This window comes from Micromonospora chersina, assembly GCF_900091475.1.
GTDB classification, from domain to species: Bacteria; Actinomycetota; Actinomycetes; order Mycobacteriales; family Micromonosporaceae; genus Micromonospora; species Micromonospora chersina.
The window spans coordinates 6,085,219-6,541,598 of the sequence record NZ_FMIB01000002.1; the positions used below are offsets into that span (position 1 = coordinate 6,085,219).

Genomic DNA, 456,380 nt, shown 5'->3' on the forward strand with positions numbered 1-456,380 from the left:
AGTCGACGTCGGTGGCACGAAGGTGGCCGGCGGTGTCGTGGACGACACCGGCAAGGTTCTCGTGCAGGCCCGACGGGACACCCCCGCCGACGACGTGGCCAAGACCCGCGACGTCATCATCGAGCTGGTCACGGAGCTGGCCACCGGCCGCACCGTCGACGCGGTCGGGATCGGCGCGGCCGGCTGGATCGACGCCTCCCGCTCCACCGTGCTCTTCGCCCCGAACCTGGCCTGGCGGGACGAGCCGCTGCGCGAGTACGTCAGCAACGCCACCGGCCTGCCGGTGATCGTGGAGAACGACGGCAACGTCGCGGCCTGGGCGGAGTTCCGCTACGGCGCGGCCCGGGACGCCGACGACTCGATGGTGATGTTCACCATCGGCACCGGCGTGGGCGGCGGCATCGTGCTCGGCGGCGACCTGGTCCGCGGGGCCAACGGCATCGCGGCCGAGCTGGGCCACATGCTCACCGTGCCGGACGGCCACCAGTGCGGCTGCGGCCGGCTGGGCTGCATCGAGCAGTACGCCAGCGGCAGCGCCCTGGTCCGCTTCGCCCGCGCCGCCGCCCGCCAGGAGCCGCACCGGGCCACCGCCCTGCTGGAGCTTGCCGGCGGCGAGGCCGAGGGGATCAGCGGACCGATGGTGACCGCCGCCGCGAAGGGTGGCGACGCGGTCTCGACCGAGGCGTTCGCCCAGGTCGGCCGCTGGCTCGGCACCAGCCTCGCCGACATGGCGCAGATCCTCGACCCGCAGGTGCTGGTGGTCGGCGGTGGCGTGATCGACGCGGGCGACCTGCTGCTCGGCCCCACCCGCCGGTCGTTCACCGACGCCCTGGCCCAGCGCAGCCGCCTGCCCGTCGCCGAGGTACGCCCCGCCGAGCTGGGCAACACCGCCGGTGTCATCGGCGCCGCCGACCTGGCCCGGCGGATCTGACGTGCCGGCAGCAGGCGTGCCGCTGCGGGTGGTGTCCTACAACATCCACAGCCAGCGGGACGACACCGCGGCGCTGGCCGAGGTGGTCCGGGCCGCCGGGCCGGACGTGGTGATCGTCCAGGAGGGGCCGCGGCGGTTCCGGTGGCGGCAGAAGTGCGCCACGCTCGCCGACTCGTTCGGCCTGGTGGTGGCGGCCGGCGGCCTGCCCTCGTTGGGCAACCTGCTGCTGACCAGCCTCCGGGTCCGGGTGACGGCGACCCGCTGCCAGCGCTACCCGCTCACCCCCGGCCGGCACCTGCGCGGGGCCGCGTACGCCGAATGCCTGGTGGGTGGGACCCGGTTCCTGCTGGCCGGCTCCCACCTCTCCACCGACCCGGCGGAGCGGCCGGGGCAGGCGGCCGCGTTCAAGCGGGAGCTGGCCGCCGCGACGCTGCCGGTGGTCGCCGGCGCGGACCTCAACGAGGGGCCGGACGGGCCGGCGTGGCGGACGGTCGCCGAGGGCCTGACCGACGCGGCGGTCGCGATGGACCGGGCCGACCGGCACACCTACTCCTGCGCGAACCCGCGCCGGCGCATCGACGCCCTCTTCGTGGACCCGCGCGTCGAGGTCGTCGACTACGACGTGGTGGACACCCCGCGGACCCGGCAGGCCAGCGACCACTTCCCGGTCCTGGTCGACCTGCTGCTGCCCGCCGGCGACTGACCGTTCCCTCCCGTGCACCGTGCGCCGCCCGCGGGGGCCGCGCCGCACGCCGTGCGCCTCGGGGGACGTCGCGGACGCGGGCGGCACGGGCGTGACCGAGCGTGATCTCTCCACGCTCCGGCCCTCACCCCTCGACCGCCTTTGCTCTGCAGCCATATCCGCATCAGCTACCTTGCGTGACCGCCCCGCCGTGGCCGCGACCGGAGGGTGAGCGCAAGGGTCGCAGCTCAGCGGGGTGCTGCGCGGATGGCTGCAGAGCAAAGCGGCGCGACCGGTGGCGGAAGGGCCGGCGGCGGACGGCACGCTGCGTGATCGAAGGGTCGGTCACCCAGCGCCACGAAGGCCCGCCGCCACCACATCTCGCGGCTCGGGCGGCTGGACAACGGCGGGCATTGTCGGCAGGATTTCGCACCGACCCGGCACTCGTGCCGCACAAAAGGAGATTCCCGGTGTCCTCCTCCACCGACCTCGGCCGCCCCGACCCGGACCCGACGGTCGCCCCGACCCGGGACGGCCGCCCGGTCTCCGACCGCGGCGACACCGTCTGCGTCATCGGCGCCGGGGCCAGCGGCCTCACCGCCGTGAAGAACCTCCGCGAGGCCGGCTTCGGCGTCGACTGCTACGAGCGGGAGACCGGCGTCGGCGGCGCGTGGAACTGGCGGCACGACCGCAGTCCGGTGTACGCCAGCACGCACCTCATCTCGTCCCGGCCGTTCACCCAGTTCCCCGACTTCCCGATGCCGGACGACTGGCCGGACTACCCGCACCACTCCCAGCTGCTGTCCTACTTCGAGCGCTACGCCGACCACTTCGACCTGCGCCAGCACGTCTGGTTCGGCACCGAGGTGGTCCGGGTGGAGCCGGTCGAGGGGGACCGCTGGGACGTCACCACCCGCAGCACCGGCGGCTACGGCCCGGAGCGCACCTCCCGGTACGCGGCAGTGGTGCTGGCCAACGGCCACAACTGGTCGCCGAAGCTGCCCCGCTACGAGGGGCTGGAGCAGTTCCGCGGCGAGGTCATGCACGCCTCGTCCTACAAGGACCCGGCCCAGCTGCGCGGCAAGCGGGTGCTGGTGGTCGGCGCCGGCAACACCGGCTGCGACATCGCGGTCGAGGCGGCCCAGCAGGCGTCCCGCTGCTGGCACGCCACCCGCCGCGGCTACTGGTACGCCCCGAAGTATGTCTTCGGCCGCCCCGCCGACCAGGTCAACGACACCCTCCTCGCGCTGCGGGTGCCGCTGCGCGTGCGGCAGTGGCTCTACCACTGGACGCTGCGGCTGACCGTCGGCGACCTGACCCGGTTCGGCCTGCCCAAGCCCGACCACCGGGTCTACGAGACGCACCCGATCGCCAACAGCCAGCTCGTCTACTACGTCGGCCACGGAGAGATCACCCCGGTGCCGGACATCGCGCGGTTCAACGACCGCACCGTCGAGCTGACCGACGGCCGCGAGATCGACCCCGATCTGGTCGTCTTCGCCACCGGCTACCTGCCGCGCTTCGAGTTCCTCGAAGGCAAGGTGCTCGGCGACGCGGACGGCTCCGGCCGCCCCCGGCTCTGGCTCAACGCGTTCACCGCCGGCCACCCCACCCTGGCCGTGGTCGGCCTGGTGCAGCCGGACTCCGGCATCTTCCCCATCTCGCACTGGCAGAGCGTGCTCTTCGCCCGGCTGCTCACCCTGCGCACCACCCACCCGGACCGCGCCGCCGCGTTCGGCCGCCGGGTCGCCGCCGGCCTCGGCGAGCGGTACTCGGCGAAGGTCAAGGACAGCACCCGGCACTGGTTCGAGGTGGGGCACGCCGACTACCTGCGCGCGCTCCAGCGGGCGCTCCACGACCTGGAGGGCAAGTGACAAGCGAACGTGTCCGGGTGGTGCGGGGGTGGGAGTGGGCCCGTCCCGAGCGGCCGGCCCGCCGCGAGGTGCTCGCCGCGCTGCCCGAACTGGACCAGGCGAAGCCGCCACTGCTGTTCGTGCCCGGGTTCGGGCACGGGGCGTGGGCGTTCGCCGAGCACTGGCTGGGGCACGCCGCCGGCCGCGGCTTCCCGGCGTACGCGCTGAGCCTGCGCGGGCACGGCGACAGCGAGCCGGCGCCGGAGGCGACGCTGCGGTCGTACACCCATGACGTGGTCCAGGCGGCCGCGGGCCTGCCGCGGCAGGCGGTGCTCGTGGGGCACGGCGCCGGTGCCCGGGTGGTCGCGCACGCCCTGGCCCGCTACCCGGCCCGGGCGGCGGTGCTGGTGGCGCCGGTGCTCGGCGGCTGGGGCACCTTCGGCACGGCGCTGCGCCGCAACCCCACCGGCACGCTGCCCGCGGTGTTCGGCGCCGGCCTGCGCCTGAACCGCCGGCAGCTGTTCAGCCGGGAACTGCCCGACGCCGAGGCCCGGCGGTACGTCTCCCGGCTGGGCCGGGCCGGCAGGCGGGCGCAGTGGCAGCTGCTCACCGGGCGGCAGCCGGAGCCGGCGGTGGGCCGCCCGCCCGTGCTGGTGCTGGGCAGCCCCGACGACCGGGTGGTGCCGGCGGCGGCGCTGACCGGTGCGGCCCGCCGCTACGCCTCGGCCCCGCTGCTCTTCCCCGGCATGGGCCACGACCTGATGCTCGACGCCCGCTGGCGGGAGCCGATCGACGCGATCCTCGACTGGCTGGAGAAGGACCCGACCCCCGCCCTCGGCTGAGCGCCGGCGTCAGCCGCCCGTGGTGCGCCGGCCGGACCGGGACGTGGTCTCCTCCAGCGCGCTCAGGTAGGACCCCGCCCAGGCGTGGATGTCGTTGCGGCCCAGGTGCTCGCGCATCGCCCGCATCCGGGCCGCCACGTCCTCCGGCGCGGCCCGCAGCGCGGCCAGCAGCGCCGCCTTGAGCCCGTCGAGGTCGTGCGGGTTGACCAGGTACGCCTGGGCCAGCTCGGCGGCCGCCCCGGCGAACTCGCTGAGCAGCAGCGCGCCGGTGCCGTCGACCCGGGCGGCCACGTACTCCTTGGCCACCAGGTTCATCCCGTCCCGCAGCGGGGTCACCGCCATCACGTCGGCGACCCGGTAGAGGGCGACCAGCTCGGTGCGGTCGAAGGGCTGGCTGAGGTAGTGGATCGCCGGCTCGCCGACCCGGCCGAACTCGCCGTTGATCCGGCCGACCTGGTGCTCCACCCGGTCGCGGAGGATCTGGTACTGGGCCACCCGGTCCCGGCTGGGCACCACCACCTGGACCAGCACGGTGTCGTGGACCTTGACGTCCCCGCTGGCCAGCAGCTCGTGGTACGCCTTGAGCCGCTGCTCGATGCCCTTCGTGTAGTCCATCCGGTCGACGCTCAGGATGACGCGCTCCGGGTCGCCGAGGTCCTGCCGCAGCCGGCGGGCGCGGTCGGCGACGTCGGGCCGGGCGGCGAGCGCGGACATCTCGGCGGTGTCGATGGAGACCGGGAAGGCGCCGATCCGCACCACCCGGTCGCCGACGCCGATGCGCCGGTCGGTGGCCGGCAGGTCGAGGACCTTGGTCGCGAGCTGGGCGAAGTTGTGCGCGGCCTGGGCGCGCTGGAAGCCGATGAGGTCGGCGCCGAGCATCCCGCGCAGCAGCTCGGCCCGGCGGGGCAGCTGCATGAACAGCTCCGGCGGCGGGAACGGCACGTGCAGGAAGAAGCCGATCCGCAGGTCGGGCCGGAGGTCGCGGAGCAGGCCCGGCACGAGCTGGAGGTGGTAGTCCTGCACCCAGACCAGCCCGCCGGGCTCGGCCGCCTCGGCGGCGGCCTCGGCGAACCGCTGGTTGACCCGCTGGTAGGCCTCCCACCAGCGTCGGTGGTACTCGGGTTGCTCGACGGCGTCGTGGTAGAGCGGCCAGAGGGTGGCGTTGGCGAAGCCCTCGTAGTGGTCGCGGAAGTCCTCGCCGCTGAGCGGCACGGCGCGCATCCGGACCCCGTCCACGTCGGGCAGGTGCGGCGCCGGGCCGGTGCCGCCGGCCCAGCCCACCCAGGTCGCGGGGGTGTGCCGGAGCAGGGGGTGCAGGGCGCTCACCAGGCCGCCGGGGCTGCGGCGCCATTCGAAGGCGCCGTCCGGCGCCACACTGTCGTCGATGGGGAGGCGGTTGGCCACCACCACGAGGGGACTCTGTCGCATCTCGGGAATTCCGATCAGCAGAGGACCGACCACCGAGGAGGGGCCCAACCCGGACAGCCGGTGCGGGACGTGACGTACAGCGGTATTCCTACTGACAGTAAGTTACACCCCTGTTACACGACCGGCCCGGGGCGCGCGGTGTCCCGCCATCCGGGCACCCGGCGCGCGTCCCGCAGTCAGACCACCGCGCCGTCGTCCGGGTCGTGGTCGTCGGAGTCGCCGGGACGCAGCCGCCAGACCAGCATCACGAAGCCGGCCAGGATGCCGGTGAAGCCGAACAGGGTCACCACCGACGGGTCGACCGTCGACAGCAGGGTGGGGGAGAGGAAGAGCAGGAAGCCGAGCACGATGCAGAGCACGCCGACCACCGCGTACTTCGAGAAGCGCGGCAGCGGGGGCGGCGGTGGCGGGGTGTAGTGCTCCTCGTCCCCGTCGCCGGGCAGGTCGGCGCCGAACGTGTCCAGGCCGTCCAGGAGCGAGGGCTCGTCCTGCCGCCCCCGGCTCAGCGAGATGCCGGAGACGTCCGCGGCGTAGGGCAGCCGGCGCACGTCGGTGGCGGTCGGGCCGGCGGTCTCCTCGGCGCGGCCCGGAGCGCCGCCGCCCGGGGTGGCCGGGTCGACCGGGTCCACCGGGTCGTCGACGTCCTCGGCGGCCGGCCAGGGGTGGCTCCCGGCGCTCGGCGCGGTGTGGAAGCCGGCGACGATCTTCGCCCACTCGGCCTCGATGTCCGGCTCGTCGTCGCGGGCCGGCTCGCGGCCGCCCTCGTCGCTCAGCTGCGTGAGGTAGTCGCGGGCGGTCGTCAGGTGGGAGCGGTCGACGTAGAGCCGGTCGATCGGGCGGGACGGGACGGTGGTGGTGCGGGTCACCGGGTTGAGGTCGGCCGAGGGCTGGAGGTAGGCGGCGATGCCGCCGGCGGCGAGCACGTCGAGCAGGTGCTCCCCGACGCGCGGATCGACGTCGCCCGCGACCGCGTACTCGGCCGCGTCGAGCCCGTTGTCCCGCCGTCCCCGGCGGGGCCCGCCCCCTGACACCGGACACCCCCTTCGCCGCACCGTCGTGCCCTGAATCCTGACACGCCGGGACCCGGTTCCGGGAGTGCGTTGTGGCGTGCCGCTCCCTGTTCGTACGCTCTTCCCCGACAGTCCCGCTCGCCGACGGCGCCCCGGGCGCGGTCCCGGCGGCCCCCGCCGCACCCCGGCGACCGGCCCGTCACCGCTCCCGCCTGGAAGGACCCCGGTGCTGTACTGGCTGCTGAAGTACATCATCCTCGGCCCGCTGCTGAGGTTGATCTTCCGCCCGCAGGTCGAGGGGCTGGAGAACGTCCCGGAGTCCGGCCCGGTGATCCTGGCCAGCAACCACCTCTCCTTCTCGGACTCGATCTTCACCCCGTTGATCGTCAAGCGAAAAGTAACATTCATCGCCAAAGCCGAATATTTCACCGGTAAGGGTCTCAAGGGCTGGCTGACCAAGATGTTCTTCGTCGGCTCCGGCACCATCCCGGTCGACCGCTCCGGCGGCCGGGCCGCCCGCGCCGCGCTGGACACCCAGCTCAGGGTGCTGCGGTCCGGCGGCATCGCGGGCATCTACCCGGAGGGCACCCGGTCGCCCGACGGCCGGCTCTACCGGGGCAAGACCGGAGTGGCCCGGCTCGCCCTGGAGAGCGGCGCCCCGGTGGTGCCGATGGCCATGCTCAACTCCGACGCGATCCAGCCCACCGGGCAGATCGTCCCCAACCTCGGCCGGGTGCGGATCCGCTTCGGCGCCCCGCTCGACTTCTCCCGCTACGCCGGGATGTCCGGCGACCGGTTCGTCGAGCGCGCCGTCACCGACGAGATCATGTACGAGCTGATGGAACTGTCCGGCCGCGAGTACGTCGACATGTACGCGCAGAAGGCGAAGGCCCAGCCGCGGGAGCCCGTGCCCGCCTGACGTCAGCCGTCCCCGGCGATCCGGAGCAGGCCGGCGGCGGCGTGCCGCTCGGCGAAGGCGCGCACCTCGGCGAGCGTCTTCGCGGCGGCCACCGGATCCGCCTCGTTCAGCGGCCCCACCGCGAGGGCGGACGCGATGACGTGGTCGGTGACGTCGGTCATCTCGGCGTAGCTCGCCGCCGCCGCGGTGAACAGGTCGGCCGCCCGGCGGGCGTCGCCGTCCCGCCGGGCCAGCGCCGCGTCGGCGGACCGGCCGGCCGCCCGCGCCCAGCGCGTCGTCCGCGGCGCGCGGGCCAGCAGCTCGCGGACCAGGAGCGCCGCCTCGCCGCCGAGCACCCCCGCCACGTGCCCGACCGCCGGCACCCACTCCGCGAACGGGATCATCCGGGTGCGCCGCCAGTCGGCGTCGAGTTCGGCGAGCAGCGCCAGCGCCTCGTCCCGGCGGCCCTGCACGGCCCGGCACAACGCGGCGTGCGCCACGGTGGACCGCAGCACCCGGTGGAAGCCGCTGCGCCGGGCGGCGACCAGCGCCTGATCCACCAGGTCGGGGCCGTCCTCGTCCGTGTCGCCGTCGGGCGGCGCGTCGCCGAGCGCGCGGATCCAGCCGGACACCGCCACGATGTGCAGGTCCCACTCGTCGGTCGGGCGCCGGGTCGACCCCTCGGCCATCCGCAACGCGGCCGTCCAGTCCCCGCTGTAGTAGGACCGGCTCCACTGGTCGGCGAAGCTGACCGTCAGGCCGTGCTCGCCGCCCAGGTCCAGCGAGCGCTGCTCGTCGACCAGGCGGGCCGAACCGGTCAGGTCGCCCTCCTCCTGCAACGCCCAGGCCAGGTTGTGCACCGCGCGCCGGCGGCTGGTCAGCCGCTCCACCCGGCACTCCTCGGTCACCTCGGCCAGTTCGGCGTACGCCCCCTCGACGCCGGCCTGGTACCGCGCCACGGCCAACGTGATCCGCGCGTTCGCCCGCGCCTCCCGCAGCTCCAGCCGCTCGGCCAGTTCGGCGGCGGCCCGAGCGGCGGCGCAGGCCGGCTCGGCCTCCGCGTCGAGCATGTGCGTCCGCGCCAGCTCCAGCAGCGCGCCCACCTTGTCCTCGCTGTCCGGCAGCCCGGCGTGCAGCCGGATCGCCCGGTCCAGGCAGCGCAGCGTCTCCGACCGGTCGGCCCGGGCCCAGGCCGCCGTGGCCAGCAGCCGCCACGCCTTCGCCGCGCCCGGCAGGTCGCCCGCCCCCGCCAGCCGGTCGGCCAGCGAGGTGAGCGTCTCCGTGCCGCCGCCCACCAGGAACCCGTCGCGGTCCCGGTAGAAGGCCAGCTCCGCCTGGAACAGGTCCAGGGAGGGATCCGGTCCGCAGTCCACCGCCAGCGCGCGGCCGACAAGCGTGGCCGCGGTGTCCAGCGCGTGCAGCGCGTACGCCCGGCGGGCGGCCCGGTGCAACGCCGTCCGGGTCGCCCGGGCGTACGGGGACGGGTCGAGGCCGACCGTGCGGGCGATCTCGTGCGCCGCCCAGCGGTGGTTGGCCAGCACCTCGGCCAGGTCGTGCTGCCGGCCGTCGGCGAGCTGCTCCAGCCAGTCGGCGGTGCGCTGGTGCCGGGTGACCCGTTCCGCCCGGGGCAGCCGCTGGTAGCAGACGTCCCGGACCAGGATGTGCCGGAACCGGTACTCGGGCTGGCCCGGCATGGTCGAGGCGGGCAGCTCGTAGACGAGGTCGCGGCGCTGGAGGCGGTGCAGCGCCCGCTCCACCCACTCGGCCGGCCGGCCCAGGGCCAGGGCCACCGGCGCCGCCCAGAACTGCACGCCCACCACCGAGGCCGCCTGGAGCACCGCCCGGTCGGCCGGGTCGAGCAGGTCCAGCCGGTTGGCGATGACCGCCTGGACGGTACGCGGCATCCCCGTCCCACCGGCCGGGTCCAGTGGCGGGAGGGCCGTCCGCCGGTCGACGAGCCCGCCGTCGAGCAGCATCCGCGCGTACTCCTGGGCGTACAGCGGATTGCCGTCGGCGAACTCGATCAGCGGATCGCGGGCCTCCGCCGGAAGGGTGGTGTGGCCCAGCAGCAGCGAGTAGAGGGTGTCGATGTCACCGTCGTGCATGGGTGGCACCGAGATGGACATGGCTCCACTGATCGTGCCGGTCCACGCCGGGTGCCGCTCGCGCAGCTCGGGGCGGGCGGTCGCGATCACCAGCAGTGGCACGTTCCGGGCTGCCGCGCCGAGCTGCTCCACGAAGGACAGCATGGTCTCGTCCGCCCAGTGCATGTCCTCGAAGACGAGCACGGTGGGCCCGGTCGCGGCCAGCGTGAGCAGGAACCGCCGCCAGGCCGCCTCGGTCTCGGCGGAGGTGAGCCGCTCGCCGGGCACGCCGACCAGGGGACCCAGCGCCTCGGCCAGCCGCACCGCGTGCGGGTCGGCCAGCCGGCCCAGCCGGTCCCGCAGCCGTTCCCGCATGGCGGCCGGGTCGTCGGAGTCGGGCAGCCCGAGCCAGCTCCGGACGATGTCGGCCAGGGCGGCGTAGGTGACGTTCTCCCCGAACGGCGGGCAGTGGCCGATCAGCCAGGTCACCCGCGCGCCGGGCAGGTTCGCGGCGTGCCGCGCCAGCTCGCGTAGCAGCCGGCTCTTGCCCACCCCCGCCGGACCGAAGACGGTCAGCAGCTGCGAGGTGCGCTCGGTGACGGTGCGGTGCAGCGCGCTGACCAGCAGGCCCCGCTCGTGGTCCCGGTCGACCATCGGGGTCAGCTCGGCGGTGTGCCCGTCGCGGCGGGCGCGGGCGCGGACGGCCAGCCAGATCCGGCTCACCGCCGACCGCCCCCGCAGCGTGACGGGTGGCTGGTCGGCGTACTCCATCTCGTGCCGGGTGGCCGCCCAGGTGCTCTCGTCGACCACCACGCCGCCGGCGGGGGCGAGCCCCTGCAACCGGGACGCGGTGTTGACCACGTCGCCCGTGACGAACGCCTGGCCGCCGTCGCGGGCGGCGGCGAGGTCGACCAGGGCCTCACCGGTGGCGATCCCGACCCGGAAGCCGAGCGGCGGGTGCGGGCCGGCCGGCTGCCGGGCGAGGCTCCGTTGCAGCTCCAGCCCCGCCCGCACGCAGCGCAGCGCGTCGTTGTCCGTCGCCACGGGCGCCCCGAACAGCGCCATCACCGCGTCGCCGATGTACTTCTCCACCACGCCGCCGTACTGGTGCACCAGCCGGCGCACCGTGGCGAAGTAGGCCTGCTGCAGCCCGCGGGCCTGCTCCGGGTCGGCCCGTTCGGCGTACGTGGTGAAGTCGACGATGTCGATGAAGAGCACGCTGACCTGCCGGCGGTCCTCCTGCACCGCGACGGCGTGGTCGCGCAGCGGCTGCCCGCAGTTGGTGCAGAAGTTCGCCTCGGCGTTGTTGGCGTGACCGCAGCCCGGACAGGTCGCCGCGAGGGGCCGGCCGCATCCGCCGCAGAAGCGGTCGTCCGGGCCGGCGGTCCGGGAGCAGTGTCCACAGGTGAGGTCGATGTCGAACTCCGTACGCGTGAGATCCCCATCGTCCCGCGCGGCCGGGCAGTCGGGTACCCGACGGGTCGGCGGGACGTCAAGGCCGATCGGCCGGGTCTAGTCTTCCGTACCAGGAAGTCCCGTCGACAGGGAGAGTGCCGTGCACGTCCGACTGGCCGCCTCCTGGACCGATCCACGAGGGACGGTGTGGGCCTCGGGCGACACGGTCGACGTCGACGCCGTCACTCTCGCCGAACTGGAGGAAAAAGGCATGGTAGAGCAGCCCGTGGGCGCTGAGTCGACCAAGACCACGACGACCACCACGACCAAGGAGACCGACCCGCAGAAGATCGGTCCCGGCCCGAGCTCGCCGCCGGCCGACACCACCGAGAAGTGACCGGACGGTGGGGCCGGCGGTAGTCCCGCCGGCCCCATCGACCCTCCACCGTGCGGCTCAGGCGACCGCCGCGACGGCGGGCCGCCGCCGTGCGCCGGCGCCGAGGGCGCGGGAGAGCAGGGGTACGACCAGCGCCAGCGTGGCCAGGATGCCGACACCGGAGACGACCAGCAGCCAGCGAGGCCCGATCGCCCCGAGCAGCGAGGCCCCGGTGAGGTACGCGAGCACCTCGGCCGCGTACGGGAACATGTAGACCGTCCCGAAGACCACGCCCATCCGTTCGGCCGGCACGTTCTGCTGGATCAGCGTGTCCGCCGCCACGTGGTGCCAGCCGGCTCCCGCCCCGGCCAGGGCCTGCCCGAGCAGGGCGACCCCGATCGCCGGGCTCACGCCGGTGGCCAGCGTCCCCACGCCGAGTGCGAGCAGGGCCGAGTAGAGCACCAGGTCCATCCTGGTGCGCCGGCCGGTGCGGGTGAGCAGCGCCGGCCCGGCCACCATGCCGACGCCGTACGCGGTGACGAGCAGGCCGATCATCACCTCGGTGGCCGCGAGTTGGCTCCGGGCCAGGGGCACGACCGCGAGGTTGTCCAGGGCGGCGAACGTCACCAGCACCAGGAACCCGATCGAGATCGCGCGGACCACGCCGCTGCCGCGGACGACCCGCAGCCCGGCGCCGAGCACCTGGCGGAACGGCTCGGTCCCGGACGCCGCCGGCGCGGACAGCGTCCGCACGCCGCCGATCAGCAGCGCGGACAGGACGAAGGTGGCCGCGTCGACGAGCAGCGTCGCGGTCAACCCCGCCGTGGCCAGGAGCAGGCCGCCGACGGCCGGGCCGGCCGCGAAGCCGATGTTCATGCCGACCGCGAGTTGCGCGTTGGCGGCCGGCAGCCGGTCGGGCTCGACGAGCCGGGGCAGCAGGCTGCGACCGGCCGGGGTGAAGGCGGTGGCCGCCACGGTCGCCGCCGTGACGGCCGCGAGCAGCACCGGCAACGGCGGCATGACCAGCGCCACGGCCAGGTAGAGCAGCGCCTGGGCGACGTCGCAGCAGACGATCAGCCGGCGCTGGTCGAACCGGTCGGCGAGCGCGCCGAGCAGGGGCCCGACCAGTCGCGGCGCGGTGGTGGCCAGCAGCAGCAGGGCGACGGCCGTGCCCCCGTACGTGTCGTACGCCGCGATCAGCAGCGCGGTACGGGCGAGCTGGTCGCCGGCGTACGACACCAGGCGCGCCGACCAGTAACGACGAAAGGCGATATTGCCGCGGATCAGTGACATGCCCGTCAACTCCTCGCTCCGGCAGGTCTGTCCGGTGGGGCCCCGCGCGGGGGCGTGCCGGACCACGCTGGCAGTGAGCGTCGACGAAGGACAACGGCTCTTCGGGCAGTGATTAGTGTATATATGTCTATTTTGTGCCGATCGTCCCTCCCGTAGCGTCGGTGCCACGCCAGCAACCAGGTACGACACAACGGGAGGCACGAATGTCCACCTCGACCAACACCAACGCCACCGCCGACACGACGACCGGCTGGGCCGGGCCGGGCTACTGGGCGGGGCCGGGCTTCTGGGCCGGTCCCGGCTTCTCGGCGGACTCCGGGCGCGGGTGGGCCGGCCCGACCCGTCGCTGGGCCGGCCCCGGCTACTGGGCGGGCCCGACCCGCTGAACCGCGCATCACGGTCACGCCGGCTGCCGAGGCAGCCGGCGCAGCCGTGCGTGGGGACGCGGACGCCGCCGGTCGCGGACGTCCGCGCGGCCCGGCGGTCGGGTCGGGGTCAGCCGGTCAGCGGTCGTTCATGCCGGCGCGGCGGCGCAGCGCGGCCACGTCCGTGACCACGATCCGGCGCCCCTCCGTGCGCAGCCAGCCCCGGCTGGCGAAGGAGCCGATGGCCTGGTTGACGCTCTGCCGGGAGCCGCCGGCCATCTCGGCGAGCTGGCTCTGGTTGAGCTCGATGGTGATCATCGGCGCCTGGCTCTCGCCGGCCAGCCGGACCAGCGTCTTGGCCACCCGACCGGGCAGGTCGAGGAAGACGTGGTCGGCGTTCTGCTCGGTGAGCCGGCGGATCAGCTGGCCGAGGGAACGCATCACCGCGTCGAGGATGCGCGGGTTGGAGTGCACCAGCTCCATGAAGGCCGGCCGGGACAGCGCCAGCGCGGCGCAGTCCTCGATCGCCTCGGCCGACGCCGACCGGGTCGAGGCGTCCAGCAGGGAGACCTCGCCGAGCACGTCCGGCGGTCGGATGACCGACAGCACGGCCCGCTCGCCCGTGGGGGCCGTGCGGAACACCGCCACCGCGCCGCGGCGCAGCACGATCAGCGACTCGCCGGGGTCGTTCTCGACGAACAGCAACTGACCCTTGCGGTACGTGCGCGGCACGGCCGCGGCGATGACCCGCTGCCGCACCTCCGGCTCCAGCCCGGCGAACATCTCCACGCCCGTGAGCGCGTCACCCGGCTCCGGCAGGCGCATCTCCACGGCCCAACCCCTCCCCGGTCAAGGACCACAGCTCGCACACCGGGTGAACCTGTCAACCCCGGCACGAGGCATCTCAACCGGTTCGGCGTCCGGTAGCGGTACACATCAGATCATGACGGCCCGGTCGCGTGCTGTACACCCCTGGAGACACTTCCGTGACCGTCGCGAGCTGGGGCGGGCGGGCCGACGACCTCGGCGGACGCCCCGGCGACCGGTGGTCGGCGGCGGTGGGCGAGGATGGTGGGGATGGCCTACCGCTACTTCTACGACTGTGAGTTCATCGAGGACGGCCGGATCGTCGACCTGGTGTCGATCGGCGTCGTCGATGAGTACGGCCGCGAGTTCTACGCGGTCTCCACCGAGTTCGACGACTCCCGGGCCGTGCCCTGGGTGCGCCGCAACGTGCTGGACAAGCTCCCCTCGCCGGCCGACCGGGCCTGGCGCTCCCGCGAGCGGATCCGCGACGACCTCTACGAGTTCCTCATGGAGCCGGTCCGGGACCGGCCCGGCGAGCAGCTGGAGCTCTGGGCCTGGTACGCGGCGTACGACCACGTGGTGCTGGCCCAGCTCTGGGGGGCGATGCCGGCGCTGCCCCGGGAGATCCCGCGGTTCACCAAGGAACTGCGCCAGCTCTGGGACGACCGGGGCCGGCCGCGGCTGCCGGAGGCCGAGGCGGGCCGGCACGACGCGCTTGTCGACGCCCGGCACAACCTGGCCCGCTGGCGCGCCATGACCACCAGGTGAGCTGTCGGCAGGTTTGACCGGTTCTGTCCCGGGCACGGTTCGGTTCGGCATCGAGTCGATCCGAGGGAGGGCCGCATGGACAAGCAGCCGACCGACCCCGAGGATGGCCGTCGCCGGGTCACCGAGCTGATCCGGGACGCGCGCATCTGCCTGCTGACCACCACCGCCGTCGACGGGCGGCTGGTCAGCCGCCCGATGGGACTCCAGGAGGCGGACTTCGACGGCGACCTCTGGTTCTTCGCGTACGCGGACTCCGCGAAGGTCCGCCAGATCCGGGTGAACCCGCAGGTCAACGTCGGTTTCGCCGACCAGCGGCACCACGCCTGGGTGTCGGTGGCCGGCACCGCCGCCGAGGAGTGGGACCGGGCCCGGGCCGAGCGGCTCTGGCACCCGCTGCTGAAGACCTGGTTCCCGGACGGCCTGGACACCCCGGGCCTCACGCTGATCAAGGTGCACGCCGGCTCGGCCGAGTACTGGGACGCGCCGGGCAGCACGGTGGTCAACCTGCTCGGCTTCGCCCGGGCGGCGGTCACCGGGCAGCCGCCGAAGGCGGGGGAGAACCACGAGGTCAGCTACTGAGCGGTAGCCCGTCCGGGGCTCGGGACGGGCCGGGGCGCGGTGTCGGCGGGCCCGCACGCCGACTACAGTGCGCACTGACGGCCCGCCCCGGGCCGGCAACGGCGCCGATGGTCTGATCTGACACATATCCTGGGGCTTATCCGGGCTTCACCTGATGCTCCAGGAGGATGAGCAGATCATGCGTATCGGCGTGCTCACCGGCGGCGGCGACTGCCCTGGTCTCAACGCGGTGATTCGGGCGGTGGTCCGCAAGGGCGTCGCCACCTACGGTCACGAGTTCGTGGGCTTCCGGGACGGCTGGAAGGGCCCGCTGGAGGGCCTGTCCAAGCCGCTGGGCATCGCGGAGGTCCGCGGCATCCTGCCCCGTGGCGGCACCATCCTCGGCTCGTCCCGCACCAACCCGTTCAAGATCGACGGCGGCGTGGAGCGGATCAAGGACAACCTCGCCGCGCAGGGCGTGGACGCGCTGATCGCGATCGGCGGCGAGGACACCCTCGGCGTCGCGACCAAGCTGCACGAGCTGGGCGTCCACGTCATCGGCGTGCCGAAGACCATCGACAACGACCTCGGCGCCACCGACTACACCTTCGGCTTCGACACCGCCGTGAACATCGCCATGGAGGCGATCGACCGGCTGCACACCACCGCCGAGAGCCACCACCGCACCCTGGTCGTCGAGGTCATGGGCCGGCACGCCGGCTGGATCGCCCTGCACGCCGGCCTGGCCGGCGGCGCCAACGTGATCCTGCTGCCCGAGCGGCAGTTCGACGTCGAGCAGGTCGCCGGCTACGTCGAGAAGCGCTTCCAGCACCAGTACGCCCCGATCGTCGTGGTCGCCGAGGGCGCCCAGCCGCTCGACGGCCAGATGGTGCTGCACAACCAGGAGCTCGACGCCTTCGGCCACGTCCGCCTCGGCGGCATCGGGCAGTGGCTCGCCGAGCAGCTGGAGGCGAAGACCGGCAAGGAGGCCCGCACCGTGGTGCTCGGCCACATCCAGCGCGGCGGCACCCCCACCGCGTTCGACCGGGTGCTCGCCACCCGGCTCGGCCTGCACGCGATCGACGCGGCGAACGAGGGCGACTGGGGCAAGATGGTCGCCATGCAGAGCACGGACATCGTCCGGGTCCCCCTCGCCGAGGCCACCCGGGAGCTGAAGACCGTGCCGCTGGAGCGGTACGCCGAGGCCGAGGTCTTCTTCGGCAGCTGACCGACGGCGGGCGGCGCGGCGGGTCCCCGACGGGCCCGCCGCGCCGCACCTCCACGGAGAGGGGTACGGCTCATGGCACCCGAGGTGCACACGGTCGCGGTGATCGGCGCGGGCAAGATCGGCGAGCTCATGCTCTCCGGGCTGCTCCGCTCCGGCTGGCCGGTCGAGCGGCTGCTCGCCACCGCCCGGCGGCCCGCCCGCGCCGAGGAACTGACCGCCCGGTACGGCGTCCGGGTGGTGGACAACCTCACCGCGGTGGACGAGGCGGAGGTGCTCGCCGTCTCGGTGAAGCCGCAGGACGCGGCCGCGCTGCTGGACGAGATCGGCCCCAAGGTGCCCGCCGACAAGCTGGTCATCTCGCTCTGCGCCGGCCTGCCCACCGCCTTCTTCAACCGCCGGCTGCCCGAGGGCACCCCGGTGGTCCGGGTCATGACCAACACCCCGGCGCTTGTCGACGAGGCGATGAGCGCGATCTCGCCCGGCGCGCACGCCACCGGCGCGCACCTGGCCCTCGCGGAGGAGATGTTCAAGCCGCTCGGTGCCACCCTCCGCGTGCCCGAGTCCCAGCAGGACGCGGTGACCGCCCTCTCCGGCTCCGGCCCGGCCTACTTCTACCTGCTCGTCGAGGCCATGATCGACGCGGGCATCCTGCTCGGCCTGCCCCGCCAGGTGGCGCACGACCTGATCGTGCAGACCGCCATCGGCTCGGCCGTGATGCTGCGCGACTCCGGAGAGCACCCGGTCAAGCTCCGCGAGGCGGTCACCTCGCCGGCCGGCACCACCATCAACGCCATCCGTGAGCTGGAGAACCACGGCGTCCGCGCGGCCATGCTGGCGGCCCTCGAAGCGGCCCGCGACCGGGCCCGCGAACTGGCCGCCCAGGCCGACTGAGCCGCCGCACCCGGCTTGGCGCGGACGGTGCCCCATACTGGCGCGGTGTTCACTCTCGCCCAGGCGCGACACCTGGTGGCCACCCTGCGGCCGCGCGTCGAGGAGCTGATCCGGCTCCGTGCCGACCTCGCCGAACTCCGGATCGACCTGGCCGACCACGGGGTCAGCGCGCTCGGCGGGCTGGCCGAGGTGAAGGCGCTGGAAGCCCGGCTGCACGCCGTGGTGGAGGAGTTCCACCAGCACGGCATCCAGGTGAAGGGCATCGCCCCGGTGCTGCTCGACTTCCCCGGTGAGCGGGACGGCCGGGCCGTGCTCTGGTGCTGGCTGGAGGGCGACACCGACGTCCGCTGGTACCACCGGGTGGAGTGCGGCTTCGCGGGCCGCCGCCCGGTCTGAACCGCCGGAGCGCGGCCGCCGCCCGGTCTGAGCCCTCAGCCGAGGGTGGCCAGCGCGGCCGGCGACACGTTGCCGCCGCTGAGCACCAGGACGGTCCGCTCGCCGGGCGTCACCTCGACCAGCCCCGCCCGCAGCGCCGCCAGCGTGACCGCGGCGGCCGGCTCGACCAGCAGCTTCGTGGCCTCGACGAGGTCGGCCCAGGCGGGCAGGATGGCCGCCTCCGGCACCTCCACGACCGCGTCGACAAGCGCCCGGACGTGCGCCAGGGTGTGCCGCCCGGCGAACGGGGCGGCCAGGCCGTCGGCGACCGAGGCCGGGCGGGCCGGCAGGGTGTACGTGCCGGTCCGCAGCGCGTGCGACATGGCGTTGGCCCCGTCCGGCTCCACCCCGACGATCCGGGTCGTCGGTGAACCCGCCCGGACGGCAGCGGCGATCCCGCTGATCAGCCCGCCGCCGCCCACCGGCACGAGCACGAGGTCGGGGCGCGGGCCGTCCGCCAGGATCTCCCGCCCCACGGTGGCCTGACCGGCGATCACGTCCGGGTCGTCGAAGGGCGCGAGCAGGTGGAAGCCGCGCTCGGCAGCGACCGCCTCGGCGGTGGCCAGCAGGTCGTCGGTGAGCACCGCCTCGGCGCCGAGCCGGCGGACCATTGCCAGCTTGGCGGGCACCGCGTGCGGCGGCATGCAGACCACCGCGGGCAACCCGGCCGCGCGGGCGACGTGGGCCACCGCGATCGCGTGGTTGCCGGCGGAGAACGCCACCAGCCCCGCCGGCGTGCCGGCGCGCTCGGCGTGGGCGAGCAGCGCGTTCGTCGCGCCGCGGACCTTGAAGCTGGCGGTGTGCTGGAGGTTCTCGGCCTTCACGGCCAGCCGCAGGCCCAGTTCGGCGCCCAGGACCGGCGCGTCCAGCAGCGGCGTGCGGACCACCCGGCCGTCGAGCCGCCTCTCGGCCGCCGTGATGTCGTCACCGGTGATCAACCGCACCCGGCGAGCCTAAGCGATGTCTCGTAACGCGGCGACAGCCCAGTCCGGACCGTCGGAGATGCCCGACCGAGGGTGACGACCTCGTAACCGGTGACAGTCCGATTCCGACCGGATGATCATCGATGGCGTGGCCGGAGGGCGGACGGGAACGTCCGCCCTCCGGCGGCGGTCAGCTGTCGGCGTAGCGCCGGGCGGCGGCGAGGGCGGCCCGGAGCCGCTCCGCGTCGACCGGGACCGGACGGGTCCAGTCGCCGTCGGCGGCGTAGAGACCGGCGTACGCGGTGGTGTCCCGCTGGAACCGCCAGCCCTCGGCGAGCGGGCCGACGTCGACGGCCTCGTAGCCCAGCGAGTCGAGGAACGCGCTGACGGTGGCCTTGGCGGCCGGGTCGTCGCCGGCGATCGGCAGGGCGGTGCGGTCCTCCGCGCCGGACGGCCGGGCCAGGGCGCGCAGGTGCTCGAAGTAGATGTTGTTGAAGCCCTTGACCACCCGCGACCCCGGCAGGTGCCGCTGGAGCAGCTCGCTGGTGGTGGTCGACTCGTCGTCCAGCTCGGGGAAGCGCCCGTCCCGGTCCGGGTAGTAGTTGTTGGTGTCGATGACGACCTTGCCGGCGAGCGGTCCGGCCGGCACGTCGCGGTAGGCCCGCAGCGGGATGGTGACGACCACGAGGTCCCCGGCCGCCGCCGCCTCGGCCGGGGTGGCGGCCCGGGCCCGGGGGCCCAGCTCGTCCACCAGATCCTTGAGCGTCTCCGGTCCGCGCGAGTTGCTGAGTACCACGTCGTGACCGGCGGCCACCGCCAGCCGAGCCACCGTGCCCCCGATGTTGCCGCTGCCGATCAGTCCCACAGTTGTCATGTCCGGTGCCAACCCGGGGACCGCCGCCGGAATTCCCGACCAGGAAGCTAGGTTTTCGCGGCGAAGGAAACCTTCGATCCCGTGCGCCGCATCGACAATGGTTTGTATCCATAAGGTTCTATCGGCAACCCGCGCGAAATGTTGATCTTCCGTCGGTCTCCGATCTATTGATATCTATCTCTCACCACCACTTCCCACCCCCAGGAGTGCGACGTGCGGAGATCCCGTCTTGCCACCCTCGCCCTGACTCTGGCCGCCTCGCTCGGCGTCACGCTGACACTGGGCGCCGCCCCCGCCCAGGCGGCCGCGACCGACCGCTACGTCGCTCTCGGCGACTCGTACGCCTCCGGCGTCGGCGCCGACAGCTACACCTCCGAGAGCGGGTCCTGCCTGCGCAGCACCAACGCCTACCCGGCGCTCTACAACGCCAACATCAGGCCCGCCTCGTACCGCTCGGTCGCCTGCTCCGGCGCGACCACCACGGACGTCATCAACAACCAGCTCTCCGCGCTCTCCTCGACCACCACGCTGGTCAGCGTCACGATCGGCGGCAACGACGTCGGCTTCGCCAGCATCATGAGCACCTGCGTGCTCCAGGGCGAGACCCAGTGCGTGGCCGCCGTCCAGGCCGCCGAGGACAAGGCCCGCACCGAGCTGCCCGGCAAGCTGGCCAACGTCTACAACGGCATCAGGAGCCGGGCCCCCTCGGCCCGGGTCGTGGTGGTCGGCTACCCGGTCTTCTACCAGCTCGGCACCATCTGCGTCGGGCTCAGCGCCACCTCGCGAGCCAAGATCAACGAGGGGATCAACCTGGTCGACGACATCACCCGCACGGCCGCCACGTCGGCCGGCTTCACGTTCGCCGACGTCCGGTCCATCTTCGTCGGCCACCAGCTGTGCAGCTACGGCGAGAAGTGGCTGCACGCGTTGAACTACCTGAACCTCACCGTCTCGTACCACCCGACAGCCGCGGGGCAGTCCGGCGGCTACTACCCGGTCTTCCGCTCCGCCGCGGGCTGATCCGGCACGGTCACGTCCGGGGCGGGCCAGGGCCCGCCCCGGACACCCGTCGTTGTCGGACCCCGCGGCTAACCTGCGGTCCGGTCGACGATGGACCGGGGAGCGGAGGACCGATGGGGACCTGGGCGGCGGGGCCGTTCGACAACGACACGGCGGCGGACTGGTCCGGCGACCTCGACGACGCCGCGCCGGAGGAGCGCCCGGCCCTCGTGGAGCGGGCCCTGCGGACGGTCCTCGACGAGCCGGACCACCTCGACTCGGACCTGGGCGTCGAGGCGGTGGCCGCGGCCGCGGTGGTCGTGGCGCACCTGCCCGGCGCGTTCCCCGTCGACTCGCCCTATGCGCCGGACTTCCTGACCGCCGGCGCGCGGCTCGACCTGCCCGAGCGGCTGCGACCGCTGGCCGTGCGCGCGCTGGACCGGGTGGTCGCCGACGACTCCGAGCTGGCCGAGCTGTGGGCCGAGGCGGGGGAGCCGAACGAGTTCCTGGCCGAGGTGGCCCGGCTCCGGGCCGCCCTCACCGCGCCGGTCTGAGCACCGCGGCGGCCCTTGTCGCGCCGGTCTGAGCACCCCGGCGCCCTTGTCGCGCCGGCGTGAGCGCCCCGGTGGCCCTCAGGCCGGCAGCACCTTCTCGACGGCGGCGCGCAGCTCGGGGGAGTCCGGGGTCACCGTCGGGGCGAACCGGGCGGCCACCGTGCCGTCCGGCGCGACGAGGAACTTCTCGAAGTTCCACCGCACGTCGCCGGTGTGCCCCTCGGCGTCCGGAGTGGACACCAGCTCGGCGTAGAGCGGGTGCCGGTGCGGCCCGTTGACGTCGACCTTCTCGGTCAGCGGGAAGGTCACGCCGTAGTTGACCTGGCAGAAATCCTCGATCTCCGCGGCCGTGCCGGGTTCCTGGCCGGCGAACTGGTTGCACGGCACGCCCAGCACGGTGAGGCCACGGTCCGCGTACTCGTCGGCGAGGGCCTGGAGGCCGGCGTACTGCGGGGTGAGGCCGCACCGGGAGGCGACGTTGACCACCAGCAGGGCGCGGCCACGGTAGCGCCCGAGGTCGGCCGGGCCGCCGGCGAGGGCGTCGATCTGCACGTCGAAAACGGTCATGGGACGAGGCTACGGGGTTGCCCGTCCCGTCCGGCGGCGGACCCGACGAATCGATGCATCTACATCTTGACGAAGTGGTGACGCGTGAGTAGCGTCTCAGCATCCAATCTGGAAAGTTTCCTAACTGTTTGGGGAGACGCCGTATGAAGAGATCGCTCCGCCGGGCCCTCTGGGCCGGCGCCGTGGTCGCGCTCGCGGTCGCGGCGGTGCCGATGGCGACCGCCTCCGCCGCGGGCAGCGTCACCGCCACGTTCACGAAGGTGCAGGACTGGGGGACCGGTCACGAGGCGAAGGTGACCATCACCAACGGCACCAGCGCCAGCGTCGACACGTGGCGCATCGAGTTCGACCTGCCCTCGGGCACCACCATCAGCAGCTTCTGGGACGCCGACGTCACCAGCAGCGGAAACCACTACGTGGCGGTCAAGAAGAGCTGGGCCGGCCCGCTCGCCGCCGGCGCCAGCTTCAGCTGGGGCTACAACGGCACCGGGGCGTACAAGGCGCCGCTGAACTGCACGGTCAACGGCGCGTCCTGCTCCGGCGGCACCACCCCGACGACGGCCCCGCCGACCACTACCGCGCCGCCCACGACCGCCCCGCCCACCACCGCGCCGCCCACGACCACCCCGCCGCCGACGACGCCGCCGCCCACCACGACCCCGCCGAGCGGGGGCAAGAAGGTCGTCGGTTACTTCACCGAGTGGGGCGTCTACGGCCGCAACTACCACGTGAAGAACGTCCACACCAGCGGGTCGGCCGCCAAGCTCACCCACCTGCTGTACGCCTTCGGCAACACCACCGGCGGGCGGTGCAGCATCGGTGACAGCTACGCCGACTACGACAAGGCGTACACCGCGGCGGACAGCGTCGACGGCGTCGCCGACACGTGGGACCAGCCGCTGCGGGGGAACTTCAACCAGCTGCGCAAGCTGAAGAAGATGTACCCGAACCTGAAGGTGATCTGGTCCTTCGGTGGCTGGACCTGGTCGGCCGGCTTCACCCAGGCCGCGCAGAACCCGGCCGCGTTCGCCGACTCCTGCTACTCGCTGATCAAGGACCCGCGCTGGGCGGACGTCTTCGACGGCATCGACATCGACTGGGAGTACCCGAACGCCTGCGGCCTCCAGTGCGACACCAGCGGCCCGAACGCCTTCAAGAACGTGATCAGCGCGCTGCGGAGCAAGTTCGGCTCCAGCTTCCTGGTCACCGCGGCGATCACCGCGGACGGCAGCACCGGCGGCAAGATCGACGCGACCGACTACGCCGGCGCGGTGCCGAACCTCAACTGGCTGATGCCCATGACGTACGACTACTTCGGCGCCTGGGCGGCGCAGGGCCCGACCGCCCCGCACTCGCCGCTCACCTCGTACACCGGAATCCCGCAGCAGGGCTTCTGGTCCGACGCGGCGATCCAGAAGCTCAAGTCCAAGGGCGTCCCGTCCGACAAGCTCCTGCTCGGCATCGGCTTCTACGGGCGGGGCTGGACCGGGGTGACCCAGACGACGCCCGGCGGCACCGCCACCGGCCCCGCTCCGGGCACCTACGAGCAGGGCATCGAGGACTACAAGGTGCTCAAGAACACGTGCCCGGCCACCGGCACGATCGCCGGCACCGCCTACGCCAAGTGCGGCAGCAACTGGTGGAGCTACGACACCCCGGCGACCATCGGCGGCAAGATGACCTACGCGAAGAACCAGGGCCTCGGTGGCGCGTTCTTCTGGGAGCTCTCCGGTGACACCAGCAACGGTGAGCTGATCGGCGCCATCAAGGGCGGTCTCGGCTGAGCCGAGGGCCGACGCACCACCCACCCGGCGGGGAGGGGCCGCACCGGCCCCTCCCCGCACGGTGTCCGTTCCGGCACGGATTCCGACGCTCGTCGCGCGCCGTGCTGGCCGGCCGGGGCGGTCCGGGCGAGGATGGCGAGGTCGTCGAGGGCCGGTGGCAGCCGCCCACCGGCGGCCGGGGCCGGCATGGGACGGCGTCGATGTGACAGACTCGCCGCTCGGCATGTCCCGATGTCCGCGCCGATGGAAGGGGACCGATGGGCCTGAAGTACCCCCGGGCGGTGGCCGGCGCGGCCCTGCTCGCGTTCCTGCCGGTCACGCTGGCCGGTTGCGGCCTCGGCGGCGGGGACGACGCCCCCGGCGGCCCGGCGACCCAGTCGCAGCGGGCGCCGGCCGAGGAGGCGGCGGCCAAGAGCCGGGAGCGCGTCCAGGCGTACCTGGACGCCATGGCGGCCAAGGACGTCGACGCCGGGCGCAGCCAGCTCTGCGCGCCCATGCAGGCCGCCTTCGACGCCGCCGCGACCGGCCCCAACGGCGACTTCGCCGATCACTTCACGGTCCCGCAGGCCACCATCACCGACGTCCGGTCCGGCCCGCGGGGCGAAGAGGTGAGCACGTCGATCACCGTGGCCGTCGGGGCCCGCAAGGCCACCCGGTCGCTGCTGTTCACGGTCACCCGCACGGGCGCCGACTGGTGCATCGCCGGCGAGGCCCTGGGCGGCAACACCCCGGAGCCGGGGATCACGCCCTGACCCCGCACCCGCCCCGACCTGCGGCGGTTCCGGAGTGTGTCGGTGATCTCCCAACCACCGGAACCGTCCCCCTCGGCGGCGGGCCGCCCCGGCGGTCGCCGTACGCTTTCCCCCATGCGCCATGAGTGGCATCAGCTGAGTCACCCCGCGGTGGGCAGCCCGGGGCTCCAGACCAGTCGTCCGACCGTCGACTCCGCCGAGGACGCGGCCCTCGGCCTGGACCGCTGGCGGGAGCTCCCGCGCGCGCAGACCCCGCCCTGGCCGGACCTGGAGCAGGTCGCCGAGGTCTGCAAGGTCCTGGACACGGTGCCGTCCGTGGTCGCCCCCTACGAGGTCGACCAGCTCCGGCAGCGGCTGGCCCTGGTCTGCGAGGGGAAGGCGTTCCTGCTCCAGGGCGGCGACTGCGCGGAGACCTTCGCCGACAACACCGAGAGCCACCTGCTGGCCAACGCCCGCACCCTGCTCCAGATGGCGATCGTGCTCACGTACGGCGCGTCGCTGCCGGTGGTCAAGGTGGCCCGGGTCGCCGGCCAGTACACCAAGCCCCGGTCGCTGCCGACCGACGCGCGCGGCCTGCCGGCCTACCGCGGGGACATGATCAACTCGCTGGAGGCCACGCCGGAGGCGCGGGTCGCCGACCCGCAGCGCATGATCCGGGCGTACGCCAACTCGGCCGCCGCCATGAACATGCTCCGGGCGTACCTGGCCGGTGGGCTGGCCGACCTGCACGCGGTGCACGACTGGAACAAGGGCTTCGTCAAGCAGTCCCCGGCCGGCGAGCGCTACGAGGCCATCGCCCGGGAGATCGACCGGGCGCTGGCGTTCATCCGGGCCTGCGGGATGACCGACGACGAGGCGCTGCGCACTGTCACCCTCTACTGCTCCCACGAGGCGCTGGCGCTGGAGTACGACCGGGCGCTCACCCGGATCTCCGGCAGCCGCGCGTACGGCCTGTCCGGGCACTTCCTCTGGATCGGCGAGCGGACCCGGCAGCTCGACGGCGCGCACATCGACTTCATCTCCCGCATCGCCAACCCCATCGGGGTCAAGCTCGGCCCGACCACCACCCCGGACGAGGCCATCGAGCTCTGCGAGAAGCTCAACCCGGACAACATCCCCGGCCGGCTCACCCTGATCAGCCGGATGGGCAACCACCGGGTCCGGGACGCCCTGCCCCCGATCGTCGCCAAGGTCACCGCCGCCGGGGCCAAGGTCGTCTGGCAGTGCGACCCGATGCACGGCAACACCCACGAGTCCTCGAACGGCTACAAGACCCGGCACTTCGACCGGATCGTCGACGAGGTGCTCGGCTACTTCGAGGTGCACCGCGGCCTGGAGACCCACCCGGGCGGCCTGCACGTCGAGCTGACCGGCGAGGACGTCACCGAGTGCCTCGGCGGCGCCCAGGGCATCGAGGACCTCGACCTGCCCGACCGGTACGAAACCGCCTGCGACCCGCGACTGAACACCCAGCAGTCGCTGGAGCTGGCCTTCCTCGTTGCGGAGATGTTGCGTGGCTGACGCGCTGATCGACCTTCGTTCCGACACCGTGACCCGGCCCACGGCCGGGATGCGGGAGGCGATGGCCACCGCCGAGGTGGGCGACGACGTCTACGCCGAGGACCCGACGGTCACCGCGCTGGAGGCGGAGGTCGCCGCACTCTTCGGGCACGAGGCGGCGCTGTTCGCCCCGACCGGTTCGATGGCCAACCAGATCGCCCTCCAGCTCGTCGTCCCGCCCGGCGACGAACTGCTCTGCGACGCCGACGCGCACGTGGTCACGTACGAGATCGGCGCGGCCGCCGCGTACGGCGGGATCTCCTCGCGGACCTGGCCGGCGGTGGGTGCGGAGGTCGACCCCGAGGTGGTAGCCCGGATGGTCCGGCCGGACGGCTACTTCGCGGTGCCGACCCGGGCCATCGCGGTCGAGCAGACCCACAACCGGGGCGGCGGCGGGGTGATCCCGCTCGCCACCCTGCGCGAGCTGCGCCGGGTCGCCGACGAGCACCGGCTCGCCCTGCACTGCGACGGCGCCCGGATCTGGCACGCCCACGTCGCCGACGGGGTGCCGCTGGCCGAGTACGGGGCGCTGTTCGACACCCTCTCGGTCTGCCTCTCCAAGGGCCTCGGCGCCCCGGTCGGCTCGCTGGTGGTCGGCAGCGCCGAGAAGATCGCCCGCGCGCGGTTCGTCCGGAAGCGGATGGGCGGCGGCATGCGGCAGGTCGGCATCCTGGCCGCCGCCGGCCGGTACGCGCTGGCCCACCACGTCGAGCGGCTCGCCGAGGACCACGCCAAGGCCGCCCGGCTGGCCGAGGCGGTCGCGCCCTACGGGGTGCTCGCGACCGGGGTGCGGACCAACATCGTCCCGCTCGACCTGGCCAAGCACCCGCTCGACGCGCCCGCCCTGGCGGCCGCCGCCCGGGAGCGGGGCCTGCTGCTGTCGGTGCTCGGCCCGCGCACGGCCCGCCTGGTCACCCACATGGACGTGTCGAACGACCAGATCGACCGGGCCGCCGAAACCCTGACCACCCTCCTCCGCGCCTGACCCCGCCCGCACCGCCCCCTCGCCTCGTTGATCAAGAGGTTTGCGTCGCCCGCGACGCGGATTCCGACGCAAACCTCTTGATCAACGCCGCGGCGCAGTCCGCGCCGGGTTGAGGGCCTCAGGGGTGGAGGCGTTTGAGGGTGGCGATGTCGGCCGCGTGGCCTACGTGCTTCTCCGTCGGGGTCTCCACCAGGACGGGGACGCCGGCCGTGGCGGGGTGGCGCATCAGCTCGGCGAACGCGGGCTCGCCGATGCTGCCCTTGCCGATGCTCTCGTGCCGGTCCCGGGTGGAACCGCACAGGTCCTTCGAGTCGTTCGCGTGCACCAGCTTCAACCGGTCGGCGCCGACCGCGGCGACCAGCGCGTCCAGCGTGGCGGTCATGCCGCCCTCGGTGGCCAGGTCGTGCCCGGCCGCCCAGGCGTGGCACGTGTCGAAGCAGACGCCCATCATCGGGTGCCGGTCCACCGCGTCCAGGTAGGGGCCCAGGTGCTCGACCCGGGAGGCCAGCGACCGGCCACCCCCGGCGCTCGGCTCCACCAGCAGCATCGGCCCGCCGGTGGCCGCGGTCTCGTCGAGCAGCGGGAGCAGGGCCTCGCGGACCTGCCGCATGGCCGCCTCGGCGTGGCCCGCGTCGACGGCGCTGCCGGCGTGGAACACCACGGCCTCGGCGCCGATGGCCCGGCCCCGGCGCAGCGCGTGCGCCAGGGTCTCCGCCGACCGCTCGACGGTGGCCGGGGTGGGGGAGCCGAGGTTGACCAGCAGCGACGCGTGGATGAAGACCGGCAGGCCGCGCTCGCCGCAGCCGTCCCGGAACAGCACGTCCTGCTTCGGGTCGCCCGCCGGCAGCGCCCAGCCCCGCGAGTTGGAGACGTAGACCTGCACCGCCTCGGACTCGGCCGCGTCGACGTAGGGCAGCGCCGCCTTGGCCAGGCCGCCGGACGTGGGGGTGTGCGAGCCGACCCGCCGCCGCCCGCTCACAGGCAGGTCACCGTGACCGGGGTGCCCGGCGGCACCGGGGTGTTCTCGCCCGGGTTCTGGAAGCGGGCCACCCCGTTCGGGTTGAGCTGGATGGTGACCGGGAAGCCCTGGCTCTCCAGCACCTGCTTGGCCTGCTGGCACGGCATGTCGACGACGCGGGGGACGGGCACCTGGGCCGGGCCCTTGCTGACGTCGAGCTTGACCTGGGCGCCCTTCTCCACGCCGGTGCCGTCCGCCGGGCTCTGGCCGAGGATCTCGTCCCTCGGCTTGTCCGAGTCCTTGTACGTCTCCACAGGCGTCAACCCGAGCCGGCTGAGGATGCCGCGGGCGTCGGTGAGGCTCTTGCCCACCAGGTTCGGCACGCTCACCGGGGCGCGGCCCTTGCTGAGGACCACCGTCACCTTCGTGCCCGGTTTGACCACCGTGCCCACCTTCGGGTCGGTGGCCAGCACCACCCCGGCCGGCAGCGCGTCGTCGTAGCGGGAGCTGCCCTTGACCGGCGCCAGCTTGGCGTCGGCCAGCTCGGCCCGGGCCAGCTCGAAGTCCTTGCCCACCACGTCCGGCACCGGCAGCCGCTCGGGGCCCAGCGACAGGGTCAGCGTGATCGTGCCGCCCTTGACGATCCGGGTGGCGGAGACCGGATCCTGGCCCAGCACCGTGTCCTTGGGGATCTTCTCGTCGTGACGGGGCTCGGCGTAGCGCAGGACGAAGCCGCCCCGGGTGGCCTGCGCCTCCGCGTCGGCCTTGCTCAGGCTCACCAGCTGCGGGGCGACCGTGTAGCGGCCCACCCCGAACCACCAGCCGCCGACGGCGGCCACGAGGCCGAGCACCACGGCCGCCGCGGCGACCGCCAGCCGGCCGCGCGGCGAGCCCATGACCCGGGTGCGCAGCCCGGCGAGCCGGGCCCCTAGGCTCTCGTCCTCCACGGCGCGGCGGCGGTGCGGGCGCTGGCCGCCGCCCTCCGGCAGCCGGGCCCAGGCGGGGCGCTCGGCCGGGCGGACCGCGGCCACCACCATGGTGGGCTGCGCGATCACGGCCGTCTCGTCGCCCACCTGCCGCAGCACCGCGGTGTGCGAGTTGCTCAGCTCGTCCCGGGCGGCCTGCACCTCGGTCAGCAGCGCGCCGGCGTCGGCCGGGCGGGCGGCCGGGTCGCGCCGGGTGGCCCGGGCGACAAGCGCGTCGAGCACCGGGGGCAGCGCCGGCACCAGGGTCGACGGGGCCGGCACGTCGCGGTCGACGTGCTGCCAGGCGACCTCGACCGGGCGGTCGCCGTCGTAGGGCACCCGGCCGGTGAGCATCTCGAACAGCACGATGCCGGCGGAGTAGACGTCGGTGCGCGGGTCCGCGTGGCCCTGGGTGACCAGCTCGGGCGCCACGTACGCCACGGTGGCCATGAGCTGGTTGCCGTTCTCCTCCTCGGCGCTGGCCTCGACCGCGCGGGCCAGCCCGAAGTCGGCCACCTTGACCACGCTGTCCACCAGGCTCGTGGTGCCGCCGGTGGGCGCCTCGGCGACCAGCACGTTCTCCGGCTTGACGTCGCGGTGCACGAGCCCGGCCCGGTGCGCGGCGGCGATCGCGGCGAGCATCTGCTCGGCGATGGCCAGCGCCTCGTCCGGGCTGAGCCGGCGCCGCTCGGCGAGCACGTCGCGCAGGGTGCGGCCGCGCACGTACTCCATCACGAGGTAGGGGAGGCCGGCGTGGGTGCCCTGGTCGTAGACCGCCACCACGTTGGGGTGGGTGAGCCGGGCGATGGTCTTCGCCTCGTCGGTGAAGCGTGCGACGAAGCCGGCCATGCGGGCCCGGGCCTCGGGCGCCTGCGTCGGGTGAATGATCTTGACCGCCACGGTGCGCTCCAGGCGCTCGTCGGTGGCGGTGTACACGGTCGCCATGCCGCCACGGGCCACGCGACCGCGAATGCGGTAGCGCCCGTCGATCAGCGAGCCCAGCAACGTGTCGGCGACCTGTGTGTCCATCGGCAGGCAGTCTATGTGTCGGGAGGGTGAAGGTTGAACAGGATGCTACAGCCGGGGTACGACCGGGGTGGACCGGCGCACGCGCCGGGCGGGGTACGGGGTGCCGCCGACCGGTCCCGGCGGGCACGTGGCAGGGTGGTCGGGTGACCGATTCCGTACCCGCCCAGGCCGCCGCCACCGGCGCCGACCTGCCCGGACCGACCGACCCGGCCGGCTGGCTGACCCTGCCGGACGTGGCCGAGCGCCTCGACCTGTCGATCAGCAAGGTGCACCAGAAGATCCGCGACCGGGAACTGCTCGCGGTGCGCCGCGACGGCGTCCGCCGGATCCCGGCCGACCTGGTGGCCAACCAGACCGTGCTCAAGCACCTGCCCGGCGTGCTCAACCTGCTCGCCGACGCCGGGTACGACGACGAGGAGGCGCTGCGCTGGCTCTACGAGCCTGACCCGACCCTCCCGGGCACCACGCCGGCCGCCGCCCTGGCGAGCGACCAGGCCCGCGAGGTCAAGCGCCGCGCCCAGGCCCTCGGCTTCTGACGGCCTCCCGCACCCCCCGCGCCCCCCGGGCACCCCACCCCGTCGATCATGAGGTTGGCGGCAGCTCAGGAGATCGACTTCGCCGTCAACCTCATGATCGCCGGGGCGGGCCGGGGCGGGGCGGGGCGGGCCGGGGGCGGGCAGCGCGGGGGCGGGGCCTCAGTCGGTGCGGCGGGTGGCGGCGATGGCCAGGTCGACCAGGGACTGGCGGGCCTCCGTGTCCAGGTCGACAGTTGTGAGGGCGGCCAGGGCGCTCTCGGTGAGGGCGGTGATCCGGCGTTCGGTGCGGTCCAGGGCGCCGCTCGCCGTGATCAGCTCGCGGAGGCGGGCCACGCCGGCGGGGTCCAGGTCCGGGTCGCCGAGCCCGCCGAGCAGCAGCTCCCGGCCCGCGTCGTCGAGCGCCTCGAGGGCCGCCGCCACCAGGTACGTCCGCTTGCCCTCGCGCAGGTCGTCCCCGGCCGGCTTGCCGGTGCGCTCGGGGTCGCCGAACACCCCCAGCACGTCGTCGCGGAGCTGGAACGCCTCGCCCAACGGCAGCCCGTACGCCGAGTAGGCCGCGTGCACCTCGGCCGGCGCGTCGGCCAGCGCGGCGCCGAGCAGCAGCGGCCGCTCGACGGTGTACTTCGCCGACTTGTAGCGGGCCACCTTGCCGGCCCGCTCCAGCGAGGTGTCCCCGGTGGCCTGGGTCAGCACGTCCAGGTACTGCCCGACGGTCACCTCGGTGCGCATCTCGTCGAAGACCGGCCGGGCCCGTGCCACCGTCCGCGGGTCCAGGCCGGCGGAGTGCAGCACCTCGTCGGACCAGACCAGGCACAGGTCACCCAGCAGGATCGCCGCGGCGTCGCCGAACCCGTCCGGGTCGCCGCTCCAGCCGGCCGCGCGGTGCCGGGCGGCGAACCGCCGGTGCACCGCGGGCTCGCCCCGGCGGGTGTCCGAGCGGTCCATCAGGTCGTCGTGGATCAGGGCGCTGGCCTGCACGAACTCCAGCGCGGACAGGGCCGCCACCACCTGGTCGGAGTCGACACCGCCGGCACCCCGGTAGCCCCAGTAGCCGAAGGCCGGGCGCAGCCGCTTCCCGCCGCCCAGCACGAACGCCTCGATCGTCTCGGCGACGGGCGCCAGGCCGTCGTCGACGGCGGTCAGCCAGCCCCGCTGGCCGGCGAGGAACTCGGTGAGGGCCTTGTCGATCCGCTGGCGGAGGCCGGCGCGGTCGACGGGGGACACGGGAGCAGCGTGGGTCACGCCGACGACGCTAGCCGGTCGCCGCCGGCCGTGCCCGACCGCCGCTCCGGCGCGCCGCGCGCGGGATGGACCCCGGACCCCGCGCCCGCGCCGCCCCGGGCGTGCCCGGCGGACGCGGACGACCCGGCCCGCCCGGCCCGCCCGGCCCGCCCGGCCCGCCCGGCGCGCCTGGACTGCTCGGCGCGCCTGGGGCGCTCGGCGCGCCTGGGGCGCTCGGCGCGCCTGGGGCGCTCGGCCCATCCGGGGCGCTCGGTCCGCCTGGAGTGCTCGGTCCGCCTGGGGTGTCCGGCCCGCCCGGGGTGAGCCGGCGGCTGAGCGCGGCGGCCCCGGCGAGCAGGTCGCCCGGCACCCCGAGGACCACGGCCAGCCAGCCGGACCAGAAGTCGCCGGGGAGCCGGCGCTGCCGCTCCCACCGGGACACCTCGTGCCGGGTCAGGGTCGGCACGCCGGCCGCGGCGCACAACTCGGCGGCGACCCGCCGCTGGCTCCAGCCGCGGGCGGCCCGCAGCTCGACCAGGAGCGGCCCGAGCGGACGCGGCCCGGGACACCGCGGGTCGGGAGGCCGCCGGTCGGGAGGCCGCGCGTCGGGAAGGCGCCGGTCGCGAGGCCGCGGGTCGGGAGGGCGCCGGTCCGGAGGCGGCGCGTCGGGAAGGCGCCGGTCGCGAGGCCGCGGGTCGGGAGGGCGCCGGTCCGGAGGGCGCGGCCGGGGTGGCGGGGACGGGGTCATCGGTCCTCCGGAGGCGACGGCGCGGGCGGCGACGCGGACGCCCGGCGGTGCCGGACCGGCGCGCCGCCGATCGTGGCGACCCCCGCGCGGCCCCCCGGACCGGCCACCGGCCGGCCCACCGCGCTGCCACCGTTCTACCCCCGGGGTACGACGCTCCGCCGCGCTCGTGCTCGCGGGCTGGGAAGATCCTGGGTCGGGCCGGGCCCGCCGGTTACAGTCGGTCCGTGGCGCTCGGTCTTCCCTCGGTCCTCCCCAACCCTCAGCCGGCCATCGGCGAGCTGATCCGCGGCGGGCGGCCCACCTTCTCCTTCGAGTTCTTCCCGCCGAAGACGCCGCAGGGGGAGCGGCTGCTCTGGCAGGCCATCCGCGAGTTGGAGTCGCTGCGCCCCTCGTTCGTCTCGATCACCTACGGCGCGGGCGGCTCGACCCGGGACACCACGGTCGCGGTGACCGAGCGGATCGCCACCGAGACCACCCTGCTGCCGATGGCGCACCTCACCGCTGTCGATCACTCGGTCGCCGAGTTGCGGCACGTGATCGGCCGGCTCGCGTCGGTCGGGGTGCGCAACGTGCTGGCCGTGCGTGGCGACCCGCCGGGCAACCCGGGCGGCGAGTGGATCGAGCACCCGGAGGGCGTGCGGTACGCCGAGGAGCTGGTCCGGCTGGTCCGCGACTCCGGTGACTTCAGCGTGGGGGTGGCCGCCTTCCCGTACAAGCACCCGCGCTCGCCCGACGTGGCCAGCGACACCGCGCACTTCGTCCGCAAGTGCCGGGCCGGGGCCGAGTTCGCGATCACCCAGATGTTCTTCGACGCCGACGACTACCTGCGGCTGCGCGACCGGGTGGCGGCCGCCGGCTGCGACACCCCGATCCTGGCCGGGGTGATGCCGGTGACCCAGCTGGCCACCATCGAGCGGTCGGTGCAGCTCTCCGGGGCGCCGTTCCCGCCGGCCCTCGCCGAGCGGTTCGCACAGGTGGCCGACGACCCGGAGGCGGTCCGCCGCCTCGGCATCGAGCAGGCCGGCGAGATGTGCGCGAAGCTGCTGGACGAGGGCGTGCCGGGGATCCACTTCATCACCCTCAACCGGTCCACCGCCACCCGTGAGGTCTGGCAGCGGCTGCGGGCCGACGCGCGGGTGTGACGACCCGCCCCGCGACACCCGTGCCGGCCTTCTACGGTTGATCCCGTGGTGGGCACACAGCTGAACTGGGACCAGTACGCGACCGCGTGGGCGCGGCTGCACGGCGGCTTCGATCCCCGGGTGGCCGCGCCGGTGGTCCGCGCCTGGCTGCGCTTCGCCTACCACGTGGGCTACATCCTGGGCCGGCTGCGGATCGGCCCGACCCCGGTGACCGTGGTCGGCGTGCTGCTCTGCGTCTGCGTACCCCTGCTGGTGGGGCGGGCCGGCGACGGGCCGTTCCTGGGTGCCCTGTTCGTGCTGCTGGCGGCCGTGGCGGACAGCGTCGACGGCGCGGTGGCGGTGGCGACCAACCGCACCACCCGGCTGGGCTACGTCTACGACTCGGTGGCCGACCGGCTCGGCGAGGCCGCCTGGCTGACCGCGTTCTGGCTGCTCGGCGCGCCCGGTGCGCTGGTCGCCGCGGCCGGCGGCCTGTCCTGGCTGCACGAGTACGTGCGGGCCCGGGCGGTCTCCGCCGGGATGCGGGAGATCGGCGCGGTGACCGTGGGGGAGCGCCCCACGCGGGTCTGCGTGGCCCTGTTCGGGCTCGTGGTCGCCGGGCTCGCGGGGTTGCTCGACGCCGACCTGACCGCCGGCACCATCACGATGGCGACCACGGTCTGGGTGCTGCTCGCCGGTTTCGGTCTCGGCCAGTTGCTCTCCGCGGTCCGCCGCGCCCTCATCGACGCCGGCTGACCCCCGCCGGGCGACCTACCAGGCCGGGCCGATGGCGTCGGCGACGATCTCCGCCGACAGGGTGACCATGGGGAGGCCGCCGCCCGGGTGGCTGGAGCCGCCGACCAGCCAGAGCCCGGCGGCGGGCCCCCGGTTGGCCGGGCGGAGCAGCCCGCCCGCGGTGCCGTAGATCGCCCCGCCCGGCGCGCCGGTCGCCGCGTCCAGGTCGGCGGGGGTGCGGATCTCCCGGAACACCAGCCGGTCCCGCACGTCCACGCCCCGCTCGGCGAGCACGTCGAGGATCCGGTCGGCGTACGCCTCGGCCAGCCCCGGCCGCCGCCAGTCGACCGCGCCCGCGGCCGTGCCGTGCCGGGCCGCGTTGACCAGCACGAACCACGCCTCGTGCCCCTGCGGGCGGACCACCGGGTCGTCGGCCACCGTGACGAAGACGGTCGGGTCGTGCGCCGGCCGGGCCCGGACGCCCCGCCCCGGGTCGCCGAAGACCGCGTCGAACTCGGCGTCGTTGTCGCGCGGGAAGAAGACGGTGTGGTGGGCCAGCCCGGTGTCGCCGCGGACGCCCAGCAGCAGCACGAATCCGGCCAGGCTGCGGTCAGTGAGCGCCGCCAGACGGCGCGGGGTGGGCAGCAGGTCCCGGTAGACGGTCAGCGCGTCGACGTTGGCCACCACCACGTCGGCGGGGACGGGAGCGGACGACCCGGCGAGGCGTACCCCGTGCACCCGGCCGCCGGCCGCGTCGATGCGGGTGACCGTGGCGCCGGTCCGCACCACCACGCCGAGGTCCAGGCAGCGCGACAGCAGCGCGTCGGCCAGGGTGCCCAGCCCGCCGCGCAGGTACCAGCCGCCGTACGCCAGTTCCGCGTAGGGTACGGCGACCAGCGCGGCCGGCGCGCGGCGCGGGTCGGCGCCGGTGTAGGTGGCGTACCTGTCGAGCAGCATCCGCAGCCGCGGGTCGGACAGGTGCCGGCGGCCCAGCCCGCGCAGGCTGCGGCCGGGGCCGATGGCGGCGAGGTCGCCCAGCCGCCAGGCCAGCGCGGCCAGGTCGCGCGGGGAGTCGACGGTGCGGCGCAGCACGTCCCGGTGGGAGGCCGCCCACACCCGGCCGGCCCGCTGCCAGAGCCGCTGCCAGTCGGCGGCGGCCCGGTCGCCGAGCGCCGCGCCGATCCGGGCGGTGAACTCGGCCGGGTCCGCGCAGGAGTCCAGGGTGGGCCCGCCGTCGGGGAAGACGTGCCGGACGATCGGGTCCAGCGGCACGAGGTCCAGGTACTCGTCGAGCTTCGCGCCGGTCGCCTCGAACAGGTCGTGGAACACCTGCGGCAGGGTGACCAGGCTCGGCCCGGTGTCGAACAGCCACGACCCCTCGGGGGTGTCGTGCCGGTGCCGGCCGAGCTTCCCGCCGACGGTGTCGGCCCGTTCGAGGACGGTGACCTCGTGCCCGGTGACCGCCAGCCGCGCGGCGGTGGCCAGACCGCCCACGCCGGCGCCGATGACCACGATCCGCGCCATGCCGCCCCCTCCTAGCTGACCGGGCGACCCCGCCAGGTGAGCCGGCGTCGCTTCCGCAGATGGTACGACCGCAGGGTCAGCCAACCGAGGACCACGACCGACACGGGGTGTGCCAGCGCGTCGGGCCACGCCCGCCCGCCGGTGGCCCGGGCGCTGACCGCCCGCCCGGCGACGCCGAGCAGGTAGCCGGCCAGCGCGAGCCCGGCCGTGACCGGCGCGCCGGCCACCAGGGCACCGACCGCGACCAGCGGGGGAGCGGTGTAGAGCAGGAGCAGCAGGGCCACCACCACCGCGGCGGCCGCCGGGTGCCCGAACGAGGCCCAGAGCGACTTGCTGTAGCCGTCGCGCAGCTGCGGCCAGCTGTCGTACATCCGGCAGGTGGCCAGCCGCGCGCCGTCGGCGAGGGCGATCCGGCCGCCGGAGCGCTTCACCGCCCGGGCCAGTTCGATGTCCTCCAGGACCCGGTCGGCGACCGCCGCGTGCCCGCCGGCACGCAGGTAGCCGGCCCGGTCCACGACCAGGAACTGCCCGCCCGCCGCCGCGAGCGACGGCCGCGGCGAGCGTTCCATCGCGCGCAGCGGCAGGAAGGTCAGCCACAACCACTGCAGCAGCGGCTGCACGAGCCGGTCGGCCACCGTCCGCACCACGATCCGGGGGTACGGCGACAGCAGCGTCGCGCCCGCCGCGCGCAGTTCGGTGACCGCCGCCGCGACCGCGTACGGGGTGAGCACCACGTCGGCGTCGACGAAGGCCAGCACCGTCGGGGCCGGGTCGGTGCGGGTGGCGAGCTGCCAGCAGGCGTGCGGCTTGCCCAGCCAGCCGGGCGGCGGGGCGACCCCGGTGAGCACTGTGACCTTCGGGTCGGCGCCGGCCACCGCGCGGACCACCTCGGCGGTGCCGTCGGTCGAGCCGTCGTCGAGCACCACGATCCGCAGCTCCGGCACGCCGCGTTGGGCGAGCAGCGCCCGCAGGCACGGGGTGACCCGGTCGGCCTCGTCGCGCAGCGGCAGCAGCACGGCCACCGACTCGGTGACCTCGACCGGGCCGGCGCCGGGGCGGCGCAGCCAGGCGGTGGCGTTGACGAGCGTGTGGGCGGTGAGCGCGGCGACCGCCGCGACCAGGACGAGCGCGGGGATCATGCCGGCGCGTCGACGCGGGGCGTCGGTTGCGCCGCCCCGCGACCGGCCCCGTCCCGGCGGGCGCGCAGCAGCGTCACCGCCAGCGGCACGGCGGCCACCGCCATCCCGGCCGCGCCCCAGAGCGCCGAGGCGGGCAGCCGGAGGAAGACCGCGTGCGCCAGCACGCTGGAGGCGTACGTCCACAGGTAGAGCGCGAACATCGGGGCGTCCCGCCCGTCGGCGCGGTCGACGGCCGGCCCGGCGAGCGGGCGCAGAGCGGTCATCAGCAGCACCGCGAAGAGCAGCCAGCCCAGGTAGTTGCTGACCGGGATGCCGGGCAGGCCGGGCAGGGCCGGGGTGGCGTCCCGCCAGCGCCAGTAGCCCTCGGCCACCATCTGCGGGTCGAGGAAGAGGTCCCAGGCGGCCAGGCCGACCGCGGCCAGGGCGACCCGGCCCGGGCGGGAGCCGGTGAGCCGGACCGCGGTGAGCCAGGCCGGCCAGGCCATCCAGGTCCAGGCCAGCGGGATGATCAGCGGCACCCCGGCCAGCTTCGGGCCCAGCTCGCCCGAGTAGTCGTAGCTGCCGAACGGGAAGCCGGTGGCCACGCCGAGCGCCTCGATGGCGAAGCCGCCGCCGGTGGCCACGGCGACCAGGGCGAGCGCGGTGCGCGGCCCCCGGCTGAGCAGGGCGTGCCCCACGGAGAGCAGCCAGCCGAGCACGACGGTGGCCACGGTCAGCCCGGCCCGGGTCGCGCCGCCGGTGAGCGGGTAGCAGATCTGGGCCAGGACCAGGACGGCCAGCAGCGCCCAGGGCAGCCGGCCCACTGCGCCGTCCCGGTTCGCGACCGCGGGGCTCGACCCCGGCTCGCTCCTCGCGCTCACGGCGTTTCCGGCACCGGCGCGCCGCCGGGGCCGGGCGGGGGCAGCGGCAGGTCCCGGCCCAGCACGCCGAACGGCCGCTCGTCGCCGGGGAAGTGGAAGTGGCGCAGGATGTCGACGAAGCCGAACCGGCGGTAGAGCCGCCAGGCCCGGGACCGCTGCTCGTCGGCCTCCGGCGTGGAGAGCAGGGTGGTGCTGCCCTCGGCCATGGTGAGCAGGGCGCGCAGCTGGCCGGCGCCCAGGCCGTGGCCCTGCGCGGGCGGGCGGACGTGCAGCTCGACCACCTCGAAGCAGTGGGTCAGCCAGCGCCGCCGGGACTCGCCGTCGAGGGCCCGGTGCACCTGGTCGTGCCACCACTGGCCGGCGGCGCCGAGGTAGCCGTACCCGAAGCCGGCCAGGTGGCCCTCGGTGGTGAGGCTGGCGACGGCGCGGAAGCCGGGCCGGCGGACGTGGGTGGCGATGTAGCCGCGCCGGGCCTCCAGCAGGTCGGCGCGGTAGCCCATCGCCTCGCCGTAGACGGCCACCACGTCGTCCAGCCGCCGGACCAGATCGTCCGGCGTCCACCGCACCAACCTCATGCGTTCCCTCTCACCGTTTCCGGGTCGCCTGCGGGGGCGGCCCACCCCAGCACCGTGCGGTCGCCGACCACGTCGCCCACCGCGAACCGCGCGAACAGTTCCTCCGCGTACCAGCCCTCGGTGGGGGTACGCGTGATCGCGGCGCGGTGCTCCGGGTGACGGTACGCGAACGCGACCAGGTCCGCCGGGTCCCGCCACAGGCTCACCGTGCCCTGCCAGCCCAGCGGGGCCTCGCCGACGCCGAACCGGGCGAGCAGCCCGGGCGCGTCGCGCAGGGCGGCGGCGACCGGCGGGATCGCCCGCCAGAAGGTGACCGCCCGGCGGGCCCGCAGCCGGGCCCGGGTCAGCGCCAGCACCGGCCCGGTGACCCGCCCGCCGGACGGCTCGCCGAACGGGCGGCGGCCGGACCACTCGCCCCGGCTCGTCAGCGGGCGCAGCTCCACCCGGACGCCGGCCCGGGCCAGCCGGTCCCAGGAGCGGCCGACCGGGGAGGCGTCGAAGCCGGCCGCCGCGGCGGGGGAGTCCCACACCACGAGGGCGGCCCACCGGGTGAGGTCGGTGTCGCCGGGGCCGAAGCCGGTGCCGGTCCCGGTGCCGAGCAGCTTGGCGAACCGGACGCCGGGCATCCGGCGCAGCCGCGCCGGGTGGGTCGCCATCCGGGCCAGCGCCCGGGGGACGGCCGTGCGGGGGATCCGCCACACGTGCAGCGTGACGAGGTCGGGAGTCACGCCACCTCGGTCGGGGTGCCGGAGGTGAGCCGCAGCAGCTCCGCGTGCGTGGTGGGGAAGACCGCCTGGGGCACGCCGCCGGCCGCCCACACCTCGTCGTACGCCGCCAGCGCGGTGTCCACGAGGGTGCGCAGCGGCTGCGGGTGGCCGACCGGGGCGACTCCGCCGATGACCTGCCCGGTGTGCCGCTTCACGAAGTCCGGGGTGGCCCGGCGCAGGTGGGTGACGCCGAGGGACGCGGCCAGCCCGGCGGTGTCCACCCGGTGCGCGCCGGAGGTGAGCACCAGCAGCGGCGCGTCGTCGGCGTCGAAGACGAGCGAGTTGGCGATGGCGCCGACCTCGACGCCGAGCGCCTCGGCCGCCGCGGCGGCGGTGTGCACGGCCTCGGGCAGCAGGCGGACCTGGCTGGGGCCGCCGGAGGAGTCCCGCGCGCCCGCGTCGTCGAGCGCCCGCTGCACCGCCTGCACGTTCGGGTGTGGCTGCATGCCCCTCATTCTCCCCGGCCGTCCGGGCCGCGCTCGTGCACCCCGCTCGGGTGTCGGGGGCCGGCGGCGGCGCGGGTGGCGATGAACGCCTCGATACCGTCGAGGATCCGGGCCAGGCCGAAGTCGAGGGCCTGGTCGGGGATGTCCGGGTCGATGCCGCGCAGGGCGGCCTCCAGGGCCGGGAAGCGTTCCTCCCGGCCGCGGATCAGGGCGCCGAAGCCGGCCTCCCGGCTCCCGGCGGGCGCGTCGTCCGGCGCGGCGTGCTGGGCCAGGTTGCGGGCGTGCCCGACCAGGAGCACCGCGACGTCGAGCCGCTCGGCGCCGGTCAGCCCGGTGCCGGCGAGGGCGGCGACCACCTGTTCCACCCAGGCCAGCTCGTTCGGGCCGGGCAGCCGGGGGCCGACGGTGGCCGCCTGGGCCCACGGGTGCCGGCGGAACCTGTCGAACAGTTGTCGGGCCCAGTCGTCGAGCCGGCCGCGCCAGTCGGCGTCGGGCGGCGGCGCGGGCGGCTCGCCGACGGCCACCTCCAGCATGAGCGCCACCAGTTCGGCGCGGCCGGGCACGTAGCGGTAGAGCGCCATCTTGGTGACGTCCAGCGACTCGGCGACCCGCTGCATGGTCAGCCCGTCGAGCCCCTCGGCGTCGGCGATGGTGATGCCGGCCCGGGCGATCGCGGCGAGGGTGAGGGTGGGGCGCGGCCCGCGCCGGGGGCCGGTCGGGGCACCCCACAGCAGCTCGTACAGCCGGCGTTTGTCGACGCCACCGGTCTCCACTGTCACCTCTCTTGTTCTCGGGCCGAAACTGTGTCTACAGTACTCTGTATCCGAGGGACACAGTTTAGAACGGGGAAAGACATGCCCACTCCTCTTGGCGGCTTCCGCGTGCTCGTCTCCGGCGCCGGGGTGGCCGGCCCGGCGGTGGCCTGGTGGCTGGCCCGGCACGGCGCCGAGGTCACCGTCGTCGAGGCCGCGCCCGCGCTGCGGACCAGCGGCTTCGCGGTCGACTTCCGGGGCCCCACCCACCTCGGCGTGCTGGCCGCCATGGGCGTGCTCGACGAGTTGCGCGCGGTGCAGACCCACGCCGGCGCGATGAGCCGGGTGGACGAGCACGACCGGGAGGTCTTCCGGCTGCCGGCCGAGTTCGCCGGCGGCGAGCTGGAGGTCCGCCGCCGGGACCTGTCCCGGATCCTGTACGAGCACGGCGCCGACCGGGTCGGCTACCTGTTCGGCGACCGGATCACGGGGCTCACCGAGACCGCCGACGGGGTGCGGGTCGACCTCGCCCGGGGCGCGTCCCGCACCGTCGACCTCGTGGTCGGTGCGGACGGGCTGCACTCCGGGGTGCGCCGGCTGGCGTTCGGGCCGGAGTCGGCGTACGTCACCTACCTCGGCTACCACCTGGCCGGCTGGGACCTGCCCAACGACCTCGGGGCGGGGCCGGTCCCGCGGCAGTACAACGTGCCCGGCCGGATGGCCAGCGTGACCGCCGACCCGCGCGAGCCGGACCGGGCCACCGCCCTGGTGGTGTTCGCCTTGCCCCGGCAGGACCACGACCGGCTCGACCTCGACCGGCAGAAGGCGCTGGTCGCCGACGCCTTCGCCGGGCTGGGCTGGCACGTGCCCCGGCTGCTGGCCGCCCTGCGGGACGCGCCCGAGCTCTACTTCGACGCGATCGCCCGGGTCGGCGTGCCCCGCTGGCACGCCGGCCGGGCCGTGCTGCTCGGCGACGCGGCCTGGGGGGTGACCCTCGGCGGGATGGGGGTGGGCACCGGCCTGGTCGGGGCGTACGTGCTCGCCGGCGAGCTGGCCCTGGCCGGCGGCGACCACCGGGTGGCGCTGCCCGCGTACGAGCGGCGGATGCGGGCCTACGCCGGCCGCTGGCAGCGCGGCGCCAGCCCCGGCCGGTTCCTCGCCCCGGCCACCGGCTGGGGGCTGTGGCTGCGCGACCGGCTGCTGGCCGCCCGCCCGGTCCAGTCGCTGCTGGTGCGGAGCACCGGGTCGCTGGCCACCGAGGCCGACCTGCCCGACTACGCGGCGCGGGTCTGAGCCGCCGCCCGGGAGCCGGGCCAGTCCGGGGTGGCCCGGACCCGGCCGGCGGCGTCCACCAGCAGGGCCGCGTACCCGTCCAGGGTGGCCAGCCAGTCCAGCGCGTCCGCGCCGCGGGCGACGGCCGCGGTGGCGTACACGTCGGCCCAGAGCAGCTCGGGGCCGACCACGGTGACCGACCGGACGGCCTCGGCCGGCCGGCCGGCGCGCGGGTCGGTGATGTGCGCGCCGCGCCGCGCGGTGCCCGACGTGGCGACCGCGCCGTGCGCGCGGGTGACGACGTCGAGCAGCCGCTCGGGGTGGTCCGGGTCCTCGATCCCGACCCGCCAGGCCGGCCGGCCCGGCGCGGTGCGCAGCAGCACGTCCCCGCCGGCGTTGAGGCACAGGTCGTGGTCGGGCAGCGCCAACCGGCGCGCGGCCCGCTCCACCGCCCACCCCTTGACCAGGCCGGACGGGTCGAAGCCGGTGCCTCCCCCGGGCAGCGGCAGCCGCCGGGCGTCGAACCACCCGCCGGTGCGCATCCGGGCCGCCTCGCAGAGTTCGACCACCTCGCGCACCACGGGCTCCGCGGCGGCCGGGTCGGGCATCGCCCCGCCGAGCCGGCCCAGCACGCTGTCCGGCCGGTACGTGCTGAACGTCGCGTCCACCGTGCGCAGCTCGGCGAAGACCCGCTCCACCCGCTCGGCCACCGCGTCGGTGCGCACCTCGGGGCCGCGCAGGTGCACGCTGACCGGCAGCCCCATCACCTGGACCACCCAGGCGCGCCGGTCGGGTTCCCTGGTCAGGTTCATGGCGTCCTCACTTCAGGTGCGCCGCGTCGACAGCGGACTGGAGGGACTCGCGGTAGCCGTCGCTGGTCACGGTGGCCCCGGACACGGTGTCGATCCGCGCGCTCTGCGCCGCGAGGGCCTCCTGCCGCAGGATCGGCACCGCGTAGTCGTTGATCTCCTGGTCCCGGTGGTTGCCGTCGGGCACCTGCACCGCGGTGACGTCGGTGATCTTCCCGCCGGAGACGGTGATCCGCACCTGCACCGGCCCCCACCGGGTCTGTGCCACCGACCCGGTGGCCGTGCCGCTGCCGCCCGACGTACCGCCGCCGCTCGACGTGTCACCGCTTCCGCTCGACGTGTCGCCGCTGTCGTCGGTCGGCGAGCCCGACCCGTCCGCGCCGGTCCAGGAGCTGCCGCTGCCGGCCGGGCCGTCCGGGCCGGAGGCGATCGCGCTGGTCTCCCCGCCCGCGCCCATGGTGCTGGTCCGGTAGCTGAACAGCAGCACCAGCGCGGCCACCGTGGAGAGCAGCCAGATGGTGATCCGTCGCACGGATCCTCCCTTCGCGCCTGTCACCAGGCGAAGCGTTCGTGATGGGTGTGCGCCTCGGGGACCCCGGCCGCGCGGGTCGCGGCGCGCGCGGCGTCGACCCAGCCGTCGGGTCCGCAGAGGAAGACGTCGTGACCGGCGACGCCGGGGGAGAGCCGGCGCAGCGCCTCCGCGTCGGAGAGCCCCTCGGCGTAGGCCGGCAGCCAGGACGGGCGTGCCGCCCGGGGGCCGACCAGGTGGTGCACGACCACCCCGCGCTCGGCGGCGAGCCGGTCCAGCTCCGCCCGGAAGGCCAGGTCCTCGGGGGTACGCGCGCGGTGGAGCAGCACCGCCTGGCCGGGCGCGTACGGCAGCTCCCAGAGCAGGGCCAGCAGCGGGGTGATGCCGACACCGCAGGCCAGCATGGTGATCCCGCCGCCGCGCCAGCGCTCCCCGGTGAGCCGCCCGTACGGCCCCTCGACGAGCACCCGCGTGCCGGGGCGCAGGGCGGCCACCCGGGCGCTGCCGTCGCCCAGGTCCTTGACCGTGATCCGCATGAGGTCGCCGTTCGGCGGCGCGGACAGCGAGTACGGGTGGGCCCGGGACCAGCCGGGGCCGTCCAGGAACCGCCAGAGCAGGAACTGCCCGGCCCGGACGGGCAGCCGGTGCAGGTCGCGCCCGCGCAGCCAGACCGAGGTGACCCCGGGCGCCTCGGGGACCACGGCGGCCACCTCGATCCGGTGCCGCAGCGAGCGCCAGGCGGGCAGGCCCAGCCGCCAGACCAGCACGCTGGCCAGCGCCAGCAGGTAGAGGGTCCACCAGTAGGCGCGGGCGAGCGGCGAGGCGACGAAGTCGGCGCCGGTCCAGAGCTGGTGCGGCAGCGCCAGCGCGACGCCCAGGTACGCGTACAGGTGCAGCAGGTGCCAGGACTCGTAGCGCAGCCGGCGCCGGGCCGCGCGGACCGAGGTCACCACCACCAGCACGAGCAGGGCCAGCGCCGCGGTGGCCAGCAGCATCCCCGGGTACGTGACGACCAGGTCCCAGGTCTCCGCGAGCACCCCCCGGCGGGCGGTGCCGGCGTACCCGAGGACGGTCAGCAGCACGTGCGCCAGGAGCAGGTGGAACGAGGTGAAACCGGTGAGCCGGTGCCAGCGGGCGATCCGGTCCTGGCCGAAGCGCCGCTCGATCAGCGGTACCCGGGCCATGAGCACCACCTGCACCAGCATGAGGTCGGCGCTGACCAGGCCGGCGAGCCGGCCGAGCGAGGTGAGGCCGGTGGCCGCGCCGCCCGACAGCTCCTGCACGCCGCGGTCGGCGGTCCAGAGCGCGGTGACCACCAGCAGGCTGAGCACCGCGGCGGCGCCGGCCACGTCGGCCCACCAGGCCGGGGCGGCCGGCAGGGTCCGGCGCGGGGTCCGCCGGCCGGCGACGGTGGTGCTCACCGGGGGGTCTTCTCGGTACGGCTGACGTTCATGCCGTCAACCCTGCGGGCCGGAACTCGGCGGCTCCTTTGCCGATGCTGTGCGCGCCCTGGGAATCCACCGACCGGCGCATCGACGCGCCGGTGCGTCACACGTTGCATTTTCGTCGGAGGGGGGGTGTACTGTCAGAGCAGTTAGAACGAGTGTTCGATTCACTCGTACGCTCGTTCCAACGTCCGGGAGCGGTGTTTCGCGGCTCCGGCTCCCGGGAGGTGCGGTTCCGCGGACCGCACCGGGCTCCGGACAGTCGCGAGTCCGGACCCGTCAAGGCAGGATCGTCGCCCGCCGCCCACGACCCCCGGGCGGCGGGCGACGGACCCGCCGGTACGCCGGCCGGGTGTGGTGTGGGGAAGCGTCCACACCCGGCCGGCCCCCACCTGGTGCGTCTTCCTCCGCACCGCCCGTTCCGGGCGTCCCGGGCGACGGCTCCCCGTCGCGCGGCCGCCCCGCCCCGGCCCACGCGGAGGAGAGACCATGCCGACCAGTCCGGCCCAGGCGCCCACGGTGCCCGCGCACGTGCTGCCGCACCGCACCCCCGCCCAGCTGCTCGTGGTGGCCCGCCACGGGCTGGCCGAGGCAGCCCGGACCCGCCCCGACGGCCTCCGGTACGCCGCCGCCCACCTCGCCGCGCTGCGCGCCGCCGCCGCCCTGCTCGCCGCCCGCGCCCGCCCCGCGCCCACCCGGCGCAACCGGATCACCAGCGTGTGGGTGCTGCTCGCCGCCGTCGCCCCCGAGCTGGACGAGTGGGCGGCCTACTTCGCCACCGGCGCCGGCAAGCGGGCCGCCGCCGAGGCCGGCATCCCCCGGGTGGTCACCGCCCGGGAGGCCGACGACCTGCTCCGCGCCGCCGAGGAGTTCGTGACGGTGGTGGAGACCGCGCTCGGCCTGGCACACCAACCGGCGCTCGACGGGCTGCACCAGCCCACCCGGCTCGGCACGCCCGACGCCACGCCCCGACCCGGAGCGGCCGCCGCCTGAGCCGCGGCGCCCGGCCACCACCGGCGGGACCCCGGGTGGCCGGGCGCCGCACCCCGGCGACGGCGAGCACGCCGCCGCCGGACCGCTGAGCGCGTCCCGCACCGCACGATCCACAGCACCATCCACGGGCCGGCGCCCGTGGTGAACACACGACGGGGGGTTGGTCCGATGGCGGGCCGCATGGTGGTCGGTTCCGCCGCCCTGGCCGAGCTGGTACGCCCGGCGAGCGCGCCCGACCCGGCCGGCGGCCACCGGGTGCTCCCCGTCCGGCCCGAGCTGACCGGGCTGCTGCCCAACCGCGGCCTGCGGCGCGGCAGCACCATCGCGGTCGGTTCCGGCCAGCCCCGGCGCAGCGGCGCCACCTCCCTGATCCTCGCCCTGCTCGCCGAGGCGTCCCGGGCCGGCTCGTGGTGCGCCGTGGTGGGCGTACCCACCTTCGGGGCCGGCGCGGCGGCCGAGGCGGGCATCGCCCTGGACCGGCTCGCCCTCGTGCCGAACCCCGGGCCGGAGTGGCCCACCGTCGTCGCCGCGCTCATCGACGGGGTCGACGTGGTGGTCACCGCCGTGCCGACCACGGTCTCCGCCTCGGTCGCCACCCGGCTGGCCGCCCGGGCCCGGCAGCGCGGCAGCGTGCTCGTCCCGTACGGCCGGTGGGACGGCGCGGACGTGACGCTCCAGGTGGTCCGCGGGGTCTGGGAGGGGCTCGGGCCGGGCCGGGGCCGGCTGCGCCGCCGGGAGGTGACCGTCTCGGCCCGCGGCCGCGGCGCGGCCGCCCGCCCCAAGGAGATCAAGGTCTGGCTGCCCGGCGACGAGCTGACCCAGGTGATCCCCCGGTCGGCCGGGCTCGGCGCGGCCACCCGGCCCGCCGCCGTCCCCGGTGCCGGCCGGCTCCGCGTGGTGGCGCCGGCCGGCCCGTCCGCCTCCGCCGCCCGGTCCCGCCGGGGGCCGCTCACCGTGGTCGGGTCGGCATGAGCGGCGCTCCGGCGCGGACCCTGCTGCTCTGGTGCCCCGACTGGCCGGTCCTCGCCGCCGAGATCGTCGACGGGGTGCCGGCCACCGACCCGGTCGCGGTGCTGCACGCCAACCGGGTGGTCGCCTGCTCCGAGCGGGCCCGCGCCGAGGGCGTCCGCCGGGGGCTGCGCCGGCGGGAGGCGCAGGGGCGCTGCCCGCAGCTCACCGTCGTCGACCACGACCCCGCCCGGGACGCCCGGGCGTTCGAGCCGGTGGTGGCCGCCGTCGAGGAGGTGGTCGCCGGGGTCGAGGTGATCCGCCCCGGGGCCTGCGCGCTGGCCGCCCGGGGCCCCAGCCGCTACCTCGGCGGCGAGGAGGCGGCGGCCGAGCGGATCGTCGAGCACGTCGCACAGACCTGCGCGGTGGAGAGCCAGGTCGGCATCGCCGACGGGGTCTTCGCGGCCGGGCTGGCCGCCCGGGACGGGCGGATCGTGCCTCCCGGCGGAACCCCGGAGTTCCTGGCCGGCCTGCCCGTCGAGGCGCTCGGCCGGCCCACCCTGACCGACCTGCTGCGCCGGCTGGGCGTCCGCACCCTCGGCGACTTCGCCGCGCTGCCCGCCGGGGACGTGCTGGCCCGGTTCGGCTTCGACGGGGCGCTGGCCCACCGGCTCGCCGCCGGCCGGGACCACCGGCCGCTGGCGGTCCGGCAGCCGCCCGCCGACCTGACCGTCACGGCCGACCACGACGAGCCGATCGACCGGGTCGACGCCGCGGCGTTCGCCGCCCGCACACTGGCCGAGCAGTTGCACGAGCGGCTCGCCGCGCACGGGCTGGCCTGCACCCGGCTCGGCATCGAGGCGGTCACCGCGCACGGCCAGGAACTGCACCGGGTCTGGCGGCACGACGGGCTGCTCACCGCCGCGGCCATCGCCGACCGGGTCCGCTGGCAGCTCGACGGCTGGCTCTCCGGCAGCAACGGCCGGGGTGGCGCCCGCCCGGCCCGCCCCACCGCCGGGATCATCCGGCTGCGGCTGGTGCCGGACGGGGTGCTCGCCCAGGCCGGCCTGCAACCCGGCCTGTGGGGGGAGACCGGCGAGGAGCGGGAGCGGGCGCACCGCGCGTTGAGCCGGGTGCAGGGCATCCTCGGCCCCGAGGCGGTGGTCACCGCCGTGCTCGGCGGCGGGCGTTCCCCGGCCGACCAGGTGCGCCTGGTCCCGTGGGGCGACGAGCGCCTGCCCGCCCGCCCCGGCCCACCACCCCTGCCGCCCGCCGAGCCCTCGCCGCCCGCCGCCGCACCGGAACGGGCCGTGTCCATCCGTTCCCGGGCGGCGGCGCCGGTGCCGCCGTGGCCGGGGCGGATCCCGCCGCCCGCGCCGGCCGTGGTGCTGCCCACCCCGCTGCCGGCCGCCGTGCACGACGCCGCCGGCGAGCCCGTCGTCGTCAGCGCCCGGCTGGCGGTCAGCGCCGCGCCGGCCCGGCTCACCGTCGGCGCCGGCCGGCCCGCCGAGATCGCCGGGTGGGTCGGCCCGTGGCCGGTGGACGAGCGCTGGTGGGCGCCGGCCGAGGCCCGCCGCCGGGCCCGCTTCCAGGTGTGCCTGGCCGACGGGGCCGCCCTGCTGCTCGCCGTCGAGGGCGGCCAGTGGCTGGTGGAGGCGATCTATGACTGAGCGCCGCCGGGGAGACCGCCGGTGAGCTTCCACAACCCGAAGATGCCCTGGTCGGAGCTGGAGCAGGTGCTCTCCGGGCGGTCCGGGTCCGGCAAGGGGCGGCCCAAGGGCGAGCGGCACCTGCACGTGGTGGACCCGCTCGCGGTCGACGCCGACGGCGGCGACGCACCGGCGTGGAGCCGCAAACGCCAGCACTACCAGCCGCCGGAGCTGGACCGCCCGGACGGCACCGTGCCCTACGCGGAGCTGCACGCGCACTCCAACTTCAGCTTCCTCGACGGCGCCAGCCACCCCGAGGAGCTGGCCGAGGAGGCCGCCCGGCTGGGGCTCACCGCGCTCGCCGTCACCGACCACGACGGCTTCTACGGCGTGGTGCGCTTCGCCGAGGCGGCCCGCGCGCTGCACCTGCCGACGGTCTTCGGCGCGGAGCTCTCCCTCGGGCTGCCCGGCCCGCAGAACGGCGAGCCGGACCCGCACGGCGCGCACCTGCTGGTGCTGGCCCACGGCCACGAGGGGTACGCCCGGCTCGCCGCCACCATCGCCCGGGCCCAGCTGCGCGGCGGCGAGAAGGGCCGCCCGGTCTACGGCGAGCTGGAGGAGGTGGCCGCCGAGCTGCGCGACCACGTGCTGGTGCTCACCGGCTGCCGCAAGGGGCACGTGCCCGCCGCGCTGCTCACCGAGGGCGTCGACGCGGCGGCCCGGGAGCTGGACCGGCTCACCGCGCTCTTCGGCGCCGAGACGGTGGCGGTGGAGCTGACCGACCACGGCCACCCGCTCGACGCCGACCGCAACGACGCGCTGGCCGAGCTGGCCGCCGCGGCGGGGCTGCCCACGGTGGCCACCAACAACGTGCACTACGCCACCCCGGGCCGGCGCCGGCTGGCCACCACGGTGGCGGCGGTGCGGGCCCGGCGCAGCCTGGACGAGATCGACGGCTGGCTGCCCGCCGCCGCCACCGCCCACCTGCGCAGCGGCGCGGAGATGGCGGCGCGGTTCGCCGCGTACCCGGGTGCGGTGGCCCGGGCCGCCGAGTTCGGCGCGGAACTCGCCTTCGACCTGCAACTGGTGGCGCCGCAGCTGCCGGCGTACCCGGTGCCGCCGGGGCACACCGAGATGAGCTGGCTGCGCCACCTCACCATGGCCGGCGCCCGGGAGCGCTACGGCCCGCCCGAGGCGCACCCGGACGCGTACGCGCAGCTGGAGCACGAGCTGCGGATGATCGAGGACCTGGGCTTCCCCGGCTACTTCCTGGTGGTCTACGACATCGTCGCGTTCTGCCGCGAGCAGGACATCTACTGCCAGGGCCGGGGCTCGGCGGCCAACTCGGCGGTCTGCTACGCGCTGCGGATCACCAACGTGGACGCGGTGCGGCACCGGCTGCTCTTCGAGCGGTTCCTCGCGCCGGAGCGGGACGGCCCGCCCGACATCGACGTGGACATCGAGTCCGACCGCCGGGAGGAGGTGATCCAGCACGTCTACGCCCGGTACGGCCGGGAGCACACCGCCCAGGTCGCCAACGTCATCTCCTACCGGCCGCGGTCGGCGGTGCGGGACGTGGCCAAGGCGTTCGGCTTCTCGCCCGGGCAGCAGGACGCCTGGAGCAAGCAGATCGACCGCTGGGGCTCGGTCGCGGCGGTCGACGTCGAGGACATCCCCGAGCAGGTGGTGGCGTACGCCAACGAGCTCCAGACGTTCCCCCGGCACCTGGGCATCCACTCCGGCGGCATGGTGATCTGCGACCGGCCGGTGATCGAGGTCTGCCCGGTGGAGTGGGGCCGGATGCCCGGCCGCAGCGTGCTCCAGTGGGACAAGGACGACTGCGCCGCCGTCGGCCTGGTCAAGTTCGACCTGCTCGGCCTCGGCATGCTCTCCGCACTGCACTACGGCTACGACCTGATCGGGATGAGCCTGGACCTGGGCGACATGACCCTGGACGACCCCGAGGTCTACGACATGCTCTGCCGCGCCGACTCGGTCGGGGTGTTCCAGGTGGAGAGCCGCGCCCAGATGGCCACCCTGCCCCGGCTCAAGCCCCGCGAGTTCTACGACCTGGTGGTGGAAGTGGCGCTGATCCGTCCCGGCCCGATCCAGGGCGGCTCGGTGCACCCGTACATCCGGCGCAAGAACGGCCAGGAGCCGGTGACCTTCGCGCACCCGCTGATGCGCAACGCGCTGGAGAAGACCCTCGGCGTGCCGCTGTTCCAGGAGCAGCTCATGCAGCTCGCCATCGACCTGGCCGGCTTCGACGCGGCCGGGGCCGACCAGCTGCGCCGGGCCATGGGGGCGAAGCGCTCGGTGGAGCGGATGGCGCAGATCGCCGACCGGCTCTACGCCGGGATGGCCGAGCGGGGCATCAGCGGCGAGCTGGCCGACGACGTCTACCGCAAGCTGACCGCGTTCGCCAGCTACGGCTTCCCGGAGAGCCACGCCATGAGCTTCGCCTACCTCGTGTACGCGAGTTCCTGGCTGAAGCGCTACCACCCGGGCCCGTTCCTGGCCGCGCTGCTCAACGCCCAGCCGATGGGCTTCTACTCGCCGCAGACCCTTGTCGACGACGCCCGCCGGCACGGTGTCGAGGTCCGCCGGCCGGACATCAACGCCAGCGGCGCGAAGGCGGTGCTGGAGTCCACCCCGGAGACCCGGTGGGGGAGCCAGCCGGGCGAGCCGCCGCACGCCTGGGGGCTGGGCGGCCCGGCGGTCCGGCTGGGGCTGGGCAGCGTGCGTACCCTCGGCGACGACGTGGCCGAGCGGATCGAGGCGGAGCGGACGGCTCACGGGCCGTACCGGGACATGCCGGACCTGGCCCGCCGGGCCGGCCTGACGGCGGCGCACCTGGAGGCGCTGGCCACCGCCGACGCCTTCGCCTGTTTCGGGCTGACCCGGCGGCAGGCCCTCTGGGCCGCCGGCGCGGCGGCCCAGGACCGGCCGGGCCGGCTCCCCGGCACGGTGACCGGCACGACCCCGCCCACACTGCCCGGGATGGAGGCGGTGGACCGCCTGGTCGCCGACGTCTGGGCCACCGGGCTGTCCCCGGAGAGCCACCCGGCCCGGTTCATCCGGGACCGGCTGGACGCCCTGGGCGCGGTGCCGATCGCCCGGCTGGGCCGGGTGGAGCCCGGGCAGCGGATCCGGGTCGGCGGGATCGTCACCCACCGGCAGCGCCCGGCGACCGCCGGCGGGGTCACCTTCCTCAACCTGGAGGACGAGACCGGCATGCTGAATGTCACTTGCTCCCCGGGGCTCTGGCAGCGCTACCGTCGAGTCGCCCGCACCAGCGGCGCGCTGGTGGTGCGGGGCCGGTTGCAGCGGCACGAGGGCGTCACCAGCCTCACCGCGGACCGGCTGGACGCGATCGAGCCCCCCGTCACGCCGGCGTCCCGGGATTTCCGTTGAGATCAGTGATCCACATTACGGTTTCCCGGCCCCGGACGCGGGAGACTCCCGGCACGGATGGGCAGAGTGGCCCACCCGCGTAGTGGGGGATGAACCGATGACCTTTCACAGCACGTACCCCGGTGGCGTGGCGAACGCCCGACGGACCCGGCTGGGCGCCGGCTGGGCGCCCACCCACGAGGTGGAGCCCCGGGAATACCAGGTGACCGACGGGCCGGTGGCCAACGCCCAGCGGTCCCGCGCGGAGGAGGACCCCGCCGGCGGTGGCGAGTCCTGACCCCGGGCCCGGGGGTGACTAGGCTCGGCGGCGTGGAGCGCACCCGAACCCTGACCCCCCGCACCGCCGTGATCTGGGCGGTGCTCCGGGCCGAGCTGGACCGGCGGGCCGGCGAGCGGCTCACCGTGCTCGACGTCGGCGGCGGGACCGGCGGCTTCGCCGTCCCGCTCGCCGACGCCGGCCACCGGGTCACCGTGGTCGACGCCAGCCCCGACGCGCTCGCCGCGTTGACCCGCCGGGCCGCCGAGGCCGGGGTCGCCGAGCGGGTACGCGCCGTCCAGGGCGACGGCGACGCGCTCGCCGGGCTGGTCGAGCCGGCCACCGTCGACCTGGTGCTCTGCCACTCGGTGCTGGAGGTGGTGGACGATCCCGCCCCGGTGGTCGCCGCGCTGGCCGCCGCCCTGCGCCCCGGTGGCGCGGCGAGCGTGCTGGTCGCCGGCCGGGCCGCCGCCGTGCTGGCCCGGGCCATGAACGGCCACCTGGACGTGGCCGCCGCGCTCGCCGCCGACCCGGCCGGCGCCGCCGGCCCCCGGGACACCCTGCGCCGCCGCTACGACGCCGACGGCGCCACCGCCCTGCTCGCGGCCGCCGGGCTCACCGTCGAGGAGATCCACGGCGTACGCGTGCTCGCCGACCTGCTCCCGGCCGCCGTGGCGGACGGCCAGGCGGCCGCCCTGGTGGAGCTGGAACGGGCCCTCGCCGCCCGGCCGCCCTACCGCGACCTCGCCGCCCAGCTGCACCTGTTCGCCCGCCGCCCGGCATGACCGGCCCGGCGGTGGGTCCGCTCGACCGGGTCGCGCCCCGCTACGGCGGCGGCAGCCTGGCCGACGTGCTGCCCAGCGCGCTGGCGCTGCTCGGCGTGCCCGGCGCCGCCGACCTGCTCGGCCTGGCGCCCCGGCTGGCCGGGGTGCGGCGGGTCGCCGTGCTGCTGGTCGACGGGCTCGGCTGGTACCAGATCCCCACCGCCGCCCCGTACGCGCCGACCCTGGCCGGGCTGGCCGCCACGGTCGGCGTCCCGCTCACCTCGGGTTTCCCCTCCACCACCCCGACCAGCCTGGTCAGCCTCGGCACCGGAACCCCGTCCGGCCCGCACGGGGTGCTCGGTTTCACGGTCCGGGTGCCCGGCACCGATCGGGTGCTCAACCACGTCGACTGGGCCGGTGACCCGGAGCCGTCCGCGTGGCAGCCGGTCCCGACCTGGTACGAGCGCGCTCGCGCCGCCGGCGTGGCGGTCACCGTGGTCAGCCGCCCCGAGTTTGCCGGCAGCGGCCTCACCCTGGCCGCGAACCGGGGCGGCGACTACCGGGGCGCGGCCGGCGCCGACCCGCTCGCCGAGCGGATGCTCGCCGCCCTGGCGGCCGGTCCCGGGCCGACCCTGGTCTCCGGCTACCACCCCGACCTGGACCGGCACGGGCACCTCACCGGCGTCGACTCCGCGCCCTGGCGGCTGGCCGCCGCCGACGTGGACCGCCTGCTCGCCCGGCTGGTCGACGGGCTGCCGCCGGACGCCGCCCTGCTGGTCACCGCCGACCACGGGCAGCTCAACGTGCCCGACGGGCACCGGATCGACCTCGACACCGACCCCCGGCTGCGGGCCGGCGTCCGGGTGGTGGCCGGCGAGCCCCGGGTCCGCTACCTGCACGTCGAGCCGGGCGCCACCGCCGACGTGGTGGCCGCCTGGTCGGCGGTGCTGGACGGCGCCGCCCGGGTGCTGACCCGGGCGGAGGCGGTGGCCACCGGCTGGTTCGGGCCGGTGCCGGAGGCGCACCTGGGCCGGATCGGCGACGTGGTGGTGGTCTGCCGGGACACGTACGCCGTGGTCGCCACCCGCTCGGAGCCGCCGATGGCGTCGCGGCTGGTCGCGTACCACGGCGCGGACACCGCCGCCGAGATGACCATCCCGCTGCTGGTGGTCCGCGGCTGACCCGGCCGGCGCCGGTCTGTCGGACCGGGGGGCTAGCCTGCGGGGATGGGCCGCAGCCAGTCGTTGCCCCGGGGCGGTGATCCGCGCTTCGGGCCGGACGCCGACGACACCGGCTGCCCGATCCTGCACGTCGACATGGACGCCTTCTTCGCCTCGGTGGAGGTGCGCCGCCGCCCCGAGCTGCGCGGTCAGCCGGTCGTGGTGGGCGGGATCGGTCCGCGCGGGGTGGTCAGCTCGGCCAGCTACGAGGCTCGCCGCTACGGCGTCCGCAGCGCCATGCCCACGGCCCGGGCCCGGGCGCTCTGCCCGCACGCGGTCTACCTGCCACCGGACTTCACGCAATACTCGGCCGCCTCCCGGGCGGTGATGCGGATCTTCCGCGACGTCACCCCGCTGGTCGAGCCGCTCTCCCTGGACGAGGCGTTCCTCGACGTGGCCGGCGCCCGGCGGCTCTTCGGCACCCCCACCGAGATCGCCCGGCTGATCCGCCGCCGGGTCGCCGAGGAGCAGGAGCTGACCTGCTCGGTCGGGGTGGCGCCGAGCAAGTTCGTGGCCAAGCTCGGCTCCACCCGCGCCAAGCCTGACGGCCTGCTCGTGGTGCCCGCCGCCCGGGTGCTGGAGTTCCTGCACCCGCTGCCGGTGGCGGCCCTGTGGGGGGTGGGGGAGCGGTCCGCGGAGGCGCTGCAACGGCTCGGCCTGCGCACCGTGGGCGACCTGGCCGAGGCGCCGCCGGGGCTGCTCCGCCGGGCGGTGGGGGAGGCGTCCGCCGGCCACCTGCACGAGCTGGCCTGGGGGCGGGACCCGCGCCGGGTCTCCCCGGAGCACGTGGAGAAGTCGATCGGCGCGGAGGTCACCTTCGACACCGACGTCACCGACCCGGTGAAGATCCGCCGGGCGCTGCTCGCCCTCGCCGAGAAGGCCGGCGCCCGGCTGCGCGCGGCGGGTCAGGTGGGGCGGACCGTGTCGCTCAAGGTCCGGTTGGCCGACTTCCGCACGGTCAGCCGCTCCCGCACCCTCGGTGTGCCCACCGACACGGCGCGGGAGATGTTCGACACGGCATGGGCGCTCTGGACCGCCCTCGCCCCCGGCGAGCCGGTCCGTCTGGTCGGCGTCCGGATGGAGGGCCTCGCCGCGGCGGAGGAGACGCCGCAGCAGCTCACCCTGGGCGCGCCGGAGCGCGGCTGGCGGGAGGCGGAGGCGGCGGCCGACGCGGCGGCCGCCCGATTCGGGCGGTCCGTCATAGGTCCGGCCAGTCTTCTCGGCAGGCGCGACGTCCGGCGCGACGAAAAACCGACCCGGCCGTAGGTCGTCCCGCTTTCCGACGCGCGAGCCCCCTCGTAGACTTGCGGGTAAGCAGTCGGATGGCTGCCACGGTCTGTCGGCCCGACCGGGCCGACCAACGTGACCGGGGAGGAGTGCCGTGCCGCTCTCGGAGCACGAGCAGCGGCTGTTCGAGCAGATCGAGCGGTCGCTTGCCGAGGACCCCAAATTCGCCTCGGCCGTGCGCGCCAGCGACCCGCGTTTCCACGCGCGGCGTCGCGTGCTCGTCGCTGCCGGCGTGGTCATCGCTGGTCTGGCCCTGTTGATCTACGGTGCCGTGATCAAGACGCCCCCGCTGGCCGTGGCGGGCTTCGTCGTCATGCTGGCCTCGTTGGGCTACGCGGTGCAGTCGCACCGCCGATCCCAGTCGCCCGACCTGCACGTGGTCGGCGGCACGACGAGCCGTCGTCGTCCCCGTGGCCGCAGCGGCCGCCGGGGCTCCTTCCTCGACCGGATGGAGGACCGCTGGCGGCAGCGCCCGGAGGGCCACCGCTGAGCACCTCCCGCCGCTGACCGGCGGGACCAGCGCGACGACCGGTCGCCGACATGTCCGGCGACCGTGGCCGCTTCCGCGCGCCCTGACCCTCCCTGATCCTCGCGCCCACGTCGCGCCCGCGTGCCCACCCCGCGGCCCGCACGTCCCACCGCGGCGTCGATCAAGAAGTTTGCGTCGACGCGGGCTGGCTTTTTGACGCAAACCTCTTGATCAACCCACCTCTGGCGGTGGCGCCAGCGCCCGGCGCCGGGGACGGGACGGGGGTGGGGACCCGGTCCGGCCCGTCGGCGGGGGAGCGCCGGCGGGCGGAACCGGGTCAGCGGGCCGGGCGGCCCGCCAGGAGACGACGCGGGTTCCAGCGCAGCAGTCGCTGCCGCACCTGCCCGGTCGTGGTGACCAGTCGGGTCGAGCGGTCGGTCAGGGCGGTCCGCCAGCGGAGCAGCACCGACGGCGGCAACACGGCGGCCAGCAGCCGGGTACGCCGGTCCGCCCGGGCCGCGAGGGCGCCGCGCACCGACCGCAGGGCCGGGTACAGCTCCTCGCCGGTCAGCGGGTCGCGGGCGTAGCGGGCCCGCTCCTCCGCCCGGCCCAGCAGCCGGACCCCGGTGACCGCCCCGGCGTCCTCGACAAGCGCCTCCCGGGCCAGCCGCTCGGCGGTCGTGCGGGGTGTCTCCGTCCGGTCCACCCGGACGTGGAAGTCGACAAGCGTGTCGATCAGCTCGTCCCAGGCGGCGTGCGCGTCCGCGCGGGCCCGGTCGGCGTCCACGCCGACCACGATCTCGCGCGCCTCGCCCCGCTGCCCGGGCACGGCGGCCAGGGTGGTGGCCGTGGGCACGGTCGCCCGGGCTCGCCGGCGCCGGCGCAGCGCGGAGCGGCGCAGGGCCGGCACCGCGAGCAGCGCGAGCAGGACGACGGCACCGGCCACCCACCACGGCCACACCGGGTTCTGCCGGGTCGGGCCGTTGTCGCCGACGGCCAGGCCCTGGTCGGCGTCCTTGTCGAGGCGGTCCGGGTCCTCCGCGCTGGCCGAGGGGTCGGCCCCGCCAGGGGCGGTGGTGCTCCCGGGCAGGGGGGTGACCTCCTCGGGGGCGTCGGTGTCCGGGGCCCAGGCCGAGCGGACCGACCCCACGACGCTCGCCGCCGGGGTGGCGTCGAACGGCACCCAGCCGATCCCGCCGAAGTAGACCTCGGTCCAGGCGTGCAGGTTCCGGTTGGTCAGCACGTACGCGCCGCCGCCGGAGTTGCTGCCGTTGCTGAAGCCGAACGCCACCCGCGCGGGGATGCCGGCCGACCGGACCAGCCACGCCATCGCGGCGGCGTACTGCTGGCAGAAGCCCACCTTGGTGGCGAGGAAGTCGGTGATGTCGTCCCCGCTGGTGCCGCCCCGGGTGGACAGCGAGTACGTGAACCCGTTCTCCACCGAGAAGTAGTCGTAGATCGCCCGGACCTTGTCGTAGTCGTTCGTGCGGCCCTTGACCAGCTGTTCGACCAGCCGGGTGACGGCCCGGACGGACGGCGTGACGGTCTGCTGCCGCAGCACCGGGTCGTCGGCCGGCAGGGAGGGCGCCGCGCGCAGCGCCGCCGGGCTGAACGTCGAACGGACGTAGTCGAACGAGTAGCGCTTGCCCCGGGAGTTCTCCCGGTTGGAGAAGACGATCTGGAGGTTCGGGTCGTAGAGCCAGTTGCCGCCGACGTCCTCGGTCTTCACCGGCTCGGCGTAGACCGGCAGCAGCGGCATGTTGAGGTTCTTGCTCACCTCGACGCTGGCCCGGTAGCGCTGCTGCTCCACGCCCCGGCCGCCGCGCTCCGCCGGGTCGGGCAGGTTCCGGTTGGCCGGCCGCCCGGTGGGCACCCGCACCCGGAAGCCGTCCGGCCGCAGCTCGTCGGCGACCCCGAAGCGCAGATAGAACGGGGCCGGCTCGTTGGTGGTGACCTTGACCAGCTCGGTCACCTCGGTCTGGTTGAGCTGGCCGCTGAGCGCGGCGAACAGGTCGATCCGGCCGGGGCTGCCGCCCTGGCCCGGCCGCCCGTTGCCGGTGCCCGTGCCGTTGCCGACGGCGCTCATCAGCCCGCCGGTCATCCCGGGCACGACCAGGGGCAGGGCGACCGCGAGGGCCACACCGACCACGGCCAGCCGCCGGCCCGCCGCGGCGAGCGGCGACGCCTCCCAGACGTCGACGTCGCGCCCCTCGCCGGTGAACCGGCGGCCGAACCGGCGTACGCGGTCGACGTTGTCGGTGACCAGCAGCCACAGGTAGCCGCAGGCGCCCACCACGAACGGGGTGGCGGGGACGCTGTCCACGTAGACCGCCACCGGCACCGAGTAGATGGCCAGCATGGGCAGCCCGGCCAGCGCGGGCCGGCGCAGCCCGACGGTGAGCACGTCCACCACGATGGCCACCGCGCCGATGCCCAGCACGGCGAGGAAGAGCAGCGAGTCGACGTCGGGCACCTGCACGCCGTACGAGCGCATGTCGGGCAGCGAGGCGTTCAGCAGGTCGCCGAAGTGGGCGAAGGTGGCCGGGGTGGGCACGAACGCGAAGAACTCGGTGCCACCCGGGAAGACCCAGGTCAGGGCGAGCGTGAGACCGGCCAGCATGGCCAGCACCTGGCCCCACAGCGGCGCCCGGGCCAACCGGCTCAGCGCGGCCGCGCCGGCCACCACGGCCACCACGATGGCCGCCTGGACGAGCCAGGTCCAGCGCTCGAAGATCACCGACAGCGGTGCCGCCGCCAGCAGGGTCGCCGCCGCGGCGACGAAGCCGAGGTTGCGGTGCGCGGTCACGGGTCCACCCTTCCGGTCATCGCACGCCTCCGGCGACCGTCTCGGCCAGCGCCGCCCGCAGCGCGAACCCCTGCGAGCCGCGGGCCGCCTGCGGCCAGAGCACCGGCAGCCGGTTGCCGTGCTCGACACCGATCACCCGCCAGCCGCTCTGCAGCAGGGCGAGCGCGGCGGCGCCGTGCGCGTGCTCCGCCTCGGCCCGCGCCTTCGGCGGCAGGTTCAGCCAGGTGTTGCTGTCGAGCAGGAAGCCCACGCAGGTCGCGCCGCTGGTGCGCAGCCCGGCCAGCAGCTCCGCCTCGGCGGTGCTCAACGTGCCGAGCAGCGCGATGATCAGGCCGCCGTCGGCCCGCTGCCGGACCTGCTGCACCAGCGTTGTCAGCTCGCCGCGCTTGTCGAGGTGCACCTCGGCGAGGTGGTCGAGGAGCACGCCCTCGCCGCCGGCCTCGGTGGCGTCCACGTCCGCGCCGTTGCCGGTGACCAGGCGCAGCTTGTAGCCGGCCTGGCGCAGGTGCACGGCGACGCTGGCGGCGGTGGAGACGGCCCATTCGAAGCTCGCCGTGGGCCCCTCGCCCCGGTGCCCGGCGGCGCGGGTGTCCAGCACCACGGTGGCCCGGCTCTCCCAGGGCTGCTCCTCCCGGCGGACCATGAGCTCGCCGGTGCGGGCCGTCGACTTCCAGTGCACCCGGCGCAGGTCGTCGCCCATCCGGTACTCCCGGGTGGCGGCGTCGTCCTCGCCGTGCACCGCCACCGACCGGGCCCGGCTGTCGCCGCTGCCCGCGTACTCGCCGGGGAGGCGGACCGAGGGCAGTGGGGTGACCTGCGGGATCACCGTGAGGTGGTCGGTGCTGGGGAAGGCCCGGGTCAGCTCGCACAGCCCGAACGGGTCGGTCAGCCGGATCACCAGCGGGCCGACCTCGTAGCGGCCGCGCACGTCGGCGCGGACCGTGTACGCCACCGAGCTGGCCTGGTGGGCGCCGAGGCGCTCCAGCACCACCCGCGGCCGGCTGCCGAGCGCGTAGGGCAGCCGGTCCTCCAGCAGCAGCGTGCCGGTGGGCAGCCGGGACAGGTTCTGCAGCCGCAGCACCACCCGGGAACTCGCCCCGACCGGCACCCGGTGCGGCTCCAGCGACCGGTTGCAGGCGAGCTTGTAGCGGCTGCGCCCGACGTAGGCCGCCGCGAGCAGCGGCAGGATGGCGAGCAGGATGGCCACCCGGAGCAGGTCCTTCTCGCCCAGGATGGCGGCGGAGATCGCGGCGGCGACCGCGGCCGCCAGGAAGGAGCGGCCGCGGGTGGTCAGCCCTCGCAGCCCGTCGCGCACCTCACGGCCTCCGCGGCTCGTACGGCCCGCGACCGTTGCCCGTGCCGCCGGGCCGGGTGTCGTACGGGGAGCGCTTGCGGTCGTGCGGGAGCGGGAGGCGGTGCACCAGCTCGGCGACGATCGCGTCGGTGGTGCGCCGGGCCAGCTGCGCGTCGGCGGTCGGGATGATGCGGTGCGCCAGCACCGGCACCGCGAGGGCCTGGAGGTCGTCCGGGAGGACGTAGTCGCGGCCCTCCAGGGCGGCCACCGCGCGGGCGGTGCGCAGCAGCTGGAGGGTGGCCCGCGGGGACGCGCCGAGCCGCAGGTCGGGCGCCTCGCGGGTGGCGGTCACCAGGTCGATGGCGTACTGCTTGACGGCGTCGGCGACGTGCACCTGCCGGACGTGGCCGATCAGCCGGCGGACGGTGGCCGCGTCGGAGACCGGCCGCAGCTCGTGCAGCGGGTCGGTGGCGCCGTGGCCGTCCAGCATGGCCAGCTCGGCGTTCGGGTCCGGGTAGCCCATCGCGATCCGGGCGGTGAACCGGTCGCGCTGCGCCTCCGGCAGCGGGTAGGTCCCCTCCATCTCGATGGGGTTCTGCGTCGCGACCACCATGAACGGGGTCTGGAGCTGGTAGGTCACGCCGTCGACGGTGACCTGCCGTTCCTCCATGCACTCCAGCAGCGCCGACTGGGTCTTCGGCGAGGCCCGGTTGATCTCGTCGCCGACCACCAGGTTGGCGAAGACCGCGCCGGGGCGGAACTCGAAGTCGTGCGTCTCCTGGTTGTAGACGCTGACGCCGGTGACGTCGCTGGGCAGCAGGTCCGGGGTGAACTGGATCCGGCGCACGGAGCAGTCGATGGACCGCGCCATGGCCTTGGCCAGCTTGGTCTTGCCGACGCCGGGGACGTCCTCGATCAGCAGGTGGCCCTCGGCGAGCAGCACCGCGAGGGCGAGCCGGACGGTGGCCGTCTTGCCCTCGATGACCTGCTCGATGTTGGCCACGATGGCCTCACTGGCGGCGCGGAACTCGTCGTGCGGCAGCAGACCGCCCACCTCGTCCCAGGTCTGTTGTGTCACGGGCCTCCTCCTCGTCGCCGGACGGCAGCTCTGTATAGAGCACCTGGACCCGCCGTTGGGTTCGCGACGCCGAGCCTCGTCTGCCGCAAAAATCTCACTGGCCTCTCAGGCTAACCATGTTTCTCGTTGTCGCCGACCCCCGCAGGCGGTCGGCCGGTTACGCCCGGAATATTCGCCGGACCGGGGGACGCGTGACCGGCTCGCCGGCGGGTAGCCGGGTCCCGGTTCCTGTCGCGAGGGCGGCGGGGCGGGGAGGTGAGCGGGTGCGAGGGGATCGGGAGATCTACGGCGACACCGGTGACGGTGGGGTCCGGCTCGGCGCCGGCGCCGCCCGCTGGCACCTGTACGACGACCACGTACACCTCACGCCGCACCACACCGGCGGTCGGCTGGCGCGCTTCGACGCCGAGCTGCTGCCCTTCGTCGAGGACCTGGACGCCTGCGCCCTGGCCGTCATCGACATGCAGAACGACTTCTGCGCGCCGGGCGGCTGGACCGACCGGTCGGGGCTGGACCACACCGGCTGCCGGGCGGCCATTCCTGGTGCGGTCCGGGCGGTGGAGGCGGCCCGCCGGCACGGCATGCCGGTCATCTGGATCTACTGGCACAACCGGACCGACCTGCGCAACCTGGGCGCCCCGACGCTCTGGTCCTTCAAGCACCGGACGGACCAGGCCGGCATCGGCGAGGAACTGGACCGCGGCCGGGTGCTCATCGAGGGCTCCTGGGGCGCCGCGCTGGTGGACGAGCTGGCGGCGCTTGTCGGCCCGGACGACGTCCACGTCGAGAAGTTCCGGATGAACGGGTTCCACGGCACCCAGCTCGACCAGGTGCTGCGGACCCAGGGGCTGCGGACGCTCTTCCTGGCCGGGGTCAACGTCGACCAGTGCGTGAGCACCACCATGGAGGACGCCTACTTCCGGGACTACGCGGCGGTGCTGCTGACCGACGCCACGGCGACCTCCAGCCCGGACTACTGCAAGGAGGCGGTGATCTTCAACGCCAAGCAGTGCTGGGGGTTCGTCACCGACAGCGGGCGGTTCGCCCAGCCCGCGCCGTACCCGTCGAGGTGACCCGCCGGGCCGCGCCGTCCCACCTGCCGGGCAACGGGCGCGAGGCGTGACCGGCCGGCGGGGTACACTGCCGGTCATGGCCGGAGTCTTCCTGCTTCTTACCGAGCCGTGCTGATGCGCTGAGCGCGCGACAGCACGGCGGCCCCTCCTGCGCGAGGGGCTTTTTTGTGCCCGCAGCAGACCTCCCATATCCGACATGACCCGCGCCGAGGAGACGCCATGAGTGAGGCAGCCGCACCGGCGACCGACATCCCCCCGTTCCGGTACACCGCCGCCCTGGCCGAGGAGATCGAGCACCGCTGGCAGGACACCTGGGAGCGGGAGGGCACCTTCCACGCGCCGAACCCGGCCGGTCCGCTGGCCGACCCGGACCACCCGCGGGCGGGCGCCGAGAAGCTGTACGTGCTGGACATGTTCCCCTACCCGTCCGGCGCCGGCCTGCACGTCGGCCACCCGCTGGGCTACATCGGCACCGACTGCTACGCCCGCTACCAGCGGATGGCGGGGCGCAACGTGCTGCACGCGATGGGCTTCGACGCGTTCGGCCTGCCCGCCGAGCAGTACGCGGTGCAGACCGGCACCCACCCGCGGACCACCACCGAGGCCAACATCGAGCGGTACAAGGCGCAGCTGCGCCGGCTGGGGCTGGGCCACGACGAGCGGCGCTCGGTCGCCACCATCGAGACCGACTTCTACCGCTGGACCCAGTGGATCTTCCTGCAGATCTTCAACTCCTGGTACGACGCGGACGCGCGCAAGGCCCGTCCGGTCGCCGAGCTGATCGCCGAGTTCGAGGGGGGCACCCGCCCGACCCCGGACGGCCGGCCGTGGGCCGAGCTGACCGTGGGCGAGCGGCGGAGGATCGTCGACGACCACCGGCTGGCGTACGTGTCGGAGGCGCCGGTGAACTGGTGCCCGGGGCTGGGCACCGTGCTGGCCAACGAGGAGGTCACCGCCGACGGCCGCTCCGAGCGGGGCAACTTCCCGGTCTTCAAGCGGAACCTGAAGCAGTGGATGATGCGGATCACCGCGTACGGTGACCGGCTGCTGGAGGACCTGGACACGCTGGACTGGCCGGAGCCGATCAAGCTGCAGCAGCGCAACTGGATCGGCCGGTCGACCGGCGCGCACATCGAGTTCCCGACCGAGCGCGGCCCGGTCCGGGTGTTCACGACCCGGCCGGACACCGTCTTCGGCGCCACCTACATGGTGCTGGCGCCCGAGCACGAGCTGGTCGACGTGCTGGTGCCGGCCGCCTGGCCGGAGGGAACGAAGGACGCCTGGACCGGCGGGCACGCCAGCCCGCGGGCCGCCGTCGAGGCGTACCGGAAGGTCGCCGCGGCCAAGACGGACGTGGAGCGGCAGGCGGAGACCAAGGAGAAGACCGGCGTCTTCGTCGGCGCCTGGGCGACCAACCCGGTCACCGGCGGGCAGGTCCCGATCTTCATCGCCGACTACGTGCTGGCCGGCTACGGCACCGGCGCGATCATGGCGGTGCCCGCGCAGGACGAGCGGGACTGGGACTTCGCCGAGGTCTTCGACCTGCCGATCGTGCGCACCGTGCAGCCGGCGGAGGGCTTCGCGGGCAAGGCGTGGACCGGGGACGGCCCGGCCATCAACAGCGCGGCGCCCGAGCGCGGTCTGGACCTGAACGGCCTGGGGGTGGCCGACGCCAAGGCGCGGATCATCGAGTGGCTGGAGGCCAACGGGCACGGCGCCGGCGCGGTCACCTGGCGGCTGCGGGACTGGCTGTTCTCCCGCCAGCGCTACTGGGGCGAGCCCTTCCCGATCGTCTACGACGAGACCGGCGCGCCGATCGCGCTGCCCGAGTCGATGCTGCCGGTCGAGCTGCCCGAGGTCGAGGACTTCTCGCCGAAGACCTTCGACCCGGAGGACGCCGGCAGCAACCCGGAGACCCCGCTGTCCCGGCGGCGCGACTGGGTGGAGGTGGAGCTGGACCTGGGTGACGGGCCGAAGCGCTACACCCGGGAGACCAACGTGATGCCGCAGTGGGCCGGTTCCTGCTGGTACGAGCTGCGCTACCTGGACCCGACCGACTCGGCGCGTTTCGCCGAGCCGGAGAACGAGGCGTACTGGATGGGCCCGCGCGCGGCCGGCGACTGCGGGGGCACCGACCTGTACGTCGGCGGCGCCGAGCACGCCGTGCTGCACCTGCTGTACGCCCGCTTCTGGCACAAGGTGCTGTACGACCTGGGCCACGTCTCCTCGTTCGAGCCGTTCCGCCGGCTGTTCAACCAGGGCATGATCCAGGCGTACGCGTTCACCGACCCGCGTGGCGCCTACGTGCCCGCCGAGGAGGTCGTCGAGGTCGACGGCCGGTGGTTCCACGGCGACACCGAGGTCACGCGCGAGTACGGCAAGATGGGCAAGTCCCTGAAGAACGTCGTCACCCCGGACGACATGTGCGCGGCGTACGGCGCGGACACCTTCCGGGTCTACGAGATGTCGATGGGCCCGCTGGAGGTGTCCCGCCCGTGGGAGACCCGGGCGGTGGTCGGCTCGTACCGGTTCCTGCAGCGGGTCTGGCGGGCGGTCGTCGACGAGCAGACCGGCGCGCTGCGGGTCACCGACGCGCCGGCCGACGAGGCCACCCGGCGGCTGCTGCACAAGGTGATCGACGGGGTCCGCGCGGACATGGAGGGGATCCGGTTCAACACCGCGATCGCCAAGCTGATCGAGCTGACCAACGGCCTGACCCGGCTGGCGGAGACCCCGCGCGAGGTGGCCGAGCCGCTGGTGCTGATGGTGGCGCCGTTCGCCCCGCACATCGCCGAGGAGCTGTGGCGGCGGCTGGGCCACGACACCTCGCTGGCGTACGCGGACTTCCCGACCGCCGATCCGGCGCTGCTGGTCGCCGAGACGGTGACCTACCCGGTGCAGGTCAACGGCAAGGTCCGGGGCCGGGTCGAGGTGGCCGCCGACGCGTCCGAGGACGACGTCCGGTCGGCCGCGCTGGAGGCCGTCGCCGGCGCGCTGGCCGGCAAGGAGCCGCGCAAGGTCATCGTGGTGAAGGGCCGGATGGTCTCGGTCGTCGCCTGACCACGACCGCTCACTGAGGCGCGTCCCCGGCCCGGGGGCGCGCCTCAGCGGTCGTGCAGCGCCGCCTCGACCGTCGGGCGGTGCCGCAGCAGCCACCCGTGCCAGGCGCGTACCGCGTCGACGGCGCCCGCCGCGCGGAGCCGGCGCATGCCCGGCTCGTCCCGGTCGGCGCCGGCGTCGATGCCCCGCCAGGTGCCGTCGAGCTGGTCGAGCATGACGGCGACCAGCTCGCCCCGGGGCAGGGACACCCCGGAGCCGGCCGCCTCGTAGGCGTCGCAGAGCAGCCGGCAGCGCCGGGCCAGCTCGGCCGGGTCGGCGTCCCCGCCCAGCGCGGCCCAGTGCCAGCCCGCGAACGCCACGTCCTCGATCCGGCGGCCCGGCGCGGCCAGGTCCCAGTCCAGGAAGGCCACCGGGACCGGCCCGGCCGGCGAGTCCCGGTAGACCGTGTTCTTCGGCGACAGGTCCCGGTGGCAGACCGTCTCCGCGTCGCCGGCCAGGTCGGTGCCGGCGCAGGCGTCGTGCAGCGCCCGGATGAGGCCGGCCAGCCGGGTGAGCGCGGGGTCGGCGAAGAAGGCCCGATCCTCCCGGTCCCGCCAGGGCACCCGCCCGTCGACGTGGGTCAGCACCTGCCGGCCCCGTTCGTCGACGCCGAGGTAGCCGGGTGCCAGACCCGGCGCGGCGGCGGCCAGGTGTCGCAGCAGCGCCGCTCCGAACTCCGCGCGGGCCGGGGGAGTGCGGCGTACCGTGTCGCCGATCCGGACCACCTCGGTGACGAAGCCGCCGGGCAGCCGTTCCTCCGCGGCGGCCATCTCAGCTCGGGCCCAGCCGGCGCTGCCGCTCCGCGCGCCACCAGCGGTGGATGATGAGCACGCTGGCGATCAGGCCGAGGCTGGCCGGGGCGGCCGCGTACCAGTTGATCGAGCCGGGGGAGCTGACCGCCGCGCCGATGGCCGCGTAGCCGATCGCGGTGGGGGCGGAGGCGATCACGCTGCCGGCCAGGAACGGCAGCACGCGCGCCCCGGTGGTGCCGTAGCCGTAGCTGACCAGCCCGAACCCGGCGATCGGCAGCAGCCGGACGGTGATCACGCCGAGCACGCTCTGCCGGGCGAACCAGCCGTCCAGCCGGGCCAGCCGGCCGCGGACCCGCTCGGCGACGAACTGCCGGCCGAGCAGGCGCCCGACCGCGAAGCCGATGGCCGCCGCGAGCAGCGCCGCGCCGAGGGCGTACGCGGCCCCCTGCGCCGGGCCGAAGATCGCGCCGGCGGCCAGCGTGACGAAGGTGCGCGGCACCAGCGCCACGAGCAGCAGCGCGCCGCCCACCACGGCGACGGCCGGGGCGTACCCGCCGAGCGAGTGCGCCAGCCGGGGCAGGTCGCGCGGGTCCGGGTGGGGGACCAGCAGCAGCGTGACGCCGAACCCGGCGAGCAGCAGGAGCAGCAGCGCGAACCGGCGCGCCGACGGCTGCCGGAGCAACCGGGCGAACCGGCGGGATCCTCGCCGCCACGGTCGGGCGGCGCCGGTCATGCCCTCGCGGCGGCGGCCACGGCGGTGCGGCGCTCGGACCGGAGCCGGTCGGCCCAGGTGTCGTCGAGCGGGGGGAGCTGGTGGACGCCGGTCGCCCAGCGCAGCAGGAGGTCGGCCAGGGCGGGGTTGCGGGCCAGCGCCGGACCGTGCGAGTAGGTGCCGAGCAGCTTGCCCCGCCAGGCGCCCTCGGTGGTCCCGTCGTTGCCGACCCCGGTGGTCACCCGGGCCACCGGCGACACGCCGGGGCCGAGGTGGGTCCGCCCGCCGTGGTTCTCGAACCCGGTCAGGTACGGGATGCCCAGCCGCGGGTCGACCTCGCCGGCCAGCTCGCCGACCGCCCGGGTGGGACCCCGGTCGGAGGAGATGTCCAGCAGCTCCAGGCCGGTGCAGCGGGTGCCCTTGGCGAAGAAGGAGGTGCCGAGCAGCTGGTAGCCGGCGCAGACGCCGAACACCACCGAGCCCTGGGCCACGGCCCGGTGCAGGCCGCCGTCGGCGATCAGGCGCTGGGCGCCCAGCGCCTGCGGGCCGTCCTCGCCGCCGCCGATGAGGTAGATGTCGGCGGTGGCGGGCAGCCGCTGGTCGGAGCGGACCTCCAGCACCTCGACCGGCATGCCGCGCAGTTGGGCGCGGCGGGCCAGGATCAGCGCGTTGCCCCGGTCGCCGTAGGTGGACAGCAGGTCCGGGTAGATCCAGACGATGCGCAGGCTCTCAGTTGACACGGTCCAGCTCCGCTCGGATGTCCTGGAAGGCGGTGTAGTTGGCGATGACCTCCAGCCGGCCCGGCGGCACGGCCCGGACCGCGTCGTCGAAGCTCCGCACGTGCTGGAACGGCACGCCGTTGACGTCGAGCCGGACGGCGAGGTCGTACGCCCGGTCGCCGGTGATCAGCACCTGCCGCCCGCGCAGCGGGGAGAAGTCGACGTCGAAGAGCCAGGAGGTGTCCAGCCCGTCGGGGTCGCGCGCGTTGATGGAGAGCAGTGTGGGCGCGACGTCGGCCATGTCGAACGCCTCCAGCCAGCTCGCCGGGTTCTTGGCCAGCAGCAGCCGGATGTTGCGCCCGTCCCGGTCGACCTGCGCGTAGCGGCCGGCCACCGAGGTGACCGTGCCGAGCCGGGAGACGGCGTCCACGGGGCGTACCCCGAACTCGGCGGCGACGGCCAGGGCGGTGGCCGCGTTGCCGAGGTTGACCTTGCCGGGGAGCTGGAGCTGCACCTTGTGCCAGGCGCCGGTGGGGTCGAGCACGCCGTCGTCCTCGACCGTCCACTGCGGCTGGGGGCGGCGCAGCGGGCAGCCGGTGCACCACCACTGCTCGCCTGAGCGCTGGATGGTGGAGCCGCACTCGGGGCAGACCCAGGAGTCGTCGTGCCAGCGCTGGCCGGCGCTGAACCAGGTGACCTGCGGCGGGACGTGGCCGCGGGACGGGTCGGCGGGCGGGGTGGCGGCCCAGACCACCATGGGGTCGTCGGCGTTGGCGACCACCCGCAGGTCGGGGTGCCGGACCAGCGCGGCGCGCCAGAGCTGCGCCATCATGGCGACCTCCTTGGCCCGGTCGAGCTGGTCGCGGGAGAGGTTGAGCAGTGCCACCACGTGCGGCTCGGTGGCCTCCAGCACCTGGGCGAGGTAGTGCTCGTCCACCTCCAGCACCGCGTAGGGGGTGCTGCCGGCCTTGGCCAGCGCCGAGGTGTGCCCGGTGGGCATGTTGGCGCCGAAGGAGTTGGTGGCGACCCGGCCGAGCACCCCGACGGCGGCGGTGGTGAGCCGGGTGGTGGTGGTCTTGCCGTTGGTGCCGGACACCAGGGCGATGGCACGGCCGGCCGAGAGGTGCGCCAGCAGGTCCGGGTCGATCTTGAGGCCGATCCAGCCGCCGATCACCGAGCCGTCGCCACGGCCCGCGGCCCGCGACAGCGCCGCGGCGGTCCGCGACACGGAGCTGGCCACCTTTGCCCGCAGGGGCATCTTCGCGTCCGTCACCCGAGCGAGGTTACCGGACCACCGGGCCCACCAGATCGCCGCCGACGGCGATCCGTTCGGCCGGGGACTGCCGGCGGACGGTCAGCACGGGTTCGGCCGGACGGAGTCGATCTATGTCGGGAAGCGGACCGCCGGCGGGGCGCGCCGCACCCCTCCACTCCGCCCCACCCCCGTTGACGTGCTGTTTTGCGCGTGGAAACGCCACGCCGAGCGGGCGTTTCCGGTTGCAGGTGGAGGGAAGTGGAGTAGAGTGGGGCGCGATGGTGAGGCCGGGAGGGCCGCACCGGCCCGGGGGGTCAGCGGCGCCGCGAACGCCGCTCAGGGCGAGGGGGTTGGGCCGATGTTCCTCGGCACCCACACTCCGCGCCTGGACGACAAAGGCCGGTTGATCCTTCCGGCGAAGTTCCGGGACGAGCTGGCGGGGGGTGTCGTGATCACCAAAGGGCAGGAGCGCTGCCTCTACGTCTTCCCGATGCCCGAGTTCCAGCGGATCGCCGACCAGTTGCGCGCGCAGCCGATGACGAGCAAGGCGGCCCGGGCCTACAGCCGGGTCTTCTTCGCCAGCGCGCACGACGAGGTGCCGGACAAGCAAGGACGGGTCACCATCCCCGGGCACCTCCGGTCGTACGCCGCTCTCGACCGCGACCTGGTCGTGATCGGGGCGAGCACCCGGGTGGAGATCTGGGACAGGGCGGCCTGGGAGGCCTACCTCGCGGAGAGCGAAGACGACTTCGCCGACATCGAGGAGGGGGTGCTGCCCGGCGGTCTGTAGGGCGTGACGGCGCCCGACGTACTGCGAGATCTCCAGCCGCTTTCGAGTTCCTGGCACCCCTTCCCCGGTGCCAGGCGCACGATCCGATACGGAGGGCCGCGGCCTCCGGCGGGCGGGGAGCGGATGGGGATCTGGCGGTATGGCGAGGCGTCGTGGCGACGACGGACACAGGGACGGACACGGGTTTCAACAAGTGGGGGTCGAGATGGGGGAGCTACGCGGCACGCACGTGCCGGTGCTGCTCGAGCGGTGTCTCGAGTTGCTGGCCCCCGCACTGGGCCGGCCCGGCCGCACCGTCCACGTCGACGCCACGCTCGGCCTGGCCGGGCACGCCGAGGCGGTGCTCGAGGCGCACCCGGACACCGTGCTGATCGGCCTGGACCGGGACACCGAGGCCCTCGCCCACGCGCGGGTCCGGCTGGCCCGGTTCGCCGACCGGATCCACCTGGAGCACGCCGTCTACGACGAGTTGCCCGAGGTGCTCGACCGGCTCGGCTACCCGGCGATCGACGGGATCCTGTTCGACCTCGGCGTCTCGTCCCTGCAACTGGACGCGCCCGACCGCGGGTTCGCGTACGCGCAGGACGCGCCGCTGGACATGCGGATGGACCAGACCCGGGGGGTGACCGCCGAGGAGGTGGTCAACACCTACTCCCACCCGGACCTGGCCCGGGTGCTGCGGGTGTACGGCGAGGAGAAGTTCGCCGGGAAGATCGCCTCGGCGATCATCCGCGAGCGCGAGCGCGCGCCGATCACGTCGTCGGCGCGACTGGCCGAGCTGGTCCGGGAGAGCATTCCGGCACCAGCCCGACGAACCGGGGGACACCCGGCAAAGAGAACGTTTCAGGCTTTACGGATCGAGGTAAACAGGGAGCTGGCAGCGCTGGAGACGGCGCTGCCGGCCGCTCTGGACAAGCTCACCGTGGGCGGCCGCATGGTGGTCCTGTCCTACCACTCGCTGGAGGACCGGCTCACCAAGCAGGCGCTCGCCGACCGGGTCCGCAGCAAGGGCCCGGTCGACCTCCCGGTCGAACTGCCCGGGTCGGGTCCGACGTTCCGGCTGCTCAGCCGGGGCGCGGAGCTGCCCGGGGAGGCCGAGGTCGCCGCGAACCCGCGCGCCGCCTCGGTGCGGCTGCGGGCCGCGGAACGGCTCGACCCGGAGGCGGCCCGGCAGGGGCGTACCGACCGCGAACGGTACCGCCGCCGGGTGAAGGCGATGCACCAACCGGGGACGGGGTCACCGGGGTCCGGCAAGGACCCGCGGTCGGCGCCGGGGGACGGGAACGGGACGGACGAAGAGGGGGAGGGGACATGAACGTCAACCAGCGCGACGGCCGGGACACCGGCATCGGGCAGCGCGCACCGCGGTCGGGGGGCCGGACCGCGGCGCAGCGTGCCCCGCGCACCACGTCGACGGTGGCGGCCGACCGGCCCGACCGCCGGGGGGAGGCTCGCGCCCGGGGGGCGCGCGAGTTCCCCGTCCAGGGCAGCGCCGCTCTGCGGCCGGCCGAGCGCACGAAGGCCACCGGCGGGACCTCGCCGCGGCTGCGGGTCGCCCCGCCGCCGCCGGTCCGCGTGCCGCGGGCGCCGTTCGTCGGGCTCATCCTGGTGCTGGTGGTCGGCGGGGTGCTCGGCATCCTGGCGGTCAACACGAAGATCAACGAGAACGCGTTCAAGCTGGAGAAGCTCCAGCAGCAGCAGGCCAAGCTCGACGTGGACCAGCAGCAGCTGGAGAAGGAGATCGCCGACCAGAAGGCGCCGGGCAACCTGACCGCCAACGCCCGCAAGCTGGGCCTGGTCGACTCCGACGAGCTGGCCTACATCCGGCTTCCGGACGGGAAGGTGATCGGCGTCCCGCACCCCGTGGAGGGCGCGCCGGCGATCACCAGCCAGCAGGGCAACGGGGGCTGAGCAGTGCCGCCGAGATCGGAGGAACCGCGCCGGGACGCCACGGGCTCCCGGCGCGGCTCGTCGCGGGGCACCGAGCACCGGGAGCCGGGCGTCGGCGGGATCTCCGACGCCCGGGCGTACACGCCGCGGGGCCGGACCATCCGGGAGGGCGGCGGCGCGGCTCGGACGGGTGGCGGCGCCGAGCAGCGGCGTACCCCGCGCAGCAGCCGCTCCGGCGACCCGTTCCGCCCGGCCCTGCAGGTGCTCGACGGCGGCCGGACCGGGGCGACCCGCGCCGGCCGCCGGGAGACCGCCGCCGGCGGCCGGGCCGGCGTGGTGCGGACCGTGTCCGCCAAGCCGGTGCGCGAGCCGTTCGACGACGACGAGGAACCGGCGCCGCGACGCCGGCCCGGGCCGCGCCGCCCCGCACGGCAGGCCGCCGCCCGGAGGCCGGTCCGCAAGCCGCGCCGCCCGCCCAAGCTCGCCGACCCGCGCCGCCGGCTGCGCCTCGGCACGCTGCTCGTGCTGGCGCTCTTCACCACCATCGGCATCCGGCTGGTCTTCCTCCAGACCGTGAGCACCCCGGCGTACGCCGACGGCGGGCTCGCCAGCCGGCTCGCCGTGGTCGAGCTGCCCGCGCCACGCGGGGCGATCTACGACCGCACCGGCGCCCCGCTGGCGCACAGCGTCGAGGCGCGGTACGTCTTCGCCGACCCGACGCTGGTCAAGAACCCGACCGCCACCGCCAGGCTGCTCTCCCCGTTGCTGGGGATCCCGGTCTCCGAACTGGCCGACCGGATGAAGCCGCGCATCCTGCCCGGCACCACCACCCCGTCCCGCTTCGTCTACCTCGCCCGCGGGGTCGAGATCGCCAAGGCCAAGCAGATCATGGCCCTCGACCTGGCCGGCGTCGGCGTGCACCGGGACGAGAAGCGCGAGGTGCCCGGCGGCGACCTGGCCGCCAACCTCATCGGGTTCGTCAGCCAGGACATGAACGGCCTCGAGGGGCTGGAGGCGAAGTACGACGACATGCTGGAGGGCAAGGCCGGCCGGAAGCGGTACGAGGTGGGCCAGGGCGACCTGGCCGCGCCGATCCCCGGCGGCTACAGCCAGACCACCCCGGCCCAACCGGGCAGCTCCCTGGAGCTGACGATCGACCGCGACCTCCAGTTCAAGACGCAGCGGATCCTCTCCGACGGGATGGCCCGCACCCGGGGCAGCGTCGGCGCCGCGGTCGTCATCGAGGTCGGCACCGGTGACGTGCTGGCCCAGGCCAGCTTCCCCACCTACAACGCGGCCGACCCCACCAAGGTCAACTCCCCGGCCGACCGGGAGGACGCAGCCACCAGCTTCATCGTCGACCCGGGCTCGATCCACAAGGCGATCACCTACGGCGCCGCCCTCCAGGAGGGCGTGATCACGCCGGACACCGCCTTCCCGGTGGCCAACACCATCACCAAGGGCGACACCACCTTCCGGGACACCCACCCGGCCAACGGTCAGAAGATGAGCATCCCGGGGATGCTCGCCTTCTCGTCCAACGTCGGCACCATCGAGATCGCCGACAAGCTCGGCCCCGACCGGCTGATCGACTACCAGAAGCGGTTCGGGCTGGGCCAGCCCACCGGCGAGGGCATGCCGGGGGAGGCCGGGGGCCGGCTGCTCCCGGCCGACCAGTGGAGCGACTCGTCGTACGGGTCGGTGCCGATCGGGCACAGCGTGGACGCCACCCCGTTGCAGATGGCCGCCGCGTACGCCGCCATCGCCAACGACGGCAGATACGTCCAGCCGCACCTGATCAGGAACGTGATCGCGCCGGACGGGAAGAAGACGCCCGGGGCCGCCCCGGTCACCCGGTCGGTGCTCAGCCCGGCCAACGCGGCCGCGCTGCGCCGCATGCTGGAGGCGGTCACCACCGTCGACGGCCCGGACGGGCGGGCCACCGGCCTGGCCGCCGCGGTGCCCGGCTACCGGGTGGCCGGCAAGACCGGCACCGGCCTGCGCTACGACAACGGCAAGCTCCAGCCCGGGGAGGTCGGCTCGTTCATCGGGATGGCCCCGGCGGAGAAGCCGCGGTACGTCGTGGCGGTCTTCGTGTGGAGCCCCGGCGGCGAGGGCGGCGCGGTGGCCGCCCCGGCCTTCCGGGAGATCATGGGCTTCACCCTCCGGCACTACCGGGTGCCGCCCTCGGCGACCGACAAGTCCCCGAAGTTCGAGGTCTTTCCGCACTGAGCGGGCACGGCGGGACATCATCGGTGAGTGGCGACGAACCACCGGGGCGGCTGTGCGGTCGGAACCGGACGACCGGGTAGGGTCTGACGCCGTGCCCGGCAATCCACGTCCCGCCACCGTGAATCCCGTCCGGCTCGGCGACCTCGCCGCCCGGCTCGCCGTCGCGCCGCCGGAGGGCGCCGCCGAGGTGGCCGTCACCGGGGTGACCCACGCCAGCCAGGAGGTCCGCCCCGGCGACCTGTACGCCGCCCTGCCCGGTGCCCGCCGGCACGGCGCGGAGTTCGCCGCCGCGGCCGCCGGAGCGGGCGCCGTGGCCCTGCTGACCGACCCGGCCGGCGTCGCGCTGGCCGCCGACGCGGGCCTGCCCGTGCTGGTGGTCGACGACCCCCGGGCGGTGCTCGGCGAGGTCGCCGCCACGGTCTACGGCGACCCGACCGCCGGGCTGACCATGATCGGCGTGACCGGCACGGCCGGCAAGACGTCCACCAGCTACCTCATCGAGTCCGGGCTGCGCGCCGCCGGGCACACCACGGGCCTCATCGGCACGGTGGAGACCCGGCTCGGCGACCTCGTGATCGACAGCGTCCGGACCACCCCCGAGGCGACCGACCTGCACGCCATGCTGGCGGTGGCCCGTGAGCGCGGGGTCGACACCGTGGTCATGGAGGTGTCCAGCCACGCCCTGGCCATGGGCCGGGTCGGCGGGGTCCGGTTCGACGTCGGCGGCTACACCAACTTCGGCTCCGACCACCTGGACTTCCACGCGGACGAGGCGGACTACTTCGCCGCCAAGGCGAAGCTCTTCGACGGGCGCTGCCGGGTCGAGGTGCTCAACCACGACGACCCGGCGCTGCTGCCGCTGCGCAAGCCGGCGACCGTGACCTACTCGGCGGCCGGCGACCCGACCGCCACCTGGTGGGCCGACGGCGTCGGCGGCGAGGGCTACGCGCAGCGCTTCACCGTCCACGGCCCGGCCGGGGTGAGCCTGCCCACCGGGGTGGCCCTGCCCGGCCGGCACAACGTGGCCAACGCGCTGCTGGCCGTCGCCACCCTGGTGGCCGCCGGGGTCGACCCGGCCACCGCGGCCCGTGGGGTGGCCGCCTGCGGCGGGGTGCCCGGCCGGCTGGAACTGGTCAGCGGCGACGCCCCGGTGCGCGGGGTGGTCGACTACGCGCACAAGGCGAACGCCATCGAGGCGGTCCTCGTGGCGCTGCGGGACCTGACCGACGGCCGGCTCATCTGCGTGCTGGGCGCCGGTGGCGACCGGGACCGGGGCAAGCGGCCGGTGATGGGCGCCGCCGCCGCCCAGGGCGCCGACGTCGTGCTGGTGACCGACGACAACCCGCGCACCGAGGACCCGGCAGCGATCCGGGCCGAGGTGCTGGCCGGCGCGTACGCGGCGGGCGCCGGCGCGCGGATCATCGAGGCGCCCGGCCGGCGGGCCGCGATCGAGGAGGCGGTCCGGGTGGCCGAACCGGGGGACATCGTGGCGCTGCTGGGCAAGGGGCAGGAACGCGGCCAGGAGGTCAACGGCGAGGTGCTGCCGTTCGACGACCGGGTGGAGCTGGCGGAGGCGCTGCGCGCCCGCTTCGGCGACCTGGTGGGGCAGCGATGATCCCGCTGACCCTGGCCGAGGTGGCCGCCGCTGTCGACGGCCGGCTGGTCGCCGCCGACCCGGATGCCCGGGTGACCGGCTCGGTGGAGTTCGACTCCCGCAAGGTCACCCCCGGCGGCCTCTTCGTCGCCTTCCCCGGCGAGAAGGTGGACGGGCACGACTACGCGGCCGGCGCCGTCGATGCCGGCGCGGTGGCGGTGCTCGGCACCCGCGAGGTGCCCGGCGTGCCGATGGTGCTGGTCGGCGACGCGCTCGACGCGATGGGCCGGCTGGCCCGCGCCGTGGTCGACCGGCTGCCCGGGCTGACCGTGATCGGGCTGACCGGCTCCTCCGGCAAGACCACCACCAAGGACCTCATCGCCCAGCTCGCCGTCCGGCTCGGCCCGACCGTGGCGCCGCCCGGCTCGTTCAACAACGAGCTGGGGCACCCGTACACGGCGTTGCAGGCCGGCCCGGAGACCCGCTACCTCGTGATGGAGAAGGGCGCCCGCGGGGTGGGCCACATCCGCTACCTCTGCGACGTGGTGCCGCCGCGGATCTCCGTGGTGCTCAACGTCGGGGTGGCGCACCTCGGCGAGTTCGGCTCGGTGGAGACCATCGCGCTGGCCAAGGGCGAGCTGGTCGAGGCGCTGCCCGCCGACGGCCTGGCCGTGCTCAACGCCGACGACCCGCGGGTCGACGCCATGGCGTCGCGCACCGAGGCCCGGGTGGTCCGCTACGGCGAGTCCGAGCGCGCCGACGTGCGCGCGGTGGACGTGACGGTGGACGGGCGGGGCCGGCCGTCGTACACCCTCGTCACGCCGGAGGGCAGCGCGCCGGTGCGGCTCGGGCTGACCGGGCGGCACCAGGTGTCCAACTCGCTGGCCGCCGCGGCGGTCGCCCGGGAGCTGGGGCTGCCGTTGGCCGACCTGGCGGTCGCCCTGGGAGAGCTGGGCCTGGTCTCCACCCGCCGCATGGACGTGTTCGAACGCCCCGACGGGGTGACCGTGATCGACGACTCGTACAACGCCAATCCGGCCTCCACCGGCGTGGCGCTGCGGGCGCTGGCCAGCATGCGGGGGACGGGGCGTACCGTCGCGGTGCTCGGCTACATGGCCGAGTTGGGCGACTTCGAACGGGAGGGGCACCAGCAGGTCGGCCGGCTCGCGGCCGAACTGGGGATCGACCGGCTGCTCGTGGTGGGCGAGCCGGCGGCGCCGATCCACGAAGGCGCGACAGCGGTAGGCAACTGGGGAGGAGAGTCGGTGCTGCTCACCGATCAGGCGGCGGCCGTCGAGGTGCTGCGGAGCGAGCTACGTCCGGGAGACGTGGTGCTGGTGAAGGGCTCCCGGTACCGCACCTGGGAGGTGGCGGACGCGCTGCGCGCGGACGCCTCCGGGGAGGATTCGGCCGCATGAGGGCGGTGATCGTCGCCATCGGGGTCGCCTTCCTGGTCTCGCTCTTCTGCACCCCGATCGCGATCAAGGTGTTCACCCGGCTCAAGGCCGGCCAGCCGATCCGGGCCGAGGGCCCGGCCATGCACCAGGGCAAGAAGGGCACGCCGACGATGGGCGGCGTGGTCTTCATCCTGGCCACGGTGATCGCGTACGTCGCCGGCCACCTGGCCCTGACCACCCTGCCGGACGCGCAGATCGCCCAGGTCGAGCCGACCATCACGGCGCTGGTGCTGCTGGGGCTGATGGTGTTCTCCGGCGCGGTGGGCTTCATCGACGACTTCCTGAAGGTCCGCAAGCGGCACAGCGGCGGCCTGAACAAGCGCGGGAAGCTCGCGGGCCAGATCGTGGTCGGCGCGATCTTCGGGATCGTGGCGCTCTACTTCCCGAGCAGCATGACCGACGTGAGCGGCAACGCGACGAACACCGAGACCGTCGGCAGCACCATGCTGAGCTTCATCCGGGACATCCCGGCGCTGGAGATCGGCAAGGTCGGCGCGGTGATCGTCATCATCCTGGTGGTGATGGCGGCGACCAACGGGGTGAACCTCACCGACGGCCTGGACGGCCTGGCCACCGGCGCCTCGGTGATGGTGCTCGCCGCCTACGCGCTCATCGCGTTCTGGCAGTACCGGCACTGGTGCGCCGACCCGAACTACACCGAGGCGTACTGCTACTCGGTCCGGGACCCCCTGGAGATCGCGCTGATCGCCGGCGCGGCGGCCGGGGCCTGCGTCGGCTTCCTCTGGTGGAACACCTCGCCGGCCCGGATCTTCATGGGCGACACCGGCGCGCTGGGCCTGGGCGGCCTGATCGCCGGCATGGCGATGTCCACCCGGACCATCCTGCTGCTGCCGATCATCGGCGGCCTCTTCGTGATCATCACGATGTCCGTCGTGATCCAGATCATCTCGTTCCGGACCACCGGCAAGCGGGTGTTCCGGATGTCGCCGCTCCAGCACCACTTCGAGCTGGCCGGCTGGAGCGAGGTCAACATCGTGGTCCGGTTCTGGATCATCGCCGGCATCGGTGTGGCCATCGCGCTGGGCCTGTTCTACAGCGAGTTCCTCGCCGCGGTGAGCTGACCCCGCTGCCGCTGTGTCACGGCGGGACCCCCCGGTGTTACCAGGGGTCCCGCCGTTTCGCGTTCCGACACGCCGACCGGGCGGTTGCGCCACGGGCGGGCGGGTCGAGCCGCCATGATGGGCGGGTGGGGGAGGGAAGAGACACCGAGGGCACGACCGACACGCAGGCCAGACGTCCGCCCGCCGCGAGCCGCCCGGCCGACCCGCCGGGGCCGCTGCTCGGGCTGGACGCGGCCGGCGGGCTGGCCGCGCTGCGCGGCCTGCTGGCCCGGCCGCTGGCCTCCTACTACCTGCTGCTCTCCAGCGCCGGCCTGCTGCTGCTGATCGGCCTGACCATGGTCTTCTCGGCGACCAGCGTGAAGGACTACGCCGAGGAGGGGAACGCCACGGCGTCCCTGGCCAAGCAGACGATCTTCGCGGTGATCGGCGTCGTGGCGTTCTGGGCCTGCCAGCGCCTGCCCGCGAAGACGTTCCGGGCCGGCAGCCGTCCGGCGCTCGGCCTCGCGGTCGTGCTGCTGCTCCTGCTCAACCTGCTGGTCGCGCTGGAGGCACTGTTCCGGGTGAAGGCGATCGGCCCGCTCAGGGCCGAGCTGCTCTGGCTCTTCCTCGGCCCGATCTCGGTGCAGCCCGTCGAGGTGGCCAAGTTCGCGCTGGTGCTGTGGGGGGCGCACGTGCTCGCCCGCAAGGGCGCCGCGCTCGGCTGGTGGAAGGAGTTGGCCACCCCGCTGTTCCCGGTGGTCGGCCTGCTCTTCGTGCTAGTCGGCTACAACGACCTGGGCAGCATGCTCTGCCTGCTGGCTCTGGTGGTCGGCCTGCTCTGGGCGGCCGGGGTGCGGCTGCAGGTCTTCGCCGCGCTCACCGCCGTGGGGCTGCTCGGCGTGGGCCTGCTGGTCGCCGCGGCCTCCCTGGGCGCCGGCTCGGGAGAGCGGGGCGCCGACAACTACCGGCTCGGCCGGTTCAGCGCCTGGCTCCACCAGTCCGACCCGTCCGGCTGTGCCGAGACCGGCTGCTACCAGCTCGTGCAGGCCCGCAACGCGATCGAGCACGGCGGCTGGTTCGGCGTCGGGCTGGGCAAGGGCAGCGCCAAGTTCGGCTGGCTGCCCGAGGCGCACAACGACTTCATCTTCGCGGTGATCGCCGAGGAGCTGGGGGTGGTCGGCTGCACGGTGGTGCTCGTGCTCTTCGCGGTGCTGGCCTACACCGGGCTGCGGATCGCCCGCCGGGTGGAGGACCCGTTCCGCCGGCTCGCCGCCGCCGGGGTGACCGCCTGGCTGGTCGGCCAGGCCGTGATCAACGTCGGCGGGGTCACCGGGCTGCTGCCGCTGACCGGCGTACCCCTGCCGTTCATCTCCGACGGCGGCAGCGCCCTGGTGGTGACCCTGGCCGCGGTCGGGATGCTCGCCTCCTTCGCGCGCGCCGAGCCGGACGCGGCCCGAGCCCTGCATGCCCGTCCGCCGGCCCGGTGGGTCCGACTAGTGTGGGCCCCGTTGCCGCCGCTTCCCGGCCGGCGCCGCCGACCGGCGTCGCCACCGGCGGACCGAGGGTCCGTGCCCCGGTCCCGTTCGCGGCGGCAGGACGACCAGGCCGCGGCCCGCGGCGTCCGGTCCGACCGGGCGCGCGCCGGCACGGCGAGCGAGAGGAGACGCTGATGGGTCCGCTGCGTTCGGTGGTGCTCTGCGGGGGCGGTACGGGTGGGCACATCTACCCGCTGCTCGCCTTCGCCGACTGCCTGCGCCGACACGACCCGAGCGTCCGGATCACCTGCCTCGGCACACCCAAGGGGCTGGAGAACGAGCTGATCCCGCCGGCCGGCTACGACCTGCGCCAGATCCCGGCGTACCAGCTGCCCCGCTCGGTCAACATGAGCCTGGTCCGCACCCCGGACCGGATGTGGAAGGCGGCCCGCGCGGCCGGCAAGATCCTCGACGAGGTCCGGGCCGACGTCGTGATCGGCTTCGGCGGGTACGTCTCGGTCCCGGGCTACCTGGCCGCGTGGCGGCGGGAGCTGCCCATCGTCATCCACGAGGTGAACGTGCCGCCGGGCGTGGCCAACCGGCTCGGCATGAAGTTCACCAAGAACGTCGCGGTCGGCTTCCCGCACCAGCCGGCGCAGGCCGAGTCGCTGCGCGACGCCCGGGTGGTCGGCGTGCCGCTGCGCCGGGGCATCGCCGGGCTGGACCGGGCCGCCGTGCGCAACGCCGCGCGGGCCCACTTCGGACTCCGTCCCGACCTGCCGGTGCTGTTCGTGGCCGGCGGCTCGCAGGGCGCCCGCTCGATCAACCTGGCGGTCTCCGGGGCGGCCAAGGAACTGGCCCGCAACGGCGTGCAGGTGCTGCACGTGATCGGCGCCCGCAACGAGCCGGTGTCCGTCCCCACCGACCTGCCGGTGCCGTACGTGACAGTGCCCTACCTGTCCGAGATGGAGCTGGGCTACGCGGCCGCCGACCTGATGCTGGGCCGCGGCGGCGCGATGACCTGCGCCGAGGTGGCCGCCATCGGCCTGCCCACCGTCTACGTGCCCTACCCGCACAGCAATCAGGAGCAGAAGCGCAACGCGCTGCCCGTGGTGGAGGCCGGCGGCGGGCTGCTCGTCGACGACGCCGAGGTGACCCCGGCCTGGGTGGAGCGCACGGTGATCCCGCTGATCCGGGACCCGCAGCGGCTCGCCGCGATGGGCGCGGCCGCGGCCGCGTACGGCCGGCGCGACGGCGACGTCGCCCTGCTGAACTTCGTCTACGAGGCGGTGTCCCGCTGATGCGGGCCGCCGCGACCGGAAGGTACGTCGCATGAACACCGCGCAGTTCACCCCCGCCGGCACGATGACCGCGGAGGACCTGGGCCGGATCCATCTGATCGGGGTGGGCGGGGTCGGCATGAGCGGCCTGGCCCGGCTCTTCCTCACCCGGGGCCTGCCGGTCTCCGGCAGCGAGCTGCGGGAGTGGCCCTCGCTGGCCGGCCTGCGGGCGCTCGGCGGCACCATCCACATGAGCCACGAGGCGAGCAACCTCGACGGGGTGGACACGGTCGTCTACTCCTCCGCCATCCCGCAGGACCACCTGGAGATGGTCGAGGCGCGCCGGCGCGGCCTGCGGGTGCTGCACCGCTCCGAGGCCCTCGCCGCGGCGATGACCGGCCGCCGGACCGTGGCGGTCGCCGGCACCCACGGCAAGACCACCACCACGTCGATGGTCACCATGGTGCTCCAGCAGGCCGGCGCCGACCCGTCCTTCGTGATCGGCGGCGAGATCTCCGAGGTGGGCTCCGGGGCGCACCACGGCACCGGCGAGCACTTCGTGGTCGAGGCGGACGAGAGCGACCGCTCGTTCCTCATCTACCGCCCGTACGTGTCGATCATCACGAACATCGAGGCGGACCACCTCAACACGTACGGCGACCTGGCGAACCTGGAGGCGACCTTCGCCGAGTTCGCCCGGCTCACCGACCCCGAGGGCTTCATCATCACCTGCGCCGACGACCCGGGTGGCCGGCGGCTGGCCGAGACGCTGCGGGCCGAGGGGCGCCGGGTGTGGACGTACGGCGAGTCCGCCGACGCCGACCTGAAGCTCAGCGGGATGGCCTCCTCCGCGCAGGGGGTGCGCTACCTGGCCGAGATCGAGGGCCGGTCGCTGGGCGAGATCCGGCTCCCGGTGCCGGGCCGGCACATGGGGCTGAACAGCGCCTCCGCGGTGCTCGCCGCGTACCTGCTGGGGCTGCCCGTCGCGGCGGCGGAGGCCGCGCTCGGCGCGTTCCCCGGCGTGCGGCGGCGCTTCGAGCGCAAGGGCGTGGCGGACGGCGTGCTGGTCTACGACGAGTACGCCTACCACCCGACCTCGATGACGCTGGCCCTCCAGACGCTGCGCGAGGTGGCCGGCGAGGGCCGGCTCATCGTGGTCTTCCAGCCCTACCGCCTCTACCGCACCCGCGACCTCCAGGCGGAGATCGCCGCCGCGCTCGGCATCGCCGACGAGCTGGTGCTGCTGGAGGTCTTCGGCCCCGGCGAGCTGCGCCAGCCCGGCGAGGGCTCGGCCGCGCTGCTGTCGGTGGTGCCGCTGCCGGCGGACCGGAAGGTCTTCGTCGAGGCGTGGGACGACGTGCCGGCCGAGGTGGCCCGCCGGGCCCGCCCCGGCGACGTGGTGGTGACCATGGGCGCGCCGCCGATCTCGCTCATGGGCGACCAGCTGCTCGACGCCCTGCTGGCCCGGTCCGGCGACGCCGCGGCGATCGGCACCGGCGTCGACCCGGACGGCGCGGCGGCCACGGCCGGATGAGCCCCGGCCCGGCCCGCGGCCGCACCCCCGGCCAGGACGGCGGGGCCGGCCGGCGCAACCCGGCCCGGCGGTGGCAGCTGGTCCGGGCCGGCGCGGACGCCGTACCCCCGTCCACCCGGCGCTTCATGGCCCGGGCCCGGCAGCGGCGGATGCGCGCGGCCCTGCCCTGGGCGGTCACCGTCGCCGTGCTGGCCGTCGCCGGGCTGGTCGCCTGGACCGTGCTGGGCACCGGCCTGTTCGGCGTGCGGGAGGTGCGGGTGGTCGGCGCCGAGCTGGTCACCCCGGTCGAGGTACGCGACGCCGCGGCCGTGCCCGACGAGGCTCCACTGGCCCGGGTGGACCTGGCCGCGACCGCCCGCCGGGTCGGCCTGCTCGCTCCGGTGGAGCGGGCCACGGTGGAGCGGGACTGGCCGGGCGCCCTGGTGATCCGGGTGGTGGAGCGGACGCCGGTGGCCGCGGTGCCGCAGGGCGACCGGTGGGTGGTCGTCGACCGCGCGGGTGTGGTCTTCCGGAACCTCGACCAGGCCCCCGGCGGGCTGCCGGTCATCCAGGTCGGCAGGCCGGCCCCCGACGATCCGGGCACCCGCGCCGGGCTGGACGTGCTGGCCGCGCTCAGCCCGAAGCTGCGCGCCGAAATGGTCGCCGTGGACGTGGCCGGGCTGGCCCGGATCACCCTGCTGCTGCGCGGCGACCGGAAGGTGGTCTGGGGCGACGCGACCCGCAGCGCGGACAAGTCCACGGTGGCCACCGCCCTGCTCGGTCGGAAGGCCGACACGATCGACGTCAGCGCCCCGGACGTGGTCACCCTCCGGTGATCCGCCGGTCAACGGACGTGAGCCCGCCCGCTCCGCCCGCGACACGCCGGAAAGGTCCTTGGCTCAGCGCGCGGCGGCGCATACGTTGCCCCGAAGAGATCAGTGGTTGACATAGCTCTAAGCCTCTAGTAGAGGGTGAGGGTTTCAGCCGTCGGAATCGCTGGGAAATGCTCCGCCGCTGGTCTGGCCAAGCCGTGTGGGGTCGGCCCATGCCAATCTCGAAGGGAAAGGACCGGAGATGACACCTCCGCACAACTACCTGGCGGTCATCAAGGTCGTCGGCATCGGTGGCGGTGGCGTGAACGCCGTCAACCGGATGATCGAGGTTGGGCTCAAGGGCGTCGAGTTCATCGCGATCAACACCGATGCGCAGGCGCTGCTGATGAGCGACGCCGACGTCAAGCTCGATGTCGGCCGGGAGCTGACCCGCGGGCTGGGCGCCGGTGCCAATCCGGACGTCGGCAAGAACGCCGCCGAGGACCACCGGGACGAGATCGAGGAGGTGCTCAAGGGCGCCGACATGGTCTTCGTGACCTGTGGCGAGGGCGGCGGCACCGGCACCGGCGGCGCGCCGGTGGTGGCGAACATCGCCCGCAAGCTCGGCGCGCTCACCATCGGCGTGGTCACCCGGCCGTTCTCCTTCGAGGGCAAGCGCCGCCAGGTGCAGGCCGAGGCGGGCATCGAGGAGCTGCGCAACCAGTGCGACACGCTCATCGTGATCCCGAACGACCGGCTGCTCGCGCTCGGCGACCGGAACATCTCCATGATGGACGCCTTCCGCACCGCGGACCAGGTGCTCCTCTCCGGTGTCCAGGGCATCACCGACCTGATCACCACGCCGGGTCTGATCAACCTCGACTTCGCCGACGTGAAGAGCGTCATGAGCGGCGCCGGCAGCGCGCTCATGGGCATCGGCAGCGCCCGCGGCGAGAACCGCGCCGTCGAGGCGGCCGAGGCGGCCATCTCCAGCCCGCTGCTGGAGCAGAGCATGGACGGCGCGCGGGGCGTGCTGCTCTCCATCGCCGGCGGCTCCGACCTGGGCCTGTTCGAGATCAACGACGCCGCCCAGCTGGTCACCGACGCGGCCCACCCGGACGCCAACATCATCTTCGGCGCGGTCATCGACGACGCGCTCGGCGACGAGGTGCGGGTGACCGTGATCGCGGCGGGCTTCGACGGGGGCGCGCCGGCGTACAAGGCGGTCGAGCCGGCCCGCAAGACCAACCAGAACCCGCCGACCCAGGCGAACGCTCCGGTCAGCCCGCCGGCCACCATGCCGGCCCCGCAGCAGTCGCCGCGGCGGGTGCTCTTCGACGACGTCGACGTGCCGGACTTCCTCAAGAACGGGTCCTGAGCCGCGCCGATGACCGATTCACCCACCACGGTGCGACCCGACCGTCGCGCCGAGCTCGCGGCCGGCCTCGCCCGGGTCCGGGCCCGCATCGCCGACGCCTGCGCGGCGGCCGGCCGGGACCGGGGCGAGGTCACCCTGGTCGCGGTCACCAAGACGTACCCGGCCGCCGACGTCGTCGCGCTGGCCGGGCTCGGGGTGACCGACGTGGGCGAGAACCGCGACCAGGAGGCGGCCCCGAAGGCCGCCGAGGCGGCCGCCGCCGGCGCCACGCCGCGCTGGCACTTCATCGGCCAGCTGCAGCGCAACAAGGCCCGTTCGGTGGTCCGCTATGCCGACGTGGTCCAGTCGGTCGACAGCGTGCGGCTGGCCGCGGCCCTGGACGGCGCCGCGGCCGCCGCCCGGGACCGGCCGCTGGACGTGCTGGTGCAGGTGAGCGTCGACGGCGACCCGGCCCGGGGCGGTGCGCTGCCGGACGCGGCCGACCCGGACCGGGGGCTCGGCGCGGTGGCCGCGGCGGTGGCCGGCGCCGACGGGTTACGGCTCGCCGGCCTCATGGCGGTCGCCCCGCTGGGCTGGGAGCCGGACCGGGCGTTCGCCCGCCTGGCCGAGGTGGTGGCGCGATTCCGCGTCGACCATCCCGAGGCCACGGTGCTCTCGGCGGGTATGAGCGGCGATCTGGAAATCGCGATCGAATACGGCGCGACACATGTCCGCGTCGGCAGCGCGTTGCTCGGAATGCGCTCCACGCTGCGGTAGCCTGACCGCGAAAGAAGCAAATTACATCAGTGTTGTTCAGGAACGGCGTTCCCGTAGCCGGGGGCCGTGGCGAGCGGACCGCGAATCGCTCGCCGGGGGATTGCCGATCCGGTCCGGTGGGCATCGTTGTCCACTCGTGATCAAGCGACACGGCACGGGGGCGCGTGCCGCACGGCGGACGGAAGGGCGCGGGGATGGGTGCACTGCGCAAGGCGGGGGTCTGGCTCGGTCTCGTCGAGGAGGACGATGAGCGGGCGTACGAGGACGGTGGCTACGACAAGGGTGGCTACCGCGAGTCGCGCTACCGGTCGAGCCGCTACTCGGAGGAGTTCGCCGACGACGAGGACGACGAGTCCGAGGAGCCGCCGGCGACCCGTGGCCGGGTCGGCGACCGTGGCCGGCTGAGCGAGCGCGCGTCGAGCCGCGCCGTCGAGACCGACCGGGCCGAGGTGGAGCGGCCGGAGCGGACCGAGCGGTCCAGCGTCCGGTCGATCACCCGTTCCGGCGCGGGGGAGACCTCCGGCGCGCTGACGTACCACACCCGCGACAACCTCGCCCTGGCGCCGCAGGCCCAGCCGCGCGAGCGGGCCGTGGTGCCCGAGGACGAGCAGCGCTACCAGATCACCACCCTGCACCCGACCACCTACCGGGAGGCGCGCACCATCGGTGAGCACTTCCGCGACGGCGTACCGGTGATCATCAACCTCACCGAGATGGACGAGGCGGACGCCCGCCGGCTTGTCGACTTCGCCGCCGGACTCGCGTTCGGCCTGCGGGGTACGATCGAGCGCGTGACCAACCGGGTGTTCCTGCTCTCACCGGCCAACGTCCAGGTCACCGCGGAGGACAAGGCCAAGATCGCTGAGGGCGGCTTCTTCAGCCTGAGCTGACCCGCACGACCGAGGGACGTCGCCTGCCGTGTTGTCGATCCTGTTCCAGGTGCTCTATCTGCTCCTGTATTTCTTCCTGCTCATCCTGTTGGCCCGATTTGTCCTTGGCGCCGTTCTGGCCTATGGTCGCCGCTGGCAACCGGGCCGGGGCGCATCGGCGGGACTGGAAGTCGTGTGGAGCGTCACTGATCCGCCCCTGCGCGCGTTGAGGCGTGTGATCCCACCGCTGCGAATTGGTACCGTGAGCATCGACCTGGCCTCCCTTGTGCTCCTGGTTATCCTGTTCGTGCTGATGGAGTTCGTGTTAGGGCAACTGATCAGAGCTTTCGCCTGACCAGACTGCTTTCGCGGCCGCAACTGACCCGAGGAGTTTCGATGCCGCTGACCCCGGCTGACGTCCACAACGTCGCCTTCAAAAAGCCGCCGATCGGCAAGCGGGGGTATGACGAGGAGGAGGTCGACGCCTTCCTGGACGAGGTCGAGCGCGAGCTTGCCCGTCTGATCGAGGAGAACAACGAGCTGCGCGCCCAGGTGGAGCGCGGCGGTCGGGGCGGCGCTCCCTCCGGCCCCGGCGGCGACGCCCGGCTCGCCGCGGAGCTCAACGACGTCAAGGCCCAGCTCGACCGGGTGCAGCGCGACAAGGCGGCCGCCGAGCAGGCGGCCCGGGCGATGCAGGCCGAGCTGGAGCAGGTCCGCGCCCAGGGTGGCCCGGCGACCTCCGCCGCCGACGGCGAGCAGCAGGCGCTGCGGGTGCTCATGATGGCCCAGCGCACCGCCGACGACCACGTTTCCGACGCCCGCCGCGAGGCCGACCAGCTGCTCTCCGAGGCCCGTTCCAAGGCCGAGGAGGTCACCCGCGAGGCCCGCGCCAAGGCCGACGCCCTGGAGCGGGACGCCCGCCAGCGGCACCAGGAGGCCATGGGCGGCCTGGACGCCAAGCGCACCGCGCTGCAGAAGCACATCGAGGAGCTCAAGCAGTTCGAGCGCGAGTACCGCACCCGCCTCAAGGCGTACCTGGAGAGCCAGCTGCGTGACCTCGACGGTCGCGGCCAGGGCCTCGAGGCCGAGATGACCCGCTCCGAGGGCAACCGTGCCGCGGGCGGCAGCAACGGCCTCGCCGCCGCCGGCCTCGCCGGCTCCTACGGTGGCGGCCGCGCGGGCTCGCTCGAGTCCGGCCGCTGATCCCGCCGTCGGTGGCCGTCCCCGGGGCGGCCACCGACCGCGCAGAACCGACACGACGCGGCCGGGGGTGAGCCGTGATAGCCGCCAGCATCCTGCTCATCCTCGTCGCGGTCGTGCTCCTGGTGGCCGGGCTGGCCGGTGGGTCCAGCCCGCTGCTGATCACCTCTATCGCGGCCAGCCTGCTGGCCGCCGTCGCCCTCGTGGCGTTCGCCCGCCAGGCGGCCGCCGCCCGGGCCACGGCGGGCCGGGAGACCGGGCCGCGCCGCCGGACCGCGCCGACCGTCCCGTCCCCCGACGGGTCGGAAACCCCGGTCCCGCACGTTTCGTCGACGGTCGGCGCCGGTGGACCCGGGTGGCGGCAACCGCCCGAGCCACCGGCAGCCGACCCGTTCGACCCACCGGCAACCACGGTCGATCCGGCGACCGCCGGGTTCGACCCGCCGGCCGACCGACTCGATCCCTCGATCGACCCGCTCGCCCCGCCGGCCCGGCCATACTCGCCGGCTGAGCCCTACTCACCGGCCGAGCCCTATTCGCCCCCCGCGCCCCGCGGCCCGTCGGGCGCCGCGACGGCGTTCGACGCCCCGGCGCCCACCTCGCCGGCGCCGGACGGCCCGTTCGAGGGGGACCCGCCGGCCGAGTTCCTCTCCTCCGGGGAGGTCGCCCGGCTGGTCCGGCTCGACGGCGAGGTCCGCGTGGTCGACGGTCACCCCCGCTTCCACCTGCCCGGCTGTCCCCACCTGGTGGGCCGGGTCGACGAGCCGCTGCCGGTCGCCGAGGCGGTCGGGCTGGGCTTCACCCCGTGTGCCGGCTGCGCACCGGCCACCACCCTGCTCGCCGAGGCCCGGCCGCACTGATCATGGTGACCATGGACGACACGCTCACCGTCGCCGTACGGGTGAAGCCCGGCGCCTCCCGCGCCCGGGTCGGCGGCCGGTTCGACGGGCCGCACGGGCCGGCCCTGGTCATCGCCGTGAACGCGCCCGCGGTGGACGGCCGGGCCACCGAGGCGGCCCGCCGGGCCCTGGCCGACGCGCTCGGCGTCCGGCCGGCGGCGGTCTCCCTGCGGGCCGGCGCGGCGAGCCGGGACAAGCTCTTCCTGGTCGAGCACCCGGCACCGGGGCTGCCCGACGTGCTCCGGCGCCTGCGCGACGGATCGGCCGGGTGAGGACCCTCCGGACCGGCCCCGCATGACGCCGGGGCTCGACGTCGCGCTCCTGGTCGGTGCGGGCGTCCTGCTCGTCGCCGTGGGTGCGGTGCGCTTCTCCACCCGGCTCGGCGTGCCGAGTCTCCTGGTCTACCTGGCGCTCGGGGTGGCCATCGGCGAGGCCGGCCTGGGCATCCGCTTCGACGACGTCGAGCTGACCCGGGTGCTCGGCTTCTGCGCGCTCATCGTGATCATCGCGGAGGGCGGGCTGAGCGCCCGGTGGAGCACACTACGGCCGGTGCTCGGCCTGGCCGCCGCGCTCTCCACGGTCGGCGTGGCGGTCAGCATCCTGGTCGTCGGCGCGGTGGTGCACCTGCTGCTCGGCCTCGACTGGCGGCTGGCGTTGCTCTACGGCGCGGTGCTCTCGTCCACCGACGCGGCGGCCGTCTTCGCCACCCTGCGCCGGCTGCGCCTGCCGCCCCGCCTCGTGGCCACCCTGGAGGCCGAGTCCGGGATCAACGACGCCCCGGTGGTCATCCTGGTCCTGCTGCTGTCCCGGGCCGGGGTGGAGGCCGCCCAGCCGTGGTGGCAGGAGGTGCTCCTGGTCGGCTACGAGCTGGGCGCCGGCGCGGCGGTCGGCGTGGCCGCCGGGATCGCCGGCCGGTACGCGCTGCGCCGGGCCGCCCTGCCGTCCGCCGGCCTCTACCCGATCGCCGTGGTCGGCTTCACGGTGCTGGCGTACGCGGCCGGCTCGGTGCTGCACGCCTCGGGCTTCCTGGCGGTCTACGTGGCCGGCGTCCTGCTCGGCAACGCCCGGCTGCCGCACCGGCAGGCCATCCTGGGCTTCGCCGACGGGCTGGCCTGGCTGGCCCAGATCGGCCTGTTCGTGCTGCTCGGCCTGCTGGTCTCACCGGGCCGGCTGGCCGCCGCGGTGCTGCCGGCCGTGGTGACCGGGCTGGCCCTGCTGCTGCTCGCCCGGCCGCTGTCGGTGGCGGTCTCCGCGCTGCCGTTCCGGTTCCGGGTGCGCGAGCAGCTCTTCCTGTCCTGGGCCGGGCTGCGCGGGGCGGTGCCGATCGTGCTGGCCACCATCCCGCTCTCGCTGCGGGTGCCGGGCGCCGACCGGCTCTTCGACGCGGTCTTCGTGCTGGTGGTGATCTTCACGTTGCTCCAGGCCGGGACGCTCGCCCCGGCGGCCCGCCGGCTCGGGGTGACCGCGCCGGCCGAGGCGGCGGAGATCCTGCTGGAGACGGCGCCGTTGGAGCGGATGCGGGCCGATCTGCTCCAGTTGGAGGTGCCGCCGGGCTCCCGGCTGGGCGGGGTGCACGTGGACGAGCTGCGGCTGCCGGTGGGCGCCTCGGTGACCCTGGTGCTGCGCGACGGGGTGGGTTTCGTGCCCGGCCCGGACACCCGGCTGAAGATCGGGGACAGCCTGCTCATCGTGGCCACCGCGGAGGTGCGGGACGAGGCGGAGCGGCGGCTGCGGGCGGTGAGCCGGCGGGGTCGGCTGGCCCGGTGGTTTGGCGAGTACGGCGAGGACCGGACGGCCTGATCTGCTAGCGTTCCTTTTGCCCCAATTGGTGGCTGTTCGGGGCTGAATCGCGGTGCGACGGTGCGGCACGTTGTCGGACGCCTGTACGTTCCGTATTCTTGCCACCCTCCGGAGTGCGCGGCCCTGTCGCCGCGCGCCCGTTCTGTACAGGGGGGACGCCGACGCCGGCCGTCCCCGCCCAGGCACGCTGACCGCCGCGGCACGCGGCTGAGGGAGCTGACGATGGCGAAGCCAGCCGACACCAGGACCGCCGGCCGCAAGCCGGTGGCGAAGGCCACCCGCAGCGCCGCGGAGACCGAGAAGATCCGGGCCGCCCTGGCGGCACGGCGGGACGAGCTCAACGCCGAGTACGATCAGACGCTGAGCGAGATCACCGAGCTGCAGCGCGACCGGCTGACCGACTCGGCCGGGGACGACCAGGCCGACACGGGCACCAAGACGTTCGAGCGCGAGCAGGAGATCTCACTCGCCAACAGCATCAAGGAGCGGATCACGCAGGTCGAGCGCGCGCTGGAGCGGCTCGACGAGGGTGGCTACGGCTGGTGCGAGCGGTGCGGCAACCCGATCCCGGTGGAGCGGCTCGCCGCCTTCCCGTCGGCCACCCTCTGCGTGAGCTGCAAGCAGCTGGAGGAGCGGCGCTGACGTCCGTTCCCCGGCGGCCGTACGGCAGACGGTGACCGCCACCGTCGCGAGCGTCGATGGGGAGCAGATGACCGCAGCACCGCCCGCCGGGTCCGGCACGGCCGACCCGGACACCGGCACGCCCCGCCGCAAGGCGACCGGCCTGCTGCTCGGCGTGGCCCTGACCTCGCTCGTCGCCGACCTGGTCACCAAGCAGCTCGCGCTCTCGGAGCTGACCGGGCGGGGGCCGGTGTCGCTGCTCGGCGGCGCGGTCTACCTCAGCCTGACCCGCAACAGCGGCGCCGCGTGGAGCATCGGCTCCGACCACACCTGGGTCTTCCCGCTGATCACCATCGGCGTGGTCGCCTGGATCGCCTGGATGGCGCTGCGGCTGCGGTCGCTGCCCTGGGCCGTGTCGCTCGGGCTCGTCCTGGGCGGGGCGCTGGGCAACCTCACCGACCGGATCTTCCGGGCCCCCGGGCACTTCGTCGGCCACGTGGTCGACATGGTCAGCCTCTTCGACCCGTACGGGCAGGTCTGGCCGGTGTTCAACCTGGCCGACAGCTCGCTGGTCTGCGGCGTGCTGCTGGCGGTGTTCCTGGAGCTGACCGGCCGGCAGCGGGACGGCTCCCGGGCCACCGCCGAGCGGTCCGACGCCGAGACCCCCGCCGAGCAGCGGGAGCGCGCGTGACCTCCGCCTTCGCCGCCGGCGGCGACCACCGGTCCCTCCCCGTCCCGGACGGGCTCGACGGCATGCGCCTGGACCAGGCCGTCTCCCGGCTCTTCGGGCTGTCCCGCACGGCCGCGGCGGCGCTCGTCGACGCCGGGGACGCGCTCGTTGACGGCGCGGTCCGGCCCAACTCGCACAAGGTCAAGGCGGGCTCCTGGCTGGAGGTCACGCTGCCCGCGCCGGCCGCCCCGCCGACAGTGGTGCCGCAGGCCGTGCCCGGCCTCACCGTGGTCTACGCCGACGACGACATCGTGGTGGTGGACAAGCCGGTGGGGGTGGCCGCCCACCCCAGCCCCGGGTGGACCGGCCCGACGGTGATCGGCGGGCTGGCCGGGATCGGCCACCGGATCTCCACGAGCGGCGCCGCCGAGCGGCAGGGCGTGGTGCACCGGCTCGACGTGGGCACCACCGGCGTCATGGTGGTGGCCAAGAGCGAGCAGGCGTACACCGCGTTGAAGCGGGCGTTCAAGTACCGCGAGGTGGAGAAGCGCTACCACGCCGTGGTGCAGGGCCACCCGGACCCGCTGCGCGGCACCATCGACGCGCCGATCGACCGGCACCCGCACCACGACTACCGCTGGGCGGTGGTCTCCGGCGGCAAGCCGAGCATCACCCACTACGACACCCTCGAGGCGTTCCCCTCGGCCAGCCTGCTCGACGTGCGGCTGGAGACCGGGCGTACCCACCAGATCCGGGTGCACTTCTCCACGCTGCGGCATCCCTGCGTGGGCGACCTCACCTACGGCGCCGACCCGACCCTGTCCGCCCGGCTCGGCCTGAGCCGGCAGTGGCTGCACGCGCGCTCGCTGAGCTTCCTGCACCCGCGCACCGGCGACGAGGTCACGTTCGTCAGCGAGTACCCGGACGACCTGGCCCGGGCGCTGGAGATCCTCCGCGACTGACCTGCCGATGAGCACCGACACCGAGCCCCCGCGCCGGTCGCGCTCCGCCGCGCTCACCTGGCTCGCCCTGGCCTGCGCGCTCGTGGTGCTGGTGGTCGCCCTCGCGCAGCGGGGGGACCGGCCGGTGGGGGACCGCACGGTGGGCGAGGTGACCCGGGTCGGGGTGGCCGACGGCGACTCCGTCCCCGCGTATCTGGGCGCCGCCGCCGACGAACTGGTCCGGCTCGACGCCCCCGCGCCCGGCAGCTACGCCCTGGTGTCGTTCGCCGCGTACCTGACGCCGGCGCAGGTGGCGACCGCGCTGGGCGGCGCCCCGGTCTCGGCGGTGGTGGCCCGGGTGCCGGTGCCCGGGCGGCAGACCGAGATCGTCCGGATCGCCGCGTTGCGCCTGCCCGACGACGTGGTCGCCGGGATGGCCGAGGTGGCCGGGCGCAAGGACCGGGAGGCCGCCGACTACCGGGCGCGCGCCGCCGCCCCGGCGGCCACCGCCGATCCCGAGCTGCGTCGGGTGTACGACACCGGGGCCGCGGTGGCGGCGCGGGAGGCGGCCGGCTACCGGGCGGGCTGCGCGTGTGTCTACGCCGCGGTGGTCCGGGACGCCCCGGACGCCCTGCGGGCGCTGGCCGCCCGACCCGGCGTCCGCGCGGTCGACCCCGCCCCGGAGGTGACCCGGTTGGACCGGACGGTGTTCACCCCGCCGCTGCCGGAGCAGCGGGACGTGGTCCGGCCGCCGGCCGACACCGGGCTCACGCCGAGCGCCGGTATGGGCGATTCGTCGGAAGCCGCACCGACGGTGACCGGATCCTCACCGACCGCCGGCCGGCCCGCCGCCGGAGCGGGACCGCCCAATCCGGCTCCCACCTCCTGAGACGTGCTGGTGGACGGCGTCGGGCCCCGGCCGGCGGTGAGGAGGGCCACCGGGGGATGTGCGAACCGGGGTGTGGTCCGAATAGGGTTTCGTTCGTAGCCTGTCAGGCGGAGATCGATGGGCTGGGGGAGGGGCGAGGCCGTGGACGGCAGCGAGACCGGTTGGGGTCGGCAGGCTGAGCCGGCACCACGGTGGCGGGCGCTGCTCGACCGGGCCCGGCTCGCCGGTCGCGGCGGGGAGCACCACGACGTGGACCACCGCGCCGAGGAGGACCCGGCGCCGCCCCCGGAGACGCTGCCCCGGCGCGCGGCCGGCACCGGTTGGACCGGCCGGGCGCAGGCCGTCGCCCGCCCCGCCGACGGGTCGTTCGGCGCCGAACCGGCCTACCGGGTCGAGGCGACCTACCGGGTGGAGCCGGCCTACCGGGTCGACCCGCGCTACGGCGGCGAGCCGGCGTACCAGGCGGAGCCCGCCTACCGCGCCGAGCCGGAGCCGCGCGTCGAGCCGTCCTGGCGGGCCGAGCCGGTCCGCCCCCCGGAGCCGGCCTACCCCGAGCCCCCGCCGCGCGGTCGCGGCACCGCCTCGGTCGAGTCCCGGTACGCCCTGCTCGACGGCGGCTACCAGCCCGACCCGCCCCCGGCGGAGTCCCGCTACGCGCTGCTGGACCGGGGCCGCTACCGCCCGGAGGTCCACCCGGCCCCCGAGCCGGCCCGCATCGAGCCGCCCCGGATCGAGCCGGCGCGGGTGGAGTGGCGCGCCCCGGAGCCGGAGACCGAGCTGGAGCGCGCGGCCGGGGTGCTCCGCCGCGAGCTGGGCGGGCCCCGGGTGCTCGCCTTCGCCAACCCCAAGGGCGGCGTGCACAAGACCACCGCCACCGTGCTCGCCGCGGCCACCGTGGGCAGCGTCCGCGGGCGCGGGGTGCTCGCCTGGGACGACAACGAGCTGCGCGGCACCCTCGGCCTGCGCGCCGGCAGCGCCCGGCACGCCCGCACCATCCGGCACCTGATCCACGACCTCGCGCAGATCGAGATCCTGGAGGGCGCCACCCTCCTGGAGCACCTCGACGACTACCTCCGGCACGCCTCCGACGGCTCGTACGACGTGCTGGCCGGCGAGGAGAGCCCGCGCTTCGCCCAGCGCCTGGACCAGTTCACCGTCAAGCGGGTGCTGGAGCTGCTGCGCCGCACCCACGACGTGGTCTGCGTGGACACCGGCAACAACGTGGAGAGCCCCAACTGGCGCACCGTCATGCAGGCGGCCGACCAGCTCGTGGTGACCACCGTGCCCCGCGAGGACGCCGCGTTCAGCGCCGACTGGATGCTCGACCTGCTGCACGAGGAGGGCATGGGCGAGCTGGCCGACAACGCCGTCACCCTGATCTCCTGCCCCACCCCCGGCCGCACGCCGCTCCAGGACGACCTGGAGCGGCACTTCGCCACCCGCACCCGGGCGGTGGCCGTGGTGCCCTACGACCCGGCGCTGGAGACCGGCTCCTCGATCGAGTACCACCAGCTCCAGGCGGAGACCCGGCAGGGCTGGCTCAAGGCCGCCTCGGTGATGCTGGAACCGTTCGCCCGCTGACCGCCACCGCCGCCCCGCGCCGCCCCGCCGCCTGAGAGGATCACCGGGTGAGTCCGGACACCCCTGATCCCGAGCGGGTCGCCGACGGTCCCGGCGCCGCCGCCCGCCCGCCCGCCGGCGCGGGCGGCTTCCCGCGCCCCGAGCGGCCCACCGACTCCGCCCCGCCCGGGGGGTCACCGGGCCCGGGGGAGCGGCCCGGCCGCGTTCCGGACGACGGCGTGGCCGCCGACCGCTCCCCGGGCGCGGGCCAGGAACCGCCCGGCTGGCCCGGCGGCCTGCCGGTGCCCGCCGGCACCCCGGTGACCGCGCCCGGCGCGGACCCGCTCGCCGGCTGGCCCGGCGTGGTCGGGGAAGTGCCCGGCGTGCCGGCCGCCACCCGGCGGGCCGGTGGCCGGACCGCCACCGTCGCGGTCGGCGCGGCGCTGCTGCTGACCGTGCTCGGGGCGCCCCTGGGCCTGCTCTGGGCGCTGGTGGCCCCCGGCACGCCGGTGCGGATGACCGCCGAGGGTGCCGTCTACGCCACCCCGCAACCGGAGCAGCCGATCGCCGCGGACGGCTGGTTCAGCCTGCTCGCGTTCGGCTTCGGGGTGCTCGCCGCGATCACCCTCTGGGTGGTGCTGCGCCACCGGCGTGGTCCGGCCGGCCTGGTCGCCGGCGCGCTCGGCGGGCTCGGCGCGGCGGTCGTGGCCTGGCAGGTGGGCCGCCGGATCGGGCTCGGCACCTTCCACCGGCTGCTGGACACCGCGCCGCCCGGCACCGACTTCACCAAGCCCGCCGACCTGCGCGCCGGCGGGATCGACTGGTACGGGCCGCTGCCCGTCCCGCACGGCAACCTGCTGCTGGCGGCGTTCGGCGTGGCCGTGACGTACACCCTGCTGGCCGGCTGGTCGCGGTGGCCGTCGCTGCGGCCGGAGCCGCAGTGGGACGGCGGCTGGGCGCCCGGCGGGCCGGGGATCAGTTCGGAGCCGGGGGACCAGCCAGCTCGCTGAGCGGCACCGGGACCGCCCGCACCTCGCGCAGCAGGGTGGTCTCCCGGTGCAGCAGCCGCAGCTCGGCCCGGAGCCGGCCGGCGGTGTCGTCGATGGCGAGCAGCCGCTGCCGGTCGTCGACGGTCAGCGCCGCGGTGGCGGCGACCAGGTGCGACAGCACGGTCGGGTCCTCCGGCAGCTGCTCGGAGATCTCCTGCGGGTCCGGCCGGACCAGGTTCAGGTACTGCCGGAAGACCGAGATCACCCGGGCGGCCAGCAGGTCGGCCACCTCGTCGGCGCCGGCCGGCTCGGGCAGCCACTCCACCTCGGCGGTCAGGTACGGCGCGGCGGCGTCGTCGACCTCGGCGATGCGGAACCGCCGCCGCCCCACGGTGACGATGTCGAACCCGCCGTCGTCCAGCTCGGTGACCTGCCGCAGCTCGGCGGTGCAGCCCACCTCGTGCAGGGTGACCTCGCCGCCGGCGGGCCCGGAGCGGCCCGGTGGCCCGGCCGGCGCGACCTCCCAGCCGGCCCGGATGGCCACCACGCCGAACTCGCGCGGCGCGCCCTCGGGCAGCCCGACGAGGTGGCGCACCAGTGCCCGGTAGCGCTCCTCGAAGATGTGCAGCGGGAGGACCAGCCCCGGGAAGAGGACCGTCCCGAGCGGAAAAACCGGCAGCCGTGCGGTCACGTGATCGAGAGTATCCCGATCGCGCCGCGGCGGCGTGTCCCGGCTCACCGTCCCGGCGTACGGGCGGCTCCGGTCGGCGCGGGGGCGGGCAGCCTAGACTCGCAAGGGTGTTGAATCGGATCGACCTGCGCGGCGGCGCGCGCGACCCGCGCCGCCTGCTGCCCCGTGCCCAGCTCGACGTCTCCGTGGCCGTCGAGAGGATCCGCCCCCTCGTGGAGGCGGTCCGGGAGCATGGGTACCCGGCGATCCGGGAGGCGAGCGAACGGTTCGACGGGGTCTCGCCCGAGCGCCTGCGGGTGCCGGTCGAGGTGATCCGCGCCGCCGAGGACACCCTCGACCCGCAGGTCCGCGCCGCGCTGCTGGAGTCGATCACCCGGGCCCGCAAGGTCCACGGCGACCAGCGCCGCGTCGACCACACCACCCAGGTGGTGCCGGGCGGCACGGTGACCGAGCGCTGGGTGCCGGTCGACCGGGTGGGCCTCTACGTCCCCGGCGGGCTGGCCATGTACCCGTCGACAGTGGTGATGAACGTGGTCCCCGCCCAGGCGGCCGGGGTCCGCTCGCTGGTGGTGGTCAGCCCGCCGCAGAAGGACAACGGCGGCCTGCCCGACCAGCGGGTCCTCGCCGCCTGCGCGCTGCTCGGCGTCGACGAGGTCTACGCCGTCGGCGGCGCACAGGCCGTGGCCATGCTGGCGTACGGGGCGACCGTCGACCCCGAGGGCGCCGAGCGCTGCGAGCCCGTCGACATGATCACCGGCCCCGGCAACATCTGGGTGACCGCCGCGAAGCGGCTGCTGCGCGGCGTGGTCGGCATCGACGCCGAGGCCGGCCCCACCGAGATCGCCATCCTGGCCGACGACACCGCCGACCCGGCGCACGTCGCCGCCGACCTGATCAGCCAGGCCGAGCACGACCCCCTCGCGGCCAGCGTGCTGGTCACCCCGTCGGTGGCGCTCGCCGACGCGGTCGACGCCGAGTTGGCCCGGCAGGTGCCGGCGGCCAAGCACGCCGAGCGGATCGGCACCGCCCTGCGCGGCGAGCAGAGCGGCGTCGTCCTCGTCGACGACCTGGAGGCCGGGCTGCGGGTGGTCGACGCGTACGCGGCCGAGCACCTGGAGATCCAGACCGTCGACGCCCGCGAGTGGGCGCTGCGGGTGCGCAACGCGGGGGCGATCTTCGTGGGTGCCTGGTCGCCGGTGTCGCTCGGCGACTACTGCGCCGGCTCCAACCACGTGCTGCCCACCGGCGGCTGCGCCCGGCACTCCTCCGGCCTGTCGGTGCAGTCCTTCCTGCGCGGCGTCCACCTCGTGGAGTACACGCGGGACGCGCTGCGCGAGGTGGCCCCGCACGTGGTCACCCTGGCCGGCGTCGAGGACCTGCCGGCGCACGGCCAGGCGGTCAGCGTGCGGTTCCCGGGGGCGGCCTCGTGACCACCCTCGACGACCTGCCGATCCGCGACGACCTGCGGGGCCTGACGCCGTACGGGGCGCCGCAGCTCGACGTGCCGGTGCGGCTGAACACCAACGAGAACTCCTACCCGGTGCCCGAGCCGGTGGTGGAGGCGATCGGCAAGGCCCTCTCCGCCGAGCTGCGCGACCTCAACCGCTATCCCGACCGGGACGCCGTGGCGCTCCGCGCCGACCTGGCGGAGTACCTGGGCCACGGGCTCACCGTCGACCAGGTGTGGGCGGCCAACGGCTCCAACGAGATCCAGCAGCAGCTGCTCCAGGCGTTCGGCGGCCCCGGGCGCACCGCGCTGGGCTTCACCCCGGCGTACTCGATGCACCCGCTGCTGGCGCTGGGCACCGGCACCGGCTGGATCCCGGCCGCCCGCGACGCGGACTTCGGGCTGACCGCCGCCGACGCGGTCGCCCAGGTCCGGGCGCACCGGCCCGACGTGGTCTTCCTCTGCTCGCCCAACAACCCGACCGGCACGGCGCTCGACCCGGCCGTGGTGGCCGCCGTGCTGGCCGAGGCGCCCGGCATGGTGATCGTGGACGAGGCGTACGCCGAGTTCGCCCGGCCCGGCACGGTCAGCGCGCTGGCCGTGCTGCCCGGGCACCCCCGGCTGGTCGTCACCCGGACCATGAGCAAGGCGTTCGGCTTCGCCGGCGGCCGGCTCGGCTACCTGGCCGCCGACCCGGCCGTGGTGCGGGCGGTGCAGCTGGTCCGGCTGCCGTACCACCTCTCGGCGCTCACCCAGGCCGCCGCCCGCGCGGCGCTGGCCCACCGGGACGCCCTGCTCGGCACCGTCGCCGCGATCATGGAGCAGCGCGACCGGATCGTCGCCGAGCTGCGCGCCCGTGGGCACCGGGTGGCCGACAGCGACGCCAACTTCGTGCTCTTCGAGGTCGGCGGCGACCGACAACTCGGGCTCGGCGCGTCTGACGCCGCGCCCCGACCCGGAGCCGTCGACCAGGCCGCCGCGTGGCGCACCCTGCTCGACGCCGGCGTGCTGGTCCGCGACGTCGGCCTGCCCGGCTGGCTGCGGGTCACCGCCGGCACCCCCGCCGAGACCGACGCCTTTTTGTCTGCAATGGAGAAGTTGTCATGAGCCGGACCGCCCGGGTGGAGCGGATCACCAAGGAGACCAAGGTCCTCGTCGAGATCGACCTCGACGGCACCGGCAAGGCCGACATCGAGACCGGCGTGGGCTTCTACGACCACATGCTCAACCAGATCGCCCGGCACGGCGGCTTCGACCTGACCGTGCACACGGTCGGCGACCTGGAGATCGACGCCCACCACACCATGGAGGACACCGCGCTGGCCCTGGGCGCCGCGTTCGACCAGGCCCTGGGCGACAAGGCCGGCATCCGACGGTACGGCTCGGCCACCGTCCCCATGGACGAGGTGCTGGTCCGGGCCGCCGTCGACCTGTCCGGCCGGCCGTACGTGGTGCACGACGAGCCGGCGCTCGCGCCGTACATCGGGCCGGTCTACCCGACCAGCATGACCCGGCACATCTGGGAGTCGTTCGGCCAGGCCGCCCGGGTCACCCTGCACGTGGACGTGCTGCGGGCGGCCCGGCCGGGCGGCAACCCGGACGCCCACCACGTCGTCGAGGCCCAGTTCAAGGCGGTCTCCCGCGCGCTGCGCGAGGCCACGTCGATCGACCCGCGGGCGGCTGGCGTCATCCCCAGCACGAAGGGAGCCCTGTGATGGGGCGGGCGTTGCCGACGCTGCTGCTGATCCTGGCCGGGGTGCTGGTCGGCGGCACCTGGTCGCTCTACAAGCAGGGCGCCGCCCGCCCCGCCGTGGTGGTCACCGGGCTGCTGGCCGTGCTGGCCACCGCCGGTGGGCTGCTCTGGCTGCTGCCGGGGGAGGGATCGTGAGCAGGCGTGTCGTGGTGCTCGACTACGGCTCGGGCAACCTGCGGTCCGCCGAGCGCGCCCTGGAGCGGGCCGGCGCCGACGTCACCGTCACCGCCGACCTGACCGCCGCCGCCGAGGCCGAGGGCCTGGTGGTGCCGGGTGTCGGCGCGTTCGCGGCGTGCATGGCCGGCATCGAGGAGTTGGGCGCGGGGCCGGTCATCGCCGAGCGGGTGGCCGCCGGCCGCCCGGTGCTCGGCATCTGCGTGGGGATGCAGGTGCTCTTCGAGCACGGCGACGAGCACGGCGTGGTCACGAAGGGGCTCGGGCTGCTGCCCGGCGGGGTGACGAAGCTGCCCGCGCCGCGCCTGCCGCACATGGGCTGGAACACCGTGCAGGCACCCGCCGGCTCGGTGCTCTTCGCCGGCCTGCCGGCGGACGCCCGGTTCTACTTCGTCCACTCGTACGGGGTGACCGAACCCGCGGCGCTGGCCGCCGCCGGGGCCACCGTCACCACCGCCCACCACGGCACGGACTTCGTCGCCGGGGTCGAGCGCGGCGCACTGTCGGCGGCCCAGTTCCACCCCGAGAAGTCCGCCGACACCGGGGCGGCGCTGCTGCGCAACTGGCTGGGCACGCTTGAGTAAGGAGCGGGCCCGCCGCCGGGAGGCCCGCCAGGCCGAGCTGGAACGGGAACGCGCCGCGCGGGCCCGGCGGGTGGCGCGGCGGGAGCGGCGGCGCGTGGTCGCCCGCCGGTTCACGCCGAAGCTGCGGCGGGGCCGCACCGGCCGGCTGCGCCGGCACAGCCGCGGGGAGCGGGCGGCCATCGTGCTGCTCACCGGCGCTGCGGTGGCCGGTATCTGGAGTTTCGTCGACGACCTGGCGCTGCGGCTGGCGCTTGTCGTGTTGTTGCTGCTGGTCCTGCCCGCGGTCGTGGTGATCGCCCTGGACCGTCGTTCCTGATGCGAGGAGTAGAGCGTTGAGCCTCACCCTGTTGCCCGCCGTGGACGTCGCCGACGGGCAGGCCGTCCGGCTCGTCCAGGGCGCCGCCGGCAGCGAGACCGCGTACGGCGACCCGCTGGAGGCCGCCCTCGCCTGGCAGGCCGACGGCGCGGAGTGGATCCACCTGGTCGACCTGGACGCCGCCTTCGGCCGGGGCACCAACGCCCACCTGCTGGCCGAGGTGGTCCGGCAGCTCGACGTGAAGGTCGAGCTCTCCGGCGGCATCCGGGACGACGAGTCGTTGCAGGCCGCCCTGGGCACCGGTGCGGCCCGGGTGAACATCGGCACCGCCGCGCTGGAGGACCCGGAGTGGTGCGACCGGGTCTGCGGCGAGTACGGCGACCGGGTGGCCATCGGGCTGGACGTGCGCGGCCGTACCCTCTCCGCGCGCGGCTGGACCCGCGACGGCGGTGACCTCTACGAGGTGCTGGCCCGGCTGGACAAGGCCGGCGCCTCCCGCTACGTGGTCACCGACATCACCAAGGACGGCACGATGCGCGGGCCCAACCTGGACCTGCTGCGCGAGGTCTGCTCCCGCACCGACGCCCCGGTGATCGCCTCCGGGGGCGTGTCCACCCTGGACGACCTGCGCGCGCTGGCCACCCTGGAGCCGGTGGGTGTGGAGGGCGTGATCGCCGGCAAGGCGCTCTACGCGGGGGCGTTCACCGTGGCCGAGGCGCTCGCCACCCTGCGGGCCGGCGCGTGACGGCCGTCGCGGGCGACAGCGCCCCGTCCGCGCCCGACGTGCCGGCCGTCACCCGGCTCGGCTCGGGCGGCCCGTGGGAGGCGCTCTACGGCTACTGCCGGGTGGTCCGCGCCGGGCAACTGGCGATCACCGCCGGCTGCACGTCGACGGTGGACGGCAGGGTGGCCCACGTGGGCGACGCCGCGGCGCAGACCGCCCAGGCGATCCGGATCGGCCTGGACGCGCTCGCCGAGGTCGGCGCCGAGCCGGCCGACGTGGTGCGCACCCGGATGTACGTGACCGACCGGATGTACGCCGACGAGGTGGGCCGGGCCCACAACGCGGTGTTCGGCGCGGTCCGCCCGGTGGCCACCATGGTGGTGGTGGCCGGGCTGATCGACCCGGAGCACCTGGTCGAGGTCGAGCTGGAGGCCTGGCTCGGCGATCGCTGACGGCCGTCCCCGCGGTGTGGGGGCGGCCACTCCGCGGTCCATTAGGTTGTGCACAACTAAATTGGGGGCTACGTTTTCGGGGTGACCGATGATCTGGTGCTGCGCCGGCAGGTGTGCTTCGCCCTCTACGCGGCGTCGCGCGCCCTCACCGACGTCTACCGGCCCATCCTCGACGAGCACGGCCTGACCTATCCGCAGTACCTCGTGCTGCTGGTCCTCTGGGAGCGCGGCGACGACGCCCCCACGGTCTCCGAGCTCGGCGCGCGGCTCCGGCTCGACTCCGGCACCCTCTCGCCGCTGCTCAAGCGGCTGGAGGCGGCCGGCCTGGTGGTGCGTACCCGATCGGCGGCCGACGAGCGCCGCGTCGAGGTGGGCATCACCGCGGCGGGCCGGGCCCTGCGGGAGCGGATGGACGAGGTGCCGCGTCGGGTGGCCCGCGCCACCGGCCTCACCGAGGCCGAGCTGGTCGCCCTCCGCGACACCCTCACCCGGGTCACCGAGACGATCCACCGACAGAAGGAGCAGTGACCACCATGCAGGTGCTCTACACCGCGTCCGCGCAGGCCACCGGCGACGGCCGGGACGGCCACGTCCGCACCTCCGACGGCGGCCTCGACCTGGACCTGGCCGTCCCGAAGGAGATGGGCGGCGCCGGCGGCGCGACCAACCCGGAGCAGCTCTTCGCGGCCGGCTACGCCGCCTGCTTCCACTCCGCGCTGCGCCTGGTCGCCCGCAAGGCCCGGGCGGACGTCTCGAACTCGGTCGTCGAGGCCGAGGTGGGCATCGGCCCGAACGGCAGCGGCGGCTACGGCCTGGCCGTCACGCTGGTGGTCGACCTGCCCGCGGTCGAGCGGTCCGCCGCGCAGCAGCTCGTCGAGGCGGCCCACCAGGTCTGCCCGTACTCCAACGCGACCCGGGGCAACATCGAGGTCACCCTGACCGTCCGGGACGCCCGATGACGGCCAACCGGGAGATCCACCTGGCCTCCCGTCCGCAGGGCTGGCCCACCGCCGACAACTTCCGGCTGGTCGAGACCGAGGTGCCCACCCCGCGGCCCGGCCAGCTCGTGGTCCGCAACCGGTTCATGTCGGTGGACCCGTACATGCGGGGGCGGATGAACGACGTCAAGTCGTACGTGCCGCCGTTCGCGCTCGACGCCCCGCTCGACGGCGGCGCGGTCGGCGAGGTGGTGGCCAGCGAGGCCGAGGGCTTCGCGCCCGGCGACGTCGTGCTGCACGGCCTGGGCTGGCGGGAGTACGCGCTTGTCGACGCCAAGGGCGCCCGGAAGGTCGACCCCGACCTGGCCCCGGTCACCGCCTACCTGGGCGTGCTCGGCATGACCGGGCTGACCGCGTACGCCGGGCTGCTCGACGTGGCCGCCATGAAGCCGGGCGAGACGGTCTTCGTCTCCGGCGCGGCCGGCGCGGTCGGCAGCATGGTCGGGCAGATCGCCAAGCTGCGCGGCGCGGCCCGGGTGGTCGGCAGCGCCGGCTCGCCGGCCAAGGTCGAGCGGCTGCGGGCGCTCGGCTTCGACGCCGCGTTCGACTACCACGACGGCCCGGTCCGGGACCAGCTCCGGGCCGCCGCGCCGGACGGCGTCGACGTCTACTTCGACAACGTCGGCGGCGAGCACCTGGAGGCCGCCATCGGTGCCATGAACCTGCACGGCCGGGCCGCCATCTGCGGCATGATCGCGCAGTACAACGCCACCGAGCCGCCCGCCGCCCCGCGCAACCTGGCGCTGCTCATCGGCAAGCGGCTCACCCTGCGCGGCTTCCTGGTCGGCGACCACGGGCACCTGCGGGAGCAGTTCGTCCAGGAGATGGCCGGCTGGCTGCGGGACGGCCGGATCTCCTACGACGAGACGGTGGTCGACGGCATCGAGCGGGCCCCGGAGGCCTTCCTCGGCCTGCTGCGCGGCGAGAACCTGGGCAAGATGCTCGTCCGCCTGTGACGCGGCACTCGTTCACGGCGGTCGGCCCGGTCGGGCCGGCCGCCGTGCCGTGCCGGTTGGATAGGCTCACGGCATGACGGTGGCGGTACGGGTGATCCCGTGTCTGGACGTGGACGCCGGGCGGGTGGTCAAGGGGGTCAACTTCCTCGACCTGCGCGACGCCGGCGACCCGGTCGAGCTGGCGGCCGCGTACGACCGGGCCGGCGCCGACGAGCTGACCTTCCTCGACGTCACCGCCTCCAGCAGCGACCGCGGCACCATGCTCGACGTGGTGCGGCGCACCGCCGAGTCGGTGTTCATCCCGCTCACGGTCGGCGGCGGCGTCCGCCAGGTCGCCGACGTCGACACCCTGCTGCGCGCCGGCGCGGACAAGGTCGGGGTGAACACCGCGGCCATCGCCCGCCCGGAGCTGATCGCCGAGATCGCCGACCGGTTCGGCCGCCAGGTGCTGGTGCTCTCCCTCGACGTGCGCCGCGCGCCGGCCGGCGCCACGCCGAGCGGCTTCGAGGTGACCACCCACGGCGGGCGCCGGGGCACCGGCCTCGACGCGGTCGAGTGGGCGGCGCGCGGCGCCGAGCTGGGCGCGGGGGAGATCCTGCTCAACTCGATGGACGCCGACGGCACCAAGGCCGGCTTCGACCTGCCGCTCATCGAGGCCGTCCGCGCGGTCGTCGACGTGCCGGTGATCGCCAGCGGCGGGGCCGGCGAGGTCGCCCACTTCCCGCCGGCCATCGGCGCGGGCGCCGACGCGGTGCTCGCGGCGAGTGTCTTCCACTTCGGTGAGCTGACCGTCGGCGAGGTCAAGAACGCCCTGCGCGGCGCGGGCCACCCGGTCCGCTGACCCGCCCGCCGGGCCGGATCGGAGAAGGGTTCAGGGCCGGCCGGAGTGGCCCTCGGGGGAGCGGCGGGGCATCGGGATCGAGCGGACCACGTACTCCTGCACGGCGGCGGCGTGGTCGTCCTCGTCCAGCCGCCAGTCGGACTCGCCGGGCACGGGGCCGCGGCTCAGCACGCCCTGCACGGTGTCGACGGTGGTGCCCAGCCCGGCGCTGGGCCGGCTGCGCCAGAGCCGCTCGCCGTCCGGCGTCACCCGGAACCAGCCGTCGGTGACGCTGACCAGGCCCGCGTCGACGAGCCGCCGGACCGCGCCCTCCACCTCGTGCCGCTCGGGAATGGCCTGGTTGAGGTGGTCGGCTGTGGAGAGGACGTCGGCGAGGCGCACGCCCTCCGGGCGCCGGGTGTCGGCGGCCCGGCGGTGCCGACCGGCGCCGCTCGCGATGACAAGTGAGACGAAGATCCAGGCGTCGCTCCAACGCCAACCGTTCTCCCCCATGGACGAATGATGCCCGGCGACGGCGGCGGAGAAAACACCCGGTTTCGCGTCCGGACGTCGCCGCAGCTCAGCGACGTCCGGGGCGTCCCGTTCCGCTGCGGTGGGCGCGGCGGGGGTGACGCTGCGTGGTCGAAGGGCGGTTCAGGCCGCCTCGCCGGCCGTCCTCGGCGCGCCGGCGACCACCGGCTCGTCGGCCGGCCGGGCCGGCACCGCGAAGATCGGGATGAAGAACTGGGCGAGCGGCCCGATGGCCAGCGCGTACGCCACGGTGCCGAGGCCCACGGTGCCGCCGAGCAGCCAGCCCAGGCTCAGCACGGTCACCTCGATGACGGTCCGGACCAGCCGTACGGAGTACCGGGGCCGGCGGGCGGTGAAGCCGGTCATGAGGCCGTCGCGCGGGCCGGGGCCGAGCCCCGCGCCCAGGTAGAGGCCGGTGGCGGCGCCGTTGGCGACGATCCCGGCGACCAGCAGGGCGGCGCGGACCGGCAGTCCGTCGCCGGGCGGCAGCAGGGCCAGCGTGGCGTCGACGACCAGGCCGATCACCACGACGTTGCTGATGGTGCCGAGGCCGGGGCGCTGCCGCAGCGGGATCCAGAGCAGCAGCACGAGCGCGCCGACCGCGATGGTGACAGTGCCGAACGAGAGGTGGGTCTGCCGGGCGAGCCCCTGGTGGAACACGTCCCACGGGTCGAGCCCGAGGCCGGACCGGATCATCAGCGCCATGCTGATCCCGTAGAGGGCCAGCCCGGCGTAGAGCTGGACGAGCCGCCGGGTGGGCCGGTGCCGGAGATTGCCAATTGGTGCCATGCATGCCACCCTAGGGGCCAATCCTGCCCGCGACAGAGCCAATTCAGGAGGGGTGGCCATGACGAGCCAGGTACGTGGCGTCCAATTGGCTCGGCTCCTTGGGCAGTGGCATGCCCTCCCGGGCCGCCGGCGCAGCCCGGACTACGCCGCGCTCGCCGCCGCGGTCCGCGGGCTGCTCGCCGACGGCCGGCTCCCCCTCGGGGTACGCCTGCCGGCCGAGCGCGACCTGGCCGAGGCGCTGCGGATCAGCCGCACCACGGTCACCGCCGCCTACCGGGAGCTCCGGGAGACCGGCCACCTGGCCAGCCGGCGGGGCGCCGGGAGCTGGACCATGCTCCCCGGCACGCACCGGGTGGCCAGCACCGGCCTGTGGACCCCGCTCGACGACCGCGACATGATCGACCTGGGGGTGGCCGCGCTCTCCGCTCCGGCGCAGCTCGTGCCCGCCGCCCGGGCCGCCGCCGAGGACCTGCCCCGCTACCTCGGCGGTGCCGGCTACCACCCGACCGGCATCATCGAGCTGCGCGAGGCGGTGGCCCGCGCGTACACCGAGCGGGGGCTGCCGACCAGCCCGGAACAGATCATGGTCACCAGCGGCACCCAGCACGCGCTGGACCTGGTGCTGCGGCTGGCCCTGTCGCCGGGCGGCGGGGTGCTCGTGGAGTCACCGACCTACCCGAACGCCCTCGCCGCGCTGTCGGCCCGGCGGGCCCGGATCACCACCCACGGTCTCGCCGCCGACGGCGACGGCTGGGACGCCGACCTGCTGCTGGGCAGCATCCGGCAGACCCGGCCGAAGCTGGCGTACGTGATCCCCGAGTTCCACAACCCGACCGGCCACCTCATGGCGACCGACCTGCGCGAGCGGCTGGTCGGCGCGGCGCACGCCGCCGGCACCGACCTCGTGGTGGACGAGTCGTTCGTGGACCTGCCGCTGGACGGCACCCCGCTGCCGCCGCCGGTGGCCACCTTCGACAGGCACTCCCGGGTCATCAGCATCGGCGGGATGAGCAAGCCGTACTGGGGTGGCCTGCGGATCGGCTGGGTCCGGGCGTCCGCCCCGCAGGTGCAGCGGCTGGCCGCCGCCCGGGTCGGCGTGGACATGGCGAGCCCGGTGCTCGACCAGCTCGTCGCGGTGCACCTGCTGGCGCAGGGGCCCAGCATCGTGGCCGCCCGGCGGATCCAGCTCGCCGCCCAGCGGGACGCCCTCGTGAAGGCGATGGCCGACCGCCTGCCCGACTGGCGGGTCACCGTGCCGCGGGGCGGGGTGACGCTGTGGGTGGAGCTGGACGGCCCGATCTCCAGCGCGCTGGCGCGGGCCGCCGAGGAGGTCGGCGTACGCCTGGCGCCCGGACCGCGGTTCGGCCTGGACGGCACCCTGGAGCGGTTCCTCCGGCTGCCCTTCACGCTGCCCACCGCGGACCTGGAGGAGGCCGTCGGCCGGCTCGCCGCGGTCCGCTACGACCTGGACCGCACCGGCCGCCCGCAGTGGCGGGAGCCCTCCGTCATCGCCTGACCCGCGCCGGGCGGACCGGGGACACCGTCCCGGCCGCCCGGCTGCCAGACTGTCCGCCGTGACGGACGGAACGCGGCGCGGGCCACGGATGCGGGTGATGACCGAGGGCGCCTCGGTCACCCCGCTGGAACTCTTCTTCGACCTGGTCTTCGTCTACGCGCTCACCCAGGTGACCGCGCTCATGGCGGCCGACCTGACCTGGCCCGGCCTGGGTCGGGGCCTGCTGCTGCTGGCCCTGCTCTGGTGGTGCTGGTGCTGCTACGCCTGGCTGGGCAACACCGTCCGGGCCGACGAGGGCGTGGTCCGGGTGGTCCTCTTCGCGGTGATGGCCACCATGTTCGTGGTCGCCGCGACCATCCCCGAGGCCTTCGTCGACCTGCGCGGCGGGCTCTCCGGCCCGGTCGTCTTCGCCGCCTGCTACCTGGTCGTCCGGGTGCTGCACCTGACCCTCTACTGGTACGCCGCCCGCGGCGACGCCGGGCTGCGCCGGCAGCTAGTGCGGGCCGCCCTGCCGATGCTGGGCGGGGCGGTGCTGCTCTTCACCGCCGCGCTGCTGCCGCCGTACCTCACCGACGACCCGGCGCGGGTCGTCTGGCTGCGCACCCTGCTCTGGGTGTGCGCCCTCGCCGTCGACTACGGCGGCATCATGGCCATCGGCGCGGCGGGCTGGCAGATCTTCTCGGCCGCGCACTGGACGGAGCGGCACGGCCTCATCGTCATCGTGGCGCTGGGGGAGTCCCTCGTCGCCATCGGCGTCGGGATCACCGCGCTGCCGATCTCCTGGCCGATCATCGTGGCCTCGTTCCTCGGCGTCACCGTGGCGGCGGCGCTGTGGTGGGCGTACTTCGACGTGGTGTCCATCGCCGCCGAGCGGGTGCTGGCGCGGGCGCGGGGCGCCGAACGGGCCGCGCTGGGCCGGGACTCCTACACCTACCTGCACCTGCCGATGGTCGCCGGGATCATCCTGCTCGCCCTCGGCTTCAAGAAGGTCCTGGCGTACGTCGGGGACGGCACCCACCACCGGCTCACCGACCCGCTGCACGGGCTGGGCCTGCTCGCCCTCTACGGCGGCGTGATCCTCTACCTGCTCGGGCACGTGGGCTTCCGGCTGCGCAACATGCGCTCGGTCAACTGGCCGCGGGTCGCCACCACCGTGCTGCTGGTGCTGCTCCTGCCGGTCGCCGACCACCTGCCGGCGCTGGCCGCGCTGGGGCTGCTCGCCGTGGTCTGCGCCGGCATGGTGGTGGCCGAGGTGGTGCTCTTCGGCACGGCCCGCCGCGCCCTGCGCGACGAGTTCCTCACCGAGCACGGCGCCGGCGGCGCGCCCGGCCGGTAGGCCCGTTCCGGTACGGATCGTCCGATCGGCACCGTGCCGGCCGGTGATTGCGGAGACTGCCCGGGTGGGGAACGGCGGAGGCACCCGGTGGTCGCGGGTCGTGTTGCCCGGCGCGCCCGGCTCCCGGACCACCCGCCTGGAACTCTTCTACGACCTGGTCTTCGTCTTCGCGTTCATCAACGTCACCACCCTGACCGCCACGCTGCTCAGCCCGGTCAACCTCTACCGGTGCCTGCTCATGCTGGCGCTGCTCTGGTGGTCGTGGACCGGCTTCGCCCGGCTCGGCAACGCGGTCCGCGCCGACCAGGGTGTGCTACCGGTGGTCGGCGTCGTCACGGTGGCCGCCACCTTCCTGCTGGTGCTCAGCGTGCCGAGCGCGTTCGCCGACCAGCCCGGTGGGCTCAACGGCCCGCTGGTCTTCGCGGCCTGCTACTTCGTGATCCGGATGGCCCAGCTCGCGGTCTTCGCCTGGGTGGACCGGTCGGATCCGACCCGGCGCCACGGGCTGCTGCTGCGCGCCCTGCTGCCGAGCCTCGCCACCGTGCTGCTGGTGGTCGCCGGCATCGTGCCCCTGCGGTTCGCCGAACGGCCGTACGCCGTGGCGCTGCAACTGGCGCTGTGGACCGTGGCGCTGCTGGTCGAATACGTCGGCGGCACGACCCTGGCCCGGCGATGGTGGGTGGTGGTCTCCGCCGGCCACTGGGCGGAGCGGCACGCGCTCATGGTGCTGATCGCGCTCGGTGAGTCGATCATCGCGCTGGGGCTCGGCCCGAAGACCGGGCTGCCGCTCGTCGGCCCCGTTGCGGTGGCCGCGCTGCTCGGTGTGCTGGTCGTGGCGGTGCTCTGGTGGGCGTACTTCGACACCCTGGCGTACGCGCTGGAGCAGGCGCTGCACCACGCCCGCGACCCGGCCGCCCGGCTGCGGCTCTGCCGGGACGTCTACACGTTCCTGCACCTGCCGCTGATCGCCGGGACCATCCTCTTCGCCCTCGGCCTCAAGGACCTGCTGGCCGACGCGGCCAGCCCGGACACCCCCACGTGGGGGCCGCCGCTGGGCGGCTTCTGGGTGGGGATCATGTTCGGCGGTGTGGGCCTCTACCTGCTGAGCCTCGTGGCCTGCGCGCTGGTGGCGCTGCGGGAGGTGCACTGGCCACTGGTGATCACGGTCGTGGCGCTCGCCGTCGTCGCCCCCGTCGTCGCCCCGATCCCGGAACTGGCGTCGCTCATCGTGCTGGCGGTGCTCGTCACCGCCGGCGTGGCCGCGGAGACGTTCCAGGAGGACGGCCGGCGGCGCCGGATCCGGCGGCTCGCGCTGGAGGAGCAGCTCGCCGCGGAGGCGGACCAGAGCCGCTGGCGCCAGGAGCACCTCTGAGCGGGAGACGCGCCGGCGGCCGTGCCCCGGGACGGAGGGGCACGGCCGCCGGCCGGTGCGGGTTCGCTACAGCTCGGCGAGCGTGCCCGCGTACATCTTGTCGATCTCGTCGGCGAAGTTGGTCTCCACGCTCCGGCGCTTGATCTTCAGCGACGGGGTGACCTCGCCGTCCTCGATGGTGAGGTCCCGGGGGAGGATGGTCACCTTCTTGATCGTCTCCCAGCGGTTCAGCTTGCCGTTCAGCTCGGCCACGTAGCCCTCGACCATGGCCTGCGCCTCCGGCGAGGTGACGATCGCGGTGTAGTCGCGGCCCTCCAGCGGCGTGCCGGCGGCCCACGCCTTGATCGCGTCCGGGTCGAGCGTGACAAGCATGGTGCAGTAGTTGCGGGCCTGCCCGATCACCACCGCCTGCGAGGTGTACGGGCAGACGGCCTTGAACATGCCCTCGATGTGCGACGGCGCGATGTACTTGCCGCCGGAGGTCTTGACCAGGTCCTTCTTCCGGTCGGTGATGCGCAGGTAGCCGTCGTCGTCGAGGGTGCCGATGTCGCCGGTGCGGAAGAAGCCGTCCTCGGTGAACGCGGCGGCGGTCTCCTCCGGCAGGTTGTGGTAGCCGCGCATGACCGGCTTGCCCCGGACCAGGATCTCGCCGTCGGTGTCGATCCGGCACTCCAGGTCGCCCATGGCCCGGCCCACGCTGCCGATCTTCAGCCCTCCGGGCGGGTTCACGAACGCGCCCGCGCTGGTCTCGGTGAGCCCGTACCCCTCGGAGATGGGCAGGTTGGCCGCGGCGAAGAAGGTGCCGATCTCCTTGCTGAGCGGCGCCGCGCCGGAGACCAGCACCCGCATCCGGCCGCCGAGGCGGGCCTGGAGCTTGCTGAACACCAGCTTCTCGGCCACCGCGTACTTCAGCTTCAGGCCGGCCGGCACCGGCTTGCCGGCCTGCTCCAGCGCGACCTTCTCCTTGCCCACCGCGACGCCCCAGGCGAAGATCTTCGCCTTCGCGCCGCCGGCGCCCTGTGCCGTGGTGACCGCCTTGTTGTAGACCTTCTCGAAGACCCGGGGGGCGCCGCACATGAGCGTCGGCCGGACCACCCCGAGCAGGTCGACAAGCTTGTCCACCCGGCCGTCGACGTAGGTGGGCAGGCCGACGTGGGTGGCGCCGCAGAGCAGCGTCTTGCCGAACGAGTGGGACAGCGGCAGCCACAGGTACTGCAGGTCGTCCACGCGCAGCAGGCCCAGCTCGGCCTGGGCCACGCCCTCCCAGCACCAGCCGCCGTGCAGCAGCTCGACGCCCTTCGGTCGGCCGGTCGTGCCCGAGGTGTAGATCAGGGTGGCCAGGTGGTCGGGACCGATCCCGGCGACAAGCATGTCGATGAGGTCCGGCTCGTTCTCCAGGGCCCGGGCGCCCCGCTCCTCCAACTCGGCCAGGGTGAGCTGAGGGACGGTGGCGGCCGGGTCGGGCGCGCCGTCGAAGAGCACCACGTGGGTGAGCGCCGGCACGGCGCTGCCGGCGATCTTCGCGGCCTGGGCCGGGTTCTCGGCGAAGAGCACCTTCGACCCGGAGTCGGCGATGATGTAGGTCGCGTCCTCCGGCTCGGTGGTCGGGTAGACGGTGGTGGTGGCCCCGCCGGCACACATGATCCCGAAGTCGGCGAGCACCCATTCGAGGCGGGTGTTCGCCAGGATCGCCACCGGGTCCTCCAGGCCGACGCCGAGCCCGTGCAGGCCGGCGGCGATCGCCTTGGCGCGCTGCCCGACCTGCTCCCACGTCAGCCAGACCGGTCCCGAGTCGTCCGGGGCGGGATGGGCGAACGCGTGGCGGTCGGGGGAGTCCGCCACGCGCTTGAGGAACATGTCGGGTACGGAACGGTACGGTACATCGAGAGCCATCGCTGTAGCCGCCTTCAAGGGTGGAGGGACGTGACGGGGGTCACGCCATTCTGCGGTTACCGAAGAGTATTGCCTCGACCCGGGCAGCGGCTAGCCCTCCTGGCCTGCGACGACCGTGCCGTCCCGGGAGGTGGTACGCGCGGCTCAGGCGTACCGGGTGGCGGCGCGGGACCAGTCGTAGGTGGCCCGGATCCAGTTACGCCGGGTGGCGAGGAAGGCCCGCACCCCGTCGTCGCCCGTGGCGGCCAGCGCCGCGTCCCGCTCGGCGTACGCGGCAAGGCCCTCGTTGAACCGGGCGGCCGCCGCGCGCAGCGCCGCCTCCTCGCCCTGTCCCGTCTCGCCGGCGATAGTGGTGACCAGGTTGTGCGCGTCCGGGCCGGTCGCCCGCTCCTTGTCGTAGGAGAAGAGATCGTTGCACCAGCAGACCAGGTCGGTGGCGAGCGCGTCCAGGTCGGCCAGCGCCGGCTCCGCCCGTCGGCCGGGGTCGGACCGCTCCGGTTGCGCCAGGTCGGTCAGCGTGAAGCTGGGCCGGACACCCCCGGTGTGCCGGCGCATCTGCACGTACTCGGCCACCCCGGGCACCCGGCGGTGCTCGCGGTTGGCCGCCTCCCAGAGCAGCGCCAGCAGGTACTCCCGCAACTGGCTGACCAGGCTCAGCAGCAGGCCCGGCCGCTTCCGGTCGCGGACCCGCCGGCACAGGTCGTCCAGCGCCACGGCCAGCGGGCCGGCGTCGGCCGGGACCGGCGCGCCCGGGTCACCGTGCCGGTCGAGCACCTCCAGCAGGGCCGCCACGGTCGGGGCGAGCCGGGTCGGGCTGGTCCCCAGGCCATCCTCGTCGCAGGCGTCGTCCATCACGAACAGCCAGCTGATCAGGTCGGCGAGCAGCCGCAGGTCGTCGACCGCCGCGTCCGGGCAGGCCCGTCCCGCCAGTTCCACCGGGTGTGCGCCGCCCAGCCGGCGCAGCCCGTCGGGGGTGTCGATCAGGCCCAGGTCGCGAACCCACCCGGCGCTCTGTCCGGCGACCAGTTCGACGGCGGCGTGCCGGCGCGCCGGGAAGGGGGGTTCGTGCAGTGCCGAGAGCGCGAAGCCTCGCATCCGTCTCCCCTGTCCGCCGCCTCGGGGTGGGGCGGCGGGTCAGGAGCGTACGGCAGCGCGGATCGGCAGTCGTCGCTGGGCCGAAGCTGTTCCACCGGTATCCGTGACCAATTCGGCACACCGGGTCAGAAGCCGAGGCTGGCCGCCCGCAACCGCTCCGCCGGCTCGGCGGGGCCGTCCACCTGGACCCGGGCCACCCGCTGCCGACCGGAGATGAACAGCACCAGCTCGCCGGGGGCGCCCACCACGCGCAGCCGTTCGCCGCCGCGGCCGACGCCGCGCTCGCCGTAGCCGGGGGCCTGGATCAGCAGGTCGGCCGGGAAGCGCCGCAACGCCAGCCGGGCCAGCACGGCGGCCCGCTTCCAGAGCGCCGCCTGCTGCCGGGCCGGCAGGTCGCGGGGCAGCCAGCCCGGCTGGGCGCGGCGCACGTCCTCGTGGTGGATGAAGAACTCCAGGCCGTTGACGAGCTCGTCGGTGAGCGGGTTGCTCACCGGGCTCCACAGCGGCGGGCGGCGGACCCGGGCCACCAGGTCCGCGTACGGGCCGGCGGCCACCCGCCGGCGGACCGTCTCGCCGTGCTCGCGCAGCGGCGGCAGCAGGATGCCGCCGGCCGCGTCCGGCCGGCGCTCCCGCACCAGCAGGTGCGCCGCCAGGTCGCGTGTGGTCCACCCCTCGTTGACCGTCGGCGCGTCCGGTCCCAGCTCCAGCATCAGGTCGGCGAGCGCCTCGCGCTCCGCTCGGGCGTACCGCGGCATGGCCTGATCGTAGGCCCGGCGGGGCCGGCCGGCGCGCCCCGGCGCGGTCCGGGGCCGGCGTCCCACGCCGAGGGGTGGCCGTCGCGCGGGCGTCCGCCCTGGTGGGCGGGGCCCGGGGGAAGGAGTGACGGTGGACATATCGGGGCCGGGTCGGCGGAGCCGCTGTCGAGCGGTAAGGATGAGGAGGGAAAACTGCGGCTTACGGCGGGGGACAGCGTGGCGAGCGGGACAAGTCGGGACGTCGTCGGCAGAGGGCTACGGGTGCTCGGCCGGGCCATCCGGGAGCAGCCGCGCATCTTCGCGGTGGCGGTGACCGGCAGCGTGCTCTTCGGCCTCATGGTGATCGCCAGCGCGTACGTCGTCGGCGCGGTGGTCGGCAAGGTCGTGGTCCCGGCGGTCGCCCGCGGCTCGGTGACCGACGGCGCCCTGGCGCTCGCCGCCGCCGCCCTGTTCGGGATCAGCGTGCTGCGGGTGGTCGGCATCTTCGGCCGCCGGCTCGGCGCCGGCTACATGCAGTACCGGCTCCAGGCCACCTACCGCCGCCGGGTCACCCGCCGCTACCTCGACCTGCCGCTGGCCTGGCACCACCGCAACGCGACCGGCACGCTGCTCTCCAACGCCAACTCGGACGTCGAGGCCGCCTGGTACCCGATCGCGCCGCTGCCCTTCGCCGTCGGCACCCTGGTCATGCTGGTCGGCGCCGTGGTCTCGCTCTTCCTCACCGACTGGGCCCTCGCGCTCGTCGGCCTCGCCGTCTTCCCGGCGCTGTTCGCGCTCAACGTGGTCTACTCCCGCCGCATGGCGCCCCGCCAGGCCCGTGCCCAGCGGCTGCGCGCCGAGGTGAGCGGCATCGCCCACGAGAGCTTCGACGGCGCCCTGGTGGTCAAGACGATGGGCCGGGAGGCCCAGGAGACCGCCCGGTTCGCGGCCCGGGCCGGCGACCTGCGCGACGCGCTGATCTCCGTGGGCAAGCTCCGCGGCGTCTTCGACCCCATGCTGGAGACGCTGCCCAGCCTCGGCACGCTCGCCGTGCTGGTGGTCGGCGCGATCCGGCTCCGGCAGGGCGCCATCACCGTGACCGAGCTGGTCAGCGTGGCCTTCCTCTTCACCGTGCTGGCCTTCCCGGTGCGGGCCATCGGCTGGGTGCTGGCCGAGCTGCCGCGCAGCGTCGCCGGCTGGGACCGCGTCCGCCGGGTCCTCGACGCCACCGGCGAGATGCCGTACGGCGAGGTGGCGCTCGACCCGGCCACGCCGGCGCCGGCCACCCTCGCCTTCGACGACGTGCACTTCGGGTACGAGCCGGCCGAGGCGCACCTGCCCGGCGCCCAGGTGCTCGGCGAGGTCACCTTCACGGTGCCGGCCGGGAAGACCGTCGCCCTGGTCGGGCCGACCGGCGCCGGCAAGTCCACCATCGCCTCGCTGGCCGTGCGGCTGGTCGACCCGGACAGCGGCACGGTCACCCTGGACGGGGTCGACGTGCGGGAGCTGACCGCCGCCTCGCTGGCCTCGACCGTCGCGCTGGTCGCCCAGGTGCCGTTCGTCTTCGACGACACCGTGCGGGCCAACATCACCCTGGACCGCCCCGGCATCGGCGACGAGGAGGTCTGGGCCGCGCTGCGGCTGGCCGAGGCGGACGGCTTCGTGGCCGCGCTGCCCGAAGGGCTGGACACCATGGTCGGCGAGCGCGGCACCTCGCTCTCCGGCGGGCAGCGGCAGCGGCTCACCCTGGCCCGGGCGCTCGCCGGCCGGCCCCGGCTGCTGGTGCTCGACGACGCCACCAGCGCCGTCGACCCGCGGGTGGAGGCGGCCATCCTGGCCGGGCTGCGCGCGCCGACGGACGGCGGGGCGCCGGCCTCGATCCTGGTGGTCGCCTACCGGCGGGCCACCATCGCGCTCGCCGACGAGGTGATCTACGTCGAGCAGGGCCGGGTGGTGGCCCGCGGCACGCACACCGACCTGCTCGCGACCGTCCCCGGCTACGCCGACCTGGTCACCGCCTACGAGCAGGCGGAGCAGGAACGCGAGCAGACCCGCACGTACGACGAGGTCACCCCGCTGACCTCCGGCCTGGAAGTCGAGGTTGACCGTTGAGCGCGACTGTTGAGGCCGAGCGGCCGGCCGAGGCGACCGAGTCGACCTGGCGGACGCTGCGGCGCGGGCTGGCGCTCTCCCCGGAGCTGAAGACCGGGCTGGCCGGCACCCTGGCGCTGGCCCTGGTCTACATGGTCGGCCGGGTCGCCGTGCCGGTGGCCGTGCAGCGCGGCATCGACCACGGCATCGTCGGCGGGCTCGACCTGGACGTCGTCACGCTGACCGTGGTGGTCACCGCCGCCGTGCTGGTGGTCACCACCACCTGCGGCTACCTGATGATGCGCCGGCTGTTCACGGTCAGCGAGACCGCGCTGGCCGGGGTGCGCACCCGGGCGTTCCGGCACGTGCACGACCTGTCCATGCTGCACCAGCAGTCCGAGCGGCGCGGCTCCCTGGTCTCCCGGGTCACCAGCGACGTCGACCAGATCACCCAGTTCCTCCAGTGGGGCGGCGTGATCCTCATCGTCAACCTGGGCCAGCTCGTGGTGACCACGGCCGTGATGCTCGCGTACTCCTGGCAGTTGACCCTCGTGGTGCTCGCGGCGTTCGCGCCCGCGGTGCTCGTCATCCGGCTGCTCCAGCGCCGGCTGGCCGGTGCCTACGGGGTGGTCCGGCAGCGGACGGGCACGCTGCTCGGCACCATCGGCGAGAGCGTGGTGGGCGCCCCGGTGATCCGGGCGTACGGGATCGCCGGGCGCACCGCCCGGCGGCTGGACACGGCGATCGAGGGCCAGCGGCAGGCCCAGCAGAAGGCCATCCGGATCAGCATCCTGGGCAGCTCCGTCGGCGAGCTGGCGGCCGGCCTGGCCCTCGCGGGCGTGGTGGTGGTCGGTGTGAACCTCGGCGTCGACCGCACCCTGTCCATCGGGCAGCTCACCGCCTTCCTGTTCCTGGTGACGCTCTTCATCCAGCCGGTGCAGATCGCCACCGAGGTGCTCAACGAGGCGCAGAACGCGATCGCCGGCTGGCGCCGGGTGCTCGACGTGCTGGACGTCGCGCCCGACGTGGCCGATCCGGGGGAGCGGGGCCGGGAGCTGCCGTCCGGCCCGCTGGACATCCGCTTCGACGGGGTGACCTTCGCCTACCCGGGCGGGCCGCCGGTGCTGCACGACGTGACGCTGGAGATCCCGGCGAAGAGCCGGGTGGCCGTGGTCGGGGAGACCGGCAGCGGCAAGACCACCTTCGCCAAGCTGCTCACCCGGCTCATGGACCCGACCGAGGGCGCGGTGCTGCTCTCCGGGGTCTCGCTGCGCGAGGTGCGCTTCGAGTCGCTGCGCTCCCGGGTGGTGATGGTGCCGCAGGACGGCTTCCTCTTCGACGCCACGGTCGGGGAGAACGTCCGCTTCGCCCGCCCGGACCTGACCGACGCGCAGCTCACCGCCGCCTTCTCCGAGCTGGGGCTGGCCGACTGGCTGGACGGGCTGCCGGCCGGGCTGGACACCCCGGTGGGCGAGCGCGGCGAGGCGCTCAGCGTCGGCGAGCGGCAGCTCGTCGCGCTGGCCCGGGCGTACGTGGCCGATCCCGACCTGCTGGTGCTGGACGAGGCGACAAGCGCCGTCGACCCGGCCACCGAGGTACGCCTCCAGCGCACCCTGGACGCGGTCACCCGGGGCCGGACCACCCTGGCCATCGCCCACCGGCTCTCCACCGCGCAGTCCGCCGACGAGGTGATCGTGGTGGACCGGGGGCGGATCGTGCAGCGCGGCCCGCACGAGGAACTGCTGCGCGACCCGGAGTCGGTCTACGCGCTGCTCTTCGCCTCCTGGCTGGAGCAGACCCGCTAGCCCGGCGCCCGGCCGGCCCGGTCAGGCGCTGTCGAGCGGGCCGGTCAGGTAGCGCTGGACGGTGGGGCCGATCGTGGCGGCCAGCGTGTCCGGGGACGCGGAGGCGACCGGTTCGAGGCGGATCACGTACCGCATCATGGCCAGGCCGGCGATCTGGGTGGCCACCAGCGCGCCCCGCAGCGGCGTCTCGGCCGGGTCGAGGTCGAGCTGCTCGACGACCCGGCGCAGCACCTGCGTGACAAGGAACTCGCGCAGCAGGCGGGCGGTCCACTGGTTGCTCACCGCCGAGCGGAGCAGGGCCACCGCGGCGGTGCCGACCGGCGAGTCCCAGACCGCCAGGAAGGTGCGGACCAGCCGCTCGCCGACCTCGTCGCGGCCACCGGCCAGCACCCGGGGCACCAGCTCCGCCGGGTCGACGGGGATCGCCACGGTGGCCCGGAACAGCTCCTCCTTGGTGCCGAAGTAGTGGTGCACCAGCGCCGGGTCCACCCCCGCGGCGGTGGCGATCGCCCGGATCGAGGCGGCGTCGAAACCGCGGTCGGCGAACGCCGCCCGGGCCGCCGTGAGGATGGCCTCCCGGGTGTCCGGGTTGCCGGGCCGCCGGCCGGTGCGCCGCGCCATCACCCGCTGCGCCGCCGCAGCGTCGCGGCGGCCAGCACCAGCGCCGCCACCGCCGCCCCGGCGACGATCGCCACGTCCCGCCACATCGTCCCGGTCGGGTCGGCGTGCGCGCCGACCTCCTGGAGCGCCTCGACGGCGTACGACAGGGGCAGCACGTCGCTGATGGCCTGGAGCCAGCCGGCCATCTCGCCCCGCGGCACGAAGAGCCCGCAGAGCAGCAGCTGGGGGGCGACGACCACAGGCATGAACTGCACGGCCTGGAACTCGGTGCGGGCGAAGGCGCTGCAGAACAGCCCGAGCGCGACCGCGAGCACGGCGTTGACCGCCGCGATCATGATCACGAGCCCGATGCTGCCGGCGGTGGTCAGGTCGAACACCCAGTACGCCACTGCCGAGGCGACGGTGGCCTGGACCACGCCGGCCAGGCCGAACGCGATGCCGTACCCGAAGAGCAGGTCGAGCTTGGCCAGCGGTGTGGTGAGCAGCCGTTCCAGCGTGCCGGTGGTGCGCTCCCGCAGCATGGCGATGCTGGTGACCAGGAACATGATGATGAACGGGAAGAAGCCCAGCATGATGAGCGCCACCCGGTCGAAGACCGTGGGCTGGCCCGGCGGGGTGGGCTGGTCGACGTACATGAAGTAGACAAGCGTGAGCAGCACGGTGGGGACCACGACGAGCAGCGCCACGGTGCGCCTGTCGTGCCGGAGCTGGCGCAGGATCCGCCCCGTGGTGGCGGCGAGGATGTGCGGGTTCACGAGTCGGCCTCCTGCTCGCTCGCCTTGATCAACCGGAGGAACGCCTCTTCCAGGTCGTCGACGCCGGTGGCGCCGCGCACCGCGTCCGGGGTGTCGTCGGCGACCAGCCGGCCGTCCCGGATGAGCAGCAGGCGGTCGCACCGGCCCGCCTCGTCCATCACGTGGCTGGACACCAGCAGCGTGGTGCCGGCGGCCGCCATGGCGTGGAACCGGGCCCACAGGTCGGCCCGCAGCACCGGGTCCTGGCCGACGGTGGGCTCGTCGAGGATGACCAGCTCGGGGTCGCCGACCAGGGCGCAGGCCAGCGATGCCCGGCTGCGCTGGCCGCCGGAGAGGTTGCCGACCAGTTGGGTGGCCGCGCCGGCCAACCCGACGTCGGTGACCGTCTGGTCGGCGTGGGCGTGGTCCCGCCCGTGGAGGGCGGCGAAGTACCGGGCGTTCTCCCGGACGGTCAGGTCCGCGTAGACGCTGGGGGCCTGGGTCAGGTAGCCGACCCGGCGGCGCAGCTCCGCCGCCCCGGCGGGCCGGCCCAGCACGGTGACCGTGCCCGAGGCGACCGTCTGCACCCCGACGACGGCCCGCATCAGGGTCGTCTTGCCGCTGCCGCTCGGCCCGAGCAGCCCGGTGACCGTGCCGCGGGGCACCGTGCAGGAGATGCCCTGGAGCACCCGCCGCCGGCCCCGCTCGACCACCAGGTCACGGACCGACACCGCGTCGTCCATGCCCGCCTCCAAAAAACTCATCAACTGTTGAACTCAACGCTAGATGAGTTACCGGCCCGCGCGCAAGGTTGACTTCGAGTGCCCTCGAACTGGAAGCCTTGGAGGCGTGGACATCAGCACGCGGGAGATGAGCCTCACCGTCGGTGAGGCGGCGGAACGGGTCGGCCTCACCACCTACACACTTCGCTGGTACGAGCAGGAGGGGCTGGTGGCACCGGTCGGCCGGGACTCCGGCGGCCGGCGGCGCTACACCGAGTCCGACGTCAACTGGCTGTTCCTGCTCACCCGGCTGCGCCGCACCGGCATGCCGGTGCGGGACATGCGGCGCTACGCCGAACTGGCCCGGCAGGGGGACCGCACGCTCGGCGCCCGGCGGGCGCTGTTCGAGGCGCACCGGACCCGGGTGCTGGCCCGGATGGCCGAGTTGGAGGAGGACCTCAAGGTCCTCGACCACAAGATCGACGCGTACCGGCGGGCCGAGGAGGAACTGTCATGATCACGCGACGGGTGGGCGCGACCGGTCCGGAGGTCTCGGCGATCGGGCTCGGCTGCATGGGCATGAGCTTCGCCTACGGCGCCGCCGACGACGCCGAGTCGACCCGGACCCTGCACCGGGCCCTCGACCTCGGGGTCAACCATCTCGACACCGCCGACATGTACGGCTTCGGGGCGAACGAGCGGCTGCTCGGCCCGGTGGTCCGGCAGCGCCGGGACGAGGTCTTCCTGGCCACCAAGTTCGGCAACCGCACCAGCGGCGACACCTTCGGCGGCACCGGCAGCCCGGGTGCCTACGTGGACAGCAGCGCCGCCTGGGCCAGGCAGGCCTGCGACGCCTCGCTGCAGCGGCTCGGCATCGACACCATCGACCTGTACTACCTGCACCGGCGAGACCCGGGCACCCCCATCGAGGAGACCGTCGGCGCGCTGGCCGAGCTGGTCCAGGCCGGCAAGGTCCGGCTCATCGGCCTCTCCGAGGTCAGCCCGGCGACCCTGCGGGCGGCGCACGCGGTCCACCCGGTCTCGGCGGTCCAGATGGAGTACTCCCTGTTCACCCGGGACGTCGAGGACGAGATGCTGGCCACCTGCCGGGAGCTGGGGGTGTCCCTCGTGGCGTACTCGCCGGTCGGGCGCGGGCTGCTCACCGGGGCGATCACCAGCCGCGAGCAGCTCGCCGACGACGACTGGCGGCGGACCGTGCCGCGCTTCGCCGACGGCAACCTCGACGCCAACGTGCGGCTGGTCGAGGCGGTCCGCGAGGTGGCCGCCGAGATCGGCTGCACCCCGGCCCAGGCCGCGCTGGCCTGGCTGCTCGCCCAGGGCGAGGACATCCTGCCGATCCCCGGCACCCGGCGGGTCCGCTACCTGACCGAGAACGCGGCGGCGGCCGACCTGCGGCTGACCCCGGAACAGCAGGCCCGGCTCCGCGCCGCGGTGCCCGCCGGGTCCGTCGCCGGGGAAAGGTATACCGCGGCAGGAATGCGAACGGTCGGTCACTAGCCCCTCGCATCGGACACGGCGTCCGGCATCGGTCATTGCGCCGAAGATCGGGCGTCCGGCACCATGGCGCGGTGGGTCCCGCTTCGTTGTCCGAGACCGGCGGCTCCAGGTCGCAGCGCGGCGCCGGACGCGGCGAGCCGGAGTTGCCGGGATTCCTCGACGACTGGGCCGCCCGCCTCCGGCAGGCCGCCGACCGTCCCGTCGTGGGGATCATGCTGCGGGGCAGCCATGCCCGGCGGGCCGCCACCGAGCACAGCGACGTCGACGTGGACGTGCTGGTCGCCGACGACGAGCGACCCGCCGCCCCGGTTTCCGGTGCGGCGGGTCCGGCCCGCCCCGGCACCCCGTACGCGGCCCGCCGGGCGTACCTCGCCGAGTTCGACGGCCGGCTCGTGCACGTCTCCGTGGCCGCCCGCGACGTCCGCTCCTGGGTGCGCCGGCTCGGCCAGCCCGCCGACTGGGCGTTCGGGCTGCCGGTCACCGCGCCCGCCCGGCTGCTCTGGGCGGCGCCGGAGTGGCGGCGCCGCATCGACCTGCCGGTGCTCTGCCAGCCCGCCGACGAGCCCCGCCTCGAGGAGCTGATCGCCACCCTCGGCAAGGTGGCCGGCGCCCGCTGGGCCGGCGACCCGGTCGGGGTCCGGCTCGCCGCCGCCGACCTGGCCCGCCTCTGCCCGTCGGTGCTGCGGCTGGCCAACCCGTCCGTTCGGGTGGCGTCCCGCCGGGCCGCCCTGGCCGCCGCGCTGGACCTGCCGGTCGCCCCGCCCGGCTACCGCGACGACATGCTGCGCTGCCTCGGGCTGCGCCCCGGCGACACCGCCGAGGTCGGGGCCGCCGCCGGCCGGCTGGTGACCGGGATCGTCCCGCTCGTCCGCCCGTACGCCGGGGAGATCGCCGCGGTCGGCGGCGCCGACCTGGCCGAGGCCCTGGTGGACGGCCGGCTGGACCGCTACCTCGGCCAGCTGACCCGGGCCCTGGACCACCCCGCGCCCGCCTCCCGGGACACGTCGGCGGTGCCCGTGCCCCGTGCGGGAGAATGGTCAACCGTGCCCGCCTCTGACGCGCCGGTGACCGGCGCCCCCGCCAGCTCCGGCGGCGCCGCGGCCCCCGGCCCGGCCCGCCCCTCCCGGCTCGACCCGGCCATCGCGGCTCGGCTCCGCCGCACCCCCGACGGCCTGGTGGCCGCCGTGGTCCGCGCGCACGACTCCGGCGAGGTGCTCATGGTCGCCTGGATGGACGACGAGGCCCTGCACCGCACCCTGACCACCGGCCGGGCCACCTACTGGTCCCGCAGCCGCCAGGAGTACTGGGTCAAGGGCGCCACCTCCGGCCACCACCAGCACGTCCGCTCCGTCGCGCTGGACTGCGACGGCGACGCGCTGCTGGTCAGCGTCGACCAGGTCGGGGCCGCGTGCCACACCGGGCACCGCACCTGCTTCTTCACCGAACTGCCGGTCAGCTCCCCGGAGGCGACGTCATGACCGACGGCACGGTCAACCCGGACCAGGGCACCTTCGCCGACCTGGCGGCCCGCTGGCGGGTCGTGCCGGTGACCCGGCGGCTGCTCGCCGACGCGGAGACCCCGGTGGGCGTCTACCGCAAGCTCGCCGGTGGCCCCGGCACGTTCCTGCTGGAATCCGCCGAGCAGGGCGTCGGCTCGGCCGGGATGGCGTGGTCGCGCTACTCCTTCATCGGGGTGCGCAGCAGCGCCACGCTGACCGAGCGGGACGGCGCGGCGGTCTGGGCCGGCGAGCCGCCCGTCGGAGTGCCGACCGCCGGCGACCCGGTGACCGCGCTCCGGGAGACCGTCGCCGCGCTGGCCGGCCCGGCCTGGGACCCGGCCAGTGGCATGCCGCCGCTCACCGGGGGCATGGTCGGCTACCTCGGCTACGACCTGGTCCGCCGCTTCGAGCGGCTGCCCGAGCTGACCGAGGACGAGCTCGACGTGCCCGAGCTGGGCATGATGCTCGCCACCGACCTCGTGGTGCTCGACCACTACGACGGTTCGGCCATCCTGGTCGCCAACGCGGTGCTGCCCCCGCTCGACGCGCCCGACCGGGACGCCCTGGTGGCGGCCGCGTACCACCACGCGGTGGGCCGGCTGGACGCCATGACCACGGCGCTGTCCCGACCGATTCCGCCCATGATCTCGACGGTCGCCCGGCCCGGCGTGGGCGAGGTGCTCAGCCGGACGCCGGAGGGCGGCTACCCGAAGGCCGTGGAGGCGGCCAAGGAGGCCATCCGGGCCGGCGAGTGCTTCCAGATCGTGCTCAGCCAGCGCTTCGAGCGCCAGACGCACGCCGACCCGCTCGACGTCTACCGGGTGCTGCGCACCACCAACCCCAGCCCGTACATGTACCTGCTGCGCTTCGACGGCTTCGATATCGTCGGCTCGTCGCCGGAGGCGCACCTCAAGGTCAGCACCACGGCGGAGGGGCGGCGCCGCGCGCTGCTGCACCCGATCGCCGGCACCCGGCCGCGCGGCGGCTCCCCGGCGGCGGACGCCCGGCTCGCCGCCGAGCTGCTGGCCGACCCGAAGGAGCGCGCCGAGCACGTCATGCTCGTCGACCTGGGCCGCAACGACCTGGGGCGGGTCTGCCGGCCGGGCACGGTGGAGGTGCCGGAGTTCGCCACCATCGAGCGGTACAGCCACGTCATGCACATCGTCTCCACGGTCGTGGGCGAGCTGCGCGCGGACCGCACGGCCTTCGACGCGCTCGCCGCGACCTTCCCGGCCGGCACCCTCTCCGGCGCGCCGAAGGTGCGGGCCATGGAGATCATCGAGGAGCTGGAGCCGGTCCGGCGCGGCGTCTACGGCGGCACCGTCGGCTACTTCGGCTTCGGCGGCGACCTGGACATGGCGATCGCCATCCGCACCGCGTTGATCCGCGAGGGTCGCGCCTACGTGCAGGCCGGCGCCGGGGTGGTGGCCGATTCCGATCCCGCCGCCGAGGACCAGGAGACCCGGAACAAGGCCGCCGCGGTGCTCGCCGCGATCGCCGCCGCCGAGACGTTGCGGCCGGCGCGATGAGCGCGTCGACAGGCGCGCCCGCCGCCCGGGGCCGGCGCGAGCTGACGTACGCGGTGCTGCTCTGCCTGGCCGGCGCGGGCCTGGCGTTCTGGGCGGTGACCCGGACCTGGTCGGTCGAGCTGACCGCCCGCGGCTCGCTGCCGCCCACCCGGCACGCCCGCACCGGCACGGACCTGCTGCCCTGGGTGTCGGCGCTGGCCCTGGTCGGGCTGGCCGGCGGCGGCGCGGTGCTGGCCACCCGGGGGCGGGTACGCCGGCTGCTGGGCGGCCTGCTCGCCCTGCTCGGCCTGGGCGTGGCGGCCGGCGGCGGCTACGGCCTCACCGAGGCCGGGGTGGGCCGGCAGTGGCCGGCGCTGGTGCTGCTGGGTGGGCTGGTCCTGGCGGCCGGCGGGCTGTTCACCGCGCTGCGCGGGGGCGGCTGGCCGGCGATGGGCGCCCGCTACGAGCGGCGGCCGGCCGAGCCGGCCGGCGCGGACGGGCCGGCGGTCGAGCGCGGCACCCGGGACGCCTGGGAGGCGCTCGACCGGGGCGAGGACCCGACCGTGCGCTGATCGGCGGGTCAGCGCACCGCCTGGGCGTCGGGAGTTCCCGGGTCGCGGCGCTCCCGGGGTCAGCGCACCGGCTGGGCGTCTCGCGCGTCGCGGCGCTCCCGGACCGCGGCCCCGGCCGCGGCGCGGGCGGCGGCCAGCTCGGCCACCAGGCGGTCCAGTTCCCGGCGCTGCGCGGCCCGGGCCCGGTCGGCGCACACGGCCTCCCAGGCGTTGCCCCGGGCGGTGCGCGTCCGCCCGTCGCCGGCCATGGCTTCGAGGGTGTGCACGACGCCGACGGCGAGCGCCGCGACGTTCCGGGAGATGGTGGTGAATCCGAGGGTCTGGTTCGGACCGTTGGCGCTCATGGTCACCCCGCACGAGATCGTTGGCGACGGTCGGCAGCCGCCTCATCGAGTCTGCCCGAGGAGGATGCTGCCGGGCTCACGTTTCGCGTCCGTGAAACGCAGGTCAACTCTGCGGCAGCCGGTCCGACCTGGGCAGGGCCGTTCGTCCTTGAGCTTGCTCACAGCATCGACGGCTGTCGCTGACCTGCGGGAGACGGACCGCCATGGTGAGATGGGTCATGGGCGGCGGTCGATGTGGCGGCCGGGGGCGCGGGACGCGCCCGGGTGACGCCGGTCGATGGGCGCGGTGGCGCTGCGTGACACCGCGTTCACCGGAAGTCGGTCATCATGCCACAGCCCATTTCGTGAGGAGCGCCATACCCCCGGCACTTGTCGCCAGGTGGCGCCCCCTAGCATCGGCCCATGACACCCGGAGAGGGGAGTCCGTTGGTGACTGCTGAGCATGCGCACGCGGAGGGGGACGAGGCCGGATCGGCGGCGTCCGCAAGCGTGCTCGACGAGATCCTGGCCGGCGTGCGCGAGGACGTGGCCCGGCGACAGGAGCAGGTTCCGCTGGAGCGGATCCGCGAGCTGGCCGCCGCCGCGCCGCCGCCGCTGGACGCGTACGCGGCGCTGCGCCGGCCCGGCGTGGCCGTGATCGCCGAGGTGAAGCGCTCGTCGCCGTCCAAGGGGCGGCTGGCCGAGATCGCCGACCCCGCCGACCTGGCCAGCGACTACGCGGCCGGCGGCGCCCGGGCGATCAGCGTGCTCACCGAGGGCCGCTGGTTCGGCGGGTCGCTGGACGACCTGGCCGCGGTCCGCGCCGCGGTGAACGTGCCGGTGCTGCGCAAGGACTTCGTGGTCTCCAGCTACCAGGTGCACGAGGCCCGCGCGCACGGCGCCGACCTGGTGCTGCTGATCGTCGCCGCGCTGGAGCAGAACGTGCTCGTCGGGCTGCTGGAGCGGATCGAGTCGCTGGGCATGTGCGCCCTCGTCGAGGTGCACACCGAGGAGGAGGCCGACCGGGCCATGGAGGCCGGCGCGCAGGTGATCGGGGTCAACGCCCGTGACCTGCGTACCCTGGAGGTCGACCGCTCGGTGTTCGAGCGGATCGCGCCCGGCCTGCCCAGCAGCGTCGTCAAGATCGCCGAGTCCGGCGTGCGCGGCCCGCACGACCTGATCCGCTACGCCTCAGCCGGCGCCGACGCGGTCCTGGTCGGCGAGGGCCTGGTCACCCAGAAGAGCCCCCGCGAGGCGGTCGCCGAGCTGGTCAACGCCGGCAACCACCCGGCCACGCCCCGCCCGGTGCGCTGACCCGCGCCGGGTCCCCGAAACGCAGCGAGAGGACTCCCGCGATGAGCACTGACGCCGCGGCCCCGGCCGAACGGCTCCCCGACGCCGCCGGTCACTTCGGCCGGTTCGGCGGCCGGTTCGTCCCCGAGGCCCTCGTCGCCGCGCTCGACGAGCTGGACGCGGCGTACCGGAAGGCGATGACCGACGAGAGCTTCCTCGCCGAGTTCGACGCCCTGCTGCGCGACTACGCCGGCACCCCGTCGCTGCTCTACGAGGCCCGCCGGCTCTCCGCCGAGATCGGGGCCCGGGTCCTGCTGAAGCGGGAGGACCTCAACCACACCGGCGCGCACAAGGTGCGCAACGTGCTCGGCCAGGCGCTGCTCACGAAGCGGATGGGCAAGCAGCGGGTGATCGCGGAGACCGGCGCCGGCCAGCACGGCGTGGCCACCGCCACGGCCGCCGCCCTGTTCGACCTCGAGTGCGTGGTCTACATGGGTGAGGTGGACACCGAGCGGCAGGCGCTCAACGTGGCCCGGATGCGGATGCTCGGCGCCACGGTCGTTCCGGTCACCACCGGCTCGCGGACCCTCAAGGACGCGATGAACGAGGCGATGCGGGACTGGGTCGCCAACGTCGACACCACCCACTACCTGATCGGCACCGCCGCCGGCCCGCACCCGTTCCCCGAGATGGTCCGGGACTTCGTGCGCGGCATCGGCGTGGAGGCCCGCCAGCAGTGCCTCGACCTCACCGGCGCGCTGCCGGACGCCGTCGCGGCCTGCGTGGGCGGCGGCTCCAACGCGCTCGGCATCTTCCACGCCTTCGTGCCCGACACCGGCGTGCGGCTCTACGGCTTCGAGGCCGGCGGCGAGGGCGTGGCGACCGGCCGGCACGCGGCAAGCATCACCGGCGGCTCGGCGGGCGTCCTGCACGGCACCCGGACGTACGTGCTGCAGAACGAGGACGGCCAGACGATCGAGTCCCACTCGATCTCGGCCGGCCTGGACTACCCGGGCGTCGGGCCGGAGCACGCCTGGCTGCACGACAGCGGCCGGGCCACCTACCTGCCCGTCGACGACGACGAGGCGATGGCCGCCTTCGAGCTGCTCTGCCGCACCGAGGGCATCATCCCGGCGATCGAGAGCTCGCACGCGCTCGCCGGGGCCCGCCGGATCGCCCCGCAGCTCGCCGCCGAGCTGGGCCGGGAGCCGGTCATCGTGGTCAACCTCTCCGGCCGGGGCGACAAGGACGTGCACACCGCCGGTGCCTACTTCGGCATCCTCGACAAGGAGTGAGAGCGTGAGCCGGATCGGGGTCGCCTTCGACAAGGCCCGGGCCGACGGGCGGGCGGTGCTGGTGGGCTGCATGCCGGCCGGCTTCCCGACCGTCGAGGGCAGCATCGCCGCCATGACCGCCATGGTCGAGGCGGGTGTCGACGTCATCGAGGTGGAGATCCCCTACTCCGACCCGGTGATGGACGGGCCGGTCATCCAGAAGGCCAGCGACATCGCCCTGGCCGGCGGCGTACGCACCGCGGACACGCTGCGCGTCATCGAGGCGGTCGCCGCGACCGGCGCGCCGGTGGTCACCATGACCTACTGGAACCCGATCGAGCAGTACGGCGTCGACGCGTTCGCCCGCGACCTGGCCGCGGCCGGGGGCACCGGCCTGATCACGCCGGACCTCATCCCCGAGGAGGCCGGCGAGTGGCTGGCCGCGTCCGAGGCGCACGGCCTGGACCGGACGTTCCTGGTCTCCCCGTCCTCCACCGACGCCCGGCTGGCGATGACCGCCGGGCACTGCCGCGGCTTCGTCTACGCCACCGCCATCATGGGCGTCACCGGCGCCCGCTCGCAGACGTCCGAGGCCGCCCCGGTGCTGGTGTCCCGGCTGCGCGAGGTGACCGACCTGCCGGTCGGCGTCGGGCTGGGCGTGGGCACCGGCGCCCAGGCCGCCACGGTGGCCGGTTACGCCGATGCGGTGATCGTGGGCAGCGCGCTGGTCCGCTGCGTGCTCGACGCGCCCGACCAGGCCGCCGGCCTCGCCGCCCTGCGCACCCTCAGCGCCGAACTCGCCGAAGGCGTCCGCAACCCGGCCCGCTGACGGCGGCCCTCGTCGTCCGTGTCGTCAGGCCGACCGGGCTGAGCGCCTCGGCCCGCATGCCGACCACGATCCGCTCAGGGCCGACGGGCCCGTGTCACCGCAGGGTGCCCAGCCCGCCTCCGGCGCGCTGTCCGGGCGGGGCCGCCGCGCCGGCCGGCCCGTCGTCGCCGCCAGGCGTCGTCTCGCGCAGGACGCCGGAGCGGCCGGCGAGGGCGTCGGCGACGGCGGCGCGGGTGGTCGGGGTGAGCGCCTCGGGCAGCGTGCCCGGGGGGTGCCAGTCGAGCTGGCAGCCGCCCGCCGGGGCGCCGGCCGGCGCGTCGGCGGCCACCCGGGCCCGGAACACGTGCACCAGCACGTCCGGCAGGGCGCCGCAGCGGCCGGCCGGGGGCGGGGGAGCGGCCGGGTCGCCGAGCCGGTAGAGGCCGACCAGGTCGACGAGGTCCACCTCCCAGCCGGTCTCGGCGCGGATCTCCCGGCGCGCTGCGGCGGCCGGGCTCTCGTCGCGGCGCAGCCGCCCGCCGGGCAACGCCCAGCGCCGGCCGCCGCCGGACTGCCGGCAGAGCAGCACCCGGCCGGACCGGTCGGTGACGACCGCGGCGACCGCCCAGGTGAGCGCGCTCATGGACAAAGAGCCTACGACCGCGCAAACCAGAAGTCAGCCGACCCGCGAACCCGGCCGGACCGGGGTGCCGCGAGCACCGTCCGTCCCGGTACCGTGTGCACCCGTGACCCTCGCCCCGATGACCCCACTGGCGGCCCTGCCCAGCCCCAGCACCGCCGTCTGGCAGCTCGGACCGGTTCCGATCCGGGCGTACGCGCTCTGCATCATCGTCGGCATCGTGGTGGCCTGCGTGGTCACCGAGTACCGGCTGCGTCGCCGCGGCGTCGCTCCGGGCGCCGTGCTCGACATCGCCGTCTGGGCGGTGCCCGCGGGCATCATCGGCGCCCGGATCTACCACGTGATCACGTCGCCGGAGAAATACTTCGGCGCCGACGGCCAGCCGCTCAAGGCGTTCGCCATCTGGGAGGGCGGCCTCGGCATCTGGGGCGCGGTGGCCGGTGGCGCGGTCGGCGCCTGGTTCGCCGCCCGGCAGCTCGGCATCCCGTTCGCCGTGGTGGCCGACGCGCTGGCGCCGGGGCTGCCACTGGCCCAGGCGGTCGGCCGGTTCGGCAACTGGTTCAACAACGAGCTGTTCGGCGGGCGCACCAGCCTGCCCTGGGGTCTGCAGGTCCACGTCATGGACCCGGACAACCCGGGGCACGCGCTGCGCGACGACGCCGGCAAGCCCGTCCTCGAACCGGGGCTCTACCACCCGACGTTCCTCTACGAGGCGCTCTGGAACGTCGGCGTCGCCGCGTTGGTCCTGGTCCTCGACCGGAAGCTGCGGCTGGGCCGCGGGCGGGCCTTCGCGCTCTACGTCATGGGCTACACGGCGGGCCGGTTCTGGATCGAGCTTATGCGCACCGACGAGGCCAACCACATCCTCGGCGTGCGGCTCAACGTGTGGACCGCCGCGCTGGTCTTCCTCGGCGCGCTCGTCTACTTCCTGCGGGTGCGCGGGCCGCGCGAGTACCTGATCCCGGTGGGCGAGCCGGGCCCGCCGGTCCCGCCCGCCGGCGGCGACGTGTCGCAGGTCGACCTCTCCGCGCGGGAGGCCGGCGCGCGGCCGGTGGCGCCGGAGGGCTACCGGGTGGTGACCGAGGAGCAGTTCCGCGCGTACCGGGAGACCGGCGCGGTCCCCGCCGAGGAGCCGGCGGCGGCCGACGAGGCCGACCGGGACGAGGCTGACCGGGACGAGGCCGACCAGGCCGGGGCCGAGGAGGCCGCCGCCGGGGCGGACGCCGCGGAGCGCGAGCCGGCGGACGAGGCGCGACCCGACCCGGACCGGGCGGACGAGGACCGGGCCGGCGCCGGTGGCGCCCGCCCCGCCGACCGGGACAGCTGAGCGGGGGAGTCATGCGGAGCGCGGTGGTGGTCGGCGCCGGCCTCGGCGGGCTGGCGACGGCCGGCGCGCTGGCCCGGTCGGGCTGGCGGGTCACCCTCCTCGAACGGGCCGACCGGGTCCGTCCCGAGACGACCGCCGTGGTGCTCTGGCCCAACGGGGTACGCGCGCTGCGCGCCCTCGGCCTCGGCGCCGGGCTGGACGCGATCGCCACCCCGCTGCCCGACGGCGGTGTCCGCCGCCCCGACGGGCACTGGCTGGTGCAGCCCCGGCCCACCCCGGCGGAGCGGATGCCGGTGGTGGTGCACCGGGAGGACCTGCACGACGCGCTGATCGCCGGGCTCGGTGACCAGGTGGAGCTGCGCACCGGCGTCACCGTGCGGACCGTGCGGGCGGCGCCCGGCGAGCGTCCCGCGGTCGGCGACGGCCGGCACACCGTCGAGGCGGATCTGGTGGTCGCGGCCGACGGCACGGACAGCGAGATCCGCCGGCAGCTCGCCCCGGAGACCGCGGTGGTGAGCTCCGGCTGCGCCGCCTGGCGGGCCGTCATCCCCTGGTACCGGGCCCCGCAGCTCCCCGACGACCAGCCGGTGCACGGCGAGACGCTGGGCGCGGGCTACCGCTTCGTGGCCGCCTCGCTCGGCGACCGGGGCACGGCGGGCGCCTCCCGACGCGGCGGCATCTACTGGGTGGCCACCGCGGCCGGGGCGCCCCGGCCCGAGCCGCCGGAGACCCAGCTCGCCCTGCTCAAGCGCTGGTACGCGGGCTGGCCCGCGCCGATCGCCACGCTGCTCGACGCCACCGACCCGGCCGACGTGGTGCAGCAGGAGATCCGCGAGCTGCGCCCGCTGCCCCGGTCGTACGGCTTCCCGGCCGGTCCGGGCGGGGTGGTGCTGCTCGGCGACGCCGCGCACGCCATGCCGCCGCACCTCGGGCAGGGCGCCTGCCTCGCCTTCGAGGACGCGGCCACCCTGTCGGCGCTGCTGCGGGAGTCCCGCCTCCCCGACGCGGTGACCGCCTACGACCGGCTGCGGCGGCCGCGCGCGGCGACGATGGTGCGGCAGACCCGGCGGATGTCGGCAGTCCTCCAGACCCGGGGCCGGCTGGCGTTGCGCGCCCGCGACGCCGCCCTGGGCACGATCAGCCCGCGACTGCGCAACACGGCGGCGACCGCGGCCGCCGCCTGGCAACCGCCGGCCTGACCGGGCTTACCGGCCTGACCGCGCCCGCCGGCCCTGACCGCGCCCGCCGGCCCTGACCGCGCCCGCCGGCCGCGGCCTGTCGGGCGGGGCGAGCGAGGGTGTCAGCCGATCACGGCGGTGGGTTCGGCGATGCAGGCGGTCCCGACGCGGCGGAAGCCGACCCGCAGGTAGACGCGGGCGATCTCCTCGCTGCCGGCGGACAGGAAGATCAGGTCGGTGCCGGCGGCGCACAGCCGGTGGGCGAGGGTGGCGGTCACCGCCGCGCCGAGGCCGCGCCGGCGCGCGGCCGGCAGGGTGGCCACCCCGGCGATCTCCGCCACGTCGTCGACCCGCATGGCCATGCCGCTGGCCAGCGCCCCCTCGTCGGGGGTCTCGGCGAGCACCGAGATGCGCCGGCCGTCGGCGATGCGGACCGCCTCCTCGTCCAGCGCGGCCACGTCCAGCCGGGAGATCGCGGCGTCCCGCTCGGCCGGGCCGGCGTCGCCGCGTGCCGTGCCGCCGTGCGAGAAGCCGACCGCCGCGACGGCGCGGCGCAGCGCCACGTCGGCGGCGAAGCCGGGGTCGGCGGGGTCGAGGACCCGCACCGGTACGTCGCTGAGTGTCGCCGGGTCGGGCAGGCGCTCCGGCTCCAGCACCATGAGCGGCGCCTCCAGAACGCTCAGCCCGGCCGAGCGGGCCACCGCCAGCAGGTCGGGGGTGACCTCGTGCACCCACTCGAACGCCTCCGGCAGGCCCAGTTCCCGCTGCCGGGCCCGGACGGCTGTCACGTCGGCCAGCGAGGGCGCCTCGGTGGCGTCCAGCCGGGGGCGGGCGTAGAACGGCCACCCGGCACCGTCCCGGACGAACAGCACGAGGGAACCGTGTTCCTCCGCCCGGGCCCCGTCCCGGGGCACCGCGTCGTAGAAACGCTCCAACCGGTCGAGCGCGTCAGTGCGTACGACATCCACCGCGCGAGACTACACGTCCCAGATTCTGGAAGTGTGATCAATCTGAACTGGCCTTGCGCCGGAAGCCCTAACGTAGACTCAATAAAACCCCCGAGGGCCGACGTCGTCCCCACCATGTTCCAACCTGAGTGACGACAGGAGGCCCGGTGGCCTTTCCGTACCCTCACAGCCCCCAGCCGGCCCCGCGGACGGCGGGGCTCTACGACCCCGCGCACGAGCACGACGCCTGCGGTGTGGCCTTCGTGGCCGACCTGCACGGGCGCCGCTCCCACGAGGTCGTCGCGAACGGCCTCGGGGCGCTCTGCCGGCTGGACCACCGGGGCGCCCGGGGCGCGGAGCACAACACCGGTGACGGCGCGGGCATCATGATCCAGGTGCCGGACGCGTTCCTGCGTGCCGTCGTCGACTTCCCGCTGCCGCCCGTCGGCCAGTACGCCACCGGCCTGGTCTTCCTGCCCGACGACGACGCGGCCGAGGCGCGGGCCCGCCAGGTGGTGGAGAAGTACGCCCTGGTCGAGGGGGCCGACATCCTCGGCTGGCGTGAGGTACCCACCGACCCGTCCGGCCTCGGGGAGACCGCCCTCGCGGCGATGCCCCGGGTCCGGCAGCTCTTCCTGGCCGCGCACCGCCTCACCGGCGCGCCCGCCGGGCCGGCCGGCTCCCCGCTGACCGGGTTGGACCTGGACCGGGTGGCGTTCTGCCTGCGCAAGCAGGTCGAGCGGGAGACCGCCGAGCGGGGCGTGCCGGCCTACTTCCCGTCGCTGAGCGGCCGGACCATGGTCTGGAAGGGCATGCTCACCCCGGACCAGCTCCCGGCGTTCTACCCGGACCTGACCGACGAGCGGGTGGTCAGCGCCATCGCGCTGGTGCACTCGCGGTTCTCCACCAACACGTTCCCGTCCTGGCCGCTGGCCCACCCGTACCGGTTCATCGCGCACAACGGCGAGATCAACACGATCCGCGGCAACCGGAACTGGATGCAGGCGCGGGAGGCGCTGCTGCGCAGCCCGAACCTGCCCGGCAACATCCGGCGGGTCTTCCCGGTCTGCACCCCGGCCGCCTCCGACTCGGCCAACTTCGACGAGGTCCTCGAACTGCTGCACCTGGCCGGGCGGAGCCTGCCGCACGCGGTGCTCATGATGATCCCCGAGGCGTGGGAGAACGACCCGGAGATGCGCGCCGACAAGCGCGACTTCTACCGGTTCCACGCCAGCCTGATGGAGCCGTGGGACGGCCCCGCCTCGGTCGCCTTCACCGACGGCGAGATCGTCGGCGCCGTGTTGGACCGCAACGGGCTGCGCCCGGGTCGCTGGTGGCACACCGCCGACGGGCTGGTGGTGCTGGGCAGCGAGGCGGGCGTGCTCGACCTCGACCCGGCCACCGTGGTCGCCAAGGGCCGGCTCCAGCCCGGCCGGATGTTCCTGGTCGACACGGTCAACGGCCGGATCGTCTCCGACGACGAGATCAAGACCGAGCTGGCCGCCGCCCGCCCGTACGGGGAGTGGCTGCACGCCGGCCTCATCGAGCTGGACGAGCTGCCCCCGCGCGAGCACATCGTCTACACCCACGACTCGGTACGCCGCCGGCAGCAGACCTTCGGCTACACCGAGGAGGAGCTGAAGATCCTGCTCGCGCCGATGGCCCGGGGCGGCGCGGAGCCGATCGGCTCGATGGGCACGGACACCCCGATCGCCCCGCTGTCGACCCGGCCGCGGCTGCTCTACGACTACTTCCACCAGCTCTTCGCCCAGGTCACCAACCCGCCGCTGGACGCCATCCGCGAGGAGCTGGTGACCAGCCTGGCGTCCACCATCGGGCCGGAGGGCAACCTGCTCGACCCGGGCCCGGCGAGCTGCCGGCAGATCGTGCTGCCCTACCCGGTGATCGACAACGACGAGCTGGCCAAGATCCTCTCGATCGACGAGGACGGCGACCTGCCCGGCTTCAAGGCGGTCCGCGTCTCCGGGCTCTACCGGGTGCGGGACGGCGGCGCCGGCATCAAGGCCCGGCTCACCGAGATCTGCCGGCACGTCTCCGAGGCGATCGAGGACGGCGTCCGGATCCTGGTGCTCTCCGACCGGGACTCCAACGCCGACCTGGCCCCCATCCCGTCGCTGCTGCTCACCGCCGCCGTGCACCAGCACCTGGTGCGGGAGCAGACCCGCACGCAGGTGGCGCTCATCGTCGAGTCCGGCGACTGCCGCGAGGTGCACCACGCGGCCGTGCTGATCGGCTACGGCGCCGCGGCGGTCAACCCGTACCTGGCGTTCGAGTCGGTCGAGGACATGATCTCCACGGGCGCGCTGGTCGGCGTGGAGCCGGCCAAGGCGATCCGCAACTACGTCAAGGCGCTCGGCAAGGGCGTCCTGAAGATCATGTCGAAGATGGGCATCTCGACGGTCTCGTCGTACTGCGGCGCGCAGGTCTTCGAGGCGGTCGGCCTGGACACCCGGCTGGTCCAGCGCTACTTCCGGGGCACCCCGAGCACGATCAGCGGCATCGGGCTGGCCGAGATCCACGCCGAGGTGGCCGCCCGGCACGCCCTGGCCTGGCCGGCCCCGGGTGGGCGGGCCACCGACCGTCTGGAGGTCGGCGGCGAGTACCAGTGGCGCCGCGAGGGCGAGCTGCACCTGTTCAACCCGGAGACGGTCTTCCTGCTCCAGCACGCCACCCGCAGCCGCCAGTACGACGTCTTCCGGCAGTACACCGCCAAGGTCGACGAGTTGGCCGCGCGGGGCGGCTCGCTGCGCGGGCTGTTCAGCCTGCGTACCGGGGTGCGCCCGCCGGTGCCGCTGGACGAGGTGGAGCCGGCGACCGAGATCGTCAAGCGGTTCGCCACGGGCGCCATGTCGTACGGGTCGATCTCGGCGGAGGCGCACGAGACCCTGGCCATCGCGATGAACCGCCTCGGCGGCAAGTCGAACACCGGCGAGGGCGGCGAGGACGTCGACCGGCTGCACGACCCGCAGCGCCGGTCGGCGGTCAAGCAGATCGCCAGCGGCCGGTTCGGCGTGACGAGCGAATACCTGGTCAACGCCGACGACCTCCAGATCAAGATGGCCCAGGGCGCGAAGCCCGGCGAGGGCGGCCAGCTGCCCGGCAACAAGGTCTGGCCGTGGATCGCCCGGACCCGGCACGCCACCCCGGGCGTCGGCCTGATCTCCCCGCCGCCGCACCACGACATCTACTCGATCGAGGACCTGGCCCAGCTCGTCCACGACCTGAAGTGCGTCAACCCGGCCGCCCGGGTGCACGTCAAGCTGGTCAGCGAGGTCGGGGTGGGCACCGTGGCCGCGGGCGTGGCCAAGCTCAAGGCCGATGTCATCCTGATCTCCGGCCACGACGGCGGCACCGGCGCGTCCCCGCTCAACTCGCTCAAGCACGCCGGCACCCCCTGGGAGCTGGGCCTGGCCGAGGCGCAGCAGACGCTGCTGCTCAACAAGCTCCGCGACCGGGTCACCGTGCAGGTCGACGGCCAGCTCAAGACCGGCCGGGACGTGCTGGTCGCGGCGCTGCTCGGCGCCGAGGAGTTCGGCTTCGCCACCGCCCCGCTGATCGTCGAGGGCTGCGTGATGATGCGCGTCTGCCACCTGGACACCTGCCCGGTCGGCATCGCCACCCAGAACCCGGTGCTGCGCGAGCGCTTCACCGGCCGGCCCGAGTTCGTGGAGAACTTCTTCCTCTTCCTGGCCGAGGAGGTCCGCGGCTACCTGGCCGAGCTGGGCTTCCGCAGCATCGAGGAGGCGATCGGGCACACCGAGCTGCTCGACGTCACCCCCGCGATCGACCACTGGAAGGGCCACGGCCTCGACCTCAGCCGGGTGCTGGACCTGCCCGAGCTGCCCGAGGGCGCCGCCCGGCGCGGGATCCGGGCCCAGGACCACGGCCTGGAGCTGGCGCTGGACAACCAGCTCATCGCCCTGGCCGAGCCGGCGCTGCGTGACGGCACCCCGGTCCGGGTCGAGGTGGCCGTCCGCAACGAGCACCGCAGCGTGGGCGCGATGCTCGGCGGCGAGGTGACCCGCCGGTTCGGCGGCGCCGGACTCCCCGACGACACCGTCGAGTTCCTGCTGCGCGGCACCGCCGGCCAGTCGTTCGGCGCGTTCCTGCCGCGCGGGGTCACCCTGCGCCTGCACGGTGACGCCAACGACTACGTCGGCAAGGGCCTCTCCGGCGGGCGGCTGGTCGTCCGCCCGGACGCCGCCGCGCCGTTCGCCGGCGCCGACGCCGACCCGGGCCGGCGCGCCGAGGACCAGATCATCGCCGGCAACACGATCCTCTACGGCGCCACCGGCGGCGAGGTCTTCCTGCGCGGCCGGGTCGGGGAACGGTTCGCGGTGCGCAACTCCGGCGCGGTGGCCGTCGTCGAGGGCGTCGGCGACCACGGCTGCGAGTACATGACCGGCGGCACGGTGGTGGTGCTCGGGCCGACCGGGCGCAACTTCGCGGCCGGCATGTCCGGCGGCACGGCGTTCGTGCACCGGCTGGACCGGCGGCTCGTCAACGCCGAGCTGGTCGACCTGTCGCCGCTGCGCGAGGAGGAGCGGGAACGCCTGCACGAGCTGGTCCAGCGGCACTTCGCCGAGACCGACTCGGCGGTCGCCGAGGAGCTGCTCAAGCGCTGGCCGGAGGCGGTGGAGGAGTTCACCGCGGTGGTGCCCCGGGACTACCGCCGGGTGCTGGAGATCATGCGGGCCGCCGAAGCCGCCGGCCGTGACGTCGACGACGCGGTGATGAGCGCGCTTTCGCCCTCCACCGCGCCGGTGCCGCCCGCCCCCCGGGCGGTCGCCCAGGAGGTGGCTCGTGCCTGACCCGAACGGTTTCCTGCGCTACGACCGGCGGCTGCCCGCCCGCCGCCCGGTCCCGGTGCGGATCATGGACTGGCGGGAGGTCTACCCGCCGGCCGGCGAGGAGCTGATCCGCGAGCAGGCCACCCGCTGCATGGACTGCGGCATCCCGTTCTGCCACGACGGCTGCCCGCTCGGAAACCGCATCCCGGACTGGAACGACCTGGTCCGCACCGGCGGCTGGGACTCGGCGGTGGAGTCGCTGCACGCCACCAACAACTTCCCCGAGTTCACCGGCCGGCTCTGCCCGGCGCCCTGTGAGGCGGCCTGTGTGCTCGGGCTGGGCGGCCAGCAGCCGGTCACCATCAAGCAGGTCGAGGTGGAGATCGCCGACGCCGCGGTGGCCCGGGGTGGGCTCCGGCCGCAGCCCGTGCCGGCGCCGACCGGGAAGTCCGTCGCCGTGGTCGGCTCCGGCCCCGCCGGTCTCGCCGCCGCGCAGCAGCTCGCCCGGGCCGGCCACGCCGTCACGGTGTACGAGCGGGACGACGCGCTCGGCGGCCTGCTCCGCTACGGCATCCCCGACTTCAAGCTGGAGAAGCGGCACATCGACCGGCGGCTGGCGCAGCTCGCCGCCGAGGGGGTGCGCTTCCGCACGGGGGTGAACGTCGGCGTCGACGTCACCGCCGAGGAATTGCGCGCCGAGCACGACGCGGTGCTGCTCGCCTGCGGCGCGCTGCAGGGCCGGGACACCCCGGAGACGCCGGGGCGGGCGCTGCGCGGCGTACACCAGGCCATGGCGCACCTGGTGGCCGCGAACCGGGTGGTCGCCGCGGCGGGCGAGGGCAGGCCGGCCCTGGCCACGCTTCCCGACGGGACGCCGATCGACGCGGCCGGCAAGCACGTGGTGATCATCGGCGGTGGCGACACGGCCGCCGACTGCCTCGGTGTGGCCCACCGGCAGGGCGCGGCCGGCGTGCACCAGCTCGACCTCTACCCGGAGCCGCCGGCCGACCGGGACGCCGCCCGCGACCCGTGGCCCACCTGGCCGTGGGTGCTGCGCAGCTACCCGGCGCACGAGGAGGGCGGCGAGCGGGTCTTCGCCGTGGCGGTGCAGGAGTTCGTCGACGACGGCACCGGCCAGGTCCGGGCGGTCCGGATCGCCGAGGTGACCGTCGAGAAGGTGGACGGCCGCCGGATCGTCACCGCCCTGCCCGGCTCGGAGCGGGAGATCCCGGCCGACCTGGTGCTGCTCGCCATCGGCTTCGAGGGCACCGAGGACCAGCCGCTGCTGGCCCAGTTCGGGGTGGACCGCAACGGCCGGGGCGCGGTCGACGCCCGCCCCGACTGGCAGGCCGGCGCCGACGGCGTGTTCGTGGCCGGGGACATGCACCGGGGCGCCTCGCTCATCGTCTGGGCCATCGCGGAGGGCCGGGCCGCCGCCGCGGCCATCCACGCGTACCTGGGCGGCGTCGGGACGCTGCCCGCACCTGTCGACCCGGCCCGGCAGCCGCTCGCCGCCCGCTGACCCGCGCGCCACGACACCCCGGTCCCCGGCGGGCCGGGGTGTCGTGCCGTCCGGTTCGTGCCCGGCACGGCCCGGCCGTCCGACCGTGGCGGTGAACCCTCTCACCAACTGTCGTCGGGAGGTTTGACCGCCGCCAGACTTGTGCGCTGGCCGGACCCGCGGGGTCCGGCTTCGTCGTGTCACCGTCTGGACGGGGAAACGCTCATGGCCCTCGGCGCCACGTTCGCCGCGCTGCGCCACCGCAACTACCGCATCTGGGCCGCGGCCGGATTCGTGTCGGTCATCGGTACCTGGATGCAGGTCCTCGGCGTCAACTGGTTCGTGCTGGCCGAGACCGGATCGGCCACCTCGATGGGGTTCACCGTCCTGCTCCAGGCCCTGCCCACGCTGGTGCTCAGCGTCTGGGGTGGCGCGCTCGCCGACCGCGTGCCCGCCAAGCCGCTGCTGATCGGCGCCCAGGCCGCCCACGCGCTGCTCGCCGCCGGGCTGGCCGTGGTCGCCGTCACGGGCGCCGGCGGCCTCCCGGCCATCTACGCGATCTCGCTGGCCACCGGGGCCGTGTCGGCGATCGAGGGTCCGGTGATGGGCCGCTGGGCCTCCACGCTGGTCGACCGGGACAGCCTCGGCAACGCCCTCGCGCTCGGCTCGCTGACCAACTCCGCCGGGCGGATCCTCGGCATGAGCCTCGGCGCCGTCGTGGTCGCCGCCGTCGGTCCCGCGCTGCTCTTCGCCGCGAACGCCGCCAGCTTCGTCGCGGTCGTCGTGGCGCTGTTCGCCGTACGCGAGGGGGAGCGGCACGCCGGTGCGGCCGCGCCCGCCGAGGCGGCGCCGGCCGACGGCGGCATCCGGGCCGGTTTCCGCTACCTGCTGGGCCAGCCGGTGGTGCTGGTGGCCCTGGCGCTCTCCTTCGTGCTGGGCAGCCTGGGCCGCAACTACCAGGTGACCATGGCCGCGATGAGCGACGGGCCGCTGCACGGCGGCGCGTCCGGCTACGGCTTCCTCTCCACGGTCTTCGCCGTCGGCACGGTGCTCGGCGCCCTGTTCGCGGCCCGCCGCGCGGAGCTGAGCTACGCGGTGCTGGTCGGGGCCGGCCTGCTGGCCAGCGGACTGCAGATCGTCGCGGGGCTGGCCCCGGGCACGCTGAGCTTCGCCGCGGTGATCCTGCCGGTGGCGGCCGCGGCGGTGGTCATCGACACCACTGTCGGCGCCCGGGCCCAGCTCGACACCGACTACGCCATGCGCGGGCGGGTGCTGGCCGCCCTGGCGGTCACCGGCTCGGTATCGGCGGCCGTGGGCGCGCCGCTGCTCGGGTGGCTCGCCGAGCACGCCGGCCCCCGGCAGACCCTGGTGCTGGCCGGCACGGTCACCGCCGTCGCCACCGCGGCGGCCGGGGTGGCCCTGGACCGGCTGCGCGAGCGCAGGCTGGCGCACCGGCTCACCCGCGTCCTGGCGGTGCCTGCCGCGCGCCCGGTCCGCCGGGCCGCCGCGACCGCCGCCCGGGTCGTCCGCCCGGCCGGTGCGGGTCTGGTCGCCGCGACCGCCGTGGCGCTGCCCCGCCCGACGGTGTTGGCCGGCGCGTCACCGGTGGCGCTGCCGGGCGCGCGTCGCGGCGCCGGCCGGCTCCGGTCGGGCCGGGCCGCCCGCGCGGCCCAGGACTGCGCGGGCTGCGCGCCGCACCGGGGCCGTCGCCGCTCCCGGTGGACCGGGCTGCGGTCGCCGTTCGCGCACCGCGACGGCTGCCCCGCCGCCTGACCCTGCCGGCTGACCAGGCGGCGACCGGCCGGGTGAGCGAGGTCATGCCGCCGCCCGGCCGCGCGGGGCCCGCCGGCGCGAAGATCGTCACTACGCTGCGGGCATGGACGTCGAGGTACGCCTCCGGCGCATCCGCCGGTGGCTCTGGGTCGTGGTGGTGGGTCTGTTCCTCAGCGGGGTGACCGCGTTCCCGCTGGAGCCGGAGGTGCGCTGGCTGCTCCGGGCGCTCGATCCGTTCGCCGGGCAGTTCCCGGCGCTGGTGGCGTGGATCGAGCGCGTCCACACCGGACTGGTCGAGACCGGCGAGCGCTACCCGTTCATGCTCTACGGCACCGACTGGCTCGCCTTCGCGCACCTGGTGCTCGCGGTGGCGTTCTGGGGGCCGCTGCGCGACCCGGTGCGCAACGTCTGGGTGGTGCAGGTCGGCATGATCGCCTGCGCCGGGATCGTGCCGCTGGCGCTGATCTGCGGGCCGGTGCGGGACATCCCCTGGTTCTGGACGCTTGTCGACCTCTCCTTCGCGGTGGGCGCGTTCCCGCCGCTGTGGTTCGCGTACCGGCACATCCGGGCGATCGAGGCGACGGCCCCGGCACCGGCCACCCCGGTGGCGGCCTGACCGGCCGGGGCCCGCTCCCAGGGTGGTGGAGCGGGCCCCGGCCGGGGGCCGGTCAGCGGTCGAGCAGCTCGTGGGCCGCCCGGATCGCGGTCCACGACTTCGGCGGTGCCGGGGCCACCGCGACCCGTGCGGCGGCGGCCGGCTCCGGGCGCCCGGCGGTGAACAGCCAGGTGGTGAAGACCGCGTCGAGGTCCCGGCCGGAGATCCGCTCGGCGAGCGCCTGGAACTGGGCGATCGTGCCGTTGCCGTAGCGGTGCTCGGTGGTCCAGGCCGGCAGGATCCGGAAGAACGCCTCGTCGCCGACGGCCAGCCGGATCTGGTGCAGCGCCATGGCGCCCCGGTCGTAGACGGCGTCGGCGAAGACGTCGCCGGCGCCCGGGTCACCGGGGAGGACCTGCCAGAACTCCGAGTCGGCCGGGTAGGAGGCGTAGGTGAAGTCGAAGAGCTCCTGGGCGGTGCCCTCGCCCTGCTCCTCCGACCAGAGCCACTCGGCGTACGAGGCGAAGCCCTCGTTCAGCCAGATGTGGCGCCAGTCGGCCACCGAGACCGAGTCGCCGAACCACTGGTGGGCGTTCTCGTGCACCACCACGTACGTGTTGGAGCCGCGCCGCCAGAAGCCGGGGCCGTAGACCGGGCGGCCCTGCGTCTCCAGGGCGAAGCCGAACCCGTCGATCGGGCCGGCCACGCCGCCCTGCGCCTCGAACGGGTACGGCCCGAACACCCCGCTCTCCCAGTCGACGACCTCGGCGGTGCGCTCGATGCTGGCCCGGGCGGCCGGCGCGCGCTCGCCCAGCGTGGTGCTGTACGCGTTCACCACCGGCTGCCCGTTCGGCGCGGTGTCGGTGACGATGTCGTACTGCCCGATGGCCAGGAACGCCTGGTAGGTGGCGCCGGGCTTGACGCTGCGCCAGCTCCACCGGGTGCGGTTGCCGGCCTCGGGCAGCGGGGCGCGGGGCTGCACCCCGTTGCTGACCACCTCGACGCCGGTCGGCACCGAGACGGAGATGTCCCAGGTGGCCTTGTCGGTCGGGTGGTCGTTGCTGGGATACCACCACCAGGCCGACTCGGGCTCGTTGACGGCGAGCGCGCCGTCGGCGACGCGCGTCCAGCCCGTGTAGCCCTGGACCAGGGTCTCCGACGGGACGCCGGCGTACTTCACCACGACGGTGAGCTGCTGTCCCTTGAGGACCGGCCGGGGCGGGGTGACCACCAGCTCGTGCGCGCCCTCGCGGGCGAAGCCGGCCGACCAGCCGTTGACCCGGACCGACTCGACGTCGAGGGCGAAGTCGAGGTTGAACCGGGACAGGTCCTGGATGGCGGTGGCGAGGAGGGTGGTGGTGCCGCTGAGCCGGTCGGTGGCCGGCTCGTAGCGCAGCCGGATGTCGTAGTGGCCGACGTCGTAGCCGCCGTTGCCGTAGTCGGGGAAGTAGCTGTCGCCGAGCCCGGGGCTGCCCGGGGACGGGGTGGCCGCCGCGGGCTTCTTCGGCCGGCCCCAGCCCGGTAGGGCGGCCTGGCCGGGGGCGCCGGTCACGACGGTGCCGGCGGTGGTGACGGTCAGGGCGGCGATGGCCGCCGTGAGAGCGCGTCGCACGGGGTGGACTCCCTCCATCGGGGTGTACGCACCGCCAAACTAATCGACGTTTGTGAACGCGTCTGCCCCCGATGGCGAGCGAGCGCTATTCAATTTATGGCAATGTTTCGATAGGATTACCGACTAGTAACAAGCACCCACCCTCTGGCCACGCGCGCGGTCAACGGGCTCCACCACCCCTGTCCCGTGGAGGTCCTGTGATGTCCCGTCGCGTCCGCACCGCCCTGTCCGCGCTGCTCGCGGCCGTCCTCGGCGCCGTGCTCGCCCCCGGCGTCGCCAAGGCGGCAACCGTCAACTACGTCGCCCTCGGCGACTCCTACTCCTCCGGTGTCGGGGCCGGCCCGTACGACCTCTCCACCTGCCTGCGCAGCCAGAAGTCGGACGCCCCGCTCTGGGCCGCCGCGCACGCGGTCACCAGCTTCCGGTTCCCGGCCTGCGGCGGCGCGGTCACCGCCGACGTCATCAACAGCCAGGTGAACTCGCTGAGCACCGGCACCACACTGGTCACCGTCACCATCGGCGGCAATGACGCCGGCTTCGCGGACGTCATCACCAGTTGCCGGTTCGGCAGCACCTCGTCCTGCGAGAGCGCCGTCAACGACTCCCGGGCCTTCGCCACCAGCACCCTGCCCGGCCGGCTCGACAACACCTACGCCGCCATCCGGAACCGGGCGCCCAACGCCCGGCTGGTGGTGCTCGGCTACCCGCGGCTGTTCGAGACGAACTACTGCGGCCTGCTGGCCATGAGCACCTACAAGCGGACCATCCTCAACCAGGCCGCCGACCTGCTCGCCACGGTGATCGCCGACCGGGCCCGGGCGGCCGGGGCCACCTTCGTCGACGCCCGGCCGTACTTCGCCGGCCACGGCGTCTGCGCCGCCGACCCGTGGATCAACGACGTGAGCGGGCTCGTCGAGGCGTACCACCCGGACGCCGACGGCTACCGCTACGGCTACCTGGCCGCGCTGACGGCCGCCATCGGCTGACCCGACGCGACGGCGGCCGGCGGTCCGCGATGGACCGCCGGCCGCCTGCCGCCGCCGGTCAGCGCGCCGGCACCAGCTCGCCCGTCAGCTCCGGCTCGGTGCCGCGCACCGCCGGCCCGGTGTGCCGCCCCCGCGCCGCCCGCCGCCCGGAGGGCACCGCCAGGGCGGCCAGCGCGGCGGCCAGGGAGATGCCGGTGAGCAGCAGGAAGCCCATGGTGAACCCGGCCTCGCGGGGCAGCCCGCTCGCCTGCGGGTGCGCCGTGATCACGGTGCTGGCCACCGCGGCGCCGATCGCGCCGCCGATGGTGCGGATGTTGGCGTTCATGCCGGTCGCCACGCCGGTCTGCCCGGCCGGCACGTTGGCCACGATGAGGTTGGCCATCGAGGCGAAGGCCAGCCCGATGCCGAGCCCGACGAGGCCCCCGGCCACGCCGATCTCCCAGCGGGTGTCGTGCGCGACGGTCAGCATGGCGGCGGCGAGCACGTTGAACACGGCGCCCGTGGCCAGTTGCGCCTTGGCGCTGAATCGGGCCGCCAGCCGGCCGGCGACGAGACCGGCCACGAACATGCCGACCAGCATGGGCAGCATCAGCAGGCCGGCCTGGGTGATACTCGCGCCGAAGCCGTACCCGGCGCTGGTCGGGATCTGCACGAACTGCGGCAGGAAGGCGTAGACGGCGAACATCGAGGCGCCGTACAGCAGGGCGACCAGGTTCGTCGTCCAGACCGCGGGCAGGCGCATCATCCGCATGTCGATGAGCGGGTTCGCCGAGCGTGCCTCGGCCACCAGCCAGCCGGCCAGGAGCACGCCGGCGAGCACCAGCAGGCCGGTCACCCGGCCGGAGGTCCAGCCCCAGGCCGCGCCCTTGCTGACGGGCAGCAGCAGCGCCACGAGCCAGCCGGAGAGGAGCAGGGTGGCCGCCCAGTTGACGCGGCCGGGGGTACGCACCGGCGACTCCGGCACGAACCGGTGCGCCGCGAGCGCGGTGAGGCCGACGACGACCATCGGGATCCAGAACAGCCAGCGGTAGCCGAGGGTGGCGACGATGGGCCCGGCCAGCACGACGCCGAGGCCACCGCCGGCGGCGACGATCGCCGAGATGGCCGCGACGGCCGAACTGACCCGGGCCGCGGGGAACTCGTCGCGGATGATGCCGAACGAGAGCGGGAACACGGCGCCGCCGATGCCCTGGACGACCCGGGCGACGATGAGCATGCCGATGTTCGGGGCGACGGCCGCCAGCAGGCAACCCAGCGCGAGCGCGGCGAGGGAGACGACGAGCGTCCGCTCCTTGCCGACCATGTCGCCGATCCGGCCGAGGACCGGCGTGAAGATCGACGCGGACAGCAGGTACGCGGTCAGCACCCAGGTCACGGTGTTCTGCGAGGTGTGCAGGTCGTGCTGGATGGTGGGCAGCACCGGGGTGATCAGCGACTGGAGCATCGCGAAGAAGCCGGCGCCGGCCGCGAGGACGAGGAAGGTCAACCGGCGCGGGTCGCGCCGGACGGTGTCGATCACGGAAATGACTCCCGTTCGTGGGGCGAGGTGGTCCGGACGGGCCGCTCGCGCGGATCGGCGACGGTGGCGGCCCAGGGGGTGCTTCAGCGGTCTGCGGGCATGGTGGGACCTCCCGGGTCCGATGTCTGGTTCGCCGGTCGCGGTGGGTGGGATCGGCGGGGAAGGCCGGAGTAAGCTATCCGGAGGCAAGGCTCCGGTCAGTTCCGGAGGGGTGCCTCCACTAACGTAGCGGAGGGGTGCCTCCGCTTGCAAGGGGAGAGGGGTGACGCCCGTCATGGCCAGCGCCGACCAGCTGGGCGACGTCTTCGCCCGCCGCCCGAAGCGGGCCGACGCCCGGCGGAACTACGACGCGCTGATCGCCGCCGCCCAGGAGGTGTTCGGCGAGTCCGGCGCCGGGGCCTCCCTGGAGGAGATCGCCCGGCGGGCCGGGGTGGGCATCGGCACCCTCTACCGGAACTTCCCGAAGCGGGCCGACCTGTTCGAGGCGGTCTACGTCGAGGAGGTGCGGGCCCTCAGCGCGTCCGCCGCCGACCTGGCCGGCCTCCCGCCGTGGGACGCCCTGGTCGCCTGGCTGCACCGGTTCGTCGCCTACGTCGGCACCAAGCGGGCCCTCGCCGAGGAGCTGGTGCACGACTCCGAGGTGTTCCGCAGCTGCCGCACCGAGATCTACGCCGCCGGCGAGCCGCTGCTGCGCCGCGCCCAGGAGGCCGGGGTGGCCCGGCCGGACGCCACCTTCGGCGACGTGGTGCGGCTGGTCAGCGGGATCATGGCGTACCAGTTCTTCGAGCCGGGCCAGCGCGACCGGGTGCTGGGCATCGCCCTGGACGGCCTGCGCGTGCCCCGCTGACCGGGACGGTCCACGCGGGACTGTCGGGTTCCCCCGCGTTGCGCCGGGTGTCGACAATGGTGCGACACCCGCCGTGACCCGGAGGTGACGATGCGCGAACCGGCGACCCGGTCCCGGCCCGCACGGGAGAAGCTTCCGGCGGGCGGCCTCGAACTGCTCCACCTCCTGGCCCGGCTGCTCCGGCGACCCCGCCGCGGCGACCGGCGGCTGCCGCTGCTCTGGCTGGTCCCGCCGGCCGGCGACGGCGCGGCGGGCGCCCTGCTGCGCCGCTTCGTCGGCCAGGGCACCCGGCGCCGCGTCCCGCACGCCGTGCTGGACCTGACCGCCCGCCCGGCGGCCGGCGCCGCCCGCCCCGGGCCCGACGACGTCGCCGGGGTGCTGCGCGAGCTGCACCGGCAGCTCTCCGTGGAGGCGTTCGGGGCGGCCCGGCTGCGGTTCCGGCACTACCCGCTCGCCGACTGGCTGATGCACCAGAGCCTGGCCGTCGGCGTGGACGCCGCGGACAGCGGCCGGGCCGCGCTGGTCCGCCGGCTGCGCGACTGGCGGGGCCGGCGGGCCGGCGACGACCCCCAGGTGGGCGGCGGCTCCGCCCTGGGCACCGCGTTCCAGGTCCTGCTCTGGCTGCTGCGCCGCGCCGTGCCGAGCGTGGTCTTCCGGATCGCCGTCTCCGGCCGGGTGCCGGTGTTCGGGCGGCAGTACCGCTGGTTCATGCGCCAGCAGTACCTGGCGCCCCGGCAGTCGGTGACCTTCCTGGGCTTCGCCGAGCGGCTCACCGCCGGCTGGCGCGACGGCGAGCACCCGGCCCAGGTGGAGAAGCTGCTGCTGCACGCCTTCCTGGAGGACCTGCGGCAGGCGTACCGGCGGCGGTTCTGGCGGCCGGGGGACTGGCGGCGCACCGCGTACCCGGTGCTGCTGCTCGACGGGGTGGCCGGCGACAACGTCGGGCACACGGTGGTGCGGCTGCTCGACGAGGTGCGCAACGAGACCGGCCGCAACGACCCGCTGCTGGTGGTGGCGGTCGCCGCCGGCCCGCCGCCGGAGCCCGCCGCGGCCCGCCCGGTGGTGCAGGCCGAGGAGGCGTACGAGGAGTGGGCCGAGGCGCTGCCGGAGATCCGGCGGCTGCGCCGCCCGGGCGCCTGGCTCGTGGTGCTGCGGATCGACGGCGACGACCTCGGCGCCCCGGTGGGCGTCGCCCCGCCGGCGCTCGTCGCCCCCGACCCGCCCTGGTGGTCGCGGCGGTTCCTGCCGGCCGCCGTGGCCCTCGTGCTGCTGGCCGGGGTGGGCGTGTGGGCCACCGGCCGGTGGGCCCCGGACTGCCGCCCCTGGCCGACCGACCGGGTGACCGTGCGGCTGGTCGGCGGCGAGTGCGTCGGCTACAGCGACACCGCCGGCCAGGTCTTCAACAGCGAACCCGGCCAGGACCGGCTCCGCGCCGTGCAGCGGCGGATCTTCGCGCAGAACCGGGCCGCCGAGGAGGTGTGGTCGCGCAGCGACCACCGCCGGCCCTACCTGACCCTCGTCTACCTGGGCAGCCTCACCGGCAACCGGACCCGGGCGGACGAGGAGTCCTACGTCTCCGAGCGCGAGGAACTGGAGGGCATGGCGACCGCCCAGTACGCGCTGCTCAAGGAGTCGGCCGCGGCGGACGACGCGGCGCTGCTGCACATCGTGGTGGCCAACGCCGGCCGGCAGATGCGGCACGCCGGGGAGGCGGTCCGGCTCCTGGAGAAGCTGGCCCGCGACGACCCGACGGTGCTCGGCGTGGTCGGGCTCGTGGACAGCCGCACCAGCACCGCGTCGGCGCTGCGGGAACTCAACCGGGTCGGCCTGCCGGTGCTCGCGCCCACCCTGTCGGCCGACCGGATGGACGCCAACTCCAGCCTCTACCTGGCCATGTCGGCGCCCAACCGGGAGCAGGTGCGGATGGTCGAGGCGTACGCCCGGCAGGTGCTGCGGGTGGGCGAGGCGCACGTCTACTGGACCACCGGCGAGGGCAGTTCACTGGCCGAGGACCTCTACGTCGCCACCCTCGTCGACGGGCTGCGGGAGCGGTTCGGCAGCCGGCTCACCCGGCTCGACGAGTGGCGCAGCGGGCGGCGGATGACCCAGGAGTGCGGCTACCCGGGGATGCTCTTCTTCGCCGGGCGCTGGTCGGAGTTCGACGGGTTCCTGCGGGCGCTCAAGGAGTGCGGCGCCGACCCGCCCCGCCACCTGGTCGCCGACGACTCGGTGAACCGCTACATGGCCAATCCGGGGCTGCGGGCCAGCGCACCGGGCAACCTGCCGGTGACGTACGTGTCGAAGGCCGCCCTGGCCACCTGCGCCGCGCTGCGGGCCGCGCAGGCCCGGCGCGACGACGCCCGGGGCAGCTTCCTCACCTGGATCGGCGCGGACGACCTGCTCGACCCGCCGCGCTGCCGCGACGGGGCCGGCCCGCCGGTCGGCGAGCGGGTCAGCCTCGCCTACGACGCCTCGATGATGATGGTGCGCGCGCTGGAGAGCCTCGCGGCCCGGCTGCGGCACGCCGACACCGGCCGGCGCTGGGACCCGCGCGCGGTCAACCCGGTCGGGGTGCACGCCGAGGTGCTGCGGCAGAACGCCGCGGGCGGCTACCCGGGTGTCGGCGGCCTGGTCCGGTACGCCCCGGACTCCGGCGAGCCGGTCGCCAAGCGGCTGGCCCTGCTCACCGTGGCGCGGGTGCCCGACGTGGCCGCCCCGCCGGTCGAGGTGTTCGCCTGCGGGGTGGCCGACGGCGGCCCGGACCCGGGCTGCCGCCCCCGCTGACGGCGCGACGGCCGGCGGCCCCCGTGGAGCCGCCGGCCGTCACCGTCGGGGTCAGGACGCGTCGACGTCCGCGTTGCTCGGCCGGCCCCACGGGCCGGTGATCGCGAAGACGTAGCCCGGCGACTGGATGTTGGCGAACAGGATCTTCCCGTCCGCGCTGAACGTCGGGCCGGTGAACTCGCTGTCGTTGAGTTCGTTGCGGGCCAGCGGGTACGCCTTGCCCTGCTCGGTCACGCCGACCAGGTGCGACACGCCCTCGCCGTCCTCGGCCAGGATCACCCCGCCGTACGGGGAGACGGTGATGTTGTCGGGGCCGTCGTAGTTGCCGTTGTCCGCCTCCGGGTCGGTGTTCACGCCGAAGATGGTCTTCAGCGTCACCGTCTCGGTGCGCGGGTCGTAGAACCAGACCTGGCCGTCGTGCTCGTGGACGCTGCCGTCGTCGTGCCGGGCGTAGCTGGCCACGAAGTACGCGCCGCCGTCGGCCCACCAGGCGCCCTCCAGCTTGCGGCTGCGGGTCACCTCGGCGTCGGTGAACTGCTTGCGCACCGAGACCGTCTTCGCGTCGCGGTCGGGCACCTCCACCCACTCCACCTTGTAGCGGGTGCCCGGGGTGGTGGCCTCGGAGAGGTCGGCCACGTGCTGGCTGCCCCGGAAGCAGCTCATCGCCTGGAGGCTGCCGGCGGTGTCGCCGTCGGGCCGCTGGGCGAGCGCGCGCAGCGCGCCCTTGCCGGCCCGGAAGCCGGCCGGCGGGGTCCACCTGAAGTAGAGGCCGTTCGGGCCGCTCGCGTCCTCGGTCAGGTAGATGGCGTGGGTGTACGGGTCCACGGCCACCGCCTCGTGCGAGTAGCGGCCGAGGAACTTCAGCGCCACCGGGTTCTGGTTGGCGGCCCGGTCGTGCGGGTCCACCTCGAAGACGTACCCGTGGTCCTTCAGGTACTTCCCGCCGGCCTTCTGCTCGGTCTCCTCGCAGGTCAGCCAGGTGCCCCACGGGGTGATGCCGCCGGCGCAGTTGTTGTGCGTGCCGGCCACGCTCACGTACTCGCGCAGCCGCCGGCCCTGCCCGTCCACCTCGATGGTGGTGGTGCCGCCGCGGGCGCCCGGGTCGTAGGTCAGCCCGGCGAGCGGCGGCACCGGGAACGGCTCGCTGCCGCCGATCTCGTGGTTGTTCACCAGCACCGACCCGTTGGGGCCGAGGAAGCAGCCGGTGCCGTCCGCGTCGCTCGGGGTGGCCTGCCCGGACTCCAGCAGGGTCACTCCGGCCTGGGCGACGATGGTGTAGGAGAAGCCGGGCGGCAGGGCCAGCAGGCCGGCCGGGTCCGGGACGAGGTCGCCGTAGCCGACCGCCGGGCGGGTCGCGGCCCGGGCCGCCGCCGGGCCGGCGATGGCTTCCAGGTTGCCGGCCACCACGATGCCGAGGCCGGCGGCCGCGCCACCGTGCAGCACGGCCCGTCGGGAGATGGGGGAGGAGGTCACGTCGTCGCCTTCCTGTTCACAGCGTTGCTCAGGGCAGAGGCAAGTCGGGCCGGGGGAACGGCGTCCGGTGGGAACGGCCACCGCGGGATGAACAGTGGACCAACGTCGGGTGCGCGCCGCGTACTGTGCCGGGCCCGCGCGCGTCCGTTAGGGTTCCCCTCGATCGGTACGGCGGCGTCGGAGGGCGGACGGTGGGCAGGCTCGCGACGGCGTACCGGCAGGCGGTCGCCCTGCACCGGGAGGCCCTGCGCCGCTGGGAGGCCGCCCGGCGCGCGCTGGCCGCCGCCGGCCCGGCGCCCGTCGGCAGCCCCGAGCTGGTCGCGCGGCTGGCCCGGCTCGGCGACGAGCTGGCCGGCCCGGTGCCCGGCACCGCCCGCGCCGCCAGCCACCCCGTTCCGGTACGCGTCGGCGAGGCGACCACGGTGGACGGCGGCTTCCCGGTGCTGGTGCCGCTGGGCGCGGGCGCCCACCTCGCGGTCGACACCGACGCCCGGGACACCCGGGTCGGCGAGCTGCTGCGGGCGCTCGTGGTGCGGCTGTTGACCGCTGCGCCCGCCGGCACGGTCCGGGTGGCCGGCATCGACCCGGCCGCCTTCGGCGCCACCTTCCTGCCGCTGCGCCCGCTGCTCGACGCCGGCGTGCTGGCCCCGGCGGCCACCACTGTCGCGGAGACGGCCGCCCTGCTGGACGCGGCGGAACGGCACGCCCGCGACGCCCAGGGGGCCCCGCCCGAGGACCGGGAGCTGCTGCTGCTGGTCGCCGCGTCCGCCCCGCCGCCCCGGGAGCTGGCCCGGCTCGCCGCGCTCACCCACGCCGGGCCCGCCGCGGCGGTCTGCGTGCTGCTGGCCGGCCACCCGGCGACCGGTCCGGGCGAGGCCCCACCGCTGGGCGCCACCACCCAGCTCCGGCTCAACGAGCGGTACGCCCTGCTCGGCGACCCGCCCGGCCGGCCGTTCAGCGCCGACGGCAGCGGGCTGGCCGCTCCCGTGGTGCTCGACGGCGACCCGTCCCACGCCACAGTGTCCGCGCTGGCCGGGCAGCTCGCCCGGGCCACCCGGCGGGCCACCGCTGTCACCTTCGCCGACCTGCTGCCGGCCCGGCGATGGGCCGAGTCGTCCGGCGCCGGGCTGCGTACCGTGCTCGGCCGCGCCGTGCGGGGGGTCCGGCTCGGCGCCTCCGACGCGGCCGGCGGGGCCGCCGGCCGGGAACCGGTCACGGTGGCCTTCGACGACGCCACCCCGCACTGGCTGGTCGGCGGGCGCACCGGCGCCGGCAAGACCGTGTTCCTGCTCGACGTGCTCTACGGGCTTGCCGCCCGCTACTCGCCGACCGAACTCCAGCTCCTCCTGCTCGACTTCAAGGAGGGGGTCAGCTTCACCGAGTTCGTGCCCACCGAGCGCGACCCGTCCTGGCTGCCGCACGCCCGCGCCGTCGGCATCGAGTCCGACCGCGAGTACGGCGTGGCCGTGCTGCGCGAGCTGCGCGCCGAACTGGCCCGCCGCGCCGACCTGCTCAAACGGCACGGCGTCAGCAAGCTCGCCGACCTGCCGCCGAACGCCCGGCCGCCCCGGATCGTCACGGTGGTCGACGAGTTCCACGTCCTGTTCGCCGGCAACGACCCGCTCGCCCGGCAGGCCGTCGACCTCATCGAGGAACTGGCCCGCAAGGGCCGCTCGTACGGCCTGCACCTGGTGCTGGCCAGCCAGAGCACCACAGGCATCGAGGCCCTGTACGGCCGGGCCGAGGCGATCTTCGGCCAGTTCCCGCTCCGGGTCGCGCTGCCCGGCGGGGGCGGGGTGCTCGACCCGCTCAACGACGCCGCGAAGGCGCTGACCGTGGGCACGGCCGTGGTCAACACCGCCGGCGGCACGGCCGGCGCGGACACCGAGGTCCGCTTCCCCGACGCTCACGCCGCCGCGGCCGACCTCGCGGCCCTGCGCCACGAGCTGTTCGCCGCCCGCCCCGCCGGTGCCCGCCCACCCGCGGTCTTCCGGGGGTACGAGACCCCGCGGCTCACCGACGACCCCACCTGGGCCGGCCTGGCCCCGGGCGCCGAGCCGCCGCTCGCCCTCGTCGGCCGCACCGTCGACGTGGCCGGCAGCCCGGCCGGGTTCCGCCTCGACGACAGCCCGGGCCGGCACCTGGCGGTGGTCGGCACCGCCGCGAGCGGCGTGGACGTGCTCCGGTCGGCCGCCCTCAGCCTGGCCCGGCAGCACGCCCCCGGCACGGCCCGCTTCCTGTTCGTCCCCCTGGCGCCCGGGACCACGGAGACCGCCGACGACCTGGCCATGACCCTCGCGGCCGCCGGCCACCCGGTCCGCCGCCTCGACGCGGCGGCACTGCGCGCCCACCTCGCCGAGCTGGCCGACGTGTCCGCTCCGGCCCCCGCCCGCACCTACCTGGTGGTGTTCGGGATGGACGCCGCCGCCGGGGCGCTCGGCGCGAGCGACCCGGCGACGTTCCGCTCGGGGTACGACGACCTGCGGGCGGTGCTGCGCCACGGCCCCGCGCACGGGGTGCACCTGCTCGGCTGGTGGCGAGGGCTGCGCCGGCTCACCGAGGACGTCGGCGGCAGCCAGAACCGCGACGACGTGGCCTGCCTCGTGGCACTCAACGTGCCCGCCGCCGACCTCGGGCTGCACCTGGGCGTGCACGACCTCGCCTACACCCCGCGCGACGGGCGGGCCCTGCTTGTCGACAGGCACGAGCACCGCACCGCCCTGGTCGTGCCCTTCGTCGGCGACGGAGACGAGTCGTGAGCGGATTCGACGAGTACGCGGCCCTGCTCCGGGAGCTGTCCACCCGGCAGCGGGGCGGGGAGCGGGCGGTCGCCGCCGAGGCGGAACGCCGGCGTGCCCTCCAGTCCACCGTGGACCAGCTCGGCCGGCGGCTCGCCGCCCAGGGGCAGCGCCTCGACCAGCTCGGCCAGGCCATCGACCTGCCGATGCGGTCGGTCCCGGCCGAGGCCCCGAACGCGCCGGCAGTCCCGGTGGGCGCCACACCGGCGTCGAGCGCGCCCGTGCCGGGATCGACCGCGCCTGCCGGCGGGACGGGCGCGCCGGTGCCGGGCGGCGCGCAGGCGCCCGGAACCGGGGGCGGGGTGACCGGCGGCGCAGCCGCCGCGCCGGGGCGGCCGGGGGTCGGGGCGTATCCCGAGGGGACCGTGCCGGGGCCCCGGGTGGGTGACCCGGCGGCGGAGCTGGCCGCGGCCGGGCAGCTTGCCGACGAGGCCGACCGGCACGGGCAGCAGGCCGAGGCGCTGGCGCAGCGGCCGGTGCTGCTGCCCACCTGGTCGGCGCCGGCCCGGGCCGTCGCCGTCTACACCGCCTGCGCGCTGGTCGGCTCCCTGCTCATGCTGGTGGCGCTGATCGGCTCGCCGCTGCCGGCGACGGGGCTGGACCTGGTGGCCGCCGTCTCGTGCGCCGGCGTGCCGCTGCTGTCCTTCCTGGCCGGACATCTGGTGCTGGGCCGCTGGGGCCGCCCGGTGATCGGCGGTGAGACCCCGCCGGGGCGGTACGTGCCGCTCGGCTTCGTGATCTGCGCGCTGGTCGCGCCGTCGCTGTTCTGCGTCTACCTGGTGCTGTTCCGGCTGCTGAGCTGATCAGGGGGTGGCGCGGACGCTCGCGTGGCGGACCAGTTGGGCGAAGCGCACGTCCGGGCACGGGTAGTCCTCGCCGCAGCCGCAGAGCCAGCGGGTCACCTTCCGGGGCGGATGGGCGAAGAGGATGTCGTCGGCGTCGTCCAGATCCTGCCGGGACACGAAGCTCCTGCTCGCCCCGCCGGTGGGTGGAACGCCACGGGTGTCTCCCGGGCCGCGTGACACCCATGGTGTTCCACCGAGCGCCGGCGGATCTTCGGGCTTGTCCATGATGGTCTCCTTGCCGGTCGGGGAGGGGCCGGGCGTGATGGGTGACCGCCGGCGGGGCACGGGCACGCCCGGCCGTCCAGGGGACCGGCCGACCGGGCGCTCTGCGCGGTGGGAACGACCAACTCGGGTTTGCAGACCTGGGAGCCGGTCAAGGGGAGCCTATATAACAGGTTATGCATGCGCAAGCACCCTCCGCACATTGCTTGCTATACAAGGTGTGAGCGTGATCGAATGGCGGTGCAGACCTGGGAGACACCAATGCCCGCCAAAGCCAAGTGGGCGCAGATCGCCGACGGCATCCGCGCCCAGATCCGGTCCGGCGACCTCGCGCCGGGTGACAAGTTGCCGTCCACGTCGGAACTCTGCCGCCAGCACGGCGTCTCGGCCATCGTCGTGCGGCAGGCCATCAACGCACTCAAGATCGAGGGTCTGGTGGAGGGTGTGGGCGGCGTGGGCGTGTTCGTGGCGGAGCGGTGATGCCGACCGGTCGGGCCCGGCGACGTGGGGAGGGCGCGTGAGCGCGGCGGACATCATCGCGAGGCTGGCGGCGGCCGCCCAGAAGCTGGACGAGGCGAAGGCCAGGACGGCCGCCGCGGCCCAGGACGCCGCCGAGGCCCGGGCCCTGGTGGCCGGCGCGCTGGAGGGTGTGGCGGCCGGGCCGTTGCTCAACATGATCGACGCCTACCGGCAGGCGCTCAGCCAGGCGGCGCAGGGCGGCGAGCCGGCCCGCCAGCACGTCCAGGAGACCATCGCGAAGGTGCAGGCGCTGGGCAGCTGAGCCCGGCCCGCGGGGACAGCCGTCAGGGGTCGGTGAGGACGAGCCAGTCGTCGTCGCGCCGGCCGACGGTGACGTCCGGCGGCCAGACGTGCGTCACGGACGCCGACGCGCGGGCCTGGTCGACAAGCGGCCGGCGGGCCAGCGTCGCCCCCTCGAAGCTGGCCCGGCCGTGGAACACGGCCCGCCCGAAGTTGGCCGCCCCCTCGAAGCGGGCCCCCTCGAACCAGGCCTCGGCGCCGAACTCGGTCCAGCGGAACAGCGCCATGTCGGCGAACCGGGTCCGGCGGAAGCCCGCGTACCCCTCGAAGGTCGCGTGCTCCATGGACAGCCCACCCAGGAACACCGCCTCGCGGAAGGTGGCGCTGCCGGCGAACCGGGCCCGGTCGAAGCTGCTCGGCTGCCGCAGCGTGGCGCCGCGGAAGGAGACCTCCGCGAAGCTGGCCCCCCGGCAGGACAGCGCGCCGAGGTCGGCGCGGTCGAAGCTCACCCGGCCGGTGCAGCGGGCGTCGTCCAGCACGACCTCCGCGTCGCCGGTGAGGCCGTCGCACACCACGTCGGTGAACTCGGCGGCCAGCCGCAGCCGGCCGTGCGCGACCGCCCCGGCGAAGCTGGTGGTGCCCGTGCACACCGCGCCGCTGAGGTCCAGGTCCACGAGGGTGCAGCCGGCGGCGTCGAAGTCGTCCAGCCGGGCGCCGGTCAGGTCCAGCGCGATGCCGGGCCACCAGCCCTCCCGGTCCGCCTGGAGGTGCCGGGTGAGCATCCGCTGCGCGGTGCGGCGCACCTCGGTCTCGCGCGGGTCGTCGGGCGCGGGCATCCGGAGGTACGCGCAGAGCACCGCCACGATTGTCGGCCGCTGCTCGGGGTTGTCCTGGCCGAGCCGTTCCAGGGCGTGCAGGCCGCCGAGGCGTACCGCCGGGTTGTCGCTGCCGACCAGTTCGATGGCCCGGACGTACAGATCGGTGAGCCGGCGCTCCACGGCGTCGTGTTCGGCCGCCGCGGCCTGCCGCTCCTGGTGCCGCTGGCCGGCGTCGGCGACCGCCTCGGCGTGTCCCTGCACCCGGTCGCGGTGCGCCTGGTCGCGGGCCGCGACCGCCTCCTGGTGCCGCTGCCCCCGCTCGTTGATCCACTGTCGACGGGCGGCGAGGAGCAGCGCCAGGCCGCCGCCGGTGCCGGCGACCACGGTGAGGCCGGTGCGGATGGCGTCGACGCGCAGCGTGGCGCGGGTGTCGGGTTGGGCGGCGCGGTCGGCCTCACCGAGCAGCCAGCCCAGCACCAGCCAGCCGAGCAGGACGGCGACGAGCAGCCCGAGCAGCGCCAGCCACCAGGGCATCACCCGGAGCGGCTTTTCGGGCGGGGGCGGGGCGGACACGGCGCCCAGCATGCCATCCCGCGACCACCTGGACCGCTGTCCGATACGCCGATTTGTGCTCCCAGCGGCACAACCGGTTACCCGCGCGTAACTTTCCATTGACGTGTGTGAAATCGGACACGCATCATCGTTCCCACGATCGATCGGATCCCCCCACCCGTCCTCCCGGTTCGCCGGGGCCTCCCACCGGAGGTGCAGCCCATGCTGCTCCGAACGATCCTGGCCGCCACCGCCGCCGTCACCGCCCTGCTCGTCCCGGCCACCGCCGCCCACGCCGAGCCCACGTCCACCGCAGCCACCACCGTCGCCGCCGACAGCGTCACCACGGCCGAGGCCACCACGGCCGAAGCCGCCGCCGGCGCCAACCCGGTCATCGTGGTCGGCGGCCTGATCGGAATCAGCATCGCCTACGAGCCGATCGCCGCCCGGCTGCGCGCCGACGGCTACCGGGTCTCCATCTACCAGTTGCCGAACCTCGGCTTCGGCGACATCCGCGAGTCCGCCCGCGCCCTGTCGTCCTACGTGGACCAGGTCCGCGCCGCCACCGGGGCGGCCAAGGTGGACCTCGTCACGCACTCCGAGGGCGGCCTGGTCTCCCGCTGGTACGTGAAGTTCCTCGGCGGCGCCGACAAGGTCGACCGCTACGTGAGCCTGGGCAGCCCCCAGCAGGGCACCTACGTCGCCAACATCATCAACTTCCTGGGGCTGGGCAGCTGCGCGGGCATCGTGGCCTGCCAGCAGATGTCCGTCGGCTCTAGCCTCCTCACCGACCTCAACGCCGGCGACGACACCCCGGGCGCGGTCCGCTGGACCACCGTCCGCACCTGGCAGGACGAGCTGGTCCTGCCGGTGGACAACGCCGCCCTCGCCGACGGCGCCACCAACGTCCTGGTGCAGGCGTGGTGCCCGCTGCGGATCGTCGGCCACCTGGGCCTGGTCCTCGACGGGACGACCTACACGATCGTGCGGCAGGTGCTCGCCGGCGCCGCGATCCGGCCCAACTGCTTCGCCCTCTGAACCCGTGTCCGGGCTCGACGGTCGCGCGCGCGGCCGTCGAGCCCTTGCCCGTTACGGCGGCTCAGGCGGCCTTGGCGAGCGCCTCGAACTCGTCGTCGCTGAGCCGCACCTCGGCCGCGGCGACGTTCTCCTCCAGGTGCGCCACGGAGGACGTACCCGGAATGGGGAGCATGACCGGCGACCGGCGCAACAGCCAGGCGAGGGCGAGCTGCGCGGGCGTCGCGCCGTGCTCGGTGGAGATCGCGTCCAGCGGGCCGCCCGGCCGGGCCAGGTTGCCGGTGGCGATCGGGAACCAGGGGATGAACGCCAGGTCGTTGCGCTCGCAGTGGTCCAGCACGTCCTCGGCGCTGCGGTCGGCCAGGTTGTAGAGGTTCTGCACCGAGACGATCGGGGTGATCCGCCGGGCCGCCTCGATCTGCTCGACGGTCACCTCGGAGAGCCCGATGTGCCGCACCTTCCCCTCCTGCTTGAGCAGCGCCAGCTCGCCGAGCTGGTCCTCCAGCGGCACCTTCTCGTCGATGCGGTGCAGCTGGTAGAGCGGGATGCAGTCCAGGCCCAGGTGGCGCAGGCTCAGCTCGCACTGCTGGCGCAGGTACTCGGGGCGGCCCACCGGCCGCCAGTCGCCCGGGCCGGAGCGGGTCAGCCCGGCCTTGGTCGCGATGACCAGGTCGTCGGCGTACGGGTGCAGCGCCTCCTTGATCAGCAGCTCGCTGACGAACGGCCCGTACGAGTCGGCGGTGTCGATGAAGGTCACGCCCAGCTCGTACGCCCGGCGCAGCACCCGCACCGCCTCGGCCGGATCCTTCGGATCGCCCCACACCCCCGGGCCCGTGATCTGCATGGCCCCGTAGCCGAGCCGGTCGACCTGGAGGTCCCCGCCGATCCGGTAGGTGCCCGAGTCCTTCGCGGGCCGGGTGCTCGTCGTCATGGCGGTCCTCCTGTGCGTCGTCGTCGGCGGCGGTCACCGCCCGCGACCGGAACTCTTTCCCGGGAATCGCCGGAGCCAACGTCCCGGGTCGTGTGTTTCCGCCCGCGCCGGTTCCGCGGCGCCGGCCGTCCCACCGCGGGACGAACGGCCCGGCGGGTCGGCAACCCGCCCGGCCGGGCGGGCAGTTGCGGCGAGCGGCCCCGGCGGCCCGGACCGCCGTGCGACGCTGGGCGGGACGGTGGTCTGGAGGTGCGCATGGCCGCGACGCCACGGCTCGACTTCGCGCTCGACACGTACGAGTGCATCGTGCTCTACCCGGGACCGTCGGGCCGGGCGCTGCCGGAGGAGACCGTGCAGCGGCTCCAGGCCGAGCACATCCAGCACATGCAGGCGCTGCAACGGCGGGGCATCGTCCTGGTCGACGGCTCGGTGGACGGCCCGGCCCGCGAACCGGACCCGCCGATCGGGTTCGGGCTGGCCCGCACCGGCTCGGTCGACGACGTACGCAGCGTGATGGAGGCCGACCCGGCCGTGCAGGCCGGGCTCTACCGGGTCGAGGTGCTCACCTTCCTCTGCCCGGCCGGCTCCCTGGAGTTCCCCCTCGCCAAGGCGCAGAGCTGACCGTCGTCCGCGCGACCGCCTAGTCCACCCGCCCGGTACGCCGCGTGGGACGTTCCCCGACGTGCCGGCCACGCCGCCCGCGACCCGGTCCCGGCGCCCGACGCCGGCGCCCGGGTAACGCCGGTCGATCTCCGGGAGCGCTCCGCCGAGGGATGAACGCGAGCGGTACGATTTCCGCCGCGCGGTCGCCGATGCCCGCCACACACGACGTCCCCGGTGCGGTGTCACACCGCCCGCCGGCGCGGGTATCGCGCGTCGTTGGACAACTGTTCCGCAGTCCGAAAGGGGTCGGCCGGCAGGTCGACCCGGAGGAGAGACTAGCCTGATGGGCGTGACACGCCGCGCGAAGATCGTCTGCACTCTCGGCCCCGCCACCTCGTCCCCCGAGCGCATCCGGGGCCTCGTCGAGGCGGGCATGAACGTGGCGAGGCTCAACTTCAGCCACGGCAGTCACGAGGACCACGAAACGGTCTACCGGCTGGTCCGGGAGGCGGCCGACGCGGCCGGGCAGCCGGTCGCCGTGCTCGCCGACCTCCAGGGTCCCAAGATCCGCCTCGGTCGCTTCGCGGACGGCCCGCACGAGTGGCGCACCGGCGACTCGGTGGTCATCACCGGCGACGACATCGTCGGCACCAAGGAGCGGGTCTCCTGCACCTACCGCAAGCTGCCGCAGGAGGTGAAGCCGGGCGACCGGCTGCTGATCGACGACGGCCGGGTCGCGGTCGAGGTCAGCGACGTCACCGGCAACGACATCCGCGTCCTGGTCACCGAGGGCGGCCCGGTCTCCAACAACAAGGGCGTCTCGCTGCCGAACGTGGCGGTCAGCGTCCCGGCACTGTCGGACAAGGACGCCGAGGACCTGCGCTTCGCCCTCGGCCTGGGCGTCGACCTCATCGCGCTCTCGTTCGTCCGCTCGCCCGAGGACATCAAGCTCGTCCACTCGATCATGGCCGAGGAGGGCGTCGTCCGCCCGGTGCTGGCCAAGGTCGAGAAGCCCGAGGCGGTCGACCACCTCGAGGCGATCGTGCTGGCCTTCGACGGCGTCATGGTGGCCCGCGGCGACCTCGGCGTCGAACTGCCGCTGGACCAGGTGCCCCTGGTGCAGAAGCGCGCCGTGCAGCTCTGCCGGGAGAACGCCAAGCCGGTCATCGTGGCCACCCAGATGCTCGACTCCATGATCGAGAACTCGCGCCCCACCCGCGCCGAGGCCTCCGACGTGGCCAACGCGGTGCTCGACGGCGCGGACGCCGTGATGCTCTCCGGCGAGACCAGCGTCGGCAAGTACCCGGTGCTCACCGTCAGCACCATGGCGAAGATCATCACCACCACCGAGGCCGGCTCGATCGGCGTGCCGCGGCTCCAGCACGACCCGCGTACCCACGGTGGCGCGCTCACCGTGGCCGCCTCCTCGATCGCCCGGGCCATCGGCGCCAAGGCCATGGTCGCCTTCTCGCAGACCGGCGACACCGTCAAGCGGCTGGCCCGGCTGCACTGCGACCTGCCGCTGCTGGCCTTCACCCCGGTGCCCGAGGTGCGCAACCAGCTCGCCCTGTCCTGGGGCGTGGAGACCTTCCTCATGCCGTTCGTCGAGCACACCGACGACATGTTCCGCCAGGTCGACCAGGCGCTGCTCGGCCTCAACCGGGCCAACCCCGGCGACTACGTGGTGATCGTGGCGGGCAGCCCGCCCGGCACCCCCGGCTCCACCAACACCCTGCGCGTGCACCAGCTCGGCTCGCTGGTCGACGCCGCGTCCGCGCGGGCCCTGCAGTGACGGAGCGTCCGGCGGCGACCGGGCAGGCCGCGGTCGACCAGCTCCTGGAGGTGCTGGACCTCGACCACACCGGCGAGATGACCTTCCGCGGGATGAGCCCGCCGGTGGGCCCTCAGCGGGTGTACGGCGGCCAGGTCGCCGGCCAGGCCCTGGTCGCCGCCGGGCGCACCGTCGACCCGGAGCGCTTCGTGCACTCCCTGCACGGCTACTTCGTCCGCCCCGGCGACCCCGCCGAGCCCATCGAATACCAGGTGGAGAACGTCCGGGACGGCCGCTCGTTCTCGGTGCGCCGCTCCGTGGCGCTCCAGCACGACAAGCCGATCTTCTTCATGTCGGCCTCGTTCCAGCGGCAGGAGGAGGGGCTGGACCACCACGCCCCGGTCCCGCCCGACGTGCCCGCCCCGGACCAGGTCCCGACCATGACCGACCGGCTCTCCCGCTACCCGGAACGGCTCGGCATCTGGGGCCAGATCCCGCGTCCCATCGACGTCCGCTACGTCGGCGAGCCCGGCTGGGTACGCCCCGGCGACCGTCCCGCCGAACCGCACCAGCGGGTCTGGATGCGCCTCGACGGCAAGCTTCCCGACGATCCGCTGCTGCACGCCTGCGCCCTCACGTACGCCTCCGACCTGACCCTGCTCGACTCGGTGCTGTCGGTGCACGGCGAGGTGTGGGGGCCCGGGGGAGTGGTGGGCGCGAGCCTCGACCACGCGCTGTGGTTCCACAGGTCGTTCCGGGCGGACGAGTGGTTCCTCTACGACTGCTGGAGCCCCTCCGCGTCCGGCGCCCGTGGCCTGGCCACCGGCCGGATGTTCACCACCGACGGCCGGCACATCGCCAGCGCCGTGCAGGAGGGTCTGCTGCGCCGCGTCGGCGCGTGACCGGGCAACCGTGACCGTTCGGCCGAGGGTCGGGAGTCCGGGCGGCTGACCAGGCGACTAACCTTGCCGGCATGCGCCTCTCCGCCCGGGTCGACTACGCCCTCCGCGCGGCCGCCGAACTGGCCTCGGTCGCCGACGGCGCGACAGCCGGGCGGAGCCGGCCGGTGACCGCCGAGCAGATCGCCCGCGCCCAGGACATCCCCCCGAAGTTCCTGGAGAGCATCCTGCTCCAGCTGCGCCGGGGCGGCATCGTGCACGCCCAGCGCGGCCCCGAGGGCGGCTACTGGCTGGCCCGGCCCGCGTCGGAGATCTCCCTGGCCGAGGTGATCCGGGTGATCGACGGCCCCCTCGCCCACGTACGCGGCCAGCGTCCCGAGCAGCTCGGCTACCAGGGCGCCGCCCGCGCCCTCCAGGACGTGTGGATCGCGCTGCGCGCCAGTGAGCGGGAGATCCTCGAACTGGTCACCATCGCCGACGTGGCCGGCGGCAGCCTGCCCGGCCGGGTCAACGAGCTGGCCGCCGACCCCCGGGCCTGGAGCTGACGCTCCCCTCGGTGTCCCGGCGCCGCCGTCCCGCGCTCCCGCCGCGCCGTCCGGCGCGTCCCATCAACCGGATGGAGGACTTGACCTAGGGCGCCTCCGTGCCGCATTGTCGACCAAGTCGATAGGAGATGCCGAAAAGTCAGGGGGCGCTCGTGCGCAAGCTGCTGGTCCTCGCCCTCGTCGGGCTCGCCGCGCAACTGGTCGACGGCGCGCTCGGCATGGCGTACGGGCTTACCTCCTCGACCCTGCTGCTCTTCGCCGGGGTGGCGCCGGCCGCCGCGTCCGCCTCGGTGCACCTGGCCGAGATCGGCACCACCCTCGCCGCCGGCGTCTCGCACTGGCGGTTCGGCAACGTCGACTGGCGGGTGGTCGGCCGGATCGCGCTGCCCGGCGCGGTCGGCTCGTTCGCCGGCGCCACCTTCCTCAGCTCCATCTCCACCGAGTCCGCAGCCCCGTGGATGGCCGCCATCCTGTTCACCCTCGGTGCCTACCTGCTGGTCCGCTTCTCCCGGCCGCTGCGCGCCACCCGGGCCGCCGGCCGGCTGCGCAGCCGCTTCCTGGCCCCGCTCGGCCTGTTCGCCGGCTTCGTCGACGCCACCGGCGGGGGCGGCTGGGGCCCGGTCGCCACCCCGGCGCTGCTGGTCTCCGGCCGGATGGAGCCGCGCAAGGTCATCGGTTCGGTGGACACCTCCGAGTTCCTCGTGGCCGGCGCCGCCAGCATCGGCTTCCTGATCGGCCTCGGCTCCGAGGGCTTCCTGCTGCCCACCGTGGCCGCCCTGCTGATCGGCGGCCTGATCGCCGCGCCGATCGCCGCCTGGCTGGTCCGCATCGTCCCCGCCCAGCTGCTCGGCGCCGTCATCGGCGGCGTGATCGTGCTGACCAACACCCGCACCCTGCTGCGCGCCGGCGAGCTGGGCGGCCCGGTCCCGGCCCTGGTGTACTCGGTGCTCGGCGCCGGCTGGCTGGTCGCCCTGGTGCTGGCGGCGCGGGCGCTGCGCCGCACCCGCCGGGCCCGCGCCGTAGCCGAAGCCGCCCTCGCCACCCAGCCCACCACCCCAACCGCCGCTGGTGCCGCTGCTCCCGACCCGGCCACCGTCGCCGAGGTCGCCCCCACCCCGGAGCAGCCGCGCCGGCTCGCCGCCGCCGTCGAGGGCTGACGCCCCCGCCCGCCCCGCCCTCCACGGCCCGCGATCTTGCACTTCGTGCCCGCCTGTTGAGGCTTTCGCCGTTTTTGCCTGGGCAGCAACTGCAAGATCGCCGGGGGAGGGGTTGAGGTCATCAGGGGCGCCTCGGGTGGGGTGGTTGTGGGGCGGGAAAGCGTTGTCCTACGCTGACGGGGCGCGGAGCTAGTCACCGACGTCGATTTCGATACGTCGGCGCGGCGTACCCCTTTCCGCCGGCCCGGGCAGGCCGGCGCGGCCGTCGCGTGCCTGACCTCCGCGAAAGGCATCCTCGTGCACCCCTTCCTCCCGCGTCGCCGGACCGCGCTGCTCGCCACGGCCTCGGCGGCCACCCTCCTCGCCGGCGCGCTCACCACGGTGACCGCCGCAGCGGCGGCCACCGGCTGCCGCGTCGACTACCGGATCACCAACCAGTGGGGCGGCGGCTTCGGCGCCGACGTCACCGTCACGAACCTCGGCGACCCGGTGAACGGCTGGACGCTCACCTGGAGCTTCGCCGCCGGTCAGCAGGTCACCCAGTTCTGGAACGCCACGGTCAGCCAGTCCGGCGCCCAGGTCACCGCCCGGGACGCCGGTTACAACGCCGCCATCGGCACCGGCGGCACCGCCACCTTCGGCTTCAACGCCTCCTGGAACGACACCAGCAACCCGGCCCCGACCAGCTTCGCGCTCAACGGCGCCACCTGCACCGGCGCGACCACCCCCACCAGCGGGCCACCGCCCACCTCGGCGAGCCCGCGCCCGAGCCCGAGCCCGACGCCGACGACCACCACCCCGCCGGCCGGCGCGAAGCAGATGGAGAAGCTCGACCGGGGCCTCGTCAGCGTCCGCTCGGGCAGCGGGAACCTCGTGTCCTGGCGGCTGCTCGGCACCGAGACCTCCGGCGTGACGTTCAACCTCTACCGCGGCGGCACCCGGGTCAACGGCACCCCGATCACCGGCGCCACCAGTTGGCTCGACAGCGGGGCGGCCGCCGGGGCGGCGTACACGGTGCGGGCCGTGGTGAACGGCGCCGAGCAGGCGGCGTCCGCTCCGGCGCTGCAGTTCCCGAACGGCTACCTGGACGTGCCGATCCAGGCCCCGCCCGGCGGCACCACCCCGACCGGGGAGGCCTACACCTACTCCGCGAACGACGCCAGCGTCGGTGACCTCGACGGCGACGGCCGCTACGAGTTCGTGCTCAAGTGGGACCCGTCCAACAGCAAGGACAACTCCCAGTCCGGCTACACCGGCAACGTCTACCTCGACGCCTACACCCTCACGGGCGCCCGGCTGTGGCGCGTCGACCTGGGCCGCAACATCCGCTCCGGCGCCCACTACACCCAGTTCCAGGTGTACGACTACGACGGCGACGGCGACGCCGAGGTGGCCGCGAAGACCGCCGACGGCACCCGCTCCGGCACCGGCCAGGTGATCGGCTCGTCGTCGGCCGATCACCGCAACTCCAGCGGCTACGTGCTCGCCGGACCCGAGTACCTCACCATGTTCGACGGCCGCACCGGCGCCGCCCTGTCCACCGTCGACTACGACCCGCCGCGCGGCACCGTCTCCTCGTGGGGCGACTCCTACGGCAACCGCGTCGACCGGTTCCTCGCGGCCACCGCCTACCTCGACGGGCAGCGCCCCTCGCTGGTCATGGCCCGGGGCTACTACACCCGCGCGGTCATCGCCGCGTGGGACTTCCGCGACGGCACGCTGCGCAAGCGGTGGACCTTCGACTCGAACGCCAGCGGCAACGGCGCCGCCGCCGGCCAGGGCAACCACAACCTGTCGGTGGCCGACGTGGACGGCGACGGCCGCCAGGAGATCGTGTACGGCGCCGCCACCATCGACGACAACGGCCGGCTGCTCTGGTCCACCGGCACCGGCCACGGCGACGCGATGCACGTCGGCGACCTCGACCCGGGCCGCGCCGGCCTGGAGGTCTTCAAGGTCGACGAGGACGGCAGCAAGCCCAGTTCCTGGATGGCCGACGCGCGCACCGGCCAACTGCTGTGGCAGACCGCCCCGAACGGCGACAACGGCCGCGGCGTCTCCGACGACGTGTGGGCCGGCAGCCCCGGCGCCGAGTCCTGGTCCTCCGCCGTCGACGGCCTGCTCAACACCCGGGGCCAGAACGTCGGCCGCAAGCCCTCCTCGGCGAACTTCCTCGCCTGGTGGGACGGCGACCCGGTGCGCGAACTGCTCGACGGCACCCGGATCGACAAGTACGGCACCGGCGGCGACACCCGGCTGCTCACCGGCAGCGGCGTCGCGTCGAACAACGGCACCAAGTCCACCCCGGCGCTCTCCGGCGACATCCTCGGCGACTGGCGGGAGGAGGTGGTCTGGCGGACCGCCGACAGCACGGCGCTGCGCATCTACAGCACGCCCACCCCGACCGGCCTGCGCCTGCCGACCCTCATGCACGACCCGCAGTACCGGGTCGCCGTGGCCTGGCAGAACACCGCCTACAACCAGCCGCCGCACCCGGGCTTCCACCTGGGCGACGGCATGAGCACCCCGCCCGCGCCGAAGATCTACCTGCGCTGAGCGGTAAGGCACCGGGTCGCCGGCCGCGGAACCCGCTCCGCCGGCGACCCGGTGCACCACACCGCGGCAATCCCGACCCGTCCCGACCGGGAATGCCGTACCACCACCGGAACCAAAGTTAGGCCGTCCGCGCGACGGTGGGGTGACGTGGCTATGAAGAGCGTGTTTCAGCCCTTCCGGCGCAGGCCACCGGCCACCTTCTCGGCGATCAGCTCGAACGAGCGGACCCGGTCGGCCACGTCGTAGACCATCGTGGTCAGCATCAGCTCGTCGGCGCCGGTGCGCTCCAGCAGCGCGCCGAGCTGCCGGGCCACCGTCTCCGGCGAACCGGTCGCCTGGCCCTCCCGGCGCTGCGCCACGAACTCGCGCTCGAACTCCGAGTACGGGTAGGCCGCCGCCTCCTCCGGGCTGACCAGCGGCTCCGGCCGCCCCGACCGCAGCTTCAGCAAGGACAACCCGGCCGGACCGGCCAGCCACTCGGCCCGCTCGTCGGTCTCCGCGCACACCGCGTTGACCGCCACCATCGCGTACGGCTGCTCCAGCCACTGCGACGGCCGGAAGCTCTGCCGGTAGAGCTGGAGCGCCGGGATGGTGTTCTGCGCGCTGAAGTGGTGCGCGAACGAGAACGGCAGCCCGAGCAGCCCGGCCAGCTGGGCGCTGAACCCGCTCGACCCGAGCAGCCACACGGCCGGGGACTGCCCCCGACCCGGCGTGGCGGTGATCGGGCCCGGCTCCGCCCCGCTGAAATAGTTCATGAGGTCGGCCAGCTCGCGCGGGAAGTGCTCCGCCGACAGCCCCTCCATGGTCCGGCGCAGCGCCAGCGCGGTCACCTGGTCGGTGCCCGGCGCACGGCCGATGCCCAGGTCGATCCGGCCCGGGTGCAGCGCCTCCAGCGTGCCGAACTGCTCCGCCACCACCAGCGGGGCGTGGTTGGGCAGCATCACGCCACCGGAACCCAGCCGGATCGTCGAGGTGTGCGCCGCCAGGTGCGCCAGCAGCACCGCCGGCGCGGAACTGGCGATCGCCGGCATGTTGTGATGCTCGGCCACCCAGAACCGGCGGTAGCCCAGCTCCTCGGTGCGGCGGGCCAGCTCGGTCGTGTGCCGCAGCGCCTCGCCGGCGCTGCCGGTGGCGGCCACCGGAGCAAGATCAAGAACAGACAGGGGTACGTCGATCACGACAATGATCAACCCGCCGCGCGCCGGATTTGTTCCCCCGGGTGCGTCAGCCCATACCGCGCGCCTGCTCGAAGATCAGACTCGTCTGGGTGTGCTGCACCGCCGGATCCACCGCCAGATGGTCCAGCACGAAGTCCCGCAACGCGTCGCCCGACGCCGCCCGCACGTGCAGCACGTAGTCCTCCGCGCCCGCCACGTGGAACACCGACACCACCCCCGGCAGCCGCACCGACCGGGCCCGGAACGCGTCCACCGCCGCCCGCTCGTGCGCCGCCAGCCGCACCGACACCAGCGCCTGCAACGGCAGCCCCACGGCCGCCGGGTCCACCTCCGCGTGGAACCCCCGGATCGCCCCGCACTCGCGCAGGGCCCGGGTCCGCGTCAGGCACGTCGACGGCGCCACACCCACCCGCTCGGCGAGGGCGTTGTTCGGCAGCCGCCCGTCCGCCGCCAGCTCGGCCAGGATCGCGCGGTCGGTGTCGTCCAGCGCCGCGAACGGCCGTACATCATTCGGTGCGACAGGCATGCGACCATCCTTCCCCGAACTTCCCTCACCCGGAAGGGGTCGACGCAGAATCATCTTCGCTTCTCTTGCCCGACAGCACGCTCATGTTCGACGCTTCCGGCATGACCGCCGTGGACACCGCAGCCGTGCACGCCGGACGCGAGGACCTCGCGGCTCTCGGCGTCCACGTGCCGCCCATCGACTTCTCCACCACCAACCCGCTGCCCTCCGTGGCCGGCGGCGGTGACGACTACGAAACCCTCGCCACCGGGGGCACCCTCCCCGCCGGCGGCAGCGCCGTCTACCAGCGGCTCTGGAACCCGACAGTGGCCCGCTTCGAAACCGCCCTCGCCCACCTCGAAGGCACCGCCGAAGCCGTCGCCTTCGCCAGCGGCATGGCCGCCCTCACCGCCGCCCTGCTCGCCGCCACCCGCGACGGGAAGCGCCACATCGTCGCCGTCCGTCCCCTCTACGGCGGCACCGACCACGTGCTCGCCACCGGCCTGCTCGGCACCGAGGTCACCTGGGCCCGCCCCGACGAGGTCGCCGTCGCCGTGCGCCCCGACACCGCCCTCGTCGTCGTCGAGACCCCCGCCAACCCCACCCTCGACCTCGTCGACATCGCCGCCCTCGCCGCCGCCGCCGGCCACGCGCCGCTGCTCGTCGACAACACCGTCGCGACCCCCGTCCTCCAGCAGCCCGCCCGGCACGGCGCCGCCCTCGTGCTGCACAGCGCCACCAAGAGCATCGGCGGCCACGGCGACGTCCTCGCCGGTGTCGTCGCCTGCGCCCCCGACTGGGCCGCCCGCCTGCGCCAGGTCCGCGCCGTCACCGGCGCCGTCCTGCACCCGCTCGGCGCCTACCTCCTGCACCGCGGCCTGCAGACCCTGCCGCTGCGGGTCCGCGCCCAGCAGGCCGGCGCCGAGAAGATCGCCGCCTGGCTCTCCGACCACCCCGCCGTCGCCCGGGTCCACCACCCCAGCGTCGGTGACCCGGCCGGGCTCGTCGGCCGGCAGATGTCCGGCCCCGGCAGCCTGCTCGCCTTCGAGGTACGCGGCGGCGCCCCCGCCGCGGCCGCCGTCGCCGGCGCCTGCCGGCTCATCACCCACGCCGTGTCGCTCGGCGGCGTCGACACGCTGATCCAGCACCCGGCCTCGCTCACCCACCGGCCGGTCGAGGGCGACGCCAAGCCGGGCGGCGGGCTGCTGCGCCTGTCCGTCGGGCTGGAGGACCCGGAGGACCTGCGCGCCGACCTGGCGCAGGCGCTCGCGGTGCTCTGACGAAGGTCAGGTCTTCGGGCCGACGTGGCGGTCCAGCGCCGGCACGGCGCCCCGCCGCGCCACCGACAGCGAGTTGCGCCGGTTCATCCGCCAGGCGATGCCCAGCAGGTCCAGAGCCCACTGGCAGAGGCCCATGATGTCCGCCGACTCGTTGGTGAACATGTAGCGCGGGTAGACGTACTCCTTACCGCGCACCACGACCCGGTTGGCGAACCGGCAACCGTCGGAGTGGAACAGGCCGCGCAGGAAGTCGCCGGGGTGGGCCTCGACGATGGTCCGCTGCCAGTCGGCCAGGACGATCGGGCGCTCGTGCTTCTTGCCGGGCCCGTGCTGCGGAAACAGGCACGGCCAGTGCTTGCCGTAGCTCTGGACATTGACGCAGCCCTGTTGCGGGACGCGCTGCACCTTCTCCGCCAGCACCGCCCGCATCGCGTCGTCGCAGGCGCTGATCAGGCCCGGCCAGCTGTTACTGCAGGAGATCCGGAGCACCGGCACCCGCGCGGTGGCCACCAGATGCCCGTCGCCCAGGTAGAGGCCGAGCAGGTAGGCGTAGGCGGTGGGATCTGTCGGAACCCCGACATCCTCCCGGCAGCGGAAACATCGCAGCGCGGTGCCCTGAACGGCAGGCGTGGGGCGGTCCCGGCACCAGTGCCAGACGGTGCGGTAGTTGAGGCCGACACTGCGGGCCGCTTCGGCGACGGTGGCCCCGGACAGGAAGACCTGACGTGCTCGAGCGCGTATCTCGGGTGGATGCACGACGACATCTTCGAACGCCTGTATGACAATTTGCGTGCCCCCGGTGGGATTCGAACCCACACTTTATGCAGTTTGAGTGCATCGTCTCTGCCATTGGACTACAGGGGCATTGCGCAGTTCGGCGCTGCAAGGATACCCACTACGCTAAGGGCGGTGGCACCCGGCACGGCGGGTGCAGAGCTCAGACTGGTGGGAGTGGCTCGTGGCCGAGATGCAGACGGATGCCGAGCGCAAGCGCGTTCTGATCGCCGAGGACGAGGCGCTCATCCGGCTGGACCTGGCCGAGATGCTCGTGGAAGAGGGCTACGAGGTGGTCGGCGAGGCCGGTGACGGCGAGACCGCCGTCAAGCTCGCCGAGGAGCTGAAGCCGGACCTGGTCATCCTCGACATCAAGATGCCGATCATGGACGGGCTGGCCGCCGCCGAGCGGATCGCCGGCGCGCGGATCGCCCCGGTCATCATCCTGACCGCGTTCAGCCAGCGCGACCTGGTGGAGCGGGCCCGCGCGGCAGGCGCGATGGCCTACCTGGTCAAGCCGTTCCAGAAGAGCGACCTCGTGCCGGCCGTGGAGATCGCGCTGTCGCGCTACTCGGAGATCGCGGCGCTGGAGGCGGAGGTCGCGGGCCTCACCGACCGGCTGGAGATCCGCAAGACCGTCGAGCGGGCCAAGGGCGCGCTCATGACGACGTACGGGATGACCGAGCCGCAGGCGTTCAAGTGGATCCAGCGCACCGCCATGGACCACCGGATGACCATGAAGGAGGTCGCCGAGCGGATCCTCGCCGAGACCGCCGGCGGCGAGGTGGCACAGCCGGCCTCCTGATCCCCGTCCTGGGGACATCGAAAGGCGCGCGGCTCGCCGGGTTCCCGGTGTCGGGCCCGGTCGATACGATCGCCGCCATGCGGCGTCCGCTGGCGGTGCTCGGCCTGCTCGTGGTGCTGCTCGCTGCCTGCCGTTCGTCCGGCCGGGCCGGGCCCGCGCCCGCGCCCGAGCCGTTGCGGCCGGCCTGGCAGCCGGTCAGCCTGCCGATGCCACCCGGCCTGTCCGGCCGGTTGGCGCTGCGTGACGTGGCGTCCTGCGCCGGCCGCTGGTTCGTGGTGGGCGCGGTGGTGGACGCCGCGGGGGTGACGCACCCGGCGGCCTGGTCGAGCGCCGACGCGGCCACCTGGGTTCCGCTGCGGCCGGTGCCGCGCAGCCCGTACGGGGTGGAGAACGTGTTGACGGCGGCGGGCTGCCGGGACGGCCGGCTGGGCGCGGTGGGCGGCAAGAGCGGCGGGGTGCACGGCAATCCACGGATCAGCACCTGGCGGCAGGTGGCGGACGGTTCGCTGGTCGAGGTGCCGGCCGAGTTCGAGGTGTTCGGTGGCGCGGACGCGGTCAACGTGGGCCGGATCGCGGGCGGGCCGCGCGGCTGGCTGCTCTCGGGTAACCGGGCGACCGGCGCGGCGGCCTGGGTGTCCCCGGACGGGGCGGAGTTCCGCTTGGTGAGCGCGGTGCCGGGCCTGGCCGCGGACGCGACGGGCCGGCCCTGGGTGGCCGACGGCACGGCGACGGCGTCGGGGTGGCTCATGGTGGGCTCGGTGCTGGCGTCGGGGCGTACCGGATCTCGGGCCGTGGTGTGGACCTCGGCGGACGGGTCGGCCTGGCGGCGCGCGGTGCTGCCGGGTGGTGGCGCGGACGAGGACCTGCAGCGGGTGGTGCGGGCGGGGGACCGGGTGGTGGCGGTCGGCCGGCGCGGCGAGGGTCTGGGCGCCTGGCTGGGTGCGGGTGACGCGTGGCGGCCGGGTGGGGGCCTGGGCGGCGCGGGCACGGACCGGCCGGGCCGGGTGTGGGGGCTGGCGGCGCGCGGTGACGGCGTGTGGGCGGTGGTGGTCGGGTCGGCGGAGCGTGCGGGGTGGTTCTCGGCGGACGGTGTGCGGTGGTCGCCGGTGGCGTTGCCGGTGGCCGTGCCGGCGGGGAGTGACCGGACGGTGGCGGTGACCGCAGCGGGTGAGGAGGCGCTGCTGCTGGTGGACGACGACGCCGGGGCGCGGGTGTGGGCGGCGCGGGGGCCGTGGGGGCCCGCGTGAGCCTCCCACCAGCGTGTTTCCGGTCGGTGTCGGATGTCCGATTTTCTCGCCACGCGGGCCCGTGTGTTACAGCACTTCTGTGAATCCGGCCACTCAACGTAACGGTTAGGTCAACCCCGCTTCCCAGGTCTACCTTCGCAGGCCACTGGTGGGATAACGTCCCGGCCCAGACCGGGATCGCGGTCGGTCCGGCCTACCCCTGCAAGGTCCAATTCGCGGTGGGTGGTTTCCGGGCCATCGGACGGAGGAGGGTACGAGCCGTGAGGCAGAAGCTCGCACGGGTGCTGGGTGGCGTCGCCATCGGCGCGCTCGTTTTCAGTGGCGCGGCCTGCAAGGCTGACAGTGGTAGTGACGCGGGTGGCAGCAAGGCCGCCTGCGACCTGAAGATCGGCTTCTTCGGCCCGCTGACCGGTGACGCCGCCGGTCTCGGTATCCACATGCGCAACGGCACCAAGCTGGCCATCGACCAGTACAACAAGGACAACGCGGACTGCAAGGTCCAGCTCTCCGAGTACGACTCGCAGGGCGACCCGGCCAAGGCCCCGGCCCTGGCGCAGCAGGCGGTCGGCGACAGCAAGGTCGTCGGCATCATCGGCCCGGCGTTCTCCGGTGAGTCCGAGGTTGCGGACCCGATCTTCGACGAGGCCGGCCTGCCGATCATCACGCCGTCGGCGACCCGTCCGAGCCTGAGCACCAAGAACTGGAAGATCTTCCACCGGGGCGTCGGTAACGACACCTCGCAGGGCCCGGCCGCCGGCCGGTACATCAAGAACGTCCTGAAGGCCGAGAAGGTCTACGTGGTCGACGACCAGTCGGCGTACGGCCAGGGCCTGGTCGACGAGGTGAAGAAGGTTCTCGGCTCGGTCGCGGGCGAGGACAAGATCCAGGTCAAGCAGACCAACTTCTCCGCCGTGGTCACCAAGATCCAGAGCAGCGGTGCGAACGTCCTCTTCTTCGGTGGCTACTACACCGAGGCCGGCCTGCTGCTCAAGCAGCTCAAGGGCGCGGGCTGGAAGGGCACGATGGTCGCCGGTGACGGTGTCAACGACGCCAACTTCATCAAGGTCGCCGGCGAGCAGGTCGCCGAGGGCACGATCCTGACCTGCCCGTGCGCCCCGGCCACCGCGGCCAAGGGCTCCTTCGTGACCGACTACAAGGCGGCCTTCGACAACGCCGAGCCGGGCACCTACGCCGACGTGTCGTACGACATCACGAAGATCTTCCTCGAGGGCATCAAGAGCGGTAAGTCCTCCCGGGCCGACCTGCTCAGCTTCGTGAACTCCTACAACAAGGCCGGCGGCGCCACGGGCGTCACCTACAAGTTCGAGTCCAACGGCGAGCTTGACCCCGCTCAGGTGCTGGTCTGGGCGTTCAAGGTGAACGCGGGCAAGGTCGTCCCCGACATCGAGATCCCCAAGTCCTGACCGGTTCGTCCGGTCCCGGCACGGGACACCAGGCGTGCGGCCGGGAGATTTCCTCCCGGCCGCACCGCTTGGCCGCACAGTTGGAGCCCCCACTTGAACTTCGATGAGCTCTTCGGGAACTTCCCGGCGCTGACCATCACCGGCCTGGAGCAGGGCGCGATCTACGCGCTCATCGCTCTCGGCTACACCCTGGTGTACGGCGTTCTGCGCCTGATCAACTTTGCTCACTCCGAGGTCTTCATGGTCGGTACCTTCACCGCCCTGTGGACCTGGCAGGCCCTCGGCTACGACCAGAACTCGGCCGCCCCGGCCATCGGCCCGCTGATCCTGGCGATCGTCGCCGGTCTCGTGGTGGCCATGGCCGCCTCGGCGATCACCGCGGTCACTGTCGAACTGGTCGCCTACCGGCCGCTGCGCCGCCGCAACGCGCCGCCGCTGGCCTTCCTCATCACCGCGATCGGCGCCTCGTTCGTGCTCGCCGAGTCGTTCGGCATCAGCACCAGCCGGGCCCCGTTCGGCATGCCGGACCTGCTCCCGCAGAAGACGGTCTTCACCCTCTTCGGCGCCGCGGTGACAAACGTCCAGCTGCTCATCCTCGCGGTCACGCTGATCATGATGATCGCGCTGGACCAGTTCGTGAACCGCAGCCGCCTGGGCCGCGGCATCCGGGCCGTCGCCCAGGACGCGGACACCGCCGCGCTCATGGGCGTCAACAAGAACCGGGTCATCCTGCTGGTCTTCGTGCTCGGCGGCCTGATGGCCGGCGTGGGCGCCCTGCTGTGGGACATCCGGTTCGGCTACACCAAGTTCAACGTCGGCTTCCTGATCGGGCTCAAGGCGTTCTCGGCCGCGGTGCTCGGCGGCATCGGCAACCTGCGCGGCGCGCTGCTCGGCGGCCTGCTGCTCGGGGTGGTGGAGAACTACGCGGCCGGCCTGTTCGGCGGCGACTGGAAGGACTTCACCGGCTTCGTGCTGCTGATCGTGCTGCTGATGTTCCGCCCGACCGGTCTGCTCGGCGAATCTCTCGGGAGGGCGCGCGCATGACCGCCACCGTGGACAAGAAGCGGACCGCGGGCTTCAAGAGCCGCTGGGCGGCGATGCCCAAGCAGGTGCGCTGGGCGGCGATCGCCGCACTGGTCGTCCTGCTCTACATCCTGCCCAACAAGTGGTTCTACGAGTACCTCGGCTTCCCGATCGGCAGCGACTACTTCGCCTTCTACACCACCCGCTCGGACTTCGCGGGCGTGCTCTTCGACACCGCGGTGTTCGTGCTGCTGGCCGTCGGGCTCAACGTGGTGGTCGGCTTCGCCGGCCTGCTCGACCTGGGCTACTTCGGCTTCTACGCGCTCGGCGCGTACACGGTCGCGTTGCTCACGTCGCCGGAGAGCCGGTTCGGCACGAACTGGCCGTGGCTGGCGGCGGTGCCGCTGGCGGTGATGGTGGCGATGGTCTCCGGCGTGATCCTCGGTGGCCCGACGCTGCGCCTGCGCGGTGACTACCTGGCCATCGTGACCCTCGGCTTCGCCGAGATGATCCGGCTCTACGCCGCGCGCCAGGACGGTCTCCTCCAGGGCCAGCGGGGCATTCCGGCGATCCCGCACCCGCCGGGCACCGGCTCGGACGGCAAGCCGCTGTTCGGGGTGGTCGACGCCCGGCCGTACTACTGGCTGATGCTGACGCTGATCCTCATCGTGCTGCTGCTGATCCGGAACCTGGCCAACAGCCGGGTCGGCCGGGCCTGGGTGGCCATCCGCGAGGACGAGGACGCCGCCGAGATCATGGGCGTGCCGACGTTCAAGTACAAGCTGTGGGCGTTCGCCATCGGCGCCGCCGTGGCCGGCCTGACCGGCGCGGTCTTCGCCGGCAAGCAGACGTTCATCAACTCCGACCAGTTCGTGCTGGAGAGCTCCATCCTGGTGCTCGCCGCGGTGATCCTCGGCGGCGCCGGCAACATCAAGGGCGCCATCGTCGGCGGCGCGGTCACCTGGTACCTGCCGGAGTGGCTGCGCGGCGTCGGTGACCTCATCGGGGTGGAGTTCGACGCCGCCGAGTACCGGATCCTGGTCTTCGGCCTCGTGGTCATCGTCATGATGATCTTCCGGCCGCAGGGTCTGGTGCCCAACCGGCGGCGGGCGGCGGAGTTCGCCGACCGGCGCAAGGAAGCGGTTCCCCAGGAGACGGTGCCCAATGAGTGAGCCGCAGATGCACAGCGAGCGCGACCAGACCAGCGAGCGGGACATCGCCGACGACGGTCGCAGCACGGTCGGCACCCCGCCGGAGAAGGGCGCGGACACGCCGGTCGAGCCCACGCCGGGCGAGACCGCCGCGGCCGGGCGGGAGCCGCTGCTGGAGGTCGACCACGTCACCCTCCGCTTCGGCGGTGTGGTCGCTCTCGACGACGTCGCCTTCACCCTGTACAAGGGTGAGATCCTCGGCCTGATCGGCCCGAACGGCGCCGGCAAGACGACCTGCTTCAACGCGATGACCGGCGTCTACCGGCCCACCGAGGGCGAGATCCGGTTCGCCGGGCAGCGGATCAACGGCAAGCGCCGGAGCTGGATCACCAAGGCCGGCATCGCCCGGACGTTCCAGAACATCCGGCTCTTCCCGGAGATGACCGCGCTGGAGAACGTGATGGTGGGCGCCGACGCCCACCACAAGACCAGCGTGATCTCCGCGATGCTGCGGCTGCCGCGGCACTGGCGGGAGGAGCGGCAGGGCCGCGAGCGGGCGTACGAGCTGCTGCGGTTCGTCGGCATCGAGCGCCGCGCCGGGGACCTGGCCCGCAACCTCTCGTACGGCGAGCAGCGCCGGCTGGAGATCGCCCGGGCCCTGGCCACGGATCCGACCCTGCTCTGCCTGGACGAGCCGGCCGCCGGCTTCACCCCGGCGGAGAAGGAGGAACTGAACGGCCTGATCCGGAAGATCCGCGACAATGGCACGACGATCCTGTTGATCGAGCACGACATGCGACTCGTCATGGGCGTGACCGACCGCATCGTGGTGCTGGAGTTCGGCAAGAAGATCGCCGAGGGCCTGCCGGCCGAGGTCCGGGAGGACCCGAAGGTGATCGCCGCGTACCTGGGGGTGCCGACCGATGCTGCTTGAGATCAACGACCTGACCCTGCTGTACGGGCGGATCCAGGCGCTGCACGGGATCAGCCTGCGCGTCGACGAGGGTGAGGTGGTGGCCCTGATCGGCGCGAACGGCGCCGGCAAGACCACCACCATGCGGGCGATCTCCGGGCTGCGCCCGGTGGCCTCCGGCTCGATCGTCTTCGACGGGACCGACGTCACCCGGATGCGGGCCGACCTGCGGGTGGTCCGGGGCATCGGGCAGGCGCCCGAGGGCCGGGGCGTGTTCCCCGGGATGACCGTCGTCGAGAACCTGGAGATGGGCGCGTACACCCGCAAGGACCGGTCGGGCATCGCCGAGGACATGAAGATGGTCATGGACCTCTTCCCCCGGCTGCACGAGCGGCGCAAGCAGGCCGGTGGCACGCTCTCCGGTGGCGAGCAGCAGATGCTGGCGGTGGGCCGGGCCCTGATGGCCCGCCCGAAGCTGCTGCTGCTCGACGAGCCCTCGATGGGGCTCGCGCCGATGCTGATCCAGCAGATCTTCGAGATCATCACCCGGATCAACGAGCAGGGCACCACCATCCTGCTGGTGGAGCAGAACGCCCAGCAGGCGCTCTCCCGGGCCCACCGGGGCTACGTGCTGGAGACCGGCCGGATCGTCAAGGAGGGCACCGGCCGGGACCTGCTGCACGACCCGGCGGTCAAGGAGGCGTACCTCGGCGTCGCCTGAGTCGTACCCGCCGGCGGCCGGCCGTCCCCACCCGGGGCGGCCGGCCGCCGCTTTTCGCGGCGCCGCCGTCCGCCGGGATGTCGGGGCCACGGGCTAGAGTCGCTGCCGTGACAGCTACGACGCCGCGCCTGCTCCTCGTCGACGGACACTCCCTGGCATACCGGGCGTTCTTCGCCCTGCCGGTGGAGAACTTCTCCACCACCACGGGGCAGCCGACCAACGCCGTCTACGGCTTCACCTCGATGCTGATCAACGTGCTCCGCGACGAGCAGCCCAGCCACATCGTGGTCGCCTTCGACGTCTCCCGCCGCTCCTTCCGGACGGAGAAGTACGCGGAGTACAAGGCCGGCCGCAGCGAGACCCCGACCGACTTCAAGGGCCAGGTCAGCCTCGTCAAGGAGGTCCTCGCGGCGCTGCGCATCCCGGTCGTGGAGAAGGAGGGCTACGAGGCCGACGACGTCATCGCCACCCTCGCCTGCCAGGCCCGCGACCAGGGCATGGACGTGCTGATCACCACCGGCGACCGGGACGCGTTCCAGCTCGTCGGCGATCGGGTCACCGTGCTCTACCCGCGCAAGGGCGTCTCCGACCTGGCCCGGATGGACCCGGCCGCCGTCGAGGCGAAGTACGGCGTCGGCCCCGGCCGCTACCGCGACCTGGCCGCCCTGGTCGGCGAGACCAGCGACAACCTGCCCGGCGTCCCGGGTGTCGGCCCGAAGACCGCCGCCAAGTGGATCAACCTCTACGACGGGGTCGAGGGCGTGGTGGCCCGGGCCGACGAGATCAAGGGCAAGGCCGGCGACAGCCTGCGCGAGCGGCTCGCCGACGTGATCCGCAACTACGAGATCAACTGCCTGGTCACCGACCTGGAGCTGCCGGTGCGCCCGGAGGACGCCCGCTGGCAGGGCTGGGACCGGGAGGCCGTGCACCAGGTCTTCGACACCCTCCAGTTCCGCATCCTGCGCGACCGGCTCTACCAGTACCTGGAGGCCGTCGAGCCGGAGGCCGAGGCCGGCTTCGAGCTGGCCGGGCAGGTGCTCACCGAGCCGGGCGCGCTCGCCGGCTGGCTGGCCACGCACGCCCCGGCCGGCGCCCCGGTCGGCGTGGCGGTCAAGCTCGACACCGGCCCCAACCGGCGGCACACCGCCGCCGTGACGGGCATGGCGCTGGCCACCGCCGGCGGCGCGGCCGCCTGGTTCGACCCGGCCACGCTCGATCCCAGGGACGAGGGCGCCCTGGCCGGCTGGCTGGCCGACGAGGCCCGCCCCAAGGTGCTGCACGACAGCAAGCCGGCCGTGCTCGCGTTCGCCGCGCACGGCTGGGACCTCCAGGGCATCTCCCGTGACACCCAGATCGCCGCCTACCTGGCCCGCCCCGACCAGCGCTCCTACGACCTCACCGACCTCGCGCTGCGCTACCTGCACCGCGAGCTGCGGGTCGACGCGCCGGAGAGCGGCCAGCTCACCCTCGACGGGCTCGGCGACGACGGCGCGGCCGAGCAGAACCTCATGCTCCAGGCCCGGGCCACCCTCGACCTGGCCGACGCGATCGACGCCGAGCTGTCCCGCGACGGCGAGCAGTCCGCCCGGCTGATGGCCGGCGTCGAGCTGCCGCTCATGCGGGTGCTCGCCACCATGGAGCGCACGGGTATCGCCGCGGACACCCACTACCTGTCGGAGCTGGAGGCGCACTTCGCCGCCGAGGTGAAGGCCGCCGCCCAGGGCGCGTACGCGGCGGTCGGTCGGGAGTTCAACCTGGGCTCGCCCAAGCAGCTCCAGGAGATCCTCTTCGGTGAGCTGGGCCTGCCCAAGACCAAGAAGATCAAGACCGGCTACACCACCGACGCCGACGCCCTCCAGTGGCTCTACGCGCAGAACCCGCACCCGGTGCTGGAACACCTGCTGCGCCACCGCGACGTCGCCAAGCTCAAGATGACCGTCGACGGGCTGCTCAAGTCGGTCTCCGACGACGGCCGCATCCACACCACGTTCAACCAGACGGTGGCGGCCACCGGCCGGCTCTCCTCGACCGAGCCCAACCTCCAGAACATCCCGATCCGCACGGAGGAGGGGCGGCGGATCCGGCGGGCCTTCGTGGTCGGCGAGGGCTACGAGTGCCTGCTCACCGCCGACTACAGCCAGATCGAGATGCGGATCATGGCGCACCTGTCCTCCGACGACGCGCTGATCGAGGCGTTCAACTCGGGGCACGACTTCCACGCCGCCACCGCCTCCTCGGTCTTCACCGTCGAGGTCGACCAGGTCACCGCCGACCAGCGCCGCAAGATCAAGGCGATGAACTACGGCCTGGCCTACGGGCTCAGCGCGTTCGGCCTGTCCCAGCAGCTCGGGATCAGCGCCGAGGAGGCCCGCGGCCTCATGGAGAACTACTTCGCCGGGTTCGGCGGGGTGCGTGACTACCTCCAGGAGGTGGTGGCGCGGGCGCGGCAGGACGGTTACACCTCCACCATCCTGGGCCGCCGCCGCTACCTGCCCGACCTGGTCAGCGACAACCGGCAGCGCCGGGAGATGGCCGAGCGGATGGCCCTCAACGCCCCGATCCAGGGCTCCGCGGCCGACATCATCAAGGTCGCCATGCTGCACGTCGACAGCGCGCTGCGCGACGCCGGGCTGCGCTCCCGGATGCTCCTGCAGGTGCACGACGAGCTGGTCTTCGAGGTCGCCCCCGGTGAGCGGGAGGCCCTGGAGGCGCTGGTCCGCAAGGAGATGGGTGCGGCGTACCCGCTCTCCGTGCCGCTGGAGGTGTCCGTCGGCGAGGGCCGCGACTGGAACAGCGCCGACCACTGACCGACGCGCTCCGGGCGCTGCTGTTCGTCGTTCATGCCGTCGATCGTCCGACCCTGCCGTCAGCGGCAGGGTCAAGTGCCCGGGTCAGCGGCCCGGCCCGCGGCGTTCCTTGGGCGGGGCGCCGTGGCGCTGCAGGGCCTTCCGGGACGGCCCGCCGGGCGGCGGGAGCGGCGCCTTGACCGGGTCGTGGCCCCAGTTCATCAGCGAGTACCGCCAGCGGGTGCGGCGCACGTCGCCGCTGGGCCGCTGGGCCATGTGCCGCCGGACGTAGCCGACGACCTTGCGCATGTGCTTGTAGTCGGCGGCGGTGAGCTGGTCGCGCTTGCGGCGCAGCAGGTCGATGATCCGCCGGCCCGACTCGTGGCCCACCGACTCGCCGCCCCGGGTGCCCTTCCGCCAGCCGACGTGCTTGGACTCGTCGGTCTCCAGCCACTTCTGGAGCTCGCCCGGCTTCATGTTCACCGCGTCGGTGAACTCCCGGTACGTCTGCTGCGGGTCGTCACTTGGGCTCATGACGCAGCACCTCCGGTCGGTGGGCGACGTCCCGGCCCGAGTCGTCGTTGCGGATCCGGTACTGGGGCTCCTCCGGCGTGGCGTTCACGGCGTGCCCGCGGATGTGGGTCCGGTCGATCAGCTTCTCCTTGACCACGCCGTACGCCCGGCCGCTGTGGCTGGCCCAGGAGACGTGGTCGCCCTGCCGGAACTCCTCCTTCTCGGCCATGCGCGGCGGTTACCCGGGGCCGCCGGCCGGAAACGACTCCTCAGTCGGCGGCCGGCTTCTGGGCGACGAAGATGGCGGTGCCGGGGAAGAGCCGGCCGCGCAGCGGGCTCCACTGCCCCCAGATCCCCTCGTGTCCCGCCGGCCATTCCGGTTCCACGAGGTCGAGCAGGCGGAACCCTGCGCCCACGAGCTCGCGGATCCGGTCGCCGAGGGTGCGGTGCTGCTCGACGTACGTGGCCACCCCGTGCTCGTCCTGCTCGACGTAGGGGGAGCGGTCGAAGTACGAGTGCACGGCGGTGAGCCCGCCCTCGCCCGGGTCGTCCAGGAAGATCCAGCGCATCGGGTGGGTGACCGAGAAGACCCACCGGCCGCCGGGTCGCAGCACCCGGGCCACCTCCCGCATGGCCGCCGCCGAGTCGTCAACGAACGGGATCGCGCCGAACGCCGTGCAGACCGTGTCGAAGGCCGCGTCGGCGAACGGCAGGGCGAGGGCGTCGGCCTGCACGAGCGGCACGCGTACGCCGGTCCGGGCGGCGGCCTCGGCGGCGTGCCGCAACATGCCGGCGGAGAGGTCCAGGGCGACCGGCCGGGCGCCCTGCGCGGCGAGCCAGCGGGCGGCGGCGGCCGCGCCGCAGCCCAGTTCCAGGATTCGGCGGCCGGCCACCTCGCCGAGCAGCCGGGCGTCGGCCTCGCGCAGCCCCTCGGGGCACCAGACGAAGTCCACGTCGCCGAGGAAGGCGCCGTGCTCGGCCTGGTACGCGTCGGCGTCGGTGTCCCACCAGCCCCGGTTGGCCCGGCGGACCTCGGCCGCGCCCACCCGGCGCCGGGTCACCCTGTCGTCGTCCACCCGCCCACGCTAGGCCCCCGGGTGCCGCGCCCGGCGGCCGGGCGGCGGTGTGGCGGCTGGGGCAGGTGTGACGGACGAGACAGCGGTGGCACCTTACCGCGCGAAATCTCCGCTTTCGCAGCTGACGCGTCCGAGGAGACCCGGGAGGGCTTGCACGCTGTGGTAATGCAGCGGGTAGGCTAGACGATGCGCTCGCGGATCGTGTGCCTCGGCAGGGAGCAGGTGCGCGGTCACCGGAGCCACTAATGATCTTCTCATGGCGATCGTTCGGTGTGCCCGGCGACGGATCCGCTGGCGCGGACTGAGTCACCGCGACGCCCACGCCTGCTGTGACACCCATCCGACCGGAGCAACCGCCCACATGACGAGCAGCATCGAGGCCACCTCGAGCGCCAACAAGGTCACCGTCGACGACCTCGGCTCTGAGGAAGCTTTCCTCGCCGCGATCGACGAGACCATCAAGTACTTCAACGACGGCGACATTGTCGAAGGCACCGTCGTCAAGGTCGATCGGGACGAGGTCCTGCTCGACATCGGCTACAAGACCGAGGGCGTGATCCCCTCTCGGGAGCTGTCGATCAAGCACGACGTGGACCCGGCCGAGGTCGTTTCGGTCGGCGACCACATCGAGGCCCTTGTCCTCCAGAAGGAGGACAAGGAGGGTCGCCTGATCCTCTCCAAGAAGCGGGCGCAGTACGAGCGGGCCTGGGGCACGATCGAGAAGATCAAGGACGAGGACGGCGTCGTCCGCGGCTCGGTCATCGAGGTCGTCAAGGGTGGTCTCATCCTCGACATCGGGCTGCGCGGCTTCCTGCCCGCCTCGCTCGTCGAGATGCGGCGGGTCCGCGACCTGCAGCCGTACGTCGGTCGCGAGCTCGAGGCCAAGATCATCGAGCTGGACAAGAACCGCAACAACGTGGTGCTGTCCCGCCGGGCGTGGCTGGAGCAGACGCAGTCCGAGGTGCGCACCGAGTTCCTCAACAAGCTGCAGAAGGGCCAGGTCCGCAAGGGCGTCGTGTCCTCGATCGTCAACTTCGGCGCGTTCGTCGACCTGGGCGGCGTGGACGGCCTGGTGCACGTCTCCGAGCTCTCCTGGAAGCACATCGACCACCCGTCCGAGGTCGTCGAGGTGGGCCAGGAGGTCGAGGTCGAGGTCCTGGACGTCGACCTGGACCGCGAGCGGGTCTCGCTGTCGCTGAAGGCGACCCAGGAGGACCCGTGGCGGCAGTTCGCCCGCACCCACGCGATCCAGCAGATCGTTCCGGGTAAGGTCACCAAGCTCGTGCCGTTCGGCGCCTTCGTCCGGGTGGACGACGGCATCGAGGGCCTGGTCCACATCTCCGAGCTGGCCGAGCGCCACGTGGAGATCCCGGAGCAGGTCGTGCAGGTCGGCTCCGAGGTCATGGTCAAGGTCATCGACATCGACCTGGAGCGCCGCCGGATCTCGCTGTCGCTCAAGCAGGCCAACGAGGGCTTCGTCGAGGGCGAGGAGCACTTCGACCCGACCCTCTACGGCATGGCCGCGACCTACGACGAGCAGGGCAACTACATCTACCCGGAGGGCTTCGACCCGGAGACGGGCGAGTGGCTCGAGGGCTACGACAAGCAGCGCGAGACCTGGGAGCAGCAGTACGCCGAGGCGCGCCAGCGCTGGGAGGCCCACACCAAGCAGGTGCAGACCTCCCGGGCCGCCGACGCCGAGGCCGCTGCCAACCCGGCTCCGGCCGTCACCGGCACCACCACCTCGACCTCGGCCCCGAGCCGTCAGGCCGAGGAGCCGGCCGGCACGCTGGCCACCGACGAGGCGCTCGCCGCGCTGCGGGAGAAGCTCGCCGGCGGCAAGTGACCCGGTGACGAGTCCAGCTCGGCCCGGCCGACGCTGACGTAGTCGCTGAACGACGAGGGGCCCCGTCCCCGCGATCCGGTACCACCGGGTCGCCGGGGGCGGGGCCTTCGCCGTGCCCGGGGCAAGTTGGCACCGGAAACGGTGATCGGGTTGACTGTCCCGGTGCTGAAGGTGGGGTTGACCGGCGGGATCGGGTCGGGCAAGAGCGCGGTGTCCAGCCGGCTGGCGGCGCTCGGCGCGGTGATCGTCGACGCGGACCGGATCGCCCGCGAGGTGGTCGCACCGGGCAGCGAGGGCCTCGCCGAGATCGTCGCGGCCTTCTCCGACCGGGTCCTCGACGCCGACGGGGCACTGGACCGGGCCGCCCTGGGGGCCGTGGTCTTCGGTGACGAGGACGCCCGCCGCCGGCTGGAGGCGATCACCCACCCGCGGGTCCGCGCCCGCACCGCCGCGCTGGTGGCCGCGGCGCCCCCCGACGCCGTCGTGGTCAACGACGTGCCCCTGCTGGTCGAGGTGGGGCTCGCGCCCACGTACCACCTGGTGCTCGTGGTGCAGGCGGCGGTGACCACCCGGCTGGAGCGGCTGGCCCGCGACCGCGGCATGGACCGGGCGGAGGCCGAGCGGCGGATCGCCGCGCAGGCCGACGACGCCCGCCGGCAGGCGGCGGCCGACGTCCTGCTCGGCAACGACGGCACCCTCGCTGACCTGCACGCCGCCGTGGACGCCCTCTGGCACGAACGCCTGCGGCCCTACGAGCGCAACGTGCGCGAACGCCGCGCGGTCCGACCCGAGCAGGTGGTGCTCACCGAACCCGACCCGACCTGGCCCCAGCAGTACGCCCGGCTGGCCGCCCGGATCCGCCACGCGGCCGGCGCCGACCTGCGGGTCGACCACATCGGCTCCACGGCGGTGCCCGGGCTGGCCGCCAAGGACGTCATCGACATCCAGCTCACCGTGCCGTCCCTGGCCGACGCGGACGGGCCGCTCGCCGACCGGCTCGCCGAGGCGGGCTTCCCCCGGCTGCCCGGCGACTGGTGGGACAACCCCCGCCCGCCCGGCAGCCGGCACTGGGAGAAGCGGCTGCACGGCAGCGCCGACCCGGGCCGCCCCGTGCACCTGCACCTGCGGGTGGCCGACTCGCCCGGCTGGCGCGACGCCCTGCTGATGCGCGACCACCTGCGCGCCGACCCCGGGCAGCGGGCCGCGTACCTGCAACTGAAGCGGGAGCTGGCCGCCTCCGCGCCGGACAGCGCCACGTACGGCACGCTGAAGGACCCCTGGTTCGACGAGGAGCACCTGCGGGCCGAGGAGTGGGCCGCGCAGACCGGTTGGCGGCCCTGAGCCCGCTCAGCGGCGTTTCGCCGGCTTCCTGACGGGACGCTCGGCGCCGGGCAGCGCCGGCACCCGCCCGGGGGCGAGGTCCAACCGCACCCAGACGCCCCGCCCCGTCCGCAGCTCCAGCCGGCGCGGCAGCCCGCTCCGGTCGATCCACCAGCGCAGCCGGCCGCGTACCTCGATGACGTCCACGGCCCGGTCCGCCACCCGGTCGTCCCGGACCCGGACCGCCGCGGTCGCCGGCACGGCGCTGCCGGCGCCCCGCAGCGCCGCGTCGACCAGCCGCTCCACGTCGTCGCCCGGCGGCCGCCCGGCCGCCCGGACCAGGCCGTCCGGCGCCGGCAGCGGCGGGCCCGTCGCGCCGCCCGCCGGCACGACGAGCCGGGCCACGCTGCCCGGCCGCGCCCGCACCAACGTGCGCCGTCCGGGGTCGTCGGCCTCCACTACCGAGAGGTACGCGGCGGAGCCCGCCCAGCTCAGCCAACCGCTGCCGCGGAGGTCGGCGGACGGGGCGGTCACGGTCAGCGTGGCGCCGCCGGCCGCGCGCAACCGGTCGGGCAGCCGGGCCAACCGGTCGGCCTCGCCGTCGGAGAGCGCCCGGGGCAGCCCGGGACGCCCACCGAGCGCGTCCACCGGGCGCAGAGTGGGGCGGTCGCTACGGGCCAGCTCGACGGTGACCGGGGTCCCGTCCGGCAGCCAGCCGGCCAGCCGGTGCAGCCGGGCGTCCCGGTCGACCCAGAGCCGGGGCCTCCGGTCCGGTGCCGAACCGGCGCCCTGGAGCACGGGAAGAGGGGCCTGGAGGACGTCCACCGGGACGTCGTCGACGATCTCCCGGCGCAGCCAGCGCGCCTCGGGGCTGGGCGGGTCGATCCGGACCGTGCCGAGCCCGAGCAGCAGGTCCCGCACCGCGGGCAGGCCGCTCCCGGCCGGCGGCTCCCGCAGCCGCCACCGGTCGTCCGGCGGCACCAGCGGCGGCGGCGCCGGCGCCGGCGTCGCGGCGGGATCGGGCCGGACCAGCAGCGTCGACGCGGTGCCCTGCACCAGCCCCCGCTCGGCGCCCGCCCCGGGGCCGCCGACGTCCAGGTAGACCAGGGGCCGGGCCCAGTCGACCCAGCCGACCAGCTCGGTACGGCCACCGCCCGCACCCAGCGTGACCCGTACGCCGGCGCGGACGTCCCGGAGGTTGGTGACCCGCAGGGCGGCCAGCCGCTCGGCCTCGACAGCGGTGAGCGGACGGACCGTCCCGGCCGGGTCGGCCGGCTCGGGCGACCAGCTCAACAGGCCGGCGACCAGGGCCGCCGCCGAGGCCGTGGCGGCCGCCGCGAGCGCGACCAGGGCGGCGCGGCGGCGGGTCGGTCGCTCGGGCGGGTCGTCCGTCCCGTCCAACTGGGGGTCGGCGGGCGGCTCGACCGGGGCGACCGGGGGGCGTCGCCCGAGCGGCGGATCGGCGCGTGGGCGGCGGGCGGTGGCGCCCACGGGTCGGTTCGCGGTCGTGGCGGCGCGGTGGTGGCCGCGGCCCGGTTCGCGGGGGAGGGCCGTGGCGTCGGGGTCGGTGGCCGTGGGGATGTCGCTGGCGTGGACCGCTCCGCGCCGCCACTTCCGTGGTCTTGGCGGGTTGTCGTTCGCTCCGGGCGGCTGGTCCCCGGGGTTGTCGGGCTGCGCCGCGCTTGGGCGGTTGGGGGATGGGGCTGGTCTGCGGTGGCCGCTTGGCGACTCGGTGGCTGAGTGGTGTGGTCTCCCGCTGCGCTGCACTGTGTTCGCGGCCCGCTCGGGGGCGGCGGCGTCCGCGGGCGATGCGGGGCGGGGGGCCGTGGGGCTGTTCGAGTCGGCTGCCGTGGGCGCCTCGTCCGGGGTCCGGGCAGCGCCTCCCGCGCCGCCGCCAGGGCCGGGCCGGCCCGTACCGCGGTCCGGGTCGGGCTGGCCCGCGTGCGGGGCGGCGGGTGGGCGGGGGTCGGGCGGGGAGGGGCGGGCTTCGTCGGCGGGGAGCGGGCCGGTGTCGCGGGTGCGAGCGCGTCGCGGCCGGCGTCCGGGAGAGGTCTCCACGAGTGCACAACGCGGCTGCCGGGTTTCGGTGACGAGCAGGGGCGCTCGCGGCGGCCGGTCAGCGCCTCGAGCGCGACCACCTCGGGTGCGCACGCCGGTTTCTCGGGTGCTGCGACCCCCGGTGCCGGGGGCGGCCGGGCCCCGGAGGGGCGGCCACCTGCCCGGTCGGCCGCCGCGAGCGGCCTACGGTACGAGGGTAGTCCGGTGAGATGAGCCACACAATGGGAATATCGAAGCCGATCAGGGACGGTGCGTGCTCGGCCCGGAAGTGTCGGACCTCGGGCGTACCGTTGATGTCATGGCGCTCGACATTCCCCGGCTCGACGGCCGCTTCCAGGTCGTCAGCGAGTTCCAGCCGGCCGGCGACCAGCCGGCAGCCATCGACGAGCTTGAGCGTCGCGTGCGACATGGTGACCGTAACACGGTGCTGCTCGGCGCGACCGGCACCGGCAAGAGCGCCACCACGGCGTGGCTTGTCGAGCGGCTCCAGCGGCCGACCCTGGTGCTCGCGCCCAACAAGACCCTCGCCGCCCAGCTCGCCAAGGAGTTCAGCGAGCTGCTGCCGCACAACGCGGTCGAATACTTCGTCTCCTACTACGACTACTACCAGCCCGAGGCGTACATCCCGCAGACCGACACCTACATCGAGAAGGACTCCTCGATCAACGAGGAGGTCGAGCGGCTGCGGCACTCGGCGACCATGTCGCTGCTCACCCGGCGCGACGTGATCGTGGTGGCCACGGTGTCGGCGATCTACGGCCTGGGCACGCCGGAGGAATACCTCGACCGTGCTGTGCGGGTCAAGGTGGGGCAGGAGCTCGACCGCGACCAGTTGCTGCGCCGGCTGGTCGACATCCAGTACACGCGCAACGACATGGCCTTCCAGCGCGGCACCTTCCGGGTGCGCGGCGACACGCTGGAGATCATTCCGGCCTACGAGGAGCTGGCCGTCCGGATCGAGCTGTTCGGCGACGAGATCGAGAAGCTCTACTACCTCAACCCGCTCACCGGCGACGTGGTCCGCGAGGTCGACAGCCTGATGATCTTCCCGGCCACGCACTACGCGGCCGGGCCGGAGCGGATGGAGCGGGCGATCCGCGATATCGAGGCCGAGTTGGGCGAGCGGCTGGCCGAGCTGGAGCGGCAGGGCAAGCTGCTGGAGGCGCAGCGGCTGCGGATGCGCACCACCTACGACATCGAGATGATGCGCCAGGTCGGCTTCTGCTCCGGCATCGAGAACTACTCGATGCACATCGACGGGCGGCTGCCGGGCAGCCCGCCGCACTGCCTTCTCGACTACTTCCCCGACGACTTCCTGACGGTGGTCGACGAGTCGCACGTGACCATCCCGCAAATCGGCGGCATGTACGAGGGCGACGCCTCCCGCAAGCGGATGCTCATCGACCACGGCTTCCGGCTGCCCAGCGCGGCCGACAACCGGCCGTTGCGCTTCGACGAGTTCCTGGAGCGGGTCGGCCAGATGGTCTTCCTCTCCGCGACCCCCGGTCCGTGGGAGCTGGAGCAGGCCCAGGGCGAGTTCGTCGAGCAGGTGATCCGACCCACCGGCCTGATCGACCCCGAGGTCGTCGTGAAGCCCACGAAGGGGCAGATCGACGACCTCATGCACGAGATCAAGCTGCGCACCGAGCGGGACGAGCGGGTCCTGGTCACCACGCTGACCAAGAAGATGGCCGAGGACCTGTCCGACTACCTGCTGGAGAACGGCATCCGGGTCCGTTACCTGCACTCGGAGGTCGACACGCTGCGCCGGGTGGAGCTGCTGCGCGAGCTGCGCAAGGGCGACTACGACGTGCTGGTCGGCATCAACCTGCTCCGCGAGGGCCTCGACCTGCCCGAGGTCTCCCTGGTGGCGATCCTCGACGCCGACAAGGAGGGCTTCCTGCGCAGCGGCCGGTCGCTGATCCAGACCATCGGCCGCGCGGCCCGTAACGTCTCGGGCCAGGTCCACATGTACGCCGACAAGATCACCCCGTCGATGGCGGACGCGATCGACGAGACCAACCGGCGCCGGGCCAAGCAGATCGCGCACAACGAGGCCAACGGGATCAGCCCGGAGCCGCTGCGCAAGAAGATCCACGACATCCTGGACGACATCTACCGCGAGGCGGAGGACACCGAGAACAGCCGGGTCGGCGGAGCTGTCCGGCAGCTGTCCCGGGGCAAGGCGCCGGTCAAGGAGACCCGCAGCCGGGGCCGGGGCGGCGCGGCGACGCCGTCGCGGGAGGGGATGGCCCGGGCCGACCTGGCCAACCTCATCCAGGAGCTCAACGACCAGATGCTCGCCGCCGCGCGGGAGTTGCAGTTCGAGCTGGCCGCCCGGATCCGCGACGAGGTCGCCGACCTGAAGAAGGAACTCCGCGGGATGGACGCCGCCGGGGTGAAGTGACGCGCCGGGGTGGGGGAGGCCGCCGTGCTGACCGAGGCCGTGATCGGGCTCCCCGACCCCCGGCTGCGCCACTACGTCGACAGCTATCTCGGCTACCGGGAGCGGACGGCCGGCCCGGTGGTGCGCCGGGAGGCGGCCGGTGCCTTCGTGGTGCTGATCCTCGGCTGGGGCGCCCCGCTGGACGTGACCGATCCGCGTGCCGCCGACCGGGGCGCGCACGCGACGAACGCCTTCCTGGCCGGGCCGTTCGACGGCTGGTGCGCGACGCGCACCGCCGGCGAGGGCGCCGGTGTGCAGGTGCTGCTGACCGCCCCGGCCGCTCGCCGGCTGCTCGGGCTGCCGCTGGGTGAGCTCGCCAACCGGGCGGTCCCGGTCGACCGGCTCGCCGGCTGGTTGGCCCGGCTCCGCGACGAGCTTGCCGCTCTGCCCGACTGGGCGGGTCGGTTCGCCCGGCTCGACGCCGCCCTCGCGGCCCGGCTGGCGGTGACCGGGCCGGTCGATGCGCGCCTGCTGCGGGCCTGGCGGCTGCTCGACGGCAGCGGCGGCGGGCTGGGCGTCGCCGCGCTGGCCGAGGAGGTCGGCTGGAGCCGCCGCCACCTGGCGGTCCGGTTCCGGCGGGAGTTCGGCCTGCCCCCGAAGACCGTCGCCCGGCTGCTCCGCTTCCAGCGGGCGTACGCCATGGTGGGCCGCACGCTCGTCACCGCGCCGACCGGCGACACGCACCCGGCGGCCGGCACAGGCGGCGGACCGGCGGCGGCCGGTGACGCGCACCCGGCGGCCGGCCCGGGCGGCGGCGGACGGGCGGCGGCCGGCAACGGGCACCCGGCGGCCGGCGCAGACCCCGGATGGGCGGAGCTGGCGGCGCGGTGCGGCTACTACGACCAGTCGCACCTGATCCGGGAGTTCCGCGAGTTCGCCGGGTCGACCCCCACGACGCTGGCCCGGCCCGGGTCACATTCGTCCAATCCCGGCTGACCCGCCCACCGGCAGACTCGGACCCATGCGAAGCATCTACCCGGTCCTCCGGTACCCCGACCCCCGCGCCGCCGTCGACTTCCTCCGGTCCGCGTTCGGCCTCACCGTCCACGAGGTGCACGAGGGCCCTGACGGCTCGGTGCGGCACGCCCAACTGGGCTACGGCGACGACCTCGTCATGCTCGGCCCCGGGCCGGCCCCGGCGAGCCGGCCGGCCGACGACGACTACCGCGTCTACGTGGCCGTCGACGACGTCGACGCGCACCACGAGCGGGCCCGTGCGGCCGGCGCGGAGGTCGTCCGGCCGCCCTTCGACACCGACTACGGCTCCCGTGACTACGCCGCCCGCGATCTGGCCGGCCTCGTCTGGTCCTTCGGCACCTACCGTCCCTGACGCCCGACGATAGCTCTGCGCGAGCAAGGTATTGCCCTGCGTGATGGTCATGCGTACTCTCCCTCGGTGGGGAGGCGCGCATGCCGTTGTCAGCAAGTCCTGTCGTCCGGCGGGTGCGGCTCGGCGCGGAGCTGCGCCGGCTGCGCCGCCGGGAGTCGCTCACCCTGGAGCAGGTCTGCGGCCGGCTCGGCTGGGCGTCCACATCGAAGCTGTCCCGCATCGAGCTGGGGCAGAGCCGGCCCGACCTGGCCGACGTGCTCGACCTGCTCGACGTCTACGCGGTGCCGCCCCACCAGCGGGACGAGCTGATCGTCATCGCCCGCGACGCCGCCACCGGCCGCGGCTGGTCCAAGGCGCTGGGCGAGATGGGGGAGCGGCAGCGGGCGTACGCGGAACTGGAGGCGGGCGCGGTCCGCATCGTGGACTACCAGCCGGTGCTGGTGCCCGGGCTGCTCCAGATCCCCGAGTACGCCCGGTTGCGGGTGTCGGCCGGCGCGCTGCTCGCCGACGACGTGGACGTCGAGGCAGACGTCCGCGCCCGCGCGGTGCGCCAGGAGGTGCTGTGCCGGCCGGAGCCTCCGCACTACACCGCGCTGATCGACGAGCGTGCCTGCGACCCGGCCGGCCTGTCCGTCGAGGTCTGGCGGGACCAGCTCCGGCACCTGGTCGTCCTCGCCGAACGGCCGCACGTCACCATCCGGCTGCTGCCCGCGAACGCCTCCCCGTACGGCGACCTGCACCCGCTCGCGCCGTTCTCGTACTACGCGTATCCGGACCCGGACGACCCGCGCACCGTGCTGGTGGAGACGCTCACCACCGACCTGAGGCTGGTCGCCGAGGCGGACGTCGCCCGCTACGAGCAGGTGGTCGACTGGCTGCTGGCGGCGGCGCTGCCGGAGGAGGAGACGGTGGAGCTGCTCGGCCGGCGGCTCGGCCCCGCGCCGGTGCCCCGGCCCCGCGAGCCTGACTGAGCGGTCAGCCCGACCCGGCGAACGCGGCGTTCGGCGCGCGGCCACCGGGCCCGGCGCCCCCGATGTCCGTCGGGTTCCGGTGGCCGGCGCGTCGAGCGCAGGCTATGTCAGGGGTACGACAGCTCAGGCCGGCACGTCGACGAAGTGCTCGACCAGCGGCGGGCCGGCGAAGTGCGGCCCGATCAGCGCCCGCCACTGCCCGAAGCGCTCGCTCTGCCGGAAGTTGACGTCGTGCGCCTCGACGGAGTCCCACTCCACCAGCAGCACGAACCGGGACGGCGACTCGACGCCGCGGGTCATCCGCACCGAGCGGCAGCCCTCGGTGCCGGCGAGGATCGGGCGCGCCTTCGCGTAGGCGGCGGCGAAGTCGTCCTCGTGTCCGGGCGTCACGTCGATAAGCGCGACCTCAAGAACCATGCCGGAAGCCTCGCACGCCGGCCGCCGTCCGGTACGCCCCGGGGGCTGTTCTGCGCGCCACACCCGGCTCTAGGGTGGGCGCTCGGGAAACGGGGGAGGACACATGCTCGACTGGCTCACCGCCACGGCGTTCACGGTGCTGGGCGCCGGCACCACCTGGGCGGAGCTGCTCGGTTTCGCCACCGGTGTGGTCAACGTCTGGCTGGTGGCTCGGCAGCACATCGCCAACTGGCCGATCGGCATCGCCAACGTGCTGCTGCTGATGCTGCTGTTCTGGACCGCCGGCCTGTACGCCGACGCCGGCCTCCAGGTCGTCTACGTGCTCCTGGGGCTCTACGGCTGGTGGCACTGGCTGTTCGGCGGGGAGCGGCGCAGCCGGCTGACCGTGGCCCGGACCAGCCGGCGCGAGTGGTGGGCGCTCGGCGTGGCCGGGGTGGTGCTCACCGCCGGGCTCTGGGCGTTGCTGGACCGGGCCACCGATTCCACGGTGCCGCTGGCCGACGCGCTCACCACCGCGCTGTCGCTGCTCGCCACCTACGGCCAGACGCGCAAGCTGGTGGAGAGCTGGTGGCTGTGGATCGCCGCCGACCTCTTCTACATCCCGCTGTACGCGTACAAGGGACTCTGGCTGACCGGCGGCCTCTACCTCATCTTCCTGGCGCTCTGCGTGGTGGGGCTGCGGGAGTGGCGGGCGGACCTGCGCCGGCGCGCGGCGGCGACCCCGGTGCCGCCCGGCCCGGCCCCGGTCGCCGCGTGAGCGCGGGGAGCGAGCCGGGTCGGGAGTTCCGGCACGGCCTGGTGGTGGGCAAGTTCTACCCGCCGCACGCCGGGCACCACGCGCTGATCGGGGCGGCCGCCGCCCGTTGCGAGGCGGTCACCGTGGTGGTCGCCCCGTCCCGTCGGGAGTCGATCCCGCTGGACCTGCGGGTCGCCTGGCTGCGGGAGGCGCACGCCGCCACGCCGTGGGTGCGGTTCGTCGGCCGGTACGACGACCATCCGGTCGACTACGCCGACCCGGCGGTGTGGGACCTGCACTGCGCGGTGTTCGCCGACGCGTTGGGCGGGGAGCCGGTGGACGCGGTGTTCTCGTCCGAGGCGTACGGCGAGGAGTTGGCCCGTCGTTTCGGCGCATTCGCGGTCTGCGTGGACCTGGACCGGCGTGCCGTCCCGGTCTCCGGCACGGCCGTGCGCGCGGACCCGGCGGCGCACTGGCCTCGGCTGAGCCCGGCGGTGCGGGCCTGGCTGGTCCGTCGGGTCGTGGTGGTCGGTGCCGAGTCCACGGGCACCACGACGATGGCGGAGGCGCTCGCCGCCCACTACGGCACCGCCTGGGTCCCGGAGTACGGCCGCGAGCTGACCGAGCGCAAGCTCGCCGGGCTGCGGGGTGTCCGGCCGGACGCGACGGTCTTCGACGTCACCTGGGACCGGGACGACTTCCTCGAGGTGGTCCGCGAGCAGCAGGCCGCCGAGGACGCGGCGGCGCGGGTCAGCGGTCCTCTGCTGTTCTGCGACACGGACGCGCGGGCCACCGCCATCTGGGAGGAGCGCTACCTCGGGTCGTCGTCGGAGGCCGTCCGGTCGGCGGCGCGCCGGCCGGCGCTGTACCTGCTGACCGACCACGACGGGGTGCCGTTCGCCGACGACGGCCTGCGTGACGGCGAGCACCTGCGGGCCTGGATGACCGGCCGGTTCCGGTCGGAGCTGGCCGGCTGCGGGGTGCCGGTGGTCGAGCTGCGCGGGTCGCACGAGGAGCGGCTGGCGGTCGCCGTGGCCGCCTGCGACGCCCTGCTGGCGGCGGGCTGGTCGTTCGCCGAGCCGCTGGTCCCAGGAGCGAGCCGAAGCGCGACAGTCGGACACCTAGCCTCCTAGGATGCGCTACGCGACGAGACCCGTCGCACGTCGGAACGTGATGACCCTGGCAAACGGGGCCCCCGAAGATGCGCCGACCGGGCCTGATGGTGAACAATGGCGGCCGAGGAGGGGAGTATTCCCCCGTGACGGAGTCGTCAGCACGGAAGAGCGCCGGCCCCCCGGTCGCACGACCCGGCTCCGTCGGTCAGTGACCCGTTCCCGGGTCGGTGGCGGAAGAGACCTCCGACAGTCACCAGAGTCAGCGTCGACGCACCCCGGCACCTCACCCGGCGTACGGTGTGCCCGACGCTGTGTGTCTGCCGGAGGATGGATTTGAACGTGTCCGGAGTGGTGTGGGCGGGGACCCTGGTCGCGATGACCGCGGTCCTGTTGGTCGACCTGTTCATCATCGGTCGCCGCCCGCACGAGCCCAGCGTCCGCGAGTCGAGCCTGTGGGTCGGCTTCTACGTGGCACTTGCCCTGCTCTTCGGGGCGGGGCTGTGGCTCACCTCAGGCCCCAGCGTCGCGGGCCAGTTCTACACCGGGTGGCTCACCGAGTACAGCCTCTCGGTGGACAACCTCTTCGTCTTTGTGATCATCATGGCCCGCTTCGGGGTGCCCCGGCAGTACCAGCAGAAGGTGCTGCTCATCGGCATCCTGCTGGCGCTGGTCATGCGGGGCGGCTTCATCGCCGCCGGCGCCGCGCTGATCTCCCAGTTCTCCTGGGTGTTCTACATCTTCGGCGCGTTCCTGATCTACACGGCGGTCAACCTGGCCCGTCAGGGGGAGCCGGACGAGGACGAGTTCAGCGAGAACCTGCTGATCCGGTGGAGCCGCAAGGCGTTGCCGCTGTCCCGCACCTTCGACGGGGCGCGGATGACCACCCACGAGAACGGCCGGCGGTTGTTCACCCCGATGCTGATCGTGATGATCGCAATCGGCACCACCGACCTGATCTTCGCCCTCGACTCGATCCCGGCGATCTTCGGCATCACCCAGGAGCCGTACCTGGTCTTCACGGCGAACGTGTTCGCCCTGATGGGGCTGCGGCAGCTCTACTTCCTGCTGGGCGGCCTGCTGGACCGGCTGATCTACCTCAGCTACGGCCTGGCCGTGGTGCTCGGCTTCATCGGGGTCAAGCTGGTCCTGGAGGCCCTCGCCGACAACAACCTGCCGTTCATCAACGACGGCCAGCACGTGGCCTGGGCCCCGCACATCCCGATCTGGCTGTCGCTCACGGTGATCCTCGGCACCCTCGCCGCGGCCACCGCGGCCAGCCTGGTCAAGTCGTCCCGCGACCGGCGCCGCGAGCTGGCGGAGGCCCGCCGCTGACCGGACCCGTCGGAAAAGGGGCGCTCCCGCGGTCGGGAGCGCCCCTTCGGCGTACGGGGGTCAGATCCGGTGCGCGCCGACCAGGGTGTCCTCGCGCTCCGGGGGGAGCTGCTCCTCCACGACGCGGCGCTGCACGTAGCAGGCGTGCAGCATCCGCCGTGTCCCGCCGTGCGGCTCGGTGCTGACGATGCCGACGTGGTGGATCCGCCGGCCGGGCCGGGCGAAGAAGTAGAGGTCACCGGGGCGTTCCTGGTCGAGTGCCAGGGGGGTGGTGGCCTCGGCCTGGTCGTCGGCGTCCCGGGGCAGCGTGACGCCGTACCGGCGCCAGGCCAGGTGCACCAGGCCCGAGCAGTCGATGCCGTAGGTGGACAGCCCGCCCCAGACGTAGACGAGGTCGCGCAGCCGCTCGGCGACGGCCAGCACCTCCTTGGCCTCCGGCCGCTCGCCCGGCAGCGGGACCAGGTCGCCCTCGGGCGCCCAGAGCGGATCGGCCCGGCCGGGCACGAGGACCGGCCGCCAGCCGTCCACCGGTCGCCCGGCCGCGGCGAGGAGGGTGCCGAGGACCACGCCGGGCAGGGCCGGCGGGCCGTCGGGGGCGGCGTGCAGCGTGGTGTGGCCGGCGTCCACCACGAGCGGGGTGGCCGACGGGCCGGGCTCCGCCGGGGCGGTGAGCTGGGCGGTGGGCAGCCAGCCGGGATAGCCGCGCACGTCGAGCTTGGCCGCGGGCTGCGCCAGGGCGACCACGTGCGCCCAGCCGTCCGCGCGCAGCTCGGTGACCAGCACCCGCTCGCCGAGCAGCAGTTGGGTCAGGACGCAGTCGCCGACCTGCTGCTCGCGGTCCATGCCGGCGATCCAGGCGGCGGTGTCGGGCGTGTCGGACAGCGCGGGGCGGTCGACCGGACGGACCGCGTCGGGCGCGCTCCAGAGGGTCGCCACCGGGACCCGGACGACGGCCTCGCGGCCGGTTTGCAGCTCCACGTCCACCCCCACGTCGCGCCTCTTCGGGCGACCCTATGAAAAATTCCAACGGCACTCAACCGCGCGACTGAATCTTTACTTCACTCACGTTCGCGATGCCGAGCCCCGGAGCGTCCGGCAGCACGACTGTCGCGCCGTCGTACCGGATGCCCCCGGCGACCGGCGACCAGGCCAGCCACCAGGCGGCGTCGAGGTCCGACACGGCCGTGGTGCCGTAGGCGGCGACCAGGCTCGCGGCCGCGCCCAGGCCGACCTGGCTCTCCATCATCGAGCCGACGATGGTGCCCATGCCATGGGCGGCCGCCAGGTCGAGCAGCGACCGGGCGGTGTGCAGGCCGCCGCACTTGGCCAGCTTCACGTTCACCATGTCGGCCGCCCGACGGCGGATCACCTCGACCAGGTCGCGCAGGTCGAAGACCGACTCGTCGGCGAGGATCGGCAGCTCCACCCGGTCGCTGACCCAGGCCAGCCCGTCCAGGTCCCGGCGGTGCACCGGCTGCTCGACCAGCTCGACGTCGAGCCCGGCGTCCTCGATGCCGCGGATCACCCGCACCGCCTCGCGCGGCGTCCAGCCCTGGTTGGCGTCCAGCCGGATCCGCACGTCGGGCCCCACCGCGGCGCGGACCGCGCGGACCCGGTCCAGGTCCCCCCGCGCGTCGGTGCCGACCTTGAGCTTCAGCACGGTGAAGCCCTCGGCCCGGCGCCGGGTGGCCGCCGCCGCGAGGTCCACGGCATCGCCGGCGGCCAGGGTGACGTCCGTCGGGACGCGCAGCGTGGTGCCGCCGAGCAACCGCACCAGGGGTACGCCGAGCCGCCGCGCGGCCAGGTCGTGCAGGGCCACGTCGACGGCCGCCCGGGCCGACTCGTTGCCCACCACCGCGCGGCGCACCTCGGCGCAGCGGGCCTGGAGGTCGTCGGCGTCCCGCCCGGTCAGCAGCGGCCCGAGCAACTGCTGGACGCACGCCTCGGCGCCGGCGATCGACGCGCCCGTCACCTGCCAGACCTGCGGGGCCTCGCCGAAGCCCGACCGGCCGTCGGTGTCCACCACCTCCACGACCAGGGTGTCCACGGTGGTGGTGCGGCGCAGCGCGGTGACGAAGGGGGTGTGTAAGGGGGCCGAGAGCCGGTGGGTGCGTACCGCGGCGATCGTCATGTGGGGCACCCTATATGGAGCTGGCGGCGATCAGGGGAGGGCCGATGACCGGGCGGGACTGGGAGCTGGTGGGCGCGCCGAACGCCCGTGACCTGGGCGGGTTGCCCACCATCGACGGGCGGCGGGTACGCGCCGGCCGCCTCCTCCGCACCGCCGCGCTCGGGCGGCTCGCCGACGAGGACCTGCCGGTGCTGGGCAAGCTGGCCCCGGCCTGCGTGGTGGACCTGCGGCACGGCACCGAGCAGGCGGTGGCCCCGCCGGACCGCCTGGTCGGCGAGCCGCGGGTGGTGCACCTGCCGGTCTACGACGCGGCCCATCCGGTGTTCACCTACGTCTCGGCGGTGCTGCTCGGCCACGACCTGGACGCGTACGAGGAGTTGGCCCGGGAGGGCATGCCCGGGGCGATGGCGGCGATCTACCGCTGGTTCGTCACCGGCGAGTCGGCGCGGGAGGGGTTCGGGGCGGCGGTCCGCCTGGCCGCCGACGCGGCGAACCTGCCGCTGCTGTTCCACTGCTCGGCCGGCAAGGACCGCACCGGCTGGCTGTCGGTGGTGCTGCTCACCGCGCTCGGTGTGGAGGAGCCGGCGATCCGGGCCGACTACCTGCGGCACAACGAGCTGACCGAGAGCCTTCGCGAGGTGCTGCTGGCCGCCATGACCCGGCGCCGGCCGGACCTGGACCCGGCCGTGGCCCGGCCGCTGCTGGAGGTGCGGCCGGAGTACCTGGACGCCGCCTACGAGGAGGTGCGCCGGGTGCACGGCTCGTTCGACGCGTACCTGCGCGACGGCCTGGGGGTGACCGACGGGACCCTCGCGGCGTTGCGGGCGAACCTGCTGGAGTGAGCGGTCAGCCGGCCAGGTCGTGCCGGGCGGCCCACACCTGCGCGGAGATGTGCGCGATCAGGCGGCAGGCGTCGTCCTCGACCTCCTCGCCGCTCGGGCCGCCGTCGGCCAGGTCGGTGGTGGTGCAGACGACAATCGCGTACGGCGGCGCGTCGGTGGGGAAGACGACCCCGGCCCCGTGCCGGACGCCGCGTACCCAGCCGTTCTTGTGCGCGATCCGGGTGCCCTCGGGCAGCCCGGCGGCGAGGTCCTCGCGGTGCTCCTGGGCGAACAGCACGTCCAGCATGGCCGTGCAGCCGGCCGGCGAGGCGAGCGGGCCGGGCCGGGTCGCGCCGAGCGCCAGCCCGCCGAGCAGGGCGGCCAGGTCGGCGGCGGTGACCAGGTTGTCGATGCCGGCGTCCCGGGCCGCGAAGTCCTCGATGCCCCGGCCGGTCACGCTGTGCCGGGCGCCCGCGAGCGTCCAGGCCTCGGCCACGGCGGGCAGCCCGACCTGGCTGATGCAGATGTTGGTGGCCAGGTTGCTGGAGCGGACGATCATCCGTTCGGCGAGCCAGCGCAGTGGCGCCGTGCCGCCCACCCGCGCCCAGACCTCGTCGTCGTTGTCGTAGTGCTGGGCGTTGGCGAAGCGGGGCGCGCCGGGCAGGGCGGAGTCGAACGCGTTGCGCACCGGGACGGTGCCGTCCAGGTCGAGCCGGCCGGCCTCGGCGGCGCGGTGCAGCGCCACCAGCACCGCCATCTTCATGGTGCTGGCCGCGTAGTGGGTGGCGTCGGCCTCCCGGGTCCAGGTGGGCGGGGCGTCGAGCCGTCCCACGTACGCCGAGACGGTGCCGGGAACCTTGTCCAGGTGCGCGTCGAGATCCTCCCACGTCATGCCGGTGACCGTAGCGGATCTTCGCGGCGCGCGGGGCTGCGGTCCGGCCGGCGGCGGGTCTAGCGTGCGGGGATGACGACCGCCGCGTACGACGCCATCGCCGACTGGTACGACGAGTACGTCACGACCACGGCCACCGACTACAGCGAGCGGGTCCGGTCGGTGCTGGCCGAGCTGCTCGGCCCGGGTTCCGGGCGCTGCCTCGACCTGTGCTGCGGCACCGGGGCGCACGCCGCCGAGCTGCGCCGGCTGGGTTGGCGGCCGGTCGGGGTGGACCTGTCGGCGGGGCAGTTGCGCCATGCCGGGGCGCGGCTGCCTGTGGCGCGGGCCGACGCCACGGCGCTGCCGCTGCCGGCCGGCGCCGTCCCGGCCGTGGCCTGCGTACTGGCGCACACCGACATGCCGGACTACCCGGCGGCGATCGCCGAGGCGGCCCGGGTGCTGGCGCCGGGCGGGCGGCTGGTCCACGTCGGCGTGCACCCCTGCTTCGTCGGGGCGTTCGCCGACCGGTCCGAGCCGGGCCGGGCCGTGATCGACGGCGGGTACGCCGAGCGCGAGCGCAGCTTCCGGTCCTGGAACACCGTCGGCGTGCGGGCCCGGGTCGGCGCCTGGCACCTGCCGCTGGCCGACCTGCTCAACGCGGTCACCGCCGCCGGCCTGACGCTGACCGCCGTCCGCGAGTCCGGCTCCGGCCCGCTCCCCGACATCCTGGCCTTCCAGGCCACCAAACCCTGACCCGCCCGGCGGAAAATGACGGAGCCCGGTCCGCCGGGTGGGCGGGCCGGGCTCCGGGGCGGCTGAGAGGTCAGCCGGCGTGCTTGCGGCGGGCGGCCATCCGGCCGCGCTGGGTCTGGTCCAGCACCACCTTGCGGATCCGCACCGCGGCCGGGGTCACCTCGACGCACTCGTCCTCGCGGCAGAACTCGAGGGCCTGCTCCAGCGACAGCTTGCGCGGCGGGATCAGCTTCTCGGTCTCGTCCGCGGTCGACGACCGCATGTTGGTGAGCTTCTTCTCCTTGGTGATGTTGACGTCCATGTCGTCGGAGCGGGAGTTCTCGCCGACGATCATGCCCTCGTACACCTCGGTGCCCGGCTCGACGAAGAGCTGGCCGCGCTCCTGGAGGTTGGTCATGGCGAACGCGGTGACCGAGCCGGAGCGGTCGGCGACCAGCGAGCCGTTGTTGCGGGTGCGCAGCTCGCCGAACCACGGCTCGTAGGACTCGAAGACGTGGTGCAGGATGCCGGTGCCGCGGGTCTCGGTGAGGAACTCGGTGCGGAAGCCGATGAGGCCGCGCGCCGGGACCAGCCACTCCATCCGGATCCAGCCGGTGCCGTGGTTGACCAGCTGCTCCATCCGGCCCTTGCGGGTGGCGAGGAGCTGCGTGATCGCGCCCAGGTACTCCTCCGGGGCGTCGATGGTCAGCCGCTCGACCGGCTCGCAGGTCTTGCCGTCGATCTCCTTGGTGACCACCTGCGGCTTGCCGACGGTCAGCTCGTAGGACTCGCGGCGCATCTGCTCGACGAGGATCGCCAGGGCCAGCTCACCGCGGCCCTGCACCTCCCAGGCGTCCGGCCGCTCGGTGGGCAGCACCCGCAGCGAGACGTTGCCGATGAGCTCCTTGTCGAGCCGGTCCTTGACCATGCGGGCGGTGACCTTGGCGCCCTTGACCCGGCCGACCAGCGGCGAGGTGTTGGTGCCGATGGTCATCGAGATGGCCGGCTCGTCGACGGTGATGAGCGGCAGCGGCACCGGGTTCTCGGCGTCGGCGAGGGTCTCGCCGATCATGATCTCCGGGATGCCGGCCACGGCGATGATGTCGCCCGGGCCGGCGCTGTCCGCCGGCTTGCGCTCCAGGCCCTCGGTCATCAGCAGCTCGGAGATGCGGACCCGCTGGCTGCTGCCGTCGGTGCGGCACCAGGTGACCGTCTGGCCCTTGCTGATGGTGCCCTGGCGGACCCGGCACAGCGCGAGGCGGCCGAGGAACGGCGAGGCGTCGAGGTTGGTGACGTGCGCCTGGAGCGGCGCGTCCTCCTCGTACGCGGGAGCCGGGATGGTGTCCAGCAGGGTGCGGAACAGCGGCTCCAGGTTGTGGCTGTCGTCGGGGACCGAGCCGTCGGCCGGCTGGGTCAGCGAGGCGATGCCGTCGCGGGCGCAGGCGTAGACGATCGGGAAGTCGATCTGCTCCTCGTCGGCGTCCAGGTCGAGGAAGAGCTCGTAGGTGTCGTCCACGACCTCCTTGATCCGGGCGTCGGGGCGGTCCACCTTGTTGATCACCAGGATGATCGGCAGCCGGGCGCGCAGCGCCTTGCGGAGCACGAACCGGGTCTGCGGCAGCGGGCCCTCGCTGGCGTCGACAAGCAGCACCACACCGTCGACCATGGTGAGGCCGCGCTCGACCTCGCCGCCGAAGTCGGCGTGGCCCGGGGTGTCGATGATGTTGATCGTCACCGGCTCGGAGCCGTCCGCCGGCAGGTAGCGCACGCCGGTGTTCTTGGCGAGGATGGTGATGCCCTTTTCCCGCTCGAGGTCCATCGAGTCCATGACCCGCTCGGTGTCCTCACCACGGGCGCCGTAGGCGCCGGCCTGCCGCAACATGGCGTCGACCAGGGTCGTCTTGCCGTGGTCGACGTGGGCGATGATGGCGACGTTGCGGAGGTCGGTGCGTAGCTGCATACCCTCCATACTCCTGTCTGCGGTTGCCGGGGCACGCCTCGGGGGTCACCCCGAGATCGCCCGGATCTCTGCTTAAAGTGCTGTCCCGACCGATCCAGCGACTGGCATGCTGGCTCCCGTGCGGGGGACCGGATGCCTGACCTGCTGAACTGGCTGCAGGGGCTGCCGCCCCTGCTGATCTACCTGGTCGCCGCGACGATCGTCGCGGGCGAGACCGCGGTGATCTTCGGACTGCTGGTGCCGGGCGAGGCGACCCTGTTGCTGGTCGGCTTCTTAGCCTACGCGGGGACGCTGCGGATTATTCCGGCGCTGCTGGCCATGACGGCGGCCGCCGTGATCGGAGACACACTCGCCTACCGCGCCGGCCGGCGGTACGGGCCGAAACTGCGTGCCTCCGGCCTCGGTGCCCGGATCGGGCCGCACCGGTGGCGGCGCGCCGACTCGCTGCTCGACCGGCTCGGCGGCCGGGGCGTGCTGGCCGCCCGCTGGGTGGCCTTCGCCCGCACCCTGGCGCCCCGCCTGGCCGGGGCGGGCGGGCTGCCCTACCGGCGGTTCGCCCCGTGGAACGCGGCCGGGGTGGCGAGCTGGGTGGGTGCCTCGGTGCTGGCCGGCTACGCCGCAGGCGAGTCGTACGAGCGGGTGTCCCGGCTCCTGGGCCGGGCCACCGGCGCCGTGCTCGTGCTGCTGGTCTGCCTGGTCGGGGTGGTGCTGGCCGGCCGCTGGCTGGGCCGCAACCCCGACCCGGTGCGGGCGCTGGCCGCCCGGGCCGCCGCCCTGCCCCCGCTGCGCTGGCTGCGCGCCCGCTACGGGGTCCTGTTCTTCCTGGTCGCCATGCGGTTCGGGCCGGCCGGCACGCTGCTGATCAACCTCGCCGCCGGCCTGCTGCTGCTCTTCGCCGCCGGGCTGGCCGTCGCGGCGCTGCTGGAGGCGGTCGTCCGCCACAGCGGGCTCGGCGTGCTCGACGGGCTGGTCGCGGACTGGTTCGCCGCCCGGCGTACCCCCGGGGTGGTCGACCCGGCGCTGGCCGCGGTGTCGGTGCTGCGCGGCTGGGTGCTCATCGCCGCGGTGGCCCTGGTGGCGGCGGTGGTGGCCTGGCGGAACCGGCCCTGGCGGGCCGACCTGCTCAGCGTGCTCGGCACGGTGGGGGCGTTCGTGCCGCTCGTGGTGCTGGTGGCGGTCGCCGGCCTGACCGGGCCCGGCGGCCCGGACGGCGCCCCGGACCTGCTGCCCACCCAGAACGCCGTGGTCACGGCGAGCTTCGGCACCCTCGCGTGGCTGCTGTCGCGGGGCGCCCGGTGGCCGGTGGCGGTGGCGGTCTGGACGGGCGCGCTGGCCGGCGTGGTCACCGTCACCGGCGCGCGGCTCTACCTGGGCTGGAGCACCGCCAGCGGCACCGCCACGTCGGTGCTGCTCGGCGCGGCCTGGGTCACCGTGTTCGTGGTCGCCTGGGCCACCCGGGACCACGCGGTCGGCGGGGACGACCGGCCGGGCCCGGACGCACCGGCCACAGGGGACGGACCGCCACGGCCGCGGGCCTCACGGGCGGCTTCGCGGGTACCCCGCGGCCCCGTCGGTCCCTGCTAGGGTGCGGCGGACGGCCACGGGGGAGGTCAGATGCGTCGAGGAGTGGGCCGCTGGGCCACGGCGGCGGTCGCCGCGCTGCTGGCGGCGGGCGCGGTCACCGGGTGCGGCACCGAGGAGCCGACCCGCGAGGTGGCGGTGGAGGTGACCGGCGAGGTGCCCGTCGAGGCGCCCGCGGACGGCCCCGCCGACCAGCCCAGCGACGAGCCGCCGGCGGTCGCGGCCATGGGCGCCAAGCCCAGCGCCAAGCCCAGCCCGAGCGCGTCGCCGAAACCGAAGCCCAGGCCGACGCGCACCACCACGGCGCCGCTGGCCACGCCGAAGCCGCCCACCGAGACGCAGGTGCCGCCGCCCCCGCCGAAGCCCGCGGCGAGCGGCTGCCAGCCCAGCTACCGGGGCACCCAGGCGACCCGCAGCCAGGTGAAGTCGGCGCTGTCCGACGCCGCGGCGCGGACCTACTGGCCCACCTCCGCGCCCGACATCAGGATTCCGCTGACCCTCATGAAGGCGACCGCCTGGCAGGAGAGCGGCTGGCAGTCGAACATCGTGGCCTGCGACGGCGGCATCGGGCTCATGCAGGTCATGCCCGCCACCGCGGACTGGATGAACCAGCGGTTCGGCCAGTCGTACGACATCGACGACTACCAGGACAACGCCTACCTGGGCGGCACCTATCTGGCCTGGCTCACCAAGTACATCGGCGACATGTACTTCGAGTCCGACTACCGGCTGGACGCCGCGCTCTGCACCTCGGAGCTGAACTCCTGCCTGCTCAACGCCGTGATCGCGGCCTACAACTACGGGCACGGCGCGGTGGCGCGGGAGGGTGAGCCCCTCGCCATCCCGAACCCGCAGTACGTGCGCAACGTGCGGGCGCTCATGACCGAGTGCGTCTGCCTCAGCTACTGAGCCGACGAGTGCGGGGCCCCGGCGGACGACCGCCGGGGCCCCGCCCGTCTCAGTCCCGGGCGCCGGCCGGCGCGACCGGCGCCGGCGACGGCTCCGCCGGGGCGTCGGGTTCGCGGGCGATCCGCCCCGGCCACCAGAACCGGTCACCCAGCAGGAACGCCAGCGCCGGCACCAGCACCGTGCGGACCAGCAGCGTGTCCAGCAGGACGCCGACGCAGACGATGATCCCGATCTGGGTGAGGGTGATCAGCGGCAGCACGCCCAGCACGGCGAAGACGGCCGCGAGGAGCACGCCCGCGCTGGTGATGACCCCGCCGGTCACCCGCAGCGCGGACAGCATCCCGTCCCGGGTGCCGAGCCGGCGGGCGTCCTCCCGGGCCCGGGTGACCAGGAAGATGTTGTAGTCCACGCCGAGCGCCACCAGGAACACGAAGGCGAGCAGCAGCACCCCGCTGTCCAGCGCCGGGAAGTCCAGCACCCGGTCGAAGAGCAGCCAGGCCGCGCCGAGGCTGGCGAAGAACGAGGCGATGACCGTCAGCACCAGCAGCACCGGGGCCAGCAGGCCGCGCAGCAGCAGCACCAGCACCGCCCCGACCAGCAGCAGGATGATCGGCAGGATCAGCCGGAGGTCCTTCGTGTTCGCCCGGTCCGAGTCGTAGGTGGCGGCCACCGTGCCGCCCACCAGCGCGCCCTCCGGGGCGTCGGCGCCGGCGACCGCGGGCGGCGCGGAGTCCGGCACGGCGGCGACGGCGTCGCGCAGCGCCTCGACGGCGCGGTCGGACGCGGCGGTGCCCGGCTCGGCCGCCAGCACCACGTCGACCTGGGCGACCGGGTCGCCGGCGGCGCCGGGGCGGGCCGAGGCGACCCCGTCGACCGCGCCGGCGGCGGCCAGCACGGCCGGGGCGGCGCCCGGGTTCGTGAGCACGGCGACCGGTTGGGTGGTGCCGGCCGGGAAGGCCCGCGCGAGGGTCTCCGCGCCCGCCACCGCCTCCGGCTTCGCCCGGAACTGCTCGGTCTCCGACAGGCCGGTGCGGATGCCCAGGCCACCCAGGGCGAGCGCGGCGAGGAGCAGGGTGGCCAGGACGGCGACCGGCAGCGGCCGGCGTTCGACGGCGGCGCCGAGCCGGCCCCAGAGGCGACCCTCCCGTGCCGCGGCGCCGACCCGCGGCACGAACGGCCAGAACAGCCCCCGACCGAAGAGCACCAGGACGGCGGGGAGCACGAAGAGCGCGGACGCCATGGCGAGGACGACGCCGGTGGCGCAGGCCACCGCGAGCGCCCGGTTGGTCTCCTGCTCGGACAGCAGCAGGGTGAGCACGCCGAGCACCACGGTGCCGCCGCTGGCCAGGATGGGCTCGGCGGTCCGGCGCAGCGCGGCCCGCATGGCGGTGAACCGGTTCTCCTCGCGGCGCAGTTCCTCCCGGTAGCGGGCGATCAGCAGCAGCGCGTAGTCGGTCGCGGCGCCGAAGACCAGCACGCTGGCGATGCCGGTGACCTGGCCCTCCTGGAGGTGGATGCCGAGCGCGGGCACGATCGTGTCGACGGCGCGCAGGGTGAGCTGCTCGGTCGCGGCGACGACAAGGAGCGGCACGATCCACAGGAACGGGCTGCGGTAGGTGATGAGCAGCAGCAGCGCCACGACGCCCGCGGTGACCGCGAGCAGGGTGATGTCGGCGCCGTCGAAGACCTTGGTGAGGTCCGCGGTGAAGGCGGGCGCGCCGGTCACCTCGACGGTCAGCGCGTCGGGCAGGTCGGCCAGCGCCGCGCGGAGGCCGGCCACCTCGTCCACGACGGCCTCCTGGCCGCCGGCGGTGGACAGCGGCACGGCGACCAGCGCCACCGTGCCGTCGGGGGAGAACTGGGCCGGCGAGACCCGGCCGCCGGCGGCGAGCCGGCCCAGCGTGGCGGACACGCCGTCGAGGGCGGCCCGGTCGGGTTCGGCCAGCGGGGCCCGGTCGGCGCGGCTGACCACCACGACGGCCGGCTGCACATCGCTGCTGGGGAGCTGGTCCTGGAGGCGTTCGACCTGCGTCGACTGCCACTCGACGGACAGGCCGGTGGCGGAGACGGGAGCGGGATTGTCCGGGCGGGGTAGGCCGAAGACGACCGCGCCGACGACGAGTGCGGCGACCACGGTGAGCCAGGCGGCCAGCCGGCCCCGGGCGACGCGGGTGAACAGTGACATCGGGAAGCCTCGCGAAATCTGGTCGATGATGAGTCTCGCTGACCGAGTATCTTGATAAGCGAGATTATCGGCAGAGGCTCTATGCTGCAACCGGACGGTTCGGACAGGGGGTGGCGGCGAGACGTGGGAGCGCAGAGCATGTACCGGCGGCGGGACGACCGGCGTGGGCAGATGATCGCGGACATCACCAACGACCTGCGCCGCTACTCGACCGAGGCGCAGCACGTGGGGCACGCGTTCGCCGGCCTGCACGGGCTCAACGCCACCGACCTGCACGCGCTCATCGCCGTGATGGACGCCGAACTGGTCGGTGACCCGATCACCCCCGGGCGGCTGGGGGAGGTGCTCAACCTCTCCTCCGGCTCGGTGACCGCGCTCGTCGACCGCCTCGAACGGGGCGGGCACATCCGGCGCGACCGGGACACCGCCGACCGGCGCAAGGTGTTCCTGCACTACGCCGACCGGGGCGCCACCCTGGCCCGCGACTTCTTCGGCCCGCTGGGCCGGCGTACCGACGACGTGATGGGCCGGTTCAGCGACGACGAGCTGGCCGTCGTACACCGGTTCATGGCCGAGATGGTGGTGTCGATGCGCGAGCACCGCGACGCCGTGCGCGCGGCCCGGGGCGAGCCGCGGCGCGGCGCGGCGGAACGCGCCGCGGACTGAGCGTGCAGCGGCTGGTCACCCGGCTCGCCGCGGCGGCGCTGCGGCTGCCCGCCGCCCGCACAAGGCGGATCACGGTCACCCGGGACCTCCCGGTCCGGGTCCGCGACGGGGTGACCCTGCGCACCGACCACTACGCCCCGGACCTGCCCGGGGCGCCCTGCGTGCTGATCCGCACCCCGTACGGGCGGGGCGGTCCGGTCCGGCTGCTCGGCCGCCTCCTCGCCGAGCGCGGCTACCACGTCGTGATCCAGTCCTGCCGGGGCACGTACGGCTCCGGCGGCGCGTTCGCCCCGCTCGTGCACGAGCGCGACGACGGCCTGGACACCCTCGACTGGCTGCGCCGGCAGCCGTGGTGGACCGGCGCGTTCGGCATGTTCGGCGCCAGCTACCAGGGGTTCGTCCAGTGGGCGGTCGCCGCCGAGGCCGCCGACGAGCTACGGGCCATGGTCGCCGTGGTCACCGCCTCGGCCACCCGGGACTCGACGTACGCGGGGGAGTCGTTCGCCCTGGACACCGTGCTCACCTGGGCGGAGCTGCTCCAGGCGCAGACCGTGCCCTGGCTGGCCCGGCAGTGGGAGCTCAAGCGCGGGCAGCCGCGGCTCACCCGGGCGCTGGCCCACCTGCCGCTGGTCGAGGCGGACCGGGTCGCCACCGGGGTGACCGTGCCGTTCTTCCAGGAGTGGCTGCGCCACCACACCCCGGACGCCGACTACTGGCGGACGCGGATCTTCGGCGACCGGATCGCCGAGGTCCGCGCGCCGGTGGCGATGGTCAGCGGCTGGCAGGACATCTTCCTTCCCGCCCAGCTCGACGACTACGCCCGGCTCCGGGCGGCCGGCGCCCGACCCCGGCTGACCGTCGGTCCGTGGACCCACGGCAGCCCCGGGCTGCTCGTGGCGGCCCTGCGCGAGGGGCTCGACTGGCTCGACGCGCACCTGGCCGGGCCCCCGGGGCCGGGCCGCGCGCCGGTCCGGGTGCACGTCGGTGGCACCGGCGGCGGCTGGCGTGACCTGCCCGACTGGCCCCCGCCGGCCGAGCCGGTCCGCTGGCACCTGCACACCGGCCGGGCGCTCGCCCCCGCGCCGCCGGCCGACTCCGCGCCCGACCGTTTCCGCTACGACCCGGCCGACCCCACCCCGTCGCTAGGCGGCCCGCTGCTGGTCGCCCAGCGGGCCGGCGCCGTGGACAACCGGCCGGTGGAGGCGCGGCCGGACGTGCTCACGTACACCAGCGCGCCGCTGGCCGGGGCGGTCGAGGTGGTCGGCCCGGTGCGCGCGGAGATCCACGTCCGCAGCGAGCTGTCCTACCTGGACGTCTTCGTCCGGCTCTGCGACGTCGACAGGCGCGGGCGGTCCTGGAACGTCTGCGACGGCCTGGTGCGGGTCGCGCCCGGGCGCTTCCCGCGTGGTCCGTCCGGTGTGGTCCGGGTGCCGGTCACCCTCTGGCCGGCCGCGCACCGCTTCGCGCCCGGGCACCGGCTCCGCGTGCAGGTCTCCGGCGGCGCCCACCCCCGCTACGCCCGGAACCCGGGGACCGGGGAGCCGCTCGGCACCGCCGTCACTCTTCGTGCTGGATGGCGGGAGATCCTGCACGATCCCGAACATCCTTCGGCTCTGGTGCTCCCCGTCGTCCCGGTGCCGCCCACAGCCGCCCCATAGTTCCAGATAGTGCTCTGAGCTGGGCATTCACGTCACTGCGTGGATATCCTCGGGGCAAGTGCCCGGTGCCGTGCAGCTATCCGGCGGGGCGCGTCCCCGGATCAGGCGCCTTCACGCGTAGTGATTGTCGTGCCCCCGTCGGCCACCGATCGGGAGGGGAGATCCCATGACATCGGCTCCGGCGAACCTGTTGGCCGTCCGCGACCTGTTGCTCACCTACCTCAACGTCGACAAGAACACCGTACGGAGTCAGGACCTGGAGCCGGCCGAGGTCGGCATCGTGGGCGACCCCAACCACAAGGGTGGGTACCACTGCGGATCCGACCGGGTGGTGCCCAACGACTACTCGGTGGTGGAGTCCACCCGGGACTCCTCCGGGCTGACCCTCGACGCGTCCGCCCTGGACGTCGGGTTGTTCACGGTCGCCTCCGGCGGCTCGACGCACAACCTGTTCAGCTTCTCCGTCTGGTGCGTGGCGCAGTGCGTGGCCGGCGCGGCGGACACCCGGGACATCCGGGAGATCATCTACTCGCCGGACGGGAGCACCGTCCGCCGCTGGGACCGGCTGGGCAAGCGCACCACGGGCGACAGCAGTCACCTGTTCCACACCCACTTCAGCTTCTTCCGCGACTCGACCAAGGCGGGTCGGGACCAGACCCCGCTGTTCCGCCGCTACCTGATCGCCATCGGACTCCTGGAGGACGAGATGAGCACCGAAGCCGAGAACCAGATCGCCAACCTCTACTCCGGGTTCTTCTACGGAGGGTCGAGCATGGGCCGCACCGTCGACCCGGACGGCGCGGGTCCCCGGCCCGCCAGCAACAGCCTGGTAGCCAAGATCGACTACCTGATGCTGCGTATGGACGCGCTCGCCGCGCAGCTCACGGCCCTGTCGAACAAGGACTTCACGGACGAGCAGCAGATCGTCACCGGGGTGCTCGCCGGGCTGCCGCCGGAGAAGATCGCCGAGGCGATCCCGCCGCAGATCGCCCGGGACGTGGCCGACGAACTGTCCCGGCGGCTGACCGCCTGACCGGGCCCGGTCCCGCGGCGAGTGCCGCGCCGCGGCCCGGGCCCGAGACGGGGGAAAGTCAGCAACAGCTATTGCGCAACACCTCTTGCGAATGTCAGGCTCTCCCCATGGAGATGCCCACCGTCCGGCACGTCACCGACTCCCGCGTCCTGGCCGCGCTCGCCCACCCGCTGCGCCGCCGCCTCATGGACGTCCTCAAGGTGTACGGGCCGTGCCCCGTCGGCCTGCTCGCCGAGCGCACCGGCCAGGCCCCGGCCAACGTCAGCCACCACCTCAAGGTGCTGGCCGCCGCCGACCTCGTGCTAGAGGCGCCCGAACTGGCCCGGGACCGCCGCGAACGCTGGTGGCGACTGCGCGACCCGGCGGTGCGCTGGTCCCACACCGACTTCGACGCCGACCCCGCCGCCCGGGCGGTGGCCGACGCGGCCAGCTCGTTGAACCTGGACCGGCACGTCGCCCTGGTCCGCGCCTGGCACGCCGCGCCCGACGAGGACCACGCCGCCTGGGGCGACGGCCCGTTCAGCACCGACAAGTGGCTGCACCTGACCCCGGACGAACTGGCCCAGCTCAGCCGCGAGGTCACCGACCTCTTCGCCCGCTGGGCCGACCGTCCCGCCCCCGACGACGGACAGCGGCGCGAGCCGGTCTTCCTGTTCGCGCACGGCGTTCCGGGCCAGCCGTGAGCGCGAGGAGTGAGCCGGGTCTGCGAGCCCCGCAGTCGCGAACGGACGAAGGCGGAGTGAGCGCGAGGAGTGAGCCGGGTCTGCGAGCCCCGCAGTCGCGAACGGACGAGGGCGGAGTGAGCGCGAGGGGTGAGCCGGGTCTGCGAGCCCCGCAGTCGCGAACGAACCGTGGCACGGTGACCGCCCCGGTCGGCACCGCCGACCCGGCCACCACGTCCCGGCCAGCCGGCGGACTGCTCCGGCACCGCGACTTCCGGCTGCTCTGGGCCGGGCAGACGGTCAGCGCCGTCGGCAGCAACGTGACCGCCGTGGCGCTGCCGCTGGTCGCGGTGGCCGTGCTCGACGCGACCACGTTCCAGGTGGCGGTGCTCACCGCCGCGGCCTGGCTGCCCTGGCTGCTGGCCGGCCTGCCGGCCGGCGCCTGGGTCGACCGGGTCCGCCGTCGCCCCGTGATGATCGCCGCGGACCTGGTCTCGGCGGCGCTGTTCGCCACCGTCCCGGTGGCCGCCCTGCTCGACCTGCTCACGGTCGGTCAGCTCCTGGTCGTCGCCCTCGGCGCCGGCCTCGCCCGGGTGTTCTTCGAGACCGCCGACCAGGTCTACCTGCCCACCCTGCTGCGGCCCGAGCAGGTGCCGGAGGGCAACGCGAAGCTGCACGCCACGCAGACCGCCAGTTACCTCGTCGGGCCCGGCCTGGCCGGCCTGATCGCCCAGCTGGCCGGCGCGGTGACCGCGGTCCTGCTCGACGCGGTGAGCTTCCTGGTCTCCGCCGCGTGCCTGAGCCGCATCCGGGCCGTCGAGCCCCGGCCGGGCCGCCCCGCCGGGTCGCCCTCACTACGCCGGGAGGTCGCCGACGGGCTGCGCTTCGTGGTCCGGGACCCGTACCTGCGGGTGCTCACGGTCTTCGGCGCGGCCAGCAACATCGGGCTCACCGGCTACCAGGCGCTGCTGGTGGTCTTCCTCGTCCGCTCCGCCGGCCTGCCGGCCGGGCTGGTCGGGCTCCTCATCGGACTGGCCAGCGTGGGCGGGCTACTCGGCGCCGCCCTGGCCACCGGGCTCGCCCGTCGGCTCGGCACGGCCCGCGCCCTGCTCGTCGCGGGCGCGCTCGCCGGCCCGCCGGCGCTGCTCATCCCGCTTGCCGGCCCGGGTGGCCGGGTGGCCTGGCTCGTGCTCGGCGGCGCGCTGGTCAGCCTCGGCGTCGCGGTGGGCAACGTGGTGAAGGCCAGCTTCCGGCAGACGTACACGCCGCACCGGCTGCTCGGGCGGGTGACGGTGAGCATGCACCTGCTGAACTACGGCACCATCCCGCTCGCCGCCCTGCTGGCCGGGGCGCTGGGCGCCGCGTGGGGGCCGGCCGGGGCGATCCGGGCGATGACCGCCTGGCTCGCGCTGACCCCGCTCATCCTGCTGGCCGGGCCGCTGCGGCGGCGCCGGGACCTGCCGGCTGCCCCGGCGTGAGAATGCGCTGCGGCGGCGGTCGGACCACCGACCGCCGCCACCGGCACGAAGCTACATCGGACGGACGTTGTCCGCCTGCGGACCCTTCTGCCCCTGCGTCACCTCGAACTCGACCTTCTGGCCCTCGTTCAGCTCGCGGTAGCCGCTGGACTGGATGGCCGAGTAGTGGACGAACACGTCCGGACCTCCGCCGTCCTGCTCGATGAAGCCGAAGCCCTTTTCCGAGTTGAACCACTTGACCGTGCCGGTTGCCATGCGTCTCTCCCTGTTCAATGCGGGTGAGCACCGGTCGCGGCCGGTGATCGCCCATTACCTTCCCGACAGTAACCGCCCGAAGCGCGATCCGCTGGCGGAAGTGCCGGCGTGGCCCACGAATACGCCCTCAGCGCGAAAATCCCTCCGGCCCGGGGCGGCGGGGGGCATGCTTGCCCCGGTGAGGACACAGACGCCGCTGGCCGACCTGGAACGGGAGATCACGGCGCCCGGCGACGGCCTGGACCGGCTCCGGCTGGTCGACGCGCCGTTCGTGCCGGAAGTGCGCCTGCACCTCGCCGAGGACGCCATCCTCTGGTGGGCCCGGATGGAGGCGGCGGCCGGCCGGTCGCTGCCGCCGCCGTACTGGGCCTCCGTCTGGGCCGGTGGGCAGGCCCTCGCCCGGCACCTGCTCGACCACCCCGAACTGGCCGCCGGGCGGCGGGTGCTCGACCTGGCCGCCGGATCCGGGCTGGTCGCCATCGCCGCCGCGCTGGCCGGCGCCGACCGTGTCGTCGCCAACGACGTCGACCCCTGGGCCGTCGCGGCCGTGACGGTCAACGCCCGGGCCAACCGGGTGACCGTCGCCGCCACCGGGGACGACCTGCTGGACAGCACCGCCAGCGCCGATCTCGTGCTGGCCGGGGACGTCCTCTACGACGCCGGGCTGGCCGCGCGGGTGCTGCCCTACCTGCAACGGGCCGCCGACCGGGGCGCGCAGGTGCTGGTCGGCGACCCGGACCGGGGACACCTGCCGCCGGACCGGCTGGAGCTGGTGGCGGCGTACCCGGTCCCCGTCACGGAGCCCTCGGTCGACTCCCCGGTCCGCCGGGTCCAGGTCCTCCGCCCCCGCTGACCCCTCAGGGATCATCCGGAGCCGCACTAGGGGACCGGTGGGGGATCATGCCCGATGTGGTGGGTCGCCCCGGGGCCCTAGCGTACGGAGCATGACGGAACTGCTGGCCCAGGTCGGGGAGCTGCCCACCACCCTGCTGATGGGGATGCTGGGCATGGTCATGCTCGCCGACGCCGTACCCCTGCTCGGGGTGCTGGTGCCCGGCGACGCCGCGGTCCTCGCCGCCGTCGGCGCGGGCCGGCCCGCCACCGGCGTGGCGACCGTCGTGGCGGTGGTGGCCGGCTGCCTCGCCGGCTGGTCGCTGAGCTTCCTGGCCGGGCGGCGCTGGGGCGAGCGGCTGCGGCACAGCCGCCTGGGTGACTGGATCGGCGAGCCGCGCTGGGCCGCCGCCGAGGCGCTGCTGCGCCGCGGCGGCGGGCGGATGGTCCTGGTGGCGCCGTTCCTGCCGGTGTTCAACGCGCTGCTGCCGCTGGCCGCCGGCGGGCTGCGGATGTCCTACCGGCGTTTCGCGGCCTGCGCGACGCTCGGCGCGACCCTCTGGGCCGGCCTCTACGTGGCTCTCGGCATCACGGCGCGGGCGCTGACCGGGCTGCTGCCCGGCGCGCCGAACCCGACAGTGCTCACCATGGCGGTCGGCCTGCTGCTGGCCGGCCCGGTGCTGCTCGGCACCCGGCACCGGCTGCGGGCGGTGACCGGCGCGAACGCCGGCTGAGCGGGCCGGCCCGCCGCGGTCACCAGCCCCGGGCCCGCCACTGCGGCAGCGCGGGGCGTTCGGCGCCGAGCGTGCTGTCCTTGCCGTGGCCCGGGTAGAACCAGGTCTCGTCGGGCAACCGGTCGAAGAGCTTCCGCTCCACGTCGTCGATGAGCTGGCCGAACCGCTCCGGGTCCTTCTCCGTGTTGCCGACCCCGCCGGGGAAGAGCGAGTCCCCGGTGAACAGGTGCGGCACGCCGGACGGGTCGCGGTAGAGCAGCGCGATCGAACCGGGGGTGTGCCCCTTGAGGTGGATCACCTCCAGCGCGCAGTCGCCGACCGGCACGGTGTCGCCCTCGCGCAGCGGCTCGGCGTCGATGGGCAGCCCCTCGGCGTCGTCGGCGTGCACCAGCGGGCGGGCCCCGGTCTTGGCGACCACCTCCTCCAGGGCGACCCAGTGGTCCATGTGCCGGTGGGTCGTGACGACCGCGGCCAGCCCGCCGTCGCCGATGAGGTCGAGCAGGCGGGGCGCCTCGTTCGCCGCGTCGATCAGCACCTGCTCGCCGGTCTCCCGGCAGCGCAGGAGGTAGGCGTTGTTGTCCATGGGGCCCACCGACAGCTTGCTGATGGTGAGCCGGTCGAGCTCGCGCACGGCCGGCGCACCGCCGGGCGTGACGTCTCCGCTGTAGGTCATGACGGGGTTCAGATCCATTCCGGTGGAGTCGGCAGGGGACCGTCGGGAGTGACGGTGAGCACCTCGCCCGCGCTGCGGCCGGTCAGCCAGGCCGCGAGTTCCGGCGCGGGGCCGGTGACCGTGGGCGCCCCCTCGGGATCGCCCACGACGAGTTCGTGCCGGACGCCGTCGAAGCGCAGCACCATGGCCGGCGCCGTCGGCTTGCCGGCCAGGCCGGCCGCCACCTCGTGCAGCAGCCGCTGGGCGAACGCGTCCGGCCAGTCGGCCGGCCGGTAGCCGGCGCCCAGGTCGACGTGGTGCACCTCGACCTCGCGCAGCCGGCCCCAGACCAGCATCGCCGCAGGCCAGGGGCCGCGCCGGGTCTGCACTGTGGCGCCCCACGCCTCGACCGGCATCTCGGCGACGGCCGCGGTGAACCGCTGGGCGCTGCGGCGCAGGTCGTCCATGAGGTCCGCCGGCCCCCGGCCGGCCCCGGCCTCGATGTCGGCGGACCGGGCCTCGGGGCTGGCGTACATCGGGATGTCCTCGCCCGTGCGGGCGGAGGTGAGCAGGTTCACGAACGCGTCGGCGTTGCGGGCCAGGTGGGTCAGGACGTGGCCGCGGGTCCAGCCCGGCAGCAGGGACGGCGCGGCGACGTCGTGGTTGCCCAGGGCGGCCACGGTACGCAGCAGCCGGGCGGTCGCCTCGTCCAGCTCGCCGGTCAGCAGGAGGGGATCGCTCGTCACGCCTTGGACCCTAGCGGTACGCCGCCGCCGCGTCGCCGCGGAAATCGCTTTCGGCGCGTCGGCGCGACCCCTACCGTCTGGGCCGACGGCTTCACGTCACGGCGCGGCGTCAGACCCGCCGGGCCGACGCCGTCGCAGGACGCGGGCACCGGGAGTCGGAGCGGGGGTGGTGAGCATGCCGGTCGTTGCACGCGTGTTCCACCACGAACCCCCTCGACACCGATAGGGACACCATGACCATCGATCTGACCGCCCTCGGCTGGGACGCCGACCGGGCGGCGTACCTCAATCCACGCGCCGACCGCCGGCCGGGCCGGGTGGCCCGCGTCGACCGCGGCGTCTGCACCGTGCTCCGCCCGGAGGGGCCCGTCCGGGCCAGCCTGGGCGGCGGGTTGCTGGCCGCCGCGGCCCGCGACCTGACCGCGCTGCCCTGCGCCGGCGACTGGGTCCTGCTGGCCACCTGGCCGGACGGGCCGGTCACGGTGGAGACCGTGCTGCCCCGCCGCACCGCGCTCATCCGGCGCACCGCCGGCAAGGACGCCAGCGGCCAGGTGCTGGCCGCCAACCTCGACGCCGCCGCGGTGGTCGAGCCGGTGCACCCCGCGCCGGACGCCGCCCGCATCGAGCGGCTGCTCTCCCTGGCCCACGAGTCCGGCGCCGAGCCGCTCGTCGTGCTCACCAAGGCCGACCTGGCCCCTGACCCGGGGGCGGTGGCCCGGCAGCTCGCCGACCTGGCGCCCGGGGTGCCGGTGCTGCCGGTCAGCGCCGAACGCGGCGCCGGGCTGGAGCCGCTGCGCCGGTACGTCGCGCCGGGGCGCACCCTCGGCCTGCTCGGGCCCTCCGGCGCGGGCAAGTCGAGCCTGGTCAACGCCCTGGCCGGGGCCGACGTGATGCGCACCCAGGCGATCCGCCGGTCCGACGGCAAGGGCCGGCACACCACCACCTGGCGGGCGCTCGTGCCGATCCCCGGCGGGGGAGCGGTGCTGGACACCCCCGGCGTGCGGGCGGTCGGCCTGCTGGACGGAACGGCCGGCCTGGACCTGGCGTTCGCCGACATCGCCGAGCTGGCCGCCGGCTGCCGGTACGCCGACTGCTCCCACGAGGCCGAGCCGGCCTGCGCGGTGCGGGCGGCGCTGGACAGCGGCGAGCTGCCCGTCCGGCGCTGGGAGAACTGGCGTCGGCTCCAGCGCGAGGTGGCGTACGAGAGCCGGCGCCGGGAGGTCCGGCTGGCCGCCGAGCGCCGGGGCGGCTGGCGTGGCGGCCGGCGGCGGACCGGGCGTCCGGCGACCCCGCCCGCACCCGGGGCACTCTAGGGGTGTGCCGGGCGGTCATGCGGGCGGCGTGGCCTCCCGCCCGACCGTGCTGAGCTGGGGGAATGTCCGCGCGACGGAACTTGTCATACCTCGGGGCTAGAGTTGCCGAGGCGTCTTCCCTGCGCCTCGACAACCCTCGAAAACCGCCCGGACCCCGCGTCGGGCGGACAGATCCGCCTCACATTCTTCTTCCGGGAGCACACGCACCGTGGCCGACCGACTGATCATCCGTGGCGCGCGCGAGCACAACCTGCGTGACGTCAGTCTCGACCTGCCCCGGGACGCCCTGATCGTCTTCACCGGGCTCTCCGGTTCGGGCAAGTCGAGCCTGGCGTTCGACACCATCTTCGCCGAGGGCCAGCGCCGCTACGTCGAGTCGCTGTCGTCGTACGCCCGGCAGTTCCTCGGCCAGATGGACAAGCCCGATGTCGACTTCATCGAGGGCCTCAGCCCCGCGGTCTCCATCGACCAGAAGTCCACCTCGCGCAACCCGCGCTCCACCGTCGGCACGATCACCGAGGTCTACGACTACCTCCGCCTGCTCTTCGCCCGCATCGGCGAGCCGCACTGCCCGATCTGCGGCGAGCGGATCTCCAAGCAGAGCCCGCAGCAGATCGTCGACCGGGTCCTCGCGATGGCCGAGGGCACCCGGTTCATGGTGCTCGCCCCGGTGGTGCGCGGCCGCAAGGGCGAATACGTCGACCTCTTCGCCGAGCTCCAGGCCAAGGGCTACGCCCGGGCCCGGGTCGACGGCGTGGTGCACCCGCTGACCGAGCCGCCCAAGCTCAAGAAGCAGGAGAAGCACACCATCGAGGTGGTCATCGATCGGCTCAGCGTCAAGCCCAGCGCCAAGCAGCGGCTGACCGACTCGGTCGAGGCGGCGCTCGGTCTCTCCGGCGGCCTGGTGCTGCTCGACTTCGTCGACCTGGCCGAGGACGACCCCGCCCGGGAGCGGCGCTACTCCGAGCACCTGGCCTGCCCCAACGACCACCCCCTGGCCATCGAGGACCTGGAGCCCCGGGTCTTCTCCTTCAACGCGCCCTACGGCGCCTGCCCCGAGTGCACCGGCCTGGGCACCAAGAAGGAGGTCGACCCGGAGCTGGTCATCCCGGACCCGGAGCGCACCCTGCGCGAGGGCGCCATCCAGCCCTGGGCCACCGGGCACAACCTCGAATACTTCCTGCGCCTGCTGGAGGCGCTCGGCGAGGCCGAGCACTTCGACGTCGACACCCCGTGGCGGGCGCTGCCGTCCCGGGCGCAGAAGACGATCCTGCACGGCTCCGACGACCAGGTGCACGTCCGCTACCGCAACAAGTACGGTCGCGAGCGCTCCTACTACACCGGCTTCGAGGGCGTGGTGCAGTGGATCGAGCGCCGGCACTCCGACACCGAGTCGGAGTGGTCCCGGGACAAGTACGAGGGCTACATGCGGGACGTGCCCTGCGCGGCCTGCGGCGGCACCCGCCTGAAGCCCGAGGTGCTCGCGGTCACCCTGGCCGGCAAGAGCATCGCCGAGGTCTGCAACCTCTCCGTCGGCGAGGCCGCCGACCTGCTCGCCGGCATCGAGCTGACGGACCGGCAGAAGATGATCGCCGAGCGGGTCCTCAAGGAGATCAACGCCCGGCTGAAGTTCCTGCTCGACGTCGGGCTCGACTACCTCTCCCTGGACCGCCCGGCCGGCACCCTGTCCGGCGGCGAGGCGCAGCGCATCCGGCTCGCCACCCAGATCGGCTCCGGCCTGGTCGGCGTGCTCTACGTGCTGGACGAGCCCTCCATCGGCCTGCACCAGCGGGACAACCACCGGCTCATCGAGACCCTGCTGCGGCTGCGCGGGCTGGGCAACACCCTGATCGTGGTCGAGCACGACGAGGACACCATCCGCGTCGCCGACTGGATCGTCGACATCGGCCCGGGCGCCGGCGAGCACGGCGGCAAGATCGTGCACAGCGGGTCGGTGCCGGCCCTGCTGGAGAACCAGGAGTCGGTCACCGGGGCGTACCTGTCGGGGCGCAAGCAGATCCCGACGCCGGTCATGCGCCGGCCGCAGACCCCCGGCCGCGAGCTGGTGGTGCACGGGGCGCGTGAGCACAACCTGCGCAACCTCACCGTGGGCTTCCCGCTCGGCCAGCTCATCGCGGTCACCGGGGTCAGCGGTTCCGGCAAGTCGACGCTGGTCAACGACATCCTGCACGCCGTGCTGGCCAACCAGATCAACGGCGCCCGGCTGGTCCCCGGCCGGCACACCCGGGTCACCGGGCTGGAGCACGTCGACAAGGTCGTCGGCGTCGACCAGTCGCCCATCGGGCGGACCCCGCGCTCCAACCCGGCCACCTACACCGGGGTCTGGGACCACATCCGCAAGCTCTTCGCCGAGACCACCGAGGCCAAGGTCCGGGGGTACGGGCCGGGCCGGTTCTCGTTCAACGTCAAGGGCGGGCGCTGCGAGGCGTGCTCCGGCGACGGCACCATCAAGATCGAGATGAACTTCCTCCCGGACGTCTACGTCCCCTGCGAGGTCTGCAAGGGCGCCCGCTACAACCGGGAGACCCTGGAGGTGCACTACAAGGGCAGGACGGTCGCCGAGGTCCTGGACATGCCGATCGAGGAGGCGGCGGAGTTCTTCTCCGCCATCCCGGCCATCCACCGGCACCTCAAGACCCTCGTCGACGTCGGCCTCGGCTACGTGCGTCTCGGCCAGCCCGCGCCGACGCTGTCCGGCGGCGAGGCGCAGCGCGTCAAGCTCGCCTCCGAGTTGCAGAAGCGCTCCACCGGCCGCACGGTCTACGTGCTCGACGAGCCCACCACGGGCCTGCACTTCGAGGACATCCGCAAGCTGCTCATGGTGCTCGAGGGCCTGGTCGAGAAGGGCAACACGGTGATCACCATCGAGCACAACCTCGACGTGATCAAGTCCGCCGACTGGATCATCGACATGGGCCCCGAGGGTGGGCACCGGGGCGGCACCGTGCTCGCCACCGGCACGCCGGAGGAGGTCGCCGAGGTGCCGGAGAGCCACACCGGGCAGTTCCTGCGGCCGATCCTCAAGCTCGACGGCGCGGCGAAGGGCGCCAAGGCGGCCACCACCCGGGCGGCGAAGGCCAACGGCGGCGCGGTGAAGTCGCGTACCCGCAAGGTGCCGGCCGGGGCGCGCTGAGCGAGGCGTACGCCGGGCGGGCCGGGGCGACTCCGGCCCGCCCGTTGTCTGTCCAGATATCCGATTGGTGACGCGCCAGTATGAACCGTGCGGCACCCTGGTCCGTGTTTTGGAGAGTGGCCACGGATCATGACGGGGTGGCGACAGGCGAGAGGGAGGCCGGACATGAGTGATGATCAGGTGCTGACCGGGCCGGGCACGCAGACGCGCCGCGCCCTGCTCGCGGGCGCCGGCGCGGTCGGCGCGGCCGTGGTGCTGGCGGGCTGCGGCGGCGACGACGGATCCGGCTCCGGAGCCCCGGCGCCGACCAGCGGCGGCCCGGGCGCGACAGGCGCCGGCGACGCCGAGGGCGGCAACCGGGACAGCACCGGTCCGCTCGCCCGGACCACCGACATCCCGGTCGGCGGCGGGGCGGTCTTCGCCAGCAAGGGCGTCGTGATCACCCAGCCCGAGGCCGGCCAGTTCAAGGCCTTCGACCCGATCTGCACCCACCAGGGCTGCCCGGTGTCGAACGTCGACGGCGGCACCATCAACTGCACCTGCCACAACAGCCGGTTCTCGATCACCGACGGCTCCGTGAAGCAGGGCCCGGCCACCAAGCCGCTCGCGCCGAAGAACATCAAGGTCACCGGCGAGCAGATCGCCCTGGCCTGACCGTCCCCGGCGACTGTGTCCCCCGCCCCACCCCGGTGGCGGGGGACGCGCGGCGACGGCCGGGTGTCGGGGGTGCGGACTAGGCTTGGCGCGTGGCTGACCCCTCGACCTACCGCCCCGCACCTGGCACCATCCCGGAGTCGCCAGGGGTCTACCGCTTCCGCGACGGCACCGGCCGGGTGATCTACGTCGGCAAGGCGCGCAACCTGCGCAGCCGGCTCAACTCCTACTTCGCCGACCCGGTCAACCTGCACCAGCGCACCCGGCAGATGGTCTTCACCGCCGAGTCGGTGGACTGGATCACCGTCGCCACCGAGGTCGAGGCGCTCCAGCAGGAATACACCTGGATCAAGCAGTACGACCCCCGGTTCAACGTCCGCTACCGCGACGACAAGTCCTACCCCTACCTGGCGGTCACCCTCGACGAGGAATACCCGCGGCTGCAGGTGATGCGCGGCGCGAAGCGCAAGGGGGTGCGCTACTTCGGGCCGTACTCGCACGCCTGGGCCATCCGCGAGACGCTGGACCTGCTGCTCCGCGTCTTCCCGGCGCGGACCTGCTCCTCCGGGGTGTTCAAGCGGGCCGGCCAGGTCGGCCGGCCCTGCCTGCTCGGCTACATCGGCAAGTGCTCCGCGCCCTGCGTCGGCAGCGTCACCGCCGAGGGGCACCGGGAGATCGTCAACGGCTTCTGCGACTTCATGGCCGGCCGCACCGACACCATGGTCCGCCGGCTCGAGAAGGAGATGCTGGAGGCCAGCGAGCAGCTCGAGTTCGAGCGGGCCGCGCGGCTGCGCGACGACGTGGCGGCGCTGCGCCGGGCCATGGAGAAGCAGACAGTGGTGCTCGGCGACGGCACCGACGCCGACGTGGTGGCCTTCGCCGACGACCCCCTGGAGGCCGCGGTCCAGGTCTTCCACGTCCGCGACGGCCGGGTCCGCGGCCAGCGCGGCTGGGTGGTGGAGAAGACCGAGGAGCTGACCACCGGCGACCTGGTGCACCACTTCTGCACCCAGGTCTACGGCGGCGAGCAGGGCGAGGCCGACGTCCCCCGCGAGCTGCTCGTCCCCGAGTTGCCCGGCGACGTCGACGCGCTCGCCGACTGGCTCTCCGCCCGGCGGGGCAGCCGGGTGTCGCTGCGGGTGCCCCAGCGCGGCGACAAGCGGTCGCTGCTGGAGACCGTCGGGCGCAACGCCAAGGACGCCCTCGCCCGGCACAAGCTCAAGCGGGCCGGCGACCTCACCACCCGCAGCCAGGCCCTCGACGAGATCGCCGAGTCGCTCGGCATGCGCACCTCCCCGCTGCGCATCGAGTGTTTCGACGTCTCCCAGATCCAGGGCACCGACGTGGTGGCCAGCATGGTCGTCTTCGAGGACGGCGTGCCCCGCAAGAGCGAGTACCGGCGGTTCATCGTGCGCGGCGCCACCGACGATCTGTCCGCCATGTCGGAGGTGCTGCGCCGGCGCTTCGCCCGCTACCTCGACGCGCGCGCCGAGACCGGTGAGATCGGCGAGGAGACCGCCGGCGACCCGGACCGGCCCGGCATCGACCCGACCACCGGGCGGCCCCGGAAGTTCGCGTACCCGCCGCAGCTCGTCGTGGTCGACGGCGGCCCGCCGCAGGTGGCGGCCGCCGCGCAGGCCCTCGCCGAGCTGGGCATCGACGACGTGGCGCTCTGCGGGCTGGCCAAGCGGCTGGAGGAGGTCTGGCTGCCCGACGACGAGTTCCCGGTCATCCTCCCGCGCACCTCCGAGGCGCTCTACCTGCTCCAGCGGGTCCGCGACGAAGCCCACCGCTTCGCCATCACCTTCCACCGCCAGCGCCGCTCGAAGCGGATGACCGAGTCGGCGCTGGACAACATCCCGGGCCTCGGCGAGGTACGCCGCAAGGCGCTCCTGCGTCACTTCGGCTCGCTGAAGCGGCTGTCCGCGGCAACGGTGGAGGAGATCACGGAGGTGCCGGGGGTGGGCAAGCGGACGGCAGAGGCGATCCTGGCCGCCCTCGACGAAGGCGCCCAACCCACCCCGAGCGCCTGACCGTTGCCGCCGGGTCCCCTCCACCCTCCGGCCCCCGCCGTTGTTGATCAAGAAGTTTGCGTCAGATCCGGCCCCAGTGCGGACGCAAACTCCTTGATCAACGGGGCGGGGTAGGCGTCGGTCGGTGTGGTGGAGGTGTTCGGTGGCAAGGGCGGGCGAGGCCCCGCTCAATCCCGTCCTGCCTGTCTAGCAGGCGTGTCAACGGCTGCGTCGAGTGTCCGTTATGTCCATCCGACCAACCGTCGAACCACTCCCTGAGGGTCGTCGGCCCACGCTAATGTTGATCAAGAACTTTGCGTCGGGATTCGGCTCGATCGTGACCCAAACTTCTTGATCGACCGCAGCCGGCCGTCTGCGCGGTGCCGGCTCGCCTCCGGCGGCCGGCCGGTGGCTGTCGGCCTCGCCCGGTTCGCCCCTGCCCGCCCGCTCGACCCCCTTCGGATCTTGGACAGTTGTCGTTCGCTGCGAGCGGTAACTGCCCAAGATTCCCGCCATCAGGCTGCGTCGCCTGGGTGCCTGTTCCGTTTGCGGTGACAGGTTTCGCGGGTGGTGTCCGGTTCGGGTGGGTGGTTGGCGTCACCGCCACGGCGGAATCGTGGCGGGGGTGGGGTCGTTGTACATGGCAGACCGCGCAGGACCCCGCCCCGTGCGAGGCCGCCGGCCGGAATGACCCGGCCCCCGCCGGTCGTTACACCCCGAGCACCACCGCACGACGGTGCCGGGCTGGCCGTGGGAATGACCTGCCGGCCCCGGTCGTTACATCCCCCTGGACCGCCGCACCACCGGTCCGCACCGGGTTTGAGCCATCGGGAATTGCCTGCCGGCCCGGGTCGTTACATCCCCCTGGACCGTGCACCACCGGTCCGCCGTACCGGCCCGCCGCAGGGAATGACTCCGGGCCGCCGGTCGTTACATCCCCCGGGACATCGGATCAGGTGTGAGGGAATCACTTCCCCGCCGCCGATGGTTACACCCCCGGACCGCCCGAGCAGGTCACCCCTGTGATCGCCGGGCACCCCACAGACTTTCCCCCCGTTTCACAGCGGCACCGCATCCCCCCGTGCGTGCTGCTGAACCCCCGAACGGAAGGCGTTGATCTCATCATGCGCACCACCATGCTGCGGAACACCGTTCTGACCGCTGCCGGTATCGCCGCCACCGCCGGTGGGATCGCCGGCCCCGCGATCGCCGCGCACGCCGCCCCCGCCGACAACACCAAGGTCGTCGCTGACCGGAAGGGTCACGGCGAGCGGGAGCTGGACGTCCGCTACGAGGCCCAGCCCAACTTCTACTACTGCGGCCCGGCCGCCACGCGTAACGCCCTGTCCGTGCTGGGCAAGAACATCGACGTGGACGCCATGGCCAAGGAGATGGGCACCACCGAGAACGGCACCAACAGCATCAACGACATCACCCCCGTCCTGAACAAGGAGACCGGCAAGCACTACCGGTCGGTGGAGATCAAGGACGGCAAGGCCGACGACAAGCAGACCGACACCCTGCGCGCCGACATCGTGCGCACCGTCGACGACGGCCGGGCCGTGGTCGCCAACATCGCCGGCACCGCCACCGACACCGACGGCAACACCCACTCCTTCGAAGGCGGCCACTACATCAGCGTCGTCGGCTACCAGAACGACGGCCACACCGTGACCATCGCCGACAGCGCCAACCCGAACACCGCCTCCTACCGGATCAGCGTGGACAACCTCGCCGACTGGATCGCCACCCGCGGCTACAGCGCCTCCTGACCGGCCATCCGCTGACAGGAGCGAGCACGAAGGGCCGGCCCCCACAAGGGGCCGGCCCTTCGTCGTGTCTCAGGACCTTGCTCAGGACTCGGTGAGTACGGCGAGGATCCCCTCGCCGTACTTGGCCAGCTTGTTGTCGCCGACGCCGCTGATCCGGGACAGCTCGGCCAGCGAGGTCGGCGCCTCGGTGGCGATCTGGCGCAGGGTGGCGTCGTGGAAGACCACGTACGCCGGGACGCCCTGTTCCTTGGCGGTGGCCGCCCGCCAGGCGCGGAGCCGCTCGAACACGGGGACGGCGGCCGGGGCGAGGTCGGCCACCACCGTCGCCGCGCCGCGCGGCTTGGCGGACCGGCCGGACGCCTGCCGTTCGGGCTCCCGCCGCATGGTGACCGTGCGCCGGCGGCCCAGCACCTCGGCGCTCGCCTCGGTCAGGGCCAGAGTGCCGTAGTCGCCCTCGACGGCGAGCAGGCCCTCGGCGAGCAGTTGCCGCACCACGCCCCGCCACTCGGCCTCGCGCAGGTCGGTGCCGATGCCGAAGGTGCTCAGCGAGTCGTGGCCGTGCTGGTCGATCTTCTCGGTGTGCCTGCCGAGCAGGATGTCCACGCAGTGCCCGGCGCCGAACCGCTGGTTGCGTTCCCGGTCGAGCCGGTAGACGGTGGAGAGCAGCTTCTGCGCGGCGACCGTGCCGTCCCAGGACTCGGGTGGCTCCAGGCAGGTGTCGCAGTTTCCGCAGTTGGCGGTGCCCCCCTCGCCGAAGTAGTCGAGGAGTTGCGCGCGGCGGCAGCGGACCGTCTCGCAGAGCGCCAGCATGGCGTCGAGGTGGGTGGCCAGGTTGCGCCGGTGGGCCAGGTCGCCCTCCGACGTCTCGATCATCTTGCGCTGCTGCACGACGTCCTGGAGCCCGTACGCCAGCCAGGCCGTGGACGGCAGCCCGTCCCGCCCGGCGCGCCCGGTCTCCTGGTAGTAGCCCTCTACCGACTTGGGCAGGTCGAGGTGGGCGACGAAGCGTACGTCGGGCTTGTCGATGCCCATGCCGAAGGCGATGGTGGCGACCATGACGAGGCCGTCCTCGCGCAGGAAGCGCTGCTGGTTGGCCGCTCGGGTCGCCGCGTCGAGCCCGGCGTGGTAGGGCAGGGCCGGGATGCCGTTGGCGACCAGGAACTCGGCGGTCTTCTCCACCGAGGCGCGGGAGAGGCAGTAGACGATGCCGGCGTCGCCCGGGTGCTCGTCGCGCAGCAGGGCGAGTAGTTGCTTGCGGGGCTCCCGCTTGGGCACGATCCGGTACTGGATGTTGGGCCGGTCGAAGCTGGCCACGAAGTGCCGGGCGTCGGTGAGCTTGAGCCGGGTGGCGATCTCCGTGCGGGTGGCCGCGGTGGCGGTCGCGGTCAGCGCGATCCGCGGCACCCCGGGCCAGCGCTCGTGCAGCATCGACAGGTTGAGGTAGTCGGGGCGGAAGTCGTGCCCCCACTGCGAGACGCAGTGCGCCTCGTCGATCGCGAAGAGCGCGATCCGCCCGCGCTCCAGCAGGGCGACAGTGGAGCGGGTCGCCAGCCCTTCGGGGGCGAGGTAGAGCAGGTCCAGCTCGCCGGCGAGGAACGCCGCCTCGACCCGCCGCCGCTCGGTCAGGTCCTGCGTCGAGTTGAGGAACCCGGCCCGGACGCCGACCGCGGTGAGCGCGTCGACCTGGTCCTGCATGAGCGCGATCAGCGGCGAGACGACCACCGCCACGCCGTCGCGGACCAGCGCCGGGATCTGGTAGCAGAGCGACTTGCCGCCCCCGGTCGGCATGAGCACCAGCGCGTCGCCGCCGGCCACCACGTGCTCGACGACCTCGTGCTGGAAGCCGCGGAAGGCGTCGTAGCCGAACACCCGGCGGAGCACCCGCAGGGCGTCCTCGGTCCGCTCATCGGTGGGGGAGACCATCCGCGCAGTCTACGAGCGCCCGCCGACACCGCTCCGCCCCGAACGGGCGCGTGGCGGGAACCGCCCGGGCGACCGAACCTCCACAACCCGGCGACCGGACCTCGACAAAACGGACAAGCGCCTGTTCCGGTCGTCACCCCGTGGAATCCCGGGCGGGGTCGCAGCCGTTAGAGTCGCTGACTGACCATGCGCGGCCGACCGGCCGCGGCGCCACGGCTGGGGGTAGCGGGTGAGCGAGGCGCGGACGGCGGGAGACCTGGTGCCGACCAACGCGGAGACAGCTCTCGGGCGGCCGGCGCCGGCCGAGGCGGACACCACCCTCGTGGTGGTGACCGGCCTGTCCGGCGGTGGCCGCAGCACGGTGGCCCGGGCGCTGGAGAACGTCGGCTACTACGTGGTGGACAACCTGCCCCAGGCGCTCATGCTGGACATGGCCGAGCTGGCGTTCAAGGCCGGCGGCGCGGCCCGGCGTACGGCCATGGTGCTGGACGTCCGCTCGCGCGCCTTCTCCACCGACCTGGCCGGGGCGATCCGGGAGCTGCGCGAGCGCGGCTTCCAGCCCCGGGTGGTCTTCGTCGACGCCGACGACGAGGTGCTGATCCGCCGCTTCGAGAGCGTGCGCCGTTCGCACCCGTTGCAGGGCGACGGGCGGCTGGCCGACGGGATCGCCGTGGAGCGGGCCCTGTTGGAGGAGGCCCGCGACCAGGCCGACGTGATCATCGACACCAGCCACCTCAACGTGAACCAGCTCCGGCGCCGGGTCGAGGAGCTGTTCGGCGGGGAGGACTCCCGCCGGTTGCGGATCACCGTGCTCTCCTTCGGCTTCAAGTACGGCCTCCCGCCGGACGCCGACTTCGTGATGGACGCCCGGTTCCTGCCGAACCCGTACTGGGTGCCGGAGCTGCGCGAGCACACCGGGCGGGAGGAGGCGGTCAGCGCGTACGTGCTGGGCCAGGAGGGGGCGGACGCCTTCGTGGCCGGGTACGCGGACCTGGTCAACGCCACCACCGCCGGTTTCGAGCGGGAGGGCAAGCGCTACCTGACCGTGGCCGTCGGCTGCACCGGGGGCAAGCACCGGAGCGTGGCGATCGCCGAGGAACTGGCCGCCCGGCTGCGCCGCTCCGGCATCGCCGCCAACGCCCAGCACCGGGACCTGGGGCGGGAATGACCCCGACCAGGGTGGTCGCCTTCGGCGGCGGGCACGGGCTGTCGGCGTCGCTGCGCGCGCTGCGGCACTGCGTACCCGGACTGGACCTGGACATCACCGCGGTGGTCACCGTCGGCGACGACGGCGGCTCCAGCGGGCGGCTGCGCGCGGAGCGCGGCGGCCTGCCCCCGGGCGACCTGCGGCAGGCGCTCGTGGCCCTGGCCGGCGACCACCCGGCCACCCGGCGCAGCGCGGCGCTCTTCCAGCACCGCTTCGCGGCGGCCCGCGGAAGCGAGGGAGCGGCCGGCGGAGGCGGGGGAGCGGACGCCGGGGGAGCGGCCGACCCGCTCGCCGGCCACGCGGTCGGCAACCTGCTGCTGCACGGGCTGACCGAGCTGCTCGGCGACCCCGTGGTCGCGCTCGACCACGCCGGCGCGATGCTCGGCGCGGTCGGCCGGGTGCTGCCGATGTCCCGGCAGCCGGTGGGCATCGAGGCCCGGGTACGCGGCGCCGACCCGGACCGCCCCGACGAGGTCCGCACGGTGCGCGGCCAGCACCAGGTGGCGGTCACCTCCGGCACTGTCGAGTCGCTGCGGCTCACCCCGGCGGCGCCGGCCGCCTGCGCGGAGGCGGTGACCGCGGTGGGCGCGGCCGACTGGCTGATCTTCGGGCCGGGCAGCTGGTACACGAGCGTGCTGCCGCACCTTCTGGTGCCGGGCCTGGCCGACGCGATCGTCTCCAGCCCGGCGCGTCGGCTGGTGACCCTCAACCTCGTGGCGGAGAAGGAGACCCTCGGGCTCTCCCTGCCCGACCATCTGGACACCCTCCGGCGCTATCTGCCCGAGTTGAAGGTGGACATGGTGTTGGCCGACTCCAAGGCGGTGGGTGATCCCGTGGCGGTGGAACGTGCGGCAGAATCGCTGGGTGCCCGGCTGGTCCTCGCTCCCGTCGCCGTCACCGACGGCACGCCCCGTCATGATCCGGCCGCCCTGGGCGCCGCGCTGGTGCCTGTCCTGGGCGCCGATCGTTAGACACGTACGTAATCACCGGCGACACGCCGGAACCGGTCCGTGAGGGGGCGCGCAACATGGCGATGACGGCTGCGGTCAAGGACGAGCTGAGTCGGGTCGACGTGCCCAAGCCCTGCTGCCGGCGGGCGGAGATGGCCGCCCTGCTCCGGTTCGCGGGCGGCCTGCACATCGTGTCGGGTCGTGTCGTGGTCGAGGCGGAGCTGGACACCGGCGCGGTGGCCCGGCGGCTCCGCCGGGAGATCGCCGAGGTCTACGGCTACCCGAGCGAGATCCACGTGCTCGCCTCGGGCGGCCTGCGCAAGGGCAGCCACTTCATCGTGCGGGTGGTCAAGGACGGCGAGGCCCTCGCGCGGCAGACCGGCCTGCTCGACGTCCGGGGCCGTCCGGTGCGCGGCCTGCCGCCGCACGTGGTGGCCGCGAATGTCTGCTGCGCGGTCTCCGCCTGGCGGGGCGCGTTCATGGCGCACGGCTCGCTGACCGAGCCGGGCCGCTCCAGCGCCCTGGAGATCACCTGCCCGGGTCCGGAGTCCGCGCTGGCCCTTGTCGGCGCGGCGCGGCGGATCGGCATCACCGCCAAGAACCGCGAGGTGCGCGGGGTGGACCGGGTGGTGGTCAAGGACGGCGACGCGATCGCCGCGCTGCTCACCCGCATCGGCGCCCACTCCAGTGTGCTCGCCTGGGAGGAGCGGCGGGTGCGCCGCGAGGTGCGGGCCACCGCGAACCGACTGGCCAACTTCGACGACGCCAACCTGCGCCGCTCGGCCCGGGCCGCGGTGGCCGCCGCCGCCCGGGTCACCCGGGCGCTGGAGATCCTCGCCGAGGACGCCCCGAACCACCTGACCTCGGCGGGCCGGCTGCGGCTGGAGCACCGGCAGGCGTCGCTGGAGGAACTCGGCGCGCTGGCCGATCCGCCGCTGACCAAGGACGCCATCGCCGGCCGGATCCGCCGGCTGCTCGCGCTGGCCGACAAGCGGGCCCGCGACCTGGGCATCCCGGATACCGAAGCGGCCGTCACGCCCGACATGCTCGTGGTCTGATAGGACGGGTGAGGCGTCGAGCTGCGCGGGGGATCACCACCCGCCGCAGCGCGGCGGCGCGCGCTCGGATAAGGTCGCTGCGTACGGCAAGGGGGCCGGCAAGGCACCCCTAGCCGTGCTCACCGCCTCGGGCGGTCTGGTCTCCTGGGACCGCGGCGGGGTGGCCGAGATGAACCGTCAACGGCCGGCTCCACCGGTCGGCGAACAATCTCCGCCGGCCGGGTCTGACGCCGGCGGACCAGAACGCGAGGAGATGGGACCTGTGACCATCCGGGTTGGCATCAACGGCTTCGGCCGGATCGGCCGCAACTTCTTCCGGGCAGTGCTGGCGTCCGGCGCTGACATCGAGGTCGTGGCGGTCAACGACCTGACCGACAACGCGACGCTCGCCCACCTTGTCAAGTACGACAGCATCCTGGGCCGCCTGCCGCACGAGGTGAAGGCCAGCGCCGACGAGATCACCGTGGGTGGCAAGGCCATCAAGGTGTTCGAGGAGAAGGACCCCGGCAAGCTGCCGTGGGGCGAGGTCGGTGTCGACGTCGTCATCGAGTCCACCGGGTTCTTCACCGACGCCACCAAGGCGAAGGCACACATCGACGGCGGGGCCAAGAAGGTCATCATCTCCGCGCCGGCGAAGAACGAGGACGTCACCGTGGTCATGGGCGTCAACCAGGACCAGTACGACCCGGCCAAGCACAACATCATCTCGAACGCCTCCTGCACCACCAACTGCCTCGCCCCGATGGCCAAGGTCCTGCAGGACACGTTCGGCATCACCAAGGGTCTGATGACGACCATCCACGCGTACACGCAGGACCAGAACCTGCAGGACGCGCCGCACAAGGACCTGCGCCGGGCCCGGGCCGCCGCGCTCAACATCGTGCCGACCTCGACCGGCGCCGCGAAGGCGATCGGCCTGGTCCTGCCGGAGCTCAAGGGCAAGCTGGACGGCTACGCGCTGCGGGTGCCGATCCCGACCGGCTCGGCCACCGACCTGACCGTCGAGGTCGGCCGGGAGACCACCGTGGACGAGGTCAACGCCGCGCTGAAGGCCGCCGCGGACGGCCCGCTCAAGGGCATCCTGGTCTACAACGAGGACCCGATCGTGTCGGCGGACATCGTCACCGACCCGGCGTCCTGCATCTTCGACGCGCCGCTGACCAAGGTGATCGGCAACCAGGTCAAGGTCGTCGGCTGGTACGACAACGAGTGGGGCTACTCGAACCGCCTCGTCGACCTCGTCAAGCTGGTGGGTAGCTCGCTGTGAGCATCCGCAACCTCGACGACCTGCTCGCCGAGGGGGTGTCGGGTCGGCGCGTGCTGGTGCGCGCCGACCTGAACGTCCCGCTCGACAAGCAGACGGGCGAGATCACCGACGACGGCCGCATCCGGGCCGTGCTGCCGACCCTGAGCGCGCTGGTCCAGGCCGGCGCCAAGGTGGTCGTCTGCTCGCACCTGGGCCGCCCGAAGGGCGCGCCGGACCCGCAGTTCAGCCTCCGCCCGGTCGCCGGGCGGCTCGGTGAGCTGCTCGGCGCGCCGGTGCACTTCGCCGAGGACACCGTCGGCGAGTCGGCCCGGTCCACCGTGGAGGGCCTGGCCGACGGCCAGGTGGCCCTGCTGGAGAACCTGCGCTTCAACAAGGGTGAGACCAGCAAGGACGACGCCGAGCGGGGCGCCTTCGCCGACCAGCTCGCCGCGTTCGGCGACGCGTACGTCGACGACGCCTTCGGCGCCGTGCACCGCAAGCACGCCAGCGTCCACGACGTGCCGGCCCGGCTGCCGCACGTGGCCGGCCGTCTCGTGCTGCGCGAGGTGGAGGTGCTCGGCAAGCTGACCGGCGACCCGGAGCGGCCGTACGTGGTGGTGCTGGGCGGCTCCAAGGTCTCCGACAAGCTGGCCGTGATCGAGGCCCTGCTGCCGAAGGTCGACCGGCTGCTCATCGGCGGCGGCATGTGCTTCACCTTCCTCAAGGCCCAGGGCCACGAGGTGGGCACCTCGCTGCTGGAAGAGGACATGGTCGAGACCTGCCGCAACCTGCTGGAGCGCTCCGGCGGCAAGATCATGCTGCCGGTCGACGTGGTGGCCGCGGACGCCTTCGCGCCGGACGCCACCCACGACACCGTGCCCGCCGACGGCATCCCGAGCCACCGGCTCGGGCTGGACATCGGCCCGGAGACGGTGGCCGGCTTCGCCGCCGCGCTGTCGCAGGCGAAGACCATCTTCTGGAACGGCCCGATGGGCGTGTTCGAGATGGCCGCGTTCGCCAACGGCACCCGGGGCGTCGCCGAGGCGATCACCAAGGCCGACGCGTTCAGCGTCGTCGGTGGCGGTGACTCCGCCGCCGCGGTGCGGGCGCTCGGGCTGGACGAGTCGTCCTTCGGCCACATCTCCACGGGCGGCGGCGCCTCCCTGGAATACCTCGAGGGCAAGACCCTCCCCGGCATCGCGGCCCTGGAGAACTGAATGGCGAGCACCACCCGCCGGCCGCTGATGGCCGGCAACTGGAAGATGAACCTGAACCACCTCGAGGCGAACCTGCTGGTGCAGAAGCTGGCCGCGAGCCTCAACGAGAAGCAGCTCACCGAGGTCGAGACGGTGGTCCTGCCGCCCTTCACCGACCTGCGCACCGTGCAGACCGCGGTGGACGGGGACAAGCTGCTGATCGGCTACGGCGCGCAGGACCTGTCGCCGTACCAGTCGGGCGCGTACACCGGCGACATCGCCGGGCCGATGCTCGCCAAGCTGGGCTGCACCTACGTGGTGGTCGGCCACTCCGAGCGGCGGCAGTACCACCACGAGGACGACGCGCTGGTCAACGCCAAGGTGGCCGCCGCGCTGGCGAACGGGCTCACCCCGATCCTCTGCATCGGCGAGGGGCTGGAGATCCGTGAGCAGCTCCGGCACGTGCCGCACTGCTGCGACCAGCTCGACGGCGCGCTGAAGGGGCTCACCCCGGAGCAGGTCACCAAGGTCGTCGTGGCGTACGAGCCGGTCTGGGCGATCGGCACCGGCAAGACGGCGACCCCGGACGACGCCCAGGAGGTCTGCGGCGAGGTGCGCAAGCGCCTGGTGGAGACCTTCGGCCAGGACACCGCGGACCAGGTCCGGATCCTCTACGGCGGGTCGGTGAAGTCGTCGAACGTCGCCGCGATCATGGCCCAGCCGGACGTGGACGGGGCCCTGGTCGGCGGCGCCAGCCTGGACGCCGAGGAATTCGCGCAGATCTGCCGGTTCCCGGAGCACATCGCCCGCTGATCGCTCGCTATCCTTGACGCTGCCCGCCCACCGGTCGGTGCCGCCGTGCCCGACAGGAACCGGGCAGTGTTCGCAACGAGAGGACTGACCCCCGCCATGCCGATCTGGTTCGCCTACACGATGATCGTGTTGCTGGTCATCACGAGCATCCTGCTCACCCTGCTGATCCTCCTGCACCGCGGTAAGGGTGGCGGGTTGTCGAGCATGTTCGGCGGCGGCGTCAGCTCCAGCCTGGCCGGCTCGTCGGTGGCCGAGAAGAACCTCGACCGCTACACGGTTCTGGTCGGGATCGTCTGGTTCGCGTGCATCGTCGGGATCGGGCTGTGGCTCCGGCTCCAGCTCGGCAGCGGCGCCTGAGCGAGCGCTCCGAGTCGTACAATCTGCGCGCGGTCCGTCACGGACCGCGCGCAGTTTTGTTTCTCCGCGCGTCGCCCGCCGCCCCACCCCGCAAGCGGCGGTCCCCTCCGACGACAGGAGCGAGCAGCCGTGTCCAGTGGCAACGTCATCCGCGGCACCCGGATCGGGTCCGCCCCCGAGCGTTTCGACCAGCACGTCGAGCCGGCGCCCCGCAGGCCGGTCACCTACTGGTGCGTCAACGCCCACCGCGTCCAGTTCCTCATCGCCGCCGAGGCGGAGGCCCCGGAGACCTGGGACTGCCCGCGCTGCGGCGAGCCGGCCGGCCCCGACCCGGGCAACCCGCCCGGCCGGACCCGGGCCGAGCCCTACAAGACCCACCTGGCGTACGTGCAGGAGCGGCGCACCCCGGAGCAGGGCGAGGCGCTGCTCGCCGAGGCCCTGGAGACGCTGCGCCGGCGGCGCGGGCGGGCCTGAACCCAGTTAGGAAGGGCCCCCTGCTATACGCCAGGCGTTAAGAAGGGGCCCTTCCTTACTGTTCAGCGCAGGCTGCGCAGGCGGGGCGGCACGTCGGCCGCCGCCGCCCGGTCCAGCAGCCAGAGGGTACGGGACACCCCGCGCACCCCGGCCGCCGGCAGCTGCACCGGCCCGGCCCCGGCGAGGGCCATCCCCACCGCCCGGGCCTTGTCCGCCCCGGCGGCCACCAGCCAGACCTCCTCGGCCGTGTTGATCGCCGGCAGGGTCAGCGTGGTCCGCACGGGCGGCGGCTTGGGGCTGCCGCGTACGGCGCTGACCGGGCGGTTGTCGTGGTGCACCGGGTGCTCGGGGAAGACCGAGGCCACGTGCCCGTCCTCGCCCACACCGAGCATCAGCACGTCGAAGTGGGGGAGCGCGGCCGTGCCCGGCCGGGCGGCCCGGGCCAGCTCCTGCGCGTAGCCGGCGGCGGCCGCCTCCGGGTCGTTGCCGGCCGGCCCGTCGGAGGCCGGCATCGGGTGGATGCGGGCCGGGTCCAGCGGGACGGCGTCCAGCAGCGCCGCCCGGGCCTGGGTCTCGTTGCGCTCCGGGTCACCGGCCGGCAGGAACCGCTCGTCGCCCCACCAGACGTCGACGCGGGACCAGTCGACGGCGTCGCGGGCCGGCAGCTGGGTCACGGCCCGGTGGACCGCCGCGGCGATCCGCCCGCCGGTCAGCACCACCGACGCCTGGCCCCGCTCGGCCTGCGCGTCGAGCAGCTTCACCACCAGCCGGGCCGCCACCGCCTGCGCCAGCAGGTCGGGGTCGGCGTGTACGGCGACACTCGCCTCACTCATCCATCGCGCCTTCGTGTTCCGACCGCCCCACGGCGGTCACCTGTGCTGTCCGACCGCCGAGCGGTCCGTGCGCTCCGCTCACTCGTTGGCGGTCGCGCCGGCGTGCGCGGTGACCCCGGCCTCGGCCCGCTGGGCGGTCGCCGGATCCTTCCACACGTGCACCCGCTGGGCCGGTCGCTGGTCCAGCCCGGTCAGCCCGGCGGTCGCGCCGAGCGTCTCGGCGTACACCTGGTCGGCGTCGAGGCGGCGCAGCTCCTCGGCCAGCTCGTCGCCGAGCGGCCGGCGGACCAGCGGCAGCGTCCGGTCCTCCTGCCCGGTACGCCGGAAGATGGCCACGCTGTCGTCCCGGGTCAGCGTCAGCCGGTCGCCGTTGGCGCAGCGCAGCTGCACCTCGCGCATCCGGGGGAACTCGTCGGTGTGCTCCCAGACCGGGTCGATGCCGAGCCGGGCGGCCAGCCAGCCGCGCATGAGCGCCGCCGTCGGGTCGGTCCGCGGCGCCACCACTGTCGCCTCGGTGACCCGCGCCTGGGTGGTGTCGAACGCCCCGGCGACCAGGGTGCGCCACGGGGTGATGCGGGTCCAGGCCAGGTCGGTGTCGCCCGGCGCGTAGTCCGCGGCCCGCTGGAGCAGCGCGGCGATCGGGTCGGCGGCCTGCGCCGAGTCGGTGATCCGCCGGTCGGCCACCACGCCGAGGAAGTCGGTGGCGATCTCCTCCGGCGGCTCGCCGTGCCACCACGTCACCACCGGCACGTCCGGCACCAGCAGCGGCATGACCACCGACTCGGCGTGCAGCGCGAGCCGGCCGTACATGCGGGTCACCACGGCCTCGCACGGGCCGAGCCGGCCGCCGACCACGATCTCCGCGTCCAGCCGGTTGCGGTCCCGCTCGACGTCGGAGCGGACCACCACGAGCAGCCGGCACGGGTGGGCGGCGGCCGCGATGGTCGCCGCCGCCTCGGCCTCCCGGACCCGCTTCTCGTCGACCACGACGATCAGCGTGAGCGCCATGCCGCTGGCCACCCCGCCCGCGCTGCGCCGCTCGGCGGCCAGCGCCTTGACCACCTCGTTCCCGGTGGTGTCCCACAAGCCGATCAACGGAACCTCCTGGTTCGCTCGCAGTGCTCGCTCACGCTCTCCGCCAGGACCGGCCCTCGCGGGCCAGCATCTCGTCGGCGGCCCGGGGGCCCCACTCGCCGGCCCGGTACGGCTCCGGCTTGGTGCCCGCCCAGGCGTGCTCCAGCGGGTCGACCACCTGCCAGCTCTGCTCGACCTCGGCGGCGTCCGGGAACAGCGTCCGGTCGCCGATCAGCACGTCGAGCACCAGCCGCTCGTACGCCTCGGGGCTGGATTCGGTGAACGCCTCGCCGTACTGGAAGTCCATCGCGATGTCGCGGACCTCCATGGTGGTGCCGGGCACCTTGGAGCCGAACTTCAGCACCACGCCCTCGTCGGGCTGGACCCGGATGACGAGCTGGTTGGGGCCGAGCGACTCCATGTCGGCCGGGTTGAACGGCAGGTGCGGCGCCTTCTTGAACACGATGGCCACCTCGGTGACCCGCCGGGGCAGCCGCTTGCCGGCCCGGATGTAGAACGGCACCCCGGCCCAGCGCCGGTTCTGGATGCCGAGCTTCACCGCCACGTACGTCTCGGTGGTGGACTCCGCCGGGACGCCCTCCTCGTCGAGGTAGCCGACGGCGCGCTCGCCACCCACCCAGCCGGGCAGGTACTGGCCGCGGACGGTGTCCCGGGCGACGTCGTGCGGCACCGTGATGGCCTTGAGCACCTTGAGCTTCTCGGTCCGGATCTCGTCGGCGTCGAAGCTCGTCGGCTCTTCCATCGCCACCAGGGCGAGCAGCTGGAGCAGGTGGTTCTGGAGCACGTCCCGGGCGGTGCCGACCGAGTCGTAGAAGGCGGCCCGGCTGCCGATGCCGACGTCCTCGGCCATGGTGATCTGCACCGAGTCGACGTACTTGGAGTTCCACAGCGGCTCGAACAGGTTGTTGGCGAACCGCAGGGCCAGGATGTTCTGGACCGTCTCCTTGCCCAGGTAGTGGTCGATCCGGAACACGTCCTGCCGGGTGAAGACGTCGTCGACCAGGTCGTTGAGCGACTTCGCCGAGGGCAGGTCGTTGCCGAACGGCTTCTCCACCACGACCCGGCGCCAGCCGCCGGACTTGGCGTTGTCGGCCATGCCGGTGCGGGCGAGCTGCTTGAGCACCACGGGGAAGGCCGCCGGGGGGATGGAGAAGTAGAAGGCGGCGTTGCCCGGGATGCCGTGGGTGTCGCGCAGCTCGTCGAGGGTGGCGGCGAGGTGGTCGAAGGCGGCGTCGTCGTCGAACGAGCCGCCGACGAACTTGATGTTGCCGGCGAGCCGGGCCCAGACCTCCTCCCGCCACGGGGTGCGGGCGTGCTTCTTGGCCGCGTCGTGCGCCAGCCCCTCGAAGTCGCCGTCGCCCCAGTCCCGCCGGGCGAAGCCCAGGACCACGAAACCGGGCGGCAGGAGCCCCCGGTTCGCCAGGTCGTAGACCGCCGGCAGGAGCTTCTTGCGGGCCAGGTCGCCGGTCACCCCGAAGATCACCAGAGCGCACGGCTCCGGGATCCGTGGCAGCCGGCGGTCCTGAGGATCGCGCAGCGGGTTCATGCCGCCTCCTCGCTCCGCCGATGTCACGTCATTCATCGTCACGTCAGTGTCCGTCCGGCCGCATCCAGTAGCTGGGCGACGCCCGCCGCCCGCTCGGTCAGGTGCAGGCGCAGCACCGGCCGCCCGCGATCGGCGAGGGCCCGCCGGTCGCCGGCCGCCTGGGCCGCCTGAAGGTCTCCGAAGGTGTACGGGCGGCCGGGCACCGGCAGGTCGTCGGTGACCGCGCCGGTCACCTGGAGGTGGCTGCCGGCCCGCGGGCCGCCCTTGTGGTACTGCCCGGTCGAGTGCAGGTAGCGCGGCCCCCACCCGAAGGTGACCGGCCGGGGGGTCGCCCGCGCCAGCAGCGGGCGCAGCCCGGCCACCGCCGCGTCGGCCCACCGGTCGAGGTACGCGGACACCGCCAGGTAGCCGTCGTCGCCCAGCCCGTCGAGCAGCCAGCGCAACGCGCCGGCCAGGTCGGCCGGGGCCCCGGCAGGGGCGTACACCTCGACGGCGCCGTCGGTGGCCGAGGGCGACTCCGCCGGCGGGCCGGCGGCGAGCAGCCGGGCGGTGTGCTCCTTGCTCCCGGCGACGTCCGGCTGGTCGAACGGGTCGACGTCCAGCACCGCGGCGGCGACGGCGGTGGCGTACTCCCAGGTCAGGAACTGCGCGCCGAGCGGGCCGTTGACCGCCACGTCCGCGGGACCGGGCGCGACGCCCGGGCCGAGGGCGCCGCCGTAGCCCACGGTCAGCACGCCCGGGCCGGTGGCGCCGGGGGCGTCCGGGGACTCCACCACCACCGGCAGGATGCCCCGGCCGGCCTTGCCGGTGGACTCGGCGAGCAGTTGCTCGACCCAGTCACCCAGCCCGTCGAGCCCGGTGCCGTCGGACACCAGCGCAACGGTGGCCCGGCCGCTCGTGGCCGCCGCGCCGAGCGCCGCCCCGAGGGCCAGGCCCGGGTTGTCCCGGTCCCGGCCGAGCGCGCCGGCGAGGGCCTCGGCGTCGTCCAGCAGGTCGGCGACGGGCACGCCGGCCAGGGCCGCGGGGGTCAGCCCGAACGCGGTGAGCGCCGAGTAGCGGCCGCCCACCTCCGGGTCGGACTGGATCACCACCACGCCCATCTCGTCGGCGACCGACTCCAGCGGGGAGCCGGGGTCGGTGACCACGACGAAGTGCCGGGCGGCCTCCGCCTCGGTCAACCCGGCGTCCAGGAAGGCCTGGAGGTACGCCCGCCGGACGCTGTCGGTCTCCACCGTGCCGCCGGACTTGCTGGCGACCACCACCACTGTGCGCTCCAGGCGGTCGGCCAGGGCCGCGCGGACCTGGCCGGGGTCGGTGGTGTCGAGCACGGTCAGCGGCCGGCCGAGGGTGCGGGCCAGCACCTCCGGGGCGAGCGAGGAGCCGCCCATGCCGGCCAGCACCACGTGGTCCAGGTCGGCCAGCTCCTCGGTCAGCTCGGCGAGCTGGGGGAGCAGCTCGCGGCTGCGCGTGTGGGTGTCCAGCCAGCCCAGCCGGGTGCGCGCCGTCGCCTCGGCGTCCGGCCCCCACAGGGTCGGGTCCTTGGCGGCGAGCCGGGCGGGGAGGTCCGCGGCGACCAGCGCGGCCCGCACGGACGCGGGTGCGGACCCGTCGACCGCGTCGGCGCCGTGCACGGCCAGCCCGGCGGCGATGTCCGCCCGGCCGGCCAGCAGGTCGCTCACCTCACCACCCCGTCCTCGTGGCGTTCCCGGTTCCGGGACGCTCGGCGTGGCGCGTCCCGGGGCGTCGCCCCGGGACGCGCCCGGCGCCGTCCGTCACGCGTTGCCCCCGGCCTGTTCGGCGGCCTTGGCGTTGCCCTTGGCGGCCCGGTTGGGCTGCCCGGTGCCCTTGCCCGCCTCGGCGAGGGACTTCTTGACGCCGTCGAGCAGCTCCAGCCAGCTCGCCTCGAACTTTTCCACGCCCTCCCGCTCCAGGGTGGCGATCACGTCGGCCATGTCCACGCCGACCGCCTCCAGGTCGGTGAAGACCTTGCGGGCGGCGTCGTACGAGCCGGTGATGGTGTCCTTGCGGGTCTCACCGTGGTCGGCGTAGGCGTGGATGACCGGTTCCGGCATGGTGTTGACCGTGCCGGGCGCGATCAGCTCCTCGACGTAGATGACGTCCCGGTAGTCCGGGTTCTTGGTCGAGGTGGAGGCCCACAGCGGGCGCTGCGGGTGGGCGCCGGCGTCGGCCAGCTTCTTCCACCGGTCGGAGCCGAAGACCTCGCTGTAGCGCTCGTACGCCAGCTGGGCGTTGGCGACGGCCGCCTTGCCGCGCAGCGCCTTGGCCTCGTCGGAGCCGATCTTCTCCAGCCGCTTGTCCACCTCGGTGTCGACCCGGGAGACGAAGAACGAGGCGACCGAGCCGATCTTCGACAGGTCGTGCCCGTTCGCCTTCGCCTGCTCCAGACCGGCCAGGAACGCCTCCATGACCTGCGAGTACCGGTCCAGCCCGAAGATCAGCGTGACGTTCACGCTGATCCCCTCGGCCAGGGTCGCGGTGATCGCCGGCAGGCCCGCCTCGGTGGCCGGGATCTTGATGAAGAGGTTCGGCCGGTCGACCAGCCACCACAGCGCCTTGGCCTCGGCGACGGTCCGCTCGGACTCGTGGGCCAGCCGGGGGTCGACCTCGATCGACACCCGGCCGTCCACCCCGGCGCTCTTGTCGTACGACGGGCGCATCACGTCGCAGGCCCACCGCACGTCGTACGTGGTGAGCATGCGGACCGCCTCTTCGAACTCGACGCCGCGGGTCGCGAGGTCGCGAAGCTGCCAGTTGTACTCGTCGGCGTCGCTCAGCGCCTTCGCGAAGATCGTCGGGTTGGTGGTCACCCCGGCCACGTGCTGCTCGCGGCGGAGCTTGTCCAGCCCGCCGGAGCTGAGTCGTACCCGGGAAAGATCGTCGAGCCAGATCGCCACACCTGCGGCCTGGAGCTCGCTCAGCCTGTCCGTCATGCCGTCCACGCTCCCCTCAGTTGCCGGTCGTGAAACCGGTGATGTCGCCCACCCGGGTCAGCGCCGCGTGCGCGGCGGCCACGATCCGGTCGGGGGTGAACCCGAACTGCTCGAAGAGCACGGAGTGCGGCGCGCTCGCCCCGTAGTGCTCAAGGCTCACGCTCTCGCCGCTGTCGCCGACGATCGCCCGCCAGGACATGCCGATGCCCGCCTCCACGCTCACCCGTGCCTTTACCCCGCGCGGCAGGACCGACTCCCGGTACGCCTCGTCCTGCGCGAAGAACCATTCCTGGCAGGGCATGGAGACGACCCGGGTGGGGGTGCCGTCGGCCTCCAGCCGCTCCCGGGCGGTGAGGCAGAGCTGCACCTCGGAGCCGGTGCCCACGATGATCACCTGGGGCTTGCCGCCGGACGCCTCGGCCAGCACGTAGCCGCCCTTCGCGGTGCCCTCGGCGCCGGCCAGTTCGGTGCGGTCGAGGGTCGGCAGCGCCTGCCGGCTGAGCGCCAGCGCGGTGGGCCGGTCGGTGTGCTCCAGGGCCTGCCGCCAGGCCCAGGCGGTCTCGTTGGCGTCGGCCGGGCGGACCACGTCCAGGCCGGGGATGGCACGCAGCGCGGTCAGGTGCTCCACCGGCTGGTGGGTCGGGCCGTCCTCGCCGAGGCCGATCGAGTCGTGCGTCCAGACGTAGACCACCGGGAGCTTCATCAGCGCGGCGAGCCGCACCGAGGGGCGCATGTAGTCGCTGAACACCAGGAACGTGCCGCCGTACGGGCGGGTGCCGCCGTGCAGGGCGATGCCGTTGAGGATCGCGCCCATGGCGTGCTCGCGGATGCCGAAGTGCAGGGTGCGGCCGTACTCGTCGCCCGGGAAGTCCTTGGTGGCGTGCTCGGCCGGGACGAAGGACGGCTCGCCCTTCATGGTGGTGTTGTTGCTCTCCGCGAGGTCGGCGGAGCCGCCCCACAGCTCGGGCAGCACCGGGGCGAGGGCCTCCAGGACCTTGCCGGAGGCCGCCCGGGTGGCCACGCCCTTGGCGTCGGCCGGGAAGGTCGGCAGCGCGTCGGTCCAGCCCGTCGGCAGGGTGCGGGTGGACATCCGGTCCCACAGCGCCTTGCGCTCCGGGTTGGCCTGCGCCCAGGCGTCGAACGTGGTGGTCCACGCGGCCTGCGCCTCGGCGCCCCGGTCCATGACCTGGCGGGCGTGCTTGAGCACCTCGTCGTCGACCTCGAAGGTGCGCTCCGGGTCGAAGCCGAGGACCTGCTTGGTGGCCTTCACCTCGTCGGCGCCGAGCGCCGAGCCGTGGATCTTGCCGGTGTTCTGCTTGTTGGGGGCGGGCCAGCCGATGATGGTGCGCAGCGCGATGAAGGAGGGGCGGTCGGTCTCCGCCTTCGCGGCCAGCAGCGCCTCGTAGAGGGCTTCGACATCCTCGTGGTAGTCACCCTGGTCGGCGTCGCCGCGGCGCCAGTCGACCGTCTGGACGTGCCAGCCGTACGCCTCGTAGCGGGCGGCCACGTCCTCGCTCTTGGCGATCCGGGTGTCGTCCTCGATCGAGATCTCGTTGTCGTCGTAGATCAGGCAGAGGTTGCCGAGCTGCTGGTGGGCGGCGAGCGCGCTCGCCTCGTGGCTGATGCCCTCCTCGATGTCGCCGTCGGAGGCGATGCACCAGACGTCGTGGCGGAACGGGGAGTCGGCCCGGTCCGGCTCCGGGTCGAACAGGCCGCGCTCGCGGCGCGCCGCCATCGCCATGCCGACCGCGTTGCCGATGCCCTGGCCGAGCGGGCCCGTGGTGGTCTCCACGCCCGGGGTGTGGCCGTGCTCCGGGTGGCCCGGGGTGAGCGAGCCCCACTGGCGCAGCGCCTTGAGGTCGTCCAGGGCCAGCGGGTAGCCGGAGAGGAAGAGCTGGATGTAGAGGGTCAGGCTGGAGTGCCCGGCGGACAGCACGAACCGGTCCCGGCCGGGCCAGTTCGGGTCGGCCGGGTTGTGCCGCATGACCCGGTTGAAGAGCAGGTACGCCGCCGGGGCGAGGCTCATGGCCGTGCCCGGGTGGCCGTTGCCGGATTTCTCCACGGCGTCCATGGCCAGCACGCGGACCGTGTCGACGGCCCTGCGGTCGAGGTCGGACCAGTTGAGAGCGGGAAGCTCGGGTCGGTTGGCAGCCACGATGGTTGTGCTCCTCGGCAGATGGGCGGAACCCTCACTGATGACCCTATCGAGCGGCCCTAAACGTCCGCCCGGGGATCTCTGCATGCTCTTCTGTACGTGTCCGACCGGATCGGTCGTTCACCTCCGGATGTGACGGCCCGCACCGTTGCCGGGTCTCCGGGGCAGCCAAAACGACGACGCGTAGTGTGTGGGGCGGTGTGTGGACCCCGAGGGGTCCGGGCCGACCCCGACCTCCCCTGCCGAAGCCGGAAGGTGGCAATCCGTGAGCATGATCACCGAGCGCCCCGTCAGCGACTCTGCCGGGCAGCCGCCGGTGCGCACGGTGACGGAGGTGTCGGCGACCGCCCGGCGGGACGTGCGGGCCGTGGTGGCCGCGTACGTGGCGCTCACCAAGCCCCGGATCGTCGAACTGCTGCTGGTCACCACCGTGCCGGCCATGATGCTGGCCGACGGCGGCCTGCCGTCGCTCTGGCTGGTGGCCGTGGTGCTGGTCGGCGGCTCGCTCGCCGCGGGCGCGGCCAGCGTGCTCAACTGCTACATCGACCGGGACATCGACCAGTTGATGCGGCGCACCAAGCGCCGGCCGCTGCCGGCGCACACCGTCTCGCCGCGCAGCGCGCTGGTCTTCGGCCTGGTCCTCGCCGTGATCTCGGTGGCGCTGATGGCGGTGACCACCAACTGGCTGGCGGCCGGGCTGACCCTCGCGGCGATCGCCTACTACGACCTGGTCTACACGCTCTGGCTGAAGCGCACCACGGCCGCCAACACCTTCTGGGGCGGCGCCTGCGGGGCCGCGCCGGTGCTGATCGGCTGGGCGGCGGTCACGGGCTCCCTGGCCCCGGCCGCGTGGGGCCTGTTCGCGGTCGTCTTCTTCTGGCAGATGCCGCACTTCTACGCGCTGGCCATCAAGTACAAGGCCGACTACGCCCGGGCCGGCATCCCGATGCTGCCGGTGGTGGCCTCGGTCCGCCGGGTCAACGCGGAGATCATCCTCTTCTCCTGGCTGACCCTGCTCTCGTCGCTGGCCGTGTGGCCGCTCGGGATGAGCCCGATCTACGGCGTCACCGCGCTGGTGGTCGGCGGCATCTTCGTCGTCGAGGCGCACAAGCTCTGCCGGCGGGCGGCGCGGGGTGAGGCGGTCAAGCCGATGCGGCTGTTCCACTGGTCCACCACCTACCTCACGATCCTCTTCGCGGCCGTCGCCCTCGACGCCCTGCTCTAGTGCGTGACCGGCACTGACCGGAGTGGATGCTTTCCCGCCTGTCCGGGATTTCATCAGAATTTTTTTCGGCCTGAGTCGGACCGGCTCAACCCGGACAGATTGTGACGATCTCCCCTGCCCGTTTTGGCCAGGCATAGGCGACATGTCCGGGCGAATTACCTGTGGTCTTCCTTAAACCTGTAGGTAATTGGCATCACATTCAGTTCATCGTTCTCGCACATCCGGGTGGATGTCTGCTTAGGCTTCGCGTCATGGCAGATGGTTCCGATACGACGCTCACGGCTGACAAGACCTCCGAGCAGGCCCCCAACGGCCTGGTCGCGGGCATCAAGTCGTTCGCCGCCGGACACGGCGGGGCGAAGGCGGTCATCGAGTACGTCGGCAAGCGCGGTGCACGCATCGTCCTCGTGGGTTCCGACGGGGCGTGGGCCGACCAGTTCGCCGACGGCACCGACGTCGCGCGGCAGGCCTGCGCCACCGCGGGGGTCACCGTCGAGAACGCCTGGGAGCGTGAGCTGATGGACCAGATGCGTCCGAGCAACGACCTCTGGCGGTCGATGGCCCGGCGCACGATGGCCCGTTGACATAAATTGACCAACCACCACCAGTCGACCCGGGGGGAACCCCGGGTCGCTCTCGTCACCTGCACGGCCCTGCCCGACCTCGACCCGGACGACCGGCTCGCGCTCGCCCCGCTCGCCGCCCGCGGCATCGCCGCCGAGGCGGTGGTCTGGGACGACCCGGCCGTCGACTGGGCCGGCTACGACCTGGTCGTGCTCCGCTCGCCCTGGGACTACGCGTTGCGCCGCGACGAGTTCGTCGCCTGGGCGCGCACCGTGCCGACCCTGGTCAACCCGGCCGACGTGGTCGCCTGGAACACCGACAAGCGCTACCTGGCCGAGCTGTCCGCGGCCGGCGTGCCCACGGTGCCGACCACCTGGGTCGAGCCGGGCGCGGACTGGCGCCCGCCCGCCGAGACCGGCGAGTACGTGATCAAGCCGGCGGTCAGCGTCGGCAGCCTGGACACCGGCCGGTACGACCTGGCCGACCCGGAGCACCGGGAACTGGCCGCGGCGCACGTCCGGCGGCTCTCCGCCGCCGGCCGGATCACCATGGTGCAGCCGTACCTCCGCGCGGTGGACACCGACGGAGAGACCGCGCTGCTCTTCCTGGCCGGGCCCGACGGCCTGGCGTTCAGCCACGCGATCTGCAAGGGGCCGATGCTGACCGGCCCGGACCAGGGCGTGGCCGAGCTCTACCGGGAGGAGCGGATCGACGCCCGCGCGGCCACCCCGGAGCAGCTCGACACGGCGGAGAAGACCCTGGCGGTCGTGCCCGGCGGCACCGACCGGCTGCTCTACGCCCGGGTGGACCTCATCCCCGGCCCGGACGGCGCGCCCGTCCTGGTCGAGCTGGAGCTGACCGAGCCGAGCCTGTTCGTCGGGTACGCCGACGGCGCCCCGGACCGGCTCGCCGAGGCGGTCGCCACCCACCTGGCCCGGCGGTCCTGACCCGCGCTCCGGCCCGCGTCCGAGCGGGCCGGGGCCGGCGTCACTCCCCATCGTGGTGGTTGCGGTCCCAGCGGCCGCCGATCGGCGGGGTGTCCAGCCGGACGGCGGTCTCGTTCCCGGCGAAGTCGTTGTCCTCCACCCGGCACGAGACGCAACTGCCCGCGCCGGTCACCCAGAACCCGTAGGTCTGGGTGTGCTCGTCCCGGTGCCAGATCCGGTTTCCCCGGACCGTGGCCGAGTCGAACGGGGCGTTGACCGCGATCCCGGCGCGCTCCGGCGGCCCGGCCGGCAGCTCGTACGGGGTGCCGGGCGCCGGGGTGGCCTCGTTCCAGCCGGTGGCGCCGTCGGGCCGCACCTCGGCCAGCGACAGCTCGGTGCCGGTGTTGTCGGCCACCACCGCGGTGCGCGAGTCGACGTGCACGACCTTGCCCCGGTGCCCGCCGGGCGGCCAGTCCGCCGACCCGTCGGTGACCCGGCGCGGGGCGTACCGCACGGTCGCGCCGGAACCGCGGCATCCCGGGGCGGACCGTCGCCCGTTGTCCCGGATCCGGTTGCCGACCACGGCGGCGTCGACCATGGGGCGGTCGATCCGGATACCGTCCAGCGCGTTCTCCCAGATGTCGTTGCCCTCGATCACCACGTCCGCCGCCGGGCCCCGGTGCCCGTGGCCCAGGTCGTGCTCGTGGTAGCCGTAGCCGCCGTTGCGGCTGATCCGGTTGCCCCGGACCGCGTACGGGCCGGGGGTGTTGCCCATGCTGATCCCGTCGCCCACGTTCCGGTCGATCATGCAGTCGGTCAGCAGGCCGCCCCGCCCGGCGATCCCGGCCGTGCCGTTGGCCGAGACGTCGAAGCCCGCCTCCAGGTTGTTCGTGAGCGTGCAGGCCGAGACGATCAGCCCGTCGGCACCCCAGTCGGAGATCCCGAACCGGTTGGCCTGGCTGTGGCACCCGACGATGCGGAAGCCGCGCGGCGGCGGCCAGTAGTCCTTCTGCAGTTCCAGGAAGATCCCGTTGGTGCCGTTGCCCAGGGTGGTGCAGTTGGCGATGGTGAGCCGCTCCACGTCGCCCCAGCCACCGATGCCGACGCCGATGCCCGCGCCGCCCATCTGCTCGCCGTTGTCCAGCCGGCCGCAGCCCACCACGACCACCCCGTCGATCAGGCTGTCCTGGAGGAAGTCGCAGCCCAGACCTGTCGCCCCGGTGTGGTGGATGTAGAGGTTGCGGAAGACGCCACGCACCACGTACTGGAGGCCGAGGCCCTTGGCGAGGTAGTTGTAGCTGGCCATGCCGACGCCGGAACCGTCGATCTCGAAGTCGGCGAAGGTGCAGTCGGCGATGTGCCGGTCCCGGTCCGCGCCGTGCTGCACGGTGGTCCAGTACGCCAGCGGGACGGGGTCATCCCGGTTGCCCTCGTTGCTGAGCAGGAACCGGGTCGCCGCCGAGCCCGCACCGATCAGCGACACGCCGCTGCGCCAGACGGTGCCGGCGTCCCGGATCGAGTAGATGCCGGGCGGGCAGTAGATCACCCGGGCCCGGCCGTCGGCGTCGTACCCCTCGCCCAGGCGGTCCACCAGGGCCGCCAGCGCGGGCTGGTCGTTGGTGACGCCGTCGCCGGTGAGCCCGAACTCGTGGGCGTCGCACCACAGCGGCGCGCCGGCCACCGGCGTGAGCCGCTGCGGGACGGTGGTGGCCAGGCCCTTGCGCGACACCGGCGGCTCCCCTCGGGCGGACGGTCCGTGGCCCGGACCGCTTTCCCGCTGCCGGCGAGGGGTAACGCCGGGTGGTCCTCAGGCGGCCGCGGTGACCGGCTGGTCGGCCGGTCTGGTGGCGGTCGCCGGGGCCGGCGGGGCGGCCGGACGCCGCTCCCGGGTGGCCCAGAGCACGCCCAGGGTGGCCAGCAGCACCAGGCAGGAGCCGAGCATGTGCGCCGCGACCAGCACGGCGGGCAGGTGGGTGAAGTACTGCACGAAGCCGATCAGGCCCTGACCCAGTTCGACCGCGACCAGCACCCCGGCGGCCCGGGCGGCCCGGGCGGTGCCCACCGCGCGGAACGCGAACAGCAGCGCCACCGAGAGGCCGATGAGCAGGAACACGCCGTCGGCGTGCACCTGGGAGATCGCCTCCGGGTCCAGGCCGTTGCGCGCCGCGCCCTGGTCGCCCGCGTGCGGCCCGCTGCCGGTCACCCAGGTGCCGACCACCAGCACGGCCGCGCTGACCACGGTGGTGAGCAGAGCGAGGGTACGCAGCGGCGCCGGCACGGTCGGCTGGACCGGCCCGTCCGGCTCGGCGGTGCGCCGCCAGAGCGCGTACGCGGCGGCGATCACCCCCATCGAGGCGAGGAAGTGGAGCCCGACCACCCAGGGGTTGAGGTTGGTGAGCACCGTGATGCCGCCGATCACGGCCTGGGCGGGGATGCCGAACAGCACGCCGATCGCCAGGGGCAGGAGCCCGCGCGGGCGGGTCCGCTGCGCCAGCACGGCGAGCACCACGGCCAGTGCGATGATCCCCACCGCGAAGGTGAGCAGCCGGTTGCCGAACTCGATCGCCCCGTTGATGCCCATCTCCGGCGTGGCGATGTACGACTCGTCGGTGCACCGGGGCCAGGTCGGGCAGCCGAGCCCGGATCGGGTGAGCCGGACACCCCCGCCGGTGACCACGATCGCCACGTTCGCGATGATCGAGGTGTACGCGAGGCGACGCAGCAGCGTGGGGGAGACCGGGAACCGGACGGAAGCCTTCACGGAGCGAATCCTACGCACCGTAGTTGGTCCCGATCGGGTGACTCCGCGACACCGGTGGTCGGGATCACCGGACCCCGGGTTTGCGGGCCTCCGGCGAATTACGTAACGTTGGCGTTGTGAAAAACGCGGCGGCGCTCTCCGGGCACCAGCCGGCAGCCGTCCCGGCTGTCGGTGCTTCCGCGTCCACCGATCTCTCCACCCGCGACCGGGTCACCCAGCTGCTGCTGGAGCGGGGCGCGACCACCGCGGCCCAGCTCGGCTCGGCGCTCGGGCTCAGCCCGGCCGCGATCCGCCGGCACCTCGACGCGATGCTCGCCGACGGCGACGTGGAGGCCCGCGAGCAGGTCGTCCGGGGCAGCCGGGGCCGGGGCCGACCGGCCAAGGTCTTCCTGCTCACCGAGGCGGCCCGCGTCCGCTGCGGCACCCACCACTACGACAACATCGCCACGGCCGCCCTGCGCTGGATCGCCCGCACCGGCGGCTCGCGTGCCGTCGAGGCGTTCGCCGCGGAGCAGGTGACCGCGCTGGAGGAGCGCTGCCGCGCCGCCATGGAGGACGCCGGCACCGACCCGCTCGCCCGGGCGGAGGCGCTCGCCGGGGCGCTGACCGCCGAGGGCTACGCTGCCAACGCGTCCACGATCGCCTCCGGCGGCCAGCTGTGCCAGCACCACTGCCCGGTGGCGCACGTGGCCGCCGAGTTCCCCCAGCTGTGCGAGGCCGAGACCGCGGTGATCTCCCGTCTGGTCGGCACCCACGTGCAGCGCCTGGCCACCATCGCGCACGGCGACGGGGTGTGCACCACGCACATTCCCACCCAGCCGCGTGCCCAGTCCGGTAACACCGTCACCACTGTGAGGACAGATAGATGACCGAGCAGATCGTCCAGCCCCTGACCCAGGAGGAGCAGCTCGCCGCCCTCGGTCGCTACGAGTACGGCTGGGCCGACCCCGACGTCGCGGGGGCGTCCGCCCAGCGCGGCCTCAACGAGGCGGTGGTGCGGGACATCTCGGCCAAGAAGAACGAGCCGGCCTGGATGCTCGACCTGCGCCTGAAGGGCCTGCGGCTGTTCGACCGCAAGCCGATGCCGGCCTGGGGTGCGGACCTCACCGGGATCGACTTCGACAACATCAAGTACTTCGTGCGGTCCACCGAGAAGCAGGCCACCAGCTGGGAGGACCTGCCCGAGGACATCAAGAACACCTACGACCGGCTGGGCATCCCCGAGGCGGAGAAGCAGCGGCTGGTCGCCGGCGTCGCGGCGCAGTACGAGTCCGAGGTCGTGTACCACAAGATCCGTGAGGACCTCGAGGAGCAGGGTGTCATCTTCCTGGACACCGACACCGCGCTGCGCGAGCACGAGGACATCTTCAAGGAGTACTTCGGCACGGTGATCCCGGTCGGCGACAACAAGTTCGCCGCGCTGAACACCTCCGTCTGGTCCGGTGGCTCGTTCATCTACGTGCCGAAGGGCGTGCACGTGGAGATCCCGCTGCAGGCCTACTTCCGGATCAACACGGAGAACATGGGCCAGTTCGAGCGCACGCTGATCATCGTCGACGAGGGCGCGTACGTGCACTACGTCGAGGGCTGCACCGCGCCCCTCTACTCCTCGGACTCGTTGCACAGCGCGGTCGTGGAGATCATCGTCAAGAAGAACGCCCGGTGCCGCTACACGACCATCCAGAACTGGTCGAACAACGTGTACAACCTGGTGACCAAGCGCGCCGTCTGCCACGAGGGCGCGACCATGGAGTGGGTCGACGGCAACATCGGCTCCAAGGTGACCATGAAGTACCCGGCGGTCTACATGACCGGCGAGCACGCCAAGGGCGAGGTGCTCTCGGTGGCCATGGCCGGCGAGGGGCAGCACCAGGACGCGGGCGCCAAGATGGTGCACGCCGCGCCGCACACCTCCTCGACCATCGTGTCGAAGTCGATCGCCCGGGGCGGCGGCCGCACCTCCTACCGGGGCCTGGTGCAGGTGCTGGAGGGCTCGCACAGCAGCCGCAGCACGGTGAAGTGCGACGCGCTGCTCGTCGACACCATCTCCCGCTCCGACACCTACCCCTACGTCGACATCCGCGAGGACGACGTGTCGATGGGGCACGAGGCGACCGTCTCCAAGATCAGCGACGACCAGCTCTTCTACCTGATGAGCCGGGGCCTGAGCGAGGACGAGGCCATGGCGATGATCGTGCGCGGCTTCATCGAGCCCATCGCCAAGGAGCTCCCGATGGAGTACGCCCTGGAGCTCAACCGCCTGATCGAGCTCCAGATGGAGGGCGCGGTCGGCTGACGCCGACCGCCCCCCGGTCCACCTGACACCGTCGTCGCAGAACAGACCAAGGAAGAGATGACTACCCAGGCTTCCGCGCCGCCCGCGACCAAGTCGCAGGCGCTCCGCTCGTACGACGTCGCCGACTTCCCGGCCCTCACGGGCCTGGAGGAGGAGTGGCGCTTCACCCCGCTCAAGCGCCTCCGTGGCCTCGTGGGTGGGGCGCAGGCCGCCACCGGCACGGTCCGCCACGAGCACGGCGACCTGCCCGAGGGCGTCACCGTCGGCCGGATCGGCAGGGACGACCCGCGGGTGGGCAGCGTGCTCACCCCGTTCGACCGGGTCAGCGCGCTGGCGTACGGCGGGGTCGACGAGGCGCTGCTGGTGCAGGTCGCCCGGGACGCCGTGGTCGAGACCCCGGTGAGCCTGCGGGTGGTCGGTCAGGGCGCGGACGCGCTCGCCCTCGGCCACACCTTCGTCGAGGTGGGCCGGTTCGCCGAGGTGACCCTGGTCCTGGAGCACGTCGGGTCCGCCACGCTTGCCGACAACGTCGAGGTGGCGGTCGCCGACGGCGCGAAGCTGACCCTGGTCACCGTCGCCGACTGGGCCGACGACGCCGTGCAGGCGCAGCACCTCAAGGTGAAGCTGGGCCGCGACGCCAAGGTGGTGCACGTCCAGGTGAGCCTCGGCGGCGACCTGGTCCGGCAGTACACCTCCGTGGAGTACACCCAGCGGGGCGGCGAGGCCGAGCTGTACGGCGTCTACTTCGCCGACTCCGGCCAGCACCTGGAGCACCGCCAGCTGGTCGACCACACCGTGCCGGACTGCCGCAGCTACGTCGGCTACCGGGGCGCCCTCCAGGGCGACAGCGCGCACACCGTCTGGGTGGGTGACGTGCTGATCCGGGCCGAGGCGACCGGCACCGACACGTACGAGATCAACCGGAACCTGCTGCTCACCGACGGCGCCCGGGCGGACTCGGTGCCGAACCTGGAGATCGAGACCGGCGAGATCGCCGGCGCCGGGCACGCGAGCGCGACCGGCCGCTTCGACGACGAGCAGCTCTTCTACCTGATGGCCCGGGGCATCCCGGAGGGCGAGGCCCGCCGCCTGGTGGTCCGCGGCTTCTTCGCCGAGCTGATCAACAAGATCCCGGTCGAGGAGCTGCGCGAGCGGCTCGGCGACGCGATCGAGGCCCGCCTCACCAAGGCCGGCGCCTGATGATCAAGATCTGCTCCACCGAGGACGTGCCGAAGGGCACCGCGATCAGCGCCGACGTCGACGGCACGCAGATCGCCGTCGTGCACGGCGAGGACGACAACTTCTACGCCGTGTACGACGAGTGCTCGCACGCCGCGGTGGCCCTCTCCGAGGGCGAGGTCGACGGCTGCACGCTGGAATGCTGGCTGCACGGATCCCGTTTCGACCTACGGACCGGCGAGCCCACCGGGCTGCCCGCGACCGAACCCGTTCCCGTCTACCCCGTCGAAGTCCGCGACGGCGACATCTACGTCAGCCTGACGCCGAGCAATGGAGTGACCCGATAATGAGCACCCTGGAGATCCGCGACCTGAAGGTGTCGGTCAAGCTGCCCGAGGGTGAGCTCAAGCCGATCCTGGCCGGTGTCGACCTGACCGTGAAGTCGGGCGAGACCCACGCGATCATGGGCCCGAACGGCTCCGGCAAGTCGACCCTGGCGTACTCGATCGCCGGTCACCCCAAGTACGAGATCACCGGCGGCTCGGTGACCCTCGACGGCGAGGACGTGCTGGCCATGTCCGTCGACGAGCGGGCCCGCGCCGGCCTCTTCCTCGCCATGCAGTACCCGGTCGAGGTCCCCGGCGTCTCGGTGGCCAACTTCCTGCGCACCGCCAAGACCGCCATCGACGGCGAGGCGCCGAAGCTGCGCACCTGGGCCGGCGAGCTGCGCGGCGCCATGGAGAAGCTCCAGATGGACCCGGCGTTCGCCCAGCGCAACGTCAACGAGGGCTTCTCCGGCGGTGAGAAGAAGCGGCACGAGATCGTGCAGCTGGAGCTGCTCAAGCCGAAGATGGCCATCCTCGACGAGACCGACTCCGGCCTCGACGTGGACGCGCTGCGCGTGGTCAGCGAGGGCGTCAACCGGGTGCGCGGGACCGGCGACACCGGCCTGCTGCTGATCACCCACTACACGCGGATCCTGCGCTACATCAAGCCCGACTTCGTGCACGTCTTCGTGGCCGGCCGGATCGTCGAGCAGGGCGGCCCGGAGCTGGCCGACAAGCTCGAGGAAGAGGGCTACGAGCGGTACGTCGCCGGGGCCGGTTCGGCGCGGGCCTGAGCGGGCACCCGATGACCTCGATCGCGATCCCGTCGGGCATGCCGCAGTACGACGACGTGCCCCGCTTCGACGTGGCGCGGGTGCGTGCCGACTTCCCGATCCTGGACCGGGAGGTCAACGGGCACCCGCTGGTCTACCTCGACAGCGCCAACACCTCGCACAAGCCGCGGCAGGTGCTCGACGTGCTCGCCGAGCACTACGCGATGCACAACGCCAACGTGTCGCGCTCGGTGCACACGCTGGGCACCGAGGCGACCGAGGCGTACGAGGGGGCCCGGGCGAAGATCGCCGCCTTCATCAACGCGCCCAGCGCGGACGAGGTGGTGTTCACCAAGAACTCCACCGAGGCGATCAACCTGGTGGCGTACGCGTTCTCCAACGCCTCGCTGCGCCCGGACGCCGACCCGCGCTTCCGGATCGGGCCCGGTGACGAGATCGTCATCTCCGAGATGGAGCACCACTCGAACATCGTCCCGTGGCAGCTCCTCGCCGAGCGCACGGGCGCGACCCTGCGCTGGTTCCCGGTCACCGACCACGGCCGGCTCGACGAGTCCGGGCTGGACGACCTGGTCACCGAGCGGACGAAGATCGTCTCGCTGGTGCACATGTCCAACATCCTGGGCACCGTCAACGCCACCGCGCGGATCACCCAGCGGGTCCGCGAGGTGGGCGCCCTGCTGCTGCTCGACTGCTCGCAGTCGGTGCCGCACCTGCCCATGGACGTGGTCGACTACGACGCCGACTTCATCGTCTTCACCGGCCACAAGATGTGCGGCCCGACGGGCGTCGGCGTGCTCTGGGGCCGGGGCGAACTGCTCGCCGCGATGCCCCCGGTGCTCGGCGGCGGCTCGATGATCGAGACCGTGACGATGGCGCGCTCCACGTTCGCCGCGCCGCCGGCCCGGTTCGAGGCGGGCACCCCGCCGATCGCCGAGGCCGTGGCGCTCGGCGCGGCGGTCGACTACCTCACCGGGATCGGCATGCGGGCGATCCAGTGGCACGAGAAGGAGCTGACGGCGTACGCGCTGGACGCCCTCGCCACCGTGCCGGGCCTGCGGATCTTCGGCCCGAACGTGCCGGTCGGCCGGGGCGGCACCATCTCCTTCGCGCTCGGCGACGTGCACCCGCACGACGTCGGGCAGGTGCTCGACTCGCTCGGCGTGCAGGTCCGGGTGGGGCACCACTGCGCCAAGCCGGTGTGCACCCGGTTCGGCGTGCCGGCCATGACCCGGGCCTCGTTCTACCTGTACACCACGACCGAGGAGATCGACGCGTTGGTGGCCGGTCTCGAGCAGGTGCGGAAGGTGTTCGACTGATGCAGCTCGACCAGCTCTACCAGGAGATCATCCTGGACCACTACAAGCACCCGCACGGCCGTGGCCTGCGGGACGCGACGGACCCGGCCGCCCGGGTCGGCGAGGCGCACCACGTCAACCCGACCTGCGGCGACGAGATCACCGTGCGGGTGTCCACCGACGGCAAGGTGTTCACCGACATCTCGTACGACGGGATGGGCTGCTCGATCAGCCAGGCGTCGGCCAGCGTGCTGCACGAGCTGCTGCGCGGCCGGGCCGCCGACGACGCCGCCGTGGTGCACGAGGCGTTCGTCGAGTTGATGTCCGGGCGTGGCCAGGTCACGCCGGACGAGGACGTGCTCGGAGACGGGGTGGCGTTCGCGGGTGTCGCGCGCTACCCGGCCCGGGTGAAGTGCGCGCTGCTGTCGTGGATGGCGTTCAAGGACGCCGCGGCACGCGCCGGGGTGGGCGTGAGCCCGGAGGTGAAGGCATGAGCAGCGAAGAAACCGCCACCACGCCGGCGGCCGGCGGCAAGGCCGCGATCGGCGACATCGAGGAGGCGATGAAGGACGTCGTCGACCCCGAGCTGGGCATCAACGTGGTCGACCTCGGCCTCGTCTACGGCGTCCACGTCGACGAGCAGAACGTCGCCACCCTGGACATGACGCTGACCTCGGCGGCCTGCCCGCTCACCGACGTGATCGAGGACCAGGCCCGGCAGGCGCTGACCACCGGCCCGGGCGGCGGCCTGGTGAACGACATCCGGATCAACTGGGTCTGGCTGCCGCCGTGGGGCCCCGACAAGATCACCGACGAGGGCCGGGACCAGCTCCGCTCCCTCGGCTTCAACGTCTGACCGTTCCCCGGTCCGAGTCGAGCGCGACACCCTCTACGGGTGTCGCGCTCGACCCGTCTCTGGGGTGGGGACGTCCGGAAATCGGGTGGCGGGGTGGGGGAGGGGCGTGCAGGATGGGCGCGTGATCGAGGCGTACCCGAAGCAGGTTCCTGTCCGTGCGGCCACCGCCGCACGCCGACAGCGCACCCTGCCGCCGGCCGCCTCGACCCGCCGCCCACCGTCGTGACCGGGGCGTTCCTCGCCGGTCTCGTGGCCGGCTACGGCGTCGCCGTCCCGGTCGGCGCGATCGCGATTCTCATCCTCGGGCTCAGCGCCCGCACCGGTTTCCGGGTCGGCGCGGCCGCGGCGCTCGCGGTGGCCACCGCCGACGGGCTCTACGCGGCGGTCGCCGCGCTCGGCGGCGCCGGCCTGGCCGGGATCATCGCGCCGGTCGCCGGCCCGCTGCGGGTGGTGGCCGCCCTGGTCCTGCTGGGGCTCGCCGGTCACGGGCTGTGGCGGACGTGGTCCGCCCGGCGGACCCGCGAGGTCGCGGAGGCGCCGGTCGGGCGGGGGCTGAACACGCCCGGGCGGGCGTACGCGGCGCTGCTCGGCCTCACCCTGCTGAACCCGGCCACGGTGCTCTACTTCGCCGCGCTGGTGCTCGGCCGCCAGGACACCGCCGACCCGGACGGCGCGACAGCCGCGCTCTTCGTGGCCGGCGCGTTCCTGGCCTCGGCGAGCTGGCAACTGGTCGTCGCCGGTGGGGGCACCATGGTCGGCCGGGCCCTGGCCGGGCCGCGCGGCCGCCTGGTCACCGGCCTCGTCTCCAGCGCCCTGATCGCCGCCCTCGCCGTCGCCACCCTGCTGCCCGACTGAGCCACGGCGCCGCCGGCCACGCTGGGGTCCGCCGGAGCGCCGCCCGGCGACCCCGTCACGCCGGCCGTGTCGTACGGTCGGGCGGTGACCAGCCGACCCGCAGCCGGGGGCGGCCGGTGGGTCGAGGTCGACCCGGGCCGCGTCGCCCGCTGGGTCGAGGGCTTCGCCGACCGGCACGGCCCGCCCACCACGTCCGTGGAGGGGTACGGTCTGCTGCTCACCGCCCCGGACGGCGCCACCGCCCAGTTGCACACCCCGCCGGGGGCCCCGGCCACCGCCGACGTGCCCGGGTTCGTGGCCGCGGCCGGCGCGCCCCGCCGGCTGGGCCTGCTGCTGGCCCGCAAGGGCGCCGTGGCGGTCGGCGTCGCCGACGGCCCCGACCTGGTCGTCTCCAAGGTGGACACCCGGTACGTGCAGGGGCGCACCGCCGCCGGCGGCTGGTCGCAGCAGCGCTTCGCCCGGCGGCGGGACAACCAGGCGAAGGCGGCGCTGGGGGATGCGGCCGAACTGGCCGTACGCCTGCTGTTGCCGGAGGCGTCCACCCTGACGGCCCTGGTGTGCGGCGGGGACCGGAAGGCGGTGGACACGGTGCTGGCCGACCGCCGGCTGGCCCCGCTCGCCGCCGTGCGCGCGGAACGGCTGCTCGACGTGCCCGAGCCCCGGCACGCGGTGCTGGTCGGCGCGGTGGCCGCGGCCCGCGCGGTGTGGATCCTGGTCCGCGACCCCGAACCCGACGGCGCCCGCTGACCTCACCCCGGGTGTTCGGCGAGGCGACCAGCCTTGCCCCGGAGTCGTGCGCGGATCAGCTTCCCGCCGACGCCAGCCAGGCCGGGTCGATGCGATCCAGGAACTCGTCCTGATGGTCGGCAAGGCGGCCGGCGAGCGGCAGCGGGACGAAGCGGCAGGCGAAGCGCAGCCCGCCGTCCTCGCCGTCGCCTGCGACCCGGTGCGCCCAGTCGCCGGCCGTTCCGCCGGTCACCAGGAGCTGGACGTACGTGGTGCGCCGGGCCCGGCCAGTCACCGGATGCGGCCACTCGCTGACGCCCAGCTCGGCGACCGCCTCGACGCCGGTCAGCCCGGTCTCCTCGGCGACCTCGCGGACGGCCGCCCGGGCCGGGGTCTCGCCCGGTTCCATCCCGCCCGCCGGGACCTGGGTGCCCGCCTCGGGAAAGTCGACGTGGTCGAAGACGAGCAGCTCGGGGCCGTCCGGAGTGCGTCGGAGGACGTACGCGGCGACCCGGAGTCGGGGTGGGAGGGTCATCCGGACATCGTGCCCCGGCCGGGCCCGCCGGTGTCCCCGGACACGGCGGGACCCCGGCGCCGGGGTGGTCGCCGGGGTCCGCGGGTGCGGTCGGTCGGGCGTTACAGGGTGCCGCCGAAGGTGTCGCAGGCCTTCGGGTCGCCCGTGGAGAAGCCCTTCGTGAACCACTGCTTGCGCTGCTCGGAGGTGCCGTGGGTGAACTCGTCCGGGTTCACCGGCCGGCCGGAGCGCTGCTGGATCGCGTCGTCGCCGATCTTCTCGGCGGTGTCGATCGCCTGCTGGATGTCCTGGTCGGTGATGCTCTTGAAGATCTTCTGGCCCTGCTCGTCGGAGGTGCCGGTGGCGTTCTTCGCCCAGGCGCCCGCGTAGCAGTCGGCCTGGAGTTCCAGCTTCACCGAGAGCGCGTTGGCGTTCTGGGGGTCGCGCTGCTGCTGGCGGCGCATCTGCGCCTCGGTGCCGAGCAGGTCCTGCACGTGGTGCCCGTACTCGTGGGCCAGCACGTACGGCTGGGCGAACTCGCCCTCGGCGCCGAGCTGGTCGGCCAGCAGCCGGTAGAAGGTGAGGTCGATGTAGACCAGGTCGTCCGCGGGGCAGTAGAACGGGCCCACACCGGAGTCGGCGGCGCCGCAGCCGGTGCTGACGTTCTGGCTGAAGAACACGGTCTTCGACGGCTTGTACTGCTCGCCGAACACCTCCGGCATCGCGGTCCGCCAGTACGCCTGGATCGAGTTGACGTAGAGGGTGTTGCGGCAGTCGAGCTGCTTCAGCGCGTCCTCCGCCGAGCACTTCTGCTCCAGCGAGGTGTTGTCGCCCTGCTCGGAGCCGCCGCCGTTGGTGGCCGCGTTCAGCCCGAAGCCGCCGCCCACCAGGGCGACCAGTACGGCGATGATGAGACCCACGATCCCGCCCCGGCCGCCGCCGATCGGGATCGGTACGCCCATCCCGCCGCCTCCGCCGGACCCTCGCCGATCCTCCACCTGGCTGGTGTCGACCCGCGCGTTCTCGTTCAGCTCCATGTTGACCCCGATCACCGAATAATCCGTATGTGGTGGTTGCGGTACCGGACCGGGTCCGGACGAGGTTTCCGGTACCCGATGATCTTGCGCGGTAATCCGGCGGGGTGTGCGGGGGCCGCCCGGTACACTTGGCTCGTGCTGCGCTGCGAAGGCTGAACGGCCCCGCGCCGACGGGAAGTGATGACCCGCCGGCGCTTTCGCGTGCCCTGAGTCAGCCTTCGCCGAACCCCGAGAGCGAGTACCTCGAAATGATCACTGCCACCGGCCTGGAACTGCGCGCCGGTTCCCGGATCCTGCTGTCCGACACCACGCTGCGGGTGCAGCCGGGTGACCGGATCGGCCTGGTCGGCCGCAACGGCGCCGGCAAGACCACCACCCTCAAGGTGCTGGCGGGGGAGGGGCAGCCGTACGCCGGGCAGCTCGACCGGCGCAGCGCCATCGGCTACCTGCCGCAGGACCCGCGGACCGGCGACCTGGACGTCACCGGGCGGGACCGGGTGCTCTCCGCCCGCGGGCTGGACGTGCTCATGGCGCAGATGAAGGAGCTGGAGGCGAAGCTCGCCGAGGGCGCCGACGACGAGCGGCTGGTGCGCCGCTACGGCGCGCTGGAGGACCAGTTCGCCTCCCTGGGCGGCTACGCGGCCGAGGCCGAGGCGGCCCGGATCTGCGCCAACCTGGGCCTGCCCGACCGGGCCCTGGCGCAGACCATCGGCACCCTCTCCGGCGGCCAGCGCCGCCGCATCGAGCTGGCCCGGATCCTGTTCCGCGACGCCGGCGAGAACGGCGGCGGCATCCTGCTGCTCGACGAGCCGACCAACCACCTCGACGCCGACTCGATCACCTGGCTGCGCGGCTTCCTCGCCAACCACAAGGGCGGCCTGATCGTGATCTCCCACGACGGGTCCCTGCTGGAGGCGGTCGTCAACAAGGTCTGGTTCCTGGACGCCACCCGCTCCGTCGTCGACGTGTACAACCTGGGCTGGAAGGCGTACCTGGAGGCGCGGGAGACCGACGAGCGGCGCCGCCGCCGGGAGCGGGCCAACGCCGAGAAGAAGGCCGGCGCGCTCAAGGCCCAGGCGGACAAGATGCGGGCCAAGGCCACCAAGACCGTCGCCGCGCAGAACATGGCCCGCCGCGCCGAGAAGCTGCTGTCCGGCCTGGAGGACGTCCGGGTCGCCGACAAGGTGGCGAAGGTGCGCTTCCCCACCCCGGCGCCGTGCGGCAAGACGCCGCTCACCGCCTCCGGCCTGTCCAAGTCGTACGGGTCGCTGGAGATCTTCACCGACGTCGACGTGGCGGTGGACCGCGGCTCCCGGGTGGCCATCCTGGGCCTCAACGGCGCCGGCAAGACCACCCTGCTGCGGATGCTCGGCGGCCTGCTGGAGCCGGACACCGGCGAGGTGCGCCCCGGGCACGGCCTGCGGCTCGGCTACTACGCCCAGGAGCACGAGACGCTGGACGTGGAGCGGACCATCCTGGAGCACATGCGCAGCGCCGCGCCGGACCAGACCGACACCGACCTGCGCAAGATCCTCGGTGCGTTCCTCTTCTCCGGCGAGGACGTGGACAAGCCGGCGGGGGTGCTCTCCGGCGGCGAGAAGACCCGGCTGGCGCTGGCCACCCTGGTCTGCTCCGGCGCGAACGTGCTGCTGCTCGACGAGCCGACGAACAACCTCGACCCGGTCAGCCGCGAGCAGGTGCTCGACGCGATCGCCCGCTACCCGGGCGCCATCGTCCTGGTCACCCACGACCCGGGCGCCGTGCTGGCGCTGAAGCCCGACCGCGCCATCCTCCTGCCCGACGGCGACGAGGACGCCTGGTCCGACGACCTCCTGGAACTGGTCGAACTGGCCTGACCTCCGTCAGGGGAGCAGGCGGGGGAGGACGCCGGAGGTGGTCAGGATGATCGCGCCCAGGGCGATGAAGACGGTCGGCACCAGCCAGTGGCCGGCGCGGCCGACCAGGGCGACCACCCGGGGGTGGCCGCCCAGCGCGGCGGCGACCGCGCACCAGACGGCCACCAGGGCGGCGAAGACGAGCAGCCAGACCAGGCCGGCGGCCGGGTCGAGGGAGCGGAACACCGGCACGTAGACGGCGATGTTGTCGGCGCCGTTGGCCACCGTCACCCCGGCCACGCCGAGCAGGGTGCCGACCGCGGCCGGGGGCTCGTCGCCGTCGCCGTCGCGGGCCAGGAGGGCGCGGACGCCCAGCGCGATGGGCAGCAGCCCGAGCAGGCCGGTCCACGGGTCGGGCACCACGAGCAGCCCGGCGGCGACCACCACCGCGACGCCGACCAGCGCGCCGATTCCCGCGTACTGACCGGCGACGATCTGCCAGGGGCGGGGCCGGCCGGTGCCGCGGGCCGCCACGAAGAACACGGTGAGCACGACGATGTCGTCGATGTTGGTGGCGGCGAAGACCCCGGCGGCGGCGGCCGCCGTGGCGAGCAGGTCGATCACGCGACGCAGCGTACGGGTCGGCCGGCCGGGCCGCCCCTCATGATCCAGCCGGACGGCGCCGGCTGACCGGTCAGAAGGATCACTCTATCGGGAAGCTGACATTGCATAGCGTGTCGGTTGGCGAATAGTTGATATCTGGCGCATGATCGTTCGAGGCGGTCTAATAGGTGGGACCGTATCCGAACCGCACAGTCTGGGACGTGAGGAATCAGCATGGCAGCCACCGGCACAGCCACCAGCACTGAGAAGGGTCGCCGGATCGTCGGGGCCGAGCGCCAGACGCTCGCCAAGGACCTGGTAAAGCGGTACACCTCGGGTGAGAGCATCCGTGCGCTCGCGGCCTCGACCGGCCGTTCCTACGGGTTCATCCACCGGGTGCTCACCGAGTCCGGGGTGCAGCTGCGGCAGCGCGGCGGCGCCCGGCGCCGGAAGAAGGCGTGACCCGCCCCCCAGCGTCGTCCATCAGCGCCGTGCTCCGGGTGGTCCGGTGACCGCCGAGACGACCGGAGTGCGACTCGACTGCGACGGGCCGGTCGCGACGGTGACGTTGTGCCGGCCCGACGTGCTCAACGCCCAGACCCCGGCGATGTGGCGCGCGATGAGCGACTTCTCCCGGGATCTGCCCGGCGACGTCCGCGTCGTCGTGGTGCGCGGTGAGGGGCGGGCCTTCTCCGCCGGCCTCGACCTGTCGGTCGCCGGCTCGTCCGGCCCGGGCTCCTTCGCCGAGCTGTCCACCCTGCCCGAGCAGGAGTGCGCCGACCGGATCGCCGAATACCAGGGCGGCTTCACCTGGCTGCACCGGCCGGACGTGATCTCGATCGCCGCCGTGCAGGGTCACGCCATCGGCGCCGGCTTCCAACTCGCCCTCGCCTGCGACCTGCGGGTGCTCGCCGAGGACGCCAAGTTCTCCATGGCCGAGGTGACCCTCGGCCTGGTCCCCGACCTGGCCGGCACCAAGCGCCTCGCCGAACTGGTCGGCTACTCCCGGGCGCTGGAGATATGCGCCACCGGCCGGCGGATGGACGCCGCCGAGGCGGACCGGATCGGCCTGGCCACCCTGGTGGTGCCCGGCGCCGAGCTGGACGGCGCGGTGCGTGACCTGACCGCGGGCCTGCTCGCCAACAACCGGGACGCGATCGTGGAGATCAAGGCGCTCCTGGCCGGGGCCGGCGGGCGCACACACGCCGAGCAGCAGCGGGCCGAGCGGGAGGCGCAGACCCGGCGGATCCGCGACCTGGCCGGGCGGGGCGAATAGTAAGGACCGTTCGGGAAGATCCGGGTTACTCGCGAGGTTGTCGTAGTCGTCGGGAGAATTGACCCCGACGGTCCACGGCTGCCGACGACCCGGAGGTGACGAGTGTCCAACCCGATGGCCGGTGGCGGCATGGGCGGCTGGAGCATGCTCCGGTCGATGCGCAACCGCGACGAGATCTCCACCCACCAGCTCAAGCGCGGCACCGCCAAGCGGATCGTCGCGTTCGCCCAGCCCTACCGGCGGGACATCGTCGTCTTCCTGATCACCGTGGTGATCGCCGCGGTGATCGGGGTGGCCACCCCGCTGCTCGCCGGTGACGTGATCGACGCGATCGCCGGCGGCGGCCCCGACGCGGGCGCCACGGTGGTCCGGCTCGCCCTGATCATCGCCGCGCTGGCCGTGGCCGACGCGCTCTTCTCGCTGGCCCAGCGGTGGTATTCGGCCCGCATCGGCGAGGGCATCATCCTCGACCTGCGGACCCGGGTCTACGACCACGTCCAGCGGATGCCGCTGCAGTTCTTCACCCGGACCCAGACCGGCGCGCTGGTCAGCCGGCTCAACAACGACGTGCTGGGCGCCCAGCGGGCGTTCACCTCGACGCTGTCCGGGGTGGTCAGCAACGTCATCCAGCTCGTGCTCACCGCCGGGGCGATGCTCATCCTGTCCTGGCAGATCACCGTGCTGGCGCTGGTGCTGCTGCCCATCTTCATCATCCCGGCCCGCCGCGTCGGTCGGCGGCTGGCCGAGATCACCCGCGAGTCGTACAACCTCGACGCCAAGATGAACGCCACGATGACCGAGCGGTTCGGCGTCGCGGGCGCCCTGCTCGTCAAGCTCTTCGGCTCGCCCGAGGTGGAGGCGGCCCGGTTCGCCGGCCGGGCCGAGCGGGTCCGCGACATCGGCATCCAGTCCGCCATGTACTCGCGCACGTTCTTCGTGGCCATGCTGCTGGTCGCCTCCCTCGCCCAGGCGCTCACCTACGGGCTCGGCGGCTGGCTCGCCGTCACCGGCGCGGTGAGCGCCGGCACCGTGGTCAAGCTGGCGCTGCTGCTCACCCGCCTCTACGGCCCGCTCACCGCGCTGTCCAACGTCCGGGTCGACGTGATGAGCGCGCTGGTCTCCTTCGACCGGGTCTTCGAGGTGCTCGACCTGCGTCCGGGCATCGAGGAGAAGCCCGACGCCGTGCCGGTGCCCCGGGGCAACGGCCGGGTCGAGTTCCGCGACGTGCGGTTCCGCTACCCGAGCGCCGCCGAGGTCTCGCTGGCCTCCCTGGAGGAGGTCGCCGCCCTCGACCGCACGGTCAACGAGCCGGTGCTCAAGGGCGTCTCGTTCGCCGTCGAGCCGGGCCAGATGGTGGCCCTGGTGGGTCCCTCCGGCGCCGGCAAGTCGACGCTCTCCATGCTGATCTCCCGGATCTACGACGTGAGCGACGGCCAGGTGCTGGTCGGCGGCGTCGACGTCCGCGACGCCACGCTCGCCTCGCTGCGCGACGAGATCGGCGTGGTCACGCAGGACTCCCACCTGTTCCACGAGACCATCCGGGGAGAACCTCCGCTACGCCAAGCCGGACGCCACCGACGACGAGATCTGGGCCGCGCTGGCCGGCGCGCAGGTCGCCGACCTGGTCCGCGCCCTGCCCGACGGGCTGGACACCACGGTGGGCGAGCGCGGCTACCGCTTCTCCGGCGGCGAGAAGCAGCGCATCGCCATCGCCCGGCTGCTGCTCAAGGCGCCGTCGATCGTGATCCTCGACGAGGCCACGGCGCACCTCGACTCGGAGAGCGAGGCGGCGGTGCAGCGGGCGCTGTCGGTGGCGCTGACCGGGCGTACTGCGCTGGTGATCGCGCACCGGCTCTCCACGGTCCGCGACGCCGACCAGATCCTCGTCCTCGACGAGGGGCGGATCGTCGAGCGCGGCCGGCACGACGAGCTGGTCGCCGTGGGCGGCCTCTACGCCGAGCTCTACCGCACCCAGTTCGCGGTCACCGACTCGCCCGCCCCGTACGCGGACCAGGAGCAGCCGGAGCCGGTGGTCACCACGGTGCCGGTCGGCACCTACGTGGCCCAGGAGGCGCTGCCCCCGGCCGCCGCCAACTAGGGCGGACGTCAGGCGAGGACCGTCGCCGAGCGCCCGTCGTCGACCGTGTACGCGCCCGCGGCGATCGCGCCGAGGTTCGTGGGGCGGAGGGTCAGCGAGACGATGCCGCCGGGCAGCACACGCGAGTTCTCGTCGGCGCCGGCGAACGTCGCGGGCGTCGATCCGTCCGGGAACAGGCGCTTCCCCGTGCCGACGACGACCGGGAACTGGAGCAGCCGGTAGACGTCCACGAGTCCCGCCCGGTGCAGCGCCTGCACGAGCTTCCAGCTCCCGTGCACCTGGAGTTCCCGGCCGGGAAGCTCCTTGAGGCGGCGTACCTCCTCGGCCGGGTCACCGCGGAGGACTGTCGTCGGCTTCCAGTCGGCTTCCTCGTCGGTGAGCGTGGAGCTGACGACGTACTTCGGCAGCGTGTTGAGCCTGCCGGCGATCAGGTCGTCAGGCTCGGTGACCTTCGGCCAGTACCCGCCGAGCAGGCCGAAGCTGGTGCGGCCGAAGAGGAACGCGTCGGCCGCACGGAACCAGCCCTCGACCACCTCGTTGGTGTGCGGCGAGGCGTGCGGAACGAGCCACCCGCCGCGGTCGAAGCCGCCGGAGCGGTCTTCGTCGGGGGCTCCGGGTCCTTGCATGACGCCGTCGAGACTGACGAAGGTGTTGACGCTGAGCAGCACGGTTCTCCCCTGAACTCGGGTCGCGGAGCCGGCCGGGTTCGGCTGGCAGACGGACGCTAGCTGCCGGGCCCGGGGTGGGTCTTGTACAGGAACGACGTCGCGGCAAGGTGGCCCGCCCGCAGCTCACGTGCCGTGTGCCCGACGTAGCGGCGCAGCGCGTGCGCGAGATGGGCCTGGTCGAAGTACCCCAACGTCTCGACGGCCGCGCGCCAGTCGAGGCCGTCGCGCAGCATCGTCGCCGCGGCGTTCGCGCGGTCGATCTGCCGCACGGCGGTCTGCGACAGGCCGGTGACCGCTCGGTGGCGACGCTGCCGGGTTCGCTCGGTCGGGCCGGCCCCGGGACGCCCGGCCACCCGCTCCTCGTCCCCGAGACGCGACCGCACCAGCAGACCCGCGTGCTGCAGCCGCCGGACGAAGTGCTCGACGTTGTCGAACGTCGGCGCTTCCCAGTCCTCGCCGCCGATGACGATCCGGCCCGATTCGGTCACGGGGAACGGCACGTACCCGTCGACGATCGAGGCCGCGGGATGCGGCCGGAGAACCGCGCCGAATGCGAACCGGACCCCGAGGAACTCGGTGCCCGGCGGGACCGGTGCCGTGGTCGCCCTGGTCTCCGGCCCGCGCAGCCCGGCGAGCAGGCGACCCCGCGTCCGCGAGAGGATCAGATGCCAGCAGGTGCGCGCCGCGGACGTCATCGTCTCCTCCGCGTCGGAGCGGGTGCGCCACACGCGGTCGACGAGGCTCACGTCGATCTCGGTGTCGCGATGCTCGAAACGCAGGGCCATGACCTTCTCCGCCTCCAACCTGCCGAGGTTCCCTCCCGAGGCTAGCGAGGTCGATGACCAGGACCGAAACGTCCCGCACGCGCGAGGGCAGGACCAACCCCGCGGCCGGCTAACCGGCGACCGCGGCGCGCAGCTCGCCGAAGGCCGCGCCGAGCGTCTCCGGGGTGAAGTGGGCGTTCAGCCCGCTCGGGTTGGGCAGCACCCAGAGCCGGGCCGCCGCGAGCGGTTCCGGCTGCGGACCGAAGCCCGCCTTCGGCCGGGCGAACCCGATCCGGTACGCGGTCACCCCCACCACCGCCACCCAGCGCGGCCGGTAGCGCGCCACCTTGGCGGTCAGCTCCCGCGCGCCCTCGACCAGTTCCGCGGCGGTCAGCTCGTCGGCGCGGGCGCTGGCCCGGGCCACCATGTTGGTGATGCCCAGCCCGAGCCCGGGCAGCTCGTCCTGCTCGCTGGGGTGCAGCTGGCGCGGGGTGAAGCCGCCCCGGTGCAGCGCCGGCCAGAACCGGTTGCCGGGGCGGGCGAAGTGCCAGCCGGTGGCCGCCGACCACAGGCCCGGGTTGATCCCGACGAACAGCACGTCCAGCCCGGGGGCGATCACGTCCGGCAGCAGCTTGTCGGCCGCCGCGGCGAGCTGCTCCTTCGTCGGCCGGGGATACCGCCGCCCGGCCGCCGCGCCCGGCCCGGCCGCGCCGCGCCGCGTCGAATCCGGCCGAGCCGCCTCGGGCCGCGCGGCGGCCGGCCGAGCCGCCTCGGGTCGCGCGGCGGCCGGCCCAGCGGCCTCGGGCCGGGCGTCCCCGGGCCGGCGTCGTCCCGTCACCGGCTCGCCGTCACAGGCCGCGCAGCGCGCCGCCGTCGACCGGCACGGTGATCCCGGTGACGTAGCCGGCGGCGGGGGAGAGCAGGAAGGCGGCCACCCGGCCGAACTCGGCGGGGTCACCGATCCGGCCCAGCGGGATCGACGCCTCGGCCTCGGCCCGGGCCCGCTCCGGGTCGCCGGCCGCGGCCAGGAGCTCCCGGTTCCGGGCGGTCATGATCCGCCCGGGCAGGAGGCTGACCACCCGTACGCCGCGTGGGCCGTACTCGTCGGCCAGGTCCTTGGCCACGCCGGCCAGGCCGGGACGCAGGCCGTTGGAGATGCCGAGCCCGGGCAGGGGGCCGCGGACCGAGGTGGAGAGCACCAGCCCGATGGCGCCGCCGTCGGTGAGCGCGGCGGCCACCGTGCGCGCGGTGCGGACGCTGCCCAGGAAGACCGTCTCGAACGACTCCCGCCACTGCTCGTCGGTGATCTGGGCGGCGGTGCCCCGGGGCGGGCCGCCCACCGAGATCAGCGCCCCGTCGAGCCGGCCGAACCGCTCGCGCGCCGCCGCGACCAGGCGCTCCGGGGTGCCCGGGTCGGTGAGGTCGGCGGTCAGCCCGACCGCCCGCTCCGGCCCGCCGAGCGCCTCGACGGCGGCGGCCACCCGCTCGGGGGCGCGGGACGAGATCACCACCCGGGCGCCGTCGGCCACGAGCTGCTCGGCGGTGGCGAAGCCGAGGCCGTCCGAGGCGCCGGTCAGCACGTACACCCGGTCGGCGAGTCCCAGATCCATGAGGCCGATCCTGCCGTACCCCGGGTGGGCCTGCCACCGCTCTCAGCGCGGCGCGGGCCGGAGCAGGCGTACCCGGCCGGCGAGCTGGGCCGCGACGGCGCCGCCGGCCCGGGCGACGGCCGGCAGTCGGCGCGGGCGGGGGGCGGTGCGGCCGTCGTAGCGGCTCGCCGCCTCGCGGACGGCCAGCTCCTCCGCGCCCAGCGGTGGCAGCGTGCCCCGGTCGCGCAGCTCCCGGGCCAGGTCCCAACCGTCGCGCAGGGAGCCGTTGGTGGGCCGGCCGGCCGCCCAGCCGGCGAAGGTGGCCGCCCAGGCGTCGCCGAGGCCGGCGGCGAGCAGCGGCCAGTGCCGGGCCACGTCGCCGGCCCGCTTGCGCAGCAGCGCCCGCCGGGCCGCCTCGACCGGCGCGGGGGCGAACCCGCCCGGCAGCGGACCACCGGCCACCAGCGCCGCGACCAGTTCCGCCTGCCGCGCGGCCAGGTCGCCACCGGCCACCGGTCCGCCGGGCGCCCGGAGGCGGCTCCCGCCCGGCGCGGCCAGCTCCCCGCCGCTCACCGGGCCGCCGGGAGCGCCCGGCGGGGTCAGGTCCCCGCCGCTCACGTGACCACCGGGTACCCGGAGGCGGCGGCCAGGGCGTCCAGCTCGCCGCGCAGCTCGGCGGCGGGCGGGTAGTGGCCGTCGCGTTCCAGCAGCAGCGCCGGGGGCCGGCGGCGGCCGCACAGCTCGCCGACCAGGTCGAGCACCTCGGCGGGGACCGGATCGGTGTGCGTGTCGTGGTAGAAGCCGCAGTGCTCGGCGCCGCCGGCCACGTGCACGTAGGCGATCCGGTCCAGCGGCAGCCGGTCCAGCAGGGCGGCCGGGTCGCCGCCCCGGTTGCGGGCGTTGGCGTGCACGTTGGCGACGTCGAGCAGCAGCAGCGCCCCGGTGGCGTCGAGGATCTCGGTGAGGAAGTCGGCCTCGTCCAGCTCGTCGTCGGGCCAGTCGAAGAGGGCGGCGATCGGCTCCAGGGCCAGCGGCACCGGCAGCTCCGCCTGCGCCCGCCGGACGTTGGCCACCACGGCGGCCACGGCCTCGCGGCTGCGCGGCAGCGGCAGCAGGTGGCCGGCCTCCAGGCCGCCGGCCCGGACGAACGCGATGTGCTCGCTGACCAGCGGCGCGTCCAGCGCCGCGGCCACACCGGCCAGGTGCGCCACCCGGGCCGGTTCCACCGGTTCCGCGCCGCCGAGGGAGAGCTTCACGCCGTGGGGTACGACGGTGACGCCGCGCCCGCGCAGCTCGGCCAGGCCGTCGGGGAGCGGCCCGGCCGGGGCGACCGTCTCCGCGACCACCTCGACGAAGCGGAGCCCGGGCAGGGCGGCCACGAAGCCGGCGATCTCCGGCCGCCACCCGATGCCCACGCCGGACGGGCCGGCGGTCGTCATCCGCCGCACCCGCCGCCCCCGCAGCCGCCACCGCCACCGCAGGAGCTGCCCCCGCCGCAGGAGCTGCCGCCCCCGCAGGAGCTGCCGCCTCCGCCCGAGCTGCCCGAGCTGCCGCTCGCCCCCATGGCCTGGCGCTGGATCTCGGCCTGCTCGGCGAAGCCCGGGTCCATGCTCCACAGGGTGGCGGTGCCGAACAGCGCGACGCCCATGGCCGCGTCGGACGGGCCGTAGGTGGCGTACGCCGGTGCGGCGGAGGGGCGCAGCCAGGTGTGCTGGCGGCGCAGCTCGCGCAGCGCCTGGTTGGCCGCCCGGGTGCGCCACGGCACCCGGTTGAGCAGCAGGAACGCGATGAAGAGCGGCACCATGGTGAGCAGGAGCCAGCCGGCGGGCCGGCCGTTGGAGATGCCGACGAAGGCCCGGACGAAGCCGAGCGCCAGCAGTGCCCCGACCAGCAGCGATCCGCGGCGCAGCGACGCCCGCCGCTCCTTGTCCAGCGCCAGGCCCCGCCGCACCAGACCGTCGCGCAGCTCGTCGAGCGCGCGCCGGACCCACTCGTCCCGGCTCAGCTCCCGGGAGCGCAGGCCCCGGCTCGCCGCGTGGTGGATCGCCTGGTCCAGGGGGGTGACCCCGGCCGGCAGCGGGCCGCCGGTGGTGAGCCGCCGGTCGGGACGTACGCCGACCGCGCCGGCGCGGCGCAGCCCGCCGAGCGCGGTCCAGACGGCGAGCTGCTCGCCCCCGTTGAGGTACGCGGCCTGCTGCGGCCCGAGCGGCCCGGCGCTCTGCACGGGGGTGCCGGCCAGCGCCCGCCGGCGGTACACCAAGGCGCCGGCGACCAGTACGACGGCCGCCACGAGGTACCAGCGGAGGAAGACGGGGCCGGGGATGCCCCAGGTGTCGCCCGCGAGGACTGTCATGCTCTGCTCCTGTCGCGAGGGGGTCGCGGCTCATTGTGGAGCAGGTGCGCCAGCGCTGATCTTCCCGGCGGGTCGAGTTACCGGACCGAGACCCGGGCCGGTCAGTGCCGGCGAACGGCCTCCTCGACCAGGTCGAGCACCCGGCCCAGGTCACCGGCGGGACGGCCCATCGCCAGGTGCAGCACGAGCCCGTCGTACGCCAGCTCCAGGAACTGGGCGAGCACGTCGATCGGCACGTCGTCGCGGAGCACTCCGGCCTCCCGCTGGCGCAGCAGGCGTTCCCGGGTGGCCTCGGCGATCGCGGCCGAGCGTTCCGCCCAGCGCTTGGCGAACGCCGGGTCGGTGCGCAGCCGCCGGGAGACCTCGAGCTGGCTGCCGAGCCAGCCGGTGGTGTCCGGGGAGATGGCCCGGGCCAGCAGGTCCCGCATGACCTGGACCAGGCCGTTGCGGGCCACGGTCTCCACCATGACGGCGGCGTCGTCCTCGGCCACGGCGAGGAAGAGCGAGTCCTTGTCGCGGAAGTGGTGGAAGATCGCGCCCCGGGACAGCCCGGTGGCCTCCTCCAGCCGGCGGACGGTGGCACCCTCGTAGCCGTGCCGGGCGAAACACGCCCGTGCGGCGCCGAGGATCTCCTGTCGGCGCGCGTCGAGCTGGTCCTGGCTTACTCTGGGCACGTCACGATCGTTCCAGGTGGACCCGGCCGATGCAAACCGTACGTACGGCTTGAGATGCGGTTTCGCATGATCCGCCCAGTCCGGCCCGCCGGTTACCATCCTCCCGTGACCCAGGCCGTGCCCCTCCCCACCCGCCCGCTGACCGTGGCCACCGTGCAGGCCGAGCCCGTCCCCGGTGACGTCGCCGGCAACGCCGCCACCGCCGCCCGCCTCGTCGGCCGGGCCGCCGGCGCCCGGGTCGTGGTGCTGCCCGAGCTGTTCCTGCCCGCGTACCACCCGCCGGTCCTCGGCGCGGACCCGGCCGGCACCGACGTGGCCGCCGGCGCCGACGGCCGGGTCGACGACCCGCGGCTGGACCCGCTGCGCGCGGCCGCCCGCGACGGCGCGACGAGCGTGGTGATCGGCGCGGCCGTCCGCCACCCCGACCGCCGGCGCACCATCTCCTCGCTCGTGGTCGACCCGACCGGCGCGGTCACCGTCGGCTACGACAAGCAGCAGCTCTGGAGCGGCGAGCGCGAGTTGTTCGTCCCCGGCCGGCGGGGCGCCACCCTGCTGGTCGACGACTGGCGGTTCGGCCTCGGCATCTGCTACGACGGCTGCTTCCCGGAACACGGCCGGGCCGCCGCCGACGACGGCGCGCACGGCTACCTCTGCCCGAGCGGCTACCTGGCCGGCTCCGAGCACCGCCGCGACCTCTACTACGCGGCGCGCGCCCTGGACAACACCATGTACGTGGTCTTCGCCAACTCCGTCGACGGCGCCGACCCGTGGCGGTTCAACGGCGGGGCGGCGGTCTACGAGCCGGAGGGCCGGGCGCTGGTCCGGGGCGCGGACACCGGCGAGGACGTGCTGGTGGCGACCCTCGACCCGGCGGCCCTGGGCGCCACCCGGGCGGCGCACACCATGCTCACCGACCGCCTGCCCCACCAGGGGCCCGCCCGGGCGACGCTCGTCGGCTGAGGGCCCGGTGCATTGGGCCCTGTCGGTGGCGCACCCTGGTCCCGTAGGGTTCCCGAGTGCCGTTGCTCCTGCTCGATCTGGACAACACCCTGCTCGACCGAGAGGGGCCGTTCCGCGCCTGGGGTGAGCGGTTCCTGGACAGCATCGGCGCCCCGCCCACCGACATCGACTGGTTGCTCTCCGTCGACGCCGACGGCCTCACCGACAGGTGGGACGTCGCGGACGCCGTCCGGGACCGGTACGGGCTGCGCATCCCCTCCATCGACCTCGTCGAGGAGCTGCACGACGGCGTGGTGGCGTTCACCCGGCTGGACCCGCTGGTGGCCTGCGCACTGCGGATCGCGGACGACGCCGGCTGGGTGCCGGTGGTGGTCACCAACGGCACGTCCCGCCAGCAGGACGCCAAGATCCGCCAGACCGGGCTGGACCGGTACGTCGCGGACTGGGTGATCTCCGAGGAGGCGGGGGTCAGCAAGCCCAACCCGCGGATCTTCGCGCTGGCCGCCCAGCGGGCCCGGATGCCCCTGCGCGGCGCCTGGGTGATCGGCGACAGCCCGGAGGCGGACATCGGCGGGGCGACCGCCGTCGGGCTGCCCAGCGTCTGGCTGCACCGCGGCCGCCGCTGGTCGGACACGCGGTTCGCGCCCACCCGCACCGCGGACGGGCTGATCGCCGCGGTGGCCGCCGTCCTGGCGGGCTGAGCGGTAATTCGGTTGACCCGTCCGGGGCCGCCCGTGACCATGGTGCGGCGCGAGGGCGCAGCCGGGCGGGTCCCGGTCGAGGAGAGGAGGTCGGTCATGGCCGTCTTTGCAGGGTCGTACCACCTGCCTCCACCAGCCTCGATCGAAGGACCGATCCACCCGTGCGCGATCACGACTTCCCGGCGCCGCAGCGCCGTGGCCGCGGCAAGAGCCGCTTCGACGACGACGAACCCCACTTCCTGAAGCGGGGCCGGCCCACCGAGCCGGCTCTCGCCGACCCCGATGCCGAGCCGGACGGGGAGGACCACTGGTCCTCCTGGGACCAGGCCGTGCACGGGCCTGAACCCCACCCGGACTGGCTGGTCACCGAGCTGGCCGCGAAGGACACCGAGCTGGGTGTGCTGAAGACCGGCAAGGAGGCGGACGTCCACCTGGTCCGCCGGGCCGTGCCGGACACCGGCCGCGGCTGCCTGCTGGCCGCCAAGCGGTACCGGGATCCCCAGCACCGCCTCTTCCACCGCGACGCCGGCTACCTGGAGGGGCGCCGCGTGCGCCGGTCCCGGGAGATGCGGGCGATGACCGGCCGGACCTCGTTCGGCCGGCAGATGATCGCCGGGCAGTGGGCGGCGGCCGAGTTCGCCGCGCTCGCCCGGCTCTGGGAGATCGGGGCCGCCTCCGGGCGGATCGCCGTGCCCTACCCGGTGCAGCTGCTCGGCACCGAGTTGATGCTGGAGTTCGTGGGGGACGCCGAGGCGGGCGAGGCCGCGCCCCGGCTGGCCCAGCTCCGGCCCGAGGGCGCCGACCTGCGCGATCTCTGGGAACAGCTGGTCGACGCCCTGGTGGTGCTGGCCCGCGCCGGGTACGCCCACGGCGACCTGTCGCCGTACAACCTGCTGGTCCACGCCGGGCGGCTGGTCATGATCGACCTGCCGCAGGTGGTCGACGTGGTGGCCAACCCGCAGGGCGGCGAGTTCCTGGCCCGGGACGTCCGGGTGGTCGGCACCTGGTTCACCGCCCGCGGCCTGCCCGCCGCGGACACCGACCCGGAGGCGCTGACCGAGATGCTGCTGCGGGAGGCGGGCCTCCGCTGAGCGCGCCGCGTCCCGGGCGGGTGGCCACCCGCCCGGGACGCCGGCACGGCGGTGGACCGCCGGCCCCGGTCACTGGAGGTAGCGCTCGACCTCGGTCACCGGGCGCTGGCCCTGGGCGTCCGGGTCGCCGTGCGCCTGGCGGGCCGCCCGGCGTCGGCGGAGCAGGTCCCAGCACTGGTCGAGGGACTCCTCCAGGGCCCGTAGCCGCTCCTTGGCCTCGTCGTCGGTGCCGGCCTCGTGCTCCTGCGCGGCCGCGCGCAGCCGGTGCTCCTCGTCGACGAGTTCGGAGATCCGGCTCAGGATGGTCTTGTCGTCCATGACCCGAAGCTTGGCACAGCGGACGCCGTCGCGCCGTCGTTCCGCCCCGAGGCCGGGTGCGAGTCGGCGCGTGCCCGGGGCCGCGCCCTCCGGCGCCGCCCGGCCGGTCACCCGCCGGACCCTCGGGTCCGCTGTGGATCGAACCCGGCCGGCTCCGGACCGGTCGTCCATCCCCACAGGAGCGTCTCCGTCGGCGCTGTCGACCTCCTCCGGGCGAGGTGACCACCGGCCGCCGGTCGTCCACCCGGCGATACAATTCCGGAGCCGTGAGTCCGCCTCACGTGTCTGGAGGGTGAACGGCATGCTGCTGTCCTGTGTGTGGCGTCGGTCCGGTCGCCCGGCGACCCGGCGGGCGCTCGATGTCCGGGACGCGCGCCGCACCATGCCGTGCGCGCCGACGATCGGCTGCTGAGCGGTGCTGCCGGTCCAGTTCTTCGACACCCGGGTGCTGCCACCGGCGGACCGGTACGACCTGTGGCTGGAGATCGTCGCGAGTTCGGCGCCCGCGCTCATCTCCAGCCCGCACGTGGCCCGGTTCGACGCTCACGCGCGCTCGATCGAACTCGGCGGCCTTCGCGTCACCGACTTCACGTATCCCCCGCTGACCATGACGCGGACGCCCAAGCTCATCCGCCAGGTCGATCCGGAGATGTATCAGCTGGCGCTGACCCGCCTCGGCAACGGCACGGTGAGCCAGCAGCGCCAGGACGCGCTGGTACGCCCCAGCGAGTTCACCCTCCTGGACAATTCGCGCCCGTTCGTGGCCCGCCACGACGCCCCGCCCGGTGAGCTGCTCAACACCGTGACGGTGAACATCCCGCACGCGGCGCTGCCCGTGCCACCCGCCAAGGTGGCCGCCCTGCTGGGCACGAGCATGTGCGGCTCGACCGGGGTGGGCGGGCTCCTGGCGCCGTTCCTCCGTCGGATCGCCGCCCACCCGGAGCAGTTCACCGACGCCGACGCGAGCCAACTCGGCAGCATCACCGTCGACCTCGTGTCGGCGATGCTGCTGCAGCAGATCGGTGCGGAGAGTGCCCTGCCGCCCGAGACGCGGCACCATGCGCTCCGGCGCCGCGTCGACACGTACATCGCCGACAACCTGCACGATCCGGCACTCGGCCCGCGAAGTATCGCCGCCGCGCACCACATCTCGCTGCGTACCCTTCACCGCCTGTTCGCCGGCGAGGACGCGACAGTGGCGGAGCTGGTCCGGCGACGCCGGTTGGAGCGGTGCCGGGGCGACCTGGCCGACCCTCGGATGCGGGCCCGTCCGGTCCAGGCGATCGGGGCGCGGTGGGGATTCCCGGACAAGGCCCACTTCAGCCGGCTGTTCCGGGCGGCGTACGGCCTGTCGCCGCAGGCGTACCGCGAGCAGAACGGCGACCGACCGTCGCCCTGACCAACCGATCGGTCCGTCCCACCACAGAGGAGCGTGACCCCGGTGGGGTGACGAAGTCGATCTGGAGTTGCTTCTCAACACGTGGAATGATCACGCCGGCGACTGTTGCCGAGCCCTCTTGAGCGCTGCGGCGCGCAGTTCGGTGTGCACGACGATCGAGGAGGCGCTCATGGCCGAGGTGAGTCCCGGCCGGGCCCGGCAGGTGCCCCTTCGCCACGCGCTGCCGCGTCTGGCCCGTGACCCCCTGGGCGCTCTGGTGCACTACGCGAACGAGGGCGACGGCGAGATCGTGCAGCTGAACCTCGGCACGTTCCGGCCGTACCTGGTCACCCACCCGGAGCACCTGCAGCAGATCCTCCGCGACCGCGTCACCTACATCCGCGACGGCAACAGCATGCTCTGGCGGTCCGTGCGACGAGCGGTGGGCGACGCGATCCTCGTCACCGAGGGAGCGCAGTGGGAGTCCAGCCGCGACACCCTGCAGCCGCTGTTCACCGCCAAGCGTGCCGAGACGCTTGTCGACCGGATGGCGGTGGCGATCGCCGAGGCCGTGGACGCGCTCGACGCGCCGGCCCGGGCCGGGGAGGCCGTCGACGCGATGACGCTGATGTCGCAGATCGTGTGCCAGGCCACCACCCGGGTGCTCTTCGGCCGGAAGATTCCGCTCGCCGACGCGCTGCAGATCTACGCGCACCTGGGCACGATCACCCGGACGATGGTCCCGAGGCTGCTCGCCCCGGGCATGCCCTACTGGGTCCCGCTGCCGGGCGACCGCGCGTTCCGGGCCGCCGTGCAGGGCATCGGCGCGCTGGTCCTGCCGATCATCCGCAAGGAGCGCGCCAACCCGGGCGACGGTGACGACATCATCGCGACGCTGTGCCGCCCGAGGGCCGACGGGTCGCAGGCCAGCGAGGAGTCGGTCCGCAGCGACCTGGTCGCCATGTTCTCCACGGCCACCGAGACCACGATCGGCGTCCTGTCCTGGCTGTTCCCGGTCCTGGAGAAGCATCCCGACGTGGCCGAACGGCTCTACGCCGAGGTCGACGGGGTCGTCGGCGTACGCGGGACGGTGCAGCGCACGCACATCCCGCAGCTGCGCTACACCCGGATGGTCCTGGACGAGATGCTGCGGCTCTGGCCCGCCGGCTGGACCATCCCGCGCACCGCGGTGGGGGAGCAGGTGCTGGGCGGTGTCCGGATCGAGTCCGGGGCGACCATTCTGGTCAGTCCCTTCGCGACGCAGCGGATGGGGGCGTTCTGGGAGCGTCCCGAGGTCTTCGACCCGCAACGGTTCGCCCCGGACAAGCCGAAGCGCCAGTACCGCTACAGCTACTTCCCGTTCGGGGGTGGCCCGCACCAGTGCATCGGCCAATACCTGTTCCTGCTCGAAGCGCCCATCATCATGGCCACGTTGCTGAGCCGGTTCCGCTTCCGGCTGGGCCAGCCGGCCGACCTCACGCCACGGATCGGCGCGTCGCTGCGGCCCCGGTCGAGCACGCTCACGCTGCTGCGCCGCGACAGCGTCCCGGCCTCGTGACACCCACCTCCCACGTCCGGTTCGGCGCAGGTGACCAGCTCGCCGTCGTGGAGCAGGCACGGATCTGCGCGTTGGCCGTCGCCGTCGAACGCGACCTGCACACGGTGGTGGCCGACCACCGGGACCTGTTCGCCGGCCGGCCCTTCGACCCGGCGCTCGTCAGCGGCATCGCGATGTCCGTGGCCTTCACCGCGCCGGAATACACCGCCGAGCAGCTCCGCGTGACGGCTCGTACCGTGCTGTGGGTGTTCGCGGCCGACTGGCAGATCGACTATCTGGCCCGGACAGCGGACGACGTGCGGGAGGTGACCGCCGCGTGCCTGGCGGCCGCCGACGCCGGTCCGTCGTCCGCGCGGCATCCGCTGGCCCGACTGCTGGGCGGCATCCGTGACGAGCTGTCCGCCGCCCCGGCGTTCGCCGTCGTGGAACCGGTGTGGCGGGACGAGGTCGGGCGCATGTTCGCGGCGATGTCGCGGGAGTGGCGGTGGAAGACGACGCGCGGCACCGGGCCGACCGGCCCCACGCTCGACGACTACCTGGACATCGCCGACAACACGGCGGCCGTGCTGGTCAGCGTGACGCACTGGGCCGCCGTCGGCGACCAGGACTGCCTGGACCACCTCGACGCGCTGCGGGTCACCGCCCGTGCGACGCAACGGGCGATCCGGCTGATCAACGACCTGGCCACCTACCGGCGCGATCTCCAGTGGGGCGACCTGAACGCGCTGATGCTCGCTGGTGCCACCGATGTCACGGCCCGACTCACCAGGATCGTCGAGGAGAGCCGCGAGCTGCTGCGGCCCCTGGAGCGGTCCTGCCCCCGGCAGGCCGCGTTCCTGAGCCGCCAGATCGCGTTCACCAGCGGGTTCTACCGGGTGTCGGACTTCTGGGGCAGCCTGTGAGCAGCGAGTTGGCCGCTCTCGCCGACGCCGTCGACATCGACGCCGCGGCGCGCGACCTGATCAGCGGCCTGGGTGAGCGGCCGTGGGGTCAGGTCGGCCCCTCGGTGTACGAGACGGCGCGGCTCGTCTCGCTGGCTCCGTGGCTCGCGGGGCACGCCGAACGCGTCGCGTTCCTGCTGCGCAGCCAGCGTGCGGACGGCGGGTGGGGCCCGCCGGACGGCTACGCGCTGGTCCCCACCCTGAGCGCGACCGAGGCGCTGCTCGCCGTCGTCCGGGCGGGTGGCTCCGGGGCGGCACCGGCCGCGGCGGCCGCCGGCGGCCTCCGCGCGCTCACCGGCTGGCTGCCGGCGGCGGATCTGCTGGTGCCGGACACGCCGGGAGTGGACGTCATCGTGCCGTCGCTGGTCGGGGCGATCAACGACCACCTGGCGGACACGGACGCCACGGCAGCGCCCGCGCTCGCCTCCTGGCGGGGGGTACGGCTCGACCTGCCGGCGGGCCTGACCGACGAGCGTCTCGTGCGCGTACGGCACGCCCTGGCCGCCGGGCGGGAACTGCCGGCCAAGCTGCTGCACTTCCTCGAGGCGTTGGGCCCGGGCGCCCGCCGCGCGGCGGGCATCCGCCCGGTCCTCCCCGGCACGGTGGGCGCGTCACCCGCGGCGACGGTCGCCTGGCTCGGTGGTCCACCGGCGGCCGGCGACCCCGCTGGGGCCCACCTGGAGAACGTGGCGCGTGGCGGACCCGTGCCCTGCCCGCTTCCGATCACCGTCTTCGAGCAGGCGTGGGTGGTGAGCGAACTGACCCGCGCGGGCGTGCGGTTCGTGGCGCCGGCCGCGATCCTGGAGTCCCTGACCGCCGCGCTCGGCCCGGTCGGCACTCCCACCGGGCCCGGTCTTCCCGCCGACGCCGACACGACAGCGGTGGCCCTGTACGCGCTCGGGACGCTCGGCCGGCCGGCGGACCCGCGAGGGCTGTGGACGTACGAGACGGCCGACGGCTTCTGTACGTGGCCGGGGGAGGACGGCTTCTCGGTCACCACCAACGCGCACGTCCTGGACGCCTTCGGCCACCACGTGCGCAGCACCCGGGCCGCCCCGCGCTACGTGGCGACGGTGGAGCGGCTCACAGCCGTCCTGCGGGAGCACCAACAACCCGACGGGCAGTGGCGCGACCGGTGGCACGCCTCGCCGTACTACGCCACCGCGAGCTGCGTGCGGGCCCTGCAAGACCACGGTCGGGGGACGTCGGCGGCCGGGGCGGTGGCGAAGGCCGTCGACTGGGTCCTGGACACCCAGCGACCCGACGGATCGTGGGGACGGTGGGACGGCACCGTCGAGGAGACGGCGTACGCGCTGCACACCCTCCTGGCCGCGCACCCGGACCCGCGGATCGACGCGGCGGTCCGGCGCGGCCACGCGTACCTGCGGAGCGCGGTCGGTCGCCGCCCCGACCCGCCCCTCTGGTACGGCAAGGAGCTCTACCACCCGGCGGCGGTCGTCCGCGCCGCGGTGATCGCCGCGTTCCGTCTCGCGCGGCACCGGCAGGACCGGGCGACGGCGGAAGGTGGAGCGATCATGCCAATACCCCCGCAACGGGCCGGGAAGCCGTGATCAGGGCCGCTTGAGGGACGTCTCGGACGCTGCTAGCGTGCCCCGCAGTCGCGTGACCCACACCCGCCATACCCACCGACCACAATTCGCCCGCCGCGCAAGGCCGATGCCGCCACAGCTGACTGGGGACCGTGTAATGCGTTCTCGCACCAATGTGCGTACCAAGGTCGTCGCGATGCTGGCGTCGCTGACCGCCCTGTGGGCGTTCGCGGCGTGGGTGACCCTCCGCGACGGTCTGAACCTCCTGTGGGCCAACACGCTGAACAGCACGGTCTACGAGCCGAGCGCCCCGCTGCTGACGGCGCTGCAGCAGGAGCGCCGACTGACCCTGGCCTACCTGGGCGGGCCGGGGGACAGTGCCGAGGTACGGACGGCGCTCGACACGCAACGCCGGGAGACCGAGCAGCTCGCGGCGACGTTCAAGGAGTCCTCGCAGAGCTGGCAGGCCGGGTTCGCCGGCAGCGACAAGTTGAGCCAACGACTCGACACGACCTACGCCACGTTGGACGGTCTCCGCGCCACCCGGGAATCGGTGGACGCTCGTACGACCGACCGGACCAGCGCCGGGCGCGAGTTCGGCAACGCGATCGACGCCATCTTCGACATCTACGCCGCCACGGCGAGTCTCGACGACAAGGAACTCGCCGGCTACGCGGCGGCGCTCATCCAGCTCAACCGGATGTCCGAGCTGATCTCCCAGGAGGACGCCCTGATGAGCGGCGTCCTCGCCAGCGGTCGCATCACCGAAGCCGAGCGGGCGGAGTTCACACGGCTGGTCGGCGCCCAGCGGTTCGCCGGGACGGACGCCTCGGGAAAGCTGTCGTCCGACGACCGTGGCCGCTACGACCGGCTGCTCGCCGGCGACGCCTTCACCCGCCTCCGGGCCGTCGAGGACCAGGTGGTCGCCCGCGCCGACGGTTCCACAAGGGTTCCGGTGGCCGCGGGGCAGTGGCGCGGCGCGGTGGACGGCGCCCGGTCGGAACTGCGGGACGTGGTCGACGCCGGTGGCGACGGGATCGTCAGCGGTGCCACCAGGGTGGCCGTCCTGGTCATCATCCGGCTGCTCCTGGCGGCGGGCCTGGGCACCGTGGCGGTTGTCGCGTCGATCGTCCTGGCGGTCACCACCGCCCGCGCGTTGGTGCGTGAGCTGGAGCGGCTGCGGAAGGCGGCCCACGAGCTCGCCGACGAGCGACTGCCCGGCGTGGTGCGGCGTCTCGGCCGTGGCGAGACCGTCGACGTCGCGACCGAGGCGCCACCGCTGGCCTTCGGCAGCGACGAGATCGGACAGGTCGGTGACGCCTTCAACCGCGTCCAGGAGACCGCCATCCGCACTGCCGTCGAGCAGGCCGAGCTGCGGCGCAACGTCCGCGAGGTCTTCCTCAGCCTGGCCCGGCGCACCCAGGCGCTGGTGCACCGCCAGCTCACCCTGCTCGACGCCATGGAACGCCGGGAGCACGACGCCGAGGAGCTGGAGGACCTGTTCCGCGTCGACCACCTGGCCACCCGGATGCGGCGCAACGCGGAGAACCTGATCGTCCTGTCCGGCTCGACGCCGGGCCGGGCCTGGCGGCGCAACGTGCCGATGGTCGACGTGGTGCGCGGCGCGGTCGCGGAGGTCGAGGACTACACCCGGGTGACCGTGCGGCCGCTCGGCCCGGTCTCGCTGACCGGCCGGGCCGTCGGCGACGTCATCCACCTGCTGGCCGAGCTGATCGAGAACGGCCTCTCCTTCTCGCCGCCGCACACCACTGTCGAGGTCCGCGGCCAGATGGTGGCCAACGGCTTCGCCATCGAGATCGAGGACCGCGGTCTCGGCATGGGCGCCGAGGAGTTGGCCGCCGCGAACCGGCGCATCGTGGACCGGTCCGAGCTGAACCTGGCCAACGCCGCCCGGCTCGGCCTCTTCGTGGTCAGCCGGCTCACCGAGCGGCACGGCGTGAAGGTCCAGCTCAAGGAATCGGCGTACGGCGGGACGACGGCGGTGGTGCTGATCCCGCTGGAACTGGTCACCCAGGACGGGCCGGACCCGAGCACCTCCGGCGGCTTCCCGGTCGGCACCGGGCAGCCCGCCCCGGCCACGCCCGCCCCCTCCCCATCGGAGGGCGCGGCGGTCCAGCCCGCCGGTGACCGGTCGGCCGCCCCGGTGGCGCTGGCCGAAGGCACCGGCGCGGTGGAGGCCGTCGAGGACGGCGCGGACGAGCCCGCCCCGGCGCCGGAGGGCGAACCGGCCGAGCCCCGGCGCACCCCGTCGGGGCTGCCCGCGCGTACCCGGAAGAGGCAGCCGGCGCCGGGGGAGGCCGCCGTGGGGCTGACGGTCGACGCCGCGCCCGCCGACGCGCGGCCGGCCGACGACGCGGCGCCGGCGCGGACCGACGGCGGTCTGCCGGTCCGGGTCCGTCAGGCGAGCCTGGCACCGGAACTGCGGCACGACACGTCCACTCCGGACGACGACGGGGAGGACGACGCGGTGCGCCCGCCGGAGCAGGTGCGCCGCATGATGAGCTCCTACCAGAGCGGCACCCGACGCGGCCGGACCGACGCGGCCCGGCTGCTCGGCGGGGCGCACGAGGCCGGCACGCCGGACACCGGCGACGGTCAGGCGACCTAGGGACCGCCGATCCGCGGTCCCGGACGAGCACGGCACACCAGCCGGGGGAGAAGAGGACGACGAGTGGCGCAGAAGACGGCTTCGAGCGCGGACCTGACGTGGTTGCTGGACGACCTGGTCGGCCGGGTCAAGCAGGCGGAACACGCCGTGGCGCTCTCCACCGACGGACTGCTGATGGCCTCGTCGCGCGGGTTGAGCCGGGACGACGGCGAGCACCTGGCGGCGATGGCGGCGGGCATCCAGAGCCTGGCGCGGGGCGCCGGTAAGCGGTTCGGCGGTGGTCAGGTGCAGCAGACCATCATCGAGATGCAGTCGTCGTTCCTGTTCGTGACCGCGGCCGGCCGCAACGCCTGCCTGGCCGTGCTGGCGTCCGAGGACGCCGACGTCGGCCTGATCGCCTACGAGATGGCCATGCTGGTCACCCGGGTCGGCCGGTTCGTCGCCTCACCGACACGGGAACAGCCCCTCGGCGAGAATCCGGCGCGATGAGTGGCCCGGGGGAGTCCGCGGAGCACGAGTGGGTGGACGACCACGCCGGTCCGGTGGTGCGCCCCTACGCGGTGACCGGCGGCCGGGCCCGCCCGGTGACCGGCACGTTCGACCTGATCTCCCTGGTCACGGCGACCCGGGCCGAGGTGGGGTCGGAGTCCGGGCTCGGCCCGGAGCACGTGGCGATCGTCGGCCTCTGCCAGCGGATCCAGTCCGTGGCCGAGATCGCCGCCCATCTCGACCTGCCGGTGGGCACCGTACGGGTCCTCCTGGGTGACCTGGCGGCCCGCAGCCTGGTGCAGGTCCGTGAGCCGCGCGCTACCCCCGCCGGCCTTCCCGACGACAGTGTTTTCGAGGCGGTTATCAATGGACTACGGGCGCTCTGAGCGGCCGGCGGGAGCGGCGCCGCTGCCCACCGCGATCAAGATCCTGATCGCCGGCGGTTTCGGCGTCGGCAAGACCACCCTGGTCGGCGCGGTCAGCGAGACCAAACCGCTGCGGACGGAGGAGGTGCTGACCGAGACCGGGATCGGCATCGACGACCTGTCCGGGGTGGAGGAGAAGACGACCACCACCGTGGCCATGGACTTCGGCCGGATCACCCTCAGCGACGACCTCGTGCTCTACCTGTTCGGCACCCCCGGGCAGGACCGGTTCTGGTTCGTCTGGGACGAGTTGGCGCTGGGCGCGATCGGGGCGGTGGTGCTGGCCGACACGCGGCGGCTGGCCGACTGCTTCCCCTCGATCGACTACTTCGAGGGGCGGGGCACGCCCTTCGTGGTGGCGGTGAACTGCTTCGAGGGCGCCAAGCAGTACCGGCTGGACGAGGTGCAGGGAGCGCTCGACCTGGACCCGGAGGTGCCGGTGGTGCTCTGTGACGCGCGGAAGCGGGAGTCGGTCAAGGAAGTGCTGATCACGCTGCTGGAGTACGCCATGAAGCTGCGCGAGGAGCGCCGGCGCGCCGTCACCGACTGACGTCACAGGAGTGCGGCGGGAGCTGTCTGATTCGCTTGCGGATCGACAGCTCCCGCAGTCGTTCCGGGCGACTGCCCGACGCCTGACTGATGTCGATCACATCCTGAAGGAAGGCATGAACCCCTCCACTTTCAAGGTATACCGCAAGGGGGGTCTTGCGGCAAGACCCGGTTCGTGACGCAGAATCGCTGGCCGAGGCCAGTGCCCGCGCACATCGGGGGAGTCGCGACGTGCGACTTCAGATCGGATTTGATGAATTGAATTCTCAGACCACCAGCGCGTTCGACCTTCCCGACCACCTGTCCGCCAAGGCCGACCCGACCCTGATCGCCGGCGACGAGCAGCACTTCGCGGCCATCGCGGAAACCCTGGAGCAGTTGCGCGCCGACCTGTCCGACCGCCTCGACGCCGAGCGCCGGGCGCCGGGCGGCATCGGCCGCCGGGCGTCGGACCGGGACATGGAGATCCGCCGACTGACCGGTCGCCTGCGCGCCCTGCGCCGCTTCGGCGTGGACCTGTGCCTCGGGCGCATGGTCGGTGCCGACAACCCCGAGCCCGTGTACGTCGGCCGGCACGGCCTCACCGACAGCGAGGGTCGCCGGCTGCTGGTCGACTGGCGTTCCCCCGCGGCCGAGCCGTTCTTCGGCGCGACCCACGCCAATCCCATGGGTCTGGCCAGCCGACGCCGGTACCGCTGGACCCGCGGCCGCGTCATCGACTACTGGGACGAGGTGTTCACCCCGGACGGCCTGGAGGGGCACGCCGCGCTCGACGACCAGTCCGCCTTCATCGCCAGCCTGGGCGGCAGCCGGTCGCACCGGATGCGGGACGTGCTCGGCACCATCCAGGCCGACCAGGACGCCATCATCCGGGCCGGCTCCCGTGGCGCTCTCGTGGTCGACGGCGGCCCGGGCACCGGCAAGACCGTCGTCGCCCTGCACCGCACCGCGTACCTGCTCTACTCCGACCCGCGCCTCGGTCACCGCCAGGGCGGTGTGCTGTTCGTCGGCCCGCACCAGCCCTACCTGGCCTACGTCGCCGACGTCCTGCCCAGCCTCGGCGAGGAGGAGGTGCAGACCTGCACCCTGCGGGATCTCGTCCCCGAGGGCGCCGCGGCGGGCGTCGAGACGGACCCGGAGGTGGCGCGCCTGAAGTCGTCCGCGGACCTGGTGGGGGCCATCGAGGCGGCCGTCCGGTTCTACGAGGAGCCGCCGGCCGAGGGGATGACCGTCACGGCCGGCGACACCGACATCCGGCTGAGCGCCGACGACTGGGCCGAGGCGTTCGCGGCACCCGGACCCGGCACCCCGCACAACGAGGCGCGCGACGAGATCTGGGCGGAACTGGTCACGATCCTGCTGGAGCGGTACGACGGCGACGAGCCCGAGGACCTGGTCCGCCGGTCGCTGGAGCAGAACCGGGAACTGCGGACGACCCTGCACCGCGCCTGGCCGCTGCTCGAAGCGACCGACGTGGTCGCGGACCTGTGGTCGGTCCCCGCGTACCTGCGCCGGTGCGCTCCCTGGCTCGGCCCCGACGAGATCCGGACGCTCCAGCGCGACGACCCGCGGGCCTGGACCGTGGCCGACCTGCCGCTGCTGGACGCGGCACGGCAGCGGCTCGGCGACCCGGAGACGTCACGGCGCAACCGCCGGCACGACGCCATCGTCGCCGCCGAACGGGCGCGGATGGCCACGGTCGTCGACGACCTCATCGCGGCCGACGTCTACGACGACGGTGAGGGCCTGCTGACCATGCTGCGCCAGCAGGACCTGCGGGACGTCCTGGTCGACGAGGCCGCACTGCCCAGCGCCGACCCGGACCAGCTCGCGGGCCCGTTCGCGCACATCGTCGTGGACGAGGCCCAGGAACTGACCGACGCGGAGTGGCAGATGCTGCTGCTCCGCTGCCCGTCCCGGAGCTTCACCATCGTCGGTGACCGCGCCCAGGCCCGGCACGGCTTCACGGAGTCGTGGCGGGAACGGCTGGAGCGGATCGGGCTCGACCGGATCGACCTGGCCTCCCTGACCGTCAACTACCGGACGCCGAAGGAGGTCATGGCGGAAGCCGAGCCGGTCATCCGGGCCGTGCTCCCGGACGCCAACGTGCCGACGTCCATCCGCGGCGGCGGCGTCCCCGTCGTACACGGGTCGGCCTCCGAACTGGGTTCGATCCTCGACACCTGGCTCGCCGCGCACGCCGAGGGGACGGCCTGTGTCATCGGTGACAGCACGTTCCCGGCGACGTCCCGGGTCCGGTCGCTGACCCCGGAACTGGCCAAGGGTCTCGAATTCGACCTGGTCGTCCTCGTCGACCCGGAGGCGTTCGGCACCGGCATCGAGGGCGCGGTCGACCGCTACGTCGCCATGACCCGCGCGACCCGGCAGCTCGTCATCCTCACGAGCGCCTGACGGCGCGGCCGTCCGATCGGGAGAGACGCGGGGCCCCCGGGCATCCTGCCGGGGGCCTCCGGGATCTGGGTCAACCGCCCGCGCCGCCGACCGGCCCCGGCGGCGACCCCACACTGCCATGATGAGGCGATGTCCACGGAATCGCGGCACCTGAGCGTGCACATCGACCGGCCGGTCGCCGAGGTCTACGCATTCGTCTCCGACCCCCGCAACCTGCCCCGCTGGGCGCCCGGCCTCGGCAGCTCGGTGGTGCGCGAGGACGGCGAGTGGTTCGTCGAGACACCCGAGGGCCGGGCGCGCGTCACCTTCGCCCCGCGCAACGAGTACGGCGTGCTCGACCACGAGGTGGTGACGCCGTCCGGCCAGACGGTGTACGTGCCGCTGCGGGTCATCGCGGACGGCGACGGCTGCGAGGTGGTCTTCACGGTGCGCCGCGCGCCGGGGATGACCGACGCCGAGTTCGACCGGGACGCCGGGCTCGTGAGTGCGGACCTCGCCCTCCTCAGAAAGGTGCTGGAAACCTCGTCCACCTGAGGGGGCCGCTGGTCCGGACGCGCCAGCACCCGTCGTCAGGTGTCCCACACCGCCTCCGGCTCGGACCGGCCGTGCTCCGGATACGGGCGAGGCGTCCGGAGTTGGCGAAGCGCCAGAACGGCGACGACGATCGAGAGCACGTACAGCACGAACGGAAAGCCCACGAGGACCACCAGCGGCGGGTCCCAGGCCGACGTCTCCGCCTGCACCAGCAGCACGCCACAGGCGGCGGCGCTGACCGCGTTGACCGCGACGTAGAACCGAGCCAGCCCCCGCCCCAGCCGGTACGCCCAGCCGCGGTCGCGGCGGATCCCCACGCAGGCGACCCCCGTCGCGATGGCGCACAGGAACGACGCGACGATGTCGCCGTACCAGATCGGCGTGTCGACGTTGGCGTCGCTGATGAGCATGTGGGCGGGCCCGAGGAGCGGCGCGACGATCAACAGTGTGAGCAGCCACAGGCCGCCGCGAAGCAGCACCGATCCGATCAGACCGGTCAGCAACCAGGCGCCGGCCCACATGTTGTTGAACATGTTCAAATTGTGCCCCGCCCGGGGCCGGTTTGTCAGGCCCGAGCGCCCAGGATCGCGCCCGGATCTCGCCGGCTTCGCTTCCGCCGCCCGCCCTGCCCGAATGGCCCCAGAAGCGGGCTGTCCACACCGGAGACACGCCGAAGGCCCCCGGCGCGTCGCCGAGGGCCTTCAGGGGTACGGGTCAGCCGCGCTTGGCCATCCTCACGAAGCGCGTCCAAGCGGCCGGGTCGAAGGTGAGCACCGGGCCGGCCGGGTCCTTCGAGTCACGTACGGCGACGACGCCCGCGAGGTTGTCCGCGACCTCGACGCAGTTGCCGCCGTTGCCGCCGCTCCTGGTGCTCTTGCGCCACCGGGCGCCGATCAGGTCCATGCTGTAGCCGCTTCTTTCAGGAGGTCCAGGGACCGCCCGCGGGGAAGAGCCTCGCCCCGGATGCGTTCCCACCGGCGCTCCAGCGTAGCAATCTCCGAAGCCTGGTCGATGATCTGCGCTCGCGCCTGGCTGTCGACGTGTGCCACCCGGGAACCGTCTCGGAGTTCCGCGAGGGTGAAGGGCCCGTCCAGCCCGGGATACGTCGACGTGTCGCGCGGCACGACGTGGAACTGGACGCTGGGCAGGTCGGCGCAGGCCACCAGATGAGACAGTTGCGCGGCCATGAGCTGCCGATCGCCGGCGGCCGGACGGCGGAGGACCTGCTCGTCGACCACCGCGACGAACAGCGGCCCTCGCTCCCGGGTCAGGATCGCCTGCCGGTCCAGCCGCGCCCCGACCAGGTCGGCGACCTCGGCCGGCGTGAAGGGCTGGCCAATGAACGTGGCGCGGGCATACGCCTCGGTCTGGAGCAGCCCCGGCACCCACGCCAGTTCGAACGAGCGCAGCGCGACCGCCTCGCGTTCGATGTCGACCCACGGCCGGAACCACACGGGCTCGCGGCGCCTGACCACGTCCGGTCAGAGTGCGTCGACAGGCCGGCCGAGCATGTTTGCGACGGTGGCGCGGTGCCGGCTCTGCGGGATGTGCCCGGGGTTTGCCCACCGGGCGACGGTCTTCGGATGCACGCCGAGGTGACCCGCCAGGCTTTCGGCCGTGTGGCCCGCCTCGGCCAGCGCGGCAACGAAGGCATGGTTCATCCCTGTTCCTTTCAGGAACAAAACAACCGTCCGAAGGAGATTAGACAACGCTGTGTGATTGTCCGGCAACCCTCGGAAAGCTGCTGTGCAGGACGACGCCGAGGAGGGATGACGATGCCCGAGGAGAAGCCGAAGCCGGCAGCGGAGCCGAAGAAGGACCGGCCGCCGGCCCGCCCGGTCGTGCCGGGACCGATCGGGCCGCTCGTTCCTCCGTACCGTGGGCCCGGCCGGGTGACGAACGTCGTGCCCGCGACGCGCTGGCGAGCCCGGTGCGGCCCGCGCGTCGCGCACACCGCCCGGGGCCCGTCCTGGACGTGCGACGCCTGCGGTCGGGACTGGCCCTGCCCGGCGCTGCGCGCGACCCCGACGGACGCGGCCCGGCGCGCGACCCTGATCCCCGAGTACTCCCGGATCACCCGCCAGGCGATCCGCGACCTCCGCGGTCGGCCCGAGGGGCCGGACCCGGTGGCCATCGTGCGGCGCTTCCTCTGGTTCCTGCCGCTCACCGACGAGGAGGCCCGCGCGGTCGCCCTGAGGCTGCGGTAAACGCCGGAGGGCCCCTCCCGCGCTCGCGGTAAGGGGCCCTCCGTCGGGTACGACGTCAGCTGGCGATCATGCGACGCAGCACGTACTGCAGGATGCCGCCGTGCCGGTAGTAGTCCGCCTCACCGGGGGTGTCGATGCGGACCACGGCGTCGAACTCCACGCCGGTGTCGGTGGTGACCTTCACGGTGCGCGGGGTGTCGCCGTCGTTGAGCGCGGTGACGCCGCTGATCGAGAAGGTCTCCGTGCCGGTCAGGCCCAGCGACTCGGCGGTGGTGTCGACCGGGAACTGCAGCGGCAGGACGCCCATGCCGATGAGGTTCGAGCGGTGGATCCGCTCGTACGACTCGGCGATGACCGCCTTCACCCCGAGGAGCATGGTGCCCTTGGCCGCCCAGTCGCGGGACGAGCCGGAGCCGTACTCCTTGCCGGCCAGGATGACCAGCGGGACGCCCGCCTCCTGGTACGCCATCGAGGCGTCGTAGATCGAGGTCTGCTCGCCGGTCAGGTGGTTGACCGTGAAGCCGCCCTCGACACCCGGGACGAGCTGGTTGCGCAGCCGGATGTTGGCGAAGGTGCCCCGGATCATCACCTCGTGGTTGCCCCGGCGGGAGCCGTACGAGTTGAACTCGTGCCGCGCCACGCCGTGCTCGGCGAGGTACTTGCCGGCGGGGGAGTCCGCCTTGATCGAGCCGGCCGGGGAGATGTGGTCGGTGGTCACCGAGTCGCCCAGCTTGGCCAGCACCCGCGCGCCGGCGATGTCCTGCACCGGCTTCGGGTCGCGCTCCATGCCCTCGAAGTACGGGGGCTTGCGCACGTAGGTCGACTCGCCGGCCCAGGCGAAGGTGTCGCCGGTCGGGGTCGGCAGCGACTGCCAGCGCTCGTCACCGGCGAACACGTCCGCGTACGCGGAGCTGAAGCCCGTGGCGCCGATCGCGGAGGCGATGACGTCCTGGATCTCGGCGCTGTTCGGCCAGATCTCCCGAAGGAACACCGGGTTGCCCTCGGAGTCCTCGCCGATCGGCTCGTTGGCCAGGTCGATGTCCATGGTGCCGGCGAGCGCGTACGCGACCACCAGCGGCGGGGACGCCAGGTAGTTCATCTTGACGTCCGGGTTGATCCGGCCCTCGAAGTTGCGGTTGCCGGACAGCACCGAGACGACCGCCAGGTCGCCGTCGTTGACCGCGGCGGAGACCTCCTCCGGCAGCGGGCCGGAGTTGCCGATGCAGGTGGTGCAGCCGTAGCCGACCAGGTTGAAGCCGAGCTTCTCCAGGTAGGGCGTGAGGCCGGCGCGGTCGTAGTAGTCCATGACGACCTTGGAGCCCGGGGCCAGGGTGGTCTTCACCCACGGCTTGCGGGCGAGGCCCTTGTCCACGGCGTTCCGGGCCAGCAGCGCGGCACCGATCATGACCTGCGGGTTCGAGGTGTTGGTGCAGGAGGTGATCGCGGCGATCACCACGGCGCCGTGGTCCAGCTCGTACTCGACGCCGTCCGCGCCGGTGACCCGCACCGGGTTGCTGGCGCGCCCGCCGGCACCGACCGCGGCGGTCTCCAGGTCCCGCGGCGCGTCGGCCGGGTCGTTGACGCCGTTGGCGGGCGAGTCGCTGGCCGGGAAGGACTCGGCGCTGGCCTCGTCGGCCGGGCCGTCGGCGCCGAACGGCTTCTCCAGCTGCGGCACGCCGGGCTTGCGGCTGGTGTCGCCGCCGGTCTCGTCGGCGGCCACGTAGTCGGCGAGCGCCGAGCGGAACAGCGTCTTGGCGGAGCCCAGCGGCACCCGGTCCTGCGGGCGCTTCGGGCCGGCCAGCGACGGCTCGATGGTGCTGAGGTCCAGCTCCAGCCGCTCCGAGTACTCCGGCTCACGCTCCGGGTCGTGCCAGAGGCCCTGCTCCTTGGCGTACGCCTCGACAAGCGCGACCTGCTGCGGGTCGCGGCCGGTCAGCTCCAGGTAGCGGACGGTCTCGGCGTCGATCGGGAAGATCGCGACGGTGGAGCCGTACTCCGGGGACATGTTGCCGATGGTGGCCCGGTTGGCCAGCGGCACCGCGCTCACGCCCGGGCCGTAGAACTCGACGAACTTGCCGACCACGCCGTGCTTGCGCAGCATCTCGGTGATGGTGAGGACCAGGTCGGTGGCGGTGGTGCCGGCCGGCATCTCGCCGGAGAGCTTGAAGCCGACGACCCGTGGGATCAGCATGCTGACCGGCTGGCCGAGCATCGCGGCCTCGGCCTCGATGCCGCCGACGCCCCAGCCCAGCACGCCCAGGCCGTTGACCATGGTGGTGTGCGAGTCGGTGCCGACCACGGTGTCCGGGTACGCCTGGCCGTTGCGCTCCATGACCGTGCGGGCCAGGTACTCGATGTTGACCTGGTGCACGATGCCGGTGCCCGGCGGGACGACCTTGAACTCGTTGAACGCGGTCTGGCCCCAGCGCAGGAACTGGTAGCGCTCCTTGTTGCGCTCGTACTCCAGCTCGACGTTGCGCTCGAAGGCGTCCTCGCGGCCGAACAGGTCGGCGATGACCGAGTGGTCGATGACCAGCTCGGCCGGGGCGAGCGGGTTCACCTTGGTGGCGTCGCCGCCGAGGTCGCGGACGGCCTCGCGCATGGTGGCCAGGTCGACGACGCAGGGCACGCCGGTGAAGTCCTGCATCAGCACCCGGGCCGGGGTGAACTGGATCTCCACGCTCGGGTCGGCGGTGGGGTCCCACGCGCCGAGCTGCTGGATGTGGTCGGCGGTGATGTTCGCGCCGTCCTCGGTCCGCAGCAGGTTCTCCAGCAGGATCTTCAAGCTGTAGGGCAGCCGGTCGTGGCCCTCCACCTTGTCGATCCTGAAAATCTCGTAGCTCGCGTCTCCGACGCGTAGCTGGGTCTTCGCACCGAAGGTGTCGAGGCTCGCCACGTCGTACTCCTTCACACCAGCGACCTGAGTAGTCCTGAGCAGTTTGTCGCACCGGCCCGGGCGCCGCCGTGGTTAGGCAACACTTACCCGCGCCGTCTCAACAAAACCGTACGTCCGTCTTGCTATTCGCGCAACCTCGTGCCAGGGTTCGGGACGAGGAGGTGCCACCATGATCCATCACGTCCTGCTCGCCTGCCCGCGCGGCTCCGAGGAAACCTCCCGGGCGTTCTACGCCGGCCTGCTCGGCCTGGTCGAGAAGCCCAAACCGCCGGCCCTCGCCGCCCGCGGTGGTTGCTGGTTCAGCGGGTACGGCGCCGAACTGCACCTCGGCGTCGAGGACGACTTCCGCCCCGCCCGCAAGGCGCACCCCGCCCTGCTCCGCCCCGACCTGGACCGGCTCGCCGCCCGACTCGACGCCGCCGGGCACCCCGTGACCTGGGGCGACGACGAGATTCCCGGCATGCGCCGGTTCCACACGTACGACCCGCACGGCAACCGCCTGGAGTTCCTCGCCCCCGTGGACTGAGCCTGCGCGGGTAGGGTTCGGGGGTGGTCGACGTGCAGCACTGGCTCTCCGCGCTGCCCCCGGGCGTGCTCTACCTGATCGTCGCCGGGGTCATCGGCGTGGAGAGCATGGGCATCCCGCTCCCCGGCGAGATCGTGCTGGTCAGCTCCGCCCTGCTCGCCGCCACCGGGGTGGTCGAGCCCGAGTGGGTGGCCACCGCGGCCGCCGCCGGCGCGATCATCGGCGACTCCGTCGGCTACGCCGTCGGCCGGCGCGGCGGGCGGCCGCTGCTCCAACGGCTGGGCCGGCGCTTCCCCAAGCACCTCGGCCCGGCGCAACTCGCCCGCGCCGAACAGAGCTTCGCCCGGCACGGAGTCTGGGCGGTCTTCTTCGGGCGGTTCGTCGCCCTGCTCCGCATCCTCGCCGGCCCCCTCGCCGGGGCGCTGCACGTGCCGTACCGCCGGTTCCTGGTCGCCAACGCGGCCGGCGGCCTGGTCTGGGCCTTCGGCACCACCTACCTGCTCTTCTCCGTGGGCCGCGCGGCCGAGCACTGGCTCAAGGACATCTCCTGGGCCGGGCTGGCCCTCGCGGTCCTCGCCGGCCTGGCCAGCACCTGGTGGCTGCGCCGGCGCGCCCGGCACTTGGAGTCGGCCGACGTGGCCGACGAGGCCGCCGAGCGCGTGCCGGCCGGCGACCGCTAGACCGGGACGCCGAAAGGGCCCGACCCCCGTGGGGGTCGGGCCCTTTGGCGTGTTGCTCGGATCGTGTTGCTCGGATCGTCAGGAAGCGGAGTAGCCGCGGGTGGCGATCCAGTCGGCGAGGTTGTCCACGCTGATCCGGTAGGAGGCGGTGTTGGGGTTGGCGCTGTCGGCGATGGTCACGGTGTGGCCGTCGTTCTGGTAGCCGACGACGCTGATGTAGTGGCCGCCTTCGAAGGAGTGGGTGTTGCCGTCGGTGTCGGTGGCGGTGCCGGCGATGTTGGCGACCACGGCGCGGCCGTCGTCGACGGTGCGCACGATGTCGGCGCGCAGGGTGTCGGTCTGCTTGTCGTCGGCCTTGCCGTCGCGGATCTCCACCGACCGGTAGTGCTTGCCGGTCTCCTTGTTCAGCACGGGGGTGATGTCGTTGATGCTGTTGGTGCCGTTCTCGGTGGTGCCCATCTCCTTGGCCATGGCGTCCACGTCGATGTTCTTGCCCAGCACGGACAGGGCGTTACGCGTGGCGGCCGGACCGCAGTAGTAGAAGTTGGGCTGGGCCTCGTAGCGGACGTCCAGCTCCCGCTCGCCGTGACCCTTACGGTCAGCGACGACCTTGGTGTTGTCGGCGGGGGCGGCGTGCGCGGCGATCGCGGGGCCGGCGATCCCACCGGCGGTGGCGGCGATACCGGCAGCGGTCAGAACGGTGTTCCGCAGCATGGTGGTGCGCATGATGAGATCAACGCCTTCCGTTCGGGGGTTCAGCAGCACGCACGGGGGGATGCGGTGCCGCTGTGAAACGGGGGGAAAGTCTGTGGGGTGCCCGGCGATCACAGGGGTGACCTGCTCGGGCGGTCCGGGGGTGTAACCATCGGCGGCGGGGAAGTGATTCCCTCACACCTGATCCGATGTCCCGGGGGATGTAACGACCGGCGGCCCGGAGTCATTCCCTGCGGCGGGCCGGTACGGCGGACCGGTGGTGCACGGTCCAGGGATGTAACGACCGGGGCCGGCAGGTCATTCCCACGGCCAGCCCGGCACCGAGGTGCGGGTGGTGCGGTGGGTGTAACGACCGGTGGGGGCCGATCATTTCCGGCCGGCGGGCCTCGCACGGGGCGGGGTCCTGCGCGGTCTGCCATGTACAACGACCCCACCCCCGCCACGATTCCGCCGTGGCGGTGACGCCGACCACCCACCGGAACCGGACGTCGGGGGCGGGTCCGCCGCGGCGACCGGGGTTGACGTCGACCGCCCTGCAATGGCGCCGACCCCCTGCGGAACGGACATCGCGTCCGAATTTGTCACCGCAAACCGGACAGGCACCCCAGGCGACGCAGCCTGACGGCGTGAATCTTGGACAGTTACCGCTTACAGCGAACGGCAACTGTCCAAGATCCGCCCAGGCTGAGCGGGCGGGCAGCGGCGAACCGGGCAGGTCGACAGCCGCCAGGCACCGCCCGACCGGAATCGCCCGACCGGAACCGCCCGACCGTCACCGCCCCACACGCCACCGCCCGACACGCCACCGCCTTACAGCCACCGCCGGACAGCTGCCCCGCCCCCGCCCGCCACGCCCCCGCCCGACGTCACCGCCAGACACGCCGCCGCCGGACAGCCGCCCCCGCCACCGCCAGCCGCGTCGATCAAGAAGTTTGCGTCGCGCTCCAGCCGAATCCCGACGCAAACCTCTTGATCAACGCTAGTGGGGGGCGATCACACCGGCTTGGGACTCAACCGGCGTGGGTCGATCGAATCCGCCGAGCCTCGACTGAGGCGCCATGGGGATGGGCAACGGTCGCTCGGTTGGGCATAACGGGCATCTCGCCGAGGTGGAAACGCCGGCGCTCGGACGGGCGTGGTGGGTGGAACGTTATGGAGGTTTCCGGTGTGCGGAGACCTCCATGGCGTTCCACCCGTGGGTGGGGTGACCGGTCTCGTCGGGTTCCACAGTGGGGGTGCCACCATGTCGGGCATGGAGATCTGGCACAACCCGTCCTGCTCGAAGTGCGCCACGGCCCGGGCCTCCCTGGACGAGGCGCGGGTGCCCTACCGGCTGCGGGCGTACCTGGCGGAGCCGCCGAGCGCGGAGGAGTTGACCGAGGTGCTGCGCCGGCTGGACGCGCGGGCGTGGGACATCTGCCGCACCGGCGAGCCCGCCGCGACCGAGCTGGGCATGGCGGACTGGCCGCGCGACGACGCCACGGAGCCGCGCTGGGTCGCCGCGATGGTCGCGCACCCCGAGCTGATCCAGCGCCCCATCCTGCTGCTCGACGACGGCAGCGCGCTGGTCGGGCGTACCCCCGAGGCCCTGGACGAAGCGGTGCGCCGCACGGACCGGTAGGCCCTCGGTCGGCTCAGGAGGGCCGGTCGCCGGCCTTCGCGTGCCGCTCGCGCAACCGGTCCCGGATCTCCTCCGGGGTGTACGCCCGGCGCCGCCGTTCCGCCCGCGCCACGACCACGCCGGTCGCCGCCACGCCGGCGAGGCCGGCCAGGCCGAGCAGCTTCCACCACCGCATCCGTTGCCGCTTCGGCATAGGGTGATCCTCCATGAGCATCAGCCTGGACGAGGCGGTGGAGCTGACCCGCACCGGAGACCTGTGGGTGTTCCGTGGGCGCAGCGTGCCGGACCGCGCCATCCAGCTCACTACCAACAGCCCAGTCAACCACGTCGGCATGGCAGTGGTGCTCGACGACATGCCGCCGCTGATGTGGCACGCCGAGCTGGGCCGCTCGCTGCCGGACATGTGGACCGGCACCCACCAGCGCGGCGTGCAGTTGCACGACCTGCGGGACGCGGTCTGCGTCTGGGCCAACCGGTACGGCCAGCGGGCCTGGCTCCGCCAGCTCGAACCGCCGGCGGACACCGCGATGGAGGAGGCGGTGCTGCGGACCGTGGCGCGTCTCGACGGCACCCCGTTCCCGTCCACGGCGCAGCTCGCCTGGCGCTGGGCGCGCGGGCGCGTGCCGAACCTGCGCCGGGGCCGACCCTCCATCGCCGACGGTGGCGGTGTGCCGGTCCGGGACCGGGCGCTGGAGACCGCGTACTGCGCGGAGGTGGTGGCCGTGACCTACGAGGCCATGGGGTTGCTGCCCGCCGGCCGGCGGCCCAACTGGTACGACCCGGGCCGGTTCTGGAGCGGCGACGACCTCGACCTCACCGGCGGCGCCCAGCTCGGTGCGGAGATCGAGGTACGCATCCCGCCCCGCTGACCAGGTTTGCCGGAGCCGCCGTCCGGTAATGGAAAGCGGCGTGACGGCTTCCACGGACCTCGACACGCTCACCGACTTCTTCGACCGGTACGGCGTGGCGCTGACCACCGCCGACGTGCCCGCCATCGCCGGCTGCTACGCGCTGCCGGGGCTGGTGGTCGCCGACACGTACAGTTTCTCGTTCACCTCGCCGGCGGCCGTGGCGCTCAGCTTCGTCGGCGCGGCCCCCGACTACCAGGAGCGGGAGCTGGTCGCGGCCAACGCGCAGATCGAGGACGTGCAGGTGGTCTCCGCGCTGCTCACCGAGGTGGCGGTGCGCTGGGAGTTCCTGGACAGCCAGGGCCGGGCGGTGCCCGGCGAGCGTTACCGCTACCTGCTGCGGGCCACCGAGGACGGCCCGGCCATCTGCACCGTCATCCGCACCGCCTGACCGGCCCGGCTGCCGGCGGCTCAGCGGACCAGGGCCTGCCGTTCCCGCTGCCGGGGCAGCGCGTCGACCAGCGCCCCGGTCGCCACGTCGGCCACGAAGGCGTCGATGGTCTCCCGGGTGACGCCGGGCATGCAGATCAGGTGGCTGCGGCCGGCGCTGCTGGCCAGCACCCACTTCGCGGTCACGGCCGGGGACGGGGTGGGGAAGACCACGGTGAAGGCGTGCTCGTGCCGCCACGCCGGCCAGCCCACCTCGTTGAGCCGCTCCACCGCGTACGCGGCCAGCTCGCGGGCCCGCTCGGCGCGCTCCCGCAGGCCGTCGTGGCCGAGGCTGCGGATCGCGTACCAGAGCAGCAGCGCCGGGTGGCCGCTGCGGGAGCCGCTGATCGTGGTGTCCACCGTGCCGGTGTAGTTGGGGGACTGGGCGAGCTGCTGCTGGAGGGTGCGGCGGGTCAGCACCACCCCGCACGGCACCGGCGTGCCGAGGAACTTGTAGCCGGAGATGGAGATGCTGTCCACGGTGGCGTCGAGCCGTAGCGTGGTCCGCCCGTCGGCCAGCGCCAGCGGGACCCCGGCCAGAGCGCCGTCGACGTGCAGGTGGTGGCGGACCGGCGTGCGGGCGAGCAGGCGCCGGATCCGCGGCACGTCGTCGGCGGCCTCGGTCATCGTGGTGCCGCAGGTGGCCACCACGATGGCCGGCCGGTCCCGGTGCCGGTCGACCATCCGGGCCAGGTCGTCGTAGTCCATCTCGCCGCGCTCGTCGGTGCGGACCACCACCGAGTCCAGGCCGAGGATGTCGACGCACTTGGGCAGCGAGTAGTGGGCGTCGGCGGAGTGGTAGAGCAGCGCCCTGGGGAACCGGGCCCGGGCCAGGTAGAGCGCGTAGAGGTTGCCCTCGGTGCCGCCCGAGGTGAGGTAGCCCCAGCGGTCGTCGACAGGCGCCTGGAACAGGTCGGCGAACCAGTCCAGCACCTCCCGCTCGTAGCGCTTCGTGTGGTTGGCGCCGGCCGGATCGGTCCACGGGTCACCGATGTTGTTCAGCAACGAGCCGAACAACGGCGCCAGCGGGCTGTAGTCGATGTCGGTGGCGACGGGGAAACCCACGTGCGTCTCCCGGCCGGCCACCGCGGCCGAACGGACCGCCGCGAGTTCGGCGAGGAGTTCCTCGGGACGGGTGACGGAACCGTCACGGCCTGGGTCGGCTGACAACACGGCGCTCCCTCGTCGTCACGGTGCACAGCGCACAGAGTGGACCATGAGTCACGGAGAGCGGGCAAGCGTTACGAAATTGGCCACCAATTGTCCATAATCGACGTACTGATCGGGCGATATCCGCTGGTCATCCGGCCTGTGGCACCGCCGCCCGGCGACACCGACTGAGCGCGCAGTCAGCTTTGAGCACCCCAGAGAGTGCTCGCGGACAGTTGATAACGCGTGCACTCAGTGAAATCATCGGCCGGGCGAATTCCCGCTAGCCAGGAGCTGCCACGTGTCGCATGAACACCGGTCGCCGCTGCCGCGTCCGTCCTATGAGGACCCGCGCGACGGCGCCCCCGACCGGCCGGCGTACCCGCCGGCGCCGCCGGTCCGGCCGCCCGCCCGGTGGGGGAGCCACCGGCTCTCCGGTGGCGTGCCGGCCCCGGGCGGGCCCGGCCACGGCGTCCCGGCGAGCCCGGCCCCCGGCGCTCCCGCCGCACCGGCGCACGGCCACGGCGTCCCGGGCGGCGCCGGTGGCTTCGGTGCTCCGCCCGCTCCCGGCTACCCCGACCCGGTCGGCGGCGGGTTCGGCCCGACGCACGGCACCCCGGCGGCGCCCGGCGGCTTCGGTGCCGCGGCGGCACCTGGTGGCTTCGGTGCCGCGGCGGCACCGGGTGGCTTCGGCGCCCTGGCGGCACCGGGTGGCCCGGCGGCGCCCGCTGGTTTCGGCGGCCCGGCCTCCGCACCCCCGTTCGCCCCGCCGGAGCCCCCGGGCCCCGGCACCGCCTCCCGCTGGTCCGGGCTGGGCACCGCGACGCCGGGCTACGGGGCCCCTGCGGCGCCGGCCTACGAGGCACCCGCGACGCCGGGCTACGGGGCCCCTGCGGCGCCCGGCTACGGGGCCCCTGCGGCGCAGGGCTACGAGGCCCCCGCGGCGCCGGCCTACGGGGCCCCTCCGGCGCCGGGCTACGGCGCCCCCACCTCGGCACGCCCGGGAACGCCGGGCAGCTACGGCGCACCTGACACCCCCGGCTACGGCGCCCCGGACAGCCCCGGCTACGGCGTGTCGGGTACCCCCGGCTACGGCGCACGGGACACCCCCGGCTACGGCGCCGCCGGGCCGGCTCCGGCGAGCTGGTCGGGGGCCGACGCGTCCGAGGCGAGCGCCGACGGGTACTCGAACCAGGCCGTCTACCACCAGATCCGGCAGGCCGTGGTGCACCGGGTGCAGTACGCGAACGCGCTGCACGCCTCGCACTACTGGGACCTGCGCCGGACCAAGCCGGTCGGGCCGCACGCCCTGGTGTTCCTCTACGCCTGCCTGGACCCCCGGTTCGCCGACCCGCGCCGGCCCTACTACGAGATCAAGGCGGCCTCCCGCCTGTTCCGCGACGGCAGCGAGGTGCAGGACCTGCCGGCGCTGCTCGCCGAGCTGTGCGAGATCGCCGAGGGCTACCTGGCGGACGGCGGGATCTTCGACCCGGTGGCCCAGATGACCCAGGCCGGCGAGCCGATGCCGGCCGAAGCGCGCTACGTCGGGGTCTCCGTGTCGACCCTGCTCGGCACCGGCGACGAGACCGGCGACGCGCCGCCCGGCGCCGGCGGGATGGGCATCCCCGGTCGCAACCTGGTGGTCATGTCCGACGACAACCTGCTGGTGGTCGAGCGCCCGGCACGGGCGCACGAGCAGGTCGTGGTGCACTCCACCTGCCCGCACTACAGCGGCGGGGGCGTGGAGTACCGCAGCTGGCTCCCGCTCAGCCCGGAGCACCAGGTCCACCCGGCCTGGCGCTGGTTGCAGCACCTCAACCAGCTGGTGATGACCGGGCAGGAGCGCAAGGCCGCGATGGCGGGCACGGTCGCCGGCCGGCGCCGGCGCTGAACAGGCCGACGCCCGCCCCCGGCTGTTCGGGGGCGGGCGTCGCGGGTCCGGGCCGCCTACAGGGAGCGGCCGACCAGGTCCTGCTCGATGACCGCGAGCGGGCGCGGCTGGCCCTGCCCGACGTTCTCCAGCACCTCGGGGCGGGTGGCCCGGATGACCGCCGCCCAGACCAGCCCCACCGCCGCGGCGGCCGCCACCGCGCCGGGGACCAGCCACTTCGTGGTGGACTCCGGTGGCGCGCCGAGCACGGCGGAGAGGTTGACAAGCGTGGTGAGCAGGGCCGCGCCGACCAGCGCCGCACCGATGGCCGGCGCGACCGCGCGCTGCCACGTGCTCTCGTCGCCACCGCCGCCCCGGCGGAAGAAGGCGATCGCGGCGATCGAGGTGACCGCCATCATGAGCAGCACCGCGATGGCGGCGACGCCGGAGAGCCAGCTGAACATGATGGCGACCGGGTCGGCGCCGGTGAGCGCGAAGACCAGGATGACCGGCAGGGCGATCGCGGACTGGAGCACCGAGCCGGCCACGGGCGCGCCACCCCGGCCGACCCGCTCGAACACCGCCGGCAGCACCCGCTCCCGGCCGAGGCTGAAGGCGTACCGGGCGATCGAGTTGTGGAAGCTGATCATCGCGGCGAAGACGCTTGTCACCACCAGGATGGTGGCGACGCTGCCGAGCACGGGACTGGCGTTCGCCTCCAGGATCGAGAACGGCAGCCCGGCGTTCGGGTCGCGGGACCTGTCGACGACCTGGTCCGGGCCCACGGCCACGGCCATGGCCCAGGCGGCGAGCGCGTAGAGGACGCCCAGCAGGATCAGCGCGGAGTAGGCCGCCCGGGACACGGCCTGCGGCGACCGGGACTCCTCGGAGTAGACGGCGGCCGACTCGTAGCCCACGAACGAGGCCGCGCAGAAGGCGACCACGCCGCCGATGCCGGGGACCAGCAGGTTGCCGGGGTCCAGGGGCGCGAAGCTCACCGCACCGCCGGCCGGGTGGGTGAACGAGGTGAGCACGAAGAGCAGGATGACCGTGACCTCGACGGCCAGCACCGCGCCGAGCAGGCCGACGCTGATCCGCGCCTTCAGCACGCCGACCAGGGCGACCCCGGCCCAGGCGAGCAGCGCCCAGGCCCACCAGGCCCCGCCGAGGCTGCCGGCGACGACGGCGCCGAGCAGCCCGTACAGGCAGATCTGGATGGCGTTGTAGCCGAGCAGCACGACCGGCGCGGCCACCACGCCCCAGAACCGCCCGAAGCCGGCCGCCAGTGCCGCGTAGAAGACGCCGGCGCTGGAGACGTAGCGGGCCATGGCCAGGTAGCCGACGGAGAAGAAGAACAGGGCGGCGGCGATCACGAGGAAGCCGAGCGGGGTGCCGGTGACGCCGGTCGAGGCGTACGTGGCGACGATCGCGCCGGCGAGCACGGCCATCGGGGAGGAGGCGGTGGCGCTGAACACCAACAGGGCGCCGGTGCCGAGGGACTTGCGGATGAGCCCGGTTGGCGCGCTGGCAATCTGCATGGAGCTGCTCCGAGTGGGGGAGGGAGGGGTTGTCGGGGCGGGTATCCGTCGGGGCGGCTCTCCATGATGGACAGTGCGGGCGGATGTGCGCGTCCTTGCCCGGATCTGAGCCATTTAGGAGCTCCGATAGCTGAGCCCGGACAGCGTAGCCGACGACGCGGTGCGACGTGTCGGGTGCACGTCGTGTCCGTGGGTCGGCCGGCGGGGCCCGATCCGCCGCGCATGATCGTCCGTTCCGCGTGTCGCGGATGCCCGGACGGTCGGATCCGCCCCCGTGCGCTGCGGGACGCGACGCACCATGACTACGCTGGCGCGTCGGGTACCACGAGGGGGGCATGTGATGAGCGGCGAGCCAGCCGAGCCGGCCGAGGCGCCGGCGGCGCCTCGGGTGCTCGCATCGGTGCCGTGGATCGTGGTGCTGCTCGGCGTCGGCCTGATCGCCGGCCTGCTGGTGATCGCCCTGCTGTCCCTGCGCGGGGAAGAACGCCAGCCGGTGCCGGCGCCCGCCCCGCCGATGTACCTGCCGACCCTCGGCGTGGACGTCCCCACCACCGCGCCCCCGACGGGCGGCGCCACCGGCACGCCCACCGGGTCGGCGACACCGTCGCCCAGCGCGACCGCCTCGCCCTCGGCCGACGCGTCCCGGTCGGCGACGCCGAGGCCCAGCACCTCGACGCGGGCGGTCGCCCGGGGTGCGGTGACCGCGCGGTACGAGGCCACCGCGAGTGACCGCGACGGGTTCGAGGCCCGGCTGACCGTGGTCAACGGCTCGGGCGGCGGTCAGAGCTGGGAGGTGCACCTGCTCTTCACCGGCAACGTGAAGTCCATCGAGGCGTCGTCCACCTCCGGGGTGTCGGTCAGCACCCAGGGCAGCGGGGTGTTCGTGCTGCGCGGCACCGGGCCGCTGCCGGCCGGGCAGACGGCCACGGTGCGGATGCGGTTCGACCGCACGGGCGCCGGTGACGAGCCGGGCCAGTGCACTGTCAACGGCGCGGACTGTGTGATCGGCTGAGGCGGCAACCGGCCGCGGGTCCACCGAGCGGGCGACGCTCGCGATCGTTACCCTCGCCCGAAGGGGGGACCGACAGGGGAGGGGCATGTCCGGCACACGACGCGTACGCCCGTCACCCGGCGCCGCCATCGCCTCCTCGCCCTGGATCATCGTCTCCATCGGCGTGATCGTCATGGTGGTCCTGCTGGTCGTGGCGCTCGGTTCGGTGCGCGGGCGGCGGACGTTCGCCGAGGCCCCGCCGCCGGCCCCGACGATGTCGCTGCCCGAGTTGCCGGCCACCACCCCCGCCGCCTCCACCACCCCCGGCCAGGTCGCCCGGCCGCCCACGTCCGCCGCCGGGCCGGTGGTCCCCGGGCTCTCCCCCCGGTCGACCGTGCTGTCCGCCCGGCCCACGCCGAGCCCGTCGGCCGGCACCGGCACGGCCCGCCCCGGCGGCCCGCCCGCGCCCGCGCCGCCCGCCCCGCCGGTGACCGGCCGGTACGGGGTGGTGAGCAGCTTCGACGGCGGCTTCATAGGTGAGGTGCGGCTGGTCAACACCGCCGGCACGGCGCGCGGCTGGACGGTGCGGCTGACCTTCCCGCGCGGCCGTTTCGTGACCGCCTGGGTGAGCGGCGCCGAGCAGGGCAGCGGCGACTTCACCGACGGCGTCTTCACCTACCGCAGCGGAGTGGCCCTGGCGCCCGGGGCGTCGGTGGCGCTCCAGTTCCACTTCGAGCAGACGGGTACGACCCAGCCCACGAGCTGCGCGGTCGACGGCGCCGCCTGCTCCGGGCTCTGATCCCCGACCTCCCGGCGGCACCCTCGGTGACGGCACGCGCTGCCGTGTTTCGCAAGACGACTGCTTTGTTGCGACTTCGTTTGCAAGGTATTGCAGAATGTTTCGGCGGGAGCTAGCGTGCGGGCGAATCAGCGACCAGAGAAAGGCCGTCGATGAAACCCCCGCCGATATCCCGCAAGGCCCTGGCCGCCCTGGCCACCTCCCTCGTGCTCACCCTCGTCGGCGTGCCGGTGGCCCTCCACCAGGTGGGCGCCGACGGCAGCGACCGCCCCGCCACCCCCGACGTGCTGGCCGCCGCGGGCGCGCCGCAGTGGAGCCGGGAGCCGTCCGCCGAGACGCTGCTCAAGGCCGGCAGCAACAGCGCGAAGGCCGAGCAGTTCTACTTCGTCCTGCCGGACCGCTTCGCCAACGGCGACAAGCGCAACGACACCGGCGGGCTGGCCGGCGACCGGCTCAGCACCGGCCTCGACCCCGCGGACAAGGGCTTCTACCACGGCGGTGACCTCAAGGGGGTCATCGACAAGATGGACTACATCGAGGGCCTGGGCACCACGGCCATCTGGCTCGCCCCGATCTTCAAGAACCGGCCCGTGCAGGGCACCGGCGCGGACGTCTCCGCCGGCTACCACGGCTACTGGATCACCGACTTCACCCAGGTCGACCCGCACTTCGGCACCAACGCCGAGCTGAAGAAGCTGGTCGGCCTCGCACACCAGCGGGGCATCAAGGTTTACCTGGACATCATCGTCAACCACACCGCGGACGTCATCCGCTACGCCGAGGACAGGTACGGCTACGTCGACAAGAAGACGTCGCCGTACACCGACGCGCAGGGGCGGGCCTTCGAGGACCGCAACTACGCCGACGGCACCCGGGCGTTCCCCCAGGTGAACAAGGAGTCGTTCCCGTACACCCCGACCTTCGCCACCGCGGCCGACGCGAAGGTCAAGGTGCCCGCGTGGCTGAACGACCCGACCATGTACCACAACCGGGGCGACTCCACCTTCGCCGGTGAGAACAGCGAGTACGGCGACTTCTTCGGCCTCGACGACCTGTGGACCGAGCGTCCCGAGGTGGTCCGCGGCATGACCGACATCTACGCGCAGTGGATCGGCAAGGCCGGCGTCGACGGCTTCCGCCTCGACACGGTCAAGCACGCCAACCTGGACTTCTGGCCGCAGTTCACCCGCGGCATCGACGCCGCCGCGGCCAAGGCCGGCAAGCCGGACTTCTTCATGTTCGGCGAGGTCTACAGCGCCGACCAGGAGATCGAGTCGACCTACGTGCGGCAGGGCGGCCTGCCGGCCACCCTCGACTTCTCCTTCCAGGAGGCCGCGCGGAGCTACACCGCCGCCGACGGCTCGGCCAAGGCGCTCGCGGACCTGTACGCCAAGGACGACCTCTACGCCGCGCGGGACACCGACGCCAACCGGCTGACCACCTTCCTCGGCAACCACGACATGGGCCGGATCGGCTCCTTCATCGCGGCCGCCGGCGGGGACGACGCCAGCCAGCTCCGCCGCGACCAGCTCGCCCACCAGCTCATGTTCCTCACCCGTGGCCAGCCGGTCGTCTACTCCGGTGACGAGCAGGGTTTCACCGGGCCCGGCGGGGACAAGGACGCCCGGCAGGACATGTTCGCCAGCAGGACGGCGGACTACCTCGACGACGACCTCATCGGCACCACCCGCACCCACGCCAGCGACCAGTACGACACCACCCACCCGCTCTACCGGACCATCGCCGAGCTGGGCGAGCTGCGGCAGGCCCACCCCGCGCTGCGGGACGGCATCCAGGTCACCCGGTACGCGGCCGACGGTCCCGGGGTGTTCGCCTTCTCCCGCGTCCTGCCGAAGGACCGCACCGAGTACGTCGTCGCGGTGAACAACGCCGCGACCGCGCAGACTGTCACCGTGGACACGTGGTCGGCGGGCGCCACCTTCACCGGTGTGTACGGCGGCGCGGCCACCGCGAGCGCCGGCGCCGACGGCAAGCTGGGCGTGACCGTGCCGGCCATGTCGGCCGTCGTGCTCAAGGCCGACCAGGCGATCCCGCAGGCCGGCGCGGCACCGACGATCACTCTCACCGAGCCGGGCGACGCCCCGGTCGCCACCAAGGCCGCCGTCACCGCCCAGGTCACCGGCGACCCCCTCGCGACCGTCACCTTCGCCGCCCGGGTCCCCGGCGGCAAGTGGACGCTGCTGGGCAGCGCACACCGGGCGCCGTACACCGTCCACCACGACCTGACCGGCCTGGCCGGCGGGACGACTGTCGAGTACAAGGCGGTGGTCCGCGACGGCAAGGGCCGCGTGGCCGCCGCCCGCACCACAGGCGTGGTCGGCACCCCGGCGCAGAGCGCGTCGCGGGACTGGGCGGTCGTGCACTACCAGCGACCCGCCGGCGGGTACGACGACTGGGGCCTCTACACCTGGGGCGACATCGACCCGGCCTACCAGACGGAGTGGCCCAAGGGGCAGCCGTTCGCGGGTGAGGACTCCTACGGCCGGTTCGCCTGGGTCAAGCTGAAGCCGGGCGCCAAGTCGGTCGGGTTCCTCGTGGTCGACAAGGACGGGAACAAGGACGCCGCGAACGACCGCACCATCGATGTGACGCAGACCGGCGAGGTCTGGGTCAAGCAGGGCGACGGCACCCTCTACCCGACCCGGCAGGCCGCCACCGGCGAGCCCGACCCGCCGGTCGACCAGAGCACCGCGGTCATCCACTGGCGCAAGGCGGACGGGAACTACGACGGCTGGGGCCTGCACCTCTGGGACGGCGCCGCCAACCCGACCGACTGGGGCAACCCGCTGAAGCCGGAGAAGATCGACGCGTACGGCGCGGTGTTCCGGGTGCCCCTGGTCGCCGGCGCCACCGGGCTGAACTACATCGTGCACAAGGGCGACGAGAAGGACCAGCCCGACGACCAGCGGCTGGACTTCGCCACCGCCGGGCACGAGATCTGGCTGCTGGCCGGGGTCAAGGGCCGCCTGCTGCCGCCGACCTCGTCCGGCGTCGCGAAGGACCTCGACATCACCAAGCAGAACGCGCAGTGGATCGACCGGTCCACCGTGGCCTGGCAGACCGGGCCGACCGACGGCAAGAGGTACGCCCTCGTGGCCGCCCCCGCCGGCGGGATCGGCATCGCCGACGGAGAGCTGACCGGGACGTACACCACGCTCCCGCTGCGGGCGGGGCGCAACGGGCTGACCGAGGCCCAGCGCCAGGCGTACCCCCAGCTCTGGGCCTACCGGGCGTTCACGCTGGACCGCGCCGACCTGGCCAAGGTGCCCGCGGCGCTGCGCGGCCAGCTCGTGGTGACCGAGCGGGACGCCGAGGGCCACCTGCTCGGCGCCACCGGGGTGCAGATCCCCGGCGTCCTCGACGACGTCTACCGGGCCGCGACCGCGGCGAAGCTCGGCCCGACGTTCGCCGGCAAGGTGCCCACCCTGGCCGTCTGGGCGCCCACCGCCCGGAAGGTCTCGCTCCAGCTCTTCGACTCGCCGTCGGCCGAGCCGACGACCGTGTCGATGAGCCGCAACGACACCACCGGCGTCTGGTCGGTGCGCGGCACGAAGGGCTGGACCGGCAAGTACTACCGCTACCAGGTCGAGGCGTGGCAGCCGGCCGCGCAGAAGGTGGTCACCGCCGCGGTGACCGACCCGTACTCGCTGGCGCTCGCGCCGGACTCGACGCACAGCCAGATCGTCGACCTGGCCGACCCGGCGCTGGCCCCGGCCGGCTGGGCGAACCTGCGCAAGCCGAAGGCCGTGCCGTCGGCGAAGGCGCAGATCCAGGAGGTGTCGGTGCGCGACTTCTCCATCGCCGACACCACCGTGCCGGCCGACCGGCGGGGCACCTACCTCGCCTTCACCGACCCGAACACGGCCGGGATGACGCACCTGAAGGCGCTCGGCGACGCCGGGGTCAACTACCTGCACCTGCTGCCCGCGTTCGACTTCGCCACCATCCCCGAGAAGCGGGCCGACCAGGCGCAGCCGGCCTGCGACCTGGCCGCGCTGCCCCCGGACTCCGACGAGCAGCAGAAGTGCGTCGCCGCGGTGGCCGGCAAGGACGGCTACAACTGGGGGTACGACCCGCTGCACTACACGGTGCCGGAGGGCGGCTACGCCGTCGACCCGGCCGGGGCGAAGCGCACCACCGAGTTCCGGCAGATGGTCGCCGGGATCAACCAGGCCGGCCTGCGCGTGGTGATGGACGTCGTCTACAACCACACCTCAGCAGCCGGCACCGACCCGAAGTCGGTTCTCGACCAGGTGGTGCCCGGCTACTACCAGCGGCTGCTGCCCGACGGCACCGTGGCCAACTCGACCTGCTGCGCCAACACCGCCCCGGAGCACGCCATGATGGGCAAGCTCGTGGTGGACTCGCTGGTCACCTGGGCGAAGGCGTACAAGGTGGACGGGTTCCGCTTCGACCTCATGGGTCACCACCCGAAGGCGAACATCCTGGCCGTCCGCGCCGCGCTGGACGAGCTGACCGTGGCCCGCGACGGCGTGGACGGGAAGAAGATCCTGCTCTACGGCGAGGGCTGGAACTTCGGCGAGGTCGCCAACGACGCCCGGTTCGTGCAGGCCACCCAGGCCAACATGGCCGGCACCGGCATCGGCACCTTTAACGACCGGCTCCGCGACGCGGTCCGGGGTGGCGGGCCCTTCGACGGCAACCCGCGCATCCAGGGCTTCGCGTCGGGCCTCTACACCGACCCGAACGGCGACGACGTCAACGGCTCGGCCGCCGAGCAGAAGGCCCGGCTGCTGCACCAGCAGGACCTCATCAAGGTGGGGCTCACCGGCAACCTGCGCGGCTACCGGTTCACCGACTCGTCCGGCCGGCCGGTCACCGGCGCGCAGGTGGACTACAACGGCTCGCCGGCCGGCTACACCGCGGCGCCCGGCGAGGCGGTCACCTACGTGGACGCGCACGACAACGAGATCCTGTACGACGCGCTGGCGTACAAGCTGCCGCAGGGCACCTCGGCGCAGGACCGGGCGCGGATGCAGGTGCTCGCGCTCAGCACCGTGGTGATGGGGCAGGGGACCGGGTTCGTGACGGCCGGCTCGGAGCGCCTGCGCTCGAAGTCGCTGGACCGCAACTCGTTCAACTCCGGTGACTGGTTCAACCAGATCCGCTGGGACTGCGCCCAGGGCAACGGCTTCGGCGCCGGCCTCCCCCCGGAGCAGGACAACAAGGACAAGTGGCCGTACGCCAAGCCGCTGCTGGCCGACCCGAAGCTGGTGCCGGACTGCGCGGCGATCGACCTGGCCGACGCCCGGTACGCGGAGCTGCTCACCATCCGGCGCTCCTCGCCGGTCTTCGGGCTGACCACCGCCGACCAGGTGCAGAAGCGGGTTGCCTTCCCGCTCTCCGGCGACCGGGAAACCCCGGGCGTGATCACCATGACCCTGGACGCCCGCGGGCTCGACGGGAAGTGGAAGTCGGTGACCGTGGTCTTCAACGGCACCCCGGAGACCGCGAAGCAGACCGTCACCGGCCTGCGCGGGGCGAACGTGGCGCTGCACCCGGTGCTGCGGAACTCCGCCGACCCGGTGCTCCGGACGGCGTCCTTCGACCGGGCCGGCGGCACGTTCACCGTGCCGGCCCGCAGCGTGGCGGTCTTCGTCCAGAGCTGACACCGAACGCGGTCCGGCCCCCTGCCACGAAGTGGCAGGGGGCCGGACCCTTTGCGTCGAGCCGTACGTCGACCGTTGCTCAGTTGAAGCAGTCTTCGACGGTGTTGGCGCAGTTGGTGGGGTCGTTGTTGGTGATGGTGGACTTGTCGTCGAGCTTGACCTTGCCCTCGTTGTTGAGGACGCCGCCGGCGACGCGGTGGAGCTTGGCGGTGTCGGTGGCGGTGTTCTTGGTGACGTGGGTGTTGGTCAGGGTGACCTTGCCCTTGTTGTTGAAGATGCCGCCGCCGTTGAGGGCGGTGTTCTTCTTGATCTCGGTGTCGCGCAGGGTGAGGGTGGCGTTGTCGTCCTTGTCCCTGCCGTTGTGCTCGGTGAAGCCGTCCTCGACCTTGACGAGCCATTCGCCGTTGAAGATGCCGCCGCCGAAGCGGTTGGCGGTGTTCTCGACGATGGTGCTGTCGGAGATGGTGGCGCTGGCGTCTTCCTTGTCGTTGGGGTAGCCCCAGTGCTTGCCGCCGGTGTTGACGATGCCGCCGCCGTTGCCGTCGGCGTGGTTGCGGGCGACGAGGACGTGGTCGAGCTTCAGTTCGGTGTTCTCGGCGTAGATGCCGCCGCCGTTCTCGCAGGCGTTGTTGCCGGTGATGGCGGTGAAGGTGATGGTGACGAAGCCGCCGGAGCTGAACAGGCCGCCGCCGTTCTTGCCGGCGTTGTTGTCCGACAGGGTGCTGCGCACGCCGTCCTTGCCGTGGTCCGAGCCGGTGATCTCGACGGTGCCGGCTTCCTTGTCGTGCTTGTTCTTGTCGTAGTTGTTCTTGTCGTAGCTGTTCTGCTCGCTGTTCTGGCCGTACTCGTCGTGCTTGGTGTTGTCGCCGTTGCCGTTGGCGATGCCGCCGCCGTTGCCGCCGGCGGTGTTGTTGTCGACGTGGGAGTCCTTGACCTTGAGGACGCCGCGGTTGAAGATGCCGCCGCCGTCCTCGCGGGCGTGGTTGTCGGTGACCTTGCTGTCTTCGAGGTGGACGCGGCCGAAGTTGGCGATGGCGCCGCCGTTCTTCTCGGCGTTGTTGTCGGTCAGCTTCACCTTGAACAGGTTCGCGCTGCCGCCACGCTCGACCAGGATGGCGCCACCGTCGCCCTCGCCCTCCTTCTTGTCCTTGTCCTTGTCCTTGTCCCACGACCCCGGACCCTGCGGGCCCGAGTCCTGGCCGACCGGCGCGGCCTGCGCGACCGGCGCGGCCTGCACCGCCGGGGCGGCCTGGACCGCGGTGGCGGTCTGGGCACCCGCGCCGGCCGGCGCCGCCGGCGCGGTCTGGGCGGCGGGAGCGGCGCCCGGTGCGCCGTTGCTCGGGGCGCCGTTGCTCGGTGCGCCCATGACCGGGCCGCCACCGGGGCCCCCGGGGCCGCCAGGGCCGCCGGGTCCGCCGCCGCCGTACTTGAACTCGGTGGCGTTGCCGCCCTTGACGGTCAGGTCCTTCAGGGTCAGCTCACCGCCGTCGGCGACGCGGAAGATCCGGAACGTGTCCTCGGAGTCCCGCTTGATCGTCGAGCCGTTGCCCTTGATCGTGATGTCCTGCTTGATCTCCGGCAGGGCCGAACCGTGCTTGCGGTCCTTCACGTTCAGCTCGTACGTGCAGTTCTCGGCCAGCTTCAGCGTGCCGCCGTGATCCCGGTTCGCCAGATCGACCGCCTCGACCAGCTCCTCGTCGTCACACGGCACCTCCCGGACCGTCCCGTGATCGGCGCCGTTCGGGTCCCACTCACCCCGGTCCCGGCCCTCGTCACCCTTGTCCTTGCCCTTGTCCTTGCCGTCCCGGCCGTGCTCGTCGTCCCGAGCCTCCGAGCCCTCGGCGTCGTCACTGGTGAGCTGGGCGGTCGACCACTTCACGTCGGCGAGCCGGTGAGGGCCCGTGACCCCGGTGGTCGCGTAGGCCACGCCCGCGAGGCTGACCGCTCCCGTCAGGCCCACGACCCCGGTGGCGAGCCACAGCCGGCGACGCCGGAGGGGGGAAACCTTCTCACGGGAAGCGTCATCGTTATTGCGAAGGTAGTTGGACATCGGAGCTCTCTGCCCTCTCCTTGTACCCGACAAGGTCGCTTCGCCACAGCGAGGCGGCCTTCGCTACAAATCGGTTGTAGCTGCTGAAGACCAACGTATGAGAAGCTTCTTCACCTCGTGCCCATATACGAAAAAAACCCGCATAAGGGGTGGGCCAGTGCGGCGGGGCCCAGAGGGAACCGCAGGTGCGGGAGGGCGGGACCGCGACGAACCACCCCGGCGGGGGACGTGGGGGGCAGGGGAGCCCCTCCCCGCCGTGGCGCGACGGAAAGGGACTCCCCGGGTTATGTGGTGGTTCAGTTGAAGCAGTCTTCGACGGTGTTGGCGCAGTTGGTGGGGTCGTTGTTGGTGATGGTGGACTTGTCGTCGAGCTTGACCTTGCCCTCGTTGTCGAGGACGCCGCCGGCGACGCGGTGGAGCTTGGCGGTGTCGGTGGCGGTGTTCTTGGTGACGTGGGTGTTGGTCAGGGTGACCTTGCCCTTGTTGTTGAAGATGCCGCCGCCGTTGAGGGCGGTGTTCTTCTTGATCTCGGTGTCGCGCAGGGTGAGGGTGGCGTTGTCGTCCTTGTCCCTGCCGTTGTGCTCGGTGAAGCCGTCCTCGACCTTGACGAGCCATTCGCCGTTGAAGATGCCGCCGCCGAAGCGGTTGGCGGTGTTCTCGACGATGGTGCTGTCGGAGATGGTGGCGCTGGCGTCTTCCTTGTCGTTGGGGTAGCCCCAGTGCTTGCCGCCGGTGTTGACGATGCCGCCGCCGTTGCCGTCGGCGTGGTTGCGGGCGACGAGGACGTGGTCGAGCTTCAGTTCGGTGTTCTCGGCGTAGATGCCGCCGCCGTTCTCGCAGGCGTTGTTGCCGGTGATGGCGGTGAAGGTGATGGTGACGAAGCCGCCGGAGCTGAACAGGCCGCCGCCGTTCTTGCCGGCGTTGTTGTCCGACACGGTGCTGCGCACGCCGTCCTTGCCGTGGTCCGAGCCGACGATTTCGACGGTGCCCTCGTCGTCCTGCTTGTTCTTGTCGTAGGGGTTCTCGAGGGTCTTCGGGCCGTACGGGTCGTGCTTGGTCTTGTCGCCGTTGCCGTTGGCGATGCCACCGCCGTTGCCGCCGGCGGTGTTGTTGTCGACGTGGGAGTCCTTGACCTTGAGGACGCCGCGGTTGAAGATGCCGCCGCCGTCCTCGCGGGCGTGGTTGTCGGTGACCTTGCTGTCTTCGAGGTGGACGCGGCCGAAGTTGGCGATGGCGCCGCCGTTCTTCTCGGCGTTGTTGTCGGTCAGCTTCACCTTGAACAGGTTCGCGCTGCCGCCACGCTCGACCAGGATGGCGCCACCGTCGCCCTCGCCCTCCTTCTTGTCCCTGTCCTTGTCCTTGTCCCTGTCCCACGACCCCGGACCGGAGTCCTGCGCGACCAGCCCCGACGGGGCGGCCGTGGTGGTCGGCGAGCCCATGACCGGGCCGCCACCGGGGCCCCCGGGGCCGCCAGGGCCGCCGGGTCCGCCGCCGCCGTACTTGAACTCGGTGGCGTTGCCGCCCTTGACCGTGAGGTCCTTCAGGGTCAGCTCACCGCCGTCGGCGACGCGGAAGATCCGGAACGTGTCCTCGGAGTCCCGCTTGATCGTCGAGCCGTTGCCCTTGATCGTGATGTCCTGCTTGATCTCCGGCAGGGCCGAACCGTGCTTGCGGTCCTTCACGTTCAGCTCGTACGTGCAGTTCTCGGCCAGCTTCAGCGTGCCGCCGTGATCCCGGTTCGCCAGATCGACCGCCTCGACCAGCTCCTCGTCGTCACACGGCACCTCCCGGACCGTCCCGTGATCGGCGCCGTCCGGGTCCCACTCACCACGGTCCCGGCCCTCCTCACCCTTGTCCTTGTGCTCCTCGCCGGCCTTCTTGCCGGAGTCGCCGGCGTTCTGGGACGCCGCGTGGTTCTCCGCGACCCGCTGCGGTTCGCCGGACTTGTCGTCGCGAGCGGCGAGGCCACCGAGGGCCGCCAGGCCGACGACGCCGGTCAGCCCGGCCACGCCGGTGGCGACCCAGAGTGCCCGCCTCCTGCTCGTCGGCGGGGGCGTCGGCGCCCCGCCGTCGGAAGTCGTTACGTCGTTGGACATCAGAGCCTTCCGCCCTTTCGGTTCTTCCCAAAGGGGTCGCACCGGTCTCAGCCGCGCGACCAGCTACAAATCGGTTGCAGCCTCTGATCGCCACCGTATGAGAAGGATCCTCGCGACGCGGACGGATCCGAAGAAATCGCGCATTTGGCTCACACGTGGCCGGGCGGTGCAGCGGGGCGGAGCCACACCAGGGGCACCGTGAGCAGCGCAAACGACGACGGGCCCGGCGTCGGCGTCGTTACCGCGAGAAACCTCGCAGACGCCGACGGCGGGCCCGTCGGGGGTCGTGCCGGTCGGATCAGCCGGGCAGGCGGGGGCCGGCCTCGCGCTGCTCGGCCAGCCAGGTCTCCACCTCGTCCGAGCGGCGCGGCAGCCCGGCCGAGAGGTTCACCGAACCGTCGGCGGTGACCAGGATGTCGTCCTCGATCCGCACGCCGATGCCGCGCAGCTCCTCGGGGACCAGCTCGTCCTCCGGCTGGAAGTAGAGCCCCGGCTCGACGGTGAGCACGTAGCCCTCGCCGAGCGGCCCGTCCCGGTAGGTCTCCTTGCGGGCGTTGGCGCAGTCGTGCACGTCGATGCCGAGCATGTGGCTGGTGCCGTGCAGCGTCCAGCGCCGGTAGACCGTCGACGCCGGGTCCATGGCCTCGTCGACGCTCACCGGCAGCAGGCCCAGGTCCTTCAGCGCCTCGGCGAGCACCCGCATGGCGGTCAGGTGCACGTCGCGGAACGCCACGCCCGGCTTGATCACGTCGATGCCGGCCTGCTGGGCGGCGTAGACGGCGTCGTAGACCTGGCGCTGGAGCGGGGTGAACCGGCCGTCGACCGGGAGCACCCGGGTGACATCGGCCGTGTACAGGTTGCGGTTCTCCACGCCCATGTCCATGAGCAGCAGCTCGCCCGGGCGGGTGGCCCCGTGGTTGTGCACCCAGTGCAGGATCGTGGCGTGCTCGCCGGCGCCCACGATCGAGCCGTAGCCGACGTCGTTGCCGTCGTGCCGGGCGCGCAGCGCGAAGATCCCCTCCAGCAGCCGCTCGGAGACCGCCCGGTCGGCCGGGAGCGCCCGGGCCACGTCCTCGAAGCCGCGGACGGTGGCGTCGCACGCCTCCTGGAGCTGGGCGATCTCCCACTCGTCCTTGACCAGCTTCAGTTCCGAGATGGCGATGGCCAGCTCCCGGTCCCGGCCCGGCTGGCCCTCGTCCCGCGCACCGTCGTACGGCCGCACCGCGGCGTCCACCCGGGCGTCGAAACCGCGCAGCACCCGGGTGCGCCCCGGCGCCAGGTCGGCCAGCGCCGCGTCCAGTTCGGTCAGGTCGGCGGTGGGCAGGCCCAGCTCGGTCGACTTCTCCTTCAGCGTCGGCCGCCGGCCCACCCACAGCTCGCCGTGGCGGCTGCGGAAGAACTCGTCGGTCGCCCGGGACGAGCGGGGCCGCATGAACAGCGTGGCCTCGCCGCCCGGCCGGAGCACGAGCACGCTGTCCGGCTCCAGGTCGCCCGTCAGGTACGCGAAGTCGCTGCCCGGCCGGAACCGGTGGTCGGTGTCGTTGGCGCGGACCTTCTCGGTGCCGGTCGGGATGACAAGCGTCTCTCCCGGGAACGCCTCGGCCAGCGCGGCCCGCCGCTTGGCGTGGTTGGGCACCTCCGGTCGGGGACCGACCGGCAGCTCCGTGTCCCGCCAGCCCTGCCGCATGAAGGACAGGAACGCCTCCGGGAAGTCCGGGTCGTGTGATTCCGTGCCGTCCGCCGGCTTTCCCTGCTGCGTCCGCTCCTCGGCCATGTCCGCCTCCTTGCGCCTCGTCGCTGGTCCAGACGGTACCGCGCGCGCGGGAGCGGGGAGTGCCTGCGGTGCCGCGACGGTGGCTTCCGGCGCGTGGAAAGATGGCCCCCATGTGCGGACTCCTGGCCTTTTTCAGCGCGCGCGGTGACGCCGCCGCTCACCGCGACCACATCGCCGGAGCACTGGAGTGCCTGCACCACCGCGGCCCGGACGAGACCGGGGTCGAGGTGGTCGGCGACGCCTCCGGCCGGTACGCGGACGGAGTGTTCGCCCACAAGCGGCTGGCGATCATCGACGTGGCGCTCAGCCACGAGCCGCTGCCCTACGCGAACGGCCGCTACCTGCTCACCTTCAACGGCGAGATCTACAACTACATCGAGCTGCGGGACGAGCTGATCCGCGACTACGGCGCCCAGTTCGCCACCAACGGCGACGGCGAGGTGATCGTCGCCGGCTACCACTACTGGGGTGAGCAGGTGCTCACCAAGCTGCGCGGCATGTTCGCCTTCGTGATCTGGGACCGGCAGGAGCGGCGGGCCTTCGGCGCCCGGGACTACTTCGGCATCAAGCCGCTGCACTACCTGGAGACGCAGGACGGGCTCTACCTCGCCTCGGAGAAGAAGGCGCTGCTGCCCTTCGCGCACTCGGCGTACCAGGGCGACGCGGGCATCGACACCGCCAACCTGAGCCACTACCTGACCCTCCAGTACGTGCCGGAGCCGGGCACCCTGCACCGGGGGATCAGCCGGATCGGGTCGGGGGAGTACCTGACCTGGACGCCGGGCGGCCGGATCGAGGTGCGCCGCTGGTACCGGCCGGTGTTCCGCCCGGCCCCGGTCTCGGACGAGCAGAAGCTCTACCACGAGATCCGGGAGACGCTGCGGGAAAGCGTCCGGATGCACATGCGCTCGGACGTGCCGGTCGGCTCGTTCCTCTCCAGCGGCATCGACTCGACCGCGGTGGTGGCTCTGGCCCGGGAGTTCAACCCGAACATCCTGACCTTCACGGTCGGCTACGACGTGCCGGGCTACTCCGAGATCGACGTGGCCCAGGACTCGGCCCGCCACCTCGACGTGACCACCATCCCGACGAAGATCGGGCCGCAGGACATGATCGAGGCGCTGCCGAAGATCGTCTGGCACCTGGACGACCCGGTGGCCGACCCGGCGCTGGTGCCGCTCTACTTCGTGGCGAAGAAGGCCGCCGAGCACGTCACAGTGGTGCTCTCCGGCGAGGGCGCCGACGAGTTCTTCGGCGGCTACACGATCTACCGGGAGCCGCTGTCGCTCAACGCGGTCAACAGCCTGCCGGGCGGGGTGCAGAAGGGCCTGCGTGCGGTCTCCAAGGCCATCCCGCAGGGCGTCAAGGGCAAGAGCTTCCTGGAGCGGGGCACCACCCCGATCGAGGAGCGCTACTACGGCAACGCCCGGATGTTCACCGAGGAGGAGAAGCAGCACCTGCTGCGCCGCTACGACCCCTCGGTCCGCTACACCGATGTCACCGCGCCGATCTACGCCGAGGCCACCGAGCTGGACGACGTCACAAAGATGCAGTACGTCGACCTCTACACCTGGCTGCGCGGCGACATCCTGGTGAAGGCCGACCGGATCTCGATGGCGCACTCGCTGGAGGTCCGGGTGCCCTTCCTGGACCGCGAGGTGTTCAACGTGGCGGCCGGGATCCCGGTCGACCTGAAGCTGCCGCCCCGCTCCGAGGCCACCAAGTACGCCATGCGCCAGGCGCTGCAGGGCGTGGTGCCGCCGGCCATCGTCAACCGCAAGAAGCTGGGCTTCCCGACCCCGACCCGGGTCTGGCTGCGGGGCGAGATGTACGAGTGGGCCCGGCACGTGCTGGCCACCTCCGGCGCCGGCGACCTCATCGACCTGTCGTACGCCATGCGGCTGCTCGACGAGCACAAGCGGGAGGAGGCGGACCACTCCCGCAAGGTCTGGACCGTCCTGATCTTCTGCATCTGGCACGCCATCTTCGTGGCGAAGACCCTCGACCCGGGCATCCAGCGCAACCAGTCCGCCCTGCTCACCAAGCCGGTGGTCGGCAGCATGGTCCGCTGACACGGTCGTGATGAAGGGCCCCCGGGGTACGCCCGGGGGGCCCTTCTCAGTGCGATGTCACCGGCCGGTGCAGGTGACCGTGGGCAGGGTGTTGGTGCCGGAGAAGTTCGCCGTGAAGCCGAACGTGGTGGTGCCCTCCGGTGGCACGCTCCCGTTGTAGGGGGCGTTGGTGACCGTCACGGCCGCCCCGCTGGTGCTCACCGAGCCGTTCCAGAGCTGGGTGATGGTCTGGCCGCTGGGCCAGGTCCAGTTCGCCGTCCAGCCGCTGTAGGTGCGGCTGCTGTGGTTCATGATCATGACCTCGCCCTGGAAGCCGCCCTGCCAGGCGCTGACCACCTTGTACACCGCCATGCAGGCCCCGCCCGGCATGGTCGGGGTCGGCGTCGGGCTCGGCGAGGTCGGGGTGGGCGTCGGGCTGGTCGGGCCCGGCGTCGGCGTGGTGGGGTTCGGCGTCGGGGTGCCGCCGTTGCCGATCCCGGTCACCTCGCCGTTGCCGCCGTCGAAGGTCACGTCGGAGCAGCCGAAGAAGTTCTCCTGGCTGTCCGAGCGGACCCAGCGGGAGTAGATGATGTGCCGGCCGCTCTTGTTGGCCGGCAGGGTGCCGGTGAAGTAGTAGTGCCCGTCGTTCGTGCCGGGCGAGCCGATCGCCGGCGGGTTGGTCACCTGGAGGAACGGCTGCTCCTCCAGGTCGCTCCAGGCCAGCGGCCGGGTCGGGCTCCAGCTGTCCTTGGTCACGTAGAAGTAGAAGGTGCCCGGGTGGTGGGCCCAGTTGCTGTAGCGGAACTCCATCGACCGCCCGGCCGTCAGGTGGGTGACCGGCCAGTCGGTGCGGGCCAGGTCGTAGCCGCTGAAGTTCGTGTTGCCGCCGCTGCACAGCTTGCCGTCGGGGATGAACCCGACGGTCCGGCCGCCGGCGTCCGAGCGCAGCACGCTGAACCAGTTGTAGAGCGAGTTGGCCCCGCTCTGGGCGACCGCCACCGCGCAGGCGGGGTTGTTCGGCCGGATCTCCCCGGTCGCGGTGAGGCCGTCCTTCCAGCACAGGTAGGTCCGGGCGCCCGGCGTCATCGCCGCGCCGTGCGCGGCGGCCGGGTCGGGACCGGTGACCAGGGCGAACGCGCCCAGGGCCAGGGTGGCGGCCGCGGTGAGCAGCGCGGCCGTACGGGATCGGTGCACGGGATCTCCTGACTCGCGGGCGCGACCCGCACGGGCCGCCCCGCTGCGACGAGCGGATGCGACGATCGCGGTGCCACGCCCGGCGGCCGGAGTGCGGCCGGGGCCGTCGGGAGACGCGCACCGCCTGCGGTCCGTGCCACGGACCGGTGAGTGCCCTCGCGTCGGCTCGACCCGGCGGCCGGTGGCGCAGCAGCCCCCGCGCCCTCCCGGCACGCGCAATCCCATCACGTCCGGGCATCCCGCGCAATAGCCGCCCGTCGATGCGGGCGGTCTCGTCGCGCCGGGACCCGCCATGCGCCAGGATCAGGGGTACGACGGACGGAGGGAGCCAGGATGGGGTACGCGGTGGTGCTCGGCGAGGCGCTTGTCGACCTGCTCGACGCCGAGCACGACGGGGAACCCGTCTACCGGCAGGCGATCGGCGGCGGGCCGCTCAACGTGGCCGTGGCGGTGGCCCGGCTCGGCGGGGACGTCCAGTTCGTCGGGTCGCTCGGCGACGACGCACTCGCCGCGCGGATCCGCGCCTTCCTGGGCGCCGCCGGCGTGGGGCTGGCCGGGGCGGTCACTGTGCCGGCGCCGACCGCGCTGGCCGTGGCCACCTTCGCCGGCCCCGAACCGGACTTCCGCTTCTACGGCGAACCCCGCTCGTACGCCCTGCTCACCGCCGACGACCTCGACGTGGCAGTGGTCGAGGGCGCGCAGGTGCTCTACTGCGGCTCGATCGTGCTGCTCGACCCGCCGGTGCTGGCCGCCGCCCGCCGGGCCTGGTCGATCGCCGGGGCGCTGCGGGTGTTCGACCCCAACGTGCGGCCCAGCCTGCTCACCGGCCCCGGCGCGCTGGACGACCTGCGCGGGGTGGTCGCCGAGTTCGCCGCGAGCGCCCACCTGGTCAAGCTCAGCGCCGCCGACGCGCGCCTGCTCTACCCGCACGAGCCGGTCGAGGGCGTCGCCGCGTACCTGCGGGAACTGGGCGCGGCCACCGTGGTGGTCACCCTCGGCGCGGACGGCGCGCTGGTCGCCGCCGCCGACGACGTGGTACGCGTCCCCGCGCCGAAGGTCGACGCGGTGGACGCCACGGGCGCGGGCGACTCGGTGATGGGCGCCCTGATCGCCGACCTGCTGCACGCGGGCGAGCCGACGGATCCGACCGGCTGGCGGGACCGGGTCGCCTTCGCCCTGAGGGTGGCCGGCCTGGTCTGCGAGTCACCCGGCGGGGCCACCGCCATGCCCACCCGGGAGGCGGTGGCCGAGCGCTTCCGTGCCTGAAAGGAAGGGCCCCTTCTTAACGCATTCGGTAGAGGAGGGGACCCTTCCTGACGCCGGCGCCGGCACGTCGGCCGGCCGCGGCGCGGGTCAGCGCGGGCGGGCGAGGGTGAGCACGGCGGTGAGGGAGAGGGCGGCGGCGGCCGCCAGCACGACGGCCATCGGCACGGCGCTGCCCTCCCCGCCTAGGCCGACCAGTGGTGCGGCCAGCGCGCCGACCACCGACTGGACGCCGCCCATGAGCGCGGCGGCCGTGCCGGCGTGCCGGGCGTGCGCGTCCAGCGCCAGGGCCGTGCTGTTCGGCGTCACCATGCCGAGCGAGCCGACGAAGGCGAACAGCGTCACCGCCACCACGGCGAGGCTGCCGGCCAGCGCTCCGGTGAGCACACCGGCGGCGGCCACCACGGCCACCACGACGGCGGTGACGAGCAGCCGGCGCGGGCTGAACCGGTCGAGCAGGCGGGCGTTCGCCTGCCCGGTGGCCACCAGGGCGAGCGCGTTGAGCCCGAAGACCAGGCTGAACGCCGCCGCGGAGACGCCGAACACGTCCTGGAACACGAACGACGACCCGGAGATGTACGCGAACAGCCCGGCGAACGCGAAGCCCTGGGTCAGCGCGTACCCGAGGTAGACGCGGTCGGCGGCCAGCGACCGCATGGTCCGGGCGGTGGCGGCCAGGCCGCCGGTGCTGCGGCGCTCGGCCGGCAGCGTCTCCGGCAGGCGCCGGGCGACCGCGACGGACAGCAGCAGCCCGATGGCGGCCAGGGTGAGGAAGACCGCCCGCCAGTCCCCGAAGCGCAGCACCAGGCTGCCCACGCTCGGCGCGGCCACCGGCGCGACCCCGAAGACCAGGGTGAGGCGGGAGAAGTACTTCGCGGCCCCGCGGCCGGAGTAGAGGTCGCGGACCACGGCCCGGGCGACGACCACCCCCATGCCGCCGGCCAGGCCCTGGGCGAACCGCGCGGCGGCCAGCACCGGCGCGCTCGGCGCCGCCGCGCAGGCGAGCGCCAGGACGGCGTACGCCACGACGCCGATCAGCACCGGGCGGCGCCGCCCCCACCGGTCGCTGAGCGGGCCGGTGACGAACTGGCCGATGGCGAGGCCGATCAGGCAGGTGGTGAGGGAGAGCTGGATGCCGGCCTGGTCGGCGCCGAGGTCGCGGGTCATCGCGGGGAACGCCGGGAGGTACATGTCCAGCGAGAGCGGGCCGATCGCGGTGAGCGTGCCGAGCAGCACCAGCAGCGTCGCGCCACCCGCGGCGGCGGGCGGGTGGACGGTCGGACGCGCGGCGGTCCGCACGGTCTGGCTCACGAGGTTCCCCCTGGGATCGGTGATCGACGGGTAACCTTAGCTCTGTACCCAGAACTATTGCGATGTGAAGCAGGTGACTCCGTGCCGAGTGAGGATCCGATCGCGCGGTTCGGCGCCGTCGTGGGGGAGCTGCACCGGCTGGTGCGCCGCAAGGTCGTCGTCCGGGCCAACCGGGACTCGCTGCCCGAGGCGCAGGTGGAACTGCTGCACCTCGTCCGCGCCGAGCCCGGGATCAGCGGCAAGGAGGTCGCACGCCGGCTGGGCACGGCGCCGAACACGGTCAGCACCCTGGTCCGCGAGCTCACCGACGCCGGGCTGCTGGCGCGCGACCGCGACCCGGACGATCGCCGGGTGGCGCGGCTCACCCTCACCGAGGCCGCCCGGACCCGGATGGCCGACCACGCGGCCCACCGCAGTGCCCTGCTCACCGAGGCGCTGGCCACCCTCGACCCGCCGGCCCGCGACGCGATCCTCGCCGCCGCCCCGCACCTCGACGCCCTGCTCGACGCCCTGCGCGCCCGCCCCTGACCCCGCCGCGGTCAGGCGGCGCCGTCGAGTTCGGCGTAGCCGCGGCGGGCCGCGATGAGGCCCGGGCGGGCGCCGAACGGCGACTCGGCGGCCACCCGCTCGGGCGGCGCGCTGCCGGTGTGGCCCGCCCGGATGAGCCAGGCCTGCTGGGCGAGCTGGGCGTGCTGGGCCCGGACGAACTCCACGTCGACAGGCGCGCCGTGCCCCGGCACCACCACCGTGGCCGGCGTGGTCAGCCGCAGCAGCGCGGCCACCGCGTCCGGCCACTGCACCGGGTACGACTCCTCGAAGGCCGGCGGCCCGCTCTGCTCCACGAGGTCGCCGGCGACCAGCACGTCCGCGTCCGGCACGTGCACCACCAGGTCGGCGTCGGTGTGCCCGTGCCCGGGATGGTGCAGCACCACCCGCCGCCCGCCGATGTCCAGGACCGCCTCGCCCCGCACCGGGTGGGTCGGGGCCAGCAGCTCGGTCCGGGCCAGCTCGGCGGCCAGGTCCGGCTGCTCCGCGCGCATCTCCTCGGCCGCGGCCCGGCGCAGCTCGTCCGGGTGGTCTCGGAGCACCGCCGTGGCCTGGGCGTGCGCGTACACCGGTCGGGGCGGGTCGGCGGCCAGCGTGGCGTTGCCGAAGCAGTGGTCGAAGTGGTGGTGGGTGTTGACGATCGTCCACGGGTGCGGGGTGACCGCCCGGGCGGCCTCGGCCAGCTCCCGGGCCTGCCCGGCGGTGGAGAGGGTGTCCACCAGCAGCGCCTCACCGTCGCCCACCACCAGCGTCACGTTGACGTGCAGCAGCGGGTCGCGCAGCACGTGCACGCGATCGGCGACCTCGACGAACCGGGCGGTCATGACGCCCGCACGGCGCGCTCGACGAAGCGCTGCCGGTCGACAAGCGCCCGCTCGACCCGACCGGTGGCCACTACCTCGTTCCCGTCGGTCACGATCACCTCGAAGGTCAGCCGCCGGCCGTCGACCTTGACCAGCTCGGCCCGGGCCGCCACGGTCCGCCCGACCGGCGTCGCCGCGCGGTGCTCCAGCTCGACCCGGGTGCCGACGGTCGTCGACCCGGACGGCAGCCGGGTCGCGGTGGCCGCCACGGTCGCCGCCTCGGCCAGCGCGAGCACCCGGGGCGTGCCGAGCACGGGCACGTCGCCCGAGCCCACCGCCTGCGCGGTGTCCGTGTCGGTGACGGTCAGCTCGACCCGGGCGGTCAGGCCCGGGGCGAGGGGCGGCTCCGGCTGCTCCTGCATGGGCCGAGCCTAGTGCAGCCGTCCCGGGCCCGGGCGGCGTCCGCACCGCCACCCGGCCCTCCCCGGGCCCGGACCGGGGGCGACCTGCCCCGGCGGCGGCGGTCGGCGTCGGCGGCCCGGTCGCCCGCCGTTAACCTTGTCCGCGATGGCCGTGCTGACTGACCCCCCGCCCCCCGCCCCCGCCGGACCGACCGCGTCCCCCGACGGCGGGCGCCGTCGCGTGGTGGCGATGGCGATCTGGGGGATCGCCTTCGTGGCCGCCTGGCTGGCCATCGGCCTGCCGACCGACCCGGCGTACGCGTTCCTCTGGATCTGGGCGGGCACCGTCGCCTGGCACTCGTCCCGCCCGTGGCGCAGCCACCTGCGCTTCGCCCGGGACTGGATCCCGGTGGTGCTGCTGCTGGCCGCGTACAACCTGTCCCGGGGGTTCGCCGACAACGGCGCCACGCCGCACGCCATGGAGCTGATCGTCGCCGACCGGTTCCTGACCGGCTGGGCCACCGGCGGCGAGGTGCCCACGATCTGGCTCCAGGAGCACCTCTACCGGCCCGACCAGGTGCACTGGTGGGACGTGGCGGTCAGCTGGATCTACTTCTCGCACTTCGTGGCGACCCTCGCCGCCGCCGCGGTGCTCTGGCTGCGCGACCGCGCGCGCTGGGGCGCGTACATGCGGCGGTGGGGCTTCCTCTGCGCGGCCGGGCTGGCCACCTACTTCCTCTACCCGGCCGCCCCGCCGTGGTGGGCGGCCCAGAACGGGCTGCTCACCGACGTCGCGCGGATCTCCACCCGGGGGTGGAAGGAGATCGGCATGCACGGCGCGGGCAACCTGCTCAACGCCGGGCAGATCGCCTCCAACCCGGTCGCCGCCATGCCGTCGCTGCACACCGCGTTCGCCCTGTTCGTGGTCCTGTTCTTCCTGGGGGGCACCCGGAAGCGCTGGTGGCCGCTGCTGCTCGCGTACCCCCTCGCCATGACCTTCACGCTGATCTACAGCGGCGAGCACTACCTGATCGACGTGCTCGTCGGCTGGGCGTATGTCGGGCTGACCTTCCTGGTGGTGGGGCTGGCCGAGCGCTGGTGGGCGGCCCGCCGCGCCGCGCTCGCCCAGGCCGGGGAGACGCCCGCCGCCGAGCCGGTCCGGGCGGCCGATCCCGCGCCCGCCGGCCCGGCCACGCCGGCCGGCGACCCGGCCGCTCCCGCGCCCGCTGGTCCCCCGGCCGCTCCCGCCGCCGACCCGGCCACGGTGCCGGTCGAGCGCTGACCGTCCGGTCGCTCGGTCCGGTCGAGCGTCGACCCTCCGCTCGCCCGGCCCGGGTCAGCCCGGGCGGCGCCGGTCCGTCCGGCGGGCGGCGTGCGACCGCGCGGTCAGCTCCGCCGCCAGCTCCCACGCCTCGGCCAGGTCGCGGTCCGGCGCGGCCGCGCCCGACCCACCGGCGGTATCCGCGTGCACGGTGGCCAGCCGCAGCCGCCGCTGCGCCGGCCCCTGGGTCACCCGCACGCTCTGGATCCGGGCGTACGGCACCAGCGTCATCCGGCGGGTCAACAGCCCGGACCGGGTGATGAAGACCTGCTCGTCGAGGCCGGCGCCGACCCTCGCCCGGCTCAGCGGGCGCAGCCAGCGGGCCCGTCGCGGCGGCAGCGTGTCGGGCAGCGCCGCCAGTCGTACGCCGGGGAGCACCTCCGCGACGACCAGTTCGGCGGTGGGCGCGTCGCCGACCGGCAGCAGCCGGTCCGGGCGGTTCCGGTCGTCCGGCTCGGCGGCGGAGTAGCCGGCCACCTCCAGCCGCAGCCGCAGCCAGCCCTTCATCCGCCAGAGCAGCGGCCAGGTCACCCCGACGGTCTGCACCCGGTGCAGCGGCACGGTCTGCACCCGGGTCTCCAGCAGCCCGTTGCGCACCCGCAGCGCGTCGCCGTCCCGGTCCAGCCGGAAGCCCCAGTCGTCGAGCACCCGGCGGACCGGTTGCAGCACCACGCCGGCCATCGCGGTCAGCGTGCTGGCCACCGCGATGAACGACCAGGACCCCTCGGAGACGAACTGCGCCACCACGAACGCCAGGCCGAACGGGAGCAGGAACGCCTGCGGGGTGAGCAGCTGGCTGACCAGCAGGTCCTGGTTGCGTACGACGTGCAGCCGGCGCCCGGCCGGAGCCGGCGCGGGCGGTGCCCCGGCGGCGGGCGGGGCGGCCTCGGGTACGTGGCCGGTCACGGGGGCGCGGCCGGCCACGGCGAGCAGCCGCTGCCGCAGCGCGGTGGCCTCGGCCACGCTCAGGTACGCCAGCGGCGCCTCGGTCTTGCCCCCGCCGACCACCTCCAGCCGCAGCTCGGCCAGCCCGGTGAGCTGTGCGAGCAGCGGCCGGACCACCTCGACGGCCTGCAACCGCTCCAGCGGAATCGCCCGGGTACGCCGCCAGAGCAGCCCCTCGTGCACCCGCAGCTCGCGGCCCACCACGTGATAGCCGGTGTTCCACCAGCTCACCACCGAGAGGACGGTGGCGCCGAGGACGAACACCGCCACCAGCACGGCGAACCAGCCGAAGCCGACCCGGGACAGCGTCGACCAGGAGAGGCCGGCGATCACCACGACCAGGGACTTCGCGCCGTGCAGCGCCGGGCTCAGCGGGTGCAGCCGCTGCCGCGGCTCCTCCCCGGCCGGCCCGCCCGGCCCCGGCGGTCCCCACGGACCGGCTCCGGCCGGTGCGGGATGACCCGACCCGGACCAGGGCGGCACGGGGTGGCCGTAACCAGGCGGAGGCGCGGGTTGGCCGTACCCGGGAGGGGGCGTGGGGTGGCCGTACCCGGGCCAGGGCCCGCCGGGGGCGGCGTGGCCGGGCGGGTGGGCGTGGCCGGGCTGCGGTGGCCACGGGTGGCCGTTCCGTGCCGGCTCGGCGCCGGCGGGCGGCGGCCCGGCGGGCGGCGGCCCGGCGGGCGGCGGCCCGGCGGGCGGCGGTACGGCGGGCGGTGGTGGGGCGGGCGGCGGCGGGCCGGCGGGAGGGCCGTCGGTGGGTGGGTGCGGCGGCGGCGCGGCGGGCTCCGGCTCGGCCGGGCCGGAGCTCACAGGCCCTCCGCCCGGTCCTCGCCCAGCGCGGTGAGCCGGTCCCGCAGCCGGGACGCCTCGGCCGGCCGCAGGCCCGGCACCCGGGCGTCGCTGGCCGCCGCGGCGGTGTGCAGCTGCACGGTGGCCAGGTCGAAGGCGCGTTCCAGCGGCCCCGCGCTCACGTCGACGAACTGCATCCGGGAGTACGGCACGATGGACAGCCGCCGCACCAGCAGCCCGTGCCGGACCAGCAGGTCGTCCGGCCGCTCGGCGTAGCCCCAGGCGCGCACGGCGCGGACGATGGTGACCGCCCGCCAGGCGGCCAGCAGCAGCGCCACGCCCATCGCCGCGCCGAACAGCCAGTGCCCGGCGAGCGCCCAGGCCACGCCGAGCACCACCAGCGCCACGGCGAGCCCGATGCCGAGCCGGATCAGCTCCACCCAGATCAGGTCGCGGGAGATGGACTGCCACCGGACGGTGTCCGGCCAGGGCTCCAGGGGGCCGGTCGGGGCCGGCGGCCGGCCGGCGAGGTCGTCACCGTTCACCCGGGTGATCCGCTGCGCTCAATCACCCTTGGAGCGTAGGCGATCCGGGCACCGGTACGACCTCGCGCAGGAAGCCGCGCGCGTCGAGGAAGTCGCCCAGCGACCCGCGGTGCGTGGCGCAGGCCAGCCAGGTCTTGCGCCGCTCGGGCGGGTGCAGGCGGGGATTGTTCCAGCGCAGCTCCCAGATGGCGGGAGCGCGGCATCCCCGCGCCGAACAGATCAGCGGTTCGTCGGGGGGAGCGGGAGTGGTCACCGGGGCGAGTCTAGGGCCGCACGCCGGAAGCTTTAGCGCCGGGCGGCCACGGGGGGAGCCGCCCGGCGACGGGATGAATCGTACACGCGCCGGACCCCTGGTTGTCCACCCGTGTTCAGGGTTTTCCGGGCCGCGGGACGGCGCGGCGAAAATCGTCCCTCTCCCGCCCTCGGCTCACAGGGAGGCATGACAGTCTTGATACGCACCATCCCGCGACGACGACCAAGCTGTGGAGGACCGGTGGCCCAGCCGACCACGCCCGACGCCCCGACCCCGACCGAGGCCGTGCCGGACGCGCCGCCCCCGGCGACCACCACCCCGGCGCAGGACGCCACCCTGCTGGAGCGGGCGCTGTTCGAGATCAAGCGGGTGATCGTCGGCCAGGACCGGATGGTGGAGCGGATGTTCGTGGCCCTGCTCGCCCGGGGTCACTGCCTGCTGGAGGGGGTGCCCGGCGTCGCCAAGACGCTCGCCGTGGAGACCCTGGCCAAGGTGGTCGGCGGGTCGTTCGCCCGGGTCCAGTTCACCCCCGACCTGGTGCCGGCCGACATCATGGGCACGCGGATCTACCGGCAGTCCAGCGAGAAGTTCGACGTCGAGCTGGGCCCGGTCTTCGTCAACTTCCTGCTGGCCGACGAGATCAACCGGGCCCCGGCGAAGGTGCAGTCGGCGCTGCTGGAGGTGATGAGCGAGCGCCAGGTGTCCATCGGCGGCGAGACCCACCGGGTGCCCGATCCGTTCCTGGTGATGGCCACCCAGAACCCGATCGAGCAGGAGGGCGTCTACCCGCTGCCGGAGGCGCAGCGGGACCGGTTCCTCATGAAGATCGTGGTGGGCTACCCGACCGACGCCGAGGAGCGCGAGATCGTCTACCGGATGGGCGTCGCGCCGCCCGAGCCGGCCCGGGTCTTCGACACCCCGGACCTCATCGCGCTCCAGCACAAGGCCGACCAGGTCTTCGTGCACAACGCGCTCGTCGACTACGCGGTCCGGCTGGTCCTCGCCACCCGGGCCCCCGCCGAGCACGGCATGCCGGACGTCGCGCAGCTCATCCAGTACGGCGCGAGCCCGCGCGCCTCGCTCGGCCTGGTCCGGGCCAGCCGGGCGCTGGCCCTGCTGCGTGGCCGGGACTACGCCCTGCCGCAGGACGTGCAGGACATCGCCCCGGACATCCTGCGGCACCGGCTGGTGCTCAGCTACGACGCGCTCGCCGACGACGTGCCCGCCGACCACATCGTGCACCGGGTGATGTCGACGATCCCGCTGCCCGCGGTCGCGCCCCGGCAGCAGGCCACGCCGCCGCCACCGGCCGTCCCGCACAACGGCTGGCCCGGGCAGCGGCCGTGACCCCACCCACCCGACTGCCGGCCAGCGGCGACCGGTCCGGCGCCGTCCTCGCCCGGTTGCAGCTCATGGTCACCCGGAAGCTGGACGGGTTGCTCCAGGGCGACTACGCGGGGCTGCTGCCGGGCCCGGGCAGCGAGGCGGGGGAGTCCCGCGAGTACCGGCCCGGCGACGACGTGCGCCGCATGGACTGGCCGGTCACGGCCCGCACCACCATGCCGCACGTCCGGCGTACGGTGGCCGACCGGGAACTGGAGACGTGGCTGGCGGTCGACCTCTCGGCCAGCCTCGACTTCGGCACCGGGCGGTGGCTCAAGCGGGACGTGGTGGTCGCCGCCGCGGCCGCCCTGGCCCACCTGACCGTCCGGGGCGGCAACCGGATCGGCGCGGTGGTCGGCACGGGCGCGCCCGCGCCGGCCGGCCGGTGGCGGGGCGGCTCCCCGCCCGCCGGGCCGGGCTCGCTGCACCGGCTGCCCGCCCGGGCCGGGCGCAAGGAGGCGCAGGGGCTGCTGCGGGCCATCGCGGGCACCGAGGTCCGGCCCGGCCGCAGCGACCTGGGCGTCCTCGTCGACATGCTCAACCGCCCGCCGCGCCGGCGGGGCGTGGCGGTGGTGATCTCCGACTTCCTCGCGCCGCCCCAGCAGTGGGGCCGGCCGCTCCGTAAGCTGCGGGTCCGGCACGACGTGCTGGCCGTCGAGGTCGTCGACCCGCGCGAGCTGGAACTGCCCGACGTGGGGGTGCTGCCGGTGGTCGACCCGGAGACCGGCGAGCTGCACGAGGTGCAGACCGCCGACCCGGGCCTGCGCCGCCGGTACGCCGAGGCGGCGGCCGCCCAGCGCGCGGCGATCGCCGCCGAGCTGCGCACCGCCGGCGCGGCCCACCTGCGACTGCGTACCGACCGAGACTGGCTGCTGGACATGGTGCGTTTCGTGGCCGCGCAGCGGCACGCCCGCACCCGAGGGACGACCCGATGATCCGTTTTCTGCAACCGTGGTGGCTGCTGGCCGTGCTGCCGGTGCTCGCCCTGGCCGCCGCGTACGTCTGGCGGCAGCTGCACCGCCGGCAGTACGCCATGCGGTTCACCAACGTGGACCTGCTGCGCACCCTGGCGCCGAAGGGGCTGGGCTGGCGGCGGCACGCGGCGGCGACCGCCTTCCTGCTGTGCCTGCTGGTGCTCGCCACCGGGCTGGCCCGGCCGGCGATCGACACCAAGGAGCCCCTGGAACGGGCGACCGTGATGCTCGCCATCGACGTGTCGCTGTCCATGCAGGCCGACGACGTGGCGCCGAACCGGCTGGAGGCCGCGCAGGAGGCGGCCAAGCAGTTCGTCGGCGAGCTGCCGGAGAGCTACAACCTCGGGCTGGTCTCGTTCGCCAAGTCGGCGAACGTGCTGGTCCCGCCGACCAAGGACCGGGGCGCCGTGACCACCGCCATCGACGGCCTGGTGCTGGCCGAGGCGACCGCCACCGGCGAGGCGGTCTTCACCTGCCTGGAGGCGATCCGTTCGGTGCCGGCGGACGGCGCGGCCGGCATCCCGCCGGCCCGGATCGTGCTGCTCTCCGACGGCTACCGCACCTCGGGCCGGTCGGTGGAGGAGGCGGCCGCGGCGGCGCAGGCGGCCAACGTGCCGGTCTCCACCATCGCGTTCGGCACCGACTCGGGGCAGGTGGACATCGGCGGCCAGCTCCAGCGGGTGCCGGTGGACCGGATGGCGCTGTCGCAGCTCGCCGAGACCACGCAGGGCTACTTCTACGAGGCGGCCTCGGTCAGCGAGCTGAAGCAGGTCTACCAGGACATGGGCAGCTCGATCGGGTTCCGGACCGAGCCGCGGGAGATCACCCAGTGGTACGCGGGCATCGCGCTGCTCCTCGCGCTCTGCGCGGGGGCGCTGAGCCTGCTCTGGTCGTCCCGCCTGATCTGAGGCGGGACGACAGGGGACGGGCCGGCGGTGGTCAGTGACCGCCGCCGGCCAGCACGAAGAGGACGGCCACCCAGACGGCGGCGAGGGTGAAGCCCAGCGGGGCGACGTAACGGCTCATGGGACTGCTCCGTGGCGACGGACGGTCCGGGCGGGCGGACCGCGGGGGTGGATCAGGACGTGCGCACACGAAGTCGTGACCGGGGTGCTCGCCCGGGCCGCGCGCCAGGGTCGCCCCGGCGGAGGGCCGAGGAGATCGGGGCGGTGCGGAGGGCGGGGAGCGGGGTCAGCCGCGCCGGCTGAGTCGTGGCTCAGCGGGGCTGACGGTCGGCCCGGCCACGACTGGGAGGATCGCTATCTCGCACAGCGATCACCTCCTGCGGTCGGCGGGGCTCGACGGCGGGCGAATCGACTGCCCGCAAACGTCGATCATCGTACACCCGGCGCGCCGGCGGCACGCACTCGGCCGACCGGTCCACGCGCCCCGCCCGACCGGGTCGGCGGGGCTTCCGGCGGGCCGCCCGCGTTAGCGCTTACCTGCCGGTAACCCCTAGGCTCGCCACCGACTGGGAGATCAGCTGAGCAGAGGGGGAACCGTGGCCCGTACCGTGCTGGTGACCGGCGGAAACCGGGGAATCGGCCTGGCCATCGCGCAGGCCTTCGCCAAGCAGGGCGACCGGGTGGCGGTGACCCACCGCAGCGGCGAGGCCCCGGCGGGGCTGTTCGGCGTGAAGTGTGACGTGACCGACGCCGAGTCGGTGGACGCCGCGTTCGCCGCGATCGAGGCCGAGCTGGGCCCGGTCGAGGTGCTGGTCGCCAACGCCGGTATCACCGACGACACGCTGCTCCTGCGGATGTCCGAGGAGCAGTTCACCCGGGTGCTCGACACCAACCTGACCGGCGCGTTCCGGGTCGCCAAGCGGGCCTCGACGAAGATGCTCCGCGCGAAGTGGGGCCGCATGATCTTCATCTCCTCGGTGGTCGGCCTGGCCGGGGGCGCCGGACAGGTCAACTACGCGGCGAGCAAGGCCGGCCTGGTCGGCGTGGCCCGGTCGATCACCCGCGAGCTGGGCAGCCGCAACATCACCGCGAACGTGGTGGCGCCCGGCTTCATCGACACCGACATGACCGCCGTGCTGTCGGAGGAGCGCCGGGCGGAGATCCGCAAGTCGATCCCGGCCGGCCGGATGGCCAGCCCGGACGAGGTCGCCGCCGCGGTCACCTGGCTCGCCTCGGACGGGGCCGCGTACGTTTCCGGCGCCGTCATCCCGGTCGACGGCGGCCTGGGCATGGGTCACTGAGAAAGTACGGAGGAGATAGCACAATGTCCGGACTCCTGGCCGGTAAGCGGCTGCTGGTCACCGGCGTCATCACCGACGCCTCGATCGCCTTCTCGGTGGCGAAGCTCGCCCAGGAGAACGGCGCGCAGGTCGTGCTCACCGGCTACGGCCGGCTCTCCCTGGTCGAGCGGATCGCCAAGCGGCTGCCCGAGCCGGCGCCGGTGATCGAGCTGGACGTCACCAGCACCGAGCACCTCGCCGGCCTGGCCGACCGGGTGCGCGAGCACGTCGACGGCCTCGACGGCGTGGTGCACTCCATCGGCTTCGCCCCGCAGAGCTGCCTCGGCGGCGGCTTCCTCGACGCGCCCTGGGAGGACGTGGCGACCGCCCTCCAGGTCTCCACGTACTCCTACAAGTCCCTGGCCATGGCGGCGCTGCCGCTGATGTCGGCGGGCGGCGCCGTGGTGGGCCTCACCTTCGACGCCACCAAGGCGTGGCCGGTCTACGACTGGATGGGCGTGGCCAAGGCCGGGCTGGAGTCCGCCTCCCGCTACCTGGCCCTGCACCTGGGCAAGCAGGGCATCCGCAGCAACCTGGTCGCCGCCGGGCCGCTGCGCACCATCGCCGCCAAGTCCATCCCCGGCTTCGACCAGTTCGAGGACGCCTGGACCGAGCGCGCCCCGCTGGGCTGGAACCTCACCGACCAGGAGCCGGCCGCCCGGGCCTGCCTGGCGCTGCTCTCCGACTGGTTCCCGGCCACCACCGGCGAGATCGTCCACGTCGACGGCGGCTACCACGCGATCGGCGCCTGACACCGGGCGCGAAACCTGCTCGACCCGGGGTGGTCGCCGGACCGGCACGGCCGTCGGGGGAGAATGGAACCATGGCGTACGACGCGTTGGTGCTGGTCTCCTTCGGCGGCCCCGAGCGGCCCGAGGACGTGCTGCCCTTCCTGCAGAACGTGACCCGGGGGCGGGGCGTGCCGCCGGAGCGGCTCGCCGAGGTCGCCGAGCACTACCTGCACTTCGGCGGGGTGTCCCCGATCAACCAGCAGTGCCGTGACCTGCTCGCGGCGATCCGGGCGGACTTCGCCGCGCACGGCGTCGACCTGCCGGTCTACTGGGGCAACCGGAACTGGGACCCGATGCTCGCCGACACCGTGGCGCAGATGCGCGACGACGGCATCCAGCGCGCCCTCGCGTTCGTCACCAGCGCCTACGGCGGCTACTCGTCCTGCCGGCAGTACCAGGAGGACATCGCCTCGGCCCGGGCCGCCGTCGGCCCGGACGCCCCGCTGATCGAGAAACTGCGGCAGTTCTGGGACCATCCGGGCTTCGTCGAGCCGCACGCCGACGCGGTCCGGGCCGCGCTGGCGCAGCTCGACCCGGCCCGGCGGGACAGCACCCGGCTGGTGTTCACGGCGCACTCGGTGCCGGTGTCGGCGGCCGCCACCGCCGGCCCGCACGGCGGCCGCTACACCGCCCAGCTCGAGGAGGCCGCCCGGCTGGTGCACGCCGCCGCCGCGCCGGATCTGCCCTACGACCTGGTCTGGCAGAGCCGCTCCGGTCCGCCGCAGGTGCCGTGGCTGGAGCCGGACATCAACGACCACCTGGCCACGCTGGCCGGCCAGGGCGTGACCGGCGTGGTGGTCAGCCCGATCGGGTTCGTCTCCGACCACCTCGAGGTGGTCTGGGACCTGGACACCGAGGCCCTCGACACGGCCAAGCAACTGGGCCTGGACTTCGTCCGCGCCGGCACGCCCGGCACCGACCCCCGGTTCGTGGCGATGGTCCGCGAGCTGGTGCTGGAACGGCACGCTCCGGACGGCGAGCGATACTTCCGCCGCCTCGGCGAGCTGCCCACCTGGGACACCTGCCCGGCGCTGTGCTGCGTGCCCCCGGCCCGCCGGCCCTGAGCCGGACCACCTCCGACAAACCCGTGGGGACGACACATGCATGACCGCAAGCCGGTGCAGAGCTGGCTCACCGACATGGACGGCGTGCTGGTGCACGAGGGCCAGCCGGTGCCCGGCGCGCCCGAGTTCGTCAAGCGGCTGCGCGCCTCCGGCAAGCCGTTCCTGGTGCTCACCAACAACTCGATCTACACGCCGCGCGACCTCCAGGCCCGGCTGGCCCGGATGGGGCTGGACGTGCCGGAGGAGGCGATCTGGTCGTCGGCGCTGGCCACCGCCCAGTTCCTGGCCGACCAGCGGCCGGGCGGCACGGCGTACGTGATCGGCGAGGCCGGGCTCACCACGGCGCTGCACGCGGTGGGCTACGTGCTCAGCGACTTCGCCCCCGACTACGTGGTGCTGGGGGAGACCCGCACCTACAGCTTCGAGGCGATCACCAAGGCCATCCGGCTGATCAACGACGGGGCCCGCTTCATCTGCACCAACCCCGACGCGACCGGCCCGTCGGTCGAGGGCGCGCTGCCGGCCGCCGGCTCGGTGGCCGCGATGATCTCGAAGGCGACCGGGGTGGAGCCGTACTTCGTCGGCAAGCCGAACCCGATGATGATGCGGTCGGCGTTGAACACCATCGACGCGCACTCCGAGTCCACCGCGATGATCGGCGACCGGATGGACACCGACATCCTCTGCGGCCTGGAGGCGGGGCTGGAGACCATTCTGGTGCTCACCGGCATCAGCAGCCGAGCCGAGGCCGAGCGCTACCCCTACCGGCCGTCGCGGATCGTCGACTCGGTGGCCGACCTCATCGACGAGGTCTGAGCCCCCGGGCTCAGGGGCGCAGCGGGGCGTTGCAGGCGGCCACCAGGGCCTGCCGGCAGGCGGTGGTCAACGGCCGCAGCGCCGCGTCCCGCTGCTGCGCCTCGTAGGTGTTCACCGCCCCGCCCGGTGCGCTCTCTCCGGCGAGGGCGAGCACCCGGTCCAGCACGGCCGCGCGGGCGAACAGCCGGCGCGACCGCGGGTCGAAGCCGGGCGGCAGGTCGGTCCCGCCGTCCGGGCGGCGCAGCGCGGCGAGCGCGCCGGCCAGTTCGGGCCGCCACTGGGCCACGTCGAGCCGGGTCAGCGCGGCCGTCGTCTCGGCCAGCGCCGCGGCCAGTTCGGCCTCCGCCTCGGCGGCGCCGGGCGTGGTCAGGGACGCCTTCGGCGCGTCGGCCGGCAGCGCGTGCACCCGCCAGAGCACGGTCTCCCAGGTCATCCCCGAGCCCGAGGTGTGGGTGCGCACCTCCGGGACGAACCCGAGCCCGCTGGCCACCACGGCCTCCCCGGCCAGCAGCGCCGCACCGGCGAAGGCGCCGGGGCCGGGCAGCCCGCGCGGGTCGCCCGGGGCCGGCAGCACCAGCCGGATCTCGTCCGGGGAGAGCTTGGCCAGGCTGGGCAGCGCCTCCCGCAGGGACACGTCGGTCCAGGTGCCGGGGGCGTCGGCGACCAGGTGCTCCTCGTCGCCGGCGATCTCGTCGGCGACCTCGTCGAAGGGCACCAGGCCGGCGCGCCAGGCGCGAACCCAGGCGACGAACCGGCTCGACCGGCGCGGAGCCAGCGTGGCCGCGCCCGTTGCGGGGGAGGACATGCCGAAAGGGTACGTGCTCGCCGCCGTCGCTGTCTCGGCTGCCGCTCCGGCGGCGTGACCTGCCCCCAACTACCCCCTTCGCCCCTTTCTGTGTCACCGGTGGAACGCCTGGTCGGCGCGTCGCCGGGCGACACGCCGGGCCGGTGGCTAGCGTGATCGACATGGCGGGGCGATACGACGGCGACGTGCTGGCGGGTGACTGGCGGCGGCGGAAGGTGATCCCCGAGGTCGACGCCGAACCCGACCTGGTGGTCGAGGACGCCGACTCCGGGTTCTGCGGCGCGGTCGTCGGCTTCGAGTCCGGCGCCGTGGTGCTGGAGGACCGGCACGGCCGGCGGCGCAACTTCCCGCTGCTGCCCGCCGCGTTCCTCCTCGACGGCTCGCCGGTGACCCTGCGCCGCCCGGTCCGCGCCCCGGCGCCCGCCGCCCGCCGGCGCACCGCCTCCGGCTCGATCGCCGTCGACAACGTGCGGGCCCAGGTCGCCAAGGCCAGCCGGATCTGGGTCGAGGGCGTGCACGACGCGGCCCTGGTCGAGCGGATCTGGGGCGACGACCTGCGGATCGAGGGCGTGGTGGTGGAGCCGCTCGACGGCATCGACGCGCTCGCCGCCGAGGTACGCGCCTTCGCCCCGGGCCCCGGCCGCCGGCTCGGCGTGCTTGTCGACCACCTGGTGCCCGGCTCCAAGGAGAGCCGGATCGTCGCGCAGGTCACCTCGCCGCACGTGCTGATCACCGGGCACCCGTACGTCGACGTGTGGCAGGCCGTGAAGCCGCGGGCGCTGGGCATCCCGGCGTGGCCCGTGGTGCCGCCGGGACGACCCTGGAAGGAGGGGGTCTGCGCGGCCCTCGGGGTGGCGGAGCCGGCGGACATGTGGCGGCACATCCTGTCCCGGGTGGACAGCTTCGCGGACGTGGAGACGCCGTTGATCAACGCCGTGGAGCGGATGATCGACTTCGTGACGTCGCCCGAGTAGCCGTTGCCCCTCCGGTCAGGGTTCCTGGTCGGGGGTTCGCGTGAAGACGAAGGTGGCGATGTCGAGGGCCACCGCTCGCCCCGCCTCGTCGCGGATGACCGTGAGGAGTTCGCCGTCCTGGGAGCCGGAGCGGCCGCGCCAGCGGTCCGGGGCCTCCGGGGTGAAGCGGAGCAGCGGCCGACCGACCTGGCCGCCCACCAGGTCGCCGGCCGGGTCGACCCGGAACTCGTACTCGCCGCCCATCCACCACCAGCGGCCGGTCAGCTCGGCCAGGTCGGCGGGCGGCGCCTCGGCGGGGCGCCACGGGGCGGGCGCGGCCGGCTCGGCGTCCAGCACCAGGGTGAGGATGTCGCGGGCGAGGCCGACGACGTGGTGGCCGGCACGCAGGCCGTACGAGTTGGCGAAGTCGACCACCGCGGTGCGGGTGGGCCGGTGCACGGCCAGGCCGGCGACGTAGCCGGGCATCGAGCCGCCGTGGCCCACGTACACCCGCTCGCCGACCCGGTAGAGCTCCACGCCGAGGCCGTGCCCGCCCGTCCAGGCGTCCAGGTCGCTGATCACCACGGGCGCGCACATCTCGGTGAGCGTGGCCGGGGCGAGCAGGTCCGGGGCCGGGTCGGCCAGGAAGGCCGCCCAGCGGGCCAGGTCCTCGACGGTCGACCAGAGCTGCCCGGCCGGCGCCATCGCCCCGGTGTCGGTGCGCGGCTCCTCCCGCAGGGTGTCGTGCCAGGGGTGCACCACGTAGCCGGGGGCGTACGGCTCGGTCGGGTGGTAGGTGGTGCGGCGCATGCCGAGCGGTTCGAGGAGCCGCTCGCGGAGCAGGTCGGCCCAGGGCGTGCCGGTGATCCGCTCCAGCACCCCGCCGAGCAGCCCGTACGCCAGGTTCGAGTAGTGGTAGACGTGGTGCGGCGGGTGGGCGATCTTCGCGGGGGTGAGCCCGGCGAGCAGGGTCGCCAGGTCGGCGCCCGCGGACCGTTCCCACCACTGCCCGTCCGGCTCCCGTTGCAGGCCGCTGGCGTGCCCGAGGAGCTGGCGCAGGGTGAGCGCGCCGACCGGGGTGCCGGGCAGGTGCTTGTCCAGCGGGTCGTCGAGGGCCAGCCGGCCGGCGTCGCGCTGCTGCATGACCAGCACGGCCGTCATGGTCTTGCTGATCGAGCCGATGCGGTACTGGAGGTCCGCGTCGGGCCGGGGCTGCTCGCCGGCCAGGGCGACGTGCGCCAGGCCGCCGTCGCGGACCACCCCGAGGGCGAGCGAGGGGCCGCGCCCCTCCGCCTGGGCCCGGGCGACCAGCAGGTCGACCTGTCGGGCGGTCTCGGGCAACAGGGCCATGGCGTCCTCCTCGGCGGTCGTCGGCGCGCTGCCGAGCTTAGGTGATCATGCGGGTCCCTGTGGCGTGCGTCGGCGTGTCACGATCTAAGGGTGGACGCCGTGTTCTGGATCGTGCTGGGTGTGCTGCTGGCGGTCGCCGAGATCTTCACGACGACGCTCTTCCTGATCATGTTCGCCGCCGGGGCGTTCGCGGCCGCCGGCGCCGCCGCGCTGGGCGCGCCGGTCGCGCTCCAGGCACTGGTCTTCGCGGTGGTGTCCGCGCTGTCGGTGGCAGTGGTCCGGCCGGTGATCAAGCGGCACGCCATGCCGGCGCTGGAGAGCGGCGACCAGCCGTTCGGGGTCGAGGCGATCGAGGGGTCCAGCGCCATGGTGCTGGAGCCCGTCGACGCCGAGCGAGGCCTCGTCAAGATCGACGGTGAGCTGTGGACGGCCCGGTCGTACGACGCGACGCGCAGCTACGCGGTGGGCGAGCGGGTGCAGGTGATAAAGGTCCGGGGCGCGACCGCCCTGGTCTGGCAGGACGAGATTTCCACCCCGGGCGGGCTGCCCGAAGGGAAAAGGTGAAGAGATGGAGTTTGCAGCGATCCTGTTGATCGCCGTCGCCGTGATCGTCGTGGTGACGCTGGTGAAGGCGGTGCGGATCGTGCCGCAGCAGCGCCAGGACGTGGTGGAGCGGCTGGGCAAGTACAAGCGGACCCTGAACCCGGGGCTGAACCTGCTGGTGCCGTACATCGACGCGGTGCGCACCAAGGTCGACATGCGGGAGCAGGTGGTCAGCTTCCCGCCGCAGCCGGTGATCACCTCGGACAACCTCGTCGTCTCGATCGACACGGTGCTCTACTTCAAGGTCGTCGACTCGGTCCGCGCCACCTACGAGATCTCCAACTTCCTGCAGGCCATCGAGCAGCTCACCGTCACCACGCTGCGCAACGTGATCGGCTCGCTGGACCTGGAGCGGGCGCTCACCAGCCGCGAGGAGATCAACCGGCACCTCTCCGGGGTGCTGGACGAGACCACCGGCCGGTGGGGCATCAAGGTGACCCGGGTCGAGATCAAGGCGATCGAGCCGCCGCCGAGCATCCGCGACTCGATGGAGAAGCAGATGCGCGCCGAGCGGGACCGGCGGGCCGCCATCCTCAACGCCGAGGGCCACAAGCAGTCGCAGATCCTCACGGCCGAGGGCGAGAAGCAGGCCGCCGTGCTGCGCGCCGACGGTGACCGGCAGGCCCGGATCCTTCAGGCCGAGGGCCAGGCCAAGGCGATCCGCACCGTCTTCGACGCGATCCACCAGGCCAACCCGAGCCAGAAGGTGCTCGCCTACCAGTACCTGCAGGCCCTGCCGCAGATCGCCAACGGCACCGCCAACAAGGTCTGGATCGTCCCGACCGAGCTGACCAAGGCCCTGGAGGGCATGGGCGGCGCGCTCGGTGGCCTGGCCAACATGGTCGGCGACGTGCCGTCGCCGGAGGCCACCCAGAGCGCCGGCGAGGTCGAGCGGGAGGCCGCCGAGGCCGCGCAGGCCGCCGCCACCGCGGCCCAGGAGATCCACGACGAGGTACGCGTGGCTGAGGCGCAGGCCACCGGCGGCAACGCCCCGCAGGGGCTGCCGGCGCCCGAGCCGGTCTCCCCGCAGAGCCTGCTCAACGACCCGTCGGACCAGCGCGAACGGGGCTGACGGGCACGCCGCCGGCAAATCCGAGAATCACTCATACGGCGCCCCGGCGCCTGCCACGATCGGTCTGAGGACGGTGGTGAGCAGGACCGGGGCGCCGTCGCGCGTCCCGCACGCGGAGCGAGGTGACGCATGAAGGATCCGGCCAACCGGCTGTTCTCCAGGACCCCGGTCCCCGGCGCGCACGACCCGGCGGGGCCGCTCGGCACCCGGCGTACCGGGGGCGGGTTCGGGGTGCTGCCGTTCGTGTCCGAGCCCGGGCCGGCCGCCCCCGCCACCGACGCGAGCTGGGCCTGGTCGGTCCGCCGGTTCGCCCGGGCGGCCGTCTGGCTGCTGCCCGCGTACGCGGTCCTCTACGGCCTGGTGGCCATGGCCAGCGACGGCGGGGTGGGCAACGACCCCTACCCGGCCGACGGTCAGCCGGTCTACCTGATCGGCTGGGTGGCCGCGGTCTGGCTCGGGCTGCTCGCCCTGCTGGCGCTCACCGGCCTGCTCGCCGCCACCCGGTGCCGGCGGATCGCCCTCGTCGGCCTGCTGGCCAGCATCGGCGGGATGGTGCTCATGCTGCCGTTCGCGGGGCTGGAGGAGCAGGCGCCGGTCTTCGGCACCACGGCGCGCACCGTCGTCCTGGTCGGCGCCACCTTCTACAGCCTCGGGTGGTTCCTCACCGGCTGGTCGGTCGCCCGGTCCGGCATGTTCTCCTACGGGGACGGGATCATGCTGATGATCGCCGCCCCGCTGCTGGGCCTGGGCGGCGCGCTCATCGGCTCGCTCCAGACCTTCGGCGCGATCTTCGTGCTGATTTCCGGCATCGGCATCGGCTACCGCTCCGGGCGCCTCGTCCCCGCGGTGATCGCCCAGGACGCCCTGGCCGCGAGCATGACGGCCACCCCCGCCCCACCCACCACAGGCCCCCGCCCCACTGGCTGACCGGTTCCATCCGGTTCTGCCCCGCCAGAACTGAGAGGTTGCCGTGAGGTGACTGACAGTTGCCTGGCGGGGTGGTCGAATCGCGGTATTCGCGGTAATCCTGGAATCCATGCCGTCTCCCCGGTCGCCGCTGTCGCGGCTCCTCACCGTGCTGCTCGCCGGCGTCCTCGCCGGGCTCGTCCTCGCGGTCGCCGCGCTCCCCGGCGGCCTGCTCGGCGGGCTCGCCGCGAAGGCCAGCCTGGGCGCGTACGCGGAGCTGCCCGACGCGCTGCGCACCCCCGCGCAGCCGCAGCGCTCCTACCTCTACGCCAACGACGGCAAGACCCTCATCACCACGTTCTACGACGTCAACCGGTCCGACGTGCCGCTCGCCGAGATCGCCCCGGTGATGCGGCAGGCGATCATCGCCGCCGAGGACCGCCGCTTCTACTCGCACGGTGGCGCCGACCTGCGCGGCATCGCCCGCGCCCTGGTCGCCAACGTCAAGGGCGGCGGCACCGAGCAGGGCGGCTCGACGCTGACCATGCAGTACGTCCGCAACGTGCTCAAGACCGACCCCACCCGCACCGCCGAGGAGCGGCAGGCCGCCACCGAGCAGACCGTCGGGCGCAAGCTCCAGGAGATCCGGTACGCGAACGCGCTGGAGAAGACGCTCAGCAAGGACGAGATCCTCAACCGCTACCTCAACATCGCGTACTTCGGCTCCGGGGCGTACGGCGTCGCCGCGGCCAGCCAGCGCTACTTCGGCAAGGCCCCGGCTGACCTGACCCTGGGCGAGGCGGCGCTGCTCGCCGGCCTGGTCCAGTCGCCGGACGAGTACAGCCCGATCGACGGCGACAAGGACCAGGCGCTCGCCCGCCGGGGGTACGTGCTCGACTCGATGGCCGAGACCGGCGCGATCACCACGCAGCAGGCGGCCGCGGCCAAGGCGGAGCCGCTCACCCTGCACCCGACCGCCCAGCCCAACGGCTGCACCTCGGTCGCCCAGGGGCACGACGACTGGGGCTTCTTCTGCGACTACCTGCGCCAGTGGTGGCTCGCCCAGCCGGCCTTCGGCAACACGGTCAAGGAACGCGAGCAGGCGCTGCGGCGGGGCGGCTACAGCGTCGTCACCACGCTCGACCCGAAGATCCAGCAGACCGCCCAGAAGCAGGCCACAAGCGTCTACGGGTACGGCAACAAGCGCGCCCTGCCGATCGCCGCGGTCGAGCCCGGCACCGGCCGGGTGCTCGCCATGGCGGTCAACCGGCACTACAGCCTCGCCGACAACCCGGCCGGGCAGGCCAACCACCCGAACACCGTCAACCCGCTGATCTCCGGCGGCGCCAGCGTCGACGGCTACCAGGCCGGCTCGACGTTCAAGATGTTCACCATGCTCGCCGCGCTGGAGGCCGGCAAGACGCTGTCCACCGGCTTCGACGCACCGGCCAAGCTGCCCACCCGCTACGGCTCCGACGCCGAGGGCAACTGCGACGGCAAGTGGTGCCCCGCCAACGCCAACCCGGAGTGGATGGACGGCTACCGGATGATGTGGGACGGCTTCGGCCGCTCCGTGAACACCTACTTCGTCTGGCTGGCCGAGCAGGTCGGCGAGGACAAGGTGGTGGAGATGGCGCAGCGGCTCGGCATCACCTTCCGGGCCGACTCCGACGCCGCCTTCGCCAAGGACGACGCGGAGAACTGGGGCGCGTTCACCCTCGGCGTGGCCGCCACCACCCCGCTCGACCTGGCCAACGCGTACGCCACCGTGGCCGCCGAGGGGACGTACTGCACGCCGCTGCCGGTGGTCTCGGTGACCGCGGCCAACGGCGAGAAGGTCGACGTCGGCCAGCCCTCCTGCCGGAAGGTGCTGGACGCCGACGTGGCCCGCGCGGCCACCGACGCGGCCCGCTGCCCGGTCGGCCAGCAGTCGGCGTACGGGCAGTGCAACGGCGGCACGGCCACCTCGGTGAACCGGATCGTCGGCCGCCCGGTGGCCGGCAAGACCGGCAGCTCCGAGCAGAACGCCACCGAGACCTTCGTCGGGTTCACCCCGCAGGTGGCCGTGGCCGGCATCGCGGCCAACCCGGACGACTCGACCGACCTGGTCGGCTCGGCGGTGCAGGCCAAGGTGATCGACGCGGTCGCCCGGGTGATCAAAACGGCGGTGGACGGCAAGCCCGTGAAGGACTTCACCGCGCCGAGCCGCGAGCTGGCCGGCGACCCGCAGCGCCCCCAGCCCCGACCCACCCCGCAGCCCGAGGAGCGGCGCCAGCAGGAGCGCGACAACCTGCCCTCGGACCTGCTCCGCTGGCTCCAGGGCCGCGGCCGCGGCTGACCCACCCCTCAGCGGCCGACAAGCGGTGACACCGTGCGGTCCAGCGCCGCGGCCACCTCGTCGGGGTCGGCGTCGCCGTCGAGCACCACGAACGAGCCGAACTCGGGCAGCGCCCGGTAGGCGGCGTCCAGCGCGCGCAGGTGCGCCAACTCCTCGGTGTCGATGCCCCGCGCGGCGACCCGCCGCTGTGCGACCTCCGGCGAGGTGGCCAGGAAGCAGACCACCGCCGGGCGCGGGAAGATCGCGTACCCGGCCCGGACCGCCCGCCGGCCCCGGTCGCCGCGCGCGGCCATGATGACGTCCTGGCACCAGGTCCACCGGTCCAGCACCGCCGTGCGCCCGGTCAACCGCGCCACCAGCACGGCGCGGGCCATCGCCAGCGCACGGACCGTCGCCTCCAGCGCCGGATAGAGGGTACGGCCGAACAGCGCCGGCCCGTCCGCCCGGCCGAGCGCCCGGGCCAACCGGTTCCACAGCGGCCGCCCACCGGCGTTCTCGAAGTAGGTCGCCGGGATTCCCCGGGCCGTCAGCCGGCGGGCGAGGGCCCGGGCCTGCGTGCTCTTGCCGGAGCCGTCGACGCCGACCAGGGCGATCATCACGGAGCGTGCCACGGATCCGGACGCTAGCCGCCCCGGGCAAATCTCCCGAAGAAAATGTCACGCCGGCTGTCGGATCGGGTCGGCCGGCTCCGACCCACCGGTGAGCGCGCCCGCCGGGGGCGCCGCCGGAAGCGGAGGACATCATGCGCAAGCTCGTCTACTGGGTGCACCAGTCGGTCGACGGCTTCATCGAGGGGCCGAACGGGGAGTTCGACTGGGCGGCCATGGCGCCGGAGCTGTCCACGTACTCCTTCGAGCTGACCGACCGGGCCGACGCCTTCCTCTACGGCCGCAAGGTGTGGGGGATGATGTCCTGGTACTGGCCCCGCGCCGAGCAGATCTCCCCGGACCCGCACGACCTGCGGTTCGCGCCGATCTGGGCCCGCACCCCGAAGATCGTCATCTCCCGCACGCTGGAGAGCGCCGAGTACGGCGCCCGGGTGATCGGCCGCGACCTCGCCGCCGAGGTCGCGGAGCTGAAGGCGCAGCCGGGCAAGGACCTGCTGCTCACCGGCGGCTCCGGCGCCGCGGCGGCCCTCACCGAGCTGGGGCTGATCGACGAGTACCACGTGGCGGTGCACCCGATCGTGCTGGGCGGCGGCACCCCGGTCTTCCCCGGCAAGGACCGCCTCGACCTGCGGCTGACCGGGACCCGCGGCTTCGACGGCCGCTCGGTGCTGCTGCGCTACGAGCGGGCCTGACCGCCTCAGCGCCCGCGGCGGCGGGGACGGTACGTGGCGACGACCGACGGCAACCCGCGCCGGAGGATCTCGGTCCGGTCGCTGTCCCCGCGCAGCACCGCGGCGGCCGTCTTGCGGGCCTGCTCGGCGGTGAAGTGAGGCGGCAGCATCAGCTCCGCCGGGTCGACGACCGCGTTCACCACCACCGGCCGGTCGGCGCCGAGCGCCCGCTGCCACAGGTCGGGCACCTGGTCGGGGGAGTCGACGAGCACGCCGTCGAGCCCCAGCACCTCGGCCCACCTGTGGTACGCCACGTCCGGCAGGTCCTGGCTGGCCGGGAACATGGGCGTCCCCTCGCCGGAGCGCTGCTCCCAGCTCACGAAGGACAGGTCGCGGTTGTTGAGCACCAGCACCACGAACCGCGGGTCGGTCCACTCCCGCCAGTACTTCGCCACGGTGATCAGCTCGTTGACACCGTTCATCTGCATGGCGCCGTCGCCGATGAGCGCGACCAGCGGGCGGTCCGGGTGGGCGAACTTCGCGGCGATCGCGTACGGCATGGCCCCGCCCATGGAGAGCAGGGTGCCGGAGAGACTGGCCAGCATGCCGGGGCGGACCCGGACGTGGCGGGCGTACCAGGCGGTCGCGGTGCCGCAGTCCACGGCCAGCATCGCGTCGTCGGGCAGGGCGTCGTCGAGGGTCGCGAAGAGCAGCTGCGGGTTCACCGGGTCGGCCGGCTGCTCGGCCACGTCCCGCTGGGACTGCCGCCACTTGGCGGTGGCGTCGGCCAGGGTGGCCCGCCACGCGGTGGGCACCGGTCCGGTGCCCAACTCCCGCAGCAGCGCCCGCAGGGTCGGCGCGGCGTCGCCGGTCAGGTTCACCTCGGTCGGGTAGCGCAGCCCCATGCGGCTGCCGTCCAGGTCGATCTGCACGGCTCGGGCCCGCCCCTGCGGCGGGTAGAACTCCGAGTACGGCATGTTGCTGCCCACGATCAGCAGCCGGTCGCACTCCTGCATGAGCTGCCAGCTCGGGCGGCTGCCCAGCAGGCCGATGGCGCCGGTCACCCACGGCTGCCGGTGGTCGACGGCGGCGAAGCCGAGCAGGGCGGTGGCCACCCCGGCGCCGAGCCGGTCGGCGACCCGGCGGACCTCGTCCTCCGCGCCCAGGGCACCCTGGCCGACGAGCATGGCGACCTTCTCGCCGCCGCGCAGCACCTCGGCCGCCCGGCGTACCTCCTCCTCCGGTGGCACGGTCGGCATGCTGCTCGGCACCGCGCTGGTGTGGTAGTAGCCGTGGGCGTGCGGCGGCTCCGGCACCGCCGGCTCGTCCTGCACGTCGGAGGGGAGCACCAGGGCCGTGACCGTACGCCGGGCCAGCGCGGTCCGGCAGGCCCGGTCGACCAGGTGCCGCGCCTGGGACGGGTCGTCGAGCTGGGCGAGGAAGGCCGACGCCACGTCCTTGTACAGGGCGAGCAGGTCCACCTCCTGGTAGTAGCCACCGCCCTCGGCGGGCAGCGCGGTGTGCCCGAGCAGCGCCACCACCGGCTGGTGGTCGAGCTTCGCGTCGTAGAGGCCGTTGAGCACGTGGATCGCGCCGGGACCGCTTGTCACCAGCACGCAGCCCAGCGGACCACCGCCGTACTTGACGTGGGCGCTGGCCGCGAAGCCGGCCGTCTCCTCGTGCCGGACCTGGATGAACTGCGTCCGGTCGGCGGCCCGTTGCAGCGCGGAGGTCATCCCGTTGATGCCGTCGCCGGGATAGCCGTAGTAGCGGTGCACGCCCCACTCGGCCAGCCGGGACACGATGTAGTCGGCGACCGTGGCGTTCCGGGGCAGCCGGCCGTCGCCGCTGGGGTCCGCGCTCATCGTGGTGGTCCCTTCGTCGCTGTCCGCTTTCCCGGGCTCCCGTTCCCGTCCCCGGGCGGCGGAAACCCGGGCCGCGCCGGACCGGCCGGACCGACCAGGCAGAATCCGTCAGGTGCCCGTCCACGAGATCACCGACCCCGACGACGACCGGATCGCCGACTACCGCGCGCTGACCGACGTGGAGCTGCGGACCCGCTGGGAGCCCCCGCACGGGCTGTTCATCGCCGAGGGCGAGCTGGTGCTGCGGCGGGCGCTGCGGGCCGGCTACCCCGCCCGGTCGTACCTGGTCGACGCCAAGCGGGTGGACCAGCTCGCCGACCTCGACACCGGCGACACCCCGGTCTACGCGGCCACCCCCGACGTGCTCCAGCGGGCCACCGGCTTCCACGTGCACCGGGGCGTGCTCGCCTCGTTCCGCCGCAAGCCGCTGCCGTCCGCCGCCGAGGTGCTGGCCACCGCCCGGCGGGTGGTGATCCTGGAGGACGTCAACAACCACACCAACCTGGGCGCGATCTTCCGGGCCGTGGCGGCGCTCGGGGTGGACGCCGTGCTGCTCTCGCCGACCTGCGCCGACCCGCTCTACCGGCGCAGCGTCCGGGTCAGCATGGGCGAGGTGTTCGCCATCCCGTACGCGAAGCTGGAGCCCTGGCCCGACGCGCTCGGCCAGGTCCGGGCGGCGGGCTTCACGGTGCTGGCCATGACGCCCGCGCCGGACGCCGTGCCGATCCAGCGGCTGGACGCCGGGCAGCGCGCCCGCGCGGCCCTGCTCATGGGCGCCGAGGGCGCCGGCCTGACCCGGGCCGCCATGGACGCCAGCGACGTGCGGGTGGTGATCCCCATGCGGCGCGGGGTGGACTCGCTCAACGTGGCCGCCGCCACCGCAGTGGCGTGCTGGGAGCTGGGCCGCGACGACCCGCTGTGACGCCGGGGCGGCCCCTGCCGCCCCGGCGCCGCGCGGTCAGGCGAAGTACGTCGACCAGAGGTTGTGCGTCGGCCAGCTGCTCACCGCACGCGAGGCGGTCCAGAGCGCCGAGTCGATCGGGGCGTAGCTCAGCCCGGACTCGTCGTCGCGCTGGTTGAACACCGCCGCCCAGCTCATCCCCTGGTACGTCCGCACCAGGATGCTGTACGTCCCGGCGAAGCTGCCGGTGTGCCAGGTGTTGCGGCCGGTGCCGCCGGTGACCGGGCGGACCGCCCAGCCGAGGCCGTAGTACCAGCCGTCGGTGTTGACCCCGGTCGGGTTGGGCACCGCGAAGACGCGACCGGTCGAGGTGCTGTTCAGCACCGGGCTGCCGCTGTCGAAGGCGGTCGCCCAGCGGACCAGGTCCACTGCCGAGGCCAGCCAGCCGCCGTTGGCGTCGTGGATGCGCATGCTGAAGGTGCCGTACGGCGCGTCCACGATCGTGCCGGAGTCGTCCAGCACGGTGGGGCCGGTGTACTGCGACCGGTAGCCGACCTCGCCGGCGTGCCGGCTGACCGTCCACCCCAGCCCCATCCGGGTGATGCCGAGCGGGGCGAGCAGCTTCTGCTTCACGTACGTCTCGTAGGGCAGGCCGCTGACCTTCTCGACGATCCGGCCGGCGAGCAGGTAGCCGTAGTTGCTGTAGGAGACCGTCGAGCCGGGCTCGTGCATGAGCGGCTGGCCGGACATGAACCGGATGATGTCCGCGTGCGTCAGCTCCATCGGCACGCCGAGCGCGTTGGCGATGATCCGGTCCTTGAAGACCGGGTCGAACGCGGTGAGGTCCTTGTCCCAGCCGCCGGTGTGCTGGAGCAGCCGCCACAGCGTGACACTGGCGAGCCGGGGGTCGGCGGTCTGCCCGGCCGGCGGGGTCAGGTCGAGGAACTTGGTGATCGGGTCACCGAGGCTGAGCTTGCCGTCCTGGGCGAGCCGCACCACCGCCGCCGCGGTCAGCGACTTGGAGAGGCTGGCCACCCGGAACAGCGAGGTGGGCTTGATGAGCATCGGTGAGTTGTTGCCGTAGCCGCGGGCCAGGACGAGCCGGCCCTGGTAGGTCACCGCCAGCTGGCCGGCGTCGATGTTCCGGGCCTGCATGAAGCTCTTCATCGTGTCGTCGAACGCGCTGAGCGCGCTCACCGTGGTGCCGGTGCTCGTCCAGGTGTCCACGGCGGCCGCTGCCGGCGCCGTCACCGCGCCCGCGCCGAGCGCCCCCGCCCCCGCGGCGGTGACCAGCTTCGCGAACGCCCGTCGGCTGACCGTCGTCCCGTCCATGCCTCCCTTCCGATTGATCACGATCACCGGCACGCTACTGGAGGTGATCGAGGAGCGGGGGACCGCCCGGCGCGCTCGGAATCGGCGGTGACGCAGGGTAGCGTGTCGCCCGTGTTCCCTACCGTCCGTGAGGTGCTCGCCCTGGTGCCGGTGCGCCACGGCGCCCCGCGCCTGGTCGCGGGGGACGCGGGCCTGGACCGGCCGGTGCGCTGGGTACACGTGGCCGAGGTGCCCGACATCGCCACCCTGCTCGGCGGCGGCGAGCTGGTGCTCACCACCGGGATCGGGCTGCCCGCCGACGACGCCGGGCTGCGGGCGTTCATCGGCGACCTGGCCGACGTCGGGGTCTCCGGGCTCGTCGTGGAGCTGGGCCGCCGCTACGTCAGCGGGGTGCCCCGGGTCATGGCGGCCGCCGCCGAGCGCCGCGGGCTGCCCCTTGTCGAGCTGCGCCGGGCCACCCCGTTCGTGCGGATCACCGAGGCGGTGCACGCGCTGATCGTGGACGCCCAGCTCACCGAGCTGCGCGCCACCGAGGAGATCCACCAGCGGTTCACCGAACTCTCCGTGGAGGGAGCCGAGCCGGCCGAGGTGGTCCGCCAGGCCGCCGAGCTGGCCGGCTGCCCGGTGGTGCTGGAGAACCTGTCCCGGCAGGTGCTCGCGTACGACCCGGCGGGGGAGAGCGCCGAGCTGCTGCTGGACGGCTGGGAGCAGCACTCCCGGCGGATCCGGCCCGCCGGGCGCACCGCGTACGACCCGGACAGCGGGTGGCTGGTGACCACCGTGGGGGCCCGCGGCCAGGACTGGGGGCGGCTGCTGCTGCGCTGGCCGGCCGGCGGCGAGCTGACCACCGGCGGTCCCGACCGGACACCGGCCGCCCCGGAGGACCGGCCGGTGTCCGACGACCCGGCCCCGGCGATCACGATCGCCGCCGCCGACCCGTCCGACGGGTACGACGCCGGGGCGGCCGGCGCCGGCGCCCCGACCGACCCCGCGACCCCGCCCACCCGGCTGACCATCCTGATCGAGCGGGCCGCCTCCACCCTCGCCCTGGGCCGGCTCATCCGGCGCGACGCCGAGGGACTGGAACGGCAGATCCACCGGACCCTGCTCACCGCCCTCATCGACCACTCCCGCCCGGTGGACGAGGTGGCACTGCGCGCCAAGGCGCTCGGCGTCACCCTGGACCGCCGGCACCTGGTCGGCGTGGTGGTCCGGCACCGGGCCGACGACCCGGCCGAGGGCGGCGGGCCGGGCCCCGACGCCGGCCCCGAGGCCGGCCCGGCCCGGCTGCGCGACCTCGCCGAGGCGGTCGGCCAGGCGCTGCGGGAGGCGAAGCTGACCGCCCTGACCAGCGCCGTCGACGACCAGGCGGTGGGTGCGCTGCTCGCGCTGCCCGACCCGGCCGCCGAGGAGAAGGCGCTCGCCGCGTTCGCCGCCGCGCTGCGCCGGGTACGCCTCGACGCCGACCCGGCCCGCCCACCGGCGCCGCGCCCGGCCCGCCCCGTCGACCCGGCCGCCCGTACCGTGGCGGTCGGCGCGCTGCGGGCCGCGGATCCGGCGTCCCGCCCCCGCCCGGCCGGGCCGGCCGTGATCGTGGCGGCCGGTTCCGGGGTGGGCAGCCTGCGGGAGGCGCGCCGCTCACTCGTCGAGGCGCGGCAGGTCGCCGAGGCGGCCCGCCGGGACCGCCGGGACCTGCCGTACTTCCGGCTGCCGCACGTCGGGCTGGCGGGCCTGCTGCACCTGCTGCGGGACGAGCCGCGGTTGCAGACCTTCGTCGAGCGGGAGCTGGGCGGGCTGCTGGCGTACGACGCCCAGCATCCCCGGGAGCAGTTGCTCGGCACCCTCCGGGCGTACCTGGAACAGGGCCGGAACAAGTCCGCGGCGGCCGCCGCCGCCCACCTGTCGCGACCCGCCTTCTACGAACGCCTGGCGCGCATCGGCCGCATCCTCGACGTGGACCTCGACTCGGTCGAGCAGTGCCTGTCCCTCCACGTGGCCCTACTGGCCCTGGACGCCGTCCGCACCCCCTGACGCCCTTGCCCGCCCCCTTGAGGGTTGGTGGATCAGGTCAGGGCTGTCAGGGCCTTCGCGTACTGGGTGGGGACGTACGTCGGGCCGCCGGGGGTGAAGACGTCGGAGGTGGCGGCGGCCGACCAGGCCGTCGCCGGGACCGCTTCGACCAGGGCGCGGATCACCGGGGCGTCCCGCCACTGCTCCTGCTCGGCGAGCAGGCTCAGCGCGACCACCGACTCCTCCACCTCGCCGACGCACTCGAACGGCTTGTGGCCGTCCACCCCGAGCAGCTCCCGGTAGCCGGGGATCTGGGACTCGTCGGCCAGCAGGTCGCCGCCGAAGATCGCGGTGAGCCGCTCCCGGGGCATGAACGGGGCCATGGCCAGGAAGACGAACCGGCACTTCGGGCAGTCGCGGCACCAGCGCTCGCTCGCGTCGCGCAGCTTGAACGCGGCGTTGCAGCTGGTCACCACGGCGTCGTAGCGGTCGGTGTCGGCGAAGAGCCGGGCGATGTGCAGCTCGGACAGCGACCGCAGCAGCGAGAAGTACGGCTCGGTGAGGCCGGCGTGCTCGGCCAGTGCCGCCCGCAGCAGCCCCTCCGCCTCGACGCCCTTGGACCACTGGTGGTTGATCTCGTGGCCCTGCCAGACCAGGTTCGGGTCGGACGCCGAGCGCTCGTTGGACATCACCACCGGACCGAGCCCGTGCAGCACGGCCGTGGCGACCGCGATCAGCGAGTTGATCGCGGTGACCGGGATGTGCCCGTTCCGCGCGCCGGCCGCGTTGAGGTCGAACAGCACCGGGTCGATCCGCCGCCGGGCGGCGAGCGGCACCAGGTCGGACGCCTCGTTGACCGAGACGATGACGTGGTTCGGGTTGACCGAGAAGGGCACCGGGTCGAAGCCGGCCCGGCGCAGCGCCTCCAGCGTGACGATGGAGTCCTTGCCGCCGCCGACGGCCGACAGCGGGCGCCGGTCGGAGTTGTCCAGCGGCGCGGCCGGCTCCACCGAGCCGGCCGGCACCTCCGGGCGCAGCTCCAGCACGTGCGGCAACTGGTTGCGGTACGCGTACTCGGCGAGGCCCTTGGTGTAGACGGCGGTCACGAGGTCGGCGGCGGCGGCGCCCAGCGGCGCCGGCAGCACCAGCCGGGGCGGCGCGGCGGCCTTGTAGTAGCTGACCCCGGCGACCACGTGCAGCAGTTCGAGGACCCGCGCCAGGGTGGCCGCGGTGTCGTCGGACACCGGCTCCGCCGGCAGGGGAAGGGTGACCACCTCGGTGAACCGCTGCTCGCCGTCGGGGCCGGTCAGGGCGTAGTCGAACAACACCTCGCCGGTGGCGAAGTCGATCGAGTAGGACGGGAAGGTGAAGGCGTCCATCCGCCGCAGCTGCTCGTTGGGCACACGCCATACTAGGCCCTGGTTCGTCCGGCCGTGTCCGGCTGTGCCGGACCGCACCCGCCGACCCGCCGACCCGACCCCCGAGGAGAGCCCGTGCGCCTGTCTGATCTGCGCGGACGTCATGTCGCCGTCTGGGGCGCCGGCCGGGAGGGCCGGGCCGCGGTGACCGCGATCGCCGCGCACGGCCCGGCCGACCTGGTGGCCGTCGACGACAGCGCGAACTTCCTCACCCTGCCCTGGGAGGGCCCGCTCGCCGCGGCGGCGCCGCTGGTCACCGGGGAGGACGGCTTCGCCCGGCTGGCCGCCGCCGACGTGGTGGTCCGCTCGCCCGGGGTGCCGAACACCCACCCCTGGATGGTGGAGCTGCGCCGCCGGGCCGTCCCGGTCACCCAGGGCAGCGCGCTCTGGATGGCCGACCACGCGGACCGGACCGTCGGGGTGACCGGCAGCAAGGGCAAGAGCACCACCTCCAGCCTGATCAGCCACCTGCTCACCGCCATGGACCGGCCGAACGTCTTCGGCGGCAACATCGGGGTGCCGCTGCTCGACCTGCCCGAGGCGGAGCTGTACGTGCTGGAGCTGTCCAGCTACCAGTGCGCCGACCTGACCGACTCGCCGCGGGTGGCCGTGGTGACGGCGCTGTTTCCCGAGCACCTGGACGCGCACGGCGGCGAGCGGGAGTACTACCGGGACAAGCTCAACCTGCTAGCGCACGGTCCGCACACCGTGGTGGTCAACGGCGCCGACCCGCGGCTGGCGTTCGAACTGGGGGACCGGGCGGCGGTCCGGGCCGGGTCGACGGACACCACCCACGTGGCCACCGGCCCGGACGGCGCCCGCTGGTTCCACCTGCGGGACACGCCGCTGTTCCCGCGCGCCGTGCTGCCCCTGGTCGGGCGGCACAACGAGGGCAACCTCTGCGTCGCCCTCGCCGTGCTCGACGCGCTCGGCGTCGACGTGGTGGCGCGCAAGGACAGCCTCGCCATCGCGGTGGCCGGGTTCCAGGGCCTCGCCCACCGGCTCACCGAGATCGCCGACCCGTCCGGGCTCACCTTCGTCGATGACACGCTGGCCACCAGCCCGTACGCGGCCATGCACGCGATCGACGCGTACGAGGGGCGGCCGTTGACCGTGATCGTCGGCGGGACCGATCGGGGGCTGGACTACACCCCGCTCCGCGACCACCTGGCCGAGCGGGAGATCACCGTCATCGGCATCCCGGACAGCGGCCCCCGGATCGTGGAGGCCCTCGCCGGGCTGGCGGCGGTGCGCACCGAACTCGCCGAGGACCTGGTGGCCGCCGTGGGGCTGGCCCGCAAGCTCACCCCGGCCGGCGGCGTGGTGCTGCTCTCCCCGGCCGCGCCCAGCTACGGCCGGTTCCGCAACTTCGAGCACCGCTCCGAGGTCTTCGCGCAGGCGGTCGCCGACACCGCCCGCTGACTCAGCCCCGCTCGGCCGCGGCCGGGTCCGGCGTCTCGACGCCGGGCAGCGGCGCGGTGTCGGCGTCGTCCGCCGGCTCGCGGGGCGCCGGCGGTCCGGCAGCCTCGGTGGCCGGCCGGCGCCGCCGGTCCGGGGTCCAGGCGAAGGCGAGCGCGCCGCCGACCAGGGCCAGGAGCATCCCCACCAGGAAGCCGCCCAGGTTCGACGTCAGCCAGGAGACCAGCCCGAGCACCAGGGAGACCAGCGCGTAGAAGACCCGCTGCTGCGGCGTGGCGATCAGCAGCGCCCCGCAGATCACCAGGATGATCGGCACCAGGTAGGCGGCCAGCCCCTGCGGCCCGATGTGCAGCAGCACCCCGAGCGGGGCACGCAGGGTCACCAGCATCTCCGCGCCGCCGAGTGCCACCAGCACACCGGCGGTGAACGGGCGGCCCCGCCGCCACCGGCGCCAGCGCCCGCCGGACCGGCGGGCGGCCGGCGCCGCCTCGTGTTTCGGGGCGGTCATCTCAGCACCCGTCGGAGCTGAACGCCATGTGCAGGTTGGGCAGGGTGAAGACGGCGGCCGTCGTGGCGTAGTTGTTCTGCCGCAGGTTGGTGATGGTCACCGTGTCGGCCTGCTGGGCGAAGACGCCCGGGTTGCCGCGGACCCCGGGCACCTGGTCGACGGTGCTGGCGTCCTGACCGACGTTGATGTTCTTGAACGAGGCGTTGCCGGCGACCTCGTCGCCGTCGACGACCAGGGTCCGGGCGGTGACCGGCTTGCCCTCGCCGCCGGCGGTGATCCGCAGGTTGATCCCGCCCAGGCTGATGCTCTGGCACAGGTTCGTCAGTTCGGCCTTGTCGATCGCCGAGACGATCACCACGACCTGCCCGCCGGTGTCGCCCTGGTTGGGGCTGTCCGGAATCATCTGGTCGAGCGTGGCGAACTGCTCGAACCCGGTGCCGGTGAGCTTGTCGGCCGTGACGGTGAACGGCATGCCCGAGATGGCGAACTGGGCGCCGAGCACGCCCTGGGCGGTCAGCACCACCATGCCGGCCGCGCCGACCGCGACGGTGCCCAGCGTGACGGCGAACCGGCGCCAGCGCACGCCGCTGCGCGGCGGCTCGGGCTCGTGCGGTGCGATGTGCTCCGACATGGCGGCTCCTTTTCGAGATCAATTCATCGACGACGATGCGGAATGGATCTGAATTGGCTTCGCGAGATGTGCCGCGCCGTGGGCGCAGGCCGAAGTTACCGCTGGGTAAAGGTCGGGTCAACAGCGTGTAGCACCGAGTTCGGCGGCATCTGCCAAATGCGGCCAAAGTGAAAAACCGCTGCGGTTTTCGACCGCGCCGCAGTTCAGGTGTGGGTATTCGATGCGCAGGGCGCGGCCGTGCTGGGGCCGTCGTCGGGGCGTACCGGCCGGGTCGCCCGGGTGGCGCCGTCGGTGCCGAGGAACGGGGCCGTGGCCGCGTACGTGAGCACCGGCAGCAGCAGCGGCAGGTCCTCCGCCCGGCCCTGCGCGACCCGGCCGCGGATGGTCGCGTGGAGGCCGCCGACCACCGTGGACACCAGCGTCTCCCGGTCCACGCCGTCGGCGACCGGACCTGGGCCGGCGTCGGCGAAGAACCTGCGGAAGCTGCCCAGCAGCGCGTCCCGTTCCCGGCGCGCGTCCGGGCCGGCGGCGTCCACCTCGACCAGCGCCATCCGGGCGAACGCCGGCACGCTGGCGAGCACCTCCAGCAGGGTGCGCAGCGCGGCGCGGGCGGCGTCCGGCCAGGCCGGCCCCGCGTCCCGGTAGGCGCTCTCCATGAGCTGCGACACCACGGCGATGCCGTGCCGGTACGCGGCGAGGAACGCGTCCTCCTTGCCGGTGAAGAGGGCGTAGAAGGCCGGCCGGGTCACCCCGGCGGCGTGGCAGATGTCGCTGACGCGGGCGTTGTCGTAGCCCTTCGTGGCCACCTCCTGCACGAGGCCGTCGAAGAGGCGGTCGCGCTGCGTCGCCGCCACCACCTCTGCGGAGACCCGGCGCGGGCCGCGCTTGATGGCGCGGTCCGGGTCGCGGCCGGGGCGCGCGCCGGGCAGCGGGACCGGCGCCGGTTGCGGGCGGCGCGGTGTGGTCAACTTATCGACCTCCCTTGATGCATTGACTTTACGACCCTCCGGGGTTTACAACTGTCTGCACGCTGAGTTGGCGCACCGTCACCGTTGGTGATCTCCCCCGGATGGTCACCCCTGGCTCGTCGAAGGAGGGCTCGATGGCTGCCATTATCGCCGAGCACGAGTGCCCTCCCAAGGGCGGAAAGGCGCAGGTGACGCGGCTCCGCCGCAGTGCGCCACGCCGGCCCGCCCGCTGACGTCGCGGCAACTCCCGCCACCGCCCGGCCGGCCTCGTGTGGCCGCCCGGCGTCTCCACCGCGTCCGTCCATTTCGGACGGCCGCGGGTCACCGCCCGGCCGTCCCCGCCGGGCGGGGACCGCCTGTGCGGTCCCGTTCGTCCCCGTCCCACCACCGGAAGGAAGAACCATGCCCAGGTACGGACGAATCGGCGCGGGCCTCGCCGCGCTGGCGCTGCTGACCGGTCTCGGCGCCGCCCCCGCGGCCGCCGCCCCGTCGACCTCGCTCGCCTCCTCGGTGCTGACCTACGGCAGCGTCGGCGGTAGCGCCGTCACCGCCGGCGACGTCGTCAAGGCCAGCCTGGCCAGCGGCACCAGCGCCACCTTCTACTCGTCCACCACCGGCACCACCGGCGTGCGGTGCGCCGCGTCCACCTTCAGCGCCACGGTGCTGACCAACCCCGCCGCCCCCGGCACGGCCACCGAGAGCCTCACCGCGCAGAGCTTCACCAGCTGCACCAGCAACGTGTTCGGCACGACCGGCGTGCAGAGCGTCACGGTGAACAACCTGCCGTACGCCACCTCGGTGACCAGCGCCGGCGTGGTCACCATCTCCGGCTCGATCCAGAGCACGGTGGTGCTGAACACGCTGCTCGGCCCGACCACCTGTGTCTACCGGACGGCCAGCCTGACCGGCTCCGCCGTCAACAGCACCAACTCGATCACCTTCACCAACCAGGTCCTGACCAAGTCCTCCGGGCCCAGCACCTGCTTCACCACCGCGTACTTCTCCGCGCGGTACTCGCCGGTGCTGGACACCAGCAAGACCGGCAGCCCGGCGGTCTACGTCAACTGACCACCGTCCACGGGCCGGTGCGCGGCGGTTCGCCGTGCGCCGGCCCCGCCGTGCGCCGGTCAGCCGGCCGCCAGCAACCCGTGCAGCGCGCGCATCGAGCGGAGCGCGGAGCGGATCTCCTGGAGGTAGCGCCCCGCCGTGAGGGTGGGCTCCGGCACCCGGACCGGCGTGTCCAGCGCCGGGTCCACCCCGACCGTGTCGATCCCGCAGCCGAACGGCACGGCGAGCGTACGCAGCGCGTCGCAGTGCTGGAACGGCACGTAGATGGGGGCGGTCACCATGAGCACCGGATCCCCCTGGCGCAGCCGGACGTGCCCGGCCCAGAACCGCTGGGTGTCGGCCGTGTGCGCCCGGCGGAGGTCCGGCTCTCCGGACGGGGCGGCGAGCACCCGGACCGGAGGCAGCCCGGCGGGCCGGTAGGTGCGCGAGGACCAGGCCCGGTGCGGGTGGTCCGCGTCCTCGCCGATCTCCTCGCTCGGCGCGTCCACCCCGAACGCCACGCGCACCCCGGCGTCCAGGGCGTCCACCTCGGTGGCGCAGCCGTGCACCCCGAGGTCGGCGAGCATCCGCGACTCGACCGGGGAGAGGGCCCGGAAGCTGCCCAGCACCGCCACCTCGCCGTCGACGCCGGCGACCGTCCGGGCCAGGTGCGCGGCGTACGCGGTGCGCCGCAGGCAGGCGTGCGCCAGGCCGCCCAGGACCAGCAGGTGCGCGTAGCGGGGCAGGGTCGGCGGGACGGCCCGGACCAGGCCCAGCGCCGTCGCCGCGTCGAGCACCAGCCCGACCGTGGCCGGGTCGAACGCCGGCTCCCGGGCGTCGGGGCGTTCCCGCCCACCGCGGAAGTCCCAGTGCCGGGCGGAGAAGTCGTCCAGCCCGGCCAGCACCGCGCTCAGGTCGCCGGCCGGCCAGTCACCGCCGAAGTGCCCGACCAGGGTCCGCATGGGCGGCGAGTCCACCCAGGCCCGTACCCCCGCGGTCAGTTCCGCCCGGGTCGTCCCCGCCGCGCCGGCCGGCAGCGCCACCTCCGTCGTCCGCACCCGCCGGATGCTACCGGCGGTGGGCGGGCGCCGACCGACCGTTGTGGATCGTGGCTACCCTGGGCGCACGAGTGGTCGGGGGTGGCCGATGGCGGGTGAGGCGATGCGGCGACGCGCGCGGGGCCGGACCGGCTCGGCGGAGAACCTGGTGCGGCTTGTCGCCCACACCGACCCGGTGGCCCTGGTCGGCATCAGCCTCTCCATCCTGCTGTCCGTGACGCTCGACCTGACCAACGCGGCCACCGGGGTGGAGTCGCTGCTGGCCGGGCTGATGGGCGTCACCATCTCGCTGGTGCTCGACTCGCTGGCCCGGGCCGAGCGCCGGTTCCACCTGCGGACGCTGCTGGACGGGCCGCCCTGGCTGGTCCGCGCCACACCACAGGTCGCCGGCGCGCTGCGCGAGGCGGCCGAGCGGCACGCCGGCACCCGGGTCGCGGTCGAGGCGCAGCGCCGCTTCGAGGAGTTCCGCCGGCAGGCGGAGCAGCTCGCGGCGGGCCGGATCATCCGGCCCGGCGACGACGACGAGGACCTCGTCGGGGCCACCCGGGACTGCGCGCGGGAGATGGTCGGGCTGACAAACGTGATGCCCCGGGTCAGCGGCGAGCTGAGCTGGTGGCGCGGCGACGTCGGCCGGCGTTACTGGGAGGCCAACGTGGCCGCCCTGGCCCGGGGCGTACGCATCACCCGGGTCTTCGTCTACGCCACCCTCAGCCCCGAGCTGGCCGAGCTGGTGGAGGCGCAGCGGCGGGCCGGCGTGCGGGTGGGCCTCCTGCCGATCGGCGCGGTGAGCCCGCACCTGCACGTCAACCTGGCGGTCTGGGACGGGTCGAGCTGCTGGGAGGGAAGGATGACCGCCCACGGCGAGATCAGCGAGAACGAGTTCTCCGTCCACCCCGCCGACGTGGAGCGGCTGACCCGCGTCTTCCGGACCTGCGCCGACGCCGCCACCTTCGCGGGCTGACCGCCGTGACCTGGAGCGCCGTGCTGCTGGTGACTGCCGTGGTCTGGGCGGTCAGCGTGCTGCGGTCGGTCCGGCTGCGGGCGTTCGTCTACAGCCTGCCGCTGCCGATGACCCTCGCCCTGGTCACCACCGGCCACCCGGTGGCGGGGGCGCAACTGCTCGGCGTGGTCGGCCTGAACCTGTTCTTCCTCACGGTGGCGGTCACCCACCGCCGGCTGCGCTGGCCGATCCTCCTCGCCGACCTGGCCGGCGTCGCGGTCTACGTGGCGCTCAGCGCCGGGGCGCTCGCGGCGCCGGTGCCGTTCGAGGCGGCGCTGGCCGGCACCGCGGCGCTCTGGGCGCTGGCCATGGTGCTGCTGCGCCGCCGGTCCGCCGCCGCGCCGCCACCGCGGCCGGCGGACACCCGCCGGGACGGCCTGACCGCGCCGGTCAAGCTCGTGGTCATCTTCGCCGGCGCGTTGCTCACCGGGCTGCTCGGCGGGCTGCTGCGCGGCATGGTGGTCACCTTCCCGTACTCCGGGGTGCTGGTCGCCGTCGAGGCCCGCCACCAGCTTCCCGAGTTCAGCCGGCACTTCGCCCGCAACAGCCTGGCCCTGGTCGCCTTCCTCACCGGCCACCACTACCTCCAGGGCACCTCGCCGGCGTTGGCCCTGGCCGCCGGCTGGGCCGCCTTCGCGCTGGTCGCCGCCGCCCTGCACCTGCCCCGCAACGGCACGCTGCTGCGGATCGAGTGGCCGATGAGCCGTCTGGCCAGCGGAAGGGCGGGCGACAGCCGGATTTCGCTCCGGAAACCGCAACGAGATGGTTGACGTGGTGTCAGGCGGACGGGCCCGCTGCGCTACACAGTGACAGTTGTCCCTGCCTCCCCGTGGTGAGAGCGTGCGGGGGACCAACCGCCGCTGAAGGGTGCGCCGATGACCTCCGACGACCTGCTGGCCCGGCACCGGGCCGTGCTCCCGTCCTGGATGCCGCTCTACTACGCCGAACCGCTGGAGCTGGTCGCCGGCTCGGGCCGCCGGGTGACCGACGCGTCCGGACGCAGCTACCTGGACTTCTTCGGCGGCGTGCTGACCAACATGATCGGCTACGACATCCCGGAGATCCGCGAGGCGGTCGAACGGCAGCTGCGCACCGGCATCGTCCACAGCTCGACGCTCTACCTCATCCGGCAGCAGGTCGAGCTGGCCGAGAAGATCGCCCGGCTCTCCGGCATCCCGGACGCCCGGGTCTTCTTCACCAACTCCGGCACCGAGGCCAACGAGGCGGCCCTGCTCGTCGCCACCAACTACCGCCGCTCGCACCAGATCCTCGCGGTGCGCAACAGCTACCACGGCCGGTCGTACGCCGCCATGGGCGTCACGGGCAACCGGGGCTGGTCGGCCAGCGCGCTCAACCCGCTCCAGGTGGCCTGGCTGCACTCCGGCGAGCGGCTGCGCGGCCTGCTGGCCCGGCTCGACGAGGGCGACCGGATCGACGCCGCCGTGGAGGACCTGCGCGAGGTGCTCGCCACCCAGACCGCCGGCGACGTGGCCTGCCTGATCGCCGAGCCGATCCAGGGCGTCGGCGGCTTCGTGCACGCCCCGGACGGGCTCTTCGCCGCCTGGAAGAAGGTGCTCGACGAGCACGGCATCCTGCTCGTCTCCGACGAGGTGCAGACCGGCTGGGGCCGCACGGGTGAGCACTTCTGGGGCTACCAGGCGCACGGGATCACCCCGGACCTGCTCACCTTCGCCAAGGGCATCGGCAACGGCTTCGCCCTGGCCGGCGTGGTCGGCCGGGCCGACGTGCTGGAGTCGGTGCCGGCGATCAGCTTCTCCACCTTCGGCGGCAACCCGGTCTCCACGGCGGCCGGCAACGCGGTCCTCGACTACCTGCTCGACCACGACCTCCAGGCGAACGCGGCGCGGGTGGGCGCGATCCTCGGCGACGGCCTGCGGGCCGCCACCGCCGACCTCGACTGCGTCGCCGAGGTCCGCGGCAAGGGCCTGATGCTCGGCGTCGAGTTCGTCCGCCCGGGCACCACCGAACCGGACCCCTCGCTCACCACCCGGGTCTTCGAGGCGTGCCGGGAGGGCGGCCTGCTGGTCGGCAAGGGCGGCCTGCTCGGCAACGTGGTGCGGATGGGGCCGCCGCTGACCCTGACCGAGGACGAGGCCCGCGAGGGCCTGGCCATCCTGGTCGAGGCCATCCGCTCGTCGGTCGCCGCGGAGGTGGCGGCATGACCACGATCGGGCACTTCGTCGACGGGAAGCGGGTCAGCGGGGACTTCGAGCGGCGCGGGGACGTCTTCGACCCGGCCACCGGGCGGCGTACCGGGCAGGTGGCGCTGGCCTCCGCCGCCGACGTGGCGGGCGCCGTCGAGGCCGCCGAGCGGGCCGCCCGGTCCTGGCGGGACGCCTCGCTGGCCAAGCGGACGGCCGTCATGTTCGCCTTCCGCGAGCTGGTCAACGCCCGGCGCGACCGGCTCGCCGAGGTGATCACCGCCGAGCACGGCAAGGTGCTCGCGGACGCCGCCGGTGAGGTGCAGCGCGGCCTGGAGGTGATCGAGTACGCCTGCGGCATCCCCTCGGCGCTGCGCGGCGGCTTCAGCGAGAACGTCTCCACCGAGGTCGACTCGTACAGCCTGCGGCAGCCGCTGGGCGTGGTGGCGGTGATCTCCCCGTTCAACTTCCCGGTGATGGTGCCGCTCTGGTTCGTGCCGGTCGCGATCGCCTGCGGCAACGCCGTGGTGCTCAAGCCCAGCGAGAAGGACCCGAGCGCGGCGCTGCTGCTGGCCGAGTGGTTCACCGAGGCCGGGCTGCCGGACGGCGTGTTCAACGTGGTCAACGGCGACAAGGAGGCGGTCGACGCGCTGCTCGACCACCCGGGCGTCAAGGCGGTGTCGTTCGTCGGCTCCACCCCGGTGGCCCGGTACGTGCACCAGCGCGGCTCGCTGGCCGGCAAGCGCGTGCAGGCGCTGGGCGGGGCGAAGAACCACATGGTGGTGCTCCCCGACGCCGACCTGGACCTGGCGGCCGACGCGGCGGTCAACGCCGGCTTCGGCTCGGCGGGCGAGCGCTGCATGGCGATCTCCGCGCTGGTCGCGGTGGAGCCGGTCGCCGACGCCCTGGTCGCCCGGATCGCCGAGCGGATGGGCCGGCTGCGCACCGGGGACGGCCGGCGGGGCTGCGACATGGGCCCGCTGGTCACCGCCGCGCACGCCGAGCGGGTCCGCTCCTACGTGGAGTCCGGCATCGCGGCCGGCGCCGTGCCGGTGGTGGACGGGCGCGAGGTGACCCCGGACGGGGACGCCGACGGGTTCTGGCTCGGCCCGACGCTCTTCGACCACGTCACACCGGAGATGTCGATCTACACCGACGAGATCTTCGGCCCGGTGCTCGGCGTGGTCCGCGTCGGCTCGTACGACGAGGCGGTCGAGCTGGTCAACGCCAACCCGTACGGCAACGGCACGGCGATCTTCACCAACGACGGCGGGGCCGCCCGGCGCTACCAGCACGAGGTCGAGGTCGGCATGGTCGGCGTCAACGTGCCCATCCCGGTGCCGATGGCCTACTACTCGTTCGGCGGCTGGAAGGCGTCTCTCTTCGGCGACCTGCACGCGCACGGCGCCGACGGGGTCGCCTTCTTCACCCGGGGCAAGGTGGTCACCAGCCGCTGGCTCGACCCGCGCCACGGCGGGGTCAACCTCGGCTTCCCCACCCAGACCTGAGCAGCCGCAGCACCCCCGCCCCGGCCAGGTACGCCACCAGCGCCGGGGCGGGCAGCCCGAGCGGCTCGGGCGCGGCCTTGCGGGTGAGGCTGTTCAGCAGCAGCCCGGTGACGAGTCCGGCGTACCCGAGGACGGCCAGCGCGGTGCGCAGCCGGCGGGTGCCCTCGCGCGCCGGATGAGTGTCGGGCGGGCGGCGGGTGCGGGCCTCGATCGGGCCGAAGACGGCGACCAGCGCGGCCAGCACCACGGCGAGGGCGAGCAGCCAGGGGACCCGCCAGGCGTACCAGGCCGCCGTGCCGACCGGGGGAGTGGGCAGCACGCCGAGCGCGTCGAGCAGCCCGACCAGCAGCACCGCGGCGGTCAGGTGCCAGAGGAAGACGGTGAGCACCACGGCGTTCACCGCGATCACCGCCTGCCACGGGCGGGGGCGCCGCAGCCAGCGCTGCGCCGGCTCGCGCAGCAGCAGGATCAGGCCGAGCTGCGCGGTGGCCGCGGCGAGCAGCGCCAGGCTCGGCGGGGCCGCGTTGTCCAGCCGCTCGCCGGGCACGTTGAGCAGCACCACCGGGTAGGGCCCGACGACGGTGAGCAGCAGCAGCGCGGCCAGCCCGCCGCCGAGCAGGACCGCCCCGGCCCGGCGGGACAGCGGCAGCCGGCGCCGGCGCAGGCCTCGGGGCCCGGCGCCGCCCGGCCGGGCCGGCCGGCCCTCGGGCTGCCCGGTGCGGGCGTCGTACCAGGCGAAGCCGAGCTGGTGTACGGCCAGCCAGCCGAACAGGTAGTTGCCGCTCGCCAGCCCGGCCGGGCCGAGCAGCCGGCCCAGGTCACCGAGCGCGACCAGGGCGACCAGCACCACCGGCACGGCGAGCCCGAAGCGGCGGTGCAGCGCGTACATGGGTGGGGTCAGCGGCACCACCACGAGGTAGGCCACCAGGAACCAGAGCGGGATGGTGGCGAACCAGACCACCGTGCGGACCTGGGTGGCGTCGGCGCCGCGCAGCGTGGCCACCGCGGCGCCGACCGCCAGCACCACGAGCAGCGCGGTGGTGGGCCGGGCCAGCCGCGCGCTGCGGTCGACGAGCCAGCCCGTGGGGGTGCCGCCCCGGCCGCGGCGGGCGGCCAGCGAGGCGGCGTTGGCGTAGCCGCCGACCAGGAAGAACACCGGTATCACCTGGGCCACCCAGGTCAGCGGCCAGGCCCAGGGCAGGTCGCCGAGGGCCGAGTGGCCGGCGGGACGGCCGTTCCGGTCGTAGCCGATGACTGTCACGCCCCAGTGGCCGAGCACGACCATGGTGATGGCGAGGGCCCGGAGCAGGTCGACGTAGCGCTCCCGGGCGGCCGGCGTGCGCTCGGCGAGCTGCCGCAGGCGGCGCATGGGCTCAGGCTATGCCAGCCGGCGCCGGCCGGTACGGATAACGGTTCGGTCCTGAGGTCTTGTGGTCCGGAGCCCGCTGCCGTAGAAATTCTTCAGCAACATCAACTGAACTGAAGACAAGCGACAGATGGCACCCCCGAGCCTCGATGTGTACCCGGACCGAGGAGATGCGATGAACAGGCGTGAGATCCTCCGGCGGACCGCTGCCGCCGGTCTGCTGGCCACCCCCGCCGCCGGCCTGCTCGCCGGCTGCGCCACCTCCGGTGGTGACGACAAGGGCGACTCCGGCGCCTACAAGGGCACCAAGAGCGAGAAGAACCCGCTCGGTGTCAAGGAGGACGCCCCGCTCGAGGTGGTGATCTTCAACGGCGGCTTCGGCGAGGAGTACGCCAAGTCCCACGAGGCCATGTACAAGGAGCAGTACCCGAAGGCGAAGATCAACCACTCCGCCACCCAGGAGATCAGCAAGACCCTCCAGCCGCGCTTCGTCGACGGCACCCCGCCGGACGTGGTGAACAACTCCGGCGCCGGGCAGATCGACTTCAACGGCCTCGTCTCGCAGAACGCCCTTGCCGACCTCGGCGACCTGCTCGCCGCGCCCAGCCTCGACATCCCCGGCAAGACGGTCAAGGACACCCTGCTCCCCGGCGCCGTCGAGGTCGGCTCGTACGACGGCAAGTTCCTCGTGATGAACTACACCTACACGGTGTACGGCATCTGGCACTCCACCAAGCTCTTCGCCGACCGGGGCTGGCAGTACGCCAAGACCTGGGACGAGCACATCGCGCTCTGCAAGCAGATCAAGGCCGCCGGCATCGCCCCCTGGACGTACGCCGGCATCCACCCGCGCTACATGAGCTGGCCGCTGATCTCCACGGCGATCAAGCTGGGCGGCCCGTCGGTGGCGCTGGCCATCGACAACCTGGAGCCCAACGCCTGGAAGTCCGACGCCATGAAGGCCGCCGCGGACGCCTGGCACCAGATCGTCAAGGACAAGTACATCCTGGAGGGTTCGCCCGGCCTGGACCACAAGCAGTCGCAGACCGCCTGGTGCCAGGGCAAGGCCGCCTTCATCTCCTGCGGCTCCTGGCTGGAGAGTGAGCAGAAGGACGTCACCCCGGCCGGGTTCAACATGACCGTCCAGCCGACCCCGAGCCTGGGCAGCGGCGACAAGCTGCCGTTCGAGGCGGTCCGGGGCACCGCCGGCGAGCCGTTCATGGTCCCGGCCAAGGCCAAGAACGTGGCCGGCGGGCTGGAGTACTTCCGGACCATGCTCTCCAAGAAGGGCGCCCAGGACTTCACCAAGAAGGTCGCCAGCCTCACCGTGGTGGCCGGCGCCACCGAGGGCGTCGAGCTGCCGTTCGGGCTGAACACCGTGGTCAAGGCGCTGGAGGCGTCCGGATCCAACGGCTTCAACTGGGTCTACAACAACTACTACCGCAAGCTCGAGCGCAACCTTGTCGACGCCGCCTGCGGCGAGTTCTTCAGCGGCCGGATCGGGCCGGCCGAGTTCCTCGACCAGTGCCAGAAGGGCGCCGACTCGATCGCCCAGGACAGCTCGATCAAGAAGTACAAGCGCGCCGCGTGACGTGCCCCGGTGGGGGCGGGTCCGCCCGCCCCCACCGGTCGAACCAGGGAGGGGTCGCCAGGTGCGACATGGCAGATACCCGCTGATCGTCAGCTTCCTGCTGCCGCCGCTGGTGCTGTACGGCGTCTTCGTGCTCTCGCCGTACCTTCAGGCCTTTCAGATCTCGACCACCGACTGGCTGGGCTACTCCGCGCAGGCCGACCCGGTCGGCATGGCGAACTTCCGCACCCTGCTGCACGACGGCTACGTCTGGAACGCGCTGGAGAACAACGCGGTCCTGCTGCTCGTGGTGCCGGTGCTGACCATCGCGCTCGGCCTGTTCTTCGCCACCATGCTCACGATGGGCGGCCGCAAGGGCCGGGCCGGCGTGACCGGCGTCCGGGGCACGGCCGTCTACCGGCTGGTCTACTTCTTCCCGCAGGTGCTCTCGGTGGTGATCATCGCGCTGCTCTGGAAGGAGATCTACAACCCGCGAAGCGGCCTGCTCAACGGCGCGCTGCACGCGCTCGGCCTGCCCACCCCGGCCTGGCTCGGCGACCCCCGGTTCGCCTTCTGGTGCGTGCTGGCCGTGATGGTGTGGAGCAACGTCGGCTTCTACGTGGTGCTCTTCGGCGCGGCCATGCAGGCCATCCCGCGCGACATCTACGAGGCCGTGATGCTCGACGGGGCGTCCCGGGCCGTGATGCTGCGGAAGATCACCATCCCGCTGCTCTGGGACACCGTCCAGGTCGCCTGGATCTACCTGGCCATCGCCGCGCTGGACGGGTTCATCCTGGTCCAGCTCATGACCAACGGCGGCCCGAACTTCTCCACCGACGTGATCGGCAACCGGATGTACGACACCGCGTTCGGCAGCGAGACCAAGTTCGGTTACGCCTCGGCGATGGGCGTGGTGATGTTCTTCCTGACCCTCTCGGTGGCGGTGCTGGCGCTGCGGGCCGCCCGGCGCGATCGGATCGAGTACTCATGACCAGTGTGGACTCCGGCACCCGGCCGGCACCGGCGACCCCCGCCGAGCCGACGACCGACCGGCCGCCGCGCCGGGAACTGGGCGTGGCGAACGTCTTCTCGCACAGCTTCCTGCTGCTCTGGGCGGCCATGACCGTGCTGCCGCTGGCCTGGATGGTGCTCAGCTCGCTGAAGAGCAACGGCGAGATCCTCGCCGACCCGTGGGGGCTGCCCGAGGCGCTGCACCTGGACAACTGGGCGCGCGCCTGGACCAAGGCGCACATCGGGCGCTACTTCCTCAACAGCGCCGTCGTGGTGGCCGGCTCGCTGACCCTCACCATGCTCCTCGGCGCCGCCGCCGCGTACGTCTTCGCGCGCTACGACTTCCGTGGCCGGCAGGTCGTCTACTACCTGTTCGTCGGCGGGATGATGTTCCCGGTCTTCCTCGCCCTCGTGCCGCTGTTCTTCGTGGTCCGCAACGCCGGCCTCTTCGGCACCTGGACCGGCCTGATCCTGGTCTACACCGCCTACTCGCTGCCGTTCACGGTCTTCTTCCTGACCGCGTTCTTCCGCACCCTGCCGACCGCGATCGCCGAGGCGGCGCTCATCGACGGGTGCGGCCACTTCCGGCTCTTCTTCCGGGTGATGCTGCCGATGGCGCGTCCGGGACTGATCAGCGTCGGCATCTTCAACTTCCTCAGCCACTGGAACCAGTTCCTGCTGCCGCAGGTACTCATGCAGGGCGACGAGTCGAAGTGGATGCTCGCCCAGGGCCTCAACGCCCTGGCCGTCAACCAGGGCTACGCCGGCGACTACGCGCAGCTCTTCGCCGGCCTGACCATCGCGGTCCTGCCGGTGCTGGTCGTCTACGTGACCTTCCAGCGGCAGATCCAGGCGGGTCTCACCGCGGGGCAGCTCAAGTGAGGTGTCGGCTGCCGGTGAGGTGTTGGTTGCCACAGGCAACGGGGCAGCGGGACCGCTGAGGGCTCCCTTATCGTGGGCCGGCACCTTCACCGATCGACAGGAATCACATGTTCTTCCTCATCTACGACCTCCTGCTGCTGCTCGGCGGCATCGCCATGGTCGCCATCGGCATCGCCATCAAGGAGCAGGGCACCGGTGCCCGGATCCTCAACGTGGTCATCGGCCTGGCCTTCTTCGCCTACGGCTTCTACCTCATGTTCCTCTTCGAGGGCGGCTCGTACCGGATCTTCTTCTACGTCTTCGTCCTGCCGATCCTGCTGATCGTGCGCGCGGTGAAGGCCCGCAGGGAGGCCCGCGAGCAGGCGGCGGCGCACCAGTTCGCCGGCGCGCCCCAGCCCGGCCAGTACGCCCCGTCCGCGCCGGGCCAGGGTTGGCCGGCCCCGCAGGGCCAGCCCGCCCCCTACGGCCAGACCCCGCAGGCGCCCTACGGCCAGGCGCCGCAGGGCCAGTACGGCCAGGCCCCGCAGCAGCCCGGCCACCCGGCGCTGCAGCAGCCGTACGGCCAGCCGGCACCGCAGCCCCAGTACGGCCAGCCCGCCCAGCAGGGCCAGTACGGTCAGCCCCAGGGTCAGTACGGCCAGCCGCAGGGCTACCCGAACGCCTGAACCCGGCACCCGAAGCGGGCCGGTCGACACACTGTCGACCGGCCCGCTTCTGTCGTTCCACCCGGCGCCCCACCCTGCCGCGCAGCCTCGCCGCCCTGACCGTTTCTGATCACAGCCTCGCCGCCGTGCCGTGACCCCGTCCGCTGGTGTTGACCAAGAAGTTTGGGTCGGGATCGGGCGGAACGATGACGCAAACCTCTTGATCAACGCGGGTGGCGGCGGTCGGGGGTGGCCGGGGTGGTCGGGGGTGGCTTCCGCGTGGGCGGGGTCCGTCAGGTTGGCGGGACCAGCAGGGCGTGGAGGGCTGCCGGGTCGGCGACCTCGGGCAGGTCGCGGGCGGCGAGCCAGGCGGCCGCGGCGGCCCCGTCGCCGGCGCTGCGCAGCGGGGCGTCCGGCCAGCGGCGGGACAGTTCGGCGCGGACCGCGGCGGCGAGGGGGGTGTCCCCGGTGAGCAGGCCGCCGCCGAGCACCACCGGGTCGGTCGCGCCGGGCGGCCGGATCCGGGAGACGCTCTCGGCGAGCAGCGCGGCCGCCTCCGCGACCAGGGCCACGCCGGCCGGCTCGCCGTCGCGGGCCGCCGCCACCACGAGCGGCGCGAGCCGGGCCAGTTCCACCGGCGGTCGGCGGGTCACCGCCTGCACCACGGCCTCGGCGGTGGCGCGGGGGCGGGCGGCCACCTCGGTGGCGCCGGTGAGGTCGGTGAGCACCCGGCGGGCCAGGTCGCCGGGCGGGTCGGCCCGGTCCAGGTCGGTGAGCAGCCGGCGGACCGCCTCGCGGCCGAGCCAGAAACCGGAGCCCGCGTCGCCGAGCAGCCAGCCGTGCCCGTCGGCGGTGCGGTCGAGGCGCAGGTCGCGTACCTGGGCGGCGATCGCACCGGTGCCGGCGATGAGCACGGTGCCGTCCGGGGCGGACGTGCCCGAGGCGTAGGCGACCAGGGCGTCGCCGTGCACCGCGTACGGGCAGCGCAGGCCCGCGTCGGCCCACGCCTGGTCGAAGGCGGCCCGGCCCTGCGGGTCGGCGAGGAGCCGGCCGGCCCCGGCCAGCCCGATGACGCCGGCGCGGACCCGGGTGGGGTCGATGTCGGCGAGGGCGGCGCGCAGCGCGGCGAGGAGTTCGGCGGCGGCCCGCTCGGCGCCGTGGCTGGTCGGGTTGCCCCCGCCGGCACGGCCGGCGCCGAGGCGTGCCCCGTCGAGGCTGAGGGCGGCGGCGCGGGTGGACGTACCCCCGACGTCGAGGCCGACCACGACGGTGTCCGACATCCCTTCATGCTGGTCGGCCGCGTCTCCGGGCGCAAGATCCGGGCTGTGCGCCAGGTAACAGTTTGAAAACTTCGCCCACGGCCTTGACACGGAGGGGCCTTCAGTAAGAACTTTTACCACTAACAGTTAACACTCTTTTCCGAAAGGCGTCCCATGGTTGATCACGAGGTGGACACCCCCGCGGGGACCGCGGTGGTCGACGCCGACGCGGTCGACCGGCGGGGTGCGGTGGCCGTCTCCTCCGACGGGGTGCTGGCCAGGGTCCGGGCCGGGGCGGGGGAGCTGACGGGGGCGTTGCGCCGGGTCGCCGAGCACGTGCTCAGCGATCCGGAGGCGGCGGCCCGGGCCACAATCGTCGAGCTGGCCGAGCGTAGCGGCACCTCACCGGCGACCATCACCCGGTTCTGCCGGGCCATGGGCTTCGAGGGGTACGCCGACCTGCGGCTCGGCATCGCGGCGGAGACCGGCCGGGCGCGCTCGGCGGGCTGGACGGTCGACATCGGCCGGGAGATCCAGCCCAGCGACCCGCTGGCCCGGGTGCTCGACCAGATCATGGCCGCCGACACCCGGGCCATGCACGACACGGCCGCGCTGCTCGACCTCGGCGAGGTGGAGCGGGCCGCGGTGGCCATCGCCGGGGCGAGTCGGGTGAACATCTTCGGCGCCAGCGGCAGCGCCCTGGTCGGCGAGGAGATGCAGTTCAGCCTGCACCGCATCGGAGTGGCCGCCTGGGCCTGGAGCGACGTGCACGAGGGGCTGGCCAGCGCCGCGCTGCTCGGTGTCGGCGACGTCGCGCTCGGCATCTCGCACACCGGGCAGACCCGGGAGACCATCGAGATGCTGGCCGAGGCGGGCAGCCGGGGCGCCACCACTGTCGCGCTGACCGGGTTCCCCCGCTCGCCGCTGGCGGAGCTGGCCGACATCGTGCTGGTCACGGCCAGCCAGGCCACCACGTTCCGGCCCGACGCGCTCTCCGCGCGGCACCCCCAGCTCGTCGTGCTCGACCTGCTCTACATCGCGGTGGCGCAGCGCACCCACGACCGCGCCCACGCGGCCTTCCGGCGCACCGCCCAGGCCGTCGACGGGCACAAGGCCGAGAAGGGGGCCACCTCATGATCAGTGCCCAGCGGTACGCGGACGCCGTCCGCCCGGTGCTCGACCGCCTGGTCGACACCCAGGCCGAGGCCGTCGACCGGGCGGCCGACGTGATCGCCGGCGGGATGCGCGCCGGCGGCGTGCTCCAGGCGTTCGGCGCCGGCCACTCCGAGGCGTTCGCCGCCGAGCTGGTGGCCCGGGCCGGCGGCCTGGTCCCGACGAACCGACTCTCCCTGCACGACCTCGTGCTGCACGGCGACGCGCCCCGCGACGTGCTCGCCGACCCCAAGCTGGAACGCGACCCGGCCGTGGCGCACCAGCTCTACGCCCTGGCGGCGCCGCAGCCGGAGGACGTGTTCGTGGTCGCCTCACAGTCCGGCATCAACGGCTCGGTGGTCGAGCTGGCGACGCTGGTCCGGGAGCAGGGCCACCCCTTGATCGCGGTCACCTCGGTCGAGCACACCGCACGGGTCGCCCCGCGGCACCCGTCCGGCCACCGGCTCGCCGACCTCGCCGACGTCGTGCTGGACAACGGCGCGCCGTACGGCGACGCACTGCTGCCGCTCGAGGGCGGCGGCGCGGTCTGTGCGGTCTCGTCGGTCACGGCGGCGCTCCTGGCGCAGCTGCTGACCGCCGAGGTCGTACGACGGTTCCACCAGGCCGGGGAGGTACCCCCTATCTACCTCTCCGCCAACGTCCCCGGTGGGGACGAGCACAACCTCGCCCTCGAGTCGCGGTACGCCGGGCGCCTCCGGCGGACCGCCTGACCCGACCCACAAGGAGAGACAGAGATGTCGGTTACCCCCGAGAACCTCGGCGACCTCAGCCGCCGGACCCTGCTTCAGCGGGCCGCCGCGGCGGGCCTCCTCGCCGCCCCGGCGATGGGCCTGCTCAGCGCCTGCGCCGGCAGCGAGCCGGAGAAGTCCGACAACGGCGGCGGCGGGGCCAAGAGCAAGGACAACCCGTTCGGCGTGAAGGACGGCAGCGCCGTCAAGGTGGTCATCTTCAACGGCGGCCTGGGCGACCAGTGGGCCAAGGAAGACAAGGTCATCTTCAGCGCCAAGCACCCGAACGTCACGGTCAACATGTCGTCGACCCAGAAGATCAAGACCGAAGAGCAGCCGAAGATGGCGACGCAGCCGAGTGACCTGGTCATGAACTCGGGCGCCGACATGATGGACCGCAGCACGCTGATCAACGAGGGCGCCATCGAGCCGCTCGACGACCTGCTCACCGCGCCCGCGTGGGACAGCGAGGGCACCGTCGCCGACTCCCTGCTGCCGGGCACGGTCGGCGACGGCACCCAGAACGGCAAGTTCTACGTCGTGAACGTGGCGTACACGGTGTGGGGCAACTGGTACAACGCCGCGCTGTTCAAGAAGGAGGGTTGGCAGGCGCCGACCACCTGGGACGAGTTCTTCGCGCTGGCCCCGAAGATCAAGGCCAAGGGCATGGCGCCGTACGTGCACGACGCCGTGCACGGCTACTACCCGCGCTGGGCGCTCATGGCGAGCATCTGGAAGACCGCCGGCAAGCAGGTCGTCGTCGACATCGACAACCTGAAGGAGAACGCCTGGAAGGCCGACGGCGTGCTCAAGGCGCTGGAGCCGTGGGAGAAGCTGGTCAAGGACAAGCTGCTCCTCCCGGGCAAGCTCGACCACACCCAGTCGCAGCAGGCGTGGCTCGACGGCAAGGCGGCGTTCATCCAGGTCGGCACGTGGCTGAAGAACGAGATGTCGGCCACCATCCCGCCGGGCTTCGAGCTGACCCTGTCGGACTACTGGCACAACGCCGACGACAAGGCCCCGAAGGACGTGTTCGCCGCGTCCGGCGAGGGCTTCGTCGTGCCGAGCAAGGCCCCCAACAAGGAGGCCGCGAAGGAGTTCCTGCGGGCGATCCTGTCGAAGGCGGGTTCGGCCAAGTTCGCCGAGCTGACCAAGTCGCTGGCCTCCACCAAGGGCTCCGGCGACAACGTGCAGGACACCGCGCTCTCCAGCGCCAACGCCCTCATGAAGAACGGCGGCAGCGAGCTCATCTCCGTCAAGTTCCAGGACTTCTACGCCGACCTGGACAAGGAGAGCCAGAACCTCTCCGAGGAGCTGATGGCCGGCCGGCTCACCGCGCAGCAGTTCGTCGACAAGATGCAGGCGGCCGCCGACAAGGTCGCCAAGGACTCGTCGATCAAGAAGCAGACCCGCACCGCCTGATCCGACGGAGAGAGTGAGTCCAATGCGGCACGGAGTCGCGCGTTTCGTCACGGGCTTCCTGGCCCTGCCCGTCGCGCTGTACCTGTTCTACGTGGTGTGGCCGTTCGCGCAGGCGGCGGGATACTCGCTGACCGACTGGGGCGGGTACTCGGATTCCCAGCGTTTCGTCGGGCTGGACAACTACGTCCGGCTGCTCTCCGACGAGCTGATCCGGAAGGCGTTCTGGCACAACGTCTTCTTCCTGGTCACCGTGCCGCTGTTCACCATCGCGCTGGCCCTGTTCCTCGCGTTCCTGCTCAACGTGGGCGGACGCGAGGACAGGGCCGGCATCCGCGGGGTCTTCGGCTCCGCCCTCTACAAGGTCATCTTCTTCTTCCCGCAGGTGCTGTCGCTGGTGGTCATCGCCGTCATGTGGCAGCAGATCTACCGCACCGACAGCCAGGGCCTGATCAACGGCCTGCTCATCAAGATCGGGCTGGTCGACGCGGACAACCCGATCGCCTTCACCGCCGACCCGGAGCCGTTCCTCGGCATCCCCGCGGTGCTCTGGTGGCTGCTGCTCATCGCGATCTGGAGCGGCGCCGGCTTCTACATGGTCCTCTTCTCGGCGGCCATGCAGTCGATCCCGAAGGACATCTACGAGGCGGCGATCCTCGACGGGGCGGGCCGGTTCCACACGTTCTTCCGGGTCACCCTGCCGCTGCTCCGGGACACCATCTCGGTCGCGTGGGTCTACCTGGGCTTCATCGCCCTGGACATGTACGCCCTGGTCTTCGTCATGACGCCCAGCCAGGGCGGCCCGAACCACGCCAGCGAGATCTTCGCCTCGGTGATCCAGTTCAACGCGTTCCAGAAGGGCCAGTTCGGCTACGCCTGCGCGATCGCCGTGGCGCTGGCCATCTTCACCATCCTGCTGGCCGCCGTCCAGCTGAGGATCACCCGCCGTGACCGGATCGAGTTCTGAGGAGGCCTGGACGATGAGCACGGTGACCCACACCTCCGGCCAGAAGCGACCCGACGTGGCGCCCCCCGGCCGGCCGACCGGCCGGCGGGCGGAAGCCGCCGGCAGCGGCATCGGCGGCCGGATCTTCAACGGCTTCTCGCACCTGTTCCTCGTGGTCTGGGCGATCATGGTGATCTACCCGCTGCTCTGGGTGGTGATGTCCGCGCTCAAGACCGACTCGGAGGTCATCCGCGAGCCGCTGTCGCTGTTCCCCAAGTCGCTCCAGTGGGACAACTTCGCCCGGGCCTGGACGGCCGGGATCGACAGCTTCTTCCTGGACACGCTGATCGTGCTCGTCTTCAGCGTGACCCTGACCATGCTGCTGGGCTCGATGGCGGCGTACGCGCTGGCGCGCTACGAGTTCCGGGGCAACCGGCTGATCTACTGGATGTTCCTGTCCGGGCTGACCCTGCCGGTCTATCTCGCCGCGGTGCCGCTGTTCAAGGGCGTCTACAACATGAACGTCGTGTTCCCGCTGCTCGGCCCGAACAAGCACCTCACCCTGATCCTCGTCTACGTGGCGTGGTCGCTGTCGTTCACCGTCTTCTTCATGCACTCGTTCTTCCGGACGCTGCCGCACTCGATCGCCGAGGCGGCCATGGTCGACGGCGCCTCGCACACCCGGGCGTTCTTCAGCGTGATGCTGCCGATGGCCCGACCCGGCCTGATCAGCATCGGCATCTTCAACGTGCTCGGCCAGTGGAACCAGTGGTACCTGCCGACCCTGCTCATGCAGCCGGTCGCGGGTGAGCCGAAGAACCAGGTGATCGCCCAGGGCCTGATCGAGCTGTCGGTCAACCAGGGCTACAAGTCCGACTGGTCCGGTCTCTTCGCCGGGGTCACCATGGCGATGCTGCCGGTGCTGATCGTGTACGTCGTCTTCCAGCGCCAGGTGCAGTCCGGCCTCACGGCCGGCGTCGGCAAGTAACGCCCGCTACCCGCTGCCCGGTCCCTCCGGCATCTGTCGGAGGGGCCGGGCAGAATCGCGTCCGTGCTGGTGGCGGTGGAGTCCGACGAGCGGGGCGGGGGAGTGCTGCAACCCCTCGGCCCGGCCGGTCGCGCGGCCGGCCCGGCCGAGCCGGTGGCCGACCTGGCCGCCGCGGTGGCCGCCCGGGAGGCCGCCGACCGCCCTCGCTGGGTCTTCGCCGCCGGCGCCGCCCTCTACCCGGCGCTGCTGCGCGCCGGCGTCCGGCTCGACAGGTGCCACGACGTCGAGCTGACCGAGGCGCTGCTGCTCGGCCACGCCGGCCGCTGGGGCGAGCCGCGCTCGCTCGCCGCGGCCTGGGCCCGGCTCACCGGGGCGCCGGTCCCGCCGGACCCGGCGCCGCGCCCGCCCGAGCCGCCCGGTCATGGCCAGGACGCGCTCTTCGACGCGCCGTCCGGGCCGCCCGGTCCGGGCATCGCGGCGTTGACCCGGGTGTACGCGGACCAGCTCGCCCGGATCGCGCGGACGGAACACCCCGGCCGGTTCCGGCTGCTGGTGGCCGCCGAGTCGGCGGGCGCGCTGATCGCCGCCGAGATGGGCGCGGCCGGGCTGCCCTGGCGCGCCGACGTGCACGACGCCATCCTGGCCGACCTGCTCGGCGAGGCGTCCCCGGTCGGGGGACCGCCCCGCCGGCTGGCCGAGCTGGCGGCCCGGATCGCCGACGCGTTCGGCGTCCGCCAGCTGCACGCCGACTCCCCGGCCGAGCTGCTCAAGGCGTTCGCCCGCGCGGGCGTGGAGCTGCCGAACACCCGGGCCTGGGTGCTGCGCGGGGTGGAGCACCCGGCGGTGCCGCTGGTCCTGGAATACAAGGAGCTCTACCGGATCTGGACGGCGCACGGCTGGGCCTGGCGCGACGCCTGGGTCTCCGGCGGCCGCTTCCACCCGGAGTACGTGCCGGGCGGCGTGGTGTCCGGCCGGTGGGCCACCCGGGGCGGCGGGGCGTTGCAGATTCCGAAGGTGATCCGGCGGGCCGTGGTGGCCGACCCGGGCTGGACCTTCGTGGTGGCCGACGCGGGCCAGCTCGAACCACGGGTGCTCGCCGCGGTCTCCGGCGACGAGCGGCTGGCCGCCGCCGGTGGCGCCGGTGACCTCTACGCGGCGCTGGCCCGGGACGCCTTCGCCGGTGACCGGGCCCGGGCCAAGGTGGCCCTGCTCGGCGCCATGTACGGGCAGACCGGCGGCGCGGCGGTGCCCGCCCTGGCGGTGCTCAGGAAGAACTACCCGACCGCGTTCGGCCACGTCGAGGCGGCCGCCCGCACCGGCGAGGCGGGCGGGCTGGTGCGGTCGTGGCTGGGGCGTACCTGCCCGCCGGGGTCGGCCGGTTTCGGCGACGGCGACGAGGCGGTGGTGGACGCCGGGGCGGATCCGCAGAGCCCGCGCGCCCGGGCCGCCCGGTCCCGGGGGCGGTTCACCCGCAACTTCGTCATCCAGGCCACCGCCGCCGAGTGGGCCTCCACGCTGCTGGCCACGCTCCGCACCGAGCTGGCCGGCAGCGGGGCCGAGCTGGTCTTCTTCCAGCACGACGAGGTGATCGTGCACTGCCCGGCCGAGGCGGCCGGGTCGGTCGCCGCGGCGGTCACCGAGGCCGGGGCGCGGGCCACCCGGCTGCTGTTCGGCGAGACGCCGGTCCGCTTCCCGCTCGACCTGTCGGTGGTGGACTGCTACGCCGACGCGGCATAGCCACGCAATTTTCCGTTTTGCCCCGCTACCCGCCCCCCGGCGCGCTCGTTGGGCCCGGTGTGCGTACGACGGGACGGACCGGGCGCTGCTGCCTCCGGTCTGTCCCCCAGGTCGAGGGGGCACCGCTGAACCGGATCGCAGGAATGATCATCGCCGCTGGTGGGGGCCGCCGGATCGGTGGACCCGAGGCGCTGCTGCGCCAGGGCGAGAAGCCCCTGGTGAGCCAGATGATCGACACGATGACCGAGGCGGGCTGCGTGGAGGTCGTGGTCGTGCTGGGCGCGGCGGCGGAGCAGGTGCGGCAGACGACCGACCTGAGCGGGGCCACCGTGGTGGTCAACCGGGCCTGGGGGACCGGGGTCGGCTCCTCGATCCGGGCCGGGCTGGCCGCGCTGACCGACGAGACCATCGAGGCCGTGGTCGTGGTGCCGGTGGACATGCCCGGGCTCACCGCCGTGGCGGTCCGCCGGGTCGCCGCCCTGCCGTACCCCGACGTGCTGGTCTGCGCCACCTACGACGGGCTGCGCGGCTACCCGATGCTCTTCGGCCGCCGGCACTGGTCCGGCATCGCCACCCTGGCCAGCGCCGACGTCGGCGCCCGGCCCTACCTGCTGGCGCACAAGGACCAGATCGTCGACATCGCCTGCGACTCGGTTGCCGACGGCAGCCGGATCGACAGCCCGGAACTCATGGCCCTTTACGGCCTCAGCATCCCGGAGCAGCGCGTCGGCGTCTGAGGTGGACTGAGTACGCGTACGGATGCGGCGGGCCGGCGGCGCGGCGAGACTCGCAGCCATGCGCCGACCCGCCATCGCCCTGCTGTGCCTGGCCGCGCTCCTGAGCTGCGCCGCACCCGGCCAGGCGCCCACACCGGGCGACGGACCCGCGCCGAGCGACGGACCCCCTCGGAGCGACCCCACCGAGGGCGCCACCTGGGGCACCTACCAGGCCGACGTCACGGCGGTACGCCTCACCGACGACCCGCGCTCGCTGGTGCTGACCGTGGCGCTGCTCGCCGACGCCGAGGGGTGCTCCCGGAATCCGCGGATCACCTACTTCGTCGAGGAGAACAACCGCATCTTCGCCAACGTGGTGCAGGACTCGCGCCTGTCGGGGGTGGTGGGCGCCTGCCCGACCACCACACCGGGCGAGGTGCGGCTGACCGCGCCGGGGCCGATCGCCGGCCGCCTGGTCGTGCTCAACCAGGAGCCGTGGAAGCGCGACGGCGCGGAGTACCGCCGCTGCGATCCCACGTTCGGCTGTGACCCGATGCCCGCGGACCACTGCGACCCGGCCTGGATCAGCATCGCCGTGCGGGGCATGGACGTGTCCCGCCACTCCGTCGGCTCGCCGGAGGGCTGCGACGGCACCTGGCTGGTCATGACGGTGCCGTTCGACCCGGTGCCGTGCGGCGCCGAGCCGAGGCCGGGCTGCGAGTCGACGGTCACCGTACGCCGCTATTTCCTGCGCTGGGCCGGCGAGCGCGGCTGGGCCACGATCGCCGGTTCGACGGAGGCCGGCTGCGGACGGGTCCGCACCGTGGAGCCGGCGTTCCCGACGAAGCTGTGCGCCGACCTGCCCGAGCCGTGACCGCCGGCGACGCCGCTGACGGCCGCTGCTCCGCGGTGTCGTAGCCGGGTGCCAGGATGCGGCTATGGCGTATGACGAGGACCTCGCGGACCGGGTCCGGGAACTGGTCGGGCGCGAGACCGGGTTCGACGAGAAGCGCATGTTCGGCGGCCTGGCGATGATGGTGAGGGGCAACATGGCGGTGGTCGTCCGCGGCGCCGGCGGCCTCATGGTCCGGGTCGACCCGGCCGAGTCCGAGCGGCTGGAGGCGGAGCCCGGCGCCCAGGCGACGGTGATGCGGGGGCGCCCCATGCGGGGCTGGATCACTGTGGATCCCGCCGCCTGCGTGGACGATGCCGATCTGGCCCGGTGGGTCGACCGGGGCGTCGGCTACGCCGGGACCCTGCCGGCGAAGTAGGGCGGCGCCCGGGGCCTGCCCGGCGGATCCCCGCCGGACCGGCCCCGGTCCCGACGAGGGATCAGCGCTTGAGCGTGAAGGTGAAGTCGCCGGAGAGCCGGCCGGTCAGCCGGACCGCCGAAACGACCTTCCCCTCCGCGATCAGCCTCTCGACCTCCGCCCGCGAGAGCCCGCACCCTTCGGCGATCAGCCGCACCGGCCGGACGGGAATCCGCGCCGCGAAGCGGACCGCCACGTCGATCACCTCGGCGTCCGGAGGATCCCCTCCGCCGGTGTCGAGGCGCCACGCGTCGTCCCAGTCGAGGGCGATGCGATTACGGCGCTGCACGTCCGGATTCTGGAGCAGTTCGGCGGTCAGGTCCGGGTCGTTGTGATGCAGCCGGTTCAGCAGCTCGGGTCTGATGGCGCGGACGTTCGTCCGCTCCAGGAGCGTGAGCTTCGCCGTGTCCCCGCACCGGGTGCAGAGCACGAGGAGCCAGGCGTCGAGGAGCTTGTGGTTGGCGTTGACGCGGAATTTGCCGCTCGCCCGGAAGCGCTCGGACGCGCACACGTGGCAACGGCGGACGACGAGAGGCAGGCAGGTGGGTACGACCACCCAATTGATGAGCACAGAAATACACCGATTTCAGTGAGAAGTCCGCAGCAAGAGGAAGCGCGGCGCATCAGCGCGACGCGCGACGAATCAGCGCTCGGGAGGTCTCACAGGGTGTACAACGGCATGTCCTTCGCCTGGACGATCTGGCCCGGCAGCACGGTAACGGCGCACAACGACGCCGCTCCACCGGTTTTCCGCGGTCGGATTCACGGGCTCCGGGCGGAGTCTCGAACGGGCCCGATCCCTCGATCCGGCCCGCAACACGAGGTAGGCCGGTAAAGCGGAACGTCATGGCGGCCGATTCCCTGGACCGCGCGGGGGTCCGGCCGAGTGCGGCCGCGGCCGGTAGGCTGCGCGCGATGACCCGCCCTCCGCTCGACCTCGTCCCCGCCGGCGAGCCGGCAGACCCGTTGACCCACAACCCGCTCAACGGGGTGACCGGCGGCATCTGGCGGACCCGTCGGGACGGGCGGCCGGCGGTGCTCAAGCTGATCACGCCCCCCGGCGGCGACGGCGACGTCGGCCCGGCGCACTGGGCGGCGAGCGCCGAACCGGGACACTGGAACTACTGGCGGCGTGAGGTCGAGGCGTATCGCAGCGGGCTGGCGACCACCGCCTGGGCGAGCGCCGGCCAGGCCGGGCCGGCCGTGCTCGCGGTCCGGGACCGGCCGGACGGCACTGTGGCGCTGTGGTTGGCCGAGGCGGACGGGCGGCCGGGAACGGCCGGCACGGTGGGCGACTTCGGCGAGTTGGCCCGCCGGCTCGGTGCCGCGCACGCCGACTGGCTGGGCCGTACCGGCGAGTTGTCCCGCTACGACTGGTTGGCCCGGGACTGGCTGCGCGACTACACGCTGAGCCGGCCGGTGACCGAGCCGGTGGCCTGGGACCATCCCGTCGCCGTGGCGGCCTGGCCCGCACCCCTCCGGGCCGCGCTCCGCGGGCTCTGGGAGCGGCGGCGGGAACTGCTGGCGGCCACGGACCGGCTTCCGCGTACCCTCTGTCACCACGACGTCTGGCCGACGAACCTGGTGCTCAGCGACGGCGGTCCGGTCCTGCTGGACTGGTCCTTCGTCGGGCCGGGACCGATCGGTGAGGACGCCGCGAACCTCGTCCTGGACACCTTCTTCGACGGTCTGGTCGACGTGGCGCTCCTGCCCGAGGTCGCCGACGCGGTGCTCGCCGGCTACGTCGAGGGGCTGCGCGGCGTGGTCGATCCGGTGCTGGTGGCCCGTGCGGTCCGGCTCACCGGCGCGGCCAAGTACTTCTGGCTCGCGCCGGTGATGCTCAACCGGGCCGGCGGCGCCACCGGCCAGACCTACGACCGGCGCGACGAGGCGGCGATGTTCGCCGGTCGCCGGCCGGTGCTGGAGCTTCTCGCCCACTGGGCGGACGACTCGCTGCCCTGACCGTCAGGCGTCACAGCCACGTCGATACCCCGTCCGGCTCATGCCAGGTCGAACAGCGCGGCGGCCGCCTCCCAGCAGACCGCCCGCAGCCAGTCGTCGCCCAGGTCGAGCCGGGCCAGCCCGTCGAGCTGCTCGGCGTACGGGTAGGGGATGTTCGGGAAGTCGCTGCCGAGCAGCACCTTCCCGGCCAGCCCCAGCTCGCGCAGCCGGGGCAGCTCCGCCGCCGGGAACGGCACGAACCTGTCGAAGAACGAGGTGAACGCCATCGTCGTGTCCAGCCGCACGTGCCGGTACCGCTCGGCCAGGTCGAGGAAGGCCGCGTAGTCCGGGGCGCCCAGGTGCGCCACGACCGCGGTCAGCGCGGGGTGCCGGGCCAGCAGCGCGGCGAACGACGCCGGACCGGTGTGGGCGGTGCCGACCGGCGCGTGCCCGGCGTGCACCACGACCGGCACGCCGGCCTCGGCCAGCAGCCCCCACACGCCGTCCAGCGCCGGGTCGGTCGGCGCGAAGCCGCCCACCTGGACGTGCACCTTGAACACCCGGGCGCCGGCCGCGAGCGCGCCCGCCACGTAGCGGGCGGCCGCCGGCTCCGGGAAGAAGGTCGCCGAGGGCAGACAACCGGGGGTACGCGCCGCGAAGTCCAGCGTCCAGTCGTTCAGCGCCTCGGCCATGCCGGGCCGGTGCGGGTACGCCAGCGCGGTGAACATCCGCACGCCGAGCCGGCGCAGGTGCGCCACCCGCGCCTCGTCGTCCCACCGGTAGCGGATCGGCCACTCGGTGCCGACCAGCGGCCCGGCCGCGTCGAAGTACGCCCACACCTTGCGCAGCATCCGGGGCGGCAGGAAGTGGGTGTGCACGTCGGCGAGCCCGGGCAGCCCCAGCTCACGCCAGAACTCCGGTACCGCCGCGTCCTCGACCGGCGGCCCCGTGTGGTCCATTGGAAGTTGGGGTGGGCTCAAACTTCGATGTTGAACCGCTGGAGCACCGAGGGCGCGACGAGCCCCACCGCCGCGAGCACGGAGAGCACGGTCAGCGCCGCGCGCAGCACGATCGTCTCGGCCTTGCTCCCGGTGCGCAGCGCGATACCGTTGGGCAGCCCGACCATCGTCCACATCCGCCGCTTGATCGGGATGGGCCAGAGGATCGGCACCCCCGCCTTGGTGATCATGTCGCCGAGGATGTGCACGAAGCAGCCCACCCCGACCGCGGTGCCGATGAGCGGATAGCCGCGGTCACCGGGCAGGTTGGCGAAGGTGAACCAGGCCGCGGCCGCCGACAGCAGGGTGACGACCACCCAGCCGGCCCGCTCGGCCCACTCGTCGAAGAGCCCGCGCAGCGCCAGACCGATCATGAAGAAGAGGATGCTGACCACCGCCCACTTGCCGTACGCGGCGCAGAGCGCTGTGGTGCCCCAGCCGACGAGCAGGGTGAACGGGATGGTGTGGGTCAGCGTCCGGTGCCCGTTGTTGCGGCGCGGATCCCTGCTGAGCTTGGTCGCGTAGTAGACGCCCAGCGAGATCTTCTCCATCACCTCGGCGATGAAGAGGCTGAACACCCCGAAGGTCCGGGCCACGGTGGCGCCGCCCTGGTTGCGGGTCACCTTGCCGGAGAGGTCGAGGTCGGGGAAGAGCGCCCCGCCCGCGCAGACCGCGGTGCCGACCGCCAGCGCGAGTGGCGTCTGGTGGTAGTCGGCGAACTGGTCCAGCGCCCAGGAGCCGGTCAGCCACACCGCCGCGCCGGACAGCGCGTGGGACGGTCCCATCATCTCGGCTCGCCCTCCCCAGAAGTCTTGATCGACAAAAACTACGTCACTGTAGTTAGGCGTCGGGCCCCGGGGCATCACCCGGACGGTCCACTGGGGAGGGGTTGCCGGACCGGCCCGGCGGGCGCCGCCGAATCACCAGGAAGTATGTCGTCCCGGTCCGGCCGGGCCGGGGCAACTGTCGGGTACGGGACGCGGCGTGTCAGCCGGCCGCGCGGGTGGCGCGACCGGTCCGGAAGCTGTCCCGGATCAGCGCCAGCTGCCCTGCGCCGGCGGACCAGTCGGCGTCGGACGTGGTCCAGCCCAGCGTCCACCCGCCGGCGTCGCCGGGCAGCACCCGCAGCGCGTGCATCCGCTCCCCGTACGGGGCGGTCCAGCGGCACTCCCACTCCGCGCCGCCCCCGGCGGCGGCCAGCCGCACCCGCTCGTACCCGGGCAGCCGGCCGTCGGTGGTGAGGTCCTGCTCGGCCGCCCGGAGCTGGCCCACCGAGTCCCCGCCGCCCGGGTACGGCTCGACACCGAGGATCCGCCGGGTCGCCGGGTCCTGGAAGCACGTGGTGCTGCCGGACCTCAGCCGCAGCCAGCCGGCCGGCACCGCGACCCGGAAGCCGGCGGAGTCGGCGTACCAGAGCCAGCCCGCCGGGAGGGTCAGCGCCGCGTCGGTGGGCGGCGAGCCGCCCCGGACCGGCGTGCCCGTGGCGTCGGGCCGGACGCAGGGAAACGGGGGTGGCGGCACGCCGGGCGGCGGGCCACCGGGCGGGCCGGGGCGGCGCTCCCACGGCTCGTCCGGCGCGTCGGCGTGCGGGTCGCCGCCCGATCGCCCGTCGTGGTCGTCGGTGACCGCCAGCGCGGTGCCGACACCCGCCGCCACGGCGAGCACCGCGGCGGCCGCCGCGAGCCCCCAGCGGCGCGCCGCCGCCCGGCGCCGCCGGCTCGGGCCCCCGCCGCTGTCCCCGGTGGCGGGCGCGGCCGGCGCCGGTCCGTCCGCCGTGGCTGGTCCGTCCGCGCCGGCTGGTCCGTCCGCGCCGGCTGGTCCGTCCGCGCCGGCTGGTCCGTCCGCGCCGGCCGGCCCGGCGGCAAGGGGCTGCGCACCGGCGGCTTCCGGGCCGCCCTGCGGCTGGTCCGGGTGCTGCTGCCGGCCGGTCCACCCGGCGGCCAGGGCCGGCACGTCGGGGGCCGGCGAGATGGCGGCGGGGGACGGTCGGGCCGGCACGTCGACGGCGGGCGCGGTGGCGGCGGCCAGCAGCCGGGCCGCGTCGTCGTGGCCGAGCCGGTGCCGCGGGTCGCGGCGGAGCAGCCCCGCCAGCACCGGCGCCAGCGGGCCGGCGTGCGGCGCCGGGTCCGGCGGCTGGCTGGCCAGCGCGGTCAGCGTGGCCATGGCGGTGCTGCGGGCGTACGGGGACCGGCCCTCCACGGCCGCGTGCAGGGTGGCGCCCAGCGACCACAGGTCCGCCTCGACGCTGGACACCCCCTCGGCGGCCCGCTCCGGGGCCACGTACTGCGGGGAACCGAGGACCAGGCCGGGGCGGGTCATCATCCCGTCGCCGCCGTCGAAGACGGCCAGCCCGAAGTCGGTCAGCAGCGCCCGGCCGTCCCGGGCCAGCAGCACGTTGCCGGGCTTCACGTCGCGGTGCAGCACACCGGCGTCGTGCGCGGCGCGCAGCGCGGCCAGCACCGCCAGCCCGATCCCGGCGGCCCGGCGCGGGTCCACCGGCCCGTCCGTCTCGACGATCTCCTGGAGCGACCGGGACGGGACGTACTCCATGACCAGCCACGGGTCGCCGTCGACCCGCACCACGTCGTAGACCCGCACCACGTTCGGGTGGCTGAGCCGGGCGGCCGTCCGGGCCTCGCGGAGCGTGCGGCCGCGCAGCTCGTCGCGTTCGTGCGGGGCGAGCCAGGCCGGCGGCACCACCTGCTTCACCGCCACCTCGCGGTGCAGCATCTCGTCCCAGGCCCGCCAGACCCGGCCCATCCCGCCGCGTCCGACCAGGTCGAGCAGGCGGTACCGGCCGGCGATCACTACCTGCTGCACCGCACTCCTCACCGCTGGTGGAGGTCCACAATAGCCAACGGATCGGGCGAGACCTATCGCCCGTGCGGGCGGCGCGGGCTCAGCTCGCGGCCCCGGCCAGCAGGTTCCCGTCCGGGATGGTGATGGCGGAACGGTCACCGGCCAGCAGCGCCGTCGCCCGGCGGGCCTGGAACGCGCCGTGCTCGCGGCGGGCGGTGGCGTAGCTGCCGGCGGTCCGGGCGGCGATGGCGGACCAGGTGTAGCGCTCGGCGACCATGGTGCGCGCGCGGCGGGCCACCCGGCGGGCGAAGACCTCGTCGCCGAGCAGCCGGTCGACCGCGCCGGCCAGGGCGTCCGGGTCGCCGTGCGGGAAGGTCACCCCGGTCACCCCGGGCTCGACGATCTCGGCGAGGCCGCCGGTGTCCGCCACGGCGAGGGGCGCGCCGGCGGCGGCCGCCTCCAGGGCGATCATGCCGAACGGCTCGTAGAGGCTGGGGATCACAGTCGCGTCGGTGGCGGCCAGGACGGCCGGGAGCTGGGTGGCGTCCAGGAAACCGGCGAACCGTACGGTGTCGGCGAGGCGCAGCCGGCGCGCCTGGTCGACCAGTTCGTCGCGGTACGGGCCGTCGCCGGCGATCACCACCCGCAGGCCGGGGTGCCGGTCCCGCAGGTGCGGCACGGCGTGCACCAGGTGCTGCACGCCCTTCTCGTACACCAGCCGGCCCGCGTACCCGACCAGCGGCCCGTCCCCGGCGAACCGGGCCCGGGCGGCGGAGACCGCGCGGGGGCGGGCGTGCCAGGCCCGGTCGTCCACCCCGTTGGGCACCACGTCGATCCGCCCGGCCGGCACGTCGAACAGCCGCGCCACCTGGTCGCGCATGTAGCCGGAGCAGGCGATGACGCGGGCCGAGGCGTTGCTCAGCCAGTGCTCGACGCCGTGGATGGTGCGGTTCATCTCCGCCGGCAGCCAGCCCTGGTGCCGGCCGGCCTCGGTGGCGTGGATGGTGGTGACCAGGGGCAGGTCCAGGTGCTCGGCGAGGGTGACCGCGGTGTGCGCGACCAGCCAGTCGTGGGCGTGGATGACGTCGTACGCGCCGGACTCGGCGGCGCGCAGGGCGGTCCGGGTGAGGGTGTGGTTGAAGGCCATGGTCCAGGCCAGCAGCGAGTCGGTGGCGAGCGGGAACCGGACCGGGTCCTCGGCGGCCCGCAGGATCCGCACGCCGTCGGCGTACTCCTCCAGGGGCGCGCCCTCGGCGTGCCGGGTGACGACGGTGACCTCGTGGCCGGCGGCGGCCAGGGCGACGGAGAGCGCGTGCACGTGGCGGCCGAGGCCACCGACGAGCACGGGTGGGTACTCCCAGGAGAGGATCAGCACCCGCTGGTGCCGGGCGGGCTGGATGTCGATCACGTCGGCGTCAGCGGACATGCGGCCCCCTTTGAGTTGTGGTTCCCGCACCGCCCGACGGCACCCGCGGGGCGCGTCGTGTGGTCGCAGCCCATCCTGCCCAGCGGTCGATAACCAGCGGAGACGCGCCGGTTGCCGGTCTGTAACGCGTTACCGGACGCGCAGCAGTTCGGCCACCGACCACGCCTGGAACGGGCAGCCGGTGGCGGCGTGCGGGGCCAGGCCGTCGGCGGTCTCGCTCACCGAGCCGAGGCCGTACTCGGTCAGGTGCCCCTCCAGTCCCACCAGCAGGTCGTCGGTGGGCAGGCCGGCCCGGCGGTACGCGTCGACGAACGGCCCGACCAGCCAGGGCCAGACCGTGCCCTGGTGGTAGCCGGAGTCCCGCTCGGCCGGGCCACCCCGGTGCCGGCCCACGAAACCGGGGGAGTCGGGGGCGAGGCTGCGCGGCCCGAGCGGGGTGAACAGCGCCTCGGTGACCCGGCGCAGGGTGACCTCGTCCGGTTCGAGGGGCGCGTACGGCAGCGACCAGGCGAGCAGCTGGTTGGGGCGGAGCAGGTCGTCGTCGTGGTGCGGCGCCCCGCCGAGCGGGTACGCGGGCGCCGGCGCGTCCACCACGTCGTGCAGCCAGCCGGCCGGCGTGGGGAAGCGCTCCCGGAACGCGGCGACGGCCCGCGCGTGCCGGTCCCGCAGCTCGGTGGCGTCCCGGCCGGTCAGCTCGGTCAGCTCGGCGAGCCCGGCCAGCCCGTTGACCCAGAGCGCGTTGACCTCGACCGGCTTGCCGGTGCGCGGGGTGACCGGCACCCCGTAGACCCGGGCGTCCATCCAGGTGAGCGCGACGTCCGGCGGGCCGCCCTGGGTGAGCAGCCCGTCGGCCGGGTCGACCCGGATGCCGTAGCGGGTGCCCGCCACGTGCGCCGCCACCACGCCGTGCAGCGCCGGCAGCAGCTCCGCGCCGAGGTCGGTGTCCCCGGTGACGGCGACGTGCCGGCTCACCGCGTGCAGGAACCACAGCGTGGCGTCGACGGTGTTGTGCTCCACCCGCCCGGTGTCGGCGGTGTTGGCGAGCATCCCCTCGGACAGCGTGGCGGCGTACGCCCGCAGCAGGTCCCGTCCCTCCTCGCCCCGGTTGGTGCGGAGGAAGAGCCCCTCGTAGGAGGTCATGGTGTCCCGCGACCAGGCCCCGAACCAGGGGTAGCCGGCCACCACGTCGGGGCCGGTGGCGGTGCGCACCACGAACGCGTCGGCGGCCAGGGCGAGGGTCGCGTCGACGTCGTCGTCCGGCTTCGCCGCGGCCACCACCGCCCGGTGCCGCCGCCGGGCCGCCTCCACCAGCGCGGTCGCCGGCGGCGGCTCCTCGGCCAGGTCGTCGGCCCAGGCCAGCACGGACACCTCGGCGCCCGGCTCGTCGAGGGCGCCGGAGAACCGGCCCGCGTACCAGAGGTCCTCGTCGGGGTGCAGCCCGCGCGCCGCCTCCTCCCGGTGCCGCACCCCGAGCCACCACTGCCCCTCGGGGGTCCAGTCGGGCCCGGCCAGCCGGAACGCGCCGTCCACCACCGCGCCGCCGGCCACCTGCTCCAGCCGCGGGGCCGGGCCGTCCGCCCGCCGCTCGCCGTGCGCGTCCCGCCAGGTGCAGGCCGCGGCCAGGTCCAGCCGGACCGGGCCGCCGGAGATCAGCCGGTGCACCACCGCCACGCAGGACCGGCCGTACGCCATGGCGATCTCCCGCTCGATCACCACGTCGCCGATCCGCCAGCGCCAGCGGGGCACCCCCTCGGTGAGGTCGAAGCGCTCCAGCAGCTCGAAGCCGCGCGGGTCGACCACGCCGGAGGACCACTCGTGCGCGCCGAGCCGGGCCTGCCGCCCGGAGGGCAGGGTCACCGCCGGGTCGAGGCTGACCAGTCCCACCTTGCGGGCGGCGGGCGTCTCTCCGGCCACCACGAGCAGGCCGTGGTAGCGCCGGGTGCGCAGCCCGGCGACCGTGCCCATGGCGTAGCCGCCCCGCCCGTCGGTGACCAGCCACTCCCGGGTCGACGAGGCGGACAGCTCCCCGCAGACCTGCGGACCGAAGCGAATGTCGATCAACTTTCCTCCACCACCGGCGGGGTGTCACCCGCCACGACGACAATGGCCCCTGTGGAGAAGTACCCCGGGGGCGTCGAAGATGTGCAGGTGATCACTGACCGCCCGACCTCCGCGACCCCCGACCCCGAGCGGCACCGGCTCGCCCAGGCCGATGCCGGGGAGCAGGACTGGCGCGCATGGGGTCCCTATCTGTCCGAGCGGGCGTGGGGGACGGTACGGGAGGACTACAGCGAACACGGCACGGCCTGGGACTACTTCCCCCACGATCACGCGCGGTCCCGAGCCTACCGGTGGAACGAGGACGGCATGGCGGGCGTCTGTGACGACCGGCAGACGTTCTGCTTCGCCCTCGCCCTGTGGAACGGGCGGGACCCGATCCTCAAGGAGCGGATGTTCGGCCTCGGCGGCGACGGCGGCAACCACGGGGAGGACGTGAAGGACTACTGGTGGTACGAGGACTCCACGCCCACCCACTCGTGGATGCGCTGGCGCTACCACTACCCGCAGGCCGCCTTCCCGTACGACGAGCTGGTCGCGGTGAACGCGCTGCGCGGCCGGGACGACACGGAGTACGAGCTGGTCGACACGGGGATCTTCGACGACGACCGGTACTGGGCGGTGACCGTCGACTACGCCAAGGCGTCCCCGACCGACCTGTGCGTGCTGATCACCGTGGCCAACCGGGGCGACACCGACGAGACCCTGCACGTGCTGCCCACCCTCTGGTTCCGCAACACCTGGGCGTGGGGGCTGCCCGGCGGCGACCGGGTGCCCCGGCTCGTGGGCGACGGCGCCCGGCTGGTCGGTGAGCACCGGGTGCTCGGCCAGCTCCTGCTGGAGGGCGACGGCGCGCCCACGCCGCTGCTCTGCGACAACGACACCAACGCCGAGCGGCTGTGGGGGCTGCCGGGGCGGTCGCCGTACCCGAAGGACGGCATCAACGACCACGTGGTGGCCGGCGCCGACACCGTCAACCCGGACCGGGAGGGCACCAAGGGCGCGCTGCACTACGTGCTGGACGTGCCGGCCGGCGGGCAGCGGCAGATCCGGCTGCGGCTGACCCGCACCGCCCCGCCCCCGGCGAGCACCCCGCCACCCCCGGCCGACCTCGGCGACGGGTTCGACACGGTGCTCTGGGCCCGGCGCGCCGAGGCCAACCGCTTCTTCGACAGCGTCATCCCGGCCGCCGCCAGCGCCGACGAGGCGCTGGTGGCGCGGCAGGCCATCGCCGGGCTCATGTGGGGCAAGCAGTTCTACCACTTCGACATCAAGCGCTGGCTGGAGGGCGACCCGGGCTCCACGCCACCGCCGGCCGGCCGCCGGCACGGGCGCAACAGCGCCTGGTGGCACATGAACAGCTTCGACGTGATCTCCATGCCGGACCCCTGGGAATACCCCTGGTACGCCGCCTGGGACCTGGCCTTCCACTGCGTCACCATCGCCCGGGTCGACCCGGGCTTCGCCAAGGAGCAGCTGCTGCTCCTGCTCCGCGAGTGGTACCTGCACCCGAACGGGCAGATCCCGGCGTACGAGTGGGCGTTCGGCGACGTGAACCCGCCCGTGCACGCGTGGGCGGCGCTGAAGGTGTTCGAGATCGACGGCTCCCGGGACCACGAGTTCCTCGCCCGGGTGATGCACAAGCTGCTGCTCAACTTCACCTGGTGGGTCAACCGGAAGGACACCGGCGGCAACAACGTGTTCGAGGGCGGCTTCCTCGGGCTGGACAACGTCGGCCCGTTCGACCGGTCGGCCGCGCTGCCGGTGGCCGGGGTGCTGGAGCAGTCCGACGGCACCGGCTGGATGGCCATGTACGCGCTCAACCTGCTCGACATGGCCATCGTGCTGGCCGAGCACGACCGGGCGTACGTGGACACGGCGACGAAGTTCTTCGAGCACTTCGCGTACATCGCGGCGGCCGCGTACGACCAGGGGCTCTGGGATGACGAGGACGCGTTCTTCTACGACGTGCTCCGGCAGGCCGACGGCACGAAGGTGCCGCTGAAGGTCCGCTCGGTGGTCGGGCTGCTGCCGCTCGCGGCGGTCACCCGGCTCACCGCGCGGACCCTGCACCGGCTGCCCGAGCTGGGCGCCCGGCTGCGCTGGTTCCTCACCAACCGCCCCGAGTACGCCGAGGTCATCGGCGCCCGCCGGCTCGGCCCGGACGGCCGGCAGCAGCGGCTGCTCTCCATGGTCGGCCCCGACCAGGTGGTGCGCCTGCTCGCCCGGATGCTGGACACCGACGAGTTCCTCTCGGAATACGGGCTGCGCACGCTCTCCCGCGCCCACCTGGACAAGCCGTTCACGGTCACCCTCGGCGGCCAGGAGTTCGGCGTGGGCTACGAGCCGGCCGAGTCGACGAGCGGCCTGTTCGGCGGCAACTCCAACTGGCGCGGCCCGATCTGGATGCCGACGAACTTCCTGCTGATCAGCGCGCTGCGCGACTACGCCGCCTTCTTCGGCGACGACCTCCAGGTGGAGTATCCGACCCGGTCCGGGGTGAAGCGCACCCTCGACGAGATCGCCGACGACCTGTCGGCCCGGCTGATCTCGCTGTTCACCCGGGACGGCTGGGGCCGGCGGCCGATCTACGGCGCGGCCCAGCTCTTCCAGACCCACCCGGACTGGCGGGACCTGATCTGCTTCCCGGAGTACTTCCACGGCGACAACGGCGCCGGCCTCGGCGCCTGGCACCAGACCGGGTGGACCGCGCTGGTCGCCGACCTGATCCTCACCCTGCGCCGCTGACGGTGGGGCGCGGCGGAAGAATCCGCCGCGCCCCACACCTTCATGGCAGCGGGAGGAACGCCACCCGGGCGTGGTATTCGCCGGCCACCGTGACGGTGTCGCTGCCGACCCAGAGGCCCCGGTCGGTGGCGTACAGCTCGGCGGTGCCGACGCCCCGGTCCTTGGTCGGGTTCCAGGCCAGCGCCTTGCCCGTGGTCGGGTGGATGGCCCCGATCCCCGGCCGGGACACCGCGCCCGCGCCGGCCGAGTTCCGCCCGTACGGGTTGTCCAGCCAGCGCTGGTGGCCGCCGACGTACACCGCCGCTCCCGTGATCGCCACCGACAGCAGGGTGTCCCCACCGGTGTAGTTCACCCAGGTCGGCTGCTTGCCGCCGGCCTCCGCGCCGAACTCGAAGCGGGACGCCGCGTCGCAGAGCGTGCCGGGGAACGCGGCGCCGGTGGTGACGGCCACGAACCAGGTGCCGTCCGGGGAGATGTCCACCCCGCGCAGGTACGTGGGCATGGACGCGGCGCACTGCGGCTGGTAGCGGAGCGTCGACCAGCCGGACAGCGTGGCCCCGGTGTCGCTCAGGTTCGCCACCGCGAGCTGGTGGCGCGCCACGCCGGCGACCGAGCTGAAGTTGCCCACGAAGACCAGCCGCCGGCCGTCGGCCGAGACGTCCAGGGCCTCGATCTTGACCGGTGCGGTGGCGCCGGTCGTGGTCTTCCGCGGGCCCTCGATCCGCAGGTTCACCGAGGCGTCGGCGGCGCCCGTGGTGGCGTTCAGCGCGGCCAGGGCACGGCGGGTCACCCCGCCGACGGTCTGGAACGCCCCGCCGAGGATCAGCCGGTTGCCGACCAGCCGCATGTCGTTGACCTGGTTGTTGAGCGCGGCCGGGGCGAACCCGGCGACCCGGGCGCCGGTGGCCGCGTCGACCCGGGCCACCCGCGGGGCGGCCACGCCGTTGACGGTGGTGAACGCGCCGCCGATGTAGAGCGAGCGGCCGTCCGGCGCGGCGGCGAGCGCCTTGACCGTGCCGTTGACCACCGGCCGGAACGTGGTGTCGATCCGCCCGGTGGTGGCGTCGAGCGCCACCAGCCGCGGCATCGCGAGCTGGGCGGTCTGCCCGGCGTTGCGGACCGTGGTGAACGAGCCGGCCAGGTAGACCCGGTTGCCGATCTGGAGGATCCGGTACACGGTGCCGTCGAGCGCGTGCGGCGTCCAGTCCACCGGGTTGGTGCCCACCACCGTGGTGTGCGTGGCGTTGACCGCGAGGGCCGGCGAGGGGGCAAGCGCGCCGCCGGCGGCGGCGAGCGCGGCCACCACTGCGGTGGCCGCCCTCCGGCGACGCCGGCGCCGGGCCGGTGTCGCGCGTGGATGATCGCGTGAGGTCGTCATCGCCGAAGCATCCCGCCCCGACCCGGGTACGCGCAGTCGGGTTCCCGCCGCCGGTCACACGGCGTTCGGCCAGTCCGGACGGTCCGTCCGTCCGCCTCCGATGATCTTGTCGGCTGGTCCTGGCCGACCTGCCGGAAACCGGGCTGCCGGGAGCGGCCGCGGGCAGTACCGTGTCCCGGTCCGGCACACGGGAGGAGTACGCGATGCCACAGCGCCGGGAGGCCGCGGTGCTGGTCTTCGACGCCGACGACACGCTCTGGGAGAACAATGTCCTCTTCGAGCGGGTGATCGACGACTTCCTCACCTGGCTGGACCATCCGACGCTCGACCGGGTCGAGATCCGGGCGGTGCTCGACGACATCGAGCGGGCCAACGCGGTCGCGCACGGCTACGGCAGCAAGGTCTTCCTGCGCAGCCTGGGGGAGTGCCTGGAGAAGCTGCGGGCGCGCCCGGCCACCGACCGGGAGCGCGCCGAGATCGACGACCTGGCGGCGGCGCTTGTCGGCCACCAGGTCGAGCTGATGCCCGGCGTGGCGGAGACCCTTGACGACCTGGCCACCCGGCACGAGCTGCTGCTGCTCACCAAGGGGGAGCGCGAGGAGCAGCAGCGCAAGCTCGACGCCTGCGGGCTGCTGCACCACTTCCGCGCCGCGCACATCGTGCCGGAGAAGGACGCCGACACCTACCGTTGGCTGGCCCGCGAGCACGCCTTCGACCCGGCCACCGCCTGGATGGTCGGCAACTCCCCGCGCTCGGACATCCTGCCCGCCCGGGCCGCCGGCCTGAACGCGGTGTTCATCCCCAACGAGAACACCTGGGTGCTGGAGCACGACGAGCTGGACCCGTCCGACCCCGGGGTGATCCGGCTGGCCGCGTTCCCCGACCTGGTCCGGCACTTCTGATCCGGCCGGTAACGTCCGGGGCGTGCCGCTGACCTTCCCGTCGCACCTGGCGCCGGTGCTGCCGCTGAAGCTGTGGCGGCCGCACTGGTTCGACGGGGTGGCGCTGTCCACCGGCGCGGTCGCCCCGGACGTGGGCTACCTGTTCACCGGCACCGCGCTCGCCCCCGGGCTGCGGACGCACACCCTCGGCGGGCTGCTCTGGTGGTGCCTGCCGGTCGCCCTCGCGTACGCCTGGATCGTCCGCCGGGTGATCGCGGGGGTCGCCGTGCACCTGCCCGGCCAGCGGCTGTTCGGCTGGCCCGACCACGTCGCGCTGGCCGGCGTCCGGCATCCCTGGCAGGTCACCGTCTGCTCGGCGCTGATCGGCGCGTTCAGCCACGTCGCCTGGGACCGGGTCACCCACAGCGACCGGTGGCCGCGCCTGCTCGGCATCGCCGACTTCCACGCGCTGACCGGGTTGTACTGGTGGCAGCTGTCCGACGTGACGGGCACCCTGGGCGGCGGGTTGCTGGTCGCCGCCCTGGCGGTGCGCGCCGCACGCCGGCATGAGATCTTCGAGGGTGTCCCGCCGCCGGGGCCGCGGGCCCGTCCGGGCGTGTTCTGGGCAGTGGCCCTGGCGGTCACCGGGCTCGGGACGCTGCTGCTGCCGGGCCTGCCGGCGGCCACCGTCCCGGCGCCGGCCGGTGTGCGCCTGCTGCACCTCGCGGCGGCCGCGCTGATCGCCGGGGCGGCCGCGGCCGGAGCCCTGGCCGCGCCCCCGCCGGAGGCCCTGCGCAGTCATCGCCTCGAAGACAAACAGCGCCCGTCCGGCTGACCCTGTTACGCCGACATGCCGTATTTCAACGTTGGCATCAATCACATTCTCCCGGGCCCGTCGAACCTTGTCCGACCTGCGGGAACCTGCCTAACCTGAGCCCGCGCCCACGCCTCTTCGGGGTGAGACGGGGGCGCGCCGAAGTCCGGTAGTTGGGCACCGTGGAGCTGAGTGCAGGCGGGCCGGCTCGCCGTGTTGAGCCCGGCGTTGGCGGCGTGCCACGCCTGCCGCGCTCGCAACGGCGAATTACCGCTACCACACCGGACGGCTGGGGGTCAGGACCGGGGAGTTGCGGACCCGGTCCTGACCCGTCCGGCCACCTCCCGCCCGGCGTCCGCCCCGTGCGAGGATCCTCCGCGTGAAGCCGACGAAGGCCGCCCGGTTGACCTCCCTGCCAGCCGCCACGGCGCAGGTCCTCATCGTCACCGGCGAGGGTTGGCGCACCACCCACGCCACCCTGGAGACGTACGACCGCGCCGGCGACGACTGGCGAACGGCCCTGCCCCCGTTGCCGGCCCGGATCGGCGCCGACGGCTTCAGCGACCGGCACGTCGAGGGCGTGCCGACCACCCCGACCGGCGTCTACGCCATCGGCCCCACCGTTTACGGCATCGCTCCGAACCCGGGCGTCCGCCACCCGTACCACCGGGTGGCTGTCGACGACTGGTGGAACGCCGAGCCGGAGTCCCCGCACTACAACAGCTTCCAGCGCTCCGCCGAGCCGTTGGGCGGCCAGAGCGAGGCGCTGTGGCGGGAGGACCCGGCGTACACCCACTTCGCGGTGATCACCTACAACATGCCGCCGACCGTCCCGGCCCCGGTGCCGCACGCCGGCAGCGGCATCTTCCTGCACGAGTTCAGCCGTGCCGAGGGCAACCCCACGGCCGGCTGCGTGAGCCTGTCCCACGAGCACCTGGTCGGGGTGCTCACGTGGCTCGACCCGGAGGCGGCGCCGCACATCGTGCTCAGTCCCGCCGAACACCTCGACAACTACTGACCGCCCGCCCCCACGAGCCGCCAGGACCGCATTCCCATGGACACCGTGAGCACCGGCCAGCCGCCCGCCGAGAACGCCGCCAGCACCTGCTACCGGCACCCCAAGCGGGAGACGCTGCTGCGCTGCACCCGCTGCGACCGCCACATCTGCCCCGACTGCATGCGCGAGGCACCGGTCGGCCACCGTTGCCCGGAGTGCGTCCGGGCGGACAACCGGACCGTCCGGCAGGCCCGCACGGTCTTCGGCGGCCGGCTGGTGGCCCGGCCGCTGGTGACGTACGCGCTGGTCGCCCTCATCGTGCTGGCGTACCTGGTCGAACTGGTCCACCCGGCCGTCCTCGACCGGTTCGACAGCCTGGGCACCGGGCTGCTCGACGACGCCGGCCAGCGCTACGTCGACGACGGCGTCGCCCGACCCGGGTACGAGGCGATCGGGATCGCGCACGGCGAGTGGTACCGGCTCATCACGTCGTCGTTCCTGCACCTGCTGCCCACCCAGGGCGCCCTCGGCTTCCTGCACATCGCGTTCAACCTGTGGTGGCTGTGGGAACTCGGCCGGGTCATCGAGGAGCGGCTGGGGCACGTCCGGTACCTCGCCGTCTACCTGCTCTCCGCGCTGGGCGGCGGGGTCCTGGGCTTCCTGGTCTCGCCGCACGAGGCGGCGGTCGGCGCCTCCGGCGCGGTGTACGGCCTGGCCGGCTGCTACGTGGTGCTCACCCGGCGGCTGCACCACCACCCGATCGACCCGCAGCGGGTGCTCATCCCGTTCGTGATCTGGATGGTGCTCTCCGCCGGCTGGACGTCCTGGGAGGGTCACCTGGGTGGCCTGCTGGTCGGCGGGCTGGTCGGCCTGGGGTTCGCGTACGCCCCGGCCCGGCGGCGGACCGCAGCGCAGGTGTCGGTCACCGTGGCCGTCGCCGTGCTCCTCGTCGCGCTGGTCGCGGTGAAGGCGCTCGCCCTCGCCGGCTGACCCTCACGGGCGCCCGGGCAGGCCGGACGAACGGCCCTGGTGGACGGACGCGGCGGGGCGCGACACTGGGCCATGACACCTCAGCGCGTACCACTGCTCGCCAGCCTGGTCGTGCTGCTCGCGGCGGCCTGCACGACGGCGACCGACCACGACGGCGCGGCCCCGACGACCGCGACGGCGCCGACGCCCGGCGCCACCGCCGCGACCACCCCCGCCACCACCCCGGCCCGGCCCACCTCCGGCGCGCCCGTCGAGGGCTCCTGGCGGGCGACCTACGGCTGGGCGGTTCCCGCCGCGCCCGCCCGGGTGACCCACGAGGTGCGGGTGCCGGTCACCCCGCCGCCGGGGGAGCCGCTGCCGGTCCTGGTCGAGGTGCGCGTCGGCGACCACCCGGCCGAGGGGTTCAGCCGGATCACCTTCGCCTTCCGCGGCCCGACGCCCTCCTACCAGGTCGGCTACGTCCCGCAGGTGGTGACCGAGGGGCGCGGCGCGCCCGTCGAACTGCCCGGCACCGCCTACCTCTCGGTGCGGTTCGACCCGGCGCGGGCGCACGACGCGCGCGGCGCCGGCACGGCCGACGTGCCGCCGTCGCGGATCGGCTACCCGACGCTGCGCGGCTGGGCCGCGGCCGGCGACTTCGAGGGGTACCTCAGCTTCGGGCTGGGGCTGCAGTCGCCGGCCGGCGAGACGCTGCCGGTGCGGCTGGGCGAGTCCACCCGCCCCGACGGCACCCACGTCGTCGCGGTCGACGTGCGACGCGGCTGACCCGCCCGCGCGGACCGACCGCGCCGGCTCCCGTGGCCGGCGCGGTCGTGGTGCGCGTGCGTCAGCCGACCTCGCCGCGGACGATGGCCACCGCGACCCGGCAGAACTCGTCCATGTCCGGCTGGAAGCCGGCGGCGATGTCCGGGTGCAGCCCGGAGCGGGTCTCGTCGAGCAGCCGACGGCAGACCTCCTCGACCGGCTCACCCGCGTAGCTGGCGCGGACCCGGTCGGCGGCCGCCTGCAGGGCCGAGGTCAGCTGATCCTCCAGCGGGCCGCGCAGCTTCTCCTGCACGGGATCGAGCCCGCTCGGATCGAGCGTGACATGTGGCTCCGACATCGGCGCTCCCTTCGTCGGCGACCGCGGTACCCCACCGCCGTCGTCGGTCAAACCATCCTCGGTACGGCCGCCACCCGGACCTGGTACGAGAAGTCCTCGGCGGGCTCCTCGACGTAGGACAGCCGGCGGATCTGCCGGTCGTCGGACCAGAGGGCGACGTCGACCAGCACCCCGAGGTGGGCCAGGCCGATGTTCGCCACCCGCTTCTTGTCCTGGAGCACCGCGCAGACCCCGCCCACCAGCGTGCTGGCGTCGGAGGTGCGGTGCCCGGGCGGGCAGCGCAGGGTCACGTCCACCTCGATCGGACCGTCGAGCGGGGTCCACCCGGTGCGCTGGGCCGCCGTGCAGGCGGCCTGGAGCAGGGTGCGGACCCTCGTCGCCTGCCGGTGGCCCGCGGCGAAGATGGACAGGGCCTCGGTCTTGACCGGGGGCAGGCCGCTCACCTCGAACGTCAGGGCGAGAGCGCGGGTGTCCTGCACGACGGCACCTCCTTGTGGGAATCCTGCCCAACCGGTGGGACCGCAGAAGGAGGTTCGCGCGAGAACCAACCGATCGGACGGGCTGGGGGTCGGCCGGAGGCGTATCGACTTCGACGGCGACGCGCTGGCTGCGGAGCTACGGAAACGCTAGTCGACCGGGCGCAGGCTGGGTAGCCTCGCCGTTCACTGGGTGGGACGCGGCCGGAAGGCGCAGAACTCGTTGCCCTCCGGGTCGGCCAGCACCCACCACGACGTGGCCGGGGTGGGCTCGCGCAGCAGCGTGGCGCCGGCCCCGATCAGCGCGGTGACCTCCGTGCCGGTCAACTCGACGTCCCAGTGCACCCGGTTCTTCACCCGCTTGCGCTCCGGCACGGGATCGAAGACCCAGTGGTCCCAGGGGAAGCCCGCCGCACCGACCACCGAGGCGGCGCCCTCGGCGGCGGCCTCCACCCGGCCGCCGACCACCCCCGCCCACCAGGCGGCCTGGGCCTCCGGGTCGGCGCTGTCCACCACCAGCTCGAAGACGCCGGGCCGCCCGCCCCCGCGCGGCGGGAACGCGCAGAACTGGTTGCCCTCCGGGTCGGCCAGCACCCACCAGCTGATCTCCGCGTCGGGCTCGCGGACCAGGCGCGCGCCGGCGGCCAGCAGCGCGGCCGGTCCCGGATCGGCGAGCCGCAGGTCGAGGTGGACGCGGGTCTTCCCGGTCCGCGGCTCGGGCACCGTGTTGACCCAGATCGACTCGGCGCCGGAGGCGGCGGCGCGGGGGTCGATCCGGGCGTCGCCGTCGCCGGTGTCGACCAGGTTACCGTCGAGGATGCCGGCCCAGAAGCCGCCCAGCCGGTGGGCGTCGGCCGCGTCCATGCACAGGTCCTTGAAGCGCGCGATCATCCGGCCATCATGCCGCCGGGGTCGGACATCGCCCCGCTGCCGGGCGGCCGCGGCCCGGGGGAGTGATCCGGCCCACAGCGGCGGCGGTCGTATCCGTCCCGTCACGCTCAGGTTTCGCAGCGTCGCAGGCAGGGCACTGTCTGGCCCACGAAACGTCCCGGGACGCCAGGCCGACCGCCGGCGCTCCGACCGTCTCGCCGTGCGCCGGGGCACGGGTGACTCCCCGGTTCTTCGCCGAGGAAAGGGGGAGGGCGATGACGACGGACCCCGGCGCGGCCGCACGGCGGCGGCCGGCCCGGCGTGCGGCGGCGGCAGCCGCCGCACTCGCGTTGGTGGCCCCGCTGGCCGCCTGCGGATCGGGCGGTGAGGGCGGCCCGCCCACGATCAACCTGTACTACCCGCCCGAGCAGAACCTGCAGAAGGTCGTCGACGACTGCAACGCGCAGGCGCAGGGGCGGTACCGGATCGCCTACCGGGTGCTGCCGCGGCAGGCCGACGACCAGCGCGTGCAGATGGTGCGGCGGCTCGCGGCGCAGGACAGCGGGATGGACGTGCTGGGCCTCGACGTCACCTGGACCCAGGAGTTCGCCAGCGCCGACTGGATCCGGGAGTGGACCGGCCAGGACAAGGCCGAGGTGGAACAGGGCACGCTCGCCGGCCCGCTGGACACCGCCCGCTACGAGGACAAGCTCTACGCGGCGCCGAAGAACACCAACGTGCAGCTCCTCTGGTACCGCAGCGACCTGGTCCAGGAGCCGCCGAAGACCTGGGACGAGATGATCTCCGCCGCCCAGCAGCTCAAGCAGCAGGGCAAGCCGTACCAGGTGCTCACCATGGGCGCCCAGTACGAGGGCCTCGTCGTCCTCTACAACACCCTGGCCGAGAGCGCGGGCGGGAAGATCCTCAGCGACGACGGCAAGAAGGCGGTGATGGACGCGGGCACGGTGCGGGCCCTCGACCAGCTCAAGAAGTTCGCCACGTCGGGCGTGACGTCGCCGTCGTTCAGCAACGCCACCGAGGACCCGGTCCGGCTGGAGTTCCAGTCCGGCGGCGGCGCCTTCGAGGTCAACTGGCCCTTCGTCTACCCGGCGATGCAGGAGGCGGCCCCGGACCTGGCCAAGAAGGTCAAGTGGGCGCGGATGCCCGGCGTCGACGCGAACACCCCGAGCAAGGTCACCATCGGCGGGGTCAACATGGCGGTCAGCGCCTACTCGAAGCACCCGACGGAGTCCTTCGAGGCGGCGAAGTGCATCCGCAGCGCCGAGCACCAGAAGTTCTCCGCGGTCAACGACGGTGTGCCGCCCACCATCGAGTCGGTCTACGCCGACCCGGAGATGGACAAGGCGTACCCCATGAAGGAGACCATCCTGGAGGAGCTGAAGGAGCCGGCGGTCCGGCCGCTGACCCCGGCGTACCAGAGCATCTCCACGGTCATGTCGGCGATCCTGTCGCCGCCGTCGGCCATCCGGCCCGAGCAGACCGCCGACGAGCTGCGCGGCGCCATCGCCGACGCCCTGGAATCGAAGGGGGTCCTGCCGTGAGCGTGAACGCCACTCCCGCCGGCGCGGAGGTCGCCGCGGAGGCCGAGCGCCCCGCCGGCCGGCACGCCGCCGTGCCGACCCAGCGGGGCCGCCGCCGGCAGAAGCCGCCGCTGAGTGAGAACAAGCGCGCCGAGCGGCGCCTCGGCTGGCTGCTCTGCGCGCCCGCCGCGCTGGTCATGGTGCTGGTCACCGCGTACCCGATCCTCTACTCGGTCTGGCTCTCGCTCCAGCGCTTCGACCTGCGCTTCCCCGACCAGCGCGAGTTCATCGGGCTGGAGAACTACGCGACAGTGCTGACCAACCAGTTCTGGTGGACGGCGTTCGGGGTGACCGCGCTGATCACCGTGGTCACCGTCGCGGTCGAGCTGGTGCTCGGCATGGGCCTGGCGCTGATCATGCACCGGACGCTTGTCGGCCGGGGCATCGTCCGCACCGCGGCGCTCATCCCGTACGGCATCGTCACGGTGGTCGCCGCCTTCTCCTGGCGGTACGCCTGGACGCCCGGCACCGGGTACCTGGCCAACCTGTTCGACGGCAGCGCCCCGCTGACCGAGCGGGCCAGCTCGCTGGCGATCATCATGCTGGCCGAGATCTGGAAGACCACCCCGTTCATGGCGCTGCTGCTCATGGCCGGGCTGGCGCTGGTGCCGGAGGACCTGCTCAAGGCCGCCTCCACCGACGGCGCGACGGCCTGGCAGCGGTTCACCAAGGTGATGCTGCCGGTGATGAAGCCGGCCATCCTGGTCGCCCTGCTGTTCCGCACCCTGGACGCGTTCCGGGTGTTCGACAACATCTTCGTGCTCACCGCCGGCGGCAACGAGACCTCGTCGGTGTCGATGCTCGCCTACAACAACCTGATCCGGGGGTTGAACCTCGGCATCGGCTCCACGATGTCGGTGCTGATCTTCCTCACCGTGGCGATCATCGCGTTCGTGTTCGTGAAGCTGTTCGGCACCGCTGCTCCCGGCAGCGACGACGGGGAGAGGCGCTGACATGGCAGTCGAAACCACCACGCGGGCGAAGGTGCGCTGGGGCCTGCTGGACGTCATCGTCGTCGTCTTCGCGCTGGTCCCCGTGCTCTGGATCGCCTCGCTGTCGTTCAAGACACCGGCCACCCTCACCGACGGGAAGTTCTGGCCCCGGGAGTGGACGCTGGACAACTACCGGACGATCTTCGACACCGACCAGTTCGTCCGGGCCCTGGTCAACTCCATCGGCATCGCGCTGATCGCCACCCTCATCGCGGTGGTGCTGGGCGCCATGGCCGCGTACGCGATCTCCCGGCTGGACTTCCCCGGCAAGAAGCTGCTGGTCGGGGTGTCCCTGCTGATCGCCATGTTCCCGCAGGTGTCGCTGGTGTCGCCGCTGTTCGAGATCGAGCGGCAGCTCGGCCTCTTCGACACCTGGCCGGGGCTGATCCTGCCGTACATCACCTTCGCCCTGCCGCTGGCGATCTACACGCTCTCGGCGTTCTTCAAGCAGATCCCGTGGGACCTGGAGAAGGCGGCGAAGATGGACGGCGCCACCCAGGGCCAGGCGTTCCGGCGGGTGATCGCCCCGCTGGCCGCGCCGGGCCTGTTCACCACGGCCATCCTGGTCTTCATCTTCTGCTGGAACGACTTCCTCTTCGCCATCACGCTCACCTCGACCGAGCGGGCCCGTACGGTCCCGGTGGCGCTGTCGTTCTTCACCGGCGAGTCGCAGTTCGAGGACCCCACCGGGGCGATCTGCGCCGCCGCCGTGGTGATCACCATTCCGATCATCCTGTTCGTGCTCTTCTTCCAGCGCCGCATCGTCTCCGGCCTGACCTCCGGCGCAGTCAAGGGATAGGTGGTGTTGTCATGGCTGACATCGTGCTGGACAAGGTGAGCAAGCGGTTCCCGGACGGGACGACCGCGGTGCGGGACGTCGACCTGGAGATCGCCGACGGCGAGTTCGTCATCCTGGTCGGCCCCTCGGGGTGCGGGAAGTCCACCACGCTGAACATGATCGCCGGGCTGGAGGACATCAGCTCCGGGGAGCTGCGCATCGCGGGGGAGCGGGTCAACGACAAGGCGCCCCGGGACCGTGACATCGCCATGGTCTTCCAGTCCTACGCGCTCTACCCGAACATGACCGTGCGGGAGAACATGGCCTTCCCGCTGCGGCTGGCCAAGCTGGACAAGGAGACCATCCACCAGAAGGTGGAGGAGGCGGCGAAGGTCCTGGAGCTGACCCCGCTGCTGGACCGCAAGCCGGCCAACCTGTCCGGCGGGCAGCGGCAGCGGGTTGCCATGGGCCGGGCGATCGTCCGCCAGCCCAAGGCGTTCCTCATGGACGAGCCGCTGTCCAACCTCGACGCGAAGCTGCGGGTGCAGATGCGCACCGTGGTGTCCCGGCTCCAGAAGCAGCTCGGCACCACCACGGTCTACGTGACCCACGACCAGACCGAGGCCATGACCCTCGGCGACCGCGTGGTGATCATGCGGGGCGGCGCGGTGCAGCAGGTCGGTCCGCCGCAGGAGCTCTACGACCACCCGCGCAACCTCTTCGTCGCCGGTTTCATCGGCTCCCCGTCGATGAACTTCCTGCACGCCGCCGTCGAGGACGGTCACCTGCGTACGGCGCTGGGCGACGTGCCGATCGGGGACCGGGTACGCCGGCAGCTCGACGGCGCCGACGCCCCGCGCGAGCTGATCCTCGGCATCCGCCCCGAGCACTTCGAGGACGCCGCGCTCATCGACGACGAGACCCGCCGCCGGGGCCTGGAGTTCGACGCGCCGGTCGACATCGTCGAGTCGATGGGCTCGGACAAGTACGTCTACTTCACCGTCGAGGGGGAGCGGGCCAGCGCCGCCGAGCTGGAGGAACTGGCCGCCGACGCGGGCGCGGCCGACTTCACCGGGACCGGGTCGAGCCTGGTCACCCGGCTGTCGGCGGAGTCGCCGGTGCGTGAGGGCGGGTCGCGGCGGGTCTGGTTCAACCTGGAGAAGATCCACCTGTTCGACCCGTCCACCGGACGGAACCTCACCCTGCACGAGGGGCGGGCGTCCGGCGCGCTGGCCGACTGAACGGCACCCGGTCCGGGCCGGTGGGCCCAACCCACCGGCCCGGCCGCGGGTCACCAGGTCAGCCGCAGCGGCAGCCCGAGGAAACCGGCGTAGCCGGTCAGGGCCGACTCGACGCGGGCCCGCAGCGCCGCGTCGAACGGCGTCAACTGCCGCACGGTCACGGTGACCGCCCGCTTGCCCACGGTCCGCTTCCAGATGCCGACCGTGCGGCCGCCGCGCACCACCGTGGCCTGGAAGATCCCGTTGTTGCCCGGGACGACCGCGTTCGCGTGCGCCGGGTCGAGCATCAGCGTGCGGTCCTTGTAGCCCAGCAGGTACTCGTCGAAGCCCGGCAGGGTGTGCACGTCGTCGACGGGCGCCCGGGGCGCGTCGAGCAGGGCGGCGTCGACCACCGCCGGCACACCGTCCACCTCGACCGGGGCGAGCGCGTCGCCGGCCACCGCGATGCCCCGGGTGGCGTCGGTGACCGTGAGCCCGGTCCACCGGGCCAGATCGTGCCGGGTCACCGGGCCGTGGCCGCGGACGTAGCGGTGGGCCAGCACGCCCAGCGCCTCGTCGCGCTCGGGGCGGCGCGGGTCCGGCGCCCACTCGTCCAGCAGCGCGAAGGTCTGCTCGGTGCCGACGTGCGGGGCGATGCAGGTGACGCCGCGCTGGCTGGCGTACCAGAGCAGGTGGTAGCCGCGCTGGCCGCCGATGTCCAGGCCGGCGGCGCGCAGCGTGGCCAGGCACTCGGCCCGGGTGAGCCGGCCCCCGCCCGCGAGGGCCTCGCCCAGCACGTCGGCGGCGCGGTCCGCGTCGGCCTCGGTCAGGCCGAGCTGGGCCCGCCGGGTGGTCGCGCCGGCCAGCACCCGCACGCCGGTCACCGCCAGCATCCACCGCGCGTCCCGGGGCGGCACCAGGTGCACGGTGCCCCGCATCGGCCAGGTGCGCAGCGCCTCGCGCCGCTCCAGGGCCGCGCGCACGTCGTCCTGGGTGCGGCCGGGCAGGCGTACGCCGAGCGACCAGAGGCCGCTCGCCGCGTCCTGGGCCTGCATGGCCCCGAACCACTCGACCACCTCGGCGACGCTCTCCGGGCGCGCGGTCGGGTGCGGGCGCAGCAGCAGGCTGGTCATCCGCAGCGCCAGCGCCTCGGCGCCGGTGAGACGTACGGTCACGAGGCGGCCTGCTTCCTACTTGTCGCTCACAGTTGAGCGGTTCGGGTAGTTCGCTCTCCGCCCGGTGGTGGCTGGGCTGGAGTCCTGGACCGGCAGTCTGGTCCGGTGGCGATCGGTCCTGTCCTGCAGGATCTGCTTCACCTTGTGGTGTGGGGTGTGCAGGGCGATGTCGGGGTCGCCGGCTCGCTGCAGGATGTTGATCGCGGCGTTCACGTCGGCCTGCCACACCACCCCGCACGAGGTGCAGTGAAACCGGTCCCCGCCGCGGCGGCCGAACCGGCCGCAGCGATGACAGGCTTGTGAGGTGTAGGCGGCGTTGACGTGCACGAGCGCAGAACCTCTGCGCTCCGACACGTTCTTCAGAGCCTCGGCGGTGACTCCTTTGGTCCACGCTGCGAGACGCCGGTTGATGTTTTTAGGAAGCTGTTTGCGGCCGGTGAAGCGTTTGGTGAGGTCTTCGGCGATCACGGTGGCGGCCTTGTCCACTACCTCGTGCACCGCGGTGAAGATCTCCGTGCGCACCCGTGCCCGGTGCCGGGCCGCCTGCCGTTCCCGCTTCACGATGCCGAGGTTGTTGGCCTTGACCCGGTGCGCTTTCGCGTGGTCCCCACGCAGGGCGGCGGTGTTGGCGATTGAGCGGTGGTGGACCTCGACCCGGCCGCCGCGCAGGATCAGGCGCAGCGTCCCGGTCGGGGCGACCGTCGTGCTCAGTGGGATCCTGATCAGCTTGCGGGGCTCGAGACCGGGGATCGCCAGCCACAACCGTCCCCGGCCATCGACGGCGGTGTGGTATTTGTCGGCGCGCACGACGATCTGATCGTGCGTGCGGTTGAAGCCCCGCTTCCAGTGCTTGCGCATCTGCCGGGCGAGGAACGGGTCACTGGCCCAATCGTCAGCCTTCAACGCCGTGAACATCCGCTTACGCTCGGCCGGATCGTTGGTACGTCGGTTGATCGCCCGCCGGACGGCGACCTTGGCCGCCGCCAGGTTCGCGGCGATGTCGGCCATGGCGTCGCGGACGGTTTCCTTCCACGCATTCGCCAGCACGGCGAAGTGCACATGTGTGCCGTCGGCCAGCCACCGGTCCCGCACCCGCCGGTCTGTCAACCCAGATCCGACCCCGGCGACCGAGCCGTAGCGCTGCCACACCTCGCTGCGCACCCGACCCAACCGTCGGGCCTGCTCCGCCAGGGCAGCGTATTTGCCCGGATTCAGTCGGACCGAGTAGGCGATCCGGGTGACCTTCACCGGTCACCCTCCATGGTCAAGTCCGCCTCTTCAAGATAGGGGGGCTAGGAAGGGAAGTAGCCACTAGCATCTGCTCCCGTCGACGTGGACGGTCAGCATAGGTCGGCGGTGTGACGCTTTCGGCGGGACGGACGACCGGACGGGCGGGCCGTGGCCCACCCGCCCGGGATGTGTCGTCGCGTCAGCGGTTGCGGCGTGCCCGCTCCGGCACGTCGGCGTCCACCAGCTCCCGGCGGACCTGCGCGTTGACCGGCTGCTCCTCGACGATCTCGTCCTTGTTCAGCCGGACCCGCTCGACCGGGACCTGCTCCTTGGCGACCACCGGGCGCTCGGCGCGAAGCTCCATCTCGCGCTGCTCCTCGCCGATGCCGGCCCGGACGTTGGCCCGGTCGGCGTCGAGGATCGGCTCGTGGACCACTGTCACCTCGTCGTGCTCGACCGGCACGGAGGTCTGGACGTTCTCCGTGACCACGCGCTTGCTCAGCCGCGCGGCGCCGGCCGGCTCGCTCTCGGTGCCGACCCGCAGCCGTTCCTCCGAGCGGACCATCTCCGGCCCGCCCGCCTGCTGCTTCTGCTTCGGCGGCGGCCCGGCCTGCTCCCCGATCTGGTAGTGCCGGTAGAGCTGGGCGAGCTGCTCGGTGCTGAGCGGCTGGTTGGTGCCGGTCTCCACGCTCGGCGCGCTGCGTACGGTCGCCTTGTCGTACTGCACCTGGAGGCGTCCGTCCTGCTGCATCCGGGCCGCGTCGAGCGGAGCCATCGACTCGTGGTGGCCCATCACTCCGGTCTTCACGCTGACCCAGGTCGCCTCGCCGCTGGGATCGGCCCAGACCTGGCCCACGCTGCCGATCTTCGCACCCGAGCGGTCCTGGACGTCCTGCCCGTACAGCGAGCGGACCTGCTGCTCCGTCAGTCGCATGATTCGTCCTTCCTTCTCGTGGGTCACCACCCGAGTCCCCGGCGGCGGGCCCGGCATTCCCCGAAATCTGGACGAACAGGAGGAGGAGCAGCAGCGGTGCCGGTAACGACCCGGGTTGCGAGGCATGAGCGCCCCGGGAACGGGGATGCGCCGCCGGGAACCGATGCGAGGAATGGGAGGTGTGGGGGAATGACAGCGTCCAGTGAACCCATGCGAGGCGCCGCCCGGCCCGCGAGACCGGCGGGCGGGGCGAAGACCAGCGCTGCGGCCACCTTCTCGCTGGTCTTCGGCGTGGCGGCCCTGCTCAGCGTGCTCACCGCGATCCTGGCCTCGGTCGGGCTGCTGCTGGGGATCATCGGGGTCATCCTGGCCATCGTCGGGCTGCGGATGGCCCGGCGCCCCGGCGTGACCGGGCGCGGGGTGGCGATCGGCGGCCTGGTGCTCAGCGCCCTGGCGGTGCTGATCGGGCTGGCGCTCGCCGCCGGCATCAGCACGTTCATCAACAACGAGGCGGCGGTGGACCGGCTGGAGAAGCGGGTGACCGACCTGCGGGACAAGCTCAACGACTGAGCCGGGCCGGTGCCCCTGATCGCGCTACGCCAGCCACGTTGCCGGCGGAGCGCGATCCCCCGTTCAGGTTCCCGGTGCGGGGGCGGCGGCGGTACGCCGGCACCGGTGGCATCAGGATCCTCGCGCGCCCGCACCCGGGGAAGCGGTTTCCATCGGAACTTGCGCAAATCTTGAGCGGCGGCAAGGGATCGACCCGGCTCGGTCGACGCGGGGACTCGCGTGGGCCCGGCGTTTGACGTCGCAAGCAACGGGTAGTCGCCGGAGCTGACCCGACACCGAGGAGGAATCGTCTGATGGATGGCCAGGTCAAGGCCGCGGTGATCTACTACAGCGCGACCGGCATCACCTACCAGATGGCGCAGGCGGCGGTCGAGGCCGCCGGCGAGGCGGGCGCCGAGGTACGCCTGCGCAAGGTGCGTGAGCTGGCGCCGGACGAGGCGATCCGCTCAAACTCGGGCTGGCAGGCGCACCGCCTGGAGACCCAGGATGTGATGGAGGCGCAGCCGGACGACCTCTCCTGGGCCGACGTCGTCATCATGGGCTCACCGACCCGGTACGGCATGATCGCCGCCCAGCTCAAGCAGTTCATCGACACCACCGGCCCGCTGTGGGCCCAGGGCGCGCTGGCGAACAAGGTCTACACCGGCTTCACCTCGACCGCCACGTTGCACGGCGGCCAGGAGGCGACACTGCTGTCGCTGTACACGGTCTTCTACCACTGGGGCGGCATCGTGGTGACCCCCGGTTACACCGATCCCAGCCAGTTCGTCGCCGGCAACCCGTACGGCGCCTCGCACACCAGCAACAACGGCGAGAACCCCCCGGACCACGTGGCCCTGGGCGCCACGGCCCTCACCGCCAAGCGGGCCGTGCAGATGGGCGCCGCGCTCAAGAAGGGCCTGGCCGGCTGACCCCGGGCCCGTGGCGACCGGCGGCGGAACGAGGGCTCTCGACTCGTCCCACCACCGGTCGCCTCTCGCCCTACCCCCGATCGGCCGGTCCATGCCCGGTCAGCGCGGGATGGGCCAGCAGGTGCCCGAGCAGGTCCGCCAGGACCGCCATGCCGTCGCGGCTGAGCACCGACTCCGGGTGGAACTGCACCCCGGCGAAGCCCGGCCCCCGCAGCGCGTGCACCGCCCCGTCCGCGGGGTCCCGGGACAGCTCCACCGTGCCGTACCCGGTGGCGACCCGGTCCGCGTCGGCCCGGGCCGTGAAGCTGGAGTAGAAGCCGACCCGGCGGGTCGTCCCGAACACCGGCACGTCCCGCGGCAGCCCCTGGTAGGGCGCGTCGCGGCGGTGCAGGGGCAGCCCGAGCAGCCCGGCCAGGAGCTGGTGGCCGAGGCAGACCGCCAGGGTCGGGCGCCCGGCCGCGAGCAGCCCGGCCAGCAGGGCCCGCATGCTCGCCATCTTCGGCTCGGCGAGGTCGTTCGGGTCGCCCGGGCCGGGACCCACCACCACGAGGTCGTACCCGTCGACCGGGCCGGCCCGGTGCCAGTCCCGCCGCGTCACTGCCAGTCCGAGCGCGCCGAGCTGGTGGGCGAGCATCCCCGTGAAGGTGTCCTCACCGTCCACGATCAGCGCCCGCCGGCCGGCCAGCCCGGGCAGCGTGGTGGCTCCCGGGACGCGCTGGTCCAGCCAGAACCGGGCGAGGGGGGTGTTGCGGGCGGCCAGCGCGGCGCGCACCTCGGGGTCGTCGGCGTACCGGAGCGTGGGTCCCGCGTCGCGGGCCGGGGCGTCCGGGCCGAGGCCGAGCGCGGCCAGCACCCCGGCCGCCTTGGCGTGCGTCTCGGCCACCTCGCCGGCGGCGGTGGAGTGCCGGACCAGGGTGGCCCCGACCGGCACCCGCAGCTCACCGGCGGGGGAGATCTCGGCGGTGCGGATGAGGATCGGCGCGTCGAGGGTCTGCCGGCCCTGGTCGTCGCGGCCCAGCAGGGCGAGCACCCCGGCGTAGTAGCGCCGGCCGGTCCGCTCGTGGCGGGCGATCACCCGGCAGGCGTTCTCCATGGGACTGCCGGTGACCGTCGGCGCGAACATCGTCTCCCGCAGCACCTCCCGGATGTCCAGCGAACCCCGCCCGGCCAGCAGGTACTCGGTGTGCGCGAGGTGCGCCATCTCCTTCAGGTACGGCCCGACCACCTGGCCGCCGTGCTCGGCGACGGTGGCCATCATCTTCAGCTCCTCGTCGAGCACCATGTACAGCTCCTCGACCTCCTTCGGGTCGTCGAGGAAGCGCAGCAGCTCCTCCCGGTCGGCCGCCGCGCCCGTGTGCCGGAAGGTGCCGCTGATCGGGTTCATCATGACCAGGCCGTCGTCCACGCTCACGTGCCGTTCCGGGCTCGCCCCGACCAGGATCCGGGTGCCGGTGTGCACCACGAACGTCCAGTACGCGCCCCGCTCGCGCAGCAGCAGCCGACGCAGCGCGGCCAGGGCGGCCACCAGCGGCGGGCCCTCCACGGCGGCCCGCAGGGTGCGGTGGATGACGAAGTTGGCGCCCTCGCCCCGGCCGATCTCGTCGGTCAGCACCCGGCCCACGGTGTCCGCGTACTCGGCGTCGGAGATGTCGAAGGCGGCGTCGCGGGTCACCACCGGCGCGTCGGGCAGGGCGGCCAGCACCTCGTCGAGCGGGAGCCGCCGGTGTTCGGCGATCACCAGGCACTCCAGCGGCAGGCCGTCGTCCACGCAGGCGAAGCCGCGCTCGGCGATCTGCCGGTAGGGGACCAGGGCCAGCGTGCGCGGCCCGGGGGCGTCGTCGGGCAGCGGGATCCCGGCCAGCCGGTCCACGGTGCGTACCGTGCCGGCGAACAGGTCGACGTGGTCGGCGCCCTCGCGGCGGACGAGCGCGAACGGGCCGGGGTCGCGGCCGGCCGCGACGGCGGCGAGCGGGTCGTGCGGGCTGGTCATGAGGTCTCCTCGGTGGGCCGGAGGCCGCCGGTGAGGCGGCCCCGGGATGCCGGGGAGAGACCGGCGGCCGCCTCGTGGGGCGGCCGCGTGGGGAAGCTACGCGCGGGAGTGGGCCGCCGGGTCGGCGGGCCACCAGCAGGACAGGTGCGCGGGCATGGCGATCACTGTACGCGAGCGGGCCGCGCCGGGGAACCCGATCGCCGGGCCGGGGCGACGGATCTTGGCTTCGGCGCCGCTCCCGGCGGGTAGGTTGACCCGCGATGGACATTCTCGCTCTGGACCTGGGCACCTCCTCGGTGCGCGGGCTCGTGCTGGACGCGAACGCCGTCCCACGCCCCGGCGCGCTGGCCCGCCGCAAGGTGCACCTGGTGACCGGCGACGACGGCAGCGGCACGCTGGACGGCCCCCGCTACCTCGCCTGCCTCGCGGAGTGCCTGGACGAGCTGGCCGCCGCCGGGCACCTCCGCGACGTGGAGCTGGTGGCCACCTCCGCGCAGTGGCACTCGGTGCTGCCGCTGGGCGCCGACGGCGCGCCGCTCGGCCCGGTGCTCACCTGGATGGACACCCGGCCGGAGGCCCCCGCCGGTGCCGCCGGCCCGGCCGATCCGGACGCCTTCCACGAGCGCACCGGCGCCTGGTGGCACCGCTGCTACTGGACCATGCGGCTGCCCTGGCTGCGGGCGCACTGCGGCAGCCCGGTCGCCCGCTTCGGCGGTCTGGTCGAGTACGTCCTCGGCGTGCTGCTCGACGAGGCGCCGATGTCCGTGTCGATGGCCTCCGGCACCGGGCTGCTCGACCTGCGCCGGCTCGAATGGGACGCCGAGGCGTGCGAGCTGGCCGGCGTACGCCCCGAGGACCTTCCGGCGCTGGCCCCGCAGCGGTGGCGCGGCCGGCTCCGCGTCGAGCACGCCCAGCGCTGGCCGCAGCTCACCGACGCCCGCTGGGCCGCCCCGGTCGGCGACGGCGCGGCATCAAACGTGGGCTCCGGCTGCGTCGACACGTCCCGCGCCGCGGTCACCGTCGGCACCTCCGCCGCGGTACGCCTCATCCAGGCGGTGCCGGCCGGCGCGCCGCTGCCGCCCCTGCCCGAGCAGCTCTGGCGCTACCGGGTCGACCACGAGCACGTGGTCACCGGGGCGGCGTACTCCAGCGGCGGGAACCTCTTCGCCTGGGCGTCCCGCGAGCTGCGGCTGCCGCCCGCCACCGACCTGGAGGGCGCGCTGACCCGGGCCGGCGCGAAGCTGGCCCTGCGCGCGAACCCACGGCTCGGCGGGGACCGGCCACCCGGCGTCGCCCCGGCCGGCTCCGGAGAGCTGCGCGGCCTGAGCTTCGGCACCACAGCTGTCGACATCCTCGCCGTGCTGATGACCGAGCTGTGCCGGCTGATGGCCGACGACCTGGCCCTCGTCGAGGCGGGCGCGGACGGGCCGACCGAGGTGGTGCTGGGCGGCGGCGCGATGGCCGCCTCGGCCTGGTGGCGGGCGGCGTTCGTCGACGCGCTGGCCCCGCGCGTGGTGCGCTACCAGCGCAACCCGGAGATCGGGGCCACCGGGGCCGCGCTGGTGGCCCTCGGCCGGGTCGCCGAGGCGGCGCACGTGGCCGGCATCGGCCGGACGGACGACCGGAATGCGCCGAACACCGTAGGCTCCCGCCCACCGCGCTGACCTTCCTGGTCGTGCGGCCGGCCGAGCGTTTGACACCGCCCGCCGGCCTGGTTGGATGGACTTCCGCTCCCCGTCCCGGTGGAGCCGAGGTGGGACCTAGGAGGATCGTGTGGGCGCAGGTCCCGACCCGGCTCGCGATACGGCGTCGCAGCCGCGCCGGAGCCCGTCCGAGGACCGGGTGGCACCGCACCGGCGGCGCTCGCGCTTCCGGTTGCGGGACTGGCGGATGCGTACCAAGCTCGCCACCGTGCTGGTGCTGCCCTCGGTGGCGTTCCTGGTGCTCGCCGGGGTGCAGACCCGCGGGCTGGTGGGGCAGACCACCGCGCTGAGCGACTTCGCCCAGCAGGTCGGCATCGGGCGGCAGATCAGCACCGTGGTGGACCGCCTCCAGCAGGAGCGGGACCGCTCCGCCGGTGAGCTGGCCGCGCTGCGCAAGGCCGGCCGCGGCGCCGACCGGGACGCCGCGGTCGCCGCGCTCAAGCCGCTCCAGGACGCGTCCGACCGGGCGATGACCGAGCTGCGTGCCGCGGCCGAGCCCCTCGCCGACGCCGGCGCCGCCTGGCGGGTGGCCTATTCCGAGGTGTTGGAGGCGTACGACCAGGTCGTCTACATCCGCGCCGCCGTGCCGCCGGCCGTGCTCTCCAGCGACACCGTGCTGAGCAACTACCACCGGGCCATCGCGGCCCTGCTCAAGCTGCTGGCCGAGCCGTCGCCCGGCGACGACCAGCGGGCGCTGACCAACGCGGTGCTGCGCTACGTGCAGCTCTCCCGGGTCAAGGAGCTGTCCTCGCGGATCCGCGCCGAGCTGTACGCCGCCGCCCGGGCCGGCCGGTACGAGGTGGACGACCAGGTCTCCCTGACCGACCTGCGGGCCCAGCAGCTCACCGCGCTGGGCGCGTTCCGGGTGGCGGCGACCGCCGACCAGGTCCGCCGCTACGACCAGACCTCGGTGGACCCGGCGTTCGTCTCGGCCGCCCGGCTGGAGGAGCAGACCCTGCCCAGCGGCACCGCCGAGCCGGCGCTGCTGCCCGCGACGCAGTGGTGGGCGGCCAGCGAGCAGCGGCAGGAGCTGCTCCGCCAGCTGGAGAGCGAGGTCCTCGACGACGCCGTACGCCAGGCCGACGACGCCAGCGCCCGGCAGCTGCGGGACACCCTGCTGGTGGTCGGCGGCATCGTCGGCGTGCTCCTGGTGGCGGTGCTGATCTCGCTGCTGGTCGGCCGCTCGGTGGCCCGCTCGATGCGGCTGCTGCGCGGCCAGGCGCTGCGGATCGCGCAGGTGGAGCTGCCGCACACCCTGGACCGGCTGCGCGCGGTGGACCGCCCGGTGGGCGCGATCGACGTGCCGCCGGCGGTGGTCGACTCGCAGGACGAGATCGGCGAGCTGGCCGAGGCGTTCGTGGCGGTGCACCGCAGCGCCGTCGACGTGGCGGTCGAGCAGGCGATGATGCGGCGCAACGTCAACGCCATGTTCGTCAACCTGGCCCGGCGCAGCCAGGTGCTGGTGGAGCGGCAGCTGGAACTCCTCGACGAGCTGGAACGCGAGGAGAGCGACCCGGACCAGCTGGAGAACCTGTTCAAGCTCGACCACCTCGCCGCCCGCATGCGCCGCAACGACGAGAGCCTGCTGGTGCTCGCCGGCACCGAGTCCAGCCGGCGGTGGAACCGGCCGGTCGGCCTCGGCGCGGTGCTGCTCGCGGCCAGCGCCGAGATCGAGCAGTACCAGCGGGTACGCCACGACTCCCGCTCCGACCTGCACGTCGTCGGGCACGCCGTGGGCGACCTGGTGCACCTCTTCGCCGAGCTGCTGGAGAACGCCACCGCCTTCTCCCGGCCGGACACGGTGGTGCGGGTGGTAGCCGGGGCCGAGGGCCCGGGCGCGTACGTGGAGATCATCGACGAGGGGCTGGGGATGAGCCCGGCCGCGCTGGCCGAGGCGAACGCGGTGCTGGCCGAGCCGCCGGCGGCCGACGTGGCCGCCTCCGAGCGGATGGGCCTGTTCGTGGTGAGCCACCTGGGCGCGCGGCACGGCGTGCGGGTGCGGCTGCGGGGCGGCCAGGAGGGCCTGGTGGCCCGGGTGCGGATCCCGGCCGAGCTGCTGGCCGCCGCGCCCCCGGCCGCGCTGGACCAGCCCGCCGCGCCGCGGATGCTGACCAGCCAGGTGGCCGCGGCGTCCCGGTTGGCGCCCGACGCCGGCCCGCTCCGCGCGGCGACCGCCGAGCTGCCGGTGGCCGGCCGCCGCCCGCTGGCCGCGCCGGGGGAGCTGCCCGTGTCGCCGCTGACGGGGCTGCCGCTGGGCGTGACGTCGCCCGCCGCGGAGCCGCCGCCGGGCGTGGCGCCGGAAGCGGGCGGGGCGGCCGTGCCGAGGCCGCGCCCGGTGCCGGGCCGGGCCGAGGACGTGCTCGCCCCGGCGGCCGGGTCGCCGGCCGGCGGTGGCTGGTTCAGCCGCCAGGGCCCGTCGTCCGCGGTGCTCGGTGTGACACCAGCGCCCGCCACGACGCCGGTCACCGGAGGCACCAACGAGCGGGGCCTGCCGGTACGCGTACCGATGGCCCAGCTCACGGCGGTCACCCGGCCCGCCGGCCCGAACCGGTCCGCGCGTCACGAGCCGGACCCGGAGGCGGTCGGCGGCATGCTGTCCCGCTACTACAACGGGGTACGGCGGGCCGAGGCCGAGGAGACCACCGAGATCTACCTGCCGCGCGATGAAGGAGGACGACGACAGTGACGACGTTGAGCCAGGAGGCACGGGACCTGAGCTGGCTGGTGAACGCGTTCGCGGAGCGGGTGCCCGGGGTGGCGCACGCCGTGGTGGTCTCCTCCGACGGGCTGCTCGTGGCGATCTCCGCGCACCTGCCCCGCGACCACGCGGACAAGCTGGCCGCGGTGACCTCGGGGCTGATGAGCATCACGGCCGGCGCGGCGCAGATGTTCGACGGCGACGTCGTGAAGCAGACAGTTGTCGAGATGGGCCGGGGCTACTTCCTGGTCATGCAGATCCGGGACGGCTCGATCCTGGCCACGCTGGCCGGGGCCGACGCCGACATCGGCGTGGTCGGCTACGAGATGGCGCGGCTGGCCAAGCAGGCCGGCGAGATGCTCACCCCGGCGCTGCGGGCGGAACTCCAGCAGGCCCTGCCCCGCTGAGGGTGGGCAGGTCAGGCCCGGCCGGCGCGACGCCGGCCGGGCCGGCCCGGCTAGAGCCCGTTGCGGCGGATCACGTCGCGGTACCAGTGGGCGCTGCGCTTGAGCACCCGGCGCTGGGTCGGGTAGTCCACGTAGACCAGGCCCCAGCGCTGCTCGTACCCCTCGGCCCACTCGAAGTTGTCCAGCAGCGACCAGACGTGGTAGCTCTCCAGCGGCACCCCGTCCCGGATCGCCCGGTGGGCGGCGGCGAAGTGGTCGCGGAGGAAGTCGATCCGCGCGCTGTCGTCGACGGTGCCGTCCGCGGCGAGGGTGTCCGGGCAGGGCAGGCCGTTCTCGGTGATGGTGATCGGCACCCGGCCGTAGTCGCGGGTGACCCGGGTCAGGATGTCGTACATCCCCTCGGGGTAGATCTGCTGCCACTCCGCCTCGGAGGTCGGCCACCGGCGGACCGTGTCGCCCTGGCCGGTGACGTAGATCGGCGTGTAGTACTGCACGGCGAGCAGGTCGACCGGGCTGGAGATGATCTTCAGGTCGCCGTCCCGCACGCCGCGGACCATCCGGCTGTCGGCGCCCAGGTCCGCCAGCACGTCCTCCGGGTACGCGCCCTTGAAGATCGAGTCCAGGTAGAGCCGGTTCTCGTAGCCGTCGTACAGCCGGGTCGCGGTGGCCGCCTCGGCGGTGTCGTCGGCCGGGTAGCAGGGGTGCAGGTTCAGCGCCGGGCCGATCCGTCCCCCGACACCGGCGGCGCGCAGCGCGCGGACGGCCAGGCCGTGGGCGAGCTGGAGGTGGTGGGCGACCAGGTACGCCGCCGCCGGGTCCTGCCGGCCGGGCGCGTGGTGCCCCCACAGGTAGCCGTTCTGCACCACGGTCTTCGGCTCGTTGACGGTCAGCCACACCGGCACCCGGTCGCCGAGGGCGCGGAACACCGCGTCGGCGTACTCGGCGAAGCGCTCGGCGGTGTCCCGGTTCTCCCAGCCGCCGGCGTCCTGGAGGGCCTGGGGGAGGTCCCAGTGGAAGAGGGTGGCCATCGGCGCGATGCCCCGCTCGTGCAGCCCGTCGACGAGGCGGCGGTAGAAGTCCAGGCCGCGCTGGTTGGGCCCGCCGGACCCGTCGGCCTGGACGCGGGGCCAGGAGATGGAGAACCGGTAGCTGCGCAGCCCGAGGTCGCGCATCAGGTCGAGGTCCTGGGCGTACCGGTGGTAGTGGTCGGCCGCGACGTCGCCGGTGTCGCCGTTGCGGGTGCGGCCGGGGGTGTGGCTGAAGGTGTCCCAGACGGATTCGCCTCGCCCGTCCTCCTTGGCCGCCCCCTCGATCTGGTAGGCCGAGGTGGCCGCGCCCCAGCCGAAGTCGGACGGGAAGCGCAGCGCGCCGTCGGGGTCGGCGTCGTCGTGGGGATCGGGCGTGCCGTCGCAGCCGGCGACGGCGGCGGCGGACGCGACGGTCCCGGCCGCGGCGGCGCCGGCCAGCCCGGTCCGGGCCGCGCCGGCGGCGGTCGCGGAGAGGGCGGCACGGCGGAGCAGGCGCCGTCTGGTGAGTAGCGACATGGGCGTTCTCCTCGGAGTGACTGGCCGCCCTGGGGGCCGGGAGCGCTCCCAGCATAGGCCAGGCGCGGCCGGCCGCGTCCCGAGGGCGGACCGCGGCAGGGGCGCGGCCCGGCCGCCGGGCGGCCGGGGATGTGGGTGGGCGGGGTGTCGCTCGGGGGCGGGGGCGAGCGGCGAGGGTGGGGCGGATAGCGAAGAAGGCCGTCCGGGCGGCGCCTCGCGCCTGTCCCGTCGGCCTCTTTTCCCGTCGACAACGGGGGTTTAGTGTGGGGACGGGGGAGGGCAACCCCCGTCCCCACCTGTGATGCACACACGCACGAGTGGAATTGGCGTCCGGTCGTGCGTGTCGCGCGGGAGCCGGGCCACGCGAGTGGCTCTGGTTCCACCTCCCTCCATGTCGGTGGGTGTTGGCTGACGGCGGCGTCCGGGCTGGCCCGCCGTCAGCCGCTGGGCTGGCGCGCCGGGCACACGGGGGTCCCCGGCGATCTTGTACTTGCATCTCCGTCGATGGAAGCGCTCCCATCGGCGATGCTTGCGACTGTAACGCCCGTCACGGGTTTGTGAAACCCCCTGAACGAGATCGAAACATTCGCGTGCGTGTCTGCCCTGGCCGTTGTGGTGGGAGCGCTTCCATGGCACACTCTCAACCGCGAAGCGGAGCCAGCTCGCGTGAGTGCGGGCCGCCGAGGGCACCCGGTGACAACCGGTGCGGCGCCCCGATCCCCCCGGCACGGCCGGGTCGACCACCTTTCCGGGCGCCTCCGTCCCCCCGCGTCCGTCCTTCGTCGACGCGTGGAGGCGCCCCGCCGGGGCTCCGCGTCCCGGCCCGGTCCGAGGAGACACCGCGCACATGAGACTCATGGCCAGACGTCGCCGGACGGCGATGCTCGCCGCCACCGCCCTCGCCATCGGCGGGGTGGCCCTGCCGGCGGGCGCCGCGCAGGCCGCCCCCGCCTGCGACGTGACCTACGCGACGAACGACTGGGGCACGGGCTTCACCGCCAACGTGACCATCAAGAACCTGGGTGACGCGCTCACCAGCTGGACGCTGAAGTTCGCCTTCCCGAACAGCACCCAGAAGCTGACCCAGGGCTGGTCGGCCAAGTGGAGCCAGTCCGGCAGCGAGGTGACCGCGACCAACGAGTCGTGGAACGGCAGCCTCGGCACGGGCGCCTCCACCACCATCGGCTTCAACGGCGCCTACTCGGGCAGCAACCCGAAGCCGACCGCGTTCACCCTCAACGGCGTCACCTGCAACGGCACCCCGGCCAACCAGCCGCCGACGGTCTCGCTCGGCGTGCCGTCCGGGCCCTTCGAGGCGCCGGCCGACGTGCCGCTGACGGCCACCGCCACCGACCCGGACGGCACGATCAGCAAGGTCGAGTTCTACCGCAACGGCCTGCTCGTCAACACCGACACCAGCGCCCCCTACGGCTACACCCTCGAGGACCTGCCGGCCGGCAGCTACACCGTGCAGGCCAAGGCGTACGACAACGCCAACGGCATCGGGGTGGCCGAGAAGTCGTTCACCGTCAACCCGGCCTCCGGCCCGGTGCTGGTGGCCACCCCGTCGGCCGTGAGCGTCAACGAGGGCGGCACCTCCTCGGTGAAGTTCACCCTGAGCGCCGCCCCGACCGCCAACGTCCCGGTGACCCTCGCCGTCGCCGGGGACAGCGACGTGACCGTGTCGCCCTCGACGCTGACCCTGACCCCGAGCAACTGGAACACCGGGGTCAGCGCCACCGTCGCGGCCGCGGAGGACGCCGACACCACCGGCGGCACCGCCACGATCACCGCCTCGGCCACCGGCTTCGCGCCCGTCGTGGTCACCGCCACGGAGATCGACAACGACACCCCGGGCGGGGACAACGCGTACATCAAGAAGTTCCTCGACCAGTACGGCAAGATCAAGAACTCGGGCTACTTCAGCCCCGAGGGCGTGCCGTACCACTCCGTCGAGACGCTCATCGTCGAGGCGCCCGACCACGGCCACGAGACCACCTCGGAGGCGTTCAGCTTCTGGCTCTGGCTGGAGGCGCAGTACGGCCGGGTCACCCAGAACTGGGCCCCGTTCAACAACGCGTGGACGGTGATGGAGAAGTACATCATCCCGTCGCACGCCGACCAGCCCACCGCCGGCGCCCCGGGCACCCCCCAGTACGCCGCCGAGCACAACCTGCCCAGCCAGTACCCGTCGGCCCTGGAGCCGAACGTCCCGGTCGGCCAGGACCCGCTCCGCTCCGAACTCCAGTCCACGTACGGCACCGGTGACATCTACGGCATGCACTGGCTGCTCGACGTCGACAACACCTACGGCTACGGCCGCTGCGGCGACGGCACCACCCGCCCCGCCTACATCAACACCTTCCAGCGCGGCACCCAGGAGTCGGTCTGGGAGACCGTGCCGCAGCCGTCCTGCGACACCTTCAAGCACGGCGGCCAGTACGGCTACCTCGACCTGTTCGTCAAGGAGTCGGCCGCCCCGGCCAAGCAGTGGAAGTACACCAACGCCCCGGACGCCGACGCCCGCGCCGTGCAGGCCGCGTACTGGGCGCTGACCTGGGCCAAGGCGCAGGGCAAGGAGGCTGACGTCGCGGCCACCGTGGCGAAGGCCGCCAAGATGGGCGACTACCTGCGCTACGCGCTGTTCGACAAGTACTTCAAGAAGATCGGCAACTGCGTCGGCGCCTCCACCTGCCCGGCCGGCAGCGGCCGCGACTCGGCGCACTACCTGCTCTCCTGGTACTACGCCTGGGGCGGCGCGTACGACACGTCGCAGAACTGGTCGTGGCGGATCGGCTCCAGCCACAACCACTTCGGCTACCAGAACCCGCTCGCGGCCTGGGCGCTGACCAACGTGCCGGAGCTCAAGCCCAAGTCGGCGACCGCGACCGCGGACTGGCAGAAGAGCTTCGACCGGCAGCTGGAGTTCTACACCTGGCTCCAGTCCGCCGAGGGCGGCATCGCCGGTGGCGCCACCAACAGCTGGGACGGCAGCTACGCCCAGCCGCCGGCCGGCACCGCCACCTTCTACGGCATGTTCTACGACGTCGACCCGGTCTACAACGACCCGCCGTCGAACCAGTGGTTCGGCATGCAGGCCTGGTCGATGCAGCGGATCGCCGAGCTGTACCTCCAGACCGGCAACGCCAAGGCCAAGGCGCTGCTGGACAAGTGGGTGCCGTGGGCCATCGCCAACACCACGCTCGGCACCAACTGGTCGATCCCCTCGGACATGAAGTGGACCGGCCAGCCCGCCAACTGGAACCCGACGAGCCCGCAGCCCAACACCGACCTGCACGTCGAGGTGACGGTGAAGGGCCAGGACGTCGGCGTCGCCGCCGCCTACGCCCGGACCCTCATCGCGTACGCGGCCAAGTCCGGCAACGCCGCGGCCAAGACCACGGCCAAGGGCCTGCTGGACGCGCTGTCGGCCGCCGCCGACGCCAAGGGCGTCTCGATGCCGGAGAAGCGCGGCGACTACAAGCGCTTCGACGACGTCTACAACGCGGCCGACGGCCAGGGCCTCTACATCCCCTCGGGCTGGACCGGGAAGATGCCCAACGGCGACGCCATCGCCGCCGGCAAGAGCTTCCTGGACATCCGCTCGTTCTACAAGAACGACCCGGACTGGCCGAAGGTGCAGGCGTACCTCAACGGTGGCGCCGAGCCGGTCTTCAACTACCACCGGTTCTGGGCCCAGGCCGACGTCGCCATGGCGTACGCCGACTACGGCACCTACTTCCCGGCGGGCTGAGATGACCACTCCGTCGCGGGCGGGCCAGGCCCGCCCGCGACGGAGGCCGACACGGGCCGAAGGGGGAACGGAGCGGCCCGGTCGGCGGGCGGCCTGACTCCCACGGTCAGGCCGGGTGGGCCGGCCGTCCGGCCGACGCAGCGGACGGACCGGCCCACCCAACCGCCCGGAGACGAACTTGCCGCGAAAAAGCCCGCGAAAATCGGCGCTCCACGGGATCACGCGAGCGCCGGCGACGGAGTAACGTATTTCACCGGAGAGGCCGCTCCCCCCGTGGCGGCCTCTCCATTACTTTGCCCGGCCGGCTACCGCGCCGGCACGTCGTCCGGATCGGACAGCACGACCGGGTGCCGCAGCCCCGGGTGACCCGCCGGCAGCGAGCGCCGGATCACCAGCCAGCTCACCGCCAGCGCCGCCGCCACCAGCGGCCAGGTCAGCGCCACCCGCGCCACCACCAGCGCGACCACCTGCCCGCCGAGCCACAGCGGGACGAACACCGCCAGCCGCAGCAGGTAGGTCGCCACCCAGACCCAGCTGCCCCGCCCGTACGCCCGCAGCAGCGCCGGATCCCGCCGCCACCGGCTCCGCTGGCCGAGCACCGCGCCGACCAGCACGCCCAGCAGCGGCCACCGCACCGCGATGCTCACCATCCAGGCCAGCCCGCTCGCCGCGTTCGAGACAAGCTGCACCAGGAAGAAGTCCGTCGCCCGCCCGGTCCGCAGGGCGATGAGCGCGGCCACGCAGACGGCGAGCAGCCCGACCAGCACCGAGCGCGGCCGGTCCCCGCGCCGCCACCGCCAGCCCGCCACCGCCGTGCCGGCCAGCACCGCGGCGACCACCCCGCCCCACAGCCCGGCGGCCAGCCAGCCGATGGCGAACGCCACCGGCGGCACCGTGGCGTCGACCGCGCCCCGCCGGCCACCGAGCAGGTCGGCCAGCGACTCCGGCCGGTCCCCGGACAGCCGCTCCGGCTCCGGCATGCTGGTCACCCGCCCACCTCCTCCCGTCGCGTCCCCAACCTACGGCGTGCTTCATAAGTGAACGGCTGGGCGTTGTGAGCCATTGTTGTCGGTTGCTCCGTGGGTGGATTTCTGGGTCTGTACAGGTGGTGGCTGTTTGTCGGTGGTATATGGCATGGTGCGTTGCCGTGGCCCGTTTCACCACGTTCCGATTTTGTCTGAGCCCGACCGTCGAGCAGGAGTTTGTGTTGCGTCGGCATGCGGGTGCGGCCCGGTTCGGCTACAACCAGTGCCTGCGGCTGGTCAAGGACGCTTTGGACGGCAAGCGCGGTGGGACGGTCGGCAAGGTGCCGTGGTCGGGCTTCGATCTGATCAACGCGTTCAACAGGTGGAAACGCTCGGGTGACGCGGGCCGGGTGATGGTCGCTGCCGGCGACGGGACCGTCACGGTGCAGGTGACCGGTCTGGCGTGGCGGGGCGAGGTATGTCAGCAGGTTTTTGAAGAAGCCGCGGTCGATCTCGGCCGCGGCTTGTCGGCGTACAAGGCATCGCGCACCGGTCACAGGCGGGGTCGGCGGGTCGGTTTTCCGAGGTTCAAGTCCAAGAAACGCGCACCGCTGTCGTTTCGGATCCGCAGCAGGACCTCTGCCGCTGGGCGGGCGGGTATCCGGGTCGGTGAGCACGCGCCGCGTACCGTGACCCTGCCCGGCATCGGCACCCTGACGGTACGGCAGGACACCCGCCGGCTGCGGCGCATGCTGGCCAAGGGGCGGGCGAAGGTCGTGTCCGCGACGGTCAGCCACCGGGCCGGCCGGTGGGCGGTGTCACTGACCTGCGAAGCCGCCGACCTGCACGAGGCCCGCCGCCACCAGCCCAACACCGACGCCGCAGGGTGGGTGGGTGTCGACCGGGGGCTGTCGACGTTCGTCGCCGCAGCGCGCGCCGACGGCACGCAGGTCCTGCGGGTCGACGGCTGGCCACGGCCCGCCCGGGCGGCGGTGGCGCGCCAGCGCCGCCTGTCGCGGAAGGTCACCGGCAAACAGCGCGGCTCCTACAACCGGGCAAGGCCGCAGCCAGGCTGGGCCGCCACCACGCCCGCGTGGCCGCGATCCGGCGCCGTTTCCTGCACCAGGTCTCCAACCAGCTGGTCAATACCCACGACCGGCTCGCCATCGAGACCCTCACCGTCACCGGCATGCTCGGCAACCGGCGCCTGGCGTCGGCGGTCGCCGACGCGGCATGGGGCGAACTGGCCCGCCAACTGGCCTACAAGCAGCAGTGGCGCGGCGGCCAACTGGCCCTGGTCGACCGCTGGTACCCGTCGACCAAGACCTGCTCCGCATGCCGGAGCGTGGCCCCCGCACTGCCTCTGCACCAGCGCACGTTCACCTGCCAGGCGTGCGGGCATCATGCCGATCGGGACCACAATGCCGCAGTCAACCTCGCTGTCTGGGCCGAGCAGCACCACGCCCAGTCCCGGGACCTCCCCGCAGGGGGCCCGGTCACCAACGCCGGCCGAGGGGAAGGCTCTGGCCCGCGCACACGCGCGGGCGAAACCGGCCCCGATGACGCAGGAACCGCACCCACCCCACCCGGGGCGAGGCGCGGACGCCCGAGAAGGGCGCTGTCTCACAACTCCACCGAGTTATGAAACAGGCCGTAACCCGGCGGTCGCGGTGCTCCTCCGACGAGCGCCCGAGCCGGCCTACCGTTAAGTTGTCCGGGTGCGCGAGACGGCGAGGGGTTGGACGGCGGTCTGGTTGGTCGTACTGGCCCTGGCCCAGACGGCCGCGTTCCTGCTGGTGTGGCGCTTCGCCGTGCACACCGAGCTGGGCCAGTGGCTGGACACCGTCGCGCTGACCGGCAACCGGATCGGCCAGGACCGCATCGACGGGCCGGTGAACCGCATCCTCAACGCCATGTCGGTGGTGTCGCTGCTGGCGGTCACCGCCATGATCGGCTTCATCGCGCTGATCCGCGGCCGCAAGGCGCTCGCCGTCACCGCCACCCTGCTCATCGCCGGCGCCAACGTCAGCACCCAACTGCTCAAGCGCTACCTGGACCGCCCCGACTTCGGCATCGACCCGGAACGGGCCGCCGCCGGCAACAGCCTGCCCAGCGGGCACACCGCCGTCGCGGCGTCCGTGGCGATCGCGCTGATCCTGGTGCTGCCGCCGAAGCTGCGGGTGGCCGGCGCGTTCCTCGGCGCCGGTTACGCGGCCGCCGCCGGGGTGGCCACCCTCTCCGCCGGCTGGCACCGGCCCAGCGACGCCGTCGCCGCGTTCCTCGTGGTCGGCGCCTGGGCCGCGGCCGCCGGTCTCGTGCTCCTGTTCTTCCAGCGGGAAGAGGCCGTCGTCTCCCCGGACGACGCGCACCGCGCCGCCGCCGTGGTGCTCGGCCTCGCCGGCGCGGTCGCCCTGGTCGTCTCCGCGCTCGCCCTGTCCTGGCTGGTCGACCGCTCCACCGTCCCCGTCGAGGAACTCACCCGCCGCCCGCTCTTCGTCGGGTACGCGGGCAGCGCGGCCGGCATCGCCGGCACGATCGCCGTGGTGGCCGCGCTGGTGCTCGCCGTGGTGCACCGCCTGGTGCCCCGCTGGAAGGGCTGACCGGCCGGGATCACCGGCCGGTCCCCGGAGCGGGTCAGCGGTAGTAGGTGCCGACAGTGGTGCCGCTGGCGATCTCCCGGCCCTTGAGCGCGCGGTGCACGTCGGCGGCCTGCGGCGCGCCGGACAGGTCCAGCGGGCGGTTCAGCGCGTAGAGGCGGAAGAAGTAGCGGTGCGCCTCCTCACCCCGCGGTGGATGCGGCCCGCTCCAACCGGTCTCGCCGAAGCTGTTCGGCCACTCCCGGCCGCCGGGCGGCACCCCGCCCTCGGGCACCTCACCGGCCTCCGGCGAGATCCCGGTGACCAGCCAGTGCAGGAACGGCTCCTTGCCGGCGTCCGGGTCCTCGACGAGCAGGACCAGCTCCTCGGTGGAGTCCGGCACGTCCGACCACTGCAACGGCGGTGACATGTTGTCGCCGTCCATGGCGAACCGCCCGGGCAGCAGGTCGTGGTCGGTGAACGCGGTGCTGCGCAGCATGATGCCGGCCATTCGGCGCCCCCTCTCCTCGTCGACCGGCGCGTACCCGGCGGCCGGCCGACGAAACGGCGGTGGCAGGCTGGCCGGACGGGTACGGACCGGACAGGGGAGGACGGACGGATGGACACGGTACGGGCGGCGTTCCGCGACGAGTGCGTACGCCTGGAAGGGGTGCTGCGCGGCCTCGACGCGGCGGACCTGGACCGGCCCACGCCCTGCCCGCCGTGGAGCGTGCGGGACCTGCTGGCACACGTGCGCACCGGTGCCGGGCGGCTGGTCGGCATGCTCGCCGCGCCGGCCCCCGAGCGCGCCGAGGTGGACGCGGCCGGCTACTTCGGGGCGGCCAAGTTCGCGCCCGACGTCGACCGGGACCGGATCGACGGCGCCCGGCGGGAGGCGCGGGAGGTGCCCGGCGTACCCGAGGTGGCCGACGGCTTCGCGCGGGCCTGGCGGGCCGCCGACGCGGCGGTGGCCGCCGAGCCGCCGGGGCGGCTGGTCCGCACCCGGCACGGCGACGCGATGGCGCTCACCGAGTTCCTGCGTACCCGCGTGGTGGAGGTCGCGGTGCACGGCCTGGACCTGGCCGACGCGCTGGACCGGCGACCCTGGCTGACGCCGACCGCGGCGGCGGTGGTCGCCGACCTGCTCGCGAACGGGGCGACGCCCGACGGGCTCGGCTGGGACGCGCTGACCCTGGTGCGCAAGGCCACCGGGCGGGTGCCGCTGACCGACGCGGAGCGGGCGGTGCTGGACCGGACGGGCTTCCGCTGGCTCTCCTTCGGCGGCTGAGCGGCGGCGGTCAGCCGCCGGCGACCGCCGCCGTGGTGCGCCGCAGGTGGTCCAGGACGACCGGGTCGATCCGGCCGGGGACGATGCGCTCCTCCAGGTTCTCGACGCCGGCCCAGGCGTCGAGCGCCTCCTCCAGCCCGGCGGCGCCGACCGGGTGACCGGCGGCGGCCAGCAGCGCCGCCACCTCGTCGGCGACCGGGCCGGTGAGGTCGAGCAGGGTCGCCGGGTCGGGCTTGCCGAACAGCAGGGTGTGGATGTCGAGGAGCCGGCCCAGTTCGCCGACCGGGTCACGGTGGTCGTCGACCCGCAGGTCGACCAGTTCGTCGCCGGTGCCGGCGTAGCCGCCGTGGCGCTGCACGACGAACAGGGCGGCGCTCTGCCGGCCGCGCCGGTCGCCGCCGGCCCGGTCGCCGGCGGCGAGGGCGGCCAGCAGCCGCTGCGGGAACGGCAGGTCCGCCCCGCCGAGCCAGGCGTCCCGGAGCGCGTCGACGACCTCAGGGCCGGCCAGGATGTTGCCCTGCGCGGCCCAGCCGTCGCCGGACCGGCCGCCCGCCCACGGGTGGCAGCGCGGCCCGGTCCAGGTGGCGCCGTCGCCGTGCGCGCCGACCACGCCGAGCTGCCGGTCGTCGCGGCCCGGGTCCGCGGCGATGAGGCCGGCCACCACGTCCGCCGCGGGGACCCCGGTGCGCAGCAGCGCCAGCCCCTGCGACCGGTACGCCAGGTTGGCGTGTGCCTGGCTGGCGAGCGCGCCGACCTCGGCCTCGGCGGCCGGAACGATGGCCCCGGCGGCGAGGAACTTGCTGGCCACGGCGACGCCGTGCAGGAGGCCGTCGGCGGAGCGGGCGACGATCGAGAAGGTCACCCGCGGATGGTAGCGCCGGAGCGGCGGGCGGCGGTGGCCCGCGACGGGGTGCGGTCAGAACGGCGGGGCGGCCGCCTCGGGTGGGCGGCCCCAGGCGCGGCGGGCGTCGGCGATCGCCACCCCGAGCAGCACCAGCGGCGCGGCGATCGCCGCTGCCAACGGCGTGGCGACGGACGCGGTCAGCGACACCACGGGCTTGAGCACCGGCATGAGCAGCAGCAGGACGAGAATGGCGACCCAGCGCGACGGGGACACCCGGCCGAACACCTCGTACTCGAAGCGTGCCCGCCCGAGCAGGAACAGCGCCGGACCACCGAGGATCATGGCGAGCCAGCCGACCTGGTTGTTGCCGGTCGGGTGCTCGCTGACCAGCTCGTAGCCGATCGCGCTGGACACCACGCCGATCACCATCACCAGGTGGGTGTCGGCGGCGGAGCGGCCGATGGTGGCCGGGTGCGCGGCCCGGGTGACCGCCTCGCCCAGGATCCGCCCGGCCCGCTGCACGTAGATCCGCCAGTACAGCACCGAGGTGAGCAGCGCGGCGGCGAAGGCGGCGGTGCGGCTGGCGTCGTCCGGGGTCCGGCTGTACGCCAGACCGGCGACCAGGATCGTCTCGCCGAGCGCGACCAGGAAGAACTGCTGGTAGCGCTCGGCCAGGTGCTCGCCGTGGATGTCCCAGCGGGAGACGGTGGACCGCCCCAGCCCGGGGACCGGCCAGCCGAACCGCGACGCCAGGTACTCCAGCAGGAGCGCCAGTGTCCACAGCGTCACCCGCGGGTCGGTGGGCAGCAGCGCGCCGGCCAGCCAGAGCACCCCGGTCACGCTGAAGGTGATCAACATGCGCAGCTTCAGCCGGCGGTGCTGGAGCCGGCGCAGCGTCAGCAGCAGGATCGCCGGCCGGCTCACCTGCGTCACCACGTACGCGACGGCGAACGCCAGCCCGGTGGAGCTGAACGCGCGGGGGATGGCCACCCCCATCACCATGCTGCCCACCAGCGCGATGATCACGATGAGCTGGAGGAAGATGTGGAACGGGTCGTAGCGGCTGGTGGTCCAGGCGGTGCCCTGCCAGACCGCCCAGAGCGCGAGGAACAGCAGCAGCGTCTTGCCGCCCCCGGTCACCGCCGTCCAGCCGGTCTTGCCCCCCTCCAACGCCAGGTCCTCGAAGGCCCGGGCGGAGATCCGGGTCAGCGCGAAGACGAACACCAGGTCGAAGAAGAGTTCCACGAACGTGGCGCGGTTCGGGCCGGTCTCCGGCCCGACCAGGGCGGCCGGCTCCGGCGTTCTCACCGCCGCCTCCCGGTCCGCTCCACCTGGCAGTCGTAGCACTCTTTCCGGGCGTAGGGCGGCGCATCGCGCGTATCGCCCTGAAGGCGCGGGATCTTGCTCGGGGCGGCGGCGACCGGGCACGATCGACAGGTGACGAATCGATGGGGCATGACGGTGCCGCTGGCCGGCGTCACCCTCGCCGACCACGCCCCGGTCTACGCCGCGCTCGACCGGGCCGGCTTCACCGACGTCTGGTCGTCGGAGGTCGCCGGGACCGACGCGTTCACGCCGCTGGCGCTCGCCGCCGCCTGGCAACCGCGGCTGCGGCTGGGCACCGCCATCGCCCCGGTGTTCACCCGGGGCCCCGGCCTGCTCGCCATGAGCGCCGCCGCCCTGGCCGAGGCCGCGCCGGGCCGCTTCGCGCTGGGCATCGGCGCCTCCTCGCCGGTGCTCGTCCGGGACTGGAACGCGGTGCCCTTCGACGAGCCGGTCAAGCGGACCCGGGACGTGCTGCGCTTCCTGCGGGCGGCGCTGCGCGGCGAGACCGTCGACCAGGCGTACGACACCTTCACCGTCCGGCGGTTCACCCTGGAACGCCCGCCGGCCGTGCCGCCGCCGGTGCTGCTGGCCGCGCTGCGTCCCGGCATGCTGCGGCTCGCCGCCGCCGAGGCCGACGGGGTGGTCCTCAACTGGCTGGCCGCCGAGGACGTGCCGACCGCCCTGGCCGAACTGGGCGAGCGCCGCCCCGGCTTCGAGGTCGCCGCCCGGATCTTCGTCTGTCCCACCGAGGACGCCGCGTACGCCCGGGCGCTGGGCCGCCGGCTGATCACCGGCTACCTCACCGTGCCGGCGTACGCGGCCTTCCACCGCTGGCTGGGGCGCCACGACAGCCTCGGTCCCATGTGGGAGGCGTGGGCCGCCGGCGACCGGCGGGGCGCGTCGGCGGCGGTGCCGGACGAGGTGGTCGACGCGCTGGTCCTGCACGGCTCGCCCGAGGAGTGCGTCGCCGGGGTCCGCCGCTACGCCGACCACGGCGTCGACGTGCCCGTGCTGGCGCTGCTGCCCACCCCCGAACTGACCGCCGGCGGCGCGGCGGCCCTGGCCGGGCTGATCCCACGGCTCGGCGTGACCGGCGGAGAGGCGGGCTGACATGAACCTGACCGACCGGGTGGCCGTGATCACCGGCGGGGCCGGCGGCATCGGCGCCGCGCTCGGCCGCCGGTTCGCCGCCGAGGGCGCCGCCGCCGTCGTCCTGGCCGACCTGGACGCCGACGCCGCGCGCGGGGTGGCCGAGGGCATCGGCCCGGTGGCGCACGGCGTCGGGCTCGACGTCACCGACGAGGCGCAGGTGCGGGCTCTCGTCGACGAGGCCGAGCGCCGGTACGGCCGGATCGACCTGTTCTGCGCGAACGCCGGGGTGGCCACCGGCGGGGGAGTGGAGGCGCCCGACGCCGACTGGGAACGCGCCTGGCGGGTCAACGTGCTGGGGCACGTGCACAGCGCCCGGGCCGTGCTGCCGGCGATGCTCCGCCGCGGCCAGGGGTACCTGCTGTTCACCTGCTCGGCGGCGGGCGTGCTGACCGCGGTGGGCGACGCCCCGTACACCGCCACGAAGCACGCGGCGGTCGGTCTCGCCGAGTGGCTCGCCATCACCTACCGGGACGAGGGCATCCGGGTCAGCGCGCTCTGCCCGCAGGGCGTGGACACCCCGATGCTCGCCGGTGGCCTCGCCGAGGGGCACCTGGGCGCCCGGGTGATCGCCGCCTCCGGCGCGGTGCTCACCCCCGACCAGGTCGCCGACGCCACCATCGCCGGGCTGGCCGAGGAGCGGTTCCTCATCCTGCCGCACCCGGAGGTCGCCGGCTACGCCCGCCGCCGTGCCGAAGACCCCGACGGCTGGCAGGCCGGCCTGCGCAAACTCGTCCGCAAGCTGCGCGCCGCCGATCACTAGACTCCCGGGCCGGGTCAGCGGCGCCAGCGCAGCGGGCCGGGGTGGACGGTCCACAGGAAGCGACGCCAGCGGGAGCGGGTGGCCCGCAGGGCGGCGACGTAGGTGGCGGCGACGGCTGTCGCCCGGTCGGCCTGGGCGGGGGTGGCCGTGCCGGGGGCGAACGCCACCTGGTTGAGCAGTCCGCCCAGCTCGTCCACCTCGCCAGCCACCGGGACCTGCGCGGCCTGCGCCTCGGCGAGGGCGCGGCGGGCCCGTTCGGCGACCTCGGCGGCCGACAGGTCCGCCCCCACCGGGTGGCCGGCCAGCCGCAGCGCGTCGGTGAGTTCCCGCCAGGCGCCGGCGATCCGGCGCCCCGGGTCGCCCTGCGCCAGCCGGGTGCGGGTCAGGTTCCGGCGCATCGCGGCCAGGGCCAGCAGCAGCCCTCCGACCAGCAGGGCCAGGCCGCCGACGCCCCCACCGACCAGCACCGGCGTGCCCGGTCCGGCCGGCCCGCCCCGCCCGTCGGGGCCGGCCGCCGCCGGCGGGGTGGCGGTGGGTTCCACGGTCGGCGCGGGCACCTCGGACGGGGGCGGATCCTCCGGCTTGGGCCGGAAGTCCTCCTCCACCGGGCGCGGCTGCTCGTCCGGGCGCGGCATCGGGTCGAACGGCACCCAGCCGACGCCCTCGAACAGCACCTCCGGCCAGGCGTACGCGTCCGCGGCCCGGACCGGCCCGTCCGCCTTCGGCTCGAAGCCGACCACCACACGGGTGGGCAGGCCGGCCAGCCGGCCCAGCACCGCGAACGACGCGGCGAACTGCTCGGAGGTGCCCCGCTGCCCGCCGCCGTTGCGCGGTCCGAACAGGAAGAACGCCAGGTTCGGGTACGCGTGCCCGCTCGGCGCGTCCGCGGTCACCCGGTAGTGCTCGGCCAGGAAGTCGGCGATCGCGGTGGCCCGGGCGTACGGGGCGCCGTTCTCCTCGGCGAGCTGGGTGGCGAGCCGGCGCAGCTGCTCCGGCGCGCCGTCGGCGACCCGCAGGACCCGGGCCACCGCGTCACCGGCCGGCACGTTCGCGGTGCTGATCAGGTTCGTGTCCGGGCGCTCCCGGACCGAGGCGACCGTGTACCGCAGCCCCGGCGCCAGCCCCTCCGGCCGGATCAGCGTCCCGGTCGCCGGGTCGTACGCGACCCGCGCTCCGGTCACCTCGCGCGGGGCCGGCACGGCGGGCAGCAGCTTCCCGGTCAGGTCGGCCACGGTGATCTCCTGGCGCACCGGGTCCGTGGTGGCGCCCGGCGCCGGCTCGCCGGCCGGAAGGATCCGCCCCGCGTTGCGGTACGTCGCGCCCACCCGCCACGTCACCCCGTCGTAGTCGCTGAGCACCGCCAGCCGGATCCGCGGCGGGCCCGCGTCCGCCGAGCCCGCCTCGGTCCGCACGTCCAGCAGCTTCTGGTCCGGGTTCAGCGCCCATCCGGAGATCCGGATCAGCGGGTTCTCGTCCAGCGACTCCACCTGCGGCGGCTCGACGTAGCGGCGCGGGTCGACCGGGCGGGCGTCCACCTGGCCGGCCACCACCGGGGCGAGCAGCGCCGCGAGCGCCACCACCACCGCCACCCCGGCCGCGCTCGCCGCGAGCAGCCGCAGCCGCACCGCCGCACGCACCGCCGGCGCGAGACCGGCGACCGGGTCCGCGGCGGCCGGGCCGGCCCGCCCGGCCGGCACCGCCAGGCCGACGGCGGCGACCGCCGCGAACACCACCGTCGGCCCGACCGCCGGGCCCGCGTTCGGCCCGACCACGTAGAGCGCGCCGGCGTAGAGCAGCACCGGCGGCAGGTAGCCGAGCAGCACCCGGCCGGCCCGCAGCGCCACCTCGGCGGCGGCCAGCCCGGTCAGCCAGGCCGCCACCACCGGGACCAGCACGGTGTCCGGGGCCGGCTCCACCGGGATCATCGCGGTGAGCAGCCGGGGGATCGCGTTGCGGGCGGCGTCCGCCGCGACCTCGCCGAGGCCGCCCGGCAGCGCCGCGTGGCTGGCCGCCAGCCGCAGCGACAGCAGCGTCCAGCCGGCCAGCGCGGCCACCGACAGCGGCGCCACCAGCCACGACGGCAGGCGCCGGGCCGCCACGCTGACCAGCACCGAGCCGACCGCGGCGCCGGCCGTGAGGCGGGTCAGCAGCGGATCCGCGTACACCCGGCCGAGCACCACGCCGGCCAGGGAGATCATGACGATCAGCGCCAGCGGCACCGGCACGGCCCGCAGCACCCGCGCCGCGACGCCACCGGTCCCGCCGTCCGGCCCGGCCGGCGCGTCGACCGCCGGACGCGGCGGGGCCGCGGTCACCACCGGCGGATCCCGTCCCACTCGGCGGCGAACCCGGCGCCGTCGGCGGCGTCCACCACGACCAGGCCCGCCACGCCGGCCGCCGTGGGCTCCGGCGCGCCGAACATCCCCACCACCACCGAGGGGTACGCGCCGCGCAGCGCGCCGACGTGCCCCAGGTCGCCGCGGGCGCCCGGCCCGGTGAGGAAGACAAGCGTGTCGCCGAGCCGGTCCTGCCGCAGCCGGGTCAGCGCGGCCCGCAGCACGTCCTCCCCACCGTCGGCAAGCTCCGCCGCGGCGAGCCGATCCAACGGGTCGCGCGGCGCCTCCAGCCCGGCGTGCCCGCCGCGGCGCGGGGATCCGGAGCCGTCCGTGCCTCCGGCCGGCTCCTCGGGGGCGGGCGCGACGACCAGCAGGCTCACCGGCAGGTCCTCCCGGATCGCGGCGGCGACCACCGACGCCGCCGCCTCGCAGCCCGACTCGAACGACTCGGCCACCCCGGCGTCCCGGTCCGGGTGGGCGGCCGCCCGGTTGTCCAGCACCACCACGAGCCGGGGCAGGCTGGTGTCCACGTTCTCCCGCACCATCAGCTCGCCCACCCGGGCGCTGGTCCGCCAGTGCACCCGGCGCAACTCGTCACCCACCACGTACTCGCGCAGCGAGTCGAAGGTGATCGAGCCGTGCGGCACGCTGTCGACCCGCCCGTCCAGGCTCCGGCCGGCGCCGGTCGGCACCGCCGACAGTGGATGGATGCGCGGGTGCACCCACACCGGCACCATCTCCCCGTACGAGCGCGCCAGCGCCACCAGGCCCAGCGGGTCGCGCCGGGTCACCCGCAGCGGACCGACCGGCACCACGCCCCGGCGCCGGGTCGGCACCGGGTAGCGCACCTCGGTGTCCCGGCCGGGGCGCAGCCGCAGCACCGGCACCGGCACCAGGCGCCCGCCGCAGCGGTCCTCGGCCAGCAGGTTCGCCGCCCGCAGCCGGCCCGTGTTGCGCACCGTCAGCACCATGGCCGCCGGCTCGCCCCGGGCCACCCGGTCCGGGTCGGCCACCCGCTCCACCGTCAACCGGGGGCGCCAGGCCGCGGTGACCAGGGCGTACCCGACCGCGACGCCGGCCGCCGCGCCCAGCACGGTCAGCTCCGGGTACGCGTACCGGAAGCCGACGCCGAGCAGCACGACGGCGGCCACGAGCAGCCCGACGCCGCGGGCGGTGATCCCCACCGGTCAGCCGTGGACCGGGGCGGGCTGGCCCGACGGCAGCGGCACCGGCACCGAGGCGACCGCCTGGCGCAGCACGTCGGCAGCGGTCACCCCGCGCACCTGCGCGTCCGGGGTGAGCAGCAGCCGGTGCGCGAAGACCGGCTCGACAAGCGTCTTCAGGTCCTCCGGCATGATCCAGCCCCGCCCGTCGATCAGCGCGTACGCGCACGCCGCCCGGGTCAGCGCGATCACGCCCCGAGGGCTGACCCCGACCCGCACCTGCGGGTGGGTGCGGGTCGCCGCGGCCAGCCGCACCGCGTACGCGTAGAGCGGCTCGGCGATGTGCACCCGCCGGGCCATCTTCACCATCTCGCCGACGGTGGCCGTGTCGGTGACCGCGGTGAGCGAGTCGGGGGAGCGCAGGGTGGCGCCCCGCAGCACCTCCACCTCGACCGCCTCGTCCGGGTAGCCGACGGACAGCTTCACCAGGAACCGGTCGAGCTGGGCCTCGGGCAGCCGGTAGGTGCCGTCCATCTCCACCGGGTTCTGGGTGGCCACCACCAGGAACGGTTGTGGCACCGGGTGGCGTACGCCGTCCACGGTGACCGTGCGCTCCTCCATCACCTCCAGCAGCGCCGACTGGGTCTTCGGCGAGGCCCGGTTGATCTCGTCGGCGATCACGATGTTCGCGAAGACCGGCCCCGGGTGGAACTCGAAGCCCCGGGTGGCCTGGTTGAAGATGGTCACCCCGGACACGTCCGAGGGGAGCAGGTCCGGGGTGAACTGGATACGCCGCCACTGCCCCTTGACCGTCGCCGCGATCGCCCGGGCCAGCGTCGTCTTGCCCACCCCCGGCACGTCCTCCAGCAGGACGTGCCCCTGGGCGAACAGGGCGGTCAGCGCCAGCCGGACCACCTGCGGCTTGCCCAGCACGACCGCGTTGACGTTCTCGGCCAGCCGGGCGGCCAGGGCGGCGAAGCCCTGCACCTCCGGCTGGGTGAGCGGTTCGTGGGTGTTCACGGGTGCGGGTGCTCCTCGGTGCGGCGCGGTCAGCAGGTGGGCAGGAGGTTGATGTTGTCGCCACCCTCCAGGTTCAGCCAGGCCCACGGGATGTAGTTTTTGCCCGAGTACTCGACCTGCACCCACCAGGTGCTCTGCTTCTGGTTGTTGTAGATCCAGGCGTCGACGTTCTCACCCTGCTTCTTGCAGTACGCCTTCAGCCGGGTGCCAGGCTTCGCCCACCCGACCTGCTTGGCGTTGAGCTGCTGCGGCACCGAGAAGATCTCATTGCCGTTGCGGCCGTCCACCTCCGCATTGCAGTACGTGCGCTGATCGCCGTCCGGACCGTTGTTACAGGTGGCGATCCCGTAGAGCGCGTCCGTGCTCTGCGCCCGGGTCGCGGTGCCCTTGCCCGCCGCGTTGGTCGCGGTCACCGTCACCGTGTACGCCGTGCCCGGCGTCAGGCCGGTCACCCGCAGGCTGGAGCAGCTCCCGCTCGCCGTCTTGCCGCCCGTGGCGGCCGAGCAGGTGGCCCGGCCACCGCCCGCGTCCACGGTGAACGCCACCGTCACCGAGGTGGCGTCGGCCGACGAGCCGGTCACCGTGACCCGGGGCGCGGCCACCGTGCGGGCCGTGGTGCTGGCCTCCGCGCCCGGACCGGCCTCGTTGACCGCCTTCACCTTCACCGTGACGTTCTGCCCGTCACCCAGCCCGCCGATGGTGGTCTGCACGTCGGTCACCTCGGTGGTCTTCCCGGCGGCCTCCACCACGTACTTCGTCACCGGACGGCCGTTGTCCACGGCCGGCGCCCACTGCACCGCGATGGTGCCCGGCTGCTCGGCCACCGTGGACGCGCGCAGCTCGGTGGGCGCCTTCGGCACGGTGAACGGCACCACCGTGTTGCTCACCGGCGACGCCTTCGACCCGGCGCCCTTGTCGCTCACCGCGATCACCGTGAACGCGTACTGCGTGCCGTACTCCAACTGACCCGCCGGGATGACCAGCTCGGTCTTCGGCGACTCGCCCGCCGGGGCGGTCGCGCCCGCCGAGCTGGCCGTCACCGCGTACTTCGTGACGGTGTTGCCCTGGCCGTTTGCCGCCGGCCACGTCACCAGCACCGTGCCGTCCGGCCGGGCCTCCGCCGTCACGCTGGCCGGCGGGTCCGGCACGGCGGCGGTCGGCGTCACCGGGTTGCTCCTCCGCGCCGGCCCGTCGCCCTTGGCGTTCACCGCGTGCACCGCGAACGTGTACGTCTCGCCGTTGGTCAACCCGGTGATCTCCAGGGCACGCTGGTTCGCACCCACCTCGTGGCGCTGGCCGGCGCCCTCCACCACGTACCGGGTGATCTCGGCGCCGTTGGACGCGGCCGCCTGCCAGCTCACCCGCGCCGACGCGTTCCCCGCGGCGGCGGTCACCGCGCGCGGCGCGCCCGGCTTGCCCACCTTCGGCTTCTTCGGCGGGGGCGGCGGCGGGGCAACCGGAGGCGGGTCGCCCCCGAGCACGTCGTTGGCGTACTTGTTGACCTCGCGCACCTGGTTCCGGTCGTCCACCACCTGCGCCGTGGACGAGTTCGGCGGGTTGATGAACAGGTGGTTCTCGCGGACCTCCAGCTCCATCGGCCCCGGCCGGCCGGAGCCCTTGATGGTGTCCACGAGCTGCCCGTTCGCGTCGAACGAGTAGACCGTGCCGGTGTTCTCGTCGGCGCAGTAGAACCGGCCCGCCCAGGCCACCGCCGGGCTCAGCCGCTCACCCGCACCCGGCACCGTGAACCGCTGCACCTCGGCGCTGTCGCGGACCACGTGCACCTTCCGCTCACCGGCCACCGTGACCGGCACCTGCGGCCCGCTGGTGCGCGCCGGCAGGCTCCCCGGAGCGGTCGTCGTCAGGTCGGCCCGCACCGTCCGGCCGGCCCGCACCGTGACCAGCGAGGTCGAGGTGCGGTCGAGCACCGCGACCCCCTCGTCCAGCGTGGACACCACCAGCTCGTGCGCGGGCTCCGCGACCTCGTACGTCTCCACCCGCTTCGGGCTGAGCCCGGCCGGCGGCGCGGCGCCCGGCGTGGCGGGCAGCTCGGCCGCCGTGACCGCCGAGACGGTGCCCTCGCTCGGCACCGCGACCCACAGCTTGCCGGCGCCGTCGAACGCCCCACCGGTGATGCCCGGCGGGTAGCGCACCGGCTCGCCCACCGGGGTCAGCGACCGCGGGTCCAACTGCCGGACGATGCCCTGCACCGCGTCCACGACGAACGCCGCGTCCTCGTGCAGCGCGACGCTCACGCCGAGACCCGGCGCGGTCGGCGTGGTCGCGGTGATCTGGAGGGTGGCCAGGTCCAGCGAGCTGACCTGACCGGTGTTCAGGTCGCGCAGGATCAGCAGCCGGTCGGTCTGCGCGACCTGCATCTGGTGCCGCCGCCCGCCGGGCACCTCCATCCGGGTGTCCACCCGGGCGGTGACCCCGTTGACCCGGGCCAGCTCGCTGCGGCTCGTGCTCCACAACCAGGAGGAGGCGTCGTAGTTGGCCACCGCGTTGTCGGCGGCGCCCAGCCCGAGCACGGTCAACCCCATGGCGGCCAGCAGCGCTGCCACCGTGCCGATGGTCACCAGCCCGCCCCGCATCCGGGACCGGGGGCGGGCCGTCTCCGGCCCGGTGCTCGTGACGTCCTCGATGGTGGTCACTGCCGGCTGCCTCCCCGCGTCGGTGGGGGAGGGCGGCGCGTGCGGTCGACCCTCCCCAGAGCCGGGAGCCATCATAGGGGCCGCTCGGTGCCGGTGGAACCCGCACCGTCCCCCTGTGGACACCGAGCGTGTCGCTCGTGGCCGGTCAGTTGGGCGTCGTGCCGCCCTCCCGGTCGGTGCACACCTGACCCGAGGTGGCGTACGTGTCCGTCGAGTAGACGGCCAGCACCGTGAAGCAGTAGTCCAGCTTCGGGCTCAACCCGTTCACCGTGTAGCGGGTCTGCCCCGCGTCCACAGTGGCCATCACGCCCAGCTTCTGCCCGGCCCGCCCGCCGGCCACCACGAACGGCACCCCGCCGCCCGTCGGGTCCGTCCAGGTGACCGTGATCGTGGTGGTGTCGTCCTGCAACCGCAGGTCGCCCGGCGGCGGACCGCTCACCTTCGGCTTCGCCGCGGTCGGCGCCGGCCCGGGCGGCGGCGCCGGGTCGCGGTTGAGCAGCACCGCGCCCACGCCGACGGCCGCGGCCACCGCGACGACCACGGCACCGGCCACCACCGCCACCACCGTCCGGTTGCGGCCGCGCGGCTCCGGCTCCTCCGCCACCGGGTACGCGGCCGGCTGGTGGAACGCCGGCGGCACCGCCGGCCAGGCCCCCTGACCCGGGTACGGCTCGGGGTCCGGCCGCGTCGACTCCGGGAACTCCAGCAACGCGTCGTATACCGGCAGCGGCCGGTCCGCCCCGTCCTCGACCTCCGGGACCGGCTCCGGATCCGCCGCCACGGGTGCGTCCACCACCGGCTCGGGACGCGGGTCGGCGGGCCGGTCGAGCGGCTGCGGCGGCGCAGCGCTGCTCCACGGCGGTGCGGTCATCCCCCAGGGCGGCACCGGCGAGGCGCTGACCGGCGCCGCGGCAGGCGGGCCGCTCACCGGCGGCGGGTAGCCGGTCGTCGGCGGCCCGCTCACCGGGTACCCGGGCGGGCCACTGACCGGATGAGCGGGCGGGCTGCTGACGGGGTAACCCGGCGGGCCGCTGACGGGCTGGCCGGGCGGGCCGCTGACGGGTTGCGGTGGCAGGAGCCCTCCGTGGCCATGCGGCGCGGGGAAGGCCGGGCCGCTGGCGGGCGGGGGCGGGAAGGGCGCGGCGTTGTCCGGCTGCGGAGGCACGGCCGGCCTACTGGCGGCCGTGGACGGGTGGCTCGCGCCGTCGCCCTGTTGCGTCGGAAACGCCAGGCCACTGGGGTGCGGTCCGCTGACCGCCGGTGTGCTGACGGATGGTCCGCTGACGGGCGCGCTGACGGGTGATCCACTGACAGGCGGCGGGTTGACGGGCGTCGCGCTGACGGGCGGCGCGCTGACTGGCGGTGCGCTGACTGGCGGTGCGCTGACCGGAGGTGCGCTGACCGGCGGCGCATTGACGGGGGGTGCGCTCACGAGCGAGTTGCTCGGCGGGGGCGCGCTCGCGGGCGGGCTGCTCACCTGAGCGGGGGTGCCGGCACCCGGCGACGACGAGGCAGCGATCCGCTCGGCCTCCTCCCGGAGCAGCGGGCCGATCTGCTGCACCTGGATGGTCGGCTTGTCCCATCCCGGCGCGGGGGCTGCGGGGGCGCCGCCGCGTTCGCCCACTCCGGAATCCGGCACGTCCTGAGCGGGGGACACGGGCGTCCGGTGTGGTGGGACGGCCGTCGCGGGTCCGGCTGCTGGTGGGGCCGAGGTGGGTTCCGCGGTCGGAGCACCGGACGACGGCGGGGCGGAGACCGGGATGGGCGGTGGCGGAGGAAGCACGCCGGACCCGGGCGGAGCTGAGGTCGGGGCCGGGATCCTCGGCGCCGGCGGCACGGTCGCCGGGGTCGGTGGAACCATCGGTCCGGGCGCGGAGTTCGGCGCGGCCGGCCCCGGGGCGGGCGCGGGCGGCGTCGACACGGGTCGGACCGGAGGCGGGATGACCGGCGCCGGCGGCAACGGGATCGACGGCGCGGCGGGCGGCGCGGAGCTGGGCGCGTGCGGCATGGGGTGTGCGGTAGGCGAAGCCGGCGTCACCGGGGCGGGATTGGGGGTCGACGCCGGGACCACCGGAGGTCGAGAAGCGACCGGCGTTACCCCGGGCGCTGGCGGTACGGCGGTGACCGGCGCAATCCCCGGCGCGGGCGGCACCGGCGCCACGGGCGAAATTCCGGGTGCCGGCGTGACCGACGTAACCCCGGGCTGCGGCGACACGGCCGTGGCGGGGGCAACCCCGGGCGCGGGTGGCACGCCCGTGCCCGGCGGCCCCTCGGGCGCTGGCGGCGCGGCGGCGGGCCGGGGCGCTTCGGTGGGGTCGGCGGCAGGCGGATGGGGGAACCGGGTCGTCGCCTCCGCTGGCGGCGCCCAGCCAGCATGCGGCCCGCCGACCGGCGCACCCGGCCCGCCCGGCCCGAACGGCTGGGTTGGGGGAGCGGACGTCGGCGCGGTGACGGCCGGAGGCGGCGGCAGCGGCGCCGAGACGGGGGTGGCGCTGACCGGCACGGGTGGCGGGGGCGGTAGGTGGGTCGCCGGGCCGGGAGCGGGCGGTGCCCAGGGGGCCGGTCGGGCCGGCCCTGGCGGGGGCGCCCATTCGGCGCCGGGCACCGGCGGGACGGCACCGGGCACCGGCGGGACGGCACCGGGCACCGGGGGGACGGCACCGGGCACCGGCGAGACGGCGGTGGGGGCCGGGGGGACCGCAGCAGGCATCGGCGGGACTGCGGCGGGAGCACCGGCGCCGGGCGGGGCGGGCTGCGACGGGTACGGCTGCTGCACCGCCGGCAGCGACATGGTCGGCCCGGACAGCGCCCCCGGTTCGGGCTGGGGGCCGGCAGCGGCGCCGGAGCCGCCGGGGTGGGGGCCGGGCGCTACGGGAGCGGCGGCGGAGCCGCCGAGGTAGTGGCGGGCTGCGCGTACCGCGGGGTGGTCCGGACCGAGCACGGCGGGCCCGGCGGTGGCCACGCGGGTGTAGTTGCGGCGGGCCTCGTGCCGGTTGCCGAGTTCCTCCGCCACGCCGGCCAGGTCGAAGCTGAGCGCGAGCATCAGCGGGTCGCTGTCGGTGCGGCGGCGCTCGCCGGCCGCGTACGCCTCTTCGAGGACCCGCCGGGCGGCGGCGGGGTCGTCGGCCTCGCGGTGCAGTCTTGCCAGCAGGTGGCCGGTGGCGAGTACGTCGGGGTGGTCCTCACCGTAGGCCGGTCGGGCCGCCGCGATCGCGTCGGCGAGCAGGCGGCGGGCGGTCGCCAGGTCACCGGCGGAGCGCAGCGCGAGGGCCTGGTGTTGAGCGGCGGTCAGGGGGGAGGGGTGGGACACGTGAGCAATGCTGCCCGGAATCGCCGGTTCCTCGCTACCCACCCCCCAGCATCCGGTCTCGGCCGCCGTGTCGGGGCGCCAGCCCGGCCGGCTGACCTGGGGATACGCGGCGGCGTGATGGCGATGTGCATGATCCACCTGGGCCGTGTACAGTAATGCCCCGTGCGGCCCACCGGGGCGGCCGAACCGGTGAGAAGATCACCTCGGTCGACAGGGTAGGCTGGACGAGCAGGTCCGGGTGGCGGAATGGCAGACGCGCTAGCTTGAGGTGCTAGTGCCCGTATAGGGCGTGGGGGTTCAAGTCCCCCCTCGGACACCAGAAGATCCCAGCGGTGCGTGGCAAGATCTACACTTGCCCGCACCGTTTGTGTTTCCGGGTCCTAGGGCTCGACTGGTGATCGTGGTGGTCGGGGAGTGGACGCCGGTCAGCCCTGCCGCTGTTGCCCCTGTGGTCCTACCAGCCGCGCAGTGACCTGCCTCAGTGGCTGGCTGTTGTTGACGACCTTCTTCATCCGTTGCCACGCCGTTCGGGCTGGAGATCCGCCCAGCACGCCGCCCAGACCCCCACCGCCGCCAGCCACCGCCCCGCTGTTCTGAGCCAGTTGCTGGGTGGTCTGTCCGAGCTGTTGGCCGACCTGCTGGGTGGTCTGCTGCAGCGTCTGCGACAGCGGCCCGTTGGGCCCCAGCGCCTCCTGCGCCGTCTGCCCGACGTGGTCGAGCGTCCGCGCCAGCGGCCCCTGCGGCCCGAGCGCCTGTTGAGCTGTCTGCCCGACCTGGTTCACGGCGGTGTCCACCGTCTTGACCAGCGACTCGATGATCTGGGGGTTGCGCTCGATGGTGCGGAGGGCGCTGTCGAGAATGCCGCGGAGCTCTTCGAGCCGAACCTCCAGCATCGCCTCGGCCTCAACGCCCTTGATGTCGATCTTCACCGTGCCGAGCTGCGCCTGAACGCCCACGTCGAGCTGGAGCAGGCTACCCAGTCGGGCTCGCAGTGAGACGGAGGCCTCCAGGTCGTCGACCTCGACGTAGATCTGTTCGACCTTGGCCTGCGGGATCTGGAGGACGACGTCCGGGTCGGACATCGTCTTGCTGCTGTGCCCGCCAGTCGGCTGGGGAAGGTCGTGCTCACCGCGCTGCTGGGCGGCAGAGCTTTCGCCTGGCCGCTCGGCACCTGTTGGACCGCCGGCGGGACCGAGGTTCTGGCCCCGACCGGACACTCCCGCGCCCTCCTCGGCGTCGCGCTGGCGATCGACCTGCTCGCGCGGTTGCGCGGGCGACTCCCGTGCGCCCGTGCCCCGGCTCTCCGGTTCGGCCATCCCGCACTCCTCGGGCCTCGCCTCGCATGCGGACCGGATGGAGCCCATCATCGCTAGGTGGCTCCGATCCTCGGCCCACCCCCTCGGACCGGGTCGCGGTCTACCCGTGTGCCGAAGCATCAAACGGCTCACCGGTGCGGCCGAGGAGACGGCGGATCAGCTGCGCCTGAAAGCGCGGGGCAAGAAGTTGACCACCTGCTCCCACCCGTGCCCGCGCGCTCACGACGAGCCAACGACGGGCAAAGCTGCGCCACCGGGTCGTTCATGGCTGTGTGCGCCCGGGGCCAGGCCCTCTATCACGTCATCCAGGGAGTGAGCAGTGGTCGGCGCCTTCGCCTGCGGTGTGGTGGCTGATTCCGTCGGGCTGGTCGGCACCTTCTTCGTGGCCGCCGCGCCGACCGGCGTGGCGAAAGACCTCCGTGCCGGCACCGAGAGGGAGCACCATGACAACGGTCGGAGGGGCTCACGACGAACAGGTTGGTGCCGGTGGGCGGCGAGCCCAGCTACCCGTTAGGAACACCGATGACCCACAGCGAACGGCACCGCCCGGAGATCGTCGTCGGACTGGTGGCGACCCCGCCGGACTACCCGGCCCGGGTGGCCGCGCGGCTCACCGCCGAGCTGGCCGACCGGCTCGCCGAGCGGGTGGACGCGGACGTGCGGTGGACCGTTCGGGAAGGCTGGGGTGAGGTGGCGCCGCGCCGCGACGGTGGCGTTGAGGCGCTGCTCGACGACGTGGCCGAACGGCGCACCGGCGACCGGTGGGACGTCGCAATCTGCCTGACCGACCTGCCGCTGCACACCGAGGGCGGGCCGCTCGTCGCGCAGACCTCCGGCCGGCGCCGGGTCGCGATGGTGTCCCTGCCCGCGCTGGGACTACAGCAGCTGCGAGCAGCCCGCGCGGCCGTTCCGGAACTGGTGAGCCGACTGCTCACCGACGCCTCCGACCAACGGGTGCCGCCGGCCGACTGGGCGCCGGCCGAGATGGCAAGCCGGGTTGCGGCCATCCACCAGGTGGTCGGCAAGGCCGGGGAACTGGGATACGTGGCTTCGCCGCTCATCGGCCGGGTGCGGCTGTTGGCCGGCATGGTCCGCGCCAACCGACCGGGACGGGCTCTGCTGGGCCTGTCCAAGCTGCTCGTCGGCGCCTTTGGCGCCACCGCGTTCGCGCTCACCACGGACACCGTCTGGCAGATGGGGGATGCGCTCGGCGGACTCCGCCTCACCGTGATCATGGCACTCGGCCTGACCGCGCTGGTGGCCTGGCTGATCGTCGCCCACGGCCTGTGGGAGAAACCAGACCGCGAGACACCGCCTGAGCTGGCCCGGCTGTTCAACCTGGGTACGATCCTCACCCTCACCCTGGCCACGGCCGTGTCCTACCTGGTCCTGTTCGCTGGAACGGTGCTCGTCGCGGCGCTGCTGATCGACACATCGGTGCTGGAGCAGACCCTGCAGCGGCCGGTCGATGTCACCGACTACCTGACGCTCGCCTGGATCACCAGTTCGCTGGCCACCGTCGGTGGCGCCATCGGCTCCGGGCTGGAAGACGAGGAAACGGTGCGGGCCGCCGCTTACGGGTACCATCCCGAACCCGGCGGCTGGCGGGACGAGAGGGACGGGTAGCCGCACCGTGGGCGGCAGTCGGCTCCTGGTCGGCCGGCGTTTCGCCAGCCGATTGCAGTGACGGTGGGCTCATCCGGACGTCCTCTGAGCCGCCGGACCTGCCGTGCAGTCTGCATCAGCCATCGATCGGCGGGGTTCAGGTGGTCTGCGACGGGTATGCCGACTCCACTAGTTCGCCGCCCCGGCTCGCCATGGACCGGGATGCTCGGCCAGGTGCGATCGGATACGGAGGCTACCCGTGACTCGACTGGCAGTCCGAGAGGAAGCGAAGGCCAGGCAGGAGGAGGTGCAGCGGCGGGGGCGCGGGCTCGGCTGGATGAGTCTCGGTCTGGGCGTGGCACAGCTGGCGGCGCCGGACACGGTGCGCCGGATCAGCGGCGTCGACGACTCCCCGACGTCGCGGGCGGTGGTGCCGCTCGTCGGGGCGCGGGAGCTGGTACACGCGGCCGGGCTCCTGGCGAGCCGGCGCAAGGGCGCCTGGACGTGGACCCGTGTCGTGGGCGACGCGATGGATCTGACCTCGCTCGGAGTAGCCCTCGCGCACCGGTGCGGGAGCGGCCGGCGGCGGCTCCTTGGTGTCACTGGCGCCGTCCTCGGGATCACGGTGCTGGATGTACTGACCGCCGTGCAAGCCACCCGGGCGAAGGGGATCGGCTCCGCGCCGGCGGTACGGGGCGCACGCAGAGGAGGGCCCATGGAGTTGACAGCCACGACAACCGTTCGCAAGCCCCCGTCGGAGGTCTACGCGTTCTGGCGCGATCTGGGCAACCTCCCGACGTTCATGGCTCATCTCCAGGAGGTCCGCGCCACGGGTGACCGTACGAGCCACTGGTCCGCCAGCGCTCCGTTCGGCAAGAACGTCGAGTGGGACGCCCAGATCATCGACGAGGCGGCCGGCGAGAAGATCGCGTGGCGGTCGACCGGCAACGCCGACGTGCCGAACGCCGGCACGGTTCGGTTCATGCCCGCCCCGGACGGTGTGAGCACCGAGGTGCACGTCGTCCTGACCTACGACATCCCGGGCGGCGCGGTGGGCAAGGCGGTCGCCAAGTACTTCGGCGAGGAACCGCACCAGCAGCTCGACGACGATCTGCGCCGGCTCAAGCAGGTGCTGGAGACCGGCGAGGTGGTCCGCTCCGACGGCGCCCCGTGGGGCAAGCGGGCCCGCAAGGAGTTCCCGCAGCGTCCGGCGCAACCGCTGTCGGCTTCCGAACTCGCGAAGGGAGCGGACGCGTGAGGGCGAACACCTGGGTGGGCCGCAACAAGGTCAAGGTCCGTGACGTACCGGACCCGAAGATCCTCAACAAGCGCGATGCCATCGTACGGATCACGTCCACCGCGATCTGCGGCTCGGACCTGCACCTGATCGACGGGTATGTGCCGACGATGCAGGACGGCGACGTCATCGGCCACGAGTTCATGGGCGAGGTGATCGAGGTTGGCTCAGGAGTGCCCGCCGACAAGCTACGGGTCGGCGACCGGGTCGTCGTACCGTTCCCCATCGCCTGCGGTAACTGCGGTGCCTGCGCCGCCGAGCTGTACTCCTGCTGCGAGAACTCCAACCCCAACGCCGGGATCGCGGAGAAGATGTTCGGTCATCCGGTGGCCGGCATCTTCGGCTATTCACACCTGACGGGCGGCTTCGCGGGCGGTCAGGCGCAGTACGCGCGGGTGCCGTTCGCCGACGTCGGTCCGTTGAAGATCGAGTCCGATCTGACCGACGAGCAGGTGCTGTTCCTCTCCGACATCCTGCCCACCGGCTACATGGGTGCGGACCTGTGTGACATCCAGCCCACCGACGTGGTGGCGGTGTGGGGCGCCGGCCCGGTCGGCCAGTTCGCCATGGACAGCGCCCGGGTGCTCGGCGCCACGAAGGTCATCGCCATCGACAAGGAGCCGTACCGGCTGCAGATGGCGGAACGGGCGGGCTACACGACGATCAATTTCGAGGAGGTGGACGTGCGGTCCCGGCTGCTGGAACTGACCGGTGGGCGGGGACCGGACAAGTGCATCGACGCGGTCGGCCAGGAGGCCACCCACGGCAGTGCACACGTCCACGCCTACGACCGGGTCAAGCAGGCGGTCCGCTTGGAGACCGAGCGCCCGCACGCGCTGCGGCAGGCGATCATGTCGTGCCGCAGTGGTGGCATCGTGTCGGTGATCGGCGTGTACGGCGGTTTCCTGGACAAGTTCCCCTCCGGCGCGTGGATGAACCGAGCGCTGACCCTGCGTACCGGGCAATGCCACGTACAGCGCTACATGAAGCCGCTGCTGCAGCGCATCGAACGCGGCGAGATCGATCCGACCCGGATCATCACCCACACCCTGCCGCTCGACGAGGCGGAACGCGGCTTCGACATCTTCAAGAACAAAAAGGACCACTGCGAGAAGGTCGTCCTCAAGCCCTGACGACCACCCGCATCCGGCGACCGCGGCGTGCGCGGTCGCCGGATGCGGCGCCTGTCGGGAGGCGCCGGTCACACTGATTCGCATTGCGGCCGGCGGGGGCCTGGGTGTTTGCCGCGGACAACCCTGGGTAGGCACGCTCGGTGAGCGCCCCAGAAACGGAGCTCGGCACCCGGTCGGACACCAGCCGTGCCGTGGCGTTCAGCGACGCCATCTTCGCCATCATCATCACGCTGCTGGTCCTGGACCTCCGGGTGCCGGACGTCCCGCCCGGCCGCCTCCTGTCCGGCCTGCTCAGCCAGTGGCCGGCTTACGTCGCGTATCTCGCGTCCTACTCCTACGTGGCCGTCGTCTGGCTCAACCACAAGGCGGCATTCAACCGCATCCAGCAGACTGATCGCGGCCTGCACTGGATGAACCTGTTGGTGCTGTTCACCACGGCGCTGCTGCCGTTCCCGACAATCGTCGTGTCGCACGCCCTGCAGGAACACGACAACGCGGACCAGCGTGTGGCCATCGCCTTCTACGCGCTGATCGGCGCGTGGCTGTGCGCGACGTGGCTGGCGTTCTACCACTACCTGGCCCGGCACCCCGACCTGCTGAAGGAACAGGTCAAGCACGAGTTCTTCCGCGTCGAACGGATCCGGGCCCTCGCCGGAGTCCTCCTGTACGCCCTCGCGGGAGTGCTCGGCTACCTGGTGACGCCGCTGGTCGGCCTCGCCATCTTCCTCCTCCTGCCCGCCTTCTACGCCGTCACCAGCGCCGGCCTGTACCAGTTCCGGGTGACCCGCCGGATCAGCCACCGCCCTCCGCCACCATCCGGCTGAGGGTGGGCGGACCGCCGTTTCACCCCGGCGGGCGCGGGTACCCGCCGCAATCAGGTTCGAGAGGGGATTCCAGGTGAACTACACCGAGTTCATCCAGTCCGTGGCAGCGCGACCGAAGGTTCCGCCGGGGCAGGCGGAACCGATCACCCGGGCCACGCTCGAGACGTTGGCAGAACGGATCACCGGCGGCCAGGCGAGGGACCTCGCCTCTCAGCTCCCTGAGGAGCTGCGAGGGCTGGTGGACAGGCCCACTGAAGATCCGGAACGGTTCGGGCTCGCCGAATTCTTCCAACGGGTGCAGTCACGGGCCGGGGTGGATCGCCAGGTGGCCACCGACGCAGCACGGGCGGTGCTGGACACCCTTCGTGAGTCGGCCAGCGCGAAGGAGTACGGAGACTTGGTCGACCAGCTGCCCCAGGAGTTCTGGCAGTTGACCGGGCCGGGGACGGGACAGCTCCAGCCCCGCCGGGTCGGCACCTGACCGGGCCGGTCGGTGCCCGGCTCGACTCCGGATGTCTCGCGATCGGCAGCTGCACGCCGCCGACCGCCGCAAGCTTCTTTCGCCCACCGCCGAGCGGACGCGCGGACGTAGACGCCGTCCGCCAAACCGATCCGCGACGCTACAACATCTCCAGCGGTTGCGGGCCGGCCGGCGGCGGAAACGCCGTATCGAGTGCCGCCACGTCCTCCTCGCTCAACTGCAGGTCGCGAGCTTCCGCGTTCTCCCGGGTGTGTTCCGCGTTGGACGATCGAGGGATGGCCGCAACCCTCTCCTGCCGCAGTAGCCAGGCCAGCGCCACCTGAGCGGGCGTGGCCCCGTGCCGGGCGGCGACCTCCGCGACCTGAGGATGGCCGAGCAGTCTGCCCTGCTCGATCGGCGAGTACGCCATCACCGGGATTCGGTGCTCGCGTAGCCACGGCAGCAGGTCGTACTCGGGACCCCGGCGGGTGAGGTTGTACAGGATCTGGTTGGTCGCGCAGGAGTTCCCGCCCGCCTCGAGTAGATCCGTCATGTCGGAAAGATCAAAGTTGCTCACGCCCCACTGCCCGATGTCACCGGCGTCGACGAGTTCGGCGAACGCCTCGATCGTCTCCGCGAGTGGATGTGTGCCGCGCCAGTGCAGGAGGTAGAGGTCGATGTGGTCGACGCCGAGTCGTTGCAGGCTGCGGCGACAGGCCTGCACGGTTCCCCGTCGGCTGGCGTTGGACGGCAGCACCTTGTCGACCAGGAAGACGTCGGCTCGTCGTCCGATGATCACCTCTGCGACGAGTTCCTCGGAGGCGCCGTCACCGTACATCTCGGCGGTGTCGATCATGGTCATGCCCAGGTCGAGCCCCGCGCGTAGGGCGGCTATCTCGTCTTGCCGCCTTCCGGGGCGCTCGCCCAGGTACCAGGTTCCCTGGCCGAGCACGGGCATGGTCTGGCCGGACGGTAGCTCGATCGCGGCGGCAGCGAGGGTCATGGCGGCCTTTCGGGAGCCTGGGTACCAGTGGTCGAGTGCGTTACCCGCTGCGACAGGAAGCAGTCTCGTAGCGCGACCTTCCTGCGCGCAGGCTCTCTGTGAGCGGTGGGCGTATAGCGGATTGTCCGCCCACCGGTGGCGTTCGGTGGCCGGTTTCCCGGTGCCGTCACCGGGAAGGCGACCGCGAGCGATCGATGCACCGCCGAGGGGGCGGTGCCGCGAAGGGAAGGCCGCAGAAATGGCGCAGAGCCAGCAGCCACTGACCGGCAAGCGAGTCGCTTGCCTCGCCGCCGACGGGGTCGAGGACGTGGAGTACACGCAGTCCCGGGCCGCCGCGGAGCAGGCGGGGGCCGAGGTCCACCTGATCTCATTGAATTCCGGCGAGATCCAGTCAATGAACCAGGACATCAACCCGGCCAACCGCTATCGGGTGGACCGGACCGTGAACGAGGCCAACACGGCCGACTACGACGCCCTGCTGCTGCCGGGCGGGACGGTCAATCCCGACCGGCTCCGGATGAACCCGCAGGCGATGGACTTCGTTCGGGCGTTCTTTGAGCAACAGAAGCCGGTGGCGGCGATCTGCCACGGCCCCTGGTCGTTGGTCGAAACCGGGATGGTCAACGGGCGGACCGTCACCTCGTTTCCCAGCCTGCGCACCGACATCCGCAACGCGGGCGGGACCTGGGTGGACCAGCAGGTACAGGTTGACAACGGCCTGGTCACCAGCCGCAGCCCCAGCGACCTTCCGGCCTTCTGCGCCAAGATGGTGGAGGAGTTCGCCGAGGGCAGACACGTCCGCCAGATGGCGACAGCCTGACCCAAGGTATTGAACATCCCGCAGCACTGATATCTGCGGGATTGCGGGACGCGGGGCCGGGCGAGGGGGCCGCACCGGCCCCGCGGGCTGTCCGACGAAAATCGCTGCACCGGCCCGATCAGGCGCGACTATGGTGGCCCGATGTCCGCCACCGCGCACGTGCGTGAGCTCACCCTCGACAACCTCACCGACGCCTGGCAGCTGGGCCGGCACGCCTTCGGCTTCGACCCGCAGCCGCCACCGCAGGTCACCGTCGCGCTGCCCGGCCTGACCCGCTACGGCGCGTTCGACGCCACCGGCCGGATCCTCGGCAGGGCCGTCGACCTGCACCACGAGCAGTGGTGGTCCGGGCGCGCGGTGCCCGCCGCCGACGTCGCCGGGGTCGCCGTTGCCCCCGAGGCCCGCGGCCGGGGCGTGGCCCGTGCGCTGCTCACCGGCCTGCTGCGCGGCGCCCACGACCGGGGCGCCGCCGTCAGCGCCCTGTTTCCGACCGTCACCGCCCCCTACCGCGCCTGCGGCTGGGACGTCGCCGGGGTGATGCGCACCGTCGACCTGCCCACCGTGGCGCTGCCCCGGCACCGCCCGGCCGCGCACCTGAGCGTCCGCGCCGGTACGCCCGCCGACCTGCCCGCCGTCGCCGCCCTCTACGAACGACTCGCCCGGGACCGGCGCGGGCTGCTCACCCGACGCGGCGCCCTGTTCGACGCGCACACCAGCGCCGACACCCTGCCCTTCGACGGCCTCACCCTGGTCGAGGAGGACGGTCGCCTCGTCGGCTACGCCGCCTGGGACCGTGGTCGCGGCTACGGCGACGACGCCGTGCTCACCGTCGAGGACGTCTTCGCCACCACCGCCGACGCCGCCCGGGAACTCGTGGGCGTCCTGGCGAGCTGGCACAGCGTCGCCCCGAAGGTGCGGCTCTGCCTGCTCGACGGTGACGCCGTCAGCGCCCAGCTGCCGCTGGAAGCCGCCCGCGAACACGAGTCGCAGCCGTGGATGCACCGACCGGTGGACGTCATCCGCGCCGTCGCCGCTCGCGGCTGGCCCGCCCACGTACGCGGCACCGTCGAGTTCCACCTCACCGATCCGCTCGCCGACTGGAACACCGGCACCTGGCGGCTGGCGGTCGCCGACGGGTCGGCCGAGCTGACCCGGATCAGCGGCGACGCCGACCTGCACCTGACCATCCGCGGCTTCGCCCTGCTCTACAGCGGCGCCAGCACCGCCGCGTCCGTCGCCGACGCCGGTCTGCTGTACGCCACCGGCGCCGACCCGCGGACGCTGGACCTGCTCGCCGCCGGGGGAGCGGCGCAGCTGCTCGACTACTTCTGACCCGCGCCGCGCCCCCGCCGTCGCCCGCGCCCGGCGTCGGGCAGCTCGGGGACCGGCGCCGTCCGGCCCTGCGGTGCGAGTGCCGCGACGGTGCCCGGGCCGCCCGCCCAGGAGGTGAGGCGGCCCGGCCGCCGGTCAGTGCGCGTGGTGGTAGGCGTGTACGAGGGCGTGCCCCTTGCCGCGCGAGATCAGCCACCGGTTGACCGGCGTGGTGAGCACGAACGCCACCAGCAGCGCGAACGCCCAGCGACGCCCAGAACACCCCGCTGGTCGGCCCGGCCTCGGCCTCGTCGGCGCGGCCGGGGGTCTGCGCACCGCGATGGTCACCGCCGCAGTGATCGCCGCGTTCTGCCTGATCCCGCTGCTCAGCCGGCCGGTTTGCGAGGCCCGCCAGCTGAGCCGGGCATAGGGCTGGTCAGACGATCTCGACGAGCGCGGCGGACTGGACGATGCCGACGCCCTCGCTGTAGACAACGGCGAGGTCGCCCGACGAGAGCTCGCCGGATTCGAGCGCGACGTGGAGGGCGGCGATCGGGTCCGCTCCGCCGAGATGGCCCACCTCGCGTCCTCGGTCCTCGCTGGAGCGGGCTGGTGCGATCCCGCCCAGGTAAGGGAAGTAGTCCTCCTCGAGGACGTGCCGCCCGTTGAACGGCAGCACGATCCGGGCTATCCGCTCGCGCTCGACGCCGCCGTAGGCCAGCACGCGGTCGATCACCACGGTGATCCCGGCGCTGCGCATCTTCCAGGCGTCGTCACGGGTGATGTCGGACGTCGCGTAGAAGGCGCGGGAGCGCTCGGACAGCTTGACCGGGAGGCCCACCCCGTGACCGAACACGCGAGGCCCGCGGTGGGCCCCCTCGAGCGCTGGCTGCGTGTAGGTCGCGGTCGCGAGCAGCCGGGCGATCCCGCGCTCGCGGGACACCACCAGAGCCGCTCCGCCGTCGCCGAGTGGGATGTCCGGGTCGGCCGTCCACCGGTCGATGACCTCGGTCGGCTGCCAGCTCTCGGCCGCCGTGAGCAGGGCGGCCGGGCGCTCGTGGTCGGCGGTGAGGTGCGCGGCTGCCCACCGCATGCCGCTCATCACGCCGTCGCACCCGTGCATCACCTGGGCCAGGTCCCGGAAGCCGCCCTGGCCGAGTTCGCGTTCGAGCCAGGACGCGGGATTGGACATACGCGGCGACGGATCCAGGACGGAGGTGTGCACGAACAGCCCGACGTCGTCGAAGTCGTATCCCGATCCGGCGAGCGCCGATCGGGCCGCGCGGACGGCGTAGGCCCCGGGGGACACATCGGGCGGGGCCACAGCGACGGACCGCTGCATCGTGCGGTCGGCGAGCTTCGCTGGATAGCGGCCGTCGGCTACGGCGTCCGGGACGGTGACCACCGGCGGCAGGTCGACCGCCGTCGCCGCAATGTAGATATTCTCCCAACGCGCCACGGTGGCTCACCCTATCAGGCACATCGATTTCCAGTGATCCCTGCGCGGTTGTCCGGCCGGATCTCGTGCTGCGCCTGCAGCCGGCGCCGTGTCGCCGGATCGGGCCGGTGGAGGTACATCAGTCCGTGCGGCGGCATCAACGGGCTGAGCGATCTCCTGCTCGGTGGCCTGATGGTCGGCACGGCGCTGGCGCACGCCGCTGTCGCCGGGTCGCATCGTGTTCGGCGTCGTACTGATGCTGAACTCGTTCGCAACCAAGGCGTCGATCAACCGGGCCGTCAACTCGGTGTCGTTCTGGCTGTAGAGCCCGGAGCCGTTGTTCGCGTTCGCCGCGCACCACGCCAGGGACCTGGTCCGGTTCCCACTGTCGATCTACCCGTTCGCGCTGAAGGCGGCGCTCGGGCTCGTGCTGCCGTTCTCCTTCATCAGCTTTTCCCGGTCGCGTACGCGCTCGACGCGGGCACTCGGGCTGGGCCGGCATCCTGACCCCTGCCGCCCCGGTCCACTGCGCCGCCCTCGCGCAGACCACCTTTTCGCGCGGGGTCCGCCGGCGCGAAATGGGCGGGCGACTGATCGACGCCGGTCACGTGATCTGTCGTCGTGCGCCGATGTGATCAGGGTTGAGCGCAGGGGATGCCCAACTTATGATCAGTACTCACGTGTAGTCAGGCGAGTCCACACGCGACGGTCGCAGCCGGTTGGCTGTGGCGACGAACGAAACGGGGGCTCGACGTGACACGGGAACGCTTTGGCGGCGGCTATGAGTACCACTTGGCTGAGTATTGCAATCTGCGGTGTGCGCATTGCGATCAGGCGTCGTGGATGTCGCCGGTGAAGTCCGCCGATCTGAAATCGTTCCGCCGGGACATGACCGCGTTGGCGGCGGTGACTCGGTGCCTGGCCGACGGTCCGGGCGTCGTGACGGCAGGTGCGCGCGAGCTGACCCCGCAGGACGCTCCTGCACTGGTCGTCGGTGCGTGGCCGGACGACTCGCCGGGTCCCCCGGACACGACAGTCTCCCAGGACCATTCGCGGCCGGCGTCCCTGCGCAACGAGCACCTGCTCGGCCTCACGACGCCGCTGGACCCGGTGACGACATCGCGCGTGGACGGTGCCCAGGTCCTCCGAGTGGCCAGCGCGGTGGTCCTCGATGCCTGACGCGCCGCACCGGATCGCCGTCGTCGGCGGCGGCCTCGCCGGCCTCGAAGCGGCGGTCGCGGCTGCCGGATCCGGCGCGGTGGTGGAGGTGTTCGAGGCGGGGCCGCGGACCCGCACACGGCACGTCGACTGGGACACCGGGATGCACGCTGGCGACGAGAAGGTCCAGCCGTGGACGAGCGACGGCTGGGGCGCCGGCGGCGGCCTGTCGGAGCGTCTCGGCGGCCGGTCTCTGTGCTGGCACGGGGTGCTGCTCGGCTTGGAGCCGGCCGCCCTCGCGGACTGGGATCCGGAATGGTCCGGCCGCCTCGCGGGCGCCGACGGGTCTTACGAGGCGGTCCTCTCCGACCTGCTCGCCGACTTCCCCGAGCTGGCGGCGACCGGGTCGCATCCGGGACTCGCGGCGTGCGGGCTCCGGCCCGTCCCGCAGGCGGCGCGCCTTGACGCGCACGGCCGGTTCGAGGCGTACAGCCCGCTCGCCCGCGCGCTGGAACTCGGCGCCGATGGGCGGATCCGGTTCACCCGCGGGCGGGTGCGGGCGGTCACGCCGGAGCGGGACGGCGTGGCCGTCGACGTCGGGACGCAGCGGCGGCGCGGCTTCGACAGCTGCGTACTCGCGTCCTCGGCCATCGGCAACGCGCGGCTGCTGGCGACCTCCCTCGATCGCGATCTCGCGACGACCGTCACTGACCACTTCTGCGTCGGTGGTTTCGTCCGCCTGCCGCCCGGGCCGCCGATCGCGCCGTTTCGCCACCGGATGCTGTGGAGCGGGTTCGCCGAGGTGCCAGAGATCGGCACGAATGTGTTCGTACTCGAACGGCCGCCGCTGCCCGGCGGCGACCGACTCGTGCAGATCCAGGCCGTCATCGAGCAGCCCGCTCCGTACAGCGAACTGACCGTCGAGGCGTCCGGTCGCACGCACGTCCGCGCGCGGGTCTCGGACGCCGACCGCGCGCTCCTGAGGACCGCTCGGGTGGAGGTCCGGCGGCGGGCGGAGCGACTGGCCGGCGGGCCCGTCACCGACCTCGCGCCCGACACCTCGTCGGACACCCCCTGGTCCGGTCACGACGATGCGCTCGCGGCGGTGTCCGGGGCTGCGGCCCTCGCCTACTGCCGGTACGACGTGCCGTACGGGTCGTTCGAGCACGAGGCGTGTACGCACCCGATCGGCGGTGGGCCGGTGGAGGTCTCGCGCGGTCTCGAGGTCGTCGAACTGCCGGGGGTGTACGTGGCGGGGCCGGGGACGTTTCCTCGGCTCGGGGCCGCGAACCCGGCGTTGACGATCATCGCGATGTCGCGCTGGCTGGGCGAGCGCCTGAGTTAGAGTTCGCGGTGCCCCCGCCGGACCTTGTCGAGCGCCGCCGCGATGTCGTCGGTCTGGTCCGGCGGTCCCAGCAGCGCGGCGTGGTGGAGCAGCAGTGTCGAGGCGGCGAATCGCTCGGCGCCGGGGAAGTCGCGGTCGATCGACCGGCGCCGGCCGGCCTCGGACCAGACGGCCGCGAACCGGCGCTTGGTCTCCGGCCGGAACAGCACGCTGCGGTGCAGAGGAGCGTCCGGTGCGAACAGCGGCACGCCCTCGGCGTTAAGCGCCTCGGCGACCCGGGCGATCGGCGCGTCGCCGAACGTTCCCGCTGTGAAGCGGACGCCGTACCGGAAGATCGACCGCTTGGTGACTCCGGCCGGAAGCGGGATCGGCGCGAACGGCCCGAGCGCGGCCAGGGAGGTCTCCAGCGCGGTCGCGCCGCGCTCACGCCGCTCGTGCTCGTCGTCGAGCCGCGGGAGCCGGTCGATCAGCACGGCGGCGCAGAACTCCGGCATGCAGTAGTTCGCGCCCATCGCGGTCCCGGCCTTGACCAACTCCTCGTCACCGACCGTCACCGGTGTGTCCGGGTATCGGCGGGAGTCGGCGCGAAGCTGCTGCATCCGCACGTAGAGGTCCTCGTCGGACGTGACGACGGCGCCGCCCTCGCCGGCGGTGAGCACCTTGCCGTTCTGGAAGCTGAAGGCCCCGACGGCGCCGAATCCGCCGACCGGGCGGTCCCGCCAGCGGGCACCGTGCGCCTGCGCGCAGTCCTCGACGACCTCGATCCCGGCCTCTTCGGCGACCGCGAGGATGCCGTCGAGGTCGGCGACCGTGCAGTTCAGGTGTACGACGATGACCGCGCGGGTGCGCTCGGACAGCACCGCGAGCAGCGACTCGGGCGTGATGCACCCGGTGTCGCCGTCGACGTCGGCGAGCACCGGCAGCCCACCGACGCGCAGCACCGCCGTCGCCGGCGCCACCCAGGTCATCGTCGGGACGACCACCTCGTCGCCGGGGCCGATGTCGAGCGCCTCCAGTGCGAGCACGAGCGCGCTCGACCCGTGGTCGACGCTGACGGCGTAGGGGACGTCGTTGTAGTCGGCCCAGGCCCGCGCGAACCGGCGTTCCAGAGAACTGGTGCCGTCGCTGCGCCAGCTCAGCGCCCACCGGCCCGAGCGTAGGCAGTCGATCAGGGCCTTCTCGGTGGCGTCGTCGAACAGCGGCCAATCGGGCCAGGCGCGATCACGTACGGGTTGACCGCCGTGGAGGGCGAGGGTGGTGGTCATGTGGTCGGCTGCTGTCGGGTGTAGGGGCGGGGGACGATGATTTCGGGGTCGATGAGGTCGGCGAGGTCGGTGGGGGGTCGGGTTAGGAATTCGATCTGGGCCTTGCCGGACAGTTGCCGGTTGGGTGTGGATCGGGCCCAGGAGCCCAGGCAGTAGCGGCAGGCGTCAAGGGGTTCCGAGCGGCGTATGAGCGCGTCGAGGTCGTGGTGCAGGTCCGGGTTGTCGTGCAGTGCGACACCGTCGGCTTCCCGGTTGTCGAAGGTGATGCCGCGGGCGGCCAGCCGCTGCGGGGTCCACACCGCCGGGGAACACATGTAGTAGCGGCCCTCGTGAATGGTGTGGCAGCTTTCCAGGTGCGCGAGGTCGCAGTTCTGGAAGACCATCTTGACGAACTCGTCGTCGCGGATCTCCTCGACCAGGAGCCGTTGGGCGAACTCCGGCGTTTCCTTGCGCCAGACCCAGATGCGGTGCTCGTCGGCTTTCTGCTGGACCCAGTCCCAGTCGAACCGGTGCCGGACCCCCGGATAGATCGTGATCCACAGCCCGTCGAGCAGCCCCCACAACTCCTCGGGCGCCTTGTGCAACAACGTACCGTTGGTCAGCAGCACGATCCGCTCGGCGATCCCGATCTCCCGCGCGACGCGCAGGAACTCCAGAATTCCGGGATGCTGCAACGGCTCGCCACCGCCGAACTTCAACTCCCGCACCCGCATCACCGCCGCCAACGCGGTCATGTCCCGGCGGAACGACTCCAGATCGGCGAACTTCACCGGCAACATCCACGACGCCTGATCACAATGCTCACACCGCAGATTGCAATGCTCAGCCAAGTTGTACTCGATAGCCGGCCGCCAAAGCATGTCCCGTGTCACCGTCGAGCCCCCGTTTCGTTAGGCGTAACTATCTCTATGAGGATCTTCTACTGAGCTGGCAGTATCGATAAATGTCGTTCGGCGGTCGTCTCCGTAGGCGATGGACGCCTCAGCTGGCGGCCAACTCGCTCAGCGCCTTCCGGTCGAGCTTGCCGTTGGCGGTGATCGGCAGTTCCGGAATCGGTACGTAGGTCGTAGGCACCATGTAGCTCGGAAGAGCCTGAAGACACCACTGCTGGAGGTCGGGGACGCCGCTGCGGTGGTCGGGTCCGGCGACGTAGTACGCGACGAGGCGGTGCTCATCGGCCAGCCAGGGCACGACCACCACCGCCGCGTGGACGACGGCCGGGTGCCGCGTCAGGCGCTCCTCGATCTCGCCGAGCTCGACCCGGTTCCCGAGCATCTTCACCTGTCTGTCCTCGCGGCCCACGTAGGCCAATTGGCCGTCGGGAAGGCGCCGGACGATGTCGCCCGTGCGGTAGAAGCGGCGCCGTCCGTGAGCGGTGTCGCGCCACACGAACCGCTCCGCGGTGAGCGCCTCCTGCCCGAGATACCCGCGGGCCATCCCCGGGGTCGTGAAGAGAAGCTCGCCCGCGTCACCGTCCGTCGGGTCACCCGCGTCGTCGGTGATCAGCACCTCCACCTCGAAGATGGGACGGCCCATCGTGACGGTCGGTACCGGGCCGGTGATCAGGTTCGCCGTGATGTCCTGCACCGCCTCGGTCGGACCGTAGACGTTGAGGATCGGGATGGAGCCCTGGGCGAACCAGTTGTCGACCAGCGAACGGGTCAGGGCCTCTCCGCCGCTGCGCAACAGGCGCAGCGGCGCGCCCAGCCCGGCGATCGAGCCGTCCCCGGGCTGGGACATGTATTTGATCATCGAGGGCGTCAGCCACAGCACGGTCACGCCCTTGTCGACGATGTAGGCGCGCAGCGCCGATGCTCCGCGGAGCCGGCGCCCGCGCAGCACGACGCGGGCGCCGCTCACCAGCGGTGCGAAGATCTGGCCGACCGACGCGACGAACGACATCGAGGCGAACTGCAGCAGTGCGTCGTCGACAGACAGCTCCAGCAGTCGCGCGGTCTTGGCGGCCAGGTCGCCGAGCGCGCCGTGCTCGATCTCGACGCCTTTGGGGGTTCCGGTGGAACCGGACGTGTAGATGATGTAGGCGCGGTCGGACTCGGTGGGTGCCGACGCCGGATCGGTCGTCGCCGCCTCGACCAGCGCGGCGGAGGCCCAGTCCAGCTCGATTCGGCTGACGTCGACGCTGTCGAGCCGCCGGTCGCCGCCGGGCCCGACCAGCACGCACGCGGCGTCCGCGTCGCGGAGCATGAAGCCCAGTCGCTCCGCGGGATAGTCGGGGTCCAGAGGTAGGCAGGCGCCCCCCGCTTTCAACACCGCGAGCAGCGACACGATCGCATCGATCCCGCGGTCCAGGCACACCCCGACGACGACATCCGGCCCAACGCCGCGGGCCGCCAGCACGTGCGCCACCCGATTGGCGCGCTCGTTGAGCGCCCCGTAGGTGACGGACTCGTCCTCGTAGACGAGGGCGACACGGTCGCGATGGCGGCCAGCCGCGCGCTCGAACTGTTCCTTGACGATCACGGCTAACTCCTTGGTCATGAACGTCTGGTGGCGGCACCCGTCCGCACGCCCGGCTTCGCGGCGGGAGCGTGCCCGCGATCGCCGACCGCGGTGTGCTCGTCGGTGAGCTGGGTCGGGTTCTCCCGATCCTCTGTCGAGTCCGGCGGCGTGGGCCTTCGGCGCTCCGCCCAGGAAACGGTGACGCCGATCAGGGATGCGGCCACGACGAAGACACCGGCGATCACCAGCCATCCCCAGGCGCCGCCCCCGGTTCCGAGGGCGAGCGCGACGAACGCGACCGGGGCGCTGAGGCGCTGCAATCGGTCGCCCAACTCGAACACGCCGATGTACTCGCCGCGACGCTCGGGTGGCGACAGCGCCGAGACGGTTCCCCAGGCGCCTACCGCGTTCGTCATCTCGCCGAGGGTCAACGCGACCGTCCCGGCGACGAGCACCGCGATGGTCGCGATGTCCGCGGTCCAGATGGTCGCGCCGAAGAGCAGGCACGCCAGCGCGGTGAACAGGCCGCCGTGTCGAAGCGCCCGGGCGGCACCGCCGGCGGTCTCCGCGCCGCGGCTGGTTCGCACCTGGAAGACGACGACCAGGACGGCGTTCAGCACGAAGAGCGTTGCCACCATCGGCGTCGGGGCGTCCGTGCGGCTGATGATCCACAGGGGCAGGAGAAGGGACAGGATCGCCTCGTTGGCGTGCAGGGCGCCGGCCAGCCCGCTCACGGAGAGCACCGACGGATCACGCAGCAGGCGGAAGGAGCGCCCGCGCTTCCGGGCGAGGGCGGACTCGGGGGCGGGGGCGTCCAGCCGGGGCAGCCGGGCGACAACGATGATGCACAGGCCGACCACCGCGGCGGTGCCCCACACCATGGTCTGGTACGCGAGGACCGTGTCGAAGGCCATCGCGAGACCGGCCGCCGCGCCGCCGAGAGTGAAGCCGACGTTCAGCGCGGTGCGCTGGTACGCCTGCGCGCGCACGCGCTCGGCCGGCGGGAACGCGGCAAGGCTGTAGACCTGGACCGCCACCCGGCTGAGCGAGTGGACCGCCGCCAGCACCGCGACCACGATCAGGAACCCGGCCAGGCCCCGAACGAACGGGTACGACGCGAAGGCAAGAGCCTCGAGGATTGCACTGGCGATCCACAGAAGCCGGACCCCGGCCCGGTCCATCAGCACACCCAGCGGCACCGAGGCGAGCACCGAGACGGCGGCGCCGACCGATATGCCGAGCCCGACCTCCACCGGTGTCAGACCGACGACTCGGGTGAAGAAGATCGGACTACCGGCGGCGAATATACCGGAACCGCACGAGTAGACAAGAGCCAATGTGGCCAGCGGCCTGGTGACGCCGGGTGGGGGAACGACCTGTCGCACGAGCGTGGCGGAAAGTTTCGATGCCCCCATGCCGCACAGTAAACCGGTTTCCGTCCTGCGGTGCAACGCCCCCTCGCTCCTGGGAGTCGACCCGCAACGCGTTGAGCAGCGCAAATACCAGTTCTAATGATCGCCCAGCTCGGGTGCGTGCACCGTTTGACCGACCACAGTGGATGGACATTCGATGTCTTGACAGCGATGTGGTGGCCCGTCAAGCTTGTGCCGACACGCTCGGCCGGACCTGTCCCGGCGGCCGAGACAGTCGTTCGCGGCGCCAATTTCGGCGACGCCTCTGCGGAATGACGCCGCCTCGCGTCGGCCATCGCGAATTGCGGAGAACGGTCCGCGGAGAAGAGTTCGAGGAAGCCGGGATGGTGTGCGACGGGGGGCCGATCTTTTGATGGAATCGACGCGTTCTGAGCGACCACCCCGGGACAACGTCGAACTCGTGATGCGGCGCATCTGGTGCAACGCACTCGACATCTCCCGGTTGTCCATCGACGACGCCTTCTTCGACGTCGGTGGGACGTCGTTCTCGGCCGTCCTGGTGCTCGATGCGATCCACCGCGAGTTCGGCGTGAAACTGCCCTTCGAGACGCTGTTCAACGACGCGACGGTGGAGGACCTGGCCCGGGTCGTCCGCGGCGGCCACCACGTGAGTCCGCGGTCGCTCATGGACTTCCGGCCGGGAAGCCGGCTGCCGGTCCTGGTCTGCGTCCATCCGTTGAGCGGGAATCTGTCGTGGTATCGGGACCTCGTCGACGCGGTCCCCAAGAGTGTGCCGTGCGTCGGTCTCCAGGCCATGGGACTCGACCCGCGCTGCGAGCCGCACCGGGGGATTCCGGCAATGGCGGAGCACTACGTCGACGAGCTGACGAACAGGTACGACCCGGGCGAGATTGTTCTCGCCGGCTACTCGTTCGGGGGTTTGGTCGCGTTCGAGATGGCGTGTCAGATGGACGGCCGAGGCACGCCGCCCAAGGGCCTGATGATCATCGACGCCCTGGTGCCCGAGCGGCCGGGCGGCCCGGCGCCCCCCACGGCCAACCTGCGAACGCTGGTCGAGGTCGTGCTCTCCCTCGAGATCGACGTCGACGAACTCGTCGACCTGCCGGCCGACGCCCTGTGCGCGACGCTTCTGCACGCCGCGGAACAGGCCGGCACTCTCCCGATGGGTTACGGGTCGGATCAGCTGCAGCGGATCATCGATGTCGTCTATCGGAACTGCGATGCGACGGACACGTTCGTGCCGGCCATCTATCGGCAGCCGGCACACCTGGTGACGATCGCCGGTGCGGAGGGAAGGAGCGCCAACACCGACATCTGGCGATCGCTCTGCCCCGCCGGACTGGACGTCCACGATATCGGAACCAACCATTCGGACGTCATGTTCGGTCGGCACGCCGCCGAAGTGGCCGATGTGATGTGGGAGCTGTGGTGGGAGCCGGATCAGGGCGGACTGCGGTGAACGCCATGCGGATGAGAACAGCCGGAATCATGCCGGCGAATGTAAAAATAATCGGCTGACCCGGTCGGACGATTTCGACGTGGGAACGGGTGTCCAGTGCGGATTGCAGTGCTTGAATCCAGTCGAGACCCGTGATAAATTCAAATCTATGCGTTAGTGAACGAAGGCTGAAACGGGGGATTGGCATTGATTACCGACAATGAAACTGCGACGTCGCCTACGTCGGAGACCGCGCTGTCGCCGGCCCAGGCCGAGGAGCTATGGAATGCGGTCGGCCGGTTGATCGACCGGGACTACGAGACACTCGCCCCGGACGAGATCGCCGACCTCGCGCTCGCCGTGCCGGCCCTCCTTCCGCCCGACGTGCGCCGCCGCATCGTCGACTACCGTCGCAACGCCCCGAACGGCGACGTGCTTCTCCTGCACGGCTTTCTGCCAGAAGGCATCACGCTTCCGCCGACCGTCGAAGCGCCGTTCGCGCCGGTTTCCGGCCCGGCGCAGACGGCCGCGCTGTTGCTGGCCGGCGTGATGAGCCTGTTCGGCGAGCCCTTCACGTACTCCAGCCTCTACAAGGGCCGGCTCGTCCAGAACATGGTTCCGGTGCCCACGATGGAGTTCACCCAGACCAGCCAGAGCAGCCGGGGAATGCTCGACTGGCACGTCGAGGACGGCTTCCGCGACGACCGCTGCGACTACGCGGGGCTGCTCTGCCTGCGGGGCGACCCGTCCGGTGCGTCCCAGTACGCGCAGGCGAAAGATCTCCGGCTGGCGCCCGAGGTGATGGCGACGCTGCGGCAGACCCGCTTCCATGTGAAGCCGGACCCCGCGCACACCCTTCCCGCAGACACGCCGCGCCGCCAGATCGCGGTGCTGACCGGGTCGGAGTCGGCCCCAGAGATCATCTACGACACGCACCACATCGGGCCGATCGACGACGCCGACACCGAGGCGGCGGACGCGCTGCGCGAGCTGCACGCCGGGCTCGACGAGGTCCGCATCTCGCACGTGATGTCGCCGGGCGATCTCCTGATCTTCGACAACAAGCGCGTCGTCCACGCCCGCACGCCCTTCACCGCGAGATTCGACGGCACCGACCGCTGGTTGATGCGGGTCATGGTGTGCGGCTCGGCCGTGACCTTCCGCCGCTGGGGCCGGCGCGTCCCGGACTAGTCGACAGGCATTGCCCGAAGGCACGGTCTCACGCCTGCGGCCGTGAGACCGCCGGCCTGTGCCCGGACACCACTCGCATGGTTCTTACTCGCTGGCAGTTGACGGGTTGCCCGCGCGCGTGCGCGTCGGCGCGACCGCAGGCTTGGACGGAGAGAGCTTTGATCACCGAAACCCCTACTACGAGCAGGCCGGTCACCACCACCGCGGCCGCGGTGAATTCGTGGGACGAGTTCAGCCCGCTCCGCGAGATCATCGTCGGCGACGCCACCGGCTCCCGGATGCCGGCGCAGACCGACCCCTCGGCCTGGCTGAACTGCTACCCCGAGCTGCGACGCTCGGAGCTCGAGGGATTCCAGCACGGCAGTTTTCCGGCGCGAGTCGTCGAGGAGACCAACGAAGACCTGGCCGACCTGGTCACCACACTGCGCGAGCTGGGCGTCGTGGTGCACCACCAGACGGCGGTCGACACCTCCCTGGAATACGGCGGACTCGGCTGGCGCAGCCAGGGCCGCACCTCATACTGTCCCCGTGACCTGACCCTGGTCGTCGGCTCGACAATCATCGAGGTGCCGAGTCCGGTGCGGGCCCGCTACTTCGAGATCTTCGGCCTGCGGGACATCTTTCAGGACTACATGCTGCGAGGCGCGCAATGGATCTCCGCGCCCCGGCCGCAGCTGCGCGACGAGCTGTTCCCGACCGACGAGACGGACTCTCCGGTGCTCGGCGAGGCCGAGCCGGCGTTCGAGGCGGCCAACGTCCTGCGCCTCGGGCGCGACGTCTTCTACCAGGTGTCGCGCAGCGGCAACGAGATCGGCCTGCGGTGGCTGGAGTCGACCCTGCGGATGCTCGGCGACATTCGCGTCCATCCGCTACGGGGGCTCTACCAGGGCACGCACATCGACAGCACGATCTGCTTCCTGCGCCCGGGCCTGGTCCTGCTCAACCCGGAACGCGTCCGACCAGAGACGATCCCCGAGCCGCTGAAAGGCTGGGACGTGATCTGGTGTCCGCCGATCGAAGAGCCGGTGGCGCCGTTGCTGCCGCACACCCTGAGCACGCCGTGGGTGGGGATGAACCTGCTCATGGTCGATCCGGAGACGGCAGTGGTCGACCAGAACCAGACCGCCTTGATCCGCCTCCTGGAAGGCAAGGGCATCACCGTCGTGCCTCGCCGGCTGCGCCATTCGCGGGTGCTGGGCGGCGGATTCCACTGCGTCACGCTCGACACGGTGCGTGACGGCGGGCCTGAGAGCTACCTGGACTGATGGACGTGACTGACGGACAGACGAACCGGCGTGCGCTGCTGAGCCTGGCGGACCTGCGCGCCGACGACATCGTGGCCATGACCGATCTCGCCTACCGGTACGGGCAGGCGCCGCGGGAGTTCGCCGGCCGGTTGAGCGGCGTGAAGGTGGGCCTGGTCTTCACCGCGCCGTCCACCCGGACGCGGACGTCGTTCTGGAGTGCGGCCCGGACCCTCGGGGCCGACGTGCTGCCGATGGGGGCGACCGACCTCCAACTTTCCACCGGCGAGACGTGGGCCGACACCGGCGCGGTCCTCGCC

Annotated in this window: 404 protein-coding genes, 2 tRNA genes and 4 pseudogenes (2 of these 410 only partly in view); 263 read left to right on the plus strand and 147 right to left on the minus strand. The window is 73.8% G+C overall.

The genetic code is table 11. From position 1 onward, the window contains the following. From GA0070603_RS28390 to GA0070603_RS28405, 4 genes are all read left to right on the plus strand, one after another. A protein-coding gene (locus tag GA0070603_RS28390; RefSeq protein ID WP_091320138.1) for an ROK family glucokinase crosses the window boundary here: on the plus strand, positions 1 to 931 show its 3' portion. It extends 17 nt beyond the left edge of the window; only the last 931 of its 948 coding nucleotides appear in the window; the start codon falls outside the window, past its left edge; it ends in the stop codon at positions 929 to 931. A gap of 1 nt (position 932) precedes the next feature. Then, positions 933 to 1,634: an endonuclease/exonuclease/phosphatase family protein gene (locus GA0070603_RS28395; RefSeq protein WP_091320142.1), complete on the plus strand. Its 702-nt coding sequence runs from the start codon at positions 933 to 935 to the stop codon at positions 1,632 to 1,634. A gap of 449 nt (positions 1,635 to 2,083) precedes the next feature. Then, entirely contained in the window at positions 2,084 to 3,487 is a 1,404-nt protein-coding gene (locus tag GA0070603_RS28400; RefSeq protein ID WP_091320146.1) for a flavin-containing monooxygenase, read from the plus strand. Beyond that, positions 3,484 to 4,308 carry an alpha/beta hydrolase gene (locus GA0070603_RS28405; RefSeq protein ID WP_091320148.1) on the plus strand — a complete coding sequence of 275 codons (825 nt, stop codon included), beginning with the start codon at positions 3,484 to 3,486 and terminating at the stop codon, positions 4,306 to 4,308. Before GA0070603_RS28400 ends, GA0070603_RS28405 begins: the two co-directional genes overlap by 4 nt. A gap of 9 nt (positions 4,309 to 4,317) precedes the next feature. On the opposite strand, the gene GA0070603_RS28410 is transcribed toward GA0070603_RS28405, so the two are convergent. Both GA0070603_RS28410 and GA0070603_RS28415 read right to left on the minus strand, forming a co-directional pair. Next, positions 4,318 to 5,736, minus strand: coding sequence for an alpha,alpha-trehalose-phosphate synthase (UDP-forming) (locus GA0070603_RS28410; RefSeq protein WP_091320151.1), 1,419 nt, complete (start codon positions 5,734 to 5,736; stop codon positions 4,318 to 4,320). A gap of 176 nt (positions 5,737 to 5,912) precedes the next feature. After that, entirely contained in the window at positions 5,913 to 6,767 is an 855-nt protein-coding gene (locus tag GA0070603_RS28415) for a DUF308 domain-containing protein (protein ID WP_091320154.1), read from the minus strand. Positions 6,768 to 6,972: 205 nt separating this feature from the next. On the opposite strand from GA0070603_RS28415, the gene GA0070603_RS28420 reads away from it, so the two are divergent. Then, positions 6,973 to 7,665, plus strand: coding sequence for a lysophospholipid acyltransferase family protein (locus GA0070603_RS28420; protein ID WP_091320159.1), 693 nt, complete (start codon positions 6,973 to 6,975; stop codon positions 7,663 to 7,665). A gap of 2 nt (positions 7,666 to 7,667) precedes the next feature. Here GA0070603_RS28420 and GA0070603_RS28425 read toward each other — a convergent pair whose 3' ends face one another. Further along, the gene (locus tag GA0070603_RS28425) at positions 7,668 to 11,231 is read right to left on the minus strand and encodes an ATP-binding protein (RefSeq protein ID WP_425270524.1); all 3,564 of its coding nucleotides are present in this window, start codon (positions 11,229 to 11,231) and stop codon (positions 7,668 to 7,670) included. A 52-nt stretch (positions 11,232 to 11,283) separates the two neighbouring features. Between GA0070603_RS28425 and GA0070603_RS28430 the strand changes: the two genes are divergently transcribed. Further along, positions 11,284 to 11,520 carry a hypothetical protein gene (locus tag GA0070603_RS28430; RefSeq protein WP_091320164.1) on the plus strand — a complete coding sequence of 79 codons (237 nt, stop codon included), beginning with the start codon at positions 11,284 to 11,286 and terminating at the stop codon, positions 11,518 to 11,520. 57 nt (positions 11,521 to 11,577) lie between these two features. Here GA0070603_RS28430 and GA0070603_RS28435 read toward each other — a convergent pair whose 3' ends face one another. Continuing rightward, the gene (locus GA0070603_RS28435; RefSeq protein ID WP_091320167.1) at positions 11,578 to 12,792 is read right to left on the minus strand and encodes an MFS transporter; all 1,215 of its coding nucleotides are present in this window, start codon (positions 12,790 to 12,792) and stop codon (positions 11,578 to 11,580) included. Between the two features lie 203 nt (positions 12,793 to 12,995). Here GA0070603_RS28435 and GA0070603_RS28440 point away from each other — a divergent pair, with 203 nt between their 5' ends. Further along, entirely contained in the window at positions 12,996 to 13,178 is a 183-nt protein-coding gene (locus GA0070603_RS28440; RefSeq protein WP_091320169.1) for a hypothetical protein, read from the plus strand. 117 nt (positions 13,179 to 13,295) lie between these two features. On the opposite strand, the gene GA0070603_RS28445 is transcribed toward GA0070603_RS28440, so the two are convergent. Then, the gene (locus GA0070603_RS28445) at positions 13,296 to 13,988 is read right to left on the minus strand and encodes a Crp/Fnr family transcriptional regulator (protein WP_091268212.1); all 693 of its coding nucleotides are present in this window, start codon (positions 13,986 to 13,988) and stop codon (positions 13,296 to 13,298) included. A 246-nt stretch (positions 13,989 to 14,234) separates the two neighbouring features. Between GA0070603_RS28445 and GA0070603_RS28450 the strand changes: the two genes are divergently transcribed. The 5 genes from GA0070603_RS28450 to GA0070603_RS28470 all read left to right on the plus strand — a co-directional run bounded on the left by GA0070603_RS28450 (position 14,235) and on the right by GA0070603_RS28470 (position 17,805). Beyond that, the gene (locus GA0070603_RS28450; protein ID WP_091320172.1) at positions 14,235 to 14,732 is read left to right on the plus strand and encodes a polyadenylate-specific 3'-exoribonuclease AS; all 498 of its coding nucleotides are present in this window, start codon (positions 14,235 to 14,237) and stop codon (positions 14,730 to 14,732) included. Between the two features lie 75 nt (positions 14,733 to 14,807). Continuing rightward, a complete protein-coding gene (locus tag GA0070603_RS28455; RefSeq protein WP_091320176.1) occupies positions 14,808 to 15,311 on the plus strand; it encodes a pyridoxamine 5'-phosphate oxidase family protein in 504 nt (167 codons plus the stop codon). Positions 15,312 to 15,489: 178 nt separating this feature from the next. After that, positions 15,490 to 16,518, plus strand: coding sequence for a 6-phosphofructokinase (locus GA0070603_RS28460; protein WP_091320179.1), 1,029 nt, complete (start codon positions 15,490 to 15,492; stop codon positions 16,516 to 16,518). A 72-nt stretch (positions 16,519 to 16,590) separates the two neighbouring features. Further along, a complete protein-coding gene (gene proC / locus GA0070603_RS28465; RefSeq protein WP_091268206.1) occupies positions 16,591 to 17,409 on the plus strand; it encodes a pyrroline-5-carboxylate reductase in 819 nt (272 codons plus the stop codon). A gap of 45 nt (positions 17,410 to 17,454) precedes the next feature. Next, the gene (locus GA0070603_RS28470; RefSeq protein ID WP_091320183.1) at positions 17,455 to 17,805 is read left to right on the plus strand and encodes a DUF2203 domain-containing protein; all 351 of its coding nucleotides are present in this window, start codon (positions 17,455 to 17,457) and stop codon (positions 17,803 to 17,805) included. A gap of 35 nt (positions 17,806 to 17,840) precedes the next feature. Here the strand turns inward: GA0070603_RS28470 and GA0070603_RS28475 are convergent, their stop codons facing one another. After that, positions 17,841 to 18,788: a threonine ammonia-lyase gene (locus GA0070603_RS28475; protein WP_091320187.1), complete on the minus strand. Its 948-nt coding sequence runs from the start codon at positions 18,786 to 18,788 to the stop codon at positions 17,841 to 17,843. 169 nt (positions 18,789 to 18,957) lie between these two features. Continuing rightward, entirely contained in the window at positions 18,958 to 19,641 is a 684-nt protein-coding gene (locus GA0070603_RS28480) for an NADPH-dependent F420 reductase (protein WP_091320191.1), read from the minus strand. Between the two features lie 213 nt (positions 19,642 to 19,854). On the opposite strand from GA0070603_RS28480, the gene GA0070603_RS28485 reads away from it, so the two are divergent. Both GA0070603_RS28485 and GA0070603_RS28490 read left to right on the plus strand, forming a co-directional pair. Beyond that, positions 19,855 to 20,661, plus strand: coding sequence for an SGNH/GDSL hydrolase family protein (locus tag GA0070603_RS28485; protein ID WP_091320194.1), 807 nt, complete (start codon positions 19,855 to 19,857; stop codon positions 20,659 to 20,661). Positions 20,662 to 20,774: 113 nt separating this feature from the next. Next, positions 20,775 to 21,194 (plus strand): DUF4259 domain-containing protein, encoded by a 420-nt coding sequence (locus GA0070603_RS28490; RefSeq protein ID WP_091320196.1) that lies wholly within the window; start codon positions 20,775 to 20,777, stop codon positions 21,192 to 21,194. A 78-nt stretch (positions 21,195 to 21,272) separates the two neighbouring features. Here GA0070603_RS28490 and GA0070603_RS28495 read toward each other — a convergent pair whose 3' ends face one another. Continuing rightward, positions 21,273 to 21,761 carry a glutathione peroxidase gene (locus tag GA0070603_RS28495; RefSeq protein WP_091320200.1) on the minus strand — a complete coding sequence of 163 codons (489 nt, stop codon included), beginning with the start codon at positions 21,759 to 21,761 and terminating at the stop codon, positions 21,273 to 21,275. Positions 21,762 to 21,904: 143 nt separating this feature from the next. Here GA0070603_RS28495 and GA0070603_RS28500 point away from each other — a divergent pair, with 143 nt between their 5' ends. From GA0070603_RS28500 to GA0070603_RS28515, 4 genes are all read left to right on the plus strand, one after another. Further along, complete coding sequence (locus GA0070603_RS28500; RefSeq protein ID WP_091320204.1) at positions 21,905 to 23,545, plus strand: glycosyl hydrolase family 18 protein; 1,641 nt, start codon at positions 21,905 to 21,907, stop codon at positions 23,543 to 23,545. Between the two features lie 257 nt (positions 23,546 to 23,802). Then, a complete protein-coding gene (locus GA0070603_RS28505; protein ID WP_091320207.1) occupies positions 23,803 to 24,297 on the plus strand; it encodes a hypothetical protein in 495 nt (164 codons plus the stop codon). Between the two features lie 114 nt (positions 24,298 to 24,411). After that, positions 24,412 to 25,818: a class II 3-deoxy-7-phosphoheptulonate synthase gene (locus GA0070603_RS28510; RefSeq protein WP_091320211.1), complete on the plus strand. Its 1,407-nt coding sequence runs from the start codon at positions 24,412 to 24,414 to the stop codon at positions 25,816 to 25,818. Then, positions 25,811 to 26,842 (plus strand): threonine aldolase family protein, encoded by a 1,032-nt coding sequence (locus GA0070603_RS28515; RefSeq protein ID WP_091320216.1) that lies wholly within the window; start codon positions 25,811 to 25,813, stop codon positions 26,840 to 26,842. The genes GA0070603_RS28510 and GA0070603_RS28515 overlap by 8 nt, the downstream gene beginning before the upstream one ends. A gap of 118 nt (positions 26,843 to 26,960) precedes the next feature. Here the strand turns inward: GA0070603_RS28515 and GA0070603_RS28520 are convergent, their stop codons facing one another. Together GA0070603_RS28520 and pknB are read right to left on the minus strand one after the other, a co-directional pair. Further along, a complete protein-coding gene (locus tag GA0070603_RS28520; protein WP_091320219.1) occupies positions 26,961 to 27,821 on the minus strand; it encodes a deoxyribonuclease IV in 861 nt (286 codons plus the stop codon). Further along, entirely contained in the window at positions 27,818 to 29,794 is a 1,977-nt protein-coding gene (gene pknB / locus GA0070603_RS28525) for a Stk1 family PASTA domain-containing Ser/Thr kinase (RefSeq protein ID WP_091320221.1), read from the minus strand. Before pknB ends, GA0070603_RS28520 begins: the two co-directional genes overlap by 4 nt. Before the next feature lie 143 nt (positions 29,795 to 29,937). Here pknB and GA0070603_RS28530 point away from each other — a divergent pair, with 143 nt between their 5' ends. Further along, complete coding sequence (locus tag GA0070603_RS28530) at positions 29,938 to 30,330, plus strand: Rv2175c family DNA-binding protein (RefSeq protein WP_167544602.1); 393 nt, start codon at positions 29,938 to 29,940, stop codon at positions 30,328 to 30,330. 159 nt (positions 30,331 to 30,489) lie between these two features. Here the strand turns inward: GA0070603_RS28530 and GA0070603_RS28535 are convergent, their stop codons facing one another. Then, entirely contained in the window at positions 30,490 to 31,572 is a 1,083-nt protein-coding gene (locus GA0070603_RS28535; RefSeq protein WP_091320224.1) for a polyprenyl synthetase family protein, read from the minus strand. A gap of 951 nt (positions 31,573 to 32,523) precedes the next feature. Between GA0070603_RS28535 and metF the strand changes: the two genes are divergently transcribed. Both metF and GA0070603_RS28550 read left to right on the plus strand, forming a co-directional pair. Next, complete coding sequence (gene metF / locus GA0070603_RS28545; RefSeq protein WP_091320227.1) at positions 32,524 to 33,441, plus strand: methylenetetrahydrofolate reductase [NAD(P)H]; 918 nt, start codon at positions 32,524 to 32,526, stop codon at positions 33,439 to 33,441. A 45-nt stretch (positions 33,442 to 33,486) separates the two neighbouring features. Continuing rightward, entirely contained in the window at positions 33,487 to 34,176 is a 690-nt protein-coding gene (locus GA0070603_RS28550) for a CDP-alcohol phosphatidyltransferase family protein (protein WP_091320230.1), read from the plus strand. Positions 34,177 to 34,191: 15 nt separating this feature from the next. Here GA0070603_RS28550 and GA0070603_RS28555 read toward each other — a convergent pair whose 3' ends face one another. Genes GA0070603_RS28555 through GA0070603_RS28585 form a run of 7 tightly spaced genes read right to left on the minus strand, consistent with a single transcriptional unit; the run spans position 34,192 to position 40,245 of the window. Beyond that, positions 34,192 to 35,679 (minus strand): phytoene desaturase family protein, encoded by a 1,488-nt coding sequence (locus GA0070603_RS28555; protein WP_091320234.1) that lies wholly within the window; start codon positions 35,677 to 35,679, stop codon positions 34,192 to 34,194. Positions 35,680 to 35,690: 11 nt separating this feature from the next. Then, positions 35,691 to 36,818 (minus strand): glycosyltransferase family 2 protein, encoded by a 1,128-nt coding sequence (locus GA0070603_RS28560; RefSeq protein WP_091320238.1) that lies wholly within the window; start codon positions 36,816 to 36,818, stop codon positions 35,691 to 35,693. Next, positions 36,815 to 37,621, minus strand: a complete 807-nt coding sequence (locus tag GA0070603_RS28565) for a carotenoid biosynthesis protein (RefSeq protein WP_091320242.1) — start codon at positions 37,619 to 37,621, stop codon at positions 36,815 to 36,817. The genes GA0070603_RS28560 and GA0070603_RS28565 overlap by 4 nt, the downstream gene beginning before the upstream one ends. Before the next feature lie 53 nt (positions 37,622 to 37,674). Further along, the gene (locus GA0070603_RS28570; protein ID WP_091320245.1) at positions 37,675 to 38,253 is read right to left on the minus strand and encodes a GNAT family N-acetyltransferase; all 579 of its coding nucleotides are present in this window, start codon (positions 38,251 to 38,253) and stop codon (positions 37,675 to 37,677) included. Then, a complete protein-coding gene (locus GA0070603_RS28575) occupies positions 38,250 to 38,981 on the minus strand; it encodes a monooxygenase (protein WP_091320249.1) in 732 nt (243 codons plus the stop codon). Before GA0070603_RS28575 ends, GA0070603_RS28570 begins: the two co-directional genes overlap by 4 nt. Further along, positions 38,978 to 39,466: a YbaK/EbsC family protein gene (locus tag GA0070603_RS28580; protein ID WP_091320253.1), complete on the minus strand. Its 489-nt coding sequence runs from the start codon at positions 39,464 to 39,466 to the stop codon at positions 38,978 to 38,980. The genes GA0070603_RS28575 and GA0070603_RS28580 overlap by 4 nt, the downstream gene beginning before the upstream one ends. A gap of 5 nt (positions 39,467 to 39,471) precedes the next feature. Further along, positions 39,472 to 40,245 carry a TetR/AcrR family transcriptional regulator gene (locus GA0070603_RS28585; protein WP_244282635.1) on the minus strand — a complete coding sequence of 258 codons (774 nt, stop codon included), beginning with the start codon at positions 40,243 to 40,245 and terminating at the stop codon, positions 39,472 to 39,474. 75 nt (positions 40,246 to 40,320) lie between these two features. Here GA0070603_RS28585 and GA0070603_RS28590 point away from each other — a divergent pair, with 75 nt between their 5' ends. Beyond that, complete coding sequence (locus tag GA0070603_RS28590; RefSeq protein ID WP_091320257.1) at positions 40,321 to 41,511, plus strand: FAD-dependent monooxygenase; 1,191 nt, start codon at positions 40,321 to 40,323, stop codon at positions 41,509 to 41,511. Here GA0070603_RS28590 and GA0070603_RS28595 read toward each other — a convergent pair. From GA0070603_RS28595 to GA0070603_RS28605, 3 genes are read right to left on the minus strand one after another with little or no spacing between them, the layout of a single operon-like run. Continuing rightward, on the minus strand, positions 41,493 to 42,302 hold the full coding sequence (locus tag GA0070603_RS28595) for an FAD:protein FMN transferase (protein WP_091320260.1): 810 nt from the start codon (positions 42,300 to 42,302) through the stop codon (positions 41,493 to 41,495). The two genes, GA0070603_RS28590 and GA0070603_RS28595, sit on opposite strands and share 19 nt — an antisense overlap. Before the next feature lie 7 nt (positions 42,303 to 42,309). Continuing rightward, the gene (locus GA0070603_RS28600) at positions 42,310 to 42,831 is read right to left on the minus strand and encodes an FMN-binding protein (RefSeq protein ID WP_091320263.1); all 522 of its coding nucleotides are present in this window, start codon (positions 42,829 to 42,831) and stop codon (positions 42,310 to 42,312) included. A gap of 20 nt (positions 42,832 to 42,851) precedes the next feature. Further along, the gene (locus tag GA0070603_RS28605) at positions 42,852 to 44,249 is read right to left on the minus strand and encodes a ferredoxin reductase family protein (RefSeq protein ID WP_244282636.1); all 1,398 of its coding nucleotides are present in this window, start codon (positions 44,247 to 44,249) and stop codon (positions 42,852 to 42,854) included. Positions 44,250 to 44,762: 513 nt separating this feature from the next. On the opposite strand from GA0070603_RS28605, the gene GA0070603_RS28610 reads away from it, so the two are divergent. The 9 genes from GA0070603_RS28610 (at position 44,763) to GA0070603_RS28650 (ending at position 55,294) form a co-directional block, all read left to right on the plus strand. Next, entirely contained in the window at positions 44,763 to 45,266 is a 504-nt protein-coding gene (locus GA0070603_RS28610; protein ID WP_091320267.1) for an SAV_6107 family HEPN domain-containing protein, read from the plus strand. A gap of 168 nt (positions 45,267 to 45,434) precedes the next feature. After that, a complete protein-coding gene (locus GA0070603_RS28615; protein WP_091320272.1) occupies positions 45,435 to 46,238 on the plus strand; it encodes a DnaE2-dependent mutagenesis accessory factor ImuA' in 804 nt (267 codons plus the stop codon). Then, a complete protein-coding gene (locus GA0070603_RS28620; protein ID WP_091320276.1) occupies positions 46,235 to 47,884 on the plus strand; it encodes a DNA polymerase Y family protein in 1,650 nt (549 codons plus the stop codon). The genes GA0070603_RS28615 and GA0070603_RS28620 overlap by 4 nt, the downstream gene beginning before the upstream one ends. 21 nt (positions 47,885 to 47,905) lie before the next feature. After that, positions 47,906 to 51,277, plus strand: a complete 3,372-nt coding sequence (locus tag GA0070603_RS28625) for an error-prone DNA polymerase (protein WP_091320280.1) — start codon at positions 47,906 to 47,908, stop codon at positions 51,275 to 51,277. A 97-nt stretch (positions 51,278 to 51,374) separates the two neighbouring features. Further along, positions 51,375 to 51,554 carry a hypothetical protein gene (locus GA0070603_RS28630; RefSeq protein WP_091268414.1) on the plus strand — a complete coding sequence of 60 codons (180 nt, stop codon included), beginning with the start codon at positions 51,375 to 51,377 and terminating at the stop codon, positions 51,552 to 51,554. A 14-nt stretch (positions 51,555 to 51,568) separates the two neighbouring features. Then, positions 51,569 to 52,318: a methyltransferase domain-containing protein gene (locus GA0070603_RS28635; RefSeq protein ID WP_187399724.1), complete on the plus strand. Its 750-nt coding sequence runs from the start codon at positions 51,569 to 51,571 to the stop codon at positions 52,316 to 52,318. After that, complete coding sequence (locus tag GA0070603_RS28640) at positions 52,315 to 53,478, plus strand: alkaline phosphatase family protein (RefSeq protein WP_091320287.1); 1,164 nt, start codon at positions 52,315 to 52,317, stop codon at positions 53,476 to 53,478. Before GA0070603_RS28635 ends, GA0070603_RS28640 begins: the two co-directional genes overlap by 4 nt. A 45-nt stretch (positions 53,479 to 53,523) precedes the next feature. Further along, entirely contained in the window at positions 53,524 to 54,783 is a 1,260-nt protein-coding gene (locus GA0070603_RS28645; RefSeq protein ID WP_091320290.1) for a DNA polymerase IV, read from the plus strand. Positions 54,784 to 54,898: 115 nt separating this feature from the next. Then, the gene (locus GA0070603_RS28650) at positions 54,899 to 55,294 is read left to right on the plus strand and encodes an SCO2097 family morphological protein (RefSeq protein WP_091268111.1); all 396 of its coding nucleotides are present in this window, start codon (positions 54,899 to 54,901) and stop codon (positions 55,292 to 55,294) included. Between the two features lie 316 nt (positions 55,295 to 55,610). On the opposite strand, the gene GA0070603_RS28655 is transcribed toward GA0070603_RS28650, so the two are convergent. From GA0070603_RS28655 to GA0070603_RS28665, 3 genes are read right to left on the minus strand one after another with little or no spacing between them, the layout of a single operon-like run. Continuing rightward, a complete protein-coding gene (locus GA0070603_RS28655) occupies positions 55,611 to 58,079 on the minus strand; it encodes a transglutaminase TgpA family protein (RefSeq protein WP_091320294.1) in 2,469 nt (822 codons plus the stop codon). 16 nt (positions 58,080 to 58,095) lie between these two features. Further along, the gene (locus GA0070603_RS28660; protein ID WP_091320297.1) at positions 58,096 to 59,394 is read right to left on the minus strand and encodes a DUF58 domain-containing protein; all 1,299 of its coding nucleotides are present in this window, start codon (positions 59,392 to 59,394) and stop codon (positions 58,096 to 58,098) included. Position 59,395: 1 nt separating this feature from the next. Next, on the minus strand, positions 59,396 to 60,451 hold the full coding sequence (locus tag GA0070603_RS28665; RefSeq protein WP_091320301.1) for an AAA family ATPase: 1,056 nt from the start codon (positions 60,449 to 60,451) through the stop codon (positions 59,396 to 59,398). 263 nt (positions 60,452 to 60,714) lie between these two features. On the opposite strand from GA0070603_RS28665, the gene GA0070603_RS28670 reads away from it, so the two are divergent. Then, positions 60,715 to 61,524 carry a cysteine hydrolase family protein gene (locus GA0070603_RS28670; RefSeq protein WP_208862959.1) on the plus strand — a complete coding sequence of 270 codons (810 nt, stop codon included), beginning with the start codon at positions 60,715 to 60,717 and terminating at the stop codon, positions 61,522 to 61,524. 219 nt (positions 61,525 to 61,743) lie between these two features. Beyond that, positions 61,744 to 64,584, plus strand: a complete 2,841-nt coding sequence (gene leuS, locus GA0070603_RS28675) for a leucine--tRNA ligase (RefSeq protein WP_091320308.1) — start codon at positions 61,744 to 61,746, stop codon at positions 64,582 to 64,584. Between the two features lie 44 nt (positions 64,585 to 64,628). On the opposite strand, the gene GA0070603_RS28680 is transcribed toward leuS, so the two are convergent. From GA0070603_RS28680 to GA0070603_RS28695, 4 genes are read right to left on the minus strand one after another with little or no spacing between them, the layout of a single operon-like run. Next, positions 64,629 to 65,393 (minus strand): phosphotransferase, encoded by a 765-nt coding sequence (locus tag GA0070603_RS28680; protein WP_091320311.1) that lies wholly within the window; start codon positions 65,391 to 65,393, stop codon positions 64,629 to 64,631. Between the two features lies 1 nt (position 65,394). Continuing rightward, positions 65,395 to 66,108: a TVP38/TMEM64 family protein gene (locus tag GA0070603_RS28685; protein WP_091320315.1), complete on the minus strand. Its 714-nt coding sequence runs from the start codon at positions 66,106 to 66,108 to the stop codon at positions 65,395 to 65,397. Continuing rightward, complete coding sequence (locus GA0070603_RS28690; RefSeq protein ID WP_091320318.1) at positions 66,105 to 66,827, minus strand: type 1 glutamine amidotransferase; 723 nt, start codon at positions 66,825 to 66,827, stop codon at positions 66,105 to 66,107. Before GA0070603_RS28690 ends, GA0070603_RS28685 begins: the two co-directional genes overlap by 4 nt. Beyond that, on the minus strand, positions 66,817 to 68,064 hold the full coding sequence (locus tag GA0070603_RS28695; protein ID WP_091320322.1) for a MurT ligase domain-containing protein: 1,248 nt from the start codon (positions 68,062 to 68,064) through the stop codon (positions 66,817 to 66,819). The genes GA0070603_RS28690 and GA0070603_RS28695 overlap by 11 nt, the downstream gene beginning before the upstream one ends. A 355-nt stretch (positions 68,065 to 68,419) precedes the next feature. On the opposite strand from GA0070603_RS28695, the gene mraZ reads away from it, so the two are divergent. The 25 genes from mraZ to GA0070603_RS28820 all read left to right on the plus strand — a co-directional run bounded on the left by mraZ (position 68,420) and on the right by GA0070603_RS28820 (position 94,758). Further along, the gene (gene mraZ, locus GA0070603_RS28700; protein WP_073831045.1) at positions 68,420 to 68,851 is read left to right on the plus strand and encodes a division/cell wall cluster transcriptional repressor MraZ; all 432 of its coding nucleotides are present in this window, start codon (positions 68,420 to 68,422) and stop codon (positions 68,849 to 68,851) included. A 205-nt stretch (positions 68,852 to 69,056) separates the two neighbouring features. Continuing rightward, positions 69,057 to 70,166: a 16S rRNA (cytosine(1402)-N(4))-methyltransferase RsmH gene (rsmH, locus tag GA0070603_RS28705; RefSeq protein WP_091322406.1), complete on the plus strand. Its 1,110-nt coding sequence runs from the start codon at positions 69,057 to 69,059 to the stop codon at positions 70,164 to 70,166. Next, positions 70,163 to 70,762, plus strand: a complete 600-nt coding sequence (gene ftsL, locus GA0070603_RS28710) for a cell division protein FtsL (RefSeq protein ID WP_091320325.1) — start codon at positions 70,163 to 70,165, stop codon at positions 70,760 to 70,762. Before rsmH ends, ftsL begins: the two co-directional genes overlap by 4 nt. Before the next feature lie 3 nt (positions 70,763 to 70,765). Further along, a complete protein-coding gene (locus tag GA0070603_RS28715) occupies positions 70,766 to 72,973 on the plus strand; it encodes a peptidoglycan D,D-transpeptidase FtsI family protein (protein ID WP_091320329.1) in 2,208 nt (735 codons plus the stop codon). A gap of 52 nt (positions 72,974 to 73,025) precedes the next feature. Then, the gene (locus tag GA0070603_RS28720; protein ID WP_208862960.1) at positions 73,026 to 74,588 is read left to right on the plus strand and encodes a UDP-N-acetylmuramoyl-L-alanyl-D-glutamate--2,6-diaminopimelate ligase; all 1,563 of its coding nucleotides are present in this window, start codon (positions 73,026 to 73,028) and stop codon (positions 74,586 to 74,588) included. After that, on the plus strand, positions 74,585 to 75,985 hold the full coding sequence (locus GA0070603_RS28725) for a UDP-N-acetylmuramoyl-tripeptide--D-alanyl-D-alanine ligase (RefSeq protein WP_091320334.1): 1,401 nt from the start codon (positions 74,585 to 74,587) through the stop codon (positions 75,983 to 75,985). The genes GA0070603_RS28720 and GA0070603_RS28725 overlap by 4 nt, the downstream gene beginning before the upstream one ends. After that, the gene (gene mraY / locus GA0070603_RS28730) at positions 75,982 to 77,106 is read left to right on the plus strand and encodes a phospho-N-acetylmuramoyl-pentapeptide-transferase (RefSeq protein ID WP_091320337.1); all 1,125 of its coding nucleotides are present in this window, start codon (positions 75,982 to 75,984) and stop codon (positions 77,104 to 77,106) included. The genes GA0070603_RS28725 and mraY overlap by 4 nt, the downstream gene beginning before the upstream one ends. A 242-nt stretch (positions 77,107 to 77,348) precedes the next feature. After that, positions 77,349 to 78,755, plus strand: coding sequence for an FtsW/RodA/SpoVE family cell cycle protein (locus GA0070603_RS28735; protein WP_244282763.1), 1,407 nt, complete (start codon positions 77,349 to 77,351; stop codon positions 78,753 to 78,755). After that, entirely contained in the window at positions 78,755 to 79,861 is a 1,107-nt protein-coding gene (murG, locus tag GA0070603_RS28740) for an undecaprenyldiphospho-muramoylpentapeptide beta-N-acetylglucosaminyltransferase (protein WP_091320344.1), read from the plus strand. Before GA0070603_RS28735 ends, murG begins: the two co-directional genes overlap by 1 nt. A 31-nt stretch (positions 79,862 to 79,892) precedes the next feature. Then, entirely contained in the window at positions 79,893 to 81,374 is a 1,482-nt protein-coding gene (gene murC, locus GA0070603_RS28745; RefSeq protein ID WP_091320350.1) for a UDP-N-acetylmuramate--L-alanine ligase, read from the plus strand. After that, positions 81,371 to 82,189 carry a cell division protein FtsQ/DivIB gene (locus tag GA0070603_RS28750; RefSeq protein ID WP_091320353.1) on the plus strand — a complete coding sequence of 273 codons (819 nt, stop codon included), beginning with the start codon at positions 81,371 to 81,373 and terminating at the stop codon, positions 82,187 to 82,189. The genes murC and GA0070603_RS28750 overlap by 4 nt, the downstream gene beginning before the upstream one ends. A gap of 238 nt (positions 82,190 to 82,427) precedes the next feature. Then, a complete protein-coding gene (ftsZ, locus tag GA0070603_RS28755) occupies positions 82,428 to 83,543 on the plus strand; it encodes a cell division protein FtsZ (protein WP_091320356.1) in 1,116 nt (371 codons plus the stop codon). Positions 83,544 to 83,552: 9 nt separating this feature from the next. Then, a complete protein-coding gene (locus tag GA0070603_RS28760) occupies positions 83,553 to 84,299 on the plus strand; it encodes a YggS family pyridoxal phosphate-dependent enzyme (RefSeq protein WP_091320359.1) in 747 nt (248 codons plus the stop codon). Positions 84,300 to 84,493: 194 nt separating this feature from the next. Then, on the plus strand, positions 84,494 to 85,189 hold the full coding sequence (locus tag GA0070603_RS28765) for a cell division protein SepF (RefSeq protein WP_091320365.1): 696 nt from the start codon (positions 84,494 to 84,496) through the stop codon (positions 85,187 to 85,189). A 28-nt stretch (positions 85,190 to 85,217) separates the two neighbouring features. Next, complete coding sequence (locus GA0070603_RS28770) at positions 85,218 to 85,523, plus strand: YggT family protein (protein WP_091320368.1); 306 nt, start codon at positions 85,218 to 85,220, stop codon at positions 85,521 to 85,523. 41 nt (positions 85,524 to 85,564) lie between these two features. Beyond that, positions 85,565 to 86,371, plus strand: a complete 807-nt coding sequence (locus GA0070603_RS28775) for a DivIVA domain-containing protein (RefSeq protein WP_091320373.1) — start codon at positions 85,565 to 85,567, stop codon at positions 86,369 to 86,371. Positions 86,372 to 86,445: 74 nt separating this feature from the next. Then, a complete protein-coding gene (locus tag GA0070603_RS32685; RefSeq protein ID WP_091320378.1) occupies positions 86,446 to 87,228 on the plus strand; it encodes a hypothetical protein in 783 nt (260 codons plus the stop codon). 2 nt (positions 87,229 to 87,230) lie between these two features. Next, positions 87,231 to 87,539 carry a DUF167 domain-containing protein gene (locus tag GA0070603_RS28785; RefSeq protein WP_091320381.1) on the plus strand — a complete coding sequence of 103 codons (309 nt, stop codon included), beginning with the start codon at positions 87,231 to 87,233 and terminating at the stop codon, positions 87,537 to 87,539. Between the two features lie 22 nt (positions 87,540 to 87,561). Further along, entirely contained in the window at positions 87,562 to 89,067 is a 1,506-nt protein-coding gene (locus GA0070603_RS28790; RefSeq protein WP_091320385.1) for a potassium/proton antiporter, read from the plus strand. A gap of 222 nt (positions 89,068 to 89,289) precedes the next feature. Then, complete coding sequence (locus GA0070603_RS28795; RefSeq protein WP_091268039.1) at positions 89,290 to 89,709, plus strand: TraR/DksA family transcriptional regulator; 420 nt, start codon at positions 89,290 to 89,292, stop codon at positions 89,707 to 89,709. A 67-nt stretch (positions 89,710 to 89,776) separates the two neighbouring features. After that, entirely contained in the window at positions 89,777 to 90,379 is a 603-nt protein-coding gene (lspA, locus tag GA0070603_RS28800) for a signal peptidase II (protein ID WP_091322407.1), read from the plus strand. Next, a complete protein-coding gene (locus GA0070603_RS28805; RefSeq protein WP_091320389.1) occupies positions 90,376 to 91,320 on the plus strand; it encodes an RluA family pseudouridine synthase in 945 nt (314 codons plus the stop codon). Before lspA ends, GA0070603_RS28805 begins: the two co-directional genes overlap by 4 nt. Before the next feature lie 7 nt (positions 91,321 to 91,327). After that, on the plus strand, positions 91,328 to 92,188 hold the full coding sequence (locus tag GA0070603_RS28810) for a hypothetical protein (RefSeq protein WP_091320393.1): 861 nt from the start codon (positions 91,328 to 91,330) through the stop codon (positions 92,186 to 92,188). A 117-nt stretch (positions 92,189 to 92,305) separates the two neighbouring features. Continuing rightward, complete coding sequence (locus GA0070603_RS28815; RefSeq protein WP_167544603.1) at positions 92,306 to 93,769, plus strand: AAA family ATPase; 1,464 nt, start codon at positions 92,306 to 92,308, stop codon at positions 93,767 to 93,769. A 218-nt stretch (positions 93,770 to 93,987) separates the two neighbouring features. Then, a complete protein-coding gene (locus tag GA0070603_RS28820) occupies positions 93,988 to 94,758 on the plus strand; it encodes a DUF2567 domain-containing protein (RefSeq protein ID WP_244282764.1) in 771 nt (256 codons plus the stop codon). Here the strand turns inward: GA0070603_RS28820 and GA0070603_RS28825 are convergent. After that, positions 94,724 to 95,428, minus strand: coding sequence for an LON peptidase substrate-binding domain-containing protein (locus GA0070603_RS28825; RefSeq protein WP_091320401.1), 705 nt, complete (start codon positions 95,426 to 95,428; stop codon positions 94,724 to 94,726). The two genes, GA0070603_RS28820 and GA0070603_RS28825, sit on opposite strands and share 35 nt — an antisense overlap. A 107-nt stretch (positions 95,429 to 95,535) precedes the next feature. Between GA0070603_RS28825 and hisD the strand changes: the two genes are divergently transcribed. The 12 genes from hisD (at position 95,536) to hisF (ending at position 103,673) form a co-directional block, all read left to right on the plus strand. Next, positions 95,536 to 96,858: a histidinol dehydrogenase gene (gene hisD, locus GA0070603_RS28830; protein ID WP_091320405.1), complete on the plus strand. Its 1,323-nt coding sequence runs from the start codon at positions 95,536 to 95,538 to the stop codon at positions 96,856 to 96,858. After that, entirely contained in the window at positions 96,855 to 97,982 is a 1,128-nt protein-coding gene (locus GA0070603_RS28835) for a histidinol-phosphate transaminase (RefSeq protein WP_091320408.1), read from the plus strand. Before hisD ends, GA0070603_RS28835 begins: the two co-directional genes overlap by 4 nt. Then, positions 97,979 to 98,590 carry an imidazoleglycerol-phosphate dehydratase HisB gene (gene hisB, locus GA0070603_RS28840; protein WP_091320410.1) on the plus strand — a complete coding sequence of 204 codons (612 nt, stop codon included), beginning with the start codon at positions 97,979 to 97,981 and terminating at the stop codon, positions 98,588 to 98,590. Before GA0070603_RS28835 ends, hisB begins: the two co-directional genes overlap by 4 nt. After that, positions 98,590 to 98,763, plus strand: coding sequence for a CG2302 family histidine operon protein (locus tag GA0070603_RS31640; RefSeq protein ID WP_167544604.1), 174 nt, complete (start codon positions 98,590 to 98,592; stop codon positions 98,761 to 98,763). Before hisB ends, GA0070603_RS31640 begins: the two co-directional genes overlap by 1 nt. Further along, on the plus strand, positions 98,760 to 99,386 hold the full coding sequence (gene hisH, locus GA0070603_RS28845) for an imidazole glycerol phosphate synthase subunit HisH (RefSeq protein WP_091320413.1): 627 nt from the start codon (positions 98,760 to 98,762) through the stop codon (positions 99,384 to 99,386). The genes GA0070603_RS31640 and hisH overlap by 4 nt, the downstream gene beginning before the upstream one ends. Beyond that, positions 99,379 to 99,702 carry a hypothetical protein gene (locus GA0070603_RS28850; protein WP_091320415.1) on the plus strand — a complete coding sequence of 108 codons (324 nt, stop codon included), beginning with the start codon at positions 99,379 to 99,381 and terminating at the stop codon, positions 99,700 to 99,702. The genes hisH and GA0070603_RS28850 overlap by 8 nt, the downstream gene beginning before the upstream one ends. 16 nt (positions 99,703 to 99,718) lie before the next feature. After that, positions 99,719 to 100,447 carry a bifunctional 1-(5-phosphoribosyl)-5-((5-phosphoribosylamino)methylideneamino)imidazole-4-carboxamide isomerase/phosphoribosylanthranilate isomerase PriA gene (priA, locus tag GA0070603_RS28855; RefSeq protein ID WP_091320418.1) on the plus strand — a complete coding sequence of 243 codons (729 nt, stop codon included), beginning with the start codon at positions 99,719 to 99,721 and terminating at the stop codon, positions 100,445 to 100,447. Then, positions 100,444 to 100,878 (plus strand): RidA family protein, encoded by a 435-nt coding sequence (locus GA0070603_RS28860; protein ID WP_244282637.1) that lies wholly within the window; start codon positions 100,444 to 100,446, stop codon positions 100,876 to 100,878. The genes priA and GA0070603_RS28860 overlap by 4 nt, the downstream gene beginning before the upstream one ends. 81 nt (positions 100,879 to 100,959) lie before the next feature. Continuing rightward, a complete protein-coding gene (locus tag GA0070603_RS28865) occupies positions 100,960 to 101,406 on the plus strand; it encodes a MarR family winged helix-turn-helix transcriptional regulator (protein WP_091320422.1) in 447 nt (148 codons plus the stop codon). Between the two features lie 5 nt (positions 101,407 to 101,411). Further along, positions 101,412 to 101,837, plus strand: a complete 426-nt coding sequence (locus tag GA0070603_RS28870) for an organic hydroperoxide resistance protein (protein WP_091322409.1) — start codon at positions 101,412 to 101,414, stop codon at positions 101,835 to 101,837. Beyond that, positions 101,834 to 102,832: an NADP-dependent oxidoreductase gene (locus GA0070603_RS28875; RefSeq protein ID WP_091320425.1), complete on the plus strand. Its 999-nt coding sequence runs from the start codon at positions 101,834 to 101,836 to the stop codon at positions 102,830 to 102,832. Before GA0070603_RS28870 ends, GA0070603_RS28875 begins: the two co-directional genes overlap by 4 nt. A 73-nt stretch (positions 102,833 to 102,905) precedes the next feature. Beyond that, positions 102,906 to 103,673 carry an imidazole glycerol phosphate synthase subunit HisF gene (hisF, locus tag GA0070603_RS28880; protein ID WP_091320428.1) on the plus strand — a complete coding sequence of 256 codons (768 nt, stop codon included), beginning with the start codon at positions 102,906 to 102,908 and terminating at the stop codon, positions 103,671 to 103,673. 30 nt (positions 103,674 to 103,703) lie between these two features. Here hisF and GA0070603_RS28885 read toward each other — a convergent pair whose 3' ends face one another. Then, entirely contained in the window at positions 103,704 to 104,165 is a 462-nt protein-coding gene (locus GA0070603_RS28885) for a hypothetical protein (RefSeq protein WP_091320431.1), read from the minus strand. A gap of 141 nt (positions 104,166 to 104,306) precedes the next feature. After that, positions 104,307 to 104,972, minus strand: a complete 666-nt coding sequence (gene yczE / locus GA0070603_RS28890) for a membrane protein YczE (protein WP_091320435.1) — start codon at positions 104,970 to 104,972, stop codon at positions 104,307 to 104,309. A gap of 58 nt (positions 104,973 to 105,030) precedes the next feature. Here yczE and yczR point away from each other — a divergent pair, with 58 nt between their 5' ends. From yczR to GA0070603_RS28905, 3 genes are all read left to right on the plus strand, one after another. After that, entirely contained in the window at positions 105,031 to 106,488 is a 1,458-nt protein-coding gene (gene yczR / locus GA0070603_RS28895) for a MocR-like transcription factor YczR (protein ID WP_091320438.1), read from the plus strand. A gap of 58 nt (positions 106,489 to 106,546) precedes the next feature. After that, positions 106,547 to 107,824, plus strand: coding sequence for a low temperature requirement protein A (locus tag GA0070603_RS28900; RefSeq protein WP_208862962.1), 1,278 nt, complete (start codon positions 106,547 to 106,549; stop codon positions 107,822 to 107,824). A 100-nt stretch (positions 107,825 to 107,924) separates the two neighbouring features. Then, a complete protein-coding gene (locus GA0070603_RS28905; protein WP_091322410.1) occupies positions 107,925 to 109,196 on the plus strand; it encodes a low temperature requirement protein A in 1,272 nt (423 codons plus the stop codon). Between the two features lie 66 nt (positions 109,197 to 109,262). Here the strand turns inward: GA0070603_RS28905 and GA0070603_RS28910 are convergent, their stop codons facing one another. From GA0070603_RS28910 to GA0070603_RS28920, 3 genes are all read right to left on the minus strand, one after another. Continuing rightward, on the minus strand, positions 109,263 to 111,089 hold the full coding sequence (locus GA0070603_RS28910) for an AMP-dependent synthetase/ligase (protein ID WP_091320446.1): 1,827 nt from the start codon (positions 111,087 to 111,089) through the stop codon (positions 109,263 to 109,265). 144 nt (positions 111,090 to 111,233) lie between these two features. Continuing rightward, positions 111,234 to 112,184: a terpene synthase family protein gene (locus tag GA0070603_RS28915; RefSeq protein WP_091320449.1), complete on the minus strand. Its 951-nt coding sequence runs from the start codon at positions 112,182 to 112,184 to the stop codon at positions 111,234 to 111,236. A 125-nt stretch (positions 112,185 to 112,309) separates the two neighbouring features. Beyond that, the gene (locus GA0070603_RS28920; RefSeq protein WP_091320453.1) at positions 112,310 to 112,939 is read right to left on the minus strand and encodes a TIGR03085 family metal-binding protein; all 630 of its coding nucleotides are present in this window, start codon (positions 112,937 to 112,939) and stop codon (positions 112,310 to 112,312) included. Between the two features lie 216 nt (positions 112,940 to 113,155). Between GA0070603_RS28920 and GA0070603_RS28925 the strand changes: the two genes are divergently transcribed. Both GA0070603_RS28925 and GA0070603_RS28930 read left to right on the plus strand, forming a co-directional pair. Beyond that, the gene (locus GA0070603_RS28925; RefSeq protein WP_208862963.1) at positions 113,156 to 115,030 is read left to right on the plus strand and encodes an ABC transporter ATP-binding protein; all 1,875 of its coding nucleotides are present in this window, start codon (positions 113,156 to 113,158) and stop codon (positions 115,028 to 115,030) included. Then, positions 115,027 to 116,814, plus strand: coding sequence for an ABC transporter ATP-binding protein (locus tag GA0070603_RS28930; RefSeq protein ID WP_091320460.1), 1,788 nt, complete (start codon positions 115,027 to 115,029; stop codon positions 116,812 to 116,814). The genes GA0070603_RS28925 and GA0070603_RS28930 overlap by 4 nt, the downstream gene beginning before the upstream one ends. Before the next feature lie 21 nt (positions 116,815 to 116,835). Here GA0070603_RS28930 and GA0070603_RS28935 read toward each other — a convergent pair whose 3' ends face one another. Genes GA0070603_RS28935 through GA0070603_RS28945 form a run of 3 tightly spaced genes read right to left on the minus strand, consistent with a single transcriptional unit; the run spans position 116,836 to position 118,912 of the window. Continuing rightward, the gene (locus GA0070603_RS28935) at positions 116,836 to 117,435 is read right to left on the minus strand and encodes a TetR/AcrR family transcriptional regulator (RefSeq protein WP_091322411.1); all 600 of its coding nucleotides are present in this window, start codon (positions 117,433 to 117,435) and stop codon (positions 116,836 to 116,838) included. Beyond that, positions 117,435 to 118,190, minus strand: a complete 756-nt coding sequence (locus tag GA0070603_RS28940; protein WP_091320462.1) for an ABC transporter permease — start codon at positions 118,188 to 118,190, stop codon at positions 117,435 to 117,437. The genes GA0070603_RS28935 and GA0070603_RS28940 overlap by 1 nt, the downstream gene beginning before the upstream one ends. Further along, positions 118,187 to 118,912 carry an ABC transporter ATP-binding protein gene (locus GA0070603_RS28945; protein WP_091320467.1) on the minus strand — a complete coding sequence of 242 codons (726 nt, stop codon included), beginning with the start codon at positions 118,910 to 118,912 and terminating at the stop codon, positions 118,187 to 118,189. Before GA0070603_RS28945 ends, GA0070603_RS28940 begins: the two co-directional genes overlap by 4 nt. A 106-nt stretch (positions 118,913 to 119,018) precedes the next feature. Here GA0070603_RS28945 and GA0070603_RS28950 point away from each other — a divergent pair, with 106 nt between their 5' ends. The 6 genes and pseudogenes from GA0070603_RS28950 (at position 119,019) to GA0070603_RS28970 (ending at position 123,988) form a co-directional block, all read left to right on the plus strand. After that, positions 119,019 to 119,408 (plus strand): MerR family transcriptional regulator, encoded by a 390-nt coding sequence (locus tag GA0070603_RS28950; RefSeq protein WP_091320471.1) that lies wholly within the window; start codon positions 119,019 to 119,021, stop codon positions 119,406 to 119,408. Continuing rightward, positions 119,405 to 120,409, plus strand: a complete 1,005-nt coding sequence (locus tag GA0070603_RS28955; protein ID WP_091320474.1) for an aldo/keto reductase — start codon at positions 119,405 to 119,407, stop codon at positions 120,407 to 120,409. Before GA0070603_RS28950 ends, GA0070603_RS28955 begins: the two co-directional genes overlap by 4 nt. A gap of 212 nt (positions 120,410 to 120,621) precedes the next feature. Beyond that, positions 120,622 to 121,263, plus strand: a pseudogene (locus tag GA0070603_RS32245) (phosphoribosyl-AMP cyclohydrolase); the annotation flags it as partial. A 189-nt stretch (positions 121,264 to 121,452) separates the two neighbouring features. After that, positions 121,453 to 121,887, plus strand: a complete 435-nt coding sequence (gene hisI / locus GA0070603_RS32250; RefSeq protein ID WP_091322412.1) for a phosphoribosyl-AMP cyclohydrolase — start codon at positions 121,453 to 121,455, stop codon at positions 121,885 to 121,887. Continuing rightward, positions 121,884 to 123,437 carry an anthranilate synthase component I gene (locus GA0070603_RS28965; RefSeq protein WP_091320479.1) on the plus strand — a complete coding sequence of 518 codons (1,554 nt, stop codon included), beginning with the start codon at positions 121,884 to 121,886 and terminating at the stop codon, positions 123,435 to 123,437. Before hisI ends, GA0070603_RS28965 begins: the two co-directional genes overlap by 4 nt. After that, the gene (locus GA0070603_RS28970; protein ID WP_091320483.1) at positions 123,434 to 123,988 is read left to right on the plus strand and encodes a Trp biosynthesis-associated membrane protein; all 555 of its coding nucleotides are present in this window, start codon (positions 123,434 to 123,436) and stop codon (positions 123,986 to 123,988) included. Before GA0070603_RS28965 ends, GA0070603_RS28970 begins: the two co-directional genes overlap by 4 nt. A gap of 59 nt (positions 123,989 to 124,047) precedes the next feature. Here GA0070603_RS28970 and GA0070603_RS28975 read toward each other — a convergent pair whose 3' ends face one another. Beyond that, positions 124,048 to 124,332, minus strand: coding sequence for a hypothetical protein (locus tag GA0070603_RS28975; protein ID WP_091322413.1), 285 nt, complete (start codon positions 124,330 to 124,332; stop codon positions 124,048 to 124,050). Positions 124,333 to 124,821: 489 nt separating this feature from the next. On the opposite strand from GA0070603_RS28975, the gene trpC reads away from it, so the two are divergent. From trpC to trpA, 3 genes are read left to right on the plus strand one after another with little or no spacing between them, the layout of a single operon-like run. Further along, positions 124,822 to 125,625 carry an indole-3-glycerol phosphate synthase TrpC gene (gene trpC / locus GA0070603_RS28980; RefSeq protein ID WP_208863091.1) on the plus strand — a complete coding sequence of 268 codons (804 nt, stop codon included), beginning with the start codon at positions 124,822 to 124,824 and terminating at the stop codon, positions 125,623 to 125,625. Between the two features lie 41 nt (positions 125,626 to 125,666). Beyond that, positions 125,667 to 126,899, plus strand: coding sequence for a tryptophan synthase subunit beta (gene trpB / locus GA0070603_RS28985; protein ID WP_091320494.1), 1,233 nt, complete (start codon positions 125,667 to 125,669; stop codon positions 126,897 to 126,899). A gap of 4 nt (positions 126,900 to 126,903) precedes the next feature. After that, positions 126,904 to 127,707, plus strand: a complete 804-nt coding sequence (trpA, locus tag GA0070603_RS28990; protein WP_091320501.1) for a tryptophan synthase subunit alpha — start codon at positions 126,904 to 126,906, stop codon at positions 127,705 to 127,707. A 94-nt stretch (positions 127,708 to 127,801) separates the two neighbouring features. Here the strand turns inward: trpA and GA0070603_RS28995 are convergent, their stop codons facing one another. Beyond that, positions 127,802 to 128,329: an NUDIX hydrolase gene (locus GA0070603_RS28995; protein WP_091320503.1), complete on the minus strand. Its 528-nt coding sequence runs from the start codon at positions 128,327 to 128,329 to the stop codon at positions 127,802 to 127,804. A 103-nt stretch (positions 128,330 to 128,432) separates the two neighbouring features. Between GA0070603_RS28995 and lgt the strand changes: the two genes are divergently transcribed. Next, positions 128,433 to 129,653, plus strand: a complete 1,221-nt coding sequence (gene lgt, locus GA0070603_RS29000) for a prolipoprotein diacylglyceryl transferase (protein WP_091320508.1) — start codon at positions 128,433 to 128,435, stop codon at positions 129,651 to 129,653. Between the two features lie 11 nt (positions 129,654 to 129,664). Further along, complete coding sequence (locus tag GA0070603_RS29005; RefSeq protein WP_091320512.1) at positions 129,665 to 130,852, plus strand: FAD-dependent oxidoreductase; 1,188 nt, start codon at positions 129,665 to 129,667, stop codon at positions 130,850 to 130,852. A 101-nt stretch (positions 130,853 to 130,953) separates the two neighbouring features. On the opposite strand, the gene GA0070603_RS29010 is transcribed toward GA0070603_RS29005, so the two are convergent. Next, entirely contained in the window at positions 130,954 to 131,799 is an 846-nt protein-coding gene (locus GA0070603_RS29010) for a GNAT family N-acetyltransferase (protein ID WP_091320515.1), read from the minus strand. Positions 131,800 to 131,945: 146 nt separating this feature from the next. On the opposite strand from GA0070603_RS29010, the gene gltB reads away from it, so the two are divergent. From gltB to GA0070603_RS29030, 4 genes are all read left to right on the plus strand, one after another. Further along, positions 131,946 to 136,610 carry a glutamate synthase large subunit gene (gene gltB / locus GA0070603_RS29015; protein WP_091320516.1) on the plus strand — a complete coding sequence of 1,555 codons (4,665 nt, stop codon included), beginning with the start codon at positions 131,946 to 131,948 and terminating at the stop codon, positions 136,608 to 136,610. Then, on the plus strand, positions 136,603 to 138,111 hold the full coding sequence (locus GA0070603_RS29020) for a glutamate synthase subunit beta (RefSeq protein ID WP_091320520.1): 1,509 nt from the start codon (positions 136,603 to 136,605) through the stop codon (positions 138,109 to 138,111). The genes gltB and GA0070603_RS29020 overlap by 8 nt, the downstream gene beginning before the upstream one ends. A gap of 204 nt (positions 138,112 to 138,315) precedes the next feature. Next, the gene (locus GA0070603_RS29025) at positions 138,316 to 139,863 is read left to right on the plus strand and encodes an MFS transporter (protein WP_244282639.1); all 1,548 of its coding nucleotides are present in this window, start codon (positions 138,316 to 138,318) and stop codon (positions 139,861 to 139,863) included. Positions 139,864 to 139,966: 103 nt separating this feature from the next. Continuing rightward, a complete protein-coding gene (locus tag GA0070603_RS29030) occupies positions 139,967 to 140,479 on the plus strand; it encodes a hypothetical protein (protein ID WP_091320523.1) in 513 nt (170 codons plus the stop codon). A 52-nt stretch (positions 140,480 to 140,531) separates the two neighbouring features. On the opposite strand, the gene GA0070603_RS29035 is transcribed toward GA0070603_RS29030, so the two are convergent. Then, positions 140,532 to 142,070: a M1 family metallopeptidase gene (locus GA0070603_RS29035; protein ID WP_091320526.1), complete on the minus strand. Its 1,539-nt coding sequence runs from the start codon at positions 142,068 to 142,070 to the stop codon at positions 140,532 to 140,534. Between the two features lie 200 nt (positions 142,071 to 142,270). Here GA0070603_RS29035 and GA0070603_RS29040 point away from each other — a divergent pair, with 200 nt between their 5' ends. Further along, a complete protein-coding gene (locus GA0070603_RS29040) occupies positions 142,271 to 143,056 on the plus strand; it encodes an SGNH/GDSL hydrolase family protein (RefSeq protein WP_091320529.1) in 786 nt (261 codons plus the stop codon). Positions 143,057 to 143,114: 58 nt separating this feature from the next. Here the strand turns inward: GA0070603_RS29040 and GA0070603_RS29045 are convergent, their stop codons facing one another. Next, a complete protein-coding gene (locus tag GA0070603_RS29045; RefSeq protein ID WP_244282640.1) occupies positions 143,115 to 144,575 on the minus strand; it encodes an MFS transporter in 1,461 nt (486 codons plus the stop codon). Positions 144,576 to 144,837: 262 nt separating this feature from the next. Between GA0070603_RS29045 and GA0070603_RS29050 the strand changes: the two genes are divergently transcribed. Together GA0070603_RS29050 and GA0070603_RS29055 are read left to right on the plus strand one after the other, a co-directional pair. Next, a complete protein-coding gene (locus GA0070603_RS29050; RefSeq protein WP_091320533.1) occupies positions 144,838 to 145,422 on the plus strand; it encodes a TetR/AcrR family transcriptional regulator in 585 nt (194 codons plus the stop codon). A gap of 90 nt (positions 145,423 to 145,512) precedes the next feature. Continuing rightward, complete coding sequence (locus tag GA0070603_RS29055; RefSeq protein ID WP_091320536.1) at positions 145,513 to 148,206, plus strand: hypothetical protein; 2,694 nt, start codon at positions 145,513 to 145,515, stop codon at positions 148,204 to 148,206. A gap of 51 nt (positions 148,207 to 148,257) precedes the next feature. Here the strand turns inward: GA0070603_RS29055 and GA0070603_RS29060 are convergent, their stop codons facing one another. Continuing rightward, on the minus strand, positions 148,258 to 149,679 hold the full coding sequence (locus tag GA0070603_RS29060; protein ID WP_091320540.1) for an alkaline phosphatase PhoX: 1,422 nt from the start codon (positions 149,677 to 149,679) through the stop codon (positions 148,258 to 148,260). A gap of 191 nt (positions 149,680 to 149,870) precedes the next feature. On the opposite strand from GA0070603_RS29060, the gene GA0070603_RS29065 reads away from it, so the two are divergent. Further along, entirely contained in the window at positions 149,871 to 152,438 is a 2,568-nt protein-coding gene (locus GA0070603_RS29065; protein WP_091320544.1) for an FtsK/SpoIIIE domain-containing protein, read from the plus strand. Continuing rightward, a complete protein-coding gene (locus tag GA0070603_RS29070) occupies positions 152,435 to 153,280 on the plus strand; it encodes a hypothetical protein (protein WP_091320547.1) in 846 nt (281 codons plus the stop codon). The genes GA0070603_RS29065 and GA0070603_RS29070 overlap by 4 nt, the downstream gene beginning before the upstream one ends. Here GA0070603_RS29070 and GA0070603_RS31650 read toward each other — a convergent pair whose 3' ends face one another. Beyond that, positions 153,281 to 153,439, minus strand: a complete 159-nt coding sequence (locus GA0070603_RS31650) for a hypothetical protein (RefSeq protein WP_167544605.1) — start codon at positions 153,437 to 153,439, stop codon at positions 153,281 to 153,283. It lies immediately after the preceding gene. A gap of 339 nt (positions 153,440 to 153,778) precedes the next feature. Between GA0070603_RS31650 and GA0070603_RS29075 the strand changes: the two genes are divergently transcribed. Next, entirely contained in the window at positions 153,779 to 154,024 is a 246-nt protein-coding gene (locus GA0070603_RS29075; RefSeq protein WP_091320551.1) for a winged helix-turn-helix domain-containing protein, read from the plus strand. 37 nt (positions 154,025 to 154,061) lie between these two features. Beyond that, complete coding sequence (locus GA0070603_RS29080; RefSeq protein ID WP_091320555.1) at positions 154,062 to 154,325, plus strand: DUF6244 family protein; 264 nt, start codon at positions 154,062 to 154,064, stop codon at positions 154,323 to 154,325. Between the two features lie 22 nt (positions 154,326 to 154,347). On the opposite strand, the gene GA0070603_RS29085 is transcribed toward GA0070603_RS29080, so the two are convergent. After that, a complete protein-coding gene (locus tag GA0070603_RS29085) occupies positions 154,348 to 155,694 on the minus strand; it encodes a pentapeptide repeat-containing protein (RefSeq protein ID WP_139131946.1) in 1,347 nt (448 codons plus the stop codon). Positions 155,695 to 155,895: 201 nt separating this feature from the next. Between GA0070603_RS29085 and GA0070603_RS29090 the strand changes: the two genes are divergently transcribed. Further along, the gene (locus tag GA0070603_RS29090) at positions 155,896 to 156,711 is read left to right on the plus strand and encodes a lipase family alpha/beta hydrolase (protein WP_091320562.1); all 816 of its coding nucleotides are present in this window, start codon (positions 155,896 to 155,898) and stop codon (positions 156,709 to 156,711) included. Between the two features lie 61 nt (positions 156,712 to 156,772). On the opposite strand, the gene GA0070603_RS29095 is transcribed toward GA0070603_RS29090, so the two are convergent. Beyond that, positions 156,773 to 157,639: an aldo/keto reductase gene (locus GA0070603_RS29095; RefSeq protein ID WP_091320565.1), complete on the minus strand. Its 867-nt coding sequence runs from the start codon at positions 157,637 to 157,639 to the stop codon at positions 156,773 to 156,775. A 255-nt stretch (positions 157,640 to 157,894) separates the two neighbouring features. Here GA0070603_RS29095 and GA0070603_RS29100 point away from each other — a divergent pair, with 255 nt between their 5' ends. The 6 genes from GA0070603_RS29100 (at position 157,895) to GA0070603_RS29125 (ending at position 165,170) form a co-directional block, all read left to right on the plus strand. Then, positions 157,895 to 158,260, plus strand: a complete 366-nt coding sequence (locus tag GA0070603_RS29100) for a YciI family protein (protein ID WP_091320568.1) — start codon at positions 157,895 to 157,897, stop codon at positions 158,258 to 158,260. A gap of 325 nt (positions 158,261 to 158,585) precedes the next feature. Next, positions 158,586 to 160,034, plus strand: coding sequence for a pyruvate kinase (gene pyk / locus GA0070603_RS29105; protein ID WP_091320572.1), 1,449 nt, complete (start codon positions 158,586 to 158,588; stop codon positions 160,032 to 160,034). Then, positions 160,031 to 160,915, plus strand: a complete 885-nt coding sequence (locus tag GA0070603_RS29110; protein WP_091320575.1) for an acyl-CoA thioesterase — start codon at positions 160,031 to 160,033, stop codon at positions 160,913 to 160,915. The genes pyk and GA0070603_RS29110 overlap by 4 nt, the downstream gene beginning before the upstream one ends. Before the next feature lie 71 nt (positions 160,916 to 160,986). Then, complete coding sequence (locus tag GA0070603_RS29115; protein ID WP_091320579.1) at positions 160,987 to 161,457, plus strand: RrF2 family transcriptional regulator; 471 nt, start codon at positions 160,987 to 160,989, stop codon at positions 161,455 to 161,457. Between the two features lie 152 nt (positions 161,458 to 161,609). After that, on the plus strand, positions 161,610 to 162,614 hold the full coding sequence (locus GA0070603_RS29120) for a sulfite exporter TauE/SafE family protein (RefSeq protein ID WP_091320583.1): 1,005 nt from the start codon (positions 161,610 to 161,612) through the stop codon (positions 162,612 to 162,614). Between the two features lie 297 nt (positions 162,615 to 162,911). After that, positions 162,912 to 165,170, plus strand: a complete 2,259-nt coding sequence (locus GA0070603_RS29125; protein WP_091320587.1) for a rhamnogalacturonan lyase family protein — start codon at positions 162,912 to 162,914, stop codon at positions 165,168 to 165,170. A gap of 167 nt (positions 165,171 to 165,337) precedes the next feature. On the opposite strand, the gene GA0070603_RS29130 is transcribed toward GA0070603_RS29125, so the two are convergent. Further along, entirely contained in the window at positions 165,338 to 166,348 is a 1,011-nt protein-coding gene (locus tag GA0070603_RS29130; RefSeq protein ID WP_244282641.1) for an LLM class flavin-dependent oxidoreductase, read from the minus strand. A gap of 46 nt (positions 166,349 to 166,394) precedes the next feature. After that, positions 166,395 to 166,874 carry an Lrp/AsnC family transcriptional regulator gene (locus GA0070603_RS29135; protein ID WP_091320593.1) on the minus strand — a complete coding sequence of 160 codons (480 nt, stop codon included), beginning with the start codon at positions 166,872 to 166,874 and terminating at the stop codon, positions 166,395 to 166,397. 83 nt (positions 166,875 to 166,957) lie between these two features. Here GA0070603_RS29135 and GA0070603_RS29140 point away from each other — a divergent pair, with 83 nt between their 5' ends. Then, entirely contained in the window at positions 166,958 to 168,133 is a 1,176-nt protein-coding gene (locus GA0070603_RS29140) for a trans-sulfuration enzyme family protein (protein ID WP_091320596.1), read from the plus strand. A 6-nt stretch (positions 168,134 to 168,139) separates the two neighbouring features. Here the strand turns inward: GA0070603_RS29140 and GA0070603_RS29145 are convergent, their stop codons facing one another. Then, positions 168,140 to 168,889 (minus strand): terminase gpP N-terminus-related DNA-binding protein, encoded by a 750-nt coding sequence (locus GA0070603_RS29145; protein ID WP_091320602.1) that lies wholly within the window; start codon positions 168,887 to 168,889, stop codon positions 168,140 to 168,142. Positions 168,890 to 168,924: 35 nt separating this feature from the next. Further along, positions 168,925 to 168,997, minus strand: a tRNA-Leu gene (locus GA0070603_RS29150). 94 nt (positions 168,998 to 169,091) lie between these two features. Here GA0070603_RS29150 and GA0070603_RS29155 point away from each other — a divergent pair. From GA0070603_RS29155 to polA, 8 genes are all read left to right on the plus strand, one after another. After that, positions 169,092 to 169,712: an ANTAR domain-containing response regulator gene (locus tag GA0070603_RS29155; RefSeq protein WP_091320605.1), complete on the plus strand. Its 621-nt coding sequence runs from the start codon at positions 169,092 to 169,094 to the stop codon at positions 169,710 to 169,712. Positions 169,713 to 169,789: 77 nt separating this feature from the next. Then, positions 169,790 to 170,959 (plus strand): hypothetical protein, encoded by a 1,170-nt coding sequence (locus GA0070603_RS29160; RefSeq protein ID WP_091320609.1) that lies wholly within the window; start codon positions 169,790 to 169,792, stop codon positions 170,957 to 170,959. Positions 170,960 to 171,219: 260 nt separating this feature from the next. Continuing rightward, positions 171,220 to 172,383, plus strand: a complete 1,164-nt coding sequence (locus tag GA0070603_RS29165; RefSeq protein ID WP_091320612.1) for a branched-chain amino acid ABC transporter substrate-binding protein — start codon at positions 171,220 to 171,222, stop codon at positions 172,381 to 172,383. Between the two features lie 93 nt (positions 172,384 to 172,476). After that, positions 172,477 to 173,427, plus strand: a complete 951-nt coding sequence (locus GA0070603_RS29170) for a branched-chain amino acid ABC transporter permease (protein WP_091320616.1) — start codon at positions 172,477 to 172,479, stop codon at positions 173,425 to 173,427. Continuing rightward, positions 173,424 to 174,578, plus strand: a complete 1,155-nt coding sequence (locus GA0070603_RS29175) for a branched-chain amino acid ABC transporter permease (RefSeq protein ID WP_091320619.1) — start codon at positions 173,424 to 173,426, stop codon at positions 174,576 to 174,578. The genes GA0070603_RS29170 and GA0070603_RS29175 overlap by 4 nt, the downstream gene beginning before the upstream one ends. Continuing rightward, positions 174,571 to 175,491 carry an ABC transporter ATP-binding protein gene (locus tag GA0070603_RS29180; protein WP_208862964.1) on the plus strand — a complete coding sequence of 307 codons (921 nt, stop codon included), beginning with the start codon at positions 174,571 to 174,573 and terminating at the stop codon, positions 175,489 to 175,491. Before GA0070603_RS29175 ends, GA0070603_RS29180 begins: the two co-directional genes overlap by 8 nt. Next, positions 175,481 to 176,191 carry an ABC transporter ATP-binding protein gene (locus GA0070603_RS29185; protein WP_091320626.1) on the plus strand — a complete coding sequence of 237 codons (711 nt, stop codon included), beginning with the start codon at positions 175,481 to 175,483 and terminating at the stop codon, positions 176,189 to 176,191. The genes GA0070603_RS29180 and GA0070603_RS29185 overlap by 11 nt, the downstream gene beginning before the upstream one ends. Positions 176,192 to 176,298: 107 nt before the next feature. Continuing rightward, a complete protein-coding gene (gene polA, locus GA0070603_RS29190) occupies positions 176,299 to 178,998 on the plus strand; it encodes a DNA polymerase I (protein WP_091320629.1) in 2,700 nt (899 codons plus the stop codon). An 84-nt stretch (positions 178,999 to 179,082) separates the two neighbouring features. On the opposite strand, the gene GA0070603_RS29195 is transcribed toward polA, so the two are convergent. Genes GA0070603_RS29195 through GA0070603_RS29205 form a run of 3 tightly spaced genes read right to left on the minus strand, consistent with a single transcriptional unit; the run spans position 179,083 to position 180,566 of the window. Further along, a complete protein-coding gene (locus GA0070603_RS29195; protein WP_091320633.1) occupies positions 179,083 to 179,511 on the minus strand; it encodes a DUF3140 domain-containing protein in 429 nt (142 codons plus the stop codon). Then, positions 179,498 to 179,719, minus strand: coding sequence for a hypervirulence associated TUDOR domain-containing protein (locus tag GA0070603_RS29200; protein ID WP_091320636.1), 222 nt, complete (start codon positions 179,717 to 179,719; stop codon positions 179,498 to 179,500). The genes GA0070603_RS29195 and GA0070603_RS29200 overlap by 14 nt, the downstream gene beginning before the upstream one ends. 40 nt (positions 179,720 to 179,759) lie before the next feature. Then, complete coding sequence (locus GA0070603_RS29205; RefSeq protein ID WP_091320640.1) at positions 179,760 to 180,566, minus strand: class I SAM-dependent methyltransferase; 807 nt, start codon at positions 180,564 to 180,566, stop codon at positions 179,760 to 179,762. A 256-nt stretch (positions 180,567 to 180,822) separates the two neighbouring features. On the opposite strand from GA0070603_RS29205, the gene rpsA reads away from it, so the two are divergent. Both rpsA and coaE read left to right on the plus strand, forming a co-directional pair. Then, positions 180,823 to 182,412 carry a 30S ribosomal protein S1 gene (gene rpsA / locus GA0070603_RS29210; protein ID WP_208862965.1) on the plus strand — a complete coding sequence of 530 codons (1,590 nt, stop codon included), beginning with the start codon at positions 180,823 to 180,825 and terminating at the stop codon, positions 182,410 to 182,412. A 162-nt stretch (positions 182,413 to 182,574) separates the two neighbouring features. Further along, positions 182,575 to 183,753, plus strand: coding sequence for a dephospho-CoA kinase (coaE, locus tag GA0070603_RS29215; RefSeq protein ID WP_091320648.1), 1,179 nt, complete (start codon positions 182,575 to 182,577; stop codon positions 183,751 to 183,753). Positions 183,754 to 183,759: 6 nt separating this feature from the next. Here coaE and GA0070603_RS29220 read toward each other — a convergent pair whose 3' ends face one another. Further along, positions 183,760 to 185,223, minus strand: a complete 1,464-nt coding sequence (locus GA0070603_RS29220; protein WP_091320652.1) for a hypothetical protein — start codon at positions 185,221 to 185,223, stop codon at positions 183,760 to 183,762. An 865-nt stretch (positions 185,224 to 186,088) separates the two neighbouring features. On the opposite strand from GA0070603_RS29220, the gene uvrB reads away from it, so the two are divergent. The 4 genes from uvrB to GA0070603_RS29240 all read left to right on the plus strand — a co-directional run bounded on the left by uvrB (position 186,089) and on the right by GA0070603_RS29240 (position 190,537). Then, positions 186,089 to 188,197, plus strand: a complete 2,109-nt coding sequence (gene uvrB / locus GA0070603_RS29225; protein ID WP_091320655.1) for an excinuclease ABC subunit UvrB — start codon at positions 186,089 to 186,091, stop codon at positions 188,195 to 188,197. A 24-nt stretch (positions 188,198 to 188,221) separates the two neighbouring features. Next, positions 188,222 to 189,172, plus strand: coding sequence for a helix-turn-helix domain-containing protein (locus GA0070603_RS29230; protein WP_244282642.1), 951 nt, complete (start codon positions 188,222 to 188,224; stop codon positions 189,170 to 189,172). Between the two features lie 25 nt (positions 189,173 to 189,197). Beyond that, positions 189,198 to 189,566 (plus strand): VOC family protein, encoded by a 369-nt coding sequence (locus GA0070603_RS29235; RefSeq protein WP_091320659.1) that lies wholly within the window; start codon positions 189,198 to 189,200, stop codon positions 189,564 to 189,566. An 80-nt stretch (positions 189,567 to 189,646) separates the two neighbouring features. Continuing rightward, a complete protein-coding gene (locus GA0070603_RS29240) occupies positions 189,647 to 190,537 on the plus strand; it encodes a DUF5753 domain-containing protein (RefSeq protein WP_091320662.1) in 891 nt (296 codons plus the stop codon). Positions 190,538 to 190,660: 123 nt separating this feature from the next. Here the strand turns inward: GA0070603_RS29240 and GA0070603_RS29245 are convergent, their stop codons facing one another. Beyond that, the gene (locus GA0070603_RS29245) at positions 190,661 to 190,954 is read right to left on the minus strand and encodes an antibiotic biosynthesis monooxygenase family protein (protein ID WP_091320665.1); all 294 of its coding nucleotides are present in this window, start codon (positions 190,952 to 190,954) and stop codon (positions 190,661 to 190,663) included. Between the two features lie 103 nt (positions 190,955 to 191,057). Between GA0070603_RS29245 and pnuC the strand changes: the two genes are divergently transcribed. The 3 genes from pnuC (at position 191,058) to GA0070603_RS29260 (ending at position 194,137) form a co-directional block, all read left to right on the plus strand. Then, on the plus strand, positions 191,058 to 191,711 hold the full coding sequence (gene pnuC / locus GA0070603_RS29250; protein ID WP_091320668.1) for a nicotinamide riboside transporter PnuC: 654 nt from the start codon (positions 191,058 to 191,060) through the stop codon (positions 191,709 to 191,711). Beyond that, positions 191,708 to 192,823: an AAA family ATPase gene (locus tag GA0070603_RS29255; RefSeq protein ID WP_091322415.1), complete on the plus strand. Its 1,116-nt coding sequence runs from the start codon at positions 191,708 to 191,710 to the stop codon at positions 192,821 to 192,823. Before pnuC ends, GA0070603_RS29255 begins: the two co-directional genes overlap by 4 nt. Before the next feature lie 315 nt (positions 192,824 to 193,138). Next, positions 193,139 to 194,137: a TerC family protein gene (locus GA0070603_RS29260; protein ID WP_091320670.1), complete on the plus strand. Its 999-nt coding sequence runs from the start codon at positions 193,139 to 193,141 to the stop codon at positions 194,135 to 194,137. Between the two features lie 60 nt (positions 194,138 to 194,197). Here the strand turns inward: GA0070603_RS29260 and GA0070603_RS29265 are convergent, their stop codons facing one another. Both GA0070603_RS29265 and GA0070603_RS29270 read right to left on the minus strand, forming a co-directional pair. After that, a complete protein-coding gene (locus GA0070603_RS29265) occupies positions 194,198 to 195,115 on the minus strand; it encodes a C40 family peptidase (protein WP_091322416.1) in 918 nt (305 codons plus the stop codon). A gap of 55 nt (positions 195,116 to 195,170) precedes the next feature. Then, the gene (locus GA0070603_RS29270) at positions 195,171 to 196,268 is read right to left on the minus strand and encodes a mandelate racemase/muconate lactonizing enzyme family protein (protein ID WP_091320673.1); all 1,098 of its coding nucleotides are present in this window, start codon (positions 196,266 to 196,268) and stop codon (positions 195,171 to 195,173) included. A 44-nt stretch (positions 196,269 to 196,312) separates the two neighbouring features. On the opposite strand from GA0070603_RS29270, the gene GA0070603_RS29275 reads away from it, so the two are divergent. Beyond that, a complete protein-coding gene (locus tag GA0070603_RS29275; protein ID WP_091320676.1) occupies positions 196,313 to 197,110 on the plus strand; it encodes a tyrosine-protein phosphatase in 798 nt (265 codons plus the stop codon). Positions 197,111 to 197,114: 4 nt separating this feature from the next. On the opposite strand, the gene GA0070603_RS29280 is transcribed toward GA0070603_RS29275, so the two are convergent. Next, a complete protein-coding gene (locus GA0070603_RS29280) occupies positions 197,115 to 197,981 on the minus strand; it encodes a serine hydrolase (RefSeq protein ID WP_091320679.1) in 867 nt (288 codons plus the stop codon). Positions 197,982 to 198,053: 72 nt separating this feature from the next. Here GA0070603_RS29280 and GA0070603_RS29285 point away from each other — a divergent pair, with 72 nt between their 5' ends. Then, on the plus strand, positions 198,054 to 198,716 hold the full coding sequence (locus GA0070603_RS29285) for a class I SAM-dependent methyltransferase (protein ID WP_091320682.1): 663 nt from the start codon (positions 198,054 to 198,056) through the stop codon (positions 198,714 to 198,716). Between the two features lie 70 nt (positions 198,717 to 198,786). On the opposite strand, the gene typA is transcribed toward GA0070603_RS29285, so the two are convergent. After that, positions 198,787 to 200,655, minus strand: coding sequence for a translational GTPase TypA (gene typA / locus GA0070603_RS29290; protein ID WP_091320684.1), 1,869 nt, complete (start codon positions 200,653 to 200,655; stop codon positions 198,787 to 198,789). Between the two features lie 132 nt (positions 200,656 to 200,787). On the opposite strand from typA, the gene GA0070603_RS29295 reads away from it, so the two are divergent. Continuing rightward, entirely contained in the window at positions 200,788 to 202,239 is a 1,452-nt protein-coding gene (locus GA0070603_RS29295) for a DedA family protein (RefSeq protein WP_091320687.1), read from the plus strand. 30 nt (positions 202,240 to 202,269) lie between these two features. Next, positions 202,270 to 203,145, plus strand: coding sequence for a lytic transglycosylase domain-containing protein (locus GA0070603_RS29300; protein ID WP_091320690.1), 876 nt, complete (start codon positions 202,270 to 202,272; stop codon positions 203,143 to 203,145). A 49-nt stretch (positions 203,146 to 203,194) separates the two neighbouring features. On the opposite strand, the gene GA0070603_RS29305 is transcribed toward GA0070603_RS29300, so the two are convergent. Continuing rightward, the gene (locus GA0070603_RS29305; RefSeq protein WP_091320694.1) at positions 203,195 to 205,330 is read right to left on the minus strand and encodes an MMPL family transporter; all 2,136 of its coding nucleotides are present in this window, start codon (positions 205,328 to 205,330) and stop codon (positions 203,195 to 203,197) included. A gap of 138 nt (positions 205,331 to 205,468) precedes the next feature. Here GA0070603_RS29305 and GA0070603_RS29310 point away from each other — a divergent pair, with 138 nt between their 5' ends. From GA0070603_RS29310 to GA0070603_RS29330, 5 genes are all read left to right on the plus strand, one after another. After that, the gene (locus GA0070603_RS29310) at positions 205,469 to 205,996 is read left to right on the plus strand and encodes a MarR family winged helix-turn-helix transcriptional regulator (protein ID WP_091320697.1); all 528 of its coding nucleotides are present in this window, start codon (positions 205,469 to 205,471) and stop codon (positions 205,994 to 205,996) included. 2 nt (positions 205,997 to 205,998) lie between these two features. Continuing rightward, a complete protein-coding gene (locus tag GA0070603_RS29315) occupies positions 205,999 to 207,654 on the plus strand; it encodes a CocE/NonD family hydrolase (RefSeq protein WP_091320700.1) in 1,656 nt (551 codons plus the stop codon). A gap of 166 nt (positions 207,655 to 207,820) precedes the next feature. Next, complete coding sequence (locus tag GA0070603_RS29320; protein WP_091320703.1) at positions 207,821 to 208,687, plus strand: hypothetical protein; 867 nt, start codon at positions 207,821 to 207,823, stop codon at positions 208,685 to 208,687. Positions 208,688 to 208,794: 107 nt separating this feature from the next. Further along, positions 208,795 to 209,370 (plus strand): ArsR/SmtB family transcription factor, encoded by a 576-nt coding sequence (locus GA0070603_RS29325; RefSeq protein WP_091320706.1) that lies wholly within the window; start codon positions 208,795 to 208,797, stop codon positions 209,368 to 209,370. Positions 209,371 to 209,546: 176 nt separating this feature from the next. Continuing rightward, positions 209,547 to 210,827 carry an MFS transporter gene (locus tag GA0070603_RS29330; RefSeq protein WP_091320709.1) on the plus strand — a complete coding sequence of 427 codons (1,281 nt, stop codon included), beginning with the start codon at positions 209,547 to 209,549 and terminating at the stop codon, positions 210,825 to 210,827. A gap of 51 nt (positions 210,828 to 210,878) precedes the next feature. Here GA0070603_RS29330 and GA0070603_RS29335 read toward each other — a convergent pair whose 3' ends face one another. Beyond that, positions 210,879 to 211,082, minus strand: coding sequence for a cold-shock protein (locus GA0070603_RS29335; protein WP_013287480.1), 204 nt, complete (start codon positions 211,080 to 211,082; stop codon positions 210,879 to 210,881). A gap of 166 nt (positions 211,083 to 211,248) precedes the next feature. Here GA0070603_RS29335 and GA0070603_RS29340 point away from each other — a divergent pair, with 166 nt between their 5' ends. Next, entirely contained in the window at positions 211,249 to 211,935 is a 687-nt protein-coding gene (locus GA0070603_RS29340; protein WP_091320715.1) for a class I SAM-dependent methyltransferase, read from the plus strand. A 91-nt stretch (positions 211,936 to 212,026) separates the two neighbouring features. Continuing rightward, complete coding sequence (locus tag GA0070603_RS29345) at positions 212,027 to 212,647, plus strand: DedA family protein (protein ID WP_091320720.1); 621 nt, start codon at positions 212,027 to 212,029, stop codon at positions 212,645 to 212,647. A 19-nt stretch (positions 212,648 to 212,666) separates the two neighbouring features. On the opposite strand, the gene GA0070603_RS29350 is transcribed toward GA0070603_RS29345, so the two are convergent. Then, positions 212,667 to 213,320 (minus strand): MBL fold metallo-hydrolase, encoded by a 654-nt coding sequence (locus tag GA0070603_RS29350; protein ID WP_091320723.1) that lies wholly within the window; start codon positions 213,318 to 213,320, stop codon positions 212,667 to 212,669. Positions 213,321 to 213,328: 8 nt separating this feature from the next. Then, positions 213,329 to 214,045: a maleylpyruvate isomerase family mycothiol-dependent enzyme gene (locus GA0070603_RS29355; protein WP_091320728.1), complete on the minus strand. Its 717-nt coding sequence runs from the start codon at positions 214,043 to 214,045 to the stop codon at positions 213,329 to 213,331. A 233-nt stretch (positions 214,046 to 214,278) separates the two neighbouring features. Between GA0070603_RS29355 and rsgA the strand changes: the two genes are divergently transcribed. The 5 genes from rsgA to GA0070603_RS29380 all read left to right on the plus strand — a co-directional run bounded on the left by rsgA (position 214,279) and on the right by GA0070603_RS29380 (position 222,950). Beyond that, positions 214,279 to 215,358 carry a ribosome small subunit-dependent GTPase A gene (gene rsgA, locus GA0070603_RS29360; RefSeq protein WP_091320732.1) on the plus strand — a complete coding sequence of 360 codons (1,080 nt, stop codon included), beginning with the start codon at positions 214,279 to 214,281 and terminating at the stop codon, positions 215,356 to 215,358. A gap of 208 nt (positions 215,359 to 215,566) precedes the next feature. After that, on the plus strand, positions 215,567 to 218,512 hold the full coding sequence (uvrA, locus tag GA0070603_RS29365; protein ID WP_091320736.1) for an excinuclease ABC subunit UvrA: 2,946 nt from the start codon (positions 215,567 to 215,569) through the stop codon (positions 218,510 to 218,512). A gap of 165 nt (positions 218,513 to 218,677) precedes the next feature. Next, positions 218,678 to 219,166 (plus strand): Rieske (2Fe-2S) protein, encoded by a 489-nt coding sequence (locus GA0070603_RS29370; protein WP_091320739.1) that lies wholly within the window; start codon positions 218,678 to 218,680, stop codon positions 219,164 to 219,166. Between the two features lie 92 nt (positions 219,167 to 219,258). Beyond that, positions 219,259 to 221,199, plus strand: a complete 1,941-nt coding sequence (gene uvrC / locus GA0070603_RS29375; RefSeq protein WP_091320743.1) for an excinuclease ABC subunit UvrC — start codon at positions 219,259 to 219,261, stop codon at positions 221,197 to 221,199. A 1,103-nt stretch (positions 221,200 to 222,302) separates the two neighbouring features. Next, positions 222,303 to 222,950 carry a C39 family peptidase gene (locus GA0070603_RS29380; RefSeq protein WP_091320746.1) on the plus strand — a complete coding sequence of 216 codons (648 nt, stop codon included), beginning with the start codon at positions 222,303 to 222,305 and terminating at the stop codon, positions 222,948 to 222,950. 81 nt (positions 222,951 to 223,031) lie between these two features. Here the strand turns inward: GA0070603_RS29380 and recQ are convergent, their stop codons facing one another. Then, complete coding sequence (gene recQ / locus GA0070603_RS29385; protein ID WP_091320750.1) at positions 223,032 to 224,873, minus strand: DNA helicase RecQ; 1,842 nt, start codon at positions 224,871 to 224,873, stop codon at positions 223,032 to 223,034. 259 nt (positions 224,874 to 225,132) lie between these two features. Between recQ and rapZ the strand changes: the two genes are divergently transcribed. From rapZ to GA0070603_RS29425, 8 genes are all read left to right on the plus strand, one after another. Beyond that, positions 225,133 to 226,041, plus strand: coding sequence for an RNase adapter RapZ (gene rapZ / locus GA0070603_RS29390; RefSeq protein WP_091322417.1), 909 nt, complete (start codon positions 225,133 to 225,135; stop codon positions 226,039 to 226,041). Next, the gene (locus GA0070603_RS29395) at positions 226,038 to 227,051 is read left to right on the plus strand and encodes a gluconeogenesis factor YvcK family protein (RefSeq protein ID WP_091320753.1); all 1,014 of its coding nucleotides are present in this window, start codon (positions 226,038 to 226,040) and stop codon (positions 227,049 to 227,051) included. The genes rapZ and GA0070603_RS29395 overlap by 4 nt, the downstream gene beginning before the upstream one ends. A 56-nt stretch (positions 227,052 to 227,107) precedes the next feature. Next, a complete protein-coding gene (whiA, locus tag GA0070603_RS29400) occupies positions 227,108 to 228,088 on the plus strand; it encodes a DNA-binding protein WhiA (RefSeq protein ID WP_088999356.1) in 981 nt (326 codons plus the stop codon). A gap of 262 nt (positions 228,089 to 228,350) precedes the next feature. After that, on the plus strand, positions 228,351 to 229,355 hold the full coding sequence (gap, locus tag GA0070603_RS29405; protein WP_091320755.1) for a type I glyceraldehyde-3-phosphate dehydrogenase: 1,005 nt from the start codon (positions 228,351 to 228,353) through the stop codon (positions 229,353 to 229,355). Next, the gene (locus GA0070603_RS29410; protein WP_091320758.1) at positions 229,352 to 230,551 is read left to right on the plus strand and encodes a phosphoglycerate kinase; all 1,200 of its coding nucleotides are present in this window, start codon (positions 229,352 to 229,354) and stop codon (positions 230,549 to 230,551) included. The genes gap and GA0070603_RS29410 overlap by 4 nt, the downstream gene beginning before the upstream one ends. Further along, complete coding sequence (gene tpiA / locus GA0070603_RS29415; protein WP_091320760.1) at positions 230,552 to 231,343, plus strand: triose-phosphate isomerase; 792 nt, start codon at positions 230,552 to 230,554, stop codon at positions 231,341 to 231,343. It abuts the gene before it with no gap. 96 nt (positions 231,344 to 231,439) lie between these two features. Next, positions 231,440 to 231,700 carry a preprotein translocase subunit SecG gene (gene secG / locus GA0070603_RS29420; RefSeq protein ID WP_091320761.1) on the plus strand — a complete coding sequence of 87 codons (261 nt, stop codon included), beginning with the start codon at positions 231,440 to 231,442 and terminating at the stop codon, positions 231,698 to 231,700. A gap of 129 nt (positions 231,701 to 231,829) precedes the next feature. After that, complete coding sequence (locus GA0070603_RS29425; protein WP_091320763.1) at positions 231,830 to 232,174, plus strand: RNA polymerase-binding protein RbpA; 345 nt, start codon at positions 231,830 to 231,832, stop codon at positions 232,172 to 232,174. A 62-nt stretch (positions 232,175 to 232,236) separates the two neighbouring features. Here GA0070603_RS29425 and pgl read toward each other — a convergent pair whose 3' ends face one another. The 6 genes from pgl to tkt all read right to left on the minus strand — a co-directional run bounded on the left by pgl (position 232,237) and on the right by tkt (position 240,754). Continuing rightward, the gene (gene pgl, locus GA0070603_RS29430; RefSeq protein ID WP_091320764.1) at positions 232,237 to 233,007 is read right to left on the minus strand and encodes a 6-phosphogluconolactonase; all 771 of its coding nucleotides are present in this window, start codon (positions 233,005 to 233,007) and stop codon (positions 232,237 to 232,239) included. A 78-nt stretch (positions 233,008 to 233,085) separates the two neighbouring features. Beyond that, positions 233,086 to 234,102, minus strand: coding sequence for a glucose-6-phosphate dehydrogenase assembly protein OpcA (locus GA0070603_RS29435; RefSeq protein WP_091320766.1), 1,017 nt, complete (start codon positions 234,100 to 234,102; stop codon positions 233,086 to 233,088). 31 nt (positions 234,103 to 234,133) lie between these two features. After that, positions 234,134 to 235,648: a glucose-6-phosphate dehydrogenase gene (zwf, locus tag GA0070603_RS29440; protein WP_091320768.1), complete on the minus strand. Its 1,515-nt coding sequence runs from the start codon at positions 235,646 to 235,648 to the stop codon at positions 234,134 to 234,136. Between the two features lie 38 nt (positions 235,649 to 235,686). Next, positions 235,687 to 237,327 (minus strand): phosphoglucose isomerase-related protein, encoded by a 1,641-nt coding sequence (locus tag GA0070603_RS29445; protein WP_091320770.1) that lies wholly within the window; start codon positions 237,325 to 237,327, stop codon positions 235,687 to 235,689. Positions 237,328 to 237,420: 93 nt separating this feature from the next. Next, positions 237,421 to 238,599: a transaldolase gene (gene tal, locus GA0070603_RS29450; RefSeq protein WP_091322418.1), complete on the minus strand. Its 1,179-nt coding sequence runs from the start codon at positions 238,597 to 238,599 to the stop codon at positions 237,421 to 237,423. Positions 238,600 to 238,615: 16 nt separating this feature from the next. Further along, complete coding sequence (gene tkt / locus GA0070603_RS29455; protein ID WP_091320772.1) at positions 238,616 to 240,754, minus strand: transketolase; 2,139 nt, start codon at positions 240,752 to 240,754, stop codon at positions 238,616 to 238,618. A gap of 265 nt (positions 240,755 to 241,019) precedes the next feature. Between tkt and GA0070603_RS29460 the strand changes: the two genes are divergently transcribed. From GA0070603_RS29460 to GA0070603_RS29470, 3 genes are all read left to right on the plus strand, one after another. Next, entirely contained in the window at positions 241,020 to 241,979 is a 960-nt protein-coding gene (locus GA0070603_RS29460) for a heme o synthase (protein ID WP_091320774.1), read from the plus strand. Between the two features lie 251 nt (positions 241,980 to 242,230). Then, a complete protein-coding gene (locus GA0070603_RS29465; RefSeq protein WP_091320776.1) occupies positions 242,231 to 242,563 on the plus strand; it encodes a hypothetical protein in 333 nt (110 codons plus the stop codon). Between the two features lie 6 nt (positions 242,564 to 242,569). After that, complete coding sequence (locus tag GA0070603_RS29470) at positions 242,570 to 243,490, plus strand: ATP-grasp domain-containing protein (RefSeq protein WP_091320777.1); 921 nt, start codon at positions 242,570 to 242,572, stop codon at positions 243,488 to 243,490. Between the two features lie 40 nt (positions 243,491 to 243,530). On the opposite strand, the gene GA0070603_RS29475 is transcribed toward GA0070603_RS29470, so the two are convergent. Next, positions 243,531 to 245,198: a right-handed parallel beta-helix repeat-containing protein gene (locus GA0070603_RS29475; protein ID WP_091320779.1), complete on the minus strand. Its 1,668-nt coding sequence runs from the start codon at positions 245,196 to 245,198 to the stop codon at positions 243,531 to 243,533. Between the two features lie 78 nt (positions 245,199 to 245,276). Next, positions 245,277 to 246,248: a COX15/CtaA family protein gene (locus GA0070603_RS29480; RefSeq protein WP_208862966.1), complete on the minus strand. Its 972-nt coding sequence runs from the start codon at positions 246,246 to 246,248 to the stop codon at positions 245,277 to 245,279. Between the two features lie 98 nt (positions 246,249 to 246,346). Between GA0070603_RS29480 and GA0070603_RS29485 the strand changes: the two genes are divergently transcribed. The 10 genes from GA0070603_RS29485 to GA0070603_RS29530 all read left to right on the plus strand — a co-directional run bounded on the left by GA0070603_RS29485 (position 246,347) and on the right by GA0070603_RS29530 (position 254,578). Continuing rightward, complete coding sequence (locus GA0070603_RS29485) at positions 246,347 to 247,099, plus strand: helix-turn-helix transcriptional regulator (RefSeq protein ID WP_091320783.1); 753 nt, start codon at positions 246,347 to 246,349, stop codon at positions 247,097 to 247,099. After that, on the plus strand, positions 247,096 to 248,526 hold the full coding sequence (gene sufB, locus GA0070603_RS29490; RefSeq protein WP_091270091.1) for a Fe-S cluster assembly protein SufB: 1,431 nt from the start codon (positions 247,096 to 247,098) through the stop codon (positions 248,524 to 248,526). The genes GA0070603_RS29485 and sufB overlap by 4 nt, the downstream gene beginning before the upstream one ends. 57 nt (positions 248,527 to 248,583) lie before the next feature. Then, a complete protein-coding gene (gene sufD, locus GA0070603_RS29495; protein ID WP_091320786.1) occupies positions 248,584 to 249,726 on the plus strand; it encodes a Fe-S cluster assembly protein SufD in 1,143 nt (380 codons plus the stop codon). Beyond that, a complete protein-coding gene (locus GA0070603_RS29500) occupies positions 249,726 to 250,052 on the plus strand; it encodes a non-heme iron oxygenase ferredoxin subunit (RefSeq protein ID WP_091320789.1) in 327 nt (108 codons plus the stop codon). The genes sufD and GA0070603_RS29500 overlap by 1 nt, the downstream gene beginning before the upstream one ends. Continuing rightward, entirely contained in the window at positions 250,052 to 250,825 is a 774-nt protein-coding gene (sufC, locus tag GA0070603_RS29505; RefSeq protein WP_091320791.1) for a Fe-S cluster assembly ATPase SufC, read from the plus strand. The genes GA0070603_RS29500 and sufC overlap by 1 nt, the downstream gene beginning before the upstream one ends. 11 nt (positions 250,826 to 250,836) lie before the next feature. Then, entirely contained in the window at positions 250,837 to 252,141 is a 1,305-nt protein-coding gene (locus GA0070603_RS29510) for a cysteine desulfurase (protein WP_091320793.1), read from the plus strand. Beyond that, positions 252,141 to 252,614, plus strand: a complete 474-nt coding sequence (gene sufU, locus GA0070603_RS29515) for a Fe-S cluster assembly sulfur transfer protein SufU (RefSeq protein WP_091320796.1) — start codon at positions 252,141 to 252,143, stop codon at positions 252,612 to 252,614. The genes GA0070603_RS29510 and sufU overlap by 1 nt, the downstream gene beginning before the upstream one ends. Then, positions 252,611 to 252,976: a metal-sulfur cluster assembly factor gene (locus GA0070603_RS29520; RefSeq protein WP_341864946.1), complete on the plus strand. Its 366-nt coding sequence runs from the start codon at positions 252,611 to 252,613 to the stop codon at positions 252,974 to 252,976. Before sufU ends, GA0070603_RS29520 begins: the two co-directional genes overlap by 4 nt. Positions 252,977 to 253,198: 222 nt before the next feature. Beyond that, a complete protein-coding gene (locus tag GA0070603_RS29525; RefSeq protein ID WP_091320798.1) occupies positions 253,199 to 253,831 on the plus strand; it encodes a LysE family transporter in 633 nt (210 codons plus the stop codon). A gap of 84 nt (positions 253,832 to 253,915) precedes the next feature. Beyond that, positions 253,916 to 254,578 (plus strand): acVLRF1 family peptidyl-tRNA hydrolase, encoded by a 663-nt coding sequence (locus tag GA0070603_RS29530; RefSeq protein ID WP_091322419.1) that lies wholly within the window; start codon positions 253,916 to 253,918, stop codon positions 254,576 to 254,578. A gap of 55 nt (positions 254,579 to 254,633) precedes the next feature. Here the strand turns inward: GA0070603_RS29530 and GA0070603_RS29535 are convergent, their stop codons facing one another. Together GA0070603_RS29535 and ypfJ are read right to left on the minus strand one after the other, a co-directional pair. Then, on the minus strand, positions 254,634 to 255,092 hold the full coding sequence (locus tag GA0070603_RS29535) for an NUDIX hydrolase (protein WP_091320800.1): 459 nt from the start codon (positions 255,090 to 255,092) through the stop codon (positions 254,634 to 254,636). A gap of 101 nt (positions 255,093 to 255,193) precedes the next feature. Continuing rightward, complete coding sequence (gene ypfJ, locus GA0070603_RS29540) at positions 255,194 to 256,108, minus strand: KPN_02809 family neutral zinc metallopeptidase (RefSeq protein ID WP_091322420.1); 915 nt, start codon at positions 256,106 to 256,108, stop codon at positions 255,194 to 255,196. A 248-nt stretch (positions 256,109 to 256,356) separates the two neighbouring features. On the opposite strand from ypfJ, the gene GA0070603_RS29545 reads away from it, so the two are divergent. Next, positions 256,357 to 257,964 carry an ABC-F family ATP-binding cassette domain-containing protein gene (locus tag GA0070603_RS29545; RefSeq protein ID WP_091320802.1) on the plus strand — a complete coding sequence of 536 codons (1,608 nt, stop codon included), beginning with the start codon at positions 256,357 to 256,359 and terminating at the stop codon, positions 257,962 to 257,964. Between the two features lie 6 nt (positions 257,965 to 257,970). On the opposite strand, the gene GA0070603_RS29550 is transcribed toward GA0070603_RS29545, so the two are convergent. Next, positions 257,971 to 258,567, minus strand: a complete 597-nt coding sequence (locus GA0070603_RS29550) for a cadmium resistance transporter (RefSeq protein WP_244282643.1) — start codon at positions 258,565 to 258,567, stop codon at positions 257,971 to 257,973. 213 nt (positions 258,568 to 258,780) lie between these two features. On the opposite strand from GA0070603_RS29550, the gene GA0070603_RS29555 reads away from it, so the two are divergent. The 3 genes and pseudogenes from GA0070603_RS29555 (at position 258,781) to GA0070603_RS29565 (ending at position 261,920) form a co-directional block, all read left to right on the plus strand. After that, a complete protein-coding gene (locus GA0070603_RS29555) occupies positions 258,781 to 259,008 on the plus strand; it encodes a helix-turn-helix domain-containing protein (protein WP_007462679.1) in 228 nt (75 codons plus the stop codon). A gap of 46 nt (positions 259,009 to 259,054) precedes the next feature. After that, positions 259,055 to 259,822 carry an enoyl-CoA hydratase/isomerase family protein gene (locus tag GA0070603_RS29560; protein ID WP_091320805.1) on the plus strand — a complete coding sequence of 256 codons (768 nt, stop codon included), beginning with the start codon at positions 259,055 to 259,057 and terminating at the stop codon, positions 259,820 to 259,822. 114 nt (positions 259,823 to 259,936) lie between these two features. After that, positions 259,937 to 261,920 (plus strand): annotated as a pseudogene (locus GA0070603_RS29565) (ABC transporter ATP-binding protein). Between the two features lie 8 nt (positions 261,921 to 261,928). Here GA0070603_RS29565 and GA0070603_RS29570 read toward each other — a convergent pair. From GA0070603_RS29570 to GA0070603_RS29605, 8 genes are all read right to left on the minus strand, one after another. Further along, positions 261,929 to 262,588, minus strand: a complete 660-nt coding sequence (locus GA0070603_RS29570; protein WP_091320806.1) for a dihydrofolate reductase family protein — start codon at positions 262,586 to 262,588, stop codon at positions 261,929 to 261,931. A 56-nt stretch (positions 262,589 to 262,644) separates the two neighbouring features. Next, positions 262,645 to 263,391, minus strand: coding sequence for a helix-turn-helix domain-containing protein (locus GA0070603_RS29575; protein WP_244282644.1), 747 nt, complete (start codon positions 263,389 to 263,391; stop codon positions 262,645 to 262,647). Between the two features lie 91 nt (positions 263,392 to 263,482). Then, positions 263,483 to 264,190: a G/U mismatch-specific DNA glycosylase gene (mug, locus tag GA0070603_RS29580; RefSeq protein WP_341864947.1), complete on the minus strand. Its 708-nt coding sequence runs from the start codon at positions 264,188 to 264,190 to the stop codon at positions 263,483 to 263,485. 10 nt (positions 264,191 to 264,200) lie between these two features. Continuing rightward, complete coding sequence (locus tag GA0070603_RS29585; RefSeq protein ID WP_091320808.1) at positions 264,201 to 264,962, minus strand: SDR family oxidoreductase; 762 nt, start codon at positions 264,960 to 264,962, stop codon at positions 264,201 to 264,203. A 42-nt stretch (positions 264,963 to 265,004) separates the two neighbouring features. Then, entirely contained in the window at positions 265,005 to 265,499 is a 495-nt protein-coding gene (locus GA0070603_RS29590; protein ID WP_244282766.1) for an SCO6045 C-terminal-like domain-containing protein, read from the minus strand. Between the two features lie 56 nt (positions 265,500 to 265,555). After that, positions 265,556 to 266,380: an MbnB/TglH/ChrH family RiPP precursor modification enzyme gene (locus GA0070603_RS29595; protein ID WP_091322432.1), complete on the minus strand. Its 825-nt coding sequence runs from the start codon at positions 266,378 to 266,380 to the stop codon at positions 265,556 to 265,558. After that, entirely contained in the window at positions 266,377 to 267,294 is a 918-nt protein-coding gene (locus tag GA0070603_RS29600; protein WP_091320810.1) for a TIGR04222 domain-containing membrane protein, read from the minus strand. Before GA0070603_RS29600 ends, GA0070603_RS29595 begins: the two co-directional genes overlap by 4 nt. Positions 267,295 to 267,395: 101 nt before the next feature. Next, complete coding sequence (locus tag GA0070603_RS29605) at positions 267,396 to 267,968, minus strand: TetR/AcrR family transcriptional regulator (protein ID WP_091320811.1); 573 nt, start codon at positions 267,966 to 267,968, stop codon at positions 267,396 to 267,398. A gap of 105 nt (positions 267,969 to 268,073) precedes the next feature. On the opposite strand from GA0070603_RS29605, the gene GA0070603_RS29610 reads away from it, so the two are divergent. The 3 genes from GA0070603_RS29610 (at position 268,074) to GA0070603_RS29620 (ending at position 270,720) form a co-directional block, all read left to right on the plus strand. Beyond that, the gene (locus GA0070603_RS29610) at positions 268,074 to 268,928 is read left to right on the plus strand and encodes a carbon-nitrogen hydrolase family protein (RefSeq protein ID WP_244282645.1); all 855 of its coding nucleotides are present in this window, start codon (positions 268,074 to 268,076) and stop codon (positions 268,926 to 268,928) included. 56 nt (positions 268,929 to 268,984) lie between these two features. Next, positions 268,985 to 269,629, plus strand: a complete 645-nt coding sequence (locus tag GA0070603_RS29615) for an HAD family hydrolase (protein ID WP_091320815.1) — start codon at positions 268,985 to 268,987, stop codon at positions 269,627 to 269,629. A 161-nt stretch (positions 269,630 to 269,790) separates the two neighbouring features. Further along, complete coding sequence (locus GA0070603_RS29620) at positions 269,791 to 270,720, plus strand: serine protein kinase RIO (RefSeq protein ID WP_091320817.1); 930 nt, start codon at positions 269,791 to 269,793, stop codon at positions 270,718 to 270,720. A 69-nt stretch (positions 270,721 to 270,789) separates the two neighbouring features. On the opposite strand, the gene GA0070603_RS29625 is transcribed toward GA0070603_RS29620, so the two are convergent. After that, positions 270,790 to 271,038, minus strand: a complete 249-nt coding sequence (locus GA0070603_RS29625; protein ID WP_091322434.1) for a DUF2630 family protein — start codon at positions 271,036 to 271,038, stop codon at positions 270,790 to 270,792. A gap of 415 nt (positions 271,039 to 271,453) precedes the next feature. On the opposite strand from GA0070603_RS29625, the gene GA0070603_RS29630 reads away from it, so the two are divergent. From GA0070603_RS29630 to GA0070603_RS29675, 10 genes are all read left to right on the plus strand, one after another. Further along, on the plus strand, positions 271,454 to 272,437 hold the full coding sequence (locus GA0070603_RS29630) for an AraC-like ligand-binding domain-containing protein (RefSeq protein ID WP_091320819.1): 984 nt from the start codon (positions 271,454 to 271,456) through the stop codon (positions 272,435 to 272,437). 202 nt (positions 272,438 to 272,639) lie between these two features. Continuing rightward, positions 272,640 to 273,974, plus strand: a complete 1,335-nt coding sequence (locus GA0070603_RS29635) for a cytochrome P450 (protein ID WP_425270525.1) — start codon at positions 272,640 to 272,642, stop codon at positions 273,972 to 273,974. After that, complete coding sequence (locus tag GA0070603_RS29640; RefSeq protein WP_091320823.1) at positions 273,971 to 274,876, plus strand: terpene synthase family protein; 906 nt, start codon at positions 273,971 to 273,973, stop codon at positions 274,874 to 274,876. Before GA0070603_RS29635 ends, GA0070603_RS29640 begins: the two co-directional genes overlap by 4 nt. Beyond that, the gene (locus tag GA0070603_RS29645; RefSeq protein WP_244282646.1) at positions 274,873 to 276,486 is read left to right on the plus strand and encodes a prenyltransferase/squalene oxidase repeat-containing protein; all 1,614 of its coding nucleotides are present in this window, start codon (positions 274,873 to 274,875) and stop codon (positions 276,484 to 276,486) included. The genes GA0070603_RS29640 and GA0070603_RS29645 overlap by 4 nt, the downstream gene beginning before the upstream one ends. Positions 276,487 to 276,622: 136 nt before the next feature. Then, the gene (locus GA0070603_RS29650; RefSeq protein ID WP_091320825.1) at positions 276,623 to 279,094 is read left to right on the plus strand and encodes a sensor histidine kinase; all 2,472 of its coding nucleotides are present in this window, start codon (positions 276,623 to 276,625) and stop codon (positions 279,092 to 279,094) included. Between the two features lie 63 nt (positions 279,095 to 279,157). After that, positions 279,158 to 279,583, plus strand: a complete 426-nt coding sequence (locus GA0070603_RS29655; protein ID WP_091320827.1) for a roadblock/LC7 domain-containing protein — start codon at positions 279,158 to 279,160, stop codon at positions 279,581 to 279,583. After that, entirely contained in the window at positions 279,580 to 279,969 is a 390-nt protein-coding gene (locus GA0070603_RS29660; protein WP_091320829.1) for a DUF742 domain-containing protein, read from the plus strand. The genes GA0070603_RS29655 and GA0070603_RS29660 overlap by 4 nt, the downstream gene beginning before the upstream one ends. Then, positions 279,950 to 280,558, plus strand: coding sequence for a GTP-binding protein (locus GA0070603_RS29665; RefSeq protein WP_091320832.1), 609 nt, complete (start codon positions 279,950 to 279,952; stop codon positions 280,556 to 280,558). Before GA0070603_RS29660 ends, GA0070603_RS29665 begins: the two co-directional genes overlap by 20 nt. Before the next feature lie 230 nt (positions 280,559 to 280,788). Beyond that, positions 280,789 to 282,969 (plus strand): RNA polymerase recycling motor ATPase HelR, encoded by a 2,181-nt coding sequence (gene helR, locus GA0070603_RS29670; protein ID WP_208862967.1) that lies wholly within the window; start codon positions 280,789 to 280,791, stop codon positions 282,967 to 282,969. Between the two features lie 129 nt (positions 282,970 to 283,098). After that, on the plus strand, positions 283,099 to 283,503 hold the full coding sequence (locus tag GA0070603_RS29675) for an SRPBCC family protein (RefSeq protein ID WP_091320836.1): 405 nt from the start codon (positions 283,099 to 283,101) through the stop codon (positions 283,501 to 283,503). Between the two features lie 35 nt (positions 283,504 to 283,538). Here GA0070603_RS29675 and GA0070603_RS29680 read toward each other — a convergent pair whose 3' ends face one another. The 4 genes from GA0070603_RS29680 to GA0070603_RS32255 form a co-directional block, all read right to left on the minus strand. After that, positions 283,539 to 284,036 (minus strand): hypothetical protein, encoded by a 498-nt coding sequence (locus GA0070603_RS29680; protein ID WP_091320839.1) that lies wholly within the window; start codon positions 284,034 to 284,036, stop codon positions 283,539 to 283,541. Positions 284,037 to 284,217: 181 nt separating this feature from the next. Next, on the minus strand, positions 284,218 to 284,406 hold the full coding sequence (locus GA0070603_RS29685; protein WP_091320841.1) for a DUF397 domain-containing protein: 189 nt from the start codon (positions 284,404 to 284,406) through the stop codon (positions 284,218 to 284,220). Then, complete coding sequence (locus tag GA0070603_RS29690; RefSeq protein ID WP_244282647.1) at positions 284,397 to 284,978, minus strand: DUF5753 domain-containing protein; 582 nt, start codon at positions 284,976 to 284,978, stop codon at positions 284,397 to 284,399. Before GA0070603_RS29690 ends, GA0070603_RS29685 begins: the two co-directional genes overlap by 10 nt. Before the next feature lie 6 nt (positions 284,979 to 284,984). Further along, entirely contained in the window at positions 284,985 to 285,164 is a 180-nt protein-coding gene (locus tag GA0070603_RS32255) for a hypothetical protein (RefSeq protein WP_244282648.1), read from the minus strand. A 231-nt stretch (positions 285,165 to 285,395) separates the two neighbouring features. Between GA0070603_RS32255 and GA0070603_RS29695 the strand changes: the two genes are divergently transcribed. Continuing rightward, complete coding sequence (locus GA0070603_RS29695) at positions 285,396 to 285,710, plus strand: hypothetical protein (protein WP_091322443.1); 315 nt, start codon at positions 285,396 to 285,398, stop codon at positions 285,708 to 285,710. 55 nt (positions 285,711 to 285,765) lie between these two features. Here the strand turns inward: GA0070603_RS29695 and GA0070603_RS29700 are convergent, their stop codons facing one another. Continuing rightward, positions 285,766 to 288,621: an aconitate hydratase gene (locus GA0070603_RS29700; protein WP_091320843.1), complete on the minus strand. Its 2,856-nt coding sequence runs from the start codon at positions 288,619 to 288,621 to the stop codon at positions 285,766 to 285,768. 154 nt (positions 288,622 to 288,775) lie between these two features. Between GA0070603_RS29700 and GA0070603_RS29705 the strand changes: the two genes are divergently transcribed. Both GA0070603_RS29705 and GA0070603_RS29710 read left to right on the plus strand, forming a co-directional pair. Then, positions 288,776 to 289,132 (plus strand): VOC family protein, encoded by a 357-nt coding sequence (locus tag GA0070603_RS29705; RefSeq protein ID WP_091320845.1) that lies wholly within the window; start codon positions 288,776 to 288,778, stop codon positions 289,130 to 289,132. 23 nt (positions 289,133 to 289,155) lie between these two features. Beyond that, positions 289,156 to 289,812, plus strand: coding sequence for a DedA family protein (locus GA0070603_RS29710; RefSeq protein WP_091320847.1), 657 nt, complete (start codon positions 289,156 to 289,158; stop codon positions 289,810 to 289,812). 78 nt (positions 289,813 to 289,890) lie between these two features. On the opposite strand, the gene GA0070603_RS29715 is transcribed toward GA0070603_RS29710, so the two are convergent. After that, positions 289,891 to 290,538, minus strand: coding sequence for a C39 family peptidase (locus GA0070603_RS29715; protein WP_091320849.1), 648 nt, complete (start codon positions 290,536 to 290,538; stop codon positions 289,891 to 289,893). Positions 290,539 to 291,778: 1,240 nt separating this feature from the next. Between GA0070603_RS29715 and GA0070603_RS29725 the strand changes: the two genes are divergently transcribed. Continuing rightward, positions 291,779 to 292,147: an ArsC/Spx/MgsR family protein gene (locus GA0070603_RS29725; RefSeq protein WP_091320853.1), complete on the plus strand. Its 369-nt coding sequence runs from the start codon at positions 291,779 to 291,781 to the stop codon at positions 292,145 to 292,147. A 13-nt stretch (positions 292,148 to 292,160) separates the two neighbouring features. On the opposite strand, the gene GA0070603_RS29730 is transcribed toward GA0070603_RS29725, so the two are convergent. Continuing rightward, a complete protein-coding gene (locus GA0070603_RS29730; RefSeq protein WP_192579771.1) occupies positions 292,161 to 292,355 on the minus strand; it encodes a hypothetical protein in 195 nt (64 codons plus the stop codon). On the opposite strand from GA0070603_RS29730, the gene GA0070603_RS29735 reads away from it, so the two are divergent. Next, on the plus strand, positions 292,354 to 293,016 hold the full coding sequence (locus GA0070603_RS29735) for a hypothetical protein (RefSeq protein ID WP_091320857.1): 663 nt from the start codon (positions 292,354 to 292,356) through the stop codon (positions 293,014 to 293,016). The two genes, GA0070603_RS29730 and GA0070603_RS29735, sit on opposite strands and share 2 nt — an antisense overlap. A 40-nt stretch (positions 293,017 to 293,056) precedes the next feature. Then, positions 293,057 to 293,446 (plus strand): DUF6841 family protein, encoded by a 390-nt coding sequence (locus tag GA0070603_RS29740; protein ID WP_091320859.1) that lies wholly within the window; start codon positions 293,057 to 293,059, stop codon positions 293,444 to 293,446. Between the two features lie 20 nt (positions 293,447 to 293,466). Here GA0070603_RS29740 and GA0070603_RS29745 read toward each other — a convergent pair whose 3' ends face one another. Further along, positions 293,467 to 294,654 (minus strand): histidine decarboxylase, encoded by a 1,188-nt coding sequence (locus GA0070603_RS29745; RefSeq protein WP_167544606.1) that lies wholly within the window; start codon positions 294,652 to 294,654, stop codon positions 293,467 to 293,469. Between the two features lie 280 nt (positions 294,655 to 294,934). Between GA0070603_RS29745 and GA0070603_RS29750 the strand changes: the two genes are divergently transcribed. Beyond that, positions 294,935 to 296,524 (plus strand): hypothetical protein, encoded by a 1,590-nt coding sequence (locus GA0070603_RS29750; protein WP_091320863.1) that lies wholly within the window; start codon positions 294,935 to 294,937, stop codon positions 296,522 to 296,524. A gap of 56 nt (positions 296,525 to 296,580) precedes the next feature. On the opposite strand, the gene GA0070603_RS29755 is transcribed toward GA0070603_RS29750, so the two are convergent. Next, positions 296,581 to 298,041, minus strand: a complete 1,461-nt coding sequence (locus tag GA0070603_RS29755; protein WP_167544607.1) for an APC family permease — start codon at positions 298,039 to 298,041, stop codon at positions 296,581 to 296,583. 340 nt (positions 298,042 to 298,381) lie between these two features. Here GA0070603_RS29755 and GA0070603_RS29760 point away from each other — a divergent pair, with 340 nt between their 5' ends. The 3 genes from GA0070603_RS29760 to pulA all read left to right on the plus strand — a co-directional run bounded on the left by GA0070603_RS29760 (position 298,382) and on the right by pulA (position 305,482). Beyond that, positions 298,382 to 299,053 (plus strand): cellulose binding domain-containing protein, encoded by a 672-nt coding sequence (locus GA0070603_RS29760; RefSeq protein WP_091320867.1) that lies wholly within the window; start codon positions 298,382 to 298,384, stop codon positions 299,051 to 299,053. Positions 299,054 to 299,138: 85 nt separating this feature from the next. Continuing rightward, a complete protein-coding gene (locus GA0070603_RS29765) occupies positions 299,139 to 299,831 on the plus strand; it encodes a cellulose binding domain-containing protein (protein WP_091320869.1) in 693 nt (230 codons plus the stop codon). 152 nt (positions 299,832 to 299,983) lie between these two features. After that, a complete protein-coding gene (pulA, locus tag GA0070603_RS29770; RefSeq protein WP_091320871.1) occupies positions 299,984 to 305,482 on the plus strand; it encodes a pullulanase-type alpha-1,6-glucosidase in 5,499 nt (1,832 codons plus the stop codon). Positions 305,483 to 305,561: 79 nt separating this feature from the next. Here the strand turns inward: pulA and GA0070603_RS29775 are convergent, their stop codons facing one another. The 3 genes from GA0070603_RS29775 to GA0070603_RS29785 form a co-directional block, all read right to left on the minus strand. Then, positions 305,562 to 307,409, minus strand: coding sequence for a hypothetical protein (locus tag GA0070603_RS29775; RefSeq protein ID WP_244282649.1), 1,848 nt, complete (start codon positions 307,407 to 307,409; stop codon positions 305,562 to 305,564). A gap of 419 nt (positions 307,410 to 307,828) precedes the next feature. After that, positions 307,829 to 309,628, minus strand: coding sequence for a hypothetical protein (locus GA0070603_RS29780; protein ID WP_091320875.1), 1,800 nt, complete (start codon positions 309,626 to 309,628; stop codon positions 307,829 to 307,831). Positions 309,629 to 309,926: 298 nt separating this feature from the next. Beyond that, entirely contained in the window at positions 309,927 to 311,402 is a 1,476-nt protein-coding gene (locus GA0070603_RS29785; protein ID WP_091320877.1) for an aminopeptidase P family protein, read from the minus strand. 110 nt (positions 311,403 to 311,512) lie between these two features. On the opposite strand from GA0070603_RS29785, the gene asnB reads away from it, so the two are divergent. After that, entirely contained in the window at positions 311,513 to 313,474 is a 1,962-nt protein-coding gene (gene asnB / locus GA0070603_RS29790) for an asparagine synthase (glutamine-hydrolyzing) (RefSeq protein WP_091320879.1), read from the plus strand. Between the two features lie 57 nt (positions 313,475 to 313,531). Here asnB and GA0070603_RS29795 read toward each other — a convergent pair whose 3' ends face one another. Then, positions 313,532 to 314,647, minus strand: coding sequence for a lytic polysaccharide monooxygenase auxiliary activity family 9 protein (locus GA0070603_RS29795; RefSeq protein WP_091320881.1), 1,116 nt, complete (start codon positions 314,645 to 314,647; stop codon positions 313,532 to 313,534). A 333-nt stretch (positions 314,648 to 314,980) separates the two neighbouring features. Here GA0070603_RS29795 and GA0070603_RS29800 point away from each other — a divergent pair, with 333 nt between their 5' ends. Continuing rightward, on the plus strand, positions 314,981 to 315,913 hold the full coding sequence (locus GA0070603_RS29800; RefSeq protein ID WP_091320883.1) for a carbohydrate kinase family protein: 933 nt from the start codon (positions 314,981 to 314,983) through the stop codon (positions 315,911 to 315,913). 87 nt (positions 315,914 to 316,000) lie between these two features. Here the strand turns inward: GA0070603_RS29800 and GA0070603_RS29805 are convergent, their stop codons facing one another. Beyond that, entirely contained in the window at positions 316,001 to 317,221 is a 1,221-nt protein-coding gene (locus tag GA0070603_RS29805) for a multidrug effflux MFS transporter (RefSeq protein ID WP_091320885.1), read from the minus strand. An 81-nt stretch (positions 317,222 to 317,302) separates the two neighbouring features. On the opposite strand from GA0070603_RS29805, the gene GA0070603_RS29810 reads away from it, so the two are divergent. Continuing rightward, entirely contained in the window at positions 317,303 to 317,749 is a 447-nt protein-coding gene (locus GA0070603_RS29810) for a MarR family winged helix-turn-helix transcriptional regulator (RefSeq protein WP_091320887.1), read from the plus strand. Between the two features lie 11 nt (positions 317,750 to 317,760). Here the strand turns inward: GA0070603_RS29810 and GA0070603_RS29815 are convergent, their stop codons facing one another. Beyond that, positions 317,761 to 318,591 (minus strand): MBL fold metallo-hydrolase, encoded by an 831-nt coding sequence (locus tag GA0070603_RS29815; protein ID WP_091320889.1) that lies wholly within the window; start codon positions 318,589 to 318,591, stop codon positions 317,761 to 317,763. Continuing rightward, complete coding sequence (locus GA0070603_RS29820) at positions 318,588 to 318,992, minus strand: thioesterase family protein (protein WP_091320891.1); 405 nt, start codon at positions 318,990 to 318,992, stop codon at positions 318,588 to 318,590. The genes GA0070603_RS29815 and GA0070603_RS29820 overlap by 4 nt, the downstream gene beginning before the upstream one ends. A 145-nt stretch (positions 318,993 to 319,137) precedes the next feature. Between GA0070603_RS29820 and GA0070603_RS29825 the strand changes: the two genes are divergently transcribed. Then, on the plus strand, positions 319,138 to 320,253 hold the full coding sequence (locus GA0070603_RS29825; protein ID WP_091320893.1) for a phosphatase PAP2 family protein: 1,116 nt from the start codon (positions 319,138 to 319,140) through the stop codon (positions 320,251 to 320,253). A 54-nt stretch (positions 320,254 to 320,307) separates the two neighbouring features. On the opposite strand, the gene GA0070603_RS29830 is transcribed toward GA0070603_RS29825, so the two are convergent. The 3 genes from GA0070603_RS29830 to GA0070603_RS29840 all read right to left on the minus strand — a co-directional run bounded on the left by GA0070603_RS29830 (position 320,308) and on the right by GA0070603_RS29840 (position 322,824). Continuing rightward, positions 320,308 to 321,720, minus strand: coding sequence for a PH domain-containing protein (locus tag GA0070603_RS29830; RefSeq protein ID WP_091320896.1), 1,413 nt, complete (start codon positions 321,718 to 321,720; stop codon positions 320,308 to 320,310). 323 nt (positions 321,721 to 322,043) lie between these two features. Then, positions 322,044 to 322,571: a PH domain-containing protein gene (locus GA0070603_RS29835; RefSeq protein ID WP_091320898.1), complete on the minus strand. Its 528-nt coding sequence runs from the start codon at positions 322,569 to 322,571 to the stop codon at positions 322,044 to 322,046. Between the two features lie 22 nt (positions 322,572 to 322,593). Then, positions 322,594 to 322,824 carry a hypothetical protein gene (locus GA0070603_RS29840; protein ID WP_091320900.1) on the minus strand — a complete coding sequence of 77 codons (231 nt, stop codon included), beginning with the start codon at positions 322,822 to 322,824 and terminating at the stop codon, positions 322,594 to 322,596. 240 nt (positions 322,825 to 323,064) lie between these two features. On the opposite strand from GA0070603_RS29840, the gene GA0070603_RS29845 reads away from it, so the two are divergent. From GA0070603_RS29845 to GA0070603_RS29875, 7 genes are all read left to right on the plus strand, one after another. Beyond that, a complete protein-coding gene (locus tag GA0070603_RS29845; RefSeq protein ID WP_091320901.1) occupies positions 323,065 to 324,171 on the plus strand; it encodes an AAA family ATPase in 1,107 nt (368 codons plus the stop codon). Continuing rightward, on the plus strand, positions 324,150 to 325,142 hold the full coding sequence (locus GA0070603_RS29850) for a DUF58 domain-containing protein (protein ID WP_167544640.1): 993 nt from the start codon (positions 324,150 to 324,152) through the stop codon (positions 325,140 to 325,142). The genes GA0070603_RS29845 and GA0070603_RS29850 overlap by 22 nt, the downstream gene beginning before the upstream one ends. Beyond that, positions 325,139 to 326,089, plus strand: a complete 951-nt coding sequence (locus tag GA0070603_RS29855) for a VWA domain-containing protein (protein ID WP_091320905.1) — start codon at positions 325,139 to 325,141, stop codon at positions 326,087 to 326,089. Before GA0070603_RS29850 ends, GA0070603_RS29855 begins: the two co-directional genes overlap by 4 nt. A gap of 593 nt (positions 326,090 to 326,682) precedes the next feature. Continuing rightward, positions 326,683 to 327,387: a beta-ketoacyl-ACP reductase gene (fabG, locus tag GA0070603_RS29860; protein WP_091320908.1), complete on the plus strand. Its 705-nt coding sequence runs from the start codon at positions 326,683 to 326,685 to the stop codon at positions 327,385 to 327,387. A gap of 23 nt (positions 327,388 to 327,410) precedes the next feature. After that, positions 327,411 to 328,178 carry an enoyl-ACP reductase FabI gene (fabI, locus tag GA0070603_RS29865; protein ID WP_091320911.1) on the plus strand — a complete coding sequence of 256 codons (768 nt, stop codon included), beginning with the start codon at positions 327,411 to 327,413 and terminating at the stop codon, positions 328,176 to 328,178. A 71-nt stretch (positions 328,179 to 328,249) separates the two neighbouring features. Further along, positions 328,250 to 329,281 (plus strand): ferrochelatase, encoded by a 1,032-nt coding sequence (locus GA0070603_RS29870; RefSeq protein WP_091320913.1) that lies wholly within the window; start codon positions 328,250 to 328,252, stop codon positions 329,279 to 329,281. A gap of 36 nt (positions 329,282 to 329,317) precedes the next feature. After that, positions 329,318 to 330,097 carry an HAD-IIA family hydrolase gene (locus tag GA0070603_RS29875; RefSeq protein WP_091320915.1) on the plus strand — a complete coding sequence of 260 codons (780 nt, stop codon included), beginning with the start codon at positions 329,318 to 329,320 and terminating at the stop codon, positions 330,095 to 330,097. A 10-nt stretch (positions 330,098 to 330,107) separates the two neighbouring features. Here GA0070603_RS29875 and GA0070603_RS29880 read toward each other — a convergent pair whose 3' ends face one another. After that, a complete protein-coding gene (locus tag GA0070603_RS29880) occupies positions 330,108 to 330,902 on the minus strand; it encodes an Rv1486c family protein (protein WP_091320917.1) in 795 nt (264 codons plus the stop codon). A 161-nt stretch (positions 330,903 to 331,063) separates the two neighbouring features. Between GA0070603_RS29880 and GA0070603_RS29885 the strand changes: the two genes are divergently transcribed. Beyond that, positions 331,064 to 331,876, plus strand: a complete 813-nt coding sequence (locus GA0070603_RS29885) for a DUF3097 domain-containing protein (protein ID WP_091322444.1) — start codon at positions 331,064 to 331,066, stop codon at positions 331,874 to 331,876. A 15-nt stretch (positions 331,877 to 331,891) separates the two neighbouring features. Here the strand turns inward: GA0070603_RS29885 and GA0070603_RS29890 are convergent, their stop codons facing one another. Beyond that, positions 331,892 to 333,205 carry a serine hydrolase domain-containing protein gene (locus tag GA0070603_RS29890; RefSeq protein ID WP_091320918.1) on the minus strand — a complete coding sequence of 438 codons (1,314 nt, stop codon included), beginning with the start codon at positions 333,203 to 333,205 and terminating at the stop codon, positions 331,892 to 331,894. A gap of 90 nt (positions 333,206 to 333,295) precedes the next feature. On the opposite strand from GA0070603_RS29890, the gene GA0070603_RS29895 reads away from it, so the two are divergent. The 4 genes from GA0070603_RS29895 (at position 333,296) to GA0070603_RS29910 (ending at position 338,124) form a co-directional block, all read left to right on the plus strand. Beyond that, positions 333,296 to 333,769 (plus strand): NfeD family protein, encoded by a 474-nt coding sequence (locus GA0070603_RS29895; RefSeq protein ID WP_091320920.1) that lies wholly within the window; start codon positions 333,296 to 333,298, stop codon positions 333,767 to 333,769. A gap of 4 nt (positions 333,770 to 333,773) precedes the next feature. Further along, positions 333,774 to 334,880: an SPFH domain-containing protein gene (locus GA0070603_RS29900; RefSeq protein ID WP_091320922.1), complete on the plus strand. Its 1,107-nt coding sequence runs from the start codon at positions 333,774 to 333,776 to the stop codon at positions 334,878 to 334,880. A 129-nt stretch (positions 334,881 to 335,009) separates the two neighbouring features. Continuing rightward, entirely contained in the window at positions 335,010 to 335,807 is a 798-nt protein-coding gene (locus GA0070603_RS29905; protein ID WP_091320924.1) for a hypothetical protein, read from the plus strand. 109 nt (positions 335,808 to 335,916) lie between these two features. Beyond that, on the plus strand, positions 335,917 to 338,124 hold the full coding sequence (locus GA0070603_RS29910) for a transglycosylase domain-containing protein (RefSeq protein ID WP_091320926.1): 2,208 nt from the start codon (positions 335,917 to 335,919) through the stop codon (positions 338,122 to 338,124). Positions 338,125 to 338,132: 8 nt separating this feature from the next. Here GA0070603_RS29910 and GA0070603_RS29915 read toward each other — a convergent pair whose 3' ends face one another. Then, a complete protein-coding gene (locus GA0070603_RS29915; protein WP_091320928.1) occupies positions 338,133 to 338,735 on the minus strand; it encodes a dTMP kinase in 603 nt (200 codons plus the stop codon). A gap of 131 nt (positions 338,736 to 338,866) precedes the next feature. Between GA0070603_RS29915 and GA0070603_RS29920 the strand changes: the two genes are divergently transcribed. Continuing rightward, positions 338,867 to 339,424, plus strand: coding sequence for a dihydrofolate reductase family protein (locus GA0070603_RS29920; protein WP_091320930.1), 558 nt, complete (start codon positions 338,867 to 338,869; stop codon positions 339,422 to 339,424). Between the two features lie 5 nt (positions 339,425 to 339,429). Here the strand turns inward: GA0070603_RS29920 and GA0070603_RS29925 are convergent, their stop codons facing one another. After that, positions 339,430 to 341,268: a thiamine pyrophosphate-requiring protein gene (locus tag GA0070603_RS29925; RefSeq protein ID WP_091320932.1), complete on the minus strand. Its 1,839-nt coding sequence runs from the start codon at positions 341,266 to 341,268 to the stop codon at positions 339,430 to 339,432. A gap of 112 nt (positions 341,269 to 341,380) precedes the next feature. On the opposite strand from GA0070603_RS29925, the gene GA0070603_RS29930 reads away from it, so the two are divergent. Continuing rightward, on the plus strand, positions 341,381 to 342,190 hold the full coding sequence (locus GA0070603_RS29930) for a TrmH family RNA methyltransferase (RefSeq protein ID WP_091320933.1): 810 nt from the start codon (positions 341,381 to 341,383) through the stop codon (positions 342,188 to 342,190). A gap of 36 nt (positions 342,191 to 342,226) precedes the next feature. On the opposite strand, the gene GA0070603_RS29935 is transcribed toward GA0070603_RS29930, so the two are convergent. Further along, positions 342,227 to 343,501, minus strand: a complete 1,275-nt coding sequence (locus tag GA0070603_RS29935) for a serine hydrolase domain-containing protein (protein ID WP_091322445.1) — start codon at positions 343,499 to 343,501, stop codon at positions 342,227 to 342,229. Between the two features lie 111 nt (positions 343,502 to 343,612). Between GA0070603_RS29935 and GA0070603_RS29940 the strand changes: the two genes are divergently transcribed. Then, positions 343,613 to 345,532, plus strand: coding sequence for a PucR family transcriptional regulator (locus tag GA0070603_RS29940; RefSeq protein ID WP_482805284.1), 1,920 nt, complete (start codon positions 343,613 to 343,615; stop codon positions 345,530 to 345,532). Between the two features lie 32 nt (positions 345,533 to 345,564). Here GA0070603_RS29940 and GA0070603_RS29945 read toward each other — a convergent pair whose 3' ends face one another. Continuing rightward, entirely contained in the window at positions 345,565 to 346,914 is a 1,350-nt protein-coding gene (locus tag GA0070603_RS29945) for a MurL-like N-terminal domain-containing (RefSeq protein WP_091320935.1), read from the minus strand. Between the two features lie 90 nt (positions 346,915 to 347,004). Here GA0070603_RS29945 and murD point away from each other — a divergent pair, with 90 nt between their 5' ends. After that, on the plus strand, positions 347,005 to 348,351 hold the full coding sequence (gene murD, locus GA0070603_RS29950; RefSeq protein WP_091320937.1) for a UDP-N-acetylmuramoyl-L-alanine--D-glutamate ligase: 1,347 nt from the start codon (positions 347,005 to 347,007) through the stop codon (positions 348,349 to 348,351). 1 nt (position 348,352) lies between these two features. Here the strand turns inward: murD and GA0070603_RS29955 are convergent, their stop codons facing one another. The 3 genes from GA0070603_RS29955 to GA0070603_RS29965 form a co-directional block, all read right to left on the minus strand. Further along, entirely contained in the window at positions 348,353 to 348,856 is a 504-nt protein-coding gene (locus GA0070603_RS29955; RefSeq protein WP_244282650.1) for a DUF6114 domain-containing protein, read from the minus strand. Between the two features lies 1 nt (position 348,857). Then, complete coding sequence (locus GA0070603_RS29960) at positions 348,858 to 349,487, minus strand: DUF6230 family protein (protein ID WP_091320939.1); 630 nt, start codon at positions 349,485 to 349,487, stop codon at positions 348,858 to 348,860. A gap of 203 nt (positions 349,488 to 349,690) precedes the next feature. Beyond that, positions 349,691 to 350,455, minus strand: a complete 765-nt coding sequence (locus GA0070603_RS29965) for a TetR/AcrR family transcriptional regulator (protein WP_091320941.1) — start codon at positions 350,453 to 350,455, stop codon at positions 349,691 to 349,693. 402 nt (positions 350,456 to 350,857) lie between these two features. Here GA0070603_RS29965 and GA0070603_RS29970 point away from each other — a divergent pair, with 402 nt between their 5' ends. Then, a complete protein-coding gene (locus tag GA0070603_RS29970) occupies positions 350,858 to 351,523 on the plus strand; it encodes a Tat pathway signal sequence domain protein (protein WP_091320944.1) in 666 nt (221 codons plus the stop codon). A 59-nt stretch (positions 351,524 to 351,582) separates the two neighbouring features. Here GA0070603_RS29970 and GA0070603_RS29975 read toward each other — a convergent pair whose 3' ends face one another. Further along, positions 351,583 to 352,560 (minus strand): hypothetical protein, encoded by a 978-nt coding sequence (locus tag GA0070603_RS29975; RefSeq protein WP_244282651.1) that lies wholly within the window; start codon positions 352,558 to 352,560, stop codon positions 351,583 to 351,585. Positions 352,561 to 352,663: 103 nt separating this feature from the next. On the opposite strand from GA0070603_RS29975, the gene GA0070603_RS29980 reads away from it, so the two are divergent. The 4 genes from GA0070603_RS29980 (at position 352,664) to GA0070603_RS29995 (ending at position 357,230) form a co-directional block, all read left to right on the plus strand. After that, positions 352,664 to 353,521, plus strand: coding sequence for a hypothetical protein (locus GA0070603_RS29980; RefSeq protein ID WP_139131949.1), 858 nt, complete (start codon positions 352,664 to 352,666; stop codon positions 353,519 to 353,521). A gap of 5 nt (positions 353,522 to 353,526) precedes the next feature. Beyond that, positions 353,527 to 354,330, plus strand: coding sequence for a hypothetical protein (locus GA0070603_RS31655; RefSeq protein ID WP_091320952.1), 804 nt, complete (start codon positions 353,527 to 353,529; stop codon positions 354,328 to 354,330). Positions 354,331 to 354,435: 105 nt separating this feature from the next. After that, positions 354,436 to 355,743: an aspartate aminotransferase family protein gene (locus GA0070603_RS29990; protein WP_091320954.1), complete on the plus strand. Its 1,308-nt coding sequence runs from the start codon at positions 354,436 to 354,438 to the stop codon at positions 355,741 to 355,743. Further along, positions 355,740 to 357,230 (plus strand): CoA-acylating methylmalonate-semialdehyde dehydrogenase, encoded by a 1,491-nt coding sequence (locus tag GA0070603_RS29995; protein ID WP_091320956.1) that lies wholly within the window; start codon positions 355,740 to 355,742, stop codon positions 357,228 to 357,230. The genes GA0070603_RS29990 and GA0070603_RS29995 overlap by 4 nt, the downstream gene beginning before the upstream one ends. Here GA0070603_RS29995 and GA0070603_RS30000 read toward each other — a convergent pair. Continuing rightward, positions 357,202 to 358,599: an acyltransferase family protein gene (locus GA0070603_RS30000; protein ID WP_091320958.1), complete on the minus strand. Its 1,398-nt coding sequence runs from the start codon at positions 358,597 to 358,599 to the stop codon at positions 357,202 to 357,204. The two genes, GA0070603_RS29995 and GA0070603_RS30000, sit on opposite strands and share 29 nt — an antisense overlap. A 172-nt stretch (positions 358,600 to 358,771) precedes the next feature. Here GA0070603_RS30000 and ngcE (GA0070603_RS30005) point away from each other — a divergent pair, with 172 nt between their 5' ends. The 4 genes from ngcE (GA0070603_RS30005) to GA0070603_RS30020 all read left to right on the plus strand — a co-directional run bounded on the left by ngcE (GA0070603_RS30005) (position 358,772) and on the right by GA0070603_RS30020 (position 362,724). Beyond that, positions 358,772 to 360,187 (plus strand): N-acetylglucosamine/diacetylchitobiose ABC transporter substrate-binding protein, encoded by a 1,416-nt coding sequence (gene ngcE / locus GA0070603_RS30005; RefSeq protein ID WP_091320960.1) that lies wholly within the window; start codon positions 358,772 to 358,774, stop codon positions 360,185 to 360,187. Positions 360,188 to 360,248: 61 nt separating this feature from the next. Further along, positions 360,249 to 361,157, plus strand: coding sequence for a carbohydrate ABC transporter permease (locus GA0070603_RS30010; RefSeq protein WP_091320962.1), 909 nt, complete (start codon positions 360,249 to 360,251; stop codon positions 361,155 to 361,157). Next, complete coding sequence (locus GA0070603_RS30015; protein ID WP_091320964.1) at positions 361,154 to 362,059, plus strand: carbohydrate ABC transporter permease; 906 nt, start codon at positions 361,154 to 361,156, stop codon at positions 362,057 to 362,059. Before GA0070603_RS30010 ends, GA0070603_RS30015 begins: the two co-directional genes overlap by 4 nt. Before the next feature lie 107 nt (positions 362,060 to 362,166). Continuing rightward, positions 362,167 to 362,724 (plus strand): hypothetical protein, encoded by a 558-nt coding sequence (locus GA0070603_RS30020; protein WP_091320966.1) that lies wholly within the window; start codon positions 362,167 to 362,169, stop codon positions 362,722 to 362,724. 272 nt (positions 362,725 to 362,996) lie between these two features. Here the strand turns inward: GA0070603_RS30020 and GA0070603_RS30025 are convergent, their stop codons facing one another. Beyond that, positions 362,997 to 363,983, minus strand: a complete 987-nt coding sequence (locus GA0070603_RS30025; RefSeq protein ID WP_091320968.1) for an N-acetylglucosamine kinase — start codon at positions 363,981 to 363,983, stop codon at positions 362,997 to 362,999. Positions 363,984 to 364,136: 153 nt separating this feature from the next. Here GA0070603_RS30025 and GA0070603_RS30030 point away from each other — a divergent pair, with 153 nt between their 5' ends. From GA0070603_RS30030 to GA0070603_RS30070, 9 genes are all read left to right on the plus strand, one after another. Next, positions 364,137 to 365,099: a MurR/RpiR family transcriptional regulator gene (locus tag GA0070603_RS30030; RefSeq protein ID WP_091320970.1), complete on the plus strand. Its 963-nt coding sequence runs from the start codon at positions 364,137 to 364,139 to the stop codon at positions 365,097 to 365,099. After that, positions 365,096 to 365,845 carry an SIS domain-containing protein gene (locus GA0070603_RS30035; RefSeq protein WP_091320972.1) on the plus strand — a complete coding sequence of 250 codons (750 nt, stop codon included), beginning with the start codon at positions 365,096 to 365,098 and terminating at the stop codon, positions 365,843 to 365,845. Before GA0070603_RS30030 ends, GA0070603_RS30035 begins: the two co-directional genes overlap by 4 nt. A 24-nt stretch (positions 365,846 to 365,869) precedes the next feature. After that, positions 365,870 to 367,285, plus strand: coding sequence for an N-acetylglucosamine/diacetylchitobiose ABC transporter substrate-binding protein (ngcE, locus tag GA0070603_RS30040; RefSeq protein ID WP_091320974.1), 1,416 nt, complete (start codon positions 365,870 to 365,872; stop codon positions 367,283 to 367,285). A 22-nt stretch (positions 367,286 to 367,307) separates the two neighbouring features. Beyond that, positions 367,308 to 368,249, plus strand: a complete 942-nt coding sequence (locus tag GA0070603_RS30045; RefSeq protein ID WP_091320976.1) for a carbohydrate ABC transporter permease — start codon at positions 367,308 to 367,310, stop codon at positions 368,247 to 368,249. Positions 368,250 to 368,262: 13 nt separating this feature from the next. Continuing rightward, positions 368,263 to 369,216, plus strand: coding sequence for a carbohydrate ABC transporter permease (locus GA0070603_RS30050; RefSeq protein ID WP_091320977.1), 954 nt, complete (start codon positions 368,263 to 368,265; stop codon positions 369,214 to 369,216). 63 nt (positions 369,217 to 369,279) lie between these two features. After that, positions 369,280 to 370,953 (plus strand): bifunctional 3'-5' exonuclease/DNA polymerase, encoded by a 1,674-nt coding sequence (locus tag GA0070603_RS30055; protein WP_425270490.1) that lies wholly within the window; start codon positions 369,280 to 369,282, stop codon positions 370,951 to 370,953. A gap of 143 nt (positions 370,954 to 371,096) precedes the next feature. Further along, the gene (locus GA0070603_RS30060) at positions 371,097 to 371,690 is read left to right on the plus strand and encodes a nucleotidyltransferase family protein (protein WP_091320982.1); all 594 of its coding nucleotides are present in this window, start codon (positions 371,097 to 371,099) and stop codon (positions 371,688 to 371,690) included. A gap of 58 nt (positions 371,691 to 371,748) precedes the next feature. After that, positions 371,749 to 372,543: a hypothetical protein gene (locus GA0070603_RS30065; RefSeq protein ID WP_091320984.1), complete on the plus strand. Its 795-nt coding sequence runs from the start codon at positions 371,749 to 371,751 to the stop codon at positions 372,541 to 372,543. Between the two features lie 64 nt (positions 372,544 to 372,607). Beyond that, a complete protein-coding gene (locus GA0070603_RS30070) occupies positions 372,608 to 372,940 on the plus strand; it encodes a TfoX/Sxy family protein (protein ID WP_091320986.1) in 333 nt (110 codons plus the stop codon). 61 nt (positions 372,941 to 373,001) lie between these two features. Here GA0070603_RS30070 and GA0070603_RS30075 read toward each other — a convergent pair whose 3' ends face one another. Then, entirely contained in the window at positions 373,002 to 373,535 is a 534-nt protein-coding gene (locus GA0070603_RS30075; protein ID WP_244282652.1) for a DUF1062 domain-containing protein, read from the minus strand. Between the two features lie 359 nt (positions 373,536 to 373,894). Here GA0070603_RS30075 and GA0070603_RS30080 point away from each other — a divergent pair, with 359 nt between their 5' ends. Continuing rightward, positions 373,895 to 374,941 carry a phosphotransferase gene (locus tag GA0070603_RS30080; RefSeq protein WP_091322447.1) on the plus strand — a complete coding sequence of 349 codons (1,047 nt, stop codon included), beginning with the start codon at positions 373,895 to 373,897 and terminating at the stop codon, positions 374,939 to 374,941. A 38-nt stretch (positions 374,942 to 374,979) separates the two neighbouring features. Here GA0070603_RS30080 and GA0070603_RS30085 read toward each other — a convergent pair whose 3' ends face one another. From GA0070603_RS30085 to GA0070603_RS30105, 5 genes are all read right to left on the minus strand, one after another. Beyond that, on the minus strand, positions 374,980 to 375,879 hold the full coding sequence (locus GA0070603_RS30085) for an amidohydrolase family protein (RefSeq protein WP_091320990.1): 900 nt from the start codon (positions 375,877 to 375,879) through the stop codon (positions 374,980 to 374,982). 17 nt (positions 375,880 to 375,896) lie between these two features. Beyond that, on the minus strand, positions 375,897 to 376,706 hold the full coding sequence (locus GA0070603_RS30090; RefSeq protein WP_091320991.1) for a metal-dependent hydrolase: 810 nt from the start codon (positions 376,704 to 376,706) through the stop codon (positions 375,897 to 375,899). A gap of 199 nt (positions 376,707 to 376,905) precedes the next feature. Then, a complete protein-coding gene (locus GA0070603_RS32260) occupies positions 376,906 to 378,738 on the minus strand; it encodes a serine/threonine-protein kinase (RefSeq protein WP_091320993.1) in 1,833 nt (610 codons plus the stop codon). 79 nt (positions 378,739 to 378,817) lie between these two features. Next, on the minus strand, positions 378,818 to 380,143 hold the full coding sequence (locus GA0070603_RS30100) for a glycosyltransferase family 4 protein (protein WP_208862968.1): 1,326 nt from the start codon (positions 380,141 to 380,143) through the stop codon (positions 378,818 to 378,820). A gap of 129 nt (positions 380,144 to 380,272) precedes the next feature. Further along, positions 380,273 to 382,204, minus strand: coding sequence for an amylo-alpha-1,6-glucosidase (locus tag GA0070603_RS30105; RefSeq protein ID WP_091320997.1), 1,932 nt, complete (start codon positions 382,202 to 382,204; stop codon positions 380,273 to 380,275). 42 nt (positions 382,205 to 382,246) lie between these two features. Between GA0070603_RS30105 and GA0070603_RS30110 the strand changes: the two genes are divergently transcribed. Beyond that, a complete protein-coding gene (locus tag GA0070603_RS30110) occupies positions 382,247 to 384,949 on the plus strand; it encodes an MGH1-like glycoside hydrolase domain-containing protein (RefSeq protein ID WP_091320999.1) in 2,703 nt (900 codons plus the stop codon). Positions 384,950 to 384,989: 40 nt separating this feature from the next. Here GA0070603_RS30110 and GA0070603_RS30115 read toward each other — a convergent pair whose 3' ends face one another. Further along, the gene (locus GA0070603_RS30115) at positions 384,990 to 386,327 is read right to left on the minus strand and encodes a hypothetical protein (protein WP_244282653.1); all 1,338 of its coding nucleotides are present in this window, start codon (positions 386,325 to 386,327) and stop codon (positions 384,990 to 384,992) included. A gap of 203 nt (positions 386,328 to 386,530) precedes the next feature. Between GA0070603_RS30115 and GA0070603_RS30120 the strand changes: the two genes are divergently transcribed. The 5 genes from GA0070603_RS30120 to GA0070603_RS30140 all read left to right on the plus strand — a co-directional run bounded on the left by GA0070603_RS30120 (position 386,531) and on the right by GA0070603_RS30140 (position 390,774). Continuing rightward, positions 386,531 to 387,229 carry an HAD family hydrolase gene (locus tag GA0070603_RS30120; RefSeq protein ID WP_091321003.1) on the plus strand — a complete coding sequence of 233 codons (699 nt, stop codon included), beginning with the start codon at positions 386,531 to 386,533 and terminating at the stop codon, positions 387,227 to 387,229. A 22-nt stretch (positions 387,230 to 387,251) separates the two neighbouring features. Beyond that, entirely contained in the window at positions 387,252 to 388,043 is a 792-nt protein-coding gene (locus GA0070603_RS30125) for a DUF4184 family protein (RefSeq protein ID WP_091321005.1), read from the plus strand. A gap of 358 nt (positions 388,044 to 388,401) precedes the next feature. Further along, positions 388,402 to 389,040 carry a L,D-transpeptidase family protein gene (locus GA0070603_RS30130; RefSeq protein ID WP_091321007.1) on the plus strand — a complete coding sequence of 213 codons (639 nt, stop codon included), beginning with the start codon at positions 388,402 to 388,404 and terminating at the stop codon, positions 389,038 to 389,040. 36 nt (positions 389,041 to 389,076) lie between these two features. Beyond that, positions 389,077 to 390,009, plus strand: coding sequence for a rhomboid family intramembrane serine protease (locus tag GA0070603_RS30135; RefSeq protein WP_091321009.1), 933 nt, complete (start codon positions 389,077 to 389,079; stop codon positions 390,007 to 390,009). A gap of 72 nt (positions 390,010 to 390,081) precedes the next feature. Then, entirely contained in the window at positions 390,082 to 390,774 is a 693-nt protein-coding gene (locus GA0070603_RS30140) for an AMIN-like domain-containing (lipo)protein (protein WP_091321013.1), read from the plus strand. A gap of 61 nt (positions 390,775 to 390,835) precedes the next feature. Here the strand turns inward: GA0070603_RS30140 and GA0070603_RS30145 are convergent, their stop codons facing one another. The 3 genes from GA0070603_RS30145 to GA0070603_RS30155 all read right to left on the minus strand — a co-directional run bounded on the left by GA0070603_RS30145 (position 390,836) and on the right by GA0070603_RS30155 (position 392,478). Then, positions 390,836 to 391,111, minus strand: coding sequence for a hypothetical protein (locus GA0070603_RS30145; RefSeq protein ID WP_091321015.1), 276 nt, complete (start codon positions 391,109 to 391,111; stop codon positions 390,836 to 390,838). 47 nt (positions 391,112 to 391,158) lie between these two features. Further along, positions 391,159 to 391,590: a RusA family crossover junction endodeoxyribonuclease gene (locus GA0070603_RS30150; protein ID WP_091321016.1), complete on the minus strand. Its 432-nt coding sequence runs from the start codon at positions 391,588 to 391,590 to the stop codon at positions 391,159 to 391,161. 183 nt (positions 391,591 to 391,773) lie between these two features. Then, positions 391,774 to 392,478 (minus strand): VOC family protein, encoded by a 705-nt coding sequence (locus GA0070603_RS30155; RefSeq protein WP_091321018.1) that lies wholly within the window; start codon positions 392,476 to 392,478, stop codon positions 391,774 to 391,776. Between the two features lie 254 nt (positions 392,479 to 392,732). On the opposite strand from GA0070603_RS30155, the gene GA0070603_RS30160 reads away from it, so the two are divergent. The 4 genes from GA0070603_RS30160 to GA0070603_RS30175 are packed head-to-tail and all read left to right on the plus strand — an operon-like array spanning position 392,733 to position 397,069. After that, the gene (locus GA0070603_RS30160) at positions 392,733 to 394,019 is read left to right on the plus strand and encodes an ABC transporter substrate-binding protein (RefSeq protein WP_091321020.1); all 1,287 of its coding nucleotides are present in this window, start codon (positions 392,733 to 392,735) and stop codon (positions 394,017 to 394,019) included. After that, positions 394,016 to 395,011, plus strand: coding sequence for a carbohydrate ABC transporter permease (locus tag GA0070603_RS30165; protein WP_091321022.1), 996 nt, complete (start codon positions 394,016 to 394,018; stop codon positions 395,009 to 395,011). The genes GA0070603_RS30160 and GA0070603_RS30165 overlap by 4 nt, the downstream gene beginning before the upstream one ends. A 1-nt stretch (position 395,012) precedes the next feature. Then, positions 395,013 to 395,849 (plus strand): carbohydrate ABC transporter permease, encoded by an 837-nt coding sequence (locus GA0070603_RS30170; protein WP_091321024.1) that lies wholly within the window; start codon positions 395,013 to 395,015, stop codon positions 395,847 to 395,849. A gap of 11 nt (positions 395,850 to 395,860) precedes the next feature. Then, entirely contained in the window at positions 395,861 to 397,069 is a 1,209-nt protein-coding gene (locus GA0070603_RS30175) for an ABC transporter ATP-binding protein (protein WP_091321026.1), read from the plus strand. Between the two features lie 50 nt (positions 397,070 to 397,119). Here the strand turns inward: GA0070603_RS30175 and GA0070603_RS30180 are convergent, their stop codons facing one another. From GA0070603_RS30180 to GA0070603_RS30190, 3 genes are all read right to left on the minus strand, one after another. Further along, positions 397,120 to 398,223: a winged helix DNA-binding domain-containing protein gene (locus GA0070603_RS30180; RefSeq protein WP_091321028.1), complete on the minus strand. Its 1,104-nt coding sequence runs from the start codon at positions 398,221 to 398,223 to the stop codon at positions 397,120 to 397,122. A gap of 15 nt (positions 398,224 to 398,238) precedes the next feature. Continuing rightward, positions 398,239 to 399,471: a zinc ribbon domain-containing protein gene (locus GA0070603_RS30185; RefSeq protein ID WP_091321030.1), complete on the minus strand. Its 1,233-nt coding sequence runs from the start codon at positions 399,469 to 399,471 to the stop codon at positions 398,239 to 398,241. 181 nt (positions 399,472 to 399,652) lie between these two features. Then, on the minus strand, positions 399,653 to 400,387 hold the full coding sequence (locus GA0070603_RS30190; protein WP_167544608.1) for a YsnF/AvaK domain-containing protein: 735 nt from the start codon (positions 400,385 to 400,387) through the stop codon (positions 399,653 to 399,655). Positions 400,388 to 400,576: 189 nt separating this feature from the next. Between GA0070603_RS30190 and GA0070603_RS30195 the strand changes: the two genes are divergently transcribed. Both GA0070603_RS30195 and wrbA read left to right on the plus strand, forming a co-directional pair. Beyond that, positions 400,577 to 400,957, plus strand: a complete 381-nt coding sequence (locus GA0070603_RS30195; RefSeq protein WP_091321034.1) for a DUF4190 domain-containing protein — start codon at positions 400,577 to 400,579, stop codon at positions 400,955 to 400,957. 293 nt (positions 400,958 to 401,250) lie between these two features. Beyond that, positions 401,251 to 401,868: an NAD(P)H:quinone oxidoreductase gene (gene wrbA / locus GA0070603_RS30200; RefSeq protein WP_091321036.1), complete on the plus strand. Its 618-nt coding sequence runs from the start codon at positions 401,251 to 401,253 to the stop codon at positions 401,866 to 401,868. A gap of 70 nt (positions 401,869 to 401,938) precedes the next feature. On the opposite strand, the gene GA0070603_RS30205 is transcribed toward wrbA, so the two are convergent. Continuing rightward, positions 401,939 to 403,858, minus strand: coding sequence for a chorismate-binding protein (locus tag GA0070603_RS30205; protein ID WP_091321038.1), 1,920 nt, complete (start codon positions 403,856 to 403,858; stop codon positions 401,939 to 401,941). A 260-nt stretch (positions 403,859 to 404,118) separates the two neighbouring features. On the opposite strand from GA0070603_RS30205, the gene GA0070603_RS30210 reads away from it, so the two are divergent. The 3 genes from GA0070603_RS30210 (at position 404,119) to GA0070603_RS30220 (ending at position 408,666) form a co-directional block, all read left to right on the plus strand. Then, a complete protein-coding gene (locus tag GA0070603_RS30210) occupies positions 404,119 to 405,522 on the plus strand; it encodes an FGGY family carbohydrate kinase (protein ID WP_091321040.1) in 1,404 nt (467 codons plus the stop codon). 226 nt (positions 405,523 to 405,748) lie between these two features. Next, positions 405,749 to 408,247, plus strand: a complete 2,499-nt coding sequence (locus GA0070603_RS30215; RefSeq protein ID WP_244282654.1) for a sensor histidine kinase — start codon at positions 405,749 to 405,751, stop codon at positions 408,245 to 408,247. Beyond that, on the plus strand, positions 408,244 to 408,666 hold the full coding sequence (locus tag GA0070603_RS30220) for a roadblock/LC7 domain-containing protein (RefSeq protein WP_013287300.1): 423 nt from the start codon (positions 408,244 to 408,246) through the stop codon (positions 408,664 to 408,666). The genes GA0070603_RS30215 and GA0070603_RS30220 overlap by 4 nt, the downstream gene beginning before the upstream one ends. A gap of 50 nt (positions 408,667 to 408,716) precedes the next feature. On the opposite strand, the gene GA0070603_RS30225 is transcribed toward GA0070603_RS30220, so the two are convergent. Further along, on the minus strand, positions 408,717 to 410,210 hold the full coding sequence (locus GA0070603_RS30225; RefSeq protein WP_091321054.1) for a GH1 family beta-glucosidase: 1,494 nt from the start codon (positions 410,208 to 410,210) through the stop codon (positions 408,717 to 408,719). A gap of 856 nt (positions 410,211 to 411,066) precedes the next feature. Here GA0070603_RS30225 and GA0070603_RS30230 point away from each other — a divergent pair. After that, complete coding sequence (locus GA0070603_RS30230) at positions 411,067 to 413,964, plus strand: glycoside hydrolase family 48 protein (RefSeq protein ID WP_208863093.1); 2,898 nt, start codon at positions 411,067 to 411,069, stop codon at positions 413,962 to 413,964. Between the two features lie 305 nt (positions 413,965 to 414,269). Here the strand turns inward: GA0070603_RS30230 and GA0070603_RS30235 are convergent, their stop codons facing one another. Then, a complete protein-coding gene (locus tag GA0070603_RS30235) occupies positions 414,270 to 414,944 on the minus strand; it encodes a DUF3159 domain-containing protein (RefSeq protein ID WP_091322448.1) in 675 nt (224 codons plus the stop codon). Positions 414,945 to 415,093: 149 nt separating this feature from the next. Here GA0070603_RS30235 and GA0070603_RS32690 point away from each other — a divergent pair. The 3 genes and pseudogenes from GA0070603_RS32690 to GA0070603_RS30250 form a co-directional block, all read left to right on the plus strand. Beyond that, positions 415,094 to 415,228 (plus strand): annotated as a pseudogene (locus GA0070603_RS32690) (helix-turn-helix domain-containing protein); the annotation flags it as partial. A gap of 587 nt (positions 415,229 to 415,815) precedes the next feature. Next, complete coding sequence (locus GA0070603_RS31665) at positions 415,816 to 416,574, plus strand: RNA-guided endonuclease InsQ/TnpB family protein (RefSeq protein ID WP_279627514.1); 759 nt, start codon at positions 415,816 to 415,818, stop codon at positions 416,572 to 416,574. A 73-nt stretch (positions 416,575 to 416,647) separates the two neighbouring features. Further along, positions 416,648 to 417,529, plus strand: a complete 882-nt coding sequence (locus GA0070603_RS30250) for a phosphatase PAP2 family protein (protein WP_091321060.1) — start codon at positions 416,648 to 416,650, stop codon at positions 417,527 to 417,529. A gap of 34 nt (positions 417,530 to 417,563) precedes the next feature. On the opposite strand, the gene GA0070603_RS30255 is transcribed toward GA0070603_RS30250, so the two are convergent. Further along, positions 417,564 to 418,016, minus strand: coding sequence for a YbhB/YbcL family Raf kinase inhibitor-like protein (locus GA0070603_RS30255; protein WP_091321062.1), 453 nt, complete (start codon positions 418,014 to 418,016; stop codon positions 417,564 to 417,566). A 108-nt stretch (positions 418,017 to 418,124) separates the two neighbouring features. On the opposite strand from GA0070603_RS30255, the gene GA0070603_RS30260 reads away from it, so the two are divergent. Beyond that, on the plus strand, positions 418,125 to 418,793 hold the full coding sequence (locus tag GA0070603_RS30260; RefSeq protein ID WP_091321064.1) for a maleylpyruvate isomerase N-terminal domain-containing protein: 669 nt from the start codon (positions 418,125 to 418,127) through the stop codon (positions 418,791 to 418,793). A 10-nt stretch (positions 418,794 to 418,803) separates the two neighbouring features. On the opposite strand, the gene GA0070603_RS30265 is transcribed toward GA0070603_RS30260, so the two are convergent. Next, positions 418,804 to 419,655: a DUF1028 domain-containing protein gene (locus GA0070603_RS30265; protein WP_091321066.1), complete on the minus strand. Its 852-nt coding sequence runs from the start codon at positions 419,653 to 419,655 to the stop codon at positions 418,804 to 418,806. A gap of 54 nt (positions 419,656 to 419,709) precedes the next feature. Further along, entirely contained in the window at positions 419,710 to 420,945 is a 1,236-nt protein-coding gene (locus GA0070603_RS30270) for a low temperature requirement protein A (protein ID WP_091321068.1), read from the minus strand. A gap of 147 nt (positions 420,946 to 421,092) precedes the next feature. Here GA0070603_RS30270 and GA0070603_RS30275 point away from each other — a divergent pair, with 147 nt between their 5' ends. Beyond that, positions 421,093 to 422,073, plus strand: a complete 981-nt coding sequence (locus tag GA0070603_RS30275) for an LLM class F420-dependent oxidoreductase (protein ID WP_091321069.1) — start codon at positions 421,093 to 421,095, stop codon at positions 422,071 to 422,073. Between the two features lies 1 nt (position 422,074). Then, positions 422,075 to 422,875 (plus strand): SDR family oxidoreductase, encoded by an 801-nt coding sequence (locus GA0070603_RS30280; RefSeq protein WP_091321070.1) that lies wholly within the window; start codon positions 422,075 to 422,077, stop codon positions 422,873 to 422,875. A 14-nt stretch (positions 422,876 to 422,889) separates the two neighbouring features. On the opposite strand, the gene GA0070603_RS30285 is transcribed toward GA0070603_RS30280, so the two are convergent. From GA0070603_RS30285 to GA0070603_RS32695, 5 genes are all read right to left on the minus strand, one after another. Then, a complete protein-coding gene (locus GA0070603_RS30285) occupies positions 422,890 to 425,211 on the minus strand; it encodes a transglutaminase TgpA family protein (RefSeq protein ID WP_425270492.1) in 2,322 nt (773 codons plus the stop codon). Further along, on the minus strand, positions 425,187 to 426,395 hold the full coding sequence (locus tag GA0070603_RS30290) for a DUF58 domain-containing protein (RefSeq protein WP_091321071.1): 1,209 nt from the start codon (positions 426,393 to 426,395) through the stop codon (positions 425,187 to 425,189). The genes GA0070603_RS30285 and GA0070603_RS30290 overlap by 25 nt, the downstream gene beginning before the upstream one ends. A gap of 3 nt (positions 426,396 to 426,398) precedes the next feature. Beyond that, a complete protein-coding gene (locus GA0070603_RS30295) occupies positions 426,399 to 427,394 on the minus strand; it encodes an AAA family ATPase (RefSeq protein WP_091321072.1) in 996 nt (331 codons plus the stop codon). Positions 427,395 to 427,423: 29 nt separating this feature from the next. Then, entirely contained in the window at positions 427,424 to 429,988 is a 2,565-nt protein-coding gene (locus GA0070603_RS30300) for a fibronectin type III domain-containing protein (RefSeq protein ID WP_244282768.1), read from the minus strand. Between the two features lie 205 nt (positions 429,989 to 430,193). After that, entirely contained in the window at positions 430,194 to 430,976 is a 783-nt protein-coding gene (locus tag GA0070603_RS32695) for a fibronectin type III domain-containing protein (protein WP_425270526.1), read from the minus strand. Between the two features lie 256 nt (positions 430,977 to 431,232). Here GA0070603_RS32695 and GA0070603_RS31670 point away from each other — a divergent pair, with 256 nt between their 5' ends. After that, positions 431,233 to 431,529, plus strand: coding sequence for a hypothetical protein (locus GA0070603_RS31670; protein WP_167544457.1), 297 nt, complete (start codon positions 431,233 to 431,235; stop codon positions 431,527 to 431,529). A 1,655-nt stretch (positions 431,530 to 433,184) separates the two neighbouring features. On the opposite strand, the pseudogene GA0070603_RS32700 reads toward GA0070603_RS31670, so the two are convergent. Further along, a pseudogene (locus tag GA0070603_RS32700) lies at positions 433,185 to 433,496 on the minus strand (hypothetical protein); the annotation flags it as partial. 94 nt (positions 433,497 to 433,590) lie between these two features. Here GA0070603_RS32700 and GA0070603_RS30315 point away from each other — a divergent pair. Then, positions 433,591 to 433,677, plus strand: a tRNA-Leu gene (locus GA0070603_RS30315). A gap of 106 nt (positions 433,678 to 433,783) precedes the next feature. On the opposite strand, the gene GA0070603_RS30320 is transcribed toward GA0070603_RS30315, so the two are convergent. Continuing rightward, the gene (locus GA0070603_RS30320; RefSeq protein ID WP_139131951.1) at positions 433,784 to 434,674 is read right to left on the minus strand and encodes a hypothetical protein; all 891 of its coding nucleotides are present in this window, start codon (positions 434,672 to 434,674) and stop codon (positions 433,784 to 433,786) included. Positions 434,675 to 435,271: 597 nt separating this feature from the next. Between GA0070603_RS30320 and GA0070603_RS30325 the strand changes: the two genes are divergently transcribed. The 5 genes from GA0070603_RS30325 to GA0070603_RS30345 all read left to right on the plus strand — a co-directional run bounded on the left by GA0070603_RS30325 (position 435,272) and on the right by GA0070603_RS30345 (position 440,014). Continuing rightward, entirely contained in the window at positions 435,272 to 436,300 is a 1,029-nt protein-coding gene (locus GA0070603_RS30325) for a DUF2267 domain-containing protein (RefSeq protein ID WP_244282655.1), read from the plus strand. Between the two features lie 694 nt (positions 436,301 to 436,994). Next, positions 436,995 to 437,537, plus strand: coding sequence for an SRPBCC family protein (locus tag GA0070603_RS31810; protein WP_208862969.1), 543 nt, complete (start codon positions 436,995 to 436,997; stop codon positions 437,535 to 437,537). Then, positions 437,534 to 438,709, plus strand: coding sequence for a zinc-dependent alcohol dehydrogenase (locus GA0070603_RS30335; protein ID WP_091321079.1), 1,176 nt, complete (start codon positions 437,534 to 437,536; stop codon positions 438,707 to 438,709). The genes GA0070603_RS31810 and GA0070603_RS30335 overlap by 4 nt, the downstream gene beginning before the upstream one ends. A gap of 140 nt (positions 438,710 to 438,849) precedes the next feature. Then, the gene (locus GA0070603_RS30340; protein ID WP_208862970.1) at positions 438,850 to 439,533 is read left to right on the plus strand and encodes a TMEM175 family protein; all 684 of its coding nucleotides are present in this window, start codon (positions 438,850 to 438,852) and stop codon (positions 439,531 to 439,533) included. 73 nt (positions 439,534 to 439,606) lie between these two features. Then, positions 439,607 to 440,014 carry a DUF2267 domain-containing protein gene (locus GA0070603_RS30345; RefSeq protein ID WP_091321083.1) on the plus strand — a complete coding sequence of 136 codons (408 nt, stop codon included), beginning with the start codon at positions 439,607 to 439,609 and terminating at the stop codon, positions 440,012 to 440,014. 139 nt (positions 440,015 to 440,153) lie between these two features. Here GA0070603_RS30345 and GA0070603_RS30350 read toward each other — a convergent pair whose 3' ends face one another. Beyond that, complete coding sequence (locus GA0070603_RS30350; RefSeq protein WP_091321085.1) at positions 440,154 to 440,996, minus strand: aldo/keto reductase; 843 nt, start codon at positions 440,994 to 440,996, stop codon at positions 440,154 to 440,156. 238 nt (positions 440,997 to 441,234) lie between these two features. On the opposite strand from GA0070603_RS30350, the gene GA0070603_RS30355 reads away from it, so the two are divergent. From GA0070603_RS30355 to GA0070603_RS31675, 3 genes are all read left to right on the plus strand, one after another. Continuing rightward, a complete protein-coding gene (locus tag GA0070603_RS30355) occupies positions 441,235 to 441,816 on the plus strand; it encodes a type 1 glutamine amidotransferase domain-containing protein (protein ID WP_091321087.1) in 582 nt (193 codons plus the stop codon). Between the two features lie 141 nt (positions 441,817 to 441,957). After that, positions 441,958 to 443,148: a GNAT family N-acetyltransferase gene (locus GA0070603_RS30360; RefSeq protein ID WP_091321090.1), complete on the plus strand. Its 1,191-nt coding sequence runs from the start codon at positions 441,958 to 441,960 to the stop codon at positions 443,146 to 443,148. 175 nt (positions 443,149 to 443,323) lie between these two features. Further along, entirely contained in the window at positions 443,324 to 443,557 is a 234-nt protein-coding gene (locus tag GA0070603_RS31675) for a hypothetical protein (protein ID WP_167544612.1), read from the plus strand. Positions 443,558 to 443,563: 6 nt separating this feature from the next. Here the strand turns inward: GA0070603_RS31675 and GA0070603_RS31680 are convergent, their stop codons facing one another. Further along, positions 443,564 to 444,586 carry a ketoacyl-ACP synthase III family protein gene (locus GA0070603_RS31680; protein WP_167544613.1) on the minus strand — a complete coding sequence of 341 codons (1,023 nt, stop codon included), beginning with the start codon at positions 444,584 to 444,586 and terminating at the stop codon, positions 443,564 to 443,566. A 732-nt stretch (positions 444,587 to 445,318) separates the two neighbouring features. On the opposite strand from GA0070603_RS31680, the gene GA0070603_RS30375 reads away from it, so the two are divergent. Both GA0070603_RS30375 and GA0070603_RS30380 read left to right on the plus strand, forming a co-directional pair. Then, complete coding sequence (locus GA0070603_RS30375; protein ID WP_139131952.1) at positions 445,319 to 445,744, plus strand: hypothetical protein; 426 nt, start codon at positions 445,319 to 445,321, stop codon at positions 445,742 to 445,744. After that, a complete protein-coding gene (locus GA0070603_RS30380; protein WP_091321097.1) occupies positions 445,737 to 447,068 on the plus strand; it encodes a GMC oxidoreductase in 1,332 nt (443 codons plus the stop codon). Before GA0070603_RS30375 ends, GA0070603_RS30380 begins: the two co-directional genes overlap by 8 nt. On the opposite strand, the gene GA0070603_RS30385 is transcribed toward GA0070603_RS30380, so the two are convergent. The 4 genes from GA0070603_RS30385 to GA0070603_RS30400 all read right to left on the minus strand — a co-directional run bounded on the left by GA0070603_RS30385 (position 447,065) and on the right by GA0070603_RS30400 (position 452,244). Beyond that, positions 447,065 to 448,333 carry a DegT/DnrJ/EryC1/StrS aminotransferase family protein gene (locus GA0070603_RS30385; protein ID WP_091321099.1) on the minus strand — a complete coding sequence of 423 codons (1,269 nt, stop codon included), beginning with the start codon at positions 448,331 to 448,333 and terminating at the stop codon, positions 447,065 to 447,067. The genes GA0070603_RS30380 and GA0070603_RS30385 overlap by 4 nt on opposite strands. Continuing rightward, positions 448,330 to 449,193 (minus strand): radical SAM protein, encoded by an 864-nt coding sequence (locus GA0070603_RS30390; protein ID WP_091321101.1) that lies wholly within the window; start codon positions 449,191 to 449,193, stop codon positions 448,330 to 448,332. Before GA0070603_RS30390 ends, GA0070603_RS30385 begins: the two co-directional genes overlap by 4 nt. Before the next feature lie 121 nt (positions 449,194 to 449,314). Then, complete coding sequence (locus GA0070603_RS30395) at positions 449,315 to 450,814, minus strand: amino acid adenylation domain-containing protein (RefSeq protein WP_167544614.1); 1,500 nt, start codon at positions 450,812 to 450,814, stop codon at positions 449,315 to 449,317. 14 nt (positions 450,815 to 450,828) lie between these two features. Next, entirely contained in the window at positions 450,829 to 452,244 is a 1,416-nt protein-coding gene (locus tag GA0070603_RS30400) for an MFS transporter (RefSeq protein ID WP_139131954.1), read from the minus strand. Between the two features lie 385 nt (positions 452,245 to 452,629). Here GA0070603_RS30400 and GA0070603_RS30405 point away from each other — a divergent pair, with 385 nt between their 5' ends. The 4 genes from GA0070603_RS30405 to GA0070603_RS30420 all read left to right on the plus strand — a co-directional run. Next, a complete protein-coding gene (locus GA0070603_RS30405; RefSeq protein WP_244282769.1) occupies positions 452,630 to 453,646 on the plus strand; it encodes a thioesterase domain-containing protein in 1,017 nt (338 codons plus the stop codon). Between the two features lie 186 nt (positions 453,647 to 453,832). Then, positions 453,833 to 454,816, plus strand: a complete 984-nt coding sequence (locus GA0070603_RS30410) for a TauD/TfdA family dioxygenase (RefSeq protein WP_139131956.1) — start codon at positions 453,833 to 453,835, stop codon at positions 454,814 to 454,816. A gap of 77 nt (positions 454,817 to 454,893) precedes the next feature. Further along, positions 454,894 to 456,081 (plus strand): scyllo-inosamine-4-phosphate amidinotransferase, encoded by a 1,188-nt coding sequence (locus GA0070603_RS30415; protein ID WP_208862971.1) that lies wholly within the window; start codon positions 454,894 to 454,896, stop codon positions 456,079 to 456,081. Between the two features lie 5 nt (positions 456,082 to 456,086). After that, positions 456,087 to 456,380 carry the 5' portion of an ornithine carbamoyltransferase gene (locus GA0070603_RS30420; RefSeq protein ID WP_167544616.1) on the plus strand. The gene runs 657 nt beyond the window's last position, so only the first 294 of its 951 coding nucleotides appear in the window; it begins with the start codon at positions 456,087 to 456,089; its stop codon lies beyond the right edge, outside the window.

Bases quoted from the DNA above. Each gene is read 5' to 3' on its own strand.
- GA0070603_RS28410 (WP_091320151.1), bottom strand. From the start codon at position 5,736: ATGCGACAGAGTCCCCTCGTGGTGGTGGCCAACCGCCTCCCCATCGAC.
- GA0070603_RS28435 (WP_091320167.1), bottom strand. From the start codon at position 12,792: ATGTCACTGATCCGCGGCAATATCGCCTTTCGTCGTTACTGGTCGGCG.
- GA0070603_RS28440 (WP_091320169.1), top strand. From the start codon at position 12,996: ATGTCCACCTCGACCAACACCAACGCCACCGCCGACACGACGACCGGC.
- GA0070603_RS28450 (WP_091320172.1), top strand. From the start codon at position 14,235: ATGGCCTACCGCTACTTCTACGACTGTGAGTTCATCGAGGACGGCCGG.
- GA0070603_RS28455 (WP_091320176.1), top strand. From the start codon at position 14,808: ATGGACAAGCAGCCGACCGACCCCGAGGATGGCCGTCGCCGGGTCACC.
- GA0070603_RS28460 (WP_091320179.1), top strand. From the start codon at position 15,490: ATGCGTATCGGCGTGCTCACCGGCGGCGGCGACTGCCCTGGTCTCAAC.
- proC (WP_091268206.1), top strand. From the start codon at position 16,591: ATGGCACCCGAGGTGCACACGGTCGCGGTGATCGGCGCGGGCAAGATC.
- GA0070603_RS28480 (WP_091320191.1), bottom strand. From the start codon at position 19,641: ATGACAACTGTGGGACTGATCGGCAGCGGCAACATCGGGGGCACGGTG.
- GA0070603_RS28490 (WP_091320196.1), top strand. From the start codon at position 20,775: ATGGGGACCTGGGCGGCGGGGCCGTTCGACAACGACACGGCGGCGGAC.
- GA0070603_RS28495 (WP_091320200.1), bottom strand. From the start codon at position 21,761: ATGACCGTTTTCGACGTGCAGATCGACGCCCTCGCCGGCGGCCCGGCC.
- GA0070603_RS28500 (WP_091320204.1), top strand. From the start codon at position 21,905: ATGAAGAGATCGCTCCGCCGGGCCCTCTGGGCCGGCGCCGTGGTCGCG.
- GA0070603_RS28505 (WP_091320207.1), top strand. From the start codon at position 23,803: ATGGGCCTGAAGTACCCCCGGGCGGTGGCCGGCGCGGCCCTGCTCGCG.
- GA0070603_RS28510 (WP_091320211.1), top strand. From the start codon at position 24,412: ATGCGCCATGAGTGGCATCAGCTGAGTCACCCCGCGGTGGGCAGCCCG.
- pknB (WP_091320221.1), bottom strand. From the start codon at position 29,794: ATGGACACACAGGTCGCCGACACGTTGCTGGGCTCGCTGATCGACGGG.
- GA0070603_RS28555 (WP_091320234.1), bottom strand. From the start codon at position 35,679: ATGGCGCGGATCGTGGTCATCGGCGCCGGCGTGGGCGGTCTGGCCACC.
- GA0070603_RS28560 (WP_091320238.1), bottom strand. From the start codon at position 36,818: ATGATCCCCGCGCTCGTCCTGGTCGCGGCGGTCGCCGCGCTCACCGCC.
- GA0070603_RS28570 (WP_091320245.1), bottom strand. From the start codon at position 38,253: ATGAGGTTGGTGCGGTGGACGCCGGACGATCTGGTCCGGCGGCTGGAC.
- GA0070603_RS28580 (WP_091320253.1), bottom strand. From the start codon at position 39,466: ATGCAGCCACACCCGAACGTGCAGGCGGTGCAGCGGGCGCTCGACGAC.
- GA0070603_RS28590 (WP_091320257.1), top strand. From the start codon at position 40,321: ATGCCCACTCCTCTTGGCGGCTTCCGCGTGCTCGTCTCCGGCGCCGGG.
- GA0070603_RS28595 (WP_091320260.1), bottom strand. From the start codon at position 42,302: ATGAACCTGACCAGGGAACCCGACCGGCGCGCCTGGGTGGTCCAGGTG.
- GA0070603_RS28610 (WP_091320267.1), top strand. From the start codon at position 44,763: ATGCCGACCAGTCCGGCCCAGGCGCCCACGGTGCCCGCGCACGTGCTG.
- GA0070603_RS28615 (WP_091320272.1), top strand. From the start codon at position 45,435: ATGGCGGGCCGCATGGTGGTCGGTTCCGCCGCCCTGGCCGAGCTGGTA.
- GA0070603_RS28620 (WP_091320276.1), top strand. From the start codon at position 46,235: ATGAGCGGCGCTCCGGCGCGGACCCTGCTGCTCTGGTGCCCCGACTGG.
- GA0070603_RS28630 (WP_091268414.1), top strand. From the start codon at position 51,375: ATGACCTTTCACAGCACGTACCCCGGTGGCGTGGCGAACGCCCGACGG.
- GA0070603_RS28640 (WP_091320287.1), top strand. From the start codon at position 52,315: ATGACCGGCCCGGCGGTGGGTCCGCTCGACCGGGTCGCGCCCCGCTAC.
- GA0070603_RS28645 (WP_091320290.1), top strand. From the start codon at position 53,524: ATGGGCCGCAGCCAGTCGTTGCCCCGGGGCGGTGATCCGCGCTTCGGG.
- leuS (WP_091320308.1), top strand. From the start codon at position 61,744: ATGAGTGAGGCAGCCGCACCGGCGACCGACATCCCCCCGTTCCGGTAC.
- GA0070603_RS28680 (WP_091320311.1), bottom strand. From the start codon at position 65,393: ATGGCCGCCGCGGAGGAACGGCTGCCCGGCGGCTTCGTCACCGAGGTG.
- GA0070603_RS28685 (WP_091320315.1), bottom strand. From the start codon at position 66,108: ATGACCGGCGCCGCCCGACCGTGGCGGCGAGGATCCCGCCGGTTCGCC.
- GA0070603_RS28695 (WP_091320322.1), bottom strand. From the start codon at position 68,064: ATGCCCCTGCGGGCAAAGGTGGCCAGCTCCGTGTCGCGGACCGCCGCG.
- mraZ (WP_073831045.1), top strand. From the start codon at position 68,420: ATGTTCCTCGGCACCCACACTCCGCGCCTGGACGACAAAGGCCGGTTG.
- rsmH (WP_091322406.1), top strand. From the start codon at position 69,057: ATGGGGGAGCTACGCGGCACGCACGTGCCGGTGCTGCTCGAGCGGTGT.
- ftsL (WP_091320325.1), top strand. From the start codon at position 70,163: ATGAACGTCAACCAGCGCGACGGCCGGGACACCGGCATCGGGCAGCGC.
- GA0070603_RS28725 (WP_091320334.1), top strand. From the start codon at position 74,585: ATGATCCCGCTGACCCTGGCCGAGGTGGCCGCCGCTGTCGACGGCCGG.
- mraY (WP_091320337.1), top strand. From the start codon at position 75,982: ATGAGGGCGGTGATCGTCGCCATCGGGGTCGCCTTCCTGGTCTCGCTC.
- murG (WP_091320344.1), top strand. From the start codon at position 78,755: ATGGGTCCGCTGCGTTCGGTGGTGCTCTGCGGGGGCGGTACGGGTGGG.
- murC (WP_091320350.1), top strand. From the start codon at position 79,893: ATGAACACCGCGCAGTTCACCCCCGCCGGCACGATGACCGCGGAGGAC.
- GA0070603_RS28750 (WP_091320353.1), top strand. From the start codon at position 81,371: ATGAGCCCCGGCCCGGCCCGCGGCCGCACCCCCGGCCAGGACGGCGGG.
- ftsZ (WP_091320356.1), top strand. From the start codon at position 82,428: ATGACACCTCCGCACAACTACCTGGCGGTCATCAAGGTCGTCGGCATC.
- GA0070603_RS28760 (WP_091320359.1), top strand. From the start codon at position 83,553: ATGACCGATTCACCCACCACGGTGCGACCCGACCGTCGCGCCGAGCTC.
- GA0070603_RS28765 (WP_091320365.1), top strand. From the start codon at position 84,494: ATGGGTGCACTGCGCAAGGCGGGGGTCTGGCTCGGTCTCGTCGAGGAG.
- GA0070603_RS28775 (WP_091320373.1), top strand. From the start codon at position 85,565: ATGCCGCTGACCCCGGCTGACGTCCACAACGTCGCCTTCAAAAAGCCG.
- GA0070603_RS28785 (WP_091320381.1), top strand. From the start codon at position 87,231: ATGGTGACCATGGACGACACGCTCACCGTCGCCGTACGGGTGAAGCCC.
- GA0070603_RS28790 (WP_091320385.1), top strand. From the start codon at position 87,562: ATGACGCCGGGGCTCGACGTCGCGCTCCTGGTCGGTGCGGGCGTCCTG.
- GA0070603_RS28795 (WP_091268039.1), top strand. From the start codon at position 89,290: ATGGCGAAGCCAGCCGACACCAGGACCGCCGGCCGCAAGCCGGTGGCG.
- lspA (WP_091322407.1), top strand. From the start codon at position 89,777: ATGACCGCAGCACCGCCCGCCGGGTCCGGCACGGCCGACCCGGACACC.
- GA0070603_RS28810 (WP_091320393.1), top strand. From the start codon at position 91,328: ATGAGCACCGACACCGAGCCCCCGCGCCGGTCGCGCTCCGCCGCGCTC.
- GA0070603_RS28815 (WP_167544603.1), top strand. From the start codon at position 92,306: ATGGGCTGGGGGAGGGGCGAGGCCGTGGACGGCAGCGAGACCGGTTGG.
- hisB (WP_091320410.1), top strand. From the start codon at position 97,979: ATGAGCCGGACCGCCCGGGTGGAGCGGATCACCAAGGAGACCAAGGTC.
- GA0070603_RS31640 (WP_167544604.1), top strand. From the start codon at position 98,590: ATGGGGCGGGCGTTGCCGACGCTGCTGCTGATCCTGGCCGGGGTGCTG.
- GA0070603_RS28870 (WP_091322409.1), top strand. From the start codon at position 101,412: ATGCAGGTGCTCTACACCGCGTCCGCGCAGGCCACCGGCGACGGCCGG.
- GA0070603_RS28875 (WP_091320425.1), top strand. From the start codon at position 101,834: ATGACGGCCAACCGGGAGATCCACCTGGCCTCCCGTCCGCAGGGCTGG.
- hisF (WP_091320428.1), top strand. From the start codon at position 102,906: ATGACGGTGGCGGTACGGGTGATCCCGTGTCTGGACGTGGACGCCGGG.
- GA0070603_RS28885 (WP_091320431.1), bottom strand. From the start codon at position 104,165: ATGGGGGAGAACGGTTGGCGTTGGAGCGACGCCTGGATCTTCGTCTCA.
- yczE (WP_091320435.1), bottom strand. From the start codon at position 104,972: ATGGCACCAATTGGCAATCTCCGGCACCGGCCCACCCGGCGGCTCGTC.
- yczR (WP_091320438.1), top strand. From the start codon at position 105,031: ATGACGAGCCAGGTACGTGGCGTCCAATTGGCTCGGCTCCTTGGGCAG.
- GA0070603_RS28910 (WP_091320446.1), bottom strand. From the start codon at position 111,089: ATGGCTCTCGATGTACCGTACCGTTCCGTACCCGACATGTTCCTCAAG.
- GA0070603_RS28915 (WP_091320449.1), bottom strand. From the start codon at position 112,184: ATGCGAGGCTTCGCGCTCTCGGCACTGCACGAACCCCCCTTCCCGGCG.
- GA0070603_RS28920 (WP_091320453.1), bottom strand. From the start codon at position 112,939: ATGCCGCGGTACGCCCGAGCGGAGCGCGAGGCGCTCGCCGACCTGATG.
- GA0070603_RS28935 (WP_091322411.1), bottom strand. From the start codon at position 117,435: ATGGCGCGGCGCACCGGCCGGCGGCCCGGCAACCCGGACACCCGGGAG.
- GA0070603_RS28945 (WP_091320467.1), bottom strand. From the start codon at position 118,912: ATGGACGACGCGGTGTCGGTCCGTGACCTGGTGGTCGAGCGGGGCCGG.
- GA0070603_RS28955 (WP_091320474.1), top strand. From the start codon at position 119,405: ATGATCACGCGACGGGTGGGCGCGACCGGTCCGGAGGTCTCGGCGATC.
- GA0070603_RS28965 (WP_091320479.1), top strand. From the start codon at position 121,884: ATGACCGACGGCACGGTCAACCCGGACCAGGGCACCTTCGCCGACCTG.
- GA0070603_RS28970 (WP_091320483.1), top strand. From the start codon at position 123,434: ATGAGCGCGTCGACAGGCGCGCCCGCCGCCCGGGGCCGGCGCGAGCTG.
- GA0070603_RS28975 (WP_091322413.1), bottom strand. From the start codon at position 124,332: ATGAGCGCCAACGGTCCGAACCAGACCCTCGGATTCACCACCATCTCC.
- trpB (WP_091320494.1), top strand. From the start codon at position 125,667: ATGAGCACTGACGCCGCGGCCCCGGCCGAACGGCTCCCCGACGCCGCC.
- GA0070603_RS28995 (WP_091320503.1), bottom strand. From the start codon at position 128,329: ATGAGCGCGCTCACCTGGGCGGTCGCCGCGGTCGTCACCGACCGGTCC.
- GA0070603_RS29005 (WP_091320512.1), top strand. From the start codon at position 129,665: ATGCGGAGCGCGGTGGTGGTCGGCGCCGGCCTCGGCGGGCTGGCGACG.
- GA0070603_RS29025 (WP_244282639.1), top strand. From the start codon at position 138,316: ATGGCCCTCGGCGCCACGTTCGCCGCGCTGCGCCACCGCAACTACCGC.
- GA0070603_RS29030 (WP_091320523.1), top strand. From the start codon at position 139,967: ATGGACGTCGAGGTACGCCTCCGGCGCATCCGCCGGTGGCTCTGGGTC.
- GA0070603_RS29040 (WP_091320529.1), top strand. From the start codon at position 142,271: ATGTCCCGTCGCGTCCGCACCGCCCTGTCCGCGCTGCTCGCGGCCGTC.
- GA0070603_RS29055 (WP_091320536.1), top strand. From the start codon at position 145,513: ATGCGCGAACCGGCGACCCGGTCCCGGCCCGCACGGGAGAAGCTTCCG.
- GA0070603_RS29075 (WP_091320551.1), top strand. From the start codon at position 153,779: ATGGCGGTGCAGACCTGGGAGACACCAATGCCCGCCAAAGCCAAGTGG.
- GA0070603_RS29090 (WP_091320562.1), top strand. From the start codon at position 155,896: ATGCTGCTCCGAACGATCCTGGCCGCCACCGCCGCCGTCACCGCCCTG.
- GA0070603_RS29095 (WP_091320565.1), bottom strand. From the start codon at position 157,639: ATGACGACGAGCACCCGGCCCGCGAAGGACTCGGGCACCTACCGGATC.
- GA0070603_RS29100 (WP_091320568.1), top strand. From the start codon at position 157,895: ATGGCCGCGACGCCACGGCTCGACTTCGCGCTCGACACGTACGAGTGC.
- pyk (WP_091320572.1), top strand. From the start codon at position 158,586: ATGGGCGTGACACGCCGCGCGAAGATCGTCTGCACTCTCGGCCCCGCC.
- GA0070603_RS29115 (WP_091320579.1), top strand. From the start codon at position 160,987: ATGCGCCTCTCCGCCCGGGTCGACTACGCCCTCCGCGCGGCCGCCGAA.
- GA0070603_RS29135 (WP_091320593.1), bottom strand. From the start codon at position 166,874: ATGCCTGTCGCACCGAATGATGTACGGCCGTTCGCGGCGCTGGACGAC.
- GA0070603_RS29140 (WP_091320596.1), top strand. From the start codon at position 166,958: ATGTTCGACGCTTCCGGCATGACCGCCGTGGACACCGCAGCCGTGCAC.
- GA0070603_RS29160 (WP_091320609.1), top strand. From the start codon at position 169,790: ATGCGGCGTCCGCTGGCGGTGCTCGGCCTGCTCGTGGTGCTGCTCGCT.
- GA0070603_RS29175 (WP_091320619.1), top strand. From the start codon at position 173,424: ATGACCGCCACCGTGGACAAGAAGCGGACCGCGGGCTTCAAGAGCCGC.
- GA0070603_RS29180 (WP_208862964.1), top strand. From the start codon at position 174,571: ATGAGTGAGCCGCAGATGCACAGCGAGCGCGACCAGACCAGCGAGCGG.
- GA0070603_RS29185 (WP_091320626.1), top strand. From the start codon at position 175,481: ATGCTGCTTGAGATCAACGACCTGACCCTGCTGTACGGGCGGATCCAG.
- GA0070603_RS29195 (WP_091320633.1), bottom strand. From the start codon at position 179,511: ATGAGCCCAAGTGACGACCCGCAGCAGACGTACCGGGAGTTCACCGAC.
- GA0070603_RS29200 (WP_091320636.1), bottom strand. From the start codon at position 179,719: ATGGCCGAGAAGGAGGAGTTCCGGCAGGGCGACCACGTCTCCTGGGCC.
- rpsA (WP_208862965.1), top strand. From the start codon at position 180,823: ATGGCGATCGTTCGGTGTGCCCGGCGACGGATCCGCTGGCGCGGACTG.
- uvrB (WP_091320655.1), top strand. From the start codon at position 186,089: ATGGCGCTCGACATTCCCCGGCTCGACGGCCGCTTCCAGGTCGTCAGC.
- GA0070603_RS29235 (WP_091320659.1), top strand. From the start codon at position 189,198: ATGCGAAGCATCTACCCGGTCCTCCGGTACCCCGACCCCCGCGCCGCC.
- GA0070603_RS29240 (WP_091320662.1), top strand. From the start codon at position 189,647: ATGCCGTTGTCAGCAAGTCCTGTCGTCCGGCGGGTGCGGCTCGGCGCG.
- GA0070603_RS29245 (WP_091320665.1), bottom strand. From the start codon at position 190,954: ATGGTTCTTGAGGTCGCGCTTATCGACGTGACGCCCGGACACGAGGAC.
- pnuC (WP_091320668.1), top strand. From the start codon at position 191,058: ATGCTCGACTGGCTCACCGCCACGGCGTTCACGGTGCTGGGCGCCGGC.
- GA0070603_RS29270 (WP_091320673.1), bottom strand. From the start codon at position 196,268: ATGACGATCGCCGCGGTACGCACCCACCGGCTCTCGGCCCCCTTACAC.
- GA0070603_RS29275 (WP_091320676.1), top strand. From the start codon at position 196,313: ATGACCGGGCGGGACTGGGAGCTGGTGGGCGCGCCGAACGCCCGTGAC.
- GA0070603_RS29280 (WP_091320679.1), bottom strand. From the start codon at position 197,981: ATGACGTGGGAGGATCTCGACGCGCACCTGGACAAGGTTCCCGGCACC.
- GA0070603_RS29285 (WP_091320682.1), top strand. From the start codon at position 198,054: ATGACGACCGCCGCGTACGACGCCATCGCCGACTGGTACGACGAGTAC.
- typA (WP_091320684.1), bottom strand. From the start codon at position 200,655: ATGCAGCTACGCACCGACCTCCGCAACGTCGCCATCATCGCCCACGTC.
- GA0070603_RS29295 (WP_091320687.1), top strand. From the start codon at position 200,788: ATGCCTGACCTGCTGAACTGGCTGCAGGGGCTGCCGCCCCTGCTGATC.
- GA0070603_RS29300 (WP_091320690.1), top strand. From the start codon at position 202,270: ATGCGTCGAGGAGTGGGCCGCTGGGCCACGGCGGCGGTCGCCGCGCTG.
- GA0070603_RS29305 (WP_091320694.1), bottom strand. From the start codon at position 205,330: ATGTCACTGTTCACCCGCGTCGCCCGGGGCCGGCTGGCCGCCTGGCTC.
- GA0070603_RS29310 (WP_091320697.1), top strand. From the start codon at position 205,469: ATGTACCGGCGGCGGGACGACCGGCGTGGGCAGATGATCGCGGACATC.
- GA0070603_RS29320 (WP_091320703.1), top strand. From the start codon at position 207,821: ATGACATCGGCTCCGGCGAACCTGTTGGCCGTCCGCGACCTGTTGCTC.
- GA0070603_RS29325 (WP_091320706.1), top strand. From the start codon at position 208,795: ATGGAGATGCCCACCGTCCGGCACGTCACCGACTCCCGCGTCCTGGCC.
- GA0070603_RS29335 (WP_013287480.1), bottom strand. From the start codon at position 211,082: ATGGCAACCGGCACGGTCAAGTGGTTCAACTCGGAAAAGGGCTTCGGC.
- GA0070603_RS29340 (WP_091320715.1), top strand. From the start codon at position 211,249: ATGCTTGCCCCGGTGAGGACACAGACGCCGCTGGCCGACCTGGAACGG.
- GA0070603_RS29345 (WP_091320720.1), top strand. From the start codon at position 212,027: ATGACGGAACTGCTGGCCCAGGTCGGGGAGCTGCCCACCACCCTGCTG.
- GA0070603_RS29350 (WP_091320723.1), bottom strand. From the start codon at position 213,320: ATGACCTACAGCGGAGACGTCACGCCCGGCGGTGCGCCGGCCGTGCGC.
- rsgA (WP_091320732.1), top strand. From the start codon at position 214,279: ATGACCATCGATCTGACCGCCCTCGGCTGGGACGCCGACCGGGCGGCG.
- GA0070603_RS29370 (WP_091320739.1), top strand. From the start codon at position 218,678: ATGAGTGATGATCAGGTGCTGACCGGGCCGGGCACGCAGACGCGCCGC.
- GA0070603_RS29380 (WP_091320746.1), top strand. From the start codon at position 222,303: ATGCGCACCACCATGCTGCGGAACACCGTTCTGACCGCTGCCGGTATC.
- recQ (WP_091320750.1), bottom strand. From the start codon at position 224,873: ATGGTCTCCCCCACCGATGAGCGGACCGAGGACGCCCTGCGGGTGCTC.
- GA0070603_RS29395 (WP_091320753.1), top strand. From the start codon at position 226,038: ATGACCCCGACCAGGGTGGTCGCCTTCGGCGGCGGGCACGGGCTGTCG.
- whiA (WP_088999356.1), top strand. From the start codon at position 227,108: ATGGCGATGACGGCTGCGGTCAAGGACGAGCTGAGTCGGGTCGACGTG.
- tpiA (WP_091320760.1), top strand. From the start codon at position 230,552: ATGGCGAGCACCACCCGCCGGCCGCTGATGGCCGGCAACTGGAAGATG.
- secG (WP_091320761.1), top strand. From the start codon at position 231,440: ATGCCGATCTGGTTCGCCTACACGATGATCGTGTTGCTGGTCATCACG.
- pgl (WP_091320764.1), bottom strand. From the start codon at position 233,007: ATGAGTGAGGCGAGTGTCGCCGTACACGCCGACCCCGACCTGCTGGCG.
- zwf (WP_091320768.1), bottom strand. From the start codon at position 235,648: ATGAACCCGCTGCGCGATCCTCAGGACCGCCGGCTGCCACGGATCCCG.
- tal (WP_091322418.1), bottom strand. From the start codon at position 238,599: ATGACGGACAGGCTGAGCGAGCTCCAGGCCGCAGGTGTGGCGATCTGG.
- GA0070603_RS29465 (WP_091320776.1), top strand. From the start codon at position 242,231: ATGGCAGATGGTTCCGATACGACGCTCACGGCTGACAAGACCTCCGAG.
- sufB (WP_091270091.1), top strand. From the start codon at position 247,096: ATGACCGAGCAGATCGTCCAGCCCCTGACCCAGGAGGAGCAGCTCGCC.
- sufD (WP_091320786.1), top strand. From the start codon at position 248,584: ATGACTACCCAGGCTTCCGCGCCGCCCGCGACCAAGTCGCAGGCGCTC.
- GA0070603_RS29500 (WP_091320789.1), top strand. From the start codon at position 249,726: ATGATCAAGATCTGCTCCACCGAGGACGTGCCGAAGGGCACCGCGATC.
- sufC (WP_091320791.1), top strand. From the start codon at position 250,052: ATGAGCACCCTGGAGATCCGCGACCTGAAGGTGTCGGTCAAGCTGCCC.
- GA0070603_RS29510 (WP_091320793.1), top strand. From the start codon at position 250,837: ATGACCTCGATCGCGATCCCGTCGGGCATGCCGCAGTACGACGACGTG.
- sufU (WP_091320796.1), top strand. From the start codon at position 252,141: ATGCAGCTCGACCAGCTCTACCAGGAGATCATCCTGGACCACTACAAG.
- GA0070603_RS29520 (WP_341864946.1), top strand. From the start codon at position 252,611: ATGAGCAGCGAAGAAACCGCCACCACGCCGGCGGCCGGCGGCAAGGCC.
- GA0070603_RS29535 (WP_091320800.1), bottom strand. From the start codon at position 255,092: ATGACCCTCCCACCCCGACTCCGGGTCGCCGCGTACGTCCTCCGACGC.
- ypfJ (WP_091322420.1), bottom strand. From the start codon at position 256,108: ATGGAGCTGAACGAGAACGCGCGGGTCGACACCAGCCAGGTGGAGGAT.
- GA0070603_RS29545 (WP_091320802.1), top strand. From the start codon at position 256,357: ATGATCACTGCCACCGGCCTGGAACTGCGCGCCGGTTCCCGGATCCTG.
- GA0070603_RS29555 (WP_007462679.1), top strand. From the start codon at position 258,781: ATGGCAGCCACCGGCACAGCCACCAGCACTGAGAAGGGTCGCCGGATC.
- GA0070603_RS29585 (WP_091320808.1), bottom strand. From the start codon at position 264,962: ATGGATCTGGGACTCGCCGACCGGGTGTACGTGCTGACCGGCGCCTCG.
- GA0070603_RS29595 (WP_091322432.1), bottom strand. From the start codon at position 266,380: ATGACGACCGCCGGCCCGTCCGGCGTGGGCATCGGGTGGCGGCCGGAG.
- GA0070603_RS29600 (WP_091320810.1), bottom strand. From the start codon at position 267,294: ATGACAGTCCTCGCGGGCGACACCTGGGGCATCCCCGGCCCCGTCTTC.
- GA0070603_RS29625 (WP_091322434.1), bottom strand. From the start codon at position 271,038: ATGGACGACAAGACCATCCTGAGCCGGATCTCCGAACTCGTCGACGAG.
- GA0070603_RS29650 (WP_091320825.1), top strand. From the start codon at position 276,623: ATGCGTTCTCGCACCAATGTGCGTACCAAGGTCGTCGCGATGCTGGCG.
- GA0070603_RS29660 (WP_091320829.1), top strand. From the start codon at position 279,580: ATGAGTGGCCCGGGGGAGTCCGCGGAGCACGAGTGGGTGGACGACCAC.
- GA0070603_RS29665 (WP_091320832.1), top strand. From the start codon at position 279,950: ATGGACTACGGGCGCTCTGAGCGGCCGGCGGGAGCGGCGCCGCTGCCC.
- GA0070603_RS29675 (WP_091320836.1), top strand. From the start codon at position 283,099: ATGTCCACGGAATCGCGGCACCTGAGCGTGCACATCGACCGGCCGGTC.
- GA0070603_RS29680 (WP_091320839.1), bottom strand. From the start codon at position 284,036: ATGTTCAACAACATGTGGGCCGGCGCCTGGTTGCTGACCGGTCTGATC.
- GA0070603_RS29685 (WP_091320841.1), bottom strand. From the start codon at position 284,406: ATGGACCTGATCGGCGCCCGGTGGCGCAAGAGCACCAGGAGCGGCGGC.
- GA0070603_RS32255 (WP_244282648.1), bottom strand. From the start codon at position 285,164: ATGAACCATGCCTTCGTTGCCGCGCTGGCCGAGGCGGGCCACACGGCC.
- GA0070603_RS29705 (WP_091320845.1), top strand. From the start codon at position 288,776: ATGATCCATCACGTCCTGCTCGCCTGCCCGCGCGGCTCCGAGGAAACC.
- GA0070603_RS29715 (WP_091320849.1), bottom strand. From the start codon at position 290,538: ATGCGCACCACCATGCTGCGGAACACCGTTCTGACCGCTGCCGGTATC.
- GA0070603_RS29725 (WP_091320853.1), top strand. From the start codon at position 291,779: ATGGAGATCTGGCACAACCCGTCCTGCTCGAAGTGCGCCACGGCCCGG.
- GA0070603_RS29735 (WP_091320857.1), top strand. From the start codon at position 292,354: ATGAGCATCAGCCTGGACGAGGCGGTGGAGCTGACCCGCACCGGAGAC.
- GA0070603_RS29730 (WP_192579771.1), bottom strand. From the start codon at position 292,355: ATGGAGGATCACCCTATGCCGAAGCGGCAACGGATGCGGTGGTGGAAG.
- GA0070603_RS29755 (WP_167544607.1), bottom strand. From the start codon at position 298,041: ATGCAGATTGCCAGCGCGCCAACCGGGCTCATCCGCAAGTCCCTCGGC.
- GA0070603_RS29760 (WP_091320867.1), top strand. From the start codon at position 298,382: ATGAGCGGCGAGCCAGCCGAGCCGGCCGAGGCGCCGGCGGCGCCTCGG.
- GA0070603_RS29765 (WP_091320869.1), top strand. From the start codon at position 299,139: ATGTCCGGCACACGACGCGTACGCCCGTCACCCGGCGCCGCCATCGCC.
- pulA (WP_091320871.1), top strand. From the start codon at position 299,984: ATGAAACCCCCGCCGATATCCCGCAAGGCCCTGGCCGCCCTGGCCACC.
- GA0070603_RS29780 (WP_091320875.1), bottom strand. From the start codon at position 309,628: ATGTCCAACGACGTAACGACTTCCGACGGCGGGGCGCCGACGCCCCCG.
- GA0070603_RS29785 (WP_091320877.1), bottom strand. From the start codon at position 311,402: ATGGCCGAGGAGCGGACGCAGCAGGGAAAGCCGGCGGACGGCACGGAA.
- asnB (WP_091320879.1), top strand. From the start codon at position 311,513: ATGTGCGGACTCCTGGCCTTTTTCAGCGCGCGCGGTGACGCCGCCGCT.
- GA0070603_RS29800 (WP_091320883.1), top strand. From the start codon at position 314,981: ATGGGGTACGCGGTGGTGCTCGGCGAGGCGCTTGTCGACCTGCTCGAC.
- GA0070603_RS29815 (WP_091320889.1), bottom strand. From the start codon at position 318,591: ATGACCGCCCGGTTCGTCGAGGTCGCCGATCGCGTGCACGTGCTGCGC.
- GA0070603_RS29820 (WP_091320891.1), bottom strand. From the start codon at position 318,992: ATGCAGGAGCAGCCGGAGCCGCCCCTCGCCCCGGGCCTGACCGCCCGG.
- GA0070603_RS29825 (WP_091320893.1), top strand. From the start codon at position 319,138: ATGGCCGTGCTGACTGACCCCCCGCCCCCCGCCCCCGCCGGACCGACC.
- GA0070603_RS29855 (WP_091320905.1), top strand. From the start codon at position 325,139: ATGATCCGTTTTCTGCAACCGTGGTGGCTGCTGGCCGTGCTGCCGGTG.
- fabI (WP_091320911.1), top strand. From the start codon at position 327,411: ATGTCCGGACTCCTGGCCGGTAAGCGGCTGCTGGTCACCGGCGTCATC.
- GA0070603_RS29870 (WP_091320913.1), top strand. From the start codon at position 328,250: ATGGCGTACGACGCGTTGGTGCTGGTCTCCTTCGGCGGCCCCGAGCGG.
- GA0070603_RS29875 (WP_091320915.1), top strand. From the start codon at position 329,318: ATGCATGACCGCAAGCCGGTGCAGAGCTGGCTCACCGACATGGACGGC.
- GA0070603_RS29880 (WP_091320917.1), bottom strand. From the start codon at position 330,902: ATGTCCTCCCCCGCAACGGGCGCGGCCACGCTGGCTCCGCGCCGGTCG.
- GA0070603_RS29885 (WP_091322444.1), top strand. From the start codon at position 331,064: ATGGCGGGGCGATACGACGGCGACGTGCTGGCGGGTGACTGGCGGCGG.
- GA0070603_RS29890 (WP_091320918.1), bottom strand. From the start codon at position 333,205: ATGGCCCTGTTGCCCGAGACCGCCCGACAGGTCGACCTGCTGGTCGCC.
- GA0070603_RS29900 (WP_091320922.1), top strand. From the start codon at position 333,774: ATGGAGTTTGCAGCGATCCTGTTGATCGCCGTCGCCGTGATCGTCGTG.
- GA0070603_RS29905 (WP_091320924.1), top strand. From the start codon at position 335,010: ATGAAGGATCCGGCCAACCGGCTGTTCTCCAGGACCCCGGTCCCCGGC.
- GA0070603_RS29910 (WP_091320926.1), top strand. From the start codon at position 335,917: ATGCCGTCTCCCCGGTCGCCGCTGTCGCGGCTCCTCACCGTGCTGCTC.
- GA0070603_RS29920 (WP_091320930.1), top strand. From the start codon at position 338,867: ATGCGCAAGCTCGTCTACTGGGTGCACCAGTCGGTCGACGGCTTCATC.
- GA0070603_RS29925 (WP_091320932.1), bottom strand. From the start codon at position 341,268: ATGAGCGCGGACCCCAGCGGCGACGGCCGGCTGCCCCGGAACGCCACG.
- GA0070603_RS29935 (WP_091322445.1), bottom strand. From the start codon at position 343,501: ATGGACGGGACGACGGTCAGCCGACGGGCGTTCGCGAAGCTGGTCACC.
- GA0070603_RS29955 (WP_244282650.1), bottom strand. From the start codon at position 348,856: ATGACCGCCCCGAAACACGAGGCGGCGCCGGCCGCCCGCCGGTCCGGC.
- GA0070603_RS29960 (WP_091320939.1), bottom strand. From the start codon at position 349,487: ATGTCGGAGCACATCGCACCGCACGAGCCCGAGCCGCCGCGCAGCGGC.
- GA0070603_RS29970 (WP_091320944.1), top strand. From the start codon at position 350,858: ATGCCCAGGTACGGACGAATCGGCGCGGGCCTCGCCGCGCTGGCGCTG.
- GA0070603_RS29980 (WP_139131949.1), top strand. From the start codon at position 352,664: ATGCGGCGACGCGCGCGGGGCCGGACCGGCTCGGCGGAGAACCTGGTG.
- GA0070603_RS29990 (WP_091320954.1), top strand. From the start codon at position 354,436: ATGACCTCCGACGACCTGCTGGCCCGGCACCGGGCCGTGCTCCCGTCC.
- GA0070603_RS29995 (WP_091320956.1), top strand. From the start codon at position 355,740: ATGACCACGATCGGGCACTTCGTCGACGGGAAGCGGGTCAGCGGGGAC.
- GA0070603_RS30000 (WP_091320958.1), bottom strand. From the start codon at position 358,599: ATGCGCCGCCTGCGGCAGCTCGCCGAGCGCACGCCGGCCGCCCGGGAG.
- ngcE (WP_091320960.1), top strand. From the start codon at position 358,772: ATGAACAGGCGTGAGATCCTCCGGCGGACCGCTGCCGCCGGTCTGCTG.
- GA0070603_RS30015 (WP_091320964.1), top strand. From the start codon at position 361,154: ATGACCAGTGTGGACTCCGGCACCCGGCCGGCACCGGCGACCCCCGCC.
- GA0070603_RS30020 (WP_091320966.1), top strand. From the start codon at position 362,167: ATGTTCTTCCTCATCTACGACCTCCTGCTGCTGCTCGGCGGCATCGCC.
- GA0070603_RS30025 (WP_091320968.1), bottom strand. From the start codon at position 363,983: ATGTCGGACACCGTCGTGGTCGGCCTCGACGTCGGGGGTACGTCCACC.
- GA0070603_RS30030 (WP_091320970.1), top strand. From the start codon at position 364,137: ATGGTTGATCACGAGGTGGACACCCCCGCGGGGACCGCGGTGGTCGAC.
- GA0070603_RS30035 (WP_091320972.1), top strand. From the start codon at position 365,096: ATGATCAGTGCCCAGCGGTACGCGGACGCCGTCCGCCCGGTGCTCGAC.
- ngcE (WP_091320974.1), top strand. From the start codon at position 365,870: ATGTCGGTTACCCCCGAGAACCTCGGCGACCTCAGCCGCCGGACCCTG.
- GA0070603_RS30045 (WP_091320976.1), top strand. From the start codon at position 367,308: ATGCGGCACGGAGTCGCGCGTTTCGTCACGGGCTTCCTGGCCCTGCCC.
- GA0070603_RS30050 (WP_091320977.1), top strand. From the start codon at position 368,263: ATGAGCACGGTGACCCACACCTCCGGCCAGAAGCGACCCGACGTGGCG.
- GA0070603_RS30060 (WP_091320982.1), top strand. From the start codon at position 371,097: ATGATCATCGCCGCTGGTGGGGGCCGCCGGATCGGTGGACCCGAGGCG.
- GA0070603_RS30065 (WP_091320984.1), top strand. From the start codon at position 371,749: ATGCGCCGACCCGCCATCGCCCTGCTGTGCCTGGCCGCGCTCCTGAGC.
- GA0070603_RS30070 (WP_091320986.1), top strand. From the start codon at position 372,608: ATGGCGTATGACGAGGACCTCGCGGACCGGGTCCGGGAACTGGTCGGG.
- GA0070603_RS30080 (WP_091322447.1), top strand. From the start codon at position 373,895: ATGACCCGCCCTCCGCTCGACCTCGTCCCCGCCGGCGAGCCGGCAGAC.
- GA0070603_RS30085 (WP_091320990.1), bottom strand. From the start codon at position 375,879: ATGGACCACACGGGGCCGCCGGTCGAGGACGCGGCGGTACCGGAGTTC.
- GA0070603_RS30090 (WP_091320991.1), bottom strand. From the start codon at position 376,706: ATGATGGGACCGTCCCACGCGCTGTCCGGCGCGGCGGTGTGGCTGACC.
- GA0070603_RS30100 (WP_208862968.1), bottom strand. From the start codon at position 380,143: ATGTCCGCTGACGCCGACGTGATCGACATCCAGCCCGCCCGGCACCAG.
- GA0070603_RS30110 (WP_091320999.1), top strand. From the start codon at position 382,247: ATGGCCCCTGTGGAGAAGTACCCCGGGGGCGTCGAAGATGTGCAGGTG.
- GA0070603_RS30115 (WP_244282653.1), bottom strand. From the start codon at position 386,327: ATGACGACCTCACGCGATCATCCACGCGCGACACCGGCCCGGCGCCGG.
- GA0070603_RS30120 (WP_091321003.1), top strand. From the start codon at position 386,531: ATGCCACAGCGCCGGGAGGCCGCGGTGCTGGTCTTCGACGCCGACGAC.
- GA0070603_RS30135 (WP_091321009.1), top strand. From the start codon at position 389,077: ATGGACACCGTGAGCACCGGCCAGCCGCCCGCCGAGAACGCCGCCAGC.
- GA0070603_RS30140 (WP_091321013.1), top strand. From the start codon at position 390,082: ATGACACCTCAGCGCGTACCACTGCTCGCCAGCCTGGTCGTGCTGCTC.
- GA0070603_RS30145 (WP_091321015.1), bottom strand. From the start codon at position 391,111: ATGTCGGAGCCACATGTCACGCTCGATCCGAGCGGGCTCGATCCCGTG.
- GA0070603_RS30155 (WP_091321018.1), bottom strand. From the start codon at position 392,478: ATGATCGCGCGCTTCAAGGACCTGTGCATGGACGCGGCCGACGCCCAC.
- GA0070603_RS30160 (WP_091321020.1), top strand. From the start codon at position 392,733: ATGACGACGGACCCCGGCGCGGCCGCACGGCGGCGGCCGGCCCGGCGT.
- GA0070603_RS30170 (WP_091321024.1), top strand. From the start codon at position 395,013: ATGGCAGTCGAAACCACCACGCGGGCGAAGGTGCGCTGGGGCCTGCTG.
- GA0070603_RS30175 (WP_091321026.1), top strand. From the start codon at position 395,861: ATGGCTGACATCGTGCTGGACAAGGTGAGCAAGCGGTTCCCGGACGGG.
- GA0070603_RS30190 (WP_167544608.1), bottom strand. From the start codon at position 400,387: ATGCGACTGACGGAGCAGCAGGTCCGCTCGCTGTACGGGCAGGACGTC.
- GA0070603_RS30195 (WP_091321034.1), top strand. From the start codon at position 400,577: ATGACAGCGTCCAGTGAACCCATGCGAGGCGCCGCCCGGCCCGCGAGA.
- wrbA (WP_091321036.1), top strand. From the start codon at position 401,251: ATGGATGGCCAGGTCAAGGCCGCGGTGATCTACTACAGCGCGACCGGC.
- GA0070603_RS30205 (WP_091321038.1), bottom strand. From the start codon at position 403,858: ATGACCAGCCCGCACGACCCGCTCGCCGCCGTCGCGGCCGGCCGCGAC.
- GA0070603_RS30210 (WP_091321040.1), top strand. From the start codon at position 404,119: ATGGACATTCTCGCTCTGGACCTGGGCACCTCCTCGGTGCGCGGGCTC.
- GA0070603_RS30215 (WP_244282654.1), top strand. From the start codon at position 405,749: ATGCGTACCAAGCTCGCCACCGTGCTGGTGCTGCCCTCGGTGGCGTTC.
- GA0070603_RS30225 (WP_091321054.1), bottom strand. From the start codon at position 410,210: ATGTCGCTACTCACCAGACGGCGCCTGCTCCGCCGTGCCGCCCTCTCC.
- GA0070603_RS30230 (WP_208863093.1), top strand. From the start codon at position 411,067: ATGGCCAGACGTCGCCGGACGGCGATGCTCGCCGCCACCGCCCTCGCC.
- GA0070603_RS30235 (WP_091322448.1), bottom strand. From the start codon at position 414,944: ATGCCGGAGCCGGAGCGGCTGTCCGGGGACCGGCCGGAGTCGCTGGCC.
- GA0070603_RS30255 (WP_091321062.1), bottom strand. From the start codon at position 418,016: ATGGCCGGCATCATGCTGCGCAGCACCGCGTTCACCGACCACGACCTG.
- GA0070603_RS30260 (WP_091321064.1), top strand. From the start codon at position 418,125: ATGGACACGGTACGGGCGGCGTTCCGCGACGAGTGCGTACGCCTGGAA.
- GA0070603_RS30275 (WP_091321069.1), top strand. From the start codon at position 421,093: ATGACGGTGCCGCTGGCCGGCGTCACCCTCGCCGACCACGCCCCGGTC.
- GA0070603_RS30280 (WP_091321070.1), top strand. From the start codon at position 422,075: ATGAACCTGACCGACCGGGTGGCCGTGATCACCGGCGGGGCCGGCGGC.
- GA0070603_RS30300 (WP_244282768.1), bottom strand. From the start codon at position 429,988: ATGCGGGGCGGGCTGGTGACCATCGGCACGGTGGCAGCGCTGCTGGCC.
- GA0070603_RS30320 (WP_139131951.1), bottom strand. From the start codon at position 434,674: ATGGCCGAACCGGAGAGCCGGGGCACGGGCGCACGGGAGTCGCCCGCG.
- GA0070603_RS31810 (WP_208862969.1), top strand. From the start codon at position 436,995: ATGGAGTTGACAGCCACGACAACCGTTCGCAAGCCCCCGTCGGAGGTC.
- GA0070603_RS30350 (WP_091321085.1), bottom strand. From the start codon at position 440,996: ATGACCCTCGCTGCCGCCGCGATCGAGCTACCGTCCGGCCAGACCATG.
- GA0070603_RS30355 (WP_091321087.1), top strand. From the start codon at position 441,235: ATGGCGCAGAGCCAGCAGCCACTGACCGGCAAGCGAGTCGCTTGCCTC.
- GA0070603_RS30360 (WP_091321090.1), top strand. From the start codon at position 441,958: ATGTCCGCCACCGCGCACGTGCGTGAGCTCACCCTCGACAACCTCACC.
- GA0070603_RS30380 (WP_091321097.1), top strand. From the start codon at position 445,737: ATGCCTGACGCGCCGCACCGGATCGCCGTCGTCGGCGGCGGCCTCGCC.
- GA0070603_RS30385 (WP_091321099.1), bottom strand. From the start codon at position 448,333: ATGACCACCACCCTCGCCCTCCACGGCGGTCAACCCGTACGTGATCGC.
- GA0070603_RS30390 (WP_091321101.1), bottom strand. From the start codon at position 449,193: ATGCTTTGGCGGCCGGCTATCGAGTACAACTTGGCTGAGCATTGCAAT.
- GA0070603_RS30405 (WP_244282769.1), top strand. From the start codon at position 452,630: ATGCGGCGCATCTGGTGCAACGCACTCGACATCTCCCGGTTGTCCATC.
- GA0070603_RS30415 (WP_208862971.1), top strand. From the start codon at position 454,894: ATGGTTCTTACTCGCTGGCAGTTGACGGGTTGCCCGCGCGCGTGCGCG.